Source organism: Proteus sp. NMG38-2 (assembly GCF_020640995.1).
GTDB lineage: Bacteria > Pseudomonadota > Gammaproteobacteria > Enterobacterales > Enterobacteriaceae > Proteus.
This window is the reverse complement of the sequence record NZ_CP085481.1, coordinates 1844539-2305911: the sequence shown is the minus strand read 5'-3', so window position 1 is coordinate 2305911 and position 461373 is coordinate 1844539. Positions and strand designations below refer to the sequence as shown.

Sequence of the window (461373 nt, the reverse complement as noted above, 5' to 3'; positions counted from 1 at the left end):
TTTCAGGTGATATTCATGTTAAATCAGAGCTGATTAAAGGAGGCGTAAAATGTTTAAATATTATGGTACGCAGAACATGCTGGAAAGCAGAAACCACATTAGTAACGCAACCACTAATATTACCAAGTTCTCATGCGGGACTTATTTATATAACGCAAGGTGAATGGACTTTAACTGGCGCTACTTGTCAGCATTTATCAAAAGGGCAAGGTGCATGGTGGTTACCTGATATTCGAGAAGGTGAGATAAGGCCGTTAACCGCAAATTGCCAATTATTATGGGCAGATATTCGACCACTAAAATAAAGGTATTTTTTGTGGTCAAATACTGACTGAAATAATAAATGATGCTTAGGATTATGGCTAATTAAAAGCCAGATTAACGGCGGCAAAAGTGAGTAATCCACCGGCAATACCATCGTTATAACGACGACGTTTATCACTTAAACCGCCTTTTAAGCCGATATAAGCAAAGAAGCTACCAAGAAGACCATAAATAATTAAGCAAGTCGTGATAAATATCCCAGATAACAGCAATGATTGTGTTGCGACATCATTATGATTATCAATAAAGTTTGGTAAAATAGCGAGATAAACTAATAAGCCTTTAGGATTAAGGAAACTGGTTAAAAAACCTTTACGAAATAGAGATGAAGTTTTAGTGGCATTAAGGACTAACTTTCCTTTTTTGCAGGCTGATATCAACATTTTAATGGCAAGATAACTGATATAGGCAACACCGACCCATTTGAGTAAGTGAAATATAATGGGAGATGTAGATACTAAGGCGGCAAGCCCTAAGGCACTCAATAACGCATGGGTTAAATAACCGGATATCACGCCTAAATTCGCAATCCATGCTGATTTCATTCCCCCTGATAACCCTTGGGATGAGATAAAAAGAATATCAGGCCCAGGTGTACAGATAAGCGGTAGAACAGTCAGTGCGAATAATAATAAAGTGTTAAATTCCATCTTTTCACCTGATAGAGATAGATTAAGAGAAACATCGTTTTTGCTGTGAAATTTAGCGGAAAGATTATATGATGTTTTCGAAAAAATCGGGTTGCTTTGTTGCTAACAAAAAGAATTAATTGGCAATAAAATTCCACAAATAGAATTAAGGTTAATCTTTGATGTCAATAAAATTAGATAAGATAGATAAACATATTTTGCAGGTGCTTCAACGTGATGGCAAAATCCAAAATATTGAGCTAGCAAAAGAAGTTGGGCTCTCACCGTCACCTTGTCTTCGCCGAGTGCGTTTACTTGAAGAGTCGGGAGTGATCACGCGTTATGTTGCTGTATTAGATGGTAGTATGGTTGATGCAGGTTTATCTTTATTCGCAAGGATCTGGTTTAGAGCACAGGATGCAGAAACCATAGAAGAATTTGTAACGGCCATTAAGGTGTTACCTGAAGTGGTTGAGTGCCATTTAATGGCCGGCGAGTGTGATGCGTTAATTCGGATAGTGACTAAAGATTTAGCAACATATCGTCGTTTTCATGCCGATTATTTAACACAAATTCCAAGCATCCAAAGTATAAAAACAGAAGTACCAATGGAAACGGTAAAAGTGAGTTTTGCTTTACCACTTTAATTTTCTAAATATTTAGAATTATTTGATTTTTAATTATCACAGACATATTTAATAGAGAAAGCCTCAAGTTAAAATCTTAACAGAGGCTTTTTTATTGGCATAAGCTAAACTATCCAGCTTTTAATAAACCGATATATCTCTGGTGTATAAAGTAACATACAGAAAAATAATGAGGCACCAATAAAATAGAGATAAAACGACCAAGCACATAAAGAGACAATAATTAGCATTAATATGGTAAGAATAACGATACAAAGTCTGATCTGAGTGAGAGTGATTTGACCCGCGCACGATAATAATTCACCAATTAATTCAAAAAGATCGGCCATTTTCCTTCCTTAAAATAAATCCATTTAATTGAAGTCAGTATATTGTGCTTGTTTATTATAATCTAATTGTTTATCTGTAAGTTATTTATATTATTTTTTTATGTGCTTGTAGTAATAGAGCCAACAAATAGCTCTATTACTATATTTGATTTCTTGTTTAGATTATCAATAAAGAAACTTATTTTGTTTGAGATAAATTGGAAAACTCTTTTGTTACAATTTCAGTTGCTTTAACAATAACATCTTTACGGTATTTCGCATTCTGTTCTCGTTGTGTGAAATAGACGACTAAAATTAATGGTGCATGGTTTTCAGGCCAAATAACGGCTATATCATTAGTTGTGCCATAATCACCACTACCGGTTTTATCTCCAACAATCCAATGCTTTGGTAAACCCGCTTTAATACTGTGATCGCCTGTTGTATTACCTTTTAACCAAGTAACAAGTTGTTGGCGTTGAGATTGACCTAATGCGTCACCTAATGTTAATGCTTGAAGGCTTTTAGCCATCGCAATTGGAGAGGTGGTATCACGAGGATCACCATGAATGGCTGTATTTAATTCAGGCTCTTTGCGATCTAGGCGATAAGTTACATCATTAATTGAACGTGCAAATTGAGTAACACTGGAAGATCCTCCTAAATAATCTAGGATTTTATTCATTGCCGTATTATCGCTATATTGCAAGGTAGCCGCACTTAATTGAGCCAATGTCATTCCAGTTGCTAAATGTTTTTCTGTAATTGGGCTATATGGGACTAAATCGGCTTTTTTGATGGTTATATAGTTATTAAGCAATCCTGCTTGTTTTTCACTCTCTTTTAAAACGGCGGCTACAGCCATAACTTTGCTGGTACTTGCCATGGCAAAGCGCTCATCACCACGATAAGTTATTTGTGAGTTATCTTTAGTATTAATTAACGCAACGCCTAAACGGCCTTGGCTATTTTTTTCAAGTGTCGCTAATTGTTCTTCAATAGTGCTATTTGTTTTAGCCCATAGCATTGGTGAAGCCAGTAGAGATATTAATGAAACTGCGATCACTGCAATTTGACGGTATGTTGTTTTAAACATAGAAATTGATGCTCATATTAATTTAATAAAGAAAGTTCAATATAAATAGATGGTTATCGACAAGAGATAATGCTATTTATTTACTAGGTGCAATATCCTATTTAATTGATTTATTGACAATCGATAATAAATCGCCTTAGCCTATAGAAAATCTAATGGCTCATAATATTATGCGAACACATCTTCCTCTCAATGCACTACGCGCTTTTGAAGCATCCGCAAGACACCTTAATTTCACCAAAGCTGCATTAGAACTCTATGTGACTCAAGGCGCGGTGAGTCAACAAGTGAGAATGCTAGAAGAACGTTTGGGCGTGATGCTGTTTAAGCGTTTACCCCGTGGTTTGGAGATAACAGATGATGCACAGATCTTATTTTCGGTATTAACAACCGCGTTTAGTGATATCGAACGAGTATTTAAACAGTTCGAGCGAGGTGAATACCGTGACGTTGTTTCGATTGCCACTGTGGGAACATTTGCTGTTGGCTGGTTATTACCTCGATTGGCTGAATTTAAGCAACAATATCCAAGAATAGAAGTGAATTTAAGAACAAATAATAATGTAGTTAATTTGGCAACCGAAGGACTTGATTTTGCCATTCGATTTGGCGAAGGGTTATGGCCTTTAACTCATAATAAAGCCTTATTTTCTGCACCATTAACGGTCTTGTGCTCACCAACAACAGCAAAACGACTACATTATCCAACTGACTTAATAAATGAAAATTTATATCGTTCTTATCGAGAAGATGAATGGTCACAATGGTTTGAAAAAGCAGATATGCCACCAATAAAAATAACAGGTTCTATTTTTGATTCTTCACGTTTAATGGTAGAAAGCGCGATTTATGAAGACGGAGTTGCATTAGCGCCTGCAAAGATGTTTTCAAGAGAAATAGAAAGTGGTCAACTAATACAACCTTTTAAAATAGAAGTTGAAATGGGTAAGTATTGGTTAACGTATTTAAAATCAAAACCAATGACCGCATCAATGGAAATATTTCAGCAATGGTTAATGAATGAAGCGCTAAAAGAGTGTAGTAAGTGATATAAAATAAATAGCACTGATTAATGTCAGTGCTATTTATTATTTTTTACTCGTCGTATATTTTTTAATTACAAAGAAAAATGTTCTCTAACGATTTCTCTGCCTATTTCAATAGATGCTGTTGCTGCAGGTGATGGAGCATTACACACATGTAATGAACGTTTACCTTTTACAAAATGGAAATCATCTACTAGTTTTCCTTCACGAGTTAATGCTTGAGCTCGAACTCCCGCAGGACCCGGATGAATATCTGCTTCACGTAAATCAGGAATTAATTTTTGTGCATTCGCAGTAAATAATTTGCGGGAATATGAACGACGAAGCTCTGCCATTCCTTCGCCTAAATAATTACCTGCAATTTTCCAAAAGCCCTTATAAGTGAGCACTTCAGCGAGATCTTTTAAGTTAATATCGCTTTTTTTATAACCTTCGCGTTTAAACGCTAATACCGCATTAGGCCCAACATCGCGATGTCCGTTATACATGCGCGTGAAGTGTACACCTAAGAATGGAAAATCAGGGTTAGGAACGGGATAAATTAGATGGTTGACTAAGTAGTTTTTATTGGCATTAAGCATAAAGTATTCACCACGGAATGGGACTATCTTCATACCCGTGTCATAACCTGCCATTTTAGCAATACGATCACTAAATAACCCTGCACAATTAATCAACCATTTGCCTGTAAATCGTTCATTGGATGTCGTTACAGTGACACTATCATCGGTTTCATTAATTGCTGTAACCGCTTGTCCAAATATAAATTCACCGCCACGAGATTGAATAATTTCAACGTGTTTTGCTGCAATTTCAGAGTAATTCACAATACCTGCATCAGGAACTAATAAGGCAGCAATACCATTGACATAAGGCTCTCTAACTTTAAGCTCACTTTCAGTCATTTTGATAACTTCAAGCCCATTATCAATGCCACGTTGATAAATGTTTTCTAACGCATTTAGCTCTTTTTCATTGGTAGCGACAATCACTTTGCCACAACGATCGTAATAAAGATTATGTTGTTGGCAAAACGCATAAGTGGTGATATTCCCTTGTTTAGCCAGCCTTGCTTTAAGGCTCCCTGGAGTATAATAAATACCAGAATGAACAACATTACTGTTATGTCCACTTTGATGAGCCGCAGGGCCAGATTCTTTATCAATCACTAGTAGTTTTAGTTCAGGTTGACTTTCTTGTAGCGCACTTGCAACCCCTAATCCGACTAATCCCGCACCAATAATAATCACGTCATACGTCATAATCTTATCCATTTTATAAATTTTAAATTAACAAGGTTCTTGTTGTAAGCGCTTTAATTTGCCACGTACATTAGTTAAGTGAAGGCGCATTTTATGGCTTGTTTCATCGTGATCTTGTTGGCGTATTGCTTCAACAATTGCTTCATGCTCTGCGATAACACGCTCTGTTTCTGTTTCTCGCCCTTTATTTTGACTTAATGAATACATTAAGACACCAAGATAAAGCTCATGCATATTATCTAAAATCCTGACAAAAAAAGGATTGTGTGCAGCAACCATAATAGAACGATGAAATTGATAGTCTTCTTCATGACCAATACTTTTATTCTGTCTTGTTGCTAAAACAAAGGCATCGTGGGCATTTTCGATAGCGCGTAATTCTTCTGGTGTTCGACGTAAAGCGGCAATAGCTGCCGCTTCATGTTCAATGACCTCTCGCATCTCAAGCAGTGAATCAATCTCTTCAGGGCAAGCAATTTCCATGACTAATGGTTCATATTTACTGAGTATAGAATGGTCAATGACACGGCGACCGCCTCCTTGGCGTGAAGTCACAATGCCACTGGCTTCTAAAACACCTAATGCTTCTCTGATCGGGACTCGACTGACGCCAAAGGCATCAGCGAGTACATTTTCAGAAGGTAACTTTTCACCAATAGGGTATGTTCCGTTACTAATATTTTGCTTTATTTGCTCAAGAATTTGATGCGACGCTTTTTTGCGTGAGATCTTTTGTATCATCTAGTTTTCTCCAGATGCATGCTCCATATTAGCTAACTGTTTTTTAGACCGTAATAGATGGAATGCACCAGTTAATAGGATCAAGGCAACACCTAAAAGATCGGTATATAAGCCCGGTTTAATCATTAGAATTGCCGCTGCTGCAAATGCAATTCGTTCAAACCACGTTGTTTTAATCATCCAAAAGTTTGCTGTTGCGATACTTAGTGCATAAATTCCGACTAATGCAGTAATAATCATTAATCCAATAGAAAGTACACCTAAATTATCACCTTGCATCAGTAAAGCAGGGTTATAGACTAAAATAAACGGAATAATAAAGCCGGGAAGGGCTAAACGAACTGCATCCCATGATGTTTGCATCGGATCTGCTCTTGCAATACTTGCGGCAGTATAACTGGCTAAGGCTACAGGAGGTGTAATATTGGATAGTGCCCCAAACCAGAATACAAAGAAATGAGCCGCTAAAGGCATAACACCGGCTTTAATTAAGATAGGTGACACTGTAACGGCAACGACAATATATAAAGCCGTTGAAGGTAACCCCATACTTAATACAATACACACTAGCATAACAACTAATAAGATCATCCATAGTGTATTATCCGTCATTGAGACGATATTAAAGGCTAATGTTGCCCCGATACCCGTCATTGTAACTACACAGATAATCACGCCAATAGCCGCACAAGCAACAGTTACTTGAACTGAACCGCGAGCCGCTTCGGCTAAGGCATCAGCCACTTTCGTTAAAGTCATACGAACAGTTTTGTCAGGTGTTATCCAACTTGCAACAATAATGGTTAGAATACCTAAGAAGCCAGCATAAATAGGTGTTTTACCTACTAATAAGGTTCCAATTACAATAACCAATGGTAATAACAGTAAGCCACGGGCTTTTAATACGGCTTTAACTTGTGGAATATTTTCTTTGCTTAGCCCTTTTAACCCTTGTTTCTTGGCTTCAATGTCAATGGCCATAATTAATGCGGCGTAATACAACAGTGCTGGAATAATGGCTGCAATAACAATGGTGGTATACGAAATTCCTAAAAAGCCTGCCATAATAAATGCAGCTGCACCCATAATCGGAGGCATTATCATACCACCCGTTGATGCGGTTGCTTCTACAGCTCCAGCAAAACGCGGAGTTAATCCAATACTTTTCATTAAAGGAATGGTGAAAGTACCCGTTGTTGCTACGTTAGCAACAGCACTTCCGCTTAAAGAGCCTGTTAATGCAGATGAAATAACCGCAACTTGGGCAGGCCCTCCACGACGACGACCTGCGATAGCCAGCGCTAAATCATTAAATAAAGCAGTAGCACCACTGACACTCAAGAATGAACCAAAGAGAATAAAGACCACAATAGCGGTGGAGGCCGTTGAAAGAGTAATACCAAAAATCCCTTCACTGGTCATAAATAAACGGTATAACAATCTTTCTACAGAAAATCCTGCATGACCGAAAATACCCATAAAATACTGACCAAATAAAGCATAGATAATGGCAAAAGTTGCAAGCCCTGGAATGAAATAACCAGTAGTTCTTCTTGCTGCTTCAAACAGTACGATAATCCCTAATATAGCCATGACATAATCAGTAGTATTTGGAATACTTTTTCTTACTACATGAAGATCAACATAATTAAAGAAAAAATAGCCATAACTGATTAATGTTAAAGCAATAAAAAGATAATCCCATCCATTAAATTTAGGTGTGGAAAAACGCTTAGAGAATGGGAATAAAATAAAGCCTAAAATTAAAATACCACTAAGAAAAATAGTATTGCGGTAAAACTCTTGAGTATTTGATAATGCGTTTGAGTAAATCGCATAAAGTGAAATTAATATTGCAAGAGTCGTGGTAATTTTCAGGTAAATGCCAGCAAGTTGGCGATTGCCAGAGCTTGCTTCTTTATCTAATGCAGGTGGCTCTACCGGAGTTAGGTGGTCATTATTAGTCATAACTCACTCCTGTTATTTATTATTAATCTGCGTTTGAGCTTCTGGTGGAATAAGATAATCAGGGATCTCTAACCCGATTTCTTTGTAGTAGCGGTAAGCCCCTAAATGTAATGGCACAGAAACACCTTTTAATGCATTTTCTGTGGTGATGTATTTAGCTGCGCTATGAACTTGATGAACCTCAGGAAGGTTCTCAAACATAGTTTTTGTTAGCTCATAAACTAAGTCATTATCAATACTGGTTGTGGCCATTAAAATATTAGGTTGAGCTATTGTATTGACTATTTCAGTTTGACGAGGATAGGTATTCGCGGGTATTTCAAAACGAAACCATGAATTTGCCACATGATTGATATCATCAAGTTGTTTATCTGTGACTTCGAGTAGTTTTGCGCTGACACCACTAGCATACATGTCGGTGACGGCTGAAGCTGGAACGCCAGCAGGTAAGGCGCCACCGTCAAGACGGCCGTCTCGCATGGCAGAAACAGTGTCTCCATATCCAAGATATTCAGGGATAATATCTTTTTTAGTTAAATTAACACCTTTAAGAATGATAATTGTGGATTGTTCTGTACCGCTAGCTTGAGGGCCAACAGAAAAACTTGTCGCACGAATATCATCTAATGTGCCGGTTTTTACTTTGTCATTCATTAAAACAAAGTGTTCAACATTGGGCCACAACATAGAAATTGAGCGCAGATTTTTTTCTGGTTTACCTTCAAAATTGCGCACACCTTCATAAGCTTCTACAGCTAAAAGACTTTGCAAAATAGAGAGCTGAGCTTCATTTTTTTGCATTAAATAGATGTTTTCTATCGATCCTGCCGAAGATTGGCCTGTTACTTGAACGCCTCTATCCTTAAGGTGTGTACTCCATACGTTTGCTAATCCCACTCCCATCGGATAATACGTTCCTCCTGTTGAAGCGGTTGCTACAGAGAGAAATTGTTTATTCGCATTCTCTTTTTTGCCAGCTATTGCTAATGAGACAACCGCAATAACAGCAACAATACCGATGGCAAGCTTTGTTTTTCTTATTCTCATGATGTTGTTCCTGTACATAAAAACGCAGGTGAATGTTTCACACCAACTTGTATACAACATGACAACTTTTATAGAAATAAGGAATGTTAAGAAATTGTGACGTGGCGTAATGAAATTAAAACAAGAAGATAACAAATTGTGATCGATATAGTAATTATGCAAATTTTAATCATAATTATGGTGATAGGCACAAAATGCGAAAGAAAATATCAATAAAGCATGGAAGAAAAGATAAAAGAAGCTAAAAAATAGTCTATTTATCGATAATTAAAAATAAAATGAAAAAAAGAGGGGGCAGAAAATATTTAAACAATATGATTATGTAAAAAGAAAATAGGCCACTTTTAGTATTAATAGAAAGATTAAAATTAAGTGTTAATTCGCCACTTATAAAGCAAAAGTAAGTACACCTGTTGCGATTAAAACAAACATTGCAGACCAAACTAAAGCAGAAATAGCGCTGGTGATATAAACACCATATGCAGGTAGTTTTAATAAGCCAGCACTAAAGGGAGTTAAGTAGCGAAAGACAGCTAAGAATCGAGAAATAAACAAAATATAGTGAGTTTTATTTTTTAATAATTGTTGAGTGCGATTAATTTTTGACTGATAGCGATTAACCCATATTTTAAGGCGAGGAAAACGATAGATAGAGCGCCCTAACTCATAGCTTAAAATTGATCCTAATAGAGCACCACAACTGGTGGCTAGCCAAAGAAAGATTGGAGAATAAAGTGGTAAACAAGCACCAAAGATAAAGATCAACATTAAAGAAGCAGGGGGCAAAAATGAAGAAATACCAATGGTTGATTTGCCTGCTGTGATTAAAATAATAGATAAGAATAGGGTAATAGGAGACAAGTGACTCAAGGAGTCGAATAAAGTGTGAATAATTTCCATTTAATTATCTCCAACTACTTATAAATAAACATAATAATAGTGATAAATATTAAGATTATTATGAGGTTATTTTAGAATTTTTATTCATTTCAACTAACATTGTCGCCCATTCAATAGGTGTATTTTTAATTGGCAATTTCAGTTTCTGACTTAATGAGTATAGCGTAGGCGCAGGAATATCAGAAAGGGATTGCAGTGTTGAATTCATTAGCACTTTATCAGGGGAACCATCAGCAATTAATTTACCTGAGGATAAATGGATAACACGCTGAAAATGACGAGCAGTAAAATCAAGATCATGACTAATAGCCAATACCGTTGTACCTAATGTTTTTTGTACCTGAAGCCAATTCTCAAAACAGCTTAACCAATATGCATCAAAATCACGAGTGGGTTCATCAAGTAATAATATTTGAGGTGATAAAATACTTAAGCTCGCAACAGCAACCATTCTACGTTGGCCAGCATGTAAATCTAAAGGATGAACATCTGCAACATCATTTAAACCACAAAGCGACAGTGTTTCATCTAAACATTTTTTAATTTCTTCTTTCGGAAATTTACGTTGCTTTAAACCAAACGTGATCTCTTTCTCAACAGTATTATGAAAAATTTGTCGTTCAGGCTCTTGAAATAATACCCCAATATAATGAGCGCGTTGCTGTGCTTTTAGTTGAACAAGTGACTGATTATTGAGTGTTATATCACCTTCGTTGGGAGTTAATAGTCCTGCAATTAATCGCAATAAAGTAGATTTACCAGCGCCATTATCGCCGACTAAGCTTATCCATTCTCCTTGATTTAACGTTAAGGATAATTGAGAGATACAAGGCGGAACATCATCACTCCAGCGATAAGTCACATTATTGAGCTGTAACATAAAATTCCTTAAAAGCATTAAGTAAGGCTTTATCATTATTCACAATATTCTTATTCCAATGATGGTTTTCAATTAACCAATGTAAAGCTTGCCATGCATCAGGAGCATTAATTGTTGAAAATAAGAACGGAAAAATAGAGTCTAAAGTACCTTTTGCCTTCATTTTTCCTGCTTCCAATAATAAAAATTGCCCACTCAGACTTATTGCAGGTAATAAATTGCGTTCAAAAATAACTACACTGCATTTATGCTCTTTTGCATAATGTTTTATGCGTTGGTGTAATTGTTGGGTTGCATAGGGCGTTAAGCGACTAAAAGCTTCATCAAGTAATAATAATTTTGGGTGCATAGCAAGCGCACTAGCTATGACAACACGTTGAGCCTCACCACCAGAAAGGGTTGAAGGGTGACGAAAACGCAAGTATTCACATTGTGTTAATGCCATAGCTTCTTTTACTCGAAATCGAATTTCATTATCGCTCAACCCCAAATTTTCAGGGCCAAAGGCAATTTCTTGCTCTACAGTGAATGCACATCCTGAAAGTTGTAATTGTGGCGATTGTTGAACGAGCTGTCGTCCGGGTGCTAGCGATACTAATCGGCTTTTATCGAGGGCAATGTTTTGTACAATTCCTATGCCTTGCACTGAACCTGTTAATAAATCGGGGTACCAACCGGCTAGTAATTGCGCAAGAAGGCTTTTTCCGCTGCCATTGCCCCCTAAAATCACAAGCCATTCCCCTTGTTTTAACTGTAAATCAATAGGGCCAAGAATAGATTTTTCGTCACCTTTGGGGGTAAAACTCAATTGCTGAAGATTTAGTACCATAGCCAAATACCTCCTTCAACCAAAATAAGCAATAAAATCAAGTAGCGAAGCATTGTTTGAAGTGATGTATCCGTTGGTGGGTATAAGGTTGTTCGTTTTTTAATAATACGAAATCCTCGCATATCTAATGCTGCACTTCTAATCGTTAAATCACTTAATACGTGACTAATAAGAGGCAAAATAATCGCTGGTAATGTGATGAATCGTTGCCAAAATGATCCATCAAGAGGAACACCTCGCGCTAATTGCGCCTCTCTTATATTGTGTAATTGTTGGCGTAATTGTTCTACAAGTAGCAAAGGCCCTGCTAATAAATAGGAAAGGCTCATAGGTAAACGGCTAGCAAATAGCGCTCTAATAAATTGCTCTGTTGATGAGTGTTGTAACCACAATTGAGCACCACTTATTATTGCTAATAATCTTAACCATAGCGTTATTGCCATAGTTTGTTTACTAGTATCTAAAGATCCACCTACTAACCAATAAGCTAACCAACCACTATGGACTAACCATAATCCGATTGCCATTGGGATCATTAACCAAGCAATAAAACGCCAACGCCAGCGAGATGCTTTCCAAATCAATAAGCTAATAAAAATACCACTGCTGATTATCAGCAGTGGTAAGCCTAATGATAAAAAAAGTACACTAGCACTTAGCCAAAGCCATAATGCCAATGAGGTAAATGGATGCATTATTAGCGAACCTTGGCAATCGAAGGAAAATTACGTTGTGTTCGTTGTGGTAATTGACGCACTAATAACCAAGCGACAATCGCTGATAATATTTTATCTGCGAGATTTGCACCTAATACAGTAATGGCAACAGACTCAATAAGCCCTTCACCCACAGCATGAAAATAAGCAACAAAGAAATCAGCACCACTACCTGTTGCGCCACCAAATAAATAAGTACGAATTGGAACGGCGACAATCATTAACGCTAAAGTAATGACAATTCCCGAACCAATAACGCGAATTAAAGAACGAAAACCACCTGCACGAGCCAATAAACCTGCACTTAATCCTATCATCATGGCTACTGGAGCAAATGCAGCCGCCATTGGACCACTAATTAATCCCCATAATAGATTGGTTAATAATCCAGTGAATAATGCGACCCATGGGCCACCTAATAAGGCACAAATCAGTGTACCGATAGAATCTAAAAAGATAGGGAGTTTTACCATTGAGGTAATTTGGCCGCCGATCATATTTATTGCAATAGATACAACAATGAGTACGAGTGTACGACTCGAAATTTGAGGAGTTGTAGACATAGTTTAAAAACCTTTACAAAGGATAGTGACTATTGGTTTTATTGTTTTGCATACATAGCTATTTTTTATAAAAAAGCTATTTACGCGGTGTGATGACCAACTCCTCATAACCAGAGTGTTCACAAGGCTGACGGCTAAAAGTCACTTGCTCTAACTCACCAATAACGAGCTCTAGCGTCGTGCGCACTGTACAACCTGGCATCATATGTCCACCACACATTAATCCATTTTCATCTGAGATTGCTAAATGCAAATGTTCACCTTGACTATCTAATGTTCCAATTAATGAAACAATCTCAAATTTACCTGTAAGATAGCGATTTTCTTCGCGTCCTGCAAAGCGTAATACCACATCTGTTAAACTTCCCACACAACCTGCAATAAATGCTGATTTTAGGTTTTGTTCTTTTATAATCTGTCGTAATGCCATAATCACATCCTCGTTAGGGAGAAGGCGAAGTGCAATAAATCGGGCATGAGAAGAAAATAATGAGGTGTGAGACATGGGCGTTTTGTCCTAAATATCAATATAACAGGGGAACGATATCATCTATCAAAATAGTCAATTTGATAAGTGAAAGTTGACATTAATCAGTATCAGCGAAGTATCAAAGTAATTTTTATTATTATTCATGGAAAAGAGTAGATAGGGAATAGACAGTAAATGATTTTTAAACAAAAAAGTGTTAACAATGTAAAAAATCGCCTAATGATAAATTTATCTTTGTAAATATTAAATGAGAACAAAAGAACGAGTTAATGACATGTTAATTTCTCATTGATACTTATTAATTAAAGCTGACTTTGTTTAATGTAAATTAAATTACATGCAAAGTAAAAATAAAAGAATATTAATGATAATATAAATGATTAGTAAGTTTTATAAAATTAGATGATATCTAACTTCTGATAGAAAGGTTAAATTAACTTCATTTAGAACTGACTACATGCGATTTTAAAAGATATACACATTAAAGGATGATTATGTCGATAAAAATAAAAACTATATTTATAATATTATTAATGGCGGGGTTGTTTTTTTATTTTAAAGGAAATGAAAATTCACCTTTACAAGAAGGATATAATTATTATCAAAAAGGGGAGTATAAGGAAGCTTTAGACTATTTTACACGACATGCAGAAAATGACTCTCAAGCCGCTTTTAGCTTGTCTGTCATGTATTGGGAAGGAATTGCAGTACCAGAAGATCGCCTTATTGCTCGAAAGTGGTTAATTAAATCAGCAAATTTAGAAAATAGGGATGCTCTCTATAATTTAGGATATTTACGCTATCATGAATTAATCGAGAGTACTCCTGAAGATATTCATGGTTTTTCTTCTCTATCAAAGGCAGTGGATTTAGGCTCTTCTGAGGCGAAAATATTTTTAAATGAAATTGAATCTAGCCAATCGGGAAAATTAGAAAGTAGATTATTACCAATTTATGGTGAACAAACATGGTTTGAAAAAAGAGCAACACTTAGAGAGTTAGAAAAATTAGCTGAAGGTGGTAATAAAGAAGCAATATATCAATATTTAAATAATGCAAATTCATCAAAAAGATCTATCAAAACAGAGGGTTATTTAGATCCTTTTATTGAGAGTAAAGATCCCAAGTTTATGTACTTAAAATATACATTAATTACACAGGATGTTCGTCTCCTTATAGACTCAGCAAATGCTAATTACCCTGATGCAGTTTATTTTCTCTATCAAGTGTATAACGGTGATAAAGAAGTTAAGAATTTGAAGAGTGATACAAGATCAGCTGAGGTTTATTTACAGCTATCAGCGGATTTAGATCATCATGATGGGTTAATTAAGAAAATAGAAAGTTTATTAATTGGCTATAGCGAACGAACACAATCTTCTATTGAATCGCCTGAAAAATATGTGATCAAATTATTAGAAAAATATCCTAATTCTTATCAAGCAACTATCACTGCTGCTAAAGTTTACTCGCATGTGGAAAGTGAATTTTATAATCCCAAAAAAGCTTTTGAATTAATGCTTAAAGCTTATGATATACAGCCATCAGCTGAGGTTAAATTTTATCTGGCTGAAAAATATGCTTATGGTATTGGTGTAAAAAAAGATTTAAAAAAAGCAGTTGATTTATTAAAGGAAACTATTACTAATGATCAATTTTTGAAAGAAAGTAGATATTTAATTATCAGCCTTTATTTTCATTTTGATATTTCAGAATATATAGAAAAAGAAAATATTATTGAGATGTTAAAAGATAGTGTTAATAGAGATAACACCTATGATATAGATTATCGCTTAGCCCATTATTATGCCGACATTCTTTTGGAGCAAGATGCCTTTAATAATGATGAATATGCTTTTTCATTATATGAACAAGGAAGAGGTAACGGTTGCAGTAGTTATGTTTTTCAATTGGTTGCGATGACGAAATATAAAAAAATAATGAATGAGGATATTTTAACTAACCTTGTTAAAGGGCTACAATGTGATTCGACTTATAGCAAAATAAGTTCATCCAAAAGACGGGAGGTATATGATATTTTATTTAAATATGGAATTAATTATACTGAGGTTAGTGATTTTTTTATAGAGAGATCTTTATTTGATGATTCGATTAAATTAATTATTAGATCTTTATTAAGTGAAAATAAAGAAATCCATTTTAAATATATAATAAAGAATATTGAGCATGAATCTTACTCTGAAAATATAGATGAGGCTAAACTGATTGAATATTATCAAGAAATTATAAAACTCGCTGATTCTGGGTATGTTGATGCAATGAATTTTATTGTCACAAGGATATATCATGATGAATTAATGCAAGATGGAATTTTTTATGACTATAATTTTGATAGATTAACAAATATCACCAAGGAAGAACGCTCTTTCTGGCGTAATAAATGTGCTGAGTTGGGTAATAATATTTGCTTGAAAGACTTATCATTAATTTATAAATATGGAAAGGATGGAGTTGAGAAAGACTCAGAAAAAGCAAAAGAATATGAAAGTCACATCACTGTCCCTTTAAATAGTACTGATTTGGAATTATATTCTATAGAGAAAAGTAATTTTGAATATGTGCAACAAAAATATAATTCTTTAATTCATGAAGATAAGAGTCAAGAAAATTTATTGTTATTAGCAAAGTATTATTCTAGTGAAGATATTGATAAAAGTTTTATTTATGCAGAGGGATCGTATAATTTAGGAAACAAAAAAGCGAGCCAATATCTTTATAATTACTATGTGGAAAATATTTGTAAAAATAAAGATAATATCAATAAAGCAGCGAACTATTTTAAAGAGTGGATAGAAACAGAAAAACCTTATAGTAACGAGTTTACCTATAATAGCGCTAGAATAATTGGCAACTATTATTTAGAAGCGCCTTGTTTAGTTGAGAAAAACTTAGATAAAGCCATTGAATGGTATCAATTATCTTTAGATTATCCATTCGGTATAGATAGTCATATATACACTGAACTAAATAAAATATACTCCAATGGAATGGAGAGCGTAAATCAAAATCCTGCAGTAAATATGTATATTTCTGCGCTGAAAAATAATAATGACTATATGACAGATATGCATACTCGATTAGGAAAAATGAGTTTTGCAGAGCCTTCTTTCTCAAAACTCTATGAAGCATTTCTGTTTAAAGGTGATGTGAAAAATGCTTATTATTACGGTTTATTACTGAATGTAGATGTCAATAATATTGCTATATTCTATTCTTTATCAGAAAGTGAGCGTAAAAATATTGAAACTCGTGTCGCTGAGTATTTAAATCAAAATAAACAGTAGTACCATATTATAAAGTCCTCAGTAGTGTTTTATACTATTGAGGGCTTTTATATGATGAGTGTAGAATACACTAAATAATCAAATTATAATCAATATGTTCCATTAGTTTAGCGTTATCTCGATAATCGACAGGAATAGCAAGTACCGCGGGGCCATCAACAGCTATTGCTTCATGTAAAACGGTACGTAATTGAGAAGCACATTCAACAGAAAAACCTTTAGCGCCAAAGGACTCAGCGTAACGTTTAAAATCAATAGCTCCAAATTTTACACCAGAATAACGGCCATATTTTTCTTGTTCTTGCATTTCGACCATATTATAAGCATTGTCCACCCAGATAATATGCAAGATATTAGTATTTAACCGAACTGCGGTTTCTAGCTCCATAGACGATTGCATAAAACCCCCATCGCCAGAAATAGAGATAATTTTATCAGAAGGTCGAACAAAAGAAGCGCCAATCCCCCAAGGTAATGCAACACCCATTGTTTGTTGCCCATTAGAAATTAGCATTTGTCTTGCTCTAAAACTATAAAGATAACGAGCGAGCCATATATGAAAACTTCCCATATCAATGCAGAGTGTTACATCGCTATCAATAATATTTTGCATCTCATGGATGATGGTTAAAGGGTGAATAGGAGAACCATGTCGAAAATAACTATTTTGTTGCAGAATTTCTCTTTGGTGACGAATTTTCTCTAAAATCTGACGAGTATTATTTGAGAGTGTAATTTGAGATGTAGATTGGTTAGTAAAATAGTGAGTTAAATTATTAATTGTTAATTTGATATTACCTGTTAATTCTAAATCAGGGCAGTAAGCTAAATCAATTTCAGCGGGGATCTCGTCTATATGAATAATATTGGCATTATTGTGATTCCATAATGACGGTTCATATTCGATAGGGCTATAACCTAGAGTAATTACTAAATCAGCGTGAGATAATAACTCATCACCCGGTTGATTATTAAATAAACCAATACGACCAGCAAATAAAGAAAAATGGCGTTGAGCAATCGCACCAGCCGATTGATAAGTGCCAACAATCGGTAGCGGGCAAATATCAAGTAGCTTTTGTAATGCTAATGCATTTTCAGGGTAACTAGCTTGTAGCCCTAATAAAATAACGGGATTTTTTGCATTCAGCAGTAATTTAACGGCTTCTTGGATGGCATCATTATTTGCACTACCAATATTGGATTTTGATTTGGGCATTAATATTGGGCTATTAACTTCATTATTTAAAATATCCATTGGAAAAGTTAAAAAAGCGGAGCCTGGTCTTCCTGATTCTGCATGGCGAAAGGCATTAGCCATAGTTTCGGAAATTGATTTTGAGGAATCAATTTCTGCGCAAAATTTAGTAATAGGATTAAACATGGTCACGGTATCCATGCTTTGATGAACCAGTTTTAATCTATCAGAGGATTTTACTGATCCTCCCAACGCAACTAATGGATCACCTTCAGATGTTGCTGTTGCAATGCCTGTCGCAAGATTAGAGCATCCCGGACCTGATGTTGCGATAGCCACTCCCGCTTTACCCGTTAAACGACCAACCGCGGCAGCCATAAATGCGGCATTAGCTTCATGGCGAACAACTACTGTTTTAATTCTGGAATCAACAAGAGAATCAAATACACGATCAATTTTTGCACCCGGAATACCAAATACTTGTTTAATGCCATGTTGTTCTAATTGTTTGACAACTAAATCTGCACCACATTTCCAATGAGGAGTATTCATATAACCTTCTTTAATTTTGCAAGTGAATAAAAAATTGGATTTAGAATAAAGTGAAGCGGTCTTTTGAATTAATTTTCGGCTTGTTCTATTGCTTGATGAAGATTATCTGGCATTAAGTTAGCTTGTAGGAAAGCTGACTGGCTGGGTAAATCAATGGTAAGGCGAGAAATGATGCCGATTTGTAATGTGCCTTTTTTTAAGTAGTAATCAAGAACATGTCCACCACCTTGGCGTTGTTGATTAATATAATGTTCATGAAATCCTGCAACATTTATGCCTTGGGTAAATTGTGGTGATCGAAAACCTGCAATAGTTCCTGTTTCATTGTGAAAAGTGAAAATAGGCTGATTTTCGATAGCTTCTAACATTGGGCGGTAGGGAGGTTCTTGACGAGGAACTGTGCGTGTTTTAACTAATTCAAATTCGCCTTCAATTCTGATCGCACAAAATAGATTGTCGGAAGGAACATACTGATTAATTACATTGTGTATTTCTTTTTGCGATGCACCATAAGAAAAGTGATGTTCAATATCACAATTGAAAAATGTCATTACAGTAAAAGGAGATTTTTGAGAATTTAATGCCTTACGTGCGCTACCATCAGAGCGTAATTGAAAAACATTATTGTTGAATGCAACTAGCTCGCCATCAAGTTGTTCAAAAGTTCCTAAACCAAAATCACCATGCTTTAATAAATCAGCAATAGTGACATCACTATCATATATACCCGCAATTAAACTACTCATTAATGAATTTTGATAAATAGTACACTCGGGATGTTTAGTAATATAATTATTTAAGTTGGTTATTATTTCTTGTCCACATTGGCAATGATGGTTTTTATTGTATTTTATATCGCTATTATCTCGCATGTTAGGTTGAAAATTAGTATTCATGGTAAAGCTATTCCTTTATTTAATAAGTATCGATCATTAATCGAGCATCAAATTAAGTATTACTCCAATTAATAAGTATTTCAAATGTTTTAATTGTTATTAAATAGTGCGTGATAGTTGTGTATTTATAAATTAAATACAGATAATTGTTTTTTATTTAATTAATAAGATTAGTGATTAAAATAATTTGATGTTTTATTTTATTCTTGAGAAGGGGAATGTATTATTAGTGATTACATTTATTAAAATGTAAATAATTAATACTTAATTTAGAAATGATCGTAATACATCAATTAATAAAATTAAAATAGATGGTTTTTTATCATCAATTAATCTTGGTATGTATCAAAATTTATTCCAGTCAGCGTGGGTAGATGTACCTATTACAGCTAAGGATAAATTAGTTGGTATAGATAAATATAAAAATTTATCAACAATATTTGAGAGGCTATTAGTAATTCCAGACGATAGAGAAAAAAATCTCACTTAATAATGAGCATTGCTATCTTAATTAGTAACTACGTAGATAAATATATGTTCAATATTGATAATGATTACTATCAAATGCAATTGAAATATGCTTGTGCATTGATGAATAAAGCAAATGAATTAAATCCAGAGCTAATGGGGCGAAAGTTTACAATATGGGAAAATACACTGTCTAATTTATCTTCGTAAAATAATGAACTTAAATTGTTTTTATCTAAAATGAAAAAATACGCAAATAAATATTTTGAACAGGTTTATCGTAAAATAATACCTTTACATTGGATAAAGTAATAAGAGTAAATGTTTTTTTGAAAAATAAAAAATATATTTTATCTTGTTCATAGGTAATTAATAAAAAACCACGTATTTGAGTTTTTCTCAATTTACGTGGTTTGGCATTATGAAAGATAGAAGAACTTACACATTAAATAAGAAGTTCATTACATCGCCGTCTTGAACGATATATTCTTTACCTTCTGCACGCATTTTACCAGCTTCTTTAGCGCCTTGTTCACCACCGTAAGTGATAAAATCGTTATAAGCGATAGTTTGAGCACGGATAAAACCTTTTTCAAAGTCAGTGTGGATTTTACCTGCGGCTTGTGGCGCTGTTGCACCTACAGGGATTGTCCATGCACGTACTTCTTTAACGCCAGCAGTGAAGTAAGTTTGTAAGTTCAATAATGAGTAACCCGCGCGAATAACACGGTTTAAGCCAGGCTCTTCAATGCCTAAATCTTGCATAAATTCTTCGCGTTCTGCATCTTCTAACTCAGCAATATCTGCTTCGATAGCGGCACAAACAGGAACAACCACAGAGCCTTCTGCTTCTGCGATTTTGCGAACAGTTTCAAGATATGGGTTGTTTTCAAAACCATCTTCATTAACGTTTGCAATATACATTGTTGGTTTTAACGTTAAGAAGCTTAAATAACGAATTGTTGCTTTTTCTTCTTCCGTTAAATCTAAAGCACGTAACATGCCAGCATTTTCTAAATGCGGTAAGCATTTTTCTAACACTTCCATTTCTGCTTTAGCAATTTTATCGCCACCTTTTGCTTTTTTCTGATTACGGTGCATTGCACGTTCACAGGTATCTAAGTCAGAAAGCGCTAATTCAGTATTAATAGTTTCGATATCTTCAGCAGGATCAACTTTACCCGCAACATGAATGATATTGTCATTTTCAAAACAACGAACTACATGACCAATCGCTTCAGTTTCACGGATATTCGTTAGGAATTGGTTACCTAAACCTTCACCTTTAGATGCGCCTTTTACTAAGCCTGCAATATCAACAAATTCCATTGTTGTCGGTAAAATACGCTGTGGCTTAACAATTTCAGCCAGTTTATCTAAGCGAGGATCAGGCATTGGAACAACACCTGTGTTTGGCTCGATAGTACAGAATGGGAAGTTGGCTGCCTCAATACCTGCCTTAGTTAAGGCATTAAACAGTGTAGATTTCCCTACGTTAGGCAGACCGACGATACCACATTTAAATCCCATAAACGTTCACCTTGTCACATAAAAACAACAGGAGGGAGTATTCCTGTTGTGTGCTGTTAAAAAAAATTTGGCGCTATTATAGAGCAAATCCCTGTTTGATTAAATCATCAGGAATTAATCGCACAAAAGAAGAGGGCATTTTACCCTCTGAATATTGAAATTACTTAATTTATCAATGCAATGATTATGCTTTAAAACTATGTAAGCGATTTATTGCTTTCTCATAACCATCACGCATTAAAATATCTGTGCACGAAAGGGCTTCATCGATAGCGTCATCAATTAATTTTTGTTCACTCATTGGTGGTTTGCCTAATACAAAGCCAACAACTTTATTTTTATCACCAGGGTGACCAATACCAATGCGTAAACGATAGAAATTTGGATTATTGCTAAATTTACTTTGAATATCTTTTAATCCGTTATGGCCACCATTACCACCACCTAATTTCATTTTGACAACACCGGGCGGTAAATCGAGTTCATCATGTGCAACTAAAATTTCATCAAGTTCAATGCGATAAAAGTTCGCCATTGCTTGTACCGCTTTACCACTTAAATTCATAAAAGTGGTCGGAACCAATAAGCGAACATCATTACCGTTTAAATTAATGCGTGCGGTGTAACCAAAGAATTTGCTCTCTTCTTTTAGAGATTGCTGATGACGTTGAGCCAATAAATCTACATACCAAGCACCCGCATTATGGCGAGTCTGGGCATAATCTGCACCGGGGTTTGCTAACCCGACGATAAGTTTAATTTTACTCACAATAGCCTTTCACTGTTATCGTCTTAAAAGAAAGCCCATAGTTTACCTGTCTAAGCACAGAAGCACAAAATAGATTGCATAGAATGTTTTTTAGAAATGCAGGGGCAAGGAAATACCCTTATTTTAATTTAACAAAAAGAGCGAAAACGATAAAAACAGTGTTATTTTCTACATTGAAAAGAAAAAAACACATTTTTTGTGAAGATTTGTCAATAAATATCAGAACGATGTGATCGCTTCGACAATACCTTTTTAGGATTTATGGCTATAATAACCACAATGAATAAAAGTTATTCGATGTATTTTGTTGTTGAATCGTCTGACGACGCGCTTGGAGGTGCAACATGAAATATAAACATGCATTTGCAGTTGGTAATTTATGTATGGCTACGGGGATGGTCGTGATGCTCGGTAGTCTTGGTTATACGCTTCTTAGTCATATATTCCCATTAGGATTGCCTGAATTTTTAGCAGATATCTCTTTAATGGGGATTTTTATTGGTGCTCTGGTTTGGCTAGCTGGTGCCCGTATCGGTGGTAGAGAAACAATAGCAGAAAGATATTGGTGGTTACGTAATCATGATGAGCGTTATCGTCGCCATGATAATCACCGTTATCCATAATATTGTTAATACCATTAATATCAGAATAGATAAAAAATAATAACTAAGTTTAAGATAAACTGGTATTAAGTGAATAACCGCTATCATTATGAATGTAATACACACCAATAGACCCGTTGATATTATAGCGGGTTTTTTTATTGTCTAAACTACCTTATTTTTGGAAAACGATAACAAAAAACCCGCTATAACAAACGCTATAGCGGGTTTAGTTATCTCAAATTGCAATGAATGTTATTACAAATTAATGTTCAAACATCGCAGAGATTGACTCTTCATTGCTAATACGGCGAATTGCTTCTGCCAGCATGCCTGAAAGAGTCAATGAACGGACTTTATTTAATGCTTTGATTTCTGCTGACAATGGAATTGTATCGCAGACAACCACTTCATCAATAACAGAGCTTTTGATGTTCTCAACAGCATTACCAGAAAAGATTGGGTGAGTTGCGTAAGCAAATACGCGTTTAGCACCACGTTCTTTCAACGCTTCAGCTGCTTTACACAATGTACCACCTGTGTCGATCATATCGTCAACAAGGATACAGTCGCGGTTAGCAACATCACCGATAATATGCATAACTTGAGAAACGTTAGCACGAGGGCGACGTTTATCAATGATAGCCATATCAGTGTCGTTTAGCAGTTTAGCGATAGCACGAGCGCGAACAACACCGCCAATATCTGGAGAAACAACAATAGGGTTGTCCAAATCTTTTTGAAGCATATCTTCTAAAAGAATTGGGCTGCCGAAGACATTGTCAACCGGTACATCAAAGAACCCTTGGATTTGTTCTGCGTGTAAGTCACAGGTTAAAACACGGTCTACGCCTACACTAGATAAGAAATCCGCAACAACTTTTGCCGTAATAGGAACACGGGCTGAACGAACACGGCGATCCTGACGGGCATAACCGAAGTAAGGAATAACAGCAGTGATACGACCAGCGGAAGCTCGACGTAATGCGTCAACCATGACCACTAATTCCATTAAATTATCATTAGTAGGTGCACAGGTTGATTGAATGATAAATACATCACCACCACGTACGTTTTCGTTGATTTGCACACTGACTTCACCGTCGCTAAAACGACCTACAGCCGCGTCTCCTAGGCTAGTGTAGAGTCGGTTGGCAACACGTTGAGCCAGTTCCGGGGTTGCGTTACCAGCAAAAAGCTTCATATCGGGCACGAGAAAAACCTCAGGCTTGCGTCCAGAGAGAGATATTGTTGACCTGTAAAGAACGTGTTTATGAACATAGGGTTTGTAAACATCATCTTACGGGTGCAATAACACAGGTATCCTTGAGCGGAATAAATGCAGAGGAGAAATGTTGACGCCTTGCGCTACAAACCCATGCACCCACTCAGGGGCGTTAATTAACACTTCACTAGCGGCAACTTGTGATCCGAACTCACCGAACACACAGGCACCTGTCCCAGTTAAGCGTGACGGTGCATATTCTAACAGCCACGAAAGCAGATATTCAACCTCACGAAAACGTTTTCTTGCGATCATTTCACAGTCATTTTCGAACGGAGCCTTTAATAATGCGCCAAGAGAGCGAATAGGAGAATTACGTTTTAATTCTGGATCTGTGAAGATTGTCGGGGTTGGAATGGAAATTCCGGGGTGTGCGACCAAATACCATTGCTCTTTTGGCTCCGCTGGGGTCAAAATTTCACCAACGCCTTCGGCAAACGCAGCATGACCTTTTACAAAAACAGGAACATCAGCCCCTAAATTTACCCCTAATTCGGCTAATGTTTCATCACTTAAACCCGCTTGCCAGTGGTAATTAAGTGCAATTAATGTGGTTGCGGCGTTAGATGAACCTCCACCTAAGCCACCTCCCATAGGAAGTTTTTTATCAATACTGATATCTGCACCGTGATACTTCAAAGGAATATGATGTTGTTGGCAATAATCACGCAGTAGTTTAGCAGCTTTAATAATTAAATTATCTTTATCTTCTACGCCATCAATTGGCGTTAAGATAGTTAACTGGGTATCATCACGAGGAGTAACAGTTAGTGTGTCGCCATAATTTAAAAATTGAAATAACGTTTGTAAATTATGATAACCATCGGGGCGTTTCCCTGTGATATAGAGAAAAAGGTTTAATTTGGCAGGAGAAGGCCAACTTAGTGTCATTGCTGTATATCCCAGTTATCCATTTTTAATTTGATAATGCGTTCGCCTTGTTTTAACTCAAGACGTTGTGGCAGGTTAGGGGTAATGCTTGAATCATAAGCTTGGTAAGTCACAAGCCAATCACCTTCGGCGGCGGGTAATGTGACAGATTTTAATAAGTGATTTGCATCTAACTCAAAATTAGTTGCATCACCGGGTAAACCAACAAGCCAAGCACGTAGATTTTTCAGTGGAATAACCATGCCAGTAAGTTGATAAATCATCTCCGCTGGGTTATCGCTATAATACTTTTTACCTTTATTGTCAGTAACTTCAATGACACCTGGCATGACATTTAAATCGAGTTCTGTTGTGCCTAAAGGATTGGTAAGCAATAAGCGATAACGCTCATCTGCTTTGTCTTGCCAATAGAATCGGGCATAGGTTTTGTTTGTATCTTCGATATAAGCAAAAGCACCTCGAGTTTCATATTGTGAAATTTTCTTTAATGCTTGTTGGCGAGCTTGCCATTGCACATCGTTATCAGACGCAGAGCCTTGTGTCTTTATCTGATTTAGATTACAGGCACTCAGCAACAACGCCGTAAGCGGGATGATACGCAGGAGTTGTTTGGTTGAAAAAAAGCGTGAACGCATAGCTGAGACATTCCTTTAATTCGTTATTAGTTAAAAAAAAGAGTATCATAAACCTTATGATATAACGATATTTCGTTAAATTGTGTATAGAAATCTCCTATCACTCAAGTAAGCTCTTTTATTGAATCTGTTCATCAAGTAGAATGGCGGAAATGAAGAGTCCATACTAAATGCGCTGTTTTAGGTTTACACTAAGTCAAGTCGCGAGGCGGTATTTATTCATAACTCGATATAGTTGATATGACGTTATTAGCATTAGGTATTAATCATAAAACAGCCCCCGTTGCTTTACGTGAGAAAGTTTCTTTTTCTCCCGATACCATGGGTGATGCCTTAAATAACCTTTTACAGCAACCTGCTGTCAGAGGTGGTGTTGTGCTGTCCACTTGTAACCGTACTGAGCTTTATTTAAGTATGGAAGACAAAGAAAATAGCCATGAACAGCTTATTCGCTGGTTATGTCAATATCACCAAATAGAGCCAAGTGAGCTGAAAAATAGTGTTTATTGGCATCAAGATAATCAAGCTGTCAGCCACCTAATGCGAGTGGCAAGTGGTTTAGATTCTCTTGTATTAGGTGAACCTCAAATTTTAGGGCAAGTTAAAAAAGCCTTTGCCGATTCCCAAAATTATGACTCGCTCTCTTCAGAGCTGGAACGTTTGTTTCAGAAGTCTTTTTCAGTTGCGAAAAGAGTGAGAACAGAGACACAAATCGGTGCCAATGCCGTTTCTGTTGCTTTTGCCGCTTGTACTTTAGCGCGTCAAATCTTCGAATCGTTATCCTCTTTGACTATTTTATTGGTCGGCGCGGGCGAAACTATAGAATTAGTCGCTCGTCATCTTCGTGAGCATCAAGTTGAAAAAATCATTATTGCTAACCGAACTAAAGAGCGTGCTCAGCGTTTAGCCAATGAAGTCGATGCGGATGTTATTACATTATCAGAGATTGATGAATGTCTATCACAAGCTGATATTGTTATTAGTTCTACTGCAAGTCCTTTGCCTATTATTGGTAAAGGGATGGTTGAAAGGGCGCTTAAAAAACGTCGCAATCAACCTATGTTGCTGGTGGATATTGCGGTTCCACGAGATATTGAGCAAGATGTTGAAAAACTCAATAATGTCTACCTTTATAGTGTCGATGATTTAGAAGCGATTATTCAACATAACCGCGAACAACGCCAAGCGGCTGCTATTCAAGCCGAACATATTGTTCAACAAGAAAGTGGACAATTTATGGATTGGCTACGAGCGCAAGGTGCCGTGGGTGCGATTCGAGAATATCGAGATAGCGCTGAAATGTTACGTGCAGAAATGACAGAAAAAGCCATCACATTGATACAAAATGGAGCAGATGCAGAAAAAGTTATTCAGCAACTCTCACATCAATTGATGAATCGTCTAATTCACACACCAACGAAATCTCTTCAACAGGCTGCCAGTGATGGTGATATTGAACGCCTGAATCTATTACGTGAAAGTTTGGGTATTACCCATAATTAACTTTGTCTAACAGGATCTTAATCTACGAATGAAGCCTTCTATTGTCGCTAAGTTGGAAGCTCTACAAGAGCGTTATGAAGAAATTCAGGCACTTCTGTCAGAAGCCGATGTGATTGCCTCTCAGGAGCGTTTTCGTGCGCTTTCAAAAGAATACTCTCAATTAACCGACGTCACGGCTTGTTTTAGTCAATGGCGGAAAGTGCAAGACGACATCGAAGCAGCAGAAATGATGCTTGATGATCCTGAAATGAAAGAGATGGCGCAAGAAGAGCTGAAAGAAGCGCAAGCACTAAACGATGATTTAGAGCAACAGTTACAAGTGCTGTTATTGCCTAAAGATCCTGATGATGAATTTAACTGTTTCCTTGAAATTCGAGCAGGAACAGGAGGGGATGAAGCCGCATTATTTGCGGGTGATTTATTCCGTATGTATAGCCGTTATGCAGAATCACGTCGCTGGCGTATTGAAGTCATGAATGCTAACGAAGGTGAGCATGGTGGCTATAAAGAAGTCATTGCAAAAGTAGTGGGTGATGGCGCTTATGGGGTATTGAAATTTGAATCAGGCGGTCACCGTGTTCAACGTGTACCAGAAACCGAATCTCAAGGTCGTATTCATACCTCGGCTTGTACGGTTGCAGTATTAGCTGAAGTGCCAGAAGCTGAGTTACCTGATATTAGTCCAAGCGATTTGCGTATTGATACATTCCGTTCGTCAGGTGCGGGTGGTCAGCACGTTAACACCACTGATTCTGCAATTCGTATCACGCATATTCCAACGGGTATTGTGGTGGAATGTCAGGATGAGCGTTCACAGCACAAAAATAAAGCCAAAGCGATGTCTGTATTAGGTGCGCGTATTCGTGCTGCTGAAATGCAAAAACGTCAAGAAGCAGAAGCGTCTGAACGTCGTAACTTATTAGGCTCTGGTGATCGTTCTGACCGTATTAGAACGTATAACTTCCCACAAGGGCGAGTTACAGATCACCGTATCAACCTCACATTTTATCGTTTAGATGAAGTGATGGAAGGAAAATTAGATCCTCTAATTCAGCCTATTGTCACTGAGTATCAAGCGGACCAACTTTCTGCACTTTCTGAGTTAAATTAATGAATTATGAACAATGGCTGCGTCAAGCAGCCTTGCAATTAATTGAAAGTGACAGCCCTAAACGTGATGCTGAAATTCTACTTGGGCACGTAACACAACGTGCTCGAACGTACTTAATGGCTTTTAATGAAACGTTGCTTTCACAAGATGAATTAACACAATTATCGCAACTACTTACTCGACGTATTAAAGGTGAACCTATCGCTTATTTAGTAGGCGAAAGAGAATTTTGGTCACTGCCTTTAAAAGTCTCACCTGCAACATTAATTCCTCGACCTGATACCGAATGTCTTGTTGAACAAGCGTTAGAAAAACTGCCAACAGTGCCAACAACTATTCTTGATTTAGGAACGGGAACGGGGGCTATTGCACTTGCTATGGCATCAGAGCGCCCTGATTGCCATATTATTGGTGTGGATTTTCAAGCCGAAGCCGTGGCGTTAGCGCAAGAGAATGCGACCCGCTTAGCATTAAACAACACAGAATTTATGGAAAGTTGCTGGTTTAGTTCACTCTCTGGGTATCAATTTGGTATGATAATTAGTAATCCTCCTTACATAGATGAAAATGATGAGCATATTCATCAGGGGGATGTTCGTTTTGAACCTTTAACCGCGTTAGTCGCTGGTAATAACGGTTTTGCTGATATCGAAATTATCATCGAAACCGCCCGTCAGTTTTTAACTGATAATGGCTGGGTATTACTGGAACACGGTTGGCAGCAAGGTGAAGGTGTTCGCAAAATTTTTACTGATAAGGGTTACTGCTGTGTGGAAACTTTCCGTGATTATGGCGGTAATGAGCGAGTGACAGTAGGTCGTTGGAATTATGATAGAAACCATAGCTGATTACGAATTTAATAAAGCCCCTTTAGTGAAGGGCATGATCCTTATCTCTCAGGCTATTCGACCTGATTTTCCGACCACTTCTGTTGGTTATCAACTAGCACAACTTGTTGAGCAAGCAGAAGCTGAAATTCCTAAGCAAGGAAACATCAAAGAACAAATAGAAGCATTACTAAAACTGTTTTATAAGCAGTGGCACTTTAGTGGTGCAAGTGGTAAATATTGTCTTTCCGATACTTTATGGTTAGATAAAGTATTAGCGACACATGTGGGTTCTCCTGTTTCACTAGGTTCGATTCTTATTTATATCGCACAAGCGTTAAACCTGCCGTTAGCTCCTGTTATTTTTCCTACACAACTTATCATCAGAATAGATATTCCCAATGAAAAAACGTTATTTTTAAACCCAATAAATGGCGAATATCTATCACAACATACCTTAGAAGTTTGGTTAAAAGGGAATGTAGGAAATAATTCGGTGTTACTAGAGGCCGATTTAGAAGAATCAGAATACAGCTCCATTATTCGCAAGCTGCTAGATACCTTGAAAGTGTCTTTAATGGAAGAAAAGAATATGGAACAAGCGTTAAAAGCCAGTGAAACGGTATTAATGTTTGATCCTGAAGATCCCTATGAGATACGTGATCGTGGACTGATTTTTGCTCAGTTAGAGTGTCATCATGTGGCCATTTCCGACTTAAACTATTTTGTTGAGCAATGTCCCGAAGATCCAATTTCAGAAATGATCAAAATTCAAATTCATTCGATAGAGCAAAATCCAGTTGTTCTACATTAAAAGTTTACGCAACGTACTTGATTAACACAGTACATTACAAACAGTATAGGGATAAATATGCAACATAAAGTGGTGAATATTGGTGATATCAAGGTAGCAAACGACCTACCATTTGTGCTTTTTGGTGGCATGAATGTATTAGAATCGCGCGATTTAGCCATGCGTATTTGTGAGCACTACGTCACTGTGACTCAAAAGCTGAATATTCCTTATGTATTCAAAGCTTCTTTTGATAAAGCAAACCGTTCTTCTATCCACTCTTATCGTGGTCCAGGTTTAGAAGAAGGAATGAAGATTTTCCAAGAGTTAAAAGAGACTTTTGGTGTCAAAATTATTACGGATGTTCATGAATCAGCGCAAGCTCAACCTGTATCAGAAGTCGTTGACGTTATTCAGTTACCTGCATTTTTAGCGCGTCAAACCGATCTTGTTGAAGCAATGGCAAAAACAGGTGCTGTGATTAACGTAAAAAAACCTCAGTTTGTTAGCCCAGGCCAAATGGGAAATATCGTCGATAAGTTTAAAGAAGGCGGTAACGACCAAGTTATTTTATGTGATCGTGGTAGTAACTTTGGCTATGATAACTTGGTTGTAGATATGTTAGGTTTTCATGTCATGATGCAAGCTTCTCAGGGCGCACCTGTTATTTTTGACGTAACGCATTCATTACAATGTCGTGACCCATTTGGTGCTGCATCGGGTGGCCGTCGTGCGCAAGTCGCTGAATTAGCACGCGCAGGTATGGCGGTAGGTCTTGCAGGATTATTTCTTGAAGCTCACCCAGATCCAGATAATGCACGTTGCGACGGCCCATCTGCTTTACCATTAGCAAAATTAGAGCCATTCTTAGCGCAAATTAAAGCCATTGATGACTTAGTAAAAAATTTCCCTGAGTTAGATACCAGCAAATAAAATTGTTATGCAACTGCATACGGTAGTGAATATGTTCGGCGCTGATCTTCAGCGCCGTTATCACGAAAAGATCCATAAAATCACCCTCCATGGCGGTTTCAACTGTCCTAATCGAGATGGCACATTAGGACGAGGTGGCTGTACTTTCTGTAATGTCTCTTCTTTTGCTGATGAACAAACGCAATATCATTCGATAGAAGAACAAATAGCGTTACAAGCCAAAAATATTAACCGAGCACATCGTTACCTAGCTTATTTCCAAGCTTATACCAGCACTTATGCCGAAGTAGAATACTTACGTACTTTATATGAAACCGCACTATTACAAGCAGATATGGTAGGGTTATGTGTAGGAACTCGGCCAGATTGTGTTCCTGTTAGTGTATTGGATTTATTGCAAGGTTATCGCGATCAAGGCTATGAAGTGTGGTTAGAGCTGGGTTTACAAACAGCTCATGATAAAACATTGAAACACATTAATCGTGGGCATGATTTTCAGTGTTATCAAGCGACAACGCGAGAGGCTCGTCGTCGTGGTTTAAAAGTGTGTACGCACCTTATTGTCGGGTTACCACGAGAAGATCATCTGCTTAATATGCAGACATTAGAACGAGTGGTAGAAACAGGCACTGATGGGCTTAAATTACATCCTTTGCATATTGTTGAAGGCAGTACAATAGCTAAAGCATGGAAAGCAGGACGTATTAATGCATTGACACAAGAACAATATGTTTATACCGCGGGTGAGATGATCCGCCATACTCCTCCTGAAATGATTTATCACCGTGTGTGTGCTAGCGCCAGAAAACCGACCTTACTTGCCCCTGAATGGTGTGAAAATCACTGGTTGGGAATGAATGCACTTTATCAAGATTTATTAAAAAAGGGTGTGCAAGGAAGCGGGATTGGTAATGCGTTTATTCCTTATTAAGTAAATTATTTCTTATATTAAGAATAAATGTTGAAACTAATAATTTCTCAAATTAAATCTTATAATTAATCATAATAAAAAACGCCTTTAATCTTTATTTAATATTAATTAAAGGCGTTGGTTTTTTATCTGAAAAATTTAAATAACTACTGAATTAATTCCAAATCATCCAATGCTTTTTGTAATGAAGGATAAAAATTAAGTTCTCCTTCAATAGGCGTGACTCTTGCTCTTGCCAACGTTTTTAAAGGTTGGAAGGGAATATCACACACAATCACATGAGTATCATGTTTGACATCAGTTACGAAATGTTGGAAGGCATGTAAGCCCCCTGCATCTAAGACTGGCACAGCATCCCATTGCATAATAACGGTTTTATAACCTTTGCTACGCTCACGTAATTCATTAAAAATACGCTCAGCAGCTGCAAAGAATAGCGGGCCATTAACACGCACAACTAATAATTGTTTATCATCATCGGTATAAGGAGATTCAGTTATTTTGGTCATATTGGCAATACGACGCATAAATAACAGTGAAGCTAATACAATACCGATAGTAATGGCAATGACCATATCAAAGAGAACGGTGAGTGATAAACATAATACTAAGACAATAATATCATCTTTAGGAGCGTGACGAATGAGATCAATAACTTTACGCGCTTCACTCATATTCCATGCAACAATTAACAGTAGTGCTGACATTGCGGCTAAAGGTAAATATGAAAGAAATGGGGCTAATACCAGTAAAGTTAATAACACTAACAATGAGTGAACAATCGCTGAAACTGGTGATGTTGCACCTGCGCGGACGTTAGCTGCTGAACGTGCAATCGCTGCAGTTGCTGTTATACCACCAAAGAAAGGGGCGACAATATTACCGACACCTTGTCCTAGTAATTCACCATTAGAGTGGTGCTTTTTACCTGTCATGCCATCAAGCACAACGGCACACAGTAACGATTCGATTGCACCTAACATTGCCATTGAAAAAGCCGCCGGTAACAAAGCAGAAACTGTACTCCAATTTAATTCAAGAGATGCCCCAGTGCTTGGTAAATTCCAAGGTAAAACAAACTGAGGCAGTATTGGTGGAATACCTTGTCCAGTTGATCCATCTGGAAGTAGATAACTAAACTGCGAGCCAATCGTTGCAACTTCATGGCCGAACATATTCACAATACCCATTACTGCAGTACCCGCGATTAAAGCGGGTAAATGCCCAGGTAAGCGTAAATTTAATTTTGGCCAGTAGATTAAAACAAACAGTGTTGTTAAGCCGATAAGCGTATCACCAAGGTGAATGGTAGGTAATGCAGAACCTAAGGCAATAATTTTATCGATATAAGTTTCTGGTACATGCGCCATCTCAAGACCAAAAAAGTCTTTTATTTGCATGGTCGCAATGGTGATAGCAATCCCTGAGGTAAATCCCAGTGTTACAGAAACAGGAATATACTCAATGAGTTTACCAAAGCGGGCTAATCCCATAACAACTAAAATAACGCCAGACATTAATGTGGCAATCAATAAACCACTTAAACCAAATTGCTGAGATACCGGATAAAGTATTACAACGAAAGCTGCTGTGGGGCCTGAAACACTGTAGCGAGAGCCACCAGAAACAGCAATGACTATACCGGCAATAGCTGCGGTATAAAGACCGTATTGCGGAGGAACACCGCTACCAATTGCCAGTGCCATGGCTAATGGTATCGCGATAATTCCGACGGTGATCCCTGCAATAATATCTTTTAATAAACGTGCAAAAGAGTAAGGCTCTTTTACACATGCATCAATAAATGCACTAAAGGGGCGAACCCGGTTAACTTTATGAGTTTTCATTTAGGCTTAAACCAAAATAAGAAGTCAGATGCCGAATAACGGCGATAAGGAAAAGAGAGGATATCGCTTTTATTCGCTGATAATAATGTGATACATCAAATTATTAATGTATATCTTAAAGCTTAGTGAAAATTAAATCAATTAAACTAATAAGTTAACGTAAAGAGATAATACAATGTATCTTATTGTATTTATTCTGTTGCTTGCTTGAAAATAAAGTTTAAATTTATTTTAAAATTATAAAAAGCGTTTTATTTTAGAATAAATGTCATTTATAGAGAGATAATAAAAGTCGTTTTCTGTCATAAAAATACGAATAGAGTTAAATAGCAACTAGATAAGCTATTTTTGATCATTAAAAATTAATTATTAGAGATTGTTAACTGATAAAAAATTATTAAATAAAACGATTAAGCCAAAATAAAATAAGTGGGTGTTGTATACTAAAGAAATAGTATCGAAAAATGAGTTTAAATGGGCTATAGATGGAAGCGAGAAAAAATAACTAGAATGAAAGTTGATATTTTTTCTACAAAAAAATAGAGCCTAATTAAAAAATTAGGCTCTATCTTAGAATATGGCGGTGAGAGAGGGATTCGAACCCTCGATACGTTGCCGTATACACACTTTCCAGGCGTGCTCCTTCAGCCTCTCGGACATCTCACCGTATTGTTGTTGGATATGTACTTAACATCTCTCAACGGGGCGCTACTATAGGGAAAAGGAGCATAAGCGTCAACAGCTAAATGCATTTTTCTTTTAACTTTTGTATCAAGCAGTCAAATAAAAAACAATATGCACAAATGCTAGACAAATTATGTAGTAAACCAATTCACGCAATAGGTTAGCGTATTGAAAAAAGAATTGAGATTTTCGTTAACTGGTTAACATTCTCAACATTTTTATTAACAACTTATTCAAAGAGACTTGAAATCAGAACGTAACCCTCGCACCCTATGATAAAAATGCTGGAGGAAGGCACAATGAATATTATTTATTATCATCCTTTTTTTGACGCAGAGACATGGATCAACGGTATGAAGGCGCGTTTGCCGAATGCCAATATACGCATTTGGGAACCAGGCGATAATCAACCTGCTGATTATGCTATGGTTTGGCTTCCTCCTTATGAAATGCTTGCAAGTCGCAATCACCTTAAAGGTATTTTTGCATTAGGAGCGGGTGTTGATGCTATTTTAAAACAAGAACAACAAAAGCCTGGCACATTACCAACAGGTGTTCCTGTTATGCGTTTGGAAGACACCGGAATGGGGCTTCAAATGCAAGAATATGCGATTGCGAAAGTAATGTATTATTTTCGTCGTATGGATGATTATAAACGCCAACAATCACAACGTTTATGGAAACAGCTTCCTTCTCACTCTTATGATGATTTTGTGATTGGTGTTTTAGGTGCTGGTGCTTTAGGCGGGAGTGTCGCGACTAAACTCGCTGAACTAGGTTTTAAAGTGCGTTGCTGGAGCCGTAGTGAAAAGCAAATTAAGAATGTTGAAAGTTTTTATGGTAAAGAGCAACTTAATGACTTCCTTAAAGAGAGTAATTTACTGATTAACTTATTACCTTATACACCGGAAACTCATGGTATTTTAAATTTTTCTCTTTTTGAACAACTTAAACCTTCATCCTATTTAATTAACCTTGCTCGTGGTGCACATTTAGTTGATCAAGATTTATTAGAAGCGATAGACCAAGGATACATTGCTGATGCAACTCTTGATGTTTTTGCTCAAGAGCCTTTAGCAGGTATGCATCCATTCTGGACTCATCCTCGAGTTTCTATTACACCACATATCGCGGCCTTTACCATTCCAAATATTGCAATGGATACTATAGTTGAAAATATTCAACGAATTGAAAAAGGAGAGACTCCTTTTGGTGTGGTTGATATGGATAGTGGCTATTAAGTTTCTTTCTCTTATATTTTGATTTTAGAAAGTGGGCGATAAAATTTATATTTATCGCCTATTTTTATCTCTAATTATTAAATAATATTACATTTTTAGTGTGTTATATAAATCCATAAAATTTTAATTGTAAAAAAAGATATATATTAATTATTATCAATGCTTGGAACATATTATTAAAAATAACATTTAATATTAATAAATATAAAATTTAAATTTATTAAAAATAAATATTATTAATATAAATTTATTCGTTTAAACAGAAACCGCTTTTACTCTTAATGCTAGAAGAATACACTGTGTGTCTTTGTGGTTTTTTTAGAATTAAACTCTAATTAATTGGTGTTATTGAAAAGATAAGTTTATTAAATTGTCATTTTAGTCAACTTGGTGATATAAAGTAGTTTCCCATGTTTATCAGACAATATACCTATGAATATAGCAGAACTTCTTGAGCAAATAGCAGAGAAAGGATGGTGTGTATGGGATGATTTCCTCACACCAGAAGCTGTTCAACAACTACGCACTTGTTTTGGTGACAATGCACAACAAGCTCGTATTGGTCGTCATGAAAATCGTCAAGCAGAAACAACAATACGTAGCGATAAAATAAGTTGGCTAGAGCCAAAAATGGGTGAACCAGTACAACATTATTTAATGCAAATGGAGTCTATTCAACGTGCTGTTAATCGAGAGTTTTATTTAGGACTATTTGAATACGAAGCACATTTTGCGTGTTATGAGAAAGGAGCATTTTATAAAAAACATCTGGATGCTTTTAAAGAAAATGTAACTCGGCGTTTAACCACAGTGTTATATCTTAATGAGGATTGGACAACCGAAGATGGTGGCGAATTAGTTATCTATGATTTAAAGGATAACGAACTTGCGACAATCACACCAAAAGGAGGGCGTTTAGTTGTTTTCCTTTCAGAACAATTTCCTCATGAAGTGCTCCCTACTAATAAAGAGCGAGTGAGTATTGCTGGGTGGTTTCGAGTCAATGGTGTAAGAGATAATTTTCTTGATATTGCAAGTTAACTAATGCAACAAAAATGCTGTTGTCATAAAAGAGTTTTAAAGTCGTTATAATAAAACTGTTTTAAAAGATAAGTAGCATGGGATTAGGCGCGTTTCTTATATTAAGCAAAAGCTTAATTATTAAGAGCGCGCTTTTTCTGTTTTAAAAGCTCCCTTTGGTTAAATTAATACTTATAATCATAAAAAAGAAAAAAGTTGATTTTCTTGTCGTTAAACGCACAATAACGCGAAACTTTTTAGGATAAAAAATACAATGAATGAATTCTCAATAGTTTGCCGACTTTTAGGCACATTATTTCAACGTGACCCAAATGATCCTATTTTAGCGCCAATTATTAAAATGGTTGGTGAAGGAAAATTGAGCCAGTTATGGCCATTGGAGCAAGACGAGTTATTTAATACATTAAAAAATAGTGTCAAAGATTTGGCTATTGTTGAAGCTGATTACCAATCTCTTTTTGGTGGAGAGGCGCCTGCTGTATCTATTTATGCTCATGATTACGAAGAGATCAAAGAAGACGATGTTCGTCAATTCTTAATTGCAAGAGGTATGCCAGTTACTGAGAATGCAACAGACAGTTTTGGCGCTTTATTACTTGCTGCTTCATGGCTGGAAGATAATTCAGCAGAAGATGAAGTATTAGCTCAAATACAGTTATTTGATGAATACTTATTACCTTGGGCTGGGGCATTTCTTGGTAAAGTGGAAGCTCACGCAACAAGTGGTTTTTATCGTACATTAGCCGCAATTGCGCGTGGTGCGTTATCGGCATTACGTGAAGAGCTTTCTGATGATGAAAAGAGTGAAGATACTGAAGCAGAGTAATATCTTATTTTCTTTGCAAAGGTATTTTACTATTCATAAAAAAGGCAAACCATTAGGTTTGCCTTTCTCATTAATGTCGATAAATATTTTTAATCAACTCACGTAACTATTAGAGTTGGATCACGAATTTACCCGGTTTAACTTCAATGCCTTTTGCCAGTTTAAATGCCGCGGCTTCAGCGCTATTTTTCTCAGGATTGAGGATATAAACAGGGTGATTATCAAAATACGTAGCAATGGTGGCATCTAAATAAGGCTTTAATGCGACAACGACAGCATCCATTTTTTCTGGTGATACTTTATAGCTATCAATAGTCATGGACTTTATGTATATCGCACCTTGATCGGCTTGATAAGAAGGTTGACCTGATAATGTAAGATCAACTTTGGCACTTGTTTTACCAAAAAATGAATTAATTTTCAGATCGGCAGTACCTGAAAGGTTAATTTTACCCGGCTCTGTACGACCAATTTGGATTGAAAGATTACTTAACTTGATATCAGCGGATACAACTTCATCTTCACCAATATGTTTTTGAAGATTTGTTTTCCGGCTAATATAGTCATTAATCAAATTTTCACTTACATCAAATTGCTTGAGCTGATCACAACCCACCACAAAGCTTGTTAGTAATAATATGGTTGTTAGAAGAATAGCTTTCATAAACACTCCTTGATCATTGATAACTAAAAGTTTACCTGATATCTAAGGAGTAAGCATGGCTGTTTCTATTTTTTTACGATTAAATTGGCGATGTAGTGCGTAAAGCGTTATTAATCCTACCGTACCTAATAAGAACCAAGGTAATTCAGGCATATCAAATTGGTTACCTAAATCGTACATCCATCCACCACCGGTATATCCGATTGCGCCACCAAAGGCCAAGCCTAAGCGACTAAATCCCATATAACTGCCACGAGCGCGAGGATCAGCCAGGGAGGCACTTAATGTTTCGCGCGCAGGCTCTGCAGTGATCGTGCCGAGATAAAATAAACCAATAATTAAGAAGATGCCTTGTAATGAATGGATCATTCCAACAGGAAACATGCTGATGCTCATTAAAAATAAGCCTGCCATTAAACGCTGTTCCAATTTGAAACGTTTTTCACTCCAGCGCGCAATAGGATAGAGCAAGGTTAAAGAGAGTAATGCTTCAATGGCATACATCCATTTTACTGCTGTGGGAGTACCAGCGATATCGTTAACGATAATAGGGAACATCAACATGACTTGAACAGACAATACAAAATAGCCTGTTAACGTTAAGACATAACTGACAAAACGTTTATCCAGTAATACACGATTTAGCCCTTCTTTAATCGGTGTTCTGGTAGTAGATATGCGGTAAGCAGGTAATAACCAAGCATTAAATAAAGCAGCAATAACAAAAACACCAGCACCAACCCAGCATACTAAATGAAAATCATATAATAATAACCAGCTACCAATCAGCGCCCCAATAACTGCTCCTGCACTATCTTGCATTAATAATAGAGAATAAAAACGACCACGTTCATAAGGACGGGTTAATTTAATAACTAGGGCTGTGCGAGGTGGATCAAATAACGTTCCCCCTAATGCAGATAAAATGCAAGATAACCAAAGTATCCACGGTTGGTCTGCCATTGCCATTAAAGCAAAACCTAAAGCACGTAATAACATTCCAGTTATTATCATTGGTTTTGCACCAAAGCGGTCTGCGATGGCGCCACCAAAAATACCTAGGCCTTGCTGGACTAATTGTCTAAGCCCTAATGCAAAACCGACAATAACACCAGCCCAACCCAATTGTTCGACGAAACGAATAGAAATCAGAGGAAAAACGACGAAAAAACCTAAGACAACTAACATATTGTCAATTAGGAGGAAGTATTTACCCAAGGTACGGGCTTGTGTTACCAGTGCCATTACTCACCATCAATAAGCAAATAATTTAAATAAAATAAGGGGGGAATGAAATAATTTATTTCTTCGACTATTCTGTCTCTAAATGTGCATAATTCCTAGTAAATTAAAGATGATATTTTTTTATTAAGGTTAGTGGCAGAATAAGAAGAGTTACTTCAGAATTAGGCTTATTTATATCAAAGGATAATGGGATCGCAATGTTTGGTTATCGTGGTGGAGTTCCTAAAATTCGTTTCGAAACGACAAGAATGATAATTCGTTTAGCTTATGAACGAGATGCGGAAAAATTGGCTGATTATTATACATTAAATCGTCGTTTTTTAATTCCATGGGAACCCTTAAGAGATAAAACACATTATTTGCCTTCCGGTTGGGAACATCGTTTGCAATATATGAACGAATTACATCGACAAGAAAGTGCATTTCATTTTTTGTTGTTAACACCAACTGAAGATGAAATTATTGGTGTGGCTAATTACAGTAATGTGATGCGTGGTGCCTTTAATGCCTGTTTTTTAGGTTATTCCGTAGGTGAGAAATGGCAAGGTAAAGGTTATATGTCTGAGGCATTAACTGAAACGTTGCGTTATATGCAACGCCAGCAAGGTATGCATCGTATTATGGCGAATTATATGCCTCATAATTTACGTAGTGGTAATTTATTGGCGAAGCATGGTTTTGAACGAGAAGGCTATGCAAAAAATTATCTACAAATAAACCAAGAATGGCGTGATCATGTATTAACCGCATTAACAACAAGAACTTACTGCAAAAGATAAATAGCTCATGTTGTTAAGGATAAAGCACTGTTTATAATTATAGTGATATCTTTTTTTCAGTGCTTTTAATCCATATATTGATGCTAATAGTGATATCGAATTTGCCTTTAGTTGATTTTTTTCAACATATAATACCAATGTTGAATATGAAAAATAGATTGTGTTAGGCGCGATGATTCCTTTCTCTCAATATAAAACCCATCTTTTTGATATAAATAAAGAGCACCTTTATGATGAGTATCCACATAAAGTGATAAATATACTTTTTTCAGAATATCTTTACTGTATTGCGATATCCATTGAAGTATTGCATAAGCGATACCATGACCTTGATAAGTGGGTAAAACAGCAATATGAGCTAAATAAACTTCATTTTCTTTTGGCGTATAATCAAATAATGAAAAGAAAATTTTTTGCTTAATATAATGAGTAATGCCATAGCGCCAATAATTAGAGAAAGGTGTTTTAGCAAAAGAATTTGACATAAGTTGAGCTTCTTTTGTGACTAAACTAAATGTTGCAATTATCTTTTCATTCTCGGTGACAACAAATTGTTGGTTATTCTTTTTACACGCTAGTGTATTCCAAATGGCTTCTAATTGCTGACTCTGTTTAGGGTGAGCACTATCAATATTAAAAGCATTCAATTTAAAACGAAAGGCTTGTGCAAACAATTGAATGATTTCAGGAATATCTGAAGGCTCTGCAACACGAAGCTGATAGTGTCCATTAAGTAATTGCATGATATCGTTACTCTGCAATAATAGGGTTAACTTTTAGACTGTTTGGTCTACTTTATTCTAGACTAATCAGTCTGATTTATTTTGTCTAGAGATTTTAGGTTATGAACAAGACAGCGACTGAAAAACAAAAAGCAAAAATGAAGCACATCATTGATGCTGCAATGCGTTGCTTTGCCGTAAAAGGCTTTCATTCCACATCAACAGCAGAAATTTGTCATGAAGCAGGGATGAGTCCCGGAAATGTATTTCATTATTTTCCCAATAAAAATGCGATTATTGAAGCGATTGCATTAGAAGATGCACAGCTTTTTGATGAGATTTTTTGTCGTTATGAAGCGCAAGAAGAGAGTATTCAGGCAGTTATTGGTTTAATGACAGAGATTATAGCGCTTTATAATCATCCAGAGTACGCGCGCATTAGTATTGAAATTTTTGCTGAAGCTTCACGTAATGCGAGTATTCACGAAATTTTCATTGAAAATGAAAGAAACAATAAGCAACGTTTGATTGCCATGTTAGAAAACGGTATTAAAAAAGGGCAAATTGATCCGCTATTAGAGCCAGAAAAAATGGCTACTTGGTTATTTGTGATTGCAGATGGTTCTATGGGGAGAAATATTATCGATCCTGAGTTTAGTGAAAATGATAGCCAAACGATGTTGGAATTAATGTTGAGAAAAATATTAGCTAGACCATAAATTATAGGTGTTTTTCTCTTATTGGAATTAGTTAAAAGTAAGTTGAAACTGCTTATTTTTAGCCAATTGATGATTGATTTTTCGATGTTAGAGACGGAGTATAGTCCCTTTCTTTTTATTCCATTCAACAAAACTTAGAATGACTTTATGAATTTACTTAAATCACTGGCCGCAGTGAGTTCTATGACTATGTTTTCACGGGTTTTAGGATTCATTCGTGATGCAATCATTGCGCGTATTTTTGGCGCAGGTATGGCAACAGATGCTTTTTTTGTTGCATTTAAATTACCGAATTTACTTCGTCGTATTTTTGCAGAAGGGGCATTTTCTCAAGCCTTTGTGCCAATATTAGCTGAATATAAAAGTCAGCAAGGTGATGAAGCAACACGTACTTTTATTGCTTATGTTTCAGGTATGCTAACACTGATCCTTGCCGTTGTTACGGTGATTGGTATTATCGCTGCACCATGGGTTATTTATGTCACAGCGCCAGGTTTTAGTAGCTCGCCAGATAAGTTTCAACTTACGACCGATTTATTACGAATAACCTTTCCTTATATTTTCCTTATTTCTTTGGCTTCATTAACGGGCTCTATTTTAAATACATGGAACCGTTTTTCCGTACCTGCTTTTGCACCGACATTACTCAATGTCAGTATGATATTTTTTGCTTTGGTAGTTGCACCTTATTGTAATCCACCAATTATGGCATTGGCATGGGCGGTTGTTGCTGGCGGAATATTACAACTTGGTTACCAATTACCACATTTGAAAAAAATCGGTATGCTTGTACTACCTAGAGTCTCATTTAAAAACAGTGCTGTTTGGCGTGTTTTAAAATTAATGGGGCCTGCTATTTTAGGTGTTTCGGTTAGCCAAATATCTTTAATTATCAATACAATTTTTGCTTCTTTCTTAGTGTCAGGGTCGGTTTCTTGGATGTATTATGCTGATCGTCTTATGGAGCTACCGACTGGGGTGTTAGGGGTTGCATTAGGCACTATTTTATTACCTTCATTATCGAAGAGTTTTGCTAGTGGTAATACTGAAGAATATAGAAAGCTAATGGATTGGGGATTAAGGCTGTGCTTTTTATTGGCACTACCTTGTACGATTGGTTTAGCTGTATTATCAGGGCCGTTAACAGCATCTTTATTCCAGTATGGTAATTTTAATGCTCATGATGCGTTAATGACACAACAAGCGTTAATCGCTTACTGTGTTGGGCTGATGGGACTTATTATCATAAAAATCTTAGCGCCTGGATTCTATTCTCGTCAGGATATTAAAACACCTGTAAAAATTGCTATCGCAACATTAATACTGACACAATTAATGAATCTCGCATTTGTCGGTAGTTTAAAGCACGTTGGTCTTGCGCTTTCTATTGGTATTGCAGCTTGTTTTAATGCCTCTATGTTATTTTGGCAAATTCGTAAAAAAGATATTTATCAACCTTTGGCGGGTTGGCCAGTCTTTTTGTTAAAACTAACAATTGCGTTGGTGGTAATGGGGGCTGTTTTAGTTGGAATGTTATGGATCATGCCAAGCTGGGATATCGGAAGTATGCTTATGCGTATTTTACGTCTATTACTCGTCGTTGTAGTTGGGGCTGGCAGTTATTTTGTTGCTTTGTATGTATTAGGTTTTAGGCCTCGTCATTTTTCATTACGCGCTTTATAGTTCATAAAATATGCTCCCCGCTTTTTGTATAAAAGCGGGGAGGTTTAAATTAACAATTTTTTTATCATTACTATTCCTCTCATTTAGATCCTTTCTCTATTTCTAGACTATTTATAATGCAACATTGATCACACTTTTGGCATTTAGTTAGATTAGCTCTATGCTGTTCAAAAAGAAAAATAGAATAAAAAAATACAGAAATTTTTTTTCTTCATTATTTTTTTATTAAATTTTTTTTCCAATTTCTGAATGATTTATACAGTTTTTCGGCATTGGAATGTGTTTTTTAAGTGAAATGCATAAATTAATTTAATCATTATTCATACCGAATATCTTTAGACAATTTGTTTACTTGTATAGCTATTCTACATAAAGTAAAAAAATAGACGCTATATTCTAAGCACTTACGGTTTGACGAATTATCTTTTTTTAGATAAACTCTCTGGTGTTGTTTAGGTTTAAAAAATGACACATCTGTTAAATATTTCTTACTTAATGATGAGATATTGCAAATATTTCAAAATATTGCAGTATATTTTAAAATATTTAATTTTTTTGATTTAAGACATATTATTATTTCTTTATTCAGGTAGATTAACCGTGACTGTAAAGTTATTTGCTTGTTATCGTTCAGTACTACTGAAAGTGATCATATCTATTTTGTCTGCGCTTCAAATAGGTAATACGATTGCTAGGGATAAGCAGTAAACAATAAGTCGTGTGAATAATGAAATTAATGCTAAATCTATTATTAATAGATAATTAGATTACTGGTAATTCGGTATGGTACACTAATTGTTGCTTTCATTTGTCCGCCATTGTTTTCTGTTTTCCCTCTCTTTTCAAAACCTTCGCAATAGTTCTTATTTTTTTCCTTAATAGCTCAATAACTCAAATATTTCTCCATTTGTTCGCTATACTCAAGGCAGTTATAAACGATTAGATATTTCTAGTTTAAAGACTACTAAATAATCAATTAGACGGTTTTTAGTAAAAATAAAAATAAAAGAGTGTCAAGGAGCTACTATGAAAAAAGCAATTATCATTTCTGTATCATTAGCTACGTTATTTCTTGCTGGTTGTACTGCTGATGGAAAAATCAATACCTCAAAATTAACGCCAGTTAACTGTGTGGGTGTATTTGACAAAACAAATGAGCAACTGTCATTTACGGCTAAAGACGTCAACGATCGCCTTTATAGCCCAAGCAAGCCAATAGATAGTGTTGATGGTTGGATTGAGGTAAAAGATATCAGAGGGCTATTGTGTCAGGATGTTATAACTGCTAATGAAGATTAATGATTAAGTAGCATTGGAAGTGAGATTGAGTAATCGTTTGAAGTGTTTTTTAGCTATATCGAATTAAGAATTAATGTATAAAAAAACCGATGGTCAAATGCCATCGGTTTTTTGTTTCTGTAATTTGTGCGCTTAAGCTAATTACATTCTATCAACCGTTTCGATCCCTAAAGTATCTAAACCTTGTTTTAAGGTTCTTGCGGTCAAGCGCGCCAGTTTTAGACGGCTTTGGCGAGTGTTTTCATCTTCAGCAGATAAGATAGGGCAGTTTTCATAAAAACCAGAGAAGGTTTGTGCCAAATCGTAGAGATAAGCACACATCACATGAGGTGTTCCTTCACGAGCAACTTGCATGATGGTCTCATCAAATTGCACTAAACGTAATGCAAGTTGTTTTTCATGAGACTGTGCTAATGTGATCGGCTGAGTTAATGTGTTTTCATCAATTTCAGCACGTTTAAAAATTGAAGCAACACGAGTATAAGCATATTGCATATAAGGTGCGGTATTACCTTCAAAGCTTAACATCAGATCCCAATCAAAGATGTAATCTGTTGTACGGTTTTTAGATAAGTCAGCGTATTTCACAGCACCAATACCAACAACGCGAGCAACATTATTTAATTCATCTTTATCCATATCTGGATTTTTTTCAGCAATTAATGTGCGCGCTCTTTCTTGTGCTTCATCGAGTAAATCCGTTAAACGGATAGTACCACCAGAACGTGTTTTAAATGGACGACCGTCTTTACCTAACATCATGCCGAACATATGGTGTTCAAGTAACATTGAATCAGGGATATAACCTGCTTTACGGACAATTGTCCATGCTTGCATTAAATGCTGATGTTGGCGAGAGTCGATATAATAGAGAACACGATCAGCATGTAGATTATCGTGACGATATTTAGCACAAGCAATATCGGTTGTTGTATAAAGGTAGCCACCGTCTTTTTTCTGAACGATAACACCCATAGGTTCGCCTTCCTTGTTTTTATATTCATCAAGGAAAACAACGGTTGCACCTTCACTTTCTACAGCAAGGCCTTTTGCTTTTAAGTCAGCAACAATACCAGGTAACATTGGGTTATAGAGACTTTCACCCATAATGTCATCTTCAGTTAATGTGACGTTAAGGCGCTGATAAGTCACTTGGTTTTGTTGCATCGTGATATCAACAAGTTTGCGCCACATTGTACGGCAATACTCATCACCGCCTTGTAATTTTACAACGTAATTACGCGCACGCTCTGCAAAGACTTCATCTTCGTCATAGCATTTTTTTGCTTCACGATAGAACTCTTCGAGATCAGATAACGCCATATCTGCGGCATTTTCGTTTTGTTTTTTTTCTAAATACGCAATTAACATACCAAATTGCGTACCCCAATCACCAAGGTGATTAGCACGAATAACGTTATGACCTAAGAAAGATAATGTACGCGCACTTGCATCGCCAATAATCGTAGAGCGTAAGTGGCCGACATGCATTTGTTTTGCAACGTTGGGAGAAGAATAATCAATAACAATAGTTTGAGGTGTAACAGATGTTACATTCAGATGTTCATCGACTAATGCGTCTTCTGCTTGCTTTGCAACCCATTGTGGCGATAAGAAGATATTGATAAAACCAGGGCCCGCGATTTCAACTTTATCTGCAATACCTGTAATATCAAGCTGTTCCAGAATTTTCTCTGCGAGTTGTCGGGGTGGGATCCCCATTTTTTTTGCTGCTCCCATGACACCATTTGCCTGATAGTCACCAAATTGCACTTTGGCTGACTGACGGACAAGTGGTTCGCTATCAGCGGGTGCGCCAGCAGCACACATTGCCACACTGATTTTTTCTGAAAGAAAAGCCTGAATATTCACCGGGTTACCTTAAATTATTGAGAAAATAAAACCTGACGACAAAAGCCTGACAGGTTTATTATAAAGAATTAGGATTAACCTTGAATTTATAACATATTCCGGCTAGAACATGCTACCATCTGCGCCTTATCTTTAAGGTTTTTTCTCTGTTTTTTCATTAAGGTTACTCAAAATGGCGTTATTTTCTTCAATCACTCAATTAAATGATTTAACTCACGAGCTTCCACAGTTTGAAGAAAAAATGATACAGCTTGCCAATCAGTTAGGTTTGAATTTTTCACTTTATCTTATTGATCATATTTCGTTACGTTGTCACGACTTAATATTGGCTGAACAATGGAGAAAAGGTCTTAGTCAATGTGGAAAGTGTATTTCTGATAATATTATTAACGGACGTCCAATTTATCTTTTTCAATTAGACACACCATTAACGGTTTTAAATCAAGCGGTTTCCATTGTTGAATTACCATTTCCCACCCATAAAAAATATGAGTACCAAGGTTGGGAACATATTGAGCAAGTGATCTCTGTTGAACCTTCTGATTTAGTCAATAATGTTATGGCATTTTTACCATCTCCTTTACCAGAGAGTATTAGCTTAAAAATCAGTGAACCTAAAGGTGAAAAAGAACGCTTGCCCAATCCCACAGTGGCTATTTCTAATGGTAAAGTGACTGTGAAGTATCATCCTTATTCGTTACTTGAAATCGTAGAAAGTGAGTGTTGAACGACACTTTCAGAAAATAGTTTGCTTGTGTCAGCACAAAATTCTGATAGTGGAATTGAATGAATAACGATATTCGACAACTATTGTTAGTAATCGCTGAGAAATGATATTTATTTTCTGATTACTTTCTGTATTAAGGATAAAGAGGGATGATATGGCTACGTTGGAGATTTGTTGTTTTGGCGCAGAATGCGCGCTGGTGGCAGAACGAGCAGGTGCGGATAGAATTGAACTATGCACCAGTCCATCAGAAGGTGGCATTACGCCAAGCTTTGGAATGCTAAGACAAGTCAGAGATCTGGTTCGTATTCCCGTTCATCCTATTATTCGCCCTCGAGGGGGGGATTTTTGTTACACACAAGCCGATTTTTCAGCAATGAAAAATGATATTAGCCTTATTCGTGATATGGGCTTCCCTGGTGCAGTTGTTGGTTTATTAAATGAAGAAGGACATATTGATTTGCCTAAAATGGAAATTCTAATGGAACTTGCGGGTCCTTTAGCTATTACTTTCCATCGTGCTTTTGATATGTGTATTAATCCATTATTAGGGTTAGAACAACTGACTCAATTAGGTATTTCTCGTATTTTAACATCAGGCCAGCAAGCGAATGCAGAATTAGGTTTACCTTTATTACGAACATTAAATGAAAAAACACAAGGTCCCGTTATTATGGCGGGAGCTGGTGTAAGACTAAGTAATATCCAAAAATTCTTAGATGCAGGTTTAAAAGAAATACATAGCTCTGCAGGTAAAGTTGCACCCTCAACCATGATTTATCGTAAAGCCGGTGTCACAATGAGCTCAGACAGTGAAGTTGATGAGTTTACCCATTATTGTGTGGATGAAGACACGGTTGAAGCAATGAAAGATATTATGAGTATTCATGCACCATTAGCATCTTAATTAGCACAAATTAACGATTTTAGAACTGCGCCTTTATGGCGCAGTTTTTTTATATAACCTCGCCTAATAATAATGTATGTGTAATACCACAGCGTTCCACAAAAGCTTCATCATGCGAAACCAGTAATAATGTACCTTGATATTCAACGAGTAAATTTTCCAATAATTGTTTAGATCCAATATCAAGGTGATTATCTGGTTCATCAAGCAATAATACCGCAGGGGGAATTGGACTCTGGGTTAAAGCCAATAACGTTGCTTTTAATTGTTCGCCACCACTTAGTTTTTCTAGAGGGAGTAATGAGTTATCGCCTCTGATCCTTAACATACCCAGCCGTGTTCGCCATTGCTCGATAGAAATAGCGGGTTGATATTGGTGTAGTGCTTGTGCAACAGGTAATGTTTTATCAAGTAGTGCAAGATGTTGATCAAGATAACAAAAGTTTTTATTAAGACGAAACTCACCAGAGCGTGGGCTAAATTGTTGGATCAGACATTTCAATAATGTCGATTTTCCACACCCATTTTTACCTTTAATATGCCAATGCTCATTACCGTAGGCTGAGAATGAAATAGGGCGCTGATAACCATACGGAAGCTGAAGATTATCTACAAATACATTTAAACGATGCCCATCGCTTTGATAATTCAAGATCATTTTCTGCTGATGAATATGCACTTTTTCTTCATCGACACCTTGTTTTTGAGATTGCATATCTTCTATTACACGCTGATGCCGTTTTGCTACGGCTGATTGGCGTTGTTCTGCTCTATTTTTTTGCATATCCAATAAAAGTAAGCACTGGGAGCCACTTTGCCTAATTGATTCGCCTTGTCGTTTTCGTTGTGCGGCTTTTTGTAATGTCGCTTGTTGCTGGCGTTTCTCATTTTTAATTTGGCTGTTTAGTCGATCACTTGCGGCTTCCAACGAGGCTATTTCTGCACTTTTTTGTGTTTCATATAAAGCATAATTTCCACCATATTCAGATAAACCTTTCTCACTTAATTCAAGAATAGTGTCCGCATATGAGAGCAAGTTTCGATTATGACTAACAATAAGAGAGCCTGCTTTGTGCTGAGCTAACTGTTTTATTAGCCATTGTTGTCCTTGATAATCAAGATGGTTATCTGGCTCATCTAAGAGTAGAAAACTCTGCTCGCATAAAAAAGCGCGGCAAAGTGCTAAACGTGTTTGTTCTCCACCACTTAAATGCGTAATAGGAGTCTCTAATGCGACAGGGAGTTGTGCTGAATCTAATAAATTCTGCCACGTAACAGGAAGTTGCCATTTGCCATCAAGCAACTCAATATCTTCTAATGTAGCAATACCGGCATCAACACGTTGGAATGCTTGATAAATTTCATGAATATCTAACGCTTGGGCAAGTGTATTACCTTGTAATCGTGTTAATTGATCAACGTGAACAAAAGGCATATTCCAATTAACTTGCCCAGATGAAGGTGTTATTTTTTGTGCTAATAATCTTAGTAGTATAGATTTCCCTTTACCGTTATTGCCGATTAATGCATTGTGCTGACAAGCCAATGAGCGAGTTAATGGTGGAAAAAGACGTTTTTGATTAAACTCGATTGTAAGTTGTGAGAAGTGACAGGCTATTGTCATAGTAATACCTCCTAAGCGAAATAGGTGGCAGACAGCCGAGATCTTTTTCTAGATGCGACGAAATAAATTATTGTCTGCCAGTAACAGAAAATGAATACCCCAAAAGGTATTTGAATAATTTTCTGGCAGAATTTAATTCATCGTAGGGGAGTGCCTTCTTAAAAATAAAATAAAATAGGATAGGTAACCAGCTCATTATAGCGATAAACATCCCCTGATCAATAGGCAATTAACGTTGTGACCTTCGAGTTACTTTTTCTCTGTTATAAATAAATTTAATTTTTTTATAAAGAGGTGAAAACATTGTAATTGTCAAAAAAATAAAAGGAATGGTATATAGAAGTGTACCTAATGCCATACCAACATGAGGCGCATTAAAATATTCACTATGCGAGGTAATTAAATTTAGATAATTTATTTTATCTAGATATTCGGGTGTTAAACCACCGTAAGGAATAATAAATCGAATTATTGCAATTAAGAAAATACAAAATAGAAAATTTAGCGTCATATATGCAGAATTAAGAATGTTTTTATTCCAAGCTTCTCTACTTTTTGCTTGATAGCTACCAATAAGGCGATTAGCGACGATAACGGCGTAGAGCCAAAGCACAATATTTTCATCGCCCATGACAAAACTATTAATCATAAAGGCAAATACGCTATAAACGGGGATAAGAACAAAGATAAGCTTAGTGCGTGCTAATACAGCCATAAATAGGCCTGAATGGACCAGAATAAATTCAAAGATAAAAATAACGGTTAAATTATAAATGGTCTGAACACTAAATAATGCGGGATAGCACCAAACGGTAATAATAAAAGCGATATAGAAAAATTGGGTAAAATAATCAAACCAAGAGAATAACTCACTGATTTTACGCTGTAATGGTGTAAGTGTAACGGGTGATTCTTCTGCTAAAAAATTTTGCTTAGCAAAAAACAGCTCTCGCTTTTCACTCTCTTTTCGTTGCTTATTAAGAACCAGAGATTGCTGCTTTTGTTGTGCGATCCTTTTTTGTTTAGCTTGCTTATTTTCTTTATATTTTGCCATAGTGAGCTTTTATAGAGCCAATTTTATAGTTATAAATAGATCCAAGTTTGATGAAGTCGTTTTTAAATACAATTTAATATAGAAAAAAGGATATCTCTATAAGATACCCTTTTTATAATGATTATTTGTAGCACACTTAAAATAAATCAAATTTAAGGCTTAGTTGCAATTAATATTGCACGCTTAGGTGCTGGATAACCTTCAACTGTTTTTGTTTTATCGTCAGCATCTAAGAATGCATCTAATGAATCCGTTATCATCCAATCTGTTTTACGTTGTTCATCCAGAGAGGTTGTGTTTTCATCGACAATGTGTACATCTTTAAAACCACATTTCTCTAACCAAACTTTTAGCATTTTTGCCGATGGAATAAAATACACGTTACGCATTTGTGCATAACGTTCACCAGGGATCAGACATTGAAATTCATCACCATCAACAACGAGGCTTTCTAATACTAATTCACCGCCTGAAACCAATTGATTTTTTAATTGCCATAAATGATCAAGCGGTGAACGACGATGATAAAGTACACCCATTGAGAATACGGTATCAAAGGCTTTTAATTCTGGCATTTGTTCAATACCAACAGGAATTAAATGTGCACGTTGATCATTCCCTAATAATTTTCTGACGGCTTCAAATTGGCATAAGAAAAGTTGAGTAGGGTCGATCCCCACAACAAACTCAGCACCTTCACCTAACATTCGCCACATGTGATAGCCACTGCCACAACCTACATCCAACACTAAACGGCCTTCAAGAGGGGAAAGGTGAGGTAAAACACGATCCCATTTCCAATCTGAACGCCACTCTGTATCAATATCGACCCCATAAAGAGAGAAAGGGCCTTTTCGCCATGGCATTAAGGATTTCAGAATATTATTTAAACCTAGTTGCTCACCGGCACTTAATGTAGGTGTTTTATTGGCAATTACTCCATTTTTTAAATCAAGTTCAGTAGGGGTTATTTCAAGCAAACCATCGAGCATTCTTTCCCATGAGGAAAAGTGACCGTGTAACGCGTTTGAGCGCCATTCTGATAATTGAGCAGGTAATGTATCTAACCAATGAAATAAGCGCTCATCTTGCGCAATAAGTTGATAGAACGAACCAAAATTAATCATTAGTTATTGCCTTTAATCGCTAAAAGAGAGCCAAAATTAAAACATTGGAACCAAACTTCTGCATGAGGGAAACCCGCATTATGTAAGCGAGTTTTATGGGTTTCAACAGAGTCTGTCAGCATGACATTTTCTAACATGCTACGTTTTTGGCTAATTTCTAATTCGCTGTAACCATTAGCGCGTTTGAAATCATGGTGCATATTAAACAATAATTCACCAATTTCTTTATCTTCAAAACTGAATTTTTCAGAAAGAACTAACACACCCCCAGGATTAAGGCCTTGGTAAATGCGGTTTAATAATATTTGGCGATCGTTTGGTGCTAAGAATTGTAAGGTGAAGTTAAGCACGACCATTGAGGCATTATTGATCTCAATATCGAGTATATCCCCCTCAATAATATTGACGGGAGTATCTGCTTTATAGGCATCAATATGGCGTTGACAACGCTCTACCATAGCCGGTGAATTATCAACACCAATAATTTTGCAGCCTGTCACATCAATATTACGACGCATCGAAAGGGTTGCTGCACCTAAAGAACAGCCTAAATCATAGACTTGGCTATTGGGTGTAACAAAGCGGCCTGCAAGCATACCAATCATAGAGATGATATTTGAATAACCGGGTACTGAGCGTTTTATCATATCAGGAAACACTTCAGCGACTTTTTCATCAAAGCGCCAGTCACCAAGGTTTGCAATAGGTGTCGCAAATAAGCTGTCTTGTTGTGATGATTTTGAATTCGACATAACTAAAATAGGTTTAAGGAATAAAAGAAGCAAGCATTCTACCAGAAGCGACGGTGCTCACAAAGTTGCATTATTTAGAAAGAAATTGGAAAAAATAAATAAACCTTTTTGATACCTTGCCGTTATTAGACACAACAGCAAGGATGTCGGTTTTGATCATGGATGATCATGTTATTCCCACGAGGACTTAGTAATAAAAGGAAAAGATTTGAATCCAAGGAAGGAAATAAATATTAGCAATGATCATCAATACCATTGATAAGTAAGTGGCGGCCATGCCTGAACGACGCCAGCGAAGTTCACGGTGTTTTAATCCATAAGAGTGTAAGAAGCGACCTGCGATTAAAATTGAGCCACAGATGTGTACCATCCAAACAAAAGCACCATTCATTTCCATGACCAGCAATAAGATCATAGAAATAGGAATATATTCTACCGCATTGCCGTGAACACGGATGGCTGTTTGTAATTCATAAAAGCCACCATCACCATAAGCAACCCGATATTGTGTTCTGAGTTTTACGACATTGAGGGACAATTTAATCAATAATAGTGCGCCCAGTACGATATAAAGCGAGCTAACCATCTTTTCTCCATTGCCAAAGCCAAAAAACGGCGAATTTAATGATAAACCTCAAAGCGACTTCTGTCGCTATAAATAATTATTATTAATTAATTGTTTGGGGATTAGCAAATCCTTGAAAAGATGTATCATATAAACTAGGTCTATACTCTTATCTCTAGGAAGAATTTTCGTTATAATGTCTGCCTTTTTTTTGACACTACTCGAAAAAGACTATTGCCAAAATTTCCGCAGCAGAAAGCACAACAAGCTGAGTAAAAGGATATTGTATGCGTACTAATTATTGTGGGCAGTTGAATAGTGCCCATGTGGGCCAAAAAGTGACTCTTTGTGGTTGGGTTAACCGTCGCCGTGACTTAGGTGGACTTATCTTTATTGATATGCGAGATCGCGAAGGTATTGTTCAAGTTTTCTTTGACCCAGAGCAGAAAGAGGCATTTTCTCAGGCATCAGAACTGCGTAATGAATTTTGTATTCAAGTCACAGGAACAGTACGCGCTCGTCCTGATAGCCAAATTAACAAAAATATGGCAACAGGTGAAATTGAGTTAGCGGCAGAATCTCTGTCTATTTTTAACCGTTCAGAGCCATTACCGTTAGATAGTAATCAAACAAATACTGAAGAGCGTCGTTTAACTTATCGTTATTTAGACCTGCGTCGCCCTGAAATGTCTGATCGCTTAAAAACCCGAGCTAAAATCACAAGCTTTGTTCGCCGTTTTATGGATGGTGAAGGTTTCCTTGATGTTGAAACTCCAATGCTGACAAAAGCGACACCAGAAGGGGCGCGTGACTATTTAGTACCAAGTCGTGTACACAAAGGTAAATTCTACGCATTACCACAATCACCACAGCTTTTTAAACAGCTGTTAATGATGTCTGGCTTTGACCGTTATTATCAAATCGTAAAATGCTTCCGTGATGAAGACTTACGTGCCGACCGTCAGCCTGAATTTACACAAATCGATGTTGAAACCTCTTTCATGAGTGCAGATCAAGTGCGCGAAGTGATGGAGCGTATGATCCACGCATTATGGTTGGATATTCTTAATGTTGATTTAGGTGCGTTCCCTGTCATGACCTTTGCTGAAGCAATGCGTCGTTATGGTTCAGACAAACCTGATTTACGTAACCCAATGGAACTCAAAGACATTGCTGATTTAGTCAAAGATGTTGAGTTCAGTGTATTTGCTCAAGCCGCTAATGATGAGAAATGCCGTGTTATCGCACTGCGTGTGCCAGGTGGCGCATCATTAACCCGTAAAAATATCGATGAGTATACACAATTTGTTGGTATTTACGGCGCTAAAGGCCTTGCGTGGATGAAAGTCAACGAAAGTGCTAAAGGCATTGAAGGTGTACAAAGCCCAATTGCTAAATTCCTGACTAATGATGTTGTTAACGCTATTTTAGAAACAACAGGTGCAACTGATGGTGATTTAATCTTCTTTGGTGCAGGCCGTAAAGGCACTATGAGTGATGCAATGGGTGCTCTGCGTTTGAAAGTGGGTCGTGATCTTGAACTGACAGACTTAAATGCATGGAAACCATTATGGGTTATTGACTTCCCAATGTTTGAAGAAGATGAAGAAACGGGGAGTTTAAGTGCAATGCACCATCCATTTACTTCACCAAAAGACTTATCACCTGTTGAGCTGACAGCACATCCAGTGGGTGCGGTAGCAAATGCGTATGATATGGTTATCAACGGTTATGAAGTAGGTGGTGGCTCTGTACGTATTCACCGTAATGAAATGCAACAAGCGGTATTTAGCATTTTAGGTATTTCGCCAGATGAGCAACAAGAGAAATTCGGTTTCTTATTAGATGCACTTAAATTTGGTACACCACCACATGCAGGTTTAGCTTTTGGTTTAGACCGTTTAGTGATGTTGTTAACAGGGACTGATAATATCCGTGATGTTATTGCATTCCCTAAAACAACAGCTGCAGCGTGTTTAATGACTAACGCACCGAGTTTTGCTAATGCTGATTCTTTAAAAGAACTAGCAATTGCAGTAACTCAAAAAGAAGTTAGCGAAGATAAAGAGTAAATAATGAAATATAAGCGCCCGATATCCGTTTTAGTTGTTATTTATGCAAAAGAGACCAAACGGGTGCTTATGCTAAAGCGTCGAGATGATCCTGATTTCTGGCAATCTGTGACTGGTAGTTTAGAAGCGGAAGAAATGCCTTTTCAAACGGCGTTGCGCGAAGTGCAAGAAGAAGTTGGAATTGATATCATAAAAGAAAATCTTGAGTTGGTGGATTGCCATCGCTCAATTCTTTTTGAGATTTTTGCACATTTTCGGCATCGTTATGCACCCGATGTGACACATTGTCAGGAACATTGGTTTACATTAGCACTGCCCGCAGAGCGAGAGCTTGTGCTAACTGAGCATTCGCAATACCAATGGCTAGACGCGCCACTGGCGGCAAAATTAACAAAATCCGCCAGTAATCAGCAAGCGATTGAAGAATTTGTTATTTAATGATTAGACCACGTTTGGAGATATTTCATGGCAGGTCATAGTAAATGGGCCAATACAAAACACCGTAAAGCAGCGCAAGATGCGAAACGCGGTAAAATTTTCACTAAAATCATCCGTGAATTGGTTACAGCAGCACGTTTAGGTGGTGGTGATCCTGCAACTAACCCGCGTTTACGTGCGGCAGTTGATAAAGCATTATCGAACAACATGACTCGTGACACCTTGAACCGTGCAATTGCACGCGGTGTGGGTAATGATGATAACGATAATATGGAAACTATCATCTATGAAGGCTATGGCCCAGCAGGTACTGCTGTGATGGTTGAATGCTTAAGTGATAATCGTAACCGTACTGTTTCCGATGTTCGCCATGCATTTACCAAAACAGGTGGTAACTTAGGAACAGATGGTTCAGTTTCTTATCTTTTCACCAAAAAAGGCGTCATTTCTTACGCACCAGGTGTTGATGAAGATGCGGTTATGGAAGCTGCGTTAGAAGCGGGTGCGGATGACGTTGAAACTTATGATGATGGCGCTATTGATGTTTACACCACACCAGAGTCGTTTGGTGAAGTGAAAGATGCGATGGATGCGGCAGGTTTTGTTGCGGAATCAGCAGAAGTTTCCATGATCCCATCAACAAAAGCAGAATTGGATATTGAAACAGCACCAAAATTAATGCGTCTTATTGATATGTTAGAAGACAGTGATGATGTGCAAGAAGTGTATCACAACGGTGATATCTCTGATGAAGTTGCAAAACAACTGGAAGATATCCTGTAATCGTTCTAACGTTTATCGAAAATAACAGTGTTGATTGCTGTTATTAAAAAGTGCGAAGAGAAGAGCAGAGCAGATTTTTTTGCTCTTTTCTCTCGCCATCGACCATATCGGCAACAGGAATTGATATGGCTATCATTCTAGGTATAGACCCCGGTTCGCGCGTTACAGGCTACGGTGTAATTCGACAACAAGGGCGACAACTTATCTATTTGGGAAGCGGTTGCATTCGCACACAAGTTCCCGACCTTCCTAATCGACTTAAACGTATTTATGCAGGTGTTAGCGAAATAATTACGCAATTTTCGCCAGATGTGTTTGCGGTTGAACAAGTGTTTATGGCTAAAAATGCGGATTCTGCATTAAAACTAGGGCAAGCACGAGGTGTGGCGATATTGGCTGCGGTAAATAACGATTTACCTGTTTTTGAATATGCGGCTCGCCAGGTTAAACAAACGGTTGTGGGTACGGGTGCTGCCGAAAAAAGCCAAGTGCAACATATGGTGCGTTCAATATTAAAGCTATCTGCCGCACCACAATCAGATGCCGCCGATGCCTTAGCAATTGCTATCACACATTGCCACTTTAACCAAAATTTATTACGTGTGGGTGATCCTCGATTAGTTTTAACGCGAGGTAGATTAAGATAAGTTGTTATCTTGGTAAATGTCTTTGGTTTTTCACAGGCTGGATATACGTCCAGCTTTTTTTATGTTATAAACTTGGCGTAAATATATTTGCGGAGGCGTTAGGGTGATAGGTCGTATCAGAGGAATTATTCTTGAAAAACAGCCGCCAGTGGTGCTGATCGAGGCAGGTAATGGTGTAGGTTATGAAATTAATATGCCAATGACCTGTTTTTATGAACTGCCCGATATTGGCCAAGAAGCCATTATCTATACGCAATTTATCGTACGTGAAGATGCTCAATTACTTTATGGTTTTAACCAAAAACAAGAACGCGCACTCTTTCGTGAATTAATTAAAGTCAATGGCGTCGGCCCGAAACTGGCACTCGCTATTTTATCGGGTATGTCGGCTCGCCAATTTGTGACAGCGATTGAAAATGAATCTATCTCTTCATTAGTAAAATTACCCGGCGTGGGTAAGAAAACAGCAGAACGTTTAGTGGTTGAAATGAAAGACCGCTTCAAGGGTCTTAATGGTGATTTATTCGAAAATAGCGATATTGAATTACCAGAAAGTGCTTCACCTAAAGCGCCAAAAGCGGCTGATATTGAAGCTGAAGCTTCTGCTGCATTAATCGCATTGGGCTATAAACCACAAGAAGCAGCAAAAATGATCAGTAAAGTAGCAAAACTGGGCTCAGATAGTGAAACGCTTATCAAAGAAGCATTGCGCGCGGCTATTTAGGAGTAACACATTGTGATTGAAGCAGATCGCCTGATTTCAGCAGAAATTCAACAACCTGAAGAAGAAATAATAGATAGGGCTATTCGCCCTAAATCTCTTGCCGAATATGTTGGGCAACCACAAGTTCGTGAACAGATGGAGATTTTTATTCAGGCGGCTAAATTACGTCATGATGCACTCGACCATTTGCTTATTTTTGGCCCTCCTGGATTAGGCAAAACTACATTGGCAAATATCATTGCTAATGAAATGGGGGTTAACTTGCGTACGACATCAGGCCCTGTACTTGAAAAAGCAGGAGATTTAGCCGCGATGCTAACTAACCTTGAGCCTCATGACGTACTGTTTATTGATGAAATTCATCGACTTTCCCCGGTTGTTGAAGAAATCCTTTATCCTGCGATGGAAGATTACCAGCTTGATATTATGATTGGTGAAGGGCCTGCCGCACGTTCAATTAAAATTGATCTACCGCCATTTACTTTAGTGGGAGCAACCACAAGAGCTGGCTCTTTAACATCACCTTTGCGTGACCGTTTTGGTATTGTTCAACGCCTTGAGTTTTATAATGTTGACGATCTCCAACACATTGTCTCTCGCAGCGCCAGCTTTATGGGATTAGAGATGACAGATGAAGGTGCGCGTCAAATAGCAATGCGCTCACGAGGTACACCACGTATTACTAACCGATTATTACGCCGAGTACGAGACTTTGCACAGGTTAAAGGTAATGGAGCCATCGATGAGGATACTGCCTCTAAAGCGCTTGATATGTTAAATGTGGATGCTGCGGGTTTTGACTATTTAGATCGCAAACTTCTTTTTGCCATTATTGATAAATTTATGGGTGGCCCAGTAGGATTAGATAACCTTGCGGCAGCTATTGGTGAAGAGCGTGAAACTATAGAAGATGTGTTAGAGCCTTATTTAATTCAACAAGGGTTTATTCAGCGCACACCAAGAGGCCGGGTTGCCACTAACCATGCCTATCGCCATTTTAATCGTATCGTAGAAGACTAAATTTACGTTCTGCCATTTATCATAAATAAAAAATAACCCTTGATGGAGTCATTTCATCAAGGGTTATTTTTGTATTAAATTTAGATTATTTGATTACTGTTTAGTGGGTGCAAATAAACTCAAGATAAATAGGCAACTCGCCGCTAAAACAACAGAAGGGCCTGCAGGAGTGTCATAGAAAGCAGAGAAGGTTAAACCGCCAGTAATTGCCAGCATACCAACAGCGATTGCGATCACAGCCATTTGTTCTGGTGAACGAGCAAAACGACGCGCCGTTGCGGCAGGGATAATGAGCAGTGAGGTGATAATTAATGCTCCAACAAACTTCATGGCTAAACCAATGGTTAGTGCGGTGATCATCATTAGCTTTAAGCGTTCTCTCTGAATATTTACGCCATCAACAAAGGCCATATCTTGATTAATAGTCATAGAAAGCAATGGACGCCATGAACGGATAATCACAAATAAAACAATCACAACGCCAATAAAGATACTGATAACGTCTTGATAGTTTACAGAAAGTAAATCACCAAATAGGTAAGCCATTAAATCAACGCGTACATTGGACATTAAACTAACAACCACAAGCCCTAAAGAAAGCGCACTGTGTGCCATGATCCCTAAAAGGGTATCAACAGAAAGTTGTGGTTTTAATTCTAACCATACTAATAAAATAGCTAAAAGAAGTGTGACGGCAATAACGGCATAAAAAGGCTCAATATTAAATAGCAAACCAAAAGCAACACCAAGTAGTGAGGCATGAGCTAAGGTATCACCAAAATAAGACATACGACGCCAAACGACAAAAGAGCCCAGAGGGCCTGCCGCCATTGCTAAGAGCATACCGGCAATCCAACCCGGTAACAGCAACTCAATCATGACGACACTCCTTACTATGCTGGTGATGATGACGATAAATACCTAGTTGTTCAGCACCACGACTACCAAACATAGCAATAAATTCTGGGTGAGATGAAACAACATCTGGTGTGCCTGAACAGCAAATATGACCATTTAAACAGAGCACTTCATCTGTTTTTGCCATGACTAAATGAAGATCATGAGAAACCATCAAAATGGCGCAACCTAATTCATTACGAAGTTGATTAATTAAATCATAAAGGGCCAGTTGCCCATTAACATCAACACCTTGAGTCGGTTCATCTAAGACTAAAAGTTGAGGTTGATTAAGCAAGGCTCTTGCTAATAACACGCGCTGAGATTCACCACCAGACAGTTTTTGCATGGGTTGATTGATTAATTTAGCTGCATTAACACGCTCAAGGGCAGGGAGAATATCTTTATCTTGTACACCGGGTTTTAGCGTCATAAAGCGCTTAACTGTCAATGGCATTGTAGGGTCAAGATAAAGCTTTTGAGGAACATAACCAATACGTAACGTATTATGGCGTTCTACTTTTCCTGAGGTTGGATTTAATAATCCAAGAACTAAACGGATAACCGTGGATTTACCCGCACCATTAGGGCCAAGTAAAGTAAGAATACGGCCTGCTTTTAAATCAAAAGAGATATCTTTTAAAATTTCTCTTTCACCAAAAGAAACAGAAACCGATTTTAAACAAATCAAGTCAGACATAAAATTAGCACTTGCAGAATCATTGAAACGTTATAATATAACATTTCCAATGATGATTCACGAGAATTCTTCCTATGTTACATAAAAACAACAAATTTGCGCATCGTTTTTTATTGAAATCATTTTTAGCGACAGCGATGATAAGTTCATTCAGCGCTTCTGTTCAGGCTGATGTGGTGACTTCTATACGACCTATCGGGTTTATTGCCGCCGCTATCGCTGACGGGGTGACCCCAACGGAAGTTTTATTACCGGATGGTGCATCTCCACATGATTACGCATTAAAACCCTCTGATTTGAAAAAAATTACTTCTGCAGACCTAATGGTATGGGTTGGGCCTGATATGGAAGTGTTTTTAGATAGGCCATTAAACAGACTTACAGACAATCATAAGTTGGCTTTAGCGGAAACTGACGAAATAAAGTCGCTTTTATTGAAAGATGATGATGACAATGTGCATAAACATGAGGAAAATCACGAACATCATTCTCATGGTGATTATAATATGCACATCTGGTTATCACCAGAGATTGCGTTGTCGTCTGCAAAACAGATCCATGAAAGGTTAATTGCACTTTATCCAGATAAAAAAGAACTTCTGGACGTAAACCTAGGTAAATTCAGCGAACAACTCAAGCAAACTGATAAGAATCTTGTTAATATTCTGTCGCCTGTTAGAAATAAGGGTTATTTTGTCTTTCATGATGCTTATGGCTACTTCGAAAAACATTATAATTTAAAGCCATTAGGTCATTTTACTATCAACCCTGAAATACAGCCAGGTGCGCAGAAATTACATCAAATACGAACACAGTTGGTTGAGCAAAAAGCAACCTGCATTTTTGCTGAGCCACAATTTAGGCCGACAGTAATAGAAACAGTGGCGAAAGGCACTGGGGTTAAAATGGGTGTATTAGACCCCCTAGGAAGTGGGATTGCTCTAACTCAAGAGAGCTATGTGAAATTCCTTACCCAACTAGCTAACCAATATGCGAGCTGCCTGAATGAAACACAATAAGGAATTAAGAGCGTGCAGCAGAAGAAATCCATTGCACAGGTATATTTAAGTTTACCACTCCCACATAAAATCATGCTTGGTTCGTTAACTGCAGCAACATTGGCCGTCGCGATTTGGCGGCCAGTGGTTCTTCAAAATGAACAAAGCCGAGAAGTCCCTGTCAGTATTCAAATGCCTCTCGCTAATCAAGGCGAAAATACCGATGACATCATCACTGATAGTAGCGATCAACTTACAGACGAAGGCTTAGTTGGTGCAGATGACGGCACAGATACAAGTACAACCGTCGCACAAGTTCCTCATACTTATATTGTGTCTAGTGGGGATTCATTGAGTTCAATACTGACTCAGTTTGGTATTGATTCTGCTGATATCGCAACTATCTCTAATCAAAATAAAGATCTCAGAAATCTTAAAATTGGGCAACCAATTAGCTGGGAACTTGATGATAATGGGTTACTGCAAGAATTAAGCTGGGGTGTTTCTCGTCGTGAAACTCGCGTTTATACCCGTACAGAAACGGGTTTTAAAGAAACAAAAGAGTTTCAAAAAGGGGAATGGAAAAATAGCGTAACGACAGGTGTTATTCGAGGCAGTTTTTCTGTTAGTGCAACAAATGCAGGTTTAACTAACGCTGAAGCTCGTGCTGTTACTAAAGCACTACAGTGGCAAGTAGACTTTAAAAAATTACAAAGTGGTGACCAATTTGCGGCACTGTTTTCTCGTGAAGTGCTCGATGGACGCACTGAGCAAAGTGAGCTAATTGGTGTTCGTTTACGTAGTGCAGGTAAAGATTATTATGCGTTCCTTGCTGAAGATGGCCGTTTTTACGATAGCCAAGCGGGTGGATTAGAACGTGGTTTTATGCGTTTCCCAACGGTCAAGCAATTTAGAGTGTCTTCTCAATTTAATCCTCGTCGTATTAACCCTGTTACAGGACGTTTAGCTGCTCATAAAGGTGTCGATTTTGCTATGCCAGTAGGTACACCAGTATTAGCAACAGGAGATGGCGAAGTGATTGTGGCAAAATATAGCGGTGCTGCAGGTAACTTTATCGCTATTCGCCATGGTAGCCAATACACCACGCGTTATATGCATTTACGTCAATTATTAGTAAAACCTGGCCAACGTGTTAAACGTGGCGATAGAATTGCGTTATCAGGTAATACAGGGCGTTCTACAGGGCCTCATTTACACTATGAACTGTGGATCAACCAACAAGCAGTTAATCCATTAACAGCAACATTACCTCGTGCTGATGGTTTAACAGGCAAAGACAAACAAGAATATCTAGCGAAAGTCAAAGAGATTAAGCCTCAATTAGTGCTAGCCGATTGACAATAAACACGATCTTAAAGACATAAAAGCGGATGATTGATATCATCCGTTTTTGTTTTAACGTTTTTTACGCCTATTAGGGGTGTCAGTTCAGAGAGTTATCTGATGAATAAAGAAAAAGATACAGATAGCAAAGCGGGTTATGTGCCTACTTTTCACCGTGCATATTTACATCCTCGTCATTGGGGAACTTGGATAGGTGCTGGTGTTTTAAGTGCATTGGCTTATATGCCAGTAAAATGGCGTGATCCATTTCTTGCTTCTATTGGTCGTTTTGTTGGGCGTAAAGCGAAAAGCGCAAGACGTCGTGCAGATATCAACTTGAGATACTGTTTTCCAAAATGGGATAAAACACAACGTGAAACAGTTCTTGATAGTATGTTTGAAACGGCTCCCCAATCCTTTGTGATGCTAGCAGAGCTTTGTTTAAGAGGGCCTGAGCACATATTAAAACGAACAAGCTGGCAAGGCTTAGAGATCATCGAACGTTTTAAAGAGCAAGGCCGTAATGTCATTTTTATGGTGCCACATGGTTGGGCGGTTGATATCCCTGCCATGTTATTAGCCGCCAAAGGTCAGCAAATGGCGGCGATGTTTCACCACCAAAAAGATCCCGTGGCTGATTATTTATGGAATAAAGCACGCCACCATTTTGATGGGCGATTACATTCCCGCGAAGCAGGTATTAAGCCTTTTATTTCTTCTGTGCGGCAAGGTTACTGGGGCTATTATCTACCAGATCAAGATCATGGTGCAGAGCATAGCCAATTTGTGGATTTTTTCGGTACCTATAAGGCGACATTGCCTGCGATTGGGCGATTAATGAAAGTATGCCGAGCAGCTATTGTGCCGTTGTTCCCAGTGTATTGTCATAAAACACATCAGCTTCACATTATTATTCGTGAACCAATGGATGATATTGAAGATAAAGATGATGCGTACATTGCACGCAGAATGAATGAAGAGTTAGAAGCACTAGTGACACCGACACCCGAGCAATATACGTGGATATTAAAATTACTGAAGACACGTAAAGAGGGCGAAATAGAGCCTTACGCTCGTGAGAATATTTTGGACTAGTTCTTGAACGAAAAAGAAGTAAATAAAGCGGGCACTTAATTAAGTGCCCGCTTTACTGTTAAGCTTTATAGCTCGGTATTATTCAACCGTCAAAATACGGCATGTATTAGTGCTACCGATTGTACCCATAAGGTCACCTTGAGTGACTAACACTAAATCACCAGAAACTAAGAAACCTTTATCACGTAAACGAGCAATTGCTTCGTTAGCTGCAGCAATACCATCAGTATGCGTACTACAATAAACAGGTGTCACGCCACGATAAAGTGCCGTTTGGTTTAGTGTTTTCTCATGGCGAGACATTGAGAAAATAGGTAAACCAGTACTGATACGAGACATCATGCGCGCGGTACGACCTGATTCTGTCATCGCAATAATCGCATTAACACCTTTCATATGGTTAGCGGCATACATGGTGGACATCGCAATGGCTTCTTCCACAGTATCAAACACCATATCTAAGCGATGCTTAGAAACATTAGCCGCAGGCATTTTTTCAGCCCCTAAACAGACTTGTGCCATTGAAGAGACGGTTTCTGCTGGGTATTGTCCTGCTGCAGTTTCTGCAGAAAGCATAACGGCATCAGTACCATCTAACACGGCATTAGCAACGTCCATAACTTCTGCTCGTGTTGGCATTGGATTTGTTATCATTGACTCCATCATTTGAGTAGCAGTGATAACAACACGATTAAGCTGACGAGCACGACGAATTAATTTTTTCTGTACACCAACAAGTTCAGGATCGCCAATTTCAACGCCTAAATCACCACGAGCTACCATCACAACATCTGATGCCATAATGATTTCATCGATAATTTCATCATTAGCTACTGCTTCAGCGCGCTCTACTTTAGATACAATTTGGCATTCACAACCTGCATCACGAGCTAAACGCCGAGCGAGGTGAAGATCTTCACCTGTTCTTGGAAATGAAACAGCAAGGTAATCGACACCAATTTTAGCTGCCGTAATAATATCTTGTTTATCTTTTTCTGTTAATGCATCTGCGGAAAGACCGCCACCGAGCTTGTTAATTCCTTTATTATTAGATAAAGGACCACCCACAGTGACTTCAGTAAAGACTTTTAGTCCATCAACTTTGAGAACTTTTAACTGAACGCGACCATCATCGAGCAGTAGAATATCACCAGGAACTACATCGGCAGGTAGGCCTTTATAGTCAATGCCGACTTGATTTTGATTGCCTTCGCCTTTTTCAAGGGCGGCATCAAGCAAGAATTTATCACCGACATTCAGGAAAACTTTTCCGTCTTTAAATGTAGAAACACGGATTTTAGGGCCTTGTAAATCCCCAAGAATAGCAACATGGCGACCAAGTCTTGCTGCAATTTCACGCGTACGATTAGCACGAGCAAGATGATCTTCCGCAGAACCATGAGAGAAATTTAATCGAACAACATTTGCACCAGCAATAATAATTTTTTCTAAGTTATTATCACGATCTGTTGCTGGGCCTAAGGTGGTAACAATTTTTGTTCTTCTGAGCCGTCTGGACATGTATTACTCCGTTGACCTTGAACGAAAGGTGTTGGCTATTGGATAAAACAGAAATTAGACAATATTTTATCCAATATGTTAAGTGAAACGCATCAAGCTAATTGCAACATACACTACTGTTTTCATTATATGCGAGAGTTAGCTCGCAGATATGCTACCAGTTTTCAAAAAGTTATCTAGTCAGGGGCACAATAGGAAGTGTGACAATACTAACAGAATAATTAAAAACGGTTACTTATCAAACCGTGAATCACGTAAAGCTTCTTTGACGCGCTTCAAGTTATCTCTGAATTTTGGTCCTCGACGTAAAATAAATCCTGTCGCGAGAACATCAATAATAGTGAGTTGTGCAAGGCGGGAGATCATTGGCATGTAGATATCAGTATCTTCAGGTACATCAAGTAAAATAGGGAGGGTGGCTTCAGAGGCTAAAAGTGATCCGGGTGTTGTAATAGCAATCACTGCGGCATCATTTTCACGCGCAATTTTAGCTATTTCCACGAGATTTTTAGTCCGCCCCGTATGAGAGATAACCACGACAACATCACCATCAGTGCTATTGATACAACTCATACGTTGCATAACAACGTCATCAAAGTAAGTGACAGGAATATTAAAACGAGAAAACTTATTCATGGCATCGTGAGCCACAGCGGCTGATGCGCCTAAGCCAAAAAAAGAGATTTTCTTAGCTTGCGTCAAAATATCAACAGCACGATTGATTGCGGCGATATCAATATTATTTTTAACGTTCTCAAGTCCCGCCATGGCGGATTCAAAAATTTTATTGGTATAAGAGGATACTGTATCAGAATCATCAATATTACGATTTACATAAGGTGTGCCATTGGCAATGCTTTGTGCTAATTGTAATTTAAAATCAGGAAATCCCTTGGTTGCCATGCGACGGCAAAAACGATTAACCGTGGGTTCACTGACATCAGCCGTTTTAGCCATTAAGGCAATACTAGAATGGATAACAGTTTGTGGCGCAGTTAAAACAGCTTCTGCAACTTTTTTTTCTGATTTGCTCAAGATGTCCAGATTAGACTGAACCCTTTCCAATATATTCATTAAATATACAGATCCTTGGCTTTGCCAATTTCAATAAAAGGAGAAATCTATAACGGTTTTATGAAAATATACTACGCAAAGAACAAGGCTTGCAGTGTAAACCATCGGTAAACAGGGCTTTTTTCGTTAAAGTATGACGTGTGTCTAACTTTCAAAGCTGAAAACCAGAAACAAAACTGTTGTAAAGTTACAAGAAAGGATAAAACACTAGACATAAAATGAAGCGTTACAATATGTATGGTAAGTTAGAGACTAAAATGTGCGAGCGTATTTACTGAATACATCCAAAAGAGTACATTAATACAAAATTCTGTAACAAAATTACAAAATCTCATCATGAGGAGACGTACTATGGCAGCGATATCGACTGCTCAGGCCTGTGATCTGGTTATCTTCGGTACGAAAGGGGATCTAGCACGCCGTAAGCTTATTCCATCATTATATCAATTGGAAAAAGCAGGATATATTCACCCTGACTCTCGCATTATTGGTGTAGGTCGTGCTGATTGGGATGCTGAGGCATATAAAAATGTTGCCCATGAAGCATTAAAAACCTTTTTAAAAGAAGAAATTAATCCTGAAATTTGGCAGCGTTTAAGTGATCGCTTAGATTTTTGTAATCTTGATGTCAATGAAACAGACCATTTCATTGAGCTATCAAAGCACCTCAAACAAGACAAATTACCGGCTATTTATTACTTTGCAATGCCACCAAGTACCTTTAGTGCGATGTGTAAAGGTTTAGGCCATGCAAAACTTAATAAAGAGCCAAACCGCGTTGTGATGGAAAAACCATTGGGCACAGACTTAGCGTCTTCTGTTTCTATTAATGATAGTGTGGCTAAATACTTTAAAGAGAGCCAAATTTATCGTATCGACCACTATTTAGGTAAAGAAACAGTTTTAAATCTATTAGCACTGCGCTTTGCAAACTCACTGTTTGTTAATAATTGGGACAATAAAACGATTGATCATGTCCAAATTACGGTTGCAGAAGAAGTGGGTATTGAAGGGCGTTGGGGATATTTCGATCAAGCGGGTCAAATGCGTGATATGGTGCAAAACCACTTGTTGCAGATCTTAACGATGATTGCAATGTCACCACCCGCTGATTTAACCGCTGACAGTATTCGTCAAGAAAAAGTGAAAGTCTTACGTTCATTACGCCGTATTGATAACACTAATATTCGCGAAAAAACGGTTCGTGGGCAATATACAGGTGGTTTTGTACAAGGTAAAAAAGTACCAGGTTATCTTGATGAAGAGGGTGCAAATAAAGCTAGTCATACAGAAACGTTTGTTGCTATCCGTGCGGATATTGATAACTGGCGTTGGGCAGGGGTTCCCTTCTATTTAAGAACGGGTAAGCGCCTACCAAGTAAATGTTCAGAAGTTGTGGTTTATTTTAAAAAGCCTGCGCTGAATATTTTCAGTGAAACTTACCAAGAGTTACCTCAAAATAAGCTAACTATTCGTTTACAGCCAGATGAAGGTATCGATATCGAAGTGCTAAATAAAGCTCCGGGACTCGATCATAAACACCGTTTACAAACAACCAAACTGGACTTGAGCTTCTCTGAAACATTCAATCAAACACATTTAGCGGATGCTTACGAGCGCTTATTGTTAGAAGCCATGCGTGGGATCCAAGCGCTATTCGTGCGTCGTGATGAAGTGGAAGAAGCCTGGAAATGGGTAGATTCAATCATTAACGCATGGGAGTGTGATAATGAACTGCCTAAGCCATATCAAGCAGGTACTTGGGGACCAGTGGCATCTGTTGCAATGATCACCCGTGATGGTCGCTCTTGGAATGAAATTGAATAACTGATTTTGATTATCCATTCTAAAGAAAAAACACCCAGCATAGCTGGGTGTTTTTGTATCAGACAAATATCTTTAAGCATAATTACAGCAATTGAGATGAATAAAACTACTGAAGGATCGTAAAAACACTGATTAACTATGCAATCTGATTTTGGTTAGAAACTAAAACTTAAATAAAACCAATCAATTAACAAAAATATTTTGCAAAAAGGCATTGCTTTAAATAATTCGGCATGATAGAAATATCATGTAACATTTAACCATCTTATATGAGGGTTCGGAGTATATCGTGCGGATGGTCTGTGCGATGAAAGAATAAATAATCATGACTAGCGCCAAAAGCGTCAAAGTTAAACGTTCTACCTATAAGTTATTCCTTTCTGCTATTTTATCCAGCGAACACTACTGGTGTGGCGCATTATAGAAATCTCTCATCTTAATTCCTGACGCAATCAGGAAATGACGTTGCCTTAACGTTCGGCTTTTATTGCCGCCAGAAAGACTATCTACATATTCTCTATCTTCCTGCGCAAGAAACGTTTCGGCGTATTTCAAATGTGTATGAGAGATGAAAAAATGATTTATTGGATATTTTTAGCATTAGCTATCGTTTGTGAAGTTATTGGTACTTTATCAATGAAGTACGCCAGTGTAAGTGGTGGTTATACTGGCATGATAGTGATGTGGTTAATGATTGCCACTTCCTATATCTTTTTAGCCATAGCCGTTAAGAAAGTGGCATTAGGTGTAGCGTATGCACTATGGGAAGGTATTGGAATTGTCATTATTACGACATTCAGCGTTCTGTGGTTTGGTGAATCGCTGTCACCATTAAAGTTAGGTGGTCTAGCGATGTTAATTGCAGGGATCACGCTTATCAAATCAGGTACTAAAAAATCGACTGTTGCTAAGAAAACAACTGACTCAGTAAAAAGTATCGCGGGTAAAGCCAAGCACGTTGCAAGTGCCGTAAAAGGAGCGAATAAGCCAATTCCTGCCAATATCAAGGAGGCTTAATTATGTTAGCTCAATTTGAATGGTGGCATGGTGCATTCCTAATACTTGCCGTAGTGCTTGAGATTGTTGCGAATATATTCTTAAAAATGTCTAACGGCTTTAGCCGAATGGGATTAGGAATATTATCACTGGTTTGTGTGTTAGGGGCCTTTAGTGCGCTGGCAATGGCAGTGAAAGGGATAGAACTTTCAGTTGCTTATGCACTTTGGGGAGCATTCGGCATTATTGCTACTATCGCTGCCGGTTGGATTTTATTTAATCAGAGACTCAATTATAAAGGATGGGGTGGAATTATATTATTACTGGTTGGTATGGTAATGATTAAATTTGCCTAAATCTACTTAATGCAATGAGTAATGAATAGGTAAGAGCAATAAAATTAATATCACAGTAAAATTAGAAAACAACCAAGGGCTGAGTTTTTCTGAACTCAGCCCTTTATTTTTATACCTAAAATATTATTGTTCTATTTTTTGAGTCAAAATTGTGTTTCTGATATCAGTTAAATAAAGTGAAATTAAATATATTTAATATAAAATATATTTAACTATTTTTACTTTAAAATGTGATTGCTTGAGATTATCGGAAAATGACAATGACAATGAAAATGAAATATATCGCTCTATGCTTTCCTTTATTATTAACAGCTTGTGGTGAAAAAATAGAACCTATTGGTTGTTCTTCAGAATTAACACAATCTGCTTTTAAAGATGCTTTAAAAAAAACAACACTAGAAGAAATTTCTCGACAAACAAGTAATTATTCTGATGTCACAAATCAATTAAAACGAGCAACATTAGAAGAGATTAGTTTTAATGTGTCTGAAATAATGACTAAAGCGAACGATCCTAATAGTACGATGAAGTCATGTTCTGCAATGGTGTCAATGACTATACCTGCAAATAATTATGAAATATTACATGATTATTATCGTACTGAATTCAATAGTAATCTTGATAAAACTCTTGAAACTTTATCATTAGAGCAAAACGCGAATACTTTCTCTGCGAGAATAGATTATAGTGCTCAGCCAACTGATGATAATAAAACAGTATTCGTAAATATTGCGCCAAGAAATAGTATTTCGAATGGTGCTGCTTTTGTTTCTACTCTATCTATAATAAAACCGATTAAAGAACAGCAAAGAATATTGCAACAACAGCAACAGCAAGAATTACAAAAGAAACAAGAAGAACTTCGCCAACAGCAAGAATTGAATCGTCAACAACAATTATTAGACCAACAAGCAGAGCAAGAATCACTACGCCAACAGGCGTTAGAGCAACAAGAAGTTCGTCGTCAAAGACAAGCTTTGCAAGAAGCGCAAGAAACACCAGAACTTTCACTTTCTCAAGCAAAACAAGATTTTCTTACAGCAGATGCTGAATTAAATAATAGATGGCAAAGTTTAAGTAGTGAACAAAGAAAAGCTTTATTATTAGGTCAGCGTCAGTGGATAAAAAATAAAGATCTTATTTGTGGAAAAGTCACCTCTGAAGGTGGTGATGAAAAATTAGCCAAAATATACCGTTGTCATGCCGAGACAATAAAAAATAGGATCCCTGAGTTAAAATAACATTATAAAAATAGGTTAAATCAAAGAAAATAAGCACCTATAAAAGTAGGTGCTTATTATAAATATATTTACATTGCCGCAATAATTTTAATTTCGACTTTATACTCAGGATGCATTAATTGTGCTTGCACTGTACAACGTACAGGTGCACTACCTTTAGCAACCCAAGCATCCCATGCTTTATTCATCCCTTCAAAATCGGCTTTATCAGCTAAAAAGATTGTCGCATCAAGAATTTGGGTTTTATCAGAACCTACACGTTGTAATAAGACATCGATTGCCGCTAATGTATCTGCTGTCTGTTCAATAATATCGCCCGATAAATTTTCTGGTACAGCGGTGTAATAAATAGTGTCATTATGAATAACCGCTTCAGACCAGCGATCTTCAGGGTCGATACGTTTAATTGTCATTGAGTTCTCCTTTGTATTAACGGCATAGGTGGTACTTTTGATTATCCACTGGCATAATTTACGTCTTATTTTATAAAAAGAGTATGCCTGTGTCAGACGATTTTGCAGAAAACGGGATTTTAACCCGAACTATTCCTGGATTTCATCCCCGTGAAGCTCAACGACAAATGGCGAAATCAATAACAGATATTATTGATAAGCAGGGTGTACTTATTGCGGAAGCTGGCACGGGAACAGGGAAAACCTATGCATACCTTGTACCTGCTTTGCGTTCAGGTAAAAAAACCATTATTTCAACAGGCTCTAAAGCCTTACAAGATCAACTCTATAGTCGGGATTTACCGACAATCATTGAAGCAATTAATTATGATGGCAACACCGCCTTATTAAAAGGACGTTCAAATTATTTGTGTTTAGAGCGACTCGATCAACAAATGCTCAGTGGTGGTGATCTGGAAGCAGAAGTATTATCTGATGTGATGTATGTACGCCAATGGTCAACACAGACAGAAGATGGTGATGTTAGCCGTTGTCATAGTGTTGCAGAAGATAGCCGAGTTTGGCCTTTAGTTACGAGCACCAACGATAACTGTTTAGGGAGTGATTGTCCTCGCTACAAAGAGTGCTATGTTTTAAGCGCGCGTAAAAAAGCAATGGATGCGGATGTCGTGGTAGTTAATCACCATTTATTTATGGCGGATACTGTCGTTAAAGATACGGGTTTTGGTGAGCTAATTCCGGAGGCTGAAATTATGATCTTTGATGAAGCTCATCAAATACCAGATATTGCCAGCCACTATTTTGGTCAACAACTTACCAGTAGACAGCTTTTTGATCTCGCCAGAGATATGACTGTTGCTTATCGCACAGAAGTTCGTGATCAAATTCAGTTGCAAAAAAGTGCTGATAGATTAACGCAAATGGTGATGGATTTTCGCTTAGCGTTAGGTGAGACGGGTTATCGTGGAAATTTACGCGAGTTATTGCAAGGTGGCGAAACAAAACGTTTTCTAACGTTACTGGATGATGCCTTAGAACTGAGTTATGACGTAATGAAACTCTCGTTAGGGCGCAGCCAATTACTTGATAGTGCTTTTGAACGTGCCACCGTTTACCGCAATCGCTTAAAACGCCTGATTGATACCACAATCCCGGGCTATAGTTACTGGTTTGAAAGTTACGGTCGCCATTTCTTACTCGCTATTACGCCACTTTCTGTTGCAGATAAATTTCGTGAATTAATTAAATCACATAAAAGTAGTTGGGTATTTACCTCGGCAACACTCTCTGTAAATGAACAAATGTCCTATTACACAGATAGGCTAGGTTTAGAAAACGCAACAACATTGATTTTAAACAGCCCGTTTGATTATCAACATCAAACATTATTGTGTGTCCCACGTTATTTGCCTCCCTTAAATCAGCCTTATACGGCGAAACGTTTAGCCGCTATGCTAACGCCTGTCATTTTAAAGAATCAAGGCCGCTGTTTTTTCCTCTGTACTTCACATGCCATGATGCGAGGGCTTGCCGAAGAGTTTAAAGCCAGTTTGCCATTACCTGTATTGATGCAAGGTGAAATGAGTAAAACGCAATTGCTGCAAAAATTTGTTTCATCAGGAAATGCGCTTTTAGTGGCGACTCAAAGTTTTTGGGAAGGTGTTGATGTGCGTGGCGATACGCTGTCTTGCGTGATTATTGATAAATTACCATTTACAGCACCTGATGATCCTTTATTAAGAGCACGTATTGAAGATTGTGAATTACGAGGTGGTGATGCATTCCGAGATGTGCAAATTCCTGATGCTGTAATTAGTTTAAAACAAGGTGTTGGACGATTAATTCGTGATGTACACGATTATGGCGCAATTATAGTGTGTGATGATAGATTAGTTTCTCGTGCATATGGCGAGGTTTTTTTAAGCAGTTTGCCTCCATCGCCACGCACACGCTCGCTTGAGAAAACGATGGAATTTTTGAGCCAACGCGCACAGCATGATGAAATACAAGAAATATCGGGTTCATAATAGCGATCGCACAGAATGTGTGTTTATTCTGCTGAACACTATTATGATATTATTCTTTCTCTTTTAATTATCGAATTTGCCGGAGTTATGGCGTGTCACTGCGAATTTTAGCAATTGATACTGCAACAGAATCCTGTTCAGTTGCAGTTTGGAATGAAGGCGTTGTTGCTTCACGTTTTGAAATCTCACCTCGTGAACATACACAAAAGATTTTACCTATGGTCAAAAGCGCCTTAGAAGAAGCGAACTTAACATTGCAATCATTAGATGTCCTTGCCTTTGGGCGTGGTCCAGGTAGTTTTACTGGGGTTCGTATTGGCGTCGGTGTTGCACAAGGTATCGCATTGGGTGCTGAATTACCTATGATTGGCATATCATCACTTGCCACCATGGCAGAAGGTGTATTTAGAACAACAGGGATCAAGCAGGTTTTGGTTGCAATAGATGCACGTATGGGTGAAATTTATTGTGCTCAATATCAACGTAATGACGAAGGGATTTGGTTAGGCGAAGAAACAGAAGCAGTGATGAAACCTGAACACTTTGTTGAAGCCTTACAATCAACCACGGGTACTTGGGCAATGGCGGGTACGGGTTGGCAAGCCTATCCTGAATTAAAAGAGGGATTACTTTTTACCGTTGTTGAAACTGATATTACATTGCCGGCAGCACAAGATATGCTACCGCTTGCCGTTGCTGCTTGGCATGAAGGAAAAGCTACAAGAGTGGAAGAGGCTGAACCTGTTTATTTACGTAACGAAGTTACGTGGAAAAAACTACCTGGTCGTGAATAGATTATGAGTATCTATTAGAAATTACAGAGTAAAGCTATAATAGTATTATAGAGTGACGTCAATAATGACTTGCAATGAGGTGGTTTATGAAAAGACAATTAAACTACCGTTTGGTAAGCAAAGCGCTATTTTTATCTGGTGCTTTGTTTCTAGCGGGATGTGTCTCAATACCTGAATCAATAAAAGGAACATCAGCAACGCCTGTCACTGATTTAAATGGTATTTTTGTAGCGCCTGAACTTTATGTAGGTCAAGAAGGTCGTTTTGGCGGACGTGTGATTGATGTTAAAAACCTTCAATCATCCACACAGCTAGAAATTGCCGTTATGCCCCTTTCTCAATATGATGCGGCACCTGAATTACAACAACCGTCTATTGGACGTCTCTATGCAAATGTCATGCATTTCTTAGATCCCACAGATTATAAAAACCAATATGTAACGGTAGTTGGAACGATTAAAGGTGTTGAAACAGGGAAAGTCGGAGAAGCAAGCTATCCATTTTTACGTATGGATGTAACAGGAATGAAACGTTGGACTTTGACACAGCAAGTGATTATGCCAGCGCCTGTTATGACATGGGGATATTATGGTGATGGCCCATATTGGGGCTATCATCATGGATATGGTGGTTATGGTGGATATCCATATGGAACTGGTCAGGTCGTGCCCATTTTAGAATAAAAACTGGGTTTGTGATCGCATGACGATATAATATTTCATCTCCATTTGGGTGAAACGGTGTATAATTGATATCTATAATATATTGGGTAACTATCTAATAGCGTTATTAAAGTTGAATAAAAATAAAAGAGAGGGCGGTTTTGACCGCCTTCTTTTTTGTTAATCTAAAAATAAAATATTTAGTGACACACTTCGCATCTTCACAACAGAAAATTGTTTGTGCTGGTAGGATGAGTTAATACTTTGTTAAAAATGAAACATAATATTAACCCAAGAAGTGCGATTAATCAGGAGTACTACTTTGGAAAAAGTCTGGCTTAAACGTTATCCGGCAGATGTCCCGGCTGAAATTGACCCGGACCGTTTCGCATCCCTTGCTGAGATGCTTGAAAACGCTGTCGCAAATTACGCAGATCAACCCGCCTTTATCAATATGGGCGAGGTCATGACTTATCGCAAACTTGAAGAGCGTAGCCGTGCTTTTGCAGCATACCTGCAAAATGGCTTAGGATTGAAAAAAGGTGATCGTGTTGCCTTAATGATGCCTAATTTATTGCAGTATCCTATCGCGCTTTTCGGTATTCTTCGTGCAGGTATGGTTGTCGTAAACGTAAATCCACTTTACACACCAAGAGAACTTGAACATCAATTAAATGATAGTGGTGCAAGTGCCATTGTCATAGTCTCTAACTTTGCACATACACTCGAAAAAATCGTATTTAATACCAGTATTAAACACGTTATTTTAACCCGAATGGGTGATCAGCTATCTCGACCTAAAGCAACATTAGTCGATTTTGTTGTTAAATATATCAAACGATTAGTGCCTAAATATAATTTGCCTGATGCCATTTCATTTCGTAGAGCAATGCATTTTGGCTATCGTATGCAATATATTAAACCTGAAATTACAGGAGGAGATTTAGCCTTCTTGCAATATACAGGGGGAACAACAGGTATTGCTAAAGGAGCCATGCTAACGCATCGCAATATGTTGGCAAATCTTGAACAAGCAAAAGCGGCTTATGTACCTGCATTACATATAGGTAAAGAGCTGGTGGTAACGGCATTACCGCTGTATCACGTCTTTGCTTTAACGGTTAACTGTCTACTATTTATTGAGGTTGGTGGCAAAAACTTACTGATCACTAATCCACGTGACGTGAAAGGTACTATTAAAGAGTTAGGGCGTTACCCTGTCACGGCTATTACAGGTGTAAACACGTTATTTAACGCTTGGTTGCAAAATCCTGAATTTCGTCAACTTGATTTCTCCAAACTAAATCTTTCTGTTGGTGGTGGCATGCCAGTACAAAGCAGTGTCGCCAAAGAGTGGGAAGAGTTAACAGGCAAACATTTATTAGAAGGTTATGGCCTGACAGAATGTTCTCCTCTGGTCACTGGTAATCCTTATAATCTGAAAAAATACAGTGGTAGTATTGGATTACCTGTACCTTCAACTGACGTTAAGTTTATCGATGATGAAGGTAACGAAGTTGACCGCACTGTAGGCGGTGAAATGTGGGTTCGTGGACCTCAGGTCATGAAAGGATATTGGAACCGCCCTGATGCCACTGACGAGGTTTTACACGATGGTTGGGTTGCAACGGGTGATATCGCAACAATGGATGACGAAGGTTTTATTCGCATTATTGACCGCAAAAAAGATATGATCTTAGTCTCAGGATTCAACGTTTATCCCAATGAAGTTGAAGAAGTGGTTACGGCTCACCCTAAAGTATTAGAATCAGCGGCAATTGGTGTACCGAGTAAAAGTTCAGGTGAGACAGTTAAGATTTTTATTGTGAAAAAAGACCCAACATTGACGGAAGATGAGGTAAAAACACACTGTCGTCGCTATTTAACTGGTTATAAAGTACCTAAAATTATTGAGTTTCGTGATGAATTACCAAAATCTAATGTCGGTAAAATTTTACGCAGAGAGTTAAGAAATGAAGAAAAACAGTTGAAAACCTCAACTGAATCTTGATACAACACTCAATAACCTTTTTCAATTTCGCCGGTTTATACCGGCGTTTTTGTCATTACATAAAAAGTCATTAGACATAAAAACAAGAGAAACCTGTTTTGAATTATCAATTGATTACGACAGACACTGCATTAGAAACCGCTTGTAAAGCTGCATCACAAGCTTCACAAATCGCATTAGATACAGAGTTTGTCCGCATACGTACCTACTACCCACATCTTGGTTTGATCCAGATGTATGATGGTAAACAGATCTCTCTTATTGATCCCCTAGCAATAACAAATTGGGCTCCCTTTGTTGAATTATTAACTGATCCAAACATCATGAAATATCTCCATGCAGGGAGCGAAGATCTCGAAGTATTTTCCCACCAATTTGGTTGTGTTCCCACACCAATGATTGATACTCAAGTAGTTGCTGCCTTTTTGGGCTATCCGATTTCTTGTGGATTTGCAACGTTAGTTGAGAAATATGAAGATATCGCGTTAGATAAAAGTGAATCGCGCACTGACTGGTTAGCTCGCCCTTTAACGGAAAAACAGTGCCAATATGCCAGTGGTGATGTTTTCTATTTACTCCCTCTCGCTAAAAAGCTTATTGCAGAAGCACAAGACGCTGGTTATATGGACGCGATAACTGATGAATGTGAAATGATAGCAGAACGCCGTCAAGAAACTGTAGTACCTGAGCTTGCTTACCGTGAGATTAGCAATGCATGGCAATTAAAAGGCCAACAGTTAGCCTGTTTACAAATGCTTGCTCAATGGCGCTTAAATCAAGCTAAAGCTCGTGATATGGCATTAAACTTCGTTGTGAGAGAAGAGCATTTATGGTCTGTTGCTCGTTATCTTCCTTCTTCTTTAGCAGAATTAGATGCATTGTCACTCTCTGGACAAGAGATCCGTTGCCATGGTCGTCGCTTATTAGATTTTGTTGCGAAGGCGAAAGAAATTAAAGATGAAGATTGCCCTGAATCTATTAGCAATATTATTGAACAGCCAAACTATAAAAAAGCATTTAAAGCTATCAAGGCGGTTATTCAAGAAATTAGTGAAGGGGAACGATATAACCCCGAGCTATTGGCATCAAGAAGACAGATTAACCAATTATTGAGTATTCATTGGAAAATAAAAGAAGGGAAACCGGAACTTATTTCACGCTGGCGTAAAGCATTACTAGAAGAGAAAGTATCTGAAATTCTGGCGCAATATCCTTAATTTTATTGAGCATTTATTTTCTATCTAATATGAAACAGATATGTGTAGCACCGTAAATAGATGCAATAGTCAAAGTAAACAGCAAAGAATAATGGGAGTCTCTTTAGAGACTCTTATTTTTTATGCACAAAAAAACGCCTATAAGAATAGGTGAGAGTAACAAATGCATTAAATAGAGAAACATGTTATTGCGGAATAAAATGGCTCCTGTGACTTATCACCAATGATTAAAATAGCAACGAGATATAGCGCTATTTGCGCATTCAGGTGAATTCAATTTGTATATAATTAAACACAGAGCCAATCAAATTAATTATAGTTCATGGTTGGCTCTGTGAATAATGGCTTATGTAAAGCGTAAAATATGATTTACTTTGTTGGTTCTTCGCTTTCAGGTAAGGTCACATTTAGCTCTAATACAGAGATATCATCACCTTTTTGTTCAAATTGAACAGAAAGCATCTCTGGATCTATCTGCACATACTTACAGATAACACCTAATAAATCTCTTTTCATATCAGGTAAATAAGCTGGCTCGCTATCACCACGGCGGCGTTCAGCGACGATAATTTGCAAACGCTCCTTGGCAATATTAGCTGTCGACTTTTTACGCGACAGGAAAAAATCTAGTAAAGCCATCTTTTACCCCCCAAAAAGGCGTTTCAGAAAGCCTTTTTTCTCTTCTTCAATAAAACGGAATGGATGTTCTTCACCTAACAAACGATTTACTGTATCTGAATAAGCTTTACCTGCATCAGACTCGCTATCTAAAATAACTGGTTCACCTTGGTTAGATGAACGTAAAACAGATTGATCTTCGGGAATAACACCCAAAAGTGGAATGCATAGAATTTCAAGAACATCTTCCATGCTTAACATATCACCACGGCTCACTCGGCCTGGATTATAACGTGTTAATAACAGATGTTCTTTAATTGGATCTTCACCGCGCTCAGCACGACGTGATTTAGAGGCAAGAATGCCTAAAATACGGTCGGAGTCACGTACAGATGAAACTTCTGGGTTTGTTGTGATGACTGCTTCATCTGCAAAATAAAGGGCCATTAATGCACCACTTTCAATACCTGCAGGAGAATCACAAATAATAAAATCAAAACCCATTTCATCGAGTTCATCTAATACTTGTTCTACACCATCACGAGTGAGCGCGTCTTTATCTCTTGTTTGTGAAGCAGGGAGTATAAATAGGTTTTCTGTACGCTTATCTTTAATCAATGCTTGATTCAAAGAGGCATCACCCTGAATAACGTTAACAAAATCATAAACAACTCTACGTTCACAACCCATGATAAGGTCTAAATTACGTAACCCAATATCAAAGTCGATAACAACCGTCTTATGACCTTTTTGAGCGAGGCCGGTAGAAATGGCCGCGCTGGAAGTTGTTTTACCAACCCCACCTTTACCTGACGTAACAACAATAATGCGTGCCATGGAGTGATTCCTTGTCGATGCTCTAAATTAAGTTCTCGATTGTTAATTCATTCTCTTGCAAACTCAGTTGTACTGATTTACCAACAAAGTCTGTAGGAATTTGATCGCTTAGCCAATATTGGCCAGCAATGGAAACAAGTTCAGCAGACAGATGTGTACAAAAAATATGACTCTCTTGATCACCCGATGCTCCGGCCAGTACACGTCCACGCAATATGCCGTAAACATGAACATTACCATCAGCAATTAATTCAGCGCCTGCACTCACATTACTAATAACCACTAAATCGCTATTTTGAGCATAAATGCGCTGTCCTGAACGTACAGGAGTATGGATGATTTTTGTTTTTTGACGCACAGCTGAAGGTGCTTCATTCGTTTTATCGTTATTTGCCTGAGTTGTTGGCTTAGCTATTTTACCCTCATTTAAGATAGGTAACTGTGCGGCAATTATCGCTTCTTTCTGTTGAGCGTCTGAACTACCACTAATTCCCACGACACGTAAGCCAGCATCTTCTACAATTCGCCTCAGTTTTTTAAAATCAATATTGTCACCTGCTAATGCAGAGACATTGATAACCACAGGCGCGTTTTTCAGAAATTGAGGCGCTTGTGCAATTTTTTCTGAAATTGCCTGACGAATAACTTTCGGTGTTCCATCATTTAAATGAAGTACCGAAAGGGTAAAATTACTGCCTTTTAACTCAATGGGCGTGTTTGACATCTATCTGACTCAGTAAATTTTTTATAATCTGGCACAAAAAACCAGAGACGATATTACGAAAGTATATAAGCATGTTATATTTACTAAAATATTCAGGCAAGTCGCTTATTTTAATAATTAGAGTTTAATGAAAATGATTTGTGCAATTTATCGTAGTACCAAACGTGATCAAACTTATTTATACATCGAAAAAAAGGATGATTTTTCTCGAATTCCGGACGAATTATTACAAAGTTTTGGTGAACCTCAATTTGCAATGTTGCTCAATCTCGCGGATAGACAGCGTTTAGCGCATGCCGACATTGAAAAAGTTAAAAAAGCATTAGTTGAGCAGGGTTTTTACTTACAAGTTCCACCACCTGTCGAAAGTATGTTAAATGCTTATTTAGATGAATTAAAAAAATCAGAAAAAACTGAATAAATCATCGAGATAAAAGGAGCATAAATGTTCAAATATTCGTTCATCGCTGTGATTGTTTCTGGTTTAATGCTATCAGCGTGTACTAATAGCCAACAAAAATTGGCGGAAAGACAAATTATTGCGCCAGAGGCAACGGCAGTTGAAACACAAAAAACACCTCGATGGAAACAAGTGGATATTGCATCATTAGAACAGGCTTTTCCTAAAGATGCTCGAACAGCTGCACAATTTCCTGCTTATGTTGAAGCACTGAAATTGAAAGCGGTTCAATTGGGATATAAACAAGAAACAATAGATTTTGCTTTTTCAGAAGCACATTTTATTGAACGAGTAATTAAATCGGATCGAAATCAACCAGAAAAGAAAATTACACTCGATGTTTATTTACCTCGCATTGTTACCAATGGTCGTTTAACCCAAGGGGCTAAACTTTACCAAGAAAATCAAGATACCTTAGAACAAATCAGCAAAAAATATGGTGTACCTGCAAACTATATTGTTGCGTTATGGGGACTTGAGAGTGGGTTTGGTAAGGTACAAGGCAAAGAAGATGTCGTTTCTGCACTGGCTACACTAGCGTTTGAAGGTCGTCGAGAAGAGCTATTTGCACGCCAACTTATGGCAGCACTTGAAATTATTGAGGAAGGGCACTTACCTCAAGGACAGCGCCTCAAAGGTTCCTGGGCGGGAGCTATGGGACAAACTCAGTTTATGCCATCTTCTTTCCTTACTTATGCTGCAGATGGCAATGGTGACGGAAAAATCGATATCTGGAATACGCGTGAAGATGCATTTGCTTCGGCTGCTAATTATTTAGCGACTGAAGGCTGGAAAAGTGGACTTCCTTGGGGGGAACAGGTTACTTTATCAGTAGATTTTAACCAGCAACTTGAAGGCATTAAGGCCGAGCAACAAAAAACAGTCGCTCAATGGAAAGCATTAGGCGTTCAATTGCCTGCTAATAGCCAATTAAGTGACAATATGCAGGTATGGTTAATAATTCCAGATGATGATTTACACAGAAGTTATTTAGTGACACAAAACTTCCGCACAATTATGCATTGGAATAGTTCTTACTTCTTTGCCCTCAGTATTGTCACAATGGCTGATGGCGTTGCTAATAAAATAAACTCACTGCCTAACGCGGGTTAGCCATATTTGCAGTGAAATAAAACACAGCAATTTACCTAAAAGGAACACATTATGTATCAACATCGCGATTGGGAAGGTGCGTTACTTGATTTCCCTGTCAATAAAGTCATTTGTGTTGGTAGTAACTATGCAAATCACATTAAAGAGATGGGTTCAGTTCGTTCAGAAGAACCAGTGATTTTTATCAAGCCAGAAACTGCTATGTGCGATCTTCGACAACCTATTGCAATTCCAAAAGATATGGGTGCCGTCCATCACGAAATTGAATTAGCTGTGCTTATTGGTCAACCACTCAAACAAGCTAATGAAGATCGTGTTGATCGCGCAATTGCGGGTTTCGGTATTGGTCTTGATCTTACGTTACGTGATTTACAAGGTAAATTGAAAAAAGCAGGACAACCATGGGAAAAAAGTAAAGCGTTTGACGGCTCTGCACCGCTGTCAGGTTTTATTCCCGTCAATTCTTTTGGTGATCCACAAAATGCCGATTTAATGTTACGTGTTAATGACGAGATTCGTCAGCAGGGTAACAGTCGTGATATGCTTACTCCTGTTTTACCCCTTATCAGCTATATGTCTCGCTTTTTTACCCTACGTCCTGGAGATGTGATTTTAACGGGAACACCTGAAGGTGTTGGCCCTCTAGAATCGGGTGATATGTTGGTATTAAGTGTTAACGAGCATCAGCTGACAACGCGGGTTATTTAATTCGTATCAGATGAGCAATAAGGTAATAACGTAGAGATGACAAAGGCTTTTTGGCAGACTAAAACATTAGATGAAATGAGTGATGATGAGTGGGAATCACTTTGTGACGGATGTGGACAATGTTGTTTACACAAGTTAATGGATGATGATACCGACGAAATATATTTTACCAATGTCGCTTGTAATCAACTTAATATTAAGACCTGCCAATGCAGTAATTACGAAGATCGTTTCCGTTATGAGCCAGATTGTATCAAGCTTACACGGTATAATTTACCGACATTTGAGTGGTTACCACTGACATGTGCGTATCGTCTTCTTGCTGAAGGCAAAACATTACAAAGTTGGCATCCACTTATTGCGGGAAATAAAGCAAAAATGCACCAAGGTAATATATCTGTAAGGTATATTGCAGTGCCAGAAACGGAAGTTGAAGATTGGGAAGATCATATTCTTAATCGTCCGAAAGGGCGTGGTTAATTAAAACCCAAAAACTTTGCGTATTATAAATTAGAAAAAGCCCTTTTAGGGCTTTTTCTATTTAAATATGAATTGTCTTTTCTCCGAATATAGCGGCTTGCCCGCCAACACTAACACGAAGAATTTCCTGAGCGTGTGAATTAATCGTCACTTCAAGCAATGATGAGCATCCCATCGCCCGACCTTGTTCTAAAAGAAAATAAGTTTCATTAGGAAAAACGTAATTGACCAAATAGCAGCCTAATGCTCCGCTAGAACTGCCCGTTGCAGATTCTTCATTAATACCATACAAAGGCGCAAAATTTCGGCAATGAGCTGTAATGGCGATATCTTGGCTTAATTCAAATACGTGAAAACCAATGGTGTTAAATTCACGACTTAGGTTTGCAATCGCATCAAAGTTGGGTTGTAAAGTATCTAGTGAACCAGGTTGCACAGGCACAATGATATCGTGTAAACCTGTCGAAATGATCGTAATAGGTAAGCCCGTTTTTTCAATAACATCACGGTCTACACCCAATGCTGTGGCGACAACATCAATATTAGGACCTTGACGCATAACAGGACGTGTTTGCTCCATAACAATACTTTGTGAGTTTACTGCGACACTTAGAATACCCGCTTTTGTTTTTTGCGTGTAACTACCCGACTCAATGAGATTAAGTGAGGCCAGAGTATAGAAGGTGGCTAATGTTGCGTGCCCACAAAAATCAACTTCTCCTTCTGGAGTGAAAAAATCAACCTTAAAATCTGTCTCTTTGGCTGTATAGACAAATGCTGTTTCAGAAAAACCAACTAAACGCGCGATCTCTATTTTTTGTGTATCACTTAGATTAGGGGGATTAAGTACGACACCTGCAGGGTTACCTCCAGAATTATTTCGAGTAAATGCGTTTACAAGGTATACCTTTATTTCGTGCTCAATGGGGAGGATGGTGCTGTTTTGCATCTGGATTTCTCGTGTTATAACCCAACTCAATGTAAATCTTTTATATAAAGTTTAATATGGTTAATTATTGGTAAGTTATAGTTTTATATAGTAAAAAATGATGATATTTCTTTTCTATTAGATTTTGAATAATAATACATACGAAAAAATAAAGCTCTAGGATCTACTCACTGATTAGAAGTATTAATAATTCAAGAGCAACAAGAAAATTGTGATGTAAATAATTATCTCCGTATTAATGAAAATAAAGATAAATTTTTCTATATATAAAAATATATTTAGAAAACATATTGACTAAATAAGAATTATATCCCATGATTATTCTCATGGTGAAAATTTAGTCTTTACCAAACCTAATAATTTTTAAACCTCGCTTAATGCGGGGTTTTTTGCTTTTGGGGACAGTGAAAATAAATATCCACTATGAACGGTGTTCGTAATATTTGATGTTTAGATTTTTTACTCACCGTTTTTTATTTCTTAGCAAAATTCTGAGCTGTAAATTGTGATTAAAAATAGCCTCATTAATACGATGGGGCTTTTGTATTGCAGTTTATAGTTGGAATACATCATTGAGAGAAAATAGGATTTTTCTCTTTTAACAAAAAGCTCGCTTCGGCGAGTTTTTTTGTTTCTTCATTTTAAAAAGGAATTTTATATGAAACGTATTACACCTATTATTTTATCATTTCTTATGATCTCCACCAGTTATGCGAATACCGATATAACTGTTGAATCTAATGCTAATGTTGGATCTTCATTGTTAACTTCAGATCGTGATATTTCCAAGCGTTCAATGAATGATGAAAATTGTGGCATTGGTTGTCCATTAGGAGGAAGTGAAACCACTATCCAAAGAGATGTTTATACATTAAATAATAATAGCGAAACCAAGTTTGCAGACTGGGTTGCTTATTTAGTAACCAAAGACAGCATCGGTAGTGGTAAAGCGCGTAACTGGAAAAAAGATCCGGCTTTAGGCAATGATGAAACCTTATCGCCAGCGGATTACAAAAATGCCAATGCCACATTAAAAGTTGACCGTGGTCATCAGGCGCCTTTAGCTTCATTGGCTGCATTACCAGGTTGGAGTGCACTTAACTATCTTTCTAATATCACACCACAGAAAGCAGATCTAAACCAAGGTGCATGGGTGCGATTAGAAGATCAAGAGCGTAATTTGGCAAAAGCAGGCCACAAAGTCTTTACAGTGACAGGCCCTATCTATGAAAGAGATATGGGTAAATTGCCAAGTACAGATAAAGACCATACAATTCCAAGTGCTTATTTTAAAGTGGTTTTTCTAAATGATTCACCAGAAAATTCTTCTTATGCGGCGTTTATTATGGATCAACAAATACCGAAAAAAGCAGATTTTTGTGAATTCCAAGTAACTGCGGAAGAAGTGGAAGCACGAACAGGTTTAACACTTTGGAGCCAGTTACCTGAAAGCGCTCAAGATGTAAAATCTCAAGCTGGTGAGTTAGTTAAAAAAATGGGGTGTACGGTATTAAAGTAATTATTTAAACCTGCATACTAATAATAAAAGGTCACTTTATTTAGTGACCTTTTTCAATAAAATTAACTATTTTCTAAATTAACTATTTTCTAAATTAATTAGCTGATGGCGTTGATTAAAGAATTTTTTATAGGTTAAGTAACATGCAATTATAGTCGAAATACTGGCTGTTGCCATCAACATAAACGTCACCATAATTTGATATTTCACGGCTTGTAATGGATCAACACCTGCAAAAATGAGCCCTGACATCATACCTGGTAAACTTACAATACCGACGGTTTTTGCCGCATCAACCGTTGGGATTAATGAAGATTTAATACTGTCTCTGATAATACTCATTGAGGCTAGTTTAGGGGTAGCTCCAAGACTTAACATCTCTTGTAATTGCTGTTGCTGATTTTGAAAACGTTGCCCTAAATTATTATAACAAAGGCCAGTAGCTATCATTGCGTTACCTGCAATCATTCCGGTAATAGGGATGATTTGTATAGGAGTAAAAGCAATCGAACTAGTGAGTAATAAAATAGTTAGGGTTAATAGTGCCCCGGTGGTAATAGCCGTAAAAGAGATAAGAAATATATCTTTAATATATTTACTGCGTTTTTTGGCGTTATGTGCTGCGTTATAACAGATAAATAGCACCATTAAAAAGGTAAGAATAAAATGGTCTACATGGAATATATAGGTCAATACATAGCCAACAATTAAGAGTTGGATAATAGCTCTAGCGGTACTCCAAATAATATCTTTTTCTAATGATAATTTTTCTTTACGGCTAATTAGAATAGCCACAAGAACGAGTAAAAGTGAGAAAATAAGAGATTCATTGCTAATCGTATGTTCGTTCATAATATTATGTTCGCTCATAACAAAAAGGTGACTGATAAAGAAATAAAGAATCAGGCATCATTGTGAGAAGGTAATAAAATCACATCATCAGCGTGTTTTATTTCATTTTGATCGTGAGTGACCCATAACACGGCGAGATTTTGATCTTTAACATAGTGGTGAATAATGTCATTTACTTTTGTTTTATTATCTTCATCTAATGCACTTGTTATTTCATCAAGCAATAAGATTTTAGGTACAAATTGCAGATTTCTTATTAATGAAATACGTTGTTTTTCACCACCAGAAAGCTCGTTGATCCCTTTTTTCATAATAGATACGGGCAAGCAAAAATAATCTAAATCGTGTGCCAGTTTTTTGTCATCCACAGAAAGTTTTCGTAATAAATAAGGAAACTTAAGGTTATCGTAAACAGTTTCACCAAATAACATCGGAGTTTGTGTACAGTAAGAAACTTGCTGACGATACGCTTCTGGTGAGAGAGTTAAATAATTTTTCTTTTCGAAGAAAATGCTACCGCTGGTGGGGGATAGCAGAGAGGAAATAAGCTTAAGTAAGGTACTCTTACCACACCCTGAAGGGCCTGTAATAAGTTTAAATTCAGAAGGCTGAAGTTCAAAATTTATGTTGTCGAGGATAGTTTTGTTGTCAATTCGATAGCCTATTTTATCAAGCCGTAAAAGTGCAGTTGTGCTTTCCATTCTTATCCTAATTATAGAAGAGAGAATAGTTATCATTATACAGAAATAGTGATATAAAAATCCTGTTTTAAGTCAGTTATTAAGCTATTTCACAAATAGCGTATACCATTGCTGTATATCTCTGATTATTTCACTTGTTAAACGTTCGCCTTGTTCATTATAAAATCCATGATCTAATCCTGCAAAAGAAGGAAGCAAAAAAGTAGAGAGAAAAAATAGAAGTGAAGTGCGCATGATGACCTTATTAATTTTTATAGAGATACAGATCAGGTGATTTAAATTAAGTATAACTTTTAAATGAGTAAAGTTTCTTATAAAAAGAAAGGGTAAAAAGCCTGAAATATTCAGGCTTTTTAGTACAGCTATCAGTGAATTGGAACGAAATAATCTATTTCTAAGGTTTTTGGTAATTCCATTAAATCGATATCTGTTTCTATACTGATATACTTTTCGATATCAGCTCCTAAACGACGGCATAGACCTAAAGCAGGAAGTGTATAAAAGTAAATTTTCATCGCAAATTGCTTATATTCTTCCAGTGTCCCTTTAAATTGAAATCTTACATAACGACCCGATCCTATAAGTTTTTTTCTAAAGCCACTCGTTTTTGTAAAATGATCTAAGCTATTTAAGCCAATTTCATAGTCAATTTGGATTTTATTTTTACGCAACGTATTAGGTTGATATGAAATCAGTACTGTACTTTCTGTAAAGTTCTTATCGGTATACAGTAAAAAATCATTCCAAAATTGATGGCGAATATCTTCATGTAATTTTCCAATATCTTCGATAGAACAAAAATATTGGTATTGCATGCCATAAACATAACTTTCTGGCAGATCCATAATCTTAGGAATGGGCAAATCAGTGACATCAAAATTAATTGGTGGTTGAAAATTATCACCACAAAGATTATCAAGTTTGCGGTATTCGGTGGGGGTGACACCAAACGTGGCTTTAAAACGACGCGTGAATGATTGCTGAGAATCAAATTGATAACGCAGTGCCACTGTCAGAATAGGCAATTTTGTTAAACGTAATTCGGTTGCTGCTTTTGTTAAGCGTCGCCCACGGATATATGAAGCCAGTGTTAAACCTGTAGCCTGCTTAAATACTCGTTGTAAATGCCATTTTGTATAGCCAGATTTAATCGCAACATCATCAAGTAGCAACGGTTTTTCCAGATTTACCTCAATCCAGAGAAGAAGTTCTTTGATAATTTCTATATTAAATGTGGATAAGGTATTTAAGGGAGCAAACCCATTGTACGGAGATGACATGATAATTTCCTGAAAATATTTTGTTCAGTTTACACGAAACTGATACCCATATATTATTACATACTTATGGTATGTTTTAAGGGTTTTATCATGAAAATAAAATCACGGCAACAAGAGAATTCAGAGCAAACACGCACAGCATTACGTGAAGCAGCGCAAGAACTATTTATAAATCAAAACTATTGTGATGTTTCCATAGATGAAATATCACGTCACGCAAGAGTGACGAAAGGGGCGTTTTATCATCATTTTAGTAATAAGAAAGCGCTGTTAAAAGAGTGCTATCTTTTTCAAGTTGATAACGTTATGAAGCAACTAGTTAAAATTCCTATTTATGATGATAAATGGCAAGAGCTTGAGGCTATTTTTAGTTTTTGTGTTGATCATATCTACCAAAATAAAGACAAGCTTATTCCGCTACAAGAGATTATTTCAGTTTTAGGTTGGAAAGAGTGGGATGAAATAGATGCACAAATTCTTATTCCTCGAATCAAATTCTGCGTAGAAACACTCTATTCTAAGCAAGAAATTTGCACTTACTCTCCTGATGTTGTCGTTAATTTAATCTATGGTTTTCTCACACATATTGCGATTAACTTAAAAAATGAAGCCACATTACCAGAAAATGCCTGCAAGGATTTCAAGAAGATCTTTTTTGATTTTTTGATGGGAATAAAACAAGCTTCAACAAATGCGAAAAATAATCAATAGCACAAAAAGTAGAGTGACTTGATGTACATTGGAACAAGATTATAAAACTTAAGGATACGCATGTTATGTCAATAGAAGTACCTAAAAGCCATTTCACTGCAACAGGTATTGTATTTAATCAACAGGGGCAATTTCTTTTCCATTTACATCCTAAGATAGGATATTGGCTACCACCAGGAGGCCATATCGAAGAAAACGAAGAACCACAAAATGCCGTATTAAGAGAAATAGAAGAAGAAACGGGATTATTGTGTGAGTGCTTGTGCTATCAGCCAGAATTTAACCTTGGTTTAAATCTTGATTTAAATAATGGTGATGTTATTGAGCTTGTTAAACCCCTCGCTATTTTAAAAGAACCTATTCACGATAAAAAACAAGGATTTCATTATCACATTGATATGATTTACCTTTGTAAACCGCTAAAAAATAGTCAATTGGCAAATAAATCTTTCCAATGGCTTTCTTTGGATGAACTAAAAAAAAGAAAAGCACCGTTGAATGTGATAAGACTTATTGAACTAACTGAAAAGTTATTAATAAAAAAAATTATTTAAGTTTCTCAATAAAACTAAATTAATCCTAATAAATAAGCAATAAAGGCAGTTTTTAGAAACTGTCTTTTTTTATTTGGAAATAAATCATCTTTAATATTTGATGTAAATTAACACTGTAATTAAATAAATTAATGATAATAAGTAAATGCACTTATTCTTTAATAAGATAAAAACAAATAAATAAAGTATAAAAACTAAAAAATATTTAATAAATTATCTTTTTCTGAGTAAAATCAGCATCATTGCGGGATATTATAGAGTTAATTTATCTCTAGCTGGATAAAACAATCGTTTATTTGGTAAATGAAAAATGCTTTTCACTGCACTCTAAAGTTTTCTCTCATTATTACCGACATTATAAGCAAAGGCAGATCTTACGTGCCTTTATATTCTAATGAGTAAATTTTAGCCTTATTTTATTACACCAGGGAATACACTCTTTGTCAGAGAAAGAGTGCATTCTGATATCTTACAAATGTACAGATAAAAAACTCTGTATATTTTGATGGAATATGACCATGTTTAAAAATATCAGTATAGAAAAGACCGTTAAGGTCATGCTGGCCATTTTATTTGCGTTGATTATGAGCATTATTTATTTTAGTTATGATGCTTCCACTCGATCTTATAATAATTTCGTTTCATCAAATAGCCTAAGCCAGCAAATGTTACTAATGGGCAAAGCTCGATATCAAATGGCTGTGATAAGGGCAAATATTAATGGCTTAGATGGGCAATTAAGAGTTAATGAAAAACCATCTGCAAAATATTTTCATCAAACAGCTGAGTATATTGAAATTACCCGTGAAGAGATCCACCGTTGGGCAGATGCTGAAAAGTTAACGATGGAAGGGCGTGAAATAGCAGACGATATGACAAAACGCTTTGATGAACTGCTCGATATTTTTACGGGAGCGTTAGAACGATTGCGTCGAGGTGAGCTGACAACACATTCTGCTAGCGTAAAAATGGACGAGCTAAACGATATCACCATGCAATATTATGCTGTGGCTAATGGTATTGAAAATAGTTATATCGATATTGCAAAAGTATCACAAGAACGCTTGATGATAGTGTCGATTACAACTGGCATTATCGTTATTCTATTATTTATCTTTATATTACGTTGGTTCTCTCATACTTTTATCGGCAATATCAAAATACTTATCGATATTTTTAGTAAGATGAGCCAAGGTGATTTAAGTATGCGAGTGGATAATCATGGGACTAATGAATTTGGTCAATTATTCAATGAAATGAATAAGATGAAAAATTCACTCAGCCACATGATCTCTTCTGTCAAAAATGCTGTTAATACCATTAGTGTGAGTGCAAGCGAAATTGCGACAGGAAACACTGATTTATCTTCTCGTACCGAAGAGCAAGCAAGTGCATTACAAGAAACGGTTGCAAGTATGGAGCAAATTAAAACAACGGTTGAAAAAAATGCGGATAATTCACGAGAAGCCAGTAAATTAGCTTTAACAGCGACAAGCTCTGCTCAAAATGGGGAGAGTGTTATGGATAGCGTGGTAGAAACCATGTCTTCAATCTCTGAAAGTGCGAAGAAAATCGCAGATATCAATGACATCATTAATAGCATTGCAAACCAAACCAATATTTTATCATTAAATGCTGCCGTTGAAGCTGCTAGAGCTGGTGAGCAAGGTCGTGGATTTACCGTTGTTGCATCGGAAGTGCGTAATTTGGCAAGTCGCAGTGCAGAAGCCGCCAAAGAGATTAATGAACTGATCACCCATTCTGTTAATAAAGTACATGTAGGCTCTCAGCAAGTGGCTCAAGCGGGGCGTTCGATGTCAGAGATCGTTACGACAATTAATCAAGTAAATGATTTTATGCAACAGATTGCCCTTGCTTCTAATGAGCAGAGTATGGGGATCAATCAAATTGCGTTAGCAGTCAGTGAGATGGATACTGTGACGCAGCAAAATGCGGCATTAGTTGAAGAATCAGCAGCAATTACAGCCAATATGGATGATGAAGCCCATCAGTTAGCTAAATTGGTTTCACAATTTAAAGTTGATGAAGATAACGAAAAATTATCTCGTTTTGGTGTTACAAAATCGGCTGAGGTTCTCGATACCCAAGAGAAATAAATACGACATTGCTCGCTGATAAAAAAGCCCCCTTGGCTAAATTATGCCGAAGGGGGCTTTTGCTTTTTTATTACTTTTAATCTGAATGCTGAGTATTACGCTTTAATCTGGTTTATACAGGTATTGCCTGAAGCAACTTCTTTAATATTATGTAATGTAGTTTCACTAATACTGATCAAGGCTTCTTCTGTTAAGAATGCTTGATGCCCTGTAAATAACACATTATGACAAGATGAAAGGCGACGGAAAATATCGTCTTGAATAACGTCATTGGATTTATCTTCAAAGAAAAGATCACGTTCATTCTCATAAACATCCATACCCAATGCACCAATTTTGCCTTGTTTTAAAGCATTAATCGCTGCAGCAGAGTCAATTAATGCACCACGGCTGGTGTTAATAATCATCACGCCGTCTTTCATTTGTGCAAAAGCAGATTCATTTAATAAATGGTGGTTATCTGCGGTTAACGGACAATGTAATGAAATTACATGAGAGTTTTCGTAAATTGTAGCTAAATCGACATATTCAGCACCTAAATCAAGTACAGCTTGATTTGGGTAAGGATCATAGGCTAGTAATTTCATACCAAAACCTTTTAATATGCGTAATGTTGCTAGCCCAATTTTGCCGGTGCCAATAATACCCGCAGTGCGATTATGCATATTAAAACCGGTTAGACCTTCTAGTGAGAAGTTTGCATCACGGGTACGCTGATAAGCTCTGTGTATACGACGATTTAAGGAGAGCATCATACCAATAGCATGTTCTGCAATAGCCTCTGGTGAATAGGCTGGCACACGGACAACAGTGATACCCAATTCAGCGGCTGCATCTAAGTCAACATTATTAAAGCCCGCACAGCGTAAAGCAAGTATGCGAATATTAAGGCTAGCAAGTTCTTGTAAAACCGCGCGATTGGCATCGTCATTGACGAAGATACAAACTGCATCTGCGCCAACGGCATTTTTTGCGGTTTGTTCTGTCAAATTAAAATCGAAATATTCAATATCATAATGATATCCATTATGCTGATTGACCCATTCCATGTGTTTACGATCATAATGTTTAGTACTATAGGAAACGATTTTCATCCAGTTTTCTCTACTCTCGATTAAAATTTTGTTCAGAGACTGGAAAAACAAGAATTATCCAGCCCCAATATGAAAGAAATTAATACTATCATTATAAACAATTTAACGAGGTAAGTGGATGATTCAGGTTTGTTTAAAAGGAATATGATGTGTTGTTAAGAAAAACAATCAAATGGACAGGGACGATACTGGTAGGTGTAGGCCTAATCAGTACGGCGTTGTGGGTGTCTATCCCTCGTTGGTTGCCTGTTATTGCTAAATCTTACCTACCTGAAGGAGTCTCTCTTTTATTATCTCAGCCTCAATTACAGCGAACAGGCATTTCTATTGAGAATATTGCATTAACGACAGCCCGTTGTACTTTAGCAAATATTGACAATTTTGCTTTTTCTTATCGGAAAGAACAGATTGATAAACTGCAATTTAATAGCCAGCAACTCACTATTGATGAACATTGTTTTTCAACGATGCCACCTAATAAACAGGAAGAAACAGCAACAGTGCCTGTTGAGATAAATTCATTATTAACATCGATACCTTACTTAGCCGTCAATGTGGAAAATGTATTTTTAAAAGAAAATACTCGCTATCAAGGTGCGCTACAGTTAAAGACACAACAAGGTGGCCGATTAGTGACGTATCAAGGAGAAAATGTTCAACTTGGTATTTTTATTAGAGACAATAAATGGCTGGATATAAAGCAGTTTAAAATAAATTTACCTGATGATAATAATATTGAACTTGCTGCTGAAATAGCATTACCCCTTGATATTACCTCATTACCTGAAAAAGGTACGATTGATGCGACCTTATTAACCTCGCATTATGCTTATCCCTTAGTTCTTATTCTTGAATGGATAGGACAATCAGGCACTATTTCACTTGCGGAACAAGGGGGAGGCCATGCATTAGCTCTGCTACCTTGGCATGTTACTCCCGAAAATATAAAAATTGAACAAGGTCGTTGGGAATGGTTTGGACTAGATCAGCCATTACGTGGTGGCGTTAATATTAATATTGCCCAATGGCAAAAAGGCCTGTCTAATTTAAGATTAACAGCACGATTAAATGTAATGACAGAAGGTAATGCTGGAAAAGGAAATTTAGTTATTTCAATTCCTGAAACAGCAGTAAATATACTAGATGCACATATTCCTATTCAGATTACTGGTGTGGTTAATAAACAATTAATGCAAGCCAGTGCGCAATTACCTGTTTTCGTGACGGGAGCATTAGCTGATCCTACGATTGAATTTCAATCTGGTTCATTACTTCGCTTTAAAGGCCCATTAACTGAAACGCTCACTATAAAAGATGCACGCTTACCATTAGCAGGAACAACATTTTCATCAAAAGGTTTTAACGGTCGTTTAAATGCGATTGTTGTCGCACAAGATAGTATTTGGGGCGACTATCGTATTCATTTTCAAGGTAAAGCAATTGATTTTTTACCTGATAATGGAACGTGGCAATGGCGTTATTGGGGGGAAGGAAATTTATTGCCTTTAAAAGCTCGTTGGGATATTGCTGGTACAGGGTATTGGGCTGATAAATTGGTCAGTTTTGAAAAGCTTAATACAGGGTTTGATGTTTTAAAATACCAACATACAACGATGACTGCACCTCGATTATCTTTAGAGAGTCCATTTCGCTGGGTAAGAGATGAGAAAAAACCAACATTTGGTGGAAAATTAAAATTAACCAGTCAACGTATAGACTTTCCTGCTGGTGGTTTTCTAGATAAAACCGATTTTATTGCCACAATCAATGGTAAATCACCCTTTAATTTTAATATGAAAGGTGAATTAAGTGCCAAACCCAATATAGGACCAATTGCAATTAATACGCGTTGGGATGGTGCTAGGCTGAGAGGGCAAATGCGTTGGCCTTCACAACCAATAAATGTTTTTCAATCTTTAGTGCCAGAAGATTTAGGAATTACTCTTGATAAAGGAGAACTCTATACTCAAGCAGATTTTTCTATTGCACCAGAACAAGGTTTAATTGCTGGAGGACATCTTGTTGTTAAGCAAGGAGGAATGTGGCTTAAAGATGGAGTTTTAGAAGGGTTAGATTTTATTTTACCTTGGCGTTTAAACGGTGATGAATGGCAACTTGGTGTTAAACAGCCTGTTCAGTTACGAATAAAGCGTGTTAATAATCTTTTTGAAATGACCAATATTACAGCTGATCTTCAAGGTTTTTATCCGGCAACAGAAAATAAACCATTAGTTTTATCCAATGTGAATGTAGCTATGCTTGATGGAACCATTTCATTGGAAAAACTCACTATTCCACAACGAGATGCGGCAATTATTTCTCTTGATAATATTCAATTAAGTCATCTATTTACTTTATTAAAAGTGACTCAGTTTGCTGCATCGGGTAAAGTTAGTGGCGAATTTCCATTCTTTATTAACAATAATCAATGGATTATTAAAGATGGATGGCTTGCTAATTCATCTTACTTGACGTTAAGACTTGATAAAGATTTTGTTGATTCAATCGATGATAATAATATGTCAGCAGGTATTGCTATGGCGTGGTTGCGATATTTAGAGATCAGTCGTTCATGGACTCGCGTCAATTTAAGCAATTTAGGTGAGTTAATATTAGAGGCTGAAATTCAAGGAACGAATCCTCTAGAAGATAAACGTCGACAAGTTAATCTCAATTATCGGCATGAAGAGAATATCTTTCAATTATGGCGAAGTTTACGATTTGGCTCACAATTGGAAGAGTGGTTAGAAAAAAGCTTATCAGATTTAGGGAGTGAGTCAGAGTGAAACCATTATTTTTAAAAAAACTATTTTTATTAACGGCCTTAATGATGGGAATATCAGCGTTAACAGGATGTATTCGACTAGAAGTCGCTACGCCCGATAAGCCGATTAATATTAATATGAATGTTAAAATTGAACATGAGATTAATGTAAAAATAGACAGACAAGTCGAAGATCTCTTGAAAAATAACAGTGCCATTTTTTAAAGGATAAATGATGAATTATAAAAAATATCTCTTAAGCTTTGGTCTAATGATAGCTTTAACTAGTGTAAATGCCATAGCATTAACGCTTGATGAAGCGAGAACACAAGGATTAGTAGGCGAGACCTTTAGTGGCTATATTGAACTTGTGCAGACAAATAACAAACAAGCTCAACAACTTGTTGATAAAATAAATCAAGCTAGAAAAGTCAAATATGCTGAAATCGCTAAAACTAATCAGATAACGCCTGAATCTGTGGCTCGATTGGCTGGTGAAAAATTAGTGGCAAGAGCCAATGAAGGTGAGTATGTTAAAGGTATTAATGGAAAATGGGTAAAAAAATAGTAACGCCTTAAATAAGCATTTAATTTCGTTAAAAGCACGATCTATTATAAATAGCTATCGTGCTTTTCCATAATTGCAATCACTAACTATCGCTAAACGTAACAACATCATCATTTATTTTTATAGTGAACTGAATATTGGATTGTATATAACCGGGTTTTGGAGGTATATCATCTTTTTTTACATAATTAGCAAAAAAATAAAACTCAACTTTGCCATCAATGAGATTTTCAACAAACTCATTCTCTTTATTAAGATCTAGTGGTCTTTGTTCTTCATTGTATAATAATTGAAATGTAATATTAGCACTTGCACTATCGTCAGTGATCTGATTTTTTAAATAACCAGTATTATTATCAATACTTGAATTTTCAATTTTCAAACGAACTTCGCCATGGCTTTTAGAGCAATCATTTATAGTAACAATAATAATGTGACTGTCTGTATCAGCTAATGTTCCCGCTTCATGTGATGAAAAATCATTTTCATTAATAGAAATCTTATCGCTGATATTTTCATAGATATAATCAATATCACAACTTAAAGGAATTTCATGATCACCGCGCCTAGGTGCTGATGATAATGAAAAAGAGATAAGTAGTAACATAATCATTAAATAGATGTTTTTTTTCATAATTTTCTTAATAGAGATAAATTAGTTTAAATACAATTGATTTCTTTTTTTATTAGAGTGATGTTCTTTTCATTATCATCAATTTCATAGTTAAATTGACACTGCTTATCTTCTCCCCATTTTACTTTTACTAGTCCACTCTCTGTAATACCAGAAAGAAAAATAATATTATTTTCCGATACTAATCCGTGAGAAATAATATTACCGTTTTTATCGAACGTGGTGACTGTCGATGCAAAGGGAAGTGGAGTTGTTGATTTAAAAATAACACGATAACCAATTTTTATTGGGAAAATTATTTTAGACACTGAGCCTAATGTAGGAATAATATTTTTACTATAAACTTCTGTTTCTGCTTGTTGGGGTAATGTCGTTGCATTTAATTTAATGTTGTTTATTCGATAAGGTGTTATGTTATTTAAAATTAGATTTCCAAAAATATCTGTTTTCGCTTTTGTTGAAAATGATGTTTTAATTCCAGATATTCCTTGAGTATTAATCAGTGCAAATGTTCTACCTAAACGAGGAGTAAGAGTAATACCATTAGAATGAAGGACAATTCCTCCATTGATAGAAACATTGTAATTGTAACTATCTTCCACTTTGTTTACATTAAATGTGTAAAATTGATAGTTATTTTGGTAACGGGCATTGGTGGAAAAACGGTTGAACTTTCTTTTCTCATCATAAGAGTGTTGATAATTTACTGAATAACCTAAATTGTAATTAAGTAGAGCACCTCCAATGTTGGTCGTGTTGATATAGTGTTTCTTCTTATTTTGATAATCTATTTGATTATTAAACCAATGATAGTGTTCACTATTATTACCTAATGGTATATGGAGATTAAGTGAGAAGGAATGATCAAAAATAGATCTGTCTTTTTTAAAATTATATTTAATATTATAGTTTATTTTATTTATTGAAGATGAGAAAGAAGTACCTAATTCAAAATTTTTAGATGTGGTTTTATATATTTTTTCGTGATACTGAAAAGAAAGATAACCTAAATCACTAAAGTTTTGTGATAAAGAAAATGAATAATTTATTTTAACTCTATCTTTTTTTTGGAAATTATCTAAATAATGATAAAAAGATATTCCAGAAGTAAAGTAGGCTTGCGTTTTTGATATTTTTTTTTGATAGCGAAATTGATATTTAAATTTATTTTTACTATTTTCATAACTTAAGTCTGTTGCTAAACCACCCAGTATACCTAAATCAAGAGATAGTCCAGATAAATAATTCATATAGTTATCTCGTTTTTTTATCGCGCTATATGAGGTAATTCTTTGACTAAGACCATATGATAATTCACTTAAAAGGAAAATTGAATTTTCTTTATCGCTATTCTTTGCTAATGTACCGGAAATGAAATTATATTGATAACTACCTTTATTTAGTTGATTAGGTAATGATGTGAAATAATGTGTTGAGGTTTTTATTCTTCCATCGGCTTCTTTAACTTCTAAACTGAGTTTTTCACTCCCTAAAACAGGTAATGAATTTATAATAAAAGGACCTGGGGGAACGGTGCTTTCATAAATAACTTTGTCACCTTGCTTAATCACCACTTGAGCTTCAGTATCAGCAATTCCTTCAATAATAGGTTTGTTAGCATAAAGAGTATTACTTAAAATTAAATTATTGGATATTAATTGAAAGCCAATTATTTTATCAGTTGGTAATATTCGTGTTGTAGGTGAGAACTTGCCTCCATAAAAAAGAGCAGAAAAAGAATTAATTTGGCGATAGGTATATATTGATGAAAGCTTCGATTGGTAACGATTTTTATTCCAATAAAAACTATTTTGACTGCGTATGCGCCAAGTACCTAAATTAAGGCCTGTTTGTAAACTGAGTTTTTGTTCTAGGTCTTTTTTTTGATGATGCCTAATTGAATAGGAATATTGACTAAATAATGCAGTGATCCCATTATCCCAATCTTTTTCATCGATAATTTTATTTTCTCTTTTTATCAATGCTTTTTGTGGAATAATTAAATTTAGTTTCTGATTTGAAAAAGAGTATTTAAAATCAATTGAGTATTCAATTAAAGGAATTATATCTTGATGCTCTTTTTTTATTGAATAGAAATCAGCATCAATACCAAGAGAGATAAAATCATTAACAGAGAGGCAAGGGATTAACTTGTTGTCTATATTTTTAAAATAAAGGAGTTTTGCCATTTTTTTTCTATTGTTGATATGAATAATAGAATAATAAAACCCTTCAGATTTTTTATTTTCAAGTAGTTGTTTGATAGTTTCTTTATCAATTTTAGAAAATGAATGAGCATAAATTGAGAGTGAGCTATCTTCAGCTATAGTATGTTGATTATAAATAGATATTAAAATAAAAAATGTTAATTTTGTTTTTATATGATTAATAATCATTAATAACTTCCTTATCCATCACCTCTATAGCTACACCATATTGATTAAATGTTTTCCATTTAACGTTCCCACTTCCTGAAATTATTTTTTTTGTGTTATATTTTTTAAATGGCGGGATTGTTTTACTTTCATTAACTATTAATATCCTATTAAAATATACTGAAGATAGAGAAATAAAATAAGGTGTAGGGTTGTTTATAATAAACTCATTATTTTTATTTTTTAAAAATTCAATTTTTTTATAAGCATCTTTTGCATCTTTTTCTATTGATATAGGTCTATATATTAAGTTATATACTGAATTTATAGAGACATGTAACATATTTTTACTGTTATCAGAGTTTAATAGAATAGGTATTCTTTTAATGTTTATTCTATATAATGTTTCTCTATCTCTTTCTTTTATTTCATCTTTTTTAAATATCTTTAAAGAAAAGGTTTCATCTTTTTCTATCCTGAAAAGAGGTGGGGTTACCATAAAAGGAATTTCATTACTATTTTCTTTATCATAATGTGTAATCCAACTTTGTATAAAGTAATCATTATTTGCTTTGTTGTTTATTTCAATTATTTCTTGATTGATACTTTCAATGAAAATAAATTTATCTTTATTTATTTCTATTGATGATTGACTATATGTAGGAAAGATGAAAAATAATGCGAAAAATTTAAATTTTTTAAACATATTCTTTTGCTAGCTAGAGTAGAAAGTATAAATGTTAAAACAAAGCTGGTATTCCAGCTTTGTTGATTTATGGCATTTTAATCCACAGCAATATCACTATATATAACATCAAAAGTTAAAGTGGATGATACTAAACCTGGTGTCGCATTTATTCCATTAGGCTTCATATAGTTAACATTAAATAAAAATTGTGCACTTTTATCTTCTTTATCTATTTTTGTTTTAAATGCGTTAGGTTTTTCATTACTTAATTCAATAATGTTTTTATCAGTATCAAAAATAGCAATGTCAACATTGCTACCGTTATTGGCTAAATTTTTTAAAAGTCGTTTAGTTTGTTTTGGTATTTGTAATTGTACGCTATTAATGTTTTCGCCACAGTTAGTAAATTGAATCTCAAGAGGTTGAGCTGGAGTTTTAGCAATATTATTATCACCAAAGTTACTCGCTTGAACTGGCGGTAACTCAATAGGTTGTATTTCATCTAATTGACATCTTGGATTTGGTGTAACAGAACCATTAATTGTAATTGTTCCTACATTTTTTTCTGTATATTCAACAGCATTTGATTGAGTTGAAAAAAGAGTTGTAGATAGAATGAATATTGAAAGTATACTTTTTTTCATCGTAAATTCCATTTATTGAATTAATAAAATTATTTAATTACTTCTATATTACTTAAAGCGATTAAATCTTATTGATTTATTCTTTATAAATCCAATTTGTTTTTTATATAAACATTTATTTATAGTATGAATAAAAAGATAAAAATTAAAATATGGTTGCTAAAACAACCTGTATTTTAATATTATTTCAAGGATTTTATTAAAAATAGAATTTATCTCTATTAAGGTTTGTAAATTATAAATTAACTATGATTTTTTTATAAAAGAAAAATAATGTAATAATTATTGCAATGGAATATTAAATTTAGGTATAAAAAAAGCACCTGAGTAGGTGCTTTAAGAAAAATATCAATTATTATTTTACTGCAATGCTTCTTGTATTAATGATAGCATCAATTTCTTTTTGTGCTTGTTGGTGAGATTGCTGTGCGTATTCTTCACCAAAGGCAGTACCTTCAGCCATAATAAATTGTACGTCGTTAATACCAATAAATGCTAAAAATTGTTTTAGGAAAGGAGCGATAAGATCAGAAGGTTGATCTTTATGAACGCCACCACGGCTCGTTAATACAATCGCTTGTTTATCTTCAAGTAAACCTACAGAACCCGCTTCGGTGTATTTAAATGTTTCACCCGCACGAGCGATATAATCAATGTAATGTTTTAATTGTGCCGGAATTGAGAAGTTGTACATTGGTGCAGTGATAACAATGATATCATGTGCTTTTAATTCGCTAATTAATTCATCAGATAATGCTTTAGCAACTTTTTGTTCATCAGATAGCATTGTTGTTTCTTTTCCAAAAGCGAATAGAGTAGCTTGGTCTAAGGTTGGTACCGTATCTTTAGCAAGATCACGCACAGTAATAACATCATCTTTATGGTTATTCTGCCAATTTCCAATCAAGTAATCGGCCATTTTATTGCTGTGTGAGTAGTTTTCTAAAATGCTAGACTTCAGTACAAGGATCTTTTTCATTATTTTCTCTTGATCTATCAAATATGCTATTTGTTTAAATTTGCTGGTTTACGGTATTTTACTCTATCTTTTAAAGATCACATCTCAATCCTTTGAATATGCTATTCAAATATATTGATTATATAAAATCATAGACTAAGAAATTTAACCAAGCCTTTATGTGCCAATAATCTGTTGTGATATCATAAAGGCATTAGTTTTGATTGAAAATAACCTCAAAAAGGATAATAAAAGGTGACATTATCATCTGCCATGCTCTATCAAGAAATAGAGCAATTATCGTTGCGGGAGCAGCAACGGTTAAGAAAACGTCTACGTGGCGTCGCTAAAATTAATAATGAAGAGTCCAAACAGGCGGTATTAAGTGCAATTAAGCAAGATATCACCACAGCACACCAGATGATAATTCGCCGCCAAGCTAATTGTCCTGAAATTACTTACCCAGAAAACCTTCCTGTTAGTCAAAAGAAAGATGCTATTTATAATGCAATAAAAGATAACCAAGTCGTTATTATTGCAGGGGAAACTGGCTCAGGTAAAACAACACAGATCCCTAAAATTTGTCTTGAATTAGGGCGAGGGATCAAAGGATATATTGGCCATACTCAACCGCGCCGTTTAGCCGCGCGTTCTGTATCTGAACGTATTGCTCATGAGTTAAAAAGTACGTTAGGAGAAGCTGTAGGTTATAAAGTTCGTTTTAGCGATCATGTTGGTGACAATACACTTGTTAAATTGATGACTGATGGGATTTTGTTAGCAGAATTACAGCAAGATAAACTGTTACTGCAATATGACACGATTATTATCGATGAAGCCCATGAGCGTAGTTTAAATATTGATTTCATTCTTGGCTATTTAAAACAGCTATTACCTAAACGTCCTGACTTAAAAGTCATCATCACGTCAGCAACCATTGATCCTGAGCGCTTTTCTAAACACTTTAGTCAAGCTCCAATTATTGAAGTTTCAGGTAGAACTTATCCTGTTGAAGTGAGATATCGCCCAATTGGTGGTGATGAACTGGATAGCGATAAGGATATGACTGATGGGATTATCGATGCTATTGATGAATTAAGCCGAGAAAGTGCGGGTGATATTCTTATTTTTATGAGTGGTGAACGAGAAATTCGCGATACTGCTGATGCTCTGAATAAATTACAACTTCGCCATACCGAAGTATTACCTTTATTTGCCCGCTTATCTAATAGTGAACAAAATCGAATTTTTCATCCTCATAATGGCAGACGCATTATTTTAGCAACCAACGTTGCCGAAACTTCATTAACTGTACCTGGTATTAAATACGTTATTGATACCGGTTTTGCGCGTGTCAGTCGTTATAGTTATCGTACTAAAGTACAACGACTTCCAATAGAGCCTATTTCTCAAGCTTCAGCAAATCAAAGAAAAGGGCGTTGTGGTCGTGTTTCTGATGGTATTTGTATTCGTCTTTATTCAGAAGATGATTTTATTTCTCGTGCTGAGTTTACTGATCCTGAAATATTAAGAACTAATCTTGCTTCTGTTATTTTGCAAATGACCTCAATAGGATTAGGTGATATTAGTGCATTCCCATTTGTACAGCCACCTGATAAACGTAATATTCAAGATGGTGTTCGATTATTAGAAGAGCTAGGTGCATTACAAGAGGGAACAGATAATAATGGTGCTTATCGTTTAACCCCTATGGGAAAACAACTTGCACAACTTCCTATTGATCCTCGTTTAGCAAGAATGGTACTTGAAGCGCGTAAATATGGTGCTGTTAAAGAGTTGATGGTCATTACTTCCGCACTTTCAATTCAAGATCCTCGTGAAAGACCGATGGATAAACAACAAGCTTCTGATGAGAAACATCGGCGCTTCCAAGATAAAGATTCTGATTTCTTGTCTTTTTTAAACATGTGGGATTATTTGAAAACTCAACAAAAAGAGTTGAGTCATTCCCAGTTTAGAAAACTGTGTCGCCAAGAGTTTTTAAATTTTATGCGCGTGCGAGAGTGGCAAGATGTTTATACGCAATTACGACAAGTTGTGAAAGAATTAGGTTTCCCTGTCAATAGTGAACCTGCTGATTTTAGAAGTGTTCATGTTGCACTCCTAAGCGGTTTATTGTCGCATGTTGGACAAAAAGATGCGGATAAACAAGAGTTCACTGGTGCAAGAAATGCTCGTTTTTCTATTTATCCAGGCTCAGGTCTATTCAAAAAACCGCCTAAATGGACAATGGTGGCAGAGCTCGTCGAAACATCTCGTTTATGGGGGAGGATTGCGGCTCGGATTGAACCTGAGTGGATTGAACCTATTGCTGAACATTTGGTGAAGCATCAATATAGCGAACCTCATTGGTCAAAAGCGCAAGGCGCAGTAATGGCTAATGAAAAAGTGACATTATATGGTTTACCTATCGTTGCCTCTCGACCTATAAATTACAGTCAAATTGATCCGCTTTTATGCCGTGAACTCTTTATCCGACACGCCCTAGTGGAAGGGGATTGGCAAACTCGTCATGCTTTTTTCCGTGACAATTTAAAACTACGGACAGAAGTTGAAGAATTAGAGCATAAATCCCGTCGTCGTGACATTCTTGTCGATGATGAAACAATGTTTACCTTCTACGATCAGCGAATACCTCAGGACGTCGTTTCATCTCGTCATTTTGACAAATGGTGGAAAGATGCACAAAAAATATCACCTGATCTGCTTAACTTTGAAAAAAGTATGCTTATCAAAGATGATGCTAAACGAGTTAGTGCATTAGATTATCCGAACTATTGGCAACAAGATAATTTAAAATTACGCCTCACTTATCAATTTGAACCCGGCACTGCAGCTGATGGTGTCACCGTTCATATTCCATTAGCTATTTTGAATCAGGTAAAAAATGAAGGATTTGACTGGCAAATTCCGGGTATTCGTCATGAATTAATAGTGGCTTTAATTAAATCATTACCAAAACCTATCCGTCGTAATTTTGTACCAGCACCTAATTATGCTTCTGCATTTTTAGAGCGAGTGCCTCAAGTTGAAGGTGATTTGCTTGATAGACTTGAAAAAGAGTTACGTCGAATGACTGGGGTAATGGTTGATAGAGAAAGTTGGCAACTTGATCAAGTTGCCGACCACTTAAAAATGACATTCCGTGTTGTTGGCGAAAAAAATAAAATACTGGCAGAAAGTAAAGATCTCAATAAATTAAAAGATAACTTAAAGGAAAAAGTGCAAGAAACATTATCAGCAGTAGCCGATGATGGTATTGAACAACAAGATTTACATATTTGGAGTTTTGGTGATTTGCCTCAGCGATATGAACAAAAACGCGGTGGTTATTCAGTGAAGGCTTATCCTGCTTTAGTTGATGAAAAAAACAGTGTAGGTATTAAGCTTTTTGAAACAGAAACTGAACAACAAGCATCAATGTGGGAAGGGATACGACGGTTATTACTATTAAATATTCCTTCTCCGATTAAATATTTGCATGAAAAATTACCAAATAAAGCAAAACTTGGTCTTTATTTTAATCCTTATGGCAAAGTGCTTGATTTAATTGATGACTGTATCGCTTGTGGTGTTGATAAACTTATGGCGTCTTATGGTGGCTTAATTTGGCAAGAAGACGAATATCAAAAACTACAAGAGTATGTCAGAGCAGAACTAAATGATGCTGTGGTTGATATAGCAAAACAAGTTGAAGCAATTTTAACGCAGGTATTTGCCATCAATAAACGCTTAAAAGGGCGGGTTGATATTAGTGTTGCTTTTGCATTATCTGATATTAAAGCCCAGCTTGGCCAGTTGGTTTTTCCTGGTTTTGTTACCTCTCACGGCTGGAAACGCCTTGCTGATATTCCTCGTTATTTGAGTGCGATTGAAAAACGAATGGAAAAATTAGCTATCGATCCTAATCGTGATCGTGCACAAATGAGTCGAGTTGAAAATGTTATACAGCAATGGCAACAATGGCTAGGTAAACTGACTGAAAAACAAAAGCAGCAAGAAGAAGTGCAAAATATTCGTTGGATGATAGAGGAGTTAAGAGTGAGTCTATTTGCTCAACAGATAGGGACTCCATATCCAATCTCGGATAAACGTATATTGCAGGCAATGGAACAAATTAATTTTAACTAATTAAATAGCGACATGTTTGAACCCACGAAAACTAATGCTTTTCGTGGGTTTTTTATTCTCTTGCCAATTAATAGTCACCTATATATTAGTTACAACATACTATATGTTTCTTGATTTATAAATACCTAACCATCAGTGCGAAAAATAACAGCTTAGCAGGAAAATTTTTTTGACCTAAGTGAAATTGATTTTGAAGAGAGAAGAGAAAGAGAGGTACTGTTTTTCCAGTACCTCTAAGATTATTTCTAGTAAATAGTTAAGTAACCTAATGCTGGAATAGAGCCAAATAAGACAAGAGCTAACAGAATTTTTTCACTTAAGAGTAGCGGCTTTTTGTCTTTATATTGTTTACGTGTGTATAAAAACATCAGGATACCTGGTGCATACAGAACAACAGAGAGTAATAAATTAATCACACCTGATGCATAAAGTAACCATAAACCATATAAACTTGCGGGTATGGCAATTAATAATAAAGCACGACTACTGCGTGCAATTGCTACTTTAAATAAAAATGCACCTACGAGAAAATAAGGAACAAGGATCATCTCTGATGCAATAGTCAGTAATGTGTTGTAATTACTTCCCGTCAGCCAAATTAAAACTAAAGAGAATTGAACAGCATAATTGGTAAACCATAACGAAGATGAAGGAGCATCATTTTTATTCTGTTTCCCTAATTGTTTAGGGAAAGAGTGATGTAGTGCGGCAATATACGGTACTTCTGCAGCCATAATTGTCCAGCTTAAATAAGCACCACATACAGAAAGAATAAGACCTGCAGCAATAATTATTTCGCCCATACTACCAATCAGTTGTACAAGCAGAGGAGCCATTGACGGGTTTTTCATTGCAGCTAGATCAGCTTGGCTGACTAAACCTTGTGATAAAAGTGTCACAAGAATATAAATAATCAAAGCAATAACAACAGCAAGTACAGTCGCTAAACCAACATCTCGTCTATTTTTAGCTCTTGCAGAAACGACGACGGCACCTTCAATACCAATAAATACCCATAGTGTGATCAGCATTGTATTTTTAACTTGGTCCCAAACAGGAACACCCATATTTATTCCTTGGAAATCAAGGGTAAATATGTCCATATTGAAAGCTAATAGGGCGACAATAATAAATAATCCCAGCGGAATAAGTTTTGCCATTGTTGCCATTAAATTAATACTGGCTGCTGTTTGTACACCACGCAAGATAAGAAAGTGAACAACCCAAAGTAATATGGATTCTCCTATTAAGGCCTGCCAAGTATTACCATCACCAAAAATGACATTTTCTGGGGAGTCTGTAAAAAAACTGAAGGCAGCAAAGACAATAACAAGATAAGAAACGTTAGCGACAACCGCACAGACCCAATAACCCCATGCAGAGCAAAAACCAATAAACTCACCAAATCCTTCTTTAGCGTAAGTGAAAATACCCCCATCAAGATCGGGGCGAAGGCGAGAGAGAAGCAATAAAGACGTGGCAAGAAAGAGGATCCCAACACCCGTTATCACCCAGCCAATAATCAATGCAGCAGGGCTAGCAACTTCAGCCATATTTTGAGGCAAACTGAATACACCTGCACCAACCATTGAGCTTAACACTAACGCGGTGAGTGATATTAAGCCAAGTTTCTTATTCAAGGATAATTACCTACGTGATTAAAATTGTAAATAAATAGCGTATTTTCTTGTTTTTTGGTCAGTAAATAGAATAAATATGAATATCTCAAATTTAAATAAAGATAAAAACACTAAAAAACAGCGAGATTTTACGGAGAGTTAACTTGGTTGTCTATGCATTAAATCATAAAAATTATGCACTTTTACAAAATGTGGTTTATTTGATTATATTTTGAGTAAAAAAAAACCTCGCATAAGCAAGGTTTTTATTAATTAGGAAGTTTTATTACTTGAATAGGTCAGCAGTAATAGTGACTGTACCACCATCACTTTGCCATTCATTTGTAATATGGTAATACTTGGCACCTTTTGCGGCAGCACGTTTAGCAACCTGATAAGAAATTTCTGGTGAGTTTACAAAGTATCCGCTAAATGTAATGGTATCAAAAGGGTCCATTAATGCAGCAGCAGCTTTGTTGACTTCTTGGATTTCAGTACCATCAGGTAATGTGACAGTGTAACGACCACTTGCACCCGAAGTTTGTGTATCAGCAAATGCACCTACACTTCTATCAAAATCAGTGTTTGATGCAAGACCTGGCTTTTCAACTTTATTGGCAGAAGCTCCGCCTTCAGCAATAAGTGCGCGACCGGCATCAGAATCATAAGGAACAACGGCTTCTGGTGCTTGAATAGCGCGTTTAGGTGCATCTTTTTTGTAGATATAAGCTGTAACTTCTTGGTTACCACCATCATTTGTCGATACATTACGTACAATAAAGAATGATGCAGCACCTTTTTTAGCAGCCGCTTTTGCAATTGCATCGTTAATATCAGGGGTTGTTGGGAAGTAACCACGGATAGAAACAGTATCAAATGGTTGTAACAGAATTGCTTCAGGTTTTGGTAATTCAGTTACGCCATGAAAAATACGGTAGCTTTCTTCTTCTGCTTTGGGTGCATCTTTATGGTATAGATCAGCAGTAACACTCATGTTGCCACTATCACTAATATCATCTAGACCTTGAATGTAGAAACTATCAGCACCGACTTTATCCGCACGACGAGATACCGCATCAGCGGCTTCATAAATAGCGTTAAAACGACCGATAACTGTGATTCTTTCAAATGGTTTTAGTTCTGCAGCTTGTTCGGGTGTTAATTCCTGAGCAGCCTGCGCAACAGTGATATTAGTTAAAGACAACATCGCTGCTGCGATGACTGAGGTTTTCAGCTTCATACAAAATCCTTCCGCCTTGCGCAATTAATATTGGTCATGTGCTGAACGTAGTGGTTTATCACATAGGGATTAATTATTACATGTAATAATAGCATTTGTCGCATTATTTTATTTAGCGAATCACCACAGAGTCAAATGACCAGTATATGTTACCAGATATTTACCTGAATATAGTGAATAATTCATAAATATGCCTTTTCGACTAAAATGATCCAATTAAGTTCAATTTTAGCTTTACACAGATATAGATTATTGGTTTTATTTTCAGTAGGTTATTAGAGCTCCGATTAATGGCATGCATATTATTATTTTTAACATTTTTTTTGCATGAATGTGAAGTTAACGGAGAAGTTTTAACAGGTCACTATGGATAAGAAGGGAAAATTATGCGAATTGGTATACCCAAAGAGCGACTTTCTAATGAAACAAGGGTTGCGGCAACACCAGCCACAGTAACACAACTCATAAAATTAGGATTCACAGTCGCAATTGAAAATGGTGCTGGTATTGCTTCAAGCTTTGAAGATAAAGCTTATCAAGAAGCTGGTGCTGAAATCCTCGACCTCCAAAATGTTTGGCAGTCAGACATTATTTTGAAGGTTAATGCACCACTTGATAATGAAATAACATTATTGCAAGAAGGTGCAACGTTAGTGAGCTTTATATGGCCAGCACAAAATGCGCCATTGCTCGAAAAACTAGCTGAAAAGAACATTAATGTTATGGCCATGGATAGTGTGCCACGTATTTCTCGTGCACAATCTCTTGATGCATTGAGCTCGATGGCAAACATTGCTGGTTATCGTGCTGTTGTTGAAGCAGCTCATGAGTTTGGTCGATTCTTCACAGGGCAAATTACTGCTGCGGGTAAAGTACCACCAGCTAAAGTGATGGTGATTGGTGCCGGTGTTGCAGGTCTTGCTGCAATTGGTGCAGCAGGAAGCCTTGGCGCAATTGTTCGTGCATTTGATACTCGCCCTGAAGTGAAAGAACAAGTTCAAAGTATGGGCGCTGAATTCCTTGAGCTTGATTTTAAGGAAGAAGCAGGCAGTGGTGATGGTTACGCGAAGGTAATGTCAAAAGCCTTTATTGATGCTGAAATGGCGTTATTTGCAGAGCAAGCAAAAGATGTTGATATCATCATTACAACCGCATTAATTCCAGGAAAGCCAGCACCTCGTTTAATTACGAAAGAAATGGTTGATTCAATGAAGCCAGGGAGTGTGGTTGTTGATCTGGCTGCCCAAAATGGAGGGAACTGCGAATATACCGTACCTAATAAAGTCTTTACGACAGAACATGGCGTGAAAATTATTGGTTACACAGATCTTGCAGCTCGCTTGCCGGCACAATCGTCTCAGCTTTACGGTACTAACTTAGTCAATTTACTGAAATTACTTTGTAAAGAGAAAGACGGCAATATCAATATTGACTTTGATGATGTTGTTATTAGAGGTGTGACTGTTATTCGTGCTGGTGAAGTAACATGGCCTGCACCACCGATTCAAGTTTCAGCACAACCTAAAGCTGCACCTGCTGCGAAACTACAAGAGAAACCCGTTGCTAAACCTGTTTCACCTTGGAAGAAATACGGCTTATTAGCTATTGCTTTCTTATTATTTGCATGGCTTGCCAATGTTGCACCAAAAGAGTTTTTATCTCACTTTACAGTATTCGCGCTTTCTTGTGTGGTGGGATATTACGTTGTGTGGAATGTTAGCCATTCATTGCATACACCATTGATGTCAGTTACAAACGCAATTTCAGGCATTATCGTTGTCGGTGCTGTACTCCAAATTGGGAGTGGTGGTTGGGTTAGCCTCTTTTCGTTTGTCGCAATTTTAATTGCGAGTATTAATATTTTTGGTGGATTTACTGTTACTCAACGTATGTTGAAAATGTTCCGTAAAGGATAAGGGAGACAATTATGTCCAGCGGAGTTGTTACAGCGGCATATATTGTCGCCGCAATATTATTTATTTTTAGCCTTGCCGGCTTATCAAAGCATGAAACCTCTAAACAAGGTAACTACTTTGGTATTGCAGGGATGGCGATTGCACTGTTCGCAACCATTTTTGGGCCTTATGCTGGCAATGTAGGTTGGATCATTATTGCAATGGTAATCGGTGCTGTTATTGGTATCCGTGTAGCTAAAAAAGTCGAAATGACTCAAATGCCAGAATTGGTTGCAATCTTACACAGTTTTGTAGGTTTAGCGGCTGTATTAGTTGGTTTTAACAGTTATCTTGACCACAACACAGCAATGGATCCTGTGATGGTGAATATCCATCTAACAGAAGTCTTTTTAGGGATCTTCATTGGTGCTGTTACATTCACAGGTTCGATTGTTGCTTATGGTAAATTAAGTGGAAAAATGTCGTCGAAACCGATGATGTTGCCTAATCGCCATAAATTAAATCTTGCTGCTTTAGTTGTTTCTTTCTTATTGATGGTTTGGTTTGTTAAAACCGACAGTGTTGGCTTACAAGTTTTCTTAATCATCGTAATGACAGTAATTGCATTAGCATTTGGTTGGCATTTAGTTGCATCGATAGGTGGCGCTGATATGCCAGTGGTTGTTTCGATGCTGAACTCCTACTCAGGATGGGCCGCCGCCGCCGCAGGCTTTATGTTGAGCAATGATCTGTTAATCGTAACCGGTGCATTAGTGGGTTCTTCAGGTGCGATCCTTTCTTATATTATGTGTAAAGCGATGAATCGTTCCTTTATTAGCGTAATAGCAGGTGGATTTGGTACAGATGGTTCAGCTCCAACTGAAGATGGTGAAATGGGAGAGTATCGCGAAACAACGGCTGAAGAAGTCGCTGATATGCTGAAAAATTCAACATCTGTCATTATCACTCCTGGTTATGGATTAGCGGTGGCTCAAGCACAATACCCTGTGCATGACATCACTGAGAAATTACGTCAACGTGGTGTGAAAGTACGTTTTGGTATTCACCCGGTAGCAGGGCGTTTACCGGGCCATATGAATGTATTGTTAGCGGAAGCTAAAGTACCTTATGACGTTGTATTAGAAATGGATGAAATTAATGATGACTTCTCTGATACTGATACTGTTTTAGTTATTGGTGCTAACGATACGGTAAACCCAGCAGCACAAGATGATCCAAATAGCCCAATTGCAGGTATGCCTGTGTTAGAAGTGTGGAAAGCACAAAACGTCATTGTGTTTAAACGCTCCATGAATACAGGTTATGCTGGGGTTCAGAATCCTCTATTCTTTAAAGAGAATACGCAAATGTTATTTGGCGATGCTAAAGCTAGCGTAGACGCAATTTTAAAAGCACTGTAATAGATACAGATAGTGAATAGTGAAAAGCCAGTCAATTCTTTGACTGGCTTTTTTAATGGATACTTCAACAATCAATCGTGATCGCTATCAACTGTAATAGGGCAGGTAAAACCATCTGGTTTGATGGCCAATAAATCACATTTGATATGGTCTATCAATTGTTCTGCGGTATTTCCTAAGAAGGCTGCTGAAAGCCCGGTTCTTCCTAAAATACCTAAAACAACAATACCTGCATTTAACTCTTCACAAACTTGAGGAATAACTTGTTCTGGTAATCCTTCTTTAACATGTGTTTTCTCTTCAGGGATGCAGAATTTCTGGCGCAACTCTTTCATCGCAATAAGATGCTGACCACGAAGTGCATTGTTATAAAGATTAGGATCAAAATCAGGTAACTCAATCGCAATATTAATCGGTGCAACAGGATAAGCACTGAGTAGATGAACATCAGGATCTTTTTGTATGCGATGAGACAAATCAGTTGTTAATTCAATAAGTTTTAGATTAAGAGCATCATGATAAGATTCTTCATTTGATAAATTTGCTGCTACGACAATAGCGCCGTATTCAGGCCACTCTTTATCTTTAACCATCCAGACAGGGCAAGGGCATTTTCTAAGTAATTGCCAATCTAGAGGAGTAAAAATAAGTGAACCTAATTTATCGTGTTGATGAGCCATTTTTATGAGTAAGTCATGCTGATGTGCTACGACTTCTTCAATAATGGCTTCATAAGGTCGATTATGCCAAATGACTTTAATATCAATTTCTATACCGGCTTCAAGGTAATAGCGAGACTGTTGTTTGATCCAAGCTGCTTTTTGACTAATAACACCTTTGCGCATTGCGTTGCGTTCATCGGGAGATAAAAGGGTTGTCATGTCATAGGAGAGATCATAAACAGGTAGAAAAGCTTTTATCCGCCCACCATTACGCTGAACGATATAGACAGCACGGCGAAGTGCTGGTTGGTCATCTTGGTTAGGATCAATGACAACGAGAAGGTTTTGATATTTTTCCATTGTAATATCCTCTTTAGGGCTGGATTTATCCATCTACAATTTAAAGATAACCCAAGAAGATAAAATTCAATAGTACAAAATAGAAAACGGGGCACAAATTTGTGTGCCCCGTTATAAAATTAGCGAGTGAAATGTAACAGATATTAAACTTCAGCTGACGAAGGAAGTTTACCCGCTAGTTCACTTAATAACGTACCATCTTCGATGGTAATATATTTACCTTTAACGCTTAACATGCCACTTTTTTGGAAGCGACCTAATAAACGGCTAATCGTTTCAACGGTTAAACCCAAGTAATTACCGATATCACCGCGTGTCATGGTTAAACGGAATTCACGAGGAGAAAAACCACGCTGAGCGAAACGACGAGAGAGGTTATAAATAAAAGCAGCCAGACGTTCTTCTGCATTCTTTTTCGATAGCAGTAAGATCATCTCTTGGTCACCTTTGATTTCACCACTCATCAGGCGCATCATTTGTTGACGTAAGTTAGGCATTTTGCCTGACAGATCATCCAAAGTCTCAAATGGAATTTCGCAAACCATTGATGTTTCTAAGGCTTGAGCGAAACTAGGGTGTTCAGTATTAATAATGGCGTCAAATCCAACCAAATCACCAGCAAGATGAAATCCTGTTATTTGCTCGTCGCCTTCTTCCGTAATGGTATAACTTTTAATAGTACCGGAACGTATGGCATAAAGTGATTTCAGCTCATCACCGGCTTTAAACAAGGTTTGACCTTTTTGGATGGGCTTTTTACGCTCGATAATATTATCGAGTTGATCAAGCTCATGCTCGTTTAAAGTAAACGGGATGCAGAGCTGGCTAATACTGCAATCCTGACAATGGATTGCACAACCGCCAGATTGGATTCGGCGAACGACGCGTTTTTCTGGGATCATAAGCTTGCTCATTACAAATAAAAATATTGATATGCGTCAATTTTAACACATATTGCAGTAATTGGTAAGGGGAATAACGATACGTGTAGAAATAATTCTGAATGTAACAAAACATGTATCTTGATAAAAACGATGTTTTGCTTAAAGGCTTATTTAGAACAATTTGCGCTAACCCTATACTCGATTGGTATATTATTCGATTTTCTAATGAAATTATAGTGCTATTACTAAATTATCCTCGTCAAAAGCCAAAAATGAAGGCGTGCTTCAATATTTTCTATCTTTATATTGACATTTAGTTTACGGCTTTACCTTAAATTCGTGTTTTTTATACATAACTCTTTATTTTCTTAACAAAAAATAAGTAAAGTTAACTAGGTGTATTTTTGATACAACTTAATGCTACCTTGAATTAGCTTTTCCTTATAAAAGATGGGGGAACTGCAAAGAAGTGCGGAAAATTGAAACATTCTATTACCTATTAAGTGGTATTGATATACATCAATGAGGGTTTACCACTATACCCTATTATTTTCACTGATGAGAGTTGTTATGTGAGAATGATAAACTAATGAAAAAAATAGAAAAAAGTGAAGAAAACAAAGGGATGATGTCTTTAAGTCGTCGCCATTTTGTTCAAACAAGTGCGGCATTAGTTACTGTGCCTTTTTTCGCACGAAATGCACAAGCTAATATAGATAAAAGCTTACCTATTGCACGAAATGATAACGAACCGGCCACTGTTGTTGCTACATGTAGTACTTTTGACTGTGGTGGTAAGTGTGATATCCGTGCACATATAAAGGAAGGTATTGTTACTCGTATTACCACGAGACCAGATAATGAATTAGATGAAGCTATGCCTGTTATGAGGGCATGTGTGCGTGGACGAGGTTATCGCAAGTTTTCTTACCATGCTGATAGATTGAAATACCCAATGAAAAGGGTCGGCAAACGTGGTGAAGGCAAATTTGAACGCATTTCATGGGATGAGGCAACAACGCTCATTGCGGAAAATGTGACACGTTTAACGGAGAAACATGGTGCTGGAAGTCGTTTTTTAACAGTGAGCACAGCAGTAACAGGGGGGATCTTCTCTGGTGATACCATGATGAAGAAACTCTTTAACTTAACAGGAGGCTATCTTCCTTATTACCATTCGGTTAGCTTGGGTAACACCTTAAAGGTAACGCCTTATACTTATGGTATTGCAAAAACAGGTAGCTCTTTAGACACCCTCGAAGACACACCATTAGTGATCTTATGGGGCCATAACCCTAATGAAACTATTTTTGGACATACTAACCATTATTTTCAAAAGATGAAAAATAATGGTACTAAGTTTATTGTGGTCGATCCTCGTTATTCTGATACTGCGCAATCTTTAGCTGATCAATGGATACCTCTCTTACCAACGACAGATAATGCCTTAATGGATGCAATGATGTATGTCATTGTTACTGAAAATCTTCATGATAAACCTTTTATTGATAAGTATGTCGTGGGTTTTGATGAAGATCACATGCCTGAAGGTGTTCCTGCTAATGAATCTTTGGTTGCTTATTTAACGGGTAAAAAAGATGGCATAGAAAAAACACCTGAATGGGCAGAAAAAATCACTCGAGTACCCGCTAATACTATTCGTCAGCTAGCACGCGAATATGCAATGACTAAACCTGCTGCTCTAATTCAAGGTTGGGGACCTCAACGCCATATTTGTGGTGAACGTAGTGCGCGAGGATCTTCATTATTGGCAGCAATCACAGGTAATGTGGGTAAAAAAGGCGCTTGGGCTGCGGGTTACGGTGGTATTGGTAATCGTCAATCTATGCGTGGACCTAATATTGGTAATAATCCAGTTAAAGCTAAAATCTCGATAATGAACTGGATGCAAGCTGTTGAAGATGCAAGTAAAGTTCGTGTTGAGGATGGGCTTGTTGATGCGGATAAACTTGATTCAAATATCAAGATGATCTTCTCTTTAGCGGGTAATTATTTAGTTAATCAAAACCCAGATGTGAATGCAGCTGCTAAATTACTAGAAGATGATTCAAAGGTAGAATTTATTGTTGTCAGCGATCTCTATTTATCACCTTCTGCAAAATATGCCGATCTCGTTTTACCTGAAACCAGTTTCTTGGAACGCTGGAACATAGGAAATACGTGGGGAACAGGAAATTACTTCCTACTTTCTGAAAAAGTTGTTGAGCCCGCTTTTGAACGCCGTTCTGATTATGAATGGATTACAGAAGTTGCGGAAAAAATGGGTGTAAAAGAAGCTTTCACTGAAGGTCGTAGTGAGAAAGAATGGATTGCTCACCTTGTTGATATTAACAAAACACGTTTTGAAGATAGACCTGATTTTCCTAATTTTGAAGAGTTACAAAAAACACGCCGTTATCTTTTTAAAGATAAACCTTTTGTTGCCTTTGAAAAAAACATCAGTGACTTTGAAAATAATCCATTCCCAACACCTTCAGGTAAAATTGAGATTTTTTCTAAACGTCTTTATGACATGAATAATCCGGATATTCCGGCTTTGTCTCATTATGTGCCAGCAATTGAAGGCCCAGAAGACAAATTAACAGAAAAATATCCATTACAAATGTTGACTTGGAAAGGAAAAAATAGAGCTAACTCAACGCAGTACGCTAATCCTTGGTTACAAGAAGCTCAACGTCAAGAGGCGTGGATAAATCCAATTGATGCTGAAAATAGAGGTATCAAAAATGGTGATATGGTGCGTATTTATAACGAACGCGGAATAACTGAGATCCCAGCATTAGTAACACAACGCATTATTCCTGGTGTTGTTGGTTTACAAGCCGGTGCTTGGTGGGCTCCCGATGAAAACGGCGTTGATCATGGGGGGTGCCCTAACGTTTTAACATCGACACGAATGACACCATTATCACATGGTAATTCACATTTAACTGTTTTAGTTGAGGTAACCAAAGCATGAGTGACTTTAAAGAATATGCACCGGTAAGCGATGAACAGCTCGGTTTCTTTATTGATTCCTCTCGTTGTTCTGGTTGCAAAGCTTGCCAAGTAGCATGTAAAGATAAAAATAATTTAGAAGTTGGTCGCCGTTTTCGCCGTATTTATGAAGTAAAAGGAGGCGGTTTTGCACCGACAGGGCAAGGTGGTCTGGTTAATAATGTGTTTGCATATACATTAACTATTTCTTGTAACCACTGCGAATCACCCGTTTGTGTGAAAAACTGCCCAACAACAGCAATGCACAAACGTGAAGGTGATGGCATTGTTCGTGTTGATACCTCTAAATGTGTCGGTTGTGGTTATTGCGCATGGTCATGCCCTTATGGCGCACCACAAATGAATGAAGAGACCGGACAAATGTCAAAATGTGATTTTTGTATTGATTTACTATCAGAAGGCAAAAATCCAATTTGTGTTGATACATGCCCGCTAAATGCGATTAAGTTTGGCAAGATTAAAGAGTTAAGAGCGAAATATGGGCATTTAAGCCAAGTTCAAGGATTACCTGACTTTACGATGACAAATCCAAATTTAGTTATCAAACCTCATACTGGTGCGACGAAAAAGGGAGGAGTTCAAGCATGAATGAATGGCCATTAGTGACCTTTACTTTATTCGTCCAGAGTTCTGTTGGCGTAACTCTTTTTTCAGCCCTTTATTTTTGTTGGTTAGAAAAAGAGATTGGTAATCAAAGAGCCACGGTTGCTATGCGACCCGTGTTATTAACTGCCGCTATTTTAGGGTGTTTAGGATTATTAGCATCAACGTTACATATGGGATATCCATGGAATGCTTTTCATGCATTACGCCATATTTCTTCATCATGGTTGAGTCGTGAAATCATATTTGCTGCCGTTTATCTTGGTGCGTTATGCCTTTATACCTTAGTGGTTTTGATTAAAGGGCACATGAACAAAACCTTATTAGCGGTTATTGGTCTGCTTGGCATCATTGATATAATATGTATGGCGTCATTGTATTACAACACTTCGATGCTGACATGGATGCACGTTAATACTTACTTTATGTTTATAGGCGCACTATTTTCAACTGGGGCCGCTATAGCGCTATTAATAACAGCACTTCGCGTTAAAGCCTTTGTAAATAGTGAGCTAGCAAAAAGAATTGTAATCAGTGCATTAGTGGTTATTTTTCTTACAGTAACATTACGTATGGCGGAGCAACCCTTTTATTTAGAATGGATGTCATCAGTCATTTCAACAAATGATGCAATAACGTTCCCTCATACGCCTATCATTGCGTATAATGAAACATTCGGATTAAGAATATCTGCATGGATTTTGTCAATTCTTGGTATTTTAATGATGGGATACAGCGTATGGAAATATCGTAATGCTGTATTTACTTCAGGATTGCGTATGGTATTAGCAAGTAGCGCAACAATACTGATTGCAGAAATTCTCAATCGTTTTGCATTCTTTATTGTAAAGTAGTGGAGTAGTGAAGTATGAGGCGTTTTATTAAGGTGGATCTTCCTCCTGAACCAATTATTAATGATAAATGTGTTAGAAAACGCCTCAAACAAAGCCTATGTGATAGTTGCTCTAAAGTTTGTCCTGTGGGCGCTATCACTTTTGGTCATCTAGAAGTAAAAATAGATAATGAACGCTGTTTTCAATGCGGTAATTGTCTATTTACTTGCCCTGTCGATGCAATAGAAAACATTACACCTCATGAAAGAACACATCAGGATAATTATCTTGTTGTTAATCATGATGAACCACTAGCAAGCACAGAAGAATTGTTAGTGTGGCATCGTCAATATCACATTAGAGGAATGAAAATAGCGCAACCTTTAGTGGATAAATGGCTTCCTGTTTTGGCGAATTTAAATCTTCAACTAAAAACATTACAAGAGCCTATCTGGCAATTAATGATCACAGAACCTACTGATATTGATAGTGGTCGTCGTTTTATGCTTTTTCGTCAAAAACTTGATGAAAAACCATTAAATAAAGATCAAGTAAGAACAGGATTAAATGCAAGAAAACAACTATATCCAGAAGATAGTTGGTTTCAAATTCAGTTAGATACCGAAACATGTATTCTTTGTTCCGCATGTGCAAAGGTCTGTGATGAAGGTGCGATTGAACTCGAAAACAATATATTCAAACTGGATGAAAAACGTTGTACTGGTTGTATGAATTGTGAAGTTGTTTGTTTCCCTAAATCCATTCATGTTAAAGAACATGTCGCTAAAAATAACGAACCCATTTTTTATCACTATTATGATGCACACTGTGAAAAATGTCGGTTAGCTTTCTTATCATGGAAATCTGATGCAACATTATGCCCGATTTGCATACAACATCAGAAGCAAGGTTGGTTATAATCTTCCTTTAAATACACTTTGATCTATTTATTGCTTAATCGGCGAACACTTTTCTTGAAATAAGTAAGATAAGTGATAGAAAAAGCTTAATTAGCGTTAAGATCAGAGAGTGGATAAATTAAATGGGAGCATATGATGAATACTGTTTTACCTGCAAACATGTTAGAGATTGCTATTACAGAACCTGGTGATATAGACAAATTACAAGCAAAAATATCACCCATACCTTCACTTCCTCCTCATTATCTTTTAATTAAAGTTGCCGTCTCAGGTGTTAATCGACCTGATATCTTTCAAAGACAAGGAAGCTATCCGCCACCAGCAGATGCTTCGCCTATTCCAGGCCTTGAAGTTTCTGGAGAAGTAGTGGCTTTAGGTGAAAGTTGTACTAAATGGCAATTGGGTGATCGGGTTTGTGCTTTAGTCGCAGGTGGTGGTTACTCTCAATATTGTATTGCACATGAAGACATCGCATTACCATCAATGAATTTAACAGATATTGAAGCAGCTGCATTACCTGAAAACTTCTTTACCGTCTGGGCTAATTTATTCCAGTTAGGCAAACTAAAACAGGGCGAATCTGTTCTTATTCATGGTGGAACTTCTGGGATCGGTTCTACTGCAATTATGCTTGCCCATGCTATAGGGGCAACCATTTATACAACCGTAGGTTCTGAAGAAAAAAAGGAAGTAGCTTACAAAATTGGTGCTGATTATGTCATCAATTACAAACAAACCGATTTTGCTAAAGAAATTCCTATCTTAACTCACGGTAAAGGTGTCGATGTTGTACTTGATATTATCGGTGGAGATTATGTCGAGAAGAACTACCAAGTTGCGAGCAAATTTGGACGCATAATACAAGTGGGCATGATGAAAGGGATGCCTAAAAATGTAAATATGATGCCAATGATGGTTAAACGATTAATTCATACCGGCTCAACGATGCGTTCCCGTTCAGTAGAAGAAAAAGCTCACATTGCACAAGAATTAAAACAACATGTGTGGCCATTGATTGCTGAAGGTAAAATTAAGCCAATAATTAATGCCATTTTCCCATTAACAGAAGCAGGAAAAGCTCATCAGTTAATGGAGTCTGGTGATTTAATTGGTAAAGTTGTGCTAGAAAATACGACTTATAACGTAAATGATAGTAACTAAGAGTATTAAATATTATTTGTTATAAGAAGTAATGGTTATTTTTTGTTTAAAAAAGCGAATATTCCGAAAAACACATGAGCAATTTATCATGTGTTTTTTTATATATTGAAGTAAAAATGAATAACAATTAAATAAATATATTTTTGGTGGCGCATAAAATTTAATATCTATCCTCTTTAATTGATGTTGGGCGATAGAAATATTTATTAATTCTAATTAAGGTGGGTTTAAGTATTAACCTTAGTAAAAATAATATCACATTGACTGAAAAGTAACTTAAATCAAAATTGATAATAAAATAAAGAAACTAACAAATAAAACTAAATCATTAATCATTAAATAGAGAAAACTTTAGGTTGAATTGAAAAAATCTTAACTGATATCAATAAAATAAAGAAGATTCTTACTCATCATGTAGTATATCATTTGAATAGAGATTAATTATTTACGATTAATAAACACAATTCTCATTAAAACAAATAACAAAAATTTATATATAGGTGCGATGATGGCAAATCATAAACAAACCTGTCTGAGTGCTGCAGAGCGTGTATACCATACCCGAACCGTTGATACGCTAGCATGTTATCATCGAGAGATGGCAAAAATATTAATGAATAGTGAGTATTCTTTTCCTAATGCAAGTAAAGCAAAAAAAAATAATAGTGATAATTTAGAGACTAAAATAAAAAATTGTACAATTGAAAAAAAGTAGTAGATAATTCTTTTGACTCTATTTTAGAGTCGCTAAAACAGCAAAGCAATTTTACTCAATCAGATATTGAGCCTTATTTTTCTCATCATCATTCACAGGTGATGCAATTGGCTAAATTCGGCTATCTTTCTGCATTGGCTTACAATTCAGATAATGTTTTTAATCACCATTCGCCCTTACAAAAACAACAAGAAAAGGAAATTATAGAAGATCTCTGTAAATTAATTGGCTTTTCATCGAAAGATGCATTTGGGCATATCACGACAAGCCATACCCTTGCTTGTTATGAAATATTATGGGCACTTAGAAATTTAAAAACATTACCAATGGCAATTGCCCGCCATCCCAAGTCACGAGATTTGGTTGCAGATAAAAAAGCATTTGAGTTATTCAATATGTCTATCTCAGATATTCTAGCTATGGGTGAACAACTCCATAAACGTAAGATTTTTGATGATGTTAGTTATTTGACATGCCGGGGAACGGGTATGACAAAAACAATGCATTTAGGAAAATTACTTGTCCCTGTTTCGCGTTTTGAATTTTGGAAGAAAGCAATGGATATATTGGGGTTAGGATATGACAACCTTATTGCATTGCCTATTGATGGATCATTTAAAACAGATACTGAAAAAATGCGTAGTATTGTTTTACGTCTTATTGAACAGGGCGAACCTATTTTGGGTATTATTGGTATGTTAGGCTCCCCATCTTATGGCAGCATTGATAAATTAAGACCACTTTTTGAATTAAGAAGAGAATGTGAGGAGAAATACAAAAATTCTTTTTATATTCATATAGATGCTTCACAATTTGGTTATATGAAAAGTTTGTTTCTTGATGATAATTACGAACTTATTCCTTATAAGACGTTGTGCAAAAAACTAAAAAAAGAAGCGCCTCTACTTGAATTAACGCCAGAAATATATGAAAGCGTCACACAGCTTTCTCTTGCAGACTCTGTCTCTTTTGAGCCTTTTCAAGCTGGCTTTTCACCTTATCCCACGGGTGTCGTTTGTATTAAAGATGCACGCATGAGTCATTTTCTAACCAATCCACCAAGATTATGTCCAGAGCAAGCTGATGGTGTTCCCGAAATTGACGGTATTCAATCAGCACCTGCAGTGGCTTCGATGTGGAGTGTACATCAACTTTATCCCTTTACTTTATCGGGATATGGAAAATATGCTCAAATTCAATGGGAAACACGAGTCAAACTTGAACAATTCTTTAATCAAGCTCAATCCTTTGAAAAGGAAGGGGAGCACTACTTTATTCGAGTTTTATCAGCATCCGATTTTAATAAATTGAATTTTGCAGTTGTGAAAAAAGGGAATACGTGTTTAGAAACACAAAATAAGCTGAATAAAGAAATATATGAACACTTAGTTGTAAAAAGTCACTATAGACAAGACCTAAGCTTACTTACACTTTGTGCTCGTAATAGTGATGATGCACCCGCACAGTTTTGTCATGAGTGTTATCTAGATAAAAATGAGTGGGAAACAATCAAGCATTTAAGTCTGTTACAACTTACTATAAAAAGTACGCAAATAGGTGATAAACAACAAATTGAGGCAGGGTACCAATATATTAAAAAGGTCGTTTTATCTGCGCTAGAGAGAGAGTTATAACAATAACTTTTGATCACTAAAAATATCCAGCCTGAAAAACGAAGAAGTGAGTGATATCTCATTATCTTCGCTTTTTGGGTGGTTTAATGTCCGCATCTAATTGTTCCCCTTACAAAATAAGTGACATCGTCACTTATCGTTTTCTCTTTATTACTTACAATCATCAGCTCACTAAAACAGAACGACGATCACTTCCTCAAAATTTATTTTTTATAACTATTTTGATTTTTTCTTCTTTTATTTCCATTGATAGCACATAAAAGCAAGCTAGAGAATGAGAATCATTCATAATAACACTCTTCCTTGTATGGATATAATCATAAATAAATCATATTGTTAAAGATAGAATTGATTTAGTAATACATTTAGATATATCTAAAGCTTGATAATTTAGATATATCGGTTTATATTGCATTACATGAATTCGATATATCTAAAACAATGAGGGAATATTTATGATGATTCGAGCATTACACTCACTTTATCAACAGCGTGCTGAAAATGGTGAACATGGTAGTCATGGTCACGGAAACGGAAAAGGGCGTTGTGGAGATAAAGTTAAACAAGGTCGGAGCCATGGAAATCACGGCGAGCATTGCTGTCATGGTGAACATGGTCACGGACATGAAGGTCATGGTGAGCATGGTCATGGACATGAAGGTCGCGGTGAATGTCGTCATGGTGAACATGGTCATGGACATGAGGGTCACGGTGAATGCTGTCATGGTGAATGCTGTCATGGTGAACATGGTTCTGAAAGACAAGGCAAACAACGCGGTCGTGGATGCGGTGGGCGAGGTAAAGGTCAAGGACGTCAATTAAAACGTATGTTTGATCATGGTGATTTACGAGTTTTATTACTCAGCATGATTGCGAAAAAACCGAGCCATGGTTATGAAATCATTCGTGAAATTGATGAAGCCTCTTCAGGATTATATGTGCCTAGCCCCGGTGTTATTTATCCAACACTAACATTACTTGAAGAGCAAGATCTACTGGTTGCCACCATTGCTGAAAAGGGTCGTAAAAATTACAGCATTACACCTGAAGGCTCTGCATTTTTAACTGAACATCAGGAAATAGATGCCAATATTCAAAGAAAACTTGCTTATGCGAGAGACTTGTCTCAAAACGCGGGTGGTGTTTCAGAAGAGATTGAATCTGCGGTTGGAAAATTAAAGGCTGTATTACGCCATAAACTGGTGTTAAAAGAGCTTTCTGTGGAAAAAGCGGAACGTATTGCTTCCATTCTTAATGAAGCAGTTGAGAAAATCGAAGCTATTAATGAGGCATTGATCTCAGAGGAAAGGGAAGATGAATAAAACAGATACTCAACCACAAAATACAAGAAGACATAATGAAATAGAAAAAGAGGATTTAGAAAATAATCCAGCTGTAAAAGAGCAAATTTGCCCTAAAATGCCAGTTTCTTACTTTCGTAGAGCATTACGTAAACCTGGCAGAATATGATAATGATGGACGGAGGTTATCATGATATGACCTCTGTCAGTTTTTCTTCTACCCGTTGTTCCTCCTATCTACTGCTTTACAAAGTGGTTTTTAACTAACAGAAACCAACAATTTCCTTGTAAAACTTGTTTTACTTCCCAATGACTATCTTAGCAATCACTACCTTCATTTATTTTTGTAAGTCATCTTTTTTTGATGGCCGTTTGTGGCGTTTTTCTTAGGTTATTGTACTGATATCAAAAAAATCATAAATGTTTGTGGAAATGTTCCATGTTAGCGATTATTTTATTTAGGTTAGTAAGCCATTATAAAAATAGAAAACGTAAACCAGAGATATGCTTGTAATAACAATAAAATAAATACCAGATCAAAATAATAAACGTTCGTAAGCACTTAAACGAGAATAAGTGCATTACTTCAAACGTATACCTTACTCGATAATGCATGCATTTAATGCGCATAAATTAGAGAAAAGTAACATAGATAGTGGTTTATTTATTGTTAAGAATAGAAAAAGCGATGCGAATAAGCGGTTGATATTCATAAAAATATTTCCGCATAAAAATAACAATACGCTCATCAAATAGAACAATCGATCGACTAAGTTGATTGTTATGTATTTGCCGTACTTATTGAATCAACATTTGCTAACTTAGGAATATTCGAATGAAAGTGAAAGCATTATCTGTAGTGATAAGTTTGATACTCGCTACACCGTTATGTGCTAATGCGCAAACTGATATAAGTGCTATTGAAGCAAGATTAAATGCGTTAGAACAACGTGCGAATGCAGCTGAAGCAAGAGCTGCTGCTGCAGAACAAAAAGCAGCTCGTCTTGAACAACTCGTTAATTCAAATAATGGATATAAAGGAAAGCCTACAAATAACGTTGCTTCAATGAATATGGAGCAACGCATTGCTGTATTAGAAAAGCAATCAGATGAAGCTCAAGCTAAAGCCAGTATCGCTCAAACCCAGCTAAATGAACTTCAACAAAAACAATCAGTTCAGCTTGCTAATACAGGGAATAAAGAAGCTACAGGTTTTTTCTCTACTAATACAAATTGGGGTGACCTCAAATTGTATGGCGATGTTGAATATAATATTGATGCGGCAAGTAAAAAAGGTCAATTAACATCAATGAGAATGATGCCTGGTAAGCAAAAAGACTTTGAAGATAACGAAAAGTGGTCACTTAATGGGCGTATTTTAATTGGTATCGATGGTGAGAGAGAATTAAAAAATGGCAATTATGCTGGTTTTCGTGTTCAGCCTATGGCTGACATGACCGGTAAAATGAATCTAGATGATGCTGCCTTTTACTTTGGTCAACGTAATAAATGGGAATATAAAATTGGCCGTTATGAAGCGTATGATATGTTCCCTTTAAATCAAGATACTTTCGTCGAATATTCAGGTAATACCGCAAATGATTTATATGGTGATGGTTTTGGCTATATTTATATGATGAAAGAAGGGCGTGGTCGTAGTAGTGATGGCGGTAGCATGATGGTTAACACACATTACAACGACTGGTATTTTGAGTTAAATGCATTAGTTGAAGATGGAACTTCAGTTTTCAAAGATGGTGAGTATCACGGGCGTAAACTTGATAATCGTAAAAATGTTATTTATATGAGACCTGTTGTTGCATGGCAGAAAGGTAACTTAACAATTGCAGGTGCGATAGACGCAAACGTAATAAGTAAAGCTTATGGTTACGAGGATGAAAATGGAAAATTCCAAGATCAATCACGTCGTACTGGTTATGGTCTAACGTTAAGATGGGATACTTTAGCTGATGATCCTATTAATGGCATTGTTGCAAATTTAAGTGCTGCTTATCTTGATGCTAAAGATGAAAATGATTTTTCAATTGGTAGTAATGTGTTGTGGCGTAAATTCCAATTAGGTTATATCTATGCACATAATGATATTAAAGCTTACTATCAAACAAGCGGAAATAATGAGCAAAATGAAACCTATCTAACGCTTAATCCTGGTAAGTACAATATCAATACAGTATTTGCTTCTTATGAATTACCTAATATCTTGGATATGGATAATTTTAAAACCTATTTAGGTGCTTATTATTCACGGATAGATGGCAAAGACGAGATAAATGTACATAGTAGTGATAAGGATCGCTATGGTGCTCGTATTCGCTTTAAGTATCTCTTTTAATTTTATTTTTGATACTTTAAGTTAGACATCAGTCCCACATCGAAAGACTTCAATTTTTAATGTACTGTTATTAGTTGAAGTCTTTGTTTTTTATGTATATATAGCGATAAGTATGTAAAATGGTAAATATGTAAAACCTCAAATACCGGATAAAAGAAAGGTTTTGACCAGTTTTTCAACCTGCCACTCTTTAATATCCGAAACTTGCCCATCACCAATCTCAACTAAGCGTAACTCTCCAGCAGCATTCCTGACTACATCTATGGAATAAAATGGCGTGTTTATCTGTTTCGCTACTTTTCTTACAAGTTCAGGAATTTCATTATCCGCAGAAAATATTTTCTGATTTAAAACAAAATATCTACGCTCACTATTATTAATAAATTCTTCAACTCGGCGAAGGCTGACGCCACCTTCAATATTTCCCCTAAATTGTGTAATCAGTTTTAATATTTCCCTAATCTCATCTGCATTTTTAGCGATAGAGCCTCTCGTTGTCGTTAGCGATTTTACATAATCTTTCACAAAGTAAGCTGGCCATTGAAGCTGCTTAGTTAACTTTTCAAAATCTGTTTCTGCATTAACAATAACAGTTTCTGGTGTGAACTCTTTACAATATTCATACCAACCAGTTATATGATGGTTACGAATATAATCTTCAGGTGTTTCAAGCATTTTTCCGCCATGAACATCCACAGCATGGTATAACTGTTGATACTCATTTTTATTTAACATCCATCCTCGCCAAATAACGGAATGTTCTGATTCAAGTGGATGTGAAAACTTATATTTACCCAACGCGACATCTTCTGATGAGAGTAACAAGCAATGGATGTTGAGTGCTTTGGCACAACGATATTCTTGCTCAAAGGCCTCATCGGGTTTGCCAATTTTAGAATAATCATCAGGGTAAATTATTTGCATAAGTAATTCCTTTTAGTTCAATAAATTCAAAGAAAGATATTTTAATGCTCTATTTAATGGTTTGAAGCTTTTTTCTCTTAATTACATGTTCTCTTTTTTAAGTTGTGAGATCTCTCGATTTTTTGATCTTTTCTCAGCTAGATAACTGATTTTACTCGTGCCATAGTTTTATTTCCTGCCATAATCTGTTTAACAAATACAGACATAAAATAACGTATTTAAATACGATTAATATTAAGCAGGAAACAATTCAATGTCTTTCTATACACAAAACAGTTATTCAAATAATAAGACCTATAAGCAAAATAGAATAAAAACACTATTAATAGGTTTGGCCTTAATTCCTTCCTTCGTATTTGCAGATGACCTATCACAATTACCACAAAAAGAGCGAGTAGCTTATTTTACTCAAGCTCAGCAAGCAGGGATCACTGGTGTTGCTATTAAAACCAAGCCTGTATTGGCAAGGCCGGCTAAAGAAGGTGAAATCATCACAACCATTATTAAAGGTGAAGGTGTTGAAACTGTCTCTGAACCTGCAAAAGGGGGAGATTGGGTCGTACAAAATATCTGTCCAGAGACAGGTAATGAAGAAATATTGGTAAGAAAAGCTAAATTTGCTCAACGTTACAATACGGCAGAGAAAAATGAAATTAATTTAGTGTCTTATCCTAATGATTATCAACCTTTTATCCCAAAAGGGATCGAAATGAATTATTTTATTGTACCGGGATCTACACCTGCATTTGCAATGGAAGCTCCATGGGGAGAATTGCAACGCTTTCAACCGGGTGATGCGGTTGTTCAATCCACAACGGATGACCAAGATATTTATCGTATTCAAAAGGCAGCATTTGAGTGTACTTATACTATCCTTAAACCTGCTAAATTAGCACAATAATATTAAACTAATCTGTTGTAGGTTGAATTATTATTTTTATAATTCATAATGTTATAAGTATATCGCCATTTAAGGCAAGGATGTTAAATAGAGAGAGTTGTTGATAGTAAGTAAGGCATGCTGCATTGTTGTTTAATTGCATTAATAGCTACATTTCGTTAACCTATCTCTATCAATTTCTTCAACTCATTAGGTAAAACCTATTGAACTGATAGCAGGAATGTATTAGCTATTCTCAAGTGGAATAGGTACATTAGTTCCCATACCAAACAGGAGGAAATACAATGTCTTTAATTAATACCCCAATCAAACCATTCAAAAACATGGCATTTAAAGACGGTCAATTCGTAGAAGTGACTGAAAAGGACGTCGAAGGCAAATGGAGCGTTTTCTTCTTTTACCCTGCAGACTTCACTTTTGTGTGCCCAACCGAATTAGGTGACTTAGCGGATCATTATGCTGAGTTCCAAAAAATGGGCGTAGAAATCTATTCAGTTTCTACCGATACACATTTTACCCATAAAGCATGGCACAGCAGCTCAGAAACTATCGGTAAAATCAAATATGGTATGATTGGCGACCCAACTGGCGCATTAACTCGTAACTTCGAAAATATGCGTGAAAACGAAGGTCTTGCAGACCGTGGTACTTTCGTTGTTGACCCACAAGGTATCATCCAAGCAATTGAAATCACAGCTGAAGGTATTGGCCGTGATGCATCAGACCTGCTGCGTAAAGTTAAAGCTGCTCAGTATGTAGCTAGCCACCCAGGCGAAGTTTGCCCAGCAAAATGGAAAGAAGGTGATGCAACTTTAGCTCCATCACTGGATTTAGTTGGCAAAATCTAAATAAGAATTAAGCCACTAAAAAAGTTATTTATCGGGTGTTTCGGCACCCGATTTTATTGAGGGTGCAAAAATGTTAGATAATAATTTAAAAGCTCAATTGAAAGCTTATTTAGAACGATTAACTCAGCCAGTTGAGTTAGTAGCAACATTAGATGACAGTAAACATTCAGCTGATATTCAAGCGCTATTAAAAGAAATCGAACCATTATCCGATAAAGTCACTTATCGTGAAGATAATAACGCTGATGTGCGTAAACCATCTTTTCTTATTACTAACCCAGGAAAAGAAACTGGTGTTCATTTTGCAGGTTCGCCATTAGGCCATGAATTTACTTCATTAGTTTTAGCATTACTGCAAACTGGTGGTCACCCATCAAAAGAAGCACAAGAATTACTTGAACAAATTCGTCAGTTAGACGGTGAGTTTCATTTCGAAACCTATTATTCGCTCTCTTGTCATAACTGCCCAGATGTTGTTCAGGCATTAAACTTAATGGCGATTTTAAATCCGAAGGTCACACATACAGCGATCGATGGAGGCATGTTCCAAAATGAAATTCAGGAACGTAATATTATGGGCGTTCCTGCTGTATTCTTAAATGGTAACGAGTTTGGTCAAGGTCGCATGACTTTAGCTGAAATCGTTAACAAAGTAGACAGCAATGCAGAAAAACGTACTGCGGAATTATTAAACCAAAAAGATGCATTTGATGTATTGATTGTTGGTAGTGGCCCTGCAGGTGCATCAGCGGCTGTTTATTCAGCACGTAAAGGTTTAAACACGGGTCTTATTGGTGAACGCTTTGGTGGTCAAGTTCTTGATACTGTTGATATTGAAAACTATATCTCTGTACCAAAAACAGAAGGTGCAAAACTTGCGGGTGCTTTAAAAGCTCACGTTGATGATTACCAAGTGGATGTGATTGATAGCCAAACAGTCAGTCGTTTAATTCCGGGGGCATCAGAAGGGGAATTACACCAAATTGAAACAGCATCAGGTGCAATTTTAAAAACCCGTAGCTTAATTATTGCAACAGGTGCTCGCTGGAGAAATATGAATGTTCCCGGTGAAAATGAGTACCGTACTCGCGGTGTAACTTATTGTCCACACTGTGATGGCCCACTGTTTAAAGGCAAAAGAGTCGCTGTCATTGGTGGTGGTAACTCAGGTGTTGAAGCGGCAATTGACTTAGCAGGCTTAGTTGAACATGTCACAGTATTAGAATTTGCGCCAGAAATGAGGGCCGATGCTGTATTACAGAAAAAACTGCGTAGCTTAAACAATGTAGAGATTATCTTAAATGCTCAAACTACAGAAGTGTATGGTGATGGTACTAAATTAACCGGTCTAAAATATAAAGATCGCACCAATGATTCTATGCACGATATTGCGCTAGCAGGTATTTTCGTTCAAATCGGCTTATTACCTAATACACAGTGGTTAGAAGGTACAGTTGAGCGCAATAAAATGGGCGAAATTGTTGTTGATGCTCGTGGCGAAACCAATATTAAAGGTGTTTTTGCCGCTGGTGACTGTACTACAGTACCTTATAAGCAAATTATTATTGCTGCTGGTGAAGGTGCTAAAGCCTCACTTAGCGCATTTGATTACTTAATTCGCACGAGTGCAAAATAAGTAAGCTAGGTTTAAAAATTAACTCTTTTACATTATAAAAGCATCTCAATTGAGATGCTTTTTTTCTACCTTGAATTTTTAATTTATCGAAAAATCTCTATTCATAAACCTCAAACAACCTATGCTATTATCTCACGACTTAAATAATCTATAGGGAAGTTGATTGATATGAATATAAAAATGATGAATTTTAAACAAATTGTTCCTGCAATTCTTTTTTCTTTGGTAAGTATTAGCTCTTTTTCTGTTAATGCAGATATCGAAATTCGTGATGAAACTTTATTTGAAGCACATCAGCGTTTTAAAACCGAAATTATAAATGACAGTTTTGATAATATTGATCCACCTTGGGAAGCGCCACCAAAAATATTTAATGTTATTAAATACCCAGCCAAACCCGGTGATATGTATGCCTATTTAACACCACCTCCAGCAAACAAAAAAATGAAATTACCTGCTGTGATCTGGCTAAATGGAGGCTACGGTGGAATAGGGGGTGATGACTATTTTTGGCAACCTAAACCGGCTGATAATGACCAAACAGGTGCTATTTTCCGAGATCCCAATATGGTACTGATGATCCCATCTTTTCGAGGTGAAAATACCAATCCTGGTCGTTATGAAATGTTCTATGGCGAATTGGAAGATCTTGAATCAGCGAGAGAATATTTAGCATCATTGCCTTACATTGACGCTAAACGTATCTATGTCGTTGGACATAGCACTGGAGGAACACGTGCATTATTAGCGAGTGAATATAGTGATAAATTTAGAGCTGTTTTCTCTTTAGGTGGAATACCTGATCTTAAATTAAGAGCTGAAGGGGATATGATAGTTGAGTTACCTTTTGATAGAAATAAGGAAGAGGAATTTAATGTTCGATCTGTATATCGTTATATTAAATCAATAAAAACACCAACTTTTTATTTTGAAGGACGAGACTATTTTTGGAATGAGTTTAATGAGCTACGTGCCGTTGCAATGGTGCATGATATTCCATTAAAAATATATAGTATTAAAAATGGTGATCACTTTAATATTATTGTTCCAGTCAGTAAATTAATTAAAGATAAAATTTTACAAGATACTGATACAAATAAAGAAAGCAATATTCGATTCACTAATGAAGAAATAAAATGGATCAATAAACAAGTTCGATAATAATTTAATTTATATTTGAACAGATTTTTAATAACTCGCTCTTTTATTTAATTGATAAAAGGACGAGTTTTTTATCTAAAAGTCAATATGGTTAAACTGAAAACTCATCACATAACTCTTGAAGTTTATTAATCATCCTTGCTATATGAAAACCATCACAAGTAGCGTGATGTACTTGAATGGATATTGGTAATAAAAATTTGTCATTTTGTTGAATATATTTTCCCATAGTAAAAATAGGAGGAAAATAATCTTTTACATTAGCAACATTTAAATTAAATCCATCAAAACTTACCCACGGGATCATCGAAATACAGAAATGATTTTCAGGTAAATTAGGTTTTGCAGATAGATTCAGATTATCTTTATACTTTTGATAATCTTGCTTATATTCTTTTAAAAAAGAACACCAATCTTCAACATATTTACTCCATAACTCTGAAAAAGTTTCCGTTTCTGGATGAAAAATCGTATATGCAGGATTGATATAATCCCAAATAACCAATTCATCATTCTTTATTGCCATTCTAGATTCAGGATAATAATTTACCGTTTTTGCAATCAAATAGATCATTACAGGGTAAAACTTAAGATTATTTTTAGTTAATATATCCCTTAAGGCCGTAATATCTAACTTAGTTGTCAAACTAAAACCACATTGCAAGTTATGACGATAATGTAAAAAGTGTTCTTTTCTATGCCATTGTTCTAAATCGATTTTTTTATAATTCATTTTTAAGCCCTTCTTGTTAAGTAATAATTTTCTTAGTGAAGAAGGGCAAAACGGGTTGTCTGAATAGGCTGCATAATAACTCCTCACATATTTAATTATTATAAAAGATAATATAACGTATTATTGCACTAATTATTAAATATTAAAGGTATTTTTGTGCTGACACTAACTACAATAACATTTTTTTGGAAAAAGACATTAAGTATATTATGATAAGAAGGTTACTTTTTAAAAAATGAAGGGATTTATGATGCAAGCTAAACTTGCTTATCAATGGAAACAACAAAGACGTGGAAGGCTCTCTTTTTTAGGTTTAGAAATTGCTTGGTCAATTTTATTTGCTATTGTCGAAAACTTAATATATCGCTGGTATATATTACTTTATCCTGAAAGCGCAGATTCAATAATTGAAAGTGCCTTTTATTATCAATTTTCTTTTACGCCATATGGTTTAATCGAAATTGTACTTTTAATAATACAAATCTACATATTTACTCTGATTTTATCACAACGAGTGAGAGATATTGGTATAAGTTATCCAGTCATTATTTCACTTGTTTTTACTATCAGTCCTATATTATTAATGCCATATTTGCTCTTTAATGCGCCAACCATGTTAATTGTGCTTTTTGTTGTTTTACTAATAGGTGGATTGGTTGCTTTGCTTGCACCTTCTGCTTATAAAGTTAATATCGACATTAATAAAACGCCAGAAGAAAAAGAAAATAACTAATTAAAAAATGTGTTGTGTGAAACGAGAAAAAGCATCTAAAAAGATGCTTTTTCTGATCAAGGCATATGGCTCATGGTTTATCAAAAAGTTAGGATAAAATCTCAATGACTCCTTTTTGCCCATCAACTTTTACTCTTTGCCCATTTTTTAAAATATTCAATATATTACGAACGCCCATAATGGCAGGTAATCCCAATTCTCTAGCAGTAACAGCACCATGAGATAATGGTCCACCACTTTCTGTAATTATGCCGGAAGCTCGATAAAAAAGTGCAGTCCAAGCTGGATTGGTTGTTCTTGCAACTAAAATGGCATTTTGTGGAAATTCGGCAAAATTTTCAGGGCCATGAACAAGATAAACTTCACCTTCAACAATGCCTGCACTTCCAGCCAACCCTTTTAATTGGTGCTCATTTGTATTCAGTTCATCACCGCCATCTTCGCCATAAATCCATTGTGGGGTAACTGATTTTGCTTTTAGATATCCAGTTTTGTTTTGGTATATATGATGACGTAACTGATTCCACTCAGTAGGATCATCTGCAAGAATTGCATTAGCTAAAGGTTGTTCATTAGCAAAATAAATGTCCATTGGGCAATCTAAAACACTACGAATAACCAATCGCTCTCCTAATGCTTTTAATCCGCGACGCATAGGTAAAGCTAGTCGTGTTGTTTGATAATGTTCTAAGTCATCAAGTGCAGTATAAACTCGAGCTAATCGAATAATCTCTTGTAAGAAAAAACGTAACTCTTCAGGAGCATCAGAAACAATTGAAAATTCAGTTTCTGATTGTAGAATTTTTTTACCTAATGGATCATCTACTTGTTTATCATCAGCTAAATCAGCCATTGCCTTAATTTGAGTCAACACAATATGGGGGGCATCTAGCCAAGTTGGATGATACGCATCAAAGTCTAATTCTCGATGACCGTGATTTGCTAAAAATAAGGAAAATTGCTGGTGAAAATGAGGATCACATACCTCAATTTCTTGCATAATACTTTCAGGAACAATGGATGTTATAAGTTTGAGAAGTTGAGGGTGCTGTCGAACATAACGAGAGAGAGCCCAAAGTTCAGCGTTCACTTGCCCCGTTTTAGTTTCAGACATCGCAATTAAATTATCGAATGCGGTATGTGCATATTTTTCTTCTTTGAAGAAAAGTTTTAGCAATGCCATCAATGCAGAATAGAGTGAGCGCTGAGTCAAGGATATGGCAATGTTAGGTAAAAAGTAATCAGCGCCTAATTTATTAATTCTTTGCACATAATCCCATAGCTGAGGCAAACTTTTATCCTGCAATGGTTCATTCATCAATGCACCAATAGAGATTAAATATTTATCTAAATCACGCATCCAAGTAATAGGTAATTCCTGTACCCAACTGAATTTTTGTGCAATTTCAGGCAACGATTTTAACAGGGTAGGTAAATCATTCATCATCGATGTAGGGAGACGATTACTATACAAGGAAACTGCATTTTGGTTGCCGTAAATATAATAATCTTGCATACCGAACCATTTACCATTAAATGAAGGAAGCCTCATAAGATTAAGGCTAAAGTTTAATGATGAATGAAAACCCGCTTCACACATATCCCATGTTAATGGCGTGATAGGATTAGGGAATCTTTCTGCTGATTCTTCTCTTGTCCAAATTGGGGCAATTTGTGTCACATTGCGTGATTGCAAAAGCCATAATTTTCCATCATGAAATGCCCATTCTATATCTTGTGGGAAATCAAAATATTTTTCCGCTGAGATAGCAAGTTCAGCTACTTGTTTACACTGTTCTGCTGTCAGCGAGGACATGGATTGTTGAGCAGATTTAAGAGGTAAGATTTTAGTACCATTATCAACCATAACAATGGCATTTATTTTTTGAGCAATCGTTTCTTGTTTTAATGAGAAACTCTCTCTATTAATTAGAAATTCATCGACAGGATCTTCACCAGCAACAACAGTTTCACCTAATCCAAATGCGGCATTAATTAATACAGTAGAAAGAGAGCCTTGAACTGGATCAACAGAAAAAGCCACACCCGCAGCTTCATTCTCTTGGACGTTAATCATTCTTTGTAGCACGACCGCCATTGATGCTTGAGTATGGGGTAAATTTAAATGTTGGCGATAGAGCATAACGTGCGTGTGCCATAAAGATGCATAACATTGGCGAATAGCATCCAGTAAATTAGGCAAAGTTTTAACACCTAATACAGTATCATGTTGCCCCGCAAAAGCGGCTCCAGGCATATCTTCTAATGTTCCAGAAGATCTCACCGCTAAAGCAGTGTTATTTAATTGGAGCTCGTTTAATTTCGAATTTAAAGAATGAATTAAGCTCTCTGGCATGGATGCTTGTAAAATTAAATGGCGAATGTTTTTACTAACGACTTCAATTTCTTGCTTTTTTTCTGATAATAAGTGATTAATTTCAGGCAGTAAGGGCGTGATAAATAACTGATAAGCTTGACAAGAGAGGATTAAACCATCAGGAACAGGCAGTGACTGAATTGTTTTTGCTAAACTCGCACCTTTACCCCCACTAATAGATACTTCAGAAGCAATAGGCTCGTTAATTTTATAAATGAGTTCCATATTCGACCTTATTATTTTTACAAGTGATGTAAAGCACCAATGATGCAAGTAAAGCACCGACAATAACATCAATGCCATAATGGTAATGTAAATATACAGTTGCCAAAATCAGCCCTATTAGGATAGGAAATAAACAATAAGCCGTTTTTTGATAACCTGATAAATAGAAAAAACCAACAATATAAAGCGTTATCCCAGTATGCAATGAAGGAAAAACATCCATTCCTGTAATGCCTTTATCAACGAGATCAGTCAGAAATAGTGTCATAGCGCCAGAGTAAACGGGATAGTTAAAATCAGAAGGAAATGCAGAGTAAGGACCTGCGGCTGGAATAGTAAAGTAACCAATAAATCCAAAAAAATACATCAGCATTAAACCGAAAAAATAGTTTTTAGTTAGCACGTTATTCCGGCTAAAAAAGAAGAACAGGGCACTACCAATAATTAGAAAATAGAAACTAAAATAGCAAAAAGAAAGAAATTCACTTAGCCATCCTGATTGTAAAAAAATAGACCATTCGGGTAAACTTTTTCCAAACCACAAGAACTTATCCAAAGTATATAAAATATCATCAAAACTCCATTGGTATAATCCATAGCGAATTGACTTAAATAAGGGAAAAATGGTCCAGCATACAATCAGTTGTAACAAACCTAACCAATAAAATCGCGAATGATATGTTGAATGTTGATTTTTATATCCGACAAAAACCAATAAAATCCATAAAAACAAACCTAAGAAAATAGGTGTTAGCATCTCTGTAGCATGAATTAACCAACTACCATAAGTACCAAGTCCCCAGATAATAAAGAGTTGCACGGAAAATAGATGGTTAAAAAGCATCCTAGCTTTAGTCGTTAACATATTTGGGCGCCTTTCTTCCTTATCAATATGAAGCCGAATGATGCACTGACTAAGCTTATACCAATAAATAGAGGTGAAAAGAATAGGAGCATGACTAAGATCGGAAGCCAAATTGCTGAGGCAATAGCGCCACCTAATATTTTGAAGAAGCTAACGGTATTACGTGCATCAGCAAAATGAGATGCGATAAATGATGAAAGTAATATTGGGAATAAAATATACATAAATAAAAATGAAATATAACGCCAAATTAGAATAGAAGATTGAGAGGTTTTTTCTATAGTTTTATTGCTATTATCTGCTTGAGATAAATTATTTTGATAATCAATAAAGGATTCAGCATAAGAGTATCCTTCTTTATTTTTATTAAAAGCATAGGATGAGGCTTTTTCAAAAATATCAACATCTGGACAATTAACAGAAATTTTATTTAATGCATTAGATACTTCTTTATGAATATTTTGTTCCCATTCCCTGATTGATAAATTATCTTTTTTCGAGGTTATACATATATTATCTCCAATATAAACTTCAACTTTTGAACTGAATTTATCAGGTGCGATATAAAATAATCCCATAGGGATAATATCAAAATCTACTCCCTCACTGATTAATGTTCTAATAATTCTTGCAGCTCCTCGTTGATAAGGTAAAGGCTGGAAACCCCACTCACTACTGCCTTCTGGAAATAAAAGGAGATCTCCGCCTGCTTTTATATGCGCAATTGCTGCTTCTGAAGGGCTTGAAAATATATTTGTATTTATGCCTAAACGTTGTCTATCCTTTTTTCTAACTACGGGAATGCCCGTAAAAAAAGTCTTCATTATGCAACTATTTAATAATTGTATTGATGCTAAAGCCTGAGCTTTAGGAAATGCCTTCAATGCAATGTAACCATCAAAAGCACTGTTCCGATGACTACAAAGAATTAGCTTTGGATGTGTATTTTCGGATTGAGATCTATTATGGTAAATAAGTGAAACTTTTGAAAAATAGATTTCTCTAATTGAAGTGGATATGAATTGATAATAAAAAGGAAGTTCAGAACCAGCAACAAAAGAGGAGGTTTTTTTTATTGGGGAAGGTAATATTGAATTAGGCATAAGATTTCCTTACATTATCCTTCTGCCAAAACATATCATGCTCTAAAAAAAAGTAACACTAAAAAATTTAAAATGCACTATTAGAATAGTAGTTTTTTACTGATTCGAGGCTTTTAATTCTAATGAATAAGATGGAAATGAGTATGATTCAACTTAGACTTGCTGAACCACAGGAAGCAAAAAGATTGTGGTATTTACGAAATCAAGCTTTGCGATTTGGTTGTGAGAATGTTTATCCAAAAGCTATTTTAGCTGCATGGACTCCCGATGAAATGCCTGATGGATATCGACAAGCTATTATAGATAATCCATTTTATGTAATTGATTATAAAGAGTATAACATTCCAGTAGCTTCTGGTTTTTTAGATGTCAAAACAGGTTTTGCTGAAGCAATTTTTACATTACCAGAATATATGGGGAAAGGATTTGCAGGACTTATTTTAAAACAGTTGAAACATGAAGCAATAAAGAGGGGGCAAAAAAAATTATTTTTGGATGCAACACCTAACGCAGTAATATTTTATTTAAAACAGGGCTTTAAAGCATTAGAAGAGCGAGATTATTATTCAAGTTTAGCAAAAGCAAATCTACATTGTTATCGAATGTACATTGATTTAGATTAGCTTCGGGAATTTATGCACATAAAAAGAAAATTTGTACTGAATGATCTAAAAATAAAAAATGCTATTCTGAAAATGCGATATTGCTATATTTTTATCATATTTTGAGTTGGTTATTGTATTAACAACATAAAATAGCAATCGCCCTGATGTTACGATATTGTAAAGTATCACGACATCTCTAGGATAAATATTATGCAAAATGTGTTATTAACGTTATGGCCATTATTCGCGTTAATTGCGCTAGGTGCAATTTTAAGAAGAAATAAAACGTTTGAGCCCGCATTTTGGGTAGGAGCTGAAAAACTTAACTATTTTCTACTTTTTCCTGCCCTATTGATTAATAGTTTGGCGAATGCTCCTTTATCTGATCCTCAATTACCCCACCTTGCTGGGGCTATTTTTTCTGTAGTTATTATTGTCACTATTTTGTGTGTTATTTTGAAAAAAATAACAGGGTGGTCTGCGGGTCGCTTTGGTGCAATTGTTCAAGGTAATATTCGATTTAACACTTATTTAGGTTTAGCTATTGTTGCTGATTTATTTGGTGTTGAAGGCTTGGGAATAGCGGCTTTGATATTAGCAACACTAGTTCCTCTATCCAACGTAACTTCAGTGCTTTGCTTAACTGCAGGGCAAAATGTGACTTTGCGTCAATTGATATTACCTATCATAAAAAACCCTTTAATTATCTCTTGTGTTATTGGCATCATAATAAATCTGTCAGGAATTGGGCTTCCTTTTGGTAGCGATCAATTCTTGAAATTGTTAGCAGCAACGAGTTTACCTTTAGGACTTATTTGTATTGGTGCAGCATTGCATCTATCAACACTAAAAGCAGAAAGCAAAATGATTGGTATTAACACAGTTACCCGATTGCTTATAGTACCGGTAATCGCGTATAGCGTTGCTTATTTCTTAGGTTTATCTTCATTAGTTATGATGCTTTTAGTTATTTTCTTTTCTATTCCAACAGCGCCAACTTCTTATATTTTAACCCGACAGTTAAGGGGCGACTCTGAATTAATGGCAGGGATCATTACATCTCAGACGATACTTGCAGTAATGACATTACCTATTATTTTAAGTTTTTTAGCAATATAGAAAGGTTTCATTATCAAAATATCATAAATAACTAGATTGTTTTTTTATATCATAAAATCTTTATCCTGATATTTTTATTTCATAATATTAGATATTAGGAGAATATAATGCCAATAAAAATTGCTGATTATTCAATAAGTCCTGTAAATGCAAAGCAAATACAAGATGCATCCAATCCACTAGATGCAAGAACTATATGGGAAAAAATAAAAAATTGGTTTGGCTTTGGACAAGAAAGCACGGTTATCCCATTAATTAAAAATACTTTTTTTAATGATGAAACATCTAAGTTAGATAAAATACTTGGATTTTGTAAATTAGAAAACCTTACTACTGGTAATGAATATAAAAAAAATTTTTTGATTGAAAAAAACGATGATGAAATAACTTGTTCTATTAAATTGGATAAAAATCCTGACAGTGAAGAAATAAGCTTCTCATATAATATAAATGATATTGACAATGATTTGAAATCAATAACAGATATAATAATAGCATTAAAAGAAAATGATTTTGATGAGTTTATATTTGATGCTATAGCAATCTGGGATGAAAAAAACAAGAATAACATTAATAAAATCGATGATATTAAAAAAGAAGTTATTATCAATTTAATAAATAATAAAATTAAGGTTGTAAATGAAAATAAATTTGATAGAAATTTCATATTAACAAACAGATTATATAAAAAAGCTAATTTTGATTTCAAGAAGTTTCCTAGTGAATTAAAGGCACTAATTGAAGATGAAAGAAAAAAAGCAAATAAAGAAGGTAAAAGATTATTAGATAAAATTGAGGCTGAACTACTTAATGACCTATCAAGGATGTCATTGAAAATTAATAGTATTTCCGTTGCTGATCTAAGAAATAAACCACAAGAATTAGACGAAAAAACATTCAAAGAGTTAGAATTTAAAAAATTAAAAAATGAATTTACAGATTTGGATGAAAATGATAAGGAACTAATTTATTCCTTATTATATCAAAAAGGACTTCTTGAATTTAAATCATTTTTGATGAAACAAGATACACTTGCGGGATTAATTAATGTTCCTTATTCAGCAGAAACGGTAATAGATATTATAAAAGATAATAGTAAAAACACAATAAAAATTAAAATAGAAAATAAAAAATCATTACAAGATAAAAGTAATAATAATATAGAAAATATAAAGAATTTAATAAATACAGAGTTACCGTATGTTAATGAGCAACACTGTAACTTAGTCAACCTCGTTAGTAAAGAACTTATAGGAAAGCCTTTTTCATTAGATAAATATATGAATATTATGGGTATTGTTAACTCTAATATTTCAGAGTTATTATTAGTTGGAAGGAATATTACGTTAGAAGATAACACTAAATTAATTTTTGACTATGATATTAAAAATAAAACACTTGTTCTTGATAACAAAAGTGAATATGAATACGCAATCTTGAAGTATTGACTATTGGGCTAAACAAAGCTTCTTGCTATTATGGTTATAAATCAATAATAAGTAAGAGGCTCTTTTTATGTCACAACCTCATCACCTTGAAATCCAAGCAATTATTACCAAACTAAAAGAACAATATCAAAATGCCGTTGATGCATTACGTAATGCAATTGTTGATTATGCACAAAATGGAACATTACCTGATATAAAACAAAGAGCTGAAGGATTATTTGCTTATCCTCAATTAACAGTGCAGTGGTCTGGAGAAATAAAAACAGAAGATAAAACGAGAGCTTATGGGCGTTTATCTCGCTCAGGAACTTATTCTACCACTATTACTAATCCCGCTTTATTTGAAAACTATTTATCAGAACAATTGCAACTTATTGCTGATGCCTACTATGCAACTTTTGAAGTCAGTGCCTCAAAACAAGAGATCCCTTATCCTTTTGTCATTGATGGAACTGGTATTGGTTTTGATAGAAAAATGAGTGCCTCTTTAGCAAAATACTTTCCAACAACTGATCTATCTAAAATTGGTGATGAAATTACCGATGGCTTAATTTGTGATAGGGAAATATTGCCACTTTCTCATTTTGATGCTTTACGTACTGATTTCTCACTGGCACGTTTAAAGCATTACACTGGTACATTGCCTGAAGATATTCAACCCTATATTTTATATACGAATTATAATCGTTATGTTGATGAATTCGTTCGTTGGGCATGTGATCAAGTTGCGGATAAAGATAGTCCATATTGCGCGCTTTCCTGTGCTGGGTTTCAACAAATTACAGCAGATACTGTTGATCCTGAAAAGTTAATATCAGATTTAACTTGGAAGAAATATCAAATGCCTGCCTATCATTTAATTGCTAAAGAAGGCCCCGGAATAACATTAGTTAATATTGGTGTTGGCCCTTCAAATGCAAAAACAATTTGTGACCACTTGGCGGTTTTACGGCCTCATGTTTGGTTAATGATTGGTCATTGTGGCGGATTACGTGAAAGCCAACAACTTGGCGATTATGTTTTAGCCCATGCTTATTTGCGTGATGACCATATTTTAGATGATGTTTTACCGCCTGATATTCCAATCCCAAATATTGCAGAAGTACAACGTGCACTTTATGACGCCACTAAAGCAGTCAGTGGAAAACCAGGGCATGAAATAAAACAAAGATTAAGAACAGGAACCGTTGTTACAACGGATGATCGCAATTGGGAATTACGTTTTTCGGTATCAGCAAGGCGATTTAATTTAAGTCGTGCGGTTGCTGTTGATATGGAAAGTGCAACAATCGCAGCACAAGGCTATCGTTTTCGAGTTCCTTACGGCACATTATTATGTGTATCTGATAAACCATTACATGGTGAAATTAAATTACCTGGTCAGGCGAATCATTTCTATGAGGGCGCTGTGTCAGAACATTTGCAAATTGGTATACAAGCTATCGAGTTACTTAAACAAGAAGAAAATAATTTGCACTCTCGAAAATTGAGAACATTTAATGAACCACCTTTCAGATAAATTGTAAGTAATAATAAATCCCAAATTATAATTAATTCAATAGTTTGGGATTTTTATTTGATTTTATCAAAAGTGAATTATTCAAAAATAAAATTTAAAAACGTAAATGGCGTGCTGCTTTTCTTAGTCGATCATCCCCACGTCTGTCATAACGCTGAGTTGTCATAATACTGGCATGACCCATTGCATCTTTTACAGTCACAATATCTTCTCCATTATCAAGCATTGCGGAAGCAAAAGTTCTTCGAAGATCATGAGGAGCAAATTTATCAATACCACTTTCTTGCTGACGAGTTTCTAAAATATAGTAAATAGCTTGGTCTGTAATTCGTTCAGTTGTTACATCGTCAAAACGACGAATTCGAGTGAAAAGAGGGCCATCTTGAGTACCTCTTATTTCATCAATCCATAATTGAACGCGATCCCAAGTATCATCGGGCATATAAGACATTCTTTCTTTATTACCTTTACCTCTGACAAGAAAAGCTTGATCACGAAATTGAATATGCTCGTAATTAATAGCGACTATTTCTGAACGGCGTAACCCGCAACCTAATAACACACTTAATATTGCGGCATCTCTTAAACCTTTCGATGAATTGTCTTTTTCACAACTTTTAAATAAAGCACGAATTTCACTACTCGTTAGAGCTCGACCTTTAGGGAGTCGACTTCCTCTTACCGATTTAACTTGGCGGATATGCTGATAACTTTCAGTATCCATTTGTTTCATTGCCCAAGCTTCTAAAGCGACACCTTTTAAAGCAGCAAGATAAGTATTGATAGTGGCGGGGGCTTTATTGGCATCAGATAACATATCAATAATGGCTTGAATATGATGCCGGCGAAGTGCTCCCCACTGGCAATTTTTGAGAGAAGAAAAACCAATCATCTTAGCAACAATAGTTAAAAACGATCCCATTGTTTGACGACTACGTTTTGAACCCAAACTCATTAAATATGCCATTGCAGGATTAGTATGAGCGGGTGAGGTGAATGTTGCATTCAGATCCAATAATGCTTGTTTTTCAGACAAAACTAGCGATGTTTCAGGTGTTAATTCCTGATCGTCGTGGTGAAATTCCACTGTGATTTCCTTATTAAATCAATATAACCATGATGAATATTCTAACAGATCCAAAAAAGAAAAAAGCTACTTTTTCAAAGGATCATTTTAATAAGTAGAATGGATCTTGTTTGTTTTATCATCAATTGGAATGTTAATTGAACATAGTTAGTGTAAATAGTAATCGAGTTGAATTGTCTCTAAAATTAAGAATAGATTTCTTTCAGAAAAAATGTAGGGAATAAGACGAATAATAGGAGACGAGCTAAGGTTTCGTACCCAAGATCTTCATTTTTCTCTGTTTAAAAATAAGGAAGAAATTGGGTACGAAATAGAAAAATGACTATTTAAATTTACTCTTTATAAATAGCAACAACAGGTTTTCCATCATTACCGATTGTGCCACGGTACATACCTTCAGAATTAAAACTCATCGTATAGTTGCCTGACTTATCTAATACGATAACACCACCACTTCCATTAATAGCTTTGACTTCATCAAGTGCATTTTGTGCCGCTATTTCTAAAGGTAGATTTTGATATTTAACTTGGGCGGCAATATTAAAGGCGGTTAATGTACGGATAAACATTTCACCAGAACCCGTTGCAGATACAGCAACTGTTTCATTATCGGCATAGTTACCTGCGCCAATAATAGGGGAGTCGCCTACTCGGCCATAGCGTTTATTAGTCATTCCGCCAGTTGAAGTTCCAGCTGCTAAATTACCATGTTGATCCAGAGCAACTGCACCTACTGTGCCATATTTATAATCGTACATCATCGGATCAACAAAAAGTGCAGCTGTTTTTCCATCATGATCTAAAACGACTTGTTCTTTTTCTATCGCTTTTTGGAGTTGTTGCCAGCGATTTTCGGTACGGAAATAAGAAGGGTCTACAATTGTCAGCCCTTGTTCTTTAGCAAAAACATCTGCGCCATTTGATACCATTAAAACATGAGGGCTTTTTTCCATTACTGCAATAGCTGCATTGATAGGATTTTTAACTGTAGTGACTCCAGCAACAGCACCGGCATTGCGTGTTTTTCCATCCATAATAGAAGCATCAAGTTCATTACGTCCATCATGGGTAAAAACGGCGCCTTTTCCTGCATTAAAGAGAGGCGAATCTTCCATTACGTTAATTGATTTTTGAACCGCTTCTATACTAGTGCCTCCGCTATTCAAAACAGCATATCCTGCGTTTAATGCTTCAGTCAGTTTTTCTTTATATTCTTTTTCTTGCTCAGGGGTGATAGTGTCTTTAGTAATTGTGCCTGCACCACCATGAATAACAAGGCGAATAGGGGATTGGGTATTAGCATAAACAGAGGTAGCAAATAGAGTGCAAAGTGTCATTGTGGCGAGTTTATATTTTATATTATTCATATAACCCTTCTTATTTTAGATTAAAATTAATTTGATATTTTCATATGTTTTCTTACCGCTTTATTCCTAAGTTCTAATTAATTACGTAAGTTAGCTATAATAACTAACTGCAATAATCACTATATAAAAAGTTTAAGACATAAGTGGTCTGAACACTTGAATTTATTTCTGATTTATCGATCTCTGTCATAGGGTGATTTTACTTTACGATTTATTTTATAACATATTCAAGTGGTTACATTTTTTAGAGGTTGTTTTTATATCAGAAGAAATATGTTAAGTAAGTAATAATATATTCAATTTAAAATTAATAATGCTATTTTTACTGATTATTTCTAGGTATTTAAAATAAGTATTTAAAAATAGGCTTCAATTAATTTATGCAATAAATTCAATCTGTTGCTATAGATGGTTACATTACAGTTAACTAATAATTAGTTATTTTATAAAAGAAAATAAAAAGACAAGTATCGTTTTAATATTGATAAGCGATTGATAACAAATTGTTATTATTTCGTTTGTATTTGAATGTAATAAAAAGGTGTTTTTTATATACAATTTGTGTGCTTCTTCGAATAATCAAAAAGGGATAATGGATTCTGTGATAAAAGCACTACATTAATTTGAGTTAAGGCTCTATTATAGTAACATAATATTTATAATTCATAAGGTTAGCTTTTAACATTTTATTTTTTTATTAGGTATGAGTTAGCTTTATTAATACAAATGAACTATTTTTAAATATAGATAAAATAAAAAATTAATCAGTTTTTACTATTTAACTATTTTCTGACATACAGCAGATAAACACATTTTGGGTATTATTTTATGGCTAAAGGAAGGTTAAATAATTTATATGAAAAATCAAAAAAAGAGTCGTTTTTTTGTTTACGGTATTATTCTTATCGCGATAATTGCTGCCGGTGTTTTTTGGTGGAAATCCCAAGCACCGACACTTCCTTCTGGATTTGCTCAAAGTAATGGGAGAATAGAAGCAACCGAAATTGATATATCAACAAAAAGTCCAGGAAGAATAGACTCTATTTTAGTGCAAGAAGGTGATTTTGTTAAAGCGGGTGAAGTTTTAGCCAATATGGATACTCGTACACTTAAAGAACAACTTCATGAAGTTCAAGCACAATTAAATCAAGCAAAAAGCAGTGTTGTTACTGCTCAATCTGCATTATCACAACGTAACAGTGAACAACTTGCTGCCCAAGCGGTGGTTCGTCAACGTATTGCTGAACTGGATGCAGCACAAAAAAGGCTCAATCGTTCTCGCGCATTAGTAAAAACCAATGCTATTTCTATTCAACAATTAGATGATGATATCGCCAGAACTGAAGGGGCTAGAGCCGCCGTTGAAGCTGCCAAAGCGCAAGAAACGGCAACCGTAGCTGCTATTGAATCTGCAAAAGCGGGCATTATTCAAGCAAATACAAAAGTAGATGCCGCAACAGCAACCGAAAGACGCATCATGGCTGAATTAGATGACAGTATTTTAAAAGCCCCTCGTAATGGTCGTGTTCAATATCGTGTTGCTGAGCCAGGCGAAGTTTTAGGCGCTGGCGGTCGTGTGTTAAATATGGTTGATTTAAGTGATGTTTATATGACCTTCTTTTTACCAACTGAAGCGGCAGGTCAAGCAGCTTTAGGTAGTGACGTTCATATTATTTTAGATGCAGCCCCTCATATTGTTATTCCTGCAAAAACGACTTATGTCGCTAGTGTTGCTCAATTTACGCCTAAAACAGTTGAAACGGATAATGAAAGACTGAAATTGATGTTTCGTGTAAGAGCGAGAATTTCACCTGAGTTACTTGAAAAACATCTTGAATATGTAAAAACCGGATTACCAGGTCGTGCTTATATTCGATTAGATAACAATCAATCTTGGCCAACTGATTTAGAGGTGAAATTACCACAATGAGTCAAACAATGAGAACGCAAAGTCATTCTCATATCATTGAATTGACTCATGTATCCCAACATTATGGCGATACCAAAGCACTTGATGATGTGACATTGACTATTCCAGCAGGAAAAATGGTCGGCCTAATAGGCCCTGACGGTGTAGGTAAATCGAGTTTAATTTCTCTTATCTCAGGAGCTAGAGAGATTCAAACAGGGCAAGTCATTGTTTTAAATGGTGATATGAATGATGTTGAACATCGAAGGGCTGTTTGTCCTCGTATTGCTTATATGCCACAAGGATTAGGTAAAAACCTTTATCACACACTTTCTGTTTTTGAAAACGTTGATTTTTTTGGCCGTCTATTTGGTCAATCAAAACAAGAACGAGCAGAGCGTATAAACGACTTACTTGAAAGTACGGGTTTAGCGCCGTTTCGTGACAGACCAGCAGGTAAACTTTCTGGTGGGATGAAACAGAAACTGGGTTTATGTTGTGCATTAATTCATGATCCTGAATTACTTATTCTAGATGAACCGACAACAGGGGTTGACCCTTTATCTCGTGCTCAATTTTGGGAGTTAATTAATCGTATCCGTAAACGCCAAACAAACATGAGCGTGTTAGTTGCGACTGCTTACATGGAAGAGGCTGAGCGCTTTGATTGGCTGGTTGCTATGGATGCCGGAAAAGTTTTAGCAACAGGTCATGCCAATGAATTAAAAGCACAAACTCATACGGATGAATTAGAAGCCGCTTTTATTGAGTTGTTACCTGAAGAAAAGAAAAAGAATCATCAAAAAGTAATTATTCCTCCTAGAGATAAAAGCGACGATGATGTGATTGCCATTGAAGCTAAAGATCTAACCATGCGTTTTGGTCAATTTGTTGCGGTTGATCATGTGAGCTTTCGTATTCCTAAAGGCGAAATTTTTGGATTTTTGGGATCAAATGGTTGTGGTAAATCAACCACAATGAAAATGCTGACGGGATTATTAGAGGCTAGTGAGGGGCGAGCTTGGTTATTTGGTCAAGAAGTTGACCCTAAAGATATCGAAACTCGTCGTCGAGTGGGGTATATGTCGCAAGCCTTTTCACTTTATAGTGAATTAACGGTACGACAAAATCTAGAATTACATGCCAAACTTTTCCATATTCCTGAAGAAGAAATTCCTCTACAAGTTAAGGCGATGAGTGAGCGTTTTAATTTAACCGATGTTGAAGATGTCCTTCCTGATGGTTTGCCATTAGGTATTCGCCAACGTTTATCCCTTGCAGTCGCAGTTATTCATAAACCTGAGATGTTGATACTGGATGAACCAACCTCAGGGGTTGACCCTATTGCTCGAGATATGTTCTGGAACTTGATGGTTGACTTATCAAGACGTGACGGTGTCACTATTTTTATTTCAACCCATTTCATGAATGAAGCCGCACGCTGTGACCGAATGTCACTTATGCATGCGGGTAAAGTTTTAGTCACTGATACTCCGAGTAATTTAGTCAAAAATAGTCAATTTGATACCCTTGAAGAAGTCTTTATTGATTATCTTAAGAAGGCATCGGGTGAACAGGAAAACCCTGAACTTAATGAAAAAACACTACAACTTCCCGCATCTAGCGATGAAAGTGCAGAAAAAGCCTTAAAACAACGATTTAGTCTACGACGTTTATTTAGCTATAGTATTCGTGAAGGAATGGAGTTGCGTCGTGATCCTGTGCGTCTAACACTGGCGTTATTAGGAACGGTTATTCTCATGTTTATTATGGGATATGGAATTAGCATGGACGTTGAAAACTTACGCTTTGGTATAATGGATAGAGACCAAACGGGTTTAAGTCAAGCATATAGCCAAAATCTGTCAGGTTCTCGTTATTTTATTGAAAAAGCACCAATCACTGATTATGACCAACTTGAACGTCGGCTACGTAGTGGCGATATCACCGTTGCAATTGAAATTCCGCCTAACTTTGCCCGTGATGTTGCAAAGGGAAATACTGTAAAAATAGGCGTTTGGATAGATGGTGCGATGCCAAATCGAGCTGAAACAGTACGTGGTTATATTCAGGCAATGCACTTAACATGGATGCTTGATATGGCAATGCGTCAACCAACAAACGTGGTTGATAAATTATCACCAATTAATATCGAAACACGTTATCGTTATAATCCTGATGTAAAAAGCTTACCTGCTATTGTACCGGCTGTTATCCCACTTTTATTAATGATGATCCCTGCAATGTTAAGTGCATTGAGTGTGGTACGTGAAAAAGAGCTGGGTTCTATTATTAATCTTTATGTTACACCTGTTACCAAGGCTGAGTTTTTATTAGGTAAACAATTTCCTTATATCTTATTGGGAATGTTTAACTTTTTTATGCTCTGTGCGCTTTCAGTCTTTGTATTTGGCGTCAGTTTTAAAGGCAGTATGCTTACGCTCTCTTTAGGGGCATTGCTCTATATTACGATCGCAACAGGGATGGGGTTATTAATCTCTTGTTTCATGAAAAGTCAGATTGCCGCTATTTTTGGTACTTCAATTATTACCTTAATTCCAGCAACACAATTTTCAGGAATGATTGACCCTGTTTCATCATTAGAAGGCATTGGTAAATGGATAGGGCATGTTTATCCGACTTCTCATTTCTTAACTATCGCAAGAGGGACTTTTTCTAAAGGATTAAACCTTTTTGATTTGCCTTGGTCTTTTATTCCTTTGCTTATTACTATCCCTATTGTAATTGGGCTAAGTGTCTTTTTCTTGAAAAAGCAGGAGGCTTAAATGTGGCACACAATGCAAAATGTATTTAACTTAGGTATAAAAGAGCTACGAAGCCTCTCACGTGATAAGGCCATGCTGGCATTAATTGTGTTTGCTTTTACCGTATCGATTTACTCATCTGCAACGGTAACACCGGGTTCATTACACCATGCACCGATTGCGGTTGCTGATCAGGATAAATCACAATTATCTGCACGTATTGTAAATAGTTTTTATATGCCTTATTTTTTGCCACCTGCTGATATCACTCCTGAGCAAATAGATGGTTTGTTAGACAGAGGCGCTTATACGTTTGCATTAGATATTCCACCTAATTTTCAGCGCGATCTTTTAGCGGGTCGTAAACCGGAAATACAAGTTAATATCGATGCAACACGAATGAGCCAAGCTTTTTTAGGTAATAGTTATATACAAAATATTGTAATGGGAGAGGCGAAAACCTTTTTAGCCAAAAACAGAACCAATGACCCATTACCTGTTGATTTAGAAGTAAGAATGAGCTTTAACCCTAACCTAACACAATCTTGGTTTGGCTCTGTGATGGCAATTATCAATAATATCACTATGTTATCAATAGTATTAACAGGAGCTGCATTAATAAGGGAGCGAGAGCACGGAACCATTGAACATTTACTGGTTATGCCTGTAACTCCGTTTGAAATCATGCTTTCTAAGATATGGTCAATGGGTTTGGTTGTACTATTGGCATCGGTAATGTCGTTAGTCTTAGTGGTAAAAACCTTGCTTAATGTACCTATTGAAGGCTCGGTTTTACTGTTTATGTGTGGTGTTGCTTTAAGCTTATTTGCGACAACTTCTATTGGTATTTTCTTAGGTACAATGGCGCGTTCAATGCCACAATTTGGTTTATTGATGATTATGGTTTTACTACCACTAAATATGCTATCTGGTGGTATGACATCACGAGAAAGTATGCCTCAGTTTGTACAAGATGTAATGCAAACAATGCCAACAACACACTTCGTGAGTATAGCTCAGGCCATTTTATATCGTGGTGCTGATTTCTCTATTGTGTGGCCTCAATTTATTGTCTTAATTGTTATTGGGTCGGTATTTTTCTCATTAGCCTTATTACGTTTTAGAAAAACCATTTCGGCTATGGCCTAATAAATTTTAAATATTAATCGATAATTTAACCTATTCTCTTCTATTATTAAATATAGAAGGGGATAGGTTTTTTATTAATTAAATTATCTCCGCTTGGTGTTTTTACTTAATTATGGGGTTTTAATAATTAATATTTACAAGAGTAAATAGTATATTTAAGGTAAGACATTAAGTAAAACTCATTAGTAAATAACCTTACCCATTATCAAAATAATGAAATTAATATATTTTTATTGATTGTTTTAAAAATATTTAAAATAAGGTTGGTTTTATGAAGATAATAAGAATATTTAAAGTTGCAACAAGAGAAAGTAAATTTAATAAAGAAGAACAAATTGGTATAGATATAATGGATATTAAGCCAATTAGAGATAAATTATATTTACCTCACTCTATAAATGCTTGGTACACCACAACACTTAATGAACCGATGACTTTTATTCAACTTCCTACAGCGACATCCGGCTCCCAAATTTTACTTCATATCACTCAAGGTTCAGGTGCAAATCAAGTGACTTTTGTTGATGGTGTATTATGGCCTTTAGGTCGTAAACCTCTATTGTCATGGGATGAAAATGCTATTGATATGATCCAGTTTATTGCACTTAACGGGAAATGGATGGGGCGATTTATTGGGGGAGGTATGCATGTATCAGAATGATAATTTAATGTCTATATATAATTTGTTATTTGGTCATCAACGATTCTTAGATAATAATACCGGTTTAACAATGGATAGAAATAAACAACATTTTGTCTTTAATCTTGATGGTGTTTTATCAAATAATAGACACACAATAGGATATACACGTTTAGAATCACAGCCTAATGGAGATGCAACAACAGAAGGTCAATCTTTACAAATATTGGGTTATCTTTATGTATATAAGGCAACAAAGGATAAATATTGGTTAGATAAAGCAATTTGGTGCTTTGATGCCTATATTAAATATTTCTATCAAGATCAAACAATTCCCGACCCTCCTCATAATAGATGGTTAAGCCAATGGATTATTAATGGTAAAGAGCCCACGTTATCTAATTGGCCAATTAATTTTGATGAACCGACTAATTCAGGATTTATTGATACTGAAATTATGTTTGTTGATGGTATATGTCAAATACCCCATGGCACGCCTTATTGGGGAGAATATCTTGATATAGTGACACAAGCCTATCGTGGAGTATTATCTTATTCAAATATAAATGCCAGAGTTGTCGGAATTAATAATGATGGAAGTATTAATTGGAGTAAAAAGGGTGAATCCGTTGAATTAGCATGGTTGATTGATTTATACGGACGAAAAATTGATAAGCAAGGTTATGTATTAGAAGAAAATGCGATTGAACCCAAAGGCTATGTAAAAATGGCATCGCCAATTAATGGATTATGGAAATTGTGTCATGCAAATATTCAACCTGTAGAGAAAGGTGGCTTTCTGATAAAACGAAATATGGCATGGCATAATAGACCTCTTAATATCCCTATTATTGATAAACAGAACTATGGGAATGCTGCTGATGCAGAAGAGTGGTTTTTAGAGGCAAGTTATACATTATGGAAAATAACGAATGAACACCGTTATTGGTTAGCTTGGCGAAATAGCGCATTAATGTGCATGAGATATGCAAATATTGATTCTAATGATAAGTTCTTTAGACAATCTACTACTGAATTAAGTCCGTTTACTGACGGGATCTCCTATGAATATCATTATCCCAAAAATCGCCAGATTACTCTTGATAGGAATAAACAGGGATTTATCAGAATAAAAACGGATGGAAATGCTACGGTGACTTTAGAGCAGCAAAGTATTTCTAAGAAAATTGATAAAAACTCTAAAATAATCATTAATGTAGGAGGAGTGGATAAAAATAAAGCCCCATTAAACGTCAGAATTAATATGGGTATTATTCCGCAAAAGAACAGTCATGTTGTGAAAAATTGGTTTTTGTCACTACCTCATACTTATACAAATAATAACGTAATAAAATATGAATTCAGTGTGAGTTCGTTTATTCAAAAAGATGAAGATATTGAATACCTTACTGTTAATGATGTAGGGTATGTTGAACTGGGTGAAGATATCAAAACTTCATTTGAGTTTGAGGATAATGTTGTTGATGGTCGTTCAGCTGTTGTACAACATGTGGAACTTAAAAATAGCAGTAAAATGATGGTGGGTTTTTGGTTAACAGAAGAAGAAAAAACGGTTCCGACATCATTTACGTATAAATTGAATAGAAATAAATGGGAAATCATTATTTATGATGCTGAATTTTGGCGCTGGCACTGGACATTACCTGTAACAGGAGGCAAATGGTCTACTATTCAGCTAACACCTGAATCTCTTGAATTAACGACTTATCAACCTTATTACTCAGATGGCGAAATTAAGCCTAAGTATCCAAAATTACAAGCCGTATCTAGCGTTACTCTTGCTATAAATGAAGCTGAAAAAGAGAATAGCTCCGAACTTACTTGGTATTGCTTTAACGATATTCCCATTCATTTTAATGATCTTAATGGTTGGACGCATAAATTTTCAATAACCCTATCAGGTGATGATAGTTTTGAAGGACTTATTGGTGATTGTGATATTAGCTATAACGATCTCAATAAACTCGCTTATACCCCCGGAATTATTCCTTTTTCCAATAATTCTACAAAAGATTCCTCTCAATTCGATTCATGGCGTGGATTACCTTATCCTGGCTATCAACATCCTTTTATTTATATCCATGAAGAAAATGCACAAACTCATTTAGAAAATATGTGTCAGTTTTTGTTTGATGCCCAAAAGGCTTATGAAGAGAAGTTTAAGGTGAAAGGACCTGTTGCTATGGCCTATATTTGGGATCGCTGGGATAACATTGAGTATGGTGAGGCAGATACCTTTATTTTTAATCATTGGGGGAGTGATGCTTGGGCAGGTTATCAACCTAGGGCTTTTGCTTCAGCAGCTAGAGCGTGGTATGAATTAGCCTTATGTGAAAAAAATATTCCTGAAAATCTTATTCAATTTACAAATAATTGGGTTGCTTATCTTATTCATTTTTTCGAAAAAGTAGGTGGATTCCCTTGCGAATTTCCTGCGGATTCTCCACCACCAGAAAAGCGAGATTTTGTCGGTCATATGACAGGATTGTGGCTATGTGGCCTTTGTTTTGCAGCAATGTCTGGGTGTAAAAACAGTAAATTAAATTGGATTATTGAAAAATCAGTTACTGAACTTATTGAACATTATCAAATTGTGTCTCCAACAAGTCCCATGAATGGGAGTTGGTCCCCAGCTGTAAGAGTCGGGAGCGATAATGGTATGTTCTATGGTTTTTGGTCTGGTGAGATCTTACGGGGATTAGGTATGTATATTTTATATAAACAAGAAAACTAATTAATAGATTAACTTTACCCATCCTCTAATAGTGTCAGTCATGGCATAAATCGATAACCGATCCCTGTTTCTGTTATTAAGTGTACAGGACATGTGGGATCGGTTTCTAATTTTTGACGCAAATGCCCCATATAAATACGTAAATAATGGCTATGCTCGACAAAATTAGGCCCCCAAACATGTTGCATTAAATGTCGTTGAGTAAGCACTTTACCACTGTTATTAACTAGTTCACTCAGTAAGCGAAATTCTGTTGGTGTCAAATGAACCTGTTCATTTTGGCGTGTGACAATACGATTAACCCAATCGATAGTAATATCACCAAAGGTAAATTGTGTGTTTTCAGTTTCTTGCTTTACAAAACGACGTAGTGAAGCCCTTACTCTGGCAAGTAGTTCACTAATGCCAAAAGGTTTCGTTAGATAATCATCAGCTCCAGCATCAAGTGCGTTTACTTTATCTTGTTCACCATCTCTTGCAGAAAGGACGATTACCGGCGTACTACTCCATTGGCGAAAATCTTGAATAAAACAGAGTCCGTCTTTATCTGGTAAACCGAGATCAAGAATAACCAAATCAGGTTTTCTTGATGCCGCTTCAATTAATCCTCGTTGACATTCAGAGGCCTCATAAACACGAAAACCTTCGTTCTCTAATGCTAGCCGAACAAAGCGTAAGATCTCTTTTTCATCTTCAACAATTAAAATGTTATATGGAGTCACTGTTTTATTTCAATCTCATCAATATCAGGGAGTGATTTTAAAGGTAAAACAAAGTGGAAACTTGCTCCACCTTTTTTATTGTTTTCAGCCCAAATTTCACCTTCATGTAAGCGAATAATCGCATTGCAAATCGCTAAACCTAATCCAACTCCAGGAATAGCTGATTCTTTTACTGCGCGTGAAAATTTATTGAAAATAAGCTGTAGCTGATCACTGGGAATACCATGACCTTCATCCCAAATTTCAACATGAATTTTTGTTTCTTCTGTGTAGGCTTTTATGCCTAACTTCGTGTTTGATGCTGTGTATTTAACTGCATTTTCTAGCAAATTAGTGATAACTCGTTCAATTAAATTGCTATCACAATAAAGCAATAGATCGGCTGAAATATCAATTTGTAATGGATGTTTATCTAGTAAATAAGAGAGTGAACGAATGGCACTTCCTGTAATTTCTTGTAGTGAGTTCCATTGTAAATTGACATGGAATCCACCTGATTGGATCCGAGCCATATCCAGTAAATTATTGACTAATCGTGAAGTTGTGAGAATTTGTTGTCGAATTTGGTTCACTTGCTCAGTGTGTGATGAACCTTCGGCACTTAAATCTAGAAGTAAAATCTCAGATTGACCAAAAAGCACAGTAAGAGGGGTTTTTAAATCATGAGAAAGAGCCGCTAAGAGGGCATTTCGTAATTGTTCTCGTTCTATATTAATTCGTGATTGTTCGGCCATTTCTGCCTGCTGTAATCGCTCAAGTGCATTGGCAATCAGTCCATTAAACGTTTGTAATAACTGTTGTTGTTCAGGAATAAGTAGCTGGCGAAGATTATTGGGTTCAATGGCTAAAATAGCTAAAACTTGTTGAGATGCCGTAATAGGGTGTAATTGATAAGGTACACTTGGAAGCGTATCAGTGCCTGCACCAGCGATCTGATCTTTGTCATAACACCAACGCGCAATTGCATTATCAAGAGGTAAATGCCCCATTCCTTGAGCATGAAAAGGAGTTAATTCGTCTTGTTTATTGGGAATAAGTAAACAAACTTTGGCGTCAAATGCACTTGATAGAAAATGATAACTTGTCTGAGCAATTTCTTGTAAAGTTACAGCGCGACTAAGTTCTCTGGTCATTTCAAATAAATGGCGAGTGCGTTGTTCTCGATAACGTGCAACTCGTGTTTGGTAACGCATACCTGCGGTTAAATTTCCCACTACTAGCCCAACAATAAGCATTACAGTGAATGTAATTAAATACTGCATATCTAAGACAGCGAGAGAAAAGTGAGGCTGTACAAAGAATAGGTCAAAGCTAATAACATTAATTAATGCGGCAAAAATGGAAGGGCGGCGGCCAAAAAAGAGCGCGATTAATACAACACCCAATAAATAGAGTGTGACTAAATTGGCCTTATCAAGCGCTAATAGAAAAGTACGAGAAAATAAGGTTATTACTAAACATAATCCAATGGCTGTGAGATAACCTTTCAGATTTTGTCGCCATTTATCATTTTGCAGTTGTGGTATTTTAGTTTTGTAACGAAGCTCCTCATCACTAAGTGCAACGCTGATAACATGGAGATCGGGAGCGTATCGCGCTAATTTTTCAGCAAAACGCATACGTATCCAACGTTTTAGCCACTGCCACTTTTGATAAGCGCGCTGTCCAATAATGACTTTTCCTAAATTATGCTCTCTGGCATAACGGATCACCGCTTTTTCTGCATGATTGTCGGAGAGGATCGCGGTTCTTGCACCAAGATGTTGGGCTAGCTTTAATGAATGTAAAATTGCTCGGCGTTTATGTTCTCCAATTTGGTGAAGTTTAGGTGTTTCAACATAAATGGCATGCCATTGGCAACCAAAAGCAGCAGCATAACGTGCCGCTGTACGAACTAATTTATCATTACCACCATGAGCCCCCAGGCAAACCATTAAACTATCTGTAGTGTGCCAGACTGGGGCTGTTCCTTGACTATCACGAAATTCTTTAACTTGTGTATCAACACGATCGGCCATACGGCGTAAAGCTAATTCACGCAAGGCAATTAAATTACCTTTACGAAAAAAGTGTTCTATTGCACGCTCGGCTTGTCCTGCAATATACACTTTGCCTTCGTGTAATCGCTGTTGTAAATCGTCAGGTGGCAAATCCACCATAACCACTTCATCGGCACTATCAAAAATATAGTCAGGGATGGTTTCTTGAACTCGAATACCCGTAATACTACCAACAATATCATTAAGACTTTCAATGTGTTGTACATTTATCGTAGCAAGAACATCAATACCCGCATCCAATAACTCTTCAATATCTTGCCAGCGTTTAGGATGTCGGCATTTATGGGGATTACTAAATGCCAATTCATCCATTAAGATCACCGCAGGGTGCCTTGCTAAAGCGGCATCTAAATCAAATGCCGTTAATTTTCTACCATGATAATGAATACGTTGTGGTGGCAATACCGGCAATCCACTTAATAATGCTGCTGTTTCTTGGCGTTGATGTGTTTCAACCACGCCCACAAGAATATCTATACCTTGCTGGTGGAGGCGTTGAGCTTCTTGCAACATGGCGTAGGTTTTCCCTACGCCAGCACAAGCACCAAAAAATATTTTTAAACGCCCACGAGTTGTTGTTCGCGTTGAAGCGAGTAAATCATCAGGAGAAGGGCGTTGCCATTGTTGATCGTGTTCCATTCTATTGAATACTCGCTTTCTGTTGTTTTTCAGCACTTAATTTATCAAGTGCTTGATTCAGCATAAATACATTCACAACAGGCTCTCCCATAAATGACATTAATGGAGATATCGTGTTGTTTTTTATTAATTGTTCTAGTTCATTTTTTGAAAGTTGACGTAACTGTGCAATATTTTCAACTTGGTAATAGGCTGCTTGTAATGAAATATGCGGATCAAGCCCACTTCCTGATGCAGTTACTAAATCCACGGGTACTATATGATGATTACCAACGTTTTTTTGCCATATTTGAACACGTTTTACGACTTCATTTAGTAATAAAGGATTAGAAACTGCCAATTGGCTAGCACCTGATGCCATACTGTTATAAGGCCTTTCTGTTGTCATTGAAGGTCGGCTTTTAAAATAATCGGTTCGATTAAATTGTTGACCAATTAATTCAGAGCCAATGAGCGTGTCATCTTGATAAATAAGAGAACCCTTCGCTTGCCATGGGAATATTAAGTTAGCTAGTCCCGTTACTAAAAGAGGATAGGCCAGCCCAGTTATTAGTGTAAGTAATAATAACATTACTAATGATGAACGAAATAGAGGCATATATAACTCCTTAAAACCCAATAAGCGCTAAAATCATATCGATAACTTTAATGCCAATAAATGGTACTAATAGACCGCTGATCCCGTATAAGGAAAGATTACGACGAAGTAATACATGTGCTGATACTGGACGGTAATTCACACCTTTAAGTGCAAGTGGGATCAAGAAAACAATAATTAAGGCATTAAAAATAACCGCAGATAGCATTGCCGATACGGGTGAATGCAAGTTCATCACATTAAGCATATTGAGTTGAGGATAAGTGACGGCAAAGGCTGCTGGAATAATGGCAAAATATTTAGCAATATCATTGGAAATACTAAAAGTAGTTAACGCACCTCGTGTCATTAGCATTTGTTTGCCAATATGCACAACTTCGATTAATTTTGTTGGATTAGAGTCTAAATCAACCATATTGCCTGCTTCTTTAGCGGCTTGAGTACCTGAGTTCATCGCAACAGCAACATCGGCTTGTGCTAATGCAGGGGCATCATTAGTACCATCACCCGTCATTGCGACTAATCGACCTTCTGATTGGTATTGACGAATTAATGCTAATTTTGCCTCTGGTGTTGCTTCTGCGAGGAAGTCATCAACACCAGATTCTGCTGCGATAGCTGCTGCCGTAAGATGATTATCACCGGTGATCATGACGGTTTTTATCCCCATTTGGCGAAGTTGGGCAAAACGTTCTTTAATACCGCCTTTCACAATATCTTTAAGTTCAACCACACCTAAAATTTTCTGATTTTCAACGACCACTAGTGGTGTTCCACCAGCTCTTGCTACTTGCTCGACTATAGCGGTGACTTCATCAGGAAAATGACCGTGACTAACTTCAATATGACGACGAATAGCATCAACAGAACCTTTGCGGATCAATCGCTCCCCAATATTGACTCCACTCATTCGTGTCATTGCAGAGAAGGGAATAAAAGATGCCCCAATGGATGCTAAATCGCGTTCGCGCAAATTAAAACGTTGTTTAGCGAGGATCACAATGCTTCTGCCCTCAGGTGTTTCATCTGCAAGCGAGCTTAACTGTGCTGCATCAGCAAGCTGTTTTTCGCTAATACCCGAAAGAGGGATAAAACGAGAAGCTTGACGATTACCGAGAGTAATTGTGCCTGTTTTATCAAGAAGTAAAACGTCAACATCGCCAGCAGCTTCAACAGCACGGCCACTAGTTGCGATAACATTTGCATCTAGCATTCGGCTCATACCTGCAACACCAATCGATGAAAGCAACCCACCTATCGTGGTAGGGATCAGACATACTAACAAAGCAATCAAGGTTACTACTGAAATAACGTCGCCATGGACTTGAAATTCGACAGCGAAAACACTGAACGGGTAAAGGGTGATGCAGGCTAATAAGAAAATAAGTGTGAGTGCTGTTAATAAAATAGTTAAAGCCACTTCATTTGGTGTTTTTCTGCGTTTAGCGCCTTCAACCATTCCAATCATGCGATCGAGAAATGAATTCCCCGCTTCTGCAGTACAACGAATGATCAACCAATCGGATAACACACGAGTACCACCAGTGACAGAAGAAAAATCACCACCTGATTCACGGATCACCGGTGCGGACTCACCCGTAATAGCACTTTCATCAACTGAAGCACCACCTTCAATTACTTCGCCATCACAAGGAATAACTTCACCCGCGTTGACTAAAACAATATCACCTTTATGTAATGAAAAAGAATCAACGGTTTCTTTCGGTGCATTGATGTCAGCGTGATGCAAACGCACTGCTTTGGATTGTTGTTTCGCACCACGTAAACTAGCTGCTTGTGCTTTGCTTCGGCTTTCTGCTAATGATTCAGCAAAATTGGCAAATAACAATGTCACCCATAACCAAAACATCACTTGTGAAGTAAAATGATTATCACTAGGGAGATATGCTAATAGCGAAGCAATCCAAATTCCGGTAGTTAAAAGCGCACCTACATAAACAATAAACATAACGGGGTTACGCCATTGTGCTTGAGGTGTGCATTTTTTTATTGCATCAAAGAAAGCCGACATTATTGTTTTTCTGTCAAAAAGTTGGGTTGTTTTCATGATAGGTTTCCTTATTTAGCCCAAAACAGCTGTAAATGTTCTGCAATAGGGCCAAGTGCTAATGCCGGAACAAAAGTCAAAGCACCGATCATTAATACCGTGAGGATCAATAAAAAAATAAACAGTGGTGAAGTGGTAGAGAGTGTCGCCAAGCTTTCTGGTTGACGTTTTTTCACCGCTAAACTACCCGCAATAGCAAAAACAGGTAACATGACACCAAAGCGACCAATGAGCATTGCGATACCTAATGACAGATTATAAAAAGGTGAATTGACATTGAGCCCGGCAAAGGCACTACCGTTATTATTCGCAGCAGAAGTAAAAGCATATAACACTTCGCTAAAGCCATGAGGGCCTGGGTTTAAAATGGCTTCACGACCAACATCAGTAAATAACGCAAGGGTAGTACCTAATAAAACAACGGCTGGAGAGATTAAAATGGCAATGGCTACCCATTTCATTTCGGCAACACCAATCTTTTTACCGAGATATTCCGGTGCACGACCAACCATTAAGCCAGCGATAAATACAGCTAATAATACATAAAGGATCATGCCATAAAATCCTGAGCCTACACCGCCAAAAACCACTTCACCTGTTTGCATTAACCACATTGGCACCATGCCACCTAATGCCGTTAATGAATCATGCATTGCATTAACGGCACCACAAGAAGCGGCCGTTGTGACAGCAACAAAAATGGCGCTACCAATTATTCCAAATCGTGTTTCTTTTCCTTCAAAATTCAGTGAGCTATTGGTACCTGCGAGTATAAATTCTGGATTTCCTTGCCATTCAGCCCAAGTAATAACACCAACGGCAACGATAAAAATCAGCGTCATTGCCCAAAGTAAGGTGTAGCCTTGGCGCTGAACTCCACTTAAACGACCAAAAGCAAAACATAAGGCAGTAGGAATAAGAAAAATAGCGAGTATTTGTAAGAAGTTACTTAATGAAGTTGGATTTTCATAAGGATGTGCAGAGTTTGCCGCAAAAAAACCACCGCCATTTGTGCCTAATAACTTAATTGCTTCTTGAGAAGCAACTGGCCCCATTGGCAACCATTGTTGTTGACCATTAAGACCTTGACTGAATAGCGCAGGTTGAAAGTTTTGTATCACGCCTTGGCTGACAAATAACAGAGACCAGATAATCGCTAAAGGTAGTAAGACATATAATGTAATACGCCCAATATCGACCCAAGCATTCCCTAAAGAAGAACAAGAAGATTGTGTTAATGCTCTAATTAAAACAAAAGCTACCGCAATTCCCGTTGTGGCAGATAAAAAGTTTTGTACTGCAAGCCCCATCATTTGGCTCAAATAACTGACAGCAGTTTCACCGCTATAAGCTTGCCAGTTAGTATTTGTAATAAAGCTAATAGTTGTATTTAGTGCTAAATCCCAGTTCATATTAGGGGCAAATTGGGGATTTAACGGTAAATAGCCTTGGTTAAGCAGTATGACAAATAATAGAATTGCCCCCATTAAATTAAAAATAAGCAGAGCGAGCATATACTGATACCCGCTCATAGGCTGAATAGATTTACCTGCGGGTTTAAAACCACAGCAACGCCAAATGACATGTTCAGTTTGAGTAACCCAATGAGGTAAATCACCTTCAATCAGGCGAGCTAAATAATGTCCAAGCATTTTTCCCATTACAAATAGTGTAATAAGAAAAACAGCAATATATATCAACGCTGTTATTGCCATTTTTAAAATGCCTCTGCATGAAATAACACATAAATAAGATAAGCAGTGAGCAAAACAACTAATGTCACAGCACCGAATATCACCATCAGAATGATCCTTTTACTATTTAGATTAAGAGAGCGTACTTAAAGGTCTGTAAAGATGTTGATAAAAGAGATAGGTGAAGTGTAAAAAAAGTATAAAAATGGCAGATAGGTGATCTATTGACTCCTTGATTGGTTGAAATAATGTCATGCCTTTGTTAGATCTAAGTTAGGTTCAAATAATATGCTAATTAAGTGAATAGAAATTAGCACTCTCTAGGGGATATTGAATGAATACTCTCTATCTAAAGGCCAAATGGTTTTTATACTTCTTAAGCTTATTAATAATTTCATCTATCTTCATGGTTAAAGCGATGGCAAATTCTGATAAGGCATACCTAGTTACACTGGCACAAGAGGGAAATTTATCTGAATTAAAACGTCAGATAGAACAAGGTGCAGATATTGAACAACGTGATCTAAAGTTACGCACACCGCTAATGGCGGCCACACATGCCAACCAAATTGAGGTTGCAAAATATCTGATTGAGCATGGCGCAGATGTTAATGCCCGTGATGCTATTCATGATTCACCATATCTTTATTCAGGTGCTAGAGGTTTACAGGAGATCTTAGAATTAACGTTATCGCATGGTGCCTCGCTTAAAAGTGTTAATCGTTATGGTGGAACAGCATTAATTCCTGCTTCAGAGCGAGGTCATGTAAAAACAGTAAAAACATTGATTGATGCTGGTGTGGATGTTGATCATATTAATCGTTTAGGTTGGACGGCTTTAATCGAAGCTATTATTTTAGGTGATGGTAGCCAAAAATATGAAGAGATTGTGACTTTACTTATTAAAGGCGGAGCTAACGTTAACCTTGCCGATGGCTCTGGCTACACACCATTAACTTTAGCTAAAGATAAAGGCTATACAAACATCGTTAATATACTTGAAAAAGCGGGGGCAAAATAATGTCAGATAATCAATTTATACAACAAGCTATATCGCTTGCAATGGATAATGTGAAAGTGGGGGGAAGGCCATTTGGTGCGGTTATTGTGAATAATGATCAAGTGATTGCAAGTGCTGTTAATCAAATAGTAACGACAAATGATCCCACTGCCCATGCTGAATTATTAGCATTACGAGAAGCAGGTAAAGTATTAGGGCGAACAAAATTAGATGACTGTATTATTTATGCCAGTGGACAACCTTGCCCAATGTGTCTTGCCGCAATGCGTATGGCGGGGATCTCTAAAATTTTTTATGCTTATTCTAATGAGGATGCAGAGCCTTACGGACTATCGACAGCCCGTATTGCTAAAGCATTAAGAAAGGAGCCAGAGCAACAAGAAGGCCTTCAATTTGTACAGATAAAAGCTGAGAATGAAATGCAACCTGAACTTTATCAGTATTGGTCACAGCAATCTTAAAGATGCTAAGTTTTCTATAAATAAAAGCCCTAAAAGCGAGAATTGAAGTAACAGCATAAGATCAGATACTTTTAGGACTTTTTATTTTTACTATTGATGATTAATCAACAAAATAATTGTTTTTCAGCAGGGGTCACATTTAACTGCGATTGCCAACTTTTGAGCGTTAACGTCGCCAACATGGCTAAACCTTCATAATAAGGGAAGGCCCCTTGTAAAGATAACTTTTCTAAATAACGATAAGCCCATGGCAGAAGGTGTTCTGCTAATAACTCATTGAGCTTTTCAGGGCGAGTTTCTGCAATCCATGCCACCATCATTACCATTAATCCAAAGTGATCTTCAGGCTCATTTTGAGTTAACGCAATATCAATGCCATTTTCTAGCATCCATTCACGTAAATCTAATGTTGAATTACCAAATAATACATTTTCATGATCAAGATAGACTGAGCCCCAAGGAGGTGCTGGAAGTGCGTAAGGGCCGACAAATAAACGCTGATAAGCTTGTGCTAAAGTTTCTTCATTTAATGAGGTTTGTGAAAGTAGACTTGCAATACGTTGCTTCTCTTCCTCACTGCCATACGGCCATTCATCAATCCACTTTGGGCTCGACAGCAGTTCGACAATGTCATTTTTTTCAGTGGGTGCATAATAAAATGCCGCACCTAAAATACGGGCAGTAAGAGAAATGTCAGTAATAAGTTGTTGTTCCATAATATTTTTATAATCCGCTTAGATTTATTGTCTTTACTATATGCGATTTTCTATCTAAACATAATGACGAAGATTAAAAAAGAGTGATACCGCATTATAAAAGGAAAACCGCCATAACAGATAAAAAGTATGGGCTTTTTAATTATTACAGCGGTTTAAAGGCAGTGTTTTTAATTAACCAACCACAGCCATACCGACAGTCATATGTAAACCATAGAACACACCGCGTCCGATAAACTCACCGGCAAACACTAAAATAAAGCCCAATGCTAATAAAGCAACAGAAGGGTTATTTTTACGCAGAAGTGGTGCAATCCAGCAACTTAAGCCTAAAACTAAAGCTACTAATTTAATTCCCATTAAAGCACCATAGTTAGGGACTAAATCTACTGCTTTTTGTACAGAAGTTTGAATAGAGCTTAATTCAAAGCCTTGTGATGTTGCCACAATAGCACTCACAACAATTGCGATAACACTTAATAATGGCAATGCACTGACACAATTGAGGTTAAAACCCGCAATACGCAGTAAAAGTGCCGCTAAAATAGGGCCACAGATAAAGGCGGTTAGCACAAAATTAAATGTAGTGTAGCTGTTATACCATGTTGGAACGGTATCAATTTGGTATACGCGAGATATTGCTGTAATAAATAATGCAGCTAATACTATCACAAGGGCGACCCATAATTTGCCCAATGCTGCCGGCATCTTATTAAGTACAGCCAGTAACCAGTAGATCCCACCCAGAGCAAAGAAAATTGAACCGCTGGCAATTTCATTACTTAATGATGAGTGACCCAGACGAAGTAATGAGTTAAATGCGCGTAATGGGGTTCCCATATGCATCATGGATAATAAGAAACCAATACCCATTAATACCCAAAGACCAAACATGCTGTAATGTACTTTTCTGTTCATTTCAGGAGAAAGCTTCCCCGAAAGAATAGCGCATCCCATGATAATAAATGCGCCAGCAACACTTTGACCGATAACAGTAAAGAACATCAGTGGCCATTCATGCAATCCCACCATCTTACACCTCCTCTGGGTTTGCCAGATGACCGGTGGTATCACCCACAGGACGGCTATTGGCATTTAATTTAAGGACAATATTTGGCTTGGTATATTTTGCTGAAGGAAGTGGGGCGATTTCAGCTAAATCACCATATTTAGCACGTAATTCTTCAATCGGTGCCATATCTAATGCACGTAGTGGACAAGACTCAACACAAATCGGTTTTTTGCCTTCAGCTACACGCTCATAACAACCGTCACATTTGGTCATATGACCTTTAACTTCATCAAATTGTGGTGCGCCATAAGGACATGCCATGTGACAATAACGACAACCGATACAAATATCTTCATTAACGACAACAAAGCCATCTTCACGTTTATGCATTGCACCACTTGGGCAAACTTTTGCACAAGCAGGATCGTCACAGTGGTTACACGAAATGGATAAGTAATAGGCAAAAATATTTTGTGTATAAACGCCGTCTTGTTCAGTCCAATCGCCACCTGCATATTCATAGATCCGACGGAAATTGACTTCAGGGGATAAATTTTTAAAATCCTTGCACGCCAGTTCACAGGTTTTGCAGCCGGTGCAACGACTTGAATCAATGTAAAAACCATATTGCGTTGACATAACCAGACTCCTTACGCCTTGACGACTTCAACAAGATTACTGTGAGAAGGATTACCCTTGGCAAGTGGCGAAGGGCGTTGTGTCGTTAACACGTTAATGCTACCTGCGTGATCAATGCGGTTACTATCTGGGTTATACCAAGCACCTTCACTTAAACCGACTACACCGGGTAAAATGCGAGGTGTCACTTTTGCGTTGATCCTAACTTCACCACGATCGTTATAAATACGTACTAAATCACCGTGTTTAATGCCTCGTTTTGATGCATCAACAGGGTTTATCCATATTTCTTGTGGACATGCGGCTTTTAAAACATCTACGTTGCCATAAGTTGAGTGAGTACGTGATTTATAGTGGAAACCCGTCATTTGTAATGGATATTTTTCCATTGCCGGATCACCATAGCTTTCAAAACCAGCAGAATAAATCGGCAGTGGATCAATGACATCGTCAGATGCAAGTTCCCATGTCGCTTTAATGTCAGCAAGTTGAGAAGAATAAATCTCAATTTTGCCTGATGGTGTCGTTAATGGGTTGTTTTCAGGATCATCACGGAATTTACGATAAGCAACATGATGGCCTTCAGGGTCGCGTTTTTTGAAGATCCCTTGAGTACGGAACTCTTCAAAAGTGGGAAGTTCAGGTAAGTTTTGACGAGATTGTTCGTAAAGGTGACGTAACCATTCTTCTTGAGTACGATTTTCAGTGAATTTTTCACCTACACCCATGCGTTTTGCAATTTCGCTGGTCATTTCATAGATATTACGGCTTTCAAAGCGAGGTTTTATTGCTTGATCTGCAAAAATTACATACGCCATATTACCCGCCGATGCATCCATACAGAAATCCATCTGTTCTGATGCAGTGCAATCAGGAAGTAGAATATCGGCATATTTAGCAGATGCTGTCATATGGTTATCGATCACCACAATCATTTCGCATTTTTTATCGTCTTGCAAAATATCGTGAGTACGATTGATTTCAGAATGTTGGTTAACTAAACAGTTACCTGCGTAGTTCCATACCATTTTAATAGGCACATCAAGTTTGTCTTTACCACGAACACCATCACGAGTTGCTGTCATTTCTGGGCCACGTAAGATTGCATCCGTCCACATAAACATGGAAATGCTGGTGGTGACAGGGTTAGTGAACGTAGGCATACGAACAAAAGGAATGCTGTAAGAGCCTTCGCGAGCACCAGTATTACCGCCGTTAATTCCCACATTACCGGTCAAAATAGAGAGCATCGCAATAGCACGAGAAGCGAGTTCACCGTTAGAACGGCGTTGAGGCCCCCATCCTTGTGTAATATAAGCTGGTTTTGCTGTTGCAATTTCACGAGCCAATTTCACAATACGTGAAGCGGGAATACCTGTAATTTGCGCTGCCCATTCTGGTGTTTTAGGTTGACCGTCAGCGCCGTCACCTAAAATATAGGCTTTATAGTGCCCATTTTTTGGCGCACCTTCAGGTAGAGTGGTTTCATCGTAACCTACGCAATATTTATCTAGGAAAGGCTTATCAACTAAGTCTTCTTTGATCATGACATACGCTAAGGCATTGACTAATGCTGCATCCGTTCCTGGGCGAATAGGGATCCACTCATCTTCACGACCTGCACCCGTATCGGTATAACGCGGATCGATGATAATCATTCGTGCATCAGATTTCTCACGGGCTTGTTCAACGTAATAGGTGACACCGCCACCACTCATCCGTGTTTCACCTGGATTATTACCAAACATTACAACCAGTTTGGTGTTTTCAATATCTGAAGGGCTATTACCATCTGCCCAACCACCATAGGTGTAATTTAAGCCAGCCGCAATTTGTGCCGTACTGTAATCACCGTAGTGATTAAGATAACCACCACAACAATTCATTAAACGAGCAATTAATGTTGCTCCTGGTGGCCATGACTTCGTCATCGTGCCACCTAAAGTACCTGTGCCGTAGTTCAAATAAATAGATTCATTACCATAATCTTTAATCAAACGTTTCATGGTATCTGAAATCGTATCAAAGGCTTCATCCCATGAAATACGTTCAAATTTACCTTCACCACGCTTACCCACACGTTTCATTGGGTAGCGTAAACGGTCAGGGTTGTAAACACGCCGACGCATTGAGCGACCACGTAAACAGGCACGAACTTGGTGTAATTCTTCGTAGATATCATTACCCGTATTGTCGGTTTCTACATATTTAATTTCACCATCAACAACATGCATACGTAATGGACACCGACTACCACAGTTTACTGTACAGGCACTCCACACCACTTTTTCGCTATTCGTTGTCGGTTTTGTCTCTGTGGCGATGGCTTGATTAAAGGGGAGAGATAATCCCCCTGCAGTTATTGCTAAACCACTCGCTGCACCTGTTTTTACAAAACGACGGCGAGATAAGGGAGTGGAAAGTAACGCCATCTCTTTGATGTTTTTCATACATTACTCACTTGATTATTTATATTTTTAAGAAAAAAGAAGCCAACAAGCTTATAGAAATAATTATTGTTATTGTTGTTAAAAAATAAGCACTTTAACGTAGGTAATAAAACCCAACTGTTAATGTGGATATTACGTATTTTCTAAAAGTTGTAGTTGCTTTACATCAAAGAAAAGTGATTTATTACAAGCGTTACCAGTTTTTTAGGTTAACTTAAGTTTTTGTATTAGTTAAATTTAATCAAATGATTGACAGTGTTATATAATAAAATATATAACGATTAATAAAGTATTATAATGTTACTGATAACAGAGAATAGACGAAATAATAATGCACTATCTATCAGATTTGACTGGATAATTTGCCAATAAAATTAATGAATGGAATATTTTTTTCTCAAATAAAATTATTTAACATTATATTAATTTGTTTAGCTAAATAAAAAATAATTTGTTTAGCTATTAGGTTATTTTAATTTCCTTTTTATTATCTAATTAAGACTGTCTATGTGTCTTTTTTGTCGTTTAGATCACAAATAAAGCGCTTTTATTCGTATATTTATTGCCATTCGAGATAGGTTTTTATTTAATCAGGTTATTAGCTAAACCGTTTTAGTTTTTATGGCTGCTATTAATGATTGGTTTATAAACGAAGTAAGACTTACCGAGGCTATGATGAATATTGAGAATATTGCTCGCCAACTAGTACCTTTATTGGGAGGTGCTGAAAACATTGCCAGTGCGGCGCATTGTGCTACTCGTTTAAGACTTGTATTAGTCGATGACACTAAAGCTGATAAAGAGGCAATCAATAAATTAGAAGGTGTAAAAGGGTGTTTTAGTAATGCGGGGCAAATTCAGGTAATTTTTGGTACTGGCTTAGTTAATAAAGTGCATGCTGCCTTTATTGCTGCGGCGGGTATTGGTGAATCAAGTAAATCTGAAGCGGCAAATATTGCAGCCAAAAAGCTTAACCCATTTCAGCGAATAGCTAGACTGCTTTCTAATATTTTTGTACCTATTATCCCTGCCATTGTGGCATCGGGTTTATTAATGGGGTTACTTGGGTTAATGAAAACTAACCAGTGGGTGAGCCCTGATAATGCACTCTATATCATGTTAGATATGTGTAGCTCTGCGGCATTTATTATTTTGCCTATTTTGATTGGTTTTACTGCGGCAAAAGAGTTTGGCGGAAATCCTTATCTTGGCGCTACATTAGGTGGAATTTTAACGCATCCTGCATTAACTAACGCATGGGGCGTTGCCGCTGGTTTTAACACCATGAACTTCTTTGGGTTAGAGGTGGCAATGATTGGTTATCAAGGTACTGTTTTTCCAGTCTTGCTTGCCGTTTGGTTTATGAGTGTCTTGGAAAAACAATTACGTAAAGTTGTTCCTAATGCTCTCGATTTAATTATCACGCCATTTTTAACCGTTATTATTTCGGGCTTTGTGGCGTTATTAGTTATAGGGCCTGTTGGTCGCCTTTTAGGTGATGGTATTTCACTATTATTAAGTACCTTAATTACACAAGCGGGTTGGATAGCAGGGCTGATTTTTGGTGGCCTTTATTCTGTGATTGTTATTACGGGTATTCACCACAGTTTTCATGCTGTCGAAGCGGGTTTATTAGGTAACCCTAATATTGGGGTTAACTTTTTATTGCCGATTTGGGCAATGGCAAATATTGCTCAAGGTGGTGCTTGTATAGCCGTTTGGTTTAAAACTAATGATGCAAAAATTAAAGCAATCACAATCCCATCTGGTTTTTCCGCTATGTTAGGTATCACTGAAGCGGCAATTTTCGGGATTAATTTACGTTATGGAAAACCTTTTATTGCTGCGTTAATTGGTGGTGCAGCTGGCGGTGCTTGGGTTGTAGGCTCGCATGTTTATATGACAGCCGTAGGGTTGACTGCTATTCCGGGTATTGCAATCGTGCAAGCAGGTTCAATTATGAACTATATTATTGGCCTTGTGATTGCCTTTGTGACTGCGTTTGTTATCTCTCTTTTGCTGAAATACAAAGTGGAGTCTGCATAAATGAACACAAACGAAGGGTTATCTGCGATTTTACAATCGGTCATGCGTAATAGCGCTAAAGCCATAAAAGATAAATATTATCCACATTGGCATTTAGCGCCAGTAACTGGGTTATTAAATGATCCCAATGGATTTTGTTTTGATGGTGAATATTATCATCTGTTTTATCAATGGAACCCTTTGTCTTGTGAGCATAAACATAAATGTTGGGGTCATTGGCGCTCAAAGGATTTGATTACTTGGCAGCATCAACCTATTGCTTTACTACCTGATGAATTTTATGACAAAGATGGCTGTTATTCTGGTAGTGCCGTGATCTACCAAGGGAAATTAACTCTTTGCTATACCGGTAATGTCAAATTTGAGGATGGCTCACGTACAGCATGGCAATGTTTAGCCGTTAAAAATCAACAGGGAAGTTTTGATAAGTTAGGGCCTGTATTAGGGCTTCCTGAAGGCTATAGTGGTCATGTCCGTGATCCGAAGATTTGGCAATATAATGATGTCTGGTACATGGTATTAGGCGCGCAGAACTTAGATAAACAGGGTAAAGTTTTACTCTATCGTGCATCTCACTTATATCAATGGCAATTAGTCGGCGAGTTAGCGGGAAGTTATTTAGGCGGGTTAGCTGATGCGGGTTATATGTGGGAATGCCCAGATCTCTTTGAACTAGATGATCGCTTTATTTTATTAACATGCCCCCAAGGGATAAAAAGAGAACAACAACGATTTTTAAATTCGCATTCTAGTGCCTATTTAATCGGGGATTTTGATTATTCAACATTGCAATTTCAGCATGGTGATTTAGTCGAACTAGATGCAGGTTTTGAGTTTTACGCACCTCAAACAACATTAGTGAATGGCAGACGTTTATTATTTGGTTGGATGGGAGTTCCTGATGGTGAAGAGATGTATCAACCGACTATTGCTAATGGCTGGATTCACCAAATGACTTGCCCTCGCGAATTACATATAAAAGAAGGGAAGCTTTATCAACAACCCGTAAAAGAGTTACAGCAATTAAGACAAAAGCCAGCATATTGGCAGGGTATTGCTGATGATGCGCCAGATATCAGCGGATTTTCGTTTGAATTTGAAGTAGAGCTATTTGGCTCTCTTACTATTTATTTTTCTGATACTCTTGCTTTATTCATTGAAGATGATCAAGCCGTGTTAAAACGCCGTAGTGTTAAAAATGGGGAGTGGCAATCACGTTTCTGGTCTGGTGATATAAAACATCTTCAAATATTATGTGATAGCTCCAGTGTAGAGATTTTCTTTAATGGCGGAGCCGGTGTGATGAGTAGCCGTTTTTTCCCTTTAGAAAAACAGACTATTTGTTTCTTGGGAAAAGACACAATAAACCTCACAACTTGGCCATTAAAGAATGCATTACTCAGTTAGATCCAATTATATAAACAATAAAACAGTTTAAGTTTAGCGAATGTGACATTAAGTAGAATAATAGTGAAAAAACAAAAACGTATCACGATCACCGATATTGCAAAATTAGCGAGCGTTTCAAAAACAACGGCAAGTTTAGTATTAAATGGCCGTGGTAAAGAGATGCGTGTATCTGATGATACTATCGCACGTATTACGGCTATTGCTGAACAATATCAGTATCAGCCTAATATTCATGCTCGCTCTTTACGTGATAATCGTAGTTATGCATTAGGGTTGGTTATTCCTGATATTACTAACTATGGTTTTGCTTCTGTGGCGTATGAACTAGAAATATTATGCAGAGAAGCAGGTATTCAATTACTTATTTCTTGTACTGATGAAAATGCGGCTCAAGAAACGCTGGCAATAGAACATCTATTATCACGTCAAATAGATGGTTTGATTGTGGCTTCTTGTTTACAAAGTGATTTTGAATATCAACGTTTAAGTAAACAAATACCTGTTGTGTTATTTGACCGGTATTTTGAAGGAACAACATTACCTTTTGTTGTCACCGATTCAATAACGGCAACACAACAAATTATTGCAGAAATTGCTTCGACAAAAGGTATTGATGAGTTTTATTTCCTTGGTGGGCAATCAACGCTTTCACCAACTAAAGATCGTCTTTTAGGTTTCACCCAAGGGCTTTCACAAGCACAAATCAATCTAAAATCAGAGTGGATCATACATGGGCATTATCACCCAAGTTCAGGTTATGAAATGTTTGGCTCTTTGTGTGCATCGCTAGGACGATCGCCTAAGTTTGTTTTTACTTCTGCTTGTGGCTTATTGGATGGCGTGTTGCGCTATCTAAGTCAAAATAAAATTATGCAAAATGAAGTCTATTTAGCCGGTTTTGATGATCACTATTTGTATGATTCATTATCAATACCAATAGATACTATTGCACAAAATAATCCTGAATTAGCATCACACTGTTTCCGACTGGTCATGGGATTAATAAACCAGACAAACTTAGAAATTCATCAAATTTTTGTTCCAGCAAAAATTCATCAACGACATGAGTAAGACTGAGCAATTTTATGCAATCATCAGTATAGTGTTTATGATACAAGCTGATGATTTTTACTGTTGATGGAGTCAATATTCAATGCGCCAAGAGCAGGCTAAACTTATCCACCTTCCTGAGCTGAATAGCCTTGCTTATCTGCAAGCTGAATATTTACACCAAACTTTCTCTCGCCATACCCATGAAGGCTTCTGTATTGGTGTAATTGATGATGGCGCACAGCAGTTTTATCGCACAGGAAGTGAACATATCGCTCCTAAAGGAGACATCATTATTGTTAATGCAGATGAAGTTCATACCGGCTCCTCTGCGGTTGAATCTGGTTGGGCTTATCAAGCTATTTATCCCACACCAGAATATCTGCAAACATTAACGCGTGATCTACAACAAGAGCAGGGTGCCACGCCTTGGTTTCCTGATGCTGTTATTCACGATCCTGGTTTAAGTCAGCAACTTTTATTACTTTTTTCATTACTGGAACAACCTAATAATTATCTTTTAAAAGAATCGCTATTGCTTTCAACAATGGCAATGTTGATTTTGCGTTATAGCAAAACAAGAACCCAAGAAAAACCATTAAGTGCTATAGGGCAACGGTTACAGTGGGTGAGTGAATTAATGAATGACACACCTGAAAATGAGTTTTCACTCAACACGTTAGCTGAAATGGTGAATTTAAGTCCATGGCACTTTTTACGTCAGTTTAAAAAAGAAATAGGTATGACCCCTCATGCTTGGCTTATTCAAGCCCGAATTCGTAAAGCAAGGCAGTTACTCTCTTTAGGTCATACACTTACTGATGTAACACAACGTTGTGGTTTTTCAGATCAAAGCCATTTCCATCGTCATTTTAAAAACGCTATTGGTGTTACACCGGGAAACTATTTAAAAGGGCTTCGATTATCTTCCTCTTTAAAATCCCCCTTGTTGTAATAAAAAATTAAAAGAGCAATTTTATACAATCCCATTTATCTTTACTGACTGATAATCATTCTCTATAGAATTAATGTATTAGACGTGAAGACAGATAAATGGAAAAAATCAAAAATAACACTGAAGATAAGCAAACTATGCGTGCCTTTGGTTTAGGCGCTTTACATGTTTTGCCTTTATGCCTTGCGGTGATCCCTTGGGGAATACTCGCAGGTTCAATGGCTGTGGATGCAGGATTAACCTTTGCACAAAGTGTCGGAATGTCTGCCATTGTTTTTGCAGGTGCGGCGCAATTAGTAACATTAGGGTTAGTTGTTTCTGGAGCAGGGATGCTAACCATTATTGTTTCTGTCTTTTTTATTACCGCCCAACACCTTTTATATGGTTTAACCTTACGCCCTCATGTTGCTCATTTAAAATGGTATCAACGCATTACGATAGGTTTTTTATTAACGGATGAGCTTTTTGCAGTGTCAGCACAACCTAAAGTGAAACTAACACCTGCTTATATGATCGGTGCAGGATTATGTTTTTATTTAGCCTGGGTAGCGGTCAGTATTGTTGGCATTATTATGGCAAGCCAAGTTTCTGATTTATCACGTTATCATCTTGATTTCTCTATTGTTGCTACGTTATTGGCAATTGTGATCCCGTTAATAAAAACATTTAGTACGTTAGTTGGTGTTATTGTCTCATTTTGCCTTTCAATTGTTTTCAGTTGGTTAAATATAGAGGGTGGTGTCGTTATTGGTGGGCTAACAGGTATGTTTATCGCGGTTTGTGTTGCAAGAATAAGAGGAGAGCAAAAATGACATGGTCGTTATTATTAATTTTGGCACTGGTCATTTTCATGCTGCGTTATTTCTTTCTCGAACCAGCAGTACCTGTCAAATTACCGCCAGTGATCAGACAAGCCTTAGGATACTCTGCACCCTGTTTATTAACCGCAATCTGTGCGCCAATTGTACTGTTAGAAAAAGGCGAATTTAAAGGTATTTTAGATAACCCTTATCTTTGGGGAACTTTATTATGTGTAGGATTAGCGCTTAAAATACGCAATACATTAATAGTGGTTTTACTGACCTTGGTTGGTTTTTATCTTCTTAATGCCTTATTAAACTGAATACTAAAGGTGATTTTATTTAACGTAATATTTACATTTAAAAATAATCATTTTTGTATTAATGTAGTTCGTTATTTTATCGGCCGTCTTTGAACGGCTGATTCTACCTCTCTTTTCTGTATTACCATTCATTATCCGACTCGTTTCACCTCTCATTTTTAACGTATACTAATTGATGTTGTGTTAAAAAAATGTGATCTAAATTGCTTCGATTTGGTTTTGCTTCTGTTTTTGGTTTTTTGTTTTGAATACCATCGCAGAATCACAGACCTGATCTCCTTATTCTCGTTATCAATGATACGGAGGCACTTTATATGTTTTCAGAAGAACGGCGGCAGGAAATTTACACCATCATCAGGGAACAAAAGAAAGTTAAAGTGGCTCAGCTTGCGGAGAAATTCAGTGTCACATTGGAGACTATCCGTAGCGATTTGAAATACCTTGAAGGAGAAGGGTTGATCAAACGTTGTCATGGTGGCGCCATACTAGGGAAACAAGAAATTAAAAAAATAAGTAAATTCAGTGATAGTTTTGATATTTCATGTTTATTGCACGACTTATTAATTGTTAGAGAACGTAAAGATAGAAAACCGGAAGGTAAAGTCTGTGTTTTAGGATCGTTTGTAGTAGATATTATCGCCAATGTCGAATCTTTTCCGAAAGTTGGTGAATTAGTTAATTCAAAAAGCAATTCGATAGGTCCTGGTGGTAAAGGAACAAATCAGGCGATGGCAGCAAGTTTTTCTGATGCCAAAGTCCATTTAATAACAAAAGTCGGTGAAGATCATTTTAGTAAATATGCTTATAAATATTTACAAGAAAGTGGCATTGATTCTTTCACTATTTTTCAAACAGAAACCGAGCCAACAGGCAGTTCGATTAGTTATTTAGCTGACAAAACACAAAACAATATTACAGCAACTTATCTAGGCGCAAATAACACTTTTTCTGAACAAGAGATTGATATTTCATTGCCGTATGTCAGTGAAGCCGATGTGTTATTACTCCAAGGCGAAATTAATATAGAAGCCAATATTAAAGTCGCCTTATTTGCTAAGTCGGTTAATAAGATCATCATACTAAATGTTGCACCTTATAACGAAAACCTAAAACAACTTTATTTGTATCTTGATTTTATTACTTTAAATGCGAACCAAGCATCTCATTGGGCTGACTTTGAAATAAACGATATTAATGATGCAAAGCAGGCGATCAATATTATTTCCGGTGACGAAAGTAAGAAAGTGATTATTTATATGGATGAGCTTGGTGTGGTTTATTTTGATGGTCGAGCCACATTTCATATTCCACCGATGCCATCGTTACGCGTAGATACGATGGCAGCAACAGATGCGTTTAATGGCGCATTTGCATCAAAGATAGCAGCAGGAGGCACAATGCATGAGAGTGTATTATTTGCCAGTGCTTTCCTCTCTGCATTTATAGAACAAAAAGGCGTAACAGCAATGCCTGTGCTTTCTCAAGTTCAGGCTCGCCTTAAATCAAGGCTTGAAGATATTCGGCCACAAATAATCTGCAATGAGAAAAGGTGCATATAATGAAAAAAACACTTCTGGCATTTACCCTATGCAGTTCCATTTTTACACTTCCGGCTTTCGCGCAATACCCTGAAAAACCGATTACTATTGTTGTTCCTTGGGCGGCAGGTGGTAATACCGATACGGTTGCACGCTTAGCAGCAAAAGGACTACAAGAAGAATTAGGCGTTACTGTTAATGTAGTCAATAAAACTGGCGGCAGTGGTGTTGTAGGTCATGATGCCATTAAAAATGCAAAACCTGATGGCTACACATTAGGAATTGCAACAGTTGAAATTACCATGATGCATCATCAGGGAATGACGAATTTAACATATCAAGATTACACACCGATTACACGTCTTGCCGTTATTTATGGTGGATTGCAAGTTGGAAAATCTTCGCCATTTAAAAATGCACAAGAAATTATTGATTATGCGAAAGCAAATCCAGGTAAATTAAAAGCATCAGGTAGTGGCTTAAATTCAATTTGGCATCTGAATACTATTGGTATGTTGCGTGCGGCTGGATTACCAGATAATGCTATTCGCTTTATTCCTTCTCAAGGTGCGAGTGCGGCGTTACAAGAATTAGCATCAGGGGGTGTTGATATAGTGACATCTTCATTAGGTGAAGCCGATAGTATGGTAAAAGCGGGATTAGTAAAACATATGGCCATTATGTCCAATGAAAAGTCGGCTTTCTACCCAGATGTACCCTTATTCAAAGAAGCTACAGATTATAATTGGGATCTGCAAGCGTGGAATATGTTAGTTGCCCCTAAAGGTCTTGATAAAGAAGTACAAGATAAACTTACCGCGGCCATGAAAAAAGTATATGCCTCTGGTGAATTAGCCGAATTTGCAAATAAACAAGGCTTTGAAGTTATCGAATTATATGGCGATGATGCCACTCAATTTATGGCCAATGAAGATAAAAAGTTTGGCGAAATTATAAAGAAATAACTGAGGGAACGGCTGAGCAACAGCCGTTTTTATGCCTATGCTAAATCGTCATATTCTATCGCTCATATTTTGTTGCTTTGGTTTATTCCTTATTGTTTATAGTGCATATTCATTAGGCGATTTTAGTGAATATGGTGCTGCGTTTATGCCTTCTATTATTGGCGGTGGCATGATCCTATTTTCATTAATAGATATATTTTCACGTAAACAAGAAAGTGATATTCCATTAGTGACGTGGCATGAAATAAAATTTGTCTTATTAATTATCAGTGTTATTCTTTTTTATGTGCTTGCATCTGATTATTTGGGATTTATTTTAACCGGATTAATTATTACAGCACCATTAATGATGAAATATGCAACAGTAAAACCTATATATAGTTTTATTATTTCGGCAGGAGTGGTGTTAGGTGTGTATTACTTATTTACCGCTGTACTGTTAGTACCGCTGCCTCAGCTATTTTCATAAATAGAGAACAACAGTATGGATATATTAATTAGCGCACTTGCTTATATTGATTACACAACAATTCTTGTCGTTATTGGTGCCTGTTTATTTGGCTTATTTGTTGGTGCAATTCCCGGATTAACATCAACAATGGCTATTGCATTAATGGTACCGTTTACTTTTTTTCTTGAACCCATTCCTGCTTTAGCCTTAATGATCTCCGTTGGAGCATCATCTATATTTGCAGGGGATATTCCCGGAGCCTTATTAAATATTCCGGGTACACCTGCATCGGCAGCTTATACCAATGATGCACATTCCTTAGTTAAAGAAGGTAAAACAAATCGTGTATTGGGTATGTCATTAACCAGCTCTGTGATTGGTGGCGTAATTGGTACGATTATATTAGCCTCAACAGCACCAATATTAGCTGAATTTGCTTTAAAATTTAGCTCTTACGAATATATGTGGTTGTCTCTAATCGGTTTAAGTTGTGCAACTATTGTTTCCGGCTCTCATATTAGAAAAAGCTTATTAGCTCTGTTCTTTGGTATTGCATTAGCCACCATTGGTTATGATGAGTTTACAGGTCAAGCCCGTTTTACTTTCGGTGAAGTTTCTTTAATGCAAGGTGTCAGCTTTATTCCAGCAATGATAGGGCTATTTGCTATTTCTGGTGCTATCAAATATTACGTTGAACGTTGGAAAGAAAAGCAAATTACACTAACAGAAGTGAATGTGGAAAATAACTCTTACAATATCTTTAAAGGTGTGGGGGGTGTTGTTCGTCAACGTAAGGGCGGCATTTTCCGTAGCGGAATAATAGGAACATTAATTGGTGCTTTACCTGGTGCTGGAGCCGATATTGCAGCGTGGATCTCTTATGCTGTTTCAAAGAAACTCTCTAAAAAACCAGAGAAATATGGTCATGGCTCTGAGGAAGGTATTGTTGATGCTTCAGCGAGTAATAATGCAAGCTTAGCCGGAAGTTGGATCCCATCTCTAGTCTTTGGTATTCCCGGTGATTCTGCGGCTGCAATTATTATCGGTGTACTATATATGAAAGATATGCAACCGGGACCAACGCTATTCTTATTTAATCCCGATAAATTGTATGCTGTCTTTATTATCTTTTTTATTGCTAATCTTATTTTACTACCGATTGCTTTTATTGTTGTCAATTTATTGAAAAAAATTGTTGCTATCGATAATGCGATTATTTACCCAGCAATCATTCTATTTAGTATCGTTGGCTCATATGCAATCACAAATACGATGTCTTCTATTGTGGTTATGTTAGTTATGGGTGTTATTGGCTATTTCCTTCAAGAACGAAAATTCCCAATCTCGCCAATTATTTTAGGCATGATATTAGGGCCTATGTTAGAAAAAAACTTACTCTCATCATTAATGAAATCTGATGGTGATTTTATTAATTTTGTTAATAGACCTATTTCGATGGTATTAGCCAGTGCATTTTTTCTCATTGTTATTATGCAAATTAGAGGTGCATTGAAAGCTAAATAACGCATCTCGTTTTTATACCAAATAAATTAAATATAAAGATACTTTTTAAGTATCAGGGAAAGCTCATTTTAAATAAACAAAATAACGTTTTTTAAGATGTTAGAAATCAGCAGATAAATAAAAATATCGGGTGATCGAATGAAAAAAATATTAAATAAGCCAGAAAATTATGTCGATGAAACATTAGCCGGTTTATGTCTTGCACATAGCCATATTTATCGTCAACCACAGCCAAGATTGATTGCTCGTTCAAAAAAAGCAGATAAGCCGAAAGTGGGTATTGTAACAGGCGGAGGCTCTGGCCATTTGCCAGTATTCACAGGATATGTCGGTAAAGGTTTATTAGATGCAGCTGCTGTGGGAGATGTTTTTGCTTCACCTTCAGCGGATTTAATGGCCGATACTATTCGTGAAGCAAATAGCGGCTTAGGCGTATTGCTACTTTATGGCAATTACGGTGGCGATGTAATGAATTTTGATATGGCAACTGAAACGGTTGATTTTGAAGATAATATTCGTTGCACAACGGTATTAGCTGCGGATGATGTTGCTTCAGCAAAGCCTGAAGAGGCGCATAAACGCCGTGGTGTAGCTGGGATGGTTTATGGTTTTAAAATGGCGGGCGCCAAAGCAGAAGAAGGGGCTTCACTTGATGAAGTAACACGTATTGCTCAAAAAACCATGGAAAATACCCGAACGATTGGTTGTGCGTTAACATCTTGTACCTTACCAGCGGTAGGACATCCTACCTTTGAAATTGGTGAGGATGAAATGGAAATGGGCATGGGAATTCACGGTGAACCGGGAATTTGGCGTGATAAGTTACGCAGCGCTGATGAAATTGCCCAAGAAATGTTCGATCGTCTGCAAGCTGAATTATCATTCAAAGCAAATGATAAGGTTTCAGTGTTAGTCAATTCATTAGGCGCAACACCTCTTGAAGAGCTCTACATTCTATATAACAAAGTTGCACAGCTTATTGAAAAAACAGGTGCTACGATTATTCATCCATTAGTCGGCCGTTATGCTACATCAATGGAAATGACGGGGGTAAGTTTAACGTTGTGTAAATTAGATGATGAACTCGAAGCTTTAATGAATGCACCGGCTTATTGTGCATTTTGGAGAGTCTAGCGATGAATATCACTCTTGATATGCTAAAACAAGGCGTTGCACGTATTGCTACTGCTTGTGAGCAATCACAGTCAATGTTGTGTGAAGCTGATAGTCGTTTAGGTGATGGTGATTTAGGGATCACCATGCAAAAAGGGTGGCGGCAAATTGCAGATGATGCACAAGATTGGCCTGACGATTTAAGTAAATCACTTTTTCAATGCAGTAAATCACTACAAAAAGCCTGCGCTTCTTCTTTTGGTACGTTGCAAGCGACTGCTTTTATGGCAATGGCGAAATATTGCAAAGAAAATCAACTGCAAGAAATAGCCCCCGCCGATATTTCACCACTTTTAACTGTTGCGTATCAAAGCATGATGGCGAGAGGAAAAGGGGAGTTAGGGCAAAAATCGGTACTTGATATTATTTACCAATTATCTGAAGCGCTAAAACCTGTTTTATCTCTATCGGAATTAAAAGCAGCAGCCTTATTCAGTATTGATAATACGCTTACTGAATTTCGTCAAAAACCTAATTTATTAGGTCGAGCGCGTATGTTTCCAGAAAAATCTATTGGTTTAGATGATCCTGGCATGTTGGCAATTAAAGTTATTGTTGAAGCAATCTGATTTAATAAAGGTCTTAATATGAAAAAATTATTTGGCGTTACAGTGGCAATGGTTACTCCGTTTGATTCGAACGATCAAGTGGATATTAATGCGTTATCTACATTAACAGACATGTTAGTCACTCAAGGTGTTGATTGCCTCTATCCTTGTGGCACTACGGGAGAGATGCTACGTTTATCAGCTTCAGAGCGTAAAAGTGTTGCAAAAACTGTTGTCGAAACAGCCAATAAACGCTTACCCGTTTTTATTCATGTTGGCGCAATGACATTAACCGAAACCATTGAATTAGCGAAACATACCGTTGAAATTGGCGCTGATGGTATTGGTGTGGTGACACCACAATTTTTTGGTGCGACAGACAGAGAATTAGAAAATTATTTTGTGACGGTGGCAAACAGTGTGCCGGATAATTTCCCTGTTTATCTGTATAACATACCACAATGTGCGGCAAATAATATCAAGCCTGAATTAGCGGCAAAAGTACAACAACAGTGTAAAAATGTGATTGGGATTAAATACAGTTTTGCTGATAACAATACAACATTAAGTTACCTTGCTGTAGCTGATAATTTTTCAGTGCTTCATGGCTACGATAAATTATTCCTAGGCCTATTAGATGCAGGTTGTGATGGTACTGTTTCAGGTTGTGCTTGTGTATTCCCTGAACCATTTGTGAATATGTATAAAGCCTATATTGCAGGTGATCATCAAGAAGCAAAACACTGGCAACAATTTTGTGTGAAATTTAGTGATGCACTCAAATCAGGTGCAAATATGGCAATATTTAAATCAGCATTAACCATGCGTGGTTTAGATGGCGGTCATATGCGTTTACCACAACTCGATTTATTACCTGAAGAAAATCAACAATTAAAAGAGAGTTTAACGCAATTGTGTAAAGAAGCAGGGATCACTTTTTCACTTAATTAAAAGAGACTAAGCAAAAAACATCTTCGTTATCTTAATTGAGTGGCAATATATTGATGATTTTAAGCAGTATGAAAAATAATCCATACTGCTTTTTTTTAATTGTTAATAACATCTTTTTATTGTGCTAAAAAACGACCATATTGTGCGATATCGACATTACCACCGCTGATAATAATTCCGATTTTCTTACCTTTTAATTTATCACTAAATTGACGAGCTGCCGCTAAACTTAAACATCCCGTTGGCTCTACAATTATTTTCATTCGCTGGGCATAAAACTGCATGGTGGAAATTAACTCTTCATCTGTTGCAGTTAAAATATCATCCACATTGTTACGAATAATCTCAAAAGTATAATTACCAAGATGTTGTGTTTGCGCACCATCTGCAATTGTTTTCGGAGTATCAATATGAATGATTTCGCCTTTGCGTAATGATTGTTGTCCGTCATTTCCTGCTAAAGGTTCAACACCAAATATTTTACAATCTGGTGAGAGGGCTTTGGTTGATAATAAAGAGCCAGAAAGTAAACCACCACCACCTAATGGAACAAATAGCATATCTAATTCACCAACTTCATCAAACAGCTCTTTTGCTACAGTACCTTGCCCTGCAATAATATGAGGATGATCATAAGGTGGAATTAACGTTAATCCTTCTTTTTGTGCTAGTTGTTGGCCAATTTCTTCACGATTTTCTGTATAACGGTTATAGGTGATCACACGACCACCATAGCCTTTTGTCGCTTCCATTTTAGCCTTTGGCGCATCTTCTGGCATGATAATTGTTGCAGGAATACTTAATAATTTTGCTGATAAAGCAATAGCTTGTGCATGGTTACCTGATGAGAAAGTCACGACACCCATTTTACGTTGCTGTGTGGTAAATTGTGATAACGCATTTATTGCCCCCCGAAATTTAAATGCGCCCATACGCTGAAAGTTTTCACATTTAAAATAAAACTGCGCCCCGGTTAGCGCATTAATAGTACGAGAAGTTAAAATAGGTGTTTTATTAAGATAAGGCAAAATGCGTTGATGGGCCTGTGCAACATCTTTATAGGTAGGAATAGGTAGCTTATTCATAAGATTACTCCTTGATCACCACGGCTTCAATTTCAATTTTGCTTCCAAAATGTAATTCTTTTACGCCAGCGACTAATCTTGCGGGTCTATGTTCGCCAATCCATTTTGCATATAGCTCATTAACAACGGGCCATTCATTAATATCAGTCACATAGACTTTTACTTGAGCAATATCGGTTTTCTTTGCATTTATTCCGAGAAGACAGGCATTTAAATTTTCAAGAACTTGTGTGATTTGAACTTCAACTGGCTTGTTTGCCAATGGATTTCCTTGTTTATCTAAAGGCAATAGTCCAGAAATAAATGACATATTATTTGCAGTAACAACATGAGAGTAATGCCCACCAGGTGAGGCAAGGGTTTCAATATTTTGTAGTGTAAGATGTGATGCCATGGTATTTTCCTATTTCACTTAAGTTAGATAAAATGTATACTTATTTATACATAATGTCTAATATTAGATCAATAGTTCATTTACTTATTTGCCAATAAATTTTTTTATAAAAAAATCAAAGAACGGTTATGATCTTGTCATTGTTTTAATGTTAAATAATTGACTTTTTGAATGATATCTTCAAAAGAGATTGGTTTGATTTTATCATTATAAAACAATACGTTATAAACACTTTTTGCCAAATCGTTATACAGATCTCCTTTTATTTTTGAATACTCGATATTTATCATCATATTATTATCATTAGAAATATTACTAATGGTATTATTATTTTCTTGAGAATTGTTTTCTATTTTTAATAATTCATTATTAAGAGTTTTAATAGCTAAATTATTTCTTAATATATCATCTATCTTTAGTGATGATATTTTCTCCATTACTTGAGTATCACGTAATAGTGATTGAATAATGGAACTTTGGGCACATTTACTATTTATTTCAATGTGATATTCCTTGCTCAATTCATCGAATATTTTTTTTCGATTTTCATCTGTTAAACGTGTACCTTTTTTAGAAAAAATATGATCAATCTCTCTATTAATTATGGCCGATATAAGCGTAACTCTTTCTTCTTGTTCCCATTTTCCTATCATCTGTTCTAGTGTCAGCTTCTTAGTTATTGGCGAGTCTAAATCTTTTACCGTGCTTTCTAGCATCATAATTGCGAGTCTTTGACTTACATCTTTAAGATTAATATCTATCTGTTTTTCTTTGTATTTCAATGTGGCAAATGTATTTTTCGCATCATTAATATTTTTTAACAACGCTTGATAGTTTGAGATTTCATCAATCTTTACTGATTTTTTCTGATCTATCTTATGAGATATTCTGCATTTATTTCCAAATAAAACATTGATCATTTCATTATCCTAAATATATAAAAATAATACTTTATTATATTATTAGACTAATAAGTAAATACGTCTTTTATAAAATGCACGATTATATTTATTTTTAATTTAAAGATAAAAAAAGAATGAAATATGTAAGCTGTAAAAAGATAATGTAAACAAAAAATAAAAAGAGGTGAAAAAATCACCTCTTAATTATTTGAGTATAGAAGCTTTAGTATGAGCACCGCGTTATTTTCCACGCTGTATAAATCGCTATTAATGGTGCGAATGCTAAAAATAAGAAAAGGGCAGATGCAGAAGAAGAAAGTCCTTCCGGTGTACCGCTATTAAAGCCATTTAAGTTAACTATCATACCAGCAAGAGCAGAACCGAGTGCAGTTGCAAATAACTGTACCGTGGTAATCGAAGCACCTGCAATATCTTTATCTTGTTCTGATGCGGCTTGTAATATTCGTGTTAATAGGTGTGGCCAACCAAAACCAATACCATATCCCACTAAGAATAAAGCGAATAATATAATAGAAAGACTAACCGCATTTTCCGATTGCAGCAGTGGATTTGGAATAACGAAAGCTAACGCTAATAAACCAGCAAAAACAATAATAGGACCACTTAAAATACTAAAACGCATTTTAGCGCCTTGCCAACTTGCACTAATCACTTCAGCAACTGTCCAACCTAACGCCATTAATGCACTCATATAACCAGAAGCTAAAGGTGTTTGCATATGCAAGCTTTGTAGATAGTAAGGGACAAAGATCTCACATGTCATGCCAATCGCTAATAACGAGATAGTCAGATATAAAAGGGCATGTAAAGAAAGACCTTTAAAAGTATTTGACGGTAATAATCGAACAGAAAGGCGTTTCTCACAAAAAATAAGTATACCAATTAAACCAAATACCACCACGATACTGAGTAAGTTGATGATGAGTGAAGAAGAAAGGCTACCTGATGAAATAAGCAAAACTGCCGCTGTTAAAATTATTAGCTGAAGATAAGGTAAACTTTGTGATGATGATTTTGGAGCCTCGTTGTTATTCTTTGGTAAGATAAACCACAGGTAAATACCATAAAAAAGCATGATAGGTAACATAATACCAAAGGCATAACGCCAAGCATCTAATTGAGCAAAAATTCCACCAATAGCAGGGCCAATTAATGTAGCAACCCCCCACATTCCTGAAATTAATGCCATTGCTCTTGGCCATAATGCTTGATCATAAACGATATTCACCATGGCGTAGGAAAGTGCAAATAAAAGCCCACCACCAAGGCCTTGAACAAATCGACCAATTAGCATGACTTCCATTTTAGGTGCTATTGTACACAATAAACTACCAATAAAAAAAAGTACCGTTGCTATCAAATAAGCACCTTTGGCACCTAATAAACTTAATAAGCGTGCAGATAATACCGAACCAATAATAGAGGCCGCAACAAATAGCGTGGTGTTCCATGCATATAATCCCATTCCGCCAATATCGGTTACAACTGAGGGTAAAATCGTGGTTGCCATTAAAATATTAATTGCGTGGATCACGACACCAAAGGAAAGTGCAAATGAAATTGCCCCATTTTTCCCTGAGAAAAGATCACGCCATTGGCTATTGTTATCTGGGATCATTAGAAAAAATATCCTTCTTTTATTGCTATTACGACATAGCTTCGTTAAATTACCAAGGTAAAACTTGGATTAATAAATACTGAGACGTCTAATATGTCAAGAAAAAACTTGGAATATAATTATCCTGCTCAACGTAGTGTTGGCGATAAAATTCTGTTTTTAATTAAAAAACATGGGCCAATGCAAGCAAATGATGTTGGTCAACGTCTTGGTACAAGTAGCGAAGCAGCAAGGCAACAATTTGTAAAGCTTGCCAGCGCAGGATTGGTTGAAGCAATAACTGAGCCAAGAGGGGTTGGACGACCTATTCAATATTGGCACTTAACAGAATTAGGGCAAAAGCAATTTCCAGATACTCATGCTGAATTAACAGCACAAATTCTGATGACTATTCGTGAAGAATTGGGTGAAGATGCGATTGATAAAATTATTCTTGCACGAAAAAAACAGAGCTATGAACGCTACACTCAAGCAATAAGAGAAGCTGATGAACTAACAGAACGCTTAGATATTTTAGCTTCTCTGCGTAGTCAAGAAGGCTATATGGCGCACTGGGAACAAGTAAAAGATAACGAATACCTGTTTATTGAAGATCATTGCCCAATATGTGCCGCAGCTAAAGTTTGCCAAGGTTTTTGTAATACAGAAAAAGAGTTATTTTCTGAAACACTAGGGGTAGAACTACAACGTGTTGAATATATCTTAGAAGGTGCAAGACGTTGTGCTTACCGCATTAAAATCTAATCTTATTCATGCTTGAACAATAAAAGCAAAACCGCGCAATAAAGCGCGGTTACGTTCTGTCCTTAGAAAATAAGTTTATTTTTTACAAGGTAATTGCAGAAGCTTTCCAAATTCGTTGCATATACTCTGTTACCGCACGATCTGCAGAAAAATAACCCATTTGGCAGATATTTAATGCAGATTTTTTCAACCAAGCATCTCCATCTTGATAGAGAACATCAACACTATCTTGAGTATCCACATAGCTACGATAATCGGCTAATACCTGATAATGATCGCCAAACTCAATTAAACTATCGAAAATTGATTTATATCTATCAGGAGAAGTTGGATTAAAGAAGCCATTAGCGATTTGATTGAGCACTGTATGTAGCTCAACATCTTCATCATAATAGCGACGTGGCGAATAACGCTGTCTTAACTCAGCAACTTCTTGTGCGTTATGACCAAAGATAAACATATTTTCAAAACCAACATGCTCACCAATTTCAATATTAGCACCATCCAGAGTTCCGATAGTTAGCGCACCATTTAACGCAAATTTCATATTACCTGTACCAGAAGCTTCTGTGCCAGCTAAAGATATTTGTTCAGATAAATCCGCAGCAGGAATAATATGTTGCGCTAAGCTCACGCCGTAATTAGGAATGAAGATCACTTTTAGTTTATCTTTAATACGCTCGTCATTATTAATCTTCACTGCAATATCGTTGATAAGATTAATAATTTTTTTCGCATTATAATAAGCTGATGCGGCTTTACCTCCAAAAATAAATACGCGAGGCACCCAGTTTTTCTCTGGATTTTCTAGAATACGATTATAACGAGTGATAATACCTAACACATTGAGAAGTTGACGTTTATATTCATGAATACGTTTAATTTGTACATCAAATAACGCATCAGGATTAATGGTAATATTCAAGTCTTGCTGAATAATGTTAGCCAAGTTTTGTTTATTCAGTCGCTTTGAGTCTTTTAATTGGTGTAAGAAATCTTTGTCTTTCACCAGTGGCATTAATTCACCTAATTGCTCTAAATTGGTTCGCCAGTTGGTACCAATCTGGTTATCAATGACTTGAGAAAGAGAAGGGTTAGCTAATGCTAGCCAGCGACGGGGGGTAATACCATTGGTAATATTGCAGAATTTCTTAGGATAGATCATCGCAAAATCAGCAAATAAGGATTGCACCATTAATTGGCTATGAAGTTCAGAAACTCCATTAACTTGCTGACTAATAATTACCGCAAGCCAAGCCATACGGACATTACGACCATTTTCTTCATCAATAATAGAAACACGACGTAATAAGTCGTTATCATTAGGATATTGTTCTCTAACTTGCTTTAAGAATTTATCATTGATTTGGAAAATAATTTGTAAATGGCGAGGAAGTGCGCGTCCTATCATATCAACAGGCCATGTTTCTAATGCTTCACCCATTAACGTATGATTGGTATATGAAAATATGCAGATTGTTTGCTTCCATGCTTCATCCCAACTAAATCCATGATTATCAATAAGCTGGCGCATTAATTCAGGAATGGCAAGAACAGGGTGAGTGTCGTTAAGGTGAATGGCAATAAAATCTTTTAAATTATCAAAGCGTTGATGAAGATGATAATGACGTTGCAAAATATCTTGAATAGAGGCGCTGACTAAAAAATATTCTTGCTGCAAACGCAACATCTTACCTGACATAGTTGAGTCATCTGGGTAAAGAATACGAGAGATATTTTCAGAGCGATCTTTGGCTTCTGTAGCTTCAAGGTATTCACCTTTATTGAATTTACCTAAATTAAACGCACCATTTGCTTTAGCAGACCATAACCTAATGGTATCTGTTGCTTGTGTGTTATAACCAGGAACAATAGAGTCATTAGGTTGAGCCAGCACATTCAAGGTATCAACCCAATAACTTTTATCACCTTCTTGTTGTAAACGCCCGCCAAAATCCACTTCAAATTGCACATCATGACGAGGGAATTCCCAAGGATTACCTTTCTCAAGCCAGTTATCCGCAACTTCATGCTGTTCACCATTTTGAATTTGCTGACGGAACATACCGTATTCATAGCGAATACCATAGCCTGTCACCGGATAACCTAATGTGGCACAAGAATCAAGAAAACACGCCGCTAAACGACCTAAACCGCCGTTACCTAAACCTGGGTCTGGCTCAAGTTCGATTTGCTTTTCAAGATCAAGTCCTAATTCTTTTAATGCTTCTTTAACTTCGTTATAAACCCCTAAAGAAAGCATAGCGTTCGTTAAAAAACGTCCCATAAGAAATTCCATCGAAATGTAGTAAACCTGTTTTACTTTCGGTGAAAGTTCAGCTTTGGTTGATTTCAACCAACGTTCAACTAAACGGTCTCGTATCGCGTAGGAAGTTGCATTTAACCAATCTGTTGGTGTGGCGTATTTAGGGGAAGTACCAACAATAAACATCAGTTTATAAACAATAGAACGCTTTAACGATTCAACATCCTTATCTGGTGATAAATAATCAAATTCACATAACTTTTTCATTATAAATCTCTTTTGGTGATCCACAGGTCAAATAGACATCATGTCTATAAACGGTGATACAGCGCTGCATAGGTCTTAGCCGCTGTTTCCCAACTAAAAATAGTTTGGCTCATGGCATCTGTTTGAACTTGTTGCCACTGTTTTGGCATACCCCACAAGGTAAAGGCTCGATTGATAGCAAGACGCAAATCATCAGGTGTTGCTTCATGGAAAACAAAACCTGTGGCTTGATGATGGGCTAGATTTTCTAATGAACAATCATTCACCGTATCAGCTAATCCACCGGTGTGTCTCACTAAAGGAAGTGCGCCATATTTCAAGCCATATAGCTGAGTTAACCCACAAGGTTCAAAACGACTAGGCACCATAATCACATCAGCACCCGCGATAACTTGGTGTGAAAAACTTTCGTCATAACCAATATGAGTAGCAACATGTTGAGGGTATTGTTGTTGAGCATGTAAAAATGCGGATTCAAGATGGCTATCACCTGTGCCTAACAACACAAATTGACCACCTTGATCAACAATATCAGGTAATACGTCAATCACTAAATCAAGCCCTTTTTGTGATGTTAAACGGCTCACAACAGCAAAAAGAGGGGCATTATTATTAACAGGTAAACCGCATTTTTTCTGTAATGCTGTTTTATTTTCTAGGCGTTTATTGAGGTTTTTTATATCATAGCGACGTGTAATTAAGTTATCCGTTGCAGGCTCCCAAATCGCCTCATCTATACCATTTAATATGCCACTTAATCGCTGTTCATCGGTACGTTGACGCAATAAACCTTCAAGTCCATAACCAAATTCAGGGCGCGTTATCTCTTTGGCATATGTTGGGCTAACCGTCGTAATATGATTTGCATAAAATAAGCCCGCTTTTAAGAATGAAATCTGTCCATAATATTCCAACCCATTAATTGAAAAACTGTAATCAGGTAATTCAAGTTGATGAAGATGATAAGGTGAAAACTCGCCTTTATAAGCGAGGTTATGAACTGTAAAAACCGATTTTGCAGGATAGTGTTTTACAGCCAAATAAGCGCAAGCTAACCCCGCATGCCAGTCGTGAGCATGAACAATATCAGCACGCCATAAAGGATCTAATCCTGCGGATAATTCACTGGCAACCCAACCTAATAGGGCAAAACGAAAAACATTATCACTATAAGCATGTTGATATTCATCGTGATAAGGGCTGCCTGCTCGTTGATAAAGATGAGGTGCATCAATAAGATAAATATCAATACCTTGGTATTGACCATAAAGCAAAGAAATATGACCTGCAAAGGTATCAACATCAGTGACTAATTTGAGATCAGCAATATTATCTTTAATCGCAGGAAACGCGGGTATAACAACCCGCGCATCTAAGCCTATTTTTTTCTGAGCTAGGGGCAAAGAGCCCATAACATCAGCTAATCCCCCTGTTTTTAGCAGAGGAAATAACTCAGAACAACAGTGAAGCACATTCACGAAAATGCCTCCTCATTTTGAGGTTTCTGTTCTTCGTTTTTCTCAATTGGGTTTTCTTTTTTTTGATGTGCTAATTGTTCAAGCATTTCTCTTGTCACTAGCACAATACCTTCTTCAGTACGATGAAAACGAGCCGCATCATCTTCTGCATTCATACCAATGACTGTCCCTTCGGGGATAGTACAACTACGCTCGATGATACAACGTTTTAAGTAGCAGTGATGACTCACGGTAACATCAGGTAAAATGACAGAATCTTCAATGTGGCAGAAAGATTCAACACGAACCAATGGGAATAAAATAGAAGAATAGAGGGTTGAACCATTGATAATACAGCCATCTGCAATCAAAGAGTTCATCATTTGCCCATGCTCACCATGATTATCTTGTACAAATTTTGCAGGTGGTAGCGGGGTCATAAAGGTGCGAATTGGCCAATCTTTGGCATACATATCAAGCTCAGGTGTCACTGAGGCTAAATCAAGGTTTGCAGACCAATACGCTTCAATGGTTCCTACATCACGCCAATAAGGTGCTACAGACGGATCAGAACTAACGCAAGAGAGTTCAAATGGGTGAGCTAACACATCACCACGTTCAGTGATTTTAGGAATAATATCTTGGCCAAAATCATGATGTGAATCAGGATCACGGCTATCTTCTTCCAGTAAATCAAATAGATAATCTCTATCAACCACATAAATCCCCATGCTCGCTAATGAATGCTCTGGATCATCAGGAATACACGGTGGATTTGATGGTTTTTCTAGGAAATTTAGTACTCGACGATTTTCATCGATGTCCATAATACCAAACTGAAATGCATCTTCTTTAGGAACTCGAATACAGGCAACGGTAAATTTTGATTTATTTTCAACGTGATCAAGTAATAAACGCGCATAGTTCATTTTATAAATATGATCGCCCGCTAAAATCACCACATATTTAGCTTTGTAGCTACGAAGAATATCAAGGTTTTGATATATCGCATCAGCCGTACCCATATACCAATGTTCGGTATTACGACGTTGTTGAGCTGGTAATAAGTCAACAAATTCATTCATGTCTTCGTTAAAAAATGACCAACCGCGTTGAATATGTTGAACGAGGGAGTGCGATTGATACTGGGTTATTACACCAATACGACGGATCCCTGAGTTAAGACAGTTTGATAGCGTAAAGTCGATAATTCGAAATTTCCCACCAAAGAAAACCGCCGGTTTTGCACGTTTCGCTGTCAATGCTTTCAAGCGTGTGCCACGACCTCCAGCTAAAACGAGCGCAATTGCCTCTTTAGGAAGTTGTTGTGCCAACATTAATTTTTGGCCTTGTTCTGTTGTCATCATAGTTATAGCACTCCAATCAAATTACTTAACTTGGGAGGAAATATTGGGTAATTTTTCAGTAGAAGACTGAGTATAAAAAACGCTATTTCGCCAAAGGGTGATACTGTTAGGTTGTACTTCACAATGCTGAGATTGTGTTGGGTGACAAAGAGGCCAGCTAGCCGTATCAAGCAAGCAAGACCAAGACCCTTCAGGTAAAGAAAAGACAGCGCTGTTTCTTAATGGGTTAATCATTAAAATCCATTGTTGCGCTAAAAAAAGTTGTAATGGTGAGGGCGGAAGTTGTTGCCAATCTTCATCGCTCATTGGTTGAGCATCTTGATTGAACCAAATAACGTTTTCACTATCTTCTTCCCACCATTTAAGAGAACTTAAAGGTGTAATTTGGTGACGTAATTCAATAAGGTGGCGAATGTAATCAGTTAAGTCATAAGGTTGTTGAAACCATTTGATCCAACTGACTTTATTATCCTGACAATAAGCGTTGTTATTACCATATTGCGTATTACCCACTTCATCACCGGCGAGTAAATGAGGTGTTCCTCTAGAAAGCAGTAAGGTTGCCAGCATATTCCTTGTCGCAAGCAATCTGTATTGACCTATTTTTTCATTAACTATCAAACCCTCTTCACCAAAATTCACACTGTAATTGGTGTTATGTCCATCTAGGTTTGATTCTCCATTCTCCTCGTTATGTTTATTCTGATAACTCACTAAATCTCGCAGTGTAAAGCCATCATGGCTTGTTATCATATTGATACTAGAATAGGGAGGCCGACCGTTTTTATGGTATAGCTTTGCAGAGCCAGTAATGTTGTCTGCAAATGTTGCAATAGATACATCTCGCCATAACCAAAAACGACGAATAACATCACGGTAGCCGTCATTCCATTCTGTAAATGGAACTGGGAAATTACCGACTTGATAACCATCAGAGCCTAAATCCCATGGCTCTGCGATAAGTTTAATGCGTGAAAGAAGCGGATCTTGGCGAATAGCCGTTAATAATGGCGATTGTGTATCAAAATAAGGAACTCGGCCAAGACTGGTTGCCAAATCAAAGCGGAAGCCATCAATATGAAATTCAGTAACCCAATAGCGTAGGCAATCCATTACCCACTGCACCGTTTCAGGGCGACTTAAATTGAGAGTGTTACCACATCCTGTCCAATTTTGGGCTTTACTTTCATCGTTTAACCAATAATAGCTTTGGTTATCAATACCACGTTGAGAAACAATATAACCTTCAAATTGGTCACTTAATTCAGCAGTGTGATTGAATACCACATCTAGGATGACTTCAATATTGGCTTTATGCAGACATCTTACGGCTTCTCGAAATTCATCAATAATATTTCGACCAGTGTTGGAATAATATTGTGTCGATAAAGCAAAAGACGCTAATACGTTATAACCCCAATAGTTTTTTAAACCAATTTTATGAAGATGTGGCTCGGTTAAATGATATTGAATAGGTAATAATTCTAATGCCGTAATACCTAATTTTTTCAAATGCGAAATAAAAGCAGGGTGTCCTAATGCAGCATAAGTACCCCGTAATTTTTCAGGTATTTCAGGATGTAGTTTTGTTAGTCCCTTTACATGACCTTCATAAATAATGGTTTCTGACCACGGTGTATTTAAACGCTGATAAGTGCCTTTTTCTTTATAATAGTGACAAAAACAACCACTATCATCCGTGATAACTGCTTTAGGTGTTATTGCACTATCATCATGTTCTAATGCATTAAAAACAGGGGATGTATAAGGCAAGGTGTTATCCACTATGCCTGTGACTTGCCTCGCATAAGGATCTAATAACAACTGTTGAGGTTGATAGAATAATCCTTTTTCTGGATCCCATTCGCCTTCTACACGATAACCATAATGTAAACCGGGCCCTGCACCAGGCAAATACCCATGCCAAATTGAGCCAGTTTTACCCGGTAATGGATAGCGGATCTCTTTGCCTGCTTTATCAAACAGGCAGAGTATGACTTTAGTGGCATTTTCACTAAAGAGTGTAAAATTTACTCCATAACCATCATAATGACTGCCCATAGGAAAAGGGCGACCATAATCTAAAGACATATTAATCCTTCAATCTTAAATACAGCGTCGCAAGTGGCGGTAGTGACAATGACAAGGAGTGAGGCTTGCCATTAAATGCACTTGCAGTTGTCTCTATTTCACCTAAATTTCCTACATTACTGCCGTTGTAAAACTCAGAATCACTATTGAGTATTTCTTGATATGAACCCGCTTTGTTTACACCGACAACGTAATTATGATGAACAATAGGAGTGAAATTACTGATAACAATAATTTCATTGCCTTGTGCATCTTTACGGCAAAAAACAAAGACGGAATTGTCGTGATCATCAACGGTAAGCCATTCAAAGCCTTCGCGTTCAAAATCACACTCATAAAGCGGGGCATTGGCTTGATAGGAAAGATTTAAATCTCGTACAAAGTGTTGAACACCTTGGTGCGGGCTATTTGGCTCTTCAAGAAGATGCCAATCTAAACTACTGTCGTGGTTCCATTCACGCCACTGTGCAAACTCACATCCCATAAATAGTAATTTTTTGCCGGGATAAGCCCACATAAAGCCAAGATATGCCCGTAAATTGGCAAATTTTTGCCAATCATCACCCACCATACGACCTATTAACGAACCTTTACCATGCACAAATTCATCGTGAGAAAGAGGCAGAACAAAGTTTTCGTTATAGGCATAGAGCATGCCAAAGGTCATTTGATTGTGGTGGTATTTACGATAGATAGGATCACGTTGCATATAAGCTAAGGTGTCGTGCATCCAACCCATATTCCATTTGTAATTAAAACCTAAACCACCATCATCAGGCGGTAGGGTAACACCTGGGAAATCGGTTGATTCTTCTGCAATCGTGATAGTACCTGGGCAAGTTGCACCCAATAATTTGTTGGTATGACGAATAAAATCAATGGCTTCTAAATTCTCACGTCCACCGTGTTTATTAGGTATCCATTCACCTTCTTTTCGGCTGTAATCACGATAAAGCATGGAAGCAACTGCATCGAAACGGAAACCATCAAGCGCAAAATGTTCGTGCCAATACAATAAATTGCCTGAAAGGTAATTCAGTACTTCATTGCGCCCATAGTTATAAATTAAGGTGTTCCAATCAGGATGGAAGCCTTCTCGTCTATCAGCATATTCATAGAGTGATGTACCGTCAAAATTACGTAAACCGTAGTCATCTTCAGGGAAATGGCCAGGAACCCAATCTAAAATAACGCTAATTTCAGCCTGATGAGCCGCTTCGATAAAATCACGAAAATCCATAGGTGAGCCAAAACGACGAGTTGGTGAATATAACCCTAAAGGTTGATATCCCCATGAGCCATCAAAAGGGTGCTCATTAATAGGCAATAGTTCGATATGGGTAAAGCCCATTTCTTTAACGTAGGGAATTAACTGTTCGGCTAGTTCACGATAACTTAACCAACTTTGATCGTCAGTGTGTCGGCGCCATGAACCTAGATGAACTTCATAAATAGAGATAGGCACATTACGTTGATTCGCTTGCTGACGTGGCAATGGCATTGGCTTAACGGGAGGTAATGTATTGATGATTGATGCAGTTTCAGGGCGTATTTGCGTTTCAAAAGCATAAGGATCTGCTTTTAATCGACGTTCTCCATTGGCATCCAAAATAGCGTATTTATAGCAATCACCAAGATGAGCTTGTGGAATAAAAAGCTCCCAAATTCCACTTTCACGACGTAATCGCATAGGAAAACGTCTTTCATCCCAAAATGAGAAATCGCCAACCACACTCACACTTTGTGCATTGGGCGCCCATACAGCAAAAGTAATACCATCAATATCACCTAATTTAGCGGGGTGAGCGCCTAAACATTGATAAGGGCGAGAATGATGACCTTGTGCTAAAAACCAAATATCCATTTCTTGCAGTAAAATACCGAACTGATAAGGATCATCAACAATCCCTTGTGCATTTTCCCAAGTAACATCTAAACAATAACTAAAACGACGTTTACGTCGGGGGATTGCACCACAGAAAAAACCACTAGGATGTTTGCGTTCTAATGTCGCGACTTTTCTGCCATTCTTTCTATCGATGACACTGACTGAAACAGCATCAGGTAAAAATGCACGAACTTCTAAACCAGCCGATGTTTCATGCATACCAAGAAGTGCAAAAGGGTCAGACTCATACCCATTAATTAGCTTTTCTATTGTTTTTTTTGTCACAGCTACAGACATCTTATCGTCCTTCGTTGCTAGCAAATAAATTAATAAATTTTATATATAAATATCAGCATAGAACGTTAATTTAAGTTAAACAATAAGTGTTTTTAACAGATTATTTAAAAACAAAATAATCATCATGGGTTAATATACTTAAAATTTGTCTTTAATTGATTGAATACAAATACATTTGATGTGAGAGGTAGAGTAAGATCGCGAATTATAAATACAGCACAAATAGCGTTTTTACCTAATCTAAAAAAGAGGCTGATATTAAATATTTTTAATTAAATATTTAATATGGAGTTTTAAAAAGTATAAGTAATAAGAGTAAAATCGTCATTTTTATGAAAAAAAAACACTTATTTCATTAGCAGAATTAACTTTTCTGTTGTGTGAGCCATTGTTCAAAATCGAGGTGTGTTTTGGTTTTTTGTACACCTAATGGTGTTAATGCATAGTAATAAAGAGGGGCTATTTGAATGTTAGGAAATAAGATTTTTAAAGTTCCGCGATTTATTTCATTCGATAAAATTGAGATTGGGCCAATACCTATTCCTAAACCTTCGATAATTGCTTGAAGAGAAATATGAAAGTGATCAAAGCGATACTGACGCAAAAATGATCGCTGAGTATTAAGTTGAGCCGCTATTAGCCATTGTTGCCAATGACCAGGTCGAGTAAGTGTATCGATGACAGGGCAATTAAAAACATCTTCCAGATTGGTGACGCTGTAACGTTTAAGAAGCTTTTCGGAGGCAACTAAACAATGCACATCCTTTAGAAAAACAAGAGATGAATACTCTTGTTGCTGAGGTTGCGGACGAATAATTAAATCATCATGGCTGATTAAGTGAAATCGCTCACTATTTGCTGATGCAATTTGAATGTTGGCATTAGGATATTGAAGATAAAAATCCTCCATTCTTGGAATAAGCCATTTTAAACATAATGTTGTAGGAACACTGATATTTAAAATGTCGTTTTTACCACCATTGCCATAACGAACACCAATGTCATTTAGCTTATCAAAAACATCACTTAATTCTTGTGCCAATGTTAATGCATAGGGAGTTGGTACACGGCGTAAACCTTGTTTGTTAAATAACGTAACACCAAACCATTTTTCAACAACTTGAATATGTCTGCTAATCGCACCATGAGTTACACATAGTGTTTGTGCCGCTTCTGTATAACTTTGGCTATGACAAGCAACTAAGAAAGCACGCAATGAAGGTAATGGAGGAAGGTTTCTCATCATAATTTTCTCTATAGTTTACTTATCACCAATAAGGCGGTCTTTCTGATTAAAACTCACAGTACAGTGATATTTTATCACAGGTAAAAATAAAGAAGGCAGGTATGATAAAGCATCTTTAACTTATTGAACTTAAAGGATGATAATGAGTTTTATCGCGGTTATTTTATTAGCAGTGTTTTCTGGTGTTATCAGCGGAGTGGTTGGAACAGGTTCGTCTATTTTACTTATTCCTGCATTAACTTATGTATTTGGCGCTAAAGAGGCGGTGCCTATTATGGCTCTTGCCTCCGTAATGGGAAATTTATCTCGCATTTACTTATGGCGTCATAGTATCCGTTTTAAGCCACTTTTTTATTATTTATTACCCGGTATTCCCGCGGTTATTTTAGGTGCCAATACATTATGGGTTATGCCTGAAAAATGGCTCAATATCGGGATGGGGCTGTTCTTCATTCTGATGATCCCAATTATTCATTTATTACGCCAACATCAAATTAAAATGAAAACTTATCAAGTTATTATTGCTGGCGCGGTTATCGGCTATTTAACGGGCGTGGTGTTTTCTACTGGGCCATTAACTATTCCAATATTTTCTGCATATGGGCTAACACTAGGGCCATTACTAGCTACAGAAGCGGCCGCTTCGTTTGTTATTTATCTCACCAAAGCCCTAACTTTTAGCCAACTTGGTGCAGTTAATAGTTTTATCCTAATTAGTGGCGTGTTAGTGGGTTGTGGCTTAACCATAGGCAATTTCCTTGGCAAAAAGCTGGTATTAAAACTGACACCTAAGCTATTCCAAGGGCTACTAGATGTCATGTTAATTTTTGCTGGTGGCTCACTGCTTTTTAATGGTTTTTTCTCTTAAATAACGAATGTAATTACTTATTTTCTTTATTGATCATAATAATCTGATAAATAAGGCGCTAATATTATTAATGAGAGATCAGCGAGTGGCAACAATTCATCAACTGTAGCTCCTGATCTTGCTCTTAAAGAAATGGAATGCAATAACGCAATCACCCCCAATGCAATGGTGTGAATATCAGTTCCTTCTTTTAGTTCACCGGCCTCTAACACTTCTTGCAAGGCATCTTCAACTTGCTGAGTTTGTGCATTAATAACTCGATTAAGCATATTTTTGATTGCAGGATCGGCAATTTCAGTTACTGCGGTTGAAAGTACCATACAACCAGTTAATCCATCATTATCTGTATAAAAATGGATAGCCGAATTCAGATACCGATTTACTCTTGCGGTAATTTTATCTTTCGGTGACTGTTTTTCTAATTCATGGCGATAACGCGTAGAAGCAATATGATTAAAGCGTTCAATGGCTTTTTCATACAATGCGGCTTTATTACCAAATGCAGCGTAAAGACTTGGCTTATTCATTTGAGTTTCAATGACCAAGTCATCCATCGATGTTGCAGTAAATCCTTTTCGCCAAAATAATGCCATTATTTTTTCAAGAGCAGCATCGCTATCATAACGACGAGGGCGACCTTTTTTTTGCATTTTATACCAGTTAGTAAGAAATTCATTTACTCAGTATAAAACAAATGTCATTATTTTACTAACCAGTACAAAATAGGAAAGTAAAATGAATCACAATGAAATGCTGTATGGAAAAAATATGCCCTCCATTATCAAACTTGTTGAAGATGGGCGTAAACAGCAATTAAAGCCATTGAAAATAGGTATTTTTGTCTGTCCAGGCTTTATGCCTATGGATATTAATGGCGCTCAATCAGTCTTTACGATTGCAAGTGCTGAAATTTATTTGATCTGGAAAAAGAAGGAGTTAGTTGAAGGGTATATTGGTTGGCCAACAATGCCCACCATGACTTTTGATGAATGCCCAGAAGATCTTGATGTACTCGTCGTAGGAATGGTACCACCAGAAATTGTTGAAGATGAAGATACACTAACATTTTTTGCTAATATGGGTAATAAAGCACGTTATGTTATTGGTACATGTTACGGCTCTTTAGTTTTAGGTGCGGCAGGATTATTAAAAGGTAAAAAAGCAACCAGTAATTCAAATGTCGTTCCGATGTTACCTGATATGGGGGCCATAGCAGTAGAGGGAAGTGATGTTGTTATTGATGGCAATATTTATACTTCAGGGCCAGCCACAGGTTCGTTTGATGCCTCATTATTAGTATTAGAACAATTACTTGGTACACCTTTTGCTCAATTGGTTGAACTCGCGATTGAATATGATCCTCGTCCTCCTTTCGGAACAGGTTCCCCCACACTTGCAGGATCTGAAATGACTGCTATTTCACAAAGTTTGACCGCTAATCTAAATGCTCAATTTCATCAAGCCGCACGTAATGGTCTTAAAAAATGCCGTTAATTTAGGTTAATCCACGCTAGAATGAGGTGATAAATATTGAAGTTTATCTAAACTGTTTTATTCAATTTCGGAGTATCACAATGACAGAATACGAAAAAATGGTATCAGGTCATCTTTATCATGCATGTAAAGATGATAGTTTAGAGCCACTTAGAGTAAAAGCTCGCGAAATTATTTATGATTTTAATGTAACGCGACCATCTGAAGTTGAAAAAAGAAAGGCATATTTAAAACTGCTTTTGGGTAAAACAGGCGATAGCTTTACTATTGAACCCCCGTTTCATTGTGATTATGGTGAATTGATTGAAATTGGGGAGGGATTTTATGCCAATTTCAATTTAACGATATTAGATTGTGCGCCTGTAAAAATTGGAAACAATGTAATGTGTGCACCTAATGTTAGCATTTTAACTGCAACTCATCCGATCGATCCTGAAATACGCAGCAGTGAGCTCGAATATGCATTACCTATTACTATTGGCAATTCTGTATGGTTAGGTGCAGGGTGCATTATTTTACCCGGTGTAACTATTGGTGATAATTGTGTTATTGGTGCGGGCAGTGTAGTAACAAAATCTATTCCAGCTAATTGTGTTGCTGTTGGCAATCCCTGTCGTGTAATAAGACAAATCAGTGATAAAGATAAAACAGATGCAGAAAGAAGGTTGAAACTTTAATTACTAAAAATCAAGGCTCAATAAGTCTATTGAGCCTTATGATAAGGTTACTCTTTAATAAAACTTAAATAGTTAAAGAGTGATTTAAAACCAAACTTACGATATAGCGCTAAACCATCTGCGGATGCATCTAAGAAACAACGCTCTACACCTTGCTCACGGCAAAACTCTAAAACATGTTTAATCAAATGAGTAGCATAGCCATTGCCTTGATAAGCAACATCTGTCCCAATATCATCAAAACGCGCTAATTTATCATGTAACGTCAGCGTTAATGACGATACGGGCTGACCATCAACTAACAGAGCATAATGGAAAATAGCCGCACCATTATCTAATGCTTTTTGGTGATAACGAATATATTCATTAACAATCGTATCATCGCTATCATCTCCCACAGGGAACGCTGTTTTTAACGGATGTGCCCATTGTTCTAGGTTATGATTGGTGAGAATAATATCGCATGGATTATTTCGATAAGAAGGGTAAACCGCTTCTGACAATGTTAAACACATTGCTGTTGTCATACCGTCACCGGTATAGCCTGCATTTTTTATAATTTCTTCAAATTCAGGCAATAATGATTCAGGTAAAACCAGAATATGATCTTTTTTTTGCGATGAGAAAAGGGTACTGGCCTGCTGAAACGAGCTTTCTGTTGCGCCTTGACGTAAATAAATAAAGTTAAAAATTGGCGCATCCATTGGTGTCATAAAGCAATGAGTATGATCACCAATACGAATATTATTTTCACAAATTTCTGACCAAAAGGCTTTTTCTACTATTTTAAATTCTTTATACAGTTGTGCATCCATAATGGTTCTCTAGCTAAATCGTGATAAGCGATAAGGAGTTAATAAAGGATTCGCTTTTTCGTAAATCAGTTCTTGTGCAACCAATTTACATAATAAAGGTGACAACGTCACGGCGGCGTGCATAGTAACAAGATATAGTCCCTGATAAGGAGATATTTCTCCAATAATTGGCATTTCATCTTTAGGCATGGGTCTTTCACCAACAGTAACCTGTTCAATCGTTAGTTTACCTGTTTGCGTAAAATTATCATAAAAAGTCGCTTGTGCATGGAATGCAATGTGCTCAGGGTGATGTTCATCACTATTATCAATGTAATCCTCAGCCGCAATAATCTCATTTTGAGCAAAGTGACGTAACTCCATTTCTGGTGTTGAGATAATGCAAGGTAAAAACGGCGTTTCAGCATCTGTTGTTAATTTGAGTAAAATACTGGGTGATGCATATAAAGGTAAATTAATACTTTTTTCAGACAATAACGCTAAAGCGCCCACTCCCGCGGTTAAAATAACATGATCAGCATGCATTTTAATATTTTCTGTTTCTACACCAATAATGCGATGATCTTCTTCTATCAAACGAATGACTTCAGTGTTAGCTCTGTATTTTACGCCCATTTCTTGGGCTTGCCGTAATAATATGTCAATAACATGAAAAGGGTTCACAGCACCTTCATCACTTGCAAAAGCTGCTAGTTCAGGGGCTTTGGATAAGTTAGGTACTTTATGGATCAATTGTTCTTTATTTAATGCTTGGACATTAAAGCCAGCTTGGTGATGTGATTGAATAAATTGAGCAGTTTCTTTGTCAGAAGACATCCAACTTATTGCACCTGCCCAATCAATATTTAATTTTCCTTGAGTCTCTTTATCAAGTTCTCGCCAACAATGGATCGCTTCTGCTCGTAATTGTTGATAAGCATCTGGTCGCCCATAAGAGACATTTAGCCAAGCAAATGAAGCACTTGTTGCACCAGCTCCTGCATTGGTTTTATCTAATAAGATAATCTGCATGTTACTCATTTTCGCAAGATACCAAGCTTGCATTACACCAACTATACCAGCACCAACAATAATAATTTTCTTTTGTGTTTTTTGAGATAGCGATGAGGCGCTTATATCCATTTTATTCTCTTAACGGTAATAGGAAGTAAGGTAATTTTTATGCTAAATATAAAAAACAACACAGAATAATGGTTTTGAGAAAAATAATCTTATTTATCCTCTCACTTTTTGTGCTAATACATTCAATGATGCATTTATAAAAATCATTATTTTTCATAAAGATATTGACTGTTATTGCTTTTATTTTGACAACATTGGGTAGATGCAGATCACAAAAGGAATAAAAAACCATAACACAAAATAAACAATGGGATATTACTTCTTATATTTGTCTTTTTTATAGTTTATAAGACTATAATTATTTTTTATTTTGAATTTTATCACTGTTTAAATTTTAATTTCAGCATCATACTATAACGCACAGTCAAACTAGTTTTTTAATCCAATATGAATAAGTAAAAAAGACTTACAAACTGCTTTTTATTAACAAAAGCAGAGCAATTAACTTATTTTTAGTTTATATAAAGATTATTGTTTTACAAAAAAATTATTGTGGATATGATAGCTCATATATTCAGCATGTTATTTTTTTAAAAAAGGCGTCGTATGTTAGAAAGTATCGGTATTTCAAATATTTGGACATACCTTTTAGGCGTTATTTTTATTACCTTAGTACCTGGTCCAAACTCGATTTTCGTCCTTACTTCCAGTGCGAAGCATGGGGTAAAAGGGGGGTATAAAGCCGCTCTTGGTGTTTTTACGGGTGATGCATTATTAATCTTTTTGGCGTTTTTGGGGGTAGCTTCATTAGTCAAGACTTCACCCGTTTTCTTTATTGTTATTAAATATGCAGGTGCTCTTTATTTAACCTATTTAGGTTTGAAGACATTATATGCAACGTTTCACAAGAAAAAAGAAACAACTGAACAAGTATCAGAAGTGGCAATCAAAGCAAAAGATGGTCTTTATGTTAAAGCTCTATTTTTAAGTATGCTTAATCCTAAAATGATCATTTTTTATGTCTCTTTCTTTATTCAGTTTATTGATCCTAAATATGAAAATGCGGGTGTTCCATTTTTTGTATTAGGTGCAATTTTAGAAACATGTAGCATGATTTATTTATCAATTCTTATTTTTGGCGGAGTGGCTATTACTAATAAAGTAAAACATAACAAACGATTAGCATCATTATCAAATAGTTGTATAGGTGCGGTGTTCTTACTTTTTGGTGCCAAACTTGCTTTAACAGCGTAAGAATATAGTTATAGTTTTAGTTAAAAAGGTCACTATAAAGTGACCTTTTTTGATCTCTCTAATTTGTTAGAGAAAAGATTTTATTATTTGATAACTACTTCTAATATTGAATTATATGTCTCTGTTTTGATAAATTTATTAATTTTTAAATCCGCTTTATCTAATAACTTAATAAACTCTTCTTCAGTGCGCTCTCCTGATTCAGGAAACGCACTTACACAAAGTAGATCCATATATTTTGCAATGTCGGGAATATTCTTCTTAAAAACGACAGGTTCAATAATAAGTATTTTTGAATCTTCTTTCATTGCCTCACGGAAATTTTTAAATATTTTAATGACACTTTCATCATCCCAATCATGAATAATATACTTAATTAAATAAATATCTGATTCAGGGTATTTACCAAATAAATCTCCAGGAACTAATTTCCAGCGGCTATCATCACCTAACTCTACTAATTTAGTGCGTTCTAATACATGTTGACGATCAAATAACTGACCTTTTAAAGTTGGATTATTTTTTAATACTTCTAATAATAATCCTCCTAAACCTCCTGCAATATCAGTAACAATTTTATTTTCAGGAAATTCATAATATTTAATAATGAAGTAATTTTCTATTTTTGAAAGTGAGCTCATGCCTGCCTGAAAATCATGATCTTCTCTTGTATTATCTTGCCAGTATTGATAAAAGGACATTCCATACAAGTTTTCAAAAGCTGGGTTACCTTGCACTGATTCGGTTATATCGCCGACAGGTCGCCATAATGTCTCATTCGTTAACATTAATACGGCATCACGTAAGCTATATTCGTGATCACTTAATAAAAATTGCCCTGCAGGAGCAAGAGAATAATTAAGATTTTCAGATTCATAAAGTATGTTCTCTGATGCTAGCATTCTTAATATTCTATTTAAAACTGAAGGAATAGAGTTTGTTTCTTCTGCAATCTCATTGATATTTTTAGGACCGTCTTTCAATAAATCAGCAATTTTTAATTTAGCAGCAACTCTTAACGCACCAGGTACGGTAAAACTCATTGATTTTTTCATTAAATCTAAAGCTGCTGATTTGTTTTTTAAATTCAAAGTGCTATTTATCATATTAAACCTTATAATTAGATGTAATTAATAATTAATATAGAAAACTATTAAAGCAAATAAATTATAGATGATAATTTAATATTTTTTATTTTATATTTCATTTTTAAACTTAATTGTTTTTAATTATAATAATATTTATGTTCTATTATCATATAACAAAACAAGTTCCTCTTGTTAATGTAACAATATGAAAATATATTAATTTAATTATTTAATATCTTTTTATTCTATTGATAGAACAGTAATGTTTACGCTAGGCAATTGTTACTATCTTATTAGTTCTACATAAAGGAAAAAGCAAAAAATGGAGTGCATAGTATCTCTACTTTCACGTTATACTAATTTTAATGTTTCCAGTTTATCTGAGTGAATTTATGTACTTCCAATATGGTGAAAAAGAGATAAAAACCTTAAAGCAGCGTGATAAGCGTTTAGCTGCACTCATTGAAAGAATGGGGGATATTAAGCGTCCTATTACACCTGATTTATTTACAGCATTAGTTAAAAATATTATCGAACAACAGATTTCTGTTTCTGCTGCAATAACGGTGCATCAAAGGCTATTGAATTTATGTGAAGGTGTCTATACACCAGAACGTATTAGTATATTAACTGAACAAGAAATTCAGCAATGTGGTATGACAATGCGCAAAGCAGGTTATATTATTGGCATTGCAAACTCAGTAATCTCTGGGGAATTAAAATTAAATAAAATTCCTGATATGACAGATAAAGAGGTTATTGATACTTTAATTCAATTAAAAGGTATTGGGGTTTGGACAGCAGAAATGCTATTAATTTCTTCACTTAATCGGCCAGATATTTTGAGTTGGGGAGATTTAGCTATTCAACGTGGGATTATGCGTCTTTATCGTCATAAAACATTAGATAAAACACGTTTCGAACGCTACCGAAAACGCTATTCACCCTACGGTTCTACGGCATCACTTTATTTATGGGCATTATCTAAAGAGCCAGAGTAATTGAGCAATAAACGGAGTTCTTTATTCATTATGTCTGCTGATAATAGCCATAATTCCGCATTTAAAGGACTACCATAATGGAAAGTAAACATAATCAACTTATTGAGCAAGCTTGCCGTTTTATTGAAAAAAACAACGGTGATGTTTCACTAGCTCGTATTGCTGAGCATGTTATGGCAAGTCCATATCATTTTCATCGTTTATTTAAATCAACGATGGGGATCACGCCAAAAGATTATGCTAATGCTTATCGCCAAAAATTAATAAAAAAAGCATTGGTTCAAGATGGCAGTATTACAGATGCGATTTATCAATCAGGCTTCAATGCTAATAGCCGTTTTTATGAAAATGCAGCTGCAATATTAGGAATGACGCCAACAAATTGGCGTACAGGCGGTAAGAATATTGCTATCTTTTTTGCAATTGCATTGTGCTCTTTAGGTAATATTCTTGTGGCTCAAAGCGAAAAGGGGATTTGCGCTATTATGCTAGGAGATGATGCAGAACAGTTATTAAAAGATTTACAAAAACAATTTCCTCTTGCTGAATTAATTGGTGCAAATAAAGAATTTGAACAAATAATAGCCCAAGTTATCGGTTTTATTGAATTACCCAAACAACCGCTATCTTTACCTCTTGATATTCAAGGTACTGTTTTTCAACAAAAAGTATGGCAGGCATTATTAGATATCCCTTTCGGCAGTACTATGACATATCAAGAAATTGCCAATAATATAGGTTCCCCTAAAGCATATCGTGCGGTAGCAAATGCCTGTGCAGCTAATAAACTTGCTGTGGCGATACCTTGTCATCGTGTTATTCGCCAAAATGGTGATTTATCAGGTTATCGTTGGGGAATTGAGCGTAAAGCTAAGTTACTTCAGGTGGAGGCATTAAATAACTCGCCAATAGCCAAAAAAGAGTAAAGAGTAGTTATTGCATGATAAGATAATTAGTAATTTATCAATAAGTATATGAGTTAATATTATGTCGGCAATACCAACAGAAATTACTTTTTTTGAACGTTTAATTCCTTCTATTCTTGAAGAAAAAAAAGTGATTACCATCCGAGATGAAAACGAAAGTGATTACAAACCAGGAAGCATTGTTGAATTATTTGCTAACGAACATCGCACTTACTATGGAAAATTGAAAATCATAGCGGTATCGCCTTTATGCTATGATGATATTAATGAGTATCACGCACAACAGGAGGGTATGACACTTCCTGTGTTGAAAGCGCTTATCAAAGATATTTATCCGACAATTCAGTCTTTATATCTTATTGAATATGAATTAGTAAAATAAGAACAATAAAAAAGGATCACGATGTGATCCTTTTTGTTTAAACAAAATCCTATCTATCTTAAATCAATTTAAGTGCATGTTTTAGCTTGCTAATCTCTAATTTCCATTGAGTTTGCAAAGCCGGTTTTTGATGACTTGTTTTACGCGCTAAATCAGCCTCTAACTTATCTTCTAGCTCAATTAACTTAAAGAGTTTTTTATCATCATCATCATGTGAAACTAATGGCATTGATGAGATATTCTGCGAGTTATTGAGTTTATCCATTAGCAGAACTTCTGGTATTTCTTCTTCTGAAATAAGCTGATAAATGGCTTCAATATCATGATGTTCTGTTAAGACACCGTTGTGAATATACCAAAAACGATTACAGCTATTTTCAATCAATTCTCTATCATGGCTAACTAATAAAACACCACCAGGAAATTGACTGATCTGTTCAGCTAATGCTTTTTTACCTTCCATATCAATATGGTTAGTGGGTTCATCCAGCATAAGAAAAGAATACTTAGCTAAACTTAGTCCAACAAATAATAAGCGAGCGCGCTCACCACCACTTAATGTACTAATTTTTTGCCCATGTCTAGTATAAACAAAGCCTGCACTAATCAGTGCCATTTTACGTTGTTCATCTGTTAATGGAGCAAACGGTTTTAATGCATCAGAAAGAGTATCATTATCAATTAATTGAGCAATTTTTTGATCGTAATAGCCCAGCTCAACACGAGGATGCAACCTTATTTCACTTTGTTCATTTTCTTTAACTGAACTAAGTGACCAGATCATCTTCAATAGTGATGATTTTCCGGTTCCATTAGCACCGATTATTGCCACCCGATCACCACTTTTGATACGCTGATTTTCGACAGTGTATAAAGTTGGAGTGTTTTCAGCAGGAATAACAGCGAGCTGATTTAATTCACAAAGTCTATCCGCTCGTAACGTCGTTCCAGAAAATTGTAATATCCATTGATTTCCGTCCGTTACTTCAGTTTGTTCATCTTTTAAACGAACGATATGTTTTTCCATCTGTTTGGCTTTACGAGATAAATTTTCGTTATCATAAATGTGACCCCATATTGCGAGTTGTTTTGCACTTTGGGCTATTCTATCTATCTCTTTTTGTTGTGCATTATGACGATGTTGTGCACTAATATCTTGCTCTTCTTGCGCCACTCTAGCTTGAGAGCAGGGTAAACGAAAAATAGATAGCGATTTATCACGAATGATCCATGTACAATTCGTTACGTTGTCTAATAACGTATTATCATGTGAAACCAAGATAAAACTACCACGCCACTGTTTTAAAAATGTTTCTAACCATAAAATAGTCGGCAAATCGAGATGATTACTCGGCTCATCAAGTAATAATAAATCAGGCTCGATAATTAACGCTCTCGCTAATAATAAACGAGTGTGTTGACCACCACTTAATTGTGAAACAAGTAGATCTTTCTCGTGAAGTTTAAATCCCATTTCACTTAGCAATAACTCAGCTCGCCAGCCTTCAGATAATCTGTATTCTTCAGGAAGTTTATGAAGTACAGCATCCATTAATGTCATTGGCTGTAGCTCTTGGGGAAGGTGTTGCTCTATATAGGCCATTACGGTTTGATTAGCAATGGAAATAACGCCTTCATTCGGTGTTAATTGATGTGATAAAAGTTTTAATAATGTACTTTTTCCACAGCCGTTATGGCCAATTAAACCAATTTTTTCACCTTTAATTAGAGCTAAAGAAATATTATTTAATAACAAACCGTAGTTATTATGGAAAGACAGATTTTGTGTAGATAATAATGTGCTCATAGCTTACTCATTTTTAGGCGTAGCAACGCCTTGGGTAATATCTTGCGATAACCCTGTAAGCTGAGGAGAGGTAATAGTTAACGTCGCTCAGGCAGGTTAGCGCAGTAAAATACTGTGAGAGCCTGAGCTGTGGCGATTACCAAAGAAGTGTGAGTATTCAATAAGATCACACAAAAGCATAATTAGCCTCCTTCTCTAAGTTTAAAAGTTAATCGGTAATGTAATTCTATCAAGATAGATTTCTGATATGCAATCCTGCAAGAAAAACAAAAGGTATCATTTTGTGTGAAAGTCCGCTATTTAAGCGGACTTAAGATAATGACGAACAAATAAAGAACAATTTCTATCTATTATCGGTATTCGTTGATTGGCGTGAGGTAGAGCTATTTTATCTAAAGAAAAATGAACTTGCTGTGACAGCTCAGAACATCACGATGATATTCACGCTTAATTCCTTTACGTCCTATCAAGTTAATAAGTTCTTTTTCTCATAATAGCGGATTGCTAAAGAAACAATACCCGTTGTTTTTACAACCTCGGTAATATCCATTTCAATCGATTGTTTTATATCAGACATGGCATTTAGCTTATGCGAATAACTTTGTTGTTATCGCTTTAAAGAGTGATGTTTTTACACTCTAAATCATAGAATTTCATCATTTTATCGTGATTTTTCGCAGATAAGAACTATCTACCTACATTGGGGGTTTTTATCATGATATATTGCTACCTATTCGCTATAGCTGTCCTATAAAAGGTTAGAAAATGAGTAAATTAAGAGTCGCTATTATTTTTGGTGGAAAATCCACAGAACATCAAGTTTCATTACAATCAGCAAAAAATATTATTAATGAATTAGATCGAACGAAATTCGACCTTTGCTTAATCGGTATTAATGAACAAGGCCAGTGGCATGAATATTCAGAAGCTGACTATCTACTCAATAGCGATAATCCTAAAACTATCTCATTAAGTAATCCGTTAAGAGCAGTTGCAATTATTCCAGGTAGTGAAAAAAATCAATTCATTTCTTTAGAAGACGGCCAAGCACTTCCTCAAATTGATGTTGTCTTTCCAATTGTCCATGGCGCTTATGGCGAAGATGGTACATTGCAAGGTTTATTACACATGATAGATATGCCGTATGTTGGCCCAAATATCATGAGTTCCGCTGCTTGTATGGATAAAGACATCACTAAACGCCTTCTTGATGGCGCGGGATTAGCGGTCGCACCGTTTATTACGATCATGGCGCATCAAATTGATGATATTCCTTACAACGAAATGGTTCGTCAATTAGGGCTTCCTTTATTTATTAAGCCTGCGAATCTAGGTTCTTCTGTAGGAATAAGCAAAGTTAATAATGAAGAAGAATTTAATGCAGCATTAGCAATGGCATTTGAGTATGATCTTAAAGTTATTGTTGAAAGTGCTATTGTGGGTCGTGAAATTGAATGTGCCGTTTTAGGTAACGAAAATCCTGAAGTCAGCCCGTGTGGCGAGATCGTACTAAACGATGCTTTCTATGCCTATAACACAAAATACATTGATGACGATGGTGCAAAAGTCGTTGTTCCAGCAATAATGAACGAAGATACTAGTTTACATATTCGCCAAGTGGCATTAAAAGCATACCGTGTTCTTAATTGCTTAGGTATGGCTCGTGTTGATGTATTCTTAACTCAAGATAACCGAGTTGTGATTAATGAAATAAACACATTGCCAGGGTTTACAAATATCAGTATGTATCCAAAATTATGGCAAAGTGCTGGTTTAGGCTATCAGTCGTTAATTACTAAATTAATTGAGTTAGCACTGGATCATCATAAAAAAACGGCTGCTTTGAAAACGAAGTGTGAACTTTAATTAAAATGAAAACACGCTAAATAAAAATATTTAGCGTGTTTTTTAGCTTTAAGTCATTGATATTAATCAAGCATATTTTCGTGAGCCCGCAACGCAAAAAATAACACCAACGGTTACAAGCAACATCAATAAATTGACAGATTCATGAAGTAATACAGCCGCTAAACCTAATCCAAAGAAGGGTTGTAATAATTGAAGCTGTCCTACAGCTGCGATCCCACCTTGTGATAATCCTTTGTACCAAAATATAAAACCAATCAACATACTAAAAAGTGAAACATAACCTAATCCAGTCCATGCAGAAAGGCTAATTTTTGTTAGTTCTTCTGGCATAAGAATAAAGCTAAGAATAAGCATTGGAGGCAATGATACAATTAAAGCCCAACAGATAACTTGCCAGCCACCTAGTTGTTTCGTTAATGTTGCGCCTTCTGCGTAACCTAAACCACAAACAATGACTGACGCTATCATTAATAAATCAGCACTGATAGATGATGCTCCACCTTGAGAAAGGGCATATCCCATCACTAATAAACTACCAACAATAGAAAAAAGCCAAAAAGTAGGACGAGGCTTTTCACCACCACGTATTACAGCAAAAATTGCCGTAGATAATGGTAATAAGGCCAGAAAAACGAGGGAGTGTGCGGATGTTATCTCTTGTAATGCAATAGCGGTTAACAGCGGAAAACCTACCACGACACCTAATGAAACGACTGTTAATGAAATCCATTGTTTAAATGTTGGTAATTTTTCTTTATATAACAACAACATTACTAAAGATAATAATCCAGCAATACTCGCTCTTGCTGCTGTTAGAAATAAAGGTTCAAAACCTAATACAGCAGCTTTTGTAGCAGGTAAAGATCCACTAAAAATTAGCATACCAATAAAGCCATTTATCCAACCATTAGTTTGCGTTTTTTGTTTTATTTGTTGCATACGATGTTCCATAATTATTATTAATTCTCTTTTAAAAACAAATGATTATATTTTTTACAATAGGAAGAAATATAAAATTCATTTTAAATAATTGTATCTATTATGTACTTGCTGAGTACTATCTTATGGGTCACAATCATGACAATCAAATAATTGTCATGGATACAATTTCTATGGTTCAGCCCCGTTATAAATCTTTAGTTGATAAATTGGCGAACGAAATACGTATAGGAAAATTATTACCTGGTACACGTTTACCCACACATCGACATTTGGCCGCAGAGCATAAAATGTCTCTTGCAACGGCAAGTCGTGTCTATGCTGAATTAGAAAATATGGGTCTAGTCATTGGTGAAACAGGAAGAGGAACATTTGTTCGTGAGTTATCACTTCCAACAAACCATGGAATAGAAAATCCTACGGCAACGGATATGTTGGATCTGAATTTCAATTATCCATCATTACCTATTCAAGCTGAATTATTACGCTCTGAACTAAAAAGATTATCAACTTCAGGTGAAATTGAATCATTACTTCGCTATCAACCACATAGTGGCAAATTACACGATAAAATAGTGATTTCCCAATACCTCAAAAATAAAAAAATCACCGTTGAACCTGAAAATATTATTATCACTAACGGTGCACAACAGGGTATTGCGATTACATTATTAGGTGTATTAAAACCTGGTGATGTCGTTGCTGTTGATGCATTAAGCTACCCAGGATTTAAATTAGCGGCATTAGCTCATCATTTGGAAATATTACCGATCCCCATAACACCTTTAGGAACAGATTTAGATAAATTAGAAGAACTATGTAAAAAAAGGGCAATTCGCGCACTTTATTGTATTCCTACACTACATAATCCAATGGGATGGGTATTAACATTAAAACAACGCCAACAATTAATTGTCTTAGCGCGAAAATACCACTTTATAATTATTGAAGATGCAACTTACGCTTTCTTAGTTCAAAAAGCACCGGCTCCCATTGTGACTTTAGCGCCAGAGATTACCTTTTATATTTCAGGATTTTCTAAAAATATTGCATCAGGGTTAAGAGTCGGTTTTATGGTTGCTCCTACAAAGACCATTGCATCATTAGAGCGAGCGATGAGAGTGACAACATGGAATACACCAGCATTGATGACATCGATTGTCTGTCAATGGGTTAAAGAGGGTGTTGTTGATAAATTAGAGAGATTATTACGCAAAGATGCACAGCAACGGCAAAAAATTGTCAGCGAAATCTTTGAAGGAATAGCTTATATTCATCATCCTACTTCTTACTTTTTATGGATCCCACTACCAGAAGAAATTAGAGCTGATAAAATTGTCGCTTCCTTACATCAATTACAAATATCTGTCGCCACTGCTGAACCTTATGCCACAACACCCCATATTCCTCATGCAATCCGTATCGCATTAGCTTCAGTTGAAATTAGTTTATTACGTGATGCACTAATAAAAATAAAGGATATTATTAAATATCACATTGATTTATGACTGTTACTAGATAGCAACCTAAACAAGCGCGGGTAAATGAGTAATACATAAAAGCTAAATTCATTAGCTATTTTAACGTGTTATATCAATAACTAAAAAATATAAAAAGCGTTCTATTTTGTTTAGTATTTTTTCAAATAACACTTATTGTTAAAGAAAAAAGGTATTTAGTTATCATTTTTTTAAATTTGTTTTAAATAAATATTTTTTATGAAGAAAATAACAGTATAATTACTAGGCATTAATATTTTAATCTTATTTTGATTGTCTTAAATAGAAAGATTTTGCATTATCTTCAAGTAATTGTTATATGATAAATATTGCTAAAATGATAAAGGTTTTACTTTATCCTCACCCCTTAAATTAAATATTAAAGGAGTGAAATGAATATTTTAGCGATGTTTTTAATCAAAAAATGGACGGTGCGATGAAAAAACTTATCCTATTAAGTGCAATATCTGGCGGTATACTCTTTTGGTCTATACATTTACAAGCAGATAACTTTGATTGTCGAAATGCGGCAACGCAAACTGAAATAAATCAATGTGTACATCAAGACTTTCAGCAGAAAGATGAAGAACTTAACCACATTTACCAGCAATATTACGCCAAGCTAGATAGCACTAGAAAAGAGCAATTAAAGCAAGCACAGTTAATATGGATTAATTTTAGAGATCTCTCTTGTCAGTATGAAGCTGACTATTATCAAGGGGGGAGTTTAGCACCAATGGTATATAGCAGTTGCTTAAAAGATAAAACAAAAGAAAGAATTAATGATCTTAAAAATTATATTGCTTTATATTAAATAAAAAATTAAGCCTTAAAATCAAAAAAATCATTTTATAATAGTCAAATAAGTAAATTCATTAGCATGGAAATATTTCATAAGTGATATAATTGTAAATTCTGTATTATTTTGAAACACAAAACTCCTTGACTAATCATTGCCACAAAGTAGTCTGATGCTCAAGTAATAAGCAAAAAAAAGAAGCGAATACAATGAATAAGATATTAAAACTTGGGCTAGGATTACTTTTTGCATCATTACCTTTCACTTCAATATCATCTGAAATTAAACTCGAATATGGAGTAAATCTTATCGATTTTAATGGTGATGGTGTTCCTGATGTCGTGGTTAAGTCTCGACGCTCATTAAATGATTCATCATCTTTTGATATGACGACCGTTTATATCAAAGGTAGCGATCAAAAAGTGTATATTGTCCCATCCATATATTCTAATGCATTAAGTCTTTATAACAATAAGATTAAAGGTACTAATATCACTATTTCTGATTTTGAATTCATTGAAAAAAAAGGTCGGGTTGTATTGTTAAGTGCTGAAAAAGTAGGAAATAATTTACAACAACCAACTCCGATTCGTTTTTCTAGTTATGAAATATCAGAAAAGAAACAAGGGGATGAAATTCAGTTCAAATGGCAATTTAATACTTATTGTGTCACTGAATTATCCTATCTTAGTGTTGAAGACTCATATTCTGATGCTTGTATAAATAAAATTATCAATGAATAAATCTACAATTTGCTAACAAACACATCACATTTTAATGTGTTATTTTTTTATTTTATAAAACAATGAATTGTAAGAAGACAAAGAATATTCCTTTCTTTATATTCATTGAGTACTTGTATCATTTCTTTTTCCTTGTTATTAATCTACTGTTAGGATATTTCTTAATCAAAATGATATTAATAGTGCTGTTCTTATCGGGGGCTGTTTAAGAGGGAAATATGAAGGAGATTATTACGGGTTTACTTCTAGCCTCAATATCACTATTTACCGTATCTTGTTCACAAGAAGATACACATAAGGTAAAGGTGGCAATTAATACAGGACCTGATCAAGTGATTTGGGATGAAGTTATTCGTTTAGCGAAATTAACAGAAGGGTTAGACGTTGAAGTTGTCGCTTTTAATGATTATGTACTTCCTAATAAGGCATTAAATAATAAAGAAGTTGATGCGAATGCATTCCAATCCATTCCTTACCTTCAAACGCAAATGAAAGAAAATAGTTATAAATTTCATATCGCGGGTAAAACTTATATTTTTCCTTTAGCAGCATACTCTAAAAAAATTAGCGATATAAATGAGTTACAATTAGGATCTCTTGTTGCTATCTCAAATGAAGCCAGCATGAGAGGCCGAGCACTTCTATTATTAGCAGAAAACCATCTTATTACTCTCAATGAGAATGTTGGTTTCACCCCAACATTGGATGACATAATCTATAACCCTAAAGAAATTAAGTTTATTGAAGTCGATACGCCACAGCTCACTGAAGCACTAAATGATCCAGCAATTACAATGGCGATTATTAATAATAACTTTTCGTCTCAAATTGGGTTAATTGCAACTCGTGATGGATTAATTCTAGAAAATAAAAACTCACCTTATGCCAATGTTATCGTAACCCGCGAAGATAACAAAGATGATGAAAATATAAAGAAGTTGATTTCAGTACTTCACTCACGACAAATCGAGTTGAAGTTTAAAGAAATGTATAAAGGTGATGCAGTAAGAGCATGGTAACGTCTTAACTTAAAGATAGAGAGAATGCTTTTTGTCTTTAAGTTTTTATTATTTTTCCCCTAGAATGTTCCACTCTTATTTGGTGTGTTTTCTTGGCTAAATATCACTCAATTCTTATAATTTCATTATTAATCCTTATTTTTATTCCTAATTTCGCTATTTTCATATAACTGCTAGTTTTTATACTTTATAAAACATTCTAACAACATGAATTTTTTTCAGTATGATAACTCATCCTCCATTACACAGAAGAAATAAAAAAATGGCTGACTCTCAACTAAAAAAACAATATATCGGTGAACACAAACTATCTCCTGAAACACTTATGATGAGTTATGGATATGATCCATTACTTTCTGAAGGTTCAGTAAAACCGCCAGTATTTTTAACATCGACCTTTATTTTTAAAAGTGCAGAAGAAGGCAAAGCTTTCTTTGATACAGTAAGTGGAAGAAAACCTTTACCTGAAGGTGAAAAAGCAGGTTTGGTTTATTCTCGTTTTAATCAGCCCAATAGTGAGATTGTTGAAGATAGACTTGCTGTGTATGAAAATACACAATCTTGTGTATTATTCTCTTCAGGTATGTCAGCAATCACCACAACATTAATGGCCTTAACTCAGCCTGGAGATGTCATTTTACACTCTCAACCTCTTTATGGTGGAACAGAGACATTAATTGCAAAAACACTTGCTAAATTTGGTATTCAAGCCACTCCATTTACTGACGGATTAAACCTTTCTCTGATCCAAGCACAAGCCGATAACGCTAGCCAAAAAGGGCGTGTTGCCGTTATTTTTGCAGAAACTCCTGCAAACCCAACTAATTCATTAGTCGATATTAACGCATTAAAAATTGTTGCTGATAAACTAGAAGAAAAGCAGGGCTATCGTCCCATTATTGTTTGTGATAACACATTACTTGGCCCAGTTTATCAACACCCAATTGAGCAAGGGGCGGATATATCTGTTTATTCTTTAACTAAATATGTTGGTGGTCATTCGGACTTAGTTGCTGGTGCTGCAATGGGCTCTCGTGAACTAATTAATCAAATCCGATTACTACGAGGAGCAATAGGAACACAACTTGATCCTCATTCTTGTTGGATGCTTGGACGCTCTTTAGAAACACTACAAATTAGAATGGAAAAAGCGAACCAGAATGCTTTATTAGTTGCAGAGTTTCTGCGTGATCATGAAAAAGTAAAAGCTATTCACTATTTGCCTTTTGCAGATAAAAACTCAGTTGAAGGCCAAGTATTTGCAAAACAATGTACAGGTGCAGGTTCAACATTCTCATTTGATATTGTGGGTGGAGAGAGCGAAGCTTTCCGTTTTCTTAATGCTATGAAAATTTTTAAACTGGCAGTTAGTTTGGGAGGAACTGAGTCTTTAGCCTGCCATCCAGGCTCAACAACTCATTCTGGCGTGCCGATAGCATTACGTCATAATATTGGTATTCAAGACACTACCATTCGTTTATCTATTGGTATTGAAAATCCTCAAGATTTAATTGCTGATTTATCCCAAGCATTAGCAAGTGCTTAATTAAATAAGCTTATTAATATTAAAAAACACCAGGTAATGTAGATTTCATTATCTGGTGTTTTGGTTTAATAGGTCTGTTTTTGGATTTCAATCCATTCATCTTTAGTTAAGCGGCAAATATTTTCAACTTTCACTTCATCTAAAAATTCTGCGTATTGCTCTTCAATAATGTGATGAAATTTAAACCCACATTTTTCTTGTGCTTTTTGTGACTTATTATTATCAGCAAAATACCCACACCATAGATTATCTAACTCCAAAGTTTCAAAGCTATGGCGACTAATTTCTCTCACTGCTTCAGGAATTAAACCTTTCCCCCAGAACGGAACTCCAATCCAATAAGATACTTCAGCATCATTATCGCCTATCGAGAAATTACTCTCTTTAGCAAAAGATAGGCCCACTAAGCCGATAGCGCGATCATCATCGATTAATGTGACAGCATAAACTTCATTTCGCATAAATATAGTACGAATTATTTCAGCACTTTCTTCAACACTTTTATGAGTTGGCCAACCAGCGATAGGGCCAACTCGTTCATCTTTAGCGTATTCATACAGGCTTGGCGCATCAGAAAGTTTCCATGGCCGCAGTATGAGTCTTTCAGTTTTTAATGTTTTCATTTCAATCAATTTTCTTTTTTATCAATATGTTGCTATTTATCTTACGTTTTTAAGATATGTGCATTCTAAAGAAAAGAAATAAAAACCCGAATGGCATAAAAGAGGTAAAATCAGTACTTTTGAAAACTAAATTAAAGGAAATACTTGTTATTAACAGCAATATCATCAAATATAAAAACTATCAAATTAGAATAAAAAGAGAACAATAGATTTATGTTAAGCCAAGTATTGTCACAATTGAATACCACATCCCAACACGCCATTATGGGTGAAAGCGGTATGGCAAATGAAATTAATTACCCATTACCCTTATCTTATATCGTGGTTATGGTTTGCTTAGAAGGAAGGGCTGTAATTAATATTGGTTTTCAGAAACAGACGATTAAAGCGAATGATATTCTTATTTTAGGCGATGATATGATGACTGTTTTGAGTCAGAAATCAGCAAATTTTCGCTTATTTTATTGTTTTCTTGATAAATCTTTTGCTTCAGAAATTGCTTATTCTCTTTCTAATACTTTATTTGCCTTTCTCCATGAAAATCCCATTTGCTCCCCAAAAAAAGAGCAAGAAGAAGCCTTAAATAGATGGGTAGAGCAACTAAAATATATAGATAATCACTATTCTGAACATCGAAAATTGATGTTAAAAAACCATCTACAAAATCTCTTCTTTGCGATCACAGAATTAATACCAACACATTTTTCTATCGCTAAAAAAGAATTTAGTCGCAAAGAAAAGCTTTGTTGGCAATTTTGGGAGTTAATTGGAAAACATTGTTTAAAGCATAGAGAAGTTGCTTTTTATGCAAATTGTCTTAATATTACGCCGTTTTATTTATCACAAATAACAAAACAATTTTTTAATGATTCACCTAAGACGTTGATTAATCGTCAAGTTATTCTTGAAATAAAAGCATTATTAATGCACACTTCACTTTCAGTAAATGAGATATCAATAAAGCTTCATTTTGATGATCCTTCTTATTTATGCCGATATTTCAAAAGAGAGACGGGGCATTCTTTATCTGGTTACCGTAAACAACATCAACGACAATAAAACAGATGATATTGTATTTATTGTTCTATTTTTAGCTAAAGGAGGTAATTATGTTAAAAAAATATCACTATACAGACCGAGGGAAAATACTTTCTTAAGGTTAAGATTTTTATTACTTATTAAGAAATTACTATGATTTATTTTACTTCTGATACACATTTTTGCCATTCAAATATCCTCAACCTTTGTGATCGCCCTTTCAATAGTGTAAGCCATATGAATGATACATTAATCCATAACTGGAACGCTTATGTATCTGATCATGACGAAATCTATATTTTAGGTGATTTTCTCTATCGAGGAACAGGACAGGATGCCAACCGAATTTTACGTCGGTTAAACGGTAAAAAGTACCTTATCCGTGGAAATCACGACAAATTTCTCGATGATCCGGAATTTGATGCATCAGTATTTGAATGGGTGAAAGACTACTTTGAATTGGATTATAAAAAACGAAAAATTGTGATGTTTCATTATCCTATATTAGAATGGGGTGGTTTTTTCCGTGACGCTATTCATTTATATGGTCATGTACACAATTCACAAAAAGATCCAACTCAACGTAAACGTTTAGATGTTTTAGGAAAAAATGCAATTAATGTTGGTGTTGATGTCAACGATTTCTTCCCAATTAGCATTGAAACAATACTCAAAAGAACATCGAAATAATCTTACTTCTCGGTGTTTTTTATTTAAAACTCAATAAGGTAATGGTATTAACTAACCATGCAACTCAAGATTAAGAAGAAATATGCCTTACTTAATCCATTGTAGAAAAAAATAGAGACAAAATCAGTCATCTACAAACCATAAAAAAGACACCTTTAAGGTGTCTTTTTAGTTTGTGAAGTCTTCAGAAATTAGAGTGCAATAGCTCTTGTTTTACTGGCGTTCATTCCTTGGATCATACAAAACCAAGCCAATGCAGAAACGGCCATTAAAATTGCAAATAAAGAAATAGGAGGGAATGACGTTAAAATAAAACCGCTAGCTAATGGATTTAATGCTGCACCTAACCAACCTAATGACTGAGCAGAAAAATAACTTGCTTTCATTCCTAACGGTGCAATGTTATCAATCATCATATACTCACCGGGCGCATAAATTAACTCACCAAAAGTAAAGACGGCGATGGCTAATGCCCAAAATATTAAGTTATCACCCGCAAACATAAAGCCAAGTAAGCCAGTCATAAAAAATAACGTGCCTAAGGTCATTAATTTACGCAATCTATCGGCTGTAACATGCTTACCCACAATATATTGCAAAGAAACGACAATAGCGGCGTTTACAGGTAATACAACCGCAATAACGGACTCTGCTAATTTAGCGTCATAGACGACTAAGATATATTGCGAAATACATGATGCAAAAGAGCCAAATGTTAAAGTACCAAAAAAAGTCGAGAGCACAAACCAACTTAATGCTCTGTCTTTTAGCATTATTTTCGGATCCCATTTCACGCTATTTTCTTCACCAGTATTTATTGCTTTAGAACGCTGAACAAACAACTGGATCATAAAAAGTGGAACACTGGCAGAAATAGCAGCAAGCCAGAAGGGTAATTGTGTTCCATACATTAATAATAACGTGCCAATAGGCGGGCCGACCGTCCACCCCATATTGATAAAGGTATAGTTTAGCGAGAATATTTTAGGTTTCGCTGAAATCGATAAAGTTTCAGAAAAATAGGCTTTCAACACGGTTGAAAACACTAAATAGGAGCAGTTGATTACCGAGAAAAAAATAACCACTAAAACCGTACTATGAACCATAGGTATTGCAGCAAAGCCAAAGATGAACGTTATAATAGATAGCAACATATAACGTTTTTTCTCAAATTTATCCGCAAGCATCCCAAAGCCAAGGCTGAAAAAAATACCGGTTGTTAATGCAATGGACATGGCAATACCAATATCATCAACAGGTAATTGATATTCCCGTGATAAATAGATTGCCATAAACGGTAATGTTGCACCTCTTCCTATCGTAAGAAGCAGTGATGAAAACAGCAGTGCAGTTGTTGATCGTGTTTTTTTTGAGAACATATTATCTTTATTCTAATTATTTGTATTTTATGAAGTGTTTTATAATTTGCGCGATCTTTTACGGGTGCAAAAAGAACAAAATCGCACTGTGTATTAATACATGACTTAGTAATTACTGTATAGATTAAAATGAGAGAAAAAGCTCTTTTTAATCCTGTCTTTTTTCTTGCAGATCTTATAGTAAGATTTAATTATCCCATTTTTGATAATAGTGTTTATCAAATTCCTCTCTATCGCCATATTGTTATTTTTTCTAAACTGAGCTAATTATCGTTTTATTTACTGCATTAAATCCGAGGTCGTTATGTCTTTTATTCATCTTGAATTTGAAAAACCTATTGTTGAATTAGACGAAAAAATAGATGCATTGCTCACCTTTAAGCAATCTCAAGATGAACCCACAGGTATTAATTTAGATGAAGAGATTGCTCGTTTAAGACAAAAAAGTCTTTCGCTGACAAAATCTATTTTTACTGATTTAGGGGCTTGGGAAATAGTGCAACTTGCTCGTCATCCTATGCGCCCATATACCCTTGACTATATTAAAGCGATTTTTACTGACTTTCAGGAGTTAGCGGGTGATAGGGCTTATGCCGATGATAAAGCGATTGTGGCGGGTTTAGCTCGATTAGACAAAATGCCAGTCATGGTGATTGGGCAACAAAAAGGCCGTGATACAAAAGAGAAAATTCTTCGCAATTTTGGTATGCCATCACCAGAAGGTTATAGAAAAGCATTACGTTTAATGAAAATGGCTGAACGTTTTCATCTACCCGTTATTATTTTTATTGATTCTGCGGGAGCTTATCCTGGCGTTGGTGCTGAAGAACGAGGGCAAGCAGAAGCCATTGCTCGTAACATTCTTGAAATGTCACGATTAAAAACACCGATTATTTGCACTATTACTGGTGAAGGATTTTCTGGCGGAGCGCTCGCAATTGGTGTCGGTGATAAAGTTAATATGTTGCAATACAGCACTTATGCGGCAATTTCACCAGAAGGCTGTGCTTCTATTTTATGGAAAAGTTCTGATAAAGCGCCAATAGCGGCAGAAACAATGGGAATGACGGCACCTAAATTACAATCATTAGGCATTATCGACGCTATTATTCCTGAGCCATTAGGTGGTGCTCATCGTGATCATCAACAAGCGGCTGAATTTCTTAAACAACAATTATTAACCGACTTAGCCTTATTAAAAAGCTATTCAACCGAAGAGCTTTTAGATAAGCGTTATCAAAAACTCATGTCTCATGGTTACTGTTAATTATTAACGAGAGAAAAGAAAATGAATGATACACTGCCTACATTAAGCAATAGAAATACAGTAGGCAGTGAATTATTTATGCAAATCGATCTTAATTTATTACGTATTTTTTCTGCCGTAGCCGAACAAGGACAATTTGCCGCGGCTGCTCGACTACTATCTATGCCTACTTCAAATATCAGTCGTGCAATTAAACAGCTTGAACAGCAACTCAATTGTAAACTTATTGATAGAACAACGCGAAAGATGCGCCTTACTGAACAAGGTAAATTACTCTATCAGCAAGGAAAGAAAACCTTAACTGAATTAGACAATGTTGTAAGTAACATCACCAGTGATGGCCCATTAACAGGAACATTCCGCTTAACCATTCCAAGTGAATATGGCAGCGAACTACTGGCTGATATTTTAGCTGACTTTGCCGTTCTTCATCCTAATTTACTTATTCAATGTGACACCCAATTAATGCCAAGAAATATCATTGATGATGATATGGATTTACTATTAACTTTTCATCGCGGAAATCTAGCAGATAGCAGTTACCATTCACGGTTAATTAAATCGTGGCGCAGTATTGTTGTTGCCTCTAATGAGTTATTAGAAAAAACAGGAGTTCCAACTCATATCGAACAATTAAGCCAAATGCCTTGTATTTCTAGTCTAAGTGCACTAGAAGGGCAACCTTGGATATTTCTTGATGAACATAAAAAACCAATAAAAGTTACTATTAATAGCCATTATCGAGTAAATAGCGCTATATTAGCGAGAGCTGCGGTATTAAAAGGATTAGGGTTTGCTATTTTAGCTGAGCATTGTTGCCTTGATGCAATTAAAGCAGGGAATTTGCGAGCGATTGAATTTCCTCAACAGCCCGCCAGTATCAATTTAATCGCAATATATGCAAGTCGTAGTACACTTTCTCGTAATATTGAATCTTTTCTTGAGTTTCTCACTCAACGTTTATAAATATTAATCCGTTATTTGCTGAGAAAGTGCGCTATGTTTTGCTTTAAAAGGAAATAACACGATAAATAAAGTGACAAAACATGAGATCCCAGCAGTTGCGATTGCATAAGCAAACCCAGAATTAAATGCCTCAGGTAACATGGTGATGAATCCTTTGTCTAAATTGCTCGTAGCATTTTCAGTTACTAGACTGACAATATCGATATAGTTTACAGATATTCCTAATACCTGACTTTGCATAACCATATAATGGATTGCTTGTTGCACCATTAATGTGCCTAGTAAAGCAATTCCCATCGTCATTCCTGTTTGTCTTAATGCATTCATGGTTGCAGACGCCATACCAGAGCGAGATGGTGAAACACTTTTCATCACTAACGCACCAATTGCTGGTGTTGACAAGCCCATTCCAGCACCTAATACAAATAGGTAACTTCCAGTTATTCCATAGTGGCTATTTGTTGCCAATGTCGCTAATAAGCAAGAAGAAATAGCAATAAATAAGAAACCACAGATCATGAGTTTTCTGACTGAAAAATATGCAGACAAACGCCCAAAAGACATTGAAAATAGGGCCATCGCAATAAATTCAGGTGCCATTCTCCAGCCTGTTTCTAATGCACTCCAGCCTTGTGCTTTTTGCAGAAAAAAGGCAATAAAAAAGACATTACTATAAGTGGCAAAGCCCAAAGTGAAAGAAGAAAGGTTATATTGAAAAAATGCACGATCTTTAAATAAAGTAAGTGGTAATAAAGGGCGTTTAACACGTTTTTCTATCATTAAAAAGAGGACGAGGAATATAATGCCTACAATCAATGTCGATAAAGTTCGATAATGCGACCAACCAACCGATCCAGCTTCAATTAAGCCATAAGTCAACAAGCCTAATCCTAACATACTGGTTAATTGACCAAAGGGATCGAGTGCCACATTTTCAGGATCAGCACTTTCACTTAATCCATACCAACCTAGTAATACAGTAATTATGCCTATAGGAATATTAATAAGGAATATACTTGCCCAACCACTAGTGTGAACTAATACCCCACCTAAAATAGGACCAATAATCAGTGATAAAGCACTGACAGAAGACCAAATACCTATAATACGGACACGCTCAATATCAATTGGAAAAGCATGTGTAATTAGAGACAATGCGCCCGGAATTAGTGCTGCGGCAGCAATACCTTGAATAATACGACCTAAAATAAGCACTTCATGTTGCTGTGCAATCGCACAGATCACCGATCCCACTGTAAAAATAATCACCCCCCATAACCATACTTTTTTTCGCCCAAAGCGGTCACTTAAAGGGCCCGATGACAAAATACAGGCAGATAAACAGAGCGCATAAGCATCGACAATCCACTGTAAGGTTGCCATATCAGCGTGAATATCATTTTGAATAGTGGGTAATGCTACATTCACAATACTAATATCAAGTGTTGCCATAAAAGTGCCTAAACAAATGGCACAGATAAGTGACAGTCGTTTCAAATAAGTCATAAGTTTTATTGCCTTAATGATGAATAATAATGGCATAATAATACTCGACTGACCGTCGGTCAATGGTTATTGATAATGAGTTTCATTTATCATCATTGTGGCTCGCTTTAATATAGAGTACTCTTTACATGCGACTTTGAGGGAGATAAGCAATGTCATTAGAAGAACAAACTACAGATAAACCAAGAACAAAACCCGCAGAGGTTCGTTTAGAAGAGTTAATGAATGCGGCAGAAACATTGTTTTTAGATAAAGGCTTCGATGCAACAACTGTGAGCGATATCGTAAAAAAGGCAGGGGTAGCCAAAGGAACATACTATCACTATTTTTCTGCTAAAACAGACGTTCTTGATGCCTTAAGAACTCGTTATATGGATTGGTACTTGGATAAAATAGACAGTGCAATGGATGCCTGCTCAGAGCAAGATCACCGTGAAAAATTAAAACAATGGTGTGAAATTAGTGTAATTGCTTATGTTGAGAAACAGCAATTACACGATATGCTTTTTCATCAAGTTTTTCATCAAAGCAGTAATATTCATGAAAATAGGGCATTGCAGCAAATACAAACATTGTTAATTGCGGGAACTGAAAATAAAACGTGGCACGTCACACAGCCTGAATTAACCAGTACATTGATTTATCACGGTATGCATGCCGCTGTTGATAACTTAGGCCATAGTGAAGAATACACCGCAAAAACACTGGGCAATATGCTATATCAACAATTTACCCAATTACTAAAATAAAACGAAACCTTATATTGTGACAATGTCACATTAAAAACCTACTTTTATAGAAAAGGGTGATCATAATATCATGATCACCCTTGTTAATTTATATTGAAGGCATTTTGTTATTTAACCGCGTTCTTTGTGAGTCTTGAGAGAAGAACACAGAATAAAGCCAATATAATAAACAAGTTAGTAATAATTAGTGTTGAATTTAAGCTGTAGTTATCAACGAGCAAGCCACCTAAATAAGCTATCCGTATTGGAGGGAATGACGATAGTCGATTAATACGTAAGGTATTAGCACCTCACCGTTTAATAACCTGTGCATCTCCCGATTATTTTGAGCGAAATGGTATGCCTCAATCTCCTAATGCATTATCAGAACATCAATTAATTACTTTTTCTCACCAAGGTTCAACAGTGCCTTAGAAATATCAAGCTCATCAAAAAGAATTCGCTCTTCCCGTTAAAGGTAAATTACATTTAGATAATACAGAAGCTATTTTAGACATGGCATTATCGGGTTATGGAATATGCCAGTTAGGTAGTTTTTAGTGGGTGAATTTATTAAATCTGATAAATTAGTGCCTATTTTATTAGAGCATACAATTGTTCTTGCACCGATTTGTGCCGTTTATCCGTCTAAACGCCATTTATCTCCCGAAGTACGCTATTTGCTTGATTTTATTGAAAAGCAATAGCAAGGAAAAGCAATATGGCAAATAGCATAATCTTTGATTTGAATAATAATTAATGTGTAAAAAATCAAATAGACAATAGCGAGGATTATCACCGTGATCCTCGCTATATTTTATTTATTCTGCAAAATACGTAAACGATTTAATAAGGTATCTAATGTAGATTTAGCATGTTCTAGCTGAGCCTTACCATCGAGACTATTTGCTATCCATAAAGCAGTGGCTTCTAAACTGCCATAAATGAATAGAGCCAACATTTTTGAGTCAGTCTTTACAAGTATTTTATTCTCGATAAGTTTATCAATCATACTACTCATAGATACTACACAATGAGTGGGAAGTTCAGTCACTTTATCACTTAATACAGCGCGTGAATCTCTCATAATAATACGTTGAATTTCAGGCTCTAAAGCCATTTCTAAATAGGTATGACAACGCATTGAAAATGCCAACCAAGGATCGTCAATAGTATCGGAAATAGCCTGCAAACGAGCATCCATCTCTGCATCTATTTGTGCAACAACAGCCGATAACAATCCTTTTTTATCACCAAAATGGTGATACAACGCACCTCGAGTTAAACCTGCTTGTGCCGTTAAGTCATCCATTGAGGCTTCTGTATAGCCTTGTTCACAGAATACTTTCCTTGCTGTTTCTAGCAATAATAGCCGTGTTTCTTCCATTTCAGCACGAGTACGTCTAGCCATTTTATCTCCTTTTTTAAATATACATACGTATTGTTTGTATATTTACATTCAGATCGTATGAATATATGATTTATACATACGCACTGTATGTATTATCTTTAACCCTCGCTAAAATGGCAAGGGTAAACATAAGGAAAACTATGATAAATACTTATCGAACACTATTTAGCTATAAAGGCACGCTATCTTTTACCTTAGCGGGAATGGTTGCACGATTACCACTACCGATGATGGGTATTGGTATCATCATGATGATTTCACAACTTACAGGCAGCTATGCATTAGCGGGAACAATTTCTGCCAGTTTTGTATTTACTTACGCGATGCTATCACCGCAAATATCACGTCTAGTTGATACTTATGGGCAATATCGAATTTTACCTTTATTCACATTAATCAGCGTTATTGGAATAGGGGGCATGTTATTGGCAACATGGTTACAATGGCATATTAGTTTATTATTTATTTTTGCAGTGCTGATTGGCTTTATGCCGTGTATTTCTGCAATGATCAGAGCAAGATGGACAGTAATTTATAAAGAAGATAGTCGCTTACAAACAGCTTATTCGTTAGAAAGTGTGTTTGATGAAGTTACATTTATTATTGGTCCACCCATTTCAGTCACATTAAGTGTCGTTTTTTTTCCACAAGCTGGGTTATTAATGTCTGCTGTTTTTCTTATCATTGGTGTATTTTTACTCGTTTTACAACGTGATACAGAGCCTGCAATAACACCAATATCTTCTGAATTAATACATCATAAGACACAATCTGTGATCCGCTTTTCTCTCGTAAAAATCTTAACTGTTATTATGATTTTTATGGGCGTAATTGTAGGCACCATTGATATTTTTAGTGTGGCTTTCGCCAATACCCAAAAAATGCCTGCAGGTGCAAGCATTGTATTATCCGCCTATGCTATTGGCTCTTGTTTTGCAGGTCTATTCTTTGGCACATTAAAATTATCAACACCGTTACACCGTTTATTATGCTTAGGTGGCATCGCAACGTTCCTCACTATTTTACCTCTTGTTTTTGTAGACTCAATTTATAGCTTAAGTTTAGTGGTATTAATTTCCGGGATCTTCTTTGCTCCCATGATAATAGTGACAATGTCACTTATTGAGAAAAGTGTACCCGAAAATCAACTTACAGAAGGAATGACATGGTTACTTGCAGGATTAAATGTAGGCACAGCAATTGGTGCAACATTAACAGGGCAACTTGTTGATTATTCTGGTGTTCAATCTGGTGTATGGATTGCAATTGGAGCAAGTACTTTAGTGATGTTAATTGCATTTTTAGGTTTTCAACGCATTAATCATAAAAACAGTAAAAGTTATGCGTAATTAATAACGATCAAAGCCTAAGAATATCAGCAAAAATAACACCAATATCTTAGGCTTTTTCAATCAACGGCTACGATTTAACAGCATTAAGCAAAGGAAATAGCTACCACCTAAAATAGCGACTAAAGTTCCTGCTGCAATTTGTGCGGGATAAATAAATATTTGTCCAAGCCAATCAGCCCAAACCATTAATGTTCCACCAATTAACCCTGAAACCATTAATTGTGCGTTGATTTTTTTAGCACCAAGTAATACCGCCATATGAGGAGCAACTAAGCCAATAAAGGCAATAGGGCCTACCGTTGAAGTGACTAAAGCACATAATAGTGAAACGATGATTAATAAAATAATACTGGCACGTTCAGTATGTAATCCACGAGCTAAAGCAAAACTTCGACCAATTGATATTAATGCAAGCCAGCGCGTTAATAAAAAGACACTTCCTACAATCAATGTGATTGCGAATGCAAAATAGAGAGCCTGTTCACTATTAACACGATAAGTCGAACCTGATAACCACAGTAATATTTTATAGCTGCTTAATGAGCCTTTCGCTAAGAAAAATTGAATAAAGGCTTCTAAACTCGCGGTTAAGGCAATACCCGTTAATATTAAGCTGGCTGGTGCATATTGGTGTTTCTTGCCTAAGACTAATAGAGCAATCATCACAATACAGCTACCTAATAATGCAATTCCCCACTGTGATGTTTGTAAGGTACTCCCTAAAATTAAGCTAGAAAAAACCAATGCAAAAGTAGCACCAGATGAAACCCCTAAAATATCAGGGCTAGCTAATGGATTGTAGATTAAACGTTGTAAAATAACGCCAGCAATAGCCAGTGCAATACCTGCAAATAAAGCAGCTAATAAACGAGGAGAGCGTAATGCCCATTGGTAAACAGATGGTATTTCCCAAAACCATTGGTGCTCATTAATATGAATGAAAAGTGTAAGGGCTAATCCAAGTATTAATAATACAAATATTCCTATCACAGTATATATTGATACTGTTTTGGTCTGAGAATGAATAGAAATAGAAAGCTGATCTTGGGCTCTCATTTTCTTTCGACTAAACCAAATTAATGCAGGTGCTCCAATAGCCGCGGCTGTCACCCCACTGGGAATAACCGTATTGAGCCACTGTCCAACCCATATTGCCAAGCTATCTGTAATAAGTAATAAGCATATTCCCATTAGGCCACTGGCAATAAGCTCTTGACGAGGCGTTCTTGCGCCTAATGTTCTGACAATATTAGGTGCAAGTAATCCGATAAAACTAATGACGCCAACAACAGTAATTGAAACAGAAACTAACCAAGTGCTTAATATAATAAAAAATGCAAATGTGGGTAAAACAGACAGCCCTCGAGCCGTTGCACCTTCATGCCCTAATCGCAATAAAGTGAGAATACGGGGTGCAAACATAAAAATAAGTAAAACAGGTGTAATTCGAGGTAATAACCAAAAAAACGTCTCCCAACCATCTTGAGCAAGATCTCCAGCTCCCCACATAAATATATTCTGGGCGAATTGAGAATTTAACGTCACTAATGCGGTTGCAATCGCACCTAATAAGATATTCACTACCATACCAGAAACAACAAGGGGCAAGCCGGTCATATTGCGAATACCTGCAATCATAATCACCAAAAAGAAAGCCAATAACGCTCCCATTGTCGCAGCGAATGCGCTGTGATCAGCAACCCAATCTGTAAACCAGATATTAACAATAACTAAAGCTAACCAAGCGCCTGAAGAAGTTCCTAATGTTAACGGTGATGTCAGGTTATTTTGTGTTAATTGTTGCATTAAGCTGCCAATAACACCGAAAATTCCTCCAATCAGCAGTGTCATAGCTAAACGAGGTAATTGTGCATGAATAAAAAAAACATCGGCAAATAGGGTGTTTGTGTCTAAATGCCCTAACAAATACCATTGACGAGATAATGAAAGAGAATTATCAATTTGTAAGCTAGTAATGCTTAATAAGATGATTGCCAAAAAATAGAAAGTAAATTGCTTAATGTTCATTATTCTGTGCCATATCTAATAAACTTTCTGTAATAGCTTCAGCCATTAACGTTAATGATGCCACTCCACCATAATTCCATACTGGTTTCACTGAATGAAAATGCCCATTCTGTACAAATGGCATGGCTTGCCATAACACGGATTTTTGCAGTTTACTTTCATCAGGGAATGGCAACATATAAAGAACATATCCTTGTCTAATATGCTGCAATATATTCATTCTTCGCTGATCAATTCCCCAAGGTTGAGGAGGTAATGATATGGCAGATTTTAGACCTAACTTATTAACTACATATTCAGTTGTTGAATTTTCGGTGTACAAAAAAACAGATGTTAATGTAGAAAAACGGATCACTTCCACTTCAGGTAATGTAATAAATGCTTGCTGTAATTTGCTCTTTAATTGTGTAAAAGTGCTATCCATTTCCGCTAACTTTTTTTGTGCAAGCGCTGTTTTTCCTAAAATAGAGGCTAGGGTATTAAAATGTGCCAAAGCAACTTCTGCGGCATTATCTTGACGAGAGAAGTTAGGCAGATATACGACAGGGGCAATAGTTTTTAATACAGGCAATAAATCTTGTTGTGAACTTGATGCCAAAATAAGATCTGGCTTTAACGATGCCATTTTTTCTAAATTAGGCTCTGCTCGCATACCCACTTCTTCAATAGTATTTGGAGCAACAGGGTGAGCTACCCATTGGTTATACCCAGCAATTTCAGTTGCCCCCACAGGAATAACATCAAGTGTCAATATTTGTTCCAGTAAATCCCAATCTAAAACAATAATACGTTGGGGTATTTTATTGCTATTTTGCGCAGCATTAACAAGGGGAGTGATAAATAAAATAGCCAGACAAAAAGGCAGAAATCTAACTATTTTTTGTAATATTACACGCATACCACTGCCACCTTATGTTGTTGTAAACCTTGATTATCAGGGTGTTCAATCAGCTTAATAGGTGTTTCATAAAGTGCTGAAAGTCGCTCATCATCAAAAAGTAGAGAGGCTTCACCTTCAAATGCAATTTTCCCTTTTTTAAGCGCGATAATATGAGTGGCATAACGCAAGGCAAGGTTGAGATCATGCAAAATAACAATAATACCAACATGTTGAGTTTGATTTAGCTCACTTAAGAGTTCCATTAGTTGATATTGATGATGTATATCTAAAGCAGAAGTAGGTTCATCTAAAATTAAAATGGGTGATTGTTGAGCCAGTAACATTGCAACCCAAGCACGTTGACGTTCACCACCAGATAAATCATCAGCGAGTGTGTCTGCAAAGGGCAGAACTCCCGCTTTTACCATTGCTGTTGTGATTATTTCATCATCTTTTTTATTCCAACGGCCTAATGTTCCACGCCAAGGAAAACGGCCTAAACGCACTAATTCTCTTACTGTTAATCCTGCAGAAGCAGGAAGTTTTTGAGGAAGAAAGGCTATCTGTTTAGCTAGGTCACGTGGTTTATAGTGTGAGATATTGCAATTATTCAGTGTAATATTTCCACTATCTGGGGCTTGCTGACCAGATAATAAACTGACTAAAGTCGATTTACCTGAACCATTATGACCGAGCACAATAGTTAACCCAGAATCTGAAATACGCAGTGAGGGGATTGATAAAATAGTACGTCCACCGCGATCCATTTGAATATTTGAGAGTTCAAACATGGTCACTCATTTATAAAATAATATTCCCCCATTTATTGTACGATGAGCAATAAATGGAGGAATAAGAAAAATTTACCAGCGATATTTAGCATTCAATAAAACAGAACGGGATTGACCGTAATAACAGTAATAATCACAACCAGAGAGATATTCTTTATCAAGAATATTGTTGATATTTAACTGTAATTGCCACTGTTTATTGACGTTATAGATTGCAGCTATATCCCATAATGTTGCACTTGGTACAGTTAAATCACTACTCTTAGGATTATCTTTAGATTTACCTAAATAACGAACACCTGTTCCTAAGGTTAAATCTTGAGTTCCAGTAATTGGAATAGTGTAGTTACCCCAAGCAGATGCGGTATGTTTAGGAATTAAACCTGCTTGTTGTTTACCTTTATTACCTGTGTCATCAGTTTGCATATCGGTATAGGTATAATTGGCTTTTAATGCAAAACGTTCCGTTAATTGCATTTCACTTGTTACTTCAACACCTTTTGATGTCACTTTACCAGTTTGTGTTGAAACATAAGTCGTTGGGTTTGCTACAAGAGCATTTTTTTGTGTGATATCAAACCAGGCAATATTAAAGTAACCATCCATAAAATCAGGTGTGTACTTTATCCCTGCCTCAATTTGATCGCCTTTTAACGGTTTATACAGATCTTTCGTCGCAGGGTCGATAGTGCTCATCACCTCAAAAGACTCAGAATAGCTCACATAAGGAGAGAGACCATTATCGGCTAGATACATTAATCCTGCATTGAGGCTAAACTCACTATCGGTACGTGATTTGTCCTCATTTTTTGTTTGTGCTTTATTTTCTGTTTTTACCCAATCTTGACGTACACCGGCTACTGCAACCCAGCGACTATCAAATTTGGTTTGATACTGTGAATAAAGGCTATATTGTGTTTTGTCGATGGTGCGATTGACATTATTAGCAGGATCAAGAGGAATATATTTACCGTAAACAGGGTTCCACGGATTAATCGTACCAAAATTGTAATTATCTTGTTCATCACCTTTAGTTTGGTGATATTGCAATTCAGCACCCGCTAATAATGTATGCTCGAAATTATCTGTATCCCATTCACCAACAACATTATTATCAAAAGAGATACTTTGGTTTTTACCATCACGGAAAACGATGCCACGATTCAGTTCTGTTGCGGTAATATCTGAATTAGGGAAGGCATAAACGCTACGCAATAACAGATCGTTATAACCATAATTTAGACGTTGAGAAAAACGCCAAACATCATTGATATTACTTTCTAATAAATAACCCGCTGAAATTTGAGTACGTTTATACTTATCGTAACCTGGTTCACCTAAATTTGTTGAAGGCTTAATTTTACCAAAAGGAGATGAAATCAAAGTGCCTGCGGCAGGAAAGAACGGGTTAGTTGGTGTGCCATCATCATGCAAATAAGTTGCCATAAACGTCAATGATGTATCGTCAGTCAAGTTAATCGCAACACTTGGTGCCAGATAAATACGCTCACTATCTGTGTGAGATAATTCTCCGTCTGATTTTTTCATTAACCCAACAAGGCGATAGCGCACACGTTTATCATCCGTGGCACTTGAAACATCAAAACCTAACCCACGTTGATCATTATTTCCAACTTCAAGAAATACTTCATTTTGGGGTTTAAAGCTGGGTTTCTTTTGTACTACGTTAACAGCACCACCAGGTGTAGATTCACCAAATAATACAGCTGAAGCACCTTTTACAACTTCAATTTGTTCAAAACCATAAGGTTCAAGTAGCCATGTATAATAACCATCACGAAAGAGACGACTGTTATCTAAATACGTTGCAGCTTCAAAACCGCGCACACGAAGCCAGTCAGTATCGTTATCGGCACCAAAGGGTTGAGAAACGACACCTGACGTATAACGTAAAGCTTCATCAAGTTTTTGAGGCGCATGTATTTCGAGATCTTTTTGAGAAATGACAGAAACGGATTTAGGCGTTTCTTGCAAACTAGTATTTACTTTTAATGCTTGAGCACTAACGACAAGCTTTTCTACTTGTTCTGTCTTTACTGCTTCTTCTGCAAAAGCCTGTGTAGCCAAAACAAAAGGAAGGGTGGCAGAACAGAGCAATGCCACCGGTTTTAATTTAAATGCATAAAGATTAATCACAATAAGCCACCGAATAATAATGATTACTATTAGCACTATTATTCATGCAATCGATACTAAGGTAAATTAATTTATGCAAAAATGTCTATAAATAATAATTTTTTAGATTAATTAACTGGTTGTATCAATCCAAGCAAGGCGACCACCGACAGATGTGCTGCGATGTGATGCATTGTGGCTTAAACACAAAGTTCGCATACCTGCAGCTTGTTGTGAATACCAAGCCCCTCCGCGCATTAAAGAGCGTTGACCATAATTTCGTAAATAAACCTGATCATTGTCCTGTTGGTTTATTGCTGGATATAATCCTAATTCTTTAAATAATGTAGGTATTTCAATACTATTTTCTGCTGTTATTGCATTAAAATCACCATCCATTAATCCCGCAGGATAACCATTATCTGTTGGTGTGCCGTTATAGTGTTTTATTGAAGTTGATAAAATGGGAGTGCCTGCATTTTTGTCACAATGATCTGAAGGGGCATCGTATTTTGCGCTATCGGGATGATTGATGGGCAATAATTGCCCCGTTGATAATGCTATTGAATGCCATTGCTCTGTTACAGAGGGATCACCACAGAATACTGAATCATTATCTTTAATTATCTGTATTTCTCCGGCATTTAATTGCATACCGCTTTGCCATTCCCAAAGGTTGCCACATAAATCACTAATACCAAACTCACTATTATCATGATACCAATTCGACCATTGCGGTCCTGTTATTGTCGTGGGATCACCTGTAGTAAAGTCAGTATCACCAGCTTCTTTACCATCAACGCGATTAACAGATTGCTCTGGATGAAGAAAACTTCGTCCATAATCTGTATTGCCATCTTCAATCATATTGTGGTGGCGACACCACAGCATTAAAGCAGCCCATTCTGCATGGGTACTTAAATGAAATCCCCGCCCTGTATGTTGTGCATATTGCTGAAAACTCAATAAATCTAATAATGTCGCCGGTTTTTGGTTAGGCAAACTTAACAACTCACCTTGATGCAATGAAGCGGGGTAACACGCATAGAAAAATCCATTCTTAACTTTTTCATTTACAATAAATGCAGAGTGAATAGTATCATCAAGATTATCTGATACCTCATTTAATCGAAAATAAGGAACAACGTACATATAGTTAGGTTGGCCTTTTGCTGAGTATAAAATAGTTCTTTTTCCTGCTGACTGTGACTCAACTTTTGCCCGTAAAGGATCGGGTGAATAGATATCAAACATGATTATTCCTTATCTTGATCAAGTAATGTTACCCAATAGCCCGTTTCCCATTTCACAGGTAAAAATTGAGTATGGTAATCATAAAAAATAGTGTCTACATCGAGGTGAGAAAAGCGATCAGGGTGTAGCCATTTAGCCATTTGTAAGATTGCAATAAAACCAAAAGGGCTGTCATAAAATGAATGCCAAAGGGCATATACTTGTTTATTTTTAACCGCATCGAGTGTTTTGTAGGCAAGCCGTTGCATTAAAATTTCAAGTTGCTGTTTTGCCAAATCTAAATTTGCACCAGGCCCTAAGTTAATCCAATCACCTGACGGGTTATAGCCACTCCAATCAGCCCCTGTTAAAAAAATTTTATCGGGTTTGGCATAAATCACCGTTTCTTGGTTCAAAACCCCATAAGTGCCTTTTATATATTCTGAACCTAAGTTTTGCCCACCTGCATTTTGTAGCATTTGTCCCATACTGCCATTGCCATAAGAAAGACAACACTCAGGTGTAAAGCCCGCTGCTCGTTCAAATAACACATTAGGGCGTTTAAATGTTTTTTTTCCTAATTGCTGAGAAATATAAGTGAGTTGTTTTTCACGAAATTGATTCATGGCTTGGCTTTGTGAAATATTACCCAGTAAATTCCCCATAATAGATGTGCTAATTGGCGTGTTATTAAGTGGGTCGATACTCAAATCAAACACCACAACAGGAATATTCGCTTTCGTTAATAAATCCAGCACACCATTAACACTAATTGCACGATAAGTTCCAACCGCCACAATAATGACATCAGGTTTTAGCGCGATAAGTTTCTCACTATTAAAATGCCCACTCGACATAGCCGTAAATTCAGGTAATGCCAATAATTGGGGGAATGCTCGCGTATATTGATGATATAAACTTAAGTCGGCGGTACGAAATGCAGAAGGCATCCCGATAAGGCGCTCATAAAGAGCGCCTTCATTTAATGAAGCATAAAGTAAAAATAACCCACTATCTGCCACATAAATACGTGTTAATTCTTGTGGTAATACAATTTCTCTTCCCAGAATGTCAACGATTTCTCTCTGTTTTGGTTTTGCATAAACAGGAAAAGGGCTTGCTAATAGTAACGATAATGCACTGGCACCTTTTAGTAATGAACGTCGATAGTTATCCATGTTCATTTCCTAAAAATAGTAATTGAGGACACCAAGCACAACACGGTCGCTTCCCACACTGCAATAAGTCGAACTAGTACAGCTAGAAACATAGGATTTATTCGTGATATTGCTGACAGTTAATCCTAATTCTAAACCCTGTAATTCACGATTAATTGCCGATAATTGGTAGCGGAAACTCACATCCCCTAACCATACTGCGGGTACTTTAAATGTATTTGTATTATCGCCGTAAGTTGAACCTAAATAACGGACACCCGCACCTAATAATGCACCGTCTAAATAAGGCTGATGGAAACGATAATCTATCCATGCAGATCCCGTATGAGTAGGTACTTGAACAGGATGTTTATTTAAGGTGGTTGGATCGCTAGTCGATGTCACAATATTATGAAGATAGGCATAATTGAGCATCATATTAACTTGTGGCGTTAGCACTAATTTACTTTCAAACTCAAGTCCACGAGAACGAATTTCACCTGATTGCTGATAATAATCAGGATTTCTAGGATTATGTGTTGTGACATTTTCTTGGGTTAATTGATATACAGAAACACTAACCAGTTGTGTTAACTCAGGATTTTGATATTTAACGCCTGCTTCATATTGTTTTGATTTCATTGGAATAAAAGCTTTTCCATCTGCATCAGTGCCCAATACAGGATCAAAACTATCAGATGTACTTATCCATGGTGAGAACCCATTATTAAATTGATAACTTAAACCAACACGATGACTCCATGCTGTGTTATGGCTTTGCTGTGTCGTACCTGATATTTGATTATGTGTATCTAAGTCCGCACTGTCATAACGGCCACTGAGTAATAAATTCCATTGTTGCCAACGCAAGTGATCTTGTAAGTAGTATCCATAGCGATCAAATTGTTGTTTTGTGGAAGTACGAGAAACCGGGTAAGGCTCAAAATCAGGCTTGTGATGTGATGCCCACGGATCAAAACTAACCGTTTGTGAGCCCCACCAATCTTTTGTCATATAGCCATGTTGGTAATCAAAACCAGCCATCACAGTATGATTGATATCCCATGTTGCTAATTTACCAATCAATTGTGAATCAGTTACCCATGTTTCTGATTTACTTGGTGCTTCCTGATAAACCGCAGTTAATAAGCGATCACCAGGTAAAAAACCACGGGTATAGTCACGGCTTATTTCCGTATCAACCTTCATAAAACGAGTATTTTGCTTAAATTGCCACTGTGGGGACAATTCATATTCAAACAATGAAGTTAACGACTGTTGTTTACGATGTGAATTATCATGACTTTGATTATTATAATTTCGATTAGGATCAACTTTACCATTAGGATTCGGTAATAAACCTAATGCTTGAGCCGGTAGCGTATTGTAGTAACCTAGGCGAGGCTCTTTTTGATATTGTCCCAATATTGTCCAACTCAGTGCATCATTCGGTTTCCAAGTGATAGCCGGTGAAATAAGAAAACGAGTTTGACGAGAAGAGGGAATTTGCGACTCTTGTTCAAGCGCTAACCCTGAAACACGATATAACCATGTTTCATCCTCATTAAGAGCTGATGTGGTATCAAATTTAATACCATGATTTTTATTATTACCCGCTTGTAATTGCACTTGGTGTTGCGTTTCTGCGGAAGGGCGACGCGATGTCATATTAATCACGCCACCTGCACCACCTTGTCCATATAAGGCAGATGCAGGGCCATGTACAGCTTCAATACTTTCTAAACTCCAACTATCAATCTGTGGCGCCCAAATACCACTATTACCAAGCATTCTTAAGCCATCTAAATAATAATCAGCATCAAATCCGCGCATTTTTGAATAATCAATACCGCTTCCAAAAGCGCCAAATTTTTCACTCACAACCCCTGAGCTATAACGTAATGCTTGACTAATAGATTCAGAGGGCAAGTTATCTAGCTGGCTACGATTAACAACAGAAACCATTTGTGGTGCTTCTAATAAAGTGGCATCACTTTTAGTTGCCGTTGTCTGTTGTTTTGCAACATATCCGTAAGGTTGTGCATCAGACGACGAACTTGGCGCAGAAGTAACAATAATTTTTTCAATATTTTCTGATGCAAAAGAAGGTGACATCACGCTTAGTGAAATTAATGTCGGTAAAACAAAAGAATAGCCACATTTCCAATAATTTTTTAATTGCTTATTTGGACAATGTATTGTTTGAGGTAGTAGCAACATAATGATCCCAAAAAATGAAATAAACCATGATTGACTCGTGGTCGGTAACATACACTAACGACTGACTGTCAGTCAATATAAATGATAATCATTTATATTTGTATTGCCGTAAAAATAGAATGAGTCATAAATGAAATAAAAATAGGAGGGCGAAATTATCGGGATCTTTTGATTACAATAAAAAAGGCCTGATAAATAGTTATCAAGCCTTTGTTTGTTTATTACTTTAATTCTGCTGTGAAATTAAAGTGTAACACCTTTTTTGGCAAGGAACTCATCATAAGTACCTTGGAAATTAGTCACTTTTTCAGGTGTAATTTCAATAATACGATTTGCTAATGAACTTACGAATTCACGGTCATGAGAAACAAAAATCAGAGTACCTTGATAAAGTTCTAATGCCATATTCAGTGATTCAATAGATTCCATATCCAAGTGGTTGGTTGGCTCATCCATAATCAGAATGTTTGGTTTTTGCATCATCAGCTTACCAAATAACATTCTGCCTTTTTCACCACCAGATAAAACTTGAACTGATTTTTTCAAGTCATCTTGAGAGAACAGTAAACGACCTAATACGCTACGTACAGATTGTTCGTCGTCTTCTGGTTTCATCCATAAGCTCATCCAATCAAATACGGTCATATCTACTTCAAAATCAGTTGCATGATCTTGTGCATAATAACCGATATTTGAGTTTTCAGACCATTTTAAACGGCCTGTATCTGGTGTTAATTCACCGACTAATGTTTTAATCATCGTCGATTTACCCACACCGTTATTACCTAGAATGGCAACTTTTTCGCCCACTTCAAGCATCATATTGACGTCTTTAAACAGTGGGGCATTATCATCATAGCCTTTAGAGATATTTTCCACTTCAAGCGCATTACGGAATAATTTTTTCTCTTGTTCAAAGCGGATGAATGGGTTTTGGCGACTTGATGCTTTAACTTCAGCTAATTGAATTTTTTCAATTTGCTTAGCACGAGAGGTTGCTTGGCGTGATTTAGATGCATTAGCACTGAAACGACTTACAAAAGATTGTAATTCATTAATCTGTGCTTTTTTCTTCGCATTATCCGCTAATAAACGTTCACGCGCTTGGGTTGCAGCAAACATATATTCATCATAGTTACCTGGATGAACGGCTAATGCACCGTAGTCAAGGTCAGCCATGTGCGTACAGACCATATTTAAGAAGTGACGGTCATGGGAAATAATGATCATGGTACTGTTACGTTCATTTAGCGTTTGTTCAAGCCAACGAATAGTATCAATATCCAAGTTATTCGTCGGTTCATCCAGTAACAAAATATCCGGATCAGCGAATAGGGCTTGTGCTAATAACACACGTAATTTCCAACCTGGTGCGACTTCACTCATAGGGCCATTATGTTGTTCTAATGGAATGCCTACATTTAATAACAATTCGCCAGCACGAGATTCAACGGTATAACCGTCCATTTCACCGAATTTTACTTCCAGATCGGCAACTCGTAAGCCATCTTCTTCACTCATTTCTGGTAAGTTATAGATGCGTTCGCGCTCTTGTTTAACTTCCCAAAGTTCAGTGTGCCCCATAATCACAGTATCAAGCACTGTATATTCTTCATAAGCAAATTGGTCTTGTTTTAATTTACCAAGGCGCTCATTAGGATCAAGAAATACGTTACCGCTACTTGGCACTAAATCGCCACCTAAAATTTTCATAAAGGTTGATTTACCGCTACCGTTAGCACCGATTAAACCATAGCGATTTCCGCCACCGAATTTGACAGAAATGTTTTCAAACAGTGGCTTCGAGCCAAACTGCATAGTGATATTATTGCTGATTAACAAGACGAATACTCATTATTAGTGAATGACAAAAGGTAATGGGGCCGCATTATGCCACAAGTTACCCCCATTAAGACAGTAAAGTGACAAATGTCTATTGAGGAAATTTCATTGTGAGCAGAAAACTCATCATAATGTGAGTTATTGACCACAATAAAAGCAAGAAAAAAGAGATAACACATAGGTTATCTCTTAAGCTAATTGTGTTGATATTAATATCTATGATTTAGTTGGCACCAAACCCGGTTCAACCACTGCATAAACTTGATCATCTAGAAGATCGGCTTCAAGAAGTTGAGTCACCAAACGCGCGACATCACGACGATTAACTAAGCCGTGAGTCTCTTCATATTGATAAAGCTGAGCTTTACCCGTTTCTTCACCATTCAGTAATCCGCCAGGTCTTACTATCGCATAATCAAAACGGCTAGTTTGCAGCCATACTTCAGCTAATGATTTTTCTCTAACGGCTTGCCCAAAAGCGGCTTTTGCTCTGTCAGATAAAGCAACCCAACTATCGCCACAGCCTAAAGAAGAAACCATGAGCATCCGTTGAAACCCCATTTTTTCCGCAGTATCAATCACGGTTCTATGCGCAAGATAATCATTTTCTCCGCCCATTGTGGAGATAATGTCTGCTTCTTTTCCTGCTAGTGTTAAAACAGCTTCAACCGCTTTAGCATCAATCGCATCACCAATAACTGTTTTGATCCCTTTTTCTTCTAAACGATTAGCCGCATCTTCGGAACGAACTAAAGCCACAATAGGGCGTTGTTGTGTAACGCCAATATCTGCAATATGTGCGCCAATACCTTTACCGCCAGCACCAAAAATAACCCAAGTTTTCACGTGCAATTATTCCTTATTTAATTGTTGTGCTAATTGACGGAAGGCTGATAGTTGCTCTGGCAATAATTGACGATGTTCATCTCGTCCAAGGAAAATTTTAAACATAGCAACGCCTTGTTGATTGAAAAATAAAATAGAGGCGGTATCCATACCCATAAACTTACGTTCGATCATTGCGATGGATTGGCAATTTTCGGCTTTAATATGGCCAGTCATTCCTTTTTTACCTCGTAAGTTAAAATAGCCATGACGATGGAAACCACTTGGCAACTCACCACTAAACTCTAAGATAACATCTTGAGTATGCACAAGCGTGGTGACATTACCCCATTTCATCACACTATCCCATACAGTATCGAATTGTTCGCCACTCATTAATGAGCGTGATGGTAAATGTCTCACAACCTCCAACAATGTGGTATTAAATTGTGTAGCAATAGTTTCCAATGTTCCATCAGGCTCAGTCATTAAAAATTGCTGTAATTCAGTATTCATGATGTTGTTTCCATCTTCTAATTAATATTCAGGGTAATAAAATTAACGAGGTGTATTTAATTGCAAAATTAATTGCTGTAAGGATGTCAGTAAGTTACTTGCCCAAAATCGACCTTCATTGGTCAATTTCATACAAAGAAAATCGTCTTCAACAAGACCCGCTTGATACCATTGATTTAATAAAGGGGAGAGTAAAGTCGCTTGTGGGCTTAACTTGGCTAAGTCAACACGTCCGCACTCAATGCCAGCTTGTAACTCATGACGCCAACGAAAACCACTATCGGTTGTACGACTCATCATCATTAAGGGCTTTTGGTTATCTGTGATTTTTTGATAATAATTATCAAGTGAACGTTCAATCATCCATGAATAACCATTCACTGAGCCACCAGCACCAGAACCAAAAGCTAGGCAATCTGCCCCTTGCTTGATTAATAGGTTGTAAAGATTGCGCTCACGGGTTGTTCTTGCCCAATGGCTATTACTGATCTGACGCCAGCCCACATTTTCCATAAAGTCACAACCTTGAAGATAAAGATCGCGTCTTTGTATTGGTGAAGGCACAGTAATTCGTTGATTTTCAACCGCTTTACCTAATGGTGTATTAGGCAATAAATTCAATGCATAGAGATCGACACCATCTAAACCAATATCATGAGCAATAGTGAGATCTTCTTGCCAGTTCGTCGCATCTTGCCCAGGTAATCCAAATAACAAATCACACACCACGGCAGCACGATCGCGTAAACAAAGCCCTTTCATAAATTTGGCTGCTTCTTCACCCGTTGAGGTTCTTGCCATTCGTTTACGAATTTTACTGTTAAAGGTTTGAATACCAATAGAAAAACGGTTTGCGCCTGCATCTAAACAAGCATCAATACGATTATCATCAAAATTTAAAACGCGACCTTCAATGGTGATTTCACAATCTGGCGCTAAAGGGAGGGATTGGCGCAAATGCGTGATCACACGATAAAGATCTTTAGCTGATAACGCAGAAGGGGTTCCACCACCAAAATAAACCGCATGGATTGGTGCTGATTGATAAAGTAAACTATCTGACTCAGCCGATATCTCACGCAGTAATGCATCGGTATAGCGTGCACAGGCTTCTTCGTGATAGTTATTTTGATAAAATCCACAAAACGTACAATGAGTCGCACAAAAAGGAATATGAATATACAACAAACGTTTGCAGGCTGGTGTTTTACTTTCTAATAAGGCTTGCCATGTGGATTGCTGTTCTTCTTTCGCAATAGGTGCAGAACCTCGCCATGGCATGGTGGCATGTCTATCTCGAAAAGGGCTATCACCTTCTAAAGCGAAATGAGCAGTGAGATCAATTTCAGTAGAAGGGGGCATAATATGTGTTGCGACTGACTCTTTCATTATTAAATCATTCCTACTTATTATTCGACCTTATTACCGTTTACTAGATCAGCGGGGTAAAATTGTTGATGCAATAATTCTACGGCATCCACAATACGAGGCCCCATTCCCAAAATAAGGGATTGATCAATTTCGATAATGCGTTGATTTTTCCATGCTTGAGTCATTGACACACCGGGCACAGAAGCTAATCCTTCAGACGCTCTTATTGTACCTGTTTGGTTTTTCTGGCTTTGTGTTGTAATAACAATTAACTCTGGATCAGCGGCAATAATGGCCTCTGCGCTATAGATACGATAATTCTCGTGTGTTGCGATATTCTCACCGCCTGCTAATTGAAGGATCGCATCTGCGACACTGGTTTTCCCTGCAACTTGAGGAATTCCACCTCCCGGTGAAAGAAAGAACATCACTTTTACTTTCTGTTTAATTTGATTGTTTTTGGCTTTAATAGTGTCTAAGCGGGATTGTAATGAATCAATTAATGCATCGCCTTGTGCCTGCTTATCCAGTGAAACGGCTAACGTGCGGATGTTTTGAAGCATTAACTCAAAGGTTGCTGGCGTTCTTGGTAAAGAAATCACCTTAACGTTATGCTGTGCAAGCTGACGTAAGGCCATTTTCGGCTCAGCATCATCCCACGTTACAAAAGTAGAAGGACGCAAAGACAAAATGCCTTCAACACTTAATTGTTTCCAATACCCTATATGGGGTAATGCCTGAGTTTGTTCTGGGTAAGAGGTAGTTTCATCAACACCAACAACCTTATTGCCAGCATCCATGGCATAAACTAATTCCACAATAGAACCACCCGCAATGACCCAACGGTCATTTTTTATATTCTCTTTTGCCGTTAAGCTAAAAGGTAACAATAATAAACTGAGAGTAATTAATATTTTTTTCATTGTTAAAACGCCCATGTCAGGCCAACTGCCGCATTAATACCCGCAGCAGGAATAGATTCATGAGCCGTTTGATAACGTTTATTTAAAATATTATTTAAATCAAAGTTAATACGATATTGATCGTTATGGCCAAACTCACTACTAAGTGAAAGATTAACCGTTGTCCAGCCAGCGTAATGCTGTTTATTTTCTGGATTGCTATAATCTTTAGCTTGCGTTGCAGATCTTAAATATAAATCTGACATTAGATTCATATTATTGAGTAATAATAGATGTTTAGCACCAATACGTGTAGTGACTGTAGGTTCCCCTGTATCCCATGTTTTTAGGGTTGGGCTAATAAATTGACGACGCATCACATTGGCAGAAACATAAGGTGTAATTGACCAGCCTTGGTATTGGGCCATTACCTCCATACCATAAGTTTTCGCGCGATCGATATTGTCATAATAGAAGTAATCTGCTCGGCCTGTTTTGCTATTTCCTTCACAAATACGTTCTCCAGCACAAGCGACTGAGGTGATGTAATCTTTTGCTTCAGAATAATAAATGGCGCTATCAACATACCAATTATTCCCTTTATAACGCGCACCAAATTCCACGTTATTAGAATGTTCAGCCTCAAGATCACGATTGCCATAAGTCACCGCACCGCCCGCCGTTGTATTCATAAATTGCTGAACTAACGTAGGGAACACATAACCTTGTGCAAATGCAAGGCGCAATTCAGTATCTTTAAATCCGGAATAACGTAGATTGGATGAAATAATAAAAGCGTTATCTCTCACAGATGTAGAGGATAATGTCTTATAGCTTGTGCCTGTTTTATTATGGTTAACAGTCTCATCACCATCTTGTAATTCTGATTTTAACCAATACTGCCTAGCACCCACAGTCCATGACCAATCTTCTGTTATTTTCCAATCATTTTGGGCAAAAACAGATGCATTAGTTTGTTTACTGCGATTATGTAACAGAGATTGTTTTTCATAGTTTACGGCAGGAGGGAAACCCGTTGTACTATTTGAAGATGTTTGGCCAGCAGAGGTTTGTTTTACTTTATCTTGTTGATATTGTGCGCCTAAAATGAGTTCATTATTTGCAGGTAACGTAAAGTTTGCCTGCATAGTCATTCCATAAGTATTCTGTGTATCCTCCGACTGTGTTCGGTTTTTAACAGTTAAATTACCAATCATTGGGCTACCTGTTGGCGTAACGACACCAACGCGGTTCTCAAATTTTCGCTCAATTCGCTGTGTATAAGCATCTATATGAAGTTTCTTAAAATAATCAGCATCAATATCATAATCATAAAATAAGCCGATTTTTTCACGCTCAAGCTTAGGTACTTTAACGCTAAATTCTTGATATTTGCCTTCATCAGCATAATAAGATTGCGTAGATAAATCATAGCGATCAAGTGAAAGCCCAAATTTATGTTTATCAACTTTATAGCCTAACCATGCCCCTTGACCATTATTTCTAAAATGCGTATTAGTTAAGCGACCATCTGGCGTATCGCGATCACCATGATCGGCATAACTCCCATTAAAACGGTATTCAAAATCACCTATTGTGCCTGAAATTAACGCAGACTCACGCCATCCCATCGTTGCTGAGTCATAAACAACTTTAACATTGCCACCAAAGGGCTTATCGCCACCTTTTTGGGTGATTAAATTCACCACACCGCCAATAGCTTGTGAACCATAAAGTACAGAATAGGGACCTTTAACCACCTCAATACGCTCAAGGGCAGATTCATCAATTAAAATACCCGCACCAAAGTTTTGACCACCTCGTTGATAGGTGACTTCTTGCCCATCAACCAATAAAAGTACACGTGATGAAGATTCGCCACGAATACGAATTTGTTTACGGCCCGCGAGGCTATTATCAGTCACTTCAACACCAGGAATATCACGCAATTGATCCGCAATAGAAGAAGCTGTTGATTGACTTAATGATTCTTTATCAATGACTTGAATGGTCGCAGGGCTATTCCATAAAGAGGAAGCACTACGTGTTGTAGTAACAACTAGCGTTTCTTCTTTAGGTGACGCCGTTTCAGCAATGGCGTATTGAGAAAGTGAGAGAGTTAGAGCAGATAAGACGAAGCAAGATTTAAATTGAATGCACATAGTTACAGATCCTAATGAGATCAATAATGATTATCATTCGCTTTATAATTTAACTTTTGGTATTCAGCAACCTAAAAATAGTAAATAGAATACATCTTTGATTTAAATCAAAGTAAAAATGTGACTTCATGCACATTAGGTGCCTAAATAAACAAAAACGGCATAAAAAGAAGGGTTTTTAAGCAAACAAAGAAAAGAAGGTAAGTAAGAACACTCAGTTTCTGTACTTACCTTTATTATTAAATATCTTGCAGAAAATAGAATAGGGGGAAAAATATTATTCTAGGGAATTAAGAAAAACTTTTAGTAATGCATTTAATGCTTGCTGTTCTTGTTGTGATAAACCCGCCACCAAACGTTTTTGATTATTAACATGAGCTTCAATAACTTGATTGATTAATTCCAAACCTTGTGGTGTTAAAGAAACTAAAAAGCTACGACCATCTTCCGGATTAACTTTACGAATAACCCAGCCTGCTTTTTCTAATTGATCAATACGGTTTGTCATTGTGCCCGATGTAACCATCAATGTTGATAACATTTCACCAGGAGAAAGAGTATAAGGATTTCCTGCTCGTCGTAATGTGGCAAGCACATCAAAACTTGATGTATTCAAGCCAAATTGGGAAAAAACTTTCTCCATTTCGCGGGAAAGATGCAAAGTGATATTACCCAACCGGCCAATTAACCCCATTGGGCTAATATCAAGATCAGGTCGTTCACGTTGCCATTGTTCGGTAATTCTATCTATTCTGTCCATGCATTTATCATGTCAATTATTTATCTTGACGTCAAGGTATTATCAATTTATCTTGACCTCAAGATAAATCACAATGACAAATAAATTGAGTCACTTTATGAATCGATACACAACGCTTTTATTAACCGCTTCAGCTCCCATTGTTTGGGGAAGTACGTATATTGTGACAACCGAAATGTTGCCCGCTAACGTACCAATGACATTGGCTGCATTACGTGCATTACCTGCTGGTATTTTATTATTAATAATTATGAGACAACTGCCTCAAGGGATATGGTGGTTACGCGTAATCATTTTGGGTATTTTAAATTTCTCACTATTTTGGTGGTTATTATTTATTTCTGCTTATCGTTTACCTGGTGGTGTTGCAGCAACTGTAGGAGCAGTTCAGCCTTTAATTGTCTTATTTTTGTCTCGTTGGTTATTACAAACACCTTTATCATGGCTTTCTATTTCAGCAGCATTAGGTGGCATATTAGGTGTGGCAATATTAATACTTACACCTAATGCAACACTTGATCCTATCGGAATAATGGCAGGATTAGGTGGCGCCTTATCAATGGCAGCGGGTACTGTATTAAGTCGTCGTTGGCAACCGCCAGTTACTCCTTTAACGTTTACCGCGTGGCAATTAACTGCTGGTGGCGCTGTATTATTACCTTTTGCGTTATTATTTGAACCTGCATTACCTTCATTAACGGGGATTAATCTTTTAGGCTTAGCCTATTTAACGTTAATTGGTGGAGCATTAACCTATATTTTCTGGTTTAGAGGACTGGCATTATTAGGGCCAAGCTCTGTAGCATCATTAGGATTTTTAAGCCCGCTTAGTGCTGTTATTTTAGGTTGGGCGTTATTAGGACAACAATTAACTAGCTTACAAATTATCGGTATGATTGTGATATTAGTGAGTATTTGGGTTAATCAGCAATCAGAAAAACGAGCAAGAGCAAAGCTTCAATCACTTAGTTAGGATTATTGTGTTATTTTAACCTCCTTAACCATGCAATATTTAATACAGAATAATCAAGAGAGAGTTGTTATGCCTATTTGGGTTGATGCTGACGCATGTCCTAAAGTAATCAAAGAAGTGTTATATCGAGCAGCAGACAGAGAAAAAATGATCATTACTTTTGTTGCTAACCAACGATTAAGCGTACCTGCATCGCCTTTTTTACGCACATTACAAGTTTCTGCTGGATTTGATGTTGCGGATAACGAAATTGTTCGCCGTACCAATAAAGATGACTTGGTGATCACCGCAGATATCCCATTAGCGGCTGAAGTGATTGAAAAGGGGGCGGTTGCTCTAAATCCTAGGGGTGAACGTTATACTGAAGCCACTATTCGTGAACGCTTAAATATACGTGATTTTATGGATACGATGAGAGCTAGTGGTATTCAAACGGGGGGGCCAGCAAGCCTAAACCAACGCGACCGCCAGCTTTTTGCTAATGAATTAGACAAGTGGCTATTAGAGCAAAAAAGACGCGCTTAATTTCACAGGTTATCATCTCTTTAAGTAAATAAATAAAAAACGGGCATTTTAATCATTGCCCGTTTTCCTTTTTTAGGACAAACGCTAAGTTATTTCTTTTTTATAATAAAATTAAACATAACGTTTTTTGCCTAGAATACTTGGTTTCTTTCCTTTAAAAACATGAGGGCCATCCATCGTTAATTTAAGTTCATCACCAATACGTGTTAACCAAGGAGTGGCTTCACTGCCTGCTCTTGATGTCACACCTGAAGGTTTTAACGTAATACTGTCTTGATCGATTTCAATAATACCAATGACATAGGTGTAAATCATATTATTGAAAAAGCCTTTTTTGTATTCACAAGAGCACTCAACGATTTGATTACCATATTCCATACGCATTGTTGGTTTTAATGATGCAACAGAAACACAACCATTACTAATGGCAGAATAAACACTACAAACTAACGCCACTTTTCCGCCCATTAATTGAGAAATAGCGGGGTTTATTTCAACTGTTTCACAGCCGGGCTGATCTTGACTAACACTGACCACATCACCCGTATGGAAAACAAAAGGATCTGCATTAAAAGCACCACTTTTATCTGGCGCTTGAATTATAGACATTTGACCATTGGGACGCAAAATACCCACACGAAGATCTAAATCATCATTATCCTTACCATCACCATTATCTATCCATGTTGCACTGACTAAAATGCGCTTAGGTGCATCACTCCCTTTTAGTAAAGAAACACGGTGGCTACTATCTGGTTTCGTCAGTTTCACCACACTTTTTTGTATATTAACAGGTGGTGTTGATGCAGGCACAATAACTGGGGCAGGCTCTTCAACTTCAATGCCATAAAGATCGCATAGCCCAGCAAGTCCAGACGCGAACCCTTGCCAAACAGCACGTACTTTATTTTGCCCATTTCGAATATACAGCTCTAAAACAATAATGCCCGTTTCTTGCGAAAATTGGCTTGGTGCTAATTCAATAACATCATTATTTATCAATACTTGCGCTTTTAATTGATTAACAACAGCAAAACCGCCAGCACTTCCATCTTGCGTCAAGGTAATGGCAATTTTGGTAATATTGGCGGGTAAACGAGATAAGTCAAAATCAATACTATGAATAACCGTTGAGCCTTGAGTTATCGGTGAAATAAACGAAGCCGCACCAGAGGCATGATGAGGAGCGTTAAAGAAAACCATATCGTCGTCATTAACGACTTTTCCTGATCCTGTTACTAAAAATGCCGTCAGATTAATATCAAGATTATCGCCTACTGCATGAGAGACTTTAACTTGTCCTTTATTTTCACTTAGTGATGTATTTTCACCAGGTTGCAACGTTTTACTCATTAAACCACTCCTTGATTGATAAGACTAACTGCAAGAAATTTAGACACCGAGCGCGATAATAACTTCGATTAATTATTTATTCGGTGATCTCATTCACTTTCGGTTGATATCAAAAGCTGATGAATTTATCTATAATCTTAGAAAAATTTTCCCATCAAGACGAGAGGTAATGATGTCATTTTCTAAATCTATGCTTGCTTTGGCTGTCATGGCAGTCTCCTTTTCTAGTTACGCGGCAAAACAGGCTGATTTGATGATTGTTGATGGTACTGTTCTAACTATGGATCAGCAAAATAAAATCATTGAACAAGGTACTGTTGTCGTAAAAGAAAATAAAATTATTGCCGTTGGTGGCCCTGAGCTTTCTAAAGAATATCAAGCCAATAAAGTATTAGATGTTGATGGTGATATTGTGATGCCGGGTTTAATTAATACCCATACACATGGTTCGATGACGGTATTTCGTTCATTAGCCGATGATGTCCCAGACAGACTTCACCGTTATATTTTCCCACTTGAAAGCAAAATGGTTTCTCGCGAAATGGTCAGAGTTGGCGCTAACCTTGCCAATATCGAAATGGTAAAGGGGGGAGTAACGACTTATGTTGATATGTATTATTTTGAAGATGAAGTTGCTAAAACGGTTGATAAAATGGGTAATCGTGCGGTATTAGGAGAATCTGTTATTAATTTCCCTGTTGCAGATGCGAAAACACCAGAAGAAGGTATTCAATATGCGGTAAATTTTATTAAAGAATATAAAGATCACCCTCGCATTATCCCAGCATTTGCACCACATGCTCCTTATACAAATACCACTGAAAACCTTCAGAAAATAGCTAAATTATCAATAGAACTTGATGTTCCTGTTATGATCCATTTAGCCGAAACAGACCGTGAACAAGAAGAAATAGCCAAACGTACAGGTGGTAAAAGCCCTGTTCAATATATGGCCGATATTGGGGCGTTAAATAACAAAGTTATTGCAGCACACGCAATTATGGTTGATGAAAAAGATATTGATTTACTGAAAAAATATGATGTTGGTGTTGCTCATAATATCAGTGCGAATACTAAATCAGCGAAAGGTGTAGCACCTGTCGTTGCAATGCTAGAAAAGGGTGTCCGTGTCGGTTTAGGGACTGATGGTCCAATGTCGAGTAATACGCTAACAACCATGAACGAACTCAATCTTGTGGGTAAAATCCATAAATTAGAGAATAAAGACCGCGCGGCAATGCCACCTTTAACCGTTGTAGAGCTAGCAACTATGGGTTCAGCAAAAGTCTTGCATATGGAAGATAAATTGGGCTCATTAGAATCAGGTAAGCTTGCTGATATTATCGTTGTTGATACAAAATCACCTAATATGGTGCCTATGTATAGCCCTTATGCAGCATTAGTGTATGGCGCAAATGGCAGTAATGTTCGCCATACCATTGTAGATGGCAAAATCTTAATGGAAGATCGCCAACTATTAACCGTTGATGAGAAAGCGATTATTAAAGAGGCACAAGATTTCTCTGATAAAGTACGCAAAACTGTTATTGATAGTGGTGAAGTTGTTAAATAAAAATTGATAACAAACATCTTTATCCTAGGCAGTTTATTTTTAAACTGCCTTTATTTAGTTTTATTGAAATATTTATCTTATTTCTATCTAAACAAGACGATATAAAGCAAATAAAAGCTAAATATCTCGCCATCATTAAGATAATCCTTATTATTCAAACATTCATTTAATTTAAAACAATAACATATTGTTTTATCTATTGTTTTTTATCCTCACATTATTAGATCTTTAAGTTTATTCTGTTATCTAATTTATTAGAGATGCAATACTATCTAAATATACTTGTGCAACAGTGCATCTCTATTTTGCGGTTCTTACAATACTGCTCATCAACTATGGATAGAATGAAAATGATGATTAAACCCAATAAATTAACGTTATCGCTTATTACATTATCTATTATTAGTACAACTAGTGCTTTTGCTAATGAAATCAATTCCGTAGATCCCACTAAACCACTTAATTATGATATAAAACTCAATCAAGCAACAATTTTTTTACGGGGTGCTGAACTTGAAAATAACGTCACTCTCAACTTACCTGCGGGGCAGAGTGACGTTGTTTTGTCTAATGTTGCAAACAATATTGATCCTAGAAGCTTATCAATTAGTATTGATAATGAAGATGTGATTATTAACACCATTAACGTTAAAAAAATTCCTATTGCCCCTAGTTACCCAGCCACCATTACGACATTAATGGATAAACAAAAAGAGATTAATAAACAAATTGAAGTATTAAACATCAACATTAGCGTTGGTGATGAACAAATTATTTTACTGAAAGATCAATCCTTTTTTGGTAATGGTGAAACGCAAACATTAGAGCAATCATCACAAAAATTTGATTTTATTAGTCAAAGAATGACTTCTATTTTAAATCAACAAAAAATGGCGCGTGAAGAAATTGCTAAATTAACAGAACAATTAGAAGAATTAAACCGACAATTAGAAATTGATATGCCAATTATTGCTGAAGAGAAAACACAAATTGTTTTATCTTTAGGCACGTCAAAAAATCTAACTAGTAAGATGCGTATTTCTTATATAACACCAGATGCTGGATGGTCACCTGCTTACGATATTCGAAGTCAAGGAATGGATAAGCCGATATTACTCACCTATAAGGCGGATGTTATTCAAAATACAGGCCTAAATTGGGATAAAGTAAAACTGGTTTTAACATCCACTAATCCATCACTTAATATCACTGCACCAACATTATCACCTTGGTATTTATCTCTTTATAATGATAATTCAAAATTTAGAAAAGACAGTATGAGAATGGCGATGCCTGCACCAGTCGCAGTTATGGAAGAAAATGTTTCAGACCTAACTCGAGAAAAACAAATAAACAAAGGAGTGACTCGATATGTTACGACGAATAATAATGGAATTAATTTAAGCCATGCTATCGCGTTACCTTACACCTTAAAAAATAGCACCGAGCCTAACACATTGGTCATTAACCAAAAAGAAGTCACCGCTGATTATCGCTATTTAGCCACACCGAAATTAGTAGAAGAAGTTTATTTACAAGCTGAAATTAAAGATTGGGAAAATTTAAACTTACTTAATGGTCGTGCAAATATCTACTATATGAATAGCTTTGTGGGTAATAGCTATATTAATACAAATGAACTTGAAGAGTTACTTAATATTCCGATGGGGATAGACAAAAACATTCAAATTAGCCGTATTAACAATGAGAAAATAAGAAAAGAGCCTATCTTTATTGGTACCACGATTGAACAAAAAGAGAGTTATACCATTAAAGTAAGAAACACTTATAACTCTCCTGTAAAAGTCACTATTTACGATCAGCTACCACTTAGTCAAGAAAACAATATCAATGTAGCAGATGCCGTTTATAAAGATGGCGTACTTGATAAAGATACAGGTGAAATAGAGTGGAATATCACACTAGAGGCAAAACAAGAAAAATCCTTACCATTAAATTATACGCTTTCTTATCCTAAAAATAGACAAGTTATGGGGCTATAATTACGTCATTTCAGGTTGATAAAAATAGAAGGGGGTGCAATTGCACCTTTTTCTATTTTAAAGAGATCAATTTTATATTTTTCATTGTGTTATTTTTATTACTGCTAACATATCATCCCCATCTTTATCCATACCAGTCTCTTTAAAACCGAAAGAGCTATAGAATGTTTTAGCTACTGGATTTAATGGGTTATAACAAATTTCAATTTCATTGATTGTTTTATCTTGCTTAATTTCATTTAAAGCGATGTGTAGGGCTTCTCTACCTAACCCTTTATTTTGGTGTGCTTTGTCTATCATAAAACGCCAGATAGCAATTTTATATGGGCTTTCTTTTACCCACATAAAGAAACCAACTGGTTTATCTGATAAATAAATACCTCTGACGACATAGTTCTCGTTATAAGCTGCTTCAACTAAAGACCACATATTAGAAGCAATATAGTCTTCTTGATATTCTTCCACTTCAAGTAAACTAATTTCTTCATAATTATCTAAAGTGATAGGTTTTAAACTGATATCCATCATATTTTCTTTTTTTAATCACTAATTAAAGTATCAATATAAGTTTACCTCTTATTATCATAGATAAAATTTAAGAAAGATTAAGAGAAAATTTAGATAGCACTATACTTTATCTAATTAAAAAAACGGGATAAAATTTTTATTAAAAATAATCTTAATCCCGCTCATAATTTTCAGTAAACACAGAAGAAACCAAATAAATAGCAGTAAAATTTTTAATGGCCATTTTTCTGCATAAATTGATTGACACTATTTTTGATAGTTTCTCTTAACCACAATATTTTAGAGTTGTACGCATGGCGTTTATGCCACAGCAAAATAAATGAGATATCAAGCTGTTCAGAAACACTGTGTGGCAGTGGTAAAGGTAATGTCACTAAATTAGGTAAAGCTCTAGAGAGATAATGTACACAATATCCGGGCAAACAAGTAATAAGCTCATGATTAGGTTGAGAAATCATAAATAAAGTTTGCTCAAATGACGTGTAAGTTATGGCAATATTACGTAAACGTCCATGCTCTGCCAAAATATCATCTAATGCCCAATGAGGCCGTTTATCATATTCTGTTGAGATGTGAGAATAGCGCAAAAATGTCTCTAAATTCCAAGGCTCTTTTAATAACGGATGATCTTTTCGCACATAAACTAATGGTGTATCACGAAAAAGCTCTTCACAATCGATAACATCAGGTAATAGATGTAATGCTTCTTTAGAGCCCGAATAATATTCACGACCTAAAAAAGCAATATCAGCATCACCGTCAATAATGCTCGAGAGTGAGTTATATTCCCAATTTCGTATTTTCACCATTGATTGAGGATAATAATTCAATATTTCTAAAGGAAATTGATTTAGTAACACCTGATGTAAAGGAGATTCTAATATTAAACTGAAATGAACACCTTTAGGCGTTTCGCTATTTTGCTTGCCCGCGATATGGTTACCAATATTAATAAAATCAGAAAGAGATTCTTCAATACTTAATGTCAAAGGTGTCGGAATTAATCCCTGAGGGCTACGAACGAAAAGGGGATCATCAAACCAAACGCGTAATTTAGCCAATGCTTTACTCACCGCAGAAGGTGAAACAGACAACCATTTTGCAGTCAATGTGACACTACGCTCTTGTAAAAGAATTTGAAAAATAACTAATAAATTCAAATCTATTCGATGTAATGGCTTATGCATCACAATTCACCTTTTGTTGTTGTCCTGAAGAACGAAAGAGATGCAAAAAGGTAAAACCAATAAAGCTACTTGCAAACAATATAACAATCAGCATATTAATTGCAGATATTCCTAACCATCCCATAGTCCAGATATAGAGAGATGCAAAACTCAATTGCGAAATCCCTAAAATCGAACTGGCGAGTCCAGCTCGCTGACTAAATGGAGAGAGAGCTTGACTCATTATAATACCAAATAGTAACGCAAACCCCGCGCCACATAATGAAAATGAGACAAAGAACCAGCGAGGATCACTGTTTTTTCCGATAAAAAGAAAAATAGCCGCACCTAAAAAACCCGATAAACCAGTATATAAAATGGTTTCATAACGAAGTTTTGTTAATATTTTCGGCATCATAAACGAAGTGGCCATACTAACCATCGAAAGCAATGTGATTGCTGTTGAATACTGCCCAGTGCTGTAATGCATTTGCTGCATAATCACGATTGGAGAGATATTAACATAAGTCAGGATCACGCTCATCCCCAAACATGAAATAAGCAAACGACTTAAAAAGAAGCTATTTAAGAAAGATTCATCGGTGATAGTGGTCGTTTTATTTTTACTTTTGGCCAACTGTTTTGGTTTGGTTTCTTTTATTACAAAAAAACAATAAATAAAGATTAATGATGCATAGATTGCCATGGCATAAAACATGACTGGCCATTTAAATTTTAATAAGATCAGAAAACCTAAAACAGGCGCTACTACAGGAATAATACAAGTAATGCCATTTATCATAGAAAGAACTTTAGCACGTTGTTTTTCGGCTAATGTATCTCGCAATATCGCAAAAGTAACAACATAACAAAATCCAGCGCCAATACCTTGGAAGAAGCGTGCGATCAAAAAGTTATTTTCCGTTACCGAAACTCCAGCACCAAATGATGCCAATAAGAAAATAACGGTTCCAAGCAATACAACAGGTTTACGACCTAAATTATCACTACACCATCCTGCAACTAACATGGATGAAACCATGCCCATTAAATAAATTGAAAAAGCTTGATGTAATGTCACTTCCGATGCGTTTAAATCATTTGCAATTGCCGTTAAGCCCGTTAAATGTAAGTCCACACCAAGAGGGTAAATCAACACTAAACAAAAGCTAAAAAGGATATATTTTGTCATCCAGCCACCTCAATTATTCTAATGAAGAGGCATTTTAGTCGTCAAAGAAACTGAAACCTAATGACAAAAAAGCAATCTCTAATTTCCATTTTGGAAATAATATATTTATCTCATTATCAAGAATAATCACGCCTTCTTAGGGATATACACTAAAATCCGATTATATTTTTCCAAATCAAACGCTAATGATGTGTATTCATAATACTCTTTTTTATTATCAAAGTTTAAGGTTCTTACACCATCACAAGGGGGATATATCTCATGTTTTTCCCACATTCTCTTAAATTCAGGTGATGAACAATTTAACGAGGCAATTAATTTACGAATATTGGGATCATTCTTTGTTCTTGCATGGTCACGACGAAAGCTTGCCAATAATCTCTCCGCAATATTTTCCCAATCATCAATACGCGTTTTGTAACGGGGATCCATAAACAACAAATAAAGATAATTACGATTTTCGGCACTATAATCTGAAAAATGAAAATAAGTATCTGCTTTTTGATTATAAGCCAATACATCCCAATGTAGATTTAAAACATAACAGAGATATTCTTGTGGAAAGTCAGCCAAAATCCGCAAAATAGTTTCAGGAACCTGATGTTCTGTTATTCCTGTTTCTGTCGGCTCTCTCATATGCGATAACAAATAAAGGTGCTGCCTTTCTGCACTATTTAAGCGTAAAGCGGTGGCTAAACTATCTAAAAATTGGCTAGATACGCCAATATCTCTTCCTTGTTCAAGCCATGTATACCAAGTTAACCCAACGCCAGAGAGTGCTGCAACTTCCTCACGACGTAATCCTGGTGTACGGCGACGCCCAGTACCAGGTAATCCCACGGTTTCAGGTAAAATACTTTGCCTTTTAGTTCGTAAAAAATCAGCTAATTCAGGACGAGTTCGTTTTCTTTCAGTCATAGCCTATTGCTTTTAGTAATAGTATAAATGGTTAAATTGTATCAGGATAAATAACTCATTATAGTCTCATTTCTTTAATCATTGAGACAAAAAAATGAATACCCAACAACGCATCGCCTTATTTGTTCTGCTATTAGCAGGATTTGTCACAATATTTGATTTATTTGTCGTCAATGTCGCTATCGTGAATATTGAACAAACGCTCAATGCAACACTAACAGAACTCACATTAATTATCGTAGGATACGAATTAGCCTTTGGTTTATTATTAATTACAGGAGGGCGACTCGGTGATATTTACGGCCGTCGTACCCTTTATCGCATTGGTATGTTTGGTTTCACTTTAACATCTGTATTGTGTGCAGTTTCTCCTAATGCAGTCAGTCTTGTTATTGCTCGTTGTCTGCAAGGATTAACCGCAGCGTTATTGTTCCCCCAAGTTTACTCAAGTATTCGCCTCAATTTTGATGATATACAAGCTAAAAAAGTATTTGGTTTATTAGGAATGACATTAGGATTAGCAGCAATAGCAGGGCAAGCATTAGGAGGGCTTTTAATATCGTTAAATATTTTTGGGCTTGAGTGGCGTACTATTTTTTTAATTAATCTTATCATTGGTATTATTGCATTGGCACTTTCTCACTATTTAACGCAAAGTGAGACTCTAGATTATATAAGATTAGATATTGGCGGTGTTGTTTTATCTGCTTTAAGTATAACGTTCACATTACTTCCTTTATTAATGTTACCTATCTGGGAGTGGAAATTACATAGTACGTTACTTTTTCTTTTCGGACTAATATTGTTAACACTGTTTATTTACAATGAAAATCGATTAAAACAGCAAGGAAAACAACCGCTTTTTGATCTTATTTTATTTACTAATCGCCCTTATGTAATTGGGATCGGAATTGTTGTTTGTGTATATGCAACATCATCGGCTTTCCCTATGATGATGTCGATATTATTACAAAGTGGATTTAAACGTTCTGTTCTCGATTCTGGATTAATTTTTGTTCCATCAAGTATAGGTTTTGTTCTTTCATCATTATTAACACCTAAATGGATAAGAAAGTTTGGTGAGCAGATTATTTATTGGGGAGCTGTTTGTTATGCTTTAAGCTATCTCTTTTTAATTGGAGGTATTTATTATCTAATATCGCCAGAAAATAGCTCTCTTGTGATCCCATTCCTATTCTTAGTTGGCTTTACACAAGGCATGATAATGACACCCATGCTTAATTTAGTATTAACAAAAGTTAAATCCGAATTTGTTGGTATCGCTTCAGGATTAACTGCAACATTACAACAAGTTGGCGCAGCTATAGGAGCAACTTGTGTTTCAATTATTTTACAATTTAGTCTTAGTCACACACTTTCAACAAATATGATTGAGCAATATAAGATTGCATTTAATTTTAGTATGATTTTCAATTTTATTATGGCTATATGTGCCACATTGCTATTAAGAAAAATAGTCATCAAAAATAGATAAATTAGCTGATATAAAAATACCTTATAAACACTTTTAATAAGATATTTTTATTTTAATTAAACAGTGACTTTATCGTTATCTTCTCTTTTATTAGTTCTATTTTTTGTGCTGGTGTTTTACTCTCATTGGAAAGGCAATAATTATAATAAAAGCTATAAATAGACAATAATATATTTACTGTACTAGGCGATAGCTTTCTTAAAAACACATCAGGAAATTTATCTTTAAATGATTGAATAAATAGATGGCTGTAATCAAGAGAAGGGGAAATTTTAGTATAAAAACTAACGTCATCTGTTTTATTTAACCCCAAATTACATAGGTAGAATAACTCTCGATTATCTTGAGATATAAACTCATACCATTTATTATTCCACCAACCCAGCGTATAACTTCCTTTATAAGTAAAATCTGGTGTTAAGCGAGTTCCCGTTGAAACCACATAATAAAGGTTAGATATTCTTTGCTTTATTTCTTTGCCATAGGCAACCATACACCCACCACGGATAAAACTATCATGATAAATAAAATGGTGTTTAATACTTATTGGGAGAATAAACTTTAATTTAAGAAAGTGAAAATGTGATAAAACAACAGGTTCAATAATATGCTCAGAGCAAATTTTTTCTGTGTATTGAATTTGACCGAAACTTTTCCTACTATTTATTTGCTCATATCGCATAATAATATTATCGAGTAATACACCTTGAGTATTATCTAATGTCTCTTTTTTAGTGTTGTTATGATATTGACTATCAGAGCTCACTAATATTTCACTCCAATTGACACTCGAAATAAAAACATAACCTGTTTTAGAACAACAGGTTACCATTCCAAAAAGTTCATTTGAAAAGCCTTTTTTTGTATTATTTCGACAATTCAAAGTAAATACATTTGTTTGTAAATTATAGGTTTTATTTTTATTCAAAGATTGTTCATATTTTCGTGTTTTTATTTCTATCAATTGTTCAATAGTCTCTAATTTTCGATAAAACAGAGCTGGGGTAATATTTAAACTCTTGATAATATAACTAGGTGTTTGTGTTTGTAAAATAAGGAGATCAATTATCTTATTATAAAGATGTTTTAAATCTATATTATTTTTAAGAGAAAAAACAGAATTACACTTTTTGCATTGATAACGCACTGTTCCTTTTGCAGTTTTTCCATAATGTATTTTTTCTGATGAATCACAATTTGGACAGTGTTCATTAATATTTAAATTAAAGAAATCAATATAAGGATTTAATAATTCCTTTATATCTTCATTATTAATTAATACACTACTACCACCACAACAATTACAATAAACGGCAGGAAAACCTAATTTAAAAGACGGGATCACATAGGCATTTTCTACAACTTCAGAAAAATGCTCACAACTCTCTGTTTTACATACATTAACATTAATTTCTTTTACTATTTTCATCAGCTCTTATCACGAAAAACCAACACGAAATGATAATAACATAATTCAACTACACGTAATGCTAACGCACTGTGATAATTATCATACTTTTAACAAGTCAGGTGTTATTAACTGAATACCGAACATCAACCAAGTTATTTCAGTATTTTTATTATTACAGGATATTATTATGAATAAGCCCGTTCTTATATTACCTCTGTTAATTGGCGCTTTATTAGGAAGTTCTTCCGTATTCGCTCAAGAAATTACTATTTATCATACTAACGATTTACACGCGAATGCCGTTCCTTTTAAAGCACCTTATGTTAGTAAAGATAGATTAGTCGGTGGGTTTGCAAATATTGCGACCATTGTTAAAGATGCTAAAAAAAATAATCCAGGCGTTTTATTTCTTGATGCTGGCGATTATTTTACAGGACCTTATTTAAGTACTTTAACCCAAGGTGAAGCCATCATCGATATCATGAACGAGATGTCTTTTGATGCGGCTTCTGTGGGTAATCATGAATTCGACCACGGTGTAGAAAACATGGTGACTCAACTTAAAAAAGCAACATTCCCTGTACTTTTAGGCAATGTTTTCTATCAAGATAACGGCAAAGCTGTCTGGGATAAACCGTATATTATAATAGAAAAAGAAGGCGTGAAATTTGGTGTAATTGGATTGCATGGTAAGTTTGCTTTCTATGACACGGTTAATAAAGATAAACGAGAGGGTGTTGAAGCAAGAGATGAAGTTGAATACCTTAATAAATATCTTAATGAACTGAAAGGAAAAGTTGATATAACCGTATTACTCGTTCATGAAGGCGTTCCAGCAAGACAATCTAGTTTCGGCTCAGCTGATATCGCTCGTATGCTACAAAAAGATATTGAATTAGCACAACAAGTAAAAGGACTAGATATTTTAATTACTGGTCATGCCCATGTGGGTACACCAGAGCCTATTAAAGTAAACAACACGCTGATTGTTTCTACGGATGCTTATGGCATTAACGTTGGAAAATTGGTGTTAGATATAAACGACAAAACTAAAAAAATTGATAACTATAAAGGCGAGTTAGTTAATATCTTTGCTGATGAACACAAGCCTGATCCGGATACACAGAAAAAAATAGAAACATGGACTAAAAAATTAGATGAAATTGCACAACAAAAAATTGGCAATACTCAGAATGAACTAACACGTTCTTATGGTGAGTCTTCTGAAATTGGTAATTTAATTACTGATGCTTTTTTAGTCACAGATAATCGAGCACAAGTTGCTTTTGTTAATAGTGGTGGCATTCGTAACGAGATCCATAAAGGAGATATTACGATCGGGGATATTATTAGTATGTTCCCATTCCCAGATGATTTAACTTACATGGAGTTAAGCGGTAAAGACTTACGGGATTTAATGAACCACTCTGCAAATTTAACTAATGGTGTATTACAGGCATCTAGTGGTTTTGAAATGAAATATGACAGTACTAAACCTGTAAATGAACGTGTTGTTTCAGTTTCTATCAATGGAAAACGTGTTGAAGATAATACTTACTATCCAATTATTGCTAATTCATTCTTAGCGAGAGGCGGAGATGGTTTTACAGCCTTCACTCAGGGTAGAAATGCTAAAGATATTCCTAATACTAGTGCGGCTACAGCAGTAATTGAATATATTAAGCAAAAAGTCACTATCAACATGCCTAAAGAAGAACGAATTATTGATATCTCTACAAAAAAATAGTGTGTAAATAATCAATAACCCATCATCTAACGCCATTAATGTTCTCACCATTAGTGGCGTTTTTTGCATTAATTTGCATTAATAAGAGGGCTTTTTATTAATCCATCAGATCACAGTGATATCAGATAAAGCTTAACTCACCTGCTGATATACTCATGCTTATTTTGTTATTCACTTTATTTTGTAGAGATATTTCTATGCCGTGGACTTTTTCACATCCTTCCATTGTTTTCCCTATAAAACAGTCTCGAATAGGTAAATACCTTAATTTACCTGCATTAATTGTAGGAAGCACTTCACCGGATTTACTCTATTCTTTTGGTTTATATCAATCAGCAACAACGGCACATGATTTATTAGGTTGGTTTTATACTGCATTTCCTTTTTGTATCTTCGTTTTTATCTTAAATTACTTATTCAGAAATCCATTAAAATGTGTATCGCCCATACCTTTATATGATCCTCTAAAATTCAATCTTCGGACATTGAGTCTATTTGTTTTATCCCTGTATATTGGCGCAGTAACGCATATTGTATGGGATTCATTTACCCATGAAACAGGAACTGCCGTCAGATTTTTTTCTGTACTACAAGCACAGTTATTACAAGGAATGACCGATAGCCAAGAGATTGCGATTTATAAATTGTTACAACATTTAGGCTCGGTATTAGGGCTACTTTATTTGTGTTGGAAATACATTCAATACCAGCGTAAACAAGACCATCTAACACAAAAAGAAAACCGTATTAAATTATATCGTTTAGTTGGGATCGGCTTTCTGTCTGGGTTATGTGCTTTGCCTTTAGCTTTGCAATTCTCAAATAGAGGACAGGGGATCAACATTAATCGATTTATTTTCTTAGAGCTATCTTTAGCTGTGCCTTTTTTCTTTGGTTTAATGATAATCTTAGGGTTATGGTTATATCAAACTAAAACTTGACCAAGTAAACTAGAAAAGCCCCATAATATAAATTTATGAGGCTTTTCTTTGGTGTCCGTATTTAATAGAGAAAATCTTAGCTATTTATTAGTTTTTAAACCACTGCATGACTTCTTCGTAACTTCCTTGGTAAATAATTTTATCTGCCTTTTTGCTTAATTGATAACGATACATAGGATCGTAATACTCTTTCAGTAAAGGAGTTAACCAAGTAAAGTGTGCTTCAGTATTAGCTTCTTTTTTTTGTATTTCTAAAGCATTATCGAGTAATTGTGTTAATTCCGCAGCGCGTTGAGATCCCAATCGACGACGGATAGCAAATAAACCATGATGTAAATAATCGCTATAAGCTTGCCAGCCTTTATCTTCGCCATATATCTCTAAAAAATCATGAGTCATACGATCAAAATACTCCGCTTTTAAACGCTCAATACGTCGCTCTAAGGGATCATCAACAACAACGATTGATGCCTCGGCCATTTTTGCTCGCAAACATTCAGGTAATCCATTAGCCCCAATAGCACGACCTTCATCCTCAAGCACCCATCTCGGGTATTTTTGTGATTTTTTCAACATTTCAATACCAAGATGGTTTTCAAATGTCGCTTGAGGAAATTGATCTTCAACAGTACGGCCAAAAGAAGAGCCTCGATGATGGGCAATACCTTCAAGATCAATACCTTCAGGTAATGAACGCACTAATGTCGTTTTTCCATTACCAGTACATCCACCAATAAGGATAATAGGGCGCTGAACTAATTCATTGGTCATTTCAATAACAGTCTGTCTTAACGCCTTATATCCACCTTCAATTAATGGATAATCTATACCGATTTCTTTAAGCCATTGCTGAACGATATGAGAACGCATTCCTCCACGAGCACAGCAAATATAACCATTTGGAAATTGCTCACAAGCTTCACGCCAAGCTGCGATACGGTTATCACGAATTTCACCACTAACCAATTGATGTCCTAAATCAACTGCTTTTTGTGAGCCTTGTTGTTTATAACAAGTTCCCACGGCCGCGCGCTCTTCATCATTCATTAAAGGCAAATTAACCGCATTAGGGATCGAACCTTGATTAAATTCAATAGGCGCACGCACATCAATAATAGGTGTGTTAGTAGCAAGAATATGTCGAATATTTTGAGCAGAAAACACTGATTCCATAATAAAAATTGTAATATCTAGTCGGGCTGAAAGATTAGCTACTATACTCTTAAAATCATGTAACGCCCATAATTACAGTCATATTTGAAAATGGAGTCCTTCTTTCAATAAAAAAATTTAAGATAAGGCTATAGATTGATAGATAAAAAACATCTAACATCTATTTGATGGGATGTTTTAGATTAATTCATTGATTAAATACTATAAATAAAAACACTATCGTGTTGAAAACGGACCATAAAATTTATCGAAAAATGACGAGTGTATTACCTTGGATATAATAAAAAAATATTATCGTATTACTAGCTTGAGCATAATGATATTGCTGTTATCAGGTTGTTCTCGAGGCCATTCTCCTTTTATTAGTATGTTAGGCGCCTATTTCCCATATTGGATGTTATGTACATTTATTGGCTTATTAGGGGCTTTGGTCATACGTGTGTTACTTATCTATTGGGGTATTGATGATAAATTGCCACTTCCTTTAATCTTTTATTTTGCAATATTGTTATCAATTTCTTTAACCATCTCTCTATTTTATTTTTCTTATTAAAAAATTATGGATAAAAAAATCAAAAAAAAGCTGGCACTTATAATCACGGTGAGCGTTTTTGTGATTACACTCATCTTATTATGGAAAAACATTCAATTATCAGCGTTAAATCCACTCAGTGAAGATGCAATAATTGATGCCAATAAAATTAACATATCATCAACTGTGCCAGGTCGAATTAGTGCTATTTACGTCAAAGAAAATAGCAAGGTTAATAAAGGGGATTTACTGTTTACTATCGATCCCACTATGTACGCATTAAGAGTTCAGCAAGCAAAAGAACAACTCATGATTGCTGAAGCAACATTAAGTAACAAGCAACGTATTATTATTGCAGAAACATCAAATTCAGAAGTTGCAGAAGCACAAATAAAACGTGCTCAAGTCAATTTATTATTAGCGACTCAATCACTCAATAGATTAGAGCCATTATTAGCAAAAGGATTTGTGACCGCACAACAAGTTGATGATGCTAGAACATTAAAACATGATGCAGAAGTCACATTAAAACAGGCACAAAAACAAAATGTCGCCTCAGAAGCCTTAATTAATAATACAGATTCAGAAGTAGCATTAGTGAAATCGTTAAAAACCTCATTGGCAATGGCTGAATGGGAATTAAGTAATACTGAAGTAAAAGCGCCAAGCAATGGCTACGTTGCTGGATTAGTGCTATCACCAGGTGAATTTATTATTTCTGGACAGTCTGTTTTTACCTTAATTGATACTGATACTTGGTATGCTTCAGCTTATTTTAAAGAGACCGATTTAAATAATATAAAAATAGGAAACTGCGTCGTTATTTATTCAATGATTGATAATAAACATCCCATTAAAGGCAAAGTAGAAGGTATTAGCCGAGGGATCATGTCAACTGATCTTATTAATATTCCAAGAGACTTACCTTATGTACCTAAATCATTAAATTGGGTTAGAGTTCAACAACGGTTTCCTGTTAAAGTCACTATCACCAATCCACCAGAAGATCTTATGCGGGTTGGCGCTACAGCAACTGTTAATATAATAGCTAACGACGATGATTGTTAAACCCTCTCTAATAGTGAAACAAGTCAAAAAAGACTTGTTACCCTTTGATTTTCGTTTAGCAACTACTTGGCGCATTGCATTGCTTTGTGCATTAATGGCTGCTATTGCGATGATTTATGAAATTCCCGAATCCGCAATAAGTTGCTATTTAATTATCTATTTAATCAAAGCTGATGCTGTACAAAATATATTATTATCTGTTGGCGTAATTATTTTATGTTCTATTGTTGTGTGTATTATCTTTGTTCTTTTTAATCTCACGATACAAAATATTATTTTACGATTCTTCTTTATGGCTTTATTTTCAGCTGCTTTTATGTATTTAGCATCGGCCAGTAGCCTTGGTGATATTGGTAATTTAGTCGCTTTAGTTATCGCCTTTTTAATGACTTTAATTGATGATATCCCTGTAGGAGATGTTGCAACAAGAGCATTACTTTATGCATTACTGATGGCAGTATCTCCAATGTTATTGGTTATTTTATTTAATTTCTTTGTTGGCATTAGCCCAAGAAAATTACTGTTAAACAGAATCGCCAAACGCTTTTCTACTGCAAGTGATTTCTTTTTAGGAAGAAAAGAAAGCCAACTCGAAATTAGTGAATTACTGAGTACACAAACAGAATGTAAACGTTATTTAATGTTTATTAAAATATTTTATTTACGGGGAAGAGAAGATATTCAATGGTTAGAAAATATTATTGATAACTCTTATAAAATATTAATTATGTCATTAACTTTTGATAAAAACACACCAACTTCTATACGTTTTCTTCTTTCTAAAAGATGTTTAGAAATTGCCGATTGTTTTACACATCATCAAATAGATAAAATAAAAGATAAACAACAAGAACAATATACAATAAGCAAACTTCACTTATTAAATATTTTTGATAAGATTTTATCTAATAAAAGAGAAACTAAACCAGTACAGAAAAAAACACCTTTTTTTGTTAGTGATGCATTTACAAATCCTAACCATAAATACTTCGCTTTAAAAACCACTATAGCCGCTATTCTATGTTATATTTTTTATGATTACTTTAAATGGCAGGGTATTCATACTGCAATGATCACTTGTTATGTTGTGGCATTAACATCTGTCGGTGAAACAGTTCATAAATTAACATTGCGGATCACCGGATGCCTAATTGGGGCACTAATTGGCATGATTTCACTGCTCTATATTATCCCTAACTTATCTGATGTTTTTGAATTAATGGTGCTGATCTTTTTCTGCTTATTACCTGCAGCTTGGGTTGCTGTTGGTAATGAACGTATCTCTTATGCCGGTGTACAAGTCGGTTTAGCATTTTTATTAACAACATTACATGGATTTAAACCTAGTTTTGATATGGACGTGGTCTCTGATCGTATTTTAGGTATTTTGTTAGGTAATATTGTGATGTACATTATTTTCACAAAAGTATGGCCTTCAAGTATTGTTAATACAATATACAAACAAATCACCTCTATTTTAGATAATTATATAGACCTAAGATATTCGACAAATAAAAACGATATGTTAGATTTAGTTTCATCCGTAAATGAAGCTATCACACAGTCAAAAGACAATATAAACTTACTCATTTTTGAAAAAAAAGATAGAGAAAGAAATAAAAACCTAATGCTCTTTTTTAAGGAGTCATTAAATAAAATTTCTTATATTAGTTATCATAATTACGCTCATAAATTTATTTTTGAAGATAAATTTTCTTATTCAAATATCGATGAAAATTCAAAATATGAATTTAAAAAAAACATCCTTAATAAAGAAATGAAAATATTACCAGCAGATGAAAGAGAGCTTGTATTTAAACATTTAATAAGAGAAAAACTATAATGATAAATTTAGTCATTAATAATAAGAAAAACATTCTGTCATCTCTGTTAAGCCTATTACTTGTTGGTTGTGTTGACACAAGCAGTTCATTTAAGCAATATTCTCAAGAGCCTATCGCTTATGATAATACTCAATATCTTTCCTCACCGGCTGAGCAATACTTATCGCTCCCTCAAGAACAAACGGTTAAATCTCACTATGCTTTAGCTGACCTGATAGATTTAGGGCAACAAAATAACCCAGACACACGTATTGCATGGGAATTAGCCAAAAAATCAGCCACTGATATTGGTATGGTAGAAAGTACATATTTGCCAATTATCACAGCAACAGCGCTCGCAGGATATCAACATGGAAAAATTGATTTACCTAAAAATCCTATTGTTGATGATATAAAAACATCTAGTAGCGCTTTTATTCCAGCACTCACATTTAGGTGGCTTATTTTTGATTTTGGTAAACGAGGAGCATTAGTCGATGCTGCCAAACATACTTCATTAGCAATAAATCTTAATTTTAATCTGATGCATCAGAAGATTATTCATGATGTCTCGGTTGCCTATTTTAGCTATGGTGCTGCACAAAAAAAGGTGAATATTACTCAAAAGGCCCTTCAAAGAAGTAAAGATATTTTATATGCCGTTGAGCAAAAACGAGTGAAGGGATTAGCGACCGTATTGGATGTGGCATTAGCAAAACAACAAGTTGCACAAATTGAATTACAAAACGTGTTAGCTAAAGGTCATGAAAAAGATCAATATCAAATCTTATTGTCTGCTATTGGCGTTTCACCTTTTGAAAAAATAACCATTAATTATGCCGCTGATAATTTTCTTCCTGATGATATTTCACCATTAACTCATGATGTGATAAAAAAAGCACTTGCACAACGTCCTGATGTTTTAGCGCAATATGAATTACAGCAAGCCGCAATTAAGGCTGCTAATTCTGTCGAATCTGACTATTTCCCTAAAGTATATCTTGCTGGTGCACTTGCAGGAGGAACAGGTAGCTTTGATGTTCAGGGGCTTCCTGATATTAGCCAAAGAACGTCATCTTCTAATATCTTGATTGGAGTCAGTATTCCATTATATGAAGGCGGAATACGTCAATCTAGAATGGCAAATGCACAGTCAGAAATTAGGCTAGCTCAAGAAAATTTACGCAAAAGCCAAGATCTTGCAATAAAAGAGATTTCAATTAGCGAAAATACACTCAAGTCGGCACTTGAGGCAAATAAAGCGTCTAAAAATTTAGTAGAGACAACACAATTAACCTATACCGCCAGTGTAGAATTTTATCGTAACGGATTGGGAACAGTAACCGAAATTAATACCGCAGAAATTGCATTATTAAATGCACAAATGTCTCAGATTGATGCCTATACAGGATCACAGATTGCAGCCGTTGATTTAGCATTTGCATTAGGTGAAATAGGTAGGGCATTGCCTAATTCAGCATCATATTAAAAATATTTCTTTTGTATATTGTTATCTTAGTAGAGGCGACGTTAATAATAAGTCGCCAGCCTCTAACACAACGATGAAAGATTATTTACTCACGTTAATCTGTTCAAAAACAGGATTATTCATATCTTTAAACTGTGAAAGAGAATATTCGGTATAGTTGATATCGTTATAGCCTCTTATTTTCATTACACCATTCGTTAAATCAGATAACGTTGTCCAAACCGTGTATTCCGTTTGCAGTTGATTACTGGTGCTTTGACTTTCTCCCATGATATCAGCCGTGATATTTTTTGTTCTATCAAAGCGATTCATAATGTGCGCTAGGGTATTCATTGCTTCAGGTGTCGATTCGGCTGTTGGTGCATAGGTTGAAAAATAAACCGCGCGGATAAAACGACCGACAGACGTATCTGATGAAGGTAATTGAGATGTTGCAATGCCACTATCAGGCTGTACGACATTGATATTAGCCAATTTACCTGAAGATTTATCAATATTAGTTAATTGGCTATAATTATTAAGGTTAGTTAAATGCCAAGGAAAGTCTGGACCATTTGTCATTACACGGGTTGGATTTTGATAAACGTGTAATTTACCATTTGTGGCTTCAACGACGATACTGCCACCTTTTTTATCATAGAAGGCATAGTGAAAAGGCGATTTTAGATTGCCAAAGTTTTTTAACACAGGGGCCCAAAAATAACCTGACTCAACCGCTTTTTGTACTTCTTCAACTGTTGAAAAATTAGCTAATGCCCATTCACCGATAGAAGTGACGGGAATGGCTTTATCATAATCCTTTTTATCAAGCGGTGATAATTCAGCTTCTGTTATCATATTGGCGCTAAATGACAAACCCGCACTATTTAAACCTTGTAATAAGTTATGATCATCACCATCAAAAAAGATATCGGTTGTAACGGCTAATATGTCATATTTATTGCTATAACTTAGGCTATTTTCACCATTAGGAGCTTTTTTTGTAAATTGTGTATTTTTAGGATAAAAAGTAACCCATGAAGGTAAATCTGCCGTCAGTTCAAGTGTTCTACCTTGGTAAACGTTATTATTTTTATCAAGTATAGCCAAACTAGAGCAGGCTTCACTCGCTACTGAAACTGCGAGTAATGAGGATAATAAACCAACCAATATTGTATTGCGTTTCATTATGAATTCCTTAATTAAAAAACTCCTTTAAAGTTAGTTCAAATAAAGAATACAACAACTATTTGGTAATTAAATAATAAATATTTTTAGAGCATTGGGGATCTTGTGATACTTGAAATTTTTAGAACACTTTTACACTATAGCTTGCATTTTCTGGTACCCATTTTATTAGGCTATTTTTTCTGGCGTAAGGATTGGAAGATAGCCTCACTGCTTATGATCGGAACAATGGCCATTGATATTGACCATTTGCTAGCAACACCTATTTTTGATCCCAATCGTTGTAGTATTGGATTTCATCCATTACACACGGGTTGGGCCGTTTTGGTTTATTTGGGTATATGGTTTTTACCTTCATGGAAATTAAAAGCCATTGCAGTAGGATGTTTATTCCATTTATTTACCGACTCGGTTGACTGCTATTTAGGTGGATTAAAACCCAATCTAACAATAACGATGAGTTGTGATAAAAATTACTTTATATCCAATTTCAGTAATAACTTTATTAGTCAAAAATAGGAAAAATAAAAAGGGAGGGATAAACCTTCCTTTATTTTTTATTTAAATTGCTTAGTAAATTTTATTAATACACCACCAATAATCAATAAAATACCTATTATTTGCAATAGTAGGTTATTGCTTTCAACACCATTGCATATATCAATAATCAGACTTGAGATCATTTGTCCGCAGATGGCTAAAACAGAAGTTAACATGACACCCAACAGCGGTAAAACATAACTATTAATGACAACGAAGAACGCGCCAATAATACCACCAGCAAAGGCAATTAAAGGGATCGTTGATAGTTCAATAGAATGATAATCTTTTATCCATAAAACAAAGACAGTTAAGAATATAAAACCAATTAAGTGATTGATTAAAGAGCTATAAAAAGCATTACTATTTTGTGCTAACTTACCATTTAAAGTACGGCTTGTTACAATACAGACACCATTAAACAATGCAATTAAAATAAAAATACTCATTAGTTATCTACCTATAATTAATAATGTGCTACCAGAAATAAGTAAAAAGCACATAAACAAATCGCGTAGGATAATTTTTCTTTTTTCAACCCCGAACCATCCCATTGCATCAACAATAACACTAAAAAGAATTTGTCCTGTTATCATTAAAATAATACTACCTGAAAGCGATAATGAGCTATTTACTGTAATTGCAGCTAATAACACCGTAAAAGCACCAGGTATCCCACCCAAATACCATAGAATTTTTATCTTATTATTATTTTTCTTGTTCTGTTGATTCTTTCTTAAATATAAAATATATATAATTAAAGAGAAAAGAGTTCCTATAGCGTGTGTTATCCATGATGCGGTTAATGGTGTTGTAAAACTAGCTAAATAGCTATTACTCATAATCATTAATGAAAGTAAAACGCCAGAAAAGACCGCAACAAGAGAGAGAATATACTTGTTATTCATAATATTAAATTTGTATAAATTATTTTTGTGTAGGCTTAAAATATTCCTTTTTGAGAATACTGGCAAGGAAACACACTGTTTACTCTAGGTTGACAATATGAATGATATGAACGTTTTTCCCATTCTGATTGCTGTGGCTGAGCATTTGAGTATTACCAAAGCAGCCAAAACATTGAATATGACAAAATCAGCGGTCAGTAAGGCCATCCAAGGTGTAGAAGAGAAATTAGGTATACGCCTATTTCATAGAACGACAAGAAGTGTCAGCTTAACTGAAGAGGGCATTGTCTATATTGGCTATATTCGGGGATCTTATAAGTTAGCTGTAATGGCAGAAGAGGCCATTTCACAATTTAGCGATAAAGCCAAAGGCAATATTAAAATTTCAGCGCCCATGTCATTTGGTACGTTACATCTTGCTAAAATAATGCCTTTATTTATGCAGAAGTACCCAGAGCTTGATGTACAACTTTTATTTGATGATAAAGTAACGGATTTAGTAGCAGAAGGGTATGATCTTGCAATTAGAATTGGTGAATTACCCGATTCCTCATTAATAGCGCGTCAATTATCCCCTTGTCATAGCCAACTTTACGCTTCTTCAGAGTATCTTGAAAAATATGGTGAACCCACACAAGTTTCTGAGCTAAAAAATCACAATTGCTTATCGTATTCATTATATCAAGCTGGCTTAGAGTGGATTTTTTATCAAAGAGGTAAAAAATATAGCCATATTCCTAAAGGTAGTTATCGTGCCAATAACAGTGAAGCATTATTACAAGCCGTTTTGCAAGGAATAGGTATTGCTTTACTCCCTCATTTTATTACTCAAACAGCCTTATCAAATACAGATAAAAAACTTATCCCAATATTGACGCACTTCGATTTACCTGAACACTTTATTTATGTAGTTTATCCTGATAAAAAAAATCTTCCTCGCAAGATAACGCTATTTGTTGATTTCTTAAAAGAGCAGTTTGGTGTTCATAGCGACTACCAACGCAACATTGAAAGAAAATGATCACAATAAACGATTATCATCACCGAAAAAGTCACCTGTTAACCACTGCGTTACGGTTTTAGCATTAATTTGATTTGCTTGTAGCTTTTCAATCGCAAAGTATTCAGGGAATGAGGAATCTGATTCATCAGACTCTCTTTCAAGTTGTTCTAATTTAGAGAGGGCATTTTCATAGTTATCAAAAATAACTTTAATATCTCGATAGATCTGACCAAAACCTTCACTAAAACGTGAAACAATATAATAAAAATCTGAAAGAGGGATATCACAACTAAAAGTGTCTAATTTCACTTCTTCAACTTCGATCCATCTGTCCTTTTCAGTGAGAACTTTAACTTGATTTTCGTCGTTTTGATTATCTTTAATGAAAGTTATTTTTGCTTTTTCAGCAGCATCTCTGTTGTCAAAAGCCCCTAAAATAAAATCAGGGCCTTCATAATCAGATATACCTATAATGCATAAATAAATTATCTTCATGTTTTTTGCGCCTTCTTGAAAAAATCTCTAATTATTTTATAACCATTTTAATTTTGTTAAGAATATTATAAGCCCCCCATACACTAAATTACTTGGCTCATTGACACTCTTTTTGACTTTATAATCTGGTGGTAATTGCAAAAATCTTGATGTAGAGTGCTCAGTCTTTTTTTAATGAAGTCTATTGGGGAGGCTGAATGTTTATAGGCTTTGATTACGGAACATCGAATTGTTCTGTTGCAATCATGAAAGAAGGAAAACCGACTCTTTTGCCTTTAGAAGGTAATGATGTCTATATTCCATCGACCCTTTGTGCGCCAACCCGTGAATCTGTTTCTGAGCACTTATTTCGCCATTTAAATATTAAACCTTCCAGTGAAATTGGCGAACAATTACTAAGAAAGTCGATTGCGTTTAATCGAGAAGAAGATATTGAATTAGTTCCTGAAGATATTCTTTTCGGACAATCCGCACTAAGTTTATATCTACGTGATCCGCGCGATGTCTATTACGTTAAATCACCGAAATCCTTTTTAGGGGCTTCTGGCCTGCATGATATACAAATTAGCTTCTTTGAAGATTTAGTGTGCGCCATGATGGCGAATATTAAACATCAAGCAGAAAAAAGCACACAAGAAGCAATTACAGATACCGTTATTGGCAAACCTATTAACTTTAATGGGTTAGGTGGTGAAACGTCAAATAAACAAGCAGAAAGTATTCTTATCCGCGCAGCTAAAAGGGCTGGCTTTAAGAATATTATGTTTGAATTTGAACCAGTAGCGGCTGGGCTTGAATATGAATCAACCTTAAATAAAGACCAAACAGTGCTCGTCGTTGATATTGGCGGAGGTACAACAGATTGCTCATTAATTCAGATGGGGCCGAGTTATCAAGGAAAAACTGACCGTTCAAACACCTTACTAGCCCATAGTGGACAACGTGTTGGTGGTAATGATCTTGATATTTACCTTGCTTTTAAACAGCTTATGCCTTTATTCGGTATGACAGGATTAACTTCTTCTGGTATTAAATTACCGCTGAAACAATTCTGGGATCCCATTGCGATTAATAATGTCGAAGCACAAAAAGATTTTTATTCTCGTCAAAATTTAGCCGCATTAAATCAACTTAGACGAGATGCAAAAGAACCTGAAAAAATAGCTCGTCTAATCGAAGTGTATAATGAAACACTGGGTTATAGCATTGTTCGACGTGCTGAAGAAGCTAAAATTGCTTTATCAGATTCTCCTGAATATATTGCTAATATCGCCTTATTAAGTGAAACATTAGAATGCACCATTGAGCGTGAACAAATGGTGGAGTCGATTGAATCCCCTAAAAGTAAAATGATTGAATTAGTTAATGACGCTGTTCAACAAGGGGGAATAAAACCGGATGCTATCTTTATGACGGGTGGCTCAGCGCGTTCACCGATTTTATGCCAAGCAATAGAACAACAATTACCTAATATTCCTATTGTGAAAGGGAATGATTTTGGATCGGTTACCGCAGGATTAGCTCGCTGGGGCGAAGTCTGCTTTAAATAACTTACTTTTTCAAGATATTAAAGCGCTTTACATTTAATCGGTGTATTGATTAGATGTGGAGCGTTTTTATTTATAAAACACAATAAAAAATACAACATTTGACAGGAGAACACATGTACCGCTTCCAAAATGATTATAATGAAATTGCACATCCCGCGGTCATGAAGGCAATTACGGATACAGTGGGTCAGCGCTATGATGGATATGGCATGGATACGCTTTGTCATCAAGCTGCTCACTCAATAAAACAGCGTATTCAACAGCCTGATGCGGATATTCACTTTTTTAATGGTGGTACCATCACTAATTTAACCGCGATTTCTCATTTTTTACGCCCACACCAAGCTGTTATTTCTGTGAGTACAGGACATATTGCAACACATGAAACCGGCGCTATTGAAGCAACAGGGCATAAAGTTATCACCACATTTTCGGCTGATGGTAAATTAACCCCTGCATTATTAAAACCTATTCTTGCTGAACATAACGATGAACATTGGGTTCAACCTAAGCTTGTTTATATTACGAATGCCACCGAAATTGGTACGGTTTATCGTAAAACAGAACTACAAGCACTCCGTGATTTCTGTAACGAGCATAATTTGTGGTTGTACCTTGATGGTGCGCGTTTAGCCGCAGGATTAATGTCAGCTCAAAGTGATCTGACTATTGAAGATATCGCCAGTTTAACCGATGCGTTTTATATTGGTGGTACTAAAATCGGTGCAATGTCAGCTGAAACGCTAGTGATTTGCCATCCTGCATTAAAATCTGATTTTCGTTTTAGCTTAAAACAAAAGGGTGGATTACAAGCAAAAGGTTGGTTATTAGGTGCGCAATTTGAAGCTTTATTTAAAGATGATCTCTATTTTAAATTAGGCAAACACCTTAATGAAATGGCATCACAATTAACCGAATTCTTTACTGCACAAGGTTTTGAATTTTTAGCACCGCCAGAATCTAACCAAGTTTTTGTTATTCTGCCAAACACGATTGCGGAAAAATTAACACAACAGTTTGTTTTTCATCGTGTATTACTTGAAGATCCTAATTTGAGTTGCTTACGTCTTTGTACTTCTTGGGCAACAACACAGCAAGATATCGATGGATTTAAAACAGCATTTCTGCAATTAGTTTAATTTGTTATTTACAGTTATTGTTTATGCATTACGCACTTATTCAGGCGTAATGCATTTTTAATGTAATAATAAATTAATTTCTCCAATTTTAAATATAATGATGGAGAGGAATCTTAATAGTGTTATATTAATCTCTCCTCACTCAACATAAGTAGGGTAAAAGAATGAAGAAACTGACACTCCAAGAAATGACAGATGCCCAACGAATGCGAGTAAGAACCCGAATAGCTCAAGAGAAAAAGAAGTTCGGACGTGAATTAACTAATGCTGAAATGAACAGAACCAAAGACTCCATTATTACCGAAATCTCCCTCGAAGTTGAAAAAGCCACCAAAAAAGCACAAGCCCTCAAGAAAAAACAGAAATTAGCCCCTAGTGATGAAACTTATAGTTGGTCAGCCAAAAACCATCGTAGTGGGTATCGTTAATTTTTTTCCTTGCTAGTAAGCCCTATTACTAGCAAGGAATTACCTTGAAAGTCGTATTTTCAATTACTATTGTTAAATAAAAAAACACGATATAGTATGATGAATATATCAGTAAATTTTAGAGAATGAGAGCTTTGAACATGTATATTAAAAATATTTTAAAAACTAATAATATAGAGGATTTAAAATTATTAGGTTCTTTTAATGAGCTCGTCAAAATTATCGAAAATGAACTTGATACAAAAATTATAGTTACAGATTGGATTTCATTATACAAAACTATAATGTCAATTAATGACTTTATTCTTTGGTTAAATTCAGGTGATTCATTAAATTATAAAATGGGATCTTTTTTAGATACTAAAAAACAACTATCAGAAAAACTGGGATTTACAATTAAAGCAAAGAGTTGGAAGGCGTTAGAATTAAAAATAGACAAATTAAAGAAATTACCTGTTTTAAATAGTTTTGATCCCTACGAATATTATGAAAAATATAAATTAGAGAAATTTTGTGATAGTTCAAAATTAGAGGGGTTAGATATAAAAATTCCTGATGAATCAACAAGTTTAGAAAAAATTCTAGCAAAGTATTATCAAGGATAACATATGGACAAATATGACGTCATCCACGACCATTATTGTTATTCTGGCTCAAGTACCTTAAAAAACAAATTAAACATAAAAAATATTGAACTCCTAGAGGAAGCAGAAAGAGAAATTACTGCCATTACAATTAAAAATATTAGATTTTTCCTTCCTCCTTATAATTTAGATTACCTTTGTTATATACATTATCAACTTTTCTCTGAACTCTATGATTGGGCGGGAAAAATCCGAACAATTGATATATCTAAAGGAGGAACACGATTTTGTACCAATACAAGAATTGCTATCGAAGTGAATAAATTATTTTTACAACTAGAAAAAGAAAACTGGCTAATTAATCTAAAACGACACGATTTCTGTAAAAAACTTGCTGAGTATTATATTGAGTTCAATATGATCCATCCTTTTAGAGAAGGTAACGGAAGAGTTCAGCGGCTATTTTTTGAGCACCTATCGTTAGCTGCAGGTTATGATTTAAATTGGAAAAATATTGAACCAGAAGAATGGATTCAGGCTAATATCGATGGAGTAAATATTAATTACGTGCCAATGGAAAAAATATTTAGCCGGATCATAACCCTTCCAAAAAATTAATTCCCTGCACTCTGAACAACAACACCCAATAAAGCGCCTAATGGAGCCAGTAATACATCACCAATAATAAATACCGGTGTACCTATTGTATTACCTACTAAATTTCCGACATTCGTTTTTGGTGTGCCTTTTAAATCATAAAGAGCAATATTAATAGGTTTAGGTAACACTTTTTCTACGATAACCACATATCTCGTTTGGTTACGTTCAAAAACATTGGCATTGATCCAAAAATCAATACACCACTGCAAGCTACCATCTTGTGCTTTGCACTCTTTTTTAAAATGAGCCTGTTCTAGCTCTTTTATTTCACTTTCCAGTAGTTTTACTTCAGGATTGATTGAAAATAAGAAAACACCTTGAATATCAGAAGCTAAAATATTATCGCCTTTATTAACGTGTCTATTTTGAATTTCAAAAGGAACGGCACCTTGAGATGCTATTCTGGCGCTAAATTTCATTTTTGGCATATATTTATAGATAACTTTTAATGGGTAATCACCATAAGAGATATTATAAATTCGGGTTTTACTCGCTAGTGACATCCCTCTAAGTGAAATAGCGCTACCATCTCGTATAACTAATGGCTCTTTATCTTCTTTTAATTCCAATTTAACTACTTCAGTAATTACATCTTTATATTCTTCTTCATAATGATAAGTAAAATCTGAAACAGGATTATTGTTCCATAGAGATTTAGTCATACAACCCGTTAGCAATGATACTCCGATGATAACTAAACCTAATTTTTTCATTTTGCCTTCTTATCTATTATGTTTTCAATATAGAGAGATCTCATAGTGCATCTTATCTTACAACTGTAAGTGAAAAATAAAACCACTCTTTATTGAGTGGTTTTAAGTATTACCCTGATATTGACGCAATATTGCTATATTTCCATCGTATCAATCAATGAATATAGCTTTTTAAAAGCATGATATTTTTTTTCGTATGTTTTATGTTTTTCTAAATTGGGTGTATGGCGTTTTTCAAGCTTAGGTTGAGAAAGAATTACTTGTGATGAATGAGCAGGGTTTACTGCTAATTGTGCTAGTCTTGCTGCACCAAGTGCAGGGCCAACATCACCACCTTGGCGATAATCAAGGGTTTTTCCTGTAATATCTGCCAGAAGTTGTCGCCAATATTCGCTTCTTGCACCACCACCAATTAACGTAATGTTATCCGCTAATTGTCCAGCATTATCAGCAACTTCAATCCCTTGTCGTAACGCAAAGCTTACACCTTCAAGAACAGCTAGGCATAAGTCAGCACGTTGATGTTCATGAGTTAATCCCCAAAAAACACCTTTGGCATTAGGGTTGTTATAAGGAGTTCGTTCACCTGAAAGATAAGGTAAAAAAAGTAGAGGGCAATCAGCAAAAGTAGCGTGTTCAAACTCTTCAAACATCGCACTCACACTCTCAATTCCTGTCAATTGACACACCCAATCAAGACATGATGCCGCACTTAACATCACTGACATTAAGTGCCAAGTATTGGGTAATGCGTGACAAAAACTGTGTACTGCATCGTCACTATTTTGGAGAAATTTTTCGCTAACAACAAAATAAACACCAGAAGTACCTAAAGAGAGCATCGCCTGACCGGGTTGGTAAACGCCAACACCGATTGCCCCCGCAGCATTATCACCGCCACCCGCAATAATAGGTACTTGCTTCATTTGCCATTTTTTAGCCACATCAGCTAATAGATAACCGGTGATTTGATTACCTTCAAACAATGTTGGCATCTGCCGACGCGTTAAGCCTGTTGCACCTAAAAGTTCATCACTCCAGTCACGCTTTTGCATATCCAACCAAAGCGTACCGGCGGCATCCGACATATCACTGGCAAAATTACCACTCATCTTCCAACGTAAAAAATCTTTCGGTAATAAAACATGCGCAATACGTTGAAAATTTTCAAGCTCGTTTTCAGCAACCCATTGTAGTTTTGGTGCCGTAAAGCCGGGCATAACTAAGTTACCAGTGATTTTTTTAAACTGAGGATATTTAGCCTCAAGCATCTGACACTGTTTAAAACTACGGCCATCGTTCCATAAGATCGCAGGGCGTAAAACGACTTGTTGAGCATCAAGTAAAACGGCTCCATGCATTTGTCCGCTTAATCCAATTGCCTCTATTTGTTCCATCGGATAATTGCGACCAAGCTGGAGAATAGCTTCTTCCGTTGCTTGCCACCATTGCAGTGGATCTTGTTCTGACCATTGAGGGTGAGGGCGTGATATTGCTAAAGAAACAGAATGGCTGGCAATAACATCGCCTTGCTCATTCATGATGATCGCTTTAACGCTTGAAGTGCCTAAATCTAGCCCTAAATACATGAAATTACCTCATGACCTGTATCTAATTAATAAACACAGCGGAAAACCCGCTGTGTTATTACGTTTATGCCATTAACCAAAAATATAGCGATTCACTAAACTTTCTAGCATTTCTTGACGTCCACTTTGTAACTGTGGCGCTAATGTATTGCTTTGTGCGTATTTCGCCACATCTTCAAGGCTTAATTTACCTTGTAAGATATTTTGGCCAAATTCAGCACTCCAACCTGAATAGCGCTGTGCCGTGAATTTATCAAGGCCACCATCTTGGATCATTCTTGCCGCAATGCGTAATGCCATTGCCATTGTGTCCATTCCTGAAATATGCCCGTAGAATAGGTCATATTTATCATTGCTTTGGCGACGAACTTTAGCATCAAAGTTTAATCCACCTGTAGTAAAGCCACCTGATTTAAGAATTTCATACATGACTAGTGCATTTTCTTCTACACTATTTGGGAATTGGTCTGTATCCCAACCTAATTGCGGATCACCACGGTTAGCATCAACTGAGCCTAAAATGCCTAACGCAATCGCAGTTGCAATCTCATGGTGGAAGCTATGTCCTGCTAATGTTGCGTGGTTTGCTTCAATGTTTACTTTCACTTCTTTTTCAAGACCAAACTGCTTTAAGAAGCCATAAACGGTTGCAGTGTCATAATCATATTGATGTTTTGTTGGCTCTTGAGGTTTTGGCTCAATCAATAATGTGCCTTGGAAACCAATTTTGTGTTTGTGCTCAACCACCATCTGCATAAAGCGGCCAATTTGCTCTCTTTCTTGGCGTAAATCAGTATTTAACAGCGTTTCATAGCCTTCGCGTCCACCCCATAATACATAGTTTTCGCCACCCAGCGCTTTTGTCGCTTTCATCGCTTCACACACTTGTGTTGCGGCCCATGCAAAAACATCAGGATCAGGGTTTGTTGCAGCACCTGCGCCATAACGAGGATTAGTGAAGCAGTTTGCGGTTCCCCATAATAACTTAACGTTGGTTTCTTCTTGTTTCTGCGCTAATACGTCGGTGATTGCCGCCATGTTAGAAATATATTCATTGATGCTATTCCCTTCAGAAATTACATCGACATCATGAAAACAGTAGAAAGGAACATTGAGCTTATGAAAGAACTCAAAGGCCACATCTGCTTTACGCTTAGCTTGCTCTAAAGCTTCACCAGGTGTTTGCCACGGTCTATCAAAAGTGCCGATACCGAACATATCAGAACCATTCCAGCAGAAGTTATGCCAATAACAAGCTGCGAATCTTAGGTGATCTTCCATTCGTTTACCCAAAATAATCTCATCAGGGTTATAGTAACGAAATGCTAATGGGTTATCGCTTGTTGTGCCTTCATATTGAATTTGTTCAATTTTATTAAAGTAAGACATGGAACCGTCCTTATTTAGTATCAAGTTGTAATTCTGAATGTGATCCAAGCTCAGCAGTCATTTCTTCCTGCTCTTCTGGTGTTAATTTGGCAATGCCAAAGCCCGTAAAACCCCACAGCATGGCAAAGAAGATGCCACTCCAGCACAATACAGCCCAAGGTAAGTAACTTAAGGTTGCAACACCTAACGTACCCGCCATATAAGCGCCTGCAGCAGTCCACGGTAAAATAGGTTCAAAGATAGTGGCGGAGTCTTCTACAGTACGCGCCAGATTTTTAGGATGTAAGCCTCGTTCAATATAGGCACCACGTAACATTTCAATAGGAATAAGGATTGAGATTTGTCCATTACAGGTCACGCCAATCATGGTTAGTCCGCAGGCAATTGTGGCTAAGATCATTGAACCTGTTGAGTGCACCATTTTTAACAATGCATGGACAATCACTTCTAATGCGCCACTTAGCGATAAAGTACCAGCAAAAGAGAGGGCGCAGAAACAGATAAGCAGAGTGCTCATCATGGAGTTCATGCCACCACGATTTAGCAAATTACCTAACAATTCAGGAACTTCTTTACCTTGGATCATCGAGACGTTGAAACCATCAACCGCACTTTTTACGATGTCATGTAAACCAAAACCTTGAATAAGATAAGCGTTAAGCATCGCAATTGCGGCAGAAGCTAACATCACTGGGATAGTGGGTTTTTTCGTTACTGAACCATATAAAATCACTAATACTGGAATGAGAAGAATAAGATTGAAGTTATAAACATTCTCAAGACCATTGGTAATTAATGTCACTTTTTCTGGCACACCTTGACCCGCTAAATCGCCATTCATGCCATAAACCGTCATCACAATCGCCGTTAAAATCAGCGAAGGCAGTGTGGTATAAAGTAAGTGCCAAATATGTTGATAAAGGTCGATCCTTGCTGCCATTGCGGCAAGGTTAGTATCACCTGATAATGGTGAAAGCTTGTCACCAAAATAAGCCCCTGCAACTACGGCACCCGCTGTAGCTGCAAGGTTTGCTTCCATACCCACTGCTACGCCCATAAATGCAACACCGATGGTTCCAGCAGAACCCCATGATGTTCCTGTACAGACCGACACCAATGACGTGACCAATAACGCTGTAACATATAGCATTTCTGGGCTGATCATTTTCAAGCCGTAATAGATCATCAGTGGAATGGTGCCACCAATCATCCATGTGCCTATTAACAAGCCCACACTGATTAAAATCAGCAATGCTGGCATAGTTTTAGCAATCTTTTGTGAGATAGCTGTTAAGATTTCGTCATAGCGATATCCCAACCGTTTTACTAACAGTGCAGCCACAACAGTCGAAAGCACCATTAATGGTTCTGGTGGTAAATCAAAAGCGGCATAGCCTCCTCCTAATAACACCACCATAGTGAGAATAGGAAAGAGCGATTCAAGAAGCGTAGGCGTTCTTGGGCTGTTTATCGTTTGCGTTTTCATTGTAATTTATTCCAAACTGGCGTGAGGTAAGGTACGAATAAGCCGAGTGAAAACGGTTTCTAATATTGAACGAGGTGTCGCGATATTAATGCGGAAAAAACCATCCCCAACCGCACCAAAACCGCGCCCCCAACTCATTTCCACTTCGGCTAATGAAACAAACCAATGTTTTAGTTGTTCTTCGGTTAACTGCATTTTTTGGTAATTAATCCATAGCATGTAGGTGCCATGACTTTGTGTGACAACCCAATCAGGAAAGTGACGTTCACATTGTTCCTTTACCCAACGTCGGTTATCAGCAAGGTACGTTTTTAATTCACCAACCCATTGTTGGCCTTGTAAGGTATAGGCTTGTAAAAAAGCGGGAACAGAAAAATATCCTGGATTATGAATACCAGCGGCAATCAAACACTGTTTAAATTTTTCACGATATTCAGGGTTAGCAATCACAATATTCGCTATCTCTAGTCCTGCTAAATTGAAAGTTTTAGCTGGAGATGTACAAATAAAAGAGTGCTGTTCTACATAGGTGTTTAAAGATGAAATAGGGTGATAGAGAGCATCATCAAAAACAAAATCTGCGTGCACATCATCAGAAATAATAAAAACGTGATATTTTTGTGCAAGCTTTGCTATTTTTATTAAGTCAGTTTGTTGCCATACCGTACCTGTTGGATTGTGTGGTGAGAGCAACATAAAACAGACCGACTGTTTAAACTTATTTTCTAGATCGTCAAAATCAATTTCATAATAACCGTCACGATAAATTAATGGGCTTTCTAATAACTCGCGGTTATTTACACAAACAGCATTACTAATAGGATGATAAGCCGGAGACAGCGTTGTGACTTTATCGCCTATTTGTGTGAAATTCTGGATATAAAGTGAAACCGCTTGTATAACACGAGGACAAAATACAATCGTCTCAGGGGCAACTATCCATTGATATTGGCTTTTAAACCAATTAGCGGCAACATTATTCCAATCATGGCTAAGATCGGTATAACCATAAATTCCCTTGTGATTAAATTCAGCAAGTTTGTTTGTAATAAAATCAGGTGCAGCAATTTCCATATCTGCAACAGATAATGGAATAACATTGGCGTTACTATTACACCATTTTGCGCTATAGGTATTTTGCCTAGAAATTAATTTATTAAAGTTATTCTGATACATGAAAAATCTCCTCGGCAATCGTGTTTAAAAACAAAATACTCGTTGTTCTTAACATTGGTTATTCCTATTTTTTACTTTGCTATTACGAAATTTGGCTTGTGTGATAGTAATCACATAGCGATGAAAGCAAGTTCTTACAAATCTAAAGCTATGGTTTAATGCCAGCCTTGGGGAATAGGTAAACAAAAATGAAAAAAGATACATACTTTCGTATTGTGCTGTTATTCAATGCTAATAAAGTGTACGACCGTCAAGTAGTTGAGGGGGTTGGAGAATACCTTCAGGCATCACAGTGCCATTGGGATGTCTTTATTGAAGAAGATTTTCGTACTCGACTGGATAATATTAATCACTGGGTTTGTGACGGTATTATTGCAGATTTTGACGATCCAATTATTGCTAAGCATTTAAGCCAATCATCGTTAGCGGTAATTGGTGTAGGTGGCTCTTATCACCAAGAAAAAAATTACCCGCCAGTACCTTATATCGCCACTGATAATTATGAATTAGTTCAGCAAGCCTTTTTGCATTTAAAACAGAAAGGGCTTAAGCATTTTGCTTTTTATGGTTTACCCGCAAAAGATCATCCCCATTGGTCTAATGAACGAGAGCACGCTTTTCGTCAATTAGTCACCAGTGAAAAATATCCAGGCATTGTTTATAACGGCATGGATATTACCCAAGAAAATTGGCAACACGCACAGAATCGTTTATCTGATTGGATACAAACTTTACCGCCACAAACAGGGATTATTGCGGTCACTGATGCAAGAGCGCGTCATTTATTGCAAGTTTGCGATAATTTAAATATTAATGTGCCTGAAGAAATAAGCATTATCGGAATTGATGATGAAGATATGACACGCTATTTATCCCGCATTGCATTATCTTCTGTTGTGCAAGGTTCACGGCAAATGGGATATTTAGCTGCAAAATTATTACATCAAACCCTAGAAGGGCATGTAACAGATAAACAGCAAAGAATATTAGTTCCCCCCGTTAAAATTGTTGAACGGCGCTCAACTGATTTTCACTCATTTAACGATCCCACTGTTGTTCAAGCTATGCATTATATTTATTACAATGCCTGTAAAGGGATAAAAACAGAGCAAGTTTTAGATGCAGTTAATATGTCGCGTTCTAATTTAGAGCAACGGTTTAAAAAGGAAATTGGCAAGACAATTCATACTGTTATTTATGAAGAAAAACTCAAACGCGCTCAAAATTTATTAGCCACGACAACACTCGCAATCCAAGAAATTTCCGTGATGTGTGGCTATCCGTCATTGCAATACTTTTACTCTATCTTTAAAAAAGAATTTGGTATGACGCCAAAAGAGTTTAGGGATGAGTGAGAGTAATATCTTCAGTACTATTTTATCGATTCTAGATATTTTACTTTCGACGGCTATTCGCCCAAGGATCACAATCAGGATGGTCGATCACTTCAATCACATCATCAATATCAGCTTCAAGAGAATCGAGATAGAGCGCTTCTACTTCAGCGCGTGCCCAAGGAGTTCTGCGCAAAAATTTCAAACTTGATTTCACGCTAGGATCACTTCTAAAGCAGTTAATCTTGATAAGTTGACCTAATTTAGCCCAACCATATTTAGCCACCAGCGCATTTACCTGCATTTCAAGAGTGACGCCATGTAGTGGATCTTTAGAAATATGTCCTGTCATGATTTTCTCAAATACGTATTATTAATTTCAAGGTAAGAAGCGGTGCAGAGTACAAGAAAGCCGTGGAAGTGGCAATAAAATGGGCTGAATAAAAATAGAGATGAAGCGTTATTATCCAGCATGACTTGTAATATAAAAAACTTCCCATTTGTCATCGCCAGTATGCCTTAGCGTGATCCTAAGATCAGTGGGGCCTTTAAATTCGATATTGATATCCTGCATTTCGACTTCAGTGCCATTAAACCAACGACGTAGTCGGTTTCCATTTGTTTGTTTTGGAAAACTATAAGCAAACTGATATCCAGAAGCAGGGATTTCTCTTATCGCTTTAGCTTTAAACTCTTCTAATGTTTTCCCTGTGTACATGTTTCGTTGTGTCAGATTAAATGCCTGTTCATATTCTTCATTATTGATATTACTAATAAAATTAGTAGCCAGTTGACGCTGATAAGAAAAAGAATAGGGTAGTTTAAGCCAATAGTACGCACCCAATGCCGAAACAATAAATAAAAACGAAAAATAAGTGGCCATCTTCTTATATTGTTTTCTCATGATACTCCCCATTCTCATTTTTAAGTTTAACATTCCATTATAACCACCGTGTTTAAAGCTTGATTACAACAGAGTCATTAACTCTTTAGCCACAATGAATAATATCATTTCTTTGCACCATCGCTTTATTTAAATAAAATTAATCTGTAATACAGGTTATTAACTTTTATTTTATTAATACTAGCGATTTATACGTAGAGCCTAAATTTTATACTGCGCGTGATCAAACATTTATATTATTTATCTAATATAAGGATAAATCCTAAGAAAGCGTTAAATTCTATGTCCTCTGAAATTTTACGTTACAATTTCGAACATTATATCAAGCACTCACAAGATGCTTATTATTAGATTTTAATATTATATGTAAGTTAAAAATCAGACTAAATCACCAAAAACAAAGTACAAAAATGATATTTAAAAATTTAATATTTCAAACTACAGCAAATTTTTGAAAAGGTATTGCAATGTAGATCTCATAAGAAAAAGTAAATATAATTTCTTCGAGTTGAACATGCCGGCACATATTTAATGTTTAAATCTTCGAAATATTGCCGACTAAATAAATAAACATTATTTAATTTAACGAGAAAACTTATGACTTTTTCTAAAACACTTTTAATCACATCTATTATTGCAGCTTCATTTTCTGGTATTGCAAATGCAGCACCAGCTGATGGTAACACAACTGGTGTTATTCATTTTAAAGGTCAATTTATTGATTCAACTTGCACAGTTGAAACTAATAACCAAAATCAAAATGAAGGCACGGTCCAATTAGGCACTTGGTTAACAAATACCTTTAATACTGTAGGTGAAAAAACAGAAGCAATGCCATTTACCATCGGCTTAAGTGGTTGCCCTGCAACATTAGGAACCGCACGAGTGACATTTGAAGGAACTGAAGATAATGAAAACCCTAGCTTATATAAAGTAAGTGACGCAAAAGGTGTTGGTATTGGTCTTTTAGGTGATCCTAACAGTGAGACTTATTTCACGCCAAATACTGAAGCAGAAGGTATTACACTAAAAGGTAATCAAGGTCAAAAAACATATTATGCGCGTTATGTAACCACGGCAGAAGAAGTATCACCAGGAAATGCTAATGCGGATGTTACTGTGACAATTAAATATACTCAATAATTTATTACTCTATATTTAATTACCCCATATTTACGTCAAAGGGGAACGTAGGTTCCCTCTTTTTTCTCAAAGGAAATATAAATGAAAAAATCAATTATTGCCTTATCACTTTTAAGCATAGTTACTATTAATGCTAATGCGAGTGTAGTATTAGGTGGTACTCGTGTTATTTATGAAGGTGACAAAAAAGAGGCATCAATCTCCGTTAGAAATAATGAAAAAACACCTTATCTAGTTCAATCATGGATTGAAAATTTTGATAATAATGACTCAACTAAACCGCCATTTTCAGTAACACCACCTTTATTTAGAATTGAAGCAGAATCAGCAAATGCAGTGCGTATTGTATTAACAGATCCTCGTTTACCAACAAATAAAGAATCTGTTTATTGGTTAAATATAAAATCTATTCCACCAACAGATCCTAATGCTGTCAATAATTTGACTATTTCTGTTAATAATAAAATTAAGCTTATTTATAGACCTGCAAACTTATCGAAATCAGCGGCGGCGACAGCTTATGAAACCTTGACGTTTGAAAAACAAGGCGACCAATTAAAAGCTAAAAATCCAACACCTTATTATGTTTCATTTGGTCAATTAGTCGTAGGTAATAAAGAATTAGATAACCCAGGCATGGTACCTCCAATGGCTGAAGCCTCGTGGAATATCTCTGGTATTCAAGCCAACCAAGTGACATGGAATGCAGTTAACGATCACGGTTCAATCACGGATAATAAAACACAAACATTGAAATAATAATTGGATGATTATTCATTATGCGCCTTATTACAAATCACAAAAAAACAGAAAAAAATTGTAATAAATACATTATCTCTTCGCATAATGGATTATTTACATTTCAATTAAAAAGAATATCTCAAGCTATTGCTACTATTATTATTGTTGGAGCAACAGCAAATTATTCCATTGCAAATGACTATTTTAGTCCAAATTCATTAAGTATTATTGATGGACAGAACATTGCAGATATAGAAAGCCTTGACCAATTCTCCAAACCTGGAGGGCAATTAGCTGGAAATTATCACGTCGATATTATTATTAATAATATTGTTGTTGATGCAAAAAACATTACATTTATTAGTAATGAAAAAACAGGTCAATTAATGCCTGTATTAAAAAAAGAAGATTTAAATGATTGGGGTATCAAAGTTGATTCTATTTCTGATTTGGCTTCATTAGCACCAACACACGAAATTACTGATATCAGCGATTATATTGCTGATGCAAAAACAGAATTAGCATTAAATCAGCAAAAATTAATGTTTTCTATCCCCCAAATTGCGATGGAAAAAATAGTACCGGGAACAATTCCAAGTAGTAAATGGGAAAATGGGTTACCAGCATTCGTTTTAAATTACTACTATAGCGGTTCAAATAACTGGAGCCGTACAGGAGGTCAAGACACTAATAATCACTATGTAAACTTTCGCAGTAGTGCAAATTTAGGCCCTTGGCGCTTAAAAAACTATTCAACTTTTAGCGAAAGTTCAGCAGGTAGAGAGTGGAAAAGCATCGAAACGAGCTTAGAGAGAGGGATTAATAACCTAAAATCACAATTAATTATGGGTGATACCTCAACACCAAGTGACGTATTTGACAGCTTTCAATTTCGAGGCATTCAATTACAAAGTGATGAGGCAATGTTACCAAGCTCAATGCGTGGTTTTGCTCCGGTGATCCGTGGTATTGCACAAAGTAATGCAGAAATTACCATCAAACAAAATAATTATGTAATTTACCAAGCTTATGTCGCGCCAGGTGCTTTTGAAATTGATGATCTCTATTCAACAGGAACTAGCGGTGACTTAACGGTGCTAATTAAAGAAGCGGATGGTACAGAGCGCTCTTTTGTTGTGCCATTTTCATCAATTGCCATTATGCAACGTGAGGGGCAATTTAAATATTCACTCACAGGGGGAAAATTTAAATCTAATGCTGACAACGCCAAAGAGCCAGAATTTGTGCAAGGTACGGCCATTTATGGTTTACCTAAAGGTGTTACAGGTTATACAGGCGTATTGCTCTCAAAAGATCATCAATCTTATGTTGCTGGTGTTGGTGTTAACTTAGGTAGTTTAGGGGCGTTCTCAACAGATATTACCCATGCGAATACTCAAAACTTAGCAGGTAAAAATAATAATAGTGGGCAGTCTTATCGCTTCCAATACTCTAAAAATATGATGACGACGGGAACCTCTGTCACATTGGCTAATTATCGCTATTCAACAGAAGGTTATTACAGCTTTACTGAAGCCAATAACCATTACAGCGATGAGTTACATCATGATAATAAAAAGAATCGCTTTCAGATAACATTGAGCCAGTCTTTAAATGACTACGGTAGTATTTATTTTTCTACCTATCAGCAAGATTATTGGGATCGTTCAGGAAAAGAGCGCTCCATAAGCTCTGGCTATAGTAATAATATGGGCGGAATTTCTTATAATTTAAATTATAGCTATTCAAGCACACCTAATCAGCGTAAGTCAGATAATCGATTTGCGTTCTCTGTTTCTATACCTTTGGATAGCATGGCGGGAAGTTACACGTCATTAAACAGCAGTGTAACAACAGATAATAACGGTAATGCTGACATGATGGCCGGTATTAGTGGCAGTTTACTTGAGAACAATAACCTAAATTATTCAGTCCAGCAGTCTTATGGCAATAAAGAAAATAATGCTAGTGGTAATGCATCTGCTTCTTATCGCGCAAGTTATGGTGTCGCTAATGTAGGCTATGGTTATGACAAACATTCACAACGAGCTAATTATGGATTAACAGGTGCTGTGGTTGCTCATCCTTATGGCGTGACGCTGTCACAACCTATTTATGATTCGTTCGCCATTGTTAGAGCACCAGATGCCAAAAATGTGCAAATTCAAAATCGCACAGGTGTTTCCACCGATTGGCGAGGCTATGCCATCGTACCTTATTTAAACGCATATTCTAAGAATGAAATTACATTAGATATCAGCTCATTACCTGACAACGTTGAATTAAAGAATAATACCGTCACGCTTATCCCAACGAAGGGAGCCGCTATGCTTGCTGATTATCAAACTCATGTGGGATATCGCGTGTTATTTACCGTTATTAACAACGGTAAACCTGTTCCATTTGGTGCTTTAGCTCAATTATCACAACAAACCAATGAACAAGAGGTAAGTACAGGTATTGCCGATGAGAATGGGGATGTCTATCTCAGTGGAATGCCAGAAAAAGGACAGCTTACCGTGTCATGGGGCAAAAACACGCAAGATCAATGTATTGCAGATTATCATTTAACGGCAGAGCAATTAAAACAGCATTTGCCAACCTTAACTGTTAATTGCCGTTAATTAAGAGGATCTTCATTATGAATATTAAACAATTTATTATTGCTACTTCTTTAACCTTGTTTTCATCTCAGGCATTAAGTGATGGTACTTTTTACCTCGGTATTAATAATTTTATTATTGATGATATAGCTCAAAAAAAACCATCAGGCTCTCTTTTAGGTAATGGTTGGCAAACATTCAGCGCAAGCTCTGATGAAAATTTATGCGAGGCGTTTACACCTGGCAAATATAACTATGTAACAAAGATCACAACAAATTTATCAGGTATTTCTGCAATACGCGAAGATTCACAATCTTATCCTGTTTTTAAAACCAACATAGATGGCATCGGTTATATCATGGGATATCGTCAACAAGGAACATCACAGTGGTATCCCATTACTTCTGCTGAAACCTATCGTGAGACGAAAGATAATACCGTAAAGCTTTATTTAGAAATGAAAATTGCCTTTGTAAAGACGGTATCTGGCGAAATAAATAAAAGTACATCTAATAGAATAAATTTAGAATCATTAAACTTTCAATGTACTCGAGGAACAACATCTTTGGTTATGGGGGTGGGTTTAATTGTACGAAGTTCACCTGCTGTGACGTGGAAAGAGAGCAGTTGTGAAGTAAAAACCAAACGTGAAACCGTTGATTTAGGGACTCATGAGCTGGCGGCAATACGCAAATTGGGTATTGGTGATAATTTTGGTTATGCACAACAATCAATGACGGTTGAATGCCCTGAAAATATGATTGTTGATTACACGATTGCTGATAATAACAACCCAAATAATATTGGCTCAGATATTATCTATTTAGAAAATCAGAGCAATAACCCCGGCTTTGGTGTGCAGATGTTTGAATCAGGAAGCTCTGAAGCTTTAAAACTCGGTGGCGATAGAAAAACACCGGGTAATTATCAATATTCTTTTGCGAAAACAACCAATAAGAAAGAAGTGATAAATAAAGATTTTGATTTTAAATACGTAAAATTATCTGACAATGTCAAGGCGTCTGATGGCAATGCTAAAGTCACTGTAACGTTAGTTTATCGCTAATTTAGAAGGAACTATCGTGAAAAATAAATCAATTTTAAAAAAGAGTGTTATTCAGTGCATTTTATTCGCATTAGTATTCTTTTCTTTCTCTGTCTTTGCTAGTGATAGCGTTAAAGTCAATTATACGGGTTCGATAAAAGCGGCGGCTTGTAGCATTGAAACAAATAATTTAAATGTCGAATTAGGTACTTGGTTATTAACAGGAAATGGCAATAATTTCTCTGCGGGCAGTACAACTGATTGGGTTGAATTTGAATTAGTCTTTAATTGTAAAATGCAAAGTAGTCAAGTGGTAGGTTCATTACAAGGAGCACCTGCATCAGATAAAAACTTATTTAAGCTTGACGATATCGCCAATGCTGCCTCAGGAATGGCTATTCAAATTGAAGCCTATTCTCCAGAGCGCAACCACTGGGAAGCTAAAAATGCCAATGAGTTAAGTGTGTTATTAAGCTCGAAAGAAGTTACCAATGGTATTAATAAATTGAAATTAAGAGCTCGTTATAAACAGTTAGAAAATACGGCAACGCCGGGCAAAGCTAATGCTTCAATTACCTTTGTTGTGCAAAGTAATTAAGGAATAATGATGAAACCAATCCAATCCATAATCCTTTTTGTCTCTTCCTTATTATTTTCTTCACAAGTAATAAGTTATGACACCTTATTTGATATTAAAGGAAAGGTGCAAGCTAGTACCTGCATATTAGAGTCATCAAAAATCAAAGAGGTTAACCTTGGGCATATTTCCTTAAGTAACAACGGATTTGGCGAACAGATACATTCAACGAGCGAAAAAATAGACTGGAATATTACCCTAGAGTGTCCTGAAGGATTACCCGTTATTTTAAATCCTAGAGGAACTGCTTTTTCTGGCGACAATACTGTTTTGGCATTAAATCCTTCATCTGATAATGCCAAAGGAGTTGGTGTTGAAACACAATACAGTGTAAATGGCAGTAATTGGTCTACATTAGAATTAAATAAACGTAATACCGTGATTAGCGCCACCCAAAATGAAGGTGAAGTAACTTTAAATTTTAGGGGTTATTACAAACAAATGGAAAAAGACGTTTTCCCTGGGACAGCAAATGCTACATTAGATCTTGAAATTGTTTATCAATAAAACGTTTATTAAGCTAAGTCATTAAGTTAATTTAATAAATTTTAATGATTAATTACTTCTTACGCGAGAAAATGAGCAATTATTCCAAAAATATAATTATTATTACCTCATGTTTATTAAATTAAATGATTAAAGTAATAGCAGTTATTTTTACTACATAATCCATCCATTAAAAATAGAAATATATTATATAAATTATATTTTTATAGCGCTGGAAATAAAAATGAAAGAATTTAATAAGTATAAAAAAACATTGAATGAAATTGACTACTATGTGTATGCTCTTTGTGAGGTAAATGGAACTCGCCGTATACCATTTTACATAGGGAAAGGGAAAAATTCTCGCTGTCTTACCCACATTGCTGAAGCCGAAAAAATGAAGGAAAATGGCGATGAATTAGATGAAAAAACACAAAAAATCATTGAATTACAAAAAAACAATATGCTTGGTATCGATATCTTATGTCATGGGATTAGTAACTCAGATAGTGCATATATGGTCGAACGAACTTGCTTAGATTTAATTGGTATTGACCTTTTGACTAATAAAATTAATGGAAAAAGCAGTAGCAATAATGAAACCAACAAAAGACAAGGTAGGTTAACAATAGAAGAAATACAATCCATTTATTCACGTGAAGATGTTGATGTTTCACCTGAACACAGTGGTTTAGTTTTTATTTTAAATAAACTTTATAAATTTGGTATGACTGATCTTCAATTATTCGAGGCAACCAGAGGTGTGTGGCATAATCCACCAAGAAATGATGAATCTGTAAAGTATGCTTATGCTACATATAATAATATTGTTAAGGAAGTATACGAAATTCACGGATGGGTAAAAGCTGGAACACAAGAATACTTTACTCGTACAATAAAGCTACCTAGTGAACGTTGGGAATTTATAGGTCGAAAAGCACCTCAGGATATTCGCGATCGCTATGTTGGAAAAATAATCAATTATAACCGTAGTTATAGTAGTCCATTTGTCAGAGTCGGAAAAAACAACTAATTTCAGATTAAGAATAAAATAGAAACATAAATAGTAATTTATATTTCTATTTTTGCTAGCCATTCACAATCCAACACCGTTATCGATTTGCTCTTTAATTTAATCGCCTTAATACTGACTAAATGAGCTAAAGCGCGGTTTAATTGTCTGGTTGAGATCCCAAGCATTGCCGCTAATGAGTCTCTTTTTTCTAATTGAAAAGAGACTCCTTCTTGTTGTGTTTTAAAAAATAAATATCGACGTAGTTTAAATTCTGAAGAATAGGGTGACTGAGAGTGTCTTAATGAAGATTGATAAAGTTTTTGGCTTAATTGCTGACAAATAAAGGTGAGAAAATTAGCATCTTGTAATGCTTTTTGTCTGATTATGGAAAGAGGTAACGCTAATAAATAGGAAGGAACTAAGGCTTGTACGGTGCTAAAGATCATTTCATCTTTAGCTGAAAACAGTTCTAAATCACCAATAACACAGAAAGCTTGTTCAAAAGAAAAGACCACATGCTCACCGTTTATTTCATAGCGTTCAATTTGTAATACTTGATTTAGCTGCTGATGAGGCCCGTTTTCCTTTAGATAATCATATCACTGCTTTTGATTATGTTAAAAAAGCAGGGGGTAATTTAATTGCTCATGCAGGAGAAGCAAAAGGTGCTGAAAGTGTCACAGAAACATTGGATAAACTGCATGTTACTCGAATTGGTCATGGTGTAAGAAGTATTGAGGATAGCGAAGTTATTAATAGGCTTAAATCTCAAAATATATTATTAGAGGTTTGTCCAAGCTGTAATATTATCTGCAATATCTATGAGCAAATAGGCCAACATCCCGTTAATCAGCTAAAAAAGCAGGGCGTTAAATTAAATATTAATACCGACGCACGAACGCTTGCCAATACTTCATTAAATAAAGAATATCAATTATTACATGATATTTTTGGTTGGTGCGAAAAAGACTTTCAGCAATGTAATATCGATGCTCTTAATGCCAGTTTTATTTCAGATGATATTCGTAAAAAGCTAATGGATAAGCTTTGCTACGTTCACAAAAAATAGCGATCCACACATAATAATCACCAAAGAGAACACTTTATTTTTAAAGTGTTCTCTTTGCTTTTAAGCAAAACTACTTATTTATCAGATTGTGATTATTCAATCTAGATAAAACAATGTGATATAAAACATAAGAACGGTGAAATCTAATCACATCCTTCCTGTTTTAAGAATAATTACATTCAATAAGTAAAAATAATTGCTGACTATGTTGATATAACCATTATCAATGTAAGGATACATCATGTCAGAAAAACGGTGTCATAAAATTGATAGCTTAGTTAACCTTACTCAACCTTATGCTGTTGATAGTTTTGATGATGCTCTTTTTACTGCATCTATGGATGAAGCAGATATCTGGCATCGTCAATATAATGCTAATTATCAATCGCTATGGCAAAAAATGCCTCAACCAGTTATCCCCGTTAATTTATTTAAAACCATGGATTTAGCGACACCAACACATCGCAATGGCATTTGGCTAAATAGCTCAGGAACGGGACAACAAGGAAAAACGCAAGTTTTCTTTGATGATGTCAGCCTAAAGCGCATTGAAACGGCAATGACACAGATTTTCTATCACAATAGCTTAATATCCACAAACCCAGCCCATTTTCTGATGTTATCGCCCGATCCTCAATCTGGCGATCATGCTGGTTTTGCCACTGCTTTCTTAAAATTTACCCAATGCGCACCGATTAAAGAGCTTGTTTTTACGGTATCAGAACAAGGCCAATTTGATACAAAACTAGCATGGTCAACATTACAGCGTTGGGCGAGTGATCCGGCTCCTATTTATATTCTTGGGTTAACACTTTTCTTTGAGCACTTATGTTTAAGCCGACCAGAACCCTTCACGCTGTTATCGCCGATTAAAGGCTTAACGGGCGGAGGATGGAAAGGGATGACAAAACAACTTGAACGACCTGATATTATCCAAGGATTAAAAGAAACCTTACATGCTCCTAATGTTGATATTCGTGATATTTATGGCATGACAGAACATCCTCTACACTACATTAGTTGTAGTGAAGGGCATTTCCACATTCCAGCTTATTCTCGCTTTGCCATTATTGATGAAACGGGTGATCGGGCACCAGAAGGTAAAACAGGATTTATTCAACTTGAGAATCCTTTTTTTGATTCTCTGCCTTCTCAACGTCTGTTAACTCAAGATTTAGGAATATGGGGAACACAATGCGCTTGTGGTCATTCTTTACCCTATATTCATTATATTGGAAGAGCTACTTCACCAGAGGGCACTTGCGCTGCACAGATAAAATGATAGAAGCGATACTTGTTCGTTTAGCAAACATTAAACTGTGTTTAATACACTGCCTTAATGAAAACTGGTTATTTTCTGATGACGTTTTGACGCAAAAATTCTGCCTTGAACGTCTGAAACAATGGGCTTATAGCGATGTATTAGCACAAAAAGTGGCTAACGAATTAGGAAATAAAAACTGGCGAGCGCCCAATAAATTATTAATTGTAGTCTCTGAAAAAGATCCCCTTGGTACATTAGAAGCCTTACTTGCAGGCTATTTAATTGGTAGTCCCATCAGAATAAAAGCACGATTATCAACACAATGGCTTTATCCATTACGGGCATATTTAGGCTTAAATGAAAATCAGTGTGAAATTCTAAATTGGTCGAGTGAAAATCAAAACGATGAGCTTGTTCTTGAAGGTATCGAGGCCATTTTATTAGCAGGTGGTGATGCGCTTATTCAGCATTATCGCCAAATCACACCAGCACATATTAAATTAATTGAGTTAGGTCCCAAAATAAGTGGGATGGCTATTTTGGGTGATTCATTACCTGATATTTCTTTGGTGTTAAATGATGTTTGCTTGTTTAGACAGCAGGTTTGTAGTTCACCTCGTTTTATTTTATTAGAAAATAAAACCTGTGCAGAACAACTCTATCAGCAACTTTCTATCGCATTGCCCTCATTACCGCCATTGCCTGATGATCTAAAACTTCAACAAATGGCACAAGCGCATGAGTATTCACTGTCTCGTGAGCGACTCAATAATGAAAAACCAACACACTATGATGCAAAATCAGGCTGGGCAGTCACTTATCACACTCAATTTATGCCTCAATATTGGCTTAATTTTGGCTTTCAATTGATTGTTGGCTCTGTGGAGCATCATTTGCAATTAGCCCAAAAAGAGTGGTTTGCACGCTTACAAACGCTGGCTTATCACGGCGACCTCTCTTCACTTTCACTGCAAAATTACTGTTTCACTCGTTATTGCCCAATTGGCACGATGCATTCTCGCCCAATGACAGCAACGCATGACGGCTTTTTTATATTGGCTGCACTGGTGTTCTTTGTGAATAAAGAAGGATAACAACATTGAATAAACGGAAAATATTTATCACAGGCGCTAGTGGATTTATTGGCTCTTACTTATTAGCTAAACTTGCAGAACTCGGTGATGAATTAACGATATTATGTCGCGAACCCCGTAAAAATCATCCTTATCGTCCAGCATTACCCAACGGTATTAAGGTGGTGAAAGGCGATTTATTGCAACCGAATACCTACCGAGAAGCGCTGATTGGGCAAGATATCATTATTCATTTAGCCGCGGATTATCGAGTCGGCATTGCGCCGACACGTTCAGAATATCAAAAAATGTATCAAACCAATGTCACTGGCACATTGAATTTGCTAGATGAAGCCAAAAAAGCACAAATCTCTCAGATTTTATATACCAGCACAACAGCAGCATTAGGAGAAACAAAGGGGTTATTACTTGATGAAACTCATCGTCACAATGGTTATTTTCGCAGTTATTATGAAGAAACCAAGCAAATTGCTCACGTATTCGTTGAACACCACCAGCAACAAGGTATGCCGATAAAAATTGCGATTTGTGGCGGTGTTTTTGGACAAGGTGATAATAGCGTTTTAGCCCAAACCTTATCCGCATTTTTTAATAAAAAAATTCCTTTTCAAATCAGTACAAACAGCACATTTCAACTCTGTCATGTTGAACGACTTTGTGACGGATTATTACGATTACTGGCCTTAGATAAACCACAAGAAACTGTTCTTTTCACAGGTGATGTTTTTTCTATGCCTGAAATTTTCACACTATTAAGTGAAATACAAAAAACACCCTCATTACCGACAAAAGATCGCCGTAGTTTGCGGCCATTAGCATGGTTGATGGATAGACTCTCTATGCTAGGTCTAACCATGCCACTTTCTTGTGAAGCACTACGTATTATGGATGGTAGCACTTATACCTATTCATCTTATAAGGCAGAACAACTATTAGGATGGACAGCAGGAGAGCCATTAACTGAATTTAAGGATTATATCTGCAGCATTGCTCATCAACAGACGTTGATAAATAAGGAGCAAAAATGAAGCCAAGGACACTAACCAGCCCATGGGGAGCGGTTTCACTCTCACTTGAAACTGAGCAACTATTAAGTATCAAGGGTGATACAGATAATGCGGTTTTCTATGGTCAAGGTTATGGTGCAGCTTATTTGCGATTGTGGCAATTAGACTTATCACGCCGAGTTGCCAGTGGTCGCTTAAGTGAAGTCATGGGAAATGGCGCCCTTAGAACAGACATTTTTCAACGTCGATTAGGATTAGTAGAGTTAGCCAAAATTGCAGAACTTAACGATAAAAACGCACCGTCAGATAGTTGGCAGGCGACTCAATTTCAACATATCACTGCATATATTGCAGGTATTAACCAAGCTATTAATGATTTAAAAATCAGACCTATTGAATGTTTATTATTGCGTTATCAACCTGAAAAATTTACCACGACAGATAGCTATCTCTTAGGGCAATTGAAATACTTTATTAACTCAGCTTGGCAATATGAGTTATTTAATACCCGCTTAGCGAATCGACTAACAACATCTCAACATCAACAGCTTTTATCTACCTTTAGCCTAGAAGGCAATCAAATTCCACCATTACCTTTAAACGAGCAGGGGGAATATCACCCTGAAGTGATTGCAGCGTTTAAAGAAGGGTTAAAAGGCCTACAGCACTTAGGACTGGCTTCACCTGATACGGGATCTAACGTGATTGCAGTGAATGGCTTGTTTACCGCATCTGGTAAACCGATGTTAGCTGCTGATCCGCATATGGGACATGTTAATCCTAGTTTTAATCTGTTATGTCGGTTAAAAAGCGATGAAGGATTAAGCGTAATGGGTTCACATTTTCCAGGATCACCGGGCATTATTGTGGGACGCAATGCCCATGCAGCGTGGGGAATGGTTGGCATTATGGCGGATAACCAAGATTTATATTGGGGACGCATTGATTTAGAAAATGAAAAGGTTGAAACCACACAGGGATGGGAACCTTTAGTAAAAAGAACACATAGCATTGGTTTATCTTCAAAACGCCAACAGAGCTTTGTGACTTATGAGTATTCACAAGGTCGATTGATGTCAGAAAAGGAGGGCTATGGTTTATTTCTACGCTGGCCTGCATTAGATGATCCAAGTGGTGATATTACTTTTTATCAGCTCGCAAAATGTCATAACTGGGCATCATTTAGAGAAGCTTTAAAGCATGTAAAAAATTCCCCCATGATGGTGGGATATGCAGATATTCACGGCGATATTGGCTTACAGAGTATGGGGTATATTCCTAAGCGTCATCGTGAAATTGGCAGTTTAATACTGAGCCTAACGGAACCATTGCATCAATGGCAAGGTTATGTTCCTTTTGATGATTTACCCACCGAATATAACCCTGAACGGGGATATGTTCTTTATGCCAATCAATATAGCGAATCTCTTTTTAATGGGAAACCTGCGCTATCTAATCGCTGGCATCCACCAACAAGAGCGTTGCGTATTGAAGCGCTTATTCAGCAAACAAAAAAACACACTGTTGAGACATTTTGCCAACTTCAAGATGATAAAAAAGATATTTTTGCTCAACAAGCACTCGCTTTTTTGCTCCCTTATGTGCCTGAAGATAAAATCCTTTCTCAGTGGGATGGCAATACTCAACAATTAAATGCCTCACGATTTTTTGATGTGTGGTTCCAACATCTTACTGACAAGGTATTAGGTAAGGTATTAAAAAGAGGATCACGCGCACTGTATACGGATTTTTGGCCAAGTTGTCGCTGGAGTATTTTGAATATTTTGCAACATCATCTACAAAGTTGGCAGTTTGAAGAAAAAGAGATACCCATATTAATTCGTGAAACCTATGCCAGTGCATTAATTGCCAGTCAAAAAATGGAACGCCCTTATGTTGAATTCCAACATAGTATCAAAAAGCCATTGTGGCTTAATCGTCTATTAACTGGACGTTATTTCTATCAAGGTGGTAATCGTGAAACTATTCACGCGACACGACAAAATGCAGATTTCTTAACGCAATCTCAAATAGGGAATAACGATACCATTAAAATCAAGCCATATACGTTTGGTCCCGGTTTTAAACTAATTTCCTCTTTAACGCCACAAGGCGAATGCCATTATTTAATTAATACACCGGCAAAAGGCCATCCTTTCTGCTGGTCACTACGTCATGTTTTGAAATACTGGCAAACAGGTATTCGACAAAAAACCACTTTGCCGCTTCATGAAAATAATCATCATTGTAATGATCAGAAGGAATAACTCATGGTAAGAATGAAGCAATGGCAACAAACAGGGAACCCAGCGCGCTTATGGCACCCAATTTCAAATAATCGCATTCAATGCGAGCTTTGCCCACGAGCCTGTAAAATTAATTTAGGTCGCACAGGAACTTGCAAACTAAGACGCAATGAGAATGGCAGTTTAGTGACGCTAAACTACGGTAAATCGGTACCCATGACACAAGAGTCGATAGAAACCGAAGCGGTTTATCATTATGCACCCGGTGAACGCATTTTATCGTTAGGTAATATTGGCTGTATGTTACGTTGTGATTTTTGCCAAAACTGGAGCACCAGCCAAGCACGTTATGTACAAGACAGCAGTGTGGCGTATTACAGCCCTGAAGATGTGGTCAATTATGCGTTAAAACATAATATTCGTGTTTTGTCGTGGACTTATAATGATCCGATTGTTTGGCATGAGTTTGTCATGGACACAGCGAAGCTTGCTCGTGAACATGGCTTAAAAAATCTGTACAAGAGTGCATTTTACATCAGCGAAAAAGCCATTGATGAATTACTAGGTGTAATGGATATCTTTAGTATTTCATTAAAATCAATGCAAGATAGTTTTTATCGTAAGCATACAGGAGGGCGTTTACAGCCCGTTCTTGACGGTATTAAACAAGTCTATGATGCACGCAAAGCTACAAATAGTCCGCATCTTGAAGTCTCTAACTTATGCGTGACGGGACGTAATGACTCACTAGAAGAAGCGAAAAAAGTCACAGATTGGATGCTTAAATATCTTGATGCAGATATTCCTTTGCACTATGTTCGTTTCCATCCTGATTACCAATATCGACACGTTGAACGCACATCAATTCCTTTTTTAGAGCAAGCTCGCCAGCAAGCCTTAAACGAAGGTATGCGTTATGTTTATGTCGGAAATGTGTTTGATACAGATAGCGCAAACTCTTATTGTCCTGAATGCCATGCCTTATTAGTTAAGCGAAGTGGATTAATTGCACAATCTCACTTAGATAATGGGCAATGTCCTCATTGTCATTTTCAGCCGTCCATTATTTTGCCTTGGGCTAGATCTAATACTGACAAATTATCAGAACATATCCCTGATGATTTTATCTGTATTACCCATCCTTTCCGTGGTCCTGTTCAGGCTTGCCATATTGAACAAAAAAATGATTCGCCTATTTATTATCAATTTATTACAAAACAAGGTGAGCCTATTGGCCCAATCAGCACCAACAGTTGCCATCGCTTTATGTTGTCCAAAAGTAGCCCTAAAGCAGAGGGGATCCGCCTTTATCATCACCAAAATGAACCTTGCCAACTATTTGAGGTTTACGATCGTGCTCACTTTCCTGTTACTGAGGCCGAAAAAACGCATCTTGGTAGCGAAAATGTGCCGATCACTCTTATTCCATTAAAAGGACGCTAAAAATATGCCACTCAATAGAGGATGGTCATTAATCCGTGCTCAGCTTATTGCGGCTCAAATTCGTAAAGCACAACTCGATGATAAAGTACCCAATCTTCCTATTATCTATTTACCAGGAATTTTAGGCACTAAGCTTTTTGATAGACAAAAGCAGGCCTTTATTTGGGGTGATCATCGTAGTGTTTTTACAAAAAGTGATTATGAATATGAACATCCCAACGCTCAACATTCACCTCGCGTATTAGCCACCGAGCAATTGCATGCCTTTTCGATTGTCCCTTATTTAGTGAGCACACTTGTCACTCAAGAGCTTAAAGATGTACTTGAAACCGCATTGGGTTATCGTGAAGGGCAAGATCTATTTTTCCTTGCTCATGATTGGAGAGCCGATCATCGATTGCTGGTGGATACTATTGATAGAGAAGTTAATCGATTAAAAACGATTTTTGGCGAGAGTCAGCCTTTTATTTTTATTGCACAATCCGCGTCTAACCTCGCAATACGCTATTGGTTACGTCATACCACACCAGAAAATAGAGCATTAGTGGCGAAATGGTATGCCTTTGGCCCACCTTGGCACGGTACATTCCAAGCGTTATCAATGATGGAGACTGGCTATTATGCCGGAAGTGGTTATCTTCATGGCTTTTCATCCGATGATGTCTGCGGTTGTCCTTTTGTATACCAACTTTTACCGCCTAATCCTGTGGTTATGGATAGCTACGGTAGAGCATTAAGTGATTTTGATATCTATGATGAGACATGTTGGGAACGCTACCGATTAGGTCCTTATAAAACATCAATCAGTTCAGCACAGAATCAACGGGTAAGAGAGGCTTTGGCACAAAATCTACAATGTGCTAAACGCTTTACTGATGCGGTTTCAGGAATTAATGCTGATGAACAAGCCGTGCCACAAGTGTGGTATTTGAGTGATAACAATATCACATTAAAAGCAGCTATTTATGGGAGAGAACGCTGGTATTTACAAGTCAAAGATATTAAACGTGAATTTCCACAATTAGTTACTCAAGCATTAACCGTTGGAGACGATCACTTGCCTTTAGAAGGATTATTGCAACATTGGCGCGCGCCTATCGTCCGTGATCGTTATCAACACCCTTGGGGGAAAAGTTTTGCCTTTATCAGCCAAGCGTCAACACATCGTGCATTAATAAATCATTCACCTAATTTAAGAAGCTTGGCATTTGATATTGCCACCGAAAGAAGAAAAGTTCGTTAATCAGCTTATTTCTCTCACTCTTATTTTTCTCACTCTAACAAGGATTGTTTTCATCATTTAGTGAATGGTTTGTAAACAAATTAAGCATATTCCTAGGAAGTTGAGCATACAATTTAACCTAGAAGATGATAACCTCAAATAGGTTAACAATTTGATATATCATTAAATTTATCTTTTAGTTTAAGGAGTGAAAATGCAAAGAAAGACGCTGGCGTTGCTACTGTTGGGCAGTTCTACACTTTTGCTTTCAGGTTGCAACTCAACAACTGGAGCATGGGATAAATTCACCACAATTTTATCGAATACTGCACCTTTTATAAAAGAATCCCAAGAGTGGGAAGCGTATAGCGTAAAAACAACTCAACAAGGTGTTGTTTATAGCGCAGCGAATGCCTCAGATAAGCAATTTGTAAGCAACAAAATGGATACAGAGTATGTAGCTGCAATTGCACGTCTTTCAAATCCTTTTGCTATAGGGGAAGACGCTAAGGAAGAACTTGCTAAAGAGAATCAAGGTTATCGTTTTAAATATAATGACATCGTGACAGTAAAGGATAAAAAGACCTCAACAACACTCGGCTATTGCGTAAATTATGATTCGGATAGAGTGATTGACGGTAAATTAAAAGAAGTCAGTGAAGAAGATAAAATTCGAAAATCTTTTATTTATATTGCTAAAGATAAACCTGTCTCTGTAGCTACTGTAAGTGCTGATTTTACCAAATTAATGTGTGGTGAAAAATTTTATAACAAAAACAAAATGTAGTTATTAGAAAACCTAAAATACTTAAACATAACAATAAATTAAATTATAAAATCCCTTTTAATTTGAATTTAATTAAAAGGGTTGAGCCACAAAATAAAAGAACTCATAATAAATCCCACCCATCGTTAGACTTTTAATTGATACATAAAAATATGACATCACATATAAATGGAATTATCGATAGCATTCGTAAAGCTATACAATGCTCAATACAAGGTATGATTGGCCGTGAACAACTTGCTGAGTTAGTTGTTTTAGCTGCCGTTGCTCAGGAGCATTTGCTAGTTATTGGCCCTCCAGGGACGGCCAAAAGTGCTGTTGTACGCAGAGTTTCTCAAACATTGGGTGGGCGATATTTCGAATATCTTTTAGGGCGCTTTACCGAACCTTCTGAGCTATTTGGGGCGGTTGATCTCAAAAAACTCAAAGAAGGTAAAGTTGAAACCGATATCACAGGAATGTTACCTGAAGCAGATATCGTGTTTCTTGATGAAGTCTTTCTAGGATCGACTGCGATTTTAAACACCTTATTAGGTATTTTAAATGAACGCCGATTTAAACGTGGTCATACCGATATTATTAGTCCATTAAAAGTGTGTATTGGTGCTGCTAATAGTTTGCCTGATGATCCGAACCTTGCCGCATTCTCAGATCGCTTTCTTATTCATCTTTTTATAGATCCTGTACCCGATCACCAATTAGAAGCTATGCTTGAAGGCGGATGGGCCTCAAGTTTGACTCCACTTTCAGTGCAACTCGATATTATGCGATTAGATGAACTACACCTTGCAGTGAAAAATGTCGATTTAACACAAGTCAGACCGTTACTTGCGAATGCTGTGCGTTCATTAAGAAATGCAGGATTCACGCTTTCAGATAGACGTATTGTTCGTGTTCAGCGTCTTATTGCTGCCGCAACCGTACTCAATAATCGAGAGATTGCGACAGCGCAAGATCTCTGGCCTTTACTGTATGTACTGCCTACTGAAGATGCGCAACAACAAGGACGTGAAATCTTACGACAAGAACTTTCACTTTCAATGAATTCTCGGTTATTTAGCTCCGTAGAAGAAGCAACATTGCAACCTCAATCTCGCATGAACCGTTTAATTGAAAGAGCAACAGATGTTCTAAATGCACAACCTGTTTCTAAAGCGGATATTGAACTGACGTTACGAGAAATAGATGCGAATTTTTCGACAGAGATGTTAAGTGAAGAGCTTGCCACATTACGTACCCAATTAGCGATACAGTTTAGTCACTTATTATGAGCCTAACATTTCCACTGACTTGGCAACCTAATGCAACGCCCACTAAACCACAAGGGGTGTTTGCAACAGGTGTAACGGCTAAACAGCTTATTGAGCTCATTATTCATTTACCTGATGTTCAGCAACAACGGCTAAAAGTGATCACCAGTCAACATCGGCTTATTGTGTTAGGAAAACAGACTGATTTACCTTGGGCTGAAAATATAACGCTGATCGCACCGTCTACTGAAACAGCAAAATTATGGCTCCCTATACATCAACAGCTTTTATTACCTAATGGGCTGGTGGAGCAAGCCTTAGTGCAACATTTTAAACGCCAACCACTATTACTTTTACCATCACCTCAAACGGTGATCCCTTTAGATAATCAGTGGACGTTAACACCAACGCTACGGGATACACTCACCCAATTGTGTTTTGAGTGAAATATAATGTGATACAAGGATCGGTTTATCATCATGTCATTACCCACAACACAACCCACCACGTTGCCCAAAGCGCTACAACCTTGGCAAACTTGGCTTAGCTGGTTAGATCCTGAATTAATTCCTGCCTTTTCTGATCTATTACAACGTCTAAGTCGTGCATTAGGTCCTGTACAGGGAAAGCAACTCGGTGGTTTACCTGAACAAGATGGTATAGGGCAAATACAGCGTAAAGGGGATTATCAAAACCTGCTACTTAGTGAATGGTTAATGGCTGATGAAGTGCCTGATGAATTTATGAGACGTGCCATTAATGCAGAACATCTCTTTTTGGCACCAAACTATAAATCCCAACAATCTTTAAATCAGATCACCGTACTTTTTGATACGGGTATTTCGCAACTAGGTGAATGCCGCTTAGTGCATATTGCAATGCTTATTATACTGGCACAACGGGCAGAAAAAGCGGGTTGCACATTAATGTGGGGAACGTTGCAATCAATCATTCCATTAATGCCGTTAAACAGCATTAATGATCTATACGAATTATTGACACGTCGGACTTATTCGCCTGTTTTAAACGAAAATATTACACATTGGCAAAACGTTATTGCTAAAGATTTTGATGTGCAAAACGGTGAGATTTGGTTAGTTACGGGCGCTCATCAACAATCTATATTAAAACAACTTATATTGAAACAGACTGCATCAAGTCATCATATCGAATTAATGGCAGATGATTGTTTCAATAAAACGATTGATGTCAAAATTCGCACGCCTCATTTTCAACGCCATATTGTATTGCCAACGCCACCTAAAGCATTAAGTTCACAATTATTGAAAGGGCAATTAAGACCGCCTTCAGTGCAAAATACACATCAACATGAACACAAAATATCACTGATGTTTTCACCCGTTATCTCATTTCATGGTAGTGCGGTTGGTGTCACTTTATTAGGTAAACCCGGATTAGTGGTTATTAAAATCCCACCGCTCAATAGATTAAATCCAAACAGTTCACTTAAAAAAACGTTTGTATACCAAATATATCCTGATGGTTACACTATTTTAGCGTTACAGTGTCACGGGAAAAAGGTAGGTGCATTACTTTCCAATAACAATGGCCTCTATTTTTGGCAATTACCCAAACTCTCTTATATACCTCGACCTTCCGATGAAGAGTTCTCTGCGGGTATTGGGCGAGGTAATACGCTTACCAGTGCTTATTTATCTAATCGAGAATATACCAGTTTATTTGTTCATGATAGAGCAAGGCGGTTAGTCGCTTTCTCATCCAATATTTATGCTGAAGAAAAAAATAGCTTTAAGATTGTTGAAGAGAAAGTCCTTGGCATAGAGAAAATAGCAGACAACCTACTTGTGTATATTTATCTCAATGGCAGTAGTGAATTAGTCCAAATGGTTACTGGTGCAGACTTTTCTCGAAATAAATACCAACATCGACTCTATTTTACTCAATTTATTTCCTATCAAAGAGCTGTCTTATTTGCTTATCGCCATAAATATACTGATGGTTCTAAATCCGTATCTTGCGCCATTTCATTAGGCACTAATCGACAAAGTTGGCATGTTTATAATATGGAAATTGATGAGGTTTATGGCTATCAAATAGATTTACCTCAAGGATGGCAAGGAATAGGGCTTTTTTATCCAACACTCGATGGCTCCTCAGAAGAAGATTTAACCACCTTAAATATTTTGATGCTCAGCTCAAACAAACGAAATATTGCCAGTTATTCAAAAGGCGAAATAGAAATCTTATATCGTGCAGATAATCCGTTTACACGTTACTCATTTAGCCCCTCTAAAGGCCTTTTTGCTGCATTAACGGATCATGCACAAGTCGTTGTTTATGATGTATACCAAAAACAATTACGCCTAAATCTGTATACCATTGCACAAGAAGGTGATATCCAAAATGCATAATGATTATATTCGTCATCCAATGTTATTAGGATATCGTCAAATCGAAGGTTTATGGCTGCCGAATGACTGGTTTAACGAGACTCAACGGCTGACTTATTTAATAAAATATTGGCAAGCTAATTGTCGTATTTATCGATTCGAACAAGGGGATGTTCTCTGTTTTACTGAAAATAAAACGGTGAATTGCTCATCCATTGAAGGATGGCCTTTAATTCGTTACGGTCGCCTTTATAGCACAGCACCTTTAGATAATGATGAGATAAAAAAACTGCCTTATGCAGATCTTGCTTTAGTTCGTAGTGGTGTTGTAACAACGCTTCTATTTTCACAAGCTGAACCTCTATCACTTGCTGATTATATTGATATCAGCGCAGTTATTTTTGAAGAGACTGATAACTACGCCAACCTTTATGAAATAACACCTCAAACCTTGTCAGAAGAGAAAAATATTAGAACTGTTATTGGCGACAACATTCCACAGGCAGATGATAAACAAAAACAATTTATAAAAACGGTATTTGAAAATACTTCGTCATCATCTCAAGCACAGACACCTCGCGTAAAAACGTCATTATCACTGACTCAGAAAATCATTAATAAACTTCTGACACCTCAAAATCATGAAGCTATGCCTTATTCGCCTGAAAAAACAATTCAATTATCCCCATGGCAACGCTGGCTAAATAAACTCTCAGTAAAAAGCGGCTTAGCGTCTGTAATGAGTAAACAGCAAGCTGATTACATTAAAAAAATGATGAAAATGTTTGAAGACGGTAATGTCGCTCAAGCATTGCGCCATGGTATTCCGCTTAGTCAATATCAAGAAAACCAAGAAACAACGCCTTCACCTTATTTGGGGAGATTAAAAGGGCGAAATAAACTGGAAATATCAGCCAATCAACAAGGGCGTAAAAGTCTTTATTTTGGAGATGAACTGCAAAATTATTTAAAACAACTTTATCGTCAACAGTTTATAAAGCTAGATAAAGCTGGTTGTAATGAAGAAGCACTATTTGTTCTCGCTGAATTGTTACAAGAAAAAGAAGAAGCACTGAGTTATTTAGAAAGCTTTCAGCGCTATCAACATGCTGCGGAACTGGCGCGGATGTGGGGAATGCGGCCTGATCGTATTATTCGTTTATATTGCTTAGCGGGCGATATTGATTCTGCTGTTATTTATGCTCGCCTACACAATACTTTTTCTTACGTCATATTACAGTTACAAGAAAAACATCCTGATATTGCAGATAAAATGCGTGAAGAGTGGGCTGAATATCTGGTGGACTGTGAAGATTATTTACAAGCTATCGATATTATCTGGCAATTAAACAATGAGGACAGCCGCAATAAAGCTAAGCATTGGTTAGAAATTGCCTATCAAGCTGGTGGAGAATTAAGCCTACGCAGTCTTGTGAAATCAATATTTTTATTACCTGATACTTTCCATTTATATCAAGGTGATATTAAAAAGACATGTAACGATCCTCTTGCAACTATTCAACGCGCCATTTTAGCAAGAGAGCTATTAGCATTACCTAAGCAGACTAAATTAACAGAACAACTAATTAATCAACTTATTCGACCCATTATTGTTGATCAATATGGTGCTAATTCTGTGCTAGAAAAAAAAGAAATTAGCCAACTTATTCATAAAAGTACCAATAAACTATTAAAAACAGATATACCTCATAGTGATATTCCAGAGGCTAAACGCTATTCATTAGATGCGCAAAATCACTTTATTTCAGCGACTATTCCCGAACAAGGCCTTTACGCAATTTATGATGTGATTGCCTTAAGTGATCACCGATATCTTATTGCGTTAGGTGAATCTGGGGTATTATTAACCGATAAAGCAGGGAAAAAAATTTGGTATAATTTAACGCCAACTTATCATATTGTTATCGCAGAAAACCACCAAAGCGCTTTATTATTAGCACCTAGAGGCGATTATTTCCAAATTAATTCATTAGCACTCACAACACAGTCCATTCAAGAGCTTGGTACATTGAAATGCACTGTTTTTACTCGTATTTTTGATGGTATTTTTTGGACTATTGCCATTAATAATACGGTACAGGTTGTTGATACTAAAGGTGACTTTAAAATCGTTTGGAATGTAGATACCTTGAATGGTGATGTTGTTGAGCTTCTGCGCCACAATGATACTGAGCATTGGCTAATTAATAGTGAACCCAAAGAACGCTGGTCGTATATTTTACCTGAACGTCGATTAACTCAACGAGAAAACCTGCCTCATCATTTAAATGAGGGATTAAAATATGATCTTATGTCTAACTCATATTATGGTGTAAAGCATGATAAATGCGTGCTCACATCAGCAAATTCACACTATACCCAACGTTTACAGCTGCCTAATACTCAATCTATTGAAGAACAGCAATCTTTTCATTTAACGTCAAGAACAGCGAAACTAATTGATTGGCAAAAAGATGAATTAACGATCTTTCGTTTATACAATAATAAAAATCACTGTAGCTTTGAATTAAAGTGGCCGACAAAATTTACACCCAGTTATCGTCATGAGTTTAACCAGTGGTATTTTTTCGATAACACAGGGCGTTTAGTGCATTTTAATTGGGATAATGGACGAGTAAATACATTGAGTTTGCTTTGAAAATAAAGACCAACCAAAAGAAGAATTTGATTTTTTATTCTTCTTTTAAAAGCGCCACAATGGTATTTCTTAACCAATTAAGCGCATTGTCATTATCACTACGTTGATGCCAGATCATCTGAAATTCTAATTCGGGAATATCAATGGGAGGGGCAAATATAGAAAATTTCTGGCGCATATCTTGAGGGATCGCTTTTTCAGCAATAGTTAATATTAAATCGGTATTTTCTAATAATTGAGGAGCAATTTGCCAATAAGGTACTGTAACCGCAATGCGGCGTTGTTGATGTATTAATTGAAGTTGATGGTCTATTTCATTGGCATCGAACGGTTTCATACTGACTAAAATATGGGGTGATAACAGCCATTCTGTTAGATTTATTGTTTTTTCGGGATACACCGTTTTATCGACCACACTGACCATTTTATCAGTAAAAATAGATTTTGAACGTAATGTATTATCGAAAATATTAAACACCCCAAATGCTAAATCTAAACTTCCTTCATTTAGCTTACTTTGCATTTCTTCTCGGCTACTGTGCCAAATTTTTAAATCAACATCAGGTGCATGAGTATGTAAATAATGAATTAACTTGGTTGAAATTAGCGTTGCACCATAATCAGACATCGCAATATTAAATCGTCTTTTACAATCCTTCGGCTGAAAGTCTTGTTGTGCAATAAGATTATCGAGTTGTTCCAATGCTTGAGTCAGCGGTTGATAAAGTGATTCCGCTTTACTGGTTAATTGATATTGCCCATTTTTTCTCACTAAAAGCGGATCTTGAAATAACTCTCTTAAGTTATTGAGAGTATGGCTTACCGTTGGCTGACTTTTATGTAATCGCTCTGCTGCACGACTCACATGGCGTTCTCGTAATAGATAAAAAAGAGTAACCAATTGATTTAAATCTAGTTTCCGTAAATTATTCATATCACGAATAGTGCCTTATAAAATTGTTCATTTCCTCAAAATAACATCATTGATTAACATCCCCTTAATTTATTTTCATCCGTAATTAATTAAGAGGTTATTATGTCAACACTTTCATTATCTGGGCTTTTACTTGCTGCTTTGGCTTTACTTGCTGGTGCAGTAGTACCCATTCAAGCCGCCAGTAATGCTATATTAGCACGCCAATTAGGCCATCCTTTATGGGCAAGTGCAATATCGCTGTTAATCAGTATTGCGGTTTTAATTCCACTCTTATTTATTTTTAAAGTTCCTAAGCCTAATTTCAGCACTGAGCTTTTTAGTCAACCTATTTGGATCTGGTTTGGCGGTATTGCAGGTATGCTTTATTTAACGTCTGCTTTAATTCTAGTGCCTAAAATTGGTAGTACGACCTTTTTTGTGATGGTGATTGCAGGGCAACTGATTATTTCTGCTTTAATTGAACAATTTGGTTGGTTTGGTATGAGCCAAAACTCTATTCCATTGAGTAAGATCTTAGGGATTGGTTTGGTTATTTTAGGGGTTTTATGTGTCCAATTCTCACGAAAATAAGACTAAGTTATAGTGCAGATCTCTATAAACGTTGTACGCTATTAGTAATAATTTGCTGTTAAATTTACTGAGAGTCTATATATGTTGCAAAAAGATCACCAATACCACCTAACAGATCTTATATTGGCAATGAAACAAATTGAGTCGCGAGATGATAATTTTTGTTTATACGGCGAAGATGATATTGAAGATAAATTAAAAATAGGGCAGCAGTATTTTATTGCAGATTATCCTGACGTTGATGATAGCGATAACGAAATCTACCCAAATATTGTACAAATGAATCATCTCGTTTATTTATATTCTGGTCAGCAGTTTGCGGATGTTATTGATTTAGCATTAGAACAAAAACCATCTGCAACATTAGATGATTTAGTTAATGCACTTAACTATTATTCAGAGCATGATGATTTTATGGATCTTTAATTATCTTAGAGCCTCGGCCACAAGGCACAGCATTAAGTACACCTTAAGTCAGTGGTCTTTGCTATCTCGATGATGGTCACTTATCTATGTGGAGAGGATTGATAAAATGGCTAAGGTTCCCTTAAAAAATAGATTATGGTTTAACTATGTAATTTGTATAATTTTTTTTGTATTCACAAGATATATTTTGCAGATTATAACTAACTATATATTTAAAGATCCTCAACCAGGCGTGGAAATGCTGTATCTTGTAAACATTATCTTTTATGTTTTATTATTTTTTTGTGGTTGTTTAGCTGGTTATTTAATAAATAAACGAACCATTCTGCATGCTTCATTAGCTCCTGCTATCGCTATTATGTTTACTATTCCTCTTATGGGAATAAATTTAAGTAATTATACAGGACTTATCTATCTATTAATACTTGGCACTTTTATAGGTGGAATTGGAGGTGCAACAGCATTATTAGTGAAAAAACTTTGTCAATCACATCAGAAGATTTAGTTTCATCAGAAGATGTTCATAGTATCTTTCTGCTTTATTTTACAAATCGATAATTGCTCTCATTTCAACAATGAGCGAAGTGTTGTTTATTTTTTATCAATACACTCACTATAAACCAATAAAGGAGAGCACTAATGATTGCCGTGATATTTGAAGTAAAAATTAAACTAGGAAAACAGGATCGTTATTTATCTTTAGCTGCCGATTTAAAACCATTACTAACAGATGTTGAGGGGTTTATTTCAATAGAGCGTTTTCAAAGTTTATCAACCGAAGGAAAATTATTATCACTTTCTTGGTGGGAAAATGAAGAAGCTGTTTTGCAATGGAAGAAAAATATTTCACATAAAAGTGCGCAACAAGAAGGTCGAGAGTCTATTTTCGATTTCTATAAAATTAGTATTGCTTCTTTGGCCCGCGAATATTCATTTGATACAGAAAGTCTGTAATTAAATAGGCTCCCGATCTTGCTACAATAACGTTATTACACCATTAATGACATGCTACTAAAAGGCTCAAATTTTAAATGGCTAAATCTGAGATAAAATCGGAATATCAGCACACGGTAGAATCCGCAATAGCTGCTGTTGGTGCAGCGATATCTGATATTTCTAGAGTCAAAATACTTTGTGCATTGATGGATGGAAGGGCGTGGACAGCTACTGAGTTGGGTGTTGTGGCTGATATTTCTGCTTCTACAGCCAGTAGTCATTTATCGAAATTACTGAATAGTGGTCTGATTTCTGTGATATCCCAAGGTAAATATCGTTATTTCCGATTAGCTAACGATGAAATTGCAAAAGTTATTGAAAAATTAATGAGCTTTTCAACTGACCATATTTCACAAGCAAAAATAACAACACCTAAAAATCTAAGAAAAGCAAGAACTTGTTATAATCATTTAGCAGGTGAAGTGGCCGTTAATATTTATGATTCTCTTTGCCAGCAAAAATGGATAACAGAAGACGGCTGTGCTATTACAACGCTAGGTATTGAGCGATTTAAAAATATGGGTATTGAATTTCAAGCAAAGCATTCACACAATATTTGCTGTCCATGTTTGGATTGGAGTGAACGTCGTTTTCATTTGGGTGGGAAAATGGGTACTGCTTTTCTTCATTATGCAGAAGCGCAAGCGTGGTTAACACGACATCAAGGATATAGAGAAGTGACTATCAGCGAGAAAGGTTATAAAGCGTTGATGTTCTACTTTAATATAAAAAAGGAATAACGCGAATTTGAGTTATAAAACAAAAAACCGGCTTTCACTAATAATAAAAAGCCGGTAGCTTAATTAAATTAGATTATTTTAAGATTTTAACCTTACCATCTAACACCTGACCTTTGTTAATAACTTTTCCGTTTTCATCATATTGAGTAATGACGCCAATAAGAGCTCTGTTCTCCATATATCCCTGCAAATTAACGTTATTTTTAGGTGTGTTATGATAATATTTAAAAGCACCATGAGGTAAGCCATTACGCATAGCGATTTCACTGTATATGTTACCATTAGTCTGATAACTTTTTACCACACCATTAACTTCACAATTTTTCAATGGTATGACCATTTGTAGTTTACCATTTTCATAATAAGCATTAACGTAACGGTCATAACAACCTTTAGTTACCCATGACTTATATTTTAATTGCCCACCTGGATAATAACGTAAATATTCACCATCTTTTGTTCCTGGCGGTATAGCTGGCACTTTTAGTTTAGTGGTATTTTCCATCAACTTTACATTACTCAGTGACATTTCTGGATTACTACCTAAGCTAAAAAGGAAGGCAGAACAACCAGAGAGCAAGAGTGTTGAACTCAAGATCAAAGCAAGTACAATTCTCATATTCATCCTCGCACAATATAAATAAAAATAATTAATTTCCGTTTATAAATATTTATTTTCACATTAAATATATGTATCAGCGTAAAGTAGGGTAATTGAATTGAATATAGGAAATAACTGACACTAGCGTGTTTTTTTTGTGATTTTTAGGTCATTAACAATAGAATTAAACAAATCCGACTAGTAAGTTGATAACAGACTCACACTTAAATAAATATTCTTTATTTTTATGTTTATAATATAGTTATAAAACTTATTCCTTTAATGATTAGTTATAATAAATCATAAAAATATCACCCAATATGTTAGTGAAGTATAAGAGGTCATCATATGACTAAAAATTTTGGTGTTTTTACTCTAATGCTATTTTTTTCGTTAAACGTTGGAGCCAAGCAAACTAATACATCTGATCTCGCCATCCATCAACAAAAAGAGAGCGAAAGCATAAATAAACAATTTACGGCTGATGATAGGAAAATTATTTTAGATATCCTTGCTCAAATTCTTAACGTTATGAATAAAGAAAAAGAATTAACGGAAGCAGAACCTCTATTTGGTAGATATATTCATGTTGAGCCTAAAATGGGAATTTTAAAATGGATGCGTTATAACAATAAACTTGCTTCCACAAATTTTTATAGAAAAAATAGGGAATTAGGGTGGATTTATGCCAGTTTGTCATTAGATATAAATAATTTCACTATCACAGACTTTAAGCAAAATGATTTTGACTCACTCGATTTAGCTTTTGATAGTATCTTTGAAGATACTTATGTTGCGATCAAAGCGCCCAATGGAATGCGTTTGAAAGAATTAACAAATTTACCATCTTACATTTATAGGTTTAGATTTAAATCCAATAATAAAATTAGGCTGGAATTTAGGGTATTTCCGGAAATGATGAACATGAACGAAAAATTCCCTCGAAATTTCACATCTGTTTCAATTTATAAAGAAGAATAGAGAGGGTATTGCTTGTAATATTTCAACTTATAATTTACTTAATATTACTTCCCTCTAAATCTCAATTTTTCAAATTAAACGGTAAAGCCAGATCACGATGAATACCGTTTAATTATATTCTTTATTTTTTACGAGTTGATAACAACCTTAATGTCTTCAATTAGCTTATCTATTATTTGCAAGATAAAATCCCAAATATCATTAAAAAAATTACCTTTTTCAATACGTTCGGTGGAAATTAATTCTTTTGTTGCTATTTGTTTATCATCAACAAGAAATTCAGCATAGCCAACAACATCTCCTTTATTAATAGGGGCTGAAATATAGTTATCGTTAAATATAAATTTAATTTTTATTTTATCTATATCTTTCTTTTTTATATCTATCGCAGTACCTTCGGGATAAGTCACTTGCATTTCTGTTTTATCACCGTACCAAACTCGCACAGGTATGGTATTTGTAAGATCTGGTTTATAAACAGTGTAATTATCGAACCCCCAAGACAGTAATTTATCCGCCTCATTAAATCTTGTTGCGGATGAATCTGCATCTAATACAACAGCAATATATCTAATATGATTGTTTGTGGCTGATGAAACAATATGATATTTATTATAGGATGTTGTTCCTGTTATTAATCCATCAACATCAAGTTTGCTTTGATATAAAAGTTTATTGCGATTGTACTGCTTAATTCCATTATGTGAGAACGTAGCCTCTTTATATAATTGGTAATCATTAGGCGAATCTTTAATTAATTGTTTGGCTAAATATGCCATATCTGAGGCAGAAGTGTATTGATTACCTGCATTTAATCCATGTACATTTTGAAAAATAGAATTTGTCATGCCAATATCTTTGGCGGTTTTATTCATTAATTCAACAAAGCCATCTTGACTATTGGCCATATACTTCGCGAGTGCAATTGCGGCATCATTAGCGGATTGGATCATTAATCCTTTTTTCAGAGAAGCCACATCGACCTGTTCACCAGCCTTAAGAAACATTAATGGCGAACCATTTAAAACGGGATTAGCATAAGCCCATGCTTCTTTATCTATAATAACGACATCTTTATTTTTGATATAACCTAATGATGTTGATTTTGCTACCAAATATGATGTCATTAATTTGACTAAACTTGCTGGTTCAATATGTTTTGTCCCTTCTTGTCCAACTAATATTTCTCCTGTTTCATAAGACATTAGCACCCAACTACCAGCAGAAATAATCGGCTTTTCTTCATTAGCATAAAGTGTCGTGGCAGAGATTAGGGCGATTAAAGGAATAGCAATTATAGGGGTGATTATCTTTTTATTCATAGTATTCAGTTTTTATTTAACAATGGGAAGGTTAGTGATCGAGATATTTTTAGATTTCACTGACTGACATTGGATACGTTCTCCATCATGAAACATAATCAGATGAAACTGGCTATTATCTATTTGATTAATATACATATCTCCATTTAAAAAAGGGTATAGGCTATATTTCACACCATTTATCATTTTTGTTTGCGAGCCTGGTGATACATAAAATTCATTATTATTTTTCAGTGTGCTGATTTTGTAATTAGTATGAAAAATAATAACTTCCCCTTTATTCATACAATCCAGTGTGATTTCCTTCATGGCATATGAAGCACTGCATAAAAAGCAACAAGAGAAAGATATTAATAATAGTAATATCTTATATTGGTACATTACGTATTCCTGTTTATTACTTAGAACAAATAGTGATTTCATTACTACTTGTTTATTATGAAAATATTTTTCAATAATAGATAAAATGAATCTCTATGTGAAAGTTGTTATTATGATGAAGATATAGCCTAAAATCTTCAACAGTAAATAGAGACTATCTAATATGAATAAAATTGATATCGAGTCAGTTGATTTAAATTTAATGAAAATATTTGAAGCGCTATTTGAAGAAGGTAGTGCGACAAGGGCAGCAATTAGGCTAGGTTTAACTCAATCTGCGGTTAGTGCATCATTATCAAAATTAAGAGTTATTTTTCACGATCCTCTATTTGAAAGAACAGGAAGGGGGTTAAAACCTTCGCCATACGCTAATGAGTTAGCGCCGATAATCGAGAGCGCATTAAGTCAATGTCGTTTAGTGGTAGCTTATGCTGTACCCAAAAATTATTTTGAAGGAAGAACCATTACGATTGGATTATCAGATGATTATGAAATTTCGATTGGTAAGCAGCTATTAGATACAATTAATGATGCATTACCAGGAATTCATGTTATTTATCGGCAAACACACTCGCGTGTTGTACAGGATATGCTCTTACAGCATCAAATTGATTTAGCCATAACTGCCGGCGGTATAGCATCTCATCTCATAAAAATACATCGTTTAGGCAAAGGTAATTATCTTTGCATTACAGATAAAAAAAATCCATTACCTCAAACTATTGAACAATATGCCGATTATCCTCATTTATTAGTGTCGTCTGGGGGATTTGTGGGGGTAGTGGATGAAGCACTAAAACCATTAGGACTAAAGCGAAAGATAAAGGTTTCTACGACACATTTTTCTGCTGTACCATTTTTGCTATCAGGTAATTATTTATTAACAACCATTCCATCTCATGCTGCATTAGCCATTGCTAAATTAACAGGAATGGTCGTGTTTGAACCGCCAGTTAATATGCCTTGCTACGAATTAATGATAGGTAATCGTATTGGAGGAAAACATGATGATGTTATCGATAAGATTAAAAAACTGATCATTGAAACATGTTCTACCTCTGAGTATCTAACGCTAAATATATAAAAATATTGATAAAGATCGAATGTTTGTGCTGAACAATCTATTATTCGACGCTACAACTATTACTTTGATGACTTTGTCAGAAATATATGATGAGTGAACAGGTAAGGGTACTTATCCAATGAAGCGTTTTATTCTCTTCATGGTGATAGGAGATAACCACATTTAGTAATTTTATTTACCATCAATGTTTGGGTAATAAACTAAAACATATGTCATTGTAAGCTATGTACTATAAGCGTACGATCATTGTTTTAGGTGGAAAATTTAATGAATAATGTAGATCTTTTATTTAACAGATTATCCAAATCAACTTTTCGACAAAAGTTTAAATTAGGGCCAAAAGAGCGACAATACTGTATTGATAAAGGCCCTGATACTATCGATCAACACGCTTTAGATTTTATTCAAAAACGCTTAGCTGCTGAAGAACCCAAAAATGATGGTAAGCAAACTCCAATGCGAGGACATCCTGTGTTTATTGCTCAGCATGCCACGGCGACTTGTTGTCGAGGATGTTTAAAAACCTGGCATGGTATAGAAAAACATCGTCAATTAACGGATGAAGAGCAAACATATATTGTTCAAATAATTCATCGTTGGCTAGTTAATCAAATGAATTCTTAAATTAATCAATAGAGTTAGATAATACGTTTCTTAACACGTATCTGAGGCAAGAGGGTTTTAAAAGCTAAATCCTTGAAAGGATCCATCTCATGATGGTTATTGGTTATTGGTTATTGGTTATTGGTTATTGGTTATTGGTTATTGGTTATTGGTTATTATATTCAATTTAACATAATATACATTATGCGAACCAAGGGGTAAAATAAGGAAATCTATCTCTTAGATATTAGATACACCTAATCCATCTATTTCATCCTCAGACTTATAAAGCTCTAACGCATCTTCAGAAAATGTCTTTTTAGGATAATCATTCTTTTTCGAGTCATACCAAACACATATGACATCGCCTAAATTGGAATACCCATCAACAGTCATCTTTGGGCTGCCCGATTTTAATCTGACAACGTCACCACTATTAAATTTTTCTGACATAAATCACCCATTATTTTTACGTCCATACCCAATGTATGGCTCTTATAAAGACATTGGGTAATTTTCTGATTTTTCAAGCTTCATTAGGCGAAATCTTCATCCAATCACCCAAAACCGCTTTAACACAGTGTTGGCATAAATCTAATTTTAACTGTTGTCCATCACCGAAAACTGAACCATATCCGGCTTGGCGATCTACGGATAAAAACTCATGAAATTCAGCATCATCAACGTATGCATGCAGTTTACAGCGGTCACATGACTTTGCTGATACCATAAGAGATTGATAGGTAGAAAAATATTGCATTTTAGCCTCATCGCTTCAGCGTTCTTTTGTCTCCGACCATCTTACACCTTAACTGCTGTTAATTCCGTGGACATGAAAAACACGCTGTTCAGGGCGCAGGCGCGGTTTCCTGCTACCCGATAAGTCCCCTCGTTTTATCGGCGAATTCGTGACAGCGTAACAGGACACTGCTGAGTGTCGCCTTACATGCCCTGACGGGCATCGGTTGATAATTGTGATTAACGTAGGCATACTGAGCGCTGAAGAAAGATATATTTCTCTTGACTCGAGATTACATCCTGATTCATTAAAGCCCCGTTCCGTTAAACCGGTTCGGGGTTTTTCTTATTTATCTTTCAATATGTTAAATCACGAATAATGCGCACCGCTCCTCGTAAAACTGCGGTGCGGCACGCATTATCCGCGATTTAATCAGCTTACAAATCACTATTTCTTAACCTGATCCAGTAAAGACGCTAACTTTAAATAATCAAACGCATTATCTATACCTGAATGAAGTAATCGATTGATTTTTTCACTTAATAATAAAAAACGTTCACGTTCTTTTTTTCTTTCATTACAAAGTGTTAGCAACCCAGTAATGATAATAATATCATGAGGATATCCACTATCTGCGGCTAAAGCTGAAAGACGCTCATAACAGTATTCTGGTAAGGTGATCGTTAATTCCTTTTTTCGTCCCTGTGACAAAAAATCTTCAATTACAAAGCCTTTTTTATTCATAAAATCATAGACTTCATGGGTTTTATCTTTCAAATTATCATCACTTTCAATAGCATCTAAAAAGAGCTTTATGTATGAAAAATCAGCCATAAAAACCCCCTTTTCATGGTTTAAATCACTTTGACTTGTAGCAGCACAATAATATCTGTTTTGGTGTTTGCCTTAGACTTACCGGATAAAAAACCTTGAGGTAGAAAACTAAAGCCTGTTTCACCTTCTTCGACTTTGTTTTCAGCCAGACCACCTAGCACAATCACATCACCACTTTTTACGGTCACATCAGTTACTATATCCCGTTTAATCAGTGTCGGAGACTGATTAACGCCAGTATCCGTTTTGACGAAGTTAGATAACTGTTGTTGGATTTTCAAATCAATCGCTTGGCTTTTTATCGTCGGCTGAATATCAAAAATGACCCCGCTTGAACGATACTCGACCGACTGAACCGGACGACCATCCTGATATGTCACACTCGATAAAATCGGCACATCAGAGCCAACACTGAAATTACCCTTTGAACCGGATTTAACACGTAAAGTCGGACTGCTGATCACATGAAAACGTTGGTCAGTGCGGAACAACTCAATCATCGCATCCAAATTACCTGTATTAATGGTAATGAAGTTTTCATAATTCTGCTTTGTGCCGATATTAATCCCCAGCTTGCCAGATAATAATTTAGCTAACAGATTGATTCCACTGCCTTCTTTCTCAATATCCTGCACTTCAAACACATAGCCTGTCACCACTACTTCACGGGATGGTGTATCAACCGCACTCAGCACACTTTCAACCCGTGATATTTCATCTTTTGTACCGTAAAAAACCAGTTTATCACCACTGGCAGCAACCTCGCCCTCGGTTTTAAGAAAGCCCTGTAAATACTCAACATCACGATGAATCGGACTATAAACAAAACTCTGTTTAATCACTTTCGGCTCTGGCGGTTTAACTTTAGCCAGATAAACAACGCCTTTTTTCTCATAAATACGGATATTCATATTTTGAAAATAACGGATAATGAATTGATTAAAATCTTGTTTTTCAGTCGCATGAAAACTAATCAGGCTGGTATCGTTAGCTAAATTCGGGTCAAGCATGTAAGGCTTTTGCAATACTTCATCATAAATCAGTGAAATCGCTTTCGGCAACGGCACGGCTTCCAGCTTGAAATCCACATTTTTCGCTACTGCGGGTAATGCCAAAAAAATTAACACACCAAGCCATCTGCTCACGGCAAGCCTCCTGAATAGTAATTGACTAACTGTCCGTCTATTTCGCCCTGTAATAATCTGCCGTTAAACTGAAACTGACTGCGAGGCTCAAGGCGTAATAGCCCTTGTTTATCCGCCAAAATCACGTATGCCTTCCCTTCCCTGACTAATTCGCCAGTAATACGCCATTTTGTTGATAAAACAGGTTTAGATGAAATGACAGGCAAACTAATTGACGGATTAACACCTGAGGAAATCGTGTTAACAGGTTGCACCTGACCCGATTGTTCTAAATTGAGGTATTGATTGAAATAGTCGTAAACAAAATACGCTGAAACAGCAAGCCCTATAGGAACAAGTACAATTATCATCAATACTTTAGTCGATGAAAAAATAGACTGACGTTTATCAGTTTTGACCGTATTCGGATTATTACCTTCAACTGATTTATAAAGCTCAAAAATCGCCTTATCATATTTTTCCTGATAGTAATTCATCCGGTTAGATTTGGTAATTTTCGCGCCCTGAAATACATCAACCCGATAGCGGTTGCTCAACCCTAAAGAAACATGTTTTTGCATTCGGTATGTGGTTTCAATACGGGCTTTAATAAAACGAGGAATATCAGTTACTGTCTGATTAATCACCACCAAATCAGACATCACGCCCGTTTCTTCATGGACAAAATGCCCGTGTTCGGCAATAAAAGAACGGTGATTTTTCGGGATATCTTTATCACTACCCCAGACGCGCCAAACTTCATCAATCACCACCAAATCGCCCGCCTGACAGAACGTTGCCTGATTTTCAATTGATGGTAAAAAATCCTCGGCAATACACTGACTGTTCTCAACATGCACCAGTGAGCCCAATTTATCCGGTGATAATTTCCTGTTTTGTTTCAGACAGAAATGCTTAATTTTTTCCTCATTCAGCCCGTAGATATTGGAAATGACACGACGACCGGACGCAATCGCCGGCACAATCACAGACTTCACAACTTCATAAGATTTACCGGAACGTGGAACCCCCACATATGCAGTAATCGGCATACAAATCCCCTTACCCGATTATCGGCAGTCTGCGGATAATAAAGCGTGTCAGCATTGCTGATATCACCAGAGGCACACCCAGCGGAAATTGTAATAAATTCAAAAAATACCAGATAGCATCCGGCAAAGAGCCGAAAAGCTCCGCCAAATTGGTTGACTTGGGCAAAAACCAGTCAATAATAATCGGAATAAATTCAGTGGTGACATAAAACAAGGCAAAAAATAAGAAAAATTTAGCCACAATACCTTTAAAAATAAAACCGAATGCCCCGCTGAACAATGTAGTTAGTAATCGCCCCATAATTTCACCTATGCACTTAATAACTTACGCAATGCGATAAACGCCCATACCAAGGAAAACACAGATTCAAAAACGCCCCGATTCTGTTCTATCAGCGGACAATGAGAATCAATTTTATAGTCCTTCCCCAAAAACGGCACGATCCAAACAGGACACTCCGCATTACGAGGTGTTAATTTAAAATTCTGTAATTCAGGAAAGAATGATTTATAAGGATTTAATATCTGTTCAGCAGTTGGCATTTCCAAATCAGGATATTTAATATCAGCATCAACTTCTTTATCGATATCAGGTTTATTCGGATCAGGATTATTATCAACATTAATGTTCAATTCTTTATTTAACTCTTCAATGCTTTTTATATCACTGTAAGGCTCAAAACCTTTCAATAATTCAACCAATGGTATTGAATCTGTATTTAAGGCTTTTTTTACCTCAGATTCCGTGAAGGTTTTTTCCGTTGAAAAAGGGATGCCTTTATAATCAGGTGAAAGAGACGTTTCTAACATTAAAGAATTTATAGCATCCGAAAGTTGCTTAGCTGTAACATACATATCTTTAGCCGATTCAATATTAACTATTTTATCAGATTTAGATATTCCATCATAAACAGGATTATCTCTTAAGATTTTTAAATATGAATTTTCTGATTGAACCCAATCACCATTATAATTTTTAAATTCATAGTCATAATTTGCAGTAACAGTATAAATAGGCGTGTCTTTTGTTACTTTAAGATCTCGAAGATTGGAAAAACGACAATTGTTTTTATCGCATGTATTTGATATTACTCCCTGTTCAATATCATAAAGAAAAGCATCATTAGCAAGAGAATCTAAATTATTAGAAAATAGATAAGGTCGCGTACCACCTGAACCAACAGCAACATAAAATTGATAATTAGGTAAATTAAGGTCATCTGAAATAACCGATTTAATATCACCCGTTGTAAACTCAATTCCGTTAATCACACCAGGATGATTAAATTGCTCTGCAATAAAAGCAAATGTAGCTAAGCCAGAAGCTGTTTTTAAAAAACTAGGTTTTATAGACAGATTGGTAATTGATTTTGTCAATCCTGCTCTGGTGCCATTGACTAACGTTAAATAAACGGCATCATTTGCTGCCACAGGTAAAGCCCTTGAAGCAATTAATCGGGTAATACCCGTCCTAATCGCATTTTGACCAAGCAAAGCAACAACAGCAGGTACAAAAGCATAACTAATTGCTGAAAAAAATATAAGAAAGATAAAAATATTTGTTTTTTTCATAATTAACTTCTATTTATTAATAAGCAGTTAATCCTTGCACAACAGCCCAACCGCAAAGAATACCTGTAAAAAAGCTCATTAGTTCCCACATAAAGACCTCTAAAAAGGGGCGGTAAAGCCCCTTATCCATTAAAATGCATTGAGCATACGAGCGACTTTTTTAATTCCCATTACAACTACAGCAACGCCCATGATAGTACCCGCGACAGCAACAATGCCTGTAATGATTGGTCCTACATCGATTTGTTTAATAAGACCATCAAGGTAATTACCATTTGTTACTGCATCATCAACAGCAAACGCAGATGAACTTAAAGCCATAGAAGCAACAACGCCTGATTTCAAATAAACATTAGAAATAATATTTTTAATTTTCATATAGCACCTATAAATTTACCATTTTTATCATTCGCCCCAATCCATAACCTAATAAATAAAAGATTAAGACAAGCCCTAACCCTGCCCCTAGAATATTCTCATTAATATTCCCCAAAGGTGGGTTATTTAAAATTACTGAATTCTGAATTTTTATTACTTCAGACTTTGATAATTGCAAAATAACATTATTACAAACATTTTCATGACAGAGGTTTGTTGTTATTTCAATCTGCCCCTCCATATGAAAAACCTTATTTTGATGGAATTAATTTAATTCTTTTTATTTTTAAAGAGCCAAAGTCTCCCACGGTGAATGAGGAATCATCTAATGTATAAAATCCAGCAGAATAAGGCTGCTCATCTTTATCCAACTGAATAATAAATTTTTCAGGGTAAACGCCACCATTATAGATATAAGCAGTTTGCTCTCTGAAATTTAATACTTCACCTGTTGATTTTGAAACAACTTGTTTCGTATTAACCTTACCGTCAACTTCATTAATTTCGATTTTTAACATGAGTAGATACCTATTTAAAAAGGACATTGATTGGTTTTCAATTTTTCATTTAATAACGTTTGATATATCGGAGGAATATCAAATTTTATATTCATATCACTAATGTGCTCTTCTCTGATTATCATGGATAAAACAGTGTTAATATCCCCATTAAAAAAATGGAACACTTTAGCAATATTTTTAGAAGCTTGTTTTCTTAACCATCTTACTTTTGCTTCAATAGAATCAGTAGCTTTCCTGCCTAATAATTTAGGTATAGGTTTTGGCTCGCTGGGATTTATTTGCGCAGCATAATCACACAGACCTACATAAGTTCCTGTAATATCAAGAAGAACATCAATAGACACTTTCTTTAATTCAACCTCAGAGCGATACCAAATCCCTGTTATTTTTTGTTCTAAGGCTTTATCATAAACACGCCAGAATACACGAGACTGGCGAGATCCCACTCGTAAAACATCAATAGAACGGTTGCCATTCCCATCATATTCAAATTCGACTTTGCATTTAAGTTTAGGGCCTCTTCCGCCATAAAATGCATCATCTTCAAATGCTTTTTTAGCAGCATCAACCGTAAATATACCGTCGTAATCATCGGTTGCTAAATCGATTCTATTGATATCAGTAATATCTAAAAAAGAGAGCCATTTATGAATTTTTTGTGGTGTTGTGCCATTAAAAACATGAGCACATCCATGACCGTTAATTTGGACAAAAAAAGAATCATTATTACCGCCCCAAAAAACAACGCCATATCGCTCACATCCGCCTTCATCACTATAAAGACTCGCTGAATCGGAATAATAATGACCGCCATACCCTAATGGTGCACCCATATAGAGCCCAAAAACAGAAGATAGCCATGTTCTCAATCGTGAAAAATAACAATTGAATACATCGTTCAAATACTGTTCTATCTGTTCTTCAGACATAACATCATTTTCCACACTCGGAAATTGCTCATAACTATCCGGAACTCGATAAACATTTGATTTTTTATAATTACGATACGATGGTAACGTCTTAAACTTTTTCCAGTTAAATCCTTTTTCCTGAAATTTATCGACATCCTTCATAACAGAAAAAGGTGCAGAGAATGCAAACCAGTCAATAATTACAGGTCGCTCATAAGGCACTGAAGGAATTGAAGTTGAAATCAAATTTTTATCAAATGGAGCATTGAATTCTCCAGATAAATTTTGTTTCTTATTCACCGCAAACCTCTCTGTAACCAATAAAATCCCCTGATGTTGCCGTTGTTGGTGCTAAAACAAAATTTTGATGGAAGTGGAATACACATTCTTTTACCAGTTCATCAAATGACCGGAAAAAATCCCAATCAGTACCAATATTGGCATTGATCCCATATCCGTCGATGAAGTGAAAGTAGATGATATTCATGAGCCCCTCCATTTGTGCACATTTACACAGTTGCAAAAAGTATAAATGACAAAACAAATGTGCACAAGAGTAAATGTGCACGTTTGTAAACATGGAATATTCCAATACAATACAAAAAAAGTGACGGGAGGAGCTATGTCCAGAAAAAGCATAGGGATCAGCAATGATCGCTACCTTAAGATTGAAAGAGCCGCAGTTGACATTACGGCAAAGACGGGAAAAGTAACCAAGTGGTCTGAAATTGTTAACTTTCTGATTGATGAATACCTTCAGGAAGCCAAACTCGACATGATTTCCAAGGATGACAAAGAGAAAAAGTGATTCTCCTTTGGCATAAAAAAAAGTTAGATAAGTTGTCTGAATGTCCCTAGTTCCCCTGAGACTACCCCCGTAATACAGGACGGGGGTTTGGCGTGGGCAAAAAGTTACTTTTTCATTTTCAGCACAAAACATGACAGCGTTTTCCCATAGAAGTAATGGAAAAATGGTATCAAGTTAAAAAAGTATTTTTCGGCAGTAAGGGCGTCAAAACGTACTCATTTTTTTTGATGCACAAAAATGATGCAATACATGAAATAATGAAACCAAGGTAGCGTAATGAAAAACAAAGAAATCACCTTAGAAAAAATGTATTTACTAATCAGAAATAGTTATATCTCAATGTTTCCATATGCATTTGAGAACTATCAAGAAATGCTCACATATACATTTAATCATGATATCGAAAAAACCGGTTTGCCAATAATCATTTATATTTCAAATGATTACTACAGTGATGACAACTCCAGCCTAGTTAAACATATAAGAATTGAACCAATAACAGAAAAATTTGAATTGCTTTCAGCCGAAGTTAAAGAAGAAACAAATAAAGTAATTTCACAATTAACTAGTGATATCGAAAATATAATTAGTGATTTTAATTCATTGCATAGCTGGTTAATCAGAGAAGGTTTAATAATAAAACAAGAACGAAAATTTGATTCTACAATCTATTTCATGACTAAAAGCTTCATGGATTTAAAAAAGCTACCACTCTGATTCGCACAATGCACTCTATGTGTAAAGACGAACCTTCTCGATTGCGGTAAACCCCAAAACCATTCTACCGCAATCGCTCAGAACCCTTTTGTAACATAGCGTCAAACATTATGCGAACCAAGGGGTAAAATAAGGAAATCTATCTCTTAGATATTAGATACACCTAATCCATCTATTTCATCCTCAGACTTATAAAGCTCTAACGCATCTTCAGAAAATGTCTTTTTAGGATAATCATTCTTTTTCGAGTCATACCAAACACATATGACATCGCCTAAATTGGAATACCCATCAACAGTCATCTTTGGGCTGCCCGATTTTAATCTGACAACGTCACCACTATTAAATTTTTCTGACATAAATCACCCATTATTTTTACGTCCATACCCAATGTATGGCTCTTATAAAGACATTGGGTAATTTTCTGATTTTTCAAGCTTCATTAGGCGAAATCTTCATCCAATCACCCAAAACCGCTTTAACACAGTGTTGGCATAAATCTAATTTTAACTGTTGTCCATCACCGAAAACTGAACCATATCCGGCTTGGCGATCTACGGATAAAAACTCATGAAATTCAGCATCATCAACGTATGCATGCAGTTTACAGCGGTCACATGACTTTGCTGATACCATAAGAGATTGATAGGTAGAAAAATATTGCATTTTAGCCTCATCGCTTCAGCGTTCTTTTGTCTCCGACCATCTTACACCTTAACTGCTGTTAATTCCGTGGACATGAAAAACACGCTGTTCAGGGCGCAGGCGCGGTTTCCTGCTACCCGATAAGTCCCCTCGTTTTATCGGCGAATTCGTGACAGCGTAACAGGACACTGCTGAGTGTCGCCTTACATGCCCTGACGGGCATCGGTTGATAATTGTGATTAACGTAGGCATACTGAGCGCTGAAGAAAGATATATTTCTCTTGACTCGAGATTACATCCTGATTCATTAAAGCCCCGTTCCGTTAAACCGGTTCGGGGTTTTTCTTATTTATCTTTCAATATGTTAAATCACGAATAATGCGCACCGCTCCTCGTAAAACTGCGGTGCGGCACGCATTATCCGCGATTTAATCAGCTTACAAATCACTATTTCTTAACCTGATCCAGTAAAGACGCTAACTTTAAATAATCAAACGCATTATCTATACCTGAATGAAGTAATCGATTGATTTTTTCACTTAATAATAAAAAACGTTCACGTTCTTTTTTTCTTTCATTACAAAGTGTTAGCAACCCAGTAATGATAATAATATCATGAGGATATCCACTATCTGCGGCTAAAGCTGAAAGACGCTCATAACAGTATTCTGGTAAGGTGATCGTTAATTCCTTTTTTCGTCCCTGTGACAAAAAATCTTCAATTACAAAGCCTTTTTTATTCATAAAATCATAGACTTCATGGGTTTTATCTTTCAAATTATCATCACTTTCAATAGCATCTAAAAAGAGCTTTATGTATGAAAAATCAGCCATAAAAACCCCCTTTTCATGGTTTAAATCACTTTGACTTGTAGCAGCACAATAATATCTGTTTTGGTGTTTGCCTTAGACTTACCGGATAAAAAACCTTGAGGTAGAAAACTAAAGCCTGTTTCACCTTCTTCGACTTTGTTTTCAGCCAGACCACCTAGCACAATCACATCACCACTTTTTACGGTCACATCAGTTACTATATCCCGTTTAATCAGTGTCGGAGACTGATTAACGCCAGTATCCGTTTTGACGAAGTTAGATAACTGTTGTTGGATTTTCAAATCAATCGCTTGGCTTTTTATCGTCGGCTGAATATCAAAAATGACCCCGCTTGAACGATACTCGACCGACTGAACCGGACGACCATCCTGATATGTCACACTCGATAAAATCGGCACATCAGAGCCAACACTGAAATTACCCTTTGAACCGGATTTAACACGTAAAGTCGGACTGCTGATCACATGAAAACGTTGGTCAGTGCGGAACAACTCAATCATCGCATCCAAATTACCTGTATTAATGGTAATGAAGTTTTCATAATTCTGCTTTGTGCCGATATTAATCCCCAGCTTGCCAGATAATAATTTAGCTAACAGATTGATTCCACTGCCTTCTTTCTCAATATCCTGCACTTCAAACACATAGCCTGTCACCACTACTTCACGGGATGGTGTATCAACCGCACTCAGCACACTTTCAACCCGTGATATTTCATCTTTTGTACCGTAAAAAACCAGTTTATCACCACTGGCAGCAACCTCGCCCTCGGTTTTAAGAAAGCCCTGTAAATACTCAACATCACGATGAATCGGACTATAAACAAAACTCTGTTTAATCACTTTCGGCTCTGGCGGTTTAACTTTAGCCAGATAAACAACGCCTTTTTTCTCATAAATACGGATATTCATATTTTGAAAATAACGGATAATGAATTGATTAAAATCTTGTTTTTCAGTCGCATGAAAACTAATCAGGCTGGTATCGTTAGCTAAATTCGGGTCAAGCATGTAAGGCTTTTGCAATACTTCATCATAAATCAGTGAAATCGCTTTCGGCAACGGCACGGCTTCCAGCTTGAAATCCACATTTTTCGCTACTGCGGGTAATGCCAAAAAAATTAACACACCAAGCCATCTGCTCACGGCAAGCCTCCTGAATAGTAATTGACTAACTGTCCGTCTATTTCGCCCTGTAATAATCTGCCGTTAAACTGAAACTGACTGCGAGGCTCAAGGCGTAATAGCCCTTGTTTATCCGCCAAAATCACGTATGCCTTCCCTTCCCTGACTAATTCGCCAGTAATACGCCATTTTGTTGATAAAACAGGTTTAGATGAAATGACAGGCAAACTAATTGACGGATTAACACCTGAGGAAATCGTGTTAACAGGTTGCACCTGACCCGATTGTTCTAAATTGAGGTATTGATTGAAATAGTCGTAAACAAAATACGCTGAAACAGCAAGCCCTATAGGAACAAGTACAATTATCATCAATACTTTAGTCGATGAAAAAATAGACTGACGTTTATCAGTTTTGACCGTATTCGGATTATTACCTTCAACTGATTTATAAAGCTCAAAAATCGCCTTATCATATTTTTCCTGATAGTAATTCATCCGGTTAGATTTGGTAATTTTCGCGCCCTGAAATACATCAACCCGATAGCGGTTGCTCAACCCTAAAGAAACATGTTTTTGCATTCGGTATGTGGTTTCAATACGGGCTTTAATAAAACGAGGAATATCAGTTACTGTCTGATTAATCACCACCAAATCAGACATCACGCCCGTTTCTTCATGGACAAAATGCCCGTGTTCGGCAATAAAAGAACGGTGATTTTTCGGGATATCTTTATCACTACCCCAGACGCGCCAAACTTCATCAATCACCACCAAATCGCCCGCCTGACAGAACGTTGCCTGATTTTCAATTGATGGTAAAAAATCCTCGGCAATACACTGACTGTTCTCAACATGCACCAGTGAGCCCAATTTATCCGGTGATAATTTCCTGTTTTGTTTCAGACAGAAATGCTTAATTTTTTCCTCATTCAGCCCGTAGATATTGGAAATGACACGACGACCGGACGCAATCGCCGGCACAATCACAGACTTCACAACTTCATAAGATTTACCGGAACGTGGAACCCCCACATATGCAGTAATCGGCATACAAATCCCCTTACCCGATTATCGGCAGTCTGCGGATAATAAAGCGTGTCAGCATTGCTGATATCACCAGAGGCACACCCAGCGGAAATTGTAATAAATTCAAAAAATACCAGATAGCATCCGGCAAAGAGCCGAAAAGCTCCGCCAAATTGGTTGACTTGGGCAAAAACCAGTCAATAATAATCGGAATAAATTCAGTGGTGACATAAAACAAGGCAAAAAATAAGAAAAATTTAGCCACAATACCTTTAAAAATAAAACCGAATGCCCCGCTGAACAATGTAGTTAGTAATCGCCCCATAATTTCACCTATGCACTTAATAACTTACGCAATGCGATAAACGCCCATACCAAGGAAAACACAGATTCAAAAACGCCCCGATTCTGTTCTATCAGCGGACAATGAGAATCAATTTTATAGTCCTTCCCCAAAAACGGCACGATCCAAACAGGACACTCCGCATTACGAGGTGTTAATTTAAAATTCTGTAATTCAGGAAAGAATGATTTATAAGGATTTAATATCTGTTCAGCAGTTGGCATTTCCAAATCAGGATATTTAATATCAGCATCAACTTCTTTATCGATATCAGGTTTATTCGGATCAGGATTATTATCAACATTAATGTTCAATTCTTTATTTAACTCTTCAATGCTTTTTATATCACTGTAAGGCTCAAAACCTTTCAATAATTCAACCAATGGTATTGAATCTGTATTTAAGGCTTTTTTTACCTCAGATTCCGTGAAGGTTTTTTCCGTTGAAAAAGGGATGCCTTTATAATCAGGTGAAAGAGACGTTTCTAACATTAAAGAATTTATAGCATCCGAAAGTTGCTTAGCTGTAACATACATATCTTTAGCCGATTCAATATTAACTATTTTATCAGATTTAGATATTCCATCATAAACAGGATTATCTCTTAAGATTTTTAAATATGAATTTTCTGATTGAACCCAATCACCATTATAATTTTTAAATTCATAGTCATAATTTGCAGTAACAGTATAAATAGGCGTGTCTTTTGTTACTTTAAGATCTCGAAGATTGGAAAAACGACAATTGTTTTTATCGCATGTATTTGATATTACTCCCTGTTCAATATCATAAAGAAAAGCATCATTAGCAAGAGAATCTAAATTATTAGAAAATAGATAAGGTCGCGTACCACCTGAACCAACAGCAACATAAAATTGATAATTAGGTAAATTAAGGTCATCTGAAATAACCGATTTAATATCACCCGTTGTAAACTCAATTCCGTTAATCACACCAGGATGATTAAATTGCTCTGCAATAAAAGCAAATGTAGCTAAGCCAGAAGCTGTTTTTAAAAAACTAGGTTTTATAGACAGATTGGTAATTGATTTTGTCAATCCTGCTCTGGTGCCATTGACTAACGTTAAATAAACGGCATCATTTGCTGCCACAGGTAAAGCCCTTGAAGCAATTAATCGGGTAATACCCGTCCTAATCGCATTTTGACCAAGCAAAGCAACAACAGCAGGTACAAAAGCATAACTAATTGCTGAAAAAAATATAAGAAAGATAAAAATATTTGTTTTTTTCATAATTAACTTCTATTTATTAATAAGCAGTTAATCCTTGCACAACAGCCCAACCGCAAAGAATACCTGTAAAAAAGCTCATTAGTTCCCACATAAAGACCTCTAAAAAGGGGCGGTAAAGCCCCTTATCCATTAAAATGCATTGAGCATACGAGCGACTTTTTTAATTCCCATTACAACTACAGCAACGCCCATGATAGTACCCGCGACAGCAACAATGCCTGTAATGATTGGTCCTACATCGATTTGTTTAATAAGACCATCAAGGTAATTACCATTTGTTACTGCATCATCAACAGCAAACGCAGATGAACTTAAAGCCATAGAAGCAACAACGCCTGATTTCAAATAAACATTAGAAATAATATTTTTAATTTTCATATAGCACCTATAAATTTACCATTTTTATCATTCGCCCCAATCCATAACCTAATAAATAAAAGATTAAGACAAGCCCTAACCCTGCCCCTAGAATATTCTCATTAATATTCCCCAAAGGTGGGTTATTTAAAATTACTGAATTCTGAATTTTTATTACTTCAGACTTTGATAATTGCAAAATAACATTATTACAAACATTTTCATGACAGAGGTTTGTTGTTATTTCAATCTGCCCCTCCATATGAAAAACCTTATTTTGATGGAATTAATTTAATTCTTTTTATTTTTAAAGAGCCAAAGTCTCCCACGGTGAATGAGGAATCATCTAATGTATAAAATCCAGCAGAATAAGGCTGCTCATCTTTATCCAACTGAATAATAAATTTTTCAGGGTAAACGCCACCATTATAGATATAAGCAGTTTGCTCTCTGAAATTTAATACTTCACCTGTTGATTTTGAAACAACTTGTTTCGTATTAACCTTACCGTCAACTTCATTAATTTCGATTTTTAACATGAGTAGATACCTATTTAAAAAGGACATTGATTGGTTTTCAATTTTTCATTTAATAACGTTTGATATATCGGAGGAATATCAAATTTTATATTCATATCACTAATGTGCTCTTCTCTGATTATCATGGATAAAACAGTGTTAATATCCCCATTAAAAAAATGGAACACTTTAGCAATATTTTTAGAAGCTTGTTTTCTTAACCATCTTACTTTTGCTTCAATAGAATCAGTAGCTTTCCTGCCTAATAATTTAGGTATAGGTTTTGGCTCGCTGGGATTTATTTGCGCAGCATAATCACACAGACCTACATAAGTTCCTGTAATATCAAGAAGAACATCAATAGACACTTTCTTTAATTCAACCTCAGAGCGATACCAAATCCCTGTTATTTTTTGTTCTAAGGCTTTATCATAAACACGCCAGAATACACGAGACTGGCGAGATCCCACTCGTAAAACATCAATAGAACGGTTGCCATTCCCATCATATTCAAATTCGACTTTGCATTTAAGTTTAGGGCCTCTTCCGCCATAAAATGCATCATCTTCAAATGCTTTTTTAGCAGCATCAACCGTAAATATACCGTCGTAATCATCGGTTGCTAAATCGATTCTATTGATATCAGTAATATCTAAAAAAGAGAGCCATTTATGAATTTTTTGTGGTGTTGTGCCATTAAAAACATGAGCACATCCATGACCGTTAATTTGGACAAAAAAAGAATCATTATTACCGCCCCAAAAAACAACGCCATATCGCTCACATCCGCCTTCATCACTATAAAGACTCGCTGAATCGGAATAATAATGACCGCCATACCCTAATGGTGCACCCATATAGAGCCCAAAAACAGAAGATAGCCATGTTCTCAATCGTGAAAAATAACAATTGAATACATCGTTCAAATACTGTTCTATCTGTTCTTCAGACATAACATCATTTTCCACACTCGGAAATTGCTCATAACTATCCGGAACTCGATAAACATTTGATTTTTTATAATTACGATACGATGGTAACGTCTTAAACTTTTTCCAGTTAAATCCTTTTTCCTGAAATTTATCGACATCCTTCATAACAGAAAAAGGTGCAGAGAATGCAAACCAGTCAATAATTACAGGTCGCTCATAAGGCACTGAAGGAATTGAAGTTGAAATCAAATTTTTATCAAATGGAGCATTGAATTCTCCAGATAAATTTTGTTTCTTATTCACCGCAAACCTCTCTGTAACCAATAAAATCCCCTGATGTTGCCGTTGTTGGTGCTAAAACAAAATTTTGATGGAAGTGGAATACACATTCTTTTACCAGTTCATCAAATGACCGGAAAAAATCCCAATCAGTACCAATATTGGCATTGATCCCATATCCGTCGATGAAGTGAAAGTAGATGATATTCATGAGCCCCTCCATTTGTGCACATTTACACAGTTGCAAAAAGTATAAATGACAAAACAAATGTGCACAAGAGTAAATGTGCACGTTTGTAAACATGGAATATTCCAATACAATACAAAAAAAGTGACGGGAGGAGCTATGTCCAGAAAAAGCATAGGGATCAGCAATGATCGCTACCTTAAGATTGAAAGAGCCGCAGTTGACATTACGGCAAAGACGGGAAAAGTAACCAAGTGGTCTGAAATTGTTAACTTTCTGATTGATGAATACCTTCAGGAAGCCAAACTCGACATGATTTCCAAGGATGACAAAGAGAAAAAGTGATTCTCCTTTGGCATAAAAAAAAGTTAGATAAGTTGTCTGAATGTCCCTAGTTCCCCTGAGACTACCCCCGTAATACAGGACGGGGGTTTGGCGTGGGCAAAAAGTTACTTTTTCATTTTCAGCACAAAACATGACAGCGTTTTCCCATAGAAGTAATGGAAAAATGGTATCAAGTTAAAAAAGTATTTTTCGGCAGTAAGGGCGTCAAAACGTACTCATTTTTTTTGATGCACAAAAATGATGCAATACATGAAATAATGAAACCAAGGTAGCGTAATGAAAAACAAAGAAATCACCTTAGAAAAAATGTATTTACTAATCAGAAATAGTTATATCTCAATGTTTCCATATGCATTTGAGAACTATCAAGAAATGCTCACATATACATTTAATCATGATATCGAAAAAACCGGTTTGCCAATAATCATTTATATTTCAAATGATTACTACAGTGATGACAACTCCAGCCTAGTTAAACATATAAGAATTGAACCAATAACAGAAAAATTTGAATTGCTTTCAGCCGAAGTTAAAGAAGAAACAAATAAAGTAATTTCACAATTAACTAGTGATATCGAAAATATAATTAGTGATTTTAATTCATTGCATAGCTGGTTAATCAGAGAAGGTTTAATAATAAAACAAGAACGAAAATTTGATTCTACAATCTATTTCATGACTAAAAGCTTCATGGATTTAAAAAAGCTACCACTCTGATTCGCACAATGCACTCTATGTGTAAAGACGAACCTTCTCGATTGCGGTAAACCCCAAAACCATTCTACCGCAATCGCTCAGAACCCTTTTGTAACATAGCGTCAAACATTATGCGAACCAAGGGGTAAAATAAGGAAATCTATCTCTTAGATATTAGATACACCTAATCCATCTATTTCATCCTCAGACTTATAAAGCTCTAACGCATCTTCAGAAAATGTCTTTTTAGGATAATCATTCTTTTTCGAGTCATACCAAACACATATGACATCGCCTAAATTGGAATACCCATCAACAGTCATCTTTGGGCTGCCCGATTTTAATCTGACAACGTCACCACTATTAAATTTTTCTGACATAAATCACCCATTATTTTTACGTCCATACCCAATGTATGGCTCTTATAAAGACATTGGGTAATTTTCTGATTTTTCAAGCTTCATTAGGCGAAATCTTCATCCAATCACCCAAAACCGCTTTAACACAGTGTTGGCATAAATCTAATTTTAACTGTTGTCCATCACCGAAAACTGAACCATATCCGGCTTGGCGATCTACGGATAAAAACTCATGAAATTCAGCATCATCAACGTATGCATGCAGTTTACAGCGGTCACATGACTTTGCTGATACCATAAGAGATTGATAGGTAGAAAAATATTGCATTTTAGCCTCATCGCTTCAGCGTTCTTTTGTCTCCGACCATCTTACACCTTAACTGCTGTTAATTCCGTGGACATGAAAAACACGCTGTTCAGGGCGCAGGCGCGGTTTCCTGCTACCCGATAAGTCCCCTCGTTTTATCGGCGAATTCGTGACAGCGTAACAGGACACTGCTGAGTGTCGCCTTACATGCCCTGACGGGCATCGGTTGATAATTGTGATTAACGTAGGCATACTGAGCGCTGAAGAAAGATATATTTCTCTTGACTCGAGATTACATCCTGATTCATTAAAGCCCCGTTCCGTTAAACCGGTTCGGGGTTTTTCTTATTTATCTTTCAATATGTTAAATCACGAATAATGCGCACCGCTCCTCGTAAAACTGCGGTGCGGCACGCATTATCCGCGATTTAATCAGCTTACAAATCACTATTTCTTAACCTGATCCAGTAAAGACGCTAACTTTAAATAATCAAACGCATTATCTATACCTGAATGAAGTAATCGATTGATTTTTTCACTTAATAATAAAAAACGTTCACGTTCTTTTTTTCTTTCATTACAAAGTGTTAGCAACCCAGTAATGATAATAATATCATGAGGATATCCACTATCTGCGGCTAAAGCTGAAAGACGCTCATAACAGTATTCTGGTAAGGTGATCGTTAATTCCTTTTTTCGTCCCTGTGACAAAAAATCTTCAATTACAAAGCCTTTTTTATTCATAAAATCATAGACTTCATGGGTTTTATCTTTCAAATTATCATCACTTTCAATAGCATCTAAAAAGAGCTTTATGTATGAAAAATCAGCCATAAAAACCCCCTTTTCATGGTTTAAATCACTTTGACTTGTAGCAGCACAATAATATCTGTTTTGGTGTTTGCCTTAGACTTACCGGATAAAAAACCTTGAGGTAGAAAACTAAAGCCTGTTTCACCTTCTTCGACTTTGTTTTCAGCCAGACCACCTAGCACAATCACATCACCACTTTTTACGGTCACATCAGTTACTATATCCCGTTTAATCAGTGTCGGAGACTGATTAACGCCAGTATCCGTTTTGACGAAGTTAGATAACTGTTGTTGGATTTTCAAATCAATCGCTTGGCTTTTTATCGTCGGCTGAATATCAAAAATGACCCCGCTTGAACGATACTCGACCGACTGAACCGGACGACCATCCTGATATGTCACACTCGATAAAATCGGCACATCAGAGCCAACACTGAAATTACCCTTTGAACCGGATTTAACACGTAAAGTCGGACTGCTGATCACATGAAAACGTTGGTCAGTGCGGAACAACTCAATCATCGCATCCAAATTACCTGTATTAATGGTAATGAAGTTTTCATAATTCTGCTTTGTGCCGATATTAATCCCCAGCTTGCCAGATAATAATTTAGCTAACAGATTGATTCCACTGCCTTCTTTCTCAATATCCTGCACTTCAAACACATAGCCTGTCACCACTACTTCACGGGATGGTGTATCAACCGCACTCAGCACACTTTCAACCCGTGATATTTCATCTTTTGTACCGTAAAAAACCAGTTTATCACCACTGGCAGCAACCTCGCCCTCGGTTTTAAGAAAGCCCTGTAAATACTCAACATCACGATGAATCGGACTATAAACAAAACTCTGTTTAATCACTTTCGGCTCTGGCGGTTTAACTTTAGCCAGATAAACAACGCCTTTTTTCTCATAAATACGGATATTCATATTTTGAAAATAACGGATAATGAATTGATTAAAATCTTGTTTTTCAGTCGCATGAAAACTAATCAGGCTGGTATCGTTAGCTAAATTCGGGTCAAGCATGTAAGGCTTTTGCAATACTTCATCATAAATCAGTGAAATCGCTTTCGGCAACGGCACGGCTTCCAGCTTGAAATCCACATTTTTCGCTACTGCGGGTAATGCCAAAAAAATTAACACACCAAGCCATCTGCTCACGGCAAGCCTCCTGAATAGTAATTGACTAACTGTCCGTCTATTTCGCCCTGTAATAATCTGCCGTTAAACTGAAACTGACTGCGAGGCTCAAGGCGTAATAGCCCTTGTTTATCCGCCAAAATCACGTATGCCTTCCCTTCCCTGACTAATTCGCCAGTAATACGCCATTTTGTTGATAAAACAGGTTTAGATGAAATGACAGGCAAACTAATTGACGGATTAACACCTGAGGAAATCGTGTTAACAGGTTGCACCTGACCCGATTGTTCTAAATTGAGGTATTGATTGAAATAGTCGTAAACAAAATACGCTGAAACAGCAAGCCCTATAGGAACAAGTACAATTATCATCAATACTTTAGTCGATGAAAAAATAGACTGACGTTTATCAGTTTTGACCGTATTCGGATTATTACCTTCAACTGATTTATAAAGCTCAAAAATCGCCTTATCATATTTTTCCTGATAGTAATTCATCCGGTTAGATTTGGTAATTTTCGCGCCCTGAAATACATCAACCCGATAGCGGTTGCTCAACCCTAAAGAAACATGTTTTTGCATTCGGTATGTGGTTTCAATACGGGCTTTAATAAAACGAGGAATATCAGTTACTGTCTGATTAATCACCACCAAATCAGACATCACGCCCGTTTCTTCATGGACAAAATGCCCGTGTTCGGCAATAAAAGAACGGTGATTTTTCGGGATATCTTTATCACTACCCCAGACGCGCCAAACTTCATCAATCACCACCAAATCGCCCGCCTGACAGAACGTTGCCTGATTTTCAATTGATGGTAAAAAATCCTCGGCAATACACTGACTGTTCTCAACATGCACCAGTGAGCCCAATTTATCCGGTGATAATTTCCTGTTTTGTTTCAGACAGAAATGCTTAATTTTTTCCTCATTCAGCCCGTAGATATTGGAAATGACACGACGACCGGACGCAATCGCCGGCACAATCACAGACTTCACAACTTCATAAGATTTACCGGAACGTGGAACCCCCACATATGCAGTAATCGGCATACAAATCCCCTTACCCGATTATCGGCAGTCTGCGGATAATAAAGCGTGTCAGCATTGCTGATATCACCAGAGGCACACCCAGCGGAAATTGTAATAAATTCAAAAAATACCAGATAGCATCCGGCAAAGAGCCGAAAAGCTCCGCCAAATTGGTTGACTTGGGCAAAAACCAGTCAATAATAATCGGAATAAATTCAGTGGTGACATAAAACAAGGCAAAAAATAAGAAAAATTTAGCCACAATACCTTTAAAAATAAAACCGAATGCCCCGCTGAACAATGTAGTTAGTAATCGCCCCATAATTTCACCTATGCACTTAATAACTTACGCAATGCGATAAACGCCCATACCAAGGAAAACACAGATTCAAAAACGCCCCGATTCTGTTCTATCAGCGGACAATGAGAATCAATTTTATAGTCCTTCCCCAAAAACGGCACGATCCAAACAGGACACTCCGCATTACGAGGTGTTAATTTAAAATTCTGTAATTCAGGAAAGAATGATTTATAAGGATTTAATATCTGTTCAGCAGTTGGCATTTCCAAATCAGGATATTTAATATCAGCATCAACTTCTTTATCGATATCAGGTTTATTCGGATCAGGATTATTATCAACATTAATGTTCAATTCTTTATTTAACTCTTCAATGCTTTTTATATCACTGTAAGGCTCAAAACCTTTCAATAATTCAACCAATGGTATTGAATCTGTATTTAAGGCTTTTTTTACCTCAGATTCCGTGAAGGTTTTTTCCGTTGAAAAAGGGATGCCTTTATAATCAGGTGAAAGAGACGTTTCTAACATTAAAGAATTTATAGCATCCGAAAGTTGCTTAGCTGTAACATACATATCTTTAGCCGATTCAATATTAACTATTTTATCAGATTTAGATATTCCATCATAAACAGGATTATCTCTTAAGATTTTTAAATATGAATTTTCTGATTGAACCCAATCACCATTATAATTTTTAAATTCATAGTCATAATTTGCAGTAACAGTATAAATAGGCGTGTCTTTTGTTACTTTAAGATCTCGAAGATTGGAAAAACGACAATTGTTTTTATCGCATGTATTTGATATTACTCCCTGTTCAATATCATAAAGAAAAGCATCATTAGCAAGAGAATCTAAATTATTAGAAAATAGATAAGGTCGCGTACCACCTGAACCAACAGCAACATAAAATTGATAATTAGGTAAATTAAGGTCATCTGAAATAACCGATTTAATATCACCCGTTGTAAACTCAATTCCGTTAATCACACCAGGATGATTAAATTGCTCTGCAATAAAAGCAAATGTAGCTAAGCCAGAAGCTGTTTTTAAAAAACTAGGTTTTATAGACAGATTGGTAATTGATTTTGTCAATCCTGCTCTGGTGCCATTGACTAACGTTAAATAAACGGCATCATTTGCTGCCACAGGTAAAGCCCTTGAAGCAATTAATCGGGTAATACCCGTCCTAATCGCATTTTGACCAAGCAAAGCAACAACAGCAGGTACAAAAGCATAACTAATTGCTGAAAAAAATATAAGAAAGATAAAAATATTTGTTTTTTTCATAATTAACTTCTATTTATTAATAAGCAGTTAATCCTTGCACAACAGCCCAACCGCAAAGAATACCTGTAAAAAAGCTCATTAGTTCCCACATAAAGACCTCTAAAAAGGGGCGGTAAAGCCCCTTATCCATTAAAATGCATTGAGCATACGAGCGACTTTTTTAATTCCCATTACAACTACAGCAACGCCCATGATAGTACCCGCGACAGCAACAATGCCTGTAATGATTGGTCCTACATCGATTTGTTTAATAAGACCATCAAGGTAATTACCATTTGTTACTGCATCATCAACAGCAAACGCAGATGAACTTAAAGCCATAGAAGCAACAACGCCTGATTTCAAATAAACATTAGAAATAATATTTTTAATTTTCATATAGCACCTATAAATTTACCATTTTTATCATTCGCCCCAATCCATAACCTAATAAATAAAAGATTAAGACAAGCCCTAACCCTGCCCCTAGAATATTCTCATTAATATTCCCCAAAGGTGGGTTATTTAAAATTACTGAATTCTGAATTTTTATTACTTCAGACTTTGATAATTGCAAAATAACATTATTACAAACATTTTCATGACAGAGGTTTGTTGTTATTTCAATCTGCCCCTCCATATGAAAAACCTTATTTTGATGGAATTAATTTAATTCTTTTTATTTTTAAAGAGCCAAAGTCTCCCACGGTGAATGAGGAATCATCTAATGTATAAAATCCAGCAGAATAAGGCTGCTCATCTTTATCCAACTGAATAATAAATTTTTCAGGGTAAACGCCACCATTATAGATATAAGCAGTTTGCTCTCTGAAATTTAATACTTCACCTGTTGATTTTGAAACAACTTGTTTCGTATTAACCTTACCGTCAACTTCATTAATTTCGATTTTTAACATGAGTAGATACCTATTTAAAAAGGACATTGATTGGTTTTCAATTTTTCATTTAATAACGTTTGATATATCGGAGGAATATCAAATTTTATATTCATATCACTAATGTGCTCTTCTCTGATTATCATGGATAAAACAGTGTTAATATCCCCATTAAAAAAATGGAACACTTTAGCAATATTTTTAGAAGCTTGTTTTCTTAACCATCTTACTTTTGCTTCAATAGAATCAGTAGCTTTCCTGCCTAATAATTTAGGTATAGGTTTTGGCTCGCTGGGATTTATTTGCGCAGCATAATCACACAGACCTACATAAGTTCCTGTAATATCAAGAAGAACATCAATAGACACTTTCTTTAATTCAACCTCAGAGCGATACCAAATCCCTGTTATTTTTTGTTCTAAGGCTTTATCATAAACACGCCAGAATACACGAGACTGGCGAGATCCCACTCGTAAAACATCAATAGAACGGTTGCCATTCCCATCATATTCAAATTCGACTTTGCATTTAAGTTTAGGGCCTCTTCCGCCATAAAATGCATCATCTTCAAATGCTTTTTTAGCAGCATCAACCGTAAATATACCGTCGTAATCATCGGTTGCTAAATCGATTCTATTGATATCAGTAATATCTAAAAAAGAGAGCCATTTATGAATTTTTTGTGGTGTTGTGCCATTAAAAACATGAGCACATCCATGACCGTTAATTTGGACAAAAAAAGAATCATTATTACCGCCCCAAAAAACAACGCCATATCGCTCACATCCGCCTTCATCACTATAAAGACTCGCTGAATCGGAATAATAATGACCGCCATACCCTAATGGTGCACCCATATAGAGCCCAAAAACAGAAGATAGCCATGTTCTCAATCGTGAAAAATAACAATTGAATACATCGTTCAAATACTGTTCTATCTGTTCTTCAGACATAACATCATTTTCCACACTCGGAAATTGCTCATAACTATCCGGAACTCGATAAACATTTGATTTTTTATAATTACGATACGATGGTAACGTCTTAAACTTTTTCCAGTTAAATCCTTTTTCCTGAAATTTATCGACATCCTTCATAACAGAAAAAGGTGCAGAGAATGCAAACCAGTCAATAATTACAGGTCGCTCATAAGGCACTGAAGGAATTGAAGTTGAAATCAAATTTTTATCAAATGGAGCATTGAATTCTCCAGATAAATTTTGTTTCTTATTCACCGCAAACCTCTCTGTAACCAATAAAATCCCCTGATGTTGCCGTTGTTGGTGCTAAAACAAAATTTTGATGGAAGTGGAATACACATTCTTTTACCAGTTCATCAAATGACCGGAAAAAATCCCAATCAGTACCAATATTGGCATTGATCCCATATCCGTCGATGAAGTGAAAGTAGATGATATTCATGAGCCCCTCCATTTGTGCACATTTACACAGTTGCAAAAAGTATAAATGACAAAACAAATGTGCACAAGAGTAAATGTGCACGTTTGTAAACATGGAATATTCCAATACAATACAAAAAAAGTGACGGGAGGAGCTATGTCCAGAAAAAGCATAGGGATCAGCAATGATCGCTACCTTAAGATTGAAAGAGCCGCAGTTGACATTACGGCAAAGACGGGAAAAGTAACCAAGTGGTCTGAAATTGTTAACTTTCTGATTGATGAATACCTTCAGGAAGCCAAACTCGACATGATTTCCAAGGATGACAAAGAGAAAAAGTGATTCTCCTTTGGCATAAAAAAAAGTTAGATAAGTTGTCTGAATGTCCCTAGTTCCCCTGAGACTACCCCCGTAATACAGGACGGGGGTTTGGCGTGGGCAAAAAGTTACTTTTTCATTTTCAGCACAAAACATGACAGCGTTTTCCCATAGAAGTAATGGAAAAATGGTATCAAGTTAAAAAAGTATTTTTCGGCAGTAAGGGCGTCAAAACGTACTCATTTTTTTTGATGCACAAAAATGATGCAATACATGAAATAATGAAACCAAGGTAGCGTAATGAAAAACAAAGAAATCACCTTAGAAAAAATGTATTTACTAATCAGAAATAGTTATATCTCAATGTTTCCATATGCATTTGAGAACTATCAAGAAATGCTCACATATACATTTAATCATGATATCGAAAAAACCGGTTTGCCAATAATCATTTATATTTCAAATGATTACTACAGTGATGACAACTCCAGCCTAGTTAAACATATAAGAATTGAACCAATAACAGAAAAATTTGAATTGCTTTCAGCCGAAGTTAAAGAAGAAACAAATAAAGTAATTTCACAATTAACTAGTGATATCGAAAATATAATTAGTGATTTTAATTCATTGCATAGCTGGTTAATCAGAGAAGGTTTAATAATAAAACAAGAACGAAAATTTGATTCTACAATCTATTTCATGACTAAAAGCTTCATGGATTTAAAAAAGCTACCACTCTGATTCGCACAATGCACTCTATGTGTAAAGACGAACCTTCTCGATTGCGGTAAACCCCAAAACCATTCTACCGCAATCGCTCAGAACCCTTTTGTAACATAGCGTCAAACATTATGCGAACCTCAGTATCTAAATACGGATAGGCACTGAAATCTCTGTTTTTGGACTGGTTGATTATGTTGGTTCTTTTTAACTAAAGCTCATTTGCCAATGCTTTTTCTAGGTCTTGAATATAGGTTTTCTGTCTTTTCTTCAGATACCACTTCACTAAAGGTTTTAAGAAAATCTTTTTGGATATCACGACTTCCGTAAAGTCGATTTCAGTAATTCCATTATCAGAGGTAAAAACACCAATCCAATGACCTTTGATGTTTTCATTTTCCATATCAAACTTCCATCGCTGATATGGTACTTGGGCTGTTACCGTAAATATGGTCGAATAACCATCTTTGGTGTGTTCAATAAATTTATGATCGTTTATCACTTCAATACTGCGTAAATCACTTCGCCATTGATAATTTTCTGTCGATGTAATCACTCGCCATAATGTTTCAATATCACACTGAAACGTTGCTTTTATATTTAGCGTTGCCATAAATTACCTCTGAGTCATCTTTTCTGCTTATTATATATTTTTACTTGCTAATATAATGTATTGTTAGCAAGCTTAGTGTCCTCAAAATCAATAAATAGGAAGAACAAATGAAAATGACTAACATCCCTTTTGGTATAACTGATTGGAGCCGTATAGAGCCAGAAACTCATGCGGGAGAACAAGGTTTTGCGCTTTGGCGTACGGCCACATTTGGTGATATCAGAGTTCGCATGGTTGAATATTCAGCGGGTTATCTTGCGGATCATTGGTGTTTAAAAGGGCATATTTTATTATGTTTAGAGGGTGAACTACACTCTGAGCTTGATGACGGGCAAACCTTCGTATTGACACCGGGGATCAGCTATCAGGTCGGTGATAATGCCGAAGCACATCGTTCATCAACGGCTCTTGGGGCAAAGTTATTTATTGTTGATTGAAGTACAACAAGGATAGAAAGGCAGTTTGGGTCAGTCTGGTTCAAGCTTTACATTTTATTTTGTATATTTTTATTTCAGTAATTTCATTATTAGAAGTAAAATCCCCTACCCAATTTCCCTCTCAATTACCATTTTCCATATCAAACTCCCATCTCTGATCTTATTCCGATAAGAGTTATTGACTGGCATTTGATGCCAAACAAAAATATGACCACGCATTACTTCTATAATTACCAGCTTATTCCTTTACACAGATGTGGTCACATGGTTAACAAACTGAATCTTAACTGGCCTGAATTTTTAGAAAAATACTGGCAAAAAAAACCTGTTGTATTGAAAAATGCATTTCCTAATTTTGTCGATCCTATTACTCCAGATGAATTAGCTGGTTTGGCAATGGAGCCAGAAGTTGACAGTCGTCTTGTCAGCCTCACAGACAACAAATGGCAGGCAAGCCATGGTCCATTTGAAGATTACAGCGAATTAGGCGAAAAAGGATGGTCACTACTGGTACAGGCTGTCAACCATTGGCATATGCCGTCAGCTGAGTTGGTGAAACCATTCCGTGTGTTGCCAGAATGGCGTCTTGATGATCTAATGATCTCCTATTCAGTACCCGGAGGTGGTGTCGGACCACATATTGATAACTATGATGTTTTTATCATTCAAGGAATGGGTCGTCGTCGCTGGCGTGTAGGTGATGCCCTACCAATGCGCCAGTTCTGCCCTCATCCTGCATTACTGCATGTTGATCCATTTGAGCCCATTATTGATGTAGAAATGGCACCGGGAGATATTCTGTATATTCCACCTGGATTCCCTCACGATGGCTTCACTTTCGAAGATACCATGAACTATTCTGTCGGCTTTCGTGGACCAAATGGCCGTGATTTGCTGAGCAGTTTTGCAGATTACGCACTGGAACAAGATCTAGGTGGAATAAATTATAGCGATCCTAATCTGACAGTACGCGACAATGCAGGAAGAATGGAAGCTCACGAAGTTGAACGCCTACGCGCCATGATGATTGAAATGATCAATAAACCTGGTGATTTTGAACAATGGTTAGGTCGTTTTGCTACCACTCCACGCCATGAACTGGACATTGCCCCTGCAGAACCACCATATCAGCCAGAAGAAGTATTAAGCGCGCTGAATGATGGTGAAAAATTGATCCGACTAAGCGGACTGCGCGTCCTACATATCGAAGATAATTTCTTTGTGAATACAGAAGCTTGGGCTACCAAAGAAACAAAAGGCGCAGATGCGCTGTGTCAGTTTACGGAAGTTGGAGCAAATGAACTCGGTGAAGCATTGATGGTTCCAGCCTTCGTTGCAGAATTAACCGAATTTATCAATCAAGGATATTGGTACTTCGACGAATAAACAACGCTTACCACATATAACATAATAAAACACCTGCTTGCGGGTGTTTTATCGTCTACGCATTCCTTTTACCTTATACCTCAAGCTATTTGGTTTTAGCTTAAAGTTCCTAATATTGCTTCTTATATTCCTTTTTTTGCCAAGATATTTAGAAACTCTAGCAGAGATTAGATGGATCACCTCTCCTCAAAGAAAGCATATCCTGTTGACTTATATCAAACCAACCAAAGTTAAACGAATCGATTCACCTCATTGATGAGCTACCTCTCTTGACTTAACAACCAATGAGGTGAGAATGCACTAATACTTTAATTTATCTGAATAATAATCTGATATTGGAAGGTTTATCATGAGCTATCGTATGTTTGATTACTTGGTACCGAATGTTAACTTTTTTGGTCCTGGTGCTATCTCTGTTGTTGGCGAACGTTGCAAATTATTGGGGGGAAAAAAAGCCCTGCTGGTAACGGATAAAGGCCTAAGAGCAATAAAAGATGGCGCCGTAGATAAAACTATTGGTTATCTAAAAGAAGCGGGTATTGATGTTGTCGTATTTGATGGCACAGAGCCTAACCCAAAAGACACTAATGTGCTTGAAGGTCTTGCAATGTTCCGTAAAGAACAATGTGACATGATAATTACAGTAGGTGGCGGTAGTCCACATGACTGTGGTAAAGGTATCGGTATTGCAGCTACTCATGAAGGTGATCTTTACAATTATGCAGGTATTGAAACACTAACAAATCCACTGCCACCTATTATTGCCGTAAATACTACTGCTGGTACAGCAAGTGAAGTCACCCGCCACTGTGTTCTGACCAACACAAAAACTAAAGTCAAATTCGTTATTGTGAGCTGGCGTAATCTCCCTTCCGTTTCTATTAACGATCCTCTGTTAATGATTGGTAAACCAGCAGGACTGACTGCCGCAACCGGTATGGATGCGTTAACTCACGCAGTTGAAGCTTATATTTCTAAAGATGCAAACCCCGTCACTGACGCTTCAGCTATTCAAGCAATCCGTTTAATTTCTCGTAACTTGCGTCAAGCCGTAGCCTTGGGGACAAACCTAAAAGCCCGTGAAAATATGGCTTATGCTTCACTTTTAGCAGGAATGGCATTTAATAACGCTAACCTTGGTTACGTTCATGCAATGGCTCACCAATTAGGTGGTTTATATGATATGCCTCATGGCGTGGCTAATGCGGTGCTATTACCACATGTACTGCGTTATAACCTGATTGCTAATCCAGAAAAATTTGCTGATATTGCTGAATTTATGGGTGAAAATATCACAGGGTTATCAGTGATGGATGCGGCAGAACGCGCTATTGCAGCTATCGCTCGCCTATCTGCGGATATTGGTATTCCGCAACATTTAGGTGAATTAGGTGTGAAAGAGTCTGATTTTCCATATATGGCAGAAATGGCACTTAAAGACGGTAATGCATTCTCTAATCCTCGTAAAGGTAATGAAAAAGAGATCATTGAGATTTTCCGTCAAGCATTCTAATTTTTCTGAAAAATACCCGTCAGCTATGTTTTCTGTTGGCGGGTTTTTTAATGATATTTTATCTGTTTCTACTAGCCTGTATATTTAACTCATTAATATATAAAAATATATGTATATTATGTTTATAATAAGAGATAAATTAACGACTGTTTTATTTTCTTTTACAGGGAAATTCAATGAGTAGAAGTGGTAAAAATTATACCAAAGAAAAAATAACACGTCATAACATATTGATAAAAAGAAAAAATCACCCTATTCGTCTTTTTGTTAAAAGTTGGGATTTTTTAGGAAAACTACTCCTTAGCCTTTTTATTTTTATCCCTTTGATTTATGCATTAAGTGATCATGGAGATAAATTTATTTTAATGATTGTTTATGCTTGCCTTTGTACTCCGTTATTTCCATTTGCTAAAAGATGCAGTGATAATATACTGCTCCACTATTTTTCAAAATATACCTTTAATGAATATATTAATAACTCAGGTGCTAGAGGTGGGATAATATTTTACATTATCCTAATTATTCCATTTATTATTCCATTGGCAATAGGCTATTTTATTTATCAGATCAAAAAATATAATTCAAAACATCACATCTAATTATAGAAACTCATGCATTTACTAAAATTATGTTTTGATAAAAACAGATGATATGAGGTAAACAATAAAAAAAGAAATACTACAGATATTTTCAGTTTTCAGGGATATATTTTCCAATCTAAGGAACAAAAACCTTCGACAAAATCAAGTAAATCTAAAATAGTGTCTTCATCCTCAATAACTCGTAATTGATTTAAACAATCTCGCATTATATCTTGAGTCATTCCATTGTATTTATAGGATAAAAGTAATTCCCTTAATACTAGTAAATCTCGATTTAAAGCAATGCCCTTTTGTATGTCATCAACGAGAGCTTGCTGTTGCTGGTAGTATTGCTGTTTTATTTTATCCATATCTAACCTAAACCTGTCTTTTTACCCTTTTATTTTTTAACTCATTAATAATCAACAATAAATTAGCTTTATTCTGACTCTACTGGCTTTATAAATTTCAAAATGCTTTCCATTGATCTTGGTATTCTAATGGCACTAACTCTTTGTTATAAATTTTATCGTGATAAATCACGCGTCCATCAAGTCTACGTTGAGGCACCGTCACAACACCAGTCTCAAAAGTGGCATGGCGCCAATCTTCTTTAATTAAACCGCGTCGCCATAAGCGATAATATCGATTTGCTTGTGACTCTAATTCACTTTCTTTTAAAATAACTGTTAGTGGTGCAAATAGTTGTTGTGAAAGGTGATATTTTTCCATCAACCAACGTTTATTTCTTTTGACTAGTTTTCTTTTCATCGTTATTAGCCCTATTTCCCCTTATACTCTTCTTATCTTAAAGCAACTTATTGAAAAAGAAATGAAGATTTGCATTATGGGCCCTTCTGGCGCAGGGAAAACAACGCTATCTAAAGAACTCGCTATCGCATTATCTTTACCTGTATATCCGTTTGATGCCATTTATTGGGATATGACTGGAGATGAATTCCATAAAAATAGTGAGAATTTTATAACATCTCAAGTAAATGCTATTAGAGAAACAGATAAATGGGTCGTTGAAGGTGCTTACGACAAACGTTTATTACCCTTTCTTAATGACTGCACTGTTATTTTTAGAATAGACATTCCTTATTGGAAACGTGTTAATTACTTAATAAAGCGTTTATTTATTAATAGAATTAAGCGCCAATTACCTAAAGAAACATTAGTGAATACGTGGGAACTTCTTTGCTTTTCAAAGCAATATGATAAACGTTTAGATGCTTTCTTTAATAACCACCCTGAATTATCTTCAAAAGTGATTGTTATTAATGATATTTCTTTATGCGTAGAAATATTTAATAAGAAATTTAAAAATAAATAGATAATTAATAATGTCACATTTTTTAAATATTAATGAGTTATTTACCTATATGTGTATTTATCTATTTCAATTTATCGCTATAATTTAAAATCTTATCTTTATAAAAATATCATTACTCATTGTGTGCTTTATTTGACAAGGAAAATAAATAATGAAAAGTAATATGATGTCTTTTACTTCTGCATTATGTTGGTTAAGTTTTTGGTTTGGCTCTGTTCTTGTAGGTGCTTCATGGTTATATGCAAGATTACAAGAAAAAGTATTTTTAACTGGATTAGATAAAGGGTTTTTAGAATTAACATCACCAGATCCCACAGTGGCATTGATGTTATCGATTGGTATTATGATGGTTGCGTTAGGTTTGATTTATGTTCCTTTATATTACTCTGCCATGTTTATCGGTAATACTGTCGCTATTTTAAGCAGGAAGCCTATTAGAATTTAATACATGATAATATTAGATTTCTAACTTATTTTTTTGATTATTCCCTGTATTAAACAAAAAGAGCCTAATTTTTTACTTAGGCTCTTCTCCTTTTTTGAGTGATATTCATACCACTTTAGAAGGGCTATATAATTGTTTCAATCCTTTAAAAACCCATAATAATGAATGAAAAATAAGTAATAAAATAATGGCATTAGCAAAAACAAATAAAGCCATTGATAATAACTGCATAAAATGACTATTAGATGTCATGCTCATATTTAATGAGGCTTTTGCTAATGCTGAAACACCAAAAGAAAAACTCCAAAATGGTAATGAAAACGGTTGTTTCACAAACCAAGGAATTAATCTCATCATAAATAAGAGTTGTAATAACCCATAACCTAATAACATTTTTGCGAAGAAATCGATATGGTTGTCGTTGATAGCCAAATAAGCACTACAGGCAACCAAAGCGGGTGCTAATTGAATACCAAATGATAGCCGTGATTTTTCATCCATTAATCCTTCACTACGTATTCTTTTTAAAATAGCAGGTTCTAAACTTAACCACGAAAATACGCCAGCCCCAAAAAATAAAATACCCAAATCATTAAAACCAAATGCACCACATGCCATGGCACAGATAAAGTTATTAGCGACAGTTGGTAAATATAACACTGGTGTGGTCGCCATTTTAGGATATTCACCCTTCCATTGATAACCAATCAACCAACTGGAATACCCAAGCTGAGCAATTGCTCCGATGATAAACAATATCAAAGAAAATAAAGGTAAATATGGGCTTAGTCCTATCGAGACTAAGACTGTCGTTGCGGGAAATAAACTAGTAAATCCACTGGCAACCGGATGTTTAATTTCATTAAGAATTGCTTGTCGATGAAATAGCCATTTACTAAGCAAAAACAGCGTAAGTATTAACCAAACCAAGCAACCCACACCAATAAATATTTCACCAATATAAGCTGGATAATTATGCTCTTTAGCTGCATAGCGCCATGCCATTCCCGTACCAATCATCCCTAATACAACACCAAAATAGCCTGATGCAAACTGTGAAGAGAGTGTTTTTAATTTATTTATCAATATCATATTGTTACGTTAACTCATGTAAATGACATAATACATTGATGCTTTATTCTGAACATCAAATAATAATAGAGATAATAAAATTTATTTTTATAAAATGCATTTAAAATATGTGTTATCAATAACAACTCATTTTAAGACTATTCCCTCCTTGTGTTCCCGAATATTCTGATGCTTGTATGAATACGATAACGATATCTTTATATTGTCCTTTATTTTGGAGTTTATAAAAATGAATATCACGCTAAAAAAGATTGGAACACTGTGTGTCGCTTCTGTTCTACTTTTTTCTCTTGCTGGCTGTTCCAGCATGACAAAACGCGACCGTAATACAGCAATTGGAGCCGGTGCTGGTGCTATTGGTGGCGCTATTTTAACTGACGGTAGTGCATTGGGTACTATTGGCGGTGGTGTTTTAGGTGGCGTTATTGGCCATCAAGTTGGTAAAAAATAACCTTTCTATCCTTATTCTCTGCTAGACTGGGTCTTCATTATTTCGGCTCAGTCTAGCAACGAGTCACAATCAGATAATCTGCATTTATTTTGGTGTGATATGAATAAATCGTTTCTCTTTCAATTAAAAAAAACTGCCGTCGTTTTATATAAGTCGTTTAGTGATTTGATTCATATCGTAGTGACCCTTATTTTGTGTTACTTCTGTTTTCTTTTATCACCCACCTTGGTAATTGCCGTAATTGGCAGTATCATTATTATTATCGCCCTATTTTTACTTAGTTTATTTGTTTTGCCGTGATGCAAGGCATTCTCTTTGTCTCCCTTATTTTTTAATCAAAAATTGACTAAATAAACACCTCTTGTTCTGTCAGTTAAAAACAAAAATACAAGTTACTATTAAAGATAAAAATCTTTCACATCATAAAAGAACCTTGTTTTTAGGCTGATTTATCACAATCCTTACTTTTAAACTTGACTCTTTTTAGTGATAGCCTTTTACTTTCAATTATTATAACTATCGAGGGTAATTAAATGATTATTTTTATCACGGGTGCTTCTGCTGGCTTTGGTGAAGCCATTGCTCGTCATTTTATCAGCCATGGACACAAAGTTATTGGTACTGCTCGCCGTTTAGATAAGCTTAACAACTTACATAAAGAATTAGGTGAGCAATTTTATCCATTACAGTTAGATGTTACAGATAAAAAAGCCGTTAGTGAGGTTTACACTCAATTACCTGAAAAATGGCGCGAAATCGATGTGTTAGTGAATAACGCTGGTTTAGCGTTAGGCTTAAACACCGCAGATAAAGCCAGTCTCGATGATTGGGATACGATGATCGAGACGAATAATAAAGGTCTTGTTCATGTTACTCGTGCCATTCTTCCTTTGATGGTGGAAAGAAACAAAGGCCATATCATTAATATTAGCTCAACCGCTGCATCCTGGCCTTATATGGGAGGTAATGTTTATGGGGCAACTAAAGCTTTTGTTAAACAATTTAGCTTAGGGTTACGAGCTGATCTACAAGGTAAAAAGGTACGTGTTACCGATATTGAACCTGGCCTTGTTGGTGGTACCGAGTTCTCATTAGTTCGTTTTAAAGGTGATAGCGACAAAGTTGAACAAACGTATGCAAATGCAAATGCGTTAACCCCAGAAGATGTTGCAGAAGCCGTGTATTGGACAGCAACATTACCTGCCCATGTTAATATTAATACCTTAGAAATGATGCCCGTTAGTCAATCATTTGCCGGGTTAAGTGTTCATCGTCAAAACTAAACGCACTGAAAAATCATTTTTTATTAAGGCATCAGCTATAATTATTAAGATATAATAGTCATTGACAGTAATAGCGACATAACTTTAGAGGATAGCAACTATGATCAATACACTAACTAAGAAACCAATGGTAAGAACCGTATTGTTCTCCTTATTTCTTGGTTTATCTGTGTCTTCTTTTTCTTCTATTGCCGCCTCTACCAATGTAACCATTAATGGTAATGGCTATGACAATGTCTTAGATAAAGAACAAGCTCGACAACTGAAAGAAGACTGGGATCAAAAGCGTGAGCTTCGGACTCAAGTCAATCAGCGAGAAAAAATTGAATTTAATAAAGTAGATAAAGCCATTGATGAGCGAGATGCTTGTCTGAAAAGTGCAAATGTCTACGCTTATTGGGAGCCTGAAACCCGCCGTTGTTTAGACAGTAATACTGGGCGCCCTGTTAATCCATAAGAAAATCGTGTAAAACAGTGATGTTTTGCGTTGTAAAACAAGGAGAATGTAATATGAAAAAATATATCTTTGCAGTAATGGCAACCCTCGTAGCATTTGCCCCTTTAGCAGCAAATGCAGGTTGTGATGAAGTCGTTGAATCTATTCAACAAAAAATCGTTAATAACGGTGTGCCCGCAGCTAACTTTACTTTAACTGTCGTTGAAAACGACCAAGTTGCACAAACAGAAGGTAAAGTGGTAGGCACTTGCGAGAATGACACTAAGAAGATCATCTATACTCGCCATTAATGTACTGCTGATAAAAACTTGTAATTAAAAAAGGGCGCAATTATTAGCGCCCTTTTCTTTATCATTCAATATGAATGAGTATCTTACTGATTTAAAATCATTTTATTTATTTTTTTCCATATTTACTTTAATTCTGTCGTTTTTTTTCATCATTATTCCAGTTTTAAGCAAAGTTCAGAAAAAACAAAAACACCCAATGAATTTACTCATCAGGCGTTTAAAAGTAACAAGTTTGGCTCCGTTAAAAAACAGGCAACTCAATCCACTTCGTTACTTATTTATATTCTCTCTTAAGCAGGTACAGCGATTTCCAACTGACTTAAATCAAGGTAACAAGAGAGATCACGTTCTTCAGGACGTAATAAATACGGGATTTCACCAATCAGCGGCGCAGGAATATGCTGAGACAGCCTTTCCACAATTTTCGCATAATAAGGTAATCCTGGATTTATTCTGTTAGCAACCCAACCGACTAATTTCAAACCATCGTTGATAATAGATTGTGCTGTTAATATTGAGTGATTAACACAGCCTGGTTGAATACCAACAACCAAAACAACTGGAATTTGTTCTTTTACCACCCAATCAGAATAAAAGGTATTATCATCGAGTAGATAACGCCAACCGCCATTACCTTCGATAACAACACACTCTGCTTTTTTACTTAAATTATCGAGCTCATTTGAAATTTTATTAAAATCAATTTCATTTTCGCTAACATAACAATTATCAAGCAAAATAGGATTAATTTCGTCGTAGCGAACTTCAACTGGCGATGAATTATGAATAATCATTGCATCACGATTACGCTCACCATCAGCCGTTTCATGTAATTCTGTTGCAATAGGCTTATAACCCACTGCCGTTGACCCGCCACGATTTAATGACTGAAGAAGTGCTCGGGTTACAACAGTTTTACCCACGTTGGTATCTGTCCCCGTAACAAAAAAGCGTGTTAACATATAATTTACTTCCGTTATGACAGATAAATCAGGTTCATAAAAAATGACAGAGATTAGAGTTTAGGGTAACACTGTTTCTGGTGGCTTGAGGTAGCTCAATTTTTTAGTTAATTGGTCGAAAATAGAGAATTCGTTAATGATCAATTGAGGTATTTACGCTTGCAAAACACTTCTGTTACGATTTTTTGCACTTCATTTAGCCTTGCATCAACTCAATTAACAAAGAACCGTTGTACAGAGCCTCTTTAACCAATGAGGCTGCTGGTAAAGTACCTTTATTTCTTAATTCTGTTTCTTCAATAATTAATGATTGGGCGTAACGAGGCATGGCCTGATTTTGAACATGACTTAAAATCAATGGAAAAAGAATAGATTTAGCTCGACAAAGTGGCGAACCAATTAATATTTTTTGTGGATTAAAGATATTAATCATCACAGAAAGAATAAAACCTAATCGCTGTGCAACTAAATGCACGACTTCAAGGGCTTGTTTATCTCCAACTAATATTGCATCACACAATGTTTCTATGGTAATAGGATATTTGTTTAGCAACGAGGTGGGATCTTCTTGTGCCAATAATTGAGCTTTTTTAATTAATTGAGGAATAGCAATTTCGGTTTCTAAACATCCTTTCGCCCCACAATAACAGCTATTTTCAGAGTCGATGACTTTAGTATGCCCAATTTCAACCGCACTGTGACTATGAGAATGTAATGTCCTCCCATTACTAATCACTCCGGCACCAACAATGTCATCAATGACAATTTGCAAAATATCTGTATTGTTTTTTGCCGCACCATATAAAGATTCAGCCATTGTCCAGGCCGTGACACTATGCTGTAAGAAAACAGAAACGCCTGTTTTTTCATGAATTTTATCAGCAAGAGGAACATCTTTAATATCATAATAAGGAGAACTATGAATAACCCCACTAATGGGATCAATAATCGCATTCATAGTAATACTGATGGCCGTCAGCCTTTCAACATGTGATTGATAGCGTTCGAAAAATTCATCAATAGCAAGTAAAAAATGAGTAAGAAAGTTATCACTGTTCTCTTTAGGAAAATCAAACGTGTCTTCAGTAACAAGTTTACTGTCTAGTTCTCTTAAACTAAAAAGTAAATTACCTTTATTGACTCGGATACAGAGAAATTGCCACCCTTGGCTTTCTAATTTTAATCCGACCGCAGGTCGGCCACGAAATCCCACATCCGGAAACTCTGTTTCATGAATAAGATGAGCTTCAACTAATTCCCGCGTAATTTTGGTAATACTCGCTGGAGCCAGTTCTGCTTTTTTTGACAGTGAAATACGGGAAATGGGGCCATGTTCATCAATCAAACGAAAGACTGTGCCAAGGTTAAACTGTTTCACGTGATCGATGTGGCTAGGTTGGTTCCCCATTGAATGTCATCCTTAATTAAGAAGCCATAATTAATTCGAGGCTCCAAATAATTCATTACCGATTATGTCGTCAATTTGTGATAATTGTACAATACTTACATAAAAAGCGTGATCAAAAACACAGATAAATCAATATTTTTGGTGATCTAAGATATTTTTTAACAACAATTGCGTTAATCGATTTGCTGCCGCGGGTATTGTGCGTTTTTTATGAGAAACTAACCAAACTTCAGAAAATGCTTGTGAATTAGCGAAGTGTAAATAATGCACACCATCGACTTTCATTCGAGTAAAAGATTTAGTCACAATTGAGATGCCTAGTCCTGCAGCAACTAACCCTAAAATCGTCATAGCTTCACCGGCTTCTTGTGCAATAGTTGGCGTAATTCCTGACAAACTTAGTAATTGAATAATTTCATCATAAAGGGCTGTACCAACATCTCTTTCAAAGAAAACAAAAGGATACTGCCCAATATCTTGAATATTAACGCCTGTTTCTTTGTAAGCAAGTAATGGATGCCCTTCATAAACAGCCAAAATAAAAGGCTCTCGAAACAATAGCTGGTGGTGTAAATTTTCGGGTAACGTGGTGTTTCGCATGATACCCAGATCAATACGCCCTGTAAGCAATGGTGATATTTGTTGCTTTGTATTCATTTGATGCATATGAATACCAACTTCAGGATAATTTTCTCTAAATTGCCTTAAACTCAACGTTACTAAATGCATAAAAGGTGTCGTTGATGTAAAACCTATAGATATTTCACCTAACTCACCTTTTTCCATTCTAGCTGCACGTGTTGCAGCTGCGTTGACCTGCGCCATAATTTGGTAAGACTCTTTTAAAAACATTTGCCCTGCTGGTGTTAGTGCAACAGAACGATTAGTTCGTTCTAAAAGCCTGGCCCCTATTTCACTTTCAAGTGCTTGTATTTGTTGGCTCAGCGGTGGTTGAGAAATATTTAATCTTTCTGCTGCTTTGCCAAAATGAAGCTCTTCCGCTACAGCAATAAAATAACGTAAATGCCTCAATTCAATATTCATATTTCTCTCACTTTAGCATTGATACTTTAAAAGTCTTATTTCTAATGATTAATATATTAGACAAAAAAATCAAATATTTCTAACATTGACATAAATCAAATTTAAGTAATGGAAGTTTAATCAATATGGATACTCACGAAATAGACAGTAAAAGTATGAGCTTAGGCACTGATATTTCAGACAATACATCATGTATAGAAAAGCCAGCTCATCGCCAATCTAACCCAAAACACTATATTCAACGTGATGATGCACTGTATATAAAAGTGACAGTGTCATTTTTTATGGTGGGTTTAGCGACATTTGCCTTACTCTATTTTGTGCAACCCATATTGCCAGTGTTATCTAACGAATTTTCTGTTAGTCCAGCAACCAGTAGTCTAGCGCTCTCACTTTCAACCGCATTAATGGCATGTGGTTTATTAATCACAGGTCCACTTTCAGACGCTTTTGGGCGTAAAAATGTCATGGTCATTGCATTATTTTGCGCTGCATTTTTTACATTATTAAGTGCAACAATGAATAGTTGGACAGGCATCTTAATTACTCGCGCCTTAGTGGGGCTTTCATTAAGTGGCGTTGCTGCGGTGGCAATGACTTATTTAAGCGAAGAGATCCACCCTGCCTACTTAGCTCTATCAATGGGGTTATATATTAGTGGTAATTCTATTGGAGGAATGAGTGGTCGTGTTATTACTGGGGTATTAAGTGATTATTACTCTTGGCGTTTATCTGTCGTTATTCTCGGTATTTTTGCCCTTTTTGCTGCGATTACTTTTTGGAAGATATTACCTGCTTCAAAGCACTTTAGGCCTACCACATTAAAACCGCGCAACCTTCTTATTACCACAAAATTGCATTTTAGAGATAAAGGATTACCTCTGTTATTTATTGAAGGTGGTTTATTAATGGGCGGATTTGTCACTTTATTTAACTACATTGGCTATCGTTTATTAGATGCCCCCTATTCATTAAGCCAAACAACTGTGGGATTGATTTCCATTGTCTATTTAAGTGGCACTTATAGTGCATCAAAAGCGGGATTACTAACCACTAAATATGGTTTAGGCAAAGTATTTATTGCGGGTATCTCTATGATGTTAATAGGTATATTGATTACCTTAATTGAATCATTGCCAGTTATCTTCGTCGGTATGCTTATCTTAACAACAGGTTTCTTTGCTGCACATGCAGTCGCAAGTAGTTGGGTTGGTCGCCGTGCAAAACGAGGACGAGCTCAAGCCTCTTCACTTTATCTTTTTACTTACTATGCGGGCTCTAGCCTTGCAGGTACTCTAGGGGGATTATTCTGGGTGAGTTTCGGTTGGTTGGGTGTAGGATTATTTATAGCTCTTTTAATGTTAATTGCCTTATTAATAGCATTACACTTAAACAAAGTTGCCCAGTAAATTCATTGATAATGAATAAAGTGCAAAAGCGGATTAATACGGTTTAATGTTGTCGATTTTGCACTTCTTTCTTAAGGTATAAACTTATTCTTTAAGAAGGAACAACGATTATGCCAATTATAAAACTATCCGTTACTCTGCTATTTCTCTTTTTTACATCTCTTACGAGTGCGTTTACAGAACACTGCCCACCAACAAAACCAGATTGTGATGTTACTCATGATTCATTAGCACAACAGAGTGAAAAACAGACTGTCTTTGATTTAAAAACCATCAAATAATCCCTTTTTAGGAAAAACACCATCCTAATATGCCCTTTTTACGGTATACTGTATAAATAAACAGTATGCCGTGTTTTTGACATTTCCCTCTGCTAAGCGATGTACTTTTCACTGAATTCAATGTATTGTTTTAAATAAAGGCCAATTGTATGTTGTAACTAAATAAGGATATTAAGATGAGCAAATATGATTTAATTGAACAATTTAATCTCTGTTTTAAGCAGTTAGAGAACGAGATAAATACTCTGACAGAAAAGCTACAAAAACTAACATTATTGCCTTCTGCTGTTTTTGAATTACCCGATGTAACGAAAGAAGAAGAACATGATGATGTTATACACGTGACGGTGTCACCTAGTTATGATGAAAGGGCCCGCGAGATTGCCTTAAAACTAATGGCCAACCTATTTATTTATGATAATGCACCGCATATAAGCAGTAAGCGTGCTATTCGTTTACCTGGTGTGCTTTGCTTTAGTACCAGTAACAATGAATTTAAGTCAGTAAAAGAAGACGTTGAACGTATTAACTCATTAAAAAAACAGCTTTCTGATATCGTGACTAAAAAATCTGGGATTTCTAAAGAAGAACGTTTTGATTTTGTTCATAATCAGTTAAAAGGCTTAATTACGCTAAATGCTTATCGCACCCTCACCTTGTTGTCTGATCCTGATACTGTACGCTTTGGTTGGGCAAATAAAAATATTATTAAAAATTTAACGCGCAATGACGTATTGGCTCAATTAGAAAAAAGTCGTGAAGCCAATCGTGCGGTTCCGCCATATACCAGTGAACAATGGGCAGAACGTATTGATAAAGAGATAATCACCCTTTCTCAATTACCTGAAAATGCAAAATTAAAAATAAAGCGCCCTGTAAAAGTACAACCTATTGCTCGTGTTTGGTACTCAGAGCTTCAAAAACAAGTACAATATGCTTGCCCATTGCCTTTATTGGCTTTCTATATTGATAAAGAGAGCGATTTTAAACCGATTATTGGCGAATTACCTGATTATGATGCCGATAACATTCAAATTCGCCATCGCCCTAAAGCTAAGAAACTACAACTGATTATTCCAAGAATGCATTTATATCTTGAAATATAATCAATTAAAAAGTTAATTAATGAGCTTAATTGAACTTCCTTTAAGAATTTGTATGAGATAATCATTAATATGAGCAAATTGATTATCTTCAATTTTCAAATCAATAGAGATCATGAGATTATTCTTTAATACAAAAATAATTTTCTCTCGTGTTAATGTAATATGTTCAAGGCTATTAATGGCTTCTATATCAGATAAATGCGTCATTAAACCGATGGAATTATCAATATCTTCTTCTTCCTCATCAAATCTTGAAAGAATGACAAAGTGCTCAGGTGAAACAGGATCATCCCCTATTCCAATAATAGTAACATCATCTTCAACGTAACAATTTACTTCGGTTGCAGTAAAAATAATTTCTTCATTCATTATTGTCGTCCCAAAACGATCTAAAAATCCCGCCATGATAGCGGGATTTAATTTCTGCATTAAATAAGTGTTATATACACTTATTTTTTCATGCTACCAACCATATCTTCTGGACGAACCCAGCTATCAAATTCTTCCGATGTGAGGTAGTTCAGTTTCAGCGCAGATTCTTTCAGCGTTAAGCCTTCTTTATGCGCTTTTTTCGCAATTTCAGCTGCTTTATCGTAGCCAATATGCGTATTTAATGCAGTCACTAGCATTAATGATTCATGAAGTAATTTATTGATACGCTCACGATTTGGTTCAATACCAATTGCACAGTGCTCATTGAAGCTACGCATACCATCAGCCAGTAAACGAACTGATTGTAAGAAGTTATCAATGATCATTGGACGATAAACGTTCAATTCAAAGTTACCTGACGCACCACCAATATTAATAGCAACGTCATTACCCATTACTTGAGCACATAACATTGTTAATGCTTCACACTGTGTTGGGTTAACTTTACCTGGCATGATGGAACTACCTGGCTCATTTTCTGGAATAGCAATTTCGCCAATACCACAACGAGGGCCTGATGCTAACCAACGCACGTCATTAGCAATCTTCATTAATGAAGAAGCCAGACCTTTTAATGCACCATGTGAATGAACTAATGCATCACAAGTTGCTAAGGCTTCAAATTTATTAGGCGCAGTGACAAATGGTTGACCTGATAATTCAGCGATACGTTTAGCCACACGAACAGCATATTCAGGATGAGTATTTAAACCTGTTCCAACGGCTGTACCACCCAGTGCTAATTCGCAAACATGAGGAACAGAGTCATCGATATGTTTGATGTTGTGCTCAAGCATAGCAGCCCAACCAGAGATCTCTTGGCCTAATGTCAGTGGTGTCGCATCTTGCAGGTGAGTACGACCAATTTTAACGATGTCATGGAAAGCTTCTGCTTTCTCTTTGAATACTTTCAGCAGTGATTTTAATTCTGGCAATAAATCCTGACGTAATGCAATAACAGCAGCGACATGCATGGCAGTTGGGAACACATCATTTGAACTTTGACTTTTATTAACATCATCATTCGGATGGATTTTGCGCTCCATGCCACGGATACCACCAAGTATCTCACTACCACGGTTAGCTAACACTTCATTCATATTCATGTTTGATTGAGTGCCAGAACCGGTCTGCCAGATTGCTAATGGGAATTCAGTTGGGTGTTTACCTGCAAGCACTTCATCTGCGGCTGCGATAATTGCATCAGCGCGCTCTTTTGGTAATAAACCTAAATCCATGTTAACACCTGCGGCTGCTTTCTTTGTGATAGCAAGCGCATGGATAAGTGCAACAGGCATTTTCTCAACTGAAATACGGAAGTGTTCAAGAGAACGCTGCGTTTGAGCTCCCCATAACTGGTCAGCTGGTACTTCGATTTGTCCCATTGAGTCTTTTTCAATGCGAGTGGCTGCCATTTCAATCTCCTTAAGTACACAGAATAATTGATTAATTCCGAATCACTTTCTAGTAAATAACTCGGATACCAGTATCATGCCATAAACAGAATAATAAATATGAGAGCTAAAGCGAGCTTATGAAATTTATAACAGAATGAAATCTGTTGATTTTTTGGGGAAAGTACGATTAGCAATCTTATTTTATTGCCAATGTTATTATTTAAGCTTTCATATTTATATCCATACTTATTATGAGCCTTTATTATTCATCATAAATAGAATCACATCACAATTAAATATTGTCTAAATCGAAAAATGAGTAAAAAAGAGAGTTTTAATGATTATTTGAATTATCTTATAAATCATATCCATTTTGCTTTAAACTCATTATGTTAGCGAGTAACTAAGTAAGTTCTGATTGCGATTTTATTCCACTAAATCTATATTTACAGTTAATATAGGTGGCGATGTATATATGTGGATTATCTATATTTAAATTTAGTAAAATTTATCACCAATTTATCGGGTTGTTTAAGGGTTACAAAACAGCCTTTATAACGTACATCGCCAGATGTACACAGAGGATGGACTAGAATTATGAAGAAATCGCTTGTCGCTGTTGGTGTTATCGTCGCACTAGGTGTTGTTTGGACTGGTGCGTCGTGGTACATGGGCAGCAAAATTGAAAGTCGCTTACAGGAAGAAACGAAACTAGCTAATGTCCAATTAGCGCAACTTGCTAAAAATGCACAATTTGGCGCTGATATTAAACTTGAAATTCGTGACTATAAAAAAGGGGTATTCACCTCTAATGCAGACTTTGCTGTCGTGATTTCAAAAGATGCTAGTGAAGTCGTTGAAGACCAGGATAAAAAAGTAGAAGAGATTATCTTCACTACTGATATTGATCACGGCCCATTCCCTCTTTCTGATTTGGCTAAATTTAATTTAGCACCAAAATTAGCGGCCATGAATAATACGTTGGTCAACAATGATACAACTAAAGAATTATTCAAACTGACTAAGGATAAATCTCTTTTTGATATCCATACATCTTTAGCTTTTGATGGTGCAGTATCAGGTGAAGCTAAACTAAATCCTATCGATTTCGCTGAAAACGGTGGCACAGTTAAAACGACACCATTAACAATTGAATTCTCATCAGATAAAACCGCAACCAACTTCACTACCTCTGTAAAAGGTGATCAAGTTGTTGTGACTAAAGATGGCGAAGAAACTTTCACAATTAAAAATATTGCAGGTTCTGTTGCTGGAACTAAAGTTAACAACGATCAATATTTATTTAATGAGCAGTTATTAAGTTTTGCTGAAATTGCACATACCAGTAAAGACAAAGCCTCTGATTTTTCACTGAAAGATTTTTCTCTGACAACCAAAAGTGATATCAAAGATAAGCTCTTTAACATTTCTCAAACTTATTACTTTAAGTCACTGAATGTTGCAGGACTTGAATTTGGTGCAGGTAAATTCGGCTATTCAATTGATAAAGCTGATACTGATGCAATGTTGCTATTAACCAAAGTTTATAACAATTCGTTATTACCTTGGAATAAATACCATTATGGCAACGATGATATTGTAGAAAAAGCCGTTCGTGATGTACTGGAGAAAGGCTTAGTTTTCCGTATCGATGAAGCGTCTTTAACCAATAAAAGCGGTGTAAGTAAACTAAACTTTAACTTAGACTTAAATGCGTTTAACGTTAAAGTATTAGAAAGCCAAGAAAAATCACCAGCAGAATTATTTAACTATCTGTTTAAAAACATCGATTTCAATATTGATTTATCTCTTCCAATGTTAGCTGAGTTCCGTAACACCACTCAATACCTTGATGCAGCTCGTTACCAAGAAACCGCATTAACTGATGAAGAGAAAAAAGAAATTGAAACAGCAACAGCGACTGATATTGAACAGTTAAAAACTGAATTACAGCAAAATATCAATCAAATTTCTCAAGATGAGAAAGATGCATTACCTCTGATGCTACTTGCACAAGATGGTAAAGCATTAAGCCTGAAACTGAACTATGCTGCTGATAAATTTACCATGAATGGTAAAACCTATACTTTTGATGAGTTTATGGATGTTACTCAAGCTCCTCAAATGTTAGGTTTAGCAGCTATGTTATTCGGCATGGGTGCATCATCTTACGATTACGATGATTCTGATTATTCAGAAGAAGGTTATCAAGAAGAGATGACTGAAGATCCAGCGATTATCGAAGAGCAAGAAATCTTAATTCCTGAGCAACAACCAGCACAATAATTAAGTTTCTGTTAAAATAAATAAGTAAATAGAAACACCCCATTTGTCAAAACACAATGGGGTGTTTTTTTCTTCGTATTTTAATTAACAATCACAATCTTTAGCTGGAAGATGACGGTTGCCCCATTCATCTTTACAGCAAGAATCAATGGTTTTATTAATTATTCCTGCAAGTGTATTTACTGTTGAAATAATAGAAGTTAATTGTTCACAAACATGACCACAGTTAGATTTTTTATCATTCGGTTTAGGAATGTTTGGTAGTGTTAAACTATCACAGAGGATCTCTTGTAACACTAGAGAGAAATTCGCAATACCTGTAGTGTAAATATAAGAGCGCCCCCCTGTCTGCTCTGCTAAACGCACATACTCTTTTGTTACACGATCTCTATCAACCACACTTGGGAAACGATCGAGGTTCGTTGCACTATCGTCTGGCGTTCCTTGGTAGGTATATACTTTGACTTTTTCCTGTTGGGCAACGGCAATCGCTTCATCATTTTTTATCTTTGCTGCGTTGGTCAATACACCTCCGCCACCTTCCATACCTTCATCACCCAAAACAAAAACTGCACGACGAGCACCATCACGCCAATCAAAATATTTACTTAAATCAATCACTGCTCGGCATAAATCTTCTTTATTACCCGCATGATCACGTCCATCAGCTTCTTTAAAGGGTTTTCTTGCCTGTAAACGACTTTCGGGTACACCTAATGCTTTTAAGTAGTCACTCGCTGATTGATCAAATTTAGTATCATCCCATGTACCTTCAATACCTAAAAAAGTTACCCGAAGTTTTGATGGGCAATTTTCCAGCGCTTTTTGTATTGCAATATCAATATCTTTACTCAAATCTAACGACTCATCAGCCATTGAACCACTGGTATCAATTACAACAACTAGATCTAATGCAATTGCACCATCACCAGTAACGACTTGCGATCCATAAGTGAGATTATTTGCCGATGAAGGAGGTCGTATTTTAGAAACTAATTGGTGTTGTATTGCATTATTTCTCTTTCCAAGATTTAAATTTGAATTCTCATTCATATTTATACGCCTTAAGTTTTAAACAATTAGGATTTAATTAAAAATAATTATTATGTAAATAATTATTTGCTGTTAAATATATCCATCAAACAGCAATTTATTATGGCGTCAATTTTCTATTCTTTATTCCTTATTTAATAAAAGAGATATATTGTTTTTTATTTTAATGAATAAAATATAAGCATAAATAATTTTTTATATTTATAAAAACATCTCACTATCGTTTACTCAAAAGTATTAGAAATCATAAAATGAGTAACTCATTGGGTAAAGTGATAAGAAAATCAAGATTTAAACTGTTTTTTGCTTAACCTCCACTTTCAAATCTGTCAGAATAATTGATAAGATATTTCAATTATCATGATAACTCTGTTTTCAGCTTAATTTTTAATGTATCAGTTATCTTGATAATACACGTCAATTGCATTGAATATTGTAGCTAATAAATAAACACCTCTCTTTTTCGCTTTCTATTTTTTAACTTAAAATTGAGAAAAAATGGCATTTTTAGTTTTAAAAACAACCAATTTAAGTTTATTTATTAGTGAATAAAATAAAAATCAGTCATAATAATCTGCAACTCATTTATATTTACCCGATTATAAGAAAATCACTATAAACGATAGATTTTCATTATTTCTATTAAAAGGAAAATAACACGTGATTGACACACAGTTGCCTTTAACCGATTTACATCGTCATTTAGATGGTAATATCCGCCCACAAACTATTTTAGATTTAGCAAAACAACACAATATTGCGCTCCCCGCTTATGAATTAGAAGCTTTGCGTCCTCATGTGCAAATTACAAAAAATGAGCCAAGTCTTGTGAGTTTCTTACAAAAATTAGATTGGGGAGTAGCAGTTTTAGCAGACTTAGATGCGTGTCATCGTGTTGCTTATGAAAACGTGGTGGATGTGGTTAATGCGGGTATTGATTACGCTGAACTGCGATTCTCTCCTTATTATATGGCAATGAAGCACCAGTTGCCTGTTGAAGGTGTCGTAGAAGCCATTGTTGATGGTGTACAAAGCGCACTGCAATCACACGATGTAGATATTCGTTTAATCGGTATTTTAAGCCGTACTTTTGGTGAAGATGCTTGCCAACAAGAATTAAATGGATTGTTGAAACATCAAGATAAAATTACTGCGCTCGATTTAGCGGGTGATGAATTAGGTTTTCCGGGTCACTTATTCCAACCTCATTTTAATCGTGCTCGTGACACAGGCTGGGATATTACAGTTCATGCCGGTGAAGCAGCAGGTGCTGAAAGTATCTGGCACGCAATTAAAGAATTAGGCGCAAGTCGTATCGGTCATGGTGTTAAGGCTATTGAAGATCCTCGTTTAATGGATTATCTCGCAGAGCATCAAATTGGTATTGAATCTTGCTTAACCTCAAACATTCAAACCAGCACTATCAATTCACTAGCAGAACATCCTCTAAAAACTTTCTTAGAGCATGGCATTATTGCATCGCTTAATACAGACGATCCTGCTGTTGAAGGCATTGAATTAAAACATGAATATAACGTTGCAGCACCAGCTGCGGGATTAACACTAGAGCAAATTCGCCAAACTCAAATTAATGGTTTAAAAATGGCGTTTATTAGCCAAGCTGAACGTGACGCATTAATTAAAAAAGTAAGCTTACGTTAATATTTAATGCTTTTTTCATCAAAACCATCTGTTAATCAGATGGTTTTTTTATATTCATAAAAAATAGATAGGATCATTAATGACGCTTAGACTAAAATTAATCTTCGTCAGAGATTATTTATCATTAAGGAAGAATTATGTGGAACATTCACCCAACAAGAGGTCATTATAAATTATTAGCTCAATACTTATCGCCGATTGATGCTTCAATTGAAGCAGGACTTCTCCAATCTGAAGGTATTGATGCTATTCTTTTAGATGAAAATATTGTTTGGAACAATCAGGTTTATGCTCAAGCAACCGGAGGTGTAAAACTGCTCGTTAATGATAAAGAATTTGAACAAGCACAAACCATACTTAATGAGCTTTACCAAGGTAAATATAATATTAACGATCAACTAGAACCGATTGATTGTGAATTAGAGACAACGGTAAAAAATAATAAAACAGATTATTTGAACATAGGTTTTGTTTTCTTAATTTACTTTGTGTTAGGTTTACCTCTTCCGTTAAAGTCACAACCTTCTTCATTGCTAGATAAAAAAGAAAACAACAAAGATCATAGTGAATAAAAAAAGCATCGATAAATAATCAAATCGATGCCTTTTTTATATTTGGCTCATAATCAATATTTAAACAATACTATTAATTATCCATCCAACTTAAATATGTTATTTCTTTTCAGCTTCTTTAGCTTGATTAGCGTAGCGCTGTGCTAATACAGCACAAACCATTAATTGGATCTGATGGAATATCATTAATGGTAATAACATTACCCCCACCGTTGCCGCAGGAAATAACACGTTAGCCATTGGTACACCATTTGCTAAACTCTTTTTAGAACCACAAAAAACAATGGTGATCTCATCTTCTTTATTAAAACCAAGCAACCTTGCACTGTACACGTTCACAAAAATGACAATCGCTAATAAAATACAGCTCACTACAGCAATCGTTAGTAACGACCAGCCGTCAATTTTATGCCAGATCCCTTCAACAACCGCTTCACTAAACGCTACATAAACCACCAGCAAAATAGAAGAACGATCTGTTCTATTAACTAATTTCTTATGCTTATCAACCCAACGACCAATTAAAGGGCGAGATAAATGACCAATAATAAAAGGCACCATTAATTGCAGTAAAATCGACTGAATTGCTCCAGCAGTATCAAAATCATCTGCTGAGCCTTGCGTTTGCATTAAAAAACCCACCAGCACCGGTGAAAGAAAAACACCTAGAATGCTCGATGCTGATGCACTACAAATAGCTGCGGCGACATTTCCCCCTGCCACAGAAGTAAAAGCAATGGCGGATTGAACGGTTGCAGGAAGAGCACAAAGGTATAAAAAACCCATATAGACTGTTGGTGACATCCATTCAGGCACAATCACTTGTAATCCTAGCCCCAAAATAGGGAAAAGAATAAAAGTGCTAGCAAATACGGTTAAATGTAATCGCCAATGCCCAAGCCCTGCCAGTATTGCCTCTCTAGAGAGCTTTGCACCATGCAAGAAGAAAAGTAGCGCAATAGCGCCTGTTGTTAGATATTGAAACAGGACTTTAATATCCCCTTGTGCGGGTAGTAGCGTTGCTAGGGTTACCACACAAATCATTATCATGAGAAAAGGATCAAGTTTTAATTTTTGCCACCAAGACATTAGATTTAGCGCTCCCTTTAGCTTATAGCGTAATAGTTTGTTTTAAACGATTTGAAATTTCGCCCGCTTCAATCAAACGCATAATGGCAGTTGCTTGTATTGGCGTAACGGGGTTTTCTTCACCCAATGTAATTGCACGATAAATTTGTTGATAATACGCAGGATAATTACCAGGTAGTGTAGCAAGCGTGGTTGTTTCTAACTCACCGGATGCTGATAATGTTGTTAATTCACCATCTTTATTATCCATTCCCCAATTATAAGTTTGATTAGGAAGATAACCGGCTTTTAAGGCATCTTCTTGAGTATCTAAACCGTATTTAACATAACTGCCTTTTGTTCCATGAATAGCAAAAATAGGTGTTGGAGATGCGACTAGCATAGAAGCATGAAGAATAACTCTAAGATTGTCATATTCTAATAACGCATGAAAGTAATCGGCATTTTTTGCATTAGGACGTAATTGAGCAATATCTGCCGTAATTGCTTTAGGCTCACCAAATAGGCAAACGGCTTGATCAAGAACATGGGGCGCTAAATCATACCAAAGTCCGCCACCAATTCCGGCATCTTCTCGCCAACGTTGACGCACGGTTGGGCGAAAGCGATCAAAATGAGCTTCATAGGCACTAATCTCACCGAGTGTTTTATCTGCTAAAAGTTTTTTAACCGTTAAGAAACCCGAATCCCAACGACGATTATGAAAAACAGAAAGTAGCTTACCGGCATTTGTTGCTTGTTGAGATAATTTTTCTGCTTCTTCCAGTGTTAGTGTAAACGGTTTATCAATAACAACATGTTTACCTTTTTCCAAAGCCTGTGAAGCTAACGAATAGTGAGTATTATTCGGTGTAGGGATAATAATTAAGTCTATTGAAGGATCATTAATAAGTGCTTGAGGATCTGCATAAACCGTGATGTGAGGAAAATCTTGTTTGACTTTATTTTCATCAGAGCTTGAAATTGCACTGAGGTTTAAGCCTTCGGTAGTTGTAATTAAGGGAGCATGAAAGGTTTTACTTGCATAGCCATACCCGATAATCCCAACATTGAGTTTATTTGCCATAACCCTATCCTATTTTTATCTGCTTTTTTATTAATAAAAATCACTTTCACTTTTGTAGCTAAATAAATAATAACAAAGTTTGTGATAATATCTCGTTTAGTTCTATACACACGAGTAGGAATAATTAATTAATGAAATTTGATCTCAAAGCAAACACGCAGAATAACCTTTCAGGAAAGGCGCCTATAACTGGATGGCTACTTGCGCCATTGGCTTATATGATCTTATCAATTATTGGCTCTGGCTTGATGTCTGTTCTCTACGTTCTTAAATATTTTGCGGATTTTTCGATCCTCCACCAGCTTCCTTTTCATTTAATATCAAGTTGGTATCTCTCTGCGTTAACCACGTGGGTGATGTTTGGTTTTACGGTATATCTACTACGCCAGTTTTTTTATCGCGCTAAAAACTTTCCACGTTTATTTATTTTATGGTTACTTATCAACTTACTATTAGCGATCAAAAGCTTTGGCTTTGCGCCTGTAGATGACCAAACAGCGTTAAAATCTCTTCTATGGTCTGTCTTCTCGACTGTCTGCTTTGTGCCTTATATCAAGTACTCTAAACGTGTTCGTGAAACTTTCACACAAGTTCGATAACTTCGTATCTTCACCCTTGATATTATATACGCTTGTTTAGCCTCTTTATTTCAGGAGGCTTTTTGTTTCTCTGTTTAACAATTTTGGCATAACAATGACTGATTACTTGCTTCTATTCGTCGGCACCGTATTGGTGAATAACTTTGTACTCGTCAAATTCCTAGGTTTATGCCCATTTATGGGTGTATCAAAAAAATTAGAAACCGCGATCGGTATGGGATTTGCGACGACCTTTGTTATGACTCTCGCCTCTATTAGTTCATGGCTGATGGATAACTTTATTTTAGTTCCTTTGGACTTACTTTATTTACGCACACTGAGCTTTATTTTAGTTATTGCAGTAGTTGTACAATTCACTGAAATGGTTGTAAGAAAAACAAGCCCGACACTCTATCGTTTGTTGGGGATCTTCTTACCTTTAATTACCACAAACTGTGCTGTCTTAGGCGTTGCGTTATTAAATATCAATCAAGCACACACGTTTATGCAGTCGGCTGTTTATGGTTTTGGTGCAGCAGTAGGTTTTTCTCTTGTGATGGTATTATTTGCCGCCATTAGAGAAAGGTTAGCAGTGGCAAATGTCCCTGCGCCATTTAAAGGTGCATCAATTGGTTTAATTACCGCAGGTTTAATGTCTCTCGCCTTTATGGGTTTTAGTGGTTTGGTGAAACTGTAATGAATTCTTTATGGATAGCAATTGGCGTACTTGGTGCGCTAGGTCTTATCTTTGGGCTAATTTTGGGCTATTCCGCGCGTCGTTTTAAAGTGGAAGAAGATCCTATTGTTGAAAAAATAGATGCTATTTTGCCACAGAGTCAATGTGGGCAATGTGGACATCCTGGTTGTCGCCCTTATGCCGACGCGGTTGCAAACAATGGTGAGATGATTAACCGTTGTGCGCCGGGTGGCGAACAAGTGATGTTAAAAATCGCAGAACTAATGGGTGTTGAACCTCAACCGCTTGATGGTGACGAAGAAGCATTAAATCCCGTTAGAAAAGTCGCCTTAATTGATGAAGATAATTGCATAGGATGTACTAAGTGTATTCAAGCTTGCCCTGTTGATGCCATTGTAGGTGCAACACGCGCAATGCATACAGTTATTGAAGACTTATGTACTGGATGTGACTTATGCGTTCCACCTTGCCCTACTGACTGTATTACCTTAGTGCCAGTCAAAGTAACAACCTCAAATTGGAAATGGGATTTAAATACCATCCCTGTTAAAAATATTCCAGCAGAGCCTGAAGAAACACCTGAAGATGAACCGTCATTAAAGACGGAGGATAACGCTCATGTTTAATCTCTTTTCGTTATTTAAAAAAGATAAAATCTGGGATTTTAAAGGCGGTATTCATCCTCCTGAAATGAAATTACAGTCAAGTCGCACACCAATGCGTATAGCACAATTGCCTGATGAAGTAATTGTCCCTATTCATCAACACTTAGGTGTACCTGGTCAACTTTGTGTTAGCGAGGGTGAACATGTTTTAAAAGGCCAACCTTTGACTAAAGGTGTTGGCAGAACACTCCCTGTTCATGCGTCTATTTCTGGTACTGTCACTGCTATAGAGCCTTTTCCAAGTGCTCACCCTTCGGGATTACCTGAAATTGCCGTAAGAATTCAATCTGACGGTAAAGATGAATGGCGTGAACAGTTCCCGCTCACTGATTACCAATCGCAAAGCAAAGAGACTTTACTCGCTCGTATCCATGAAGCGGGTATTGCTGGATTAGGGGGCGCCGGATTCCCGACTGCTTCAAAATTAAAAGGCGGTGGTGATTTAGTTAACACACTGATTGTCAATGCAGCAGAATGTGAACCTTATATCACAGCGGATGATCGCTTAATGCAAGAGCATGCTGATGAAGTGATTGCTGGTTGTCAGGTATTAATTCACCTTCTCTGTCCTGATGAAGTGTTAATTGGTATTGAAGATAACAAACCTGAAGCTATTGAAGCATTGAAATTGGCATTAAATGCCGTCCCTGATGAGAAACGAATTTTTATTCGTGTCATTCCCACAAAATATCCCTCTGGCGGTGCTAAACAACTGACCAAGATCTTAACAGGTAAAGAAGTGCCATCAGGTGGTCGTTCATCTGATATTGGTGTTTTGATGCAAAACGTGGGTACTGTTGTTGCTATCAAGCGTGCCATTATTGATGATGAGCCTTTAATTGAACGTGTTGTCACGATCACTGGTAATGGTGCCAAAACACCGGGTAACTTCTGGGCACGTTTGGGTACCCCTATTTATTCATTGCTAAAACAAGCGGGATTTGTTGCAGGCTCTGAACAAATGGTGATTATGGGTGGGCCATTAATGGGCTTTACCTTACCTGACTTAAATGCCCCTGTTGTTAAGATAACCAACTGCCTACTTATCCCTTCAGTTGAAGAAATGGATACAGATAATCTTGAAGAGGCGTGTATCCGTTGTGGTCATTGTGTTGATGCTTGCCCTAGTGGTTTATTACCTCAACAACTTTACTGGTTTAGTAAAGGTAAAGAGCATGAGAAAGCACAACAGCATAATTTATTTGATTGTATTGAATGTGGTGCTTGTGCGTTTGTTTGCCCAAGTAATATTCCGTTAGTTCAATACTATCGCCAAGAAAAGGCTGAAATACGTGAAATTGATGCAGAAGCAAAACGAGCAGCTGAAGCTAAAGCGCGTTTTGAAGCCAAAAAATTACGCATGGAGCGTGAAAAACTTGAGCGTGAAGCAAGGCATCAACGTGCGGCGGTTAAACTTGATGATAATGAACATAATGAAGTTCAATCTGCGCTCTCTCGTGTAAAAGAAAAACAGAGTATCGGTAAAATTATTTCTGTGAAAGCAGGTGAAGAGCCAGATAACGCAGCTGCTATCGCCGCACGTAGAAAGCGTAAAGAAGAAGTCAGAGCAAAACAAGCAGCCAAATTAGCACAGCAAAAAGCATTAGAAGCCTCAAATGATAATACAGTAAGTGACAACGAAGATGCTGATCCACGCAAAGCAGCTGTTGCTGCCGCACTGGCTCGTGTGAAAGCGAAAAAAGCACAACAAGCTTCTCAAGCAACACCAGCCGTTGAAGCTCCTGTTGAAAAAGCAGAAGCCGAAGATGTCGATCCACGCAAAGCAGCTGTTGCGGCCGCATTGGCTCGTGTGAAAGCGAAAAAAGCACAGCAAGCTTCTCAAGCAACACCAGCCGTTGAAGCTCCTGTTGAAAAAGCAGAAGCCGAAGATGTCGATCCACGCAAAGCTGCCGTTGCGGCCGCTATTGCCAGAGCGAAAGCCAAAAAAGCACAGCAAGCTTCTCAAACAACACCAGCCGTTGAAGCTCCTGTTGAAAAAGCAGAAGCCGAAGATGTCGATCCACGCAAAGCAGCTGTTGCGGCCGCTATTGCCAGAGCGAAAGCGAAAAAAGCACAGCAAGCTTCTCAAGCAACGCCAGCCGTTGAAGCTCCTGTTGAAAGCGCTGAAGCCGAAGATGTCGATCCACGCAAAGCAGCTGTTGCGGCCGCTATTGCCAGAGTAAAAGCGAAAAAAGAACAGCAAGCTTCTCAAGCAACGCCAGCCGTTGAAGCTCCTGTTGAAAAAGCAGAAGCCGAAGATGTCGATCCACGCAAAGCTGCCGTTGCGGCCGCATTGGCTCGTGTGAAAGCGAAAAAAGCACAACAAGCTTCTCAAGCAACACCAGCCGTTGAAGCTCCTGTTGAAAAAGCAGAAGCCGAAGATGTCGATCCACGCAAAGCTGCCGTTGCGGCCGCTATTGCCAGAGTGAAAGCGAAAAAAGCACAGCAAGCTTCTCAAACAACACCAGCCGCTGAAGCTCCTGTTGAAAAAGCAGAAGCCGAAGATGTCGATCCGCGCAAAGCAGCCGTTGCGGCCGCTATTGCCAGAGTAAAAGCGAAAAAAGAAGCCGAACAACGTCGAGCTAAAGAAGAAGTTACCTTGGATTAATCACAGATGAAATTTAGACCGATACAAAATAACAACAGTAAATTAAAAATTGCGAGTTCCCCTTTTACGCATAATCAACAATCCACCAGCCAAGTTATGCTATGGGTTACATTAGCAGCATTACCGGGGATCATCAGTCAGATCTATTTTTTTGGTTTAGGCACTATTTACCAAATTATATTAGCCATCATCGTTGCGCTTGTGGCTGAAACTGTATGCGTAAAACTCAAAAAAGAAGATCCATTACTTTACCTTAAAGATAATTCCGCACTGCTTACTGGTGTATTGCTCGCAATTAGCATTCCGCCTTTGGCACCATGGTGGATCATTGTTTTAGGTACCTTTGTTGCTGTCGTTATCGCAAAACATATTTATGGCGGTTTAGGGCAAAATCCATTTAACCCCGCAATGGTAGGTTATGTAGTTTTACTTATCTCATTCCCAGTACAAATGACATCGTGGATGCCTCCTGTTGAATTACAAGCAGTCTCTTACAATGTCATGGACAGTTTAAGTATTTTCTTTACAGGTCATACATCATCAGGCTTAACACTTGAAGATTTAAGACGCTCTGTTGATGGCATTACACAAGCTACACCTCTTGATAGTTTTAAAACTGGATTATTAACTCATTCTATTGATGAAGTGTTAGCGACACCTATTTTACAAGGTGAGTTTGCCGGCATTGGATGGCAGTGGGTGAATGTAGCTTATTTAGTAGGTGGATTAGTTCTGCTCTATAAACGCATTATTAGCTGGCATATCCCTGTTGCGATGATCTCAATGTTAGCCTTATGTTCGGTTATTAGTTGGGGGATCGATCCTACTCGTTACTCGCAACCCCTATTACAAATCTTCTCAGGGGCAACAATGTTAGGGGCTTTCTTCATAGCGACTGATCCTGTAAGTGCCTCTACAACCCCTAAAGGTCGTTTAATTTATGCGGGAATGATTGGTTTATTAGTTTGGGTTATCCGTGTTTATGGTGGATATCCAGACGCTGTTGCCTTTTCAGTATTACTTGCCAATATCGCTGTACCTTTAATCGATAGCTATACACGCCCTCGTGTTTATGGGCATTAATGTGCCAAGGAGAAAATGATGATCGATATCTTAAAACGTCATGGGCTAACATTAGCTGTCTTTGCGGCTTGTACAACAGGTTTAACCGCTGTGGTGTACCACTTAACCGCAGATACCATTGCAGAGCAAGTGGCTATAGAAAAACAAAAATTATTGGATCAGGTGATCCCTCAAGCAATGTATGACAATGAACTTTCTAAAGATTGTTATCTACTTACGGCACCGGAATTGGGAAATTCAAAACCTCATAAACTTTATGTCGCACGTTTAGAAGGTAAACCCGTTGCAGCGGCCTTAGAATCTACCGCGCCAGATGGCTATTCAGGTGCAATTGAACTTCTTGTTGGCGCTGACTTTAAAGGCAACGTTCTAGGTGTTCGTGTAACCGCACATAACGAAACTCCTGGTCTGGGTGATAAAATTGAGACACGCATTTCCGATTGGATCACAACACTGAGCCATAAATTCATTTCCAGTGAAAACGATCCACATTGGGCGGTAAAAAAAGATGGTGGCGATTTTGATCAATTTACAGGTGCGACGATCACCCCCCGCGCTGTCGTTAACTCATCAAAACGCACAGCATGGCTAATACAATCATTACCAGAGAAATTAGAAACTCTCTCTGTCTGTGAGGCGAATTAATATGAACTCCATTAAAACGCTCTTTGCTCAAGGGTTATGGACAAACAACTCAGCTCTAGTGCAATTACTTGGTCTATGCCCTTTACTGGCGGTTTCCTCTACAGCAACTAACGCGCTAGGCTTAGGACTTGCGACAACATTAGTGCTATTTTGCACCAATGTGGCAGTTTCAAGTTTACGTCGTTGGGTTCCTTCTGAAATTCGTATCCCAATTTATGTTATGATAATCGCGTCTGTCGTCAGTGCTGTGCAATTACTGATCAACGCATACGCCTATGGTTTATACCAATCGTTGGGGATCTTTATTCCATTAATAGTCACCAACTGTATTGTTATTGGCCGTGCTGAAGCCTTCGCTGCTAAAAATGAAGTATTTCCTTCTGCCATTGATGGTTTAGCAATGGGATTAGGGGCAACAGCCGCACTCTTTGTGTTAGGCGCGATCCGTGAAGTTTTAGGTAACGGAACATTATTTGACGGTGCAGATTTACTGTTAGGTGAATGGGCTCAAGTATTAAGAATCGAAATAGTTCATTTAGATTCCCCCTTCTTACTTGCCATTTTACCGCCAGGTGCTTTTATCGGTTTAGGCTTTATGTTAGCGGGAAAATACCTTATCGATGAAAGACAGAAAAAGCGCAGCGCTTCGATAATGAAAACTTATGAAAAAGAACAAGGCTGTGGTAGTCATATCGTTAAAAATTAATTTGTGAGCATAATGAATCAAGCAAAACGTATTGAAATTCTAACTCGGTTGCGTGATAACAATCCGCAACCTACGACAGAGCTAAAATTTGACTCTCCGTTTGAACTATTGATCTCCGTGTTACTCTCTGCACAAGCGACCGATGTGAGTGTCAATAAGGCAACTGCTAAACTTTATCCAGTTGCCAACACACCACAAGCTATCCTGAATTTAGGGGTGGATGGACTTAAGAAATACATTAAAACCATTGGCCTATATAATACCAAAGCTGAAAATGTGATTAAGACCTGTCAAATCTTGGTGGATAAACATCACAGTGAGGTTCCTGAAAACAGAGAAGCCCTTGAGGCTTTGCCTGGTGTTGGTCGCAAAACTGCAAATGTTGTTTTAAATACTGCATTTGGCTGGCCAACAATTGCTGTCGATACACATATCTTTAGAGTGAGTAATCGTACAGGCTTTGCCCCTGGCAAGAATGTCAATGAAGTTGAGCAAAAACTATTAAAGGTTGTTCCGGCAGAATTTAAAGTTGATTGCCATCACTGGCTTATTCTTCATGGTCGTTATACCTGTATTGCACGAAAACCACGGTGTGGCTCTTGTATTATTGAAGATCTGTGTGAATTTAAAGAAAAAACAGATCCTGAATAAAAATTTGCCGATTTGTCTGTTTTTCTGATGCAATATTACTTGCGTCGCTACGCACAATCGAATAAAACTATTGCCCACTTTTATTATTAAAACTGCCGACTTTCCGGAAAAATATGTTTCAAGACAATCCGCTGCTTGCACAGCTAAAACAGCAACTCCATGCCCAAACACCGCGCGTGGAAGGCCTTGTAAAGGGAACAGATAAAGGCTTTGGCTTCCTTGAAGTTGATGGTCAGAAAAGCTATTTTATTCCCCCTCCGCAAATGAAAAAAGTGATGCACGGTGACCGTGTAATTGCTGCTGTTCATACCAATAACGACAAAGAATCAGTTGAACCTGAAGAATTAGTTGAGCCCTTTTTAACTCGTTTTGTCGGCCGTATTCAAAGAAAAGAGGGTGATAACCGTCTGTGGATAATACCAGACCATCCTCTACTAAAAGATGCAATTCCTTGCCGTCCAGCTCAAGGTTTAACCCATAACTTTGTCAATCAAGATTGGGCTGTTGCGGTTATGCGCCGTCACCCACTTAATAAAGGTGATAAAGGTTTTCAGGCAGAAATCACCGACTATATTACAGATAAAGACGATCACTTTGCCCCTTGGTGGGTAACCTTAATGCGTCATCAACTTGAGCGCGATGCACCAGAAATGGGCAACGAAGCACTTACATTACATGATGCATTACCTCGTGAAGATCTGACTTCTCTCTCCTTTGTCACTATTGATAGTGCATCAACAGAAGACATGGATGACGCACTCTTTATTCGTAAAGAAGAGAACGGTCAATTAACGCTATTTATCGCCATTGCCGATCCTACGGCTTATATTTTGCCGAATAGTGAATTAGATAAAATTGCGGCACAACGCGCTCTAACTAACTATCTGCCGGGCTTTAACATCCCAATGTTGCCTCGTGAGCTATCTGATAACATTTGCTCATTACGCCCTAATGAAAAGCGCCCTGCATTAGTCTGTCAAGTCAGCATTGCCCAAGATGGTGCATTACATGAAGATATTCACTTCTATTCTGCATGGGTAGAATCAAAATCCAAACTGGTTTACGACCATATTTCAGATTGGTTAGAAGGCGCTAACAGCGATTGGAAACCAGAGAATGACATCGTTCATGAACAAGTAATGTTATTAAAAGAGATGTGTGAAAAACGTCATGAATGGCGTGAGAAACATGCTCTGGTCTTTAAAGAACGCCCTGATTACCGCTTTATTCTCGATGAAGGTGGTAATGTGTTAGATATCGTGGCTGAAAATCGTCGTATTGCAAATCGCATTGTCGAAGAGGCAATGATCACAGCCAATATCTGTGCAGCTAAAGTGCTGGCGAAAAACTTAGGCTTCGGTGTTTATAACGTTCACACTGGTTTTGATCCACTTTATATCGATCAAGTTGTACAAACTTTAAAAGATAATGGCATTGAAACCACTTCTGAAAGTTTGTTAACCCTTGAAGGTTTCTGCCAATTACGTCGTGAGCTAGATAACCAACCTAATCAATTCCTTGATAGCCGTATTCGTCGTTACCAAAACTTTGCTGAAATCAAATCAGAGCCAGGCCCACACTTTGGTTTAGGACTGGAAGCTTACGCAACATGGACATCACCGATCCGTAAATATAGTGATATTTTAAATCACCGTTTACTAAAAGCGATTATCAGTAAAGAGCCTGCTGAAAAGCCACAAGAAGAAGATGGTATTCGTATTGCAGAACGCCGTCGTGCTAATCGTATGGCTGAACGAGATGTGGGTGATTGGTTATATGCACGTTTCTTAAAACCTTTTGCGGGTACTGAAACACCATTTAACGCTGAAATTATCGATATTACACGTGGTGGTATTCGCGTTCGCTTAGTTGAAAATGGCGCAGTAGCCTTTATCCCGGCTCCTTTCTTACATGCTGTGCGTGATGAAATTCAATGCAGTCAAGAAACGGGTACAGTGATTGTGAAAGGTGAAAGTGCTTATAAACTCAATGATATCATTCCTGTTCGTATCGAAGATGTAAAACTTGAAACTCGTAATATCGTTGCTCGCCCTATCTAATTAGTCTGTAGTCGGTATACAATAAAGCTGATGGTTCATTTTGAGCCATCAGTTTTTTTATGCCTATTATCTTTGCTAGACATAACACTAGAAATTTAAAGGGAATAAAAAGGGAATATTTTTATGGTATTAAGGAAATAAAACACTCAGACCATAAATTTAGTAAATAACAAATGGATTGAATTAATGAAAGATAAAGTGCAGATTAGCCGTTTTTTAAGCTATATATTACGACACTCCCCTGAAAGTATTGGTTTATCACTTGATGAGCAAGGATGGGGTGAAATATCACAACTGATCTTGTTAGCGCAGAAAAAAGGCACGCAACTAACCCTTGAACTGATTAACGATGTAGTTAAAACGAATGATAAAAAGCGTTTCGCTATTTCAGAAAATGGGCTTTTTATTCGTGCCGTTCAAGGGCACTCTCTTAAGACTACGGTTGATTACCAAGCTATTACTCCTCCTAAAATACTTTATCACGGTACAGCAACTCGTTTTATCGACAGTATTTTTAATCAAGGTTTAATACCGAATGGTCGCCAATATGTTCATCTATCACAAGATTATAAAACAGCAGTGAATGTCGGCAATCGTCATGGAAAAGCCGTTGTTTTAATTGTTGATAGTGAAAAAATGTTTAGTGAAGGTTTTGAATTTTATCAGGCTGATAATGGTGTATGGTTAACGCTTTCCGTGCCTGTAAAATATCTAAAAATCGAAGAGAAAGAATAGAATGAAATATAAACAAGTAGGTGACATTGTCACCTATAATCTTGCTTATGGTGTTCTCTGTTTGACTAATACTTAATCAGGATGACCTGTGATGGTTATTTTAGTGCCCTTCTGATCTTCTTCTAACAAAATTTCGGTAAAACCACCTGCAAACTGCTGTTCTATTATTAATTTTTTGGGGTTTTCCCAATTATAGTCCACAGAAACGGCATCATTTGTGTACTCTTTTTGGATGTTATTATTCACTCTAATGACTTTTTCAAGATAAGCTTCATCGTGTTCGCTGACATATTTTTTATACGCATCAGTGATTGAAAGCCCAGTATAAATACAGTTGGTTATTGCCCCATGCTCGTAAATTTCATCCATTGTCTGCTCTGGTGAAGAACAATATTTATCATGGACAATCACTTTATCTATTTTGCTTTCTGCCAAAAGCACAGAAGAATACAACAACGTTACAATCATCAAATATGCTTTCATAAAACACCTTTAAAAAGACATCTATTAATAACAATAAAAAATGCGCTAATCTCAATAGAAAATCAGCGCACCCTTATTCATTTCATTGCTATCTAGCTAGCTAAATCAGCCACCAGCCAGTTTAACTTTCATTCCTTTGGCTTCTAATAGCGATTTAATTAAATCACGTTTGTCACCTTGGATCTCAATTAAACCGTCTTTTACACTACCACCACAGCCACATTTTTTCTTTAGTTCAGCGGCAAGTTTGGCCAGCTCTGCATCATCCAGATCGATACCTGAAACAACACAAACACCTTTACCTTTACGCCCACTAGTTTGACGCTGAATACGCACAATACCATCACCGACAGAACGTACAGGCTTTTGTTCTTCTTCTTTAATGCGACCCGCATCTGTGGAATAAACCAAACGAGAGTTATTATCCATGTTAATTACATACCTTGTATATATTCGTCATACTATTAAGATGCAGTGTATTGTCACTTAGCTACATCTTGAGTTATTTAGAGTATAGAACGATTAATTTGTTGCAACGTTTCAAGAGGATTATCACTACGTGTAATAGGACGTCCAATCACCATATAATCAACCCCTGCTGCAATGGCTTGTTCTGGCGTCATGACTCGACGCTGATCACCAACATCACTTCCTGCAGGGCGAATACCTGGTGTCACTAATAAGAAATCATCACCACAAACTTGTTTAAAACGTGTAGCTTCATGTGCAGAGCACACAACACCATCAAGGCCACAAGATTTTGTCAGCAACGCCAAGCGCTCGGCTTGTTCTGCGGGTGTTAATGTTATACCCAACTCAATCAAATCGGACTGATCCATACTCGTTAACACTGTTACTGCTGTTAAAAGTGGTGCATCTTTGCCATAGGATACAAGGCTTTCTTTAGCTGCACGCATCATGCGACTGCCACCACTTGCATGTACGTTCACCATCCATACACCTAAATCAGCCGCAGCTGCAACGGCTCTTGCAACGGTATTGGGAATATCATGAAATTTTAGATCCAAGAAAATGTCAAAACCGTCTTTTTGTAACTGCGTAACAAATTGAGGGCCAAAACGGGTAAACATCTCTTTACCAATTTTTAAACGGCAAGATGAGGGATCGATACGTTGTGCAAAATCTAATGCACTTTTTTGATCTTCATAGTCTAATGCCACAATAACGGGCGCGCAGGTGAACTCGGGCGATTTTTTATCACAATGAAATGACATTTTAGGGCCTTTATTTATAAAGAGACTATTAAAAAAGTGACATCGTCACTGACCATCTAAACCGCGAATAGGTTTAACGGTATCCCATGAACGACAGGATGGACAATGCCAATATAATGCATGAGAGGTAAAACCACATTTATGGCAACGATAATCTGGTTTGGTACGAATTTGTTCACCAACCATATAACGCAATAAAATAAGACTTTCTTTGGCTCGACCTTCTTCTGCTTCAGCTAAATGATAACGCATTAAGCGATAGAAAAGTCGCATTGTAGGATGGCGTTCTAATTGGCGGTTAATATAAAGCTGAGCAGCTTCAATACCTTCTTTGGCTTCAATGATATCTGCAAGGTAGAGTTCAGCAATAGCACCGCTATTACTATCAACACATTGGCGTAAATACGCCTCCCAACGAGAATTATCTTCTTGCGTCTGAAAACATTCAAAAAGCATAGGTAATGTTTCACTTACCATCTCTTTATCTTGCTCGATAACTTTCATCAGCACTTCAATGGCTTTTTGTTTCTCATCACGAGCAATATAAATACGACCATACATAATTGAAACACGAGCACAGAGGGGATCTGCTTGGCCTGCTTTTTGTAGAAAACTAAGTGCACTATCAAGATTATCACTACTCATTTCTTGAAGTGCCAACTCACAGTAAAAATGTGATATTTGTTCTTTTAATTCATGCTGACCTAATTTTACTAATTTTTCAGCTGTTTCGATGGCTTTGCCCCAATCACTAGTTAACTGGTAAATAGCCAGCAAAGATTGTAACGCGCTTTGGCGAAACTCTTGCTCATCAATAAGTTGCTGAAACATATTTTCAGCTCGATCGTAAACTCCCGCAGCAACATAGTCACGGCCAAGTTGTTGAACAGCTAGGAGACGTTGATCAAAAGAAAGCGCTGCACTTTCCATTAAGGATTGATGAATACGAATTGCGCGTTCAACTTCACCACGAGAACGGAAAAGATTGCCTAACGTAAGATGTGCTTCAAAAGCAGAACTATCTTCTTTAAGCATTTCAAGGAAGAGATCAACAGCTTTATCTTGTTGATCCGAAAGTAAGAAGTTAACACCCGCCACGTATTCTCGTGACAGGCGATCGGCATTCTGCTGTTTATCCTGTTGGGCGCCACGACGCCCCATATACCAGCCGTAAGCTGCCGCGACAGGTAATAACAGAAACAGCAATTCTAGCATCAGCTATCGTCCTTATTTCGTAGCAGAAGCAACCGTTGGGCGACTTTCTTGGCTTTCTTGTTTGGTTTGAGCGCTTTCAAGACGTTTAATTTTACGTTTTGCTCGGCCTAGTGATAAACGGGCGCGCAAATAGAAAACACCACTCACAATCCAACCAAGAACAAAGCCGACACCAAACAGTGTGGCTAACAAGGTAGAAATACGATATTCCCCTTGAGCAATAAGGTAATTGAATGTGACTACCTGATCGTTATTTGAGCCTAAAGTCATGGCAATGACCACGATGGCAAAAACAAGAATAACCAAAATAAAAAGTAGGACTTTTTTCACATTATTTCCTTTTTTATTCTCTTTTCTTTAGTGGACAGATAAAGGTAGCATTTTCACTGCGCACAAAGAAAGTCATTTCTTAGAATCAACTGATTTTCGTATATTTTTTCACATAAATACTGAAAAAGACATTCTGTATCTCAAAAATAAAGGCTATCGTCAGGATTTGAGTAATAAACGTCGCTCAATCACCTTAAATGCACACCAAACCAGCATAGTACTTATAAGAATACCCACAATCACATCAGATGCCCAGTGCATTCCCAACACAATACGCCCTACAGTGACATCGATTCCCCATAATAACCCGAGTGTTGCTAAAAAATAATGACCGCGCAACATAAAAAGGACAAAAACAAACAAGCCGAGTGTTGCTGCAAATAAGCTATGCCCGGATGGAAAAGCATAACCCGTTTCCGCTTTCCAATGTTTAAGTTGCCATTCGGGGATCATAGGGGAATTTGCCAATCCATTTTGGAGTAATTGTTCCCGCGCTGATCTGGGAACTTGATAAAATGCCTCTGGTGTAATGTGTAAATTGTCACTGACCCAAACAACATAAGGACGAGGTTCTTTGACTGTATTTTTAACTGCAACCTTAACTAATTGCCCAACGACTAAGGTCGCAACAATTATCACCGCTAATTGAATAAAATTATTACGTTTTAATTTCAAAACCATAAACAGTAATGCCAAAAACACAATAATACTAATAGTTCCCCAAGGTTTCGCTGCACTATCTGCTATCCACAATGTGCTAATTCCCCCTAAAGGGTGATCAGTCGGTTGCCATTGCCAACCCAGCATTAACACTACACTAGGTATGATTAAGAGTAATATACTGCCTAATGAAATTAATCTTGTTATCTTCTTATTCAATATATCGACCCTTCTCAAATACAAACACTGTCTTTCGTTTATCTTTAAAGTTTATCAGTATAAACGATGCTCGTTTAGCAATAAATCATTATGCAATAAGGCTCAAAATCTGATAATTTGTAGTGGTGTGAATTTATAAGTGTGTGTTATCCCATTTCCTTGCCTATCAGACATGGAAACATTTCAGTGTTTTATTTCTCTTTGTTCTCGTTATAAAGTGTATAATCTTGAACGAGAGTTTCACCTGAAATTATGAGTCAAAAATAATGAAATTAAGACGTATCGCAGAAGCAAAACTACCTACCCCTTTTGGTGAGTTTTTAATGGTCGGTTTTGAAGAAATCGCAACAGGTAAAGATCACGTCGCCCTAGTCTATGGCGATATCTCAGGCTCAGAGCCTGTATTATCTCGTATTCATTCAGAATGCTTAACGGGTGATGCCTTATTTAGTTTGCGTTGTGATTGTGGTTTCCAACTTGAAGCTGCACTTTCACAAATAAGCAAAGCGGGTCGTGGTGTCTTACTTTATCATCGCCAAGAAGGCCGTAATATTGGCTTACTAAATAAAATAAGAGCTTATGCATTACAAGATAAAGGGTTAGATACTGTTGAAGCAAACCTCGAATTAGGTTTTAAAGCTGACGAACGCGATTTTACCCTTTGTGCTGACATGTATAATCTATTAGGTGTTCATGAGGTGCGGTTATTAACCAATAATCCGAAAAAAATTGAAATCATGAAAGCCGCAGGTATTAATGTTATCGAGCGAGTTCCTCTGATTGTCGGACGTAATCCAAGTAATGCACATTATCTTGATACCAAAGCCGATAAAATGGGCCATCTTTTATTTAAGAAAGCGCAATAATAAAGTAACAGTACAGCATTAATAATTTTCAAATCCGAGTCTGAGTTGCTCGGATTTTTATTTAGTTCTTTTTATTCTATTACCTTGTAAATTCATTCTTTATCTATTTTTCTTTGCTTATATTTCCTTCTTTTTCACAGATCATTCTTCATTAAATTATATCATGTGAAAATTTGTCATATGCGATTTCATTGACTATCTATCTGATTCTAAGTTATTTATTAATAAATAAATTTTGATAGGAAAACATTATGCCATTACATTTTTCTGGTAGGATTTTCGGCGCGCTATTATTAGTGGGAACATTATTAACAGGCTGTGATAATAGCGATAAAAACAGCTATTCAATCAAAGTTGGTGTGATCAATGGCGCTGAACAAGATGTGGCAGAAATTGCCAAAAAAGTCGCTAAAGAAAAATATGGTTTAGAGGTTGAATTAGTAGGTTTTAGTGGCTCATTATTACCTAATGATCCCACAGCAAATAAAGAATTAGATGCGAATGTTTTTCAGCATCGTCCTTTTCTTGCTCAAGATAATCAATCTCGGGGTTATAATTTAGTGGCTGTGGGCAATACCTTTGTTTTTCCTATGGCCGGCTATTCAACAAAAATCAAACACCCTTCTGAATTAAAATCTGGCGATACCATTGCAGTTCCTAACGATCCAACCAACTTGGGCCGAGCTTTACTGTTATTAGATAAAGAAAAACTTATTGCATTAAAACCAAATAGTGGCTTGTTACCTACTGCCATCGATATTATTGATAATCCTCTTAAATTAAAAATTATGGAGCTAGAAGGCGCACAGTTACCACGAGTGTTAAACGATCCGAAAGTCACCGTTGCCATTATTAGCACCACTTACATCCAACAAATTAATTTATCTCCGACAAAAGACAGTATTTTTATTGAAGATAAAAACTCGCCTTACACCAATATTATAGTGGCAAGAGAAGACAACAAAGACGCTAATAATGTGCGTGATTTTATCAAGGCTTATCAATCCCCCGAAGTTGCAACAGCCGCCGAAACTATTTTTAATGGTGGTGCAGTTCAGGGTTGGTAAAAATTTATTAGCTTTTTTATGGCAGACTCCACTTAAGCAACCTAAAAAAACGCCCCATTTTTATAATGAGGCGTTTAGCAATATCAATAAGACCTAATTAAAGCATATTACGAATAACATAATGTAATATGCCACCATGTTGGAAATAAGCGAGCTCGGTTTGTGTATCAATACGGCAACGCGCCATAATAGTTTCAGTGCGATTATCCGCAAAAGTAATATTAACCGCGACATCTTGAACTGGTGTTAATGCATTAAGCCCAGTGATCTCAATTTTCTCATCACCTTTTAATCCTAATGTTTGACGTGTAACACCTGCTGGGAATTCTAACGGTAAAACTCCCATACCAATCAAGTTAGAACGATGAATACGCTCAAAAGAACCCGAAATCACGACACGAACACCTAATAAACGCGTTCCTTTTGCTGCCCAGTCACGGCTAGAGCCTGAACCATACTCACTTCCTGCAATGATCGCCAATGGGGTATTTTCTTGCTGGTAACGCATTGCAGCATCATAAATTGCTAACGTTTCCCCCGTTGGAATATGTTTGGTAAAACCACCTTCAATTCCCGGTACCATTTCATTACGAATACGAATATTGGCAAAGGTGCCTCGCATCATAACTTCATGGTTACCACGTCGAGAGCCGTAGGAGTTAAAATCTTTCGGTTCTACCCCATGCTCACGCAAATAACGTCCAGCGGGACTATCAGCTTTAATATTTCCAGCAGGTGAAATATGGTCAGTTGTTACCGAATCACCTAAAATTGCCAAGATACTGGCTTGGTGAATATCGTTAATTGGTGCTGGCGTTTTTGTCATTCCTTTAAAGAAAGGAGGATGACGAATATAAGTAGAATCTGCCTGCCAAGTATACACTGGCGTATTTTGTGTTTTCAGTGATTTCCACGTCTCATCTCCTTCAAACACCGCAGAGTACTCTTTATGGAACATCTCTGTTTTCACTTTTTCAACCGCATCTGCAATTGCTTTACTGTCAGGCCAAATATCTTTTAAGTAAACAGGGTTACCCTGCTTATCTTTACCTAAAGATTCTTTAGTAAGATCGATACTCATATTCCCTGACAATGCATAAGCAACCACCAGCGGAGGCGAAGCTAACCAGTTAGTTTTTACTAAAGGATGAATTCGACCTTCAAAGTTACGGTTACCTGATAATACCGCTGCAATAGTTAAATCATTATCTTTAATTGCGCTTTCAATCGGTGCTAATAAAGGCCCAGAATTACCAATACAAGTCGTGCAACCATAACCCACAAGATTAAAACCTAACTCATCAAGATAAGGCGTTAATCCCGCTAAATTAAGGTAATCTGTGACCACTTTAGAGCCGGGGGCTAAAGAAGATTTTACCCAAGGTTTACGCTGTAATCCCTTTTCTACCGCATTTTTAGCCAGTAACCCCGCGGCCATTAAGACATTCGGGTTTGAAGTATTAGTACAAGATGTGATCGCTGCAATCACGACAGCACCATCAGTTAACTCAAATTCAGGGTAATCATCAATTTTTACTTGAGGTAACTGCGCCAGTGGTTTCTTATTGGTTTCAAGATCTACTGCCGCTTTAAATGCATTAGGAACACTTGCTAAATTCACTCTATCTTGAGGACGTTTAGGCCCAGCTAGACTTGCTTCAACTGTTCCCATATCAAGAGATAATGTAGAGGTGAAGATAGGCTCATCACCAGCATGACGCCATAAACCTTGCTCTTTACTATAAGCTTCAACTAAAGCGATTTCTTGCTCTTCTCGCCCAGTTAAACGCAAATAATCAAGCGTAATATTGTCTATTGGGAAAAAGCCACATGTTGCTCCGTATTCTGGCGACATATTCGCTATCGTTGCCCGATCAGCTAAAGGTAATGAGGCTAAACCATCTCCGTAAAACTCAACAAATTTTCCTACTACACCATGGGCTCGTAGCATTTGGGTGACAGTAAGTACAAGATCTGTTGCTGTAATACCTTCTCGTAGTTTGCCTGTTAGTTTAAAACCAACAACATCAGGAATAAGCATTGAAATAGGCTGACCTAACATTGCAGCTTCAGCTTCAATACCTCCAACCCCCCAGCCTAAAACACCAAGACCATTAATCATGGTGGTGTGAGAATCTGTTCCTACTAAGGTATCTGGATAAGCTACATAACGGCCATCTTTTTCTTCAGACCAGATAGCTTTACCTAAATACTCAAGGTTTACCTGATGGCAAATCCCTGTTCCTGGTGGCACAACACGAAAACGTTCAAACGATTGTTGCCCCCAACGCAAGAAAAGGTAACGTTCATAGTTACGTTCCATTTCTATTTCAACGTTTTCAGCAAATGCATTTTTACTTGCGTATTCATCAACCATCACAGAGTGATCAATAACTAAATCAACGGGCGATAATGGATTGACCTTTTCCACTTGTCCGCCTAATGATTTTACGGCTTCTCGCATTGCAGCTAAGTCAACAACAGCAGGCACACCTGTAAAGTCTTGCATTAAAACTCTTGCTGGTCGATAAGCTATTTCACGAGATGCATGGGCTGTTTTTTGCCAATCAACTAACGCCTTAATATCATCTTCAACAACCGTATCATTATCGAGATAACGTACTAAATTTTCTAACAGTACCTTCAGAGATTTAGGAAGACGGGTAATATCGCCTAATTGACGAGCAACTTCAGTAAGGCGGTAATACTCATATTCACGAGATCCAACTAAGAGCGTGGAATGGCTCTCTTTTTTCAAGTGTAACGACATAGCTCCTCCTTCTTATTTTTATACTGACAGCATGTTTAAACCATCAAAATAGGTAAGGTTATCTATTAAACATATCATATAACTCATAATTTCGCTTAAGGATCACACAATTTGTTAACGTAATGTTATGGCTATCATGGTGTTAATAAATTTTAGTCTCAAGCTTTTCATCTAATTAGGATTTAATAACGGAGGTATAACTGTGAAAGGATAATATTTATGAATAATAAACAATCTGAGTTACTAAAGAATATAATAAGTGCCGATCGTTACTTTGCTGAACCTATCAAACCTCCTTTTCCGCAAACTTTATCGATAAACTCATTACATTCTCAAAATCTAAAAGATACTGAAGGTCTGGTGCAATTTATCATCGCCTCACCAAAATTGTTTGAAGAATTCGAAATAGAAAAAATGTCACAACTTAAAAATATTCAAATTGGACTTATTTCTATCATAGCGAACCATCTGGCCGCATTAAAAAAAGAAGACAATGAAGCCTATTATCGTCCTGAACATTGGTTAGAAACGCTGAATCATCTTCCCCTTTTAGGGCACAATAAGGTGGAAACAAAAAAACTCCATAAACAGACATTTGATTTTTCTGTTGCTCAAGCTTTTATTCAGTTATTACTTGGTACAGCAATTAATGCCACTTCACCTGCTTTAGGTGAATTTATTGATTTTTTACGTACTCAAGGCCAAAAAATAGAAATTGGATTACGACAATCATTAGATAGTTATCAAACAATAACCATTGCAGGAGTGACCGAGATCCTTAATCATAATAACCATCTTATTTTTGTACCTAAGTTAAAAATCCTGAGCTTACGTTTTTCATATAAATCTGCAAAAATGCTTCTTGCTAGTTGTATTGGACGTAAATTTACTGTGTCTTTAGAGTACAGCACGATCACCTCTATCTTTGATGCTAACGCACTGGATGATCCGAAAATTAATCAACAATTTTATGATTTTTTAAATAAGTATCGTCAACTAAGCATTACAAAGTCAGACGCTTTCTTTAGTGGGGATTTTTATTTGAAATAAGTTATACGGGGTTAAGATTGATGATTACGCTTGAAGGCGGGAATTACCCGCCTTTCAGTATTACACTAATGGCAATTCAATATCTTTAAATAGCTCTTCAATTTCTTCATGTGTTCGCAATGTAACGGCTTGTTCAATTAAATTACGAGTTAAATGTGGAGCGAAACGCCACATAAAGTCATACATGTAACCACGTAAGAAACCACTGCGACGGAATGCAATTTTAGTGGTGCTATAGCTAAATTTATCACGCATATCAATCGCCACTAAATCACTGTCTAGCACAGGATCAAACGCCATACTAGCAATTACACCAATACCTAAATGTAATCTTACATACGTTTTAATGACATCAGCATCTGTTGCAGTGAAAACAATTTTAGGTTTTAAACCTACTTTGCCAAAAGCATCATCGAGATCAGAACGCCCTGTAAAACCTTGGGTATAAGTCACGATGTCGTAACAAGAAAGCTCTTTCAGTGTGACTTCTCTTTTTTGTGCTAAAGGATGATCTTTAGGAACCACCACAATACGGTTCCAACGATAACAAGGTAGCATCACTAAATCGTTATAAAGATGCAGTGACTCTGTCGCAATAGCGAAATCACTTTTACCTCTGCAAACATCTTCAGCTATTTGTGTTGGTGAACCTTGATTCATATGTAAAGAAACATCAGGGTAGCGCTCAATAAAGCCTTTTATCACAGGTGGCAATACATAACGAGCTTGAGTATGTGTTGTTGCAATAGACAGCGAACCTCTGTCTGGATAAGTATGTTCACCAGCTGCAGATCGAATGGCTTCTGTTTTCGACAATATTTCTCTAGACAGCCTAACAATCTCTTCACCTGCGGGTGTCACATGCGTTAAATGTTTACCACTACGAGAAAATATTTGTATACCTAATTCATCTTCTAACATGCGGATCTGCTTACTTATCCCCGGTTGAGATGTATACAAACGCTCTGCCGTGGTTGATACATTTAAATCGTTATTCACCACTTCAACGATATAACGCAACTGTTGTAATTTCATAGAGAGGCTATCCCTTCAACAAAAGACTTATTATTCCGTTATTCTATTTATATTCATATAACTAAAAAGAATAATAAAGATGTAATATATAACCACTATATCACTTATTTCATTTCGGTCTAACGTAATTAATAGGGTTATTTAGGTTTTGTTATATCGAATAGTTATAAGCTATAAATAAGTATAAAAAAAGCTGACTCGATGTCAGCTTTTATTTCAGAACAATAATGGCCTTAGATTATTTAATAACACCGCATGCCATTCTTGCACCACCACCGCCAAGTGCTTCTGGATTATCTGAATAATTATCACCACCGACATGCACCATTATGGCTTTATCTTTCACTTGCTCAAGTTTAGTCAGTTTTGGCGCTAATACTGCGTAATCAGCAACGCCTTTATCATTAACAACCAATCCAGGTAAATCACCTAAGTGCCCTTCTTTATTATAAGGTCCCAAGTGAACACCGGTTTTTTCCGGATCTAAATGCCCCCCCGCTTTTAAAGCAGGAACAGGTTTACCCTCTTTCATATCTGGCTCACAAGAGCCATTAGCATGAATATGAAAACCATGCACACCAGGTGTTAATCCTGTCAATTTTGGCGTAAATAACAGTCCATAATCGGTTTCAGTGATGGTAACAACACCAATATCGTTACCGGCACCTGTAGGAAGTGCTTCTTTTAACGTAACATCTAATGTGGCTGCACTCGCCACTGAGGTGAAGAGTAAACCAGAGAGTAACAAAGGCATCAGTTTCATAGTATCTCCGTCTTATTATTAGCAAAGTAAAATATCAGACAAATAGAAATTAACCACTTACACTGTTTCAATGTACATTAATTAGCATATCTTCTTCATGCAAAAAAAGCGACTAACTCTCATTAGTCGCTTTTTTATTTATCACGCAATGCCAATGTTATTTGGTTTTTTCAACCCATTTACCATCGACATAAAACGCAGACCAACCCGTTGCTTTGCCATCTTTTTCAGAAGAAACATATTGTTGTTTAGTTTTACGACTAAACCGCACAATCGTTGGATTTCCTTCTGGATCAGCCACAGGTGCTTCAGCTAAATAACGCATTTTCTCTGCTAATCTGTCTTTAAAGCGAACCAATTCTTCTACTTTTGGTGCGCGCGTTTCTCTTGATTTAGGGAAGGTATTTGCGGCTAAGAATACACCCGCGGCACCATCACGTAAGACAAAATACGCATCAGATTTTTCACATGGTAACTCAGGAAGCGGTACAGGATCTTCCTTCGGTGGCGCAATTTCACCACTTTTTAAGATTTTACGGGTATTTTTACATTCATCATTAGTGCAACCCATGTATTTACCAAAACGCCCCATTTTCAGGTGCATTTCAGAGCCACATTTATCACACTCAATAACAGGCCCTTCGTAACCTTTTAAGCGGAATTCACCCTCTTCGACTTCATAACCATCACATGCAGGGTTATTACCACAAACATGTAATTTACGATGCGTGTCAATCAGGTAACTGTCCATTGCAGTACCACATTTCGGGCAACGGCGACGAGCTCGTAATGCGTTAGTTTCTGCATCTTCCCCTTCCAGAATATTCAATAATTCATCTTCAGGAATAAGGTTAATAGTCTGTTTACAACGTTCTTTGGGCGGTAATGCGTAACCTGAACATCCCAAGAATACCCCTGTTGTCGCCGTTCTAATTCCCATATGACGAGAACAAGTTGGGCACTCAATAGAAGTGATTACCATTGGATTTGGTCGCATTCCTCCTTCTTCTGGATCTTTTTCAGCAACTTCTAATTGCTGACTAAAATCAGTAAAGAATGCATCTAATACCGCTTTCCAATTTTCTTCGTTGTTTGCAACATGGTCGAGGTGATCTTCCATTTGCGCAGTGAAATCGTAATTCATTAAATCGCTAAAATTCTCTTCTAAGCGATCTGTGACAATTTCACCCATTTTTTCTGCATAAAAACGGCGGTTTTCAACTTTTACATAACCACGATCTTGAATAGTGGAAATAATAGACGCATAAGTTGAAGGACGGCCAATACCGCGTTTTTCTAATTCTTTAACTAAAGTCGCTTCGCTAAAACGTGCTGGTGGCTTAGTAAAGTGTTGAGTCGGTTCTAATTCAGCTAAAGCCAGTTTCGCCCCTACATCAACAGCCGGCAACGTTTTATCTTCATCTTTATTACGCATTGCAGGCATCACTTTCGTCCAACCCGCAAAACGTAAAGTACGGCCTTTAGCACGTAATTTATAATCACCTGATTCGACAGTTAATGTCGTTGAATCATATTTTGCTGGTGTCATTTGACACGCCACAAATTGATTCCAAATTAGTTGATATAATCGTTTGGCATCGTTATCCATATCTTTTAAAGATTCTGAGATAACATTGATATCCGAAGGACGAATAGCTTCGTGCGCTTCTTGCGAATTTTCTTTGCTCGAATAAACATTTGGTTCTTTCGGCAAATACTTAGCACCAAATTGCTCGCTAATATAATCACGCGCCATTTGAATTGCATCCTGACTTAAGTTAGTCGAGTCAGTACGCATATAGGTAATATAACCAGCTTCATAAAGGCGTTGAGCTAGCATCATTGTCTTTTTCACACCAAAACTTAAACGCGTACTGGCCGCTTGTTGTAAAGTTGATGTGATAAGTGGTGCGCTTGGCTTGCTTGATGTTGGTCTATCTTCACGATCTTTTACTGTGAAGGTTGCATTTTTTAATGCATTAACCGCAACCTGCGTTTCATCAGATGAAACAGGATTGAAGGCTTTATCATTATAATGCGTGACTTCCATACGCAATGGTTGTTCATCAGGTGTTAATAATGATGCGTGTAACTGCCAATATTCTTCAGGAACAAAGGCTTTAATTTCACGTTCACGTTCAACCAATAGACGAACAGCTACAGATTGCACTCGACCCGCAGATAATCCACGAGCGACTTTTTTCCAAAGTAAAGGTGAAACCATATAGCCCACAACACGATCCATAAAACGACGTGCTTGTTGCGCGTTAACGCGGTCTATATTTAACTCACCTGGAGTTTGGAAAGCTTGTGTAATGGCATTTTTCGTGATTTCGTTAAAAACCACTCGACTAAATCTTTCATCATCACCGCCGATAACTTCGCGTAAATGCCACGCGATAGCTTCTCCTTCGCGGTCAAGGTCCGTTGCGAGATAGACATGATCAGCTTTATCAGCCAATGCTTTTAGTTCAGCCACAACCTTTTCTTTGCCGGGTAGAATTTGATAGTTCGCATTCCACCCATTATAAGGATCGATTCCCATACGGCTGACTAAGGCTGATTTCTCATCCTTTTTAACTTTTTTCACGCCTTTCGTGGCGGATGAGTTTTCGCTCTTCTGGCTGCCAGAACCACTCTTGGGCAAATCACGAATGTGACCCACGCTAGATTTAACTACGTAGTCATTGCCAAGATATTTATTGATCGTTTTGGCTTTTGCCGGGGACTCCACGATTACAAGAGCTTTACCCATAATTACCTTTACCTAATTAAACTTTGTTATGACGGTATTGTTTAATACCCTCAACTAAAAAAATGTTTAAAATCTCTTTTTTATATTGCGTTAGTTTTGCAATATATCAACCTGTTTTTATTCAAAGCTTTTGTTTGAGCTCAAAACTCATTACTTTTTTTGAGGTATTTTAATCACCTCACTGCTTTGATCGGGCAACGGGCAAATTATATTTGCTACATATAGCGTAGCTAAGCTTTTAAAAATGCCACACTCTACCTGATAAAAAGTGAGGCGCAACAAATTATTTTTCTAAGGAGCACAGATTATGTCAACACAAACTACACCTATTACAACAGAGATGCTACTTGAAAAAGCGAATAAAATCATATGTGAACATGAAGATTATTTACAAGGTATGCATGCAGATTCTGTTGAACAAAAAGGTAATGTCCTCGTATTTAAAGGTGAATTTTTTTTAGATGAGCAAGGTTTACCTACGGCAAAAAGCACTGCAGCTTTTAATATGTTTAAGCATTTAGCACATGTGCTATCAGATAAGTATCATTTAGAATAATCGCCATTAGGATTATTTCACACTTAATCTCACTATCGAGAAAGAGACGTTACTTGCCAGTTATTGTTTTTCCAATAAAAATAGCTGGCATAAAAAATCACCTTTAAAGAATAAAAATGCAAAAAGTGGAGGCTGTTTATTATTCTCTTATATTTAGGATTACACTCACCTATTAATACAATCAGTAATATCAATTATTTTTATTTTGTTTTTACCGTTATATTGATACTTCCTAGAAAGAGGAAATATTTACCCTGTTGTTGTTAAGCAATATCAATTATTTCTTTGATTGCCAGTGAATACTTCACTGGCTTTTTTTTGCCTTATAGCAATACGATTTGCCAATAAAGCATCAAAATATCTGTGTGAAGAATTCAAGAAGTATTGATGAACAAGAAGGGAAAATGGCAGCGATACCAAGCTTTAGGTTTTAAATTCTCGGTATCGCTAATAAAACTTAACTTTGTGTACTCGGTTGGGTTATAGCAATGGTTTCTTACTTCTTTGAACCCAGCGCATCATCAATTTATCAACGCTTTCCATTGCACCACTTGTAACACGTTCAACCATTTTCTTTTTAAGAACATATCGAACAGAAAAGACTTCATAGTCGTTAATGTGATTAATTAACCAATCATCACTCACACCAACTTCATCAATTAAGCCTTTATTCAATGCTTCTGTGCCATACCAATATTCTCCAGTAGCGACACTATCAATATCAAGTTGAGGGCGATATTTATGTACAAAAGCTTTAAATAACAGGTGTGTTTCATTTAAATCTTGTTTAAATTTCTCACGACCTTCTTCTGTGTTTTCACCCAATAAAGTTAATGTACGTTTATATTCACCAGCAGTATGTAACTCAATATCAATGTCGTTTTTCTTAAGCAATCGGTGAATATTAGGGATTTGAGCAACGACACCAATTGAGCCAATAATCGCAAAAGGTGCTGCGACGATTTTATCAGCCACACAGGCCATCATATACCCACCACTTGCCGCAACTTTATCGACAACTGCAGTAAGTTTAATATCTTTTTCTTTTAAACGTGTTAATTGCGCGGCTGCTAGTCCATATCCGTGAACCATGCCACCAGGGCTTTCTAAACGGAGTAAAACTTCATCACCAGTTTGGGCAACAGAAAGAATGGCACTGATCTCTTCACGTAATGCACCCACTTCATGAGCATCCATGCTACCATTGAAATCAAGAACATATAAACAAGGTTTTACAACGCCTTTCTTACCTTCTTTCGCATTGTTTTTACTTTGTTTATTTTCTTTTTTCTGCTGTTTTTTAAACGCTTTGTACCAGACCTTTAATTCAGCATCGTCCATTCTCGCTTGTTGCATTACTCGCTGTTTTTCTTCATAAGCTTCAGCAAGATCTGTCACTTTTAACGTGCCTTTTCGATTTTGCTTCTTATTTCCAATAACAATAAAAAACAACACAATAGCGATAATAGCCACGACAACTGTGGCAATCTCTGCTAAAAACAGTCCATATTGTAAAATATACTCCACAAAGACCTCTTTTTAAGGTTAATAACACTGACTAAAACCAATATGCCTAGTTTAACGAAATTCTGCTTTAGCGCTAGTCACAAAGGCATAATTATGGGTAACACCATAAAAAAATCAGCTATAAATTGTAAACAAAAAACCAGACTAAACTGGTCGCTAGACAAATAAGACGTTACACTTTATTTACTTTTTACTAGACAGGATATCAATATGTTGCAATATCAACCGGATCATAGCGTGCTAAAAGATAAAATTATTCTAGTAACTGGTGCTGGTGATGGCATAGGAAAAGAAGCCGCACTAACTTATGCGCAATATGGCGCAACACTTATCTTATTAGGCCGTACTTTATCAAAACTTGAAGATGTTCAAGAAGAAATCATTACATCAGGTGGACAACAACCCATGTTGTATCCCCTTGATTTACTTACAGCAACGGAAAACGATTTTCAGCAATTTGCTGATACACTTGTTAAACGCTTTCCTCACCTTGATGGTGTGCTACAAAATGCAGGTCTGCTAGGTGTTGTTGAACCTATCATTAATCAACCAAGTAACCTTTGGCATGATGTTATGCAAGTTAACGTCAATGCGACATTCATGCTGACCAAAGCACTGCTACCTTTAATGCTAAAAGCCCCTCATGCAAGTCTTATTCTCACCACATCCAGCGTGGGTCGCCAAGGTCGTTACGGTTGGGGTGCTTATTCTGTTTCCAAATTCGCAACAGAAGGCTTTATGCAGGTACTCAATGAAGAATATAACGACAGCACCTTACGAATTAACTGCATTAATCCTGGTGGCACTCGTACCGCAATGAGAGCCAGTGCATTTCCTGATGAAAATGCACAAAAGCTAAAAACACCTAAAGACTTGATGCCGTTATATCTCTACCTGATGAGTGATGACAGCATTGATGTGAAAGGACAATCTTTAGATGCCCAACCAGGCCGTAAAGCAGGCCCTGCTGAATAACGTAAATTCGAGGTCAAAAATGAATGATGCACAACACCAAAAACGCCAACAACGCTTAAAAGAGAAAGTAGATACCCGAATTGAGCAAGCTCAACGAGAACAAGGTATTTTGATGATCTTTACAGGTAATGGTAAAGGTAAAACGACAGCAGCGATGGGTACAGCAACACGTGCTGTTGGTCATCAAAAAAAGGTCGGTGTTGTGCAGTTTATTAAAGGAACTTGGGAAAACGGTGAACGTAATTTATTAGAGCAATTTGGTGTGCCTTTTTATGTCATGGAGACAGGCTTTACTTGGGAAACTCAAGATAAAAGTGCCGATACAACGGCTTGCTTAAATACATGGCAATATGCACTCAAACTGCTTAATAACCCAGAGTATGATTTAGTTATCCTTGATGAAATAACTTATATGATTAGCTTTAACTATTTACCATTAGATGAGGTTATTTCAGCAATTAGCTCTCGCCCTGCACACCAAAACGTTATTATTACAGGAAGAGGCTGCCATAGAAAATTAATTGAGTTAGCTGATACAGTGACAGAAATGCGTCCTATCAAACATGCTTTTGATAGTGGGATAAAAGCACAAAAAGGTATAGATTGGTAATAATTACCTATTGTCTTTTTAATCACATAAAAAGTGAATAATTATTTATATTAAAGCAGGTTCACTTAATATACCTGCACCAAATATACGCCCTGTTTCATTTATCAGTTTGAAATAAGCTTCTTTATCATCAAATATATCATTTTGTATCTGCTGACTATAAACCATAGCCATTGCCATTACATGAAAATGATATTGATTATAGTAATTTATCTTTTCACTTGGATCACGAGAAGCTAAATAGGAATTGGTTATTTTATAAATATTTTTAGCTTCTTTAAGCATCTCACTATTATTAAACGTAATATTACTTATTGTCGGTATAAAATCATCTGTTCGCGTGTTCTCATTATTTATCCAGTTATATTTATTTTGTTCCTTATGCGCTTCTAATAAAGATAGATCAGAATAAACATGAATGTCATATGGTTTTTTTGATAAAAAATCTTGAAATTCGGATTGGGAAAAACACTTAGTTAATACATTTCCCATTCTCTTATTATCCCAATCAGATAAATACGTTGTAATAGGTTTATTTAAAGGAATTTCACACTGGAAGATATTATTATCAATGAATGTGGCATCAGAGCTATTAATAGCCCCACTCACAAGCTGTCCATCAATCCAAATGGAACGAATTGTTAAGTATAAGTGTTCGTCATTTCCTTTAGGTGAAAAAGCAGAGGTAAAACTATAGTAGATATCCCTAGATGGATTAATTATCCCCCCATGATTGCCAGGATAAATCATAAAAATTTTCTTTTCTCCATCAGCATTAACTAATACATGTTTTCCATTCTCTAATTTTATTTCTTTTACTTCACCTGTATTAAGCCAAAAAGAATTTTCATCAATTTGAAAGACTAACGGTACGGTTTTATTGTTACTGATATAAAACACGCCAGATTGTGAATTTGAGTTAGCTTCTGGCTCACAACCCGTAGTAAGAGTAGTCGCACATAACATTGTTGTTAAATAAAAAAAACGATGCATATATCGCGTATACCTTATTGTAAAATATACAAACAAAATATTATTTTAATAAAAATGACTTCTTATCTTATTAATCTATGCATCATAGTTTTATTTATAGAAAAAAGAAAGCTATCAAAAAAGAGGCACCCAATGTTTATTGGCTGCCTCTTAATGAAATATGATATTTTAATTTAAAATAATAAATAATTATTCAAAAACTACTTATTATTTCCAGTTGACTGACGACGACTTGACGCTCTTTTTGCAGGTGATGTAGAGGTGCGAGCTGATATTTTAGTATGACGCTTAACCGCACGACGAATTTGATTTGCTTTAATTCGACGTTGGTCTTTTTCTACCGCTACTTTTGTTACTGTTTCATCATTTAACTCAACCAGTTGACGCAAGTAGTTAATCTGCTCTAACCCAAGCTCTACCCAGCCACCGCGTGGTAGACCTTTAGGTAAATCAATATCACCATAGCGAACACGAATAAGACGGCTTACTTGAACACCAACCGCTTCCCACATACGGCGAACTTCACGGTTACGGCCTTCTGTCAGTGAAACGTTGTACCATTGGTTAATCCCTTCACCACCACGATAAGAAACAGAGCGGAATGACGCTGGGCCATCTTCTAATTGCACACCACGAGTTAATTGACGAATTTTAGCATCATCAATTTCACCGAAAACACGAACCGCATATTCACGTTCCACTTCTCGGCTTGGGTGCATTAAACGGTTAGCTAATTCACCATCTGTTGTAAATAGCAATAATCCACTGGTATTCACATCAAGACGACCAACAGCGATCCAGCGAGCACTGTTAAGACGTGGAAGACGTTGGAAAACGGTAGGACGGCCTTGTGGATCACTACGAGTACACAGTTCACCTTCAGGTTTGTAGTACGCTAACACTCGACAAACATCTTTTTGGGCTTCGCGAATATTTAAAATACGACCATCTAAGCGGATTTTTGCTGTTGTGGTGACATCAATACGATCACCTAATTTTGCTTTTGTACCATCAATGCTGATACGTCCTTCTTGAAGGTAACCTTCAATCTCACGACGAGAGCCGTGGCCAGAACGAGCAAGGATTTTTTGTAATTTTTCAGTACGTTGCGATTTATCGCTCATGAAACAACCTCATGTGTCGCCTTCACAGGCGTCATAAAAATAGAATTAATTTTTAAAAATCAATTAAGTAAAAAATAACCCATGTTTATTAAATTCACTAATAAACACAGGTTTATTGATTCAATAGTGAACAATGTTGATGATTTTCACATCAACATTGTGATAAATAGTTTCGATAAAATAGCATGACGGTTTTAACTGCTTCTTTTGTATGCATATTAACGCATCAACGAAAACGCTCATTGACATAACCGATGTTAAAAACAAGCACCGTGATTTTTATCGCAATGTATAAATTTAACACAAGCGATAAATCCCTTCACCTTTTATCTCTTTATCTCACGATAAATTTCTTCACTATGCATCTATCGAATCGATATTTAGTTTAATCGACCAAATCATTTACTGAAATGGAGTAATATCTCCGGTACCTTCTCGGATTATCACTGGGCTATCTTCTGTTAAATCAATTACTGTTGTAGGTTTTTGACCTAAATAGCCACCATGGATCACTAAATCAACTTGTTTGCTTAATAAATCGTTGATTTCTTCAGGATCAGACTCGGCAAAATCATTACCTGGTAAAATCAGGCTAGTTGACATCAATGGCTCACCAATATTTTCTAACAATGCTAATGCAATAGGGTTAGAAGGAACACGTAAGCCAATCGTTTTACGTTTATCATTCATCAAACGCTTTGGTACATCTTTAGTCGCTTTTAAGATAAAGGTGTAATTACCTGGGGTATTATTTTTTATTAAACGAAATACCACGTTATCAACATAAGCGTAATTAGCGATTTCTGACAGATCACGACACATCAGTGTGAAATTATGGTTTTTATCTAATTGACGAATACGACAAATCCGCGTCATTGCATCTTTGTTTTCTAAACAACAGCCAATAGCATAGCCAGAATCTGTTGGATAAATCACCACTCCGCCTTTGCGTAAAATATCAGCACTTTGTTCAATTAAACGAGCCTGCGGATTATCAGGGTGAATATAAAAAAGTTGGCTCATACATCCCTCAACGAATTTCTGATGTTACTCCTGCCATAGCGACCAAACTGGTTCAACGCCACCGGGTAACCATAAATTACGCCCCAACTCTATCCACGAGCAAGGACGATGAAAATCAGAACCTAACGAAGCTTTTAACTCATAAGATTGAGCTAATGCCGCGTGTTGTTCTCGTTCTTGTGGTGGTTGTTGGCATTGTGCCACTTCGATTGCATCACCACCTTGTTGTTTAAAATAAAGTGTTAATCGTTTTAACCATTTAGAAGATAGACCATATCGACCCGGATGTGCTAACACTGCAACACCACCAGCAGCATGAATTGCTGTGACCGCGTCACCTATTGAGCACCATTGCGGGGGTACATAGCCTGTTTTTCCTTTCGCTAAATAACGTTTAAATACTTTATTAACTGAGGCAACATGTCCGTCATTCACTAAAAATCGGGCAAAGTGCCCTCTTGTTATTTGCCCACCATGCGCTAGCGCTTTAGCGCCTTCAAAAGCATTGGCAATACCTGCTTTTTCTAATCGCTCACCTATCATTATCGCACGTGTTTCACGACATTGGCTTTGTGATGAAAGGAGCGATTTCATTGCGTTATGGTCGATATCCATATTTAATCCAACAATATGGATTTCTATATTCTCCCACAAAGTCGATATTTCGACACCTGATATCAGAGTAAGAGGCAGATTTTTTTCTGCAATATAATGCTTAGCAGGTGTAATTGCCGCTGTTGTATCGTGATCCGTAATCGCTAAAACATTAATTTGACGCTCTATCGCTCTATCAACCAGTTCTTCTGGTGAAAGCTCGCCATCTGACGCGGTAGTGTGGCTGTGTAAATCATAAATCACTCTTAAATCAGATAGCCCTTCAGTCATCACGTCTCCCTTTTCACCTTAGCAAGATAATAATTTTTAAAGAGTATGCCATAAAGTACTTGACGAACCTAACGCAATCCAGTTAACTAGTACGCAACACGAGCTAGTTCACTTTCTGTTTATTTGTCGTTAGCTGTAAGGAGATCTTATGAATATCAATCAACATCTTATCGCTCTTTGGTGGCGCAACACTCTTTTATGGGCGGTTTGATCTCCGGCTTAACGTCAGTGATATCTAAAACCCGCCTACGCGGGTTTTTTTATGCTTTAAAAACAGTAAATAAAGAAAATAATATAGAGCGATAACAATGAATACATCACTTGCATTCTCATTTAATACCAAGGCAACGCCACTGCCTTATCACAGCGAACCAGCTTTGCTTTTCAATACATTATGTGAAAATCAACATTACACATTATTGCTAGAATCCGCACAAATCGACACTAAAGCAAACCTAAAAAGCTTATTAATTGTTGATAGTGCATTACGCATCAGTGCAGTAAAAAATCAAGTCACTATTGATGCACTAAGTGTTAATGGACAAGCGTTATTGCCCGCATTAAAAATCGCACTAAAAGAAAAAGCTAATTTAACGTCAGAGAGCGACAAACAGTGTGTTTTTACTTTTGCTACACCTTCACAAGAGACCGATGAAGAAAGCAAATTAAAATCGGCTAGCGTATTTGATGCGTTGCGTTTCTTTCTTGTTAATAAAGACACTAAAGATGCAAACTTTATCTTTATTGGTGGCTTATTTGCGTATGACTTAGTCTGCGGGTTTGAATCTATTCCTGAATTAGAAAGTGATTTTTCTTGCCCTGATTATTGCTTTTATTTAGCCGAACAATTAATCGTGATCGACCATCAAAATAAAGATAGTCAGTTGGTTTCCATTGCATTTACTGATGATAAAACAGAATGCCAACGTCTCGCTTTACGACAAACTGAATTAATTTCACTGGCTAAACAACCATTAAAACACCCTATTCGCCACGCTTTAACAGCGGAAGGTTCAACAATACACACCAATATGGACGATAAAGGCTATGGTGATATCGTTGAGGCAATGAAAACTTATATTCGTCGTGGTGATATTTTCCAAGTCGTACCATCACGTCGTTTTCAAATAGCTTGCCCTTCACCACTTGCCGCATATCAAGTGTTGAAACAGAAAAACCCAAGCCCGTATCTGTTTTATATGCAAGATGCTCTATTCACTGTTTTTGGTGCATCACCAGAAAGCGCACTGAAATATCAAACCAGTGATCGACAAATTGAAATCTACCCAATTGCAGGAACTCGTCCTAGAGGACGCAATGCTGATGGTTCAATTAATGCAGATTTAGACAGCCGCATTGAGCTAGAAATGCGTACTGACACCAAAGAACTTTCAGAGCATTTAATGTTAGTTGATTTGGCGCGTAATGATTTAGCACGTATTTGCCAAGCAGGCAGCCGCTATGTTGCAGAGCTAACAAAAGTTGATCGTTATGCTTTTGTAATGCATTTAGTATCTAGAGTGGTTGGAAAATTACGTGATGACTTAGATATTTTCCATGCTTACCAAGCATGTATGAATATGGGAACACTATCAGGTGCCCCTAAAGTCAGTGCTATGCAATTAATTGCTCGTTATGAAAAAACAAAACGTGGTAGCTATGGTGGAGCCATTGGTTATTTTACTGGTACCGGTGATTTTGATACTTGCATAGTTATTCGCTCCGCTTATGTTGAAAATAATATTGCCACAATTCAAGTCGGAGCCGGAATTGTGCTCGACTCAGATCCCAAAATGGAAGCGGAAGAAACCCGCAATAAATCACAAGCTGTAATCAATGCCATTTTACAAGCTCATACAGAAATACAAATACAGGAGGCTTGCTAATGGCAACGATCTTACTTCTCGATAACATCGACTCTTTTACTTATAACCTTGTCGATCAATTACGTAGCCTTGGCAATAACGTTGTCATTTATCGCAATAGCGTCACTGCTGATTTTATTGAACAAAAACTACACGAACTCGATAACCCGATTTTACTGTTATCTCCAGGGCCAGGCGCACCTTCACAAGCGGGCTGTATGCCTGAATTGTTGAAACGTGTACTAGGTACATTACCTGTTGTTGGTATCTGTTTAGGTCATCAAGCCATCATTGAAGCTTACGGTGGCAAAGTTTCTTCATGTGGAGAGATCTTACACGGTAAAGCGACATTGGCTGAACATGATAACAGCGAAATGTTTGTGAATTTACCTAATCCTTTACCCGTTGCTCGTTATCATTCGCTTTCAGGAGAACACGTTCCAGAACAACTTATTATTAATGCTTGGTGCGATAACACTGTTATGGCGGTGCGCCACCGTCAACATAAAACTTGTGGTTTTCAGTTTCACCCAGAATCAATTTTAACCACCAAAGGTGCACAACTCTTAGAACAAACAATCGCATGGGCATTAACTCCTAAAGGAGACAAATAAAATGGAAACTATCTTCAACAAATTATTTAGCGCACAGCAGTTAACATTAGAAGAAAGCCAAACCCTGTTTAGCGCGATTATCCGTGGTGAATTAACAGAATCACAATTAGCTGCTGTATTAATTAGCATGAAAATGCGTGGTGAACATCCACAAGAAATTGCTGGTGCTGTACGAGCATTACTTGAAAATGCACTGCCATTTCCTCGTCCTGATTACACCTTTTGCGATATTGTTGGCACTGGTGGCGACGGCGCGAACAGCATCAATATCTCAACAGCTAGCGCATTCGTAGCGGCAGAAGTCGGCATTAAAGTAGCCAAACACGGTAACCGTAGCGTATCTAGTCGCTCAGGCTCATCAGACTTACTCGCTGCTTTTGGTATTCCATTAGACAGAAGTGCGGATGATGCACGTCAATTATTAGATGAAGTGGGACTTTGCTTTTTATTCGCACCGCAGTATCACAGTGGTTTTCGTTTTGCAGCCCCTGTGCGCCAACAACTAAAAACACGCACCTTATTTAACGTATTAGGTCCCTTGATTAATCCAGCTCGCCCACCATTAGCATTAATTGGTGTTTATAGCCCTGAGTTATTAATGCCTATTGCAGACACGCTAAAAGTATTGGGTTATGAACGCGCTGCCGTGGTACACAGTGGTGGTATGGATGAAGTGTCGTTACATGCACCGACTCAAGTCGCTGAATTACGTAATGGTGAAATTACACGTTATGAACTCACACCAAGTGATTTTGGTCTTCGTCCTTGTTCAATGGCCGATTTAGAAGGTGGTACACCTGAAGTTAACCGCCAATTATTGGCAAGTTTACTGCAAGGTGAAGGAAAAAGAGCACATACCGAATCTGTCGCAGCTAATGTCGCTTTATTAATGCGTTTACATGGGCAAGAAGATTTAAAAATGAATACTGAAGTTGCTATGCACACCATTTATAGCGGTAAAGCAATAAATCGTGTCACCGCATTAGCAGCAAGAGGATAAAAACATGACTGTATTAAACGCCATTGTAAAAGATAAAGCAGAATATCTGATTGCACGTAAAGCAAGCCAACCATTATCAGAATTTGTGCATCAAATAGTGCCATCAACACGCTCGTTTTATCAGGCATTAACTCAACCTAATACTGTTTTTATTTTAGAGTGTAAAAAAGCATCGCCCTCAAAAGGATTAATTCGTGCTGATTTTGATCCCGCTACAATTGCAAAAATTTATCAGCCTTATGCTGCGGCAATTTCGGTATTAACTGATGAAAAGTATTTTCAAGGAAACTTTGATTATTTACGTCAAGTCAGTCAAGCCGTACATCAGCCCGTTTTGTGCAAAGATTTTATTATTGATGATTACCAAATCTATTTAGCACGTTTTTATCAAGCAGATGCGATTTTATTAATGCTCTCTGTCTTAGACGATGAACAATATCGCGCGCTATCAACGGTTGCTCATCAATTAAATATGGGTGTATTGACCGAAGTCAGCACAGAAGAAGAGCGTCAACGAGCAATTAAGCTTAATGCCAAAGTTATTGGTATTAATAATCGCGACTTGCGTGATCTCTCTATTGATTTAGCACGTACTCCGCAATTAAGCCAAGGATTACCTGAAGATACCATCGTGATCAGCGAGTCAGGTATTCATACCCACCAGCAAGTTCAAGAGCTAAGCCAATATGCTAATGGTTTTTTGGTAGGTAGTGCCTTAATGTCACAAGAAAATATTGACCAAGCAGTAAGAGCACTCGTTTTGGGAAAGCATAAAGTGTGCGGGTTAACTCGTACACAAGATGTAAAAGCGGTTTATCAAGCCGGTGCCTATTATGCAGGATTGATTTTCGCAGAGAAATCCCCGCGTAAAGTGACATTGTCACAAGCAAAAGAGTTAATAGCACAAGCTCCCTTAGCATTTGTAGGTGTTTTTCAAAACCAACCCATTGCACTTATTTGTGACTATGCTGAAAAACTTAATTTATCTGCCATTCAATTACATGGGCAAGAAGATGCTCAGTTTATTGAGCAACTTAGACAAAAAATTCAACCTAGCTGTGAGATTTGGCAAGCAATAAACATGGCAATCCACAGTGATATTCCGCCTGCTTTACACGTTAATAAATATGTACTTGATAACGGAACAGGTGGCACAGGAACAACGTTTAATTGGCAAAAAATTCCAAACACAATACGTGAAAAAGCATTACTTGCAGGTGGTCTTAACAGTGAAAACTGTTTAGATGCAGTTAAAACAGGCTGTATCGGGCTTGATTTTAACTCCGGAGTAGAATCGGCTCCTGGCATAAAAGATACGCAACGTCTGAACCAAGTATTTGCACAATTACAGCGAAACTAAATTTCATAAAGATAAAATTTTAAACAGGATGACATCACAATGAGAAAACTTAACCCCTACTTTGGCGAATTTGGTGGCCAATATGTACCTGAAATCTTAATTCCTGCATTGGATCAACTCGAACAAGCTTTTATTGATGCACAAAACGATCCGTCATTTCAGCAAGAATTCCAAGATTTATTAAAAAATTATGCAGGTAGACCAACAGCATTAACCCTTTGCCGTAATTTAACAGAAGGCACGCGAACTCGTTTATATCTAAAACGTGAAGATTTACTGCATGGTGGCGCTCATAAAACTAACCAAGTATTAGGTCAAGCATTACTGGCAAAACGTATGGGGAAAACCGAAATAATTGCGGAAACGGGTGCTGGTCAACATGGTGTTGCAACTGCTTTGGCCTGCGCACTACTTAATATGAAGTGTCGTATCTATATGGGTGCAAAAGACGTTGAACGTCAATCACCTAACGTCTTTCGTATGCGCTTAATGGGTGCTGAAGTTATTCCTGTTCATAGTGGCTCATCTACCCTAAAAGATGCCTGTAATGAAGCATTACGCGACTGGTCTGGTTGTTACGATCGCGCTCACTATTTACTAGGAACCGCAGCAGGCCCCCATCCTTACCCAACAATTGTACGCGAATTCCAACGTATGATTGGTGATGAAGCTAAAGCACAGATCCTAGAGCGTGAAGGCCGTCTACCCGATGCAGCTATTGCCTGTATTGGTGGTGGTTCAAATGCTATCGGGTTATTTGCTTCATTTATTCCTGAAACGTCAGTACAGCTAATTGGTGTTGAACCTGCAGGTAAAGGCATTGAAACGGGTGAACATGGCGCACCACTAAAACATGGTAAATTAGGGATCTATTTTGGGATGAAATCCCCTATTATGCAGACAGATGAAGGGCAAATTGAAGAGTCATATTCAATTTCAGCAGGTCTTGACTTCCCATCTGTCGGGCCTCAGCACGCACATCTAAATAGCATTGGTCGTGCTGATTATGTTTCTGTTACAGATGATGAAGCCATAGAAGCATTTAAAGCACTCTCACGCCGAGAAGGTATTATTCCAGCATTAGAATCCTCTCATGCTCTAGCTTACGCACTTAAATTAATTGCTCAAAATCCTGATAAAGAGCAATTACTGATTGTGAACTTATCAGGCCGTGGCGATAAAGACATTTTTACTGTAAACGATATTTTAGCAGCAAGAGGAGAAATCTAATGAGCCGTTATCAAAACTGCTTTGATGCATTAGCACAAAAACAACAAGGTGCATTTGTTCCCTTTGTAACATTAGGTGATCCTTCTCCTGAGCTATCACTACAAATTATTGATGCGTTAATTGAAGGTGGTGCAGATGCTTTAGAGATTGGTATTCCTTTTTCCGATCCTCTTGCAGATGGTCCTACTATTCAAGGTGCTAATTTACGTGCCCTCAATGTTGGCGTAACCCCCACTGATTGCTTTGCGCTATTAACCAATGTACGTAAAAAACATCCTAATATTCCTATTGGTCTATTAGTTTATGCCAACCTTGTTTTTAGTAATGGGATTGATAATTTTTATGGTAAATGCCAACAAGCTGGTGTCGATTCTGTCTTAATTGGTGATGTGCCCTTACGTGAATCAAAAGAGTTCCGAGAAGCAGCCCAGCGAGTGAATATCGATCCTATCTTTATTTGCCCGCCTAACGCTGATGATGAGCTTTTACAAGAATTAGCCATCTCAGGTAAAGGCTATACCTATTTACTCTCAAGAGCTGGCGTAACAGGAACAGATAAACGTGCTGAACAATCGCTAACACACCTTACTGACAAATTAAAAACTTATAATGCACCACCTGCATTACAAGGATTTGGTATTTCAGAGCCAAAACAAGTCAAAGAGGCTATTGCAAATGGTGCCGCGGGTGCTATTTCAGGATCAGCCGTTGTACAAATTATTGAGAAAAATCTTCATCAACCTGAAGTGATGCTTAAAGCGCTTACTCAATTTGTCAAAGAAATGAAAGCGGCTACACTCGCATAACTATCGTAATCAATCCGCTTTAGGAGAATAGTTTGCTATTTTTCTAAGCGGATTACTCTTAATTCATCATTTATTGACTCTCGCTTTTGAAAGCCCGTTTTTGGGCTTAGTCTGCATGAAATGGCGCAATCCCTCTTCTTTCTCCAGTTAAAGTAACACAATTAATACCTATAAAAATTTGGCAATATTTTATTTTTTGCACATACTTTATAAAGCGCTTTATGTTTTCTTTTCAGAAATACTCAATCAATTACGCAATGTATAAGGAGTTTGATAATGAAACTATGGGCAAAAATCTCTGCTGTCATGGCGGCATTACTGATGGCATTTACGTTGTCTGCATGTTCTCCAACTGCAACGTCAGAAGGTACTGGGGGTTATTTTGATGACTCCGTGATCACCACCAAAGTTAAAACAGCACTAATCGGTGAAAAAAATCTTAATTCAACACAAATTAGCGTTGAAACTTTTAAAGGTAAAGTTCAATTAAGTGGTTTCGTTTCTTCTCAAGCGGATGCTAATCGTGCCATTGAAACAACACGCAAAGTTACAGGCGTAAAAGGCGTTATCAACTCTATGGTTGTTCGCTGATCCCTTTTTTATTCTAGTCTTTCTTTAGCTTTACGTTTAGACCACTTCGGTGGTCTTTTTTCGTTTATAAGTTTATGTTTATTTGTAGCGATTATCATAATTCAGATCAAATTTTGCAAAAAACTAAAATTAATCAAAAATAGCCTGCTTTTGTCGAGCTTTAAAAATAGCTCACAAAAAGAGCAAAACAAAAGAATTGCTAATCATTTTTCATTCAAAAACCAACCGCTTTGTTATTATCAGTGTGAGACCTTGCTAATCCTTTTTATTTCTCTATAGATTTTATCTATCCATTGATAGATAACGCACTTTTACTAAAATTAAATATAAAGATGTATTTTAAATGCATCTATAAAATACCCAATTTTATCAATTACAATGCTATTTATTATTAATAAATAGAAATAAATAATTTTTAATTTATTTATATCCAAGCATTAAGATGTATATTAAATGCAACTTAGAAGATATTTAAATATAAAATGTTCCATTTTAAATACACCTTTATTTATTTAACATTATTTAAAAATGACTCTTATTTTAAGTATTAACAATAAAATGATATCTTTTGATAATCTAAAAATGAGTGTTATCTTGTGAATTTAAAACATAAAAAAAGCGAAGATAATCTTCGCTTTTCATTATGAGATATTCTTTTAAAGAAAGAATAATTAGAAACGGTAGCCCACACCAAACATAAATACAAATGGGTCTAAACGTGTACTGATTGATTGTCTATCATCACCCGCTTTAAATTTAACATCCGTTTCGATATTCATCCACCAAACAGACGCATTCAACATCCAGTTTTTATCGAGGTTATAATCTAAACCAGCTTGTGCTGCAAAGCCCCATGAATCCTTGAGGTCTAAGTCAGATAAACCAGCATCTTTACCCGCTGAATTGAATTTTTCATCAAAGAAAGTAGTAAAGTTAAGACCTGCACCTAAATAAGGACGTAATTTATCTTCACCATTACCAAAGTAATATTGTGCCATTAATGTTGGTGGTAAATGTTTAACTGTCGCAATTTCACCAAAGTTTGTTAATGATACTTTGTGCTCAAAAGGAGTCGCTGCTAATAATTCAACACCAATATTATCAGTGATCATATACCCGAAAGTTAAACCTAATTGGGTATTATTATTAGCTTCAAAATGACCAATATCTAATACATTATCAGAGCCTGCATTAGGACGAACAGTTGCAGTACCTGCACGGAATAAGAAATCACCCGCTTGGTGAGCGAAAGAAATAGAAGGCGCAAGAGTTGCAGCCGCTAAAATAAGCGCAGAAAGTTTTTTCATTATTTAACCCATTCCTGTAATAAGTAAAATCTCCGCTAAAAATATAACCATTTATTGATAATTATGATCTAATACCGATCACAACTTTGGAATTATTTTTGCAGAAAGTGTTATTTCTCTTTTTATTATTTATCAATATGATTATTTATAATTGATCCACATCAAATTACCCATTAATACAATTTTTTCTTATAATTAAATTTATTATTAGTAATATTTTTTGAATAAAAAATATCCTAAAAAGACATATTTAAAAATAAGGTTATTTTTATGTTAAAATAATGTTTAGTTTAATTTAAATAATGAGTGTGCAGTGACTATCAAGATCAAGAAATAAGCTTAATAAGCGGTTTGATAGAAAATATCCCTTTTTGCTGTTGTAAAAGGTACAATAGCGCGCATTGACACAGTCTATTTTTATAGGAGCAGTTTCATGCCTACCACGGCACGCACAATCTATCGAGACAGTCTTAATTTTTATAAGAATGAACGACGTAGTATTGTTACCCTTTCCGCTATCCTTGCTGTTGTTTTAGCAATAGTTCATGTCTTAATTGGCCCTAATCCTCAAGAATACCAATTGATGATTGAATTTGTGGCTAATTTTAAAAATACACAACTTTCTTCTGCTTCTCCTGCCGAGTTAGAAGCAATGTCAAACAGTGTCGTGGGTGTTGCCAAAAAAGTATTATCACTGTATGCATTCGAAACATTACAGCAAAGCATCTTGGTTCTCACCTTATTGATGTTCGCTATGGCAATCTCTGCAGGTCATAATGTCACCTTAGGGCAAACATTTAACGCCTGCTTACCTCGCTTACCAAAAATGTTTTTACTGATTGTCCTGTGCTCTATTTTAATTAGCGCTGGTTTTATGGTGATGATTATTCCTGGCATCATTTTGCTCATTGGTTTTGCATTAGCCCCCGTTGTTTTAGTGCGCCAACAAAATATGGGAAGTGCAATACGTTTAGGTTGGAAAATTGGATTTAGTGAATCAGGATCACTTATTCCTGCATTAGGCATTTGGATCTTATTGCAGTTTGGTATTGGTTTTGTAAGTAATCTTACAATTCAACTACCTGATCTTGTCCATAATTTCTTATTCTATCTTTTGAAAAATATGGCTTCAGCGTGGATGATTATTTACCTATTTCGTTTGTTTATGTTGGTTGAAAACAAATACACAACACAACAAACTCGCTAATTTGTTCAAAGCATAGCTATCTACAAAATTTACCGATAAAAAATCCCGTGTATAAGCTAACAACTTATCACGGGATTTTACTTTGTATTCATCACCACTGGTAAAACTTAACCAAAATGCTTAATGTGTTGATGCATGGCTCTCTATTGGCACTTCTAATATCGAGTCTTCGCTATTCTCAGCTTCTTGCTTTAATGCCTCTTTTCTTGCTTCTTTTTGCTTCTCTTTAATTTGTTGTCGGCTTTGATAAAGTCGGATCACAAAATAAAGATCAGGAGCAATAATCAAATCATCTTCATTGAGTGAAATCTTATTACGTTCAATCCAACGATTTAATTCTGTTCTACGCCCAGCTAAAACTAATTTAACGCCTTTTATTCGCAATTCTCGTATTAGTTCATCAATAGCAGCAAACACACTGACATCGTCATAGGTAAAGCTTACAGCTGCATCTACCGCTAACCATGCTGGTCGTTGAGGTGCATTATCAACAAGTTGGAGTACCCGTTTTTTAAAATAACCCACATTAAAATAAGTCAGTGGTGAATTAAACCGATACATCATTAAGCCATCAATAGGCTCAATGCCATTATCTTTATTCATTGAGTGAACCATACCCTGTTCATCAACACCCAATAATTGATCGCTTGGACGAAAAACAATACGTAAAAATTGTAACAAACCTAATAAAACGGCAAAGCCGATACCATTAATTAGCCCTGCCAACAACACAGCTAATAAGGTGAATGATGCCAAGGTAAATGCTTGTTTATTACGTTTACGATAAGACCAAATATGACGAATACTTAGTAAAGACCATGAAGAAACAATCAAGACTATGCCTAATGAAGATAATGGAATATAGGCGAGAAAATCAGTCATAAATAATAGTACTAGCAGAATAACCAGTGCTGCGATAATAGAAACTAACTGCGTTTTCCCACCAACAGAGTCATTGACTGCAGTACGACTACTTGCCGCACTAACCGCAAATCCTTGAGAAAGCGCTGCCGCAATATTGGCAATACCTAACGCTTTTAACTCTTGATCTGCATCGACATCATAACCGTTCTTACTGGCAAAACTGCGGGCCGTCATCATAAAACTAACGAAGCTAATAACTGCCAAGTTTATAGATGGAACTAACAATTCTCTCAAGACACCAGGATGGAATCCCGTCATAGATACAACAGGTAAAAACAGATCAACATTTCCTGCATCTTTATCTACGATAGCAATACCAAAGCTTGCTAAATCAAATTGCCAACTTAAATACGTCATCACGACCATCGCAATTAAAGGGGCTGGCCATCGACTACGAAAATAACGAATGCCTAATAAGAGTGCTAATGTTATTGCAGACATTAACACTGTGGGTAAATGCGCATCCATTAATCGAAATGGAACTTCAATTAATTTTTCAATTAGGTGATCGGGGGAAGTATCAAAACCAAATACTTTGCTGATTTGCCCAACCATAATGGTGATCGCGACACCATTTAAAAGTCCTTGTAAAATAGGTCGAGATAGAAAATCAGTAAAAGCCCCTAACCGAAAATGGCTGGCTAAAATACACCAAAATCCCGTCATTGCCGTCATAATAATTGCAAGTTGCCATCTAGCATTCTCGTCACCAGCAGATAATGGAATAACAACGGCAGCAATAACAGCACAGGTTGCGGCATCAGGCCCTGTAATTAACTGGCGCGATGTGCCAAATAACGCATAAATAATCATCGGAAAAATACAGGCATATAATCCAACAATTGGGTTAATCCCTAATAATTCGGTATAAGCAATTGCGACTGGCAATGCAACGGCGGCAACAGAAAGCCCTGCTTTTAAGTCATAGCCAAAATAATCACGCTTATAATTAAACAATAAGCCTAATCCTGGCATCCATTTTATTATTCTTTTTCCGTTCATTGATTTCCTCTTATCAGAAATACTTTTTTATCTATGCATTCATCAAAAAGTAGCGATAATGTTGATGAGTTACTGAATCATATACTAGAGTGATATTTAAATCCCCTTTCATAACTCAAGCTTTAATTTTAATTCCCCCTAAATGCAATTATGTTGATTTTTCATTGAGTTATTTCAGAGAAAAACCGTGTTTTTTATATAAATCAGCACTTCATAATTAAAGATATGCAATTGTTTACCCATTTCCTGTCGCTTTGCATTAGAATAGCCTAGTTTATGAATTTAATTACCATAGGTTCCTATTTGTTATGAAAAATGGCTGGCTTAAGCAATTACTTGATTTCGCTCCACTATTAGTGTTTTTTATCTTCTATAAATGGCAAGATATTTTCTACGCTTCAGGTGCATTAATTGTCGCTACGTGGATTTCAGTCGGCTTGACGTGGCTTATTTTCCATAAAGTTGAAAAAGCACCACTCATTACGGCTATTGTTGTCACTATTTTTGGCTCATTAACTATCTTCTTCCATTCAGCTGATTTTATTAAATGGAAAGTCACGGCCATATATGCCATTTTTGCCGTTGTATTAATTGGTATGCAACTATTTACACCTAAAACATTGATGGAAAGAATGTTAGGTAAAGAGCTTGCCATGCCTGCGGCTAATTGGAAAAAAGTAAATATAGCTTGGGTGATTTTCTTTTTTGCTTGTGCCTTAGGTAATATCTACGTGGCATTCTCTTTACCAGAAGAGACTTGGGTTAATTTTAAAGTCTTCGGTTTAACCATTTTGACCTTTATCTTTACTATCGCCAGTGTAGTTTATATCTGGAATAATCGTTTACCAGAAGAACAAACTGAAGAAGAAGCCCCGAAAAATGGTGAAAACCTATTATCAGATGATATGACAAAACAAGCATCTAAACCGACATCACCTGATGCTCATTCAAAATCTGAATAATCATTTTTATTTTATTGGGAGATGTGAACTCTAAATAACTCAAGTATAGCTAGGCGACAAATAAATGAGTTGCTACGAGTAACGCTACGGCTTGAAGTATAACGAGTAAATATCTCCTTGGTTTCAACATTAATAGATACATTATTCCCCATGACTGAACAACAATCTTTGCCTAATGGTGAGCTCGTTTTACGTACCCTTGCCATGCCTGCTGATACTAACGCCAATGGTGATATTTTCGGTGGCTGGTTAATGTCTCAAATGGACATTGGTGGTGCAATTTTAGCAAAAGAAATTGCGTTAGGTCGTGTCGTTACTGTAAGCGTAACGGGCATTACCTTTCTTAAACCTGTTGCTGTTGGCGATGTCGTCTGTTGCTACGCACGTTGCTTAAAAACAGGCAACTCTTCAATTACTGTTAATATTGAAGTCTGGGTTAAGAAAGTCGCCACAGAACCTGTCGGCCAACGCTATCGTGCAACAGAGGCTGTATTTACCTACGTTGCTGTTGACGAGAACAATTCAGCTCGTCGCTTACCTGAAGGTAAAGCGCACTTCACGCTAACAAGCACAATGGAATAAAAAGCTATTACGACAATTCGATTACGGCGAATAGCGTGAAAACATTAAAAATTAAATACTAAAAAGGCACTTATTAAAGTGCCTTTTATTTATCTGGTATCAAATAATGATATCACTTTGTTTAACCACTAATTTTATAAAAATTAGCTTGCTGATATTCCTGTCATTTTGAACTCAATCAGAACCACTTTTCCTTTATAAGGAATTTTTTCATAACGCCATTGGCGCATCGCTCTTTTTACTTCGCGCTCAAACACATTTTTAGGATCAGCTGAAATAATTTCTACATTATCAACTCTTCCATCAGCATCAACATCAAAACGAACTTTAATTGAACCTTCCATCCCCACAGCGCGTGCTCGTGGTGGATATTCAGGTAAACCTTGACGTACTGCATTAGGTACTTTGCCTTCACCGCTACTTGCCACTGCAACTGGTTTTTCGTCACCTTTATCACTTGGCTTTGCCGTCGGGTTAAGATTTTTGAGATCATTACCTTTATTAACAACTAAAGGTTGTGGTCGCTCAACAGGCGGTTTGGGTTTGTCCACTGGTTTTGGCTTAGGTTTCGGTTTTGGTTCTGGTTTTTTCTCTATTGGTTTTTCGATAACAGGCTTCACATCTGGAATAGGCTCAGGCTCTGGTTCGGGTTCAGGCTCGACAACCGGTTCAGGCTCTGGAGGTGTGACTTCTTCAACCACAGGTTCTGGTTCGCCAGCAGGCTCATCTGCAGCAAATGCTAACATTTGTATAGAGATAGGCTCAGGTGTAACTGGCTTATCTTCTACAACATACAACATCGCTGCCGCAACAAGTGAGGCATGCAGACAGAGTGATATGAATACCCAAAGCTTCCAACGCATAACTGATCTTATTTCACCTAAAGAAAAAATAATGCCCCTAGTTTAAATGCAAATAGCAATCATATTCAATAACGTTTAGCAAAATGATTGATATAAAGTGTTAAAAAGTGGAATTATGAGTTCCATTCTATGTGTTGAACAAACAAAAGCGCTCTATGTTTTTTAGAAGTATCAAGTTTACGCAGTTTATAAATTCGGAAATTACGACGAGATTGCCCTTCTAACCATCGACGACGTTTACGTAATACCTGTCTCATCATTCGCCAACGTGCAACTTCATTCCTACTGTGTCTCATGCTATCAGCACCTATTTTTTCGAATAAGTGGTGTATTATAAGACGTTCATTTTGTGATCCAAGGGGCGATTTATAATTTGCTTGAATTTCATCCATTCTTTGAGCATTTCTCACAAAGAAAAAATAAATAATGGGTTGTATCTTATCGCTTATTTAATGCTTATCTCTCAATAAAGAGATTTGACAGAGATAATAATCCTGATTTAATAACAACATTCGGCAAATAACAAAAATAATGAACTATTTTTAGTAAATTGCCTTTTGCTCATTCATGCAATTCATTTTCAACGGAAAATAGCTCTACTATGACAACATTTTATACTGTATTAAGTTGGCTAACCTTTTTCTTCTATTGGCTATTAATTGCGGGGGTCACATTTCGTGTCCTAATGCACCGACGACCCGTCACATCAACCATGACATGGTTATTAATCATTTATATCCTGCCACTAGTTGGGGTTATCGCTTATTTTGCCTTTGGTGAATTACATCTTGGTAAACGACGCGTTGAGCATGCTAAACAAATGTGGCCTTCTGTTGTTGCATGGCTTGAAGACTTAAGAAAATGCAAGCATATCTTTGCGACAAGTACGAGTGATGTTGCAACACCTCTTTTCCAATTAACGGCTAAACGTCAGGGCATTAAAGGGGTTAAAGGTAACAAAATTGAGCTTTTAACAACCTGTGAAGATTCTCTCAATTCGATTACACGTGATATTAACAATGCACGCGACAACATTGAAATGGTCTTTTATATTTGGCAATCAGGTGGTTTAGTTGATGAAGTCACCGAGGCATTAATTAGAGCGGCTAAACGTGGCGTAAAATGTAGGATCATGGTTGACTCAGCTGGTAGTTGGAATTTCTTTCGAACTAAAGGCCCTGATGTGATGAGGGCGGCAGGTATTGAGTTTGTCGAATCATTGCATGTTAATTTATTCCGTTTTTTCTTGCGCCGTATGGATTTGCGCCAGCATCGAAAAATCGTCTTAATTGATAACTATATTTCCTACACAGGAAGTATGAATATGGTTGATCCTCGTTATTTCAAACAAGATTCAGGCGTCGGTCAATGGATTGATATTATGGTAAGAATGGAAGGCCCTGTTTCAACCACTTTAGGGATGATTTATGCCTTTGATTGGGAAATGGAAACCGGAGAACGTCACTTACCACCACCGCCTGATGATAATATCATGCCTTGTGAACAAGAAAGTGGTCACACAACACAGGTTATCGCATCAGGCCCAGGATTTCCTGATGAGCTTATTCAACAATCCTTAATCACAGCTATTTATTCTGCAAGAAAAGAATTAGTACTCACAACACCTTATTTTGTACCTAGTGACGATCTTGCACATGCCATCTCAACCGCAGCAATGCGTGGTGTTGAGGTAAGTATTATAGTGCCTCGTAGTAATGACTCTTTTCTTGTGCGTTGGGCAAGTCGTGCATTTTTTACAGAAATGCTCGAAGCAGGTGTGAAAGTCTTTCAGTTTGAAGATGGCTTATTACATACCAAAAGCGTCATGGTTGATGGGCAACTCAGTATGGTAGGTTCAGTAAATCTTGATATGCGTAGTTTGTGGTTAAATTTTGAAATTACCGTTGTTATTGATGATGAAGGTTTTGGAAGTGATTTAAGCATTGTTCAGTATGATTATATTGCTCGCTCTACAGAATTAACTATGGATGAATGGGAAAAACGACCATTCTTAAATCGTGTATTAGAGCGTATCTGCTATTTCTTTAGCCCTCTGTTATAATCAGAAAGGTAACAATATATTTTGCTAAATGAGCAAAAATATCATACAAACAACGCGATAATTATTGGAATAATAAACAGGCATTACCATGAATGAACCAACCTTAATTAGTGAAGATGAAGCGCTAGAACAAGCTTATGATTTATTTTTAGCTCAAGCAGTCGATAATTTGGATGTTGCAGATCAATTACTATTTAACCTGCAATTTGAAGAAAGAGGCGCAGCTGAAGTGGTTCCATTAGGTAATGATTGGCAGTTTATTGTCGGCCTTCCTGTTACACCTGCTCGCTTTAGCGAAGTGATTATTGGTCTTGCACCTGATGACGATTCCGATATTGATGATATTTTTGGTCGTGTCCTAATTAGTCGCGATCCATTACAGCCTATGTTCCATATTATTTGGAAATCTTGATATCCGCCCCCTGAAGAACGCGGTTTTACTGCGCACCTGATAATTACCTTTATCTTCACCTGCTTATGTTTTAGTAGGTGATTTTTTATGTCAGAGAGAAATAAATGAGTGATAGTCACTTTATTATTGATGCTATTTTTGCCTTAGCTTTCTTTGGAGCATTTTACTGGTATATCTGCGTAGCAGTTATTATCGTCATGCTCTATGCCACAATAAAAACACAAAAAATATTATTTCGTCTTTTGTTTATGTTCATCGCTTTAGTTTTTGCTTATTTACCCTTTATGCAATATCTTTGGTAATAATGGTATAGAAAATGAAAAACACTATATAAGCATAAGCAATATAAGCATAAGCAATTAGTACCTTTCACCTATTTTTACCTTTGATATGGGTAATTCACTCAAAGCATTTTGATGAATGAGCAATAGTTAAAAACATTGTACCTTCTCTTGTGAGCGTACTATCTTGTTTTATTGGTGGTGATTTGATCATTCTATCAATTTCAGTTGAAGAAAATTTATCACGCGCTTCATTATAAAAACACAGACACTGCTCGTTTGTTACTGTGCTATAAATATTCAATGTATCCATGCAATATTCAATCACTCTATTTTCTTGTGACTCAGAGCAAGCCGATAGGGTGAATAAAGATAAAATAATCACTAAATTTTTTTTCATAATAATTCCACTATTATATTATTTATTAATTTATGAAAAAATTATTTCATTAAATCATGAGTGTTATTACGATATAAATCAAATTTAAGTGGATAATTATTATTTATATAAGATAAATAATAATAATTTTCACTGTCTCTTCTATTTTATATCTTTAATATTTTTCTCAGTATTTATACTTATTTTTATTTAATCTTAAATGCAATAATGGAAAAGGATTTCCTTGCCCATCTACTTCAGAGCGCCCTACTTGCTCAAATCCAATATAAAGATAAAAACCAATTGCTTGAGGATTTTGCTCGTTTACATCTAACTCATCAATATGCAATGTATTTATCGCAAAAGTTGTAAGCAATTTACCACAACCATTCCCTCTAGAATTTGCATCAACAAAGAGCATTTCTAATTTATTTTCTGCCGCACCCAAGATCCCATGAATAACATTATTATTGTCTATCGCAATATAGGTATTAAGCATAGGAAAATACTTTTCTACAATATTTTTTTTAAGAGATAAAATAATATTTTCAGATAGAAATGCATGCGTAGCTCTAACCGATGACTCCCAAACTGTAATCATTTCATCATAGTGTGAAGGTTCTGCTTTTATTATAGTTAACATATAATTTCCTAATAAAAATTATTTTTTAATATGATTTATTATATCTGAATAAGAATAATTAAAAATTATAATTTTTTTGTATGTTAAGTTATAGCGATGAACTTATATTTTTCAAATAAAGGTTGATAAACATATTACCAACCCTTTTTATCAAAAAGAAAATTTATCTATTTTTTATAATTAACCGTAATAAAATTAGAATCGATAACCAAGCCCGATCACCCATGTACCAAATTCGATATTATTTAACTTTGAGTATTCGTAAGATGCATCAATAGCAAGTTTTGCAACCGGGTTATATTGTAAGCCCGCACCATAACTATTTGATATCTTATTGAAATGAATATTACCAGAGTTATTTTCACAGTTTAATTTCATGTTAATTGAGCTAATACCAATCAAACCATATAAATTTATATATTCATTAAAACGATAACTTGGGCCTATAGAGAATAAGTAATAATTATAATTTATATTCCCTTTACTATCATTAATATCAAAAGAATACTTTTCTTTATTATATGTAAATGAGCCAAACATGCCCCAATCATTCATTAATTTATAATTATATTTAACATTAATACCTTTAGGCGTATCAGTTACATTATTACTATCCATTTTTAATTGACTTTGTGCATAACCTAAAGAAAATGTATTTTTCAATGTTGCCGATGTACTAAAAGATAGTGTTGACAAAACAATCATAATCATTGAAATAAATAATTTATATTTCATTATATTTCCCGATAAATTAAATTCTACAATAAAATAAAACACCAAAATATAATTAGCATTAAAATTAATTTAGTGTTATAAAGTGAAATCCACACTTAAATAATAAATAAAAAATTGAAGAAAATAAATATATTGTTATTTATAAATTAATAATAAATATTATATTTTAACAAATAGACAAAAAATGATATTTAAACTGAAATAGAAACAAATGAAAAGTATTTAAATTTAGAATAAAGTGTTAAATGGAATGTTAATTCTAATTTTATGATGTGATTTTTAAAAGGCCACATAATGTGACCTTTTAAAAATATTATTTATCAGCTTAATATTAGAAACGATAACCGACACCTAATACCCAAGTACCGAATTTTGCATTATCAAATTTTGAATATTCATAAGATGCATCAATTGCTACGTTTGGGATTGGATTAATTTGCAAACCTAATCCATAAGCCATGGACGTTTTGCTGTATGTATCATTAACATAATAATATTTATCTTCTTGACTAACGTGACCAAGACCAATTAAACCATATGCACTAAAATAGTCATTAAAACGATAACTAGGGCCAGCCGTTAATGAAACATAGTCAATTTCACTTGAACCAATTTTTCCCCAACGACTATAATAATTATAGGTTAATTTTGTATACGTCAGTGATCCAATAACCCCCCACTCATTATCAAATTCATGGTTATACTTAAAGTTAACCCCTTTAGGATTATCATCTATTTTATCATCATTCAATTTAATTGAACTTTGAGCATAACCTAATGATAAAGTATTATCTAACGCGGCTTGTACATTAAAAGAAAGTGTAGAAATAGCTAACAACGAAGTGGATAGAAATAAATTACGATTCATTTTTATTCTCTATATAAAGCAAAGGATAGAAAAAAGGAACTAAACTAGAATTTAGCTCTCTTATTAAATTGAGTTTAATACTCAATAAATTTTATTTATAAATAATACGTTATTAATTTATTTTTATAAAGAAATTATTATGGTTAAATTGATAATTAAAAGACCATCTGTCTCAACAACAAACTTACCTTATTTTTCTCTATTATTAAGGGAATATTAAGTCTATAAATTATAAAAAAACTTATTTTAAATTTTAATTAGATTTTTTATTTTCCATCTATTATTAATATTTTATTATTTATTAAAAGTAAAAAAATTAACTGCCAACTAAAGTAAATATATTTTATTATTAATACAATATGGCTTTTATTTTAAATAATTTAAATATTTATGCTACGAAGTAACCTCAAATTAAATATCACTTAACTCTCTATGGTGATTAATCGATCAATTTAATATCAAGATATTTAAGTAAATCGAGTGCTTCTATTTTAGAAAAAATTGCTTTCGTCATTTTATTTTGCCGAATATCAATATCAAAAGAATGCGAATGAGTAAAATCAACCCCTTCTAAATTTGTTTGCATAAACAAACTATTAGAAAAATCAGAACCAACCATAAGTGATCTTTGAAGCTCCGCATTTCTAAAATCCACATCATGTAATCTACACTCTTCAAAAATAGATTCGCTCAGTTTTAATCCAAAAAAGTTACATCCGCTTAAAATGCTATTTTTAAAACTGAGTTGAGAATAAAGATCGAATTTTGGCCAATGCGCTTTTGTCCAATCAATACCAACAAGTTTACATTCAACAAATTCAGTATTAGAAAATCGAGTATTAGGAAAATTAGCTAAACTTAAATTACATTGTTCAAATAAGCAATGTACAAACTTGCAATGCAATAGCTCAGCAGATAAAAAATTACACTGGTGAAATTCACATTCCTCAAAAATAACATTGCTAAGTGCCAATTCATTAATATCAAGTTTAGTAAAAGTTCTATCTAAATATTCTTGATTACTCTTTAAATTTTCCATATATGAACTCAATAGAAATGTATATTAATCTAGAGATAAAACAGGCCTAGAGTAAAGTTTATTTTATGTTTATATATTATTAGCAAGTTGCATTTTTAACCAAAAACTTTGCTGACATAAATTAAAAAATTCTTTCCGACAAGGAGAGATAATTTTGTTATTCGATTCTACAATTTCCCAAGTGATCCAATGTTCGGGACATTGAGCGTCATTATCATAGAACTCTGTTTCTATCTCTTCTGTGCATTTCAAGATGACACCATCAGGAAATAACCAGCTATGAGTTGCTCTGGTTATTTCTGCTAAGTTATCCCAAAGTTTCTGAGTACTTAAAATTTGATAATTATCTTCTTGGTTTACAATTTGAGATATATATTTCGCTAACATCATCATCTCTCTTGTTTTATTTCTTAAAATTTAGTGTATTCACTATAATTGAGACAAGGTTTATTACTTTTAATTTTCATCAAAAGCATCTGCCATAAGCAAAAATTTAGGCTCAGCTTTTTTATATGCATTGATCATCGGAACTAGCCGCTGAAAATGTTCACTAGCACAATGTGTATCAAGCGCAGCATGATCTGGCCATTGTTCAACAAAGACAAAGTGGCCTGGATCTTTTTCATCAACATATAAATTATAGCTAATACAAAGAGGCTCTTTTTTAGTCGCTTCAACAAGCTCACGATAAAGAGGTAAAACAATTTCTATCGCTTCTGTTTTAATAAAATCTTCAGCAATCACTTTTAACATCACATTTTCCTTACCGTAATTGAATAACACAAGATGCTGTATAAAAACACAGCCAAATATAGTCTAGTTGACTTAAGAGATCTAGACTTTTTACAAAAGAAAAATGCTTCTTTAAAAGAATAAAAACCGCCTTAGTTTTTCAGGCTATCCTCTTTATCTTTCTTTAAACACTCGACTTCTAACCAATGAGTAAATAGCTTTGCTTTTTGTATAAACACATTTATATCATCGATTGGGTTTATGCTTTTAGATAAAAGATAATTAATACTTTTTTGTTGATCTGGATAATTTGCTTCTACTATTTTTACAAAGTCTTCTAGTATTTCAGGCCAATATTCATCTTTTTCACTACGTAAAATATTTGTTGAGCGAATAAGTTTACGCGCTATTGCCCTTTGTAAGTGATGTTTTTCAATAGCCAACTGCCTTTCATCTATCTGTTTAATATAGCTATCTATAACTTGTACAAAATCACCATTTATTGCCAAGGCAATTTTTCTTGATGGTGAGAATGGTAAAAAATATTGAGTTAAATCATCACCAAAAATACAACGACAGTGATGTTTTAACCAATAGCCCCAACTGTATAAATTGTTAGGCGCCAATACCTCGCTTAAAACACCAATATCGAAATCAATTTTGCTGACAATAGAGTGTTGTTTTTCTAATATTGCTCTTGCATTATCTAACAGGTGAATTTCGCTTTCGTTTATTTCATGATTTAAAATTAAGCAAATATCTAAGTCTGATATTCCCTCTGTTGCGCATCCATTAGCCACACTGCCATAAACATATATGCTATGTAACCTTTCTTTTAACAATTGAGAAAGTTGCTCAGTGACATCAGTAATAACAGATTGAAATGATGATTGAAAACACTTTGTGGAAGGTAACTTTATTTTACCTACTTGAGAAATTGTCATAGCTTACCTTTATGGAAAATCTATATATAATTAAACCCTAACTCTTTCTTAGCAAGACGCAATACATAAAAAACAAAACGATGCAGCAACCTGTTTTGAAACAATAAAAAAGGTCTGTTTCTCACACAGTAGGCAGTAAATATCAAACATTTATTCTCAATATCGATAAAAATATACGTTTAAATAATACTGATTCTCTTTATATAATAACCATTCATTAAGTAATACAGAGAAAGTAAGATTTTGGGGGTTAACGTGTGGCTTGAACAATTTGGTGTACTCAATATCTGGACATACCTTGCAGGCATGTTTTTTATTATCCTGGTTCCTGGCCCTAATACACTTTATGTGCTAAAAACAAGCGCATCAGGGGGCGTCAGGGATGGCTATCGTGCTGCATTCGGTGTCTTTTTAGGTGATGCTATTTTAATTTTTCTCGCCTTTATTGGTGTCGCATCTGTTATAAAAGCCTCTCCTGTACTCTTTACTATTGTCCGTTTTTTAGGTGCTTTTTACCTCCTTTATTTAGGAATAAAGATTATCCATGCAACTTTTTTCTCCAAAAAAGTATATTCAGAACAAACAACGACAGTACAGAAACACGTTTTCAGAAAAGCGCTTACATTAAGCATGACCAATCCTAAAGCGATTCTATTTTATATTTCATTTTTTGTTCAGTTTATAGATTTTAATTATGCACATACTGGATTATCTTATTTAATTCTTGCTTCCATGCTTGAAGCGTTTAGCTTTATTTATCTCTCTTTTCTAATATTTGGTGGTGTAGCCCTTGCCCGCTTCTTTGGCTCACGTAAAAATATTGCAAAATTAGGCAATGGTGTTATTGGGCTTTTCTTTATGGGATTCGCGACTAAACTAGCAACATTATCATCCTGATTTTTAATAACAATCCTTATTAAAGAGATGGCAATCAGAATAAGATTGCCATTTTTTTATATACGATTATTTACGTATATTTGTAAAATTCCACTCCTATTATTTTATTAAATAATATTCATTCTCATTCTATTTTAGTTTTAAAGGCTATTTTTATTTTATTATTATTTAACCTCATTTATTTAATATAAATTTGATTAATATTATTAAAACACTCCCATTATCGATATATCATAAAATACATATCCTTATAGATAGGTATTGAGATGAATAGCCAAATTGTTATTGATTCTAAAAAATGTATTGGCTGTAAGACGTGCGAAGTCGTTTGTTCAGTCGGTCACACATCAGAAAAAGATGGAAATGATTTTCTCAATAAAAAGAATTTTCATCCTAGAATACATATTATTAAATTAATGCATCAGTTTACTGCTTCTGTTTGCCATCAATGTGAAGATGCACCTTGTGCACAAGCTTGCCAAACACAAGCATTAGTACGTGGTGAAAACTTTGTTGAAACACACCCTGAAAATTGTATTGGATGTAGAGCCTGTCTTTTAGCTTGCCCTTTTGGCGCCATTGAGCTTGAGAAAAAAAACAACACCTCCCCAACTTCATTTTTAGATCTTGGCCAACATTTCCAAGTTGATATCATCAAATGTGATTTATGTAATCATAGAGAACAAGGGCCTGCCTGTGTTGAATATTGTCCTCAAGACGCCTTAATTTTAGTCTCTGATAACGATCTAACACAATTGACTGCTGAACGTAGAAAAAACTCGATTTTACGCGAAGATCTTAATATACAGGGAATATCTATTTAAAATTACAATAGCCTTATCCATTTCTATAAGGCTATTACTTCTTACTTTTTACTACCTTGAAATCGCTTAACTGTAGTTATCTATATCGAAACTACCCTGCCATCTGCTATCATTAGCGACTTATCCATTTTCTTGCCATAAATAACTTTGTTTTCCAAACCACTCATCAAATGAGTTATAAAACATTTTATTGATTTATATAGCTTTTAAATCATTCAACGTTCGAGATAGAAAACAAAGCCTTGGTTAGCAAGTTACAGAATAATCAGCAACGATATAGAACCGTAAAAATGAGCATTCCAAAAGAACAGTATAATTTCAACAAACTACAAAAACGCTTACGCCGCGATGTTGGGCAAGCTATCGCTGACTTTAATATGATAGAAGATGGCGATAAAATCATGGTCTGCCTTTCTGGTGGTAAAGATAGTTACACTCTACTTTCTATCTTAATGAATCTGCAAAAAAGTGCGCCAATTAATTTTTCACTTATTGCCGTGAATTTAGACCAAAAACAACCTGGATTTCCTGAGCATATTTTACCAGAGTATTTAAATGAGCTCGGTGTGGAATATAGAATTGTTGAAGAAAATACCTATGGAATTGTCAAAGATATTATTCCTGAAGGTAAAACAACCTGCTCTTTATGCTCTCGTTTACGTCGTGGTATTTTGTATCGTACAGCGACAGAGTTGGGTGCTACTAAGATTGCGCTAGGACATCATCGTGATGATATTTTAGAAACATTATTCTTAAATATGTTTTATGGTGGAAAACTTAAAGGTATGCCACCTAAATTAATGAGTGATGATGGTAAACAAATCGTTATTCGCCCTCTTGCTTATGCTCGTGAAAAAGATATTGAGCGTTTTGCACAAGCAAAACAGTTCCCAATTATCCCGTGTAATCTTTGTGGTTCACAGCCTAATCTACAACGTCAAGTTATTAAAGAGATGCTAAGAGATTGGGATAAGCGTTACCCTGGACGTATTGAAACTATGTTTAGAGCAACACAGAATATTGTTCCATCACACTTATGTGATACTCAATTATTTGATTTTGCTAATATCAAACATGGGGATGAAGTCATTAATGGTGGCGATTTAGCTTTTGATAAAGATGATATTCCAACCGTACCCGTGATGTTCCAAGAAGAAGATGATGAACGTCCCGACTTTAGCCAAAATAAACTCGATATTATTGAAGTGAAATAAAACACGATATCCTAATCCTAAGTCTTGTTTTCAAGGCTTAGGACTTTTATGACCAAATAATCACCAACAATAAATTTGAGCAAAAAAAAACCGATGTTAATAAACATCGGTGTAATAATGGTCAATTATTCTGTATTAAGAACTCAATATGAGAAAAACTACAATTATGGAGCACAACGTTCATCGCTCAACGTTGTATTCACCTGCGAGAGTTATAATGCCAGATGTTCTATTTTAAAAAATTGATATATCTCAAACAGGGTTAGAGAATTCTTTTTTAAATCCATTTAGTTACGATTAATTTGCTGAATTTTTACAACCATCTACTACGCTTTAACCACCAAGTAACAATCACAATCAAAACAAAGAGAGATAAACAAAAAATGGCAAAACCATAAGGGAATTCATTTCCAGGAATTCCGCCTAAATTGACACCAAATAGCCCTGTTAGAAATGTCGTTGGTAAAAATAACATCGCCATTAATGACATAGTGTAAGTACGTCTATTCATCGCATCTGCCATCATTGATGTTATTTCATCAGCGATCACCGCTGTACGAGAAATACTACTGTCCAAATCCTCTAAACGTCGAGAAAGTCTTTCTGATATTTCGAGCATTGTGACTCTATCGCTATCACTCATCCATGGTAATTTTTCGATAGAAAGCCTAGAAAATACATCTCGTTGCGGAGCCATGTAGCGACGCAAAACTATTAACTGTTTTCTTAATAATGCGAGTTCACCTCTTGCTGGTATTTGTTGATCAAGGATCATATCTTCGAGTTCAATTAATTGGTCATGCAAAGTTTCAACAAATTCACCTATTTCATCAGTAACAGCATCTGCCATAGTTATAAGCCAATCACCACTGCTTTCAGGTCCACTGCCTAACTCTAAGGTATGAATAACAGAATCCACTGAATTAACTCGACGATGACGACTCGAAACAATTGTTTGGCTGTTAATATAAATTCTGAATGCGACTAGTTCATCAGGTCTATCATTAGGATTATTATTAATTGTTTGCAAATTGATGACGACACCTTCACCAATCCTTTGTGCTTTTGGTCTGATGTTCTCTGCTAATAATACATCTTTGGCAATAGGTGGAAGTGCTTCTGTTTCCTCTATCCATTTCGCACTTTGTGGCTTACGATAGTCCAAATGTATCCAATAAGGATTATCGTTTGTAGCGATTGTATCTGCTGTTATTTCTATTACTCCACCATGACCATCAAGTTGCGCGGTGTAAATTGCATCTGAATCTTGCAAAATAGAGTCATTAATTGTTTTCATTTAGTTTCCTCCGTACGCTTGCTTTAGTCGCAATAGATTAATTTATCGTCTCTTTATCTAATTATTTTTCAATGTTTTATTTTATACTTTTTTCTAGCTCACTGTATATCAACACTATTTTTGTATAATTAATCTAAAACTTCTATTTATATTCTCCACTTTAGGATTATTACACTAAATCCAATTCGGATAATTACGTTAGTATATTAATACTAGAAATATCTATAGGTAACTTACTTTATTTATAGGAAAAATTTTATCTACTGTAATTTATAATAATTAGATCCCTAGTGTATACTAAATATTATCTTATACATTTATTGCAACCTAAAAATAAGGTCATCAATATGAAAAAATTTCTCGCTATTCCTTTATTTTTGCTTTTAGCTGGATGCAATGATGCAACATCGACTGAAAGTGCTAATACTGCCTCTACTTCTGATATAACAAAAACACTTCTAGTCGATTCACAACTTTATGATTGTGTCGGTGTTGCACCAATGAAATGCATGAAGGTGAAAGAGCTCCCTTCAGGCGAATGGTCCCTTTTCTATCAGAACATTGAAGGTTTTGAATATAAAGCAGGTACTGAATACACATTAAAAGTAAATGTTACAGATATTCCTAATCCACCAGCTGATGCACCTAGCGTAAAATATACACTGGTAGAAATTGTCGATAAAAAATAATTTTTTACTTAATTTAAACTCACAATAGACCGTATTCGCTATTGTGAGTCATTTATCTATTGATATTATTCTTCTGATAGTTTCTTATTAACAAATTAATAAAACTTATTAATAAGCTATTTATGTGATCTCATTTTTTATTATGTATTAAAGATAAGTCTGCTAATTTTTTTTAAGAGTAATTTCAATCAATTAACATTGAAATTGTGTTTGAATTTACTAAAAATAGAGCTCTTCACATCAACATAGAACCTCTATAATGAATAAATTAATACTTATTTTAATTAGCTTAATTTTACCTTACTCTTCTGCATTATATGCTTACAATGAATCACATACTGTCTATAGTGGCTATATTTACGGAAAACTAAAAGGGGATACCGCCAAAGGCCCTATAATCAATTATCGTTATGAAACAGAAAATGCTTGGGGTTTATTAATTTCTCTACTCTATTTAAATTCAAATTATAAAGAACCCTTTAAAGATCCTCGTTTTATCACTCCATCAATAAAACAATATAAAACTAAAACCACAGCTCTATTAATCGGCCCTACTTATAGAATAACGCCTAAGTTTTCTGTTTATGCCCAAATGGGGCCCAATAAATTAAAGTATCAAGAAGATAAATTTCACCCTGAAATAAATACTACAGACACGCATAGAGTGGATACAACAAGTGTTATTGGTCAAATAGGCATCGATTATAACCCCATAAAAGAGGTCGCAATTAACTTTGGTTATCTTTATTCCGATACCACTGCAAATAAACGCCATATTGAATTAAATAGCATACAATTATCTTTAGGTTATCGCTTTTAACCCCCCCTTATAAACTATAATTTAATTTAACAATTTATAGATTGCTAAGAGGTGGTTTTACCTATAAAAGGCTTAAATATAACAATAAACTCATCAATTTTTATTGTCTCTAAGGAGTTATACCTATAAATAATATGAAATATAATATTTAACATCGAACACATTGCACAATTAGTCAAAACAAAGTAGCAAAAATGTATTAACATCTCTTCTGCAATGTTTATTCCTTTTGAGTCTCCTTCTGTTTTTATAACAGAGGGACTTTTTTTATACATATATTATTAATTGCTGTAACAGTTCGATACAATAAAAAGCGTGCAAATAGGGCATTAAAAATATAATTTATATCCAGACAATAAATTAACCTGCTTTATTTTGCTACGCCCCTTTTTAAAGGGGTTCTTTTTTATTTATATGCCCTCTTATTTTATACACTCCTCTATTTATTCAAGATTAAAACTGAAACGATAACTGTTTAGCTTTTTATTTATTTTTTAATAAAAAAATACCTCAAAGCAAGGGTATTAACTTTGAGGCATTATCTATTTTCTCTTATTCTTTTACGCAGCCAGAGTTCACTGATGGCTATTTTCAAGTAATCTATTCATTACTATCTTAATGCTTTAATATATAAAGTGTATGGCTATAAGCGACATCTTCAGGATTCTCAATAGGATAACCCTTCAACCAAGGTTTTATCAATCGCCCATTAGTATATTGATAAATAGGTGCTATTGGTGCATCCTCTGCGATAATTTGTTCTGCTCGGTTATATAGACTATTTCTTTCATTTGCATCAATCGCCATACCTGACAATGTCAAAATTTCATCATATTGCTTATTTTGATACTTAGGTATATTACCCGCATGTTTAGAGCCTAATAAACTTAAGAAAGTAGAAGGTTCATTATAATCACCCACCCATGATGCTCTTATCACATCAAAATCTCCTGAGTTTCGGCTGTCTATATACGTTTTCCATTCTTGATTACGTAGCTCAACTTTAACCCCTAGCTTTTTCTTCCACATAGAAGCGACTGCAATGGCAATTTTCTGATGATTTTCCGAATTATTGTATAACAATGATAATTTTAATGGATTATGAGGCCCATATCCCGCTGCCGCTAACAATATCTTGGCTTGGCTATCTAATTCATCTTGATTATATTCATCATAAATAGTTGATTCAGGGGTAAAATTAGCCGTAACATCTGGTGTAAAACGATTTGCTGGCTTTTCACCTGTGCCTAACACTTTATCGGTAATGATTTTTCTGTCTATTGCCATTGCCAATGCTTTACGTACACGAATATCTTTTGTTGGCCCTGATTGAGTATTAAAAGCATAATAATATGTTCCTAATTGATCGGGTATATAAACCTCATTAGGAATATCTTTCATTAGTTTGTGGTATAAATTTTTAGGAAATGACTCTGTTATATCGATATCACCTGCTAAATAGCGTTTAGTTGCATGTGATTCATGGTTTATCGGTACAAACGTGACTTTTGTTAATACTGTATTTTTATGATCCCAATAATAAGGATTAGGTGTTAATACAATTTTTTCATTAACCACTCTGTTTGTTAAAACAAAAGCACCATTTCCAACCAAATTACCAACTTTGATCCAACCAGCACCATATTTTTCAATGCTATGGCGAGGAACTGGATATAAAGAAAAATTCGTTGTCAAACTTGGAAAATAAGAAACAGGTCGCTCTAACGTCACCTTTAACGTTTTTTCATCTATTGCTTCTACACCCAATGAGCTTGGTTTTAATTTTCCATCAATAATTTTTTGAGCATTTTCAATAGAAGCGAGCGAAGCATACCATGCAAAAGGAGAAAGATTTTTAGGATCAACTAATCGTTGCCAACTGTAAACGAAATCAGTTGCAGTGACTTTTTCTCCATTAGACCATTTCGCATTATCACGCAAAGTAAAGATCCATACACGATTATCTTCAGTACGCCAACTCTGAGCGACACCTGGAATAGCTCGTCCATGTTCATCTTCTATCGTCAATCCTTCAAATAAATCACGTTGCACCTGAGCTTCAGTTAACCCCACGGCATTAATAGGATCAAGTGACGCTGGTTCATCTTTTAAATGTCTAACCACTTCTTGTTTTTTATCGAGTATCGTTCCTGCTGGCACTACCGCCGCATTTACCTGCGATACGAGTAATCCTTGAACGACAAGTGCACATGAGATGACGAATATTTTGCGCATGTCTGTTTCGTCCTGTAATCTGTATGAGAATGAACTGCATAATTATAAGAGCCTGATAAAAAGGCACAATCACTGATTACAAATATTTTATAAATTTTTATGTTTTTCATGGTCACTATGCAAACAGTGGCAAATTTTAATAATGGTTAAGCATTAACAAGATTTTTCGTTAATAATTTAGTATTAATAACAATTAGTCTGACAACTAATAAAGGAGAACAACAATGGCACATCAAGTTACTTTACAAGGAAATGCAGTGACTCTGGCTGGTAAATTCCCAACAGTAGGTCAAAAAGCTGCTGATTTCTCTCTCGTAGGTAAAGATCTTAATGACATCTCTTTAACAAGCTTTGCAGGTAAACGTAAAGTTCTAAACATTTTCCCAAGCGTAGATACTGGAGTTTGTGCTGCGAGTGTTCGTCAATTTAATAAAGTTGCAAATGAACTAAATAACACGGTTGTTTTATGTATTTCAGCTGACTTACCTTTTGCCCAAGCGCGTTTCTGTGGCGCTGAAGGTTTAGATAATGTTGTAACATTATCTACAATGCGCGGTGCTGAATTCAAAGAAAATTACGGTGTTGCAATTACATCAGGCCCATTAGCAGGCTTAACTAGCCGCGCAGTGATTGTGTTAGATGAAAACAATACTGTTCTCTACACCCAGTTAGTTGATGAAATCACAACTGAACCAAATTATGATAATGCATTAAATGCACTAAAATAATATTCATTATAAAAAAAAAGACGAGCATTACGCTCGTCTTTTTTATGCAGAAAATCCTACAACCAAATTAACCTTCAGACTTTTCGGTCTTTTTATTTGTTAAATTATATTCTCTCAGTTTATTGGCAATCGCTGTATGAGAAATACCTAAACGTTTTGCAAGTTTCCGAGTGCTTGGATAATCACGATATAAGCGCGTTAAAATTGAAGCCTCAAAGCGTTTTGTCATTTCATCTAATGAGCCTTCTAATAAATCCACATCAAATAGAGTTTCATCTGTATGCTCAGGTAAAGTAATATCCTGAATTCGCAGAGTGTTTCCTACTAATTGCGCCATTGCTTGATAAACAGTATTTCTTAATTGGCGAACATTACCAGGCCAACCATACTGTGTTAAATAAACTGATAACTCCGGTGATATTACAGGTTTAGTTGCTTGCTGCTCAATGCAATATTGGTTAATAAAATGCATCGCTAACGGCATAATATCGGCTTTTCTTTCTCGCAACGGAGGTAGAGTTAACGTTAATACATTCAGGCGATAATAAAGATCTTCTCTAAACAACCCTTTTTGTACCAGTTCCCACAAATTTTTCTGCGTTGCACAAATAATGCGAACATTGACATTAACCTCGTGCTCCTCACCTACACGACGAAATGTCCCGTCATTTAAAAAGCGTAGAAGCTTAATTTGCATTTGAGGCGACATTTCGCCAATTTCATCAAGTAAAACGGTTCCTCTGTCGGCCTGCTCGAAGAAGCCTTTTTTTCCTTCAACAGCATTAGGGTAAGCCCCTGCCGCATAACCAAATAACTCACTTTCTACGACATCATCAGGCATTGAAGCACAATTGAGTCCCAAAAAAGGATTTCTAGCACGGGAACTAAGGAAATGACAGGCTTTAGCAAATAAATCTTTTCCTGTACCGGTATCACCTACCAATAACAGTGGCGCATCCATTTTTGCCATTTTTTTTGCACGTTCAACAAGTTGTTTCATTTGAGAACTAACAGCAATAATTTTCTCAAATTCATGATTATCACTGACAATTAATTTTGAATGATCGTGAACAACATCTCGATATTTCAATAAAATAAGCGCACCAACACAATGGTTAGATTGGTTATCATCTGCAAGTTTTATTGGTACTATTTCCATATCAAAATTTTGTTTTTTTAAATTGATTGGAATAATTTCAGCAGAAGGATCTTTTTGTTCTAACCAACGATGAATATTAAAATTAGGGATTAGTTGATTGAATGATTTTTCACTATTATCGTTAGCATCCAATTCAAACAGTTGGCGAGTTGCCGGATTTTGTAATTTTATTTGGCCTTTAATATTAATAGAAAAAACAGGAACTGGCACAGATTCAAGCAGTGTCCACATGGCTCGATGCTCTTGTTCTGATGGCATAAATGCAACTGTCCGCACATCAATAACACCATTTATTCGCCGTATTTCCGCCATTAGCGGTTGAAATATATCAAAATCAATCTGTGAAAAATTCAGGTAGATAAGACCTATTGGAAATATTTCAATTCCACGTAAATCAATATTTTTTAATACTAGTAGATCCAATAATTCACGGGTTAACCCGATGCGATCTTCACAAGTGATCTCTAAACGCATTATAAACCTTCTTAATACTGAGTGACCCTGAACTTATTCTAGATATTATACATAAATATCAACCAAATAAAGAGCCTTGTCAGCAAAAGTTGACACCACTAGCATTTATTTTTACACAGATAAGCTTGTATTTTGATTTTAATACCTGAATTATTTATGCTTTAAAAAAATCAAATAATGAAAATGAAGAGTTTTTTATTATTTTTTTCAGCTCAAAATCAATAAGATATTCGATATCTTTTATTAAGGGGCCTAATTCCCGGCGTATTACTTTCTTAATGGTTTTACAGCCATTATCAAAACAAAAAAGAAGATACTCTAGAGCACTGATTGCCTGTTCTTTTTTATCTGTCTCTCTCAGATATTCAAAAAATTCTGATGTTTCTTTTATTTGAAATGGTTTAGATTGTTTTTGATACTGCTTTTTTTTAATTTCATCAATTGTTTCACTAAGAATAGGGATCAAAATACTCAATTGTTTATCAATATTTGAAACATTAAGAGCAGAGCTAAGATAAAGTTGGCGTCTTTTCTTCGAGAGTTTTTTTATTACTGACATCTGTATTTCTTTCATTTTTCAACCTGATTAAAAGTATTATTTGTTAACTCTTTTCCTATTTTTTATAAATAAAAAACCATCTCTATTTTTTAATAGAAATTTATCTACAAAGTAAATTTTACAAATATATTGAGATAATATTTCTGTGGTAAACTTCTTACCGTGATATTTAACGCCATTTATCACACTAAACTCAATACTATTTTCTATCAAAAAGGGAATATTTTTATAGAAATTACGAGTTTTTAACTAGAGATGCATGCATTTTCAAATAAAAACAATGAGTTATAACCTTTTTTCTTTTTGGATGTTTTTACTCTTTTTAAAGATATTTTATTTATCTAATTTCATTTGAAATAATTACACTATAATAAATAAAATATAGATAGTACTTTATAGTATGAATTTATTTGTTTAGATATAAAATATCGACACCTAAGCCACTTGCATGATTTTATACAAACTATTTTTTGCTAAATTTTTATACAAAAAAACCGTAGAAATAACTCTACGGTTTTTTATTTAAAATAACTCAACATTAGGAATTTTATTTTATTCTTTTTTCTTGCCACTAATTGTATTTTTTAATTTTCCTATAAGCTCTTTTCTAAAATCACCCAACTTAGGTTTATTATCATCGATCCAAGGCAGCGGTCGACATAATTCCATTGCCTTGATCCCTAAACGTGCCGTTAATAAACCAGCGCCAATTCCTTGAGCTGCTCGTGTTGATAGTCGTGCGGCGAGATCTTGAGAAAGCCAATCCATCCCGACTTCTCTTACTAGTTCAGTAGCCCCTGCAAATGCAATATTGACTAATACAAGGCGAAATAATTTTAAGCGACTATAGTACCCTAGCTCTATACCATAAATTTCAGCGATACGATTAATTAAACGAATGTTACGCCAACCAATAAAAGCCATATCGACCATCGCTAGCGGACTTACTGCTATCATTAATGTTGATTCTGCAGCAGAGCGACTAATTTCAGCTCTCGCTTGTTTATCTAAAATAGGTTGAACTAATTGACTATAAAGCTCTAATACTTCCTTGTCATTATGCGTATCATGTAATGCACTCTGCCAACGAATTAGTGCAGGATGTTGTGAATGAATACCCGCTTGTTTAGCCAATTTCTCACAAAAAGGTCGACCATTACCCATCGCATGACTATAAAGTAATTCTTTTGCTCTATCTCTTTCATCTGCTCTTTGACGTAAGCGATAAATACGACGCCATTCTGTTATTACAGAGCCAATTCCTGCAATAACAATTAATCCCCCCGCACTTGCTGCACCTAATGCAATCCAATCAGAGTTTATCCAAGACTCATAAATCCATTGCCCTGTTTGAGCGATAACACTAATCCCTAAAATAGTACTTGCAACTGTGATTAAGCGTTTCCATACACTTTTTTTAGGTTTTAAAATAGATTGGATATCACCTTCTAACTGCCCTTCGTTTTCTTCATCTACTTGAGGATCAATAGGTAAAAATGCTTCATTTTCCTGAAAATCAATACCTTTTTTTAAGCTTACTTCATCTTGAAGTATGGGCTCTTTAAAATCAATTCGTGATTTTAATGGCTCATTCATTTTAATTTATCCCCTAACAAGAATTCCATTGCACTATCCATGCGAATATGAGGAACTGCGCTATCTCTTGATATTTGTTGTGGTCTAAAAGATTCGAAACTAAACCCTTGTTTTTCCCAAAATGCTTTTTCAGGCAATCGTTTAGGAACTTCACCAGGGAAATACACCAAAGGTTTGTTATCACTTAAACGAAAACCTTTTAATGCTGGAATTTTTTCACCATGGTGATCCACAATGCCACTTTCAGTTGCAGCTATAGAGGCAAGCCCCATACAATCAATGCTGATCCCTTCAAAAATAGCATTTTGTTTAGCATCTTGAATAAGTTGTTGAAGCAATGAAACTAAATTTTCGTGCTGATCAACTGTAATATGATCAGCTTTAGTCGCTGCAAATAATAACTTATCAATGCAAGGTGAAAATAAGCGTCTAAGTAAGGTTCTTTTTCCATAATGAAAACTGCGCATTAATTGTGTTAATGCTTGGCGCATATCATTAAAAACATCAGCACCTTGATTTAAAGGTTGTAGGCAATCCACTAAAACAATTTGTCTATCAAATCCTTGGAAATGATCTCGATAAAAACCTTTTACCACATGCTGGCCATAATATTCATATCGTTGCTTTAGCATGCCAATATTAGTCCGTTTATCAGCATTCTTTAGTTTAGCAATATCATGCTGTTGTAAATCAGGCCAAGGAAAAAACTGCAAAACAGGCGCACCGGCTAATTCACCAGGTAAAACAAAACGCCCCGGTTGAATAAAATGAAGCCCTTCTTTTTTACATGCTAATAAATAGTCAGTGTAAGCAGAGGCAATATCCGCTAATAATGTTTCATCAGCCGGTGCAAAGGGATCGCATTTTTTAAGTTGTGTTTGCCAATTTTGTTCTGGCAATCTTCTTTGGCGATTTACCTTATTCATTTGCTCTGACCATTCAAAATAATCTTGCTCAAGCATCGGTAAATCTAATAACCATTCGCCAGGGTAATCCACAATCTCTAAATAAAGCGAAGATGTTTCTTTGATAAAACGTGTTAATGACTCATTTGAGCGATAACGTAATTGTAAACGAATTTCACTCACTCCTTTGGTTGGAACCGGCCAACTTGGAGGTGTGTGATAAAGCGATTCCATTCCTTCGTCATAAGTAAATCGGGGGATATTTAAATTATGCTGAGGAATACGTTTTACACCCAATAGTTGCTTATCTCGTGCCGCTGAAAATAACGGTAAACGCGCACCAGTATGCACATTAATAAATTGATTAACTAAAGAAGTAATAAATGCCGTTTTACCACTTCGGCTTAATCCAGTTACCGCTAAGCGAAGGTGCCTATCAACACCACGATTAATAAAAGCTGTAAGTTCATTTTGTAGGCGTTTCATGTTTCTCCCAAGACATTTGACGCGATAGCTTATTTAAACCTGCTTTAATAACAGGCTCTGCTATCAATAGAACCAACCAACGTAACGGTTTGCTACTTACGCGTTTTATTATACTGCCAGTTATTGCGGCCGGCCCAAATAAAGTCAATAACATTAACCCAAATGTTAACCCTTTTTTGGCAAAGTAGGTGAGTTTATTTGTTTTTAGCGAGATATAAGCTTGATTGATATTCACAGCACTCTCCTCAATCAGGAATTTTGCTCATTTATAATACATTTAGTAGAAAATAGACCGACTTAACGAAAGACGCTCCTAAATCGGAGCGTCTTATCGGATTAAATGGTGAAAATATTACAGATCGCGAAAGCGTTTATTTAACTGATAGCTGGAAGAAGTAATATATCGTTCCATTTGCTGTAAACGTTTTTCACCTTGCATTAATTGATTATCAACACCGCTTAAAATTTCTTTTAAACTCTCCTGTTGCTCATCACCTTGTTGATAATTAGCAGGCGCAGGCTCCATAAAGAAACTCAAAACAAGATAAGCAACAATCGTTAAGCCAAAAAATCCAGCAAAGAGTGCAATCACCGCAATAACCCTGACAAGTAAAACAGGAATATTAAAATAATGGGCAAGGCCTGCGCATACGCCACGGATCACGCCCTCTTGTGGCAAGCGATACAATTGTTTGCTTTGTACCGTCATTATGATTGCCTCCAGTTAGGATGTTCTGCATCAAGTATTTGTTCTAGCGTCTTAATGCGTTCCTGCATTTGCTGAGCCTTATCCACCAGCGCGCTCAGTCGCTGCATTTCTTGTTGGGTTAACTGAACATTCCCTCCACCTTTCTGATTGCTGTAATGCAACCACAGCCAGATAGGGAGAACAAATAAAATAAAAATGGTCAGTGGTATTCCCAGAAATATATAGCCCATTACATATCCTTTATAAGATGGTTATTACGCTTGCTGTTACTCTTTATTGATATTGATTTTAGCTTTTAATGCCGCTAATTGCGCGCTAATTTCATCATCAGCTTTTAATTCAGCAAACTGTTGGTCTAATGATTTCTCTTTACCTAACCCGTAGCTTTGTGCTTCACCTTCCATATGATCAATACGGCGCTCAAATTGTTCAAAACGCGCCATTGCTGCATCCATTTTACCGCTGTCTAATTGACGACGAACTTGACGAGATGAATTTGCTGCTTGATGGCGAACAACTAAAGACTGTTGTTTAGCTCGAGTTTCTGTCAATTTATTTTCTAATTCACTGATTTCACCTTTCAAACGAGTCAAGGTTTCATCAATGATAATCAACTCATGTTTTAGCGTATCATTAACTGAAGCAACACGTTGTTTTTCAATTAATGCTGCACGCGCTAAATCTTCTTTGTCTTTAATCAGAGCTAGTTCAGCTTTATCTTGCCAATCTTTAATCTGTTTTTCCGCTTGTTCAATACGACGCTCTAATCCTTTCTTTTCAGCTAAAGTACGTGCAGATGTTGTACGGATCTCAACTAACATATCTTCCATTTCTTGGATCATTAGGCGGATCATTTTTTCAGGATCTTCCGCTTTATCTAATAAAGAAGCGATATTGGCATTAATAATGTCAGCAAAACGTGAAAATATACCCATGATGTCATCCTTAATAGCTATGCTAATTAGTAATGTTAAATATTTCATTAAATGGCGTCATCTAATCATAACGCCCGGCTTACTTTAGTTAATACAATTAACGTGCCAACTTTTAAAGTTCACCTAACCTATTAATAATAGTTAATTTATATTGTTCGCCTATTTTTCGAACACCTGATAAGCTGGTAAAAAATACCTTACTATGGTGAATTTAACCAATGAATGAGAATTTAGAGACAATAATCGGTGTTGATAGTCAATTTATTGATGTTTTAGAACAAACATCAGCACTTGCTCAATTAAAAAAGCCAGTATTAATTATTGGTGAACGAGGTACAGGTAAAGAGTTAATCGCTCATCGATTACACTACCTTGCGCCTTGGTGGCAAGGCCCTTTTATTTCTATCAACTGCTCTGCGCTTAATGATAACTTGCTCGATTCTGAACTTTTTGGTCATGAAGCTGGTGCTTTCACTGGTGCTAAAAATCGTCATCAAGGGCGTTTTGAACGTGCTGATGGTGGCTCTCTTTTTCTTGATGAACTGGCAACAGCACCAATGCTTGTACAAGAAAAATTATTACGAGTTATTGAATATGGTCATTTAGAGCGTGTTGGTGGCAGTCAATCTTTGCATGTGGATGTTAGGCTTATCTGTGCTACAAATGCAGATTTACCTGCAATGGCTGAAGAAGGTAAATTTCGCGCGGATTTACTGGATAGATTAGCTTTTGATGTCATCCGATTACCCCCGCTAAGGGAACGCCGAGCTGATATTATGTTACTTGCTGAAAACTTCGCGATTTCAATGTGCCAAGAATTGGGATTACCTTTTTTTCCTGGTTTTAGTGATAACGCATGCCAAATTCTTTTAGACTATTCATGGCCTGGTAATATCCGTGAGCTAAAAAATGTTGTGGAGCGTTCGGTTTATCGCCACGGAACCAGCGATAGAGAATTAGACAATATTATTATTAATCCTTTTGCAGGCTTGCAAACACCGATATCGAAACAATCACCATTAGAAAAAAAGATTTTGTCTTTTTCACTACCTGATTTACCTCTTGATTTGCGACAATGGCAAAATGAAATGGAAAAAATATTAGTGAGCAATGCGTTGAAAGAGAGTTTATATAATCAAAAAGAAGCTGCTGAAAAACTGAAGTTAAGCTACGATCAATTTAGAGGATTGATTAAAAAGCACCAAATAACAACATAACACAATGATTAATAATGATTTTTATTTTGCAGGGGGAGTGTTTTTAAAAAAGAGGCAAAAAAAAAGCCAGCACCCGAGCTGGCTAGTAAAAAAATACTGGAAGCAATGTGAGCAATGTCGTGCCTTCTGCGGAAAACCTCTTACCGCTGAAGGACAATACGGATGATAATCTTTATCATTAGCATTTGTAAAGCTTTTTGTTGAGAATTTTTCTCACTTTGTTTTTTTGACTATTTGGGGATAGAAAGTTTTTTAAGTTACAATAGCAAAATCGTTTCTCTAAAAGACATTATTATGCGCCCTATTTTACTTATTGGTACTCTGCTAGTTAGCTTAACAAGTGCAACTTGTATCGCAGATGTAGCACCAAAAACACAAGCGCTATCGATAAAACAAGAGCCAACTCCAATTAATCAAAATGGCTTTGTTTATTGTGTTGATGGCAGTGTGAATACCTTTAATCCACAATTATCAAGTAGTGGATTAATCATCGATCCCCTTGCCGCGCAACTTTATGATCGTCTTTTAGATGTTGACCCTTACACTTATCGTCTTATTCCTGAAATAGCCGCTCGTTGGGAATCGCTAGATAATGGCGCAACATACCGCTTTTATTTGCGTAAAAATATCTCGTTTCAACAAACATCATGGTTTACACCTACACGAAAACTCACAGCAGATGATGTGATTTTTAGTTTTGAACGGATGATCAACCCACAAAATCCTTATAATCAAGTCAATGGTGGAAAATATCCCTATTTTGATAGCTTAAGTTTTGCCGACAATATCCAATCAGTTAAAAAGTTGGGTCAATACACAGTCGAATTTAGTTTAAAAGAGCCTGATGCCTCTTTTTTATGGCATTTAGCAACACATTACGCCCCTATTCTTTCCGCTGAATATGCACAAAGCTTAGAGAAATCGGGCAACCAGACACAACTTGATTGGAAACCAGTAGGTACAGGCCCTTTCTTTCTAGATGAATATCAACCGGGACAATTTGTTCGTTTATTTAGAAATAACGACTATTGGAAGGGTCAGCCTAAAATGCAACAAGTTGTTATTGATATGGGAGCTGGAGGTACAGGCCGTATATCTAAACTATTAACAGGCGAATGTGATGTTTTAGCCTATCCAGCGGCTAGCCAATTAAAAGTTTTACGTGATGATCCTCGGTTAAGATTAACATTGCGCTCAGGTATGAATATCGCTTATTTAGCCTTTAATACTAGTAAGCCTCCACTCAATGATCTTAAAGTTCGCCAAGCTATTGCTTATGCCATAAATAATGAACGTTTAATGGAATCGATTTATTATGGTACTGCTGAAACAGCCGCATCGGTACTTCCTCGTGCATCTTGGGCTTATGATAATCGTGCAAAAATCACAGAGTACAATCCTGAGAAATCGAAACAAATACTAAAAGAGCTAGGGCTTGATGGGCTTAAATTGAACCTTTGGGTACCCAGCGCATCACAATCTTACAACCCAAGCCCATTGAAAATGGCTGAGCTCATTCAGGCAGACTTAGCTCAAGTAGGCATTCAAATGAATATTCGCCCAATTGAAGGGCGATATCAAGAAACCAGTATGATGGATAGGACTCATGATATGACATTATCTGGCTGGTCAACAGACAGTAACGATCCTGATAGTTTTTTCCGTCCTCTCTTTAGTTGTGCAGCTATTAGTTCACAAACTAACCTTAGTCATTGGTGCCTACCGAGTTTTGATGATATTTTAAAAAAAGCGCTTTATAGTCAGCAACTTGCTTCAAGAATGGATTATTATCATCAAGCACAAGATATTCTCGCTCAAGAACTACCTGTATTGCCTTTAGCTAATTCTTTACGTATGCAAGCATATCGCTATGATATTAAAGGATTACTATTAAGTACTTTCGGTAATGCGTCTTTTGCTGGTGTTTATCGAGAAGCAGAAGTGGATGAACAAAATCACAAGAAAGAGGCTATAAAATAATCTATGATTATTTATTCAATACGTCGATTGCTTTTATTACTTGTGACACTGTTCTTTTTGTCACTGGTGAGCTTTAGCCTGAGCTATTACACGCCAAATGGTCCATTAAGTGGTGCATCACTAATAGATGCCTACTTTTTCTATGCTCACAATATGACTCATTTTGATTTTGGTATTTCTTCTATTAATGGAGAACCCATTAAAGCGCAATTAATTGAGGCATTGCCAGCAACAATGGAACTTTGCACCTTAGCTTTTCTTTTTGCCTTAATTGTGGGTATTCCTGCTGGGATCATTGCTGGTGTTTGGCGTAATAAATCTGCTGATATTATTATCAGTAACTTTGCGCTCTTAGGTTTTTCTGTGCCTGTTTTTGGACTTGCCTTGTTATTAACACTTTTCTTCTCACTAAAACTGGGTTGGCTTCCTGTTTCTGGTCGTATTGATTTACTTTATAACTTACAGCCTATTACAGGTATTGCATTAGTTGATGCTTGGTTATCTAATTCACCTTATCGCCAGCAAATGATTATTAATGTATTACAACATCTGATTTTACCTGTAACAACACTTGCTATTGCACCCACAACAGAAGTTATTCGATTAATGCGCAATAGTACGGAAGAAATTATGTCAGAGAACTACGTGAAGGCAGCCGCAACTCGAGGTCTCTCACGTTTTACAATTATTCGTCGCCATATTCTTCATAATGCTTTACCCCCTATCATCCCTAAATTAGGCTTACAGTTCTCCACCATGCTTACACTTACCATGGTGACAGAAATTGTATTTAATTGGCCGGGACTCGGCCGCTGGTTAGTCACAGCAATCCGCCAACAAGATTACTCTGCGATTTCCGCAGGAGTGATGTTAGTAGGTTCAATGGTCATTGTTGTCAACGTCTTATCAGATATTGTCGGCGCTATGAGTAATCCAATGAAACACAAGGTGGGATATGCCTTTAGATAGCCAATTTTATAAAGAGAAAAAAACACCAACACCCGTAGCGGTGATTTGGCAATGTTTTTCTAAAGACGTTATCTCAATGGTAGGGTTTTATGGTGTTCTTTTTCTCTTAGTATTGAGTGTAATTGGCCCTTATATTGCGCCTTATGCCCTTGATCAACAGTTTTTCGGACATCAATTAACGCCACCATCTTGGTATCAAAACGGGAACGTTTCTTACTTTTTTGGTACAGATGACTTAGGCAGAGATGTTTTTAGTCGAATTTTAATTGGGACAAGTATGACCTTTGGTGGTGCATTTATTGTCACTTTTGCTGCGACATTAATGGGGTTAATTATTGGTTGTTTTGCAGGGATGACTCATGGTTTAAAATCCGCCATTCTTAACCATATATTAGATACCTTATTATCAATTCCATCACTACTTCTGGCCATTATTGTTGTAGCTTTTGTGGGAACAAGCCTTGGCCATGCCATGATAGCGATTTGGCTAGCATTGTTACCTCGCTTAGTCAGAATGATCTATTCTGCGGTCAATGATGAATTAAACAAAGAGTATGTCATTGCTTCTCGACTTGATGGCGCATCGAATATTTCCATTTTATGGTATACCGTATTACCTAATATTACCCCTGTATTGGTCTCTGAATTAACGCGTGCTTTTTCAATCGCTATTCTTGATATTACCGCATTGGGTTTCCTCAATTTAGGCGCTCAGCTTCCTTCTCCTGAATGGGGTGCCATGCTGGGCGATTCACTTGAGTTAATTTATGTCGCCCCATGGACTGTCTTAATTCCAGGCGCCACAATCATGATCAGCGTTTTATTGGTGAACCTATTAGGAGATGGTTTACAGCGTGCAATAAATGAGGGAGTTGAATAATGCCTTTATTAGATATACGCAATTTAACCATTGAATTTATGACGCCTGATGGGCCAGTTAAAGCCGTCGATCGTGTTTCTATTACCTTAAATGAAGGTGAAGTCAGGGGGCTTGTCGGTGAATCAGGATCAGGTAAAAGCTTAATTGCAAAAGCCATTTGTGGCGTCACTAAAGATAATATCAACGTAACTGCTGATCGTTTCCGATTTGATGATATTGATTTACTTAAATTATCCCCAAGAGCGCGACGTCGTGTCATTGGTCATAATATTTCAATGATTTTCCAAGAGCCACAATCTTGTCTTGATCCTGCGACAAAAATTGAACAGCAGTTGATACAAGCTATCCCAGGTTGGACATTTAAAGGCCATTGGTGGCAACGCTTTCATTGGCGAAAACGCCGTGCAATTGAATTATTGCACCGTGTAGGTATTAAAGATCACAAAGATATTATGCGCAGTTACCCTTATGAATTAACAGAAGGTGAATGCCAAAAAGTGATGATAGCTATCGCCATTGCTAATCAGCCTCGATTGTTGATTGCGGATGAACCGACTAACGCAATGGAACCCGCAACACAAACACAAATATTTCGTTTACTTACTCGACTTAATCAAAATAATAATATGACAATTCTTTTGATTAGCCATGATTTGCAATGGATGAGTAAATTGGCGAATAAAATTACAGTGATGTATTGTGGTCAAATGGTTGAAACTGCCTCTCCCGATGAACTATTAGTAACACCTTATCATCCTTATACTCAAGCATTGATACGCTCTATTCCTGATTTTACCAACTCATTGGCACATAAGAGCCGTTTAAATACATTGCCTGGAGCAATCCCTTCGCTTGAACATCTACCCGTAGGTTGTCGTTTAGGCCCACGTTGCCCATATGCACAACGCCAGTGTATTGAAGCCCCTCGGTTACGTTTATTTAAAAACCATGCTGTGGCTTGTCATTTCCCATTAAATGTGGAGCCAACTGATGTTCGATAAACTGCTTGAGGTAAAAAATCTTTCAAAAACTTTTCGCTATCGCACTGGATTATTCCGGCGTCAACAATTAGAAGCTGTAAAACCAGTTAGTTTTACACTTGAGCCAAAACAAACCTTAGCCATTATTGGTGCTAATGGTTCAGGAAAATCTACATTAGCAAGAATGTTATCAGGTGTAACTGAGCCTACCGGCGGGGATATTTTTATTAATGGGCATCAACTCCATTTCGGTGATTATCCTTATCGTAGCCAACGCATTAGAATGATATTCCAAGATCCCACTAACTCATTAAATCCGCGCCAACGTATTGGTCAAACATTAGATATTCCTTTGCGTCTTAATACGGATTTAAGTGCTATTGAACGTGAAAAGCGCATTTATCAGACATTACGCCAAGTGGGCCTTTTGCCTGAACATGCCAACTATTATCCCCATATGTTTGCATCAGGTCAGCGCCAACGTATTGCGCTTGCAAGAGCATTAATTTTACAACCTCAAGTAATTATTGCTGACGAGGCTATCGCATCATTGGATATGTCCTTACGATCACAAATTATAAATTTGATGTTAGAACTGCAAGAAACTCATGATATTGCCTATATTTATGTAACACAAAACTTAGGTATGACTAAACATATTAGCGATAAGATTATTGTGATGGATAATGGTGAAGTTGTTGAACGCGGTAATACAGCTGAAGTCCTTGCTTCACCTTTACATGAAGTCACACGAAGATTGGTTGCAAGCCATTTTGGTGAAGCCTTAACAGCCGAAGCTTGGCGTCAAGATTTAACTTAAGTGTAAACAATATAGGCCTAATGTTAATTGCACATTATTTCGCCCTTTTCCCTTAACTCCTCGGAGGTGCTAGGGAAATTAAACAAATTTACAAATGTCGTGGTAGAATCAGCCACGTTTATTAACAATAAGCGTGATAACCCAACAGATAAATAAAACTGTGAATGATGTTATTATCGCGATTTACGAAAAAACAAGGATACAGCTATGGGCTTTATGACCGGCAAACGCATTCTTATTACTGGTGTTGCTAGTAAATTATCAATTGCTTATGGTATTGCCAAAGCTATGCGTGACCAAGGTGCAGAACTTGCATTTACTTACCAAAATGAAAAACTGAAACCACGCGTTGAAGAATTTGCAGCATCATTAGACTCAAATATCGTATTAGAGTGTGATGTGTCAAAAGACGAAAGCATCGATACCATGTATGCAGAACTTGCAAAAGTTTGGCCAAAATACGATGGTTTTGTTCACTCTATCGGTTTTGCACCTGCTGACCAACTAGATGGTGACTATGTTAACGCTGTTACTCGTGAAGGTTTTAAAATTGCTCACGATATTAGCGCATACAGCTTTGTTGCGATGGCAAAAGCAAGCCGTGAAATGCTAAATCCAAACTCTGCTCTATTAACTCTGACTTATTTAGGTGCTGAACGTGCAATCCCTAATTATAACGTCATGGGTCTGGCTAAAGCGTCTTTAGAAGCTAACGTACGTTACATGGCAAACGCCATGGGTCCTGAAGGTATTCGTGTTAACGGTATCTCTGCTGGCCCAATCCGTACATTAGCGGCGTCTGGTATCAAAGACTTCCGTAAAATGTTAAGCCATTGCGAATCAGTAACCCCTCTGCGTCGCACTGTAACAACCGAAGATGTTGGTAATACAGCAGCATTCTTATGCTCTGACTTATCAGGTGGTATTACTGGCGAAATCATCCACGTTGATGGTGGCTTTAGCATTGCAGCAATGAATGAATTAGAATTAAAATAACTCTATTGCCTAAATAACAAAAGCCAGCCTAAAATCATTAAGGCTGGCTTTTTTGTGAGAATAACATTCCTGCGTATATTCATTTCATCCTCCCTGTTAGATTTTTTTAAGCTTTTTCTATGTTTAATTATTTGGCTCTTTTGTTGATAAACATCCATATTTCATCTTGTTTTCACTCTTTTTGAACTTCATATTTAGAGTAATTACTTTTTAGATAAATATAACTTTTGTTTTTTAGTTAATTCCTATAATCTTCTCACTTATTACAGATAAAATAATCACATATTAATAAAAGGATTTAATGTATGAAGAAATTTAAATTTCTGTTTTATATTTTTGCCATTATCGGCGTGATTATTTTTATCGTTGCTTTATTTGTTATTAAATCAGAATTACATTTAGTAAGAAATGGCATAGAAACAACGGGTATTGTTATTGATCAAAGTATGAGTCAATCCTCTAATGAGAGAAATGTTTATCACCCTATTATTCAATTTACTACTAATGATAATAGAAAAATTACTTTTCGCTCACTAGAAGGAAGTAACCCACCTCGTTTTCATCTTGGTGAAAACATTAGTGTTATTTATCTTCAAAATGATCCTCAAAGAGCAACAATTAACAACTTTTTAGGCTTATATGGTGCAGGCACTATATTAGGTATTTTTGGCTTGGTATTTGCCTCAACGGGACTTATCCCTCTGTATTTTATAAGAAGAAAAGCCAATAGAAATCAACGATTGAAACGTGATGGTATGCCTATTAATGTGAAAATATCTGAGGTCATTATTAATAATAATATTCGAATTAATCACCGTTCTCCTTATCAAATCATCGCAGATTATCATGACACATTAAATAATCGTTTAATTCGTTATAAAAGTGGTTATATATTTTTTGATCCCACTCCTTATATTAATAAAGAACTGGTTACAGTCTATGTTGATAAGAGAAATCCCAAGATTTATTACCTTGATATTTCTTTCCTACCTTCATTTGAAGAATGATAATTAATATAAAGAATACTTATTTTCTTATAATTTCATCAATTATCTGTCTTGTTCACAGATTTACAAAAGCCTTTTTCATTCGCATCATTTGAGTTTGCTAATTTCTTAGAACGCCTTATTATCTTATGTTAATGAAGATATTTTTTGATATCCGTAAGTCATTATCACCATCTCATTGATAGGGAGCTATTCAATATGAAATTGTACTACACACCGGGTAGTTGCTCACTTTCCCCTCATATCGTTTTACGTGAAACGGGCCTAGATTTCTCTATTGAACGCATCGATTTACGTGCTAAAAAAACAGAGTCAGGTAAAGATTTTCTAACCATCAACCCTAAAGGGCAGGTTCCTGTCCTTCAATTAGATAATGGTGATATTCTGACTGAAGGCGTTGCTATTGTTCAATACCTTGCAGACTTAAAACCAGATAGAAATTTAATTGCACCACCAAAAACATTAGAACGTTATCACCAAATAGAATGGTTAAATTTTCTTGCGAGTGAAGTTCATAAAGGTTATAGCCCACTATTTTCACCAGATACTCCTGAAAGCTACCTACCAGTGGTTAAAACCAAACTCAAAAGTAAATTTGCTTATATCAATGATATCTTAAGCAAACAAAAATTTGCATGTGGTGAGTATTTTACTGTTATTGATGCTTATTTATTTACATTAAGCCAATGGGCACCGCATGTTGGCTTAGATTTAACTGATCTAACACATCTACAAGATTACTTAAAACGCATTGCACAACGCCCTAATGTACATAGCGCACTGATTACTGAGGGGTTAATTAAAGAGTAATCTCTTTTCTATTTTTTAATTTAAATAGCTCAAGTGACATATAATTACTTGAGCTATTCTCTTTTAAATGCACAGACAATAAATGTGGTTATCTAAAGTAATACACTTTCATATCTGTATCTAAAAAGTACTCAGGGAAATGACTTTACTAGGCTAATAGGATATTACATGATTAACGTTTCTACTTACTTAAAAATAAGAGATAATTTTATTAATATCAATGACTATAATGGTTTATTAAAAGATACTTTCTATATTGAAGGTGCCATAGAATTATCTATTTATAATACTAAAATAATCGATATAAGCATGTGGGATTATGTTGACCAACTATGGAGCTATCTAGTCGAAGGTTTAGTTAAAATAAATGAAAATCAAGAGTTTAAAACTAACTTTCCTGACCAGCCTATTGAAATAAAATTTCAGCCTATCAATGAAAACGTGCTCATTACCATCAATGCCAACGGATCAAGAAAATCGTTTATTAATAAACACCTGCTTATAAAAACAATGGCATTACATGCTCAAGGATTTTTTAATAAGTTAGTAACCTTTAAAGGTATTGTTCTTAATGATTATGCTATTGATTTTCAAAATATAGAAAACTTACTAAAAAAAGAAAGTTAATATAAAAATAAAGGAAATAAAATGAATAATAATTTCGAACACTGCGAAAAAAACATTTCTTTGTTTGAAATAGAACAATTGGAGAATAATTTAAAATATAAATTTTCTAATGATTTTGTTGAACATTACCTACAATTTAATGGAGGAGTCCCTTTAAAGAGTTGGTATTATATCAATAATGATATTGAACCTCTTGAAATTGCAAAGTTTAAATCCATAAAACACTGTAACTTAACTTTAGATAGTAGCACTTCATTACTCGATAATTGTTATTATTATATGATTGAAAAAAAAGTTATTCCTCAAAACATCATCCCCTTTGCTATTGATTGGGGTGGGAATTTTTTCTGCATTAATCAAGATGATAATAGTGTGCTATTTTATGCGATAGATCTCTTTAATGATGAACTAACTCTTGAAGAAAACCATAAAAATGCTCAACTCTATTTAGCTCCTTCATTTGATGTTTTTATCAATAATCTAATGAGTGAAGATGAGATAGACGGCTTATAATACGTATAATCCATTGATATCTTACAGCTGGCTCCTAAAAAAACGGAAACTATTAAGCCTCCGTTCTGGTTCTAATCAAATTTGTTTTATTGCAATTAATCTATCTGTGTTGCGCAGAATCTATGTGTTGGATGCACCATTTGATCTTGTGCAGCAACGAGTTGCAATTCGTACTCATTCATTTCTTTCGTTTTGAGCATCACTTCATAAACTGCCGCGGCAACGTGTTCTAATGCAGTTTGTAACTCAACCCCTTTGAGTAAATCCACCAGCATTAAACCACTGGTTAAATCACCGACTCCCACGGGTTGACGCTCACCAAAATCAACTAATGGGCGACTAACATGCCAACTATGTTCTGCGGTTACTAACAGCATTTCAAAGCGATCATGGCGATATCCAGCACGTGATAAGTGTTTTACTAATACAATCTTAGGGCCTTGTTTACACAATTCACGAGCAGCGTTTACGCACTCATCAACGTTGTGAAGTGCTTTACCACCACTTAATGTTTCAAGCTCTAAAAGATTAGGGGCAATAATATCGCTAATTGGTAAAGCTTCTTCACACAGCACACCTGAAACAGCAGGAGGGACAATACAACCTTTTTCAGGATGCCCCATCACAGGATCACAAAAATACCATGCGTTAGGATTGGCTTGTTTTACTTTTTTAACGATATCAACAATACGCAAACCTTGTTCAGCCGATCCCAAATAACCACTTAGTACAGCATCACATTGTGAGAGCTTGCCGATTGCGGCAATACCATCAACAATTTCTGTAATATGTTCTGCTGACATAACACATCCAGTCCATTTTTCTGGGTACTGTGTGTGGTTTGAAAATTGCACCGTATTTAAAGGCCAAACGTTCACACCCATCCGACGCATTGGAAACTCAGAAGCACTGTTACCCGCGTGACCGAAAACAACATGAGATTGAATAGAGAGTATATTTTTCATGACATAAACCGATTATTGTGAATACACACAACACCCAAGCTTTATCATCATAGGCGAGGTATATACGTTATTTATTGTTATTAAGAAAAAGGGCAACTCACCGGCTGCCCTTTACTGTCAATTATTTCCAGATAACAAGGCAGTAGTGTTTTTTACCGCGACGTAAAATAGAATAATGACCAAATAAGAAATCTTTTTCTTCAAAGACGTATTCAGGATTGTCTTGTTTTTCGCCGTTAATTGAAACAGCATTAGAGCCAATCATTGTACGAGCCTGACCACGAGAAGGAACTAATTCTGCGTTAACCAGCGCTTGTTGCAAATCACTGCCTTTTTCTAATTCAATTGTCGGCATACCGTCTTGTGCTAATTGTTCAAGATCAGCTTGTGTTAAGTCTGCAATTGCACCAGAGAATAAGCTTTCTGTAATACGTTTAGCAGCGACTAATCCCTCTTCACCGTGAACTAAACCCGTAACTAGTTCTGCTAATACACGTTGAGCACGAGGCGCTTGACCGCTATTTTTATCTTCTTCTTCAAGTGCATTAATTTCTTCAATGCTCATAAAGGTGAAGAATTTTAAGAAGCGATAAACGTCAGCATCTGCTGTATTGATCCAGAACTGATAGAATTTGTATGGGCTTGTTTTCTTAGGATCTAACCAAACCGCACCACCTTCTGTCTTACCGAATTTAGTTCCGTCAGATTTAGTAATTAATGGTACAGTCATACCAAATACTTGTTTCTGATTGAAACGGCGAGTTAAATCGATACCTGAAGTGATATTACCCCACTGATCAGAGCCACCGATTTGTAATTCAACACCTAAATGCGTATTTAATGACGCGAAGTCATAAGCTTGTAATAGGTTATAGGCGAATTCAGTAAAAGAGATACCCACATCGTCACGGTTTAAACGCTGTTTAACCGCTTCTTTGTTGATCATTTGGTTCACAGAGAAGTGTTTACCGATATCACGCAGGAATGTCAGCACATCCATTTGACCAAACCAGTCATAGTTGTTTGCTAATTCCGCACTGTTTTCACCACTGTCGAAATCTAAGAAAGGTGACACTTGTTTACGAATTTTTTCTACCCATTCGTGAACAGTATCTTGGGTATTCAGTTTGCGCTCGGTGGCTTTAAAACTAGGATCACCAATCAGACCCGTTGCACCACCCACCAACGCCACAGGCTTATGCCCGGCTAGTTGGAATCGTTTTAAACACAGCAAAGGAACCAAATGCCCCAAGTGCAGGCTATCAGCGGTAGGATCGAAGCCACAATAGAGAGCGATAGGACCTTGCTCCAAACGCTCTACTAAAGCTGCCTCATCCGTGACCTGAGCGATTAGCCCACGCTCCTGCAATTGTGTGATTAGGTTCTTGCTAGACATCAATGACTCCATCGGTTTATTGTTTTTTGTCTATTTAAAATATAAGTGAAACACAAGTGGTATAGCATAAAGCGCCACTACGTTAAGTACCAGTAGAAAAAGACTTTTTGAGACAAATTTATTAGCACCATTAAGGTGCTAATCGCTCAATATCCCATCCTTGTGGTGATTTTTGGTAAATAAAGCGATCGTGTAGACGATTTTCTCGTCCTTGCCAAAATTCAACAGATTCAAATGTCACACGATATCCACCCCAGAAACTCGGTAATGGGACTTCTCCATTTTGGAATTTCTGTTTTAATTCCATAAACTTACTTTCCAACACGCCTCTTGCAGAAATGCGTGAAGACTGTTGAGAAGCCCAAGCCGCAATTTGACTATCTTTAGGGCGACTGTGGAAGTATTTCAAAACTTCAATAGGCGAAAGTTTTTCTGCCTTCCCTAAAAAACAGACTTGTCTTTCTAAGGGATACCAAGGAAATAACAAACTCACTCTTTGGTTATGCTCTAAATGACTCGCTTTACGACTGCCCAAGTTGGTGTAAAAAACTAAGCCATGTTCGTCAAAGTGCTTTAATAACACGATACGCTGGTAAGGTTGTCCATTTTCATCAACAGTTGCAACACACATTGCTGTAGGATCGCTTAAACGCGCTTCACAAGCTTGTTTTAGCCATTTCTCAAACAATACCAATGGCTGTTCAGTTAGTTCATGACGTCGTAATCCACCTTTCATATATTCACGGCGTAAATCAGCAACATCAATAAAATCAATATCTGTCATTTTTCATTCTCTCTCTTTTGAGAAACTGCATTCAGCATATCACGCTTAACGAGGATTTGTAGGGTAAATCGCCCCTAAAACGGTTTCTCTTGATGCCCCTGTGACAGAAGGTAAATTTCCTGATTCATTGGCAATAGTTCTAGCTGCGAGCCAAGCAAATGCAAGCGCTTCCATATCATCACCACTTAAACCATATTTATCTGTAGGTGCCACTTCTGTGCCTGGTAATAATGAGGCCAAACGATGCATAATTTGCCCATTTCTAGCACCTCCACCACAGACTAAAAGACGTTCACATCCCCCGCTTAATTGTATTTGTTGCACAATACTGATAGCGGTTAATTCAACTAAAGTGGCTTGTACATCTTCAGGGAAAACATTAGGTACTCTTGCTAAGTGATAGTTTAACCATTGCGTATTAAAATATTCTCGCCCGGTACTTTTAGGTGCTGAACGAGAAAAATAAGGATCAGACAGCATATCTTTTAATAATGCAGCATTTACTTTTCCAGTTGCTGCCCATTGCCCATTATCATCATAAGGCGTTTGGTTGTGTATCCAGTTCCAGCTATCTAACAACATATTGCCTGGGCCAGTGTCATAGCCTTTTACTGCAACACCAAGCAATAATAATGAAATATTGGCAATACCCCCAATATTTAAAATAATACGTCTCTCGATAGAATGCCCTAATACTGCAAGGTGAAAAGCAGGCACTAAAGGCGCGCCTTGTCCACCATATGCAATATCACGACGACGGAAATCACCGACAGTGGTGATCCCTGTCAATGCAGCCACACGATTGTTGTCACCGATTTGCATAGTAAATGGCATATCACTTTCAGGTTCATGCCAGACCGTTTGTCCATGGCACCCTATCGCCGTAATATCGCTTGCACTCAGTTTTACTTTTGCCAGTAACTCTATAATTGCTTGAGCATATAGCTCTCCTAATTGTGCGTCTAATAAGCCTAGCTCATGTAGAGTAGTGGGTTGTCCTTGGCAAACAGCTAAAATACGTTGACGTAGAAGTTGTGGATAAGGTAAAAAATGAGTTTCTTGTTGTGCAACGAACTTATTATTGATTGCAGCTAATACAACATCAACACCATCTAAGCTTGTGCCAGACATCACGCCAATGTATCGCCCTGCTCTCATGTTCTTTTCCTTATAATCAAGATGATGCAAATTTTTAACATATAATGTTATATTCTCTTTTTTCAGAAATCTCTTCTGTTTTTACTATCGGCCTTTACTATATAGTAAGCTATATATTATTAAAATCAGTGTCGACATAAGTAAAAAATAGTCTATAACTGATACTAGACAACATTGGTATAACCTGAACAATGTACCTCAGGTTTTCTTTAGGAGTAACTATGTTTAAGCATTTACTTATTGGTCTTTTTACGATGACCGTTCTTACTGGTTGTGTGAACACAAGTTCATTATCGGGCGACACTTACACAGCAAGCCAAGCTAAACAAGCGCAAAATATTACTTATGGTACGATTGTTTCTGTTCGTGCGGTTAATATTCAGGCAGGCAGTGATGAGAATATCTTAGGTGCCATTGGTGGTGCTGTTCTTGGCGGAATGTTAGGTAACACAATTGGTGGTGGCACAGGCCGTAACCTTGCAACAGCAGCTGGTGCAATCGCAGGTGGTATGGCTGGACAACAAGCACAAGGTGCATTAAATACTACCAAAGGTGTTCAAATTGAAGTTCGTCTAGATAGCGGTAAAACTGTGGCAATCGTTCAAAAAGCAGATAATACTGTTTATAGCCAAGGTCAACGTGTTGCTGTTATTGGTAATGGAAATAATTTAACTGTATCTCCTCGATAATTCATGGATAAAAAACAGGCAACTTAATGTTGCCTGTTTTTTTATGATCTATAATAATAAATTTAAAGAGAGATTAAATATATAACCTACCTATTTATTACCCTCACGTAATAATTATTATCACAATAGTAATTAATCTTTATTTAAATAGATTATATATTGATTTTGAAATTATTAGCTATTTAGTCTATTTATATTTTTTTCCAACTTTTGAATAATACCAATTAACGTTTCAATCTCATCTCGTCGAATATCACCCAATATCTCTCGTCTTGTTTGTTCTATAACTGCATAGACTTCATTAATAAAAGGTTCAGATTCGTTTGTTAATTTTATACGTTTTGCTCTACGATCATTTGCACATGTATGTCTACATATCAGTTTTTTTTCTTCCAGTTGATCTAGTGTTCTTACTAAAGATGGTTGCTCTATACCTATAGCTTTAGCCAATTGAATTTGTGACTGCTCTGGTGGTAATTGGCTAATATTATACAAAGTGATCCAATGAGTTTGAGTTAATTTTAATGGTTTGAGACGATGATCAATTAAAGCACGCCATAATCGAACTAAACGCGCCAAATCTGCTCCTAATGTTGATTCCACTTATCTCTCCTTAATTAGTATTTTCAGTCAACTTATTGCAAAGTTTAGATATTCATTTTTAATACAACATTTACCTATTCTTTTTAATTAAAATATTTACCTTTAATAACTAATATAATTATATTCCTATTTATTAGATAAGTAATTATTTTCAATACTTGATTAATTTATTTTCTTTCTGACAACGAAAGTTCATAAAGAATAACCTTGTTATAAAAACTAATCTATATTTTTTTACATAATAACAATCATTATTTCACGATTTACCCCCCCGTAAAGAAAAATATTTTTGTTATCATGCAATTACAAATAAATAGTCATTAGAAATATTTTTAATAGATATAATTATATTAATAAAGAAAAAATAATAAACCAACTAACTATAATAAATAACAAAAATGAATTAAAACAATACTTCATTTATTTTTCAAGATTAAAAAATAAGTGGAACATTTAAAATAAATTAAGTTGTTCATTTTCTTTTTCTATTGTCGCCCCTCCTTTTTTAAATGATCTTAAATAACGCTGCTGACAAAGGCGTAATACATTTCTTTTATCTTGTGTGCTCATTGTTGACCAATTAAATCGTTCTTGCCGATTACGATAGCATCCCATGCAGTAACCTTGAGCATTCATTTCACAACGTCCAATACAAGGGCTAGGAATATCAAAAAATTCTAATTGATCTTGCATTTGATTTCCCCCCCCTGTTGTTTGTTACTATAGAGTATAGTTAATGGAGAGATTATCTGCACAATGCACTGATTGAACTGTTAAGGGTGTAGTAAAATTGAACTTTAGGGCTCTAACGCGCTATAGTACTGCGCCATCAGTTTATCTGTAAGGTTTAACATTAAAAAAACACGAGAGGTTTATATGCGAGTACTTCATACCATGATTCGTGTAGGCGATTTACAACGTTCTATCGATTTTTATACCAAAGTATTAGGTATGCAACTTCTACGCACTAGCGAGAATGAGGAATATAAATACTCGTTAGCTTTTGTTGGCTATGGTGATGAGAGCACCGGTGCGGTTATTGAGTTAACCTATAACTGGGGTGTAAACAGCTATGAAATGGGAACGGCTTTTGGCCATGTTGCGCTGGGTGTTGATGATGTTGCAGCAACCTGTGAAGCTATTCGTCAAGCTGGCGGTAATGTTACCCGTGACGCAGGCCCAGTTAAAGGAGGCTCAACTATTATTGCTTTTGTTGAAGATCCTGATGGGTACAAAATCGAACTCATCGAAAATAAAAGTGCAAGTCACGCACTAGGTAACTGATTTTTATTTAAACCAGAAAGATAATCTATTTATCTTTCTGGCCTTGCTTATTATTAATTTCCGATATTTTATTTTTATCGGATAAGTACAATTTGATGCCTGAAATAAATAATCCCAATAAGCTTTGTAACCGTTTTCGAGGTTACTACCCTGTTGTTATTGATGTTGAGACAGGTGGATTTAATGCAAAAACAGATGGTTTACTTGAAATTGCAGCCATTACATTAAAAATGGATGAACAAGGTTGGTTAAAACCTGATAATACGCTACATTTTCATGTTGATCCCTTTGAAGGTGCTAATCTAGAACCTGCTGCCTTAGAATTTACAGGCATTGACCCAACAAACCCACTTCGTGGCGCAGTCAGTGAATATGAAGCCTTGCATGCAATTTTTAAAATGGTACGCAAAGGAATGAAGGATGCTGATTGTAACCGCGCTATCATTGTAGCGCACAATGCAAATTTCGATCATAGCTTTGTCATGGCTGCGGCTGAACGTGCAGGGTTAAAACGAAACCCTTTTCATCCTTTTGCCACCTTTGATACAGCGGCGTTAAGTGGATTAGTTTTGGGGCAAACTATTTTAGCTAAAGCCTGTATCACTGCAGGAATACCTTTTGATAGCAAACTCGCTCATGGTGCGTTGTATGATACGAATCGCACATCATTACTTTTTTGTGAGTTAGTTAATCGCTGGAAAAAGCTCGGTGGATGGCCATTACCAACACCTTAATTCTATTATTTCAATGATAACAATATGAATAACAGAAAAAAGCCAGTTCATCACTGAACTGGCTTTTCTTATTGAATACTTAATTTATTTTTATTTCTTTTAATATCAATCTATTAAAAGAAAAATAATAATTAGGCTTCTTCTTCACCACGATATTTATCAGCAGTCTCTTTTAGTAACTTCTGTAATTCACCGCGCTGATACATTTCTAGAATGATGTCACATCCACCGACTAATTCACCATCTACCCATAATTGTGGGAAAGTTGGCCAGTGTGCATATTTTGGTAATTCTGCACGAATATCTGGGTTTTGCAGGATATCAACATACGCAAAACGCTCACCACAAGCAGAGATAGCTTGAACTGCCTGAGCAGAAAAACCGCAACTTGGTAATTTTGGTGAACCTTTCATGTATAAAATAATTGGGTTTTCATTGATCTGGCGTTCAATTTTTTCAATAGTCGTCATTTGTAAGTCCTTACAGCCTTTTATATTCAATATGCTTTATAGGGGAAAACATGAAAGAAGAATACCACTTTATATTGGAAAGCTCTATATAAGTTTAGTTATCAATATAAAACAATAGGTTGGTGTTAAATCGCAATACTATTGACGAGAAAGTGCACGATGATGCATAGAAAATAAATCAATGCGTTACAGATGTTTATGAGTGTGTTTTATCTCATTATTTCACTACCTACTACCAGCACATTTACGAGCTAAAATACGAATAAAATAAAAAGCCTCAATTAAGAGGCTGAGAACATTTCGATTGAGAAAACTCTCAGTGCTCGAATCGATTAGCTTAATTATATGAATTATTACTGTATGGTTCCGTTGTCTAAAAGGATCAAGCAACCCAGAGTATTAGCAATATCAGTTATTTCACCTTTTATTTTTGCAGTTTGTCCTTTCTTAATTTTAAGAACATTTTCTTCTTCACTTGGTTTTAAAGTATATGAAGCACTAGCTTTATTATTAAATGAAATAGCAACGACTTTAGGTGGTGTTGGTTTATAGAGGTCATATCTGACTACTTCTTCCAAACTTGCAATAGTGGTCACTCTTCCTTCAAAAATAACCCACTTTCCTCTCCATTTTTTCTTAGCTGCTATCTCATTATCACTAAAGTCCTTACATATTTCTGCATAAGTCGCTTCAGTTACTGTCGATTCCATCGATGGAACTATTTGGTTCACAGCACTATTAACTGAACGAATAGCTTCATTTATTTTACACCCTGATAATAATGTGATTATAGATAGTAATAACACCGTCTTCTTCATACAAATTTCTTTATAAAGTCAAAAAAAAATAGATAAAATATAAATCCAATAAGATAAAAATCTATTTTAATTAAATAAAACAACGCCCTCGCCAACATTATGGATAAATGTATGACTCTTTCTAAATAGCTTAATATTTTGATCTAAAAGTATAGAACATGAAAAAATAGTACTATAACTTTTCGTTATCTTATTTTAAATAAGAAAAATCTTGCCACCCTAGGCTTCCATAAATAAATAAAAACAAGCTAGTCATATTCCGATTTATTATCCCTATAAAATTAATATAATTATTTTTAGCTTATAGTTTAAAAGTAGAATTTATTATAAAATCCAAGATTAAATATTTAATTTATTTCTTTATTTGAATTATATTTAGCTATATATTCTTTCATATTAAAAAAATAGCAAGAAAAGAAATAACAATTTTCATATCAATATCAACACATTAAATTTCATAATCTATACATTAAGATAAAACGCTACCTTCTTAAAAGGATATAATGTATATAAATGAGTTTGTTATAAACCCTGATGAGTATTAATGATGGACATGATTTTACTGTTTCTTTTAGTGGGATGTATCACTGGCTTTTTTGCTGGATTACTTGGTATTGGTGGCGGTGCAATCATTGTTCCAGTGGTCATGTATGTGGTCAGCCAGCAAGCCATCCCAACAGATATGGTGATGAAGATAGCCTTATCTACCTCATTCTCTGTTATTATATTTTCCACTGCATCTTCGGCGTATTCCCATAACAAGCATAAAGCCATTTTATGGCAACAATTTCCTTTATTATCCATTGGCACTATCATTGGTATGCTTGTGGGAACATTTCTAGTACAAAAAATGTCAAACACGATATTGCAAATCGTGTTCTGTATTTTCATGGTATATACCATCTATGGTTTATTAACTAAAAAGAAAGAAGCGGAACGCATTGAAAACGTAAAAGATCCTGTTGTTTCAAAACCTGCCTTAACAAGTGGTGGCTCTTTAATTGGTTTTATATCCAGCTTTATCGGCATTGCTGGTGGCACTATTACTATCCCTCTTTTAAGTCATTGGGGATTTAATACACGTAAATGTATTGCAACCTCTTCAATGATTGGTGTCATCATTGCTTCTATCG

The 461373-nt window shown here is 36.3% G+C and carries 446 protein-coding genes, 1 tRNA gene and 2 pseudogenes (2 of these 449 cut by a window edge); 231 read left to right on the top strand and 218 right to left on the bottom strand.

Annotated elements, in window-relative coordinates; translation table 11 throughout:
• Positions 1-305: the 3' portion of a HutD family protein gene (locus LG402_RS10995; RefSeq protein ID WP_166540015.1), read on the top strand. The gene continues 265 nt to the left of window position 1, outside the view; the window shows 305 of its 570 coding nt (coding positions 266-570); its start codon lies off the left edge, out of view; it ends in the stop codon at positions 303-305.
• A gap of 57 nt (positions 306-362) precedes the next feature.
• Here the strand turns inward: LG402_RS10995 and LG402_RS10990 are convergent, their stop codons facing one another.
• Complete coding sequence (locus LG402_RS10990) at positions 363-974, bottom strand: LysE family translocator (protein ID WP_109407598.1); 612 nt, start codon at positions 972-974, stop codon at positions 363-365.
• Between the two features lie 161 nt (positions 975-1135).
• Here LG402_RS10990 and LG402_RS10985 point away from each other — a divergent pair, with 161 nt between their 5' ends.
• Entirely contained in the window at positions 1136-1600 is a 465-nt protein-coding gene (locus LG402_RS10985) for an Lrp/AsnC family transcriptional regulator (RefSeq protein WP_166540014.1), read from the top strand.
• Positions 1601-2107: 507 nt separating this feature from the next.
• On the opposite strand, the gene bla is transcribed toward LG402_RS10985, so the two are convergent.
• On the bottom strand, positions 2108-3004 hold the full coding sequence (gene bla / locus LG402_RS10980; protein WP_227335374.1) for a class A beta-lactamase: 897 nt from the start codon (positions 3002-3004) through the stop codon (positions 2108-2110).
• A 170-nt stretch (positions 3005-3174) separates the two neighbouring features.
• On the opposite strand from bla, the gene LG402_RS10975 reads away from it, so the two are divergent.
• Positions 3175-4053 carry a LysR family transcriptional regulator gene (locus LG402_RS10975; protein ID WP_166540031.1) on the top strand — a complete coding sequence of 293 codons (879 nt, stop codon included), beginning with the start codon at positions 3175-3177 and terminating at the stop codon, positions 4051-4053.
• A 68-nt stretch (positions 4054-4121) separates the two neighbouring features.
• On the opposite strand, the gene lhgO is transcribed toward LG402_RS10975, so the two are convergent.
• The 10 genes from lhgO to LG402_RS10925 form a co-directional block, all read right to left on the bottom strand.
• Positions 4122-5324 (bottom strand): L-2-hydroxyglutarate oxidase, encoded by a 1203-nt coding sequence (lhgO, locus tag LG402_RS10970; protein ID WP_166540012.1) that lies wholly within the window; start codon positions 5322-5324, stop codon positions 4122-4124.
• Between the two features lie 15 nt (positions 5325-5339).
• The gene (locus LG402_RS10965) at positions 5340-6053 is read right to left on the bottom strand and encodes a FadR/GntR family transcriptional regulator (protein ID WP_166540011.1); all 714 of its coding nucleotides are present in this window, start codon (positions 6051-6053) and stop codon (positions 5340-5342) included.
• Positions 6054-8021 (bottom strand): TRAP transporter permease, encoded by a 1968-nt coding sequence (locus LG402_RS10960; RefSeq protein WP_166540010.1) that lies wholly within the window; start codon positions 8019-8021, stop codon positions 6054-6056.
• Between the two features lie 12 nt (positions 8022-8033).
• The gene (locus LG402_RS10955) at positions 8034-9068 is read right to left on the bottom strand and encodes a TAXI family TRAP transporter solute-binding subunit (protein WP_227335373.1); all 1035 of its coding nucleotides are present in this window, start codon (positions 9066-9068) and stop codon (positions 8034-8036) included.
• A 387-nt stretch (positions 9069-9455) separates the two neighbouring features.
• On the bottom strand, positions 9456-9968 hold the full coding sequence (locus LG402_RS10950) for a DedA family protein (RefSeq protein ID WP_166540008.1): 513 nt from the start codon (positions 9966-9968) through the stop codon (positions 9456-9458).
• A gap of 58 nt (positions 9969-10026) precedes the next feature.
• On the bottom strand, positions 10027-10848 hold the full coding sequence (locus LG402_RS10945; protein WP_166540007.1) for an energy-coupling factor ABC transporter ATP-binding protein: 822 nt from the start codon (positions 10846-10848) through the stop codon (positions 10027-10029).
• Positions 10832-11677, bottom strand: coding sequence for an energy-coupling factor ABC transporter ATP-binding protein (locus tag LG402_RS10940; RefSeq protein ID WP_227335371.1), 846 nt, complete (start codon positions 11675-11677; stop codon positions 10832-10834). The genes LG402_RS10945 and LG402_RS10940 overlap by 17 nt, the downstream gene beginning before the upstream one ends.
• Positions 11668-12372 (bottom strand): energy-coupling factor transporter transmembrane component T, encoded by a 705-nt coding sequence (locus LG402_RS10935; protein WP_166540005.1) that lies wholly within the window; start codon positions 12370-12372, stop codon positions 11668-11670. The genes LG402_RS10940 and LG402_RS10935 overlap by 10 nt, the downstream gene beginning before the upstream one ends.
• A 2-nt stretch (positions 12373-12374) precedes the next feature.
• Entirely contained in the window at positions 12375-12956 is a 582-nt protein-coding gene (locus LG402_RS10930; RefSeq protein WP_166540004.1) for an ECF transporter S component, read from the bottom strand.
• Positions 12957-13032: 76 nt separating this feature from the next.
• Complete coding sequence (locus LG402_RS10925) at positions 13033-13461, bottom strand: PPC domain-containing DNA-binding protein (RefSeq protein ID WP_109407588.1); 429 nt, start codon at positions 13459-13461, stop codon at positions 13033-13035.
• A 479-nt stretch (positions 13462-13940) separates the two neighbouring features.
• Between LG402_RS10925 and LG402_RS10920 the strand changes: the two genes are divergently transcribed.
• Positions 13941-16751 (top strand): tetratricopeptide repeat protein, encoded by a 2811-nt coding sequence (locus LG402_RS10920; protein ID WP_227335369.1) that lies wholly within the window; start codon positions 13941-13943, stop codon positions 16749-16751.
• Positions 16752-16821: 70 nt separating this feature from the next.
• Here the strand turns inward: LG402_RS10920 and alsS are convergent, their stop codons facing one another.
• The gene (alsS, locus tag LG402_RS10915; protein WP_227335363.1) at positions 16822-18501 is read right to left on the bottom strand and encodes an acetolactate synthase AlsS; all 1680 of its coding nucleotides are present in this window, start codon (positions 18499-18501) and stop codon (positions 16822-16824) included.
• A gap of 68 nt (positions 18502-18569) precedes the next feature.
• Positions 18570-19373 (bottom strand): acetolactate decarboxylase, encoded by an 804-nt coding sequence (gene budA, locus LG402_RS10910; protein ID WP_413685689.1) that lies wholly within the window; start codon positions 19371-19373, stop codon positions 18570-18572.
• A gap of 558 nt (positions 19374-19931) precedes the next feature.
• On the opposite strand from budA, the gene LG402_RS10905 reads away from it, so the two are divergent.
• A complete protein-coding gene (locus LG402_RS10905) occupies positions 19932-20075 on the top strand; it encodes a hypothetical protein (RefSeq protein WP_264484589.1) in 144 nt (47 codons plus the stop codon).
• A 228-nt stretch (positions 20076-20303) separates the two neighbouring features.
• On the opposite strand, the gene ychF is transcribed toward LG402_RS10905, so the two are convergent.
• Positions 20304-21395, bottom strand: a complete 1092-nt coding sequence (gene ychF, locus LG402_RS10900) for a redox-regulated ATPase YchF (RefSeq protein WP_072064039.1) — start codon at positions 21393-21395, stop codon at positions 20304-20306.
• Positions 21396-21579: 184 nt separating this feature from the next.
• A complete protein-coding gene (gene pth / locus LG402_RS10895; protein WP_072068240.1) occupies positions 21580-22164 on the bottom strand; it encodes an aminoacyl-tRNA hydrolase in 585 nt (194 codons plus the stop codon).
• A 344-nt stretch (positions 22165-22508) separates the two neighbouring features.
• Here pth and ychH point away from each other — a divergent pair, with 344 nt between their 5' ends.
• Entirely contained in the window at positions 22509-22787 is a 279-nt protein-coding gene (ychH, locus tag LG402_RS10890; RefSeq protein ID WP_072068239.1) for a stress-induced protein YchH, read from the top strand.
• Between the two features lie 244 nt (positions 22788-23031).
• Here the strand turns inward: ychH and prs are convergent, their stop codons facing one another.
• The 3 genes from prs to lolB form a co-directional block, all read right to left on the bottom strand.
• Positions 23032-23979 carry a ribose-phosphate diphosphokinase gene (gene prs / locus LG402_RS10885; RefSeq protein ID WP_036912921.1) on the bottom strand — a complete coding sequence of 316 codons (948 nt, stop codon included), beginning with the start codon at positions 23977-23979 and terminating at the stop codon, positions 23032-23034.
• Between the two features lie 87 nt (positions 23980-24066).
• Complete coding sequence (gene ispE / locus LG402_RS10880; RefSeq protein ID WP_227335359.1) at positions 24067-24942, bottom strand: 4-(cytidine 5'-diphospho)-2-C-methyl-D-erythritol kinase; 876 nt, start codon at positions 24940-24942, stop codon at positions 24067-24069.
• Positions 24939-25577, bottom strand: a complete 639-nt coding sequence (gene lolB, locus LG402_RS10875; protein ID WP_166539998.1) for a lipoprotein insertase outer membrane protein LolB — start codon at positions 25575-25577, stop codon at positions 24939-24941. Before lolB ends, ispE begins: the two co-directional genes overlap by 4 nt.
• A gap of 240 nt (positions 25578-25817) precedes the next feature.
• Between lolB and hemA the strand changes: the two genes are divergently transcribed.
• The 6 genes from hemA to LG402_RS10845 are packed head-to-tail and all read left to right on the top strand — an operon-like array spanning position 25818 to position 31675.
• Positions 25818-27080 (top strand): glutamyl-tRNA reductase, encoded by a 1263-nt coding sequence (gene hemA, locus LG402_RS10870; protein WP_166539997.1) that lies wholly within the window; start codon positions 25818-25820, stop codon positions 27078-27080.
• A gap of 28 nt (positions 27081-27108) precedes the next feature.
• Positions 27109-28191 carry a peptide chain release factor 1 gene (prfA, locus tag LG402_RS10865; RefSeq protein WP_072064034.1) on the top strand — a complete coding sequence of 361 codons (1083 nt, stop codon included), beginning with the start codon at positions 27109-27111 and terminating at the stop codon, positions 28189-28191.
• A complete protein-coding gene (gene prmC / locus LG402_RS10860; RefSeq protein WP_166539996.1) occupies positions 28191-29039 on the top strand; it encodes a peptide chain release factor N(5)-glutamine methyltransferase in 849 nt (282 codons plus the stop codon). Before prfA ends, prmC begins: the two co-directional genes overlap by 1 nt.
• The gene (sirB1, locus tag LG402_RS10855) at positions 29023-29832 is read left to right on the top strand and encodes an invasion regulator SirB1 (protein ID WP_166540030.1); all 810 of its coding nucleotides are present in this window, start codon (positions 29023-29025) and stop codon (positions 29830-29832) included. Before prmC ends, sirB1 begins: the two co-directional genes overlap by 17 nt.
• A 57-nt stretch (positions 29833-29889) precedes the next feature.
• Entirely contained in the window at positions 29890-30744 is an 855-nt protein-coding gene (gene kdsA / locus LG402_RS10850) for a 3-deoxy-8-phosphooctulonate synthase (protein ID WP_166539995.1), read from the top strand.
• Between the two features lie 7 nt (positions 30745-30751).
• Entirely contained in the window at positions 30752-31675 is a 924-nt protein-coding gene (locus LG402_RS10845; RefSeq protein ID WP_227335358.1) for a TIGR01212 family radical SAM protein, read from the top strand.
• Between the two features lie 146 nt (positions 31676-31821).
• On the opposite strand, the gene dauA is transcribed toward LG402_RS10845, so the two are convergent.
• Positions 31822-33522: a C4-dicarboxylic acid transporter DauA gene (gene dauA, locus LG402_RS10840; RefSeq protein WP_072068232.1), complete on the bottom strand. Its 1701-nt coding sequence runs from the start codon at positions 33520-33522 to the stop codon at positions 31822-31824.
• Between the two features lie 578 nt (positions 33523-34100).
• Positions 34101-34188: transfer RNA gene (locus LG402_RS10835), tRNA-Ser, on the bottom strand.
• A 317-nt stretch (positions 34189-34505) separates the two neighbouring features.
• On the opposite strand from LG402_RS10835, the gene ghrA reads away from it, so the two are divergent.
• The 3 genes from ghrA (at position 34506) to LG402_RS10820 (ending at position 37314) form a co-directional block, all read left to right on the top strand.
• Entirely contained in the window at positions 34506-35447 is a 942-nt protein-coding gene (ghrA, locus tag LG402_RS10830; protein WP_166539993.1) for a glyoxylate/hydroxypyruvate reductase GhrA, read from the top strand.
• A gap of 432 nt (positions 35448-35879) precedes the next feature.
• Positions 35880-36488, top strand: a complete 609-nt coding sequence (locus tag LG402_RS10825) for a 2OG-Fe(II) oxygenase (RefSeq protein WP_166541097.1) — start codon at positions 35880-35882, stop codon at positions 36486-36488.
• Between the two features lie 253 nt (positions 36489-36741).
• Complete coding sequence (locus LG402_RS10820) at positions 36742-37314, top strand: molecular chaperone (RefSeq protein ID WP_227335356.1); 573 nt, start codon at positions 36742-36744, stop codon at positions 37312-37314.
• A gap of 109 nt (positions 37315-37423) precedes the next feature.
• Here LG402_RS10820 and LG402_RS10815 read toward each other — a convergent pair whose 3' ends face one another.
• Both LG402_RS10815 and mdtH read right to left on the bottom strand, forming a co-directional pair.
• Positions 37424-37978, bottom strand: a complete 555-nt coding sequence (locus tag LG402_RS10815; RefSeq protein WP_227335355.1) for a lipoprotein — start codon at positions 37976-37978, stop codon at positions 37424-37426.
• A 42-nt stretch (positions 37979-38020) separates the two neighbouring features.
• On the bottom strand, positions 38021-39223 hold the full coding sequence (gene mdtH, locus LG402_RS10810; RefSeq protein WP_109407572.1) for a multidrug efflux MFS transporter MdtH: 1203 nt from the start codon (positions 39221-39223) through the stop codon (positions 38021-38023).
• Positions 39224-39420: 197 nt separating this feature from the next.
• Between mdtH and rimJ the strand changes: the two genes are divergently transcribed.
• On the top strand, positions 39421-40002 hold the full coding sequence (gene rimJ / locus LG402_RS10805) for a ribosomal protein S5-alanine N-acetyltransferase (protein ID WP_166541099.1): 582 nt from the start codon (positions 39421-39423) through the stop codon (positions 40000-40002).
• A gap of 107 nt (positions 40003-40109) precedes the next feature.
• Here rimJ and LG402_RS10800 read toward each other — a convergent pair whose 3' ends face one another.
• The gene (locus LG402_RS10800) at positions 40110-40745 is read right to left on the bottom strand and encodes a GNAT family N-acetyltransferase (RefSeq protein WP_227335354.1); all 636 of its coding nucleotides are present in this window, start codon (positions 40743-40745) and stop codon (positions 40110-40112) included.
• 101 nt (positions 40746-40846) lie between these two features.
• Here LG402_RS10800 and LG402_RS10795 point away from each other — a divergent pair, with 101 nt between their 5' ends.
• From LG402_RS10795 to LG402_RS10785, 3 genes are all read left to right on the top strand, one after another.
• A complete protein-coding gene (locus LG402_RS10795; RefSeq protein WP_109407569.1) occupies positions 40847-41443 on the top strand; it encodes a TetR/AcrR family transcriptional regulator in 597 nt (198 codons plus the stop codon).
• Between the two features lie 147 nt (positions 41444-41590).
• Positions 41591-43126, top strand: a complete 1536-nt coding sequence (murJ, locus tag LG402_RS10790; protein ID WP_166541101.1) for a murein biosynthesis integral membrane protein MurJ — start codon at positions 41591-41593, stop codon at positions 43124-43126.
• 1026 nt (positions 43127-44152) lie between these two features.
• Positions 44153-44425 (top strand): hypothetical protein, encoded by a 273-nt coding sequence (locus LG402_RS10785; protein WP_109407567.1) that lies wholly within the window; start codon positions 44153-44155, stop codon positions 44423-44425.
• 141 nt (positions 44426-44566) lie between these two features.
• On the opposite strand, the gene argS is transcribed toward LG402_RS10785, so the two are convergent.
• The gene (gene argS / locus LG402_RS10780) at positions 44567-46297 is read right to left on the bottom strand and encodes an arginine--tRNA ligase (protein WP_166541102.1); all 1731 of its coding nucleotides are present in this window, start codon (positions 46295-46297) and stop codon (positions 44567-44569) included.
• A gap of 172 nt (positions 46298-46469) precedes the next feature.
• Here argS and LG402_RS10775 point away from each other — a divergent pair, with 172 nt between their 5' ends.
• Positions 46470-47024, top strand: coding sequence for a VOC family protein (locus tag LG402_RS10775; protein WP_166541103.1), 555 nt, complete (start codon positions 46470-46472; stop codon positions 47022-47024).
• A 154-nt stretch (positions 47025-47178) separates the two neighbouring features.
• Positions 47179-47931, top strand: a complete 753-nt coding sequence (gene cutC / locus LG402_RS10770; RefSeq protein WP_166541104.1) for a copper homeostasis protein CutC — start codon at positions 47179-47181, stop codon at positions 47929-47931.
• Between the two features lie 49 nt (positions 47932-47980).
• Here the strand turns inward: cutC and LG402_RS10765 are convergent, their stop codons facing one another.
• The 5 genes from LG402_RS10765 to LG402_RS10745 all read right to left on the bottom strand — a co-directional run bounded on the left by LG402_RS10765 (position 47981) and on the right by LG402_RS10745 (position 53074).
• Entirely contained in the window at positions 47981-49555 is a 1575-nt protein-coding gene (locus LG402_RS10765; RefSeq protein ID WP_166541105.1) for an ATP-binding cassette domain-containing protein, read from the bottom strand.
• A gap of 229 nt (positions 49556-49784) precedes the next feature.
• Positions 49785-50609, bottom strand: coding sequence for a hypothetical protein (locus LG402_RS10760; protein ID WP_166541106.1), 825 nt, complete (start codon positions 50607-50609; stop codon positions 49785-49787).
• A 152-nt stretch (positions 50610-50761) separates the two neighbouring features.
• On the bottom strand, positions 50762-51736 hold the full coding sequence (cmoB, locus tag LG402_RS10755; protein ID WP_227335353.1) for a tRNA 5-methoxyuridine(34)/uridine 5-oxyacetic acid(34) synthase CmoB: 975 nt from the start codon (positions 51734-51736) through the stop codon (positions 50762-50764).
• Positions 51736-52488, bottom strand: coding sequence for a carboxy-S-adenosyl-L-methionine synthase CmoA (cmoA, locus tag LG402_RS10750; RefSeq protein WP_227335352.1), 753 nt, complete (start codon positions 52486-52488; stop codon positions 51736-51738). The genes cmoB and cmoA overlap by 1 nt, the downstream gene beginning before the upstream one ends.
• Before the next feature lie 187 nt (positions 52489-52675).
• On the bottom strand, positions 52676-53074 hold the full coding sequence (locus LG402_RS10745; RefSeq protein ID WP_023582071.1) for an MAPEG family protein: 399 nt from the start codon (positions 53072-53074) through the stop codon (positions 52676-52678).
• A gap of 266 nt (positions 53075-53340) precedes the next feature.
• Between LG402_RS10745 and aspS the strand changes: the two genes are divergently transcribed.
• The 6 genes from aspS (at position 53341) to ruvB (ending at position 58737) form a co-directional block, all read left to right on the top strand.
• Positions 53341-55125, top strand: a complete 1785-nt coding sequence (gene aspS / locus LG402_RS10740; RefSeq protein ID WP_166541109.1) for an aspartate--tRNA ligase — start codon at positions 53341-53343, stop codon at positions 55123-55125.
• Between the two features lie 3 nt (positions 55126-55128).
• A complete protein-coding gene (gene nudB, locus LG402_RS10735; protein ID WP_227335350.1) occupies positions 55129-55563 on the top strand; it encodes a dihydroneopterin triphosphate diphosphatase in 435 nt (144 codons plus the stop codon).
• A 27-nt stretch (positions 55564-55590) separates the two neighbouring features.
• Entirely contained in the window at positions 55591-56346 is a 756-nt protein-coding gene (locus tag LG402_RS10730) for a YebC/PmpR family DNA-binding transcriptional regulator (RefSeq protein WP_166541111.1), read from the top strand.
• Between the two features lie 125 nt (positions 56347-56471).
• Positions 56472-56993, top strand: coding sequence for a crossover junction endodeoxyribonuclease RuvC (ruvC, locus tag LG402_RS10725; RefSeq protein ID WP_006536599.1), 522 nt, complete (start codon positions 56472-56474; stop codon positions 56991-56993).
• Positions 56994-57096: 103 nt separating this feature from the next.
• Entirely contained in the window at positions 57097-57717 is a 621-nt protein-coding gene (gene ruvA / locus LG402_RS10720) for a Holliday junction branch migration protein RuvA (protein ID WP_109407558.1), read from the top strand.
• A gap of 12 nt (positions 57718-57729) precedes the next feature.
• Entirely contained in the window at positions 57730-58737 is a 1008-nt protein-coding gene (gene ruvB, locus LG402_RS10715; RefSeq protein WP_072068210.1) for a Holliday junction branch migration DNA helicase RuvB, read from the top strand.
• A 93-nt stretch (positions 58738-58830) separates the two neighbouring features.
• Here ruvB and znuB read toward each other — a convergent pair whose 3' ends face one another.
• Together znuB and znuC are read right to left on the bottom strand one after the other, a co-directional pair.
• Entirely contained in the window at positions 58831-59616 is a 786-nt protein-coding gene (znuB, locus tag LG402_RS10710) for a zinc ABC transporter permease subunit ZnuB (protein ID WP_166541112.1), read from the bottom strand.
• Positions 59609-60334, bottom strand: coding sequence for a zinc ABC transporter ATP-binding protein ZnuC (znuC, locus tag LG402_RS10705; RefSeq protein ID WP_109408092.1), 726 nt, complete (start codon positions 60332-60334; stop codon positions 59609-59611). Before znuC ends, znuB begins: the two co-directional genes overlap by 8 nt.
• Before the next feature lie 74 nt (positions 60335-60408).
• On the opposite strand from znuC, the gene znuA reads away from it, so the two are divergent.
• The 3 genes from znuA (at position 60409) to lpxM (ending at position 63771) form a co-directional block, all read left to right on the top strand.
• Positions 60409-61353: a zinc ABC transporter substrate-binding protein ZnuA gene (znuA, locus tag LG402_RS10700; protein ID WP_166541113.1), complete on the top strand. Its 945-nt coding sequence runs from the start codon at positions 60409-60411 to the stop codon at positions 61351-61353.
• 12 nt (positions 61354-61365) lie between these two features.
• Positions 61366-62691, top strand: a complete 1326-nt coding sequence (mepM, locus tag LG402_RS10695) for a murein DD-endopeptidase MepM (RefSeq protein WP_109408094.1) — start codon at positions 61366-61368, stop codon at positions 62689-62691.
• Between the two features lie 105 nt (positions 62692-62796).
• On the top strand, positions 62797-63771 hold the full coding sequence (lpxM, locus tag LG402_RS10690) for a lauroyl-Kdo(2)-lipid IV(A) myristoyltransferase (RefSeq protein ID WP_109408095.1): 975 nt from the start codon (positions 62797-62799) through the stop codon (positions 63769-63771).
• A gap of 78 nt (positions 63772-63849) precedes the next feature.
• On the opposite strand, the gene pyk is transcribed toward lpxM, so the two are convergent.
• Together pyk and LG402_RS10680 are read right to left on the bottom strand one after the other, a co-directional pair.
• Complete coding sequence (gene pyk / locus LG402_RS10685) at positions 63850-65292, bottom strand: pyruvate kinase (RefSeq protein ID WP_227335344.1); 1443 nt, start codon at positions 65290-65292, stop codon at positions 63850-63852.
• A 231-nt stretch (positions 65293-65523) separates the two neighbouring features.
• Positions 65524-66366: a MurR/RpiR family transcriptional regulator gene (locus tag LG402_RS10680; RefSeq protein ID WP_109408097.1), complete on the bottom strand. Its 843-nt coding sequence runs from the start codon at positions 66364-66366 to the stop codon at positions 65524-65526.
• A 351-nt stretch (positions 66367-66717) separates the two neighbouring features.
• Between LG402_RS10680 and zwf the strand changes: the two genes are divergently transcribed.
• The 4 genes from zwf (at position 66718) to LG402_RS10660 (ending at position 70786) form a co-directional block, all read left to right on the top strand.
• Positions 66718-68193 carry a glucose-6-phosphate dehydrogenase gene (gene zwf, locus LG402_RS10675; RefSeq protein WP_166541114.1) on the top strand — a complete coding sequence of 492 codons (1476 nt, stop codon included), beginning with the start codon at positions 66718-66720 and terminating at the stop codon, positions 68191-68193.
• 576 nt (positions 68194-68769) lie between these two features.
• Complete coding sequence (gene mdtJ, locus LG402_RS10670; RefSeq protein ID WP_072064011.1) at positions 68770-69210, top strand: multidrug/spermidine efflux SMR transporter subunit MdtJ; 441 nt, start codon at positions 68770-68772, stop codon at positions 69208-69210.
• A 2-nt stretch (positions 69211-69212) separates the two neighbouring features.
• A complete protein-coding gene (mdtI, locus tag LG402_RS10665; RefSeq protein ID WP_006536614.1) occupies positions 69213-69545 on the top strand; it encodes a multidrug/spermidine efflux SMR transporter subunit MdtI in 333 nt (110 codons plus the stop codon).
• Positions 69546-69805: 260 nt separating this feature from the next.
• Positions 69806-70786: a lysozyme inhibitor LprI family protein gene (locus LG402_RS10660; RefSeq protein WP_227335343.1), complete on the top strand. Its 981-nt coding sequence runs from the start codon at positions 69806-69808 to the stop codon at positions 70784-70786.
• Between the two features lie 68 nt (positions 70787-70854).
• Here the strand turns inward: LG402_RS10660 and LG402_RS10655 are convergent, their stop codons facing one another.
• Positions 70855-71199 (bottom strand): RidA family protein, encoded by a 345-nt coding sequence (locus tag LG402_RS10655; RefSeq protein ID WP_072068200.1) that lies wholly within the window; start codon positions 71197-71199, stop codon positions 70855-70857.
• Positions 71200-71282: 83 nt separating this feature from the next.
• Here LG402_RS10655 and LG402_RS10650 point away from each other — a divergent pair, with 83 nt between their 5' ends.
• From LG402_RS10650 to rnd, 5 genes are all read left to right on the top strand, one after another.
• On the top strand, positions 71283-73226 hold the full coding sequence (locus LG402_RS10650; RefSeq protein ID WP_166541116.1) for an ATP-dependent DNA helicase: 1944 nt from the start codon (positions 71283-71285) through the stop codon (positions 73224-73226).
• 92 nt (positions 73227-73318) lie between these two features.
• Positions 73319-74020 (top strand): tRNA (adenosine(37)-N6)-threonylcarbamoyltransferase complex dimerization subunit type 1 TsaB, encoded by a 702-nt coding sequence (gene tsaB / locus LG402_RS10645; RefSeq protein WP_227335337.1) that lies wholly within the window; start codon positions 73319-73321, stop codon positions 74018-74020.
• Positions 74021-74106: 86 nt separating this feature from the next.
• Positions 74107-74703, top strand: coding sequence for a Slp family lipoprotein (locus LG402_RS10640; RefSeq protein WP_109408102.1), 597 nt, complete (start codon positions 74107-74109; stop codon positions 74701-74703).
• Between the two features lie 301 nt (positions 74704-75004).
• Positions 75005-76693, top strand: a complete 1689-nt coding sequence (gene fadD, locus LG402_RS10635) for a long-chain-fatty-acid--CoA ligase FadD (protein WP_109408103.1) — start codon at positions 75005-75007, stop codon at positions 76691-76693.
• A gap of 98 nt (positions 76694-76791) precedes the next feature.
• Complete coding sequence (gene rnd / locus LG402_RS10630; protein ID WP_166541118.1) at positions 76792-77910, top strand: ribonuclease D; 1119 nt, start codon at positions 76792-76794, stop codon at positions 77908-77910.
• Positions 77911-78279: 369 nt separating this feature from the next.
• Here rnd and minE read toward each other — a convergent pair whose 3' ends face one another.
• From minE to minC, 3 genes are read right to left on the bottom strand one after another with little or no spacing between them, the layout of a single operon-like run.
• Positions 78280-78549 carry a cell division topological specificity factor MinE gene (minE, locus tag LG402_RS10625; protein WP_023582089.1) on the bottom strand — a complete coding sequence of 90 codons (270 nt, stop codon included), beginning with the start codon at positions 78547-78549 and terminating at the stop codon, positions 78280-78282.
• Positions 78550-78552: 3 nt separating this feature from the next.
• The gene (minD, locus tag LG402_RS10620) at positions 78553-79365 is read right to left on the bottom strand and encodes a septum site-determining protein MinD (protein WP_036936680.1); all 813 of its coding nucleotides are present in this window, start codon (positions 79363-79365) and stop codon (positions 78553-78555) included.
• Positions 79366-79387: 22 nt separating this feature from the next.
• Positions 79388-80089: a septum site-determining protein MinC gene (gene minC, locus LG402_RS10615; RefSeq protein WP_166541120.1), complete on the bottom strand. Its 702-nt coding sequence runs from the start codon at positions 80087-80089 to the stop codon at positions 79388-79390.
• Between the two features lie 133 nt (positions 80090-80222).
• On the opposite strand from minC, the gene LG402_RS10610 reads away from it, so the two are divergent.
• Genes LG402_RS10610 through LG402_RS10595 form a run of 4 tightly spaced genes read left to right on the top strand, consistent with a single transcriptional unit; the run spans position 80223 to position 82850 of the window.
• Positions 80223-80510, top strand: coding sequence for a YcgL domain-containing protein (locus LG402_RS10610; protein ID WP_109408311.1), 288 nt, complete (start codon positions 80223-80225; stop codon positions 80508-80510).
• A 24-nt stretch (positions 80511-80534) separates the two neighbouring features.
• Entirely contained in the window at positions 80535-81662 is a 1128-nt protein-coding gene (locus LG402_RS10605) for a lytic transglycosylase domain-containing protein (protein WP_166541121.1), read from the top strand.
• Positions 81663-81713: 51 nt separating this feature from the next.
• On the top strand, positions 81714-82370 hold the full coding sequence (locus LG402_RS10600) for a fumarylacetoacetate hydrolase family protein (RefSeq protein WP_109408108.1): 657 nt from the start codon (positions 81714-81716) through the stop codon (positions 82368-82370).
• 36 nt (positions 82371-82406) lie between these two features.
• Entirely contained in the window at positions 82407-82850 is a 444-nt protein-coding gene (locus LG402_RS10595) for a YcgN family cysteine cluster protein (RefSeq protein WP_109408109.1), read from the top strand.
• A gap of 61 nt (positions 82851-82911) precedes the next feature.
• On the opposite strand, the gene LG402_RS10590 is transcribed toward LG402_RS10595, so the two are convergent.
• On the bottom strand, positions 82912-83799 hold the full coding sequence (locus LG402_RS10590) for a PhzF family phenazine biosynthesis protein (RefSeq protein WP_227335336.1): 888 nt from the start codon (positions 83797-83799) through the stop codon (positions 82912-82914).
• 658 nt (positions 83800-84457) lie between these two features.
• On the opposite strand from LG402_RS10590, the gene LG402_RS10585 reads away from it, so the two are divergent.
• Positions 84458-85318, top strand: coding sequence for a DNA/RNA non-specific endonuclease (locus LG402_RS10585; protein ID WP_227335334.1), 861 nt, complete (start codon positions 84458-84460; stop codon positions 85316-85318).
• A 78-nt stretch (positions 85319-85396) separates the two neighbouring features.
• Here the strand turns inward: LG402_RS10585 and fetB are convergent, their stop codons facing one another.
• The 3 genes from fetB to LG402_RS22265 form a co-directional block, all read right to left on the bottom strand.
• On the bottom strand, positions 85397-86170 hold the full coding sequence (fetB, locus tag LG402_RS10580; RefSeq protein ID WP_109408313.1) for an iron efflux ABC transporter permease subunit FetB: 774 nt from the start codon (positions 86168-86170) through the stop codon (positions 85397-85399).
• A gap of 50 nt (positions 86171-86220) precedes the next feature.
• Positions 86221-86871, bottom strand: a complete 651-nt coding sequence (gene fetA / locus LG402_RS10575) for an iron efflux ABC transporter ATP-binding subunit FetA (RefSeq protein ID WP_227335333.1) — start codon at positions 86869-86871, stop codon at positions 86221-86223.
• 365 nt (positions 86872-87236) lie between these two features.
• Positions 87237-88151, bottom strand: a complete 915-nt coding sequence (locus LG402_RS22265) for a helix-turn-helix domain-containing protein (protein ID WP_109408112.1) — start codon at positions 88149-88151, stop codon at positions 87237-87239.
• A gap of 90 nt (positions 88152-88241) precedes the next feature.
• On the opposite strand from LG402_RS22265, the gene LG402_RS10560 reads away from it, so the two are divergent.
• The 3 genes from LG402_RS10560 to LG402_RS10550 all read left to right on the top strand — a co-directional run bounded on the left by LG402_RS10560 (position 88242) and on the right by LG402_RS10550 (position 91533).
• Positions 88242-88862: a TetR family transcriptional regulator gene (locus LG402_RS10560; RefSeq protein ID WP_109408113.1), complete on the top strand. Its 621-nt coding sequence runs from the start codon at positions 88242-88244 to the stop codon at positions 88860-88862.
• A gap of 65 nt (positions 88863-88927) precedes the next feature.
• Positions 88928-89416, top strand: a complete 489-nt coding sequence (locus LG402_RS10555) for an NUDIX hydrolase (protein ID WP_166541125.1) — start codon at positions 88928-88930, stop codon at positions 89414-89416.
• Positions 89417-89934: 518 nt separating this feature from the next.
• Positions 89935-91533, top strand: coding sequence for a methyl-accepting chemotaxis protein (locus LG402_RS10550; protein ID WP_227336933.1), 1599 nt, complete (start codon positions 89935-89937; stop codon positions 91531-91533).
• A 95-nt stretch (positions 91534-91628) separates the two neighbouring features.
• Here the strand turns inward: LG402_RS10550 and LG402_RS10545 are convergent, their stop codons facing one another.
• Positions 91629-92627 carry a 2-hydroxyacid dehydrogenase gene (locus LG402_RS10545; RefSeq protein WP_166541127.1) on the bottom strand — a complete coding sequence of 333 codons (999 nt, stop codon included), beginning with the start codon at positions 92625-92627 and terminating at the stop codon, positions 91629-91631.
• Between the two features lie 149 nt (positions 92628-92776).
• On the opposite strand from LG402_RS10545, the gene LG402_RS10540 reads away from it, so the two are divergent.
• The 3 genes from LG402_RS10540 to LG402_RS10530 are packed head-to-tail and all read left to right on the top strand — an operon-like array spanning position 92777 to position 95959.
• On the top strand, positions 92777-95413 hold the full coding sequence (locus LG402_RS10540; RefSeq protein ID WP_227336932.1) for a YdbH family protein: 2637 nt from the start codon (positions 92777-92779) through the stop codon (positions 95411-95413).
• Positions 95410-95616: a YnbE family lipoprotein gene (locus LG402_RS10535; protein WP_109408118.1), complete on the top strand. Its 207-nt coding sequence runs from the start codon at positions 95410-95412 to the stop codon at positions 95614-95616. The genes LG402_RS10540 and LG402_RS10535 overlap by 4 nt, the downstream gene beginning before the upstream one ends.
• Positions 95617-95626: 10 nt before the next feature.
• Positions 95627-95959 (top strand): YdbL family protein, encoded by a 333-nt coding sequence (locus LG402_RS10530; RefSeq protein ID WP_227336931.1) that lies wholly within the window; start codon positions 95627-95629, stop codon positions 95957-95959.
• Between the two features lie 82 nt (positions 95960-96041).
• Here the strand turns inward: LG402_RS10530 and LG402_RS10525 are convergent, their stop codons facing one another.
• The 5 genes from LG402_RS10525 to LG402_RS10505 all read right to left on the bottom strand — a co-directional run bounded on the left by LG402_RS10525 (position 96042) and on the right by LG402_RS10505 (position 101279).
• Positions 96042-96593, bottom strand: a complete 552-nt coding sequence (locus LG402_RS10525; protein WP_166541130.1) for a fimbrial protein — start codon at positions 96591-96593, stop codon at positions 96042-96044.
• Positions 96594-96619: 26 nt separating this feature from the next.
• On the bottom strand, positions 96620-98989 hold the full coding sequence (locus tag LG402_RS10520; RefSeq protein ID WP_227336930.1) for a fimbria/pilus outer membrane usher protein: 2370 nt from the start codon (positions 98987-98989) through the stop codon (positions 96620-96622).
• On the bottom strand, positions 98979-99674 hold the full coding sequence (locus tag LG402_RS10515; protein ID WP_227336929.1) for a molecular chaperone: 696 nt from the start codon (positions 99672-99674) through the stop codon (positions 98979-98981). The genes LG402_RS10520 and LG402_RS10515 overlap by 11 nt, the downstream gene beginning before the upstream one ends.
• Before the next feature lie 77 nt (positions 99675-99751).
• The gene (locus LG402_RS10510) at positions 99752-100300 is read right to left on the bottom strand and encodes a fimbrial protein (RefSeq protein WP_166541133.1); all 549 of its coding nucleotides are present in this window, start codon (positions 100298-100300) and stop codon (positions 99752-99754) included.
• A 355-nt stretch (positions 100301-100655) separates the two neighbouring features.
• Positions 100656-101279, bottom strand: coding sequence for an FMN-dependent NADH-azoreductase (locus LG402_RS10505; RefSeq protein ID WP_166541134.1), 624 nt, complete (start codon positions 101277-101279; stop codon positions 100656-100658).
• A gap of 234 nt (positions 101280-101513) precedes the next feature.
• On the opposite strand from LG402_RS10505, the gene hrpA reads away from it, so the two are divergent.
• Entirely contained in the window at positions 101514-105410 is a 3897-nt protein-coding gene (gene hrpA / locus LG402_RS10500; RefSeq protein ID WP_227336928.1) for an ATP-dependent RNA helicase HrpA, read from the top strand.
• Between the two features lie 245 nt (positions 105411-105655).
• On the opposite strand, the gene LG402_RS10495 is transcribed toward hrpA, so the two are convergent.
• Both LG402_RS10495 and ydgH read right to left on the bottom strand, forming a co-directional pair.
• Positions 105656-107050 carry a basic amino acid/polyamine antiporter gene (locus LG402_RS10495; protein WP_166541135.1) on the bottom strand — a complete coding sequence of 465 codons (1395 nt, stop codon included), beginning with the start codon at positions 107048-107050 and terminating at the stop codon, positions 105656-105658.
• A 265-nt stretch (positions 107051-107315) separates the two neighbouring features.
• Positions 107316-108269: a DUF1471 family protein YdgH gene (gene ydgH, locus LG402_RS10490; RefSeq protein ID WP_166541136.1), complete on the bottom strand. Its 954-nt coding sequence runs from the start codon at positions 108267-108269 to the stop codon at positions 107316-107318.
• Positions 108270-108655: 386 nt separating this feature from the next.
• Between ydgH and pntA the strand changes: the two genes are divergently transcribed.
• Positions 108656-110185, top strand: a complete 1530-nt coding sequence (pntA, locus tag LG402_RS10485; protein ID WP_227336927.1) for a Re/Si-specific NAD(P)(+) transhydrogenase subunit alpha — start codon at positions 108656-108658, stop codon at positions 110183-110185.
• An 11-nt stretch (positions 110186-110196) separates the two neighbouring features.
• Complete coding sequence (gene pntB, locus LG402_RS10480) at positions 110197-111585, top strand: Re/Si-specific NAD(P)(+) transhydrogenase subunit beta (protein ID WP_227336926.1); 1389 nt, start codon at positions 110197-110199, stop codon at positions 111583-111585.
• Between the two features lie 71 nt (positions 111586-111656).
• Here the strand turns inward: pntB and uspE are convergent, their stop codons facing one another.
• Both uspE and LG402_RS10470 read right to left on the bottom strand, forming a co-directional pair.
• The gene (gene uspE, locus LG402_RS10475) at positions 111657-112607 is read right to left on the bottom strand and encodes a universal stress protein UspE (protein WP_166541139.1); all 951 of its coding nucleotides are present in this window, start codon (positions 112605-112607) and stop codon (positions 111657-111659) included.
• Positions 112608-112750: 143 nt separating this feature from the next.
• Entirely contained in the window at positions 112751-113509 is a 759-nt protein-coding gene (locus LG402_RS10470; protein WP_072068170.1) for an FNR family transcription factor, read from the bottom strand.
• Between the two features lie 571 nt (positions 113510-114080).
• Between LG402_RS10470 and LG402_RS10465 the strand changes: the two genes are divergently transcribed.
• From LG402_RS10465 to LG402_RS10420, 10 genes are all read left to right on the top strand, one after another.
• Positions 114081-116471 (top strand): DMSO/selenate family reductase complex A subunit, encoded by a 2391-nt coding sequence (locus tag LG402_RS10465; protein WP_227336925.1) that lies wholly within the window; start codon positions 114081-114083, stop codon positions 116469-116471.
• Entirely contained in the window at positions 116468-117097 is a 630-nt protein-coding gene (locus LG402_RS10460) for a DMSO/selenate family reductase complex B subunit (protein WP_109408131.1), read from the top strand. Before LG402_RS10465 ends, LG402_RS10460 begins: the two co-directional genes overlap by 4 nt.
• Positions 117094-117966 carry a dimethyl sulfoxide reductase anchor subunit family protein gene (locus LG402_RS10455; protein WP_166541141.1) on the top strand — a complete coding sequence of 291 codons (873 nt, stop codon included), beginning with the start codon at positions 117094-117096 and terminating at the stop codon, positions 117964-117966. The genes LG402_RS10460 and LG402_RS10455 overlap by 4 nt, the downstream gene beginning before the upstream one ends.
• A 14-nt stretch (positions 117967-117980) precedes the next feature.
• A complete protein-coding gene (locus tag LG402_RS10450) occupies positions 117981-118865 on the top strand; it encodes a 4Fe-4S binding protein (RefSeq protein ID WP_166541142.1) in 885 nt (294 codons plus the stop codon).
• Between the two features lie 132 nt (positions 118866-118997).
• Complete coding sequence (locus tag LG402_RS10445; protein WP_166541143.1) at positions 118998-120026, top strand: NAD(P)H-quinone oxidoreductase; 1029 nt, start codon at positions 118998-119000, stop codon at positions 120024-120026.
• 508 nt (positions 120027-120534) lie between these two features.
• Positions 120535-120741, top strand: a complete 207-nt coding sequence (locus LG402_RS10440; RefSeq protein ID WP_227336924.1) for a hypothetical protein — start codon at positions 120535-120537, stop codon at positions 120739-120741.
• Positions 120742-120848: 107 nt separating this feature from the next.
• Positions 120849-122375, top strand: coding sequence for a tyrosine decarboxylase (locus tag LG402_RS10435; protein ID WP_227336923.1), 1527 nt, complete (start codon positions 120849-120851; stop codon positions 122373-122375).
• A 455-nt stretch (positions 122376-122830) separates the two neighbouring features.
• Positions 122831-123697: a PadR family transcriptional regulator gene (locus tag LG402_RS10430; RefSeq protein ID WP_227336922.1), complete on the top strand. Its 867-nt coding sequence runs from the start codon at positions 122831-122833 to the stop codon at positions 123695-123697.
• Positions 123690-123845: a hypothetical protein gene (locus LG402_RS10425; protein ID WP_164526352.1), complete on the top strand. Its 156-nt coding sequence runs from the start codon at positions 123690-123692 to the stop codon at positions 123843-123845. The genes LG402_RS10430 and LG402_RS10425 overlap by 8 nt, the downstream gene beginning before the upstream one ends.
• Before the next feature lie 666 nt (positions 123846-124511).
• Positions 124512-126029, top strand: a complete 1518-nt coding sequence (locus tag LG402_RS10420; RefSeq protein ID WP_227336921.1) for a carbohydrate porin — start codon at positions 124512-124514, stop codon at positions 126027-126029.
• Between the two features lie 138 nt (positions 126030-126167).
• On the opposite strand, the gene LG402_RS10415 is transcribed toward LG402_RS10420, so the two are convergent.
• The gene (locus LG402_RS10415; RefSeq protein WP_227336920.1) at positions 126168-126953 is read right to left on the bottom strand and encodes an ATP-grasp domain-containing protein; all 786 of its coding nucleotides are present in this window, start codon (positions 126951-126953) and stop codon (positions 126168-126170) included.
• Positions 126954-127206: 253 nt separating this feature from the next.
• Here LG402_RS10415 and LG402_RS10410 point away from each other — a divergent pair, with 253 nt between their 5' ends.
• The 4 genes from LG402_RS10410 (at position 127207) to LG402_RS10395 (ending at position 131499) form a co-directional block, all read left to right on the top strand.
• Positions 127207-127854 (top strand): hypothetical protein, encoded by a 648-nt coding sequence (locus LG402_RS10410; RefSeq protein ID WP_109408139.1) that lies wholly within the window; start codon positions 127207-127209, stop codon positions 127852-127854.
• A gap of 284 nt (positions 127855-128138) precedes the next feature.
• Positions 128139-128702 carry an alkyl hydroperoxide reductase subunit C gene (gene ahpC / locus LG402_RS10405; protein ID WP_006536680.1) on the top strand — a complete coding sequence of 188 codons (564 nt, stop codon included), beginning with the start codon at positions 128139-128141 and terminating at the stop codon, positions 128700-128702.
• 70 nt (positions 128703-128772) lie between these two features.
• Entirely contained in the window at positions 128773-130338 is a 1566-nt protein-coding gene (gene ahpF / locus LG402_RS10400) for an alkyl hydroperoxide reductase subunit F (RefSeq protein WP_227336919.1), read from the top strand.
• 168 nt (positions 130339-130506) lie between these two features.
• Complete coding sequence (locus LG402_RS10395; RefSeq protein ID WP_227336918.1) at positions 130507-131499, top strand: alpha/beta hydrolase family protein; 993 nt, start codon at positions 130507-130509, stop codon at positions 131497-131499.
• Between the two features lie 91 nt (positions 131500-131590).
• Here LG402_RS10395 and catA read toward each other — a convergent pair whose 3' ends face one another.
• A complete protein-coding gene (catA, locus tag LG402_RS10390; RefSeq protein WP_227336917.1) occupies positions 131591-132232 on the bottom strand; it encodes a type A chloramphenicol O-acetyltransferase in 642 nt (213 codons plus the stop codon).
• Between the two features lie 250 nt (positions 132233-132482).
• Here catA and LG402_RS10385 point away from each other — a divergent pair, with 250 nt between their 5' ends.
• Complete coding sequence (locus LG402_RS10385) at positions 132483-132965, top strand: hypothetical protein (RefSeq protein WP_227336916.1); 483 nt, start codon at positions 132483-132485, stop codon at positions 132963-132965.
• Between the two features lie 88 nt (positions 132966-133053).
• On the opposite strand, the gene LG402_RS10380 is transcribed toward LG402_RS10385, so the two are convergent.
• The 3 genes from LG402_RS10380 to LG402_RS10370 are packed head-to-tail and all read right to left on the bottom strand — an operon-like array spanning position 133054 to position 137535.
• The gene (locus LG402_RS10380) at positions 133054-135567 is read right to left on the bottom strand and encodes a PEP/pyruvate-binding domain-containing protein (protein ID WP_227336915.1); all 2514 of its coding nucleotides are present in this window, start codon (positions 135565-135567) and stop codon (positions 133054-133056) included.
• The gene (locus tag LG402_RS10375) at positions 135551-136432 is read right to left on the bottom strand and encodes a phosphatase PAP2 family protein (RefSeq protein WP_166541159.1); all 882 of its coding nucleotides are present in this window, start codon (positions 136430-136432) and stop codon (positions 135551-135553) included. Before LG402_RS10375 ends, LG402_RS10380 begins: the two co-directional genes overlap by 17 nt.
• Entirely contained in the window at positions 136426-137535 is a 1110-nt protein-coding gene (locus LG402_RS10370) for a glycerol acyltransferase (protein ID WP_166541160.1), read from the bottom strand. The genes LG402_RS10375 and LG402_RS10370 overlap by 7 nt, the downstream gene beginning before the upstream one ends.
• A gap of 137 nt (positions 137536-137672) precedes the next feature.
• Between LG402_RS10370 and LG402_RS10365 the strand changes: the two genes are divergently transcribed.
• The 4 genes from LG402_RS10365 (at position 137673) to LG402_RS10350 (ending at position 142226) form a co-directional block, all read left to right on the top strand.
• Positions 137673-138158: a GNAT family N-acetyltransferase gene (locus LG402_RS10365; protein ID WP_166541432.1), complete on the top strand. Its 486-nt coding sequence runs from the start codon at positions 137673-137675 to the stop codon at positions 138156-138158.
• A gap of 192 nt (positions 138159-138350) precedes the next feature.
• Positions 138351-139259, top strand: a complete 909-nt coding sequence (locus LG402_RS10360) for an AEC family transporter (RefSeq protein ID WP_166541161.1) — start codon at positions 138351-138353, stop codon at positions 139257-139259.
• A gap of 107 nt (positions 139260-139366) precedes the next feature.
• Positions 139367-140707 (top strand): hypothetical protein, encoded by a 1341-nt coding sequence (locus LG402_RS10355; RefSeq protein ID WP_227336914.1) that lies wholly within the window; start codon positions 139367-139369, stop codon positions 140705-140707.
• Positions 140708-140774: 67 nt separating this feature from the next.
• Positions 140775-142226: an AMP nucleosidase gene (locus tag LG402_RS10350; RefSeq protein WP_227336913.1), complete on the top strand. Its 1452-nt coding sequence runs from the start codon at positions 140775-140777 to the stop codon at positions 142224-142226.
• 94 nt (positions 142227-142320) lie between these two features.
• Here LG402_RS10350 and LG402_RS10345 read toward each other — a convergent pair whose 3' ends face one another.
• Both LG402_RS10345 and LG402_RS10340 read right to left on the bottom strand, forming a co-directional pair.
• Entirely contained in the window at positions 142321-143313 is a 993-nt protein-coding gene (locus tag LG402_RS10345; RefSeq protein WP_166541164.1) for a tyrosine-type recombinase/integrase, read from the bottom strand.
• A 332-nt stretch (positions 143314-143645) separates the two neighbouring features.
• On the bottom strand, positions 143646-144680 hold the full coding sequence (locus LG402_RS10340) for an isoaspartyl peptidase/L-asparaginase family protein (RefSeq protein ID WP_227336912.1): 1035 nt from the start codon (positions 144678-144680) through the stop codon (positions 143646-143648).
• Between the two features lie 856 nt (positions 144681-145536).
• Here LG402_RS10340 and LG402_RS10335 point away from each other — a divergent pair.
• The 5 genes from LG402_RS10335 (at position 145537) to LG402_RS10315 (ending at position 153898) form a co-directional block, all read left to right on the top strand.
• Positions 145537-146610: an HlyD family secretion protein gene (locus LG402_RS10335; RefSeq protein ID WP_166541166.1), complete on the top strand. Its 1074-nt coding sequence runs from the start codon at positions 145537-145539 to the stop codon at positions 146608-146610.
• An 8-nt stretch (positions 146611-146618) separates the two neighbouring features.
• Positions 146619-149375 carry a ribosome-associated ATPase/putative transporter RbbA gene (gene rbbA / locus LG402_RS10330; protein ID WP_227336957.1) on the top strand — a complete coding sequence of 919 codons (2757 nt, stop codon included), beginning with the start codon at positions 146619-146621 and terminating at the stop codon, positions 149373-149375.
• A complete protein-coding gene (locus LG402_RS10325) occupies positions 149376-150503 on the top strand; it encodes an ABC transporter permease (RefSeq protein ID WP_166541168.1) in 1128 nt (375 codons plus the stop codon).
• Between the two features lie 271 nt (positions 150504-150774).
• Entirely contained in the window at positions 150775-151164 is a 390-nt protein-coding gene (locus tag LG402_RS10320; protein WP_166541169.1) for a hypothetical protein, read from the top strand.
• Entirely contained in the window at positions 151151-153898 is a 2748-nt protein-coding gene (locus tag LG402_RS10315; protein ID WP_227336911.1) for a phage tail protein, read from the top strand. The genes LG402_RS10320 and LG402_RS10315 overlap by 14 nt, the downstream gene beginning before the upstream one ends.
• Positions 153899-153936: 38 nt before the next feature.
• On the opposite strand, the gene kdpE is transcribed toward LG402_RS10315, so the two are convergent.
• From kdpE to kdpA, 5 genes are read right to left on the bottom strand one after another with little or no spacing between them, the layout of a single operon-like run.
• The gene (gene kdpE / locus LG402_RS10310; RefSeq protein WP_166541171.1) at positions 153937-154620 is read right to left on the bottom strand and encodes a two-component system response regulator KdpE; all 684 of its coding nucleotides are present in this window, start codon (positions 154618-154620) and stop codon (positions 153937-153939) included.
• Entirely contained in the window at positions 154617-157319 is a 2703-nt protein-coding gene (gene kdpD / locus LG402_RS10305) for a two-component system sensor histidine kinase KdpD (RefSeq protein ID WP_166541172.1), read from the bottom strand. The genes kdpE and kdpD overlap by 4 nt, the downstream gene beginning before the upstream one ends.
• Position 157320: 1 nt before the next feature.
• Positions 157321-157917, bottom strand: a complete 597-nt coding sequence (kdpC, locus tag LG402_RS10300) for a potassium-transporting ATPase subunit KdpC (RefSeq protein ID WP_166541173.1) — start codon at positions 157915-157917, stop codon at positions 157321-157323.
• A gap of 10 nt (positions 157918-157927) precedes the next feature.
• Positions 157928-159985, bottom strand: coding sequence for a potassium-transporting ATPase subunit KdpB (gene kdpB, locus LG402_RS10295; RefSeq protein WP_227336910.1), 2058 nt, complete (start codon positions 159983-159985; stop codon positions 157928-157930).
• An 11-nt stretch (positions 159986-159996) separates the two neighbouring features.
• On the bottom strand, positions 159997-161700 hold the full coding sequence (gene kdpA, locus LG402_RS10290; protein ID WP_227336909.1) for a potassium-transporting ATPase subunit KdpA: 1704 nt from the start codon (positions 161698-161700) through the stop codon (positions 159997-159999).
• 313 nt (positions 161701-162013) lie between these two features.
• On the opposite strand from kdpA, the gene LG402_RS10285 reads away from it, so the two are divergent.
• Together LG402_RS10285 and LG402_RS10280 are read left to right on the top strand one after the other, a co-directional pair.
• Entirely contained in the window at positions 162014-162700 is a 687-nt protein-coding gene (locus tag LG402_RS10285) for an ankyrin repeat domain-containing protein (RefSeq protein WP_319800755.1), read from the top strand.
• Positions 162700-163161, top strand: a complete 462-nt coding sequence (locus LG402_RS10280) for a nucleoside deaminase (RefSeq protein ID WP_227336907.1) — start codon at positions 162700-162702, stop codon at positions 163159-163161. The genes LG402_RS10285 and LG402_RS10280 overlap by 1 nt, the downstream gene beginning before the upstream one ends.
• 104 nt (positions 163162-163265) lie before the next feature.
• On the opposite strand, the gene dmsD is transcribed toward LG402_RS10280, so the two are convergent.
• From dmsD to dmsA, 4 genes are all read right to left on the bottom strand, one after another.
• Complete coding sequence (gene dmsD, locus LG402_RS10275) at positions 163266-163877, bottom strand: Tat proofreading chaperone DmsD (protein WP_109408165.1); 612 nt, start codon at positions 163875-163877, stop codon at positions 163266-163268.
• Positions 163878-164051: 174 nt separating this feature from the next.
• Positions 164052-164909 (bottom strand): DmsC/YnfH family molybdoenzyme membrane anchor subunit, encoded by an 858-nt coding sequence (locus tag LG402_RS10270; RefSeq protein WP_166541178.1) that lies wholly within the window; start codon positions 164907-164909, stop codon positions 164052-164054.
• 1 nt (position 164910) lies between these two features.
• The gene (locus LG402_RS10265) at positions 164911-165528 is read right to left on the bottom strand and encodes a DMSO/selenate family reductase complex B subunit (protein ID WP_227336906.1); all 618 of its coding nucleotides are present in this window, start codon (positions 165526-165528) and stop codon (positions 164911-164913) included.
• Between the two features lie 11 nt (positions 165529-165539).
• A complete protein-coding gene (dmsA, locus tag LG402_RS10260) occupies positions 165540-167978 on the bottom strand; it encodes a dimethylsulfoxide reductase subunit A (RefSeq protein WP_166541179.1) in 2439 nt (812 codons plus the stop codon).
• Between the two features lie 675 nt (positions 167979-168653).
• Between dmsA and LG402_RS10255 the strand changes: the two genes are divergently transcribed.
• From LG402_RS10255 to LG402_RS10195, 13 genes are all read left to right on the top strand, one after another.
• Entirely contained in the window at positions 168654-170024 is a 1371-nt protein-coding gene (locus LG402_RS10255) for a sucrose-specific PTS transporter subunit IIBC (protein WP_109402365.1), read from the top strand.
• Positions 170025-171431 (top strand): sucrose-6-phosphate hydrolase, encoded by a 1407-nt coding sequence (locus LG402_RS10250; RefSeq protein WP_227336905.1) that lies wholly within the window; start codon positions 170025-170027, stop codon positions 171429-171431.
• Between the two features lie 60 nt (positions 171432-171491).
• Entirely contained in the window at positions 171492-172505 is a 1014-nt protein-coding gene (locus LG402_RS10245; RefSeq protein ID WP_227336956.1) for a LacI family DNA-binding transcriptional regulator, read from the top strand.
• Between the two features lie 82 nt (positions 172506-172587).
• Positions 172588-173439: an AraC family transcriptional regulator gene (locus LG402_RS10240; RefSeq protein ID WP_109408170.1), complete on the top strand. Its 852-nt coding sequence runs from the start codon at positions 172588-172590 to the stop codon at positions 173437-173439.
• A gap of 98 nt (positions 173440-173537) precedes the next feature.
• Positions 173538-174251 carry an AzlC family ABC transporter permease gene (locus tag LG402_RS10235; protein WP_227336904.1) on the top strand — a complete coding sequence of 238 codons (714 nt, stop codon included), beginning with the start codon at positions 173538-173540 and terminating at the stop codon, positions 174249-174251.
• Entirely contained in the window at positions 174248-174562 is a 315-nt protein-coding gene (locus tag LG402_RS10230; RefSeq protein WP_166541182.1) for an AzlD domain-containing protein, read from the top strand. Before LG402_RS10235 ends, LG402_RS10230 begins: the two co-directional genes overlap by 4 nt.
• A 314-nt stretch (positions 174563-174876) precedes the next feature.
• Complete coding sequence (locus tag LG402_RS10225; protein ID WP_210813178.1) at positions 174877-176121, top strand: PfkB family carbohydrate kinase; 1245 nt, start codon at positions 174877-174879, stop codon at positions 176119-176121.
• Positions 176121-177065 carry a tripartite tricarboxylate transporter substrate binding protein gene (locus LG402_RS10220; protein WP_227336903.1) on the top strand — a complete coding sequence of 315 codons (945 nt, stop codon included), beginning with the start codon at positions 176121-176123 and terminating at the stop codon, positions 177063-177065. The genes LG402_RS10225 and LG402_RS10220 overlap by 1 nt, the downstream gene beginning before the upstream one ends.
• Before the next feature lie 31 nt (positions 177066-177096).
• Complete coding sequence (locus LG402_RS10215) at positions 177097-177534, top strand: tripartite tricarboxylate transporter TctB family protein (RefSeq protein WP_227336902.1); 438 nt, start codon at positions 177097-177099, stop codon at positions 177532-177534.
• Between the two features lie 15 nt (positions 177535-177549).
• Entirely contained in the window at positions 177550-179040 is a 1491-nt protein-coding gene (locus LG402_RS10210) for a tripartite tricarboxylate transporter permease (protein WP_109408175.1), read from the top strand.
• 138 nt (positions 179041-179178) lie between these two features.
• Positions 179179-180174, top strand: a complete 996-nt coding sequence (locus LG402_RS10205) for a dihydroxyacetone kinase subunit DhaK (protein ID WP_109408176.1) — start codon at positions 179179-179181, stop codon at positions 180172-180174.
• Positions 180175-180176: 2 nt separating this feature from the next.
• Entirely contained in the window at positions 180177-180782 is a 606-nt protein-coding gene (locus LG402_RS10200) for a dihydroxyacetone kinase subunit L (protein ID WP_166541184.1), read from the top strand.
• Between the two features lie 18 nt (positions 180783-180800).
• Positions 180801-181712, top strand: a complete 912-nt coding sequence (locus LG402_RS10195) for a dihydrodipicolinate synthase family protein (RefSeq protein WP_227336901.1) — start codon at positions 180801-180803, stop codon at positions 181710-181712.
• 116 nt (positions 181713-181828) lie between these two features.
• On the opposite strand, the gene LG402_RS10190 is transcribed toward LG402_RS10195, so the two are convergent.
• From LG402_RS10190 to LG402_RS10175, 4 genes are all read right to left on the bottom strand, one after another.
• Positions 181829-182797 (bottom strand): threo-3-hydroxy-L-aspartate ammonia-lyase, encoded by a 969-nt coding sequence (locus LG402_RS10190; RefSeq protein WP_227336900.1) that lies wholly within the window; start codon positions 182795-182797, stop codon positions 181829-181831.
• Positions 182798-182801: 4 nt separating this feature from the next.
• On the bottom strand, positions 182802-183191 hold the full coding sequence (locus LG402_RS10185) for a RidA family protein (RefSeq protein WP_109408180.1): 390 nt from the start codon (positions 183189-183191) through the stop codon (positions 182802-182804).
• Between the two features lie 137 nt (positions 183192-183328).
• The gene (locus LG402_RS10180; RefSeq protein WP_227336899.1) at positions 183329-184111 is read right to left on the bottom strand and encodes a hypothetical protein; all 783 of its coding nucleotides are present in this window, start codon (positions 184109-184111) and stop codon (positions 183329-183331) included.
• Between the two features lie 205 nt (positions 184112-184316).
• Positions 184317-185732, bottom strand: a complete 1416-nt coding sequence (locus LG402_RS10175) for an MFS transporter (protein ID WP_227336898.1) — start codon at positions 185730-185732, stop codon at positions 184317-184319.
• A gap of 93 nt (positions 185733-185825) precedes the next feature.
• On the opposite strand from LG402_RS10175, the gene LG402_RS10170 reads away from it, so the two are divergent.
• Positions 185826-186476 (top strand): helix-turn-helix transcriptional regulator, encoded by a 651-nt coding sequence (locus tag LG402_RS10170; RefSeq protein WP_109408183.1) that lies wholly within the window; start codon positions 185826-185828, stop codon positions 186474-186476.
• A gap of 82 nt (positions 186477-186558) precedes the next feature.
• On the opposite strand, the gene glgP is transcribed toward LG402_RS10170, so the two are convergent.
• The 6 genes from glgP to LG402_RS10140 form a co-directional block, all read right to left on the bottom strand.
• Entirely contained in the window at positions 186559-189009 is a 2451-nt protein-coding gene (glgP, locus tag LG402_RS10165; protein WP_227336897.1) for a glycogen/starch/alpha-glucan family phosphorylase, read from the bottom strand.
• Between the two features lie 44 nt (positions 189010-189053).
• Positions 189054-190487 carry a glycogen synthase GlgA gene (glgA, locus tag LG402_RS10160; RefSeq protein WP_227336896.1) on the bottom strand — a complete coding sequence of 478 codons (1434 nt, stop codon included), beginning with the start codon at positions 190485-190487 and terminating at the stop codon, positions 189054-189056.
• Entirely contained in the window at positions 190484-191833 is a 1350-nt protein-coding gene (gene glgC / locus LG402_RS10155; protein ID WP_166541192.1) for a glucose-1-phosphate adenylyltransferase, read from the bottom strand. Before glgC ends, glgA begins: the two co-directional genes overlap by 4 nt.
• A gap of 21 nt (positions 191834-191854) precedes the next feature.
• Entirely contained in the window at positions 191855-193924 is a 2070-nt protein-coding gene (gene glgX / locus LG402_RS10150) for a glycogen debranching protein GlgX (RefSeq protein ID WP_227336895.1), read from the bottom strand.
• A 1-nt stretch (position 193925) separates the two neighbouring features.
• Positions 193926-196109, bottom strand: a complete 2184-nt coding sequence (gene glgB, locus LG402_RS10145; protein ID WP_166541194.1) for a 1,4-alpha-glucan branching protein GlgB — start codon at positions 196107-196109, stop codon at positions 193926-193928.
• 364 nt (positions 196110-196473) lie between these two features.
• Positions 196474-197355, bottom strand: a complete 882-nt coding sequence (locus tag LG402_RS10140) for a LysR substrate-binding domain-containing protein (protein ID WP_227336894.1) — start codon at positions 197353-197355, stop codon at positions 196474-196476.
• Positions 197356-197497: 142 nt separating this feature from the next.
• Between LG402_RS10140 and LG402_RS10135 the strand changes: the two genes are divergently transcribed.
• Positions 197498-198223 (top strand): sulfite exporter TauE/SafE family protein, encoded by a 726-nt coding sequence (locus tag LG402_RS10135; protein ID WP_166541195.1) that lies wholly within the window; start codon positions 197498-197500, stop codon positions 198221-198223.
• Between the two features lie 26 nt (positions 198224-198249).
• Here the strand turns inward: LG402_RS10135 and LG402_RS10130 are convergent, their stop codons facing one another.
• The gene (locus LG402_RS10130; protein WP_166541196.1) at positions 198250-198873 is read right to left on the bottom strand and encodes a TetR/AcrR family transcriptional regulator; all 624 of its coding nucleotides are present in this window, start codon (positions 198871-198873) and stop codon (positions 198250-198252) included.
• Positions 198874-198958: 85 nt separating this feature from the next.
• Between LG402_RS10130 and LG402_RS10125 the strand changes: the two genes are divergently transcribed.
• Together LG402_RS10125 and LG402_RS10120 are read left to right on the top strand one after the other, a co-directional pair.
• On the top strand, positions 198959-199717 hold the full coding sequence (locus LG402_RS10125; protein ID WP_166541197.1) for a DJ-1/PfpI family protein: 759 nt from the start codon (positions 198959-198961) through the stop codon (positions 199715-199717).
• Between the two features lie 80 nt (positions 199718-199797).
• On the top strand, positions 199798-200394 hold the full coding sequence (locus LG402_RS10120) for a sugar O-acetyltransferase (RefSeq protein ID WP_166541198.1): 597 nt from the start codon (positions 199798-199800) through the stop codon (positions 200392-200394).
• A 47-nt stretch (positions 200395-200441) separates the two neighbouring features.
• Here LG402_RS10120 and LG402_RS10115 read toward each other — a convergent pair whose 3' ends face one another.
• Together LG402_RS10115 and LG402_RS10110 are read right to left on the bottom strand one after the other, a co-directional pair.
• Complete coding sequence (locus LG402_RS10115; RefSeq protein ID WP_227336893.1) at positions 200442-201209, bottom strand: GNAT family N-acetyltransferase; 768 nt, start codon at positions 201207-201209, stop codon at positions 200442-200444.
• Positions 201210-201218: 9 nt separating this feature from the next.
• Positions 201219-202331 carry an NAD(P)/FAD-dependent oxidoreductase gene (locus LG402_RS10110; protein ID WP_227336892.1) on the bottom strand — a complete coding sequence of 371 codons (1113 nt, stop codon included), beginning with the start codon at positions 202329-202331 and terminating at the stop codon, positions 201219-201221.
• Positions 202332-202877: 546 nt separating this feature from the next.
• Between LG402_RS10110 and leuE (LG402_RS10105) the strand changes: the two genes are divergently transcribed.
• Positions 202878-203525, top strand: coding sequence for a leucine efflux protein LeuE (leuE, locus tag LG402_RS10105; protein WP_072068106.1), 648 nt, complete (start codon positions 202878-202880; stop codon positions 203523-203525).
• A gap of 83 nt (positions 203526-203608) precedes the next feature.
• On the opposite strand, the gene LG402_RS10100 is transcribed toward leuE (LG402_RS10105), so the two are convergent.
• Complete coding sequence (locus LG402_RS10100; protein ID WP_227336891.1) at positions 203609-204631, bottom strand: methyltransferase; 1023 nt, start codon at positions 204629-204631, stop codon at positions 203609-203611.
• A 374-nt stretch (positions 204632-205005) separates the two neighbouring features.
• On the opposite strand from LG402_RS10100, the gene LG402_RS10095 reads away from it, so the two are divergent.
• From LG402_RS10095 to yqfB, 3 genes are all read left to right on the top strand, one after another.
• A complete protein-coding gene (locus LG402_RS10095) occupies positions 205006-205614 on the top strand; it encodes a DNA-3-methyladenine glycosylase family protein (RefSeq protein WP_109408197.1) in 609 nt (202 codons plus the stop codon).
• A 77-nt stretch (positions 205615-205691) separates the two neighbouring features.
• The gene (gene ada, locus LG402_RS10090; RefSeq protein WP_227336890.1) at positions 205692-206540 is read left to right on the top strand and encodes a bifunctional DNA-binding transcriptional regulator/O6-methylguanine-DNA methyltransferase Ada; all 849 of its coding nucleotides are present in this window, start codon (positions 205692-205694) and stop codon (positions 206538-206540) included.
• Between the two features lie 61 nt (positions 206541-206601).
• The gene (yqfB, locus tag LG402_RS10085; protein ID WP_166541201.1) at positions 206602-206922 is read left to right on the top strand and encodes a N(4)-acetylcytidine aminohydrolase; all 321 of its coding nucleotides are present in this window, start codon (positions 206602-206604) and stop codon (positions 206920-206922) included.
• A 58-nt stretch (positions 206923-206980) separates the two neighbouring features.
• On the opposite strand, the gene LG402_RS10080 is transcribed toward yqfB, so the two are convergent.
• Positions 206981-208729 (bottom strand): ABC-F family ATP-binding cassette domain-containing protein, encoded by a 1749-nt coding sequence (locus tag LG402_RS10080; RefSeq protein WP_227336889.1) that lies wholly within the window; start codon positions 208727-208729, stop codon positions 206981-206983.
• 765 nt (positions 208730-209494) lie between these two features.
• Between LG402_RS10080 and ddlA the strand changes: the two genes are divergently transcribed.
• Complete coding sequence (gene ddlA, locus LG402_RS10075) at positions 209495-210595, top strand: D-alanine--D-alanine ligase (protein ID WP_109408201.1); 1101 nt, start codon at positions 209495-209497, stop codon at positions 210593-210595.
• Positions 210596-210661: 66 nt separating this feature from the next.
• On the opposite strand, the gene LG402_RS10070 is transcribed toward ddlA, so the two are convergent.
• On the bottom strand, positions 210662-211549 hold the full coding sequence (locus LG402_RS10070; protein WP_227336888.1) for a DMT family transporter: 888 nt from the start codon (positions 211547-211549) through the stop codon (positions 210662-210664).
• A 161-nt stretch (positions 211550-211710) separates the two neighbouring features.
• On the opposite strand from LG402_RS10070, the gene LG402_RS10065 reads away from it, so the two are divergent.
• The 5 genes from LG402_RS10065 (at position 211711) to LG402_RS10045 (ending at position 217143) form a co-directional block, all read left to right on the top strand.
• Positions 211711-213045: a PLP-dependent aminotransferase family protein gene (locus LG402_RS10065; protein ID WP_109408203.1), complete on the top strand. Its 1335-nt coding sequence runs from the start codon at positions 211711-211713 to the stop codon at positions 213043-213045.
• A gap of 427 nt (positions 213046-213472) precedes the next feature.
• Positions 213473-213850: a lysozyme inhibitor LprI family protein gene (locus LG402_RS10060; protein WP_227336887.1), complete on the top strand. Its 378-nt coding sequence runs from the start codon at positions 213473-213475 to the stop codon at positions 213848-213850.
• Between the two features lie 194 nt (positions 213851-214044).
• Positions 214045-214578, top strand: coding sequence for a carbapenem self-resistance protein CarG family protein (locus LG402_RS10055; RefSeq protein ID WP_109408205.1), 534 nt, complete (start codon positions 214045-214047; stop codon positions 214576-214578).
• A gap of 218 nt (positions 214579-214796) precedes the next feature.
• Positions 214797-215597, top strand: a complete 801-nt coding sequence (locus LG402_RS10050) for a MetQ/NlpA family lipoprotein (RefSeq protein ID WP_166541205.1) — start codon at positions 214797-214799, stop codon at positions 215595-215597.
• A gap of 262 nt (positions 215598-215859) precedes the next feature.
• Positions 215860-217143 (top strand): cystathionine gamma-synthase family protein, encoded by a 1284-nt coding sequence (locus LG402_RS10045; RefSeq protein ID WP_109408207.1) that lies wholly within the window; start codon positions 215860-215862, stop codon positions 217141-217143.
• A gap of 65 nt (positions 217144-217208) precedes the next feature.
• Here the strand turns inward: LG402_RS10045 and LG402_RS10040 are convergent, their stop codons facing one another.
• Positions 217209-217766, bottom strand: a complete 558-nt coding sequence (locus LG402_RS10040; RefSeq protein ID WP_166541206.1) for a GNAT family N-acetyltransferase — start codon at positions 217764-217766, stop codon at positions 217209-217211.
• Positions 217767-218045: 279 nt separating this feature from the next.
• Between LG402_RS10040 and LG402_RS10035 the strand changes: the two genes are divergently transcribed.
• Positions 218046-218825, top strand: a complete 780-nt coding sequence (locus LG402_RS10035; protein ID WP_227336886.1) for a helix-turn-helix domain-containing protein — start codon at positions 218046-218048, stop codon at positions 218823-218825.
• Positions 218826-218957: 132 nt separating this feature from the next.
• Complete coding sequence (locus LG402_RS10030; protein ID WP_072068090.1) at positions 218958-219494, top strand: metallophosphoesterase; 537 nt, start codon at positions 218958-218960, stop codon at positions 219492-219494.
• 191 nt (positions 219495-219685) lie between these two features.
• Here the strand turns inward: LG402_RS10030 and ydeE are convergent, their stop codons facing one another.
• A complete protein-coding gene (ydeE, locus tag LG402_RS10025; protein WP_109408211.1) occupies positions 219686-220873 on the bottom strand; it encodes an efflux MFS transporter YdeE in 1188 nt (395 codons plus the stop codon).
• A 304-nt stretch (positions 220874-221177) separates the two neighbouring features.
• Here ydeE and accA point away from each other — a divergent pair, with 304 nt between their 5' ends.
• Both accA and LG402_RS10015 read left to right on the top strand, forming a co-directional pair.
• A complete protein-coding gene (accA, locus tag LG402_RS10020; RefSeq protein WP_109408212.1) occupies positions 221178-222140 on the top strand; it encodes an acetyl-CoA carboxylase carboxyl transferase subunit alpha in 963 nt (320 codons plus the stop codon).
• Positions 222141-222218: 78 nt separating this feature from the next.
• On the top strand, positions 222219-223106 hold the full coding sequence (locus LG402_RS10015) for a LysR family transcriptional regulator (RefSeq protein ID WP_109408318.1): 888 nt from the start codon (positions 222219-222221) through the stop codon (positions 223104-223106).
• A gap of 3 nt (positions 223107-223109) precedes the next feature.
• On the opposite strand, the gene LG402_RS10010 is transcribed toward LG402_RS10015, so the two are convergent.
• Positions 223110-224612, bottom strand: coding sequence for an MFS transporter (locus tag LG402_RS10010; protein ID WP_227336885.1), 1503 nt, complete (start codon positions 224610-224612; stop codon positions 223110-223112).
• Between the two features lie 152 nt (positions 224613-224764).
• Here LG402_RS10010 and LG402_RS10005 point away from each other — a divergent pair, with 152 nt between their 5' ends.
• From LG402_RS10005 to LG402_RS09995, 3 genes are all read left to right on the top strand, one after another.
• Complete coding sequence (locus tag LG402_RS10005) at positions 224765-225361, top strand: TetR/AcrR family transcriptional regulator (protein WP_109408214.1); 597 nt, start codon at positions 224765-224767, stop codon at positions 225359-225361.
• A 237-nt stretch (positions 225362-225598) separates the two neighbouring features.
• Positions 225599-225775, top strand: a complete 177-nt coding sequence (locus tag LG402_RS22350; protein WP_166541435.1) for a LysR substrate-binding domain-containing protein — start codon at positions 225599-225601, stop codon at positions 225773-225775.
• A gap of 125 nt (positions 225776-225900) precedes the next feature.
• Positions 225901-226047 carry a hypothetical protein gene (locus LG402_RS09995; protein ID WP_227336884.1) on the top strand — a complete coding sequence of 49 codons (147 nt, stop codon included), beginning with the start codon at positions 225901-225903 and terminating at the stop codon, positions 226045-226047.
• 110 nt (positions 226048-226157) lie between these two features.
• Here the strand turns inward: LG402_RS09995 and LG402_RS09990 are convergent, their stop codons facing one another.
• Positions 226158-226751: a TetR/AcrR family transcriptional regulator gene (locus LG402_RS09990; protein WP_227336883.1), complete on the bottom strand. Its 594-nt coding sequence runs from the start codon at positions 226749-226751 to the stop codon at positions 226158-226160.
• 140 nt (positions 226752-226891) lie between these two features.
• Here LG402_RS09990 and LG402_RS09985 point away from each other — a divergent pair, with 140 nt between their 5' ends.
• On the top strand, positions 226892-228100 hold the full coding sequence (locus LG402_RS09985) for an MFS transporter (protein ID WP_166541212.1): 1209 nt from the start codon (positions 226892-226894) through the stop codon (positions 228098-228100).
• A gap of 63 nt (positions 228101-228163) precedes the next feature.
• Here LG402_RS09985 and fhuB read toward each other — a convergent pair whose 3' ends face one another.
• The 14 genes from fhuB to LG402_RS09915 form a co-directional block, all read right to left on the bottom strand.
• Entirely contained in the window at positions 228164-230131 is a 1968-nt protein-coding gene (gene fhuB, locus LG402_RS09980; protein ID WP_166541213.1) for a Fe(3+)-hydroxamate ABC transporter permease FhuB, read from the bottom strand.
• Complete coding sequence (locus LG402_RS09975; protein WP_166541214.1) at positions 230121-231029, bottom strand: iron-siderophore ABC transporter substrate-binding protein; 909 nt, start codon at positions 231027-231029, stop codon at positions 230121-230123. Before LG402_RS09975 ends, fhuB begins: the two co-directional genes overlap by 11 nt.
• On the bottom strand, positions 231020-231802 hold the full coding sequence (locus LG402_RS09970) for an ABC transporter ATP-binding protein (protein ID WP_109408220.1): 783 nt from the start codon (positions 231800-231802) through the stop codon (positions 231020-231022). The genes LG402_RS09975 and LG402_RS09970 overlap by 10 nt, the downstream gene beginning before the upstream one ends.
• 72 nt (positions 231803-231874) lie before the next feature.
• Entirely contained in the window at positions 231875-233959 is a 2085-nt protein-coding gene (locus LG402_RS09965; RefSeq protein WP_319800754.1) for a TonB-dependent siderophore receptor, read from the bottom strand.
• A gap of 111 nt (positions 233960-234070) precedes the next feature.
• Positions 234071-235192, bottom strand: a complete 1122-nt coding sequence (locus LG402_RS09960; protein ID WP_166541217.1) for an SUMF1/EgtB/PvdO family nonheme iron enzyme — start codon at positions 235190-235192, stop codon at positions 234071-234073.
• Between the two features lie 2 nt (positions 235193-235194).
• Positions 235195-236349, bottom strand: a complete 1155-nt coding sequence (locus tag LG402_RS09955) for an ABC transporter substrate-binding protein (protein ID WP_227336882.1) — start codon at positions 236347-236349, stop codon at positions 235195-235197.
• A gap of 9 nt (positions 236350-236358) precedes the next feature.
• Positions 236359-238548 (bottom strand): TonB-dependent siderophore receptor, encoded by a 2190-nt coding sequence (locus tag LG402_RS09950; protein ID WP_227336881.1) that lies wholly within the window; start codon positions 238546-238548, stop codon positions 236359-236361.
• A 243-nt stretch (positions 238549-238791) separates the two neighbouring features.
• Positions 238792-240390, bottom strand: coding sequence for an ABC-F family ATPase (locus LG402_RS09945; protein ID WP_166541219.1), 1599 nt, complete (start codon positions 240388-240390; stop codon positions 238792-238794).
• Positions 240391-240606: 216 nt separating this feature from the next.
• Complete coding sequence (locus tag LG402_RS09940) at positions 240607-241236, bottom strand: NAD(P)H-binding protein (RefSeq protein ID WP_166541220.1); 630 nt, start codon at positions 241234-241236, stop codon at positions 240607-240609.
• Between the two features lie 6 nt (positions 241237-241242).
• Complete coding sequence (hutX, locus tag LG402_RS09935; RefSeq protein WP_208105246.1) at positions 241243-241731, bottom strand: heme utilization cystosolic carrier protein HutX; 489 nt, start codon at positions 241729-241731, stop codon at positions 241243-241245.
• 42 nt (positions 241732-241773) lie between these two features.
• Positions 241774-243120, bottom strand: a complete 1347-nt coding sequence (hutW, locus tag LG402_RS09930) for a heme anaerobic degradation radical SAM methyltransferase ChuW/HutW (RefSeq protein ID WP_413685679.1) — start codon at positions 243118-243120, stop codon at positions 241774-241776.
• Between the two features lie 20 nt (positions 243121-243140).
• Positions 243141-244025, bottom strand: a complete 885-nt coding sequence (locus tag LG402_RS09925) for a heme/hemin ABC transporter substrate-binding protein (protein ID WP_166541221.1) — start codon at positions 244023-244025, stop codon at positions 243141-243143.
• A gap of 2 nt (positions 244026-244027) precedes the next feature.
• Complete coding sequence (locus tag LG402_RS09920) at positions 244028-246166, bottom strand: TonB-dependent receptor plug domain-containing protein (RefSeq protein WP_227336880.1); 2139 nt, start codon at positions 246164-246166, stop codon at positions 244028-244030.
• A gap of 277 nt (positions 246167-246443) precedes the next feature.
• On the bottom strand, positions 246444-246926 hold the full coding sequence (locus tag LG402_RS09915) for a MarR family winged helix-turn-helix transcriptional regulator (protein ID WP_227336879.1): 483 nt from the start codon (positions 246924-246926) through the stop codon (positions 246444-246446).
• 97 nt (positions 246927-247023) lie between these two features.
• Between LG402_RS09915 and LG402_RS09910 the strand changes: the two genes are divergently transcribed.
• Complete coding sequence (locus LG402_RS09910; RefSeq protein WP_227336878.1) at positions 247024-247899, top strand: EamA family transporter; 876 nt, start codon at positions 247024-247026, stop codon at positions 247897-247899.
• A gap of 69 nt (positions 247900-247968) precedes the next feature.
• Positions 247969-248424, top strand: coding sequence for a YaiI/YqxD family protein (locus tag LG402_RS09905; protein ID WP_109408232.1), 456 nt, complete (start codon positions 247969-247971; stop codon positions 248422-248424).
• 111 nt (positions 248425-248535) lie between these two features.
• Here the strand turns inward: LG402_RS09905 and LG402_RS09900 are convergent, their stop codons facing one another.
• The gene (locus LG402_RS09900) at positions 248536-249777 is read right to left on the bottom strand and encodes a TerD family protein (protein WP_166541224.1); all 1242 of its coding nucleotides are present in this window, start codon (positions 249775-249777) and stop codon (positions 248536-248538) included.
• A gap of 172 nt (positions 249778-249949) precedes the next feature.
• Here LG402_RS09900 and LG402_RS09895 point away from each other — a divergent pair, with 172 nt between their 5' ends.
• Together LG402_RS09895 and LG402_RS09890 are read left to right on the top strand one after the other, a co-directional pair.
• Positions 249950-251350: an amidohydrolase gene (locus LG402_RS09895; RefSeq protein WP_166541225.1), complete on the top strand. Its 1401-nt coding sequence runs from the start codon at positions 249950-249952 to the stop codon at positions 251348-251350.
• A 350-nt stretch (positions 251351-251700) separates the two neighbouring features.
• A complete protein-coding gene (locus LG402_RS09890; RefSeq protein WP_162556983.1) occupies positions 251701-253353 on the top strand; it encodes a DUF4139 domain-containing protein in 1653 nt (550 codons plus the stop codon).
• 81 nt (positions 253354-253434) lie between these two features.
• Here the strand turns inward: LG402_RS09890 and LG402_RS09885 are convergent, their stop codons facing one another.
• From LG402_RS09885 to LG402_RS09870, 4 genes are all read right to left on the bottom strand, one after another.
• Complete coding sequence (locus LG402_RS09885; RefSeq protein ID WP_166541226.1) at positions 253435-253878, bottom strand: GNAT family N-acetyltransferase; 444 nt, start codon at positions 253876-253878, stop codon at positions 253435-253437.
• A 215-nt stretch (positions 253879-254093) separates the two neighbouring features.
• Positions 254094-255068, bottom strand: coding sequence for an HTH-type transcriptional regulator YidZ (gene yidZ, locus LG402_RS09880; protein ID WP_166541227.1), 975 nt, complete (start codon positions 255066-255068; stop codon positions 254094-254096).
• Positions 255061-256239 carry an MFS transporter gene (locus LG402_RS09875; protein ID WP_227336877.1) on the bottom strand — a complete coding sequence of 393 codons (1179 nt, stop codon included), beginning with the start codon at positions 256237-256239 and terminating at the stop codon, positions 255061-255063. The genes yidZ and LG402_RS09875 overlap by 8 nt, the downstream gene beginning before the upstream one ends.
• Positions 256240-256365: 126 nt before the next feature.
• Positions 256366-257157 (bottom strand): helix-turn-helix transcriptional regulator, encoded by a 792-nt coding sequence (locus LG402_RS09870; protein ID WP_166541229.1) that lies wholly within the window; start codon positions 257155-257157, stop codon positions 256366-256368.
• 94 nt (positions 257158-257251) lie between these two features.
• On the opposite strand from LG402_RS09870, the gene LG402_RS09865 reads away from it, so the two are divergent.
• Positions 257252-258652, top strand: coding sequence for an MFS transporter (locus LG402_RS09865; protein WP_227336876.1), 1401 nt, complete (start codon positions 257252-257254; stop codon positions 258650-258652).
• Positions 258653-258704: 52 nt separating this feature from the next.
• On the opposite strand, the gene LG402_RS09860 is transcribed toward LG402_RS09865, so the two are convergent.
• A complete protein-coding gene (locus LG402_RS09860; protein WP_227336875.1) occupies positions 258705-260081 on the bottom strand; it encodes a hypothetical protein in 1377 nt (458 codons plus the stop codon).
• A gap of 169 nt (positions 260082-260250) precedes the next feature.
• Between LG402_RS09860 and LG402_RS09855 the strand changes: the two genes are divergently transcribed.
• Both LG402_RS09855 and LG402_RS09850 read left to right on the top strand, forming a co-directional pair.
• Positions 260251-261810 (top strand): bifunctional metallophosphatase/5'-nucleotidase, encoded by a 1560-nt coding sequence (locus tag LG402_RS09855; RefSeq protein WP_227336874.1) that lies wholly within the window; start codon positions 260251-260253, stop codon positions 261808-261810.
• 197 nt (positions 261811-262007) lie between these two features.
• Positions 262008-262751, top strand: coding sequence for a DUF4184 family protein (locus LG402_RS09850; RefSeq protein WP_227336873.1), 744 nt, complete (start codon positions 262008-262010; stop codon positions 262749-262751).
• A gap of 87 nt (positions 262752-262838) precedes the next feature.
• Here LG402_RS09850 and mnmH read toward each other — a convergent pair whose 3' ends face one another.
• A complete protein-coding gene (gene mnmH, locus LG402_RS09845; RefSeq protein ID WP_227336872.1) occupies positions 262839-263924 on the bottom strand; it encodes a tRNA 2-selenouridine(34) synthase MnmH in 1086 nt (361 codons plus the stop codon).
• Positions 263925-264240: 316 nt separating this feature from the next.
• On the opposite strand from mnmH, the gene LG402_RS09840 reads away from it, so the two are divergent.
• Genes LG402_RS09840 through LG402_RS09825 form a run of 4 tightly spaced genes read left to right on the top strand, consistent with a single transcriptional unit; the run spans position 264241 to position 268836 of the window.
• A complete protein-coding gene (locus tag LG402_RS09840) occupies positions 264241-264477 on the top strand; it encodes a YtcA family lipoprotein (protein ID WP_227336871.1) in 237 nt (78 codons plus the stop codon).
• 6 nt (positions 264478-264483) lie between these two features.
• Positions 264484-265524: a multidrug transporter subunit MdtN gene (mdtN, locus tag LG402_RS09835; RefSeq protein ID WP_109408243.1), complete on the top strand. Its 1041-nt coding sequence runs from the start codon at positions 264484-264486 to the stop codon at positions 265522-265524.
• Complete coding sequence (locus LG402_RS09830; RefSeq protein ID WP_319800753.1) at positions 265514-267367, top strand: FUSC family protein; 1854 nt, start codon at positions 265514-265516, stop codon at positions 267365-267367. The genes mdtN and LG402_RS09830 overlap by 11 nt, the downstream gene beginning before the upstream one ends.
• Positions 267367-268836, top strand: a complete 1470-nt coding sequence (locus LG402_RS09825) for a TolC family protein (RefSeq protein ID WP_227336869.1) — start codon at positions 267367-267369, stop codon at positions 268834-268836. The genes LG402_RS09830 and LG402_RS09825 overlap by 1 nt, the downstream gene beginning before the upstream one ends.
• Before the next feature lie 81 nt (positions 268837-268917).
• Here the strand turns inward: LG402_RS09825 and LG402_RS09820 are convergent, their stop codons facing one another.
• Positions 268918-270006, bottom strand: coding sequence for a linear amide C-N hydrolase (locus tag LG402_RS09820; protein WP_227336955.1), 1089 nt, complete (start codon positions 270004-270006; stop codon positions 268918-268920).
• Between the two features lie 102 nt (positions 270007-270108).
• Between LG402_RS09820 and LG402_RS09815 the strand changes: the two genes are divergently transcribed.
• The gene (locus tag LG402_RS09815) at positions 270109-270522 is read left to right on the top strand and encodes a DUF6122 family protein (protein ID WP_227336868.1); all 414 of its coding nucleotides are present in this window, start codon (positions 270109-270111) and stop codon (positions 270520-270522) included.
• A 38-nt stretch (positions 270523-270560) separates the two neighbouring features.
• Here the strand turns inward: LG402_RS09815 and LG402_RS09810 are convergent, their stop codons facing one another.
• Together LG402_RS09810 and LG402_RS09805 are read right to left on the bottom strand one after the other, a co-directional pair.
• A complete protein-coding gene (locus LG402_RS09810) occupies positions 270561-270992 on the bottom strand; it encodes a DMT family transporter (RefSeq protein ID WP_227336867.1) in 432 nt (143 codons plus the stop codon).
• A 3-nt stretch (positions 270993-270995) separates the two neighbouring features.
• A complete protein-coding gene (locus LG402_RS09805) occupies positions 270996-271451 on the bottom strand; it encodes a DMT family transporter (protein WP_166541240.1) in 456 nt (151 codons plus the stop codon).
• 97 nt (positions 271452-271548) lie between these two features.
• Between LG402_RS09805 and LG402_RS09800 the strand changes: the two genes are divergently transcribed.
• Positions 271549-272472 carry a LysR family transcriptional regulator gene (locus LG402_RS09800; RefSeq protein ID WP_166541241.1) on the top strand — a complete coding sequence of 308 codons (924 nt, stop codon included), beginning with the start codon at positions 271549-271551 and terminating at the stop codon, positions 272470-272472.
• Here the strand turns inward: LG402_RS09800 and LG402_RS09795 are convergent, their stop codons facing one another.
• Positions 272473-272949 carry a hypothetical protein gene (locus LG402_RS09795; RefSeq protein WP_227336866.1) on the bottom strand — a complete coding sequence of 159 codons (477 nt, stop codon included), beginning with the start codon at positions 272947-272949 and terminating at the stop codon, positions 272473-272475.
• A 197-nt stretch (positions 272950-273146) separates the two neighbouring features.
• Between LG402_RS09795 and yegD the strand changes: the two genes are divergently transcribed.
• The 5 genes from yegD (at position 273147) to LG402_RS09770 (ending at position 277268) form a co-directional block, all read left to right on the top strand.
• Entirely contained in the window at positions 273147-274499 is a 1353-nt protein-coding gene (gene yegD / locus LG402_RS09790; protein WP_109408252.1) for a molecular chaperone, read from the top strand.
• A 113-nt stretch (positions 274500-274612) separates the two neighbouring features.
• Complete coding sequence (locus LG402_RS09785; protein WP_109408253.1) at positions 274613-275638, top strand: threonine aldolase family protein; 1026 nt, start codon at positions 274613-274615, stop codon at positions 275636-275638.
• Positions 275639-275802: 164 nt separating this feature from the next.
• Complete coding sequence (locus tag LG402_RS09780; RefSeq protein WP_109408254.1) at positions 275803-276066, top strand: DUF3811 domain-containing protein; 264 nt, start codon at positions 275803-275805, stop codon at positions 276064-276066.
• Between the two features lie 140 nt (positions 276067-276206).
• Positions 276207-276671, top strand: coding sequence for a hypothetical protein (locus LG402_RS09775; RefSeq protein WP_166541245.1), 465 nt, complete (start codon positions 276207-276209; stop codon positions 276669-276671).
• Between the two features lie 3 nt (positions 276672-276674).
• The gene (locus LG402_RS09770) at positions 276675-277268 is read left to right on the top strand and encodes a putative adenosine monophosphate-protein transferase Fic (protein ID WP_166541246.1); all 594 of its coding nucleotides are present in this window, start codon (positions 276675-276677) and stop codon (positions 277266-277268) included.
• Here the strand turns inward: LG402_RS09770 and LG402_RS09765 are convergent.
• The 5 genes from LG402_RS09765 to LG402_RS09745 all read right to left on the bottom strand — a co-directional run bounded on the left by LG402_RS09765 (position 277265) and on the right by LG402_RS09745 (position 283663).
• Positions 277265-278023, bottom strand: a complete 759-nt coding sequence (locus LG402_RS09765) for a hypothetical protein (RefSeq protein WP_166541247.1) — start codon at positions 278021-278023, stop codon at positions 277265-277267. The two genes, LG402_RS09770 and LG402_RS09765, sit on opposite strands and share 4 nt — an antisense overlap.
• Before the next feature lie 134 nt (positions 278024-278157).
• Positions 278158-279612 (bottom strand): xylulokinase, encoded by a 1455-nt coding sequence (gene xylB, locus LG402_RS09760; RefSeq protein WP_227336865.1) that lies wholly within the window; start codon positions 279610-279612, stop codon positions 278158-278160.
• Positions 279613-279684: 72 nt separating this feature from the next.
• Positions 279685-281001: a xylose isomerase gene (xylA, locus tag LG402_RS09755; protein WP_166541249.1), complete on the bottom strand. Its 1317-nt coding sequence runs from the start codon at positions 280999-281001 to the stop codon at positions 279685-279687.
• A 10-nt stretch (positions 281002-281011) separates the two neighbouring features.
• Positions 281012-282487 carry a Na+/H+ antiporter NhaC gene (gene nhaC, locus LG402_RS09750; RefSeq protein ID WP_109408257.1) on the bottom strand — a complete coding sequence of 492 codons (1476 nt, stop codon included), beginning with the start codon at positions 282485-282487 and terminating at the stop codon, positions 281012-281014.
• A 6-nt stretch (positions 282488-282493) separates the two neighbouring features.
• A complete protein-coding gene (locus LG402_RS09745) occupies positions 282494-283663 on the bottom strand; it encodes a MalY/PatB family protein (protein ID WP_227336864.1) in 1170 nt (389 codons plus the stop codon).
• A 188-nt stretch (positions 283664-283851) separates the two neighbouring features.
• Here LG402_RS09745 and LG402_RS09740 point away from each other — a divergent pair, with 188 nt between their 5' ends.
• Entirely contained in the window at positions 283852-285018 is a 1167-nt protein-coding gene (locus LG402_RS09740; RefSeq protein WP_109408259.1) for a XylR family transcriptional regulator, read from the top strand.
• A gap of 40 nt (positions 285019-285058) precedes the next feature.
• Here the strand turns inward: LG402_RS09740 and LG402_RS09735 are convergent, their stop codons facing one another.
• Positions 285059-285349, bottom strand: coding sequence for a VF530 family DNA-binding protein (locus tag LG402_RS09735; protein WP_109408260.1), 291 nt, complete (start codon positions 285347-285349; stop codon positions 285059-285061).
• A gap of 111 nt (positions 285350-285460) precedes the next feature.
• A complete protein-coding gene (locus LG402_RS09730; RefSeq protein WP_109408261.1) occupies positions 285461-285901 on the bottom strand; it encodes a hypothetical protein in 441 nt (146 codons plus the stop codon).
• Between the two features lie 597 nt (positions 285902-286498).
• Between LG402_RS09730 and LG402_RS09725 the strand changes: the two genes are divergently transcribed.
• The 7 genes from LG402_RS09725 to LG402_RS09695 all read left to right on the top strand — a co-directional run bounded on the left by LG402_RS09725 (position 286499) and on the right by LG402_RS09695 (position 293590).
• On the top strand, positions 286499-287044 hold the full coding sequence (locus LG402_RS09725; RefSeq protein WP_166541251.1) for a fimbrial protein: 546 nt from the start codon (positions 286499-286501) through the stop codon (positions 287042-287044).
• A gap of 81 nt (positions 287045-287125) precedes the next feature.
• Positions 287126-287803, top strand: a complete 678-nt coding sequence (locus LG402_RS09720) for a molecular chaperone (protein WP_227336863.1) — start codon at positions 287126-287128, stop codon at positions 287801-287803.
• A 20-nt stretch (positions 287804-287823) separates the two neighbouring features.
• Positions 287824-290409 carry a fimbria/pilus outer membrane usher protein gene (locus LG402_RS09715; protein WP_166541253.1) on the top strand — a complete coding sequence of 862 codons (2586 nt, stop codon included), beginning with the start codon at positions 287824-287826 and terminating at the stop codon, positions 290407-290409.
• A gap of 17 nt (positions 290410-290426) precedes the next feature.
• Entirely contained in the window at positions 290427-291455 is a 1029-nt protein-coding gene (locus tag LG402_RS09710) for a fimbrial protein (RefSeq protein WP_166541254.1), read from the top strand.
• 16 nt (positions 291456-291471) lie between these two features.
• Complete coding sequence (locus LG402_RS09705; protein ID WP_227336862.1) at positions 291472-292032, top strand: fimbrial protein; 561 nt, start codon at positions 291472-291474, stop codon at positions 292030-292032.
• Positions 292033-292041: 9 nt separating this feature from the next.
• On the top strand, positions 292042-292578 hold the full coding sequence (locus tag LG402_RS09700) for a fimbrial protein (protein WP_166541256.1): 537 nt from the start codon (positions 292042-292044) through the stop codon (positions 292576-292578).
• Positions 292579-292801: 223 nt separating this feature from the next.
• Positions 292802-293590, top strand: a complete 789-nt coding sequence (locus LG402_RS09695) for an LEM-3-like GIY-YIG domain-containing protein (protein WP_109408267.1) — start codon at positions 292802-292804, stop codon at positions 293588-293590.
• 38 nt (positions 293591-293628) lie between these two features.
• Here the strand turns inward: LG402_RS09695 and LG402_RS09690 are convergent, their stop codons facing one another.
• Positions 293629-294087 carry a Crp/Fnr family transcriptional regulator gene (locus tag LG402_RS09690; RefSeq protein ID WP_109408268.1) on the bottom strand — a complete coding sequence of 153 codons (459 nt, stop codon included), beginning with the start codon at positions 294085-294087 and terminating at the stop codon, positions 293629-293631.
• Positions 294088-294122: 35 nt separating this feature from the next.
• Here LG402_RS09690 and LG402_RS09685 point away from each other — a divergent pair, with 35 nt between their 5' ends.
• The 12 genes from LG402_RS09685 to LG402_RS09630 all read left to right on the top strand — a co-directional run bounded on the left by LG402_RS09685 (position 294123) and on the right by LG402_RS09630 (position 309985).
• On the top strand, positions 294123-294641 hold the full coding sequence (locus LG402_RS09685) for a hypothetical protein (protein WP_166541437.1): 519 nt from the start codon (positions 294123-294125) through the stop codon (positions 294639-294641).
• Between the two features lie 241 nt (positions 294642-294882).
• Positions 294883-295923, top strand: coding sequence for a hypothetical protein (locus LG402_RS09680; protein WP_166541258.1), 1041 nt, complete (start codon positions 294883-294885; stop codon positions 295921-295923).
• Positions 295902-296999: an acyl-CoA reductase gene (locus LG402_RS09675; RefSeq protein WP_227336861.1), complete on the top strand. Its 1098-nt coding sequence runs from the start codon at positions 295902-295904 to the stop codon at positions 296997-296999. The genes LG402_RS09680 and LG402_RS09675 overlap by 22 nt, the downstream gene beginning before the upstream one ends.
• A 5-nt stretch (positions 297000-297004) precedes the next feature.
• Entirely contained in the window at positions 297005-298027 is a 1023-nt protein-coding gene (locus tag LG402_RS09670; protein ID WP_227336860.1) for an NAD-dependent epimerase/dehydratase family protein, read from the top strand.
• On the top strand, positions 298024-300273 hold the full coding sequence (locus LG402_RS09665) for a penicillin acylase family protein (RefSeq protein ID WP_166541261.1): 2250 nt from the start codon (positions 298024-298026) through the stop codon (positions 300271-300273). Before LG402_RS09670 ends, LG402_RS09665 begins: the two co-directional genes overlap by 4 nt.
• Positions 300274-300276: 3 nt before the next feature.
• Positions 300277-301695, top strand: a complete 1419-nt coding sequence (gene amrS / locus LG402_RS09660; RefSeq protein WP_227336859.1) for an AmmeMemoRadiSam system radical SAM enzyme — start codon at positions 300277-300279, stop codon at positions 301693-301695.
• Between the two features lie 4 nt (positions 301696-301699).
• The gene (locus LG402_RS09655) at positions 301700-302938 is read left to right on the top strand and encodes a lipase/acyltransferase domain-containing protein (RefSeq protein WP_227336858.1); all 1239 of its coding nucleotides are present in this window, start codon (positions 301700-301702) and stop codon (positions 302936-302938) included.
• 193 nt (positions 302939-303131) lie between these two features.
• The gene (locus tag LG402_RS09650) at positions 303132-303704 is read left to right on the top strand and encodes a hypothetical protein (protein ID WP_109408276.1); all 573 of its coding nucleotides are present in this window, start codon (positions 303132-303134) and stop codon (positions 303702-303704) included.
• A 152-nt stretch (positions 303705-303856) separates the two neighbouring features.
• Positions 303857-304975, top strand: a complete 1119-nt coding sequence (locus LG402_RS09645; RefSeq protein WP_227336857.1) for an AAA family ATPase — start codon at positions 303857-303859, stop codon at positions 304973-304975.
• Complete coding sequence (locus LG402_RS09640; RefSeq protein ID WP_227336856.1) at positions 304972-305400, top strand: hypothetical protein; 429 nt, start codon at positions 304972-304974, stop codon at positions 305398-305400. Before LG402_RS09645 ends, LG402_RS09640 begins: the two co-directional genes overlap by 4 nt.
• A 33-nt stretch (positions 305401-305433) precedes the next feature.
• The gene (locus LG402_RS09635) at positions 305434-307347 is read left to right on the top strand and encodes a hypothetical protein (RefSeq protein WP_227336855.1); all 1914 of its coding nucleotides are present in this window, start codon (positions 305434-305436) and stop codon (positions 307345-307347) included.
• Positions 307340-309985 carry a bpX6 domain-containing protein gene (locus LG402_RS09630; protein WP_227336854.1) on the top strand — a complete coding sequence of 882 codons (2646 nt, stop codon included), beginning with the start codon at positions 307340-307342 and terminating at the stop codon, positions 309983-309985. Before LG402_RS09635 ends, LG402_RS09630 begins: the two co-directional genes overlap by 8 nt.
• A 34-nt stretch (positions 309986-310019) precedes the next feature.
• On the opposite strand, the gene LG402_RS09625 is transcribed toward LG402_RS09630, so the two are convergent.
• Positions 310020-310919, bottom strand: a complete 900-nt coding sequence (locus LG402_RS09625) for a LysR family transcriptional regulator (protein WP_166541269.1) — start codon at positions 310917-310919, stop codon at positions 310020-310022.
• 102 nt (positions 310920-311021) lie between these two features.
• On the opposite strand from LG402_RS09625, the gene LG402_RS09620 reads away from it, so the two are divergent.
• From LG402_RS09620 to LG402_RS09600, 5 genes are all read left to right on the top strand, one after another.
• The gene (locus LG402_RS09620; RefSeq protein WP_166541270.1) at positions 311022-311492 is read left to right on the top strand and encodes a DMT family transporter; all 471 of its coding nucleotides are present in this window, start codon (positions 311022-311024) and stop codon (positions 311490-311492) included.
• An 81-nt stretch (positions 311493-311573) separates the two neighbouring features.
• Positions 311574-311918: a hypothetical protein gene (locus LG402_RS09615; protein WP_166541271.1), complete on the top strand. Its 345-nt coding sequence runs from the start codon at positions 311574-311576 to the stop codon at positions 311916-311918.
• Positions 311919-312024: 106 nt separating this feature from the next.
• Positions 312025-312423, top strand: a complete 399-nt coding sequence (locus LG402_RS09610; protein ID WP_227336853.1) for a hypothetical protein — start codon at positions 312025-312027, stop codon at positions 312421-312423.
• Between the two features lie 134 nt (positions 312424-312557).
• The gene (locus LG402_RS09605; RefSeq protein ID WP_166541273.1) at positions 312558-312872 is read left to right on the top strand and encodes an antibiotic biosynthesis monooxygenase family protein; all 315 of its coding nucleotides are present in this window, start codon (positions 312558-312560) and stop codon (positions 312870-312872) included.
• A 77-nt stretch (positions 312873-312949) separates the two neighbouring features.
• Positions 312950-313654 (top strand): ArsR/SmtB family transcription factor, encoded by a 705-nt coding sequence (locus tag LG402_RS09600; RefSeq protein WP_227336852.1) that lies wholly within the window; start codon positions 312950-312952, stop codon positions 313652-313654.
• A 73-nt stretch (positions 313655-313727) separates the two neighbouring features.
• Here the strand turns inward: LG402_RS09600 and LG402_RS09595 are convergent, their stop codons facing one another.
• Complete coding sequence (locus LG402_RS09595) at positions 313728-314273, bottom strand: toxin-antitoxin system YwqK family antitoxin (RefSeq protein ID WP_162556987.1); 546 nt, start codon at positions 314271-314273, stop codon at positions 313728-313730.
• A 330-nt stretch (positions 314274-314603) separates the two neighbouring features.
• Between LG402_RS09595 and LG402_RS09590 the strand changes: the two genes are divergently transcribed.
• The gene (locus LG402_RS09590) at positions 314604-315236 is read left to right on the top strand and encodes a hypothetical protein (RefSeq protein ID WP_166541275.1); all 633 of its coding nucleotides are present in this window, start codon (positions 314604-314606) and stop codon (positions 315234-315236) included.
• Positions 315237-315364: 128 nt separating this feature from the next.
• Here the strand turns inward: LG402_RS09590 and LG402_RS09585 are convergent, their stop codons facing one another.
• Both LG402_RS09585 and LG402_RS09580 read right to left on the bottom strand, forming a co-directional pair.
• Entirely contained in the window at positions 315365-316558 is a 1194-nt protein-coding gene (locus LG402_RS09585) for a serine hydrolase (protein ID WP_227336851.1), read from the bottom strand.
• A gap of 12 nt (positions 316559-316570) precedes the next feature.
• Positions 316571-316939: a hypothetical protein gene (locus tag LG402_RS09580; RefSeq protein ID WP_166541277.1), complete on the bottom strand. Its 369-nt coding sequence runs from the start codon at positions 316937-316939 to the stop codon at positions 316571-316573.
• A 163-nt stretch (positions 316940-317102) separates the two neighbouring features.
• On the opposite strand from LG402_RS09580, the gene LG402_RS09575 reads away from it, so the two are divergent.
• Both LG402_RS09575 and LG402_RS09570 read left to right on the top strand, forming a co-directional pair.
• On the top strand, positions 317103-318023 hold the full coding sequence (locus tag LG402_RS09575) for a LysR family transcriptional regulator (RefSeq protein WP_166541278.1): 921 nt from the start codon (positions 317103-317105) through the stop codon (positions 318021-318023).
• 267 nt (positions 318024-318290) lie between these two features.
• A complete protein-coding gene (locus LG402_RS09570) occupies positions 318291-318647 on the top strand; it encodes a DUF4186 domain-containing protein (RefSeq protein WP_166541279.1) in 357 nt (118 codons plus the stop codon).
• Between the two features lie 219 nt (positions 318648-318866).
• Here LG402_RS09570 and LG402_RS09565 read toward each other — a convergent pair whose 3' ends face one another.
• From LG402_RS09565 to LG402_RS09510, 12 genes are all read right to left on the bottom strand, one after another.
• Entirely contained in the window at positions 318867-319079 is a 213-nt protein-coding gene (locus LG402_RS09565; protein ID WP_198794402.1) for a YodC family protein, read from the bottom strand.
• Positions 319080-319152: 73 nt separating this feature from the next.
• Positions 319153-319386 carry a hypothetical protein gene (locus LG402_RS09560; RefSeq protein ID WP_227336850.1) on the bottom strand — a complete coding sequence of 78 codons (234 nt, stop codon included), beginning with the start codon at positions 319384-319386 and terminating at the stop codon, positions 319153-319155.
• Positions 319387-319812: 426 nt separating this feature from the next.
• Positions 319813-320199, bottom strand: coding sequence for a hypothetical protein (locus tag LG402_RS09555; protein ID WP_227336849.1), 387 nt, complete (start codon positions 320197-320199; stop codon positions 319813-319815).
• A 20-nt stretch (positions 320200-320219) separates the two neighbouring features.
• Entirely contained in the window at positions 320220-321344 is a 1125-nt protein-coding gene (locus LG402_RS09550) for a type II secretion system protein GspD (protein ID WP_227336848.1), read from the bottom strand.
• Positions 321341-322375 carry a zonular occludens toxin family protein gene (locus LG402_RS09545; RefSeq protein ID WP_227336847.1) on the bottom strand — a complete coding sequence of 345 codons (1035 nt, stop codon included), beginning with the start codon at positions 322373-322375 and terminating at the stop codon, positions 321341-321343. Before LG402_RS09545 ends, LG402_RS09550 begins: the two co-directional genes overlap by 4 nt.
• Positions 322376-322385: 10 nt before the next feature.
• On the bottom strand, positions 322386-322676 hold the full coding sequence (locus LG402_RS09540) for a DUF2523 family protein (protein ID WP_227336846.1): 291 nt from the start codon (positions 322674-322676) through the stop codon (positions 322386-322388).
• Positions 322677-322684: 8 nt separating this feature from the next.
• Positions 322685-323947, bottom strand: a complete 1263-nt coding sequence (locus LG402_RS09535; protein ID WP_227336845.1) for a hypothetical protein — start codon at positions 323945-323947, stop codon at positions 322685-322687.
• Between the two features lie 129 nt (positions 323948-324076).
• Positions 324077-324325, bottom strand: coding sequence for a hypothetical protein (locus LG402_RS09530; protein WP_227336844.1), 249 nt, complete (start codon positions 324323-324325; stop codon positions 324077-324079).
• Positions 324326-324332: 7 nt separating this feature from the next.
• Positions 324333-324566 (bottom strand): hypothetical protein, encoded by a 234-nt coding sequence (locus LG402_RS09525; RefSeq protein WP_227336843.1) that lies wholly within the window; start codon positions 324564-324566, stop codon positions 324333-324335.
• A gap of 10 nt (positions 324567-324576) precedes the next feature.
• Positions 324577-324843: a single-stranded DNA-binding protein gene (locus tag LG402_RS09520; protein ID WP_088499277.1), complete on the bottom strand. Its 267-nt coding sequence runs from the start codon at positions 324841-324843 to the stop codon at positions 324577-324579.
• Between the two features lie 14 nt (positions 324844-324857).
• The gene (locus tag LG402_RS09515) at positions 324858-326057 is read right to left on the bottom strand and encodes a replication initiation factor domain-containing protein (RefSeq protein WP_227336842.1); all 1200 of its coding nucleotides are present in this window, start codon (positions 326055-326057) and stop codon (positions 324858-324860) included.
• The gene (locus LG402_RS09510) at positions 326050-326244 is read right to left on the bottom strand and encodes a hypothetical protein (protein WP_227336841.1); all 195 of its coding nucleotides are present in this window, start codon (positions 326242-326244) and stop codon (positions 326050-326052) included. The genes LG402_RS09515 and LG402_RS09510 overlap by 8 nt, the downstream gene beginning before the upstream one ends.
• Positions 326245-326379: 135 nt before the next feature.
• On the opposite strand from LG402_RS09510, the gene LG402_RS09505 reads away from it, so the two are divergent.
• Both LG402_RS09505 and LG402_RS09500 read left to right on the top strand, forming a co-directional pair.
• Positions 326380-326565 carry a hypothetical protein gene (locus LG402_RS09505; RefSeq protein WP_041705353.1) on the top strand — a complete coding sequence of 62 codons (186 nt, stop codon included), beginning with the start codon at positions 326380-326382 and terminating at the stop codon, positions 326563-326565.
• A gap of 276 nt (positions 326566-326841) precedes the next feature.
• Positions 326842-327282, top strand: coding sequence for a hypothetical protein (locus tag LG402_RS09500; RefSeq protein WP_227336840.1), 441 nt, complete (start codon positions 326842-326844; stop codon positions 327280-327282).
• 146 nt (positions 327283-327428) lie between these two features.
• Here the strand turns inward: LG402_RS09500 and LG402_RS09495 are convergent, their stop codons facing one another.
• The 12 genes from LG402_RS09495 to LG402_RS09440 form a co-directional block, all read right to left on the bottom strand.
• A complete protein-coding gene (locus tag LG402_RS09495) occupies positions 327429-327641 on the bottom strand; it encodes a YodC family protein (protein WP_198794402.1) in 213 nt (70 codons plus the stop codon).
• 73 nt (positions 327642-327714) lie between these two features.
• Entirely contained in the window at positions 327715-327948 is a 234-nt protein-coding gene (locus LG402_RS09490; protein WP_227336850.1) for a hypothetical protein, read from the bottom strand.
• Positions 327949-328374: 426 nt separating this feature from the next.
• On the bottom strand, positions 328375-328761 hold the full coding sequence (locus LG402_RS09485) for a hypothetical protein (RefSeq protein ID WP_227336849.1): 387 nt from the start codon (positions 328759-328761) through the stop codon (positions 328375-328377).
• A 20-nt stretch (positions 328762-328781) separates the two neighbouring features.
• Positions 328782-329906 carry a type II secretion system protein GspD gene (locus tag LG402_RS09480; protein WP_227336848.1) on the bottom strand — a complete coding sequence of 375 codons (1125 nt, stop codon included), beginning with the start codon at positions 329904-329906 and terminating at the stop codon, positions 328782-328784.
• Entirely contained in the window at positions 329903-330937 is a 1035-nt protein-coding gene (locus LG402_RS09475; protein WP_227336847.1) for a zonular occludens toxin family protein, read from the bottom strand. Before LG402_RS09475 ends, LG402_RS09480 begins: the two co-directional genes overlap by 4 nt.
• Positions 330938-330947: 10 nt before the next feature.
• Positions 330948-331238, bottom strand: coding sequence for a DUF2523 family protein (locus LG402_RS09470; RefSeq protein ID WP_227336846.1), 291 nt, complete (start codon positions 331236-331238; stop codon positions 330948-330950).
• An 8-nt stretch (positions 331239-331246) separates the two neighbouring features.
• Positions 331247-332509, bottom strand: coding sequence for a hypothetical protein (locus tag LG402_RS09465; RefSeq protein ID WP_227336845.1), 1263 nt, complete (start codon positions 332507-332509; stop codon positions 331247-331249).
• A gap of 129 nt (positions 332510-332638) precedes the next feature.
• The gene (locus LG402_RS09460) at positions 332639-332887 is read right to left on the bottom strand and encodes a hypothetical protein (protein ID WP_227336844.1); all 249 of its coding nucleotides are present in this window, start codon (positions 332885-332887) and stop codon (positions 332639-332641) included.
• A 7-nt stretch (positions 332888-332894) separates the two neighbouring features.
• Complete coding sequence (locus LG402_RS09455) at positions 332895-333128, bottom strand: hypothetical protein (RefSeq protein ID WP_227336843.1); 234 nt, start codon at positions 333126-333128, stop codon at positions 332895-332897.
• A gap of 10 nt (positions 333129-333138) precedes the next feature.
• On the bottom strand, positions 333139-333405 hold the full coding sequence (locus tag LG402_RS09450) for a single-stranded DNA-binding protein (protein ID WP_088499277.1): 267 nt from the start codon (positions 333403-333405) through the stop codon (positions 333139-333141).
• A gap of 14 nt (positions 333406-333419) precedes the next feature.
• A complete protein-coding gene (locus LG402_RS09445; RefSeq protein WP_227336842.1) occupies positions 333420-334619 on the bottom strand; it encodes a replication initiation factor domain-containing protein in 1200 nt (399 codons plus the stop codon).
• Positions 334612-334806, bottom strand: coding sequence for a hypothetical protein (locus LG402_RS09440; protein WP_227336841.1), 195 nt, complete (start codon positions 334804-334806; stop codon positions 334612-334614). The genes LG402_RS09445 and LG402_RS09440 overlap by 8 nt, the downstream gene beginning before the upstream one ends.
• A 135-nt stretch (positions 334807-334941) precedes the next feature.
• Between LG402_RS09440 and LG402_RS09435 the strand changes: the two genes are divergently transcribed.
• Both LG402_RS09435 and LG402_RS09430 read left to right on the top strand, forming a co-directional pair.
• The gene (locus LG402_RS09435) at positions 334942-335127 is read left to right on the top strand and encodes a hypothetical protein (protein ID WP_041705353.1); all 186 of its coding nucleotides are present in this window, start codon (positions 334942-334944) and stop codon (positions 335125-335127) included.
• Positions 335128-335403: 276 nt separating this feature from the next.
• Complete coding sequence (locus LG402_RS09430; protein WP_227336840.1) at positions 335404-335844, top strand: hypothetical protein; 441 nt, start codon at positions 335404-335406, stop codon at positions 335842-335844.
• 146 nt (positions 335845-335990) lie between these two features.
• Here LG402_RS09430 and LG402_RS09425 read toward each other — a convergent pair whose 3' ends face one another.
• The 12 genes from LG402_RS09425 to LG402_RS09370 all read right to left on the bottom strand — a co-directional run bounded on the left by LG402_RS09425 (position 335991) and on the right by LG402_RS09370 (position 343368).
• Positions 335991-336203, bottom strand: coding sequence for a YodC family protein (locus LG402_RS09425; RefSeq protein ID WP_198794402.1), 213 nt, complete (start codon positions 336201-336203; stop codon positions 335991-335993).
• 73 nt (positions 336204-336276) lie between these two features.
• Complete coding sequence (locus LG402_RS09420; protein WP_227336850.1) at positions 336277-336510, bottom strand: hypothetical protein; 234 nt, start codon at positions 336508-336510, stop codon at positions 336277-336279.
• A gap of 426 nt (positions 336511-336936) precedes the next feature.
• A complete protein-coding gene (locus LG402_RS09415) occupies positions 336937-337323 on the bottom strand; it encodes a hypothetical protein (protein WP_227336849.1) in 387 nt (128 codons plus the stop codon).
• 20 nt (positions 337324-337343) lie between these two features.
• Positions 337344-338468 carry a type II secretion system protein GspD gene (locus LG402_RS09410; RefSeq protein ID WP_227336848.1) on the bottom strand — a complete coding sequence of 375 codons (1125 nt, stop codon included), beginning with the start codon at positions 338466-338468 and terminating at the stop codon, positions 337344-337346.
• Complete coding sequence (locus LG402_RS09405) at positions 338465-339499, bottom strand: zonular occludens toxin family protein (RefSeq protein WP_227336847.1); 1035 nt, start codon at positions 339497-339499, stop codon at positions 338465-338467. Before LG402_RS09405 ends, LG402_RS09410 begins: the two co-directional genes overlap by 4 nt.
• A 10-nt stretch (positions 339500-339509) precedes the next feature.
• Complete coding sequence (locus LG402_RS09400; RefSeq protein WP_227336846.1) at positions 339510-339800, bottom strand: DUF2523 family protein; 291 nt, start codon at positions 339798-339800, stop codon at positions 339510-339512.
• An 8-nt stretch (positions 339801-339808) separates the two neighbouring features.
• Entirely contained in the window at positions 339809-341071 is a 1263-nt protein-coding gene (locus LG402_RS09395; RefSeq protein ID WP_227336845.1) for a hypothetical protein, read from the bottom strand.
• 129 nt (positions 341072-341200) lie between these two features.
• Positions 341201-341449: a hypothetical protein gene (locus LG402_RS09390; protein ID WP_227336844.1), complete on the bottom strand. Its 249-nt coding sequence runs from the start codon at positions 341447-341449 to the stop codon at positions 341201-341203.
• A gap of 7 nt (positions 341450-341456) precedes the next feature.
• On the bottom strand, positions 341457-341690 hold the full coding sequence (locus LG402_RS09385; protein WP_227336843.1) for a hypothetical protein: 234 nt from the start codon (positions 341688-341690) through the stop codon (positions 341457-341459).
• A 10-nt stretch (positions 341691-341700) separates the two neighbouring features.
• Entirely contained in the window at positions 341701-341967 is a 267-nt protein-coding gene (locus LG402_RS09380; protein ID WP_088499277.1) for a single-stranded DNA-binding protein, read from the bottom strand.
• Positions 341968-341981: 14 nt separating this feature from the next.
• Complete coding sequence (locus tag LG402_RS09375; RefSeq protein WP_227336842.1) at positions 341982-343181, bottom strand: replication initiation factor domain-containing protein; 1200 nt, start codon at positions 343179-343181, stop codon at positions 341982-341984.
• A complete protein-coding gene (locus LG402_RS09370) occupies positions 343174-343368 on the bottom strand; it encodes a hypothetical protein (protein ID WP_227336841.1) in 195 nt (64 codons plus the stop codon). Before LG402_RS09370 ends, LG402_RS09375 begins: the two co-directional genes overlap by 8 nt.
• A 135-nt stretch (positions 343369-343503) precedes the next feature.
• Here LG402_RS09370 and LG402_RS09365 point away from each other — a divergent pair, with 135 nt between their 5' ends.
• Together LG402_RS09365 and LG402_RS09360 are read left to right on the top strand one after the other, a co-directional pair.
• A complete protein-coding gene (locus LG402_RS09365) occupies positions 343504-343689 on the top strand; it encodes a hypothetical protein (RefSeq protein WP_041705353.1) in 186 nt (61 codons plus the stop codon).
• Positions 343690-343965: 276 nt separating this feature from the next.
• Positions 343966-344406 (top strand): hypothetical protein, encoded by a 441-nt coding sequence (locus LG402_RS09360; RefSeq protein ID WP_227336840.1) that lies wholly within the window; start codon positions 343966-343968, stop codon positions 344404-344406.
• Positions 344407-344596: 190 nt separating this feature from the next.
• On the opposite strand, the gene LG402_RS09355 is transcribed toward LG402_RS09360, so the two are convergent.
• Positions 344597-344998, bottom strand: coding sequence for an SRPBCC family protein (locus tag LG402_RS09355; protein WP_227336839.1), 402 nt, complete (start codon positions 344996-344998; stop codon positions 344597-344599).
• Between the two features lie 107 nt (positions 344999-345105).
• Here LG402_RS09355 and LG402_RS09350 point away from each other — a divergent pair, with 107 nt between their 5' ends.
• From LG402_RS09350 to LG402_RS09335, 4 genes are all read left to right on the top strand, one after another.
• Positions 345106-345435, top strand: a complete 330-nt coding sequence (locus tag LG402_RS09350; RefSeq protein ID WP_227336838.1) for a DHCW motif cupin fold protein — start codon at positions 345106-345108, stop codon at positions 345433-345435.
• A 264-nt stretch (positions 345436-345699) separates the two neighbouring features.
• Positions 345700-346821 carry a cupin domain-containing protein gene (locus LG402_RS09345; RefSeq protein ID WP_227336837.1) on the top strand — a complete coding sequence of 374 codons (1122 nt, stop codon included), beginning with the start codon at positions 345700-345702 and terminating at the stop codon, positions 346819-346821.
• A gap of 349 nt (positions 346822-347170) precedes the next feature.
• Positions 347171-348334, top strand: a complete 1164-nt coding sequence (gene dhaT / locus LG402_RS09340) for a 1,3-propanediol dehydrogenase (RefSeq protein WP_088495650.1) — start codon at positions 347171-347173, stop codon at positions 348332-348334.
• 176 nt (positions 348335-348510) lie between these two features.
• Positions 348511-348933, top strand: a complete 423-nt coding sequence (locus LG402_RS09335) for a hypothetical protein (RefSeq protein WP_227336836.1) — start codon at positions 348511-348513, stop codon at positions 348931-348933.
• Positions 348934-349031: 98 nt separating this feature from the next.
• On the opposite strand, the gene LG402_RS09330 is transcribed toward LG402_RS09335, so the two are convergent.
• Together LG402_RS09330 and LG402_RS09325 are read right to left on the bottom strand one after the other, a co-directional pair.
• The gene (locus LG402_RS09330) at positions 349032-349286 is read right to left on the bottom strand and encodes a hypothetical protein (RefSeq protein ID WP_166541095.1); all 255 of its coding nucleotides are present in this window, start codon (positions 349284-349286) and stop codon (positions 349032-349034) included.
• 97 nt (positions 349287-349383) lie between these two features.
• Positions 349384-349686: a hypothetical protein gene (locus tag LG402_RS09325; protein ID WP_227336835.1), complete on the bottom strand. Its 303-nt coding sequence runs from the start codon at positions 349684-349686 to the stop codon at positions 349384-349386.
• A 61-nt stretch (positions 349687-349747) separates the two neighbouring features.
• On the opposite strand from LG402_RS09325, the gene LG402_RS09320 reads away from it, so the two are divergent.
• Entirely contained in the window at positions 349748-350251 is a 504-nt protein-coding gene (locus tag LG402_RS09320) for an AAA family ATPase (protein WP_227336834.1), read from the top strand.
• Positions 350252-350402: 151 nt separating this feature from the next.
• Positions 350403-350696, top strand: a complete 294-nt coding sequence (locus tag LG402_RS09315; RefSeq protein WP_166541285.1) for a hypothetical protein — start codon at positions 350403-350405, stop codon at positions 350694-350696.
• Positions 350697-350801: 105 nt separating this feature from the next.
• Here the strand turns inward: LG402_RS09315 and tehA are convergent, their stop codons facing one another.
• A complete protein-coding gene (gene tehA, locus LG402_RS09310) occupies positions 350802-351788 on the bottom strand; it encodes a dicarboxylate transporter/tellurite-resistance protein TehA (protein ID WP_227336833.1) in 987 nt (328 codons plus the stop codon).
• A gap of 229 nt (positions 351789-352017) precedes the next feature.
• On the opposite strand from tehA, the gene osmB reads away from it, so the two are divergent.
• The 4 genes from osmB to LG402_RS09290 all read left to right on the top strand — a co-directional run bounded on the left by osmB (position 352018) and on the right by LG402_RS09290 (position 354269).
• Positions 352018-352239 carry an osmotically-inducible lipoprotein OsmB gene (osmB, locus tag LG402_RS09305; protein ID WP_006536908.1) on the top strand — a complete coding sequence of 74 codons (222 nt, stop codon included), beginning with the start codon at positions 352018-352020 and terminating at the stop codon, positions 352237-352239.
• A gap of 533 nt (positions 352240-352772) precedes the next feature.
• Entirely contained in the window at positions 352773-353522 is a 750-nt protein-coding gene (gene ydfG, locus LG402_RS09300; RefSeq protein ID WP_109408296.1) for a bifunctional NADP-dependent 3-hydroxy acid dehydrogenase/3-hydroxypropionate dehydrogenase YdfG, read from the top strand.
• 100 nt (positions 353523-353622) lie between these two features.
• Entirely contained in the window at positions 353623-353979 is a 357-nt protein-coding gene (locus tag LG402_RS09295; RefSeq protein WP_166541287.1) for a DUF1283 family protein, read from the top strand.
• Positions 353980-354032: 53 nt separating this feature from the next.
• A complete protein-coding gene (locus LG402_RS09290) occupies positions 354033-354269 on the top strand; it encodes a DUF1161 domain-containing protein (RefSeq protein WP_072068032.1) in 237 nt (78 codons plus the stop codon).
• Positions 354270-354559: 290 nt separating this feature from the next.
• Here the strand turns inward: LG402_RS09290 and bioD are convergent, their stop codons facing one another.
• The 3 genes from bioD to LG402_RS09275 form a co-directional block, all read right to left on the bottom strand.
• Positions 354560-355231: a dethiobiotin synthase gene (gene bioD / locus LG402_RS09285; protein WP_072068031.1), complete on the bottom strand. Its 672-nt coding sequence runs from the start codon at positions 355229-355231 to the stop codon at positions 354560-354562.
• Between the two features lie 196 nt (positions 355232-355427).
• Positions 355428-356639 carry an ROK family transcriptional regulator gene (locus tag LG402_RS09280; RefSeq protein WP_166541288.1) on the bottom strand — a complete coding sequence of 404 codons (1212 nt, stop codon included), beginning with the start codon at positions 356637-356639 and terminating at the stop codon, positions 355428-355430.
• A 129-nt stretch (positions 356640-356768) separates the two neighbouring features.
• Positions 356769-357683, bottom strand: a complete 915-nt coding sequence (locus LG402_RS09275; RefSeq protein ID WP_166541289.1) for a LysR family transcriptional regulator — start codon at positions 357681-357683, stop codon at positions 356769-356771.
• Between the two features lie 125 nt (positions 357684-357808).
• Between LG402_RS09275 and LG402_RS09270 the strand changes: the two genes are divergently transcribed.
• The 3 genes from LG402_RS09270 to tus all read left to right on the top strand — a co-directional run bounded on the left by LG402_RS09270 (position 357809) and on the right by tus (position 360479).
• Positions 357809-359092 carry an MFS transporter gene (locus LG402_RS09270; RefSeq protein WP_166541290.1) on the top strand — a complete coding sequence of 428 codons (1284 nt, stop codon included), beginning with the start codon at positions 357809-357811 and terminating at the stop codon, positions 359090-359092.
• A 110-nt stretch (positions 359093-359202) separates the two neighbouring features.
• Positions 359203-359373, top strand: coding sequence for a hypothetical protein (locus LG402_RS09265; protein ID WP_166541096.1), 171 nt, complete (start codon positions 359203-359205; stop codon positions 359371-359373).
• 176 nt (positions 359374-359549) lie between these two features.
• Complete coding sequence (tus, locus tag LG402_RS09260) at positions 359550-360479, top strand: DNA replication terminus site-binding protein (RefSeq protein WP_227336832.1); 930 nt, start codon at positions 359550-359552, stop codon at positions 360477-360479.
• 12 nt (positions 360480-360491) lie between these two features.
• Here the strand turns inward: tus and LG402_RS09255 are convergent, their stop codons facing one another.
• Positions 360492-360848 carry a hypothetical protein gene (locus LG402_RS09255; RefSeq protein WP_162556989.1) on the bottom strand — a complete coding sequence of 119 codons (357 nt, stop codon included), beginning with the start codon at positions 360846-360848 and terminating at the stop codon, positions 360492-360494.
• 80 nt (positions 360849-360928) lie between these two features.
• Complete coding sequence (gene fumC, locus LG402_RS09250) at positions 360929-362326, bottom strand: class II fumarate hydratase (protein WP_166541292.1); 1398 nt, start codon at positions 362324-362326, stop codon at positions 360929-360931.
• Between the two features lie 579 nt (positions 362327-362905).
• Here fumC and LG402_RS09245 point away from each other — a divergent pair.
• Positions 362906-364594: a YdgA family protein gene (locus LG402_RS09245; RefSeq protein WP_166541293.1), complete on the top strand. Its 1689-nt coding sequence runs from the start codon at positions 362906-362908 to the stop codon at positions 364592-364594.
• 84 nt (positions 364595-364678) lie between these two features.
• Here LG402_RS09245 and LG402_RS09240 read toward each other — a convergent pair whose 3' ends face one another.
• Entirely contained in the window at positions 364679-365647 is a 969-nt protein-coding gene (locus tag LG402_RS09240; protein ID WP_227336831.1) for a VWA domain-containing protein, read from the bottom strand.
• A 660-nt stretch (positions 365648-366307) separates the two neighbouring features.
• On the opposite strand from LG402_RS09240, the gene add reads away from it, so the two are divergent.
• Together add and LG402_RS09230 are read left to right on the top strand one after the other, a co-directional pair.
• The gene (gene add / locus LG402_RS09235; RefSeq protein WP_227336830.1) at positions 366308-367309 is read left to right on the top strand and encodes an adenosine deaminase; all 1002 of its coding nucleotides are present in this window, start codon (positions 366308-366310) and stop codon (positions 367307-367309) included.
• 137 nt (positions 367310-367446) lie between these two features.
• Entirely contained in the window at positions 367447-367881 is a 435-nt protein-coding gene (locus LG402_RS09230; RefSeq protein WP_227336829.1) for a putative signal transducing protein, read from the top strand.
• A gap of 99 nt (positions 367882-367980) precedes the next feature.
• Here the strand turns inward: LG402_RS09230 and LG402_RS09225 are convergent, their stop codons facing one another.
• On the bottom strand, positions 367981-368970 hold the full coding sequence (locus LG402_RS09225) for a bile acid:sodium symporter family protein (RefSeq protein WP_227336828.1): 990 nt from the start codon (positions 368968-368970) through the stop codon (positions 367981-367983).
• A gap of 22 nt (positions 368971-368992) precedes the next feature.
• Positions 368993-370036 (bottom strand): oxidoreductase, encoded by a 1044-nt coding sequence (locus LG402_RS09220; RefSeq protein WP_109408308.1) that lies wholly within the window; start codon positions 370034-370036, stop codon positions 368993-368995.
• 131 nt (positions 370037-370167) lie between these two features.
• Between LG402_RS09220 and LG402_RS09215 the strand changes: the two genes are divergently transcribed.
• From LG402_RS09215 to LG402_RS09170, 10 genes are all read left to right on the top strand, one after another.
• Complete coding sequence (locus LG402_RS09215) at positions 370168-370635, top strand: DUF2569 domain-containing protein (protein ID WP_109408309.1); 468 nt, start codon at positions 370168-370170, stop codon at positions 370633-370635.
• 94 nt (positions 370636-370729) lie between these two features.
• Positions 370730-371311, top strand: a complete 582-nt coding sequence (gene rsxA, locus LG402_RS09210) for an electron transport complex subunit RsxA (protein ID WP_006536930.1) — start codon at positions 370730-370732, stop codon at positions 371309-371311.
• Entirely contained in the window at positions 371311-371937 is a 627-nt protein-coding gene (gene rsxB / locus LG402_RS09205) for an electron transport complex subunit RsxB (RefSeq protein WP_036937055.1), read from the top strand. Before rsxA ends, rsxB begins: the two co-directional genes overlap by 1 nt.
• Entirely contained in the window at positions 371930-374584 is a 2655-nt protein-coding gene (gene rsxC, locus LG402_RS09200; RefSeq protein WP_227336827.1) for an electron transport complex subunit RsxC, read from the top strand. Before rsxB ends, rsxC begins: the two co-directional genes overlap by 8 nt.
• A 6-nt stretch (positions 374585-374590) precedes the next feature.
• Positions 374591-375667 (top strand): electron transport complex subunit RsxD, encoded by a 1077-nt coding sequence (gene rsxD / locus LG402_RS09195; RefSeq protein ID WP_109408770.1) that lies wholly within the window; start codon positions 374591-374593, stop codon positions 375665-375667.
• A gap of 18 nt (positions 375668-375685) precedes the next feature.
• The gene (rsxG, locus tag LG402_RS09190) at positions 375686-376312 is read left to right on the top strand and encodes an electron transport complex subunit RsxG (RefSeq protein WP_227336826.1); all 627 of its coding nucleotides are present in this window, start codon (positions 375686-375688) and stop codon (positions 376310-376312) included.
• A gap of 1 nt (position 376313) precedes the next feature.
• Positions 376314-377018: an electron transport complex subunit E gene (locus LG402_RS09185; protein WP_166541301.1), complete on the top strand. Its 705-nt coding sequence runs from the start codon at positions 376314-376316 to the stop codon at positions 377016-377018.
• A gap of 12 nt (positions 377019-377030) precedes the next feature.
• Complete coding sequence (gene nth / locus LG402_RS09180; RefSeq protein WP_109408768.1) at positions 377031-377669, top strand: endonuclease III; 639 nt, start codon at positions 377031-377033, stop codon at positions 377667-377669.
• Positions 377670-377782: 113 nt separating this feature from the next.
• Positions 377783-379729 (top strand): exoribonuclease II, encoded by a 1947-nt coding sequence (locus tag LG402_RS09175; protein WP_166541302.1) that lies wholly within the window; start codon positions 377783-377785, stop codon positions 379727-379729.
• Positions 379730-379915: 186 nt separating this feature from the next.
• Positions 379916-380464 (top strand): RNA 2'-phosphotransferase, encoded by a 549-nt coding sequence (locus tag LG402_RS09170; RefSeq protein ID WP_109408766.1) that lies wholly within the window; start codon positions 379916-379918, stop codon positions 380462-380464.
• A gap of 72 nt (positions 380465-380536) precedes the next feature.
• On the opposite strand, the gene LG402_RS09165 is transcribed toward LG402_RS09170, so the two are convergent.
• The 6 genes from LG402_RS09165 to pgpB form a co-directional block, all read right to left on the bottom strand.
• Complete coding sequence (locus LG402_RS09165) at positions 380537-380947, bottom strand: hypothetical protein (protein ID WP_166541303.1); 411 nt, start codon at positions 380945-380947, stop codon at positions 380537-380539.
• 105 nt (positions 380948-381052) lie between these two features.
• Positions 381053-381376, bottom strand: coding sequence for a stress response translation initiation inhibitor YciH (gene yciH / locus LG402_RS09160; RefSeq protein ID WP_227336825.1), 324 nt, complete (start codon positions 381374-381376; stop codon positions 381053-381055).
• A 77-nt stretch (positions 381377-381453) separates the two neighbouring features.
• Complete coding sequence (pyrF, locus tag LG402_RS09155) at positions 381454-382182, bottom strand: orotidine-5'-phosphate decarboxylase (RefSeq protein ID WP_109408764.1); 729 nt, start codon at positions 382180-382182, stop codon at positions 381454-381456.
• A gap of 45 nt (positions 382183-382227) precedes the next feature.
• Positions 382228-383397, bottom strand: coding sequence for a lipopolysaccharide assembly protein LapB (gene lapB, locus LG402_RS09150; RefSeq protein WP_166541304.1), 1170 nt, complete (start codon positions 383395-383397; stop codon positions 382228-382230).
• A gap of 12 nt (positions 383398-383409) precedes the next feature.
• Entirely contained in the window at positions 383410-383727 is a 318-nt protein-coding gene (locus LG402_RS09145; RefSeq protein ID WP_109408762.1) for a LapA family protein, read from the bottom strand.
• A 159-nt stretch (positions 383728-383886) separates the two neighbouring features.
• Entirely contained in the window at positions 383887-384606 is a 720-nt protein-coding gene (pgpB, locus tag LG402_RS09140; protein WP_227336824.1) for a phosphatidylglycerophosphatase B, read from the bottom strand.
• A 266-nt stretch (positions 384607-384872) separates the two neighbouring features.
• Here pgpB and ribA point away from each other — a divergent pair, with 266 nt between their 5' ends.
• Together ribA and LG402_RS09130 are read left to right on the top strand one after the other, a co-directional pair.
• Positions 384873-385472 carry a GTP cyclohydrolase II gene (gene ribA / locus LG402_RS09135; protein ID WP_075672080.1) on the top strand — a complete coding sequence of 200 codons (600 nt, stop codon included), beginning with the start codon at positions 384873-384875 and terminating at the stop codon, positions 385470-385472.
• Positions 385473-385723: 251 nt separating this feature from the next.
• On the top strand, positions 385724-386539 hold the full coding sequence (locus LG402_RS09130; protein ID WP_227336823.1) for a MetQ/NlpA family lipoprotein: 816 nt from the start codon (positions 385724-385726) through the stop codon (positions 386537-386539).
• Between the two features lie 97 nt (positions 386540-386636).
• Here the strand turns inward: LG402_RS09130 and acnA are convergent, their stop codons facing one another.
• A complete protein-coding gene (acnA, locus tag LG402_RS09125; RefSeq protein WP_227336822.1) occupies positions 386637-389309 on the bottom strand; it encodes an aconitate hydratase AcnA in 2673 nt (890 codons plus the stop codon).
• A 219-nt stretch (positions 389310-389528) separates the two neighbouring features.
• Between acnA and LG402_RS09120 the strand changes: the two genes are divergently transcribed.
• Entirely contained in the window at positions 389529-390359 is an 831-nt protein-coding gene (locus tag LG402_RS09120; RefSeq protein WP_166541308.1) for a hypothetical protein, read from the top strand.
• Positions 390360-390419: 60 nt separating this feature from the next.
• On the opposite strand, the gene cysB is transcribed toward LG402_RS09120, so the two are convergent.
• The 3 genes from cysB to topA all read right to left on the bottom strand — a co-directional run bounded on the left by cysB (position 390420) and on the right by topA (position 394912).
• The gene (gene cysB / locus LG402_RS09115) at positions 390420-391394 is read right to left on the bottom strand and encodes an HTH-type transcriptional regulator CysB (RefSeq protein ID WP_109408757.1); all 975 of its coding nucleotides are present in this window, start codon (positions 391392-391394) and stop codon (positions 390420-390422) included.
• A gap of 238 nt (positions 391395-391632) precedes the next feature.
• On the bottom strand, positions 391633-392157 hold the full coding sequence (gene sodC, locus LG402_RS09110) for a superoxide dismutase family protein (protein ID WP_109408756.1): 525 nt from the start codon (positions 392155-392157) through the stop codon (positions 391633-391635).
• A 157-nt stretch (positions 392158-392314) separates the two neighbouring features.
• Complete coding sequence (gene topA, locus LG402_RS09105; protein ID WP_198622324.1) at positions 392315-394912, bottom strand: type I DNA topoisomerase; 2598 nt, start codon at positions 394910-394912, stop codon at positions 392315-392317.
• 307 nt (positions 394913-395219) lie between these two features.
• Between topA and LG402_RS09100 the strand changes: the two genes are divergently transcribed.
• Positions 395220-395468 carry a YciN family protein gene (locus LG402_RS09100; RefSeq protein ID WP_072068001.1) on the top strand — a complete coding sequence of 83 codons (249 nt, stop codon included), beginning with the start codon at positions 395220-395222 and terminating at the stop codon, positions 395466-395468.
• 480 nt (positions 395469-395948) lie between these two features.
• Here the strand turns inward: LG402_RS09100 and sohB are convergent, their stop codons facing one another.
• Complete coding sequence (sohB, locus tag LG402_RS09095) at positions 395949-396995, bottom strand: protease SohB (protein WP_227336821.1); 1047 nt, start codon at positions 396993-396995, stop codon at positions 395949-395951.
• Positions 396996-397208: 213 nt separating this feature from the next.
• Between sohB and LG402_RS09090 the strand changes: the two genes are divergently transcribed.
• Together LG402_RS09090 and cobO are read left to right on the top strand one after the other, a co-directional pair.
• Entirely contained in the window at positions 397209-397970 is a 762-nt protein-coding gene (locus tag LG402_RS09090) for a YciK family oxidoreductase (RefSeq protein WP_176694681.1), read from the top strand.
• 19 nt (positions 397971-397989) lie between these two features.
• Entirely contained in the window at positions 397990-398580 is a 591-nt protein-coding gene (cobO, locus tag LG402_RS09085; RefSeq protein ID WP_109408753.1) for a cob(I)yrinic acid a,c-diamide adenosyltransferase, read from the top strand.
• Positions 398581-398625: 45 nt separating this feature from the next.
• On the opposite strand, the gene LG402_RS09080 is transcribed toward cobO, so the two are convergent.
• The 4 genes from LG402_RS09080 to rnm form a co-directional block, all read right to left on the bottom strand.
• Positions 398626-399573, bottom strand: coding sequence for a hypothetical protein (locus tag LG402_RS09080; RefSeq protein WP_227336820.1), 948 nt, complete (start codon positions 399571-399573; stop codon positions 398626-398628).
• Between the two features lie 200 nt (positions 399574-399773).
• Positions 399774-400697: a 23S rRNA pseudouridine(2605) synthase RluB gene (gene rluB, locus LG402_RS09075; protein ID WP_166541312.1), complete on the bottom strand. Its 924-nt coding sequence runs from the start codon at positions 400695-400697 to the stop codon at positions 399774-399776.
• 402 nt (positions 400698-401099) lie between these two features.
• On the bottom strand, positions 401100-401720 hold the full coding sequence (locus LG402_RS09070) for an L-threonylcarbamoyladenylate synthase (RefSeq protein ID WP_072067997.1): 621 nt from the start codon (positions 401718-401720) through the stop codon (positions 401100-401102).
• A gap of 24 nt (positions 401721-401744) precedes the next feature.
• The gene (rnm, locus tag LG402_RS09065; protein ID WP_166541313.1) at positions 401745-402605 is read right to left on the bottom strand and encodes an RNase RNM; all 861 of its coding nucleotides are present in this window, start codon (positions 402603-402605) and stop codon (positions 401745-401747) included.
• A gap of 308 nt (positions 402606-402913) precedes the next feature.
• On the opposite strand from rnm, the gene LG402_RS09060 reads away from it, so the two are divergent.
• The 6 genes and pseudogenes from LG402_RS09060 to LG402_RS09035 all read left to right on the top strand — a co-directional run bounded on the left by LG402_RS09060 (position 402914) and on the right by LG402_RS09035 (position 410071).
• Positions 402914-404491, top strand: coding sequence for an anthranilate synthase component 1 (locus tag LG402_RS09060; RefSeq protein WP_166541314.1), 1578 nt, complete (start codon positions 402914-402916; stop codon positions 404489-404491).
• Positions 404491-406084: pseudogene (gene trpD / locus LG402_RS09055) on the top strand (bifunctional anthranilate synthase glutamate amidotransferase component TrpG/anthranilate phosphoribosyltransferase TrpD). The gene LG402_RS09060 and the pseudogene trpD overlap by 1 nt, the downstream one beginning before the upstream one ends.
• A 4-nt stretch (positions 406085-406088) precedes the next feature.
• A complete protein-coding gene (gene trpCF, locus LG402_RS09050) occupies positions 406089-407444 on the top strand; it encodes a bifunctional indole-3-glycerol-phosphate synthase TrpC/phosphoribosylanthranilate isomerase TrpF (RefSeq protein ID WP_227336819.1) in 1356 nt (451 codons plus the stop codon).
• Positions 407445-407483: 39 nt separating this feature from the next.
• Complete coding sequence (gene trpB, locus LG402_RS09045; RefSeq protein ID WP_036937130.1) at positions 407484-408674, top strand: tryptophan synthase subunit beta; 1191 nt, start codon at positions 407484-407486, stop codon at positions 408672-408674.
• Positions 408674-409480, top strand: coding sequence for a tryptophan synthase subunit alpha (trpA, locus tag LG402_RS09040; protein WP_166541316.1), 807 nt, complete (start codon positions 408674-408676; stop codon positions 409478-409480). Before trpB ends, trpA begins: the two co-directional genes overlap by 1 nt.
• A 276-nt stretch (positions 409481-409756) precedes the next feature.
• A complete protein-coding gene (locus LG402_RS09035; RefSeq protein WP_036937135.1) occupies positions 409757-410071 on the top strand; it encodes a BON domain-containing protein in 315 nt (104 codons plus the stop codon).
• A gap of 671 nt (positions 410072-410742) precedes the next feature.
• Here the strand turns inward: LG402_RS09035 and ompW are convergent.
• Positions 410743-411378: an outer membrane protein OmpW gene (ompW, locus tag LG402_RS09030; RefSeq protein WP_166541317.1), complete on the bottom strand. Its 636-nt coding sequence runs from the start codon at positions 411376-411378 to the stop codon at positions 410743-410745.
• Between the two features lie 433 nt (positions 411379-411811).
• Between ompW and LG402_RS09025 the strand changes: the two genes are divergently transcribed.
• A complete protein-coding gene (locus LG402_RS09025; RefSeq protein WP_109408744.1) occupies positions 411812-412585 on the top strand; it encodes a YciC family protein in 774 nt (257 codons plus the stop codon).
• Positions 412586-412705: 120 nt separating this feature from the next.
• Here the strand turns inward: LG402_RS09025 and LG402_RS09020 are convergent, their stop codons facing one another.
• On the bottom strand, positions 412706-414511 hold the full coding sequence (locus tag LG402_RS09020) for a SulP family inorganic anion transporter (protein WP_167395482.1): 1806 nt from the start codon (positions 414509-414511) through the stop codon (positions 412706-412708).
• A 308-nt stretch (positions 414512-414819) separates the two neighbouring features.
• Between LG402_RS09020 and LG402_RS09015 the strand changes: the two are divergent.
• Both LG402_RS09015 and yciA read left to right on the top strand, forming a co-directional pair.
• Positions 414820-415368, top strand: a pseudogene (locus tag LG402_RS09015) (septation protein A); the annotation flags it as partial.
• A gap of 255 nt (positions 415369-415623) precedes the next feature.
• Positions 415624-416055, top strand: a complete 432-nt coding sequence (gene yciA, locus LG402_RS09010) for an acyl-CoA thioester hydrolase YciA (RefSeq protein ID WP_006536988.1) — start codon at positions 415624-415626, stop codon at positions 416053-416055.
• A gap of 143 nt (positions 416056-416198) precedes the next feature.
• Here yciA and tonB read toward each other — a convergent pair whose 3' ends face one another.
• Both tonB and LG402_RS09000 read right to left on the bottom strand, forming a co-directional pair.
• The gene (gene tonB / locus LG402_RS09005) at positions 416199-416918 is read right to left on the bottom strand and encodes a TonB system transport protein TonB (RefSeq protein ID WP_109408741.1); all 720 of its coding nucleotides are present in this window, start codon (positions 416916-416918) and stop codon (positions 416199-416201) included.
• Positions 416919-417031: 113 nt separating this feature from the next.
• A complete protein-coding gene (locus tag LG402_RS09000) occupies positions 417032-417214 on the bottom strand; it encodes a YciY family protein (protein WP_109408740.1) in 183 nt (60 codons plus the stop codon).
• Positions 417215-417519: 305 nt separating this feature from the next.
• Between LG402_RS09000 and cls the strand changes: the two genes are divergently transcribed.
• The 3 genes from cls (at position 417520) to LG402_RS08985 (ending at position 419694) form a co-directional block, all read left to right on the top strand.
• Positions 417520-418980 (top strand): cardiolipin synthase, encoded by a 1461-nt coding sequence (cls, locus tag LG402_RS08995; protein WP_109408739.1) that lies wholly within the window; start codon positions 417520-417522, stop codon positions 418978-418980.
• An 82-nt stretch (positions 418981-419062) separates the two neighbouring features.
• The gene (locus LG402_RS08990) at positions 419063-419392 is read left to right on the top strand and encodes an HI1450 family dsDNA-mimic protein (protein WP_409076918.1); all 330 of its coding nucleotides are present in this window, start codon (positions 419063-419065) and stop codon (positions 419390-419392) included.
• A 104-nt stretch (positions 419393-419496) separates the two neighbouring features.
• A complete protein-coding gene (locus LG402_RS08985) occupies positions 419497-419694 on the top strand; it encodes a hypothetical protein (protein ID WP_109408737.1) in 198 nt (65 codons plus the stop codon).
• 97 nt (positions 419695-419791) lie between these two features.
• Here LG402_RS08985 and LG402_RS08980 read toward each other — a convergent pair whose 3' ends face one another.
• The 8 genes from LG402_RS08980 to LG402_RS08945 all read right to left on the bottom strand — a co-directional run bounded on the left by LG402_RS08980 (position 419792) and on the right by LG402_RS08945 (position 425013).
• Positions 419792-420073, bottom strand: coding sequence for a hypothetical protein (locus tag LG402_RS08980; RefSeq protein WP_227336817.1), 282 nt, complete (start codon positions 420071-420073; stop codon positions 419792-419794).
• A gap of 166 nt (positions 420074-420239) precedes the next feature.
• Positions 420240-420695 carry a GNAT family N-acetyltransferase gene (locus LG402_RS08975; RefSeq protein ID WP_227336816.1) on the bottom strand — a complete coding sequence of 152 codons (456 nt, stop codon included), beginning with the start codon at positions 420693-420695 and terminating at the stop codon, positions 420240-420242.
• A 195-nt stretch (positions 420696-420890) separates the two neighbouring features.
• Positions 420891-421430: an Ail/Lom family outer membrane beta-barrel protein gene (locus LG402_RS08970; RefSeq protein ID WP_166541322.1), complete on the bottom strand. Its 540-nt coding sequence runs from the start codon at positions 421428-421430 to the stop codon at positions 420891-420893.
• 331 nt (positions 421431-421761) lie between these two features.
• Complete coding sequence (locus LG402_RS08965; RefSeq protein ID WP_166541323.1) at positions 421762-422298, bottom strand: Ail/Lom family outer membrane beta-barrel protein; 537 nt, start codon at positions 422296-422298, stop codon at positions 421762-421764.
• A 439-nt stretch (positions 422299-422737) separates the two neighbouring features.
• Positions 422738-423337 (bottom strand): pentapeptide repeat-containing protein, encoded by a 600-nt coding sequence (locus tag LG402_RS08960; protein WP_166541324.1) that lies wholly within the window; start codon positions 423335-423337, stop codon positions 422738-422740.
• Between the two features lie 69 nt (positions 423338-423406).
• Complete coding sequence (locus LG402_RS08955) at positions 423407-423727, bottom strand: hypothetical protein (protein WP_166541325.1); 321 nt, start codon at positions 423725-423727, stop codon at positions 423407-423409.
• 66 nt (positions 423728-423793) lie between these two features.
• Positions 423794-424090 carry a putative quinol monooxygenase gene (locus LG402_RS08950; RefSeq protein WP_166541326.1) on the bottom strand — a complete coding sequence of 99 codons (297 nt, stop codon included), beginning with the start codon at positions 424088-424090 and terminating at the stop codon, positions 423794-423796.
• Between the two features lie 131 nt (positions 424091-424221).
• A complete protein-coding gene (locus tag LG402_RS08945; RefSeq protein ID WP_166541327.1) occupies positions 424222-425013 on the bottom strand; it encodes a nucleotidyltransferase domain-containing protein in 792 nt (263 codons plus the stop codon).
• A gap of 306 nt (positions 425014-425319) precedes the next feature.
• On the opposite strand from LG402_RS08945, the gene leuE (LG402_RS08940) reads away from it, so the two are divergent.
• The 3 genes from leuE (LG402_RS08940) (at position 425320) to ttcA (ending at position 427948) form a co-directional block, all read left to right on the top strand.
• Positions 425320-425910: a leucine efflux protein LeuE gene (leuE, locus tag LG402_RS08940; protein ID WP_243733482.1), complete on the top strand. Its 591-nt coding sequence runs from the start codon at positions 425320-425322 to the stop codon at positions 425908-425910.
• Positions 425911-426176: 266 nt separating this feature from the next.
• Positions 426177-426734, top strand: coding sequence for a 4Fe-4S dicluster domain-containing protein (locus LG402_RS08935; RefSeq protein ID WP_227336815.1), 558 nt, complete (start codon positions 426177-426179; stop codon positions 426732-426734).
• A gap of 290 nt (positions 426735-427024) precedes the next feature.
• Entirely contained in the window at positions 427025-427948 is a 924-nt protein-coding gene (ttcA, locus tag LG402_RS08930) for a tRNA 2-thiocytidine(32) synthetase TtcA (protein WP_109408727.1), read from the top strand.
• A 313-nt stretch (positions 427949-428261) separates the two neighbouring features.
• On the opposite strand, the gene zntB is transcribed toward ttcA, so the two are convergent.
• Positions 428262-429245, bottom strand: coding sequence for a zinc transporter ZntB (gene zntB, locus LG402_RS08925; RefSeq protein WP_109408726.1), 984 nt, complete (start codon positions 429243-429245; stop codon positions 428262-428264).
• A gap of 347 nt (positions 429246-429592) precedes the next feature.
• Here zntB and LG402_RS08920 point away from each other — a divergent pair, with 347 nt between their 5' ends.
• Positions 429593-429934: a DUF4377 domain-containing protein gene (locus LG402_RS08920; protein WP_166541330.1), complete on the top strand. Its 342-nt coding sequence runs from the start codon at positions 429593-429595 to the stop codon at positions 429932-429934.
• A gap of 259 nt (positions 429935-430193) precedes the next feature.
• Positions 430194-430754 (top strand): Ail/Lom family outer membrane beta-barrel protein, encoded by a 561-nt coding sequence (locus tag LG402_RS08915; RefSeq protein ID WP_166541331.1) that lies wholly within the window; start codon positions 430194-430196, stop codon positions 430752-430754.
• Between the two features lie 615 nt (positions 430755-431369).
• Here LG402_RS08915 and LG402_RS08910 read toward each other — a convergent pair.
• Positions 431370-432989: a peptide ABC transporter substrate-binding protein gene (locus LG402_RS08910; protein ID WP_166541332.1), complete on the bottom strand. Its 1620-nt coding sequence runs from the start codon at positions 432987-432989 to the stop codon at positions 431370-431372.
• 224 nt (positions 432990-433213) lie between these two features.
• On the opposite strand from LG402_RS08910, the gene tpx reads away from it, so the two are divergent.
• Complete coding sequence (gene tpx / locus LG402_RS08905) at positions 433214-433717, top strand: thiol peroxidase (protein ID WP_166541333.1); 504 nt, start codon at positions 433214-433216, stop codon at positions 433715-433717.
• 67 nt (positions 433718-433784) lie between these two features.
• Here tpx and tyrR read toward each other — a convergent pair whose 3' ends face one another.
• The 8 genes from tyrR to pspA all read right to left on the bottom strand — a co-directional run bounded on the left by tyrR (position 433785) and on the right by pspA (position 440540).
• The gene (gene tyrR, locus LG402_RS08900; RefSeq protein WP_166541334.1) at positions 433785-435350 is read right to left on the bottom strand and encodes a transcriptional regulator TyrR; all 1566 of its coding nucleotides are present in this window, start codon (positions 435348-435350) and stop codon (positions 433785-433787) included.
• A 154-nt stretch (positions 435351-435504) separates the two neighbouring features.
• Positions 435505-435924 carry a hypothetical protein gene (locus LG402_RS08895; RefSeq protein ID WP_208105249.1) on the bottom strand — a complete coding sequence of 140 codons (420 nt, stop codon included), beginning with the start codon at positions 435922-435924 and terminating at the stop codon, positions 435505-435507.
• A gap of 537 nt (positions 435925-436461) precedes the next feature.
• Positions 436462-437505, bottom strand: coding sequence for a YcjF family protein (locus LG402_RS08890; RefSeq protein ID WP_227336814.1), 1044 nt, complete (start codon positions 437503-437505; stop codon positions 436462-436464).
• Positions 437502-438896 (bottom strand): YcjX family protein, encoded by a 1395-nt coding sequence (locus LG402_RS08885; RefSeq protein WP_227336813.1) that lies wholly within the window; start codon positions 438894-438896, stop codon positions 437502-437504. Before LG402_RS08885 ends, LG402_RS08890 begins: the two co-directional genes overlap by 4 nt.
• Positions 438877-439131, bottom strand: a complete 255-nt coding sequence (locus LG402_RS08880) for a phage shock protein PspD (RefSeq protein WP_227336812.1) — start codon at positions 439129-439131, stop codon at positions 438877-438879. The genes LG402_RS08885 and LG402_RS08880 overlap by 20 nt, the downstream gene beginning before the upstream one ends.
• Before the next feature lie 117 nt (positions 439132-439248).
• Positions 439249-439605 (bottom strand): envelope stress response membrane protein PspC, encoded by a 357-nt coding sequence (pspC, locus tag LG402_RS08875; RefSeq protein WP_109408718.1) that lies wholly within the window; start codon positions 439603-439605, stop codon positions 439249-439251.
• Positions 439605-439835 carry an envelope stress response membrane protein PspB gene (gene pspB, locus LG402_RS08870; RefSeq protein ID WP_036937208.1) on the bottom strand — a complete coding sequence of 77 codons (231 nt, stop codon included), beginning with the start codon at positions 439833-439835 and terminating at the stop codon, positions 439605-439607. The genes pspC and pspB overlap by 1 nt, the downstream gene beginning before the upstream one ends.
• Positions 439836-439871: 36 nt before the next feature.
• Positions 439872-440540 carry a phage shock protein PspA gene (gene pspA / locus LG402_RS08865; RefSeq protein ID WP_072067962.1) on the bottom strand — a complete coding sequence of 223 codons (669 nt, stop codon included), beginning with the start codon at positions 440538-440540 and terminating at the stop codon, positions 439872-439874.
• 218 nt (positions 440541-440758) lie between these two features.
• Between pspA and pspF the strand changes: the two genes are divergently transcribed.
• The 11 genes from pspF to LG402_RS08810 all read left to right on the top strand — a co-directional run bounded on the left by pspF (position 440759) and on the right by LG402_RS08810 (position 451339).
• Positions 440759-441757, top strand: coding sequence for a phage shock protein operon transcriptional activator (pspF, locus tag LG402_RS08860; protein WP_227336811.1), 999 nt, complete (start codon positions 440759-440761; stop codon positions 441755-441757).
• A 294-nt stretch (positions 441758-442051) separates the two neighbouring features.
• Positions 442052-443737 (top strand): ABC transporter substrate-binding protein SapA, encoded by a 1686-nt coding sequence (gene sapA, locus LG402_RS08855; protein WP_166541339.1) that lies wholly within the window; start codon positions 442052-442054, stop codon positions 443735-443737.
• 3 nt (positions 443738-443740) lie between these two features.
• A complete protein-coding gene (sapB, locus tag LG402_RS08850; RefSeq protein WP_109408715.1) occupies positions 443741-444706 on the top strand; it encodes a putrescine export ABC transporter permease SapB in 966 nt (321 codons plus the stop codon).
• The gene (gene sapC / locus LG402_RS08845) at positions 444693-445586 is read left to right on the top strand and encodes a putrescine export ABC transporter permease SapC (protein ID WP_166541340.1); all 894 of its coding nucleotides are present in this window, start codon (positions 444693-444695) and stop codon (positions 445584-445586) included. Before sapB ends, sapC begins: the two co-directional genes overlap by 14 nt.
• Positions 445586-446587 (top strand): putrescine export ABC transporter ATP-binding protein SapD, encoded by a 1002-nt coding sequence (sapD, locus tag LG402_RS08840; protein ID WP_109408714.1) that lies wholly within the window; start codon positions 445586-445588, stop codon positions 446585-446587. The genes sapC and sapD overlap by 1 nt, the downstream gene beginning before the upstream one ends.
• A complete protein-coding gene (gene sapF / locus LG402_RS08835) occupies positions 446577-447386 on the top strand; it encodes a putrescine export ABC transporter ATP-binding protein SapF (RefSeq protein ID WP_072067956.1) in 810 nt (269 codons plus the stop codon). Before sapD ends, sapF begins: the two co-directional genes overlap by 11 nt.
• A 207-nt stretch (positions 447387-447593) precedes the next feature.
• A complete protein-coding gene (gene fabI / locus LG402_RS08830) occupies positions 447594-448382 on the top strand; it encodes an enoyl-ACP reductase FabI (protein WP_072067955.1) in 789 nt (262 codons plus the stop codon).
• A 305-nt stretch (positions 448383-448687) separates the two neighbouring features.
• Positions 448688-449389 (top strand): DUF3592 domain-containing protein, encoded by a 702-nt coding sequence (locus LG402_RS08825; RefSeq protein WP_166541341.1) that lies wholly within the window; start codon positions 448688-448690, stop codon positions 449387-449389.
• 198 nt (positions 449390-449587) lie between these two features.
• Complete coding sequence (gene gstA / locus LG402_RS08820; protein WP_166541342.1) at positions 449588-450199, top strand: glutathione transferase GstA; 612 nt, start codon at positions 449588-449590, stop codon at positions 450197-450199.
• 168 nt (positions 450200-450367) lie between these two features.
• Positions 450368-450826, top strand: a complete 459-nt coding sequence (locus LG402_RS08815) for a hypothetical protein (RefSeq protein WP_227336810.1) — start codon at positions 450368-450370, stop codon at positions 450824-450826.
• A 21-nt stretch (positions 450827-450847) separates the two neighbouring features.
• On the top strand, positions 450848-451339 hold the full coding sequence (locus tag LG402_RS08810) for an SMI1/KNR4 family protein (protein ID WP_166541344.1): 492 nt from the start codon (positions 450848-450850) through the stop codon (positions 451337-451339).
• 95 nt (positions 451340-451434) lie between these two features.
• Here LG402_RS08810 and pdxY read toward each other — a convergent pair whose 3' ends face one another.
• The 4 genes from pdxY to anmK all read right to left on the bottom strand — a co-directional run bounded on the left by pdxY (position 451435) and on the right by anmK (position 455642).
• The gene (gene pdxY / locus LG402_RS08805) at positions 451435-452304 is read right to left on the bottom strand and encodes a pyridoxal kinase PdxY (protein WP_109408709.1); all 870 of its coding nucleotides are present in this window, start codon (positions 452302-452304) and stop codon (positions 451435-451437) included.
• A 121-nt stretch (positions 452305-452425) separates the two neighbouring features.
• A complete protein-coding gene (gene tyrS, locus LG402_RS08800) occupies positions 452426-453700 on the bottom strand; it encodes a tyrosine--tRNA ligase (protein ID WP_072067950.1) in 1275 nt (424 codons plus the stop codon).
• Positions 453701-453830: 130 nt separating this feature from the next.
• Positions 453831-454484, bottom strand: coding sequence for a pyridoxamine 5'-phosphate oxidase (gene pdxH / locus LG402_RS08795; protein WP_227336809.1), 654 nt, complete (start codon positions 454482-454484; stop codon positions 453831-453833).
• A gap of 45 nt (positions 454485-454529) precedes the next feature.
• Positions 454530-455642 carry an anhydro-N-acetylmuramic acid kinase gene (gene anmK, locus LG402_RS08790; RefSeq protein WP_227336808.1) on the bottom strand — a complete coding sequence of 371 codons (1113 nt, stop codon included), beginning with the start codon at positions 455640-455642 and terminating at the stop codon, positions 454530-454532.
• Positions 455643-455863: 221 nt separating this feature from the next.
• Between anmK and LG402_RS08785 the strand changes: the two genes are divergently transcribed.
• Positions 455864-456331: a glycine zipper 2TM domain-containing protein gene (locus LG402_RS08785; protein WP_109408706.1), complete on the top strand. Its 468-nt coding sequence runs from the start codon at positions 455864-455866 to the stop codon at positions 456329-456331.
• A 174-nt stretch (positions 456332-456505) separates the two neighbouring features.
• Here LG402_RS08785 and slyA read toward each other — a convergent pair whose 3' ends face one another.
• Together slyA and LG402_RS08775 are read right to left on the bottom strand one after the other, a co-directional pair.
• Positions 456506-456934, bottom strand: coding sequence for a transcriptional regulator SlyA (slyA, locus tag LG402_RS08780; protein ID WP_109408705.1), 429 nt, complete (start codon positions 456932-456934; stop codon positions 456506-456508).
• A gap of 453 nt (positions 456935-457387) precedes the next feature.
• Entirely contained in the window at positions 457388-457627 is a 240-nt protein-coding gene (locus tag LG402_RS08775) for a DUF1289 domain-containing protein (RefSeq protein WP_166541347.1), read from the bottom strand.
• A gap of 183 nt (positions 457628-457810) precedes the next feature.
• Between LG402_RS08775 and gloA the strand changes: the two genes are divergently transcribed.
• Both gloA and rnt read left to right on the top strand, forming a co-directional pair.
• A complete protein-coding gene (gene gloA, locus LG402_RS08770) occupies positions 457811-458218 on the top strand; it encodes a lactoylglutathione lyase (protein ID WP_036937247.1) in 408 nt (135 codons plus the stop codon).
• A 95-nt stretch (positions 458219-458313) separates the two neighbouring features.
• Complete coding sequence (gene rnt, locus LG402_RS08765; protein WP_072070286.1) at positions 458314-458952, top strand: ribonuclease T; 639 nt, start codon at positions 458314-458316, stop codon at positions 458950-458952.
• Positions 458953-459083: 131 nt separating this feature from the next.
• Here the strand turns inward: rnt and LG402_RS08760 are convergent, their stop codons facing one another.
• Positions 459084-459422: a Grx4 family monothiol glutaredoxin gene (locus tag LG402_RS08760; RefSeq protein WP_072070287.1), complete on the bottom strand. Its 339-nt coding sequence runs from the start codon at positions 459420-459422 to the stop codon at positions 459084-459086.
• A 353-nt stretch (positions 459423-459775) separates the two neighbouring features.
• Positions 459776-460240, bottom strand: a complete 465-nt coding sequence (locus LG402_RS08755) for an OB-fold protein (protein WP_109408703.1) — start codon at positions 460238-460240, stop codon at positions 459776-459778.
• Positions 460241-460784: 544 nt separating this feature from the next.
• Between LG402_RS08755 and LG402_RS08750 the strand changes: the two genes are divergently transcribed.
• A protein-coding gene (locus LG402_RS08750; RefSeq protein ID WP_227336807.1) for a sulfite exporter TauE/SafE family protein crosses the window boundary here: on the top strand, positions 460785-461373 show its 5' portion. It continues 230 nt past the right edge of the window; the window shows 589 of its 819 coding nt (coding positions 1-589); its start codon is at positions 460785-460787; the stop codon falls past the right edge of the window.

Bases quoted from the DNA above. Each gene is read 5' to 3' on its own strand.
- pspA (WP_072067962.1), bottom strand. From the start codon at position 440,540: ATGGGTATATTTTCACGTTTTGCTGACATTATTAATGCCAATATCGCT.
- LG402_RS10590 (WP_227335336.1), bottom strand. From the start codon at position 83,799: ATGCAAAACAGCACCATCCTCCCCATTGAGCACGAAATAAAGGTATAC.
- fumC (WP_166541292.1), bottom strand. From the start codon at position 362,326: ATGGCAGCCACTCGCATTGAAAAAGACTCAATGGGACAAATCGAAGTA.
- tonB (WP_109408741.1), bottom strand. From the start codon at position 416,918: ATGCGTTGGAAGCTTTGGGTATTCATATCACTCTGTCTGCATGCCTCA.
- pspF (WP_227336811.1), top strand. From the start codon at position 440,759: ATGAATGAGAATTTAGAGACAATAATCGGTGTTGATAGTCAATTTATT.
- LG402_RS09540 (WP_227336846.1), bottom strand. From the start codon at position 322,676: ATGGGGCGATTACTAACTACATTGTTCAGCGGGGCATTCGGTTTTATT.
- LG402_RS09895 (WP_166541225.1), top strand. From the start codon at position 249,950: ATGTCATTTTCTAAATCTATGCTTGCTTTGGCTGTCATGGCAGTCTCC.
- alsS (WP_227335363.1), bottom strand. From the start codon at position 18,501: ATGAATACTCCTCATTGGAAATGTGGTGCAGATTTAGTTGTCAAACAA.
- LG402_RS09450 (WP_088499277.1), bottom strand. From the start codon at position 333,405: ATGTTAAAAATCGAAATTAATGAAGTTGACGGTAAGGTTAATACGAAA.
- LG402_RS10175 (WP_227336898.1), bottom strand. From the start codon at position 185,732: ATGATCCCAGATAACAATAGCCAATGGCGTGATCTTTTCTCAGGGAAA.
- LG402_RS09905 (WP_109408232.1), top strand. From the start codon at position 247,969: ATGCCTATTTGGGTTGATGCTGACGCATGTCCTAAAGTAATCAAAGAA.
- trpCF (WP_227336819.1), top strand. From the start codon at position 406,089: ATGACTGTATTAAACGCCATTGTAAAAGATAAAGCAGAATATCTGATT.
- LG402_RS10415 (WP_227336920.1), bottom strand. From the start codon at position 126,953: ATGCAAATAATTTACCCTGATGATTATTCTAAAATTGGCAAACCCGAT.
- LG402_RS10965 (WP_166540011.1), bottom strand. From the start codon at position 6,053: ATGATACAAAAGATCTCACGCAAAAAAGCGTCGCATCAAATTCTTGAG.
- prmC (WP_166539996.1), top strand. From the start codon at position 28,191: ATGAATTATGAACAATGGCTGCGTCAAGCAGCCTTGCAATTAATTGAA.
- pyrF (WP_109408764.1), bottom strand. From the start codon at position 382,182: ATGTCATTTCATTGTGATAAAAAATCGCCCGAGTTCACCTGCGCGCCC.
- LG402_RS10220 (WP_227336903.1), top strand. From the start codon at position 176,121: ATGAAAAAAACACTTCTGGCATTTACCCTATGCAGTTCCATTTTTACA.
- LG402_RS09535 (WP_227336845.1), bottom strand. From the start codon at position 323,947: ATGAAAAAAACAAATATTTTTATCTTTCTTATATTTTTTTCAGCAATT.
- trpB (WP_036937130.1), top strand. From the start codon at position 407,484: ATGAGAAAACTTAACCCCTACTTTGGCGAATTTGGTGGCCAATATGTA.
- LG402_RS09630 (WP_227336854.1), top strand. From the start codon at position 307,340: ATGCATAATGATTATATTCGTCATCCAATGTTATTAGGATATCGTCAA.
- ttcA (WP_109408727.1), top strand. From the start codon at position 427,025: ATGAGCATTCCAAAAGAACAGTATAATTTCAACAAACTACAAAAACGC.
- rsxC (WP_227336827.1), top strand. From the start codon at position 371,930: ATGTTTAATCTCTTTTCGTTATTTAAAAAAGATAAAATCTGGGATTTT.
- cls (WP_109408739.1), top strand. From the start codon at position 417,520: ATGACAACATTTTATACTGTATTAAGTTGGCTAACCTTTTTCTTCTAT.
- LG402_RS10210 (WP_109408175.1), top strand. From the start codon at position 177,550: ATGGATATATTAATTAGCGCACTTGCTTATATTGATTACACAACAATT.
- LG402_RS09990 (WP_227336883.1), bottom strand. From the start codon at position 226,751: ATGGCTAGACGTACTCGTGCTGAAATGGAAGAAACACGGCTATTATTG.
- LG402_RS22265 (WP_109408112.1), bottom strand. From the start codon at position 88,151: ATGTCATCTCCGTACAATGGGTTTGCTCCCTTAAATACCTTATCCACA.
- LG402_RS10380 (WP_227336915.1), bottom strand. From the start codon at position 135,567: ATGGAACTCATTTATAAAATTAACGAGCCTATTGCTTCTGAAGTATCT.
- LG402_RS10015 (WP_109408318.1), top strand. From the start codon at position 222,219: ATGCAAATCGATCTTAATTTATTACGTATTTTTTCTGCCGTAGCCGAA.
- LG402_RS10555 (WP_166541125.1), top strand. From the start codon at position 88,928: ATGTCAATAGAAGTACCTAAAAGCCATTTCACTGCAACAGGTATTGTA.
- LG402_RS09695 (WP_109408267.1), top strand. From the start codon at position 292,802: ATGAAAGAATTTAATAAGTATAAAAAAACATTGAATGAAATTGACTAC.
- LG402_RS08910 (WP_166541332.1), bottom strand. From the start codon at position 432,989: ATGCGCAAAATATTCGTCATCTCATGTGCACTTGTCGTTCAAGGATTA.
- LG402_RS10370 (WP_166541160.1), bottom strand. From the start codon at position 137,535: ATGCCTAATTCAATATTACCTTCCCCAATAAAAAAAACCTCCTCTTTT.
- lapB (WP_166541304.1), bottom strand. From the start codon at position 383,397: ATGCTAGAATTGCTGTTTCTGTTATTACCTGTCGCGGCAGCTTACGGC.
- LG402_RS10745 (WP_023582071.1), bottom strand. From the start codon at position 53,074: ATGGTTAGCTCGCTTTATATCGTACTGGGCGCACTATTATTGATTAAA.
- rsxB (WP_036937055.1), top strand. From the start codon at position 371,311: ATGAATTCTTTATGGATAGCAATTGGCGTACTTGGTGCGCTAGGTCTT.
- amrS (WP_227336859.1), top strand. From the start codon at position 300,277: ATGGTAAGAATGAAGCAATGGCAACAAACAGGGAACCCAGCGCGCTTA.
- pdxY (WP_109408709.1), bottom strand. From the start codon at position 452,304: ATGAAAAATATACTCTCTATTCAATCTCATGTTGTTTTCGGTCACGCG.
- LG402_RS09435 (WP_041705353.1), top strand. From the start codon at position 334,942: ATGTCCAGAAAAAGCATAGGGATCAGCAATGATCGCTACCTTAAGATT.
- rbbA (WP_227336957.1), top strand. From the start codon at position 146,619: ATGAGAACGCAAAGTCATTCTCATATCATTGAATTGACTCATGTATCC.
- LG402_RS09605 (WP_166541273.1), top strand. From the start codon at position 312,558: ATGATTGCCGTGATATTTGAAGTAAAAATTAAACTAGGAAAACAGGAT.
- LG402_RS10100 (WP_227336891.1), bottom strand. From the start codon at position 204,631: ATGATAAATAGCACTTTGAATTTAAAAAACAAATCAGCAGCTTTAGAT.
- dmsD (WP_109408165.1), bottom strand. From the start codon at position 163,877: ATGGAACAACAACTTATTACTGACATTTCTCTTACTGCCCGTATTTTA.
- LG402_RS09910 (WP_227336878.1), top strand. From the start codon at position 247,024: ATGAATCGATACACAACGCTTTTATTAACCGCTTCAGCTCCCATTGTT.
- LG402_RS10525 (WP_166541130.1), bottom strand. From the start codon at position 96,593: ATGAAAAAAAACATCTATTTAATGATTATGTTACTACTTATCTCTTTT.
- yciH (WP_227336825.1), bottom strand. From the start codon at position 381,376: ATGGATAATAACTCTCGTTTGGTTTATTCCACAGATGCGGGTCGCATT.
- rnt (WP_072070286.1), top strand. From the start codon at position 458,314: ATGCCTGAAATAAATAATCCCAATAAGCTTTGTAACCGTTTTCGAGGT.
- LG402_RS09240 (WP_227336831.1), bottom strand. From the start codon at position 365,647: ATGAATGAGAATTCAAATTTAAATCTTGGAAAGAGAAATAATGCAATA.
- LG402_RS10460 (WP_109408131.1), top strand. From the start codon at position 116,468: ATGAGTGACTTTAAAGAATATGCACCGGTAAGCGATGAACAGCTCGGT.
- LG402_RS10045 (WP_109408207.1), top strand. From the start codon at position 215,860: ATGGCTGACTCTCAACTAAAAAAACAATATATCGGTGAACACAAACTA.
- LG402_RS09225 (WP_227336828.1), bottom strand. From the start codon at position 368,970: ATGTCTTGGTGGCAAAAATTAAAACTTGATCCTTTTCTCATGATAATG.
- LG402_RS09780 (WP_109408254.1), top strand. From the start codon at position 275,803: ATGAAGAAACTGACACTCCAAGAAATGACAGATGCCCAACGAATGCGA.
- LG402_RS10975 (WP_166540031.1), top strand. From the start codon at position 3,175: ATGCGAACACATCTTCCTCTCAATGCACTACGCGCTTTTGAAGCATCC.
- LG402_RS10985 (WP_166540014.1), top strand. From the start codon at position 1,136: ATGTCAATAAAATTAGATAAGATAGATAAACATATTTTGCAGGTGCTT.
- LG402_RS10265 (WP_227336906.1), bottom strand. From the start codon at position 165,528: ATGTCAACGCAATATGGTTTTTACATTGATTCAAGTCGTTGCACCGGC.
- LG402_RS09560 (WP_227336850.1), bottom strand. From the start codon at position 319,386: ATGCAATATTTTTCTACCTATCAATCTCTTATGGTATCAGCAAAGTCA.
- LG402_RS10815 (WP_227335355.1), bottom strand. From the start codon at position 37,978: ATGAAAGCTATTCTTCTAACAACCATATTATTACTAACAAGCTTTGTG.
- LG402_RS09455 (WP_227336843.1), bottom strand. From the start codon at position 333,128: ATGGAGGGGCAGATTGAAATAACAACAAACCTCTGTCATGAAAATGTT.
- LG402_RS08755 (WP_109408703.1), bottom strand. From the start codon at position 460,240: ATGAAGAAGACGGTGTTATTACTATCTATAATCACATTATTATCAGGG.
- LG402_RS09860 (WP_227336875.1), bottom strand. From the start codon at position 260,081: ATGAAAATAGTAAAAGAAATTAATGTTAATGTATGTAAAACAGAGAGT.
- lhgO (WP_166540012.1), bottom strand. From the start codon at position 5,324: ATGGATAAGATTATGACGTATGACGTGATTATTATTGGTGCGGGATTA.
- LG402_RS09730 (WP_109408261.1), bottom strand. From the start codon at position 285,901: ATGAGAAAACAATATAAGAAGATGGCCACTTATTTTTCGTTTTTATTT.
- ruvC (WP_006536599.1), top strand. From the start codon at position 56,472: ATGGCTATCATTCTAGGTATAGACCCCGGTTCGCGCGTTACAGGCTAC.
- LG402_RS10250 (WP_227336905.1), top strand. From the start codon at position 170,025: ATGAACACAAACGAAGGGTTATCTGCGATTTTACAATCGGTCATGCGT.
- anmK (WP_227336808.1), bottom strand. From the start codon at position 455,642: ATGAGAGCAGGGCGATACATTGGCGTGATGTCTGGCACAAGCTTAGAT.
- LG402_RS10065 (WP_109408203.1), top strand. From the start codon at position 211,711: ATGGTTCAGCCCCGTTATAAATCTTTAGTTGATAAATTGGCGAACGAA.
- ahpC (WP_006536680.1), top strand. From the start codon at position 128,139: ATGTCTTTAATTAATACCCCAATCAAACCATTCAAAAACATGGCATTT.
- LG402_RS10035 (WP_227336886.1), top strand. From the start codon at position 218,046: ATGGCAAATGAAATTAATTACCCATTACCCTTATCTTATATCGTGGTT.
- minE (WP_023582089.1), bottom strand. From the start codon at position 78,549: ATGGCTTTACTAGATTTTTTCCTGTCGCGTAAAAAGTCGACAGCTAAT.
- LG402_RS10960 (WP_166540010.1), bottom strand. From the start codon at position 8,021: ATGACTAATAATGACCACCTAACTCCGGTAGAGCCACCTGCATTAGAT.
- LG402_RS09805 (WP_166541240.1), bottom strand. From the start codon at position 271,451: ATGAATAACAAGTATATTCTCTCTCTTGTTGCGGTCTTTTCTGGCGTT.
- LG402_RS08960 (WP_166541324.1), bottom strand. From the start codon at position 423,337: ATGGAAAATTTAAAGAGTAATCAAGAATATTTAGATAGAACTTTTACT.
- LG402_RS08975 (WP_227336816.1), bottom strand. From the start codon at position 420,695: ATGTTAACTATAATAAAAGCAGAACCTTCACACTATGATGAAATGATT.
- LG402_RS09355 (WP_227336839.1), bottom strand. From the start codon at position 344,998: ATGGCAACGCTAAATATAAAAGCAACGTTTCAGTGTGATATTGAAACA.
- cmoB (WP_227335353.1), bottom strand. From the start codon at position 51,736: ATGATTAATTTTGGTTCGTTCTATCAACTTATTGCGCAAGATGAGCGC.
- pspB (WP_036937208.1), bottom strand. From the start codon at position 439,835: ATGGGCTATATATTTCTGGGAATACCACTGACCATTTTTATTTTATTT.
- LG402_RS10595 (WP_109408109.1), top strand. From the start codon at position 82,407: ATGACAAAGGCTTTTTGGCAGACTAAAACATTAGATGAAATGAGTGAT.
- LG402_RS10905 (WP_264484589.1), top strand. From the start codon at position 19,932: ATGTTCAATATTGATAATGATTACTATCAAATGCAATTGAAATATGCT.
- LG402_RS09640 (WP_227336856.1), top strand. From the start codon at position 304,972: ATGAGCCTAACATTTCCACTGACTTGGCAACCTAATGCAACGCCCACT.
- kdpB (WP_227336910.1), bottom strand. From the start codon at position 159,985: ATGAAAACAACCCAACTTTTTGACAGAAAAACAATAATGTCGGCTTTC.
- LG402_RS09440 (WP_227336841.1), bottom strand. From the start codon at position 334,806: ATGAATATCATCTACTTTCACTTCATCGACGGATATGGGATCAATGCC.
- hutW (WP_413685679.1), bottom strand. From the start codon at position 243,120: ATGAAAGAGTCAGTCGCAACACATATTATGCCCCCTTCTACTGAAATT.
- LG402_RS09680 (WP_166541258.1), top strand. From the start codon at position 294,883: ATGTCAGAAAAACGGTGTCATAAAATTGATAGCTTAGTTAACCTTACT.
- ghrA (WP_166539993.1), top strand. From the start codon at position 34,506: ATGAATATTATTTATTATCATCCTTTTTTTGACGCAGAGACATGGATC.
- ydgH (WP_166541136.1), bottom strand. From the start codon at position 108,269: ATGAAGCTGAAAACCTCAGTCATCGCAGCAGCGATGTTGTCTTTAACT.
- nhaC (WP_109408257.1), bottom strand. From the start codon at position 282,487: ATGAAAACGCAAACGATAAACAGCCCAAGAACGCCTACGCTTCTTGAA.
- LG402_RS09220 (WP_109408308.1), bottom strand. From the start codon at position 370,036: ATGGCAAATAAACTCAATGTTGGGATTATCGGGTATGGCTATGCAAGT.
- LG402_RS09555 (WP_227336849.1), bottom strand. From the start codon at position 320,199: ATGGCTGATTTTTCATACATAAAGCTCTTTTTAGATGCTATTGAAAGT.
- LG402_RS09870 (WP_166541229.1), bottom strand. From the start codon at position 257,157: ATGACTGAAAGAAAACGAACTCGTCCTGAATTAGCTGATTTTTTACGA.
- LG402_RS10820 (WP_227335356.1), top strand. From the start codon at position 36,742: ATGAATGAATTCTCAATAGTTTGCCGACTTTTAGGCACATTATTTCAA.
- LG402_RS09645 (WP_227336857.1), top strand. From the start codon at position 303,857: ATGACATCACATATAAATGGAATTATCGATAGCATTCGTAAAGCTATA.
- LG402_RS08915 (WP_166541331.1), top strand. From the start codon at position 430,194: ATGAATAAATTAATACTTATTTTAATTAGCTTAATTTTACCTTACTCT.
- xylA (WP_166541249.1), bottom strand. From the start codon at position 281,001: ATGTCTTACTTTAATAAAATTGAACAAATTCAATATGAAGGCACAACA.
- LG402_RS10355 (WP_227336914.1), top strand. From the start codon at position 139,367: ATGCCAATAAAAATTGCTGATTATTCAATAAGTCCTGTAAATGCAAAG.
- cysB (WP_109408757.1), bottom strand. From the start codon at position 391,394: ATGAAATTACAACAGTTGCGTTATATCGTTGAAGTGGTGAATAACGAT.
- accA (WP_109408212.1), top strand. From the start codon at position 221,178: ATGTCTTTTATTCATCTTGAATTTGAAAAACCTATTGTTGAATTAGAC.
- trpA (WP_166541316.1), top strand. From the start codon at position 408,674: ATGAGCCGTTATCAAAACTGCTTTGATGCATTAGCACAAAAACAACAA.
- LG402_RS10215 (WP_227336902.1), top strand. From the start codon at position 177,097: ATGCCTATGCTAAATCGTCATATTCTATCGCTCATATTTTGTTGCTTT.
- LG402_RS09600 (WP_227336852.1), top strand. From the start codon at position 312,950: ATGGCTAAATCTGAGATAAAATCGGAATATCAGCACACGGTAGAATCC.
- yqfB (WP_166541201.1), top strand. From the start codon at position 206,602: ATGTCGGCAATACCAACAGAAATTACTTTTTTTGAACGTTTAATTCCT.
- LG402_RS09595 (WP_162556987.1), bottom strand. From the start codon at position 314,273: ATGAGAATTGTACTTGCTTTGATCTTGAGTTCAACACTCTTGCTCTCT.
- rluB (WP_166541312.1), bottom strand. From the start codon at position 400,697: ATGAGCGATAAATCGCAACGTACTGAAAAATTACAAAAAATCCTTGCT.
- LG402_RS08985 (WP_109408737.1), top strand. From the start codon at position 419,497: ATGAGTGATAGTCACTTTATTATTGATGCTATTTTTGCCTTAGCTTTC.
- mdtH (WP_109407572.1), bottom strand. From the start codon at position 39,223: ATGGCACTGGTAACACAAGCCCGTACCTTGGGTAAATACTTCCTCCTA.
- LG402_RS09830 (WP_319800753.1), top strand. From the start codon at position 265,514: ATGATTGTTAAACCCTCTCTAATAGTGAAACAAGTCAAAAAAGACTTG.
- pntA (WP_227336927.1), top strand. From the start codon at position 108,656: ATGCGAATTGGTATACCCAAAGAGCGACTTTCTAATGAAACAAGGGTT.
- LG402_RS08825 (WP_166541341.1), top strand. From the start codon at position 448,688: ATGAAGAAATTTAAATTTCTGTTTTATATTTTTGCCATTATCGGCGTG.
- LG402_RS09100 (WP_072068001.1), top strand. From the start codon at position 395,220: ATGTCAACACAAACTACACCTATTACAACAGAGATGCTACTTGAAAAA.
- ychF (WP_072064039.1), bottom strand. From the start codon at position 21,395: ATGGGATTTAAATGTGGTATCGTCGGTCTGCCTAACGTAGGGAAATCT.
- sapB (WP_109408715.1), top strand. From the start codon at position 443,741: ATGATTATTTATTCAATACGTCGATTGCTTTTATTACTTGTGACACTG.
- LG402_RS09655 (WP_227336858.1), top strand. From the start codon at position 301,700: ATGCCACTCAATAGAGGATGGTCATTAATCCGTGCTCAGCTTATTGCG.
- cutC (WP_166541104.1), top strand. From the start codon at position 47,179: ATGGCTACGTTGGAGATTTGTTGTTTTGGCGCAGAATGCGCGCTGGTG.
- LG402_RS09580 (WP_166541277.1), bottom strand. From the start codon at position 316,939: ATGTACCAATATAAGATATTACTATTATTAATATCTTTCTCTTGTTGC.
- LG402_RS10360 (WP_166541161.1), top strand. From the start codon at position 138,351: ATGCAAAATGTGTTATTAACGTTATGGCCATTATTCGCGTTAATTGCG.
- LG402_RS09510 (WP_227336841.1), bottom strand. From the start codon at position 326,244: ATGAATATCATCTACTTTCACTTCATCGACGGATATGGGATCAATGCC.
- LG402_RS09885 (WP_166541226.1), bottom strand. From the start codon at position 253,878: ATGGATATCAGTTTAAAACCTATCACTTTAGATAATTATGAAGAAATT.
- LG402_RS09460 (WP_227336844.1), bottom strand. From the start codon at position 332,887: ATGAAAATTAAAAATATTATTTCTAATGTTTATTTGAAATCAGGCGTT.
- kdpA (WP_227336909.1), bottom strand. From the start codon at position 161,700: ATGGCAATAACAGCGTTGATATATATTGCTGTTTTTCTTATTACACTA.
- LG402_RS09465 (WP_227336845.1), bottom strand. From the start codon at position 332,509: ATGAAAAAAACAAATATTTTTATCTTTCTTATATTTTTTTCAGCAATT.
- LG402_RS09265 (WP_166541096.1), top strand. From the start codon at position 359,203: ATGCCAATTATAAAACTATCCGTTACTCTGCTATTTCTCTTTTTTACA.
- LG402_RS10115 (WP_227336893.1), bottom strand. From the start codon at position 201,209: ATGGATGCACAACTGTATAAAGAATTTAAAATAGTAGAAAAAGCCTTT.
- LG402_RS10785 (WP_109407567.1), top strand. From the start codon at position 44,153: ATGAAAAAAGCAATTATCATTTCTGTATCATTAGCTACGTTATTTCTT.
- LG402_RS10270 (WP_166541178.1), bottom strand. From the start codon at position 164,909: ATGGTGGGATTGCATGAATGGCCACTGATGTTCTTTACTGTTATCGGT.
- LG402_RS09590 (WP_166541275.1), top strand. From the start codon at position 314,604: ATGACTAAAAATTTTGGTGTTTTTACTCTAATGCTATTTTTTTCGTTA.
- yegD (WP_109408252.1), top strand. From the start codon at position 273,147: ATGTTTATAGGCTTTGATTACGGAACATCGAATTGTTCTGTTGCAATC.
- LG402_RS09420 (WP_227336850.1), bottom strand. From the start codon at position 336,510: ATGCAATATTTTTCTACCTATCAATCTCTTATGGTATCAGCAAAGTCA.
- LG402_RS10280 (WP_227336907.1), top strand. From the start codon at position 162,700: ATGTCAGATAATCAATTTATACAACAAGCTATATCGCTTGCAATGGAT.
- LG402_RS09130 (WP_227336823.1), top strand. From the start codon at position 385,724: ATGCCATTACATTTTTCTGGTAGGATTTTCGGCGCGCTATTATTAGTG.
- LG402_RS09570 (WP_166541279.1), top strand. From the start codon at position 318,291: ATGAATAATGTAGATCTTTTATTTAACAGATTATCCAAATCAACTTTT.
- LG402_RS09395 (WP_227336845.1), bottom strand. From the start codon at position 341,071: ATGAAAAAAACAAATATTTTTATCTTTCTTATATTTTTTTCAGCAATT.
- fhuB (WP_166541213.1), bottom strand. From the start codon at position 230,131: ATGAACATTAAGCAATTTACTTTCTATTTTTTGGCAATCATCTTATTA.
- LG402_RS10610 (WP_109408311.1), top strand. From the start codon at position 80,223: ATGATTTGTGCAATTTATCGTAGTACCAAACGTGATCAAACTTATTTA.
- znuB (WP_166541112.1), bottom strand. From the start codon at position 59,616: ATGATTGAGTTGCTGTTACCGGGTTGGATTGCCGGTATGCTCTTAGCA.
- hutX (WP_208105246.1), bottom strand. From the start codon at position 241,731: ATGAATACTGAATTACAGCAATTTTTAATGACTGAGCCTGATGGAACA.
- LG402_RS10560 (WP_109408113.1), top strand. From the start codon at position 88,242: ATGAAAATAAAATCACGGCAACAAGAGAATTCAGAGCAAACACGCACA.
- LG402_RS09170 (WP_109408766.1), top strand. From the start codon at position 379,916: ATGAAAGATAAAGTGCAGATTAGCCGTTTTTTAAGCTATATATTACGA.
- LG402_RS09475 (WP_227336847.1), bottom strand. From the start codon at position 330,937: ATGCCGATTACTGCATATGTGGGGGTTCCACGTTCCGGTAAATCTTAT.
- LG402_RS09745 (WP_227336864.1), bottom strand. From the start codon at position 283,663: ATGTATCAGAATAACTTTAATAAATTAATTTCTAGGCAAAATACCTAT.
- LG402_RS08815 (WP_227336810.1), top strand. From the start codon at position 450,368: ATGATTAACGTTTCTACTTACTTAAAAATAAGAGATAATTTTATTAAT.
- LG402_RS10640 (WP_109408102.1), top strand. From the start codon at position 74,107: ATGAAAAGACAATTAAACTACCGTTTGGTAAGCAAAGCGCTATTTTTA.
- LG402_RS09620 (WP_166541270.1), top strand. From the start codon at position 311,022: ATGTCAACACTTTCATTATCTGGGCTTTTACTTGCTGCTTTGGCTTTA.
- LG402_RS10320 (WP_166541169.1), top strand. From the start codon at position 150,775: ATGAAGATAATAAGAATATTTAAAGTTGCAACAAGAGAAAGTAAATTT.
- minD (WP_036936680.1), bottom strand. From the start codon at position 79,365: ATGGCACGCATTATTGTTGTTACGTCAGGTAAAGGTGGGGTTGGTAAA.
- LG402_RS10185 (WP_109408180.1), bottom strand. From the start codon at position 183,191: ATGGCATCACATCTTACACTACAAAATATTGAAACCCTTGCCTCACCT.
- fetB (WP_109408313.1), bottom strand. From the start codon at position 86,170: ATGAACGAACATACGATTAGCAATGAATCTCTTATTTTCTCACTTTTA.
- LG402_RS09275 (WP_166541289.1), bottom strand. From the start codon at position 357,683: ATGAATATTGAATTGAGGCATTTACGTTATTTTATTGCTGTAGCGGAA.
- LG402_RS09735 (WP_109408260.1), bottom strand. From the start codon at position 285,349: ATGACAGGACATATTTCTAAAGATCCACTACATGGCGTCACTCTTGAA.
- LG402_RS10440 (WP_227336924.1), top strand. From the start codon at position 120,535: ATGGCAAATCATAAACAAACCTGTCTGAGTGCTGCAGAGCGTGTATAC.
- tpx (WP_166541333.1), top strand. From the start codon at position 433,214: ATGGCACATCAAGTTACTTTACAAGGAAATGCAGTGACTCTGGCTGGT.
- LG402_RS09710 (WP_166541254.1), top strand. From the start codon at position 290,427: ATGAATATTAAACAATTTATTATTGCTACTTCTTTAACCTTGTTTTCA.
- LG402_RS09230 (WP_227336829.1), top strand. From the start codon at position 367,447: ATGTGGAACATTCACCCAACAAGAGGTCATTATAAATTATTAGCTCAA.
- LG402_RS10135 (WP_166541195.1), top strand. From the start codon at position 197,498: ATGAGTTTTATCGCGGTTATTTTATTAGCAGTGTTTTCTGGTGTTATC.
- LG402_RS10255 (WP_109402365.1), top strand. From the start codon at position 168,654: ATGAATATTGAGAATATTGCTCGCCAACTAGTACCTTTATTGGGAGGT.
- LG402_RS10545 (WP_166541127.1), bottom strand. From the start codon at position 92,627: ATGAAAATCGTTTCCTATAGTACTAAACATTATGATCGTAAACACATG.
- LG402_RS10315 (WP_227336911.1), top strand. From the start codon at position 151,151: ATGTATCAGAATGATAATTTAATGTCTATATATAATTTGTTATTTGGT.
- sapC (WP_166541340.1), top strand. From the start codon at position 444,693: ATGCCTTTAGATAGCCAATTTTATAAAGAGAAAAAAACACCAACACCC.
- LG402_RS10200 (WP_166541184.1), top strand. From the start codon at position 180,177: ATGAATATCACTCTTGATATGCTAAAACAAGGCGTTGCACGTATTGCT.
- dauA (WP_072068232.1), bottom strand. From the start codon at position 33,522: ATGAAAACTCATAAAGTTAACCGGGTTCGCCCCTTTAGTGCATTTATT.
- LG402_RS09080 (WP_227336820.1), bottom strand. From the start codon at position 399,573: ATGCATCGTTTTTTTTATTTAACAACAATGTTATGTGCGACTACTCTT.
- LG402_RS10605 (WP_166541121.1), top strand. From the start codon at position 80,535: ATGTTCAAATATTCGTTCATCGCTGTGATTGTTTCTGGTTTAATGCTA.
- mdtJ (WP_072064011.1), top strand. From the start codon at position 68,770: ATGATTTATTGGATATTTTTAGCATTAGCTATCGTTTGTGAAGTTATT.
- LG402_RS10375 (WP_166541159.1), bottom strand. From the start codon at position 136,432: ATGTTAACGACTAAAGCTAGGATGCTTTTTAACCATCTATTTTCCGTG.
- LG402_RS10950 (WP_166540008.1), bottom strand. From the start codon at position 9,968: ATGGAAATTATTCACACTTTATTCGACTCCTTGAGTCACTTGTCTCCT.
- LG402_RS09720 (WP_227336863.1), top strand. From the start codon at position 287,126: ATGAAAAAATCAATTATTGCCTTATCACTTTTAAGCATAGTTACTATT.
- topA (WP_198622324.1), bottom strand. From the start codon at position 394,912: ATGGGTAAAGCTCTTGTAATCGTGGAGTCCCCGGCAAAAGCCAAAACG.
- LG402_RS10395 (WP_227336918.1), top strand. From the start codon at position 130,507: ATGAATATAAAAATGATGAATTTTAAACAAATTGTTCCTGCAATTCTT.
- LG402_RS09315 (WP_166541285.1), top strand. From the start codon at position 350,403: ATGAAAAGTAATATGATGTCTTTTACTTCTGCATTATGTTGGTTAAGT.
- LG402_RS10450 (WP_166541142.1), top strand. From the start codon at position 117,981: ATGAGGCGTTTTATTAAGGTGGATCTTCCTCCTGAACCAATTATTAAT.
- LG402_RS09960 (WP_166541217.1), bottom strand. From the start codon at position 235,192: ATGTTTGATATCTATTCACCCGATCCTTTACGGGCAAAAGTTGAGTCA.
- LG402_RS10935 (WP_166540005.1), bottom strand. From the start codon at position 12,372: ATGCATCCATTTACCTCATTGGCATTATGGCTTTGGCTAAGTGCTAGT.
- murJ (WP_166541101.1), top strand. From the start codon at position 41,591: ATGAATTTACTTAAATCACTGGCCGCAGTGAGTTCTATGACTATGTTT.
- LG402_RS09525 (WP_227336843.1), bottom strand. From the start codon at position 324,566: ATGGAGGGGCAGATTGAAATAACAACAAACCTCTGTCATGAAAATGTT.
- LG402_RS09900 (WP_166541224.1), bottom strand. From the start codon at position 249,777: ATGAGTAAAACGTTGCAACCTGGTGAAAATACATCACTAAGTGAAAAT.
- LG402_RS10010 (WP_227336885.1), bottom strand. From the start codon at position 224,612: ATGACTTATTTGAAACGACTGTCACTTATCTGTGCCATTTGTTTAGGC.
- ddlA (WP_109408201.1), top strand. From the start codon at position 209,495: ATGAGTAAATTAAGAGTCGCTATTATTTTTGGTGGAAAATCCACAGAA.
- LG402_RS09715 (WP_166541253.1), top strand. From the start codon at position 287,824: ATGCGCCTTATTACAAATCACAAAAAAACAGAAAAAAATTGTAATAAA.
- LG402_RS10430 (WP_227336922.1), top strand. From the start codon at position 122,831: ATGATGATTCGAGCATTACACTCACTTTATCAACAGCGTGCTGAAAAT.
- LG402_RS10040 (WP_166541206.1), bottom strand. From the start codon at position 217,766: ATGAAAACATTAAAAACTGAAAGACTCATACTGCGGCCATGGAAACTT.
- ychH (WP_072068239.1), top strand. From the start codon at position 22,509: ATGAAATATAAACATGCATTTGCAGTTGGTAATTTATGTATGGCTACG.
- LG402_RS10825 (WP_166541097.1), top strand. From the start codon at position 35,880: ATGAATATAGCAGAACTTCTTGAGCAAATAGCAGAGAAAGGATGGTGT.
- fabI (WP_072067955.1), top strand. From the start codon at position 447,594: ATGGGCTTTATGACCGGCAAACGCATTCTTATTACTGGTGTTGCTAGT.
- LG402_RS09280 (WP_166541288.1), bottom strand. From the start codon at position 356,639: ATGGGGAACCAACCTAGCCACATCGATCACGTGAAACAGTTTAACCTT.
- LG402_RS09430 (WP_227336840.1), top strand. From the start codon at position 335,404: ATGAAAAACAAAGAAATCACCTTAGAAAAAATGTATTTACTAATCAGA.
- kdsA (WP_166539995.1), top strand. From the start codon at position 29,890: ATGCAACATAAAGTGGTGAATATTGGTGATATCAAGGTAGCAAACGAC.
- LG402_RS09490 (WP_227336850.1), bottom strand. From the start codon at position 327,948: ATGCAATATTTTTCTACCTATCAATCTCTTATGGTATCAGCAAAGTCA.
- LG402_RS10765 (WP_166541105.1), bottom strand. From the start codon at position 49,555: ATGACAATAGCCTGTCACTTCTCACAACTTACAATCGAGTTTAATCAA.
- LG402_RS10325 (WP_166541168.1), top strand. From the start codon at position 149,376: ATGTGGCACACAATGCAAAATGTATTTAACTTAGGTATAAAAGAGCTA.
- LG402_RS09400 (WP_227336846.1), bottom strand. From the start codon at position 339,800: ATGGGGCGATTACTAACTACATTGTTCAGCGGGGCATTCGGTTTTATT.
- LG402_RS10050 (WP_166541205.1), top strand. From the start codon at position 214,797: ATGAAGGAGATTATTACGGGTTTACTTCTAGCCTCAATATCACTATTT.
- LG402_RS09975 (WP_166541214.1), bottom strand. From the start codon at position 231,029: ATGCGTGTAATATTACAAAAAATAGTTAGATTTCTGCCTTTTTGTCTG.
- glgP (WP_227336897.1), bottom strand. From the start codon at position 189,009: ATGAAAAAGTTATGTGAATTTGATTATTTATCACCAGATAAGGATGTT.
- LG402_RS09810 (WP_227336867.1), bottom strand. From the start codon at position 270,992: ATGAGTATTTTTATTTTAATTGCATTGTTTAATGGTGTCTGTATTGTA.
- LG402_RS10925 (WP_109407588.1), bottom strand. From the start codon at position 13,461: ATGTCTCACACCTCATTATTTTCTTCTCATGCCCGATTTATTGCACTT.
- bioD (WP_072068031.1), bottom strand. From the start codon at position 355,231: ATGTTAACACGCTTTTTTGTTACGGGGACAGATACCAACGTGGGTAAA.
- LG402_RS09345 (WP_227336837.1), top strand. From the start codon at position 345,700: ATGGTTAACAAACTGAATCTTAACTGGCCTGAATTTTTAGAAAAATAC.
- zwf (WP_166541114.1), top strand. From the start codon at position 66,718: ATGGCAGCGATATCGACTGCTCAGGCCTGTGATCTGGTTATCTTCGGT.
- acnA (WP_227336822.1), bottom strand. From the start codon at position 389,309: ATGTCGTTACACTTGAAAAAAGAGAGCCATTCCACGCTCTTAGTTGGA.
- sapF (WP_072067956.1), top strand. From the start codon at position 446,577: ATGTTCGATAAACTGCTTGAGGTAAAAAATCTTTCAAAAACTTTTCGC.
- LG402_RS10235 (WP_227336904.1), top strand. From the start codon at position 173,538: ATGGAAAAAATCAAAAATAACACTGAAGATAAGCAAACTATGCGTGCC.
- LG402_RS09025 (WP_109408744.1), top strand. From the start codon at position 411,812: ATGCCTACCACGGCACGCACAATCTATCGAGACAGTCTTAATTTTTAT.
- LG402_RS08785 (WP_109408706.1), top strand. From the start codon at position 455,864: ATGTTTAAGCATTTACTTATTGGTCTTTTTACGATGACCGTTCTTACT.
- LG402_RS09020 (WP_167395482.1), bottom strand. From the start codon at position 414,511: ATGAACGGAAAAAGAATAATAAAATGGATGCCAGGATTAGGCTTATTG.
- LG402_RS10055 (WP_109408205.1), top strand. From the start codon at position 214,045: ATGAATAAGATATTAAAACTTGGGCTAGGATTACTTTTTGCATCATTA.
- LG402_RS10385 (WP_227336916.1), top strand. From the start codon at position 132,483: ATGCAAGCTAAACTTGCTTATCAATGGAAACAACAAAGACGTGGAAGG.
- sapA (WP_166541339.1), top strand. From the start codon at position 442,052: ATGCGCCCTATTTTACTTATTGGTACTCTGCTAGTTAGCTTAACAAGT.
- LG402_RS09360 (WP_227336840.1), top strand. From the start codon at position 343,966: ATGAAAAACAAAGAAATCACCTTAGAAAAAATGTATTTACTAATCAGA.
- LG402_RS10655 (WP_072068200.1), bottom strand. From the start codon at position 71,199: ATGACAATTAAACGTATCGACCCTGAAGATCGCTGGTCTGAAGCGGTT.
- LG402_RS10730 (WP_166541111.1), top strand. From the start codon at position 55,591: ATGGCAGGTCATAGTAAATGGGCCAATACAAAACACCGTAAAGCAGCG.
- LG402_RS10365 (WP_166541432.1), top strand. From the start codon at position 137,673: ATGAGTATGATTCAACTTAGACTTGCTGAACCACAGGAAGCAAAAAGA.
- LG402_RS10225 (WP_210813178.1), top strand. From the start codon at position 174,877: ATGTTTTCAGAAGAACGGCGGCAGGAAATTTACACCATCATCAGGGAA.
- mdtI (WP_006536614.1), top strand. From the start codon at position 69,213: ATGTTAGCTCAATTTGAATGGTGGCATGGTGCATTCCTAATACTTGCC.
- LG402_RS10920 (WP_227335369.1), top strand. From the start codon at position 13,941: ATGTCGATAAAAATAAAAACTATATTTATAATATTATTAATGGCGGGG.
- ispE (WP_227335359.1), bottom strand. From the start codon at position 24,942: ATGACACTAAGTTGGCCTTCTCCTGCCAAATTAAACCTTTTTCTCTAT.
- gstA (WP_166541342.1), top strand. From the start codon at position 449,588: ATGAAATTGTACTACACACCGGGTAGTTGCTCACTTTCCCCTCATATC.
- LG402_RS10585 (WP_227335334.1), top strand. From the start codon at position 84,458: ATGAAACGTATTACACCTATTATTTTATCATTTCTTATGATCTCCACC.
- LG402_RS10520 (WP_227336930.1), bottom strand. From the start codon at position 98,989: ATGATTATTAATCATATAAAAACAAAATTAACATTTTTTATTTTAATA.
- LG402_RS10455 (WP_166541141.1), top strand. From the start codon at position 117,094: ATGAATGAATGGCCATTAGTGACCTTTACTTTATTCGTCCAGAGTTCT.
- znuA (WP_166541113.1), top strand. From the start codon at position 60,409: ATGTTACATAAAAACAACAAATTTGCGCATCGTTTTTTATTGAAATCA.
- LG402_RS09370 (WP_227336841.1), bottom strand. From the start codon at position 343,368: ATGAATATCATCTACTTTCACTTCATCGACGGATATGGGATCAATGCC.
- LG402_RS10080 (WP_227336889.1), bottom strand. From the start codon at position 208,729: ATGAGCACATTATTATCTACACAAAATCTGTCTTTCCATAATAACTAC.
- LG402_RS10510 (WP_166541133.1), bottom strand. From the start codon at position 100,300: ATGAAAAAAAGTATACTTTCAATATTCATTCTATCTACAACTCTTTTT.
- LG402_RS09985 (WP_166541212.1), top strand. From the start codon at position 226,892: ATGATAAATACTTATCGAACACTATTTAGCTATAAAGGCACGCTATCT.
- LG402_RS08895 (WP_208105249.1), bottom strand. From the start codon at position 435,924: ATGAAAGAAATACAGATGTCAGTAATAAAAAAACTCTCGAAGAAAAGA.
- pdxH (WP_227336809.1), bottom strand. From the start codon at position 454,484: ATGACAGATATTGATTTTATTGATGTTGCTGATTTACGCCGTGAATAT.
- LG402_RS10030 (WP_072068090.1), top strand. From the start codon at position 218,958: ATGATTTATTTTACTTCTGATACACATTTTTGCCATTCAAATATCCTC.
- glgX (WP_227336895.1), bottom strand. From the start codon at position 193,924: ATGTCTTTAGATTATGGTCGCCCTTTTCCTATGGGCAGTCATTATGAT.
- LG402_RS08950 (WP_166541326.1), bottom strand. From the start codon at position 424,090: ATGTTAAAAGTGATTGCTGAAGATTTTATTAAAACAGAAGCGATAGAA.
- ahpF (WP_227336919.1), top strand. From the start codon at position 128,773: ATGTTAGATAATAATTTAAAAGCTCAATTGAAAGCTTATTTAGAACGA.
- LG402_RS10800 (WP_227335354.1), bottom strand. From the start codon at position 40,745: ATGCAATTACTTAATGGACACTATCAGCTTCGTGTTGCAGAGCCTTCA.
- cmoA (WP_227335352.1), bottom strand. From the start codon at position 52,488: ATGTCGAATTCAAAATCATCACAACAAGACAGCTTATTTGCGACACCT.
- glgB (WP_166541194.1), bottom strand. From the start codon at position 196,109: ATGTCTGTAGCTGTGACAAAAAAAACAATAGAAAAGCTAATTAATGGG.
- cobO (WP_109408753.1), top strand. From the start codon at position 397,990: ATGAATGATGCACAACACCAAAAACGCCAACAACGCTTAAAAGAGAAA.
- LG402_RS09035 (WP_036937135.1), top strand. From the start codon at position 409,757: ATGAAACTATGGGCAAAAATCTCTGCTGTCATGGCGGCATTACTGATG.
- LG402_RS08935 (WP_227336815.1), top strand. From the start codon at position 426,177: ATGAATAGCCAAATTGTTATTGATTCTAAAAAATGTATTGGCTGTAAG.
- LG402_RS09770 (WP_166541246.1), top strand. From the start codon at position 276,675: ATGGACAAATATGACGTCATCCACGACCATTATTGTTATTCTGGCTCA.
- LG402_RS10680 (WP_109408097.1), bottom strand. From the start codon at position 66,366: ATGAATATATTGGAAAGGGTTCAGTCTAATCTGGACATCTTGAGCAAA.
- ydfG (WP_109408296.1), top strand. From the start codon at position 352,773: ATGATTATTTTTATCACGGGTGCTTCTGCTGGCTTTGGTGAAGCCATT.
- LG402_RS10760 (WP_166541106.1), bottom strand. From the start codon at position 50,609: ATGGCAAAATATAAAGAAAATAAGCAAGCTAAACAAAAAAGGATCGCA.
- yidZ (WP_166541227.1), bottom strand. From the start codon at position 255,068: ATGCATAAGCCATTACATCGAATAGATTTGAATTTATTAGTTATTTTT.
- LG402_RS09850 (WP_227336873.1), top strand. From the start codon at position 262,008: ATGCCGTGGACTTTTTCACATCCTTCCATTGTTTTCCCTATAAAACAG.
- LG402_RS09215 (WP_109408309.1), top strand. From the start codon at position 370,168: ATGAAATTTGATCTCAAAGCAAACACGCAGAATAACCTTTCAGGAAAG.
- LG402_RS08945 (WP_166541327.1), bottom strand. From the start codon at position 425,013: ATGACAATTTCTCAAGTAGGTAAAATAAAGTTACCTTCCACAAAGTGT.
- LG402_RS09520 (WP_088499277.1), bottom strand. From the start codon at position 324,843: ATGTTAAAAATCGAAATTAATGAAGTTGACGGTAAGGTTAATACGAAA.
- prfA (WP_072064034.1), top strand. From the start codon at position 27,109: ATGAAGCCTTCTATTGTCGCTAAGTTGGAAGCTCTACAAGAGCGTTAT.
- LG402_RS10350 (WP_227336913.1), top strand. From the start codon at position 140,775: ATGTCACAACCTCATCACCTTGAAATCCAAGCAATTATTACCAAACTA.
- LG402_RS09175 (WP_166541302.1), top strand. From the start codon at position 377,783: ATGTTTCAAGACAATCCGCTGCTTGCACAGCTAAAACAGCAACTCCAT.
- LG402_RS10170 (WP_109408183.1), top strand. From the start codon at position 185,826: ATGTCAAGAAAAAACTTGGAATATAATTATCCTGCTCAACGTAGTGTT.
- LG402_RS09775 (WP_166541245.1), top strand. From the start codon at position 276,207: ATGTATATTAAAAATATTTTAAAAACTAATAATATAGAGGATTTAAAA.
- tus (WP_227336832.1), top strand. From the start codon at position 359,550: ATGAGCAAATATGATTTAATTGAACAATTTAATCTCTGTTTTAAGCAG.
- aspS (WP_166541109.1), top strand. From the start codon at position 53,341: ATGCGTACTAATTATTGTGGGCAGTTGAATAGTGCCCATGTGGGCCAA.
- rsxG (WP_227336826.1), top strand. From the start codon at position 375,686: ATGATCGATATCTTAAAACGTCATGGGCTAACATTAGCTGTCTTTGCG.
- LG402_RS10190 (WP_227336900.1), bottom strand. From the start codon at position 182,797: ATGAATAAGCTACCTATTCCTACCTATAAAGATGTTGCACAGGCCCAT.
- LG402_RS09385 (WP_227336843.1), bottom strand. From the start codon at position 341,690: ATGGAGGGGCAGATTGAAATAACAACAAACCTCTGTCATGAAAATGTT.
- pntB (WP_227336926.1), top strand. From the start codon at position 110,197: ATGTCCAGCGGAGTTGTTACAGCGGCATATATTGTCGCCGCAATATTA.
- LG402_RS10650 (WP_166541116.1), top strand. From the start codon at position 71,283: ATGCCTGTGTCAGACGATTTTGCAGAAAACGGGATTTTAACCCGAACT.
- LG402_RS09650 (WP_109408276.1), top strand. From the start codon at position 303,132: ATGCAAAGAAAGACGCTGGCGTTGCTACTGTTGGGCAGTTCTACACTT.
- LG402_RS08955 (WP_166541325.1), bottom strand. From the start codon at position 423,727: ATGATGTTAGCGAAATATATATCTCAAATTGTAAACCAAGAAGATAAT.
- LG402_RS09920 (WP_227336880.1), bottom strand. From the start codon at position 246,166: ATGTGCATTCAATTTAAATCTTGCTTCGTCTTATCTGCTCTAACTCTC.
- LG402_RS09785 (WP_109408253.1), top strand. From the start codon at position 274,613: ATGTACCGCTTCCAAAATGATTATAATGAAATTGCACATCCCGCGGTC.
- LG402_RS09485 (WP_227336849.1), bottom strand. From the start codon at position 328,761: ATGGCTGATTTTTCATACATAAAGCTCTTTTTAGATGCTATTGAAAGT.
- LG402_RS09530 (WP_227336844.1), bottom strand. From the start codon at position 324,325: ATGAAAATTAAAAATATTATTTCTAATGTTTATTTGAAATCAGGCGTT.
- zntB (WP_109408726.1), bottom strand. From the start codon at position 429,245: ATGAAAACAATTAATGACTCTATTTTGCAAGATTCAGATGCAATTTAC.
- LG402_RS10205 (WP_109408176.1), top strand. From the start codon at position 179,179: ATGAAAAAAATATTAAATAAGCCAGAAAATTATGTCGATGAAACATTA.
- LG402_RS09120 (WP_166541308.1), top strand. From the start codon at position 389,529: ATGAATAATAAACAATCTGAGTTACTAAAGAATATAATAAGTGCCGAT.
- LG402_RS10940 (WP_227335371.1), bottom strand. From the start codon at position 11,677: ATGGTACTAAATCTTCAGCAATTGAGTTTTACCCCCAAAGGTGACGAA.
- LG402_RS10515 (WP_227336929.1), bottom strand. From the start codon at position 99,674: ATGTTTAAAAAATTTAAATTTTTCGCATTATTTTTCATCTTTCCTACA.
- sapD (WP_109408714.1), top strand. From the start codon at position 445,586: ATGCCTTTATTAGATATACGCAATTTAACCATTGAATTTATGACGCCT.
- LG402_RS10775 (WP_166541103.1), top strand. From the start codon at position 46,470: ATGGCGTTATTTTCTTCAATCACTCAATTAAATGATTTAACTCACGAG.
- minC (WP_166541120.1), bottom strand. From the start codon at position 80,089: ATGTCAAACACGCCCATTGAGTTAAAAGGCAGTAATTTTACCCTTTCG.
- LG402_RS09635 (WP_227336855.1), top strand. From the start codon at position 305,434: ATGTCATTACCCACAACACAACCCACCACGTTGCCCAAAGCGCTACAA.
- mnmH (WP_227336872.1), bottom strand. From the start codon at position 263,924: ATGGAATCAGTGTTTTCTGCTCAAAATATTCGACATATTCTTGCTACT.
- rsxA (WP_006536930.1), top strand. From the start codon at position 370,730: ATGACTGATTACTTGCTTCTATTCGTCGGCACCGTATTGGTGAATAAC.
- LG402_RS10470 (WP_072068170.1), bottom strand. From the start codon at position 113,509: ATGATCCCAGAAAAACGCGTCGTTCGCCGAATCCAATCTGGCGGTTGT.
- LG402_RS10945 (WP_166540007.1), bottom strand. From the start codon at position 10,848: ATGTTACAGCTCAATAATGTGACTTATCGCTGGAGTGATGATGTTCCG.
- LG402_RS09270 (WP_166541290.1), top strand. From the start codon at position 357,809: ATGGATACTCACGAAATAGACAGTAAAAGTATGAGCTTAGGCACTGAT.
- kdpC (WP_166541173.1), bottom strand. From the start codon at position 157,917: ATGCCTCTATTTCGTTCATCATTAGTAATGTTATTATTACTTACACTA.
- LG402_RS09000 (WP_109408740.1), bottom strand. From the start codon at position 417,214: ATGAGACACAGTAGGAATGAAGTTGCACGTTGGCGAATGATGAGACAG.
- LG402_RS10420 (WP_227336921.1), top strand. From the start codon at position 124,512: ATGAAAGTGAAAGCATTATCTGTAGTGATAAGTTTGATACTCGCTACA.
- LG402_RS09950 (WP_227336881.1), bottom strand. From the start codon at position 238,548: ATGTTGCTACTACCTCAAACAATACATTGTCCAAATAAGCAATTAAAA.
- LG402_RS09765 (WP_166541247.1), bottom strand. From the start codon at position 278,023: ATGAAAAAATTAGGTTTAGTTATCATCGGAGTATCATTGCTAACGGGT.
- LG402_RS10955 (WP_227335373.1), bottom strand. From the start codon at position 9,068: ATGAGAATAAGAAAAACAAAGCTTGCCATCGGTATTGTTGCTGTTATT.
- LG402_RS09295 (WP_166541287.1), top strand. From the start codon at position 353,623: ATGATCAATACACTAACTAAGAAACCAATGGTAAGAACCGTATTGTTC.
- LG402_RS09625 (WP_166541269.1), bottom strand. From the start codon at position 310,919: ATGAATAATTTACGGAAACTAGATTTAAATCAATTGGTTACTCTTTTT.
- rsxD (WP_109408770.1), top strand. From the start codon at position 374,591: ATGAAATTTAGACCGATACAAAATAACAACAGTAAATTAAAAATTGCG.
- LG402_RS09380 (WP_088499277.1), bottom strand. From the start codon at position 341,967: ATGTTAAAAATCGAAATTAATGAAGTTGACGGTAAGGTTAATACGAAA.
- LG402_RS09700 (WP_166541256.1), top strand. From the start codon at position 292,042: ATGAAACCAATCCAATCCATAATCCTTTTTGTCTCTTCCTTATTATTT.
- osmB (WP_006536908.1), top strand. From the start codon at position 352,018: ATGAATATCACGCTAAAAAAGATTGGAACACTGTGTGTCGCTTCTGTT.
- catA (WP_227336917.1), bottom strand. From the start codon at position 132,232: ATGAATTATAAAAAAATCGATTTAGAACAATGGCATAGAAAAGAACAC.
- LG402_RS10530 (WP_227336931.1), top strand. From the start codon at position 95,627: ATGAATTATAAAAAATATCTCTTAAGCTTTGGTCTAATGATAGCTTTA.
- LG402_RS09500 (WP_227336840.1), top strand. From the start codon at position 326,842: ATGAAAAACAAAGAAATCACCTTAGAAAAAATGTATTTACTAATCAGA.
- LG402_RS10445 (WP_166541143.1), top strand. From the start codon at position 118,998: ATGATGAATACTGTTTTACCTGCAAACATGTTAGAGATTGCTATTACA.
- LG402_RS10005 (WP_109408214.1), top strand. From the start codon at position 224,765: ATGTCATTAGAAGAACAAACTACAGATAAACCAAGAACAAAACCCGCA.
- LG402_RS09615 (WP_166541271.1), top strand. From the start codon at position 311,574: ATGTTGCAAAAAGATCACCAATACCACCTAACAGATCTTATATTGGCA.
- LG402_RS09405 (WP_227336847.1), bottom strand. From the start codon at position 339,499: ATGCCGATTACTGCATATGTGGGGGTTCCACGTTCCGGTAAATCTTAT.
- LG402_RS10095 (WP_109408197.1), top strand. From the start codon at position 205,006: ATGTACTTCCAATATGGTGAAAAAGAGATAAAAACCTTAAAGCAGCGT.
- LG402_RS08885 (WP_227336813.1), bottom strand. From the start codon at position 438,896: ATGAAACGCCTACAAAATGAACTTACAGCTTTTATTAATCGTGGTGTT.
- LG402_RS09330 (WP_166541095.1), bottom strand. From the start codon at position 349,286: ATGGATAAAATAAAACAGCAATACTACCAGCAACAGCAAGCTCTCGTT.
- bla (WP_227335374.1), bottom strand. From the start codon at position 3,004: ATGTTTAAAACAACATACCGTCAAATTGCAGTGATCGCAGTTTCATTA.
- LG402_RS09245 (WP_166541293.1), top strand. From the start codon at position 362,906: ATGAAGAAATCGCTTGTCGCTGTTGGTGTTATCGTCGCACTAGGTGTT.
- LG402_RS09545 (WP_227336847.1), bottom strand. From the start codon at position 322,375: ATGCCGATTACTGCATATGTGGGGGTTCCACGTTCCGGTAAATCTTAT.
- ydeE (WP_109408211.1), bottom strand. From the start codon at position 220,873: ATGTTCTCAAAAAAAACACGATCAACAACTGCACTGCTGTTTTCATCA.
- LG402_RS09825 (WP_227336869.1), top strand. From the start codon at position 267,367: ATGATAAATTTAGTCATTAATAATAAGAAAAACATTCTGTCATCTCTG.
- LG402_RS08965 (WP_166541323.1), bottom strand. From the start codon at position 422,298: ATGAATCGTAATTTATTTCTATCCACTTCGTTGTTAGCTATTTCTACA.
- LG402_RS10240 (WP_109408170.1), top strand. From the start codon at position 172,588: ATGCGCCAAGAGCAGGCTAAACTTATCCACCTTCCTGAGCTGAATAGC.
- LG402_RS10060 (WP_227336887.1), top strand. From the start codon at position 213,473: ATGAAAAAACTTATCCTATTAAGTGCAATATCTGGCGGTATACTCTTT.
- mdtN (WP_109408243.1), top strand. From the start codon at position 264,484: ATGGATAAAAAAATCAAAAAAAAGCTGGCACTTATAATCACGGTGAGC.
- uspE (WP_166541139.1), bottom strand. From the start codon at position 112,607: ATGGAAAAATATCAAAACCTTCTCGTTGTCATTGATCCTAACCAAGAT.
- LG402_RS09915 (WP_227336879.1), bottom strand. From the start codon at position 246,926: ATGGACAGAATAGATAGAATTACCGAACAATGGCAACGTGAACGACCT.
- LG402_RS09165 (WP_166541303.1), bottom strand. From the start codon at position 380,947: ATGAAAGCATATTTGATGATTGTAACGTTGTTGTATTCTTCTGTGCTT.
- nth (WP_109408768.1), top strand. From the start codon at position 377,031: ATGAATCAAGCAAAACGTATTGAAATTCTAACTCGGTTGCGTGATAAC.
- LG402_RS10410 (WP_109408139.1), top strand. From the start codon at position 127,207: ATGTCTTTCTATACACAAAACAGTTATTCAAATAATAAGACCTATAAG.
- LG402_RS09390 (WP_227336844.1), bottom strand. From the start codon at position 341,449: ATGAAAATTAAAAATATTATTTCTAATGTTTATTTGAAATCAGGCGTT.
- LG402_RS09255 (WP_162556989.1), bottom strand. From the start codon at position 360,848: ATGAATGAAGAAATTATTTTTACTGCAACCGAAGTAAATTGTTACGTT.
- ada (WP_227336890.1), top strand. From the start codon at position 205,692: ATGGAAAGTAAACATAATCAACTTATTGAGCAAGCTTGCCGTTTTATT.
- ompW (WP_166541317.1), bottom strand. From the start codon at position 411,378: ATGAAAAAACTTTCTGCGCTTATTTTAGCGGCTGCAACTCTTGCGCCT.
- pyk (WP_227335344.1), bottom strand. From the start codon at position 65,292: ATGTCCAGACGGCTCAGAAGAACAAAAATTGTTACCACCTTAGGCCCA.
- leuE (WP_072068106.1), top strand. From the start codon at position 202,878: ATGTTAGAAAGTATCGGTATTTCAAATATTTGGACATACCTTTTAGGC.
- lolB (WP_166539998.1), bottom strand. From the start codon at position 25,577: ATGCGTTCACGCTTTTTTTCAACCAAACAACTCCTGCGTATCATCCCG.
- LG402_RS10795 (WP_109407569.1), top strand. From the start codon at position 40,847: ATGAACAAGACAGCGACTGAAAAACAAAAAGCAAAAATGAAGCACATC.
- LG402_RS09060 (WP_166541314.1), top strand. From the start codon at position 402,914: ATGAATACATCACTTGCATTCTCATTTAATACCAAGGCAACGCCACTG.
- sodC (WP_109408756.1), bottom strand. From the start codon at position 392,157: ATGAAACTGATGCCTTTGTTACTCTCTGGTTTACTCTTCACCTCAGTG.
- lpxM (WP_109408095.1), top strand. From the start codon at position 62,797: ATGAATAAAGAAAAAGATACAGATAGCAAAGCGGGTTATGTGCCTACT.
- LG402_RS09890 (WP_162556983.1), top strand. From the start codon at position 251,701: ATGATGATTAAACCCAATAAATTAACGTTATCGCTTATTACATTATCT.
- rnm (WP_166541313.1), bottom strand. From the start codon at position 402,605: ATGACTGAAGGGCTATCTGATTTAAGAGTGATTTATGATTTACACAGC.
- LG402_RS10465 (WP_227336925.1), top strand. From the start codon at position 114,081: ATGAAAAAAATAGAAAAAAGTGAAGAAAACAAAGGGATGATGTCTTTA.
- LG402_RS10930 (WP_166540004.1), bottom strand. From the start codon at position 12,956: ATGTCTACAACTCCTCAAATTTCGAGTCGTACACTCGTACTCATTGTT.
- LG402_RS10120 (WP_166541198.1), top strand. From the start codon at position 199,798: ATGACAGAATACGAAAAAATGGTATCAGGTCATCTTTATCATGCATGT.
- LG402_RS09610 (WP_227336853.1), top strand. From the start codon at position 312,025: ATGGCTAAGGTTCCCTTAAAAAATAGATTATGGTTTAACTATGTAATT.
- LG402_RS09800 (WP_166541241.1), top strand. From the start codon at position 271,549: ATGAATGATATGAACGTTTTTCCCATTCTGATTGCTGTGGCTGAGCAT.
- LG402_RS10505 (WP_166541134.1), bottom strand. From the start codon at position 101,279: ATGAAAAAGATCCTTGTACTGAAGTCTAGCATTTTAGAAAACTACTCA.
- LG402_RS09925 (WP_166541221.1), bottom strand. From the start codon at position 244,025: ATGAAAAAAATATTAATTACTCTCAGTTTATTATTGTTACCTTTTAGC.
- leuE (WP_243733482.1), top strand. From the start codon at position 425,320: ATGTTTTTTATTATCCTGGTTCCTGGCCCTAATACACTTTATGTGCTA.
- glgC (WP_166541192.1), bottom strand. From the start codon at position 191,833: ATGATGACAACAGAACAAGGCCAAAAATTAATGTTGGCACAACAACTT.
- LG402_RS10285 (WP_319800755.1), top strand. From the start codon at position 162,014: ATGAATACTCTCTATCTAAAGGCCAAATGGTTTTTATACTTCTTAAGC.
- fetA (WP_227335333.1), bottom strand. From the start codon at position 86,871: ATGGAAAGCACAACTGCACTTTTACGGCTTGATAAAATAGGCTATCGA.
- LG402_RS10070 (WP_227336888.1), bottom strand. From the start codon at position 211,549: ATGGAACATCGTATGCAACAAATAAAACAAAAAACGCAAACTAATGGT.
- LG402_RS09350 (WP_227336838.1), top strand. From the start codon at position 345,106: ATGAAAATGACTAACATCCCTTTTGGTATAACTGATTGGAGCCGTATA.
- LG402_RS09565 (WP_198794402.1), bottom strand. From the start codon at position 319,079: ATGTCAGAAAAATTTAATAGTGGTGACGTTGTCAGATTAAAATCGGGC.
- tehA (WP_227336833.1), bottom strand. From the start codon at position 351,788: ATGATATTGATAAATAAATTAAAAACACTCTCTTCACAGTTTGCATCA.
- LG402_RS09725 (WP_166541251.1), top strand. From the start codon at position 286,499: ATGACTTTTTCTAAAACACTTTTAATCACATCTATTATTGCAGCTTCA.
- LG402_RS08980 (WP_227336817.1), bottom strand. From the start codon at position 420,073: ATGAAAAAAAATTTAGTGATTATTTTATCTTTATTCACCCTATCGGCT.
- gloA (WP_036937247.1), top strand. From the start codon at position 457,811: ATGCGAGTACTTCATACCATGATTCGTGTAGGCGATTTACAACGTTCT.
- rimJ (WP_166541099.1), top strand. From the start codon at position 39,421: ATGTTTGGTTATCGTGGTGGAGTTCCTAAAATTCGTTTCGAAACGACA.
- LG402_RS09290 (WP_072068032.1), top strand. From the start codon at position 354,033: ATGAAAAAATATATCTTTGCAGTAATGGCAACCCTCGTAGCATTTGCC.
- LG402_RS10425 (WP_164526352.1), top strand. From the start codon at position 123,690: ATGAATAAAACAGATACTCAACCACAAAATACAAGAAGACATAATGAA.
- LG402_RS09505 (WP_041705353.1), top strand. From the start codon at position 326,380: ATGTCCAGAAAAAGCATAGGGATCAGCAATGATCGCTACCTTAAGATT.
- LG402_RS09875 (WP_227336877.1), bottom strand. From the start codon at position 256,239: ATGACAAAATATATCCTTTTTAGCTTTTGTTTAGTGTTGATTTACCCT.
- hemA (WP_166539997.1), top strand. From the start codon at position 25,818: ATGACGTTATTAGCATTAGGTATTAATCATAAAACAGCCCCCGTTGCT.
- nudB (WP_227335350.1), top strand. From the start codon at position 55,129: ATGAAATATAAGCGCCCGATATCCGTTTTAGTTGTTATTTATGCAAAA.
- LG402_RS09365 (WP_041705353.1), top strand. From the start codon at position 343,504: ATGTCCAGAAAAAGCATAGGGATCAGCAATGATCGCTACCTTAAGATT.
- LG402_RS09955 (WP_227336882.1), bottom strand. From the start codon at position 236,349: ATGGATAACTATCGACGTTCATTACTAAAAGGTGCCAGTGCATTATCG.
- ribA (WP_075672080.1), top strand. From the start codon at position 384,873: ATGAAATTAAGACGTATCGCAGAAGCAAAACTACCTACCCCTTTTGGT.
- yciA (WP_006536988.1), top strand. From the start codon at position 415,624: ATGACTGAACAACAATCTTTGCCTAATGGTGAGCTCGTTTTACGTACC.
- LG402_RS09840 (WP_227336871.1), top strand. From the start codon at position 264,241: ATGATATTGCTGTTATCAGGTTGTTCTCGAGGCCATTCTCCTTTTATT.
- LG402_RS10110 (WP_227336892.1), bottom strand. From the start codon at position 202,331: ATGGATATAAGCGCCTCATCGCTATCTCAAAAAACACAAAAGAAAATT.
- kdpD (WP_166541172.1), bottom strand. From the start codon at position 157,319: ATGGAACACGATCAACAATGGCAACGCCCTTCTCCTGATGATTTACTC.
- LG402_RS10340 (WP_227336912.1), bottom strand. From the start codon at position 144,680: ATGAATAATATAAAATATAAACTCGCCACAATGACACTTTGCACTCTA.
- LG402_RS09415 (WP_227336849.1), bottom strand. From the start codon at position 337,323: ATGGCTGATTTTTCATACATAAAGCTCTTTTTAGATGCTATTGAAAGT.
- LG402_RS08775 (WP_166541347.1), bottom strand. From the start codon at position 457,627: ATGCAAGATCAATTAGAATTTTTTGATATTCCTAGCCCTTGTATTGGA.
- pspC (WP_109408718.1), bottom strand. From the start codon at position 439,605: ATGACGGTACAAAGCAAACAATTGTATCGCTTGCCACAAGAGGGCGTG.
- LG402_RS09665 (WP_166541261.1), top strand. From the start codon at position 298,024: ATGAAGCCAAGGACACTAACCAGCCCATGGGGAGCGGTTTCACTCTCA.
- LG402_RS09970 (WP_109408220.1), bottom strand. From the start codon at position 231,802: ATGTTTGAACTCTCAAATATTCAAATGGATCGCGGTGGACGTACTATT.
- LG402_RS09325 (WP_227336835.1), bottom strand. From the start codon at position 349,686: ATGAAAAGAAAACTAGTCAAAAGAAATAAACGTTGGTTGATGGAAAAA.
- dmsA (WP_166541179.1), bottom strand. From the start codon at position 167,978: ATGAAAAACATCAAAGAGATGGCGTTACTTTCCACTCCCTTATCTCGC.
- LG402_RS10335 (WP_166541166.1), top strand. From the start codon at position 145,537: ATGAAAAATCAAAAAAAGAGTCGTTTTTTTGTTTACGGTATTATTCTT.
- LG402_RS10550 (WP_227336933.1), top strand. From the start codon at position 89,935: ATGTTTAAAAATATCAGTATAGAAAAGACCGTTAAGGTCATGCTGGCC.
- LG402_RS10125 (WP_166541197.1), top strand. From the start codon at position 198,959: ATGAATCACAATGAAATGCTGTATGGAAAAAATATGCCCTCCATTATC.
- xylB (WP_227336865.1), bottom strand. From the start codon at position 279,612: ATGTATTTAGGGCTAGATTTAGGCACTTCAAGCGTTAAAGCGATCATC.
- LG402_RS09070 (WP_072067997.1), bottom strand. From the start codon at position 401,720: ATGAGCCAACTTTTTTATATTCACCCTGATAATCCGCAGGCTCGTTTA.
- LG402_RS10130 (WP_166541196.1), bottom strand. From the start codon at position 198,873: ATGCAAAAAAAAGGTCGCCCTCGTCGTTATGATAGCGATGCTGCTCTT.
- LG402_RS10180 (WP_227336899.1), bottom strand. From the start codon at position 184,111: ATGATCAATGTTTTATTTGGAAATAAATGCAGAATATCTCATAAGATA.
- LG402_RS10230 (WP_166541182.1), top strand. From the start codon at position 174,248: ATGACATGGTCGTTATTATTAATTTTGGCACTGGTCATTTTCATGCTG.
- LG402_RS09335 (WP_227336836.1), top strand. From the start codon at position 348,511: ATGAGTAGAAGTGGTAAAAATTATACCAAAGAAAAAATAACACGTCAT.
- LG402_RS08920 (WP_166541330.1), top strand. From the start codon at position 429,593: ATGAAAAAATTTCTCGCTATTCCTTTATTTTTGCTTTTAGCTGGATGC.
- LG402_RS09470 (WP_227336846.1), bottom strand. From the start codon at position 331,238: ATGGGGCGATTACTAACTACATTGTTCAGCGGGGCATTCGGTTTTATT.
- LG402_RS09495 (WP_198794402.1), bottom strand. From the start codon at position 327,641: ATGTCAGAAAAATTTAATAGTGGTGACGTTGTCAGATTAAAATCGGGC.
- LG402_RS10990 (WP_109407598.1), bottom strand. From the start codon at position 974: ATGGAATTTAACACTTTATTATTATTCGCACTGACTGTTCTACCGCTT.
- tyrR (WP_166541334.1), bottom strand. From the start codon at position 435,350: ATGCGTTTAGAGATCACTTGTGAAGATCGCATCGGGTTAACCCGTGAA.
- znuC (WP_109408092.1), bottom strand. From the start codon at position 60,334: ATGTCTGACTTGATTTGTTTAAAATCGGTTTCTGTTTCTTTTGGTGAA.
- LG402_RS08970 (WP_166541322.1), bottom strand. From the start codon at position 421,430: ATGAAATATAAATTATTTATTTCAATGATTATGATTGTTTTGTCAACA.
- LG402_RS10140 (WP_227336894.1), bottom strand. From the start codon at position 197,355: ATGATGAGAAACCTTCCTCCATTACCTTCATTGCGTGCTTTCTTAGTT.
- LG402_RS10600 (WP_109408108.1), top strand. From the start codon at position 81,714: ATGTATCAACATCGCGATTGGGAAGGTGCGTTACTTGATTTCCCTGTC.
- LG402_RS08760 (WP_072070287.1), bottom strand. From the start codon at position 459,422: ATGACGACTATTGAAAAAATTGAACGCCAGATCAATGAAAACCCAATT.
- LG402_RS09795 (WP_227336866.1), bottom strand. From the start codon at position 272,949: ATGAAGATAATTTATTTATGCATTATAGGTATATCTGATTATGAAGGC.
- LG402_RS09855 (WP_227336874.1), top strand. From the start codon at position 260,251: ATGAATAAGCCCGTTCTTATATTACCTCTGTTAATTGGCGCTTTATTA.
- LG402_RS08890 (WP_227336814.1), bottom strand. From the start codon at position 437,505: ATGAATGAGCCATTAAAATCACGAATTGATTTTAAAGAGCCCATACTT.
- LG402_RS09865 (WP_227336876.1), top strand. From the start codon at position 257,252: ATGAATACCCAACAACGCATCGCCTTATTTGTTCTGCTATTAGCAGGA.
- LG402_RS10195 (WP_227336901.1), top strand. From the start codon at position 180,801: ATGAAAAAATTATTTGGCGTTACAGTGGCAATGGTTACTCCGTTTGAT.
- LG402_RS09575 (WP_166541278.1), top strand. From the start codon at position 317,103: ATGAATAAAATTGATATCGAGTCAGTTGATTTAAATTTAATGAAAATA.
- LG402_RS09320 (WP_227336834.1), top strand. From the start codon at position 349,748: ATGAAGATTTGCATTATGGGCCCTTCTGGCGCAGGGAAAACAACGCTA.
- dhaT (WP_088495650.1), top strand. From the start codon at position 347,171: ATGAGCTATCGTATGTTTGATTACTTGGTACCGAATGTTAACTTTTTT.
- LG402_RS10660 (WP_227335343.1), top strand. From the start codon at position 69,806: ATGACAATGAAAATGAAATATATCGCTCTATGCTTTCCTTTATTATTA.
- LG402_RS09425 (WP_198794402.1), bottom strand. From the start codon at position 336,203: ATGTCAGAAAAATTTAATAGTGGTGACGTTGTCAGATTAAAATCGGGC.
- LG402_RS09185 (WP_166541301.1), top strand. From the start codon at position 376,314: ATGAACTCCATTAAAACGCTCTTTGCTCAAGGGTTATGGACAAACAAC.
- budA (WP_413685689.1), bottom strand. From the start codon at position 19,373: ATGCGAGATAATAGCGATATAAAATACAATAAAAACCATCATTGCCAA.
- LG402_RS09585 (WP_227336851.1), bottom strand. From the start codon at position 316,558: ATGAATAAAAAGATAATCACCCCTATAATTGCTATTCCTTTAATCGCC.
- tyrS (WP_072067950.1), bottom strand. From the start codon at position 453,700: ATGTCTAGCAAGAACCTAATCACACAATTGCAGGAGCGTGGGCTAATC.
- LG402_RS09740 (WP_109408259.1), top strand. From the start codon at position 283,852: ATGAAAAAAGATACATACTTTCGTATTGTGCTGTTATTCAATGCTAAT.
- LG402_RS10845 (WP_227335358.1), top strand. From the start codon at position 30,752: ATGCAACTGCATACGGTAGTGAATATGTTCGGCGCTGATCTTCAGCGC.
- LG402_RS08810 (WP_166541344.1), top strand. From the start codon at position 450,848: ATGAATAATAATTTCGAACACTGCGAAAAAAACATTTCTTTGTTTGAA.